This window comes from Gracilimonas sp., from assembly GCF_014762685.1.
Classification (GTDB): domain Bacteria; phylum Bacteroidota; class Rhodothermia; order Balneolales; family Balneolaceae; genus Gracilimonas.
The window spans coordinates 692056-1153428 of record NZ_JABURM010000005.1; the positions used below are offsets into that span (position 1 = coordinate 692056).

A 461373-nucleotide genomic window follows, 5' to 3' on the forward strand; every position below is an offset into this window, starting at 1 on the left:
CGAGATGGCAGAACCCTGGTTTTCCGCCTCAACAATGAAGAAGTGGAGTGGATCTATGTGGAGCCGGTAGCTATGAATTCCGACTGGGTACTCATCGATCATCCCGAAATTGAACCCGGCGATACCCTGGCGGTAGATCAACACTTTAGCATCAGTCATCAGCAGAAAGTGGTTCCACTCCTAGTTAATTAGTAATGTTAAATGGCTACGGATCATTTAACATTCAACATTTAACATTTCCATCTATAAACAACTCATAAACCCCAAATCCTAGCTTTGCACCAGTTATTGAATCGAAAATATCTCATTTCGTTTTTCTACATCATCGTGTGTGTGATTGGGGTGGCGGTATGGCGCGTTTTGCCTATTGAAAGTACGCCGGAGCTGAATCTGCCATCGGTCACGGTGAGTTATAACTGGGGAAGTACCACGCCGGAGATAATGGAGCAGGAGATCACCCGGAAAGTAGAGCGGGAAGCAAACCGGCTGCGGGATGTCACTGACATTCGCTCCATCACCCAGGAAGGCCGTTCAACCGTTACCATCACCTTCCGGAAAGATGCCCCCGTTGATTATCGTGTATTAGAGCTGCGGGAATATCTGTTTTCACTGGATGAAAAGTTACCCGATAATATCTCTCCGCCGACCATTAACCGCCAGGTACCGGAGGAGCTGGATGATCAGCAGACCTTCATCGTATATACGCTGAATGGAAATATGCAGCCGCGACAGTTACTTGAATATACGAGAAACAACATTCGCCCAAAATTACTGTCGATAGACGGACTTGCTGAGGTTGCCATTCGCGGCGTTCAGGATCCGGCTTTGATGATCGAGTTTGATATCGACCAGGTAGAGAAATACAACCTCTCTCCTCGACAGATCCTGATGCAGGTGAGGGATCAATTGAGCTGGCGGTCGGCCGGCTTCGTGGAACAGGGTATTTCGAGATACAGTCTCATCATTCCCCCAAAATTCAACAGCATTGCCGATATTGCCGGTCTTAAGATCCAGCTTCCAAATTCCATGAAGCAGCTTGCCCTCGATGATTTTGCAAAGATCTCCATTCAGGATTATCCCGCCAAAACCATCAAACGTATAAATGGTGATCCGGCATTGACCATAGAGTTTGTGAAAGAATCAGGAGCCGATGCCTTTACGCTTGCAGAGAACGTACTTATGGCGATGGAAGAGATCGAGGCACAACTTCCAGAGAGCCTTTCCCTGATGCTCACCGTAGATTCTACCGAAGAGCTCCGCCAACAGTTTGACGACTTGCAGCTTCAGGCTATATTAAGCGGCATCTTGGTATTTCTGGTCGTCATCCTGTTTATCCGAAAATTGAGGGCGCCCTTTGTCATCATGGGCAGCGTGGTGTTTTCGGTGCTGCTCAGTTTAATTGTTTTATATCTGCTCGGATACAGTTTGAACATCATCACCCTGGCGGGTATTACCGTTGCACTGGGTATGCTGATTGACAACGCCGTGGTGGTTTTTGAGCATCTCAATCCCGCTTTGCCGGCTGAAAAATCAAAACGAATTTCACATATTACAAAAGAGATTGGGAATTCGGTGGTACCGGTATTGGGAAGTACTTTCACCACGGTCGGTATTTTCATTCCACTATTATTTGCCCTTGATGAGCTCCGTATTTTCCTGGTTCCGCTGGCTGTAGCGCTTACCGTAACGCTGGTGTGTTCGGTATTGATAGCTTTTACGTGGATTCCCTATGCATTGGTTTGGCTCACCCCGAAAATTTCAGAAAAGAAGAAAAAAAGCCGGGCTTCACGCTGGGTGAACCGGCTGCTAATGCAAAGTTTTCTACTCAAATCTAAATTAAGATGGGTACTGCCGGTGGTGTTGGTAGGAGTAATTGGGATTCCGCTGTTTGCCATCGAAGAGCCGGAATGGGATGCTGAAGAAGGGACTGCGTGGCCGGAATTTACTAAGGTCTATTTTGATAACCGGGATAATATTGATGGATGGATTGGCGGATTGACTAAGAAATTCCGTGATGAAACGTATTTTGGAAGCCCCTGGAGCAGAAATAATGAGGAGAGCATTAACGTGTATATCCGTTCGCCGCAGGGGACCCCGCTTTCGGAGATTGACAAAATTGTGAAGAATTATGAGACTATTGCCAAGCCTTATGAACAGGCTTTCAAGTATTATGAGGCCAATCTCTCGGAGTATTTCGGAGCCCGCATTCGCTTTGTGGTGGATCAGGACTATCTTACTCAACCCGATCCCTATTATTTCTACGGAGAGGCGATGTACCTGGGGGCTCGAACCGGAAATGTAGCTACTTCGGTTTCCGGCTTAAATATTCCGGGAATCAGTACCGGATTTGGAGGGAGTTATTCTAATCAAAGCATACGGTTGAAAGGCTATTCTTATGACGAACTGTTGAACTTAGCAAAAGATTTGGAGCGCAGGTTGAAAACAAGCCGGCGTGTGCAGGAAGTAGATATCAATACGTCTTATTACTCCCGTCGTGATGATTTCCAACAATATAAACTTCGGCTGGATGAAGAGAAGATATTAGCTAAGAATCTGGATCGCAGAGAAGTTATTTCAACCCTGTTGCTGGATTTGAATCCCGAGAATACCGTAGGACGTGTGGAATTCGGCGGGCAGGAAATGTACTTGATAGGTACAAGTAAACGGGAGAAATCCTTTGAAGAAGATATGATGAGCCGCACCCGAATGTTTGGGGATGTGAATTTCAACATTTCCACCATCGGTGAAATTGTACAGGAAGGAGGGTTGAATGAAATTCGCAGGACGAATCAGTCTTATGAGCGAACGGTAAGCGTGGATTATCTCGGAAACTATCAGATGGCCCGTGAATATATTGAATCGGTGATAGAAACTACGCCCGTTCCGGTGGGCGCGAGCATTGAATACGGACGTGGATTTTTTGGATTTGGGAATGATGACAGTTCCCGAAACTTCTTCTTCGTGGCCCTGCTCAGTTTACTCAGCGTGTGGATGATCGTATCGGCACTGCTGGAAAGTGTGAAGTATCCAATTTTTGTAATTCTGGCTGTTCCTTTCAGTTTGATCGGTATTATGCTGGGCGGATTGGCGAACGATATGGCCTTTGACCGTGGTGCCATTGCCGGGTCGCTGCTGTGCATTGGTGTCGTTGTAAATAATGCCATTTTGATCTATCATCAAAAACAGCTGGAGAATGGGAAGGGCATATTTGGCCTTCGTTGCTGGATGCATGTGTATCGAAAACGTATTCGGGCCATTTTGATCACTACGGTAACTACCATAACCGGACTGCTCCCCATGATGTTCTTCGGTAACAATGAATTCTGGGAAAACCTTGCAATTGTGGTTATTTGGGGGCTTTCGGTGAGTACGATCTTGCTGTTAGTGATGACGGGGTTGAGGGTTAAGAGTGATGGGGGAATCGATAGTTGATAGTTGATAGCTGAAAGTTGAGAATTGATTGAAGTGAATCAGCGTATATAAATCGCAGATTCAGGGTTCTTTTTTGGTAAAGAAATGAGGTATGAGAAATAAAATTAACCGGATAACAAACAATAAAGAGATATGAATAATAAAATTCATCGTGTGTTAATCAGTGTTTTAGTGGTCGCAATAATGTTCACAGGATTTGGTTGTGGCAGTAATGGGGACGATTCCTCAGCTATCAGGAAAGAAAACGGAGTGATCTATAATCCGGATAGAGGGTTACTGCAGGATCAGGAACCGCTGGTAGAGTTTGAGTTGGTGGATACTATTGACCTTTCGGGAATTGAGGAGCCGGTGATCAGCAGTATTACATATTTGCAGATCGATGAGGAGGGTAACTTTTACTTTATGGATCGCAGGATCAGCAAGTTGATATCACTGGATCCTCAGGGGAATTTGCGATGGTCCACAGGACAGGAAGGTAAAGGCCCTGGCGATTTTGAGAACCCGTTTGGGATAAGCCTTCATAACAATAAAATATATGTAGCCAATATACAGGGTTCCCGTCTTGATGAGTTTGATATGGAGGGTGCTTTTATCAAAACCTATGATCTCCCCAAAGATATTCGCTTTGCTAGTTTGGTGGATATAAGGAATGATGGCCTGATCCTGATGAGTGGAGCTAATTTCGGCACGGTTGGGGCACTCGTATATACCATGGAACTGGGCGACAGCCTCAGGATTAAGGAGAATATCAACATCACAGAAACGGAGGATGACGAATACACCAGGGCTACCATGAGGGGTGGAATAGAGATGAGAGAAAACGAATTTATTTACTCGTTCAGTACAGAATACAAACAGCAGTTCTATGATTACGAGGGGAATTTAATGACGGAAGTACGAAGAGACTTTGCAGGAACCTTGGGCCCGGGAATCTATGCTGATGGCGGAAGCGTGAGTTTGTATAGTTTAGGAAATGTAAGCTCTCCGGTATTTATGGATAATGGAAATTACCTGGTGCGGATCAACTATCCCACGAACATCGACGACCCGCATGCCTATGCCCGCCGGGCTTCAACCGGGGAAACCGAATCTCCCATTTATGCCCGAATAATGGATGTTTTTAATGCGGACCACGAATTGCTCTATACCTTCGACGATTCGGAATTTGTGGAAGAGCTCGGAAATTTAGACGTAAGGGATAAAGAAGGCTTTTATTATTCCGTTTTCAGTAACGACCTGCTGGTTAAAAAATATAAGCTGAATACAAACTATGAGGGATCTGAAATGGAGGGGACGGACCGAATTCCGATTAATGATTAATGAATTTTAGCCAAACTTCTAAACTAATTCCCAACTGTGAACGTGTGGGATTTTACTGTAATGGTATTATGATTATTGGAGTTGCTGTATTTGAACTAATTAGTATCAGGAAGAACCACTGTATTATATTTCGCAGTTTACAAGAGAATAAATACAAAATATTTTAAGCATGACTCAAAGAATTATTCTAATTGTCTCCATTCTTCTTGTTTTGTTTTACAGCTCATGCTCACCGGATGAAACCGATCATATAAATCCCCATTCTGTTTCTTTAACAAAAGTAGATTCGGTGGTTTTGGGTAATTCCGAACCTTTATTTGGTAATTTTGTTGAACAATTTCGGATTAATGATGCTGGAGATATTTGGATATTTGCTGAACGGAATCAAAACAGAATCTTTGCATTTGATAGCCTTGGCCAATTTATAAATGTAGTGGGTGAAAGAGGTAAAGGTCCAAAAGGAATTATGCATGTCAGTGGATTTGAAATAAATAACAAGAATCAGGTAATAATTAATGATGCAGCTCAAAAAATGCTTAAAATTTTTAATCTGAGCGGAGAACTCATTCAATCAAATACAATTTTTTCTGAGGGTGAATTGTGGGCTCATCCCTACTCTTTGTATAATTTTAAAGACCGACTTTTAATTTCTGTTACGGAGAGTAAATTTATCCGTGAACCGCATAAATCAAAATTGTTAGCTATAGTGGATTATGAGGGTAAAATTGATACTGTCTTTGGAAAGCATGATATATTTACCTCGGAAGACAATTCCTATAGCGCAGAGAATACGATTCTAGTTGGTTCAAATACCATATTTACTAGTTCAGTTGGCTCACCTTATATACAAGCTTACAATAGTGATACCTATCAACAAACAGATTATTTTGGAGGAAATTCAAGTTTTTCCATACCAAGCAAAGAAATCCATGCCAACCTCCCTATTTCCGAAATTAATAAGAGAGCAGACGATAGTTCTGTAATGGCGGGCCTTTATGGTACAGAGCATTTTATAGTTTCACACATGCAAGTCCTTACTGCAGAGTTTTTTGAAACTACAGATTTCACCAAGAAGAAAAATATTTTGATACTTTATGACAGGAAGACGAAGAAATTCATAAAAGAAATACTGGTTTCTCATACTTTAGCTGCAGTCCAAAATGATAAACTCTATTTCATCGAAGATTTTAATGCGGATAATTACACGATAGGTGTTTATGAAATTGTCACCGATCAAAAATAACTTGGTTTAAGTGAGTTTAATCTCGGTAAGTCGCTCTATATAAGAATGCAAAATGAGAGCTCAGATTCCAGCTGTAAATGTGTGCAGTTTGGGGGTAATGATTCTATTAATATTGGAGTTGCCGTATTTATACGAATTAGTTAGTATTAAGTAGAACCTCAATAGGTCATTACATACAATAGTACTTGTAAAAGTATAACTTTACCCAAACCTTTTAAAGATGAATAAATTCTTTATACCATTAGTTCTCTCACTGCTATTAAGTTTTTGCAACAACAATAATGAAAGTAGAATACATCCTAACTCAGAAAATATTCCTAATCCTGAATTAGAGGGTGAACACATAATCAATAAGAAAATTAATGACTTTTCTAATCTTGATTTCTCAAGTGATCAATATAGTTTTACTGAAACTCTTGGTGATGAGAGAAATATTGGTTTTATCAATGATGTCGAGGTTGATAAAAGTGGCCGTATTTTTGTATTGGATGACCGACAGCAAAAAGTATTAGTATATAGTTCTGAAGGAGATTTTCTTCAAGCAATTGGAAGAAGAGGTCAAGGACCTGGAGAATTATCTTATGCAAAGTCAATTACACTTTATCAAGATTCTCTTTTACTGATATCAAATCGTTTTCGGATTGAAGAGTATGATATTTCTAGTGATTCTATTTCATTTAATCGTACAGTAAATTTTGAGATAAGCATTAAAAGTATTTGTACTACTAATGAAGTGTTATACATACACAATTTAGATGTTCTAGATAGTGGCCAGATGAGTTCTGAAATGCGTAAAACTAATATGCTACATGAGTTCACTCTACCTCAATATTCACATCAATCAACTTTTGGAGAATCATATATTTCAGACTCTCCAGTTATTGTTGATAGATTAACTCAAGGTGATATTATTTGTGATCCATATAATAATATGCTTATATATATCTCAGATAGAGTAAATATTCTTAAAGGGTATTCACTGTCAAATGGTGAGCAGATGTGGAAGTCTTCAATTGCAGATTTAAATTTTCCCAAGATTGAAGAAATTGTAACTGATGGAAGTCCTGGGCTTAAGATATTGCCTCCAGAAAATGACATCTTTGATAATTTTCTAAAACCTGTTCTAATTAAGGATGGCTTCATTTTAGTACAAGTAGATCGTCGAGAAGTTGTCGAGAGAGAATCCCTCGAATCTAAGAGCTCAATCTTAAGCTATTTAATTGATGCAAAAACAGGAAAGGGACATTATTATTCCGATAAATTAGATAGGATGTTATATTTTTCTGAAAATAGCATTATTGAAGTTAATGATTCATTTACTGAATTAGAGATTAAGTATAAAGAAACGCAATAGCTTTCTTAGGCTTCGTTTGTCCTCGTTACGAAGGTACATCTTCGAAACGCAGTCCTGGAAGCTCTGGCTTCCTGTGAAATGAGAATGACAGGCATCAGGTAATTTCTATAAACCTGCAAAGCCCAACCTCCGGCAACCATCTAAGCGACTTTTACCCACCGGGCGGAGGTTTTACGTTTTGGTATTTATTTACCCCGACCTAAAGGACGAGGGTATATTCGGTAATCCCGCCAGGATCGTCTCCAAAGAAATCATGGACATCCTAAAATCCTTTAAATCATGGTTCAAAAACAGGAAACATAGCTTTTCAATGACCAAATTCCCAGGGATCTTTTCAGTCTTGAGCGGAGCGGAGACTGGAAAGTTTCGGCTAAGGAAGTCTCCGACTTCCAATAAGGGCAACTCATTCTATTTAAATCAAAACTTGGTTGCCATGGTGCAAGTCAGAGACTTGCTGTGCAAAGACTCTTAAGTCAGCGCTCGTTGAACATTTATTGTTTGTTAATTTTATTTGAGCTCGCTTTAAGACTTAAGAGATCTGGGTAGTACGAGGCAGAGCCTCAATAGTGCATTCCGGAGCGGAGCACTGTAACGAGAAAGGGGTGCATCAACTAATCAACTAATCAACCAATCAACTTTCAACTCTCAACAAATCCTACCCAAACTTCTTCACCAACTCCCAGCGCTTAACCTTGCCGGTATCTGTTTTAGGAAAGTCCTTGACGATCTTGAGTTCTTTTGGGAGTTTGAAATCGGTAAGGGAGTCTTTGAGCTGTTCTCTTATTTCGTCCAATTCCGGGGTTTTGCCATTTTTCAGGGTGACAACCGCCGTAATTTTTTGTCCCCATTCCTCATCCGGAATACCAATAACTATGGCTTCTTTGATGGAGGGAAGTTTTTGCATGGCTTCTTCCACTTCGTTGGGATTCACATTTTCGCCACCGGTAATGATGAGGTCGGTACGTCGGGATTCGATAAATAAATGGCCAAAGCCGTTTATATGCCCATAGTCTCCGGTATTAAACCACCCATCTTTATCAAAACGCTGGTGGTTTTCTTCTTTGTCGTAGTATCCGTCAAAAACCTGGGGACCTTTTAGCCAAAGCACTCCGGATTGGTTTTTCCCAAGTACACGTCCGTTTTCGGCCCGAATCTGCATTTCATTGGGAGGGAATGGTTTTCCGACACTTTTAAGAGGAGTGTACATTCCCGAGGGGGCGAGTAAAGGGTTCGCAATAATCTGGGCACAAGTTTCGGTCATACCATAACTGGATACAATTGGAATTCCGCGTTCGGCAGATTTTTTTAAAAGACTTTCCGAAATAGATCCACCCCCGAGCAAAATAGATTTGAATTCGCGGTGTGTTTTAAAAAGGGAATCATCAAGTAATCTCTTCAGCATAGTGGGAACAAGTGAAGCTGCTTGAAACCGGTGATTCTCGCTCAAAAATTCTTTAATCATTTCTTCGTGAAATTCACCAAGCCGGTAAATAGCGGTTCCGTAAATCACCGACCTCAGAATAATTGAAATTCCCCCTATATGATTAAGCGGGAGGCAAAGCAACCAAAAATGATTAGGGTCCGGTTTAAAATTTTGAGCCGAAGCTTCAGATGCACTTAAAATTTGCCGTCTTTTCAGGGGAACGATCTTAGGTTTGCTGGTTGTGCCGGAAGTAAAGAAATACCCAAAAATTTCATCTTCTTTTATAGATTCGGAGTCCGGTAAATCTGCATTTCTGATGTCATGTGTAAATGAATTCAGGAAGAAGTTTTCATCCAGCTTAATCACGTTGTCGTCACCAAGTCGCTTACGGTTAGTGGTGTCGCAGAAAATGAGAACCGGTTTCAGGGTGTTTAGGTAGTTTTCAAGCTCATCATTCGTAACTTTCGGATTTATGGGAATGAAGGGAATTCCTAGCTTCCAACAAGCGGCAATACAAAAGATCAATACATCGCTTGATTCAGCAACGAAAGCAATGGGCCATTTCAGTGAGTCTGCTTTTTGTTCAACCAAATCTTTAAAGAATGCCGTGAATCGATCCAAATCGCTGTAGGTGTACATTCCTTTTTGAGAAGAGAGGAACACATGGGGTGCCTCACTTTTCTTGAACTCAAACATATGTAAGCGCGATTTGAACATACACCAATTTCTAAAACTCCTTTAATCCTTCCAAATGTAATGAAATTCCTAACCCAGTTGTGTTAGGAAACCTAATTTCAGGTTTATTAAGCCAACTATCTGATACCACATTCTGCTTCAGAAAAGTACCGGTTGCCAATCCCTGAGCACGATTATAGTTTCCTAACCCGGCTGAAATGGCTGCAGTTGCAGCCTGGCCAACGGCTGATTCCAGCGAGGTAGTAAATATTGTCTCAATATTATGAGTATCTGCAACCTCTTTTGTTACGAAAATATCATTAAATGTACCCAATAGCATTGGTTTAAGCACAACGAGCTTTGCAGCTTTCGCCTTTGATAACTCTTCAATCGATTTTTTGTTCCTGACTGATTCATCGGCCGCAATGGGAATGATTGATGAATCAGTTACCTGTTTCAAATCCATGAGATCAAATTTAGAAACAGGTTGTTCACAATACTCAATATTCAACGGTTCTAAAGTTTGCAAATTTGCAATAGCTTCTTTGACGGTCCAAGCCTGGTTGGCATCAATGCGAATTTCTATTTCTGGAAATTGCAGCCTCAATGCTTTCAGAATTGCCAGTTCTTTCTCAAAATCCCTTCCAACTTTTACTTTTAAAGTATGAAATCCTTCGTTAATCAATTCCTGAGCTTTTGAAAGGGTTTCTGATTTTTCTTGAATGGATAGAGTCCCGTTACATTTTATTGTGCCTTTAAATCCCGGAAATAAGTACTCTACCAAAGGTTTGTTTGATTTTTTCGAAGCCAAATCATAGAGCAAAGTATCAATGCCAAAACTAAGGGATGGGAATTGATGAATTTGGTTCAAAAGTTGTACTGTTTCCTGGCCGCTTCCTGATTTGATAGTTTCTTGGAGATGCTCTTTATTTAATTTCAGGATTTCTTCAACATGTTCAATACTCTCGTTAGAAAACCCGGGAAGAGGGGCGGCTTCTCCATAAGCTTCAATACCCGATTCCCGATCTTTATATACTAATATCACTCCTTCTCTGTGGGAAAACTTATTACCGGCCACTACAAAGGGAGTGTTAAAAGGTATTCGATATTTATAAAGCTTCAGCATAAGTTTAAAATAATCCCGATGGAGAAAAGGAATCCAAAAATTACCATGAACTGGGCAGTTCGTTCTAGCATAGGATTGAGTTGATTTTTATTGGCTTCAGTCCAAATTCTATATACATAATAAATTGCCAACGGCAGGGAAATTAGGGGAAGTAAAATCCACAGGTTGTAATGAAATTGTAAATAAAAAAACAGAGGGATTGCAAATGCCAATGTTACCATAATTAAGTATTCAAACTTTAATACTTGCTCACCAAAGAGAACGCCCAATGTTTTCTTACCCGATTTTCTGTCCTGCTCCACATCTCTAAGATTATTCACAACTAAAATATTAACACATAACGCCCCTATAGCTAAAGAGGCCCAAAAAGATTCCTCGGACCATTCCAATGCATTCACATAATAAGTAGTCATTACGGCTACCAATCCAAAAAAGATAAAAACAAATAAATCTCCAAGGCCATTATACCCAAGGGGAAAGGGGCCACCGGTATAGAGTATTCCAAATATAAGCGAAAGTACACCAATCACCAGAACGATCCATCCGGCTGACCACACCAGGTACAAGCCCAGAAAGAATGCGAATGCCATAGTGAAAATGGTAGCATTTAACATTTCTTTTGGTGCGATTAGTCCGGACGATGTGGCTCGCCTGAAACCGATCCTTTCTTCTGTATCCGAGCCCTTTATGAAATCAAAGTAATCGTTGGCAAAGTTGGTGCCTATTTGTATAAGAATAGCACAGACTAAAGCAACGGTTGTATTTATCCCGTTCAGCATATTGGCTTGAAAAGCTAATGCGGCCCCGGTAATTACGGGGATAACTGCAGCCGCTAAGGTTTGAGGGCGAGCAGCTTCAACCCAGAGTCTCAATTTTGAAGATTTCAAAAGCAGGTTTTTTTGTGAATAAGTGTGGATAACTTCGGCGATGAAGATACAGTTTTTGAGTATGGCTTAAAAAATGAAGTAATGTCTGTTTGATGAAAAAATAAATTAAGCAGATTAGAAAAATGAAGGGCATTTTTTGAAAAAAATTAAGATATACAATTAAAAATCCTATTATTATTAATTGTTAAAAACTATTTGTCTAAATAAATTGAGTAAAATAAAAAAATAGCTTTATATTTGGTTGTCATTTTTAATTACAAACCAAATTTATTAAAAATCATGGCCAAGGCGATTCAACGATATGATAATTTAGCTGCTGCCCGAAATTTTCGTCCGGGTAAAAATGAAAATTCTACAATGGACATCCCGGAGATTTTCGGACAGAATACCCTAACTCTTGATAAACTTGAAGAACGGTTACCAAAATCAGCCTGGAAAGACCTGCAGCGAACCATAGATGAAGGTCAAACTTTAAACATTGATGTTGCCGATGCGGTTGCTTTGGCAATGAAAGACTGGGCTACCGAAAAAGGGGCTACCCATTATACACATTGGTTTCAGCCACTTACCGGTTCTACTGCTGAGAAACATGACAGCTTTATTACTCCCAATCAGGGGGGCGGAGCAATGGCAGTATTTTCAGGAAAAGATTTGATTCAGGGTGAACCTGATGCTTCAAGTTTTCCGAGTGGGGGATTGAGGCCCACTTTTGAAGCTCGCGGTTATACGGCCTGGGACCCTACGTCTCCGGCCTTTATTGTGGAAAATCAAAAAGGAACTTATCTGTGTATACCCACAGCCTTTGCTTCCTGGAAGGGTGAAGCACTTGATCATAAGACTCCACTGCTTCGTTCAAATGATGCTCTAAATAAAGCATCGAAAGAAGCACTGAAGCTTTTTGGTGTTGAATCTAAGCGAATAGGCTCAACCATTGGATGCGAGCAAGAGTATTTTCTCATCGATCAGGAGTTTGTGTATCGCCGGCCGGATATCCTGACATCGGGCCGAACATTAGTAGGGGCCAAGCCTCCACGCGGACAAGAATTGGATGATCATTATTTTGGCTCTATTCCCGAACGTGTATTGTCGTTTATGCTGGATGCCGAAAAAGAATTATACAAACTTGGTGTTCCGGTTAAAACGCGCCACAATGAGGTTGCGCCGAGTCAATATGAGCTGGCCCCGATCTTTGAGTTAGCCAACGTAGCTGCGGATCACCAGCAGCTAACGATGATGGTGCTGAAAAAGGTAGCCAAAAAATATGGCCTTGAATGCTTAATGCATGAAAAACCCTTTGACGGTTTGAATGGAAGCGGAAAACATTTGAACTGGTCTCTTTCTACTGTAGAAGGAGATAATTTACTTGAACCGGGAGAAAGTCCTCATGAGAATATGAAATTTTTGTTTTTCTTTACAGCTGTGATGTTGGGTGTATATCGTCATCAGGATCTGTTAAGAATCTCGGTGGCTCATGCCGGGAATGATCACCGTTTGGGAGCAAATGAAGCCCCTCCGGCCATCATCTCTACTTTTATTGGAGATCAGCTTATGGATATCGTAGAACAGTTGATTAACGGCGGAGCGAAAAGCTCGAAACAGGGAGGATTGCTCGGGCTTGGAACACCGGTGCTGCCGGATCTGCCTAAGCATGCCGGAGATCGAAACCGGACTTCACCATTTGCTTTCACGGGGAATAAATTTGAATTCCGCGCATTGGGTTCAAGCCAGTCACCCTCATTTCCTATCGTTGTATTGAATACTATTATAGCGGAAGCGATCGAAGACATGACTGCCGATCTTAAGGAAGCAAAAAAAGAGGGATCTATTGAGAAAGCACTGGCAACCGTACTTCGTGCCCGATTGAAGGAATGTAAGCCGGTGATCTTCAACGGTGACGGCTATTCTGATGACTGGCAAAAAGAGGCGGAAAAGCGTGGATTGCTAAATCTTAAAACCACACCGGATGCCATTCCCTATCTCACCAGGAAAGAGAATGTAAAGCTTTTCAAGAAGTACAAAGTACTGAACGAGAAGGAAGTACATTCCCGAAAACAAATCTGGACCGATCAGTACATTACCACAAGAACGATCGAGGTGGATACCATTGAGTCGATAGCCAAGACCATGATATATCCTGCCACGGTTCGGTATATTGGAGAACTTGCCAAGGCAGTTGAAAAAACGGATGCTTTGGGACTTGATAATTCAGGTTCCAAAACCATGCTTACCAAAGTGAACAATGAACTGAACAAACTGGGTGATTCTTTAGAGCGCTTAGCAGATGTACAAGCTAAAATGAAGTATAAAGATTCATCAGAGCATGCGGTAAAAGTGGAGTCCGAAGTACTTCCTGTAATGAAAGAAATTCGTGATTCCATTGATTTCCTTGAGCGTTATGTGGCTGATGATTACTGGCCATTACCGGTTTACAGAGAAATGTTGTTTATCAAATAGCTTTGAACTTTAGCTAAACTAAAAACCCTGTTTTGAAACGAAGCAGGGTTTTTTAATTTTAGCTCAAAAAATGAAAGAAATAAGCTGGCAAGATTTTGAAAAAGTGGAACTCAGAACAGGGACTATTACAGAGGTAAAAGACTTCCCGGAAGCAAGAAAACCGGCATATAAATTGATTATTGACTTTGGACAGGAGATAGGGACCAGAAAATCATCAGCTCAAATAACGGAAGTGTATTCCAATGAGGAACTCATCGGGAAGCAAGTGATTGCAGTTGTTAATTTTCCGCCCAAGCAAATTGGTCCATTTATGTCGGAATGTTTAGTTACGGGTTTTCCTGATAAAGACGGACACGTAGTTTTAGCGGTCCCGGACAAGCCAGTGGAAAACGGAATGAAACTATTTTGAGTTTTTAATGCTTTGTAACTAGTTGATAGTCATTGTTTGAGATTTATTCCAAATTCATTATTCAGAACCTGATGAAGCCTTATTTATTTCTATTTATTTTGGTGCTTAAGTGTTTTGAATTGTCAGCCCAGGAAATCTCGTTTCCTGAAATTTCAGAACAAAAATCTGCTTTTGAATTAGTGATTGAAGGTATTGAAATTGAAAAAGGGGAGATTCGTATTGCTATTTTCAATTCCAGGCAACTGTACCAGGAAAAAGAGAATCCATTGTATGCAATTGTTCTTCCGGTTGAAGAAAATCGAATGGTTTGGAGTGAGGAAGCATTGCCATATGGAAATTATGCAATAGCGGTTTATCACGACATTAACACTAACGGGGAATTAGATACAAATATCCTTGGGATTCCGAAGGAAGCTTATGGATTTTCAAACAATGCACGGGGTAAATTCGGTCCGGCCTCCTGGAAAGATGCGCACTTTAAAATATCTTCCAAAACACACACGATGAGTATCAGAATTAAATAGCTTTCCTCATGGCTCGCATACACTTGTAACAAACCTTCGATTTATACATATTCCCACTTATTTCTAACCAAATGGAGAAAAACATGGAACATGTACACGGGGAAACAGCACAGGTAATGAGTCTGAAAGATTGGGTTATTTCAGTTCTCATTTCGTTTATTCCGATGGTAGGATTTATTATGCTGTTGGTATGGTCCTTTAGCGATAGCACAAATCCAAATAAGAAAAATTGGGCAAGGGCTACGGTGATTATTTTTGCGGCATTCTTTGTGCTCTACCTTATTTTCGCTTTTGTGTTTATGGGGGCGATTATGTCTTCAGGTGGATTTGATTCAATGTAATCGGGAGGCACATTAACTTGAAAGCCTTATTTTCATAAAATGAGGCTTTTTTTATATATCAATATCAGTTCTGTCCAAAATTAAAGCACGTCTTGAAACTGGGGAGTTTTTTGGATGATGGCATTTGCAAAAGGACAAAGCGGCACGATCTTCAGATCATTCTCCCGGGCAAACTCAACACCATGCTGCACCAGTTGTTTGCCATAACCTTTACCACGACCTTCATCTGAAACTTCTGTGTGATCAATAATGATCTTTGTTTCCCCGGCTTTGGAATAGGTCATCTCTGCAATACGCTTGCCATCTTTCTCAATAAAGAAAACGCCTTTGGTTTCGGTAGTTTCGTGCTGGATTTCCATAAACTATATCCTTAAAAATTATTATGGTTTTAATGTGTTGAAAAATCACCCTTAAACTATTATCGAATTAAGAAGGAGACCGGTCAAATTTGTCCCAGTTGGGCTTTCGTTTTTCCAGGAAGGCATTGCGACCTTCCTCGGCTTCGTCGGTCATATAGGCTAACCTGGTAGCTTCTCCTGCAAATACTTGCTGTCCAACCATGCCGTCATCTATTGCATTAAAGGCAAATTTGGCCATCTTGGTTGCGGTAGGACTTTTTGTTAAGATCTCCTGAGCCCACTCATACGCCACTTCTTCTAATTCATCATGAGGAACAACTTTATTCACCATACCCATTTCAAAGGCTTCCTGTGCAGAGTAATTGGCGCCAAGGAAAAAGATCTCACGGGCACGTTTTTGTCCCACTTGACGAGCGAGAAGTGCTGAACCGAAACCACCATCAAAGCTGGCTACATCGGTATCGGTTTGTTTGAAGATGGCGTGCTCTTTACTGGCCAGGGTGAGATCACAGACTACATGAAGGCTATGTCCGCCCCCGACAGCCCAGCCGGGAACCACCGCAATTACTACTTTGGGCATGAACCGAATTAGACGTTGCACTTCTAAAATATTGAGCCTGGCAATACCATCCTCCGCTTTATAACCGGTTTTGGAGCGTACGTTTTGGTCGCCTCCCGAGCAAAAAGCCCATTTTCCATCTTTTTTGGAGGGTCCTTCGCCACTCAAAAGTACTACACCAATATGGTTGTCCTCTTTGGCATCACTCAGGGCTTCATACAACTCAAACACCGTTTTTGGGCGAAATGCATTACGGATTTCCGGGCGGTTAAATGCAATTCGCGCCACGCCGTTAGATTTTTTATAGGTAATGTCTTCGTATTCTTTAACGGTTTGCCAGTTCATGATGGAATATGGTTTTTTAGCAGTTATGCAGGTGAAGGTAAAAACCTGCTGGATTTAAAACTGAAGATATTGAATCCGCTTCTATAATCTAAAATTGGACCGGCTTGCTTCCTGTTACAGAGTTAATTATTGAGACAATGTTTTCCGGTTTATCTAAATACACCCGGTGTCCGGCTTTTTTCACAATGTGAAGTTTAGCATCCGGCAATTCCTTTTCCATTTGCCGATTAAGGTGTACGAATTTTGTGTCTTTTTCCCCCGCAATTAAATGCACGGGAATGGAAATGTCCGGTAACCGGTGTCTTATGCAAGGCATCGTTCCGGTTCCAAAGCCCTGCAGGCTGTTAGCCAGCCAAAATGGATTTTGTTGCTTCTGAATTTCAGCAGCTTGCTTAAGCAATTCTTTTTTTGCAGTAGAAGAAGTAAATAAAGGCATCTTTTCCCAATCTTCCAGAAAGCCTTCAAAGTTACCCAGGATAGCATCAGACCTGCGTGCATCCAATGCCTGCCGGGCTTGCTGTTCTGTTTCTCCTTCAATGCCAAAGGTGCTGCTTTCAAGAATCAAGCCTTTATATAAATCAGGACGATGTAACGCCAGCTGAAGTGCCAGCCTTCCGCCCATACTGTAACCATATAAAAAAAGGGGAATACGAAGTTGTTCGCTGATTAGCTTGGTGAGATCTGCAACTTGTTCTTTGGCAGAAAAGCGATAGTGCAGTTCTGCTCCATCGGTATCACCATGTCCCAGTAAATCAATGGTAATAGGGTTGCAAAAGGTTTTCAAAGCCGGGGTAAGGTGTGCAAAAGATTTCCCGGATCCCATAAAGCCATGCATTAAAACAAGATAGGGAAGCGTTTCTTTTTCCTGGTGAATTTTGAGGTGATAAGAGATTCCGCGAACCCGGATGTTCATGAGCTATCTGTGATCTTAAAATTCCAAAGAGCGTGTCGCTGTTCCATCGATTCATCAGCATCAGTAATACATTCCATAACATGAACTCCCTTTTTTTCAATGAGTTTATCAAAGGTAGGAATAATTTGTTCCGGTCTCGAAACTAAAATGTGATCAATATCATGTGCTCTACACAAAGCGGCAATCTTGGTATTTTGTGGAGTTTCAAAATAAGTGGTGTACTTATCTTTCATTCTCATTTGATGTATCGGAAGCATCCTGAAGATGGTTCCTCCGCCATTATTCAGTACCACAATTACCAGCGGCTGCTTCACTTCTTTAGCCATCAATAACGCATTGGTATCGTGTATAAACGCAATATCCCCAATCATTAAGCACCCGGGGTTTTCATTTGCTATGCTAAGGCCTATAGCAGTAGAAGTAATCCCGTCTATACCTGCTGCACCCCGGTTCACATAAATCTCCTTTCCATCAAATTCTCCAAAGAGCGACATATCCCGGACTGGGAATGAATTTGACAGCATCACAAAAGATTTTTTGGGTTGGGTCTCACTTACTTTTGAGAATACATACCCATCAGTTATGGGGGTGGAGGGATGTAAGTGCTCTTCTCGGAAGGCTTTAAAATCTTTTTCAGTCTTTTTCCATTTTTTCAGCCATTTTTTATCAGCGGAGCCGGTTACATCGGGAATATTAAGAGGTGCTTTTAATTGGATTTGTTTATGTGAAGACAAGCTTCCGTCAACCCATTGTTTTGGATTCATGAAGCTAACCTGCATGACGTCCGAATTTTTATCCAAATATTCATTTAAGGCTTTGCTTACAGGCTGTTGCCCAAATCGTAAAATTAAATCGGCATTTAATCCATTCCAATTTGCAGTATTTCTTAAAAACCCATCAAATCCTTGAATAGTATGACGGGAAATGGGTACCTGAGATCCCGGTTCAGCCAGAACAGGAGCTTCAAGCGTGCGGGCAAGCGGGGTTATAAAATCAAGCGGATCAGAAACGGAGGTGGGGCCGACAATAATAAGGGGTTTTTCAGCAGAGATTAAATCCGACCAAAAAGTTTCTCCCAGTTCCATTTCACCTATTTGCTGAGAATATTTAGGAAAAGGTTTACGTGAATGTTTTTCATTCTCAAATTCAGTCTTTTTCAGAAATTTCGGATCTGGTTCAAACGGTTTGGAGAAAGGAAAGTTCAAATGAGCAACCCCGGTTTCATCAACCGACTGCTGAACAGCCTGCATTGCAGAAAGCTGAAGGCGCTTGAGACTTCGCGGGTTTGTATCGGGTTCTCCAACTTCATGAAAGAAAACAGGGTAGTTCCCAAAGATTTTAAGCTGATCGATGGTTTGCGAAGCTCCGAGTCCCCGGTAATGGGGAGGGCGGTCGGCACTTAAAATTATCAAAGGCACACCTGACTGTGAAGCTTCAATCACAGCGGGATAGTAATTGGCAAGTGCCGTACCTGAAGTACAAACCAAAACAGCCGGTTTGCCGGAAGATTTTGCGAGTCCCAATGCTGTAAATGCAGCCGATCTTTCATCAACACCAATGTGTTTGGTGAATCCGGAGTGAGCGGAGAAAGCCAGGGTTAGGGATGTAGATCTGGATCCCGGTGAAATGACAACATGTTGCACCCCTTCTTCAAATAAAGTGCGAACAAAAACGGTACTCCAGTAAAAAGCTATATTCTGCGGTTCATTTTCTTGCATGTTCCAACGCGGTTAACATCGGGATGAATTTTAGATTTGTTTCATCCCATTCTTTTTGAGGGTTTGAATCCTCAACGATACCACATCCTGCGAAAAATCGCACTTCATTAGTTTTAATTAATGCACTGCGAATGGCGACTACAAATTCACCTTCTCCATGGGCGTTAATCCAGCCGATGGGAGCTGCATACCAACCCCGGTCAAAATGTTCCAGTTTATTGATAAAGGGCATAGCAGCGTCACGCGGATATCCTCCAACTGCAGGAGTGGGGTGCAGCCGGGATAATACTTCCGTTCTGGATACTCCCTTTTTAATTTTAGCATGAACGGGGGTATAAAGGTGCTGTACATTTGAAAGTTTTTTAATACCGGGAGAAACCGGGTATTCAAAAACATCAGAATATCGTTGAAGATTTTCTTCAATAGCATCCAAAACAAAAGCGTGTTCACTAAGATCTTTTTGGCTGTGAAGCAGTTCATGTTCTAAAACTGCATCTTCGGAAGCTGTTTTTCCCCGAGAGATACTTCCGGCGAGTCCTTCCGTTAGAACTTCCCGCTCATGAAATGAAGCCAGCCTTTCCGGGGTGCTACCTATAAAACTTGATTCCCCATCCTGTCTTATCAGGAATGAATAACAATCGGGATATTGATTCCGGAGATGATTGAGTATTCGGGTGTCGGAGACATGACTTTGCAGCTTAACCTTCAGCTCCCGGGCTAAAACAATTTTCTTAAATGCCTTGGATTTAATTAAGTCGGTGGCATTTTCAACAGAATGCACCCATTGTTTATAAGCTTCGGAGTCAATACCGGGTATATCAATTTTGGAGTTGAATGATTGTTTGGATTCTACATGGTATGAACTCGCATCACAAATAGAATCTAAACGATCTAGTGTTGACAAATATGATTGATAAATTTGCTGATTATCAACACCAGGCTCAATTTTTTTTGTGATTGTAAGGACGGTAAATTTGCCATCTTTTACCAAAACCCATTCCGGAAGATTAAAAGAACCTGCACCGAAACTTCTCCATTCCTGCCCAATATTGTGATCAAAAAATGAGAACCCACCCAAAAGATGAACGGAGGCCAAATGATGCTTTACATTTGAAATATGGTAAACTTTGCTGAGTAACTCTTTCCCTTGATCAGAAGATTCTCTAAAACGATTTTTACCGGTTGTTTGAATACGTTCAAGAGATCCGCCGGCAGCAATTGCAAATCCATTCGACGGTTTTTCCCAATAATATTGAAAGCTTTTCGAATCAGCATTTTGTTCTAAAACAGCAAGGGCATCTACAACCGGTATCTGAATTGAAAAAGAAAGGTATTGTTTTTCCGGGTGGGCAGAGGTGAATTCAATAGCTTCACTTAGAGCCAAACTTGATATTTGCTGCCCGAAGCATTCTTTTACCTCATTAAAAACGGGATTCTCTGAATCCATATAACATTGATTTTAATTTTCAATATAAATTGAAAGTACGGATTATTAGAGCAATGTTAAACTATTTTGTTTTGGTTTTCGAGAGAAATTTAATAATGCTTCTAAACAGAGGAAGATAAAAATCAGCGCTCTTTATAAAGGGAAAATCAAGAGTTAGCTTTTATTTCACTTTTATTGGGCGTCATCATTATCGCCGGTAGCATAAGGATTGTGAATACCATACTCATCAGGATTGTATTCAGCTAATTTGAAGAAATGCTCCCATGCTGCTTCACTTTTGCCATCTTTATCTACCCAGGTAGGATGGCTTTGTTTAATGAGCCCGACCACTCGCTTGGCGTAAGAAACTCGTTCCTGGGTATCTTCAATTCGGGGAAGTGCGGCAATCATGAGGTCGAGATTATAACCGCAGTCAAAGTCTTTTGGTTTTTCTTGATGTATAAACATTGGGAAGATTAGGTAAAACTGTTTCTTCGAAAATAAGGGATATTCCTTTGAGATTACAAAGAGTTTTTATTTCAAGCGAATTTGCTTTTCGTAATCAGATTAAAATATTCATAAGCCTATAGTTGAATTATTTCTTAGTTTTAAGGTTTAGGTTCAGAAACTATCATTACAAATAAATTCATGTATAACAATTCTATTCTTGAAACAGTAGGGAATACCCCACTTATCAAATTAAATCATGTTAACGGCAATTCTGCAGGTACTCTGTTGGCTAAAGTTGAATATTTCAACCCCGGCCACAGTATCAAGGATCGTATTGCCATAAAAATGATTGATGATGCAGAGAAAAAGGGACTGTTAAAACCCGGTGGCACCATTATTGAAGGGACTTCCGGGAATACAGGAATGGGATTGGCACTTGTGGCTGTAAACCGTGGATATAAATGCATTTTTACCACCACGGATAAACAAAGCAAAACCAAAGTAGATCTGCTTAAAGCGTTGGGCGCAGAAGTAATCGTTTGCCCAACCAATGTAGAGGCTGATCATCCCGATAGTTACTATTCTGTAGCCAAAAGATTAAGCGAGGAAATTGAAAACTCTTATTATCCCAATCAGTATGAAAATAAGAGTAATTTTTTGGCGCATTACGAAACAACCGGGCCGGAAATTTGGGAGCAAACAGAGGGCAAAATCACCCATTATGTAGCCGGGATGGGAACTGGCGGAACCGTTTCGGGAGCCGGAAAATATTTGAAAGAGCAGAATCCCGATATCAAGGTAATTGGAATTGACAGTGTAGGATCCGTATATAAAAAATATTTTGAAACCGGTGAATTCGATAAAAATGAGATAAAACCTTACATGACGGAAGGAATTGGCGAGGACATCATCCCCGGCACCATTGATTTTGATTATGTAGATGAAGTTATACAGGTAAATGATAAAGATTCTGCACTGGTAACCCGGAGACTGGCTCGTGAAGAAGGATTATTACTCGGTTGGTCGTGCGGAGCAGCGGTTAAAGGGGCTCTGGATTACATATCTGAGAATCCTTTAGGAAAGGATGATATAATGGTTATCATAATGCCGGATAGCGGGACCCGTTATATTCATAAGGTTTATAACGATGACTGGATGAAAGAACAGGGATTTTTGGATTAATAGATCCCTAAATTTGTATTTTGTAAGTCAATAAATTTCAATTATAAAAAAATATTATGGCCAAGAAAGATCAGACGATGAATCCCGGACAAATGGAAATTGAATTAAAAGAAGAAGAAGCAACGGGCACTTACTCAAATCTTGTAATGATTACCCACTCGCCATCAGAATTTATCCTGGATTTTATTGCGGTGATGCCGGGGGTACCCAAGGCTAAAGTAGTAAAAAGAATGATTTTGACCCCGGATCATGCAAAGCGATTGGCGAATGCATTAAATGATAATGTTGCGCGCTACGAAAAAGAGCACGGGGCTATTAGTTCCCAGGATAAAGTTGATATGCACATGTATCGGGGGCCCCAACCGGAAGCGTAAGAATATTGAAGTTATTTTTTTGCTTCGAGAAGCAGTCCTATTCCCACAAGGAAGAAGAAGATATGGGGCAGTGTAGCTGCTAACTCAGGTGAGAGCGCTCCATAATAGCCAAAAGGTTCAATGATTTTCATAAAGGCCAGGTAAAGAAAACTGATAGTCAGACCTGCTGCCAAATAAGCTCCTTTGCCACCTCTTCTGCGAACACTTGCAAATGCAAAGCCCACTATAATTACCACAATTATCGAAAAAGGATAGGCTAATCTCCCATAAAACTGCACTTGCGGGATCTCAATTCCGCCGGCTCCGCTTCTCTTTATAGAATTGATGTATTCAATGGCTTCGGCATAGGTTAGCTGGTAAACGTCAGAAGTTGTCCGAGCTAGGTCTCTTGGAAAAATGTTAATTACAGTGTCTTTCTGACTGATTTTTTCCTCTTTATACCCGGTTTCTGTAAAAATGAGTTCGGTGGCGTTCTCAAGTCTCCAGCTTTGGGTTGTATCGATCCAAACCATTCGGTTTGCTGTGGTAGTACGGGTGATTTTTTCATTTTCAAACTCAATGAGACGAATACGGTAGGCAATCAGCTGCTTATTATCAAAATAATTGACTTGCAGTTTTGTGTTTTGAGATGGTTGACGATAGATATCGCTTTGGTCAATTCTTTCGGTTTTACTTTGAAGATACTTTTCCTCGAAGGCTATTCGTTCCGTATTTGATTTAGGTATAATGAATGCATCAAGCAGGCTAATGCCTACAGCACAAATAAGTGAAAAGACGATGTAAGGAACTATTAGCCTGTATAAACTAACCCCTGCAGCCTTCAATGCTGTTATTTCCAACCGGTCAGAAAGTTGGCCCGTTAAGAATAGGCAAGCAACAAAAACAGCTACCGGCAATACCAATCGTGTCATCTCAGGAATGAAGTTGAGGTAATAGTTCCTGAATATTTCAGCCATTTCGGCTCCCTGGTCGGCAAAATCATCACTGTTTTCAGAGAAATCAATCATGATGAATATGAAAATAAGCATCAGCAACACGAACAACGTTATTGCAGTTAGCCTCAGGAATATATATCGGTCAAAATGTTTAATCACTTTTCTTAAATAAATCTTTAATACTAAAACCAGTTGCTAAATGGATGATGAGATATATTCCGGCTATTGAGAGTACGATATTAAATGTCCACATGCCTATAAAAGGGGATACGAGCAGACGATCGGCCAATTTTTCTCCCTGAATTAAAGCTACCCAGTAAAAAGTTAAAACCACAGTGCTTATGAGTGCGGCAAAACCGAAATTACCCCTTTTTGTCATGATGCCAACAGGGGCCCCAAATAGTATAAAAACTACACAGGCAAAGGGGATGGAAAGTTTTTTATGGATTTCGACTAAATACCGGGCAATTCTTTTTTTCCGCCATTCAATATTCGATTGTATCGATTCTAATCGTTTTTGATATTCTGTCAATTGCCGGATAGATTCACTGAGTAAAGACCGTTGGGTGGACGCATTGTCAAAATGATTGGGAACGATATACCCACTCTCAAAAGCTGGAATTGGTTTGGTATTGGTATTTTTCGACATTTGTTGGTGAACAAAATAAGATTCCCCACCCCCATATTTCCTGGAAGCAATAAGGCTGGAGTCTTTGCCGGCCATAGCTACTTGTTTATTAACTTCCTTGTAGAGAGAGTCCACCACTATGAACATAGCTCTTGAACTCATGGTTCTGTCACTGCGGTTTCGATCTTCCGGATCGGATCTCATAAAGGAAAGGTCAGACAGATCCAATGTCATTACATGCTTGTCAAAGGTATTTCGCTCAATTAAAGTATTATTGCCCCGTTTGGGTTGAGTAAACTTGAGGCTGTATCCATTCATCAGGTTTAAGTTCAGGGCTTGAGCATTTTTACTTACCAATAAGCCTTTTTCTGCGATTATATAAGCCCGGTCGCGATTATTTTCGGGTTTTTGAAATAGAGTAATGTCGTAAAGACTGTCAGTTTCACCGTCAATTTTCTCCACTAAAAAGGTATACCCTTCTATACCGTCATAAAAGATATTTGGTTTTAACTCGAAACCCGGCTTTTTGACTCTGATATCAATAAAAAGAGACCGTGCCTTTTGATTGGCCTCAGGCAAAACATTATTTGAAAACCAAGCGAGCCCTACAAAAAGTAAAAGGGACGTTATTAAAACGGGACGTATGATTTTCATGGGATTAATACCGGAAGCCCGAAGTGCGGTAAGTTCATTTAGTTCTGAAAACTTACCATATGCCATTAATGTAGCTACAAGTACCGCCATAGGAGCCGCTAAGACTACCATATAAGCCAAATTCGTCAGGATTAACTCAATGATAACTTTAAGCGGAATGTCTTTACCAATCAGATTATCAATATGCAGAATCAAAAACTGCATTAACAAAAGAAACATCAGCGTAAAAAAGCAGAATAGAAAAGGATTGACATGCCTTTTAAGCAGGTCTATTTGTAGTTTATTGATAAATTTACCCACTGCTATTCCGGTACTTGTGAATTTTTATTAACAACTGTAAATGATAGACATTTTAATTACGAGTGAAAAATGCCATTGGTGTATTAAATTTTCAAGATATTGAAATATATGGTATTATCGGACGCAACCAAGCATGTGCAAATTAAAAAAAGATAAACAGGTCAGCCTATCGCCTAAAGCTACAGAAAATTAGTAATAACCGAGTCAGTAATTAATCCGGTGCATTCTTTTTTAAAGTTAGTTTATTACTTGCCATTCGCATGTCTAATGAATGGGTTGCTCTTGATTGGTATCTCCAAGGCTCAAGATACTACTGATGTAGCACAAACAGTTTCAGAGGCTGATAGTACCCTCGACGGGGTGAAATTTATCTATCGGATGCCGGAGTCTCCTGTCAGTTACCCCCAGGGAGTGTTACCCGGTAAGCTCTATAACATCAAATTATCTAAAGAGGAGTTTACAACCGATTGGGATTCAGTTAATACCTATATAATTCGACGAAGAATAGATGGAATTGATGTCACTGTACCCTTAGTGTATAATTTTGAAGAGTATGCAAAGGAAATAAGGAAGCAGCAAAAGAGAGAGATTGCCTATGATCTCATTGAAGAAGGTAAGCAAACAAGTGAACAGGGAGGAGGATTACTTGACTTCAGTTTGCAAATTCCGGGCGGAGAATCATCTGTATTTACCACCATTTTTGGTAAGCCTGAAGTGAATTTACAGGTGAATGGATCTGCAAATATGAATGTGGGGGTAGCAATTCAAAACATTGATGATCCTACCATTGAACCCGATTTACAGAGAAGGATTGACCCGACTTTTAATCAAAATCTCCAGCTGAATATTCAGGGTACAATAGGAGAAAAGCTAACCATAGCCACTGATTGGGATACAGAACGGGCTTTCGATTTTCAAAACAGGCTAAGTATTGTTTACGAAGGTTACGAGGATGAAATTATAAAAAGGATTGAGATGGGGAACGTTTCGATGGAAACCGGGAATTCTCTCATTCGCGGTGGAGCGTCACTTTTTGGTATAAAGTCGATAGCTGAACTTGGTTCATTTAAAATGACTTCAGTTCTTTCTCAGCAAAAAGGAGAAAGCCAGACCCAAACTATTACAGGAGGCTCTCAGGAAACTCAATTTTCCATTCAACCTTCTCAATATCAGAATAACCGGCACTTTTTTATTGATTTTTATAATCGGCAAGAATTTGAAAACAATGTAGCCGATCCGCAGCAATTAGGCCAGGCTTACCAAATTTCTGACCTTAGGATTTGGATCTCGGAGCCTCAGGTTAATACAACTGATCCCGAGGCAGTTCGTGCAGCCGCTTTTGTGGATTTGGGTGTAGTTGAAAATGGAGATGGAACCTATGGTTTGCCAAATCCTGAGAACGACAGCATTGATGATGTTTTATTGGAAAATAACCGTGAAAACACCAGTGCATCAGCGGAGTCTTTCAATGTTTCCGGAAATGACTTTTACAATGGGTATTTTCGTCCTTTACAGGAAGGGGTCGATTATACAGTTAACAAGACGCTGGGGTATATAAGCCTGAACAGAGGTTTAAATTCGGGTACATTTTTGGCTGTATCATTTGTAAGACAGGGAGTGCCCGGGGAAGGAGTCAATAATGTTGAAATAGGCGACATTTCCCCTCAGTCTTCCGGATTAACGTACCTGAAACTCATACGTCCGGACAATCCAACACCGGATCTTAAGTCCTGGCCTTTAACAATGCGAAATGTATATTCTTTGGGAGTTTCTAATGTGACACAAGAGGGGTTAGAAGTTGATATTAAATATACAGCCGGTAACGTAGATGACACTAATTTACCGGGAAGGAGTCTGCCACTTTTGCAAGAGTTGGGATTAGACCGTACCGATACTCAAGGGGCGGCAAATCCCGATAACCTGATTGATTTTTCCGGTATAGTGCTTAACCCGCGTAACGGAACTATTATATTCCCATATCTTGAGCCCTTCGGAGAAAGAATTAGAACGGTTCTTGAACAAACAGCGGCTTCTGATTCATTGATTGAATCTTCGGCTTATACAGAACTCTATAATGAAAGACAAAATACAGCCGATCAATCCAATAAAAATAACTTCTACAGGATAGAAGGAGTTTCAAGAGGGGGGGGGTCGGGAAATTTTACACTTGGCATAAGTTTGGTGGAGGGCTCAGTGAAGGTGTTTGCCAACAGTACTCAACTTACTGAGGGCATCGATTATGAAGTTGATTACTCTTTTGGCATGATTACCATTCTAAATGACAGATACCTTGCATCCGGGCAGGATATCAGAATTGAGTATGAAAATAATCAGTTGAATGTAATAGGGCAGAAAAATTTTACCGGTCTCAGGGCAGAATATGAATTCAATGATGATATCAGTATCGGGGGCACCTATTTTAAATTAAAAGAACAGCCATTATCTGATAAAATTAGCGTAGGCAATGAGTCCATTAACAATACAATTTTAGGCATGGATGCGAGAGCAAAGTTCGATACCCCCTGGCTTACTCGCTTTATAGATCAGATTCCTTTGCTTCAAACCAAAGAAGAATCGAATATAAATGTGAGTGGCGAATTTGCGCAATTAAGGCCGGGAGTTGCACAAACCAATGCTGTAAGAGACGCTATTGATAATAATGAATTGTTCAATGATGAAGAAAATGGACTGGTTTTTATTGATGATTTTGAAGGTTCAGAAATGAGTATTTCTTTTATGAGTGCTACTCGCTGGAATTTGGCCGCTGCTCCGGCTGCTATTCCGGGCTATTCTCCGGATGAAGCCTATTTTAATAATCCGGCCTTCAGCCCTGTAAACACCCTTGAATCTAAAATTGCCAGGTCAGATTTAAGAAGTCAATTTTCCTGGTACACAATACCCAGAAACATCAGCAGTATTTTGGGTGGGGTGGCCGTAACCCCGGAGTCTAAGAATATATTGACAGAAGAAGTATTTCCTGGACGAGAGACAAATCTTGCACAAGAAGAAGTCATTAATACCCTGGATGTTTTTTATAACCCGGCAGAAAGAGGCCCCTATAACTATAACAATAACTTGAGAAATAACCTTGAAAATGCACCTGAAAATCAGTGGGGAGGAATGACAGCAGCGGTGCCTTCCGGGCAGGAAGATTTGACTCAGAATAACGTTGAATTTATTGAATTTTGGGTGCAACCTATCTTACCTGACGGTCAGGACCCTGTCGCAGGTGATATAGAAAGCTATGATGGTAAAATTTATATAGATATTGGGACGATTTCGGAAGATGTGGTTCCAAATTTTGACCTGAATACAGAAGATGGGCTGGCCGGTAATCTCGCCAATCTTGAACTGGATAGTTTTGGCGAAAATGCCCGCTCATACGTTCCGGCTAATCCTACTGCACCCCAGGGACAGTTTTCAAATGAGAACAGATCTTTGGAAGACGTGGGTTTTGACGGTGTACCGAGTGGTAATGGTTTTGATGCCCAAAAAGTTGAAACAGCACTGTTTAGTGATTTTATAGATTCAATGCGCGTGGTCTACGGTGAGGGCAGTTCTGAATTCTCGGAAATTTTAGCCGACCCTTCTAACGATGACTACGTTTTTTACGGGGAGTCTAAAGTCCAGAATTTACCTCTTCATGAACGTTTCCATCGTGTACTTGGGTATCATGAAGGTAATACGCCTATCGCCGGGGGAGATAAAAGAGCGATCACTCCAAGGCCGGATTCTGAGGGTTTAGTAAGTCGGGCAAATATAGAAACCAATAACAATTACTATCAGTATGAAATAGATCTAAATCCAGCTGATTTTGATAATTTAAAAATTGGTAGTGAAGGAACTTATATAGTAGATAAAGTTTCAGGAGAGCGACAGGAAGACCGCTGGCATTTAGTACGGATCCCTTTGACAGAATTCACGCGGAAAGTGGGTGATATTGATGGTTTTCAGAATATCAGTCATATCAGAATGTGGATGTCGGGATATGAAAAACCGTTTACCATGCGATTTGCCAGTTTTGAATTTATTGGAAGTCAATGGCGTAAAGTGGATGATCTTGATGAATCTGAGAATGCAACAGGAGAGTTCCGTGTATCAACGATTAACATTGAGGAAAATGCAAACCGGGCACCGATTCCATACCGTCAGCCGGAGGGTTCTATTCGGGCGTTAAATCGAGGGGCACAAGTGCAATCCTTGGCCAACGAACAGTCCATTGTATTGGGTGTGGAAGATTTAGGTGCCGGTGAGTTACAGATGGTGAAGCGTGTGTATCCCGGTGGGTTGAATCTCCTGAACTATTCAAACATGCGTATGTTTGTACATGGTGAAGGGTATGGTGACGGGCCTGAAGAACGTGGGCATGCAGAGTTAGTAATAAGGATGGGGACGGACTTAAATGCTAACTATTATGAGTACCGGCAGCCTGTTACTCCTTCAGATCCGGATTATCCTTATTCTAATTATAGTCCCGATGGTAGTGGAAATCTGGGGGCAGATGCGGAAGAGGTTTGGCGTTATGATGAAAATAGTATGAATGTAATATTGTCCGCTTTCAATGAATTAAAACAACTTCGGGACCAGCAGACAGGCATAGATCCGGCGCAGCGATTTGAATTAGCACTGTCTTCAAGCAAAGATAACGCGGTTGAAGGGGCCGTGGTTGTAATTAAAGGTAATCCTTCACTGGGTAGGATTTCCGAACTTGGTATGGGGATTTTGAATCCCTATGATCCCGGTGATGTAAGTTCTCCCGGTACCCCTAATTTGAATGCTGAGTTCTGGCTTAATGAGCTGCGTGTTTCCGGTTTTGATAATGAAAAAGGGTGGAAGGCGAATGCAAAAGCAAGTTTTAAACTGGCTGATTTTGCAACTGTCAATACAAATTTCACACGTACGACCAACGGTTTTGGCGGACTTGAATCGCGGCTGGGGAATCGAAGTGTATCCGATGACATCGGGTATGACCTGAATTCAACTATAAACCTTCATAAACTGATTCCGGACCGTTATGGATGGAGCTTCCCGGTTACTGTTTCCACTCGTAAAAATGTATCTACACCCAAATTTCTGCCAAATCAAGGTGATATAAGACTGGAAGATTTTATTAATGCCACCAATGAAAATGATGAGCTTAATAAATCGCAAAAGGAGACCCAGATTAATCAGCGTATTGATGAAATTGAGACAGTAAGAGATAATTTTTCGATTAATGTATCCAATATCTCCAAACAAAACTCGAAAAGTAAGTTAGCCCAATACACTATAGACAGAACTAAACTAAGTTATGTTTATAACGAAGGGAGTGCGAAAAATCCGGAAATTCAATTTCAAAATGATTGGAATTTTACCTCTTCCATTCAATACAATCTTTCTTTTAACAATGTGAAGTTATTCAGGCCTTTTGCATTTACTGAAGACATTCCGATAGCCGGGGTACTTTCTGGGCTGAGATTGGGGTATATGCCTTCATCTATAAATGCTTCTGCAAATTTAAACAGATCTTATACCGAGAAAAGAAGAAGGTCGAATTTAGATGCGAATGGTTTAGAAGAAATTCAGCCGTTGCAGCAGAGCCACACTTTCAATCAGCGATCTACCTTTGGGTTTAGTTATAATTTAACCCCCGCAATTCCAATTTCCTTTAGAACGAATACCAATTTTGATTTATCAAGTGCCGGGCGGGAAAATATAAACATCACCGGCATTAAAGCTGATAGCTCTTCATACCGGGTGGTTCCAACTTTTGAGGTTTTGAATAAATTGGTAACGGATACCCTTTCTGCCCGCCGATCTAATTATGAAGAAACATATACAGCAAGCTGGAGGCCCAGATTCAATGATATAAGCGCCCTCAGCTGGCTTACCTATTCGGCGTCATATAGCGGGGGCTTTGGTTGGACTAACAGCCCCAGGGGTTCTAATTTGGGAGCCGGGGTATCGAACAGCTTCAGGTTGGATCACAACTTTAAATTTGGCATTGGAGAACTGATAGATAAGGTTCCGTTCTTCGAAAATTTGGAAGAAGCTGATACTCAGGAAACTCGTGACCGAAACAGGTTGAATGCTGACAACACAGAAGAAAACCTGGTGCAGTCTCCTGATTTGTTTAATGGCATCCGGTATATAGGCCGAAAAGTGGTATTGGCTATTTTCAGTATGCAGAGTATTGATGTCACTTATAATGATACCGAAACTTCAAGTCAGGCAGGATACAGTGGAGACTCACAGTTATATTATGCATTTGGAAGTCAGGGAGATGAAAGTTTTTCTCCCCCTTTTGGATATAGGCTGGGTTTTCAGGACGAGTTGTCCCGTTCTCAGTTGATACAGCAAGGGCCTGCCGGAAGGACAATAACCCTCCCCAAAAACAATAATTATTCTGACAACATCACCATGGGTACCAAACTCAATTTGTTTTCCAATTTGTCGGTGGATTTAAGCTGGAATACAAAATGGGATGAGCGAAAGACTGATAATATTTCATTGACTCCAGCCGGTGAATTTGGTTCTACCGTTTCAGCCGGGGGAAATATTAGCTCTTCGGTTTGGGCTTTTGGAAGAGGTTATAGAGAGTTGTTTGAACGACAGCTGGAAACGGCTTTTGATGATCTGGATGGAACAGATACTATTAGTGATGAAACCGGAAACGGAGATGGGCGTATCGTTCTTAACCGAAATACTTTAGAAGAAGATTTTCGCAAAGCGTATCTCGGAGGCGGAAAAGCTATAGGTGAAAAAGGATATACGCCAATACCCAAGCCCAATTGGCGAGTTACATGGACAGGAGTGGAAGATTTAATTCCCCTTTTTGGGAATATGATGAGAAGAGCCACCCTTACCCACAGCTATACAGGAAATTACAGGGTTGGATGGAATTTAAATACTATCACAGGTGAACAGCCCGGACAAGGTATTGGGGCTTTTAGTGTAATTGATGTGAAAGGGGAATTTGAACCTACTTCAATTAATGTAGAACAACGTTTTTCTCCACTTATTCAATTGAACGTAACCTGGGAATCGGACCTTAGAACTCAAATTAGTTTTGACAGAAGTAAAACAAACAGTCTTGCACTATCCAGTAGAACCGTGACCGAGCGATTGTCACAAGGACTTACTACTTCCATCAATTACACATTTCGACGGGTTACTCTTCCATTTTTACCAAGGATAAAGAACAATATAGATGTAACAATTAATGGTGGGTTCGCGGATGATACGGAAGAGAAATTTTACCTGAATCAGGATATAGGCCAAGTGCTAAATGAACTTGACCCGATACCGAATGCAAGCCAATATGATTTTACCGATCCTTTTACAACCGGACAAAAGCGAATTAATGCTTCTTTAGTGTTAGGATACCGTTTTTCTCAAACTGTGACATCTAATTTTGAATATACCTTTACCAAGGTAGAACCAAAGTCATCTGCATTCCCGCCGCGAACCAACCATGATATTCGCTTTAATTTCAGAATAGCTATTCAATCCAGGTAGTAATTTGAAATTATTGACTACTCCTTATTTCTGACTCTAAAGAACACCCAAAATGTGATTGTAAGAGTGAGGCACAAAAGAGGCAGCCAATTTCCAAATCGTGTGTAAATTGTTTTAGTGCTTCTGTTTTGGATAGTACTCGTAAATCCTGTACGAACCCAATAGTCAGTTTTATGGAGGATACTTCCGTTTGGGGCAATAATTCCTGAGATTCCATTGTTGGCACTTCGCGCAATCCATCGGTCAAATTCAATAGCACGTAACCGGGCATAAGCAAAGTGCTGATGATGTCCGCTGGTATCTCCCCACCAACCATCGTTTGTTATAATGGTAAGAAAAGTTGCGTCCCGCTTTACAAATTCGCGAATCCAGGATGGATATACGGAATCATAGCATATAAGCCCCGGAGTGGTAAAAGTATCTGTAGAAATCATATCGGGGGTAGTCCCTTTTCCAAAACCGGCGATTTTTCCCCAATCAACCCAGTCAAAAATGTCGATAGCTGCCAGGGTATTAACAAAGGGAACACGTTCAACTACAGGCACCAAATTGGCTTTCTCATAGTCTTCAATGTTTCCCATAGTATTTACAAATAAAGCCGCGTTAAAAGCATTATAGGGTAAACCGCGAAAGGTTCCGCGATAAAGCTCTTTTGTATCAGCAGGATAAGATTTGTAAAGCCCGGTACCCACTAAAAAGTTGATCTTCCAAGCCTGAGCAGAATCGGCTAATCGGGATGCGGTGGGAGAGTCCTTAAAGATATATCCATCAATTGCATTTTCGGGCCATATCACCAGTTCCGTTTCGGAAGTGATTGTTCGTTCAGTAAGTGTAAACAAGCTGTCAACAACTTCAGTAAGCCCACTCATTCCGGCATAATTCTGATAAGAGTCGTGATTAGGCTGTATAATTGCTACTTCAGTGCGGTTTTGGCTATCAGCTTCAGAATGATCCTCATATATCAGTAAAGACCATAATGGGAAAAACAAAAAAACGGCAATTGTAGCATAGAGAATGTTTTTTTCTTTTCGGAGTATAAGCTGATAAGTAAGAGCAGAACTTAAAACCACCCAAAAAGAAATTCCCAAAAAGCCGGTGACTGAAATGTATTGAATGATACCGATAAAATTGGCCCATCCATTACCGACGGCCAGCCATGTCCACGACAGATCCCAATTATGATGAAGAAATTCATATCCAACCCAGGCAGAAGTTTGCAACAAGGAAGTTAAGAGAGGAGCGGAGCTTTTCTCTGAAAAGTATTTTATCAGGCATAAAGGTATGGTCATTAATACACTGTTTGCCAGGATAGCTGCTACTCCGGCAGGCAGGCTTGCCATCATGAGCCAATAAGTGCCAATTAAGTTCCAAACTACAAAACCGGCGTAGCTGTAATAGGCAAGTTGTTTATAGGAGTTACATTTTTGGGCGAGATGAAAAAATAGAATAAATGCCGGGAAACTTAAAAAGGAAAGATTCACGGGCGGAAAACTAAGCCCTAATAAAACTCCGGCCGCTATTGAGAGTACCCATTTATTTTCCAGCCACTTTTTCATTCTGAATATCCTTTTCCTGATATAATAACTACAATTTCACCTTTTATTGAGTCCCGATTCTCAAACTCGGTTTTGAGTTCGGTTATTGTGCCGCGGATTACTTCCTCAAACTTTTTGGTAAGCTCCCGGGCAACAGCAGCCAATCGCTCGGGTTCAAAATGTTTTTCGAGTTCCCCCAGTAGCTTTAACAGCCGGTTTGGACTTTCATATATGACAATCGTTCTTTCTTCTTCCGACAACTCACCCAAACGCTTTTGTCGTCCTTTTTTGTGGGGTAGAAATCCCTCGAACACATAGCGATCGGATGGTAATCCACTGGCAACAAGGGCGGTGGTTGCAGCATCAGGGCCAGGGATAACAATTACGGTATGACCGCCTTTTTGAGCAGCTCTAACCGCTAAAAACCCGGGATCAGATATTCCCGGCATTCCCGCATCACTGATAAGGGCTACGTCTTGAGCAGCATCTAATATATTCATCAAGTGCCCGACTTTACGGTGTTCATTATGTTGATGAAAAGAAAAGGTAGGTTTGCCAATTTGAAACCGTTGCAGAAGATTTCCGGAAGTGCGGGTGTCTTCACAAGCTATATAATCCACCGATTTCAAGACTTCTACAGCTCGGGGTGAAAAATCCTGCAGGTTACCAATAGGTGTTGCTACAATATAGAGTATGGACAAAATTTTTGGGGTTTTTGATGAAGATGGACAAATATCAAATTCCAAGGTTCAAATTCCAAACCTGAAATTAATATCCTTACAATTTTACAGTTCATACCAAAATACCATGATTCGGATTACGATCTGTGGTAAATTATGATTCTTTAGTTTGGAATTTCCCAATCGGGTTGTATGTTTAAAACCGAAAACAACTTAAATCTATCTGAATACAAATATGAATTTTACACCATCCGGAATAAATCACATTACCATAAGAGTTAATCGTATTGATGCATCGAAAGAGTTTTATGGTGATATATTAGGGTTAGAACTTGTTCGCACCATGGGGCAAAGCATGGCAGTTTATAAGATCGGGGAAGAAGATACCTTGGTTATTGTAGAAGCTGAAACCAGCTATGATCCTACTTCAAGGGATTTTCGCGTTGATCATTTCGGCTTTTATGTGGATGATCCCAAACAAGTGGATGAGTTGGCTAAATACTTTCGGGAGCAGGAAGTAACTATTATGAGTGGTCCTGCCAATCGCAAAAAGGGCAGGTTTTTGTTCATATCAGATCCGGACGGGAATATGATTGAATTCTTTTATGAAGAAGAAAAATAAAATAGAACAAGAGCTGGATCGAAAGGAATTCGAAAATGAAATTGGTCGGGATCTGAGTAGTCAGTATAAGAGTATCGAAGCTCATGAGAAAATGCATAAGGACAAGAACCCTTATGTTATCGGGGCAATGAATTTCTTCTCAACACTTTTCTTTTTTGAGTTTTTATATTGGATGATAAAGCTGAACGTGAATTTCTTCACGTATGGTTTCACCGTTAGTTTTTTTGCACGAATGGATCCATTCTTTCATCTTGCAGTACTCATTCTATGCATATACGCAGTTATACAAAAAAAGTCGGTCGTAGAAATTGTAATAGACCGTTGGCCTTTCTGAGATCACCTGTTCATGTAATATGAAGTTCTAATAAGAATCAGATGACTGATACCACTGTCGCTAAAGATATCTTGCGTTCGGTATTGTAGTCCAAGCTCAAATTTTTGCTTTTCATTGAAATACCAGCCCAAGCCAATATCAGCTCGGTTCTCAGCATCAGCAGCATCTTTATTAAAGGCGCTCATCATTTCATTTTTAACGATAAAATATTTCTCTCCGGCATCAAGTTTTTCTCCTTCAAGAGGGAAGTCATAGCTGATTCGATACCGAATTCTGTTTTGATAAGAACTTGACCGCACTCGCTGTTCAGCTCTTAATCGATGTGCAATACGCTTATCTCCGATAAAAGAAATAAAACCGATCTGCTCTAAAAAACGATGTTCATATTGATATCCGGGTAGGAAGGGCGTGGAGTTTCTGTAGTAATATCCGCCGCCTAATTTAACTCTTGGAGAAGTACTGTACGAGAAGGTAAGTGTAGGTTCTATATATTGCACAGCTGATTTGTTGTCAAGATCTCTAAGAGAGTTAAACATTGAAACCTTAGCCGTGAACCCAAGTCGGTCTGATTGTTTCCAGGAATAGGAGAGTTCCGGACTCCAAATAAGATCGGCTTCCTGTGCTAAAGCAGTTGAGGTAAAGATTCCTGTTACCACAAACAGCAATCCGATTTTTAAAAAATTCATGTATTACCAGATGTTATCCAGCGAACGTCTCACAATTTTACGTTTCTGAAGAAATTGTTCATTTTTGTTAAACAAAAATTCAAAAGTTCCCAATTCTTCTTTGTTTTGAGCTTCAACTTCCAATTCATAACGAATGGTTATGAGTCTAAAATCTTCATTAAGAAAATTTTAAGCTAAATCATCGCCTGTATGTTGCCGCTGAACACGGGTTACTTTGAATTTGGTGTACTGATCATGTAAATATGATTTGATAGTATTTCCTGTTTTTCAGGAATTTCATCGAATTCAGTGAGTTGCTCAATATCTTGAAGCAATCCTTCTTTACTAAATTCCATGCTTAGTAAGTGATGATTATGAATGAATTTTACTTCATAGCTCACTGACTTACCATCAAATTCGCGGTAAAAGTCTGCTTTTTTTTCGTCATTCCAAAATTCATTTAGAATGTTTAAAGCAGCAGCTGGTATCTCAGCCTTTTTAATGGATGTTTCTACTTCACGCTTTTGCTCTTGTGCGAGTATATAGGAATTCACGGTGCACAACAAAAGGATGAAACAGACAAAATATGGAAAGAGGTTTTTCATATTCCATAATCTTCATTATTAATTACGAGAAGCTTAACAAGCTGTTAAGCTAATGTGAAATATACTGTGACTGCTATTTTGTCAATTTTAAATGAGAAGATGTTTTATCTATTAAGTTCGATTTTAAGCTATAAATTCAGGGCAGAGACATTTTTCGGATCATCAAAAAAAATCTAAATCAATCTTTTTATGCGAAACGTTCTGATATCAGGAAAAACTTCTTTTAAAACTGAAGTGCCTTACAAACTAATTGAGACTGGAAAAAAAGGTAAAAAACCATTGATTGTATATCTGCATGGCTATGATCAGAATATTCAATATTTTGAAAAGAAAGTTCAGGCATTATTAGATATTGAAGCTTATCATTTATTTGTTCAAGGGCCTTATCCGATATATGATATATCCGGAAAGACTAATGTTTCGAAGTGGGGCAGGGCATGGTATCTATATGATGGGAATCAAGGGCAATTTATAAAGTCTATGGAAGTAGCTTCTGAATTTATTCAGGAAATAATTGACGGACTGGTTGACGTGATTGAAATCAGCCGGCTTTGTGTATTTGGATATTCCATGGGAGGATATTTGGGAGGTTATTTTTCCTTTTCAAGATGGAAACATGTAAATGAGTTGGTTGTAATAGGTGGCAGAATTAAAACCGAAGCATTTGAAGGCAAGCGTGAACAAGCAAAACACATTAATATTCTGGCACTTCATGGAAAGAAAGACACCAGCGTATATCCAGATCCTCAGAAAAAATGTATTCAACTATTACAGCAAGAAGGATTTAATGCTACGTTTAAATTGGTGGAAGCGGCACATGAACTTAACACTGTTTTTGTTGAGGAAACTCAAAAATGGCTGATAGAAGCAGGTTACATTAAATGCTGATTTTTTTTGTTATACTTTTTTTGCTTCTAATGTTTGTTAAGTTATTTTAATGTAGCTATTATTCGCTAGCTTAAAAATCATTAAGGTTCCCATTTATATCGCTGCAAATTAATTCTAAGGAAGGAAATGAATATACTTGTAATTGAAGACGACCCGTCTGTTCGTACTTTAGTTAAGGCTGTGCTTGAGCATAATGGAAATTCAGTTTCTATATCAGATAATGCTACTGATGGTGAAGCCAATGCAATAAGTAATGACTACGATATGATAATCCTTGATCTTGGATTACCGGATGGGGATGGGTATGAAGTGTGTAAAAATATTAGAGAAAAAAATGTTGAGACACCGGTTCTTATTCTTTCCGGAGAACAGGAAACCGATGTAAAAGTAAAGATGCTGAAAGTTGGAGCGGATGATTATCTTACAAAGCCGTTTAATACTGAAGAGCTGATTGCCCGCATGACAGCTATTAAGCGAAGATCAGAGTCAGGTGGCGAACAACAGTTGGCTTGTGGTGAATTGAAGGTGAATTTGTTAAAACGTGAATTTTCCATAAACAATGAAAAAGTTCAGCTAACAAACAATGAATTCAACCTGTTGGTTTATTTTATGAAAAACCGAAACCGGGTAATTACGCAGGAAGAATTAGCAGATAAAGTCTGGGACATCCATTTTGATACGCAGACGAACTATATAAATGTATATATCAGTTATTTGAGAAAAAAAATACGCGAGCACACTGATGTTGATTATATAGAAACCATCCGTAAGAAAGGATTTGCATTTCGTTGTGAATAAACGAATAAGCCTTTGATTTTCAAGTCCCTCAAGTATTTTATTTGGGGGACTTTTTTATATCCAAGAGTATGAACAAATCGAGTCGATCCGCTTTAATTGAATATTTGCGTGAATTTGCAACTGAATCGCGGTGGAAAAAAATTGTGGAAATTGTCGAGAAGCGAACCCGGCATATAACAGTGGTAGTAGAAGATGTTTATCAATCTCATAATGCCAGTGCGGTACTTCGAAGTTGTGATGGATTTGGTATCCAGGATGTCCATATCATCGAAAATAGGAACGAATTTGATGCTTCAAGTCAGGTTACTATTGGGGCCGATCAATGGCTTACGCTCCATCGGTATAAAACTCCAAAAACTGATAACACAGAGATTTGCTTTAATACCTTAAAAAAGCAAGGCTATAACATCATAGCAACTACTCCTCATGATAATGACATCACTCTGAATGAACTCCCAATCACACAAAAGACCGCTATAGTATTTGGTTCAGAAATAGATGGTATTAGTGACAGAGCCAGGGAGCTGGCTGATGGATTTATGAAAATTCCGATGGCCGGCTTCAGTGAAAGTTTTAATATTTCAGTCAGTGCAGCAGTTTGTCTTTATAATATCACTCGAAGGCTTAAAGATTCTGATATAAATTGGAATCTTACGGAGGAGGAGATGGAAGAATTAAAACTGGAGTGGCTTAGAAAATCTATAAAGGCCGGAAAGCAGCTTGAAAAAGCATTTTTGGAGAAATAGAAATAAAACCCCACTTGATATTATATGCGAGGTCTTTATCCAAAAGAGCAGAGAGAAAGTTTGAATATTATCGGGGTAATCGTTCTTCGAGGTCGGCTACAGCGTATGCAAAAACTGCCATGGTAGCGACACATTCGTTAAAGTCGTCTTTGTCCAGTTTATCCATAGTATCGGCGGCCGTATGATGGTACCAAAAATAGCGTGTACCATCCACCACCAAGCCCATTCCGGGCACCCCGTCTTGCATAAGTGGCCCAATATCAGCTCCGCCGCCGCCTTTGGTTACCTCACCGGATTCAATAGGTTTTAAAGTTGAACCGATTTCAGTAAGAATTTCATAAGCTTGATCACTTCCTGAAAACCCAAATCCAACCGGATCAAAAACCCCGGCATCAGATTCAATGGCTAATACATGATTATCCAAAGACTTCTCTTCATTTTTCACCCACCGGTGATATTCATTTGCTCCTCTCAATCCGTTTTCCTCGTTGGTCCAAAGTACTACACGGATAGTCCGCTTGGGTTTTATCCCTAATTCATTCATTAACCGTACAGCTTCCCAGGCGGCTATGCTTCCACCGCCATCATCCATTACGCCTTGACCAACATCCCATGAGTCAATATGTCCGCCAAGCACTATGATTTCCTCAGGAAATTCAGTTCCCTTTATTTCCGCAATCACATTACGTGATTCAGTATCAGGCAATGTCTGGGCATTCAATTCAAGATGAATTTTGATGCTCTCACCGCGATCATAGAGGCGTTGTATCATCATTGCATCTTCAATGGTAATGGCGGCATGTGGAATTTTCTTTACCCCTTCTTCATAGTTCATGGTTCCGGTGTGAGGCGTTTGCATAGAATAAGGCCCCACAGAACGAATAATACTTGCTACAGCTCCGTGTTTCGCCGCTTCTGAGGCCCCGTTCATTCGATATTGGACCGTTCTTCCATACGAGGTAAATTCAGCGTTATAGAGAACAATTTTGCCTTCAACCCGCTCTTTGACCTGTTCCAGTTCTTCAAAGCTTTTCACAACAATTACTTCAGCTGTAATACCTCCTTCGGGTGTGGCAATACTGCCCCCCATGCTAAGCATTGGTAAATTCTTTTTTCGAGGCGAAATTAAGGATGCTGATTCTTTTCCCCGCACCCAATGAGGAACCATGACGGGCTGAGTCCAAACTTTATCAAAGCCGTCATCTTTCATAGTTTCAACAATCCAATCCATGGCATTTTCTAAATTTTCAGAGCCACTAAACCGAGGTCCAAAAGTATCAGCCATATATGTAAGGCGATCCCAGGCAAGATCATTGTCCATGGCCATGTGGATCAGTTGCCGGACATTTTCTTTATGGTTGGGGGAGAGTACCGATTGTGAAGAAACAGGATAAGTAATAACAGAAAAGGCAAAGATGAGGAAAGCAGTAAGTAATTTCATAAGGGCTTTAATTGGTTTACATAGAGTACCTAAGAAAATGAAAAGAAAAGTATGATGCTATAAAAAAAGCCTCAGAAAGAGGCTCTAAATGTTAATATTAAATCAATCCAGAGAATTTTTATTGTTCTCTGAGATTTCTTTGAACATAGCATATTCTTCGGGTGAGGTATCAGCAAAAAGATAGTAAATAGGATCTACTGCTCTGTTTCTATAATGCACTTCATAGTGCAGGTGGGGGCCCTCAGAAAGGCCGGAGTCACCCGCCATCGCAATTAGCTGGCCTCGTTCAACTTTAGCTCCGTATTTAATTCCTTTTGCAAATCCTGATAAATGAGCATAGAGAGTTTGAAAGCCAAACCCATGGTCAATGATAACAATTTTACCAAGAGTGCTTTGAGGCCCTGCATATTTAATGGTTCCGTTACCGGTTGCTAAAACCTGATCTCCAATATCAGCTCTGAAATCGAGGCCATTATGAGGGCGTTTGTATTTAAGAATAGGGTGGTTTCTCATTCCAAAGCCACTTAGCAAAATTCCGGCAGTAGGTTTAATAGCCGGAATATGGCTCATTTTTTCCTTGTTGATGTTATATTGATTCTTAATTTCCTCAAAACTCAATTGTTGAATACTGATTCTGCGTTCCAAATTGTCAACTTTAGAAGCAGTCCATTTCAACAGTTCCGCAGTGGATTCACTGTAAACGTCGAATTCATCGTAAGGATCAGAACCACCGACACCGGCTTGTCTTTCTTCGTAAGATATTCTTTCCATCCCCAAGACCGAGCGATAGACTTCATTGTCTTTTTCGGCAATGCTGCTAATTTGTTCATCTAAATCTACAAGTGCAGTTCTTGTAGTTTCGAGCTGACTATAAAGAGCTTCATTTTCAGCTTTAAGTGCAAGCTCAGCCGGGGTACCGATATAATTTGCGAGCAGGATTATACCAATACCGGTAAGCACAACACCGGATAAAATCCAAATTGATAAGTTGTAAATAACTTGTTCAATGCGATTGTACTTGATAGGTACAAATTCACATTTCGCTTCGTCGTAGTAATAATGATTCTTTAATGACATACACTAACCCTAATTCCAAAACTTGCCTAAGATAATAACCTGAGTATCACATTCAAAGAGTAAGCAAAAACTCTAATGTTACAATTTTATTCAATATCTCCTTCAAAATATTCAATCGCTCGTTTGGGAGTCATGTCTCCACCTTTTGCTTTTTCTCCAATACTGGACTTAATTCGTTCCTGAAAAGCTTTTGCCGGATCATACCCGTAGTGTTTTAAGAGATAGTTCATGGCGATGACTTCTGCAATTACGGTGATATTTTTTCCGGGAGTAATGGGGAGGTGGATAAGAGGGATATCCAGGCCTAATATATTCACAGAATCATGATTTAAGCCGGTTCTTTCAACTTCCCGGGTTTCATCCCAAAGAGTCAGTTCTAATACCACTTCCAGTCTTTTTTGATACCGGATAGCCCTGATACCAAACATCGACATAACGTCGACAATGCCAAGGCCTCGTATTTCCATGAAATGTTTGCTCATCTCGGTAGCGGATGACATTAATACATTGTTTTTTTTGGTGAGCATCACCACATCATCGGCTACCAGGCGATGTCCTCGTTCAACTAAATCGAGTGCAACTTCACTTTTGCCTATGCCTGATTTACCCGCTACTAAAATTCCAATGCCATAAACATCCATCATTGAACCATGAACCATTGTTTGCAATGCGAACTGATCTTCCATAAAATCCCGCAGTATATACATGAACCGGGTAGTTTCAAGCTGTGTCGAATAAACCGGAATACCGTCTTCTCTGGCAATATCTAATAAATACTCAGGCAGTTCATTATTGTCAGTTAAAAATATTACGGGTATATCAAACTGAGTGATATTTCTGAACGATTCCAGCTGTTTGTCTTTACCCATGTGCCCTAAAAATTGGGTCTCGGTATTGCCAATAACCTGGATTCGCTGATAGGTGAATAAATCTATATACCCTGCAAGAGCCAATCCCGGCCGATGCAAGTCAGCTTCGGTAATAAACCGTCCGGAACTGCATTCTTCCGAGGCACATGATTCTAAATTAATATTCACGCGCTCGCGCAATCTTTTGACTAAATACTCAACTGAGATTTTGTCTTTGCGCGGGATTGGGTCTTGAGGTGAAAAGGGCATAAGTTAATTATTACTGGGTTGCGTGCATTTTGTCTTTGTATCTCTTCAGCTGCCGGCTTATGACCTCCACCGCGTTATGCAGTGCTTGTTCATACGTTTTTGCGGTCTCTTTTACCGTGAGTACTTTGCGAGGAACTTTTACAATAAGTTCAGCTTGCTGGGGATTTTCATCCGAAGGAGTAGGCTCCAGAATAATGTCACACATTACAATTCTGTCATAAAATTGTTCAAGTTTCTCAACACTGTCTCTGCAGTATTGCTGTAGATCTGCGCTTGCTTCAAAATGGCGTGCTGTGAATGTAGTTTTCATTTTTTTCTACTCCTTAATTGTAGTGTATATTAATTATGTTTTAGCTCGTGGATGGGCTTGCTCGTACACATTTTTCAATCTCTCAATACTTGTGTGTGTATAAACCTGCGTTGCGGCAAGGTTTGCGTGTCCCAAAAACTCTTTAATGATTCGAATGTCCGCTCCGTTGTCCAGCATATGCGTGGCAAAACTGTGCCGTAATACGTGTGGGCTTTTTTGCGTGACCTCACTCGTTTTCTTTAAATACTTTTCTACCATATATCTTACTGCTCTGTCGTACATGCGTTGGCCACTGGCTGCAATAAATAAAGCTTTTCGGGCATCTCCGTCTGTTCGTTCTCCGTATAACTCAGTTCTTTTATCCCTGAATTGCTTCAGTATGTCAGCCACTGCTTTACCTAATGGAATAATGCGCTGTTTATTGCCTTTACCTTTTACAGTTACCTGATTTTGTTTTAAATCAATATCGGTAAGGTTTAACCCTGTTAACTCGCTTAGGCGCATTCCGGTTCCATAAAACAGTTCCAGGATTGCCCGGTCTTGTAAACCTCGGAGGGTGGTGATGTCTACAGCGTCCATCATACGGTTTATATCTTCCACAGTGGCTGTTTTAGGCAGGGTTTGTTCTTTCCTGGGCACTACCAGCAGGTGAGCCGGATTTTTTTCTATGTGTCCCCGCTTAAAACAGTATTTGAAAAAAGAGCGGAGCGCAGCAACCTTACGTGCTATGGAAGCTTTTGCTAACCCCTGTTCCGATAAATCGCCGAGCCACAACCGGATCGTTAGTCTGCTTATTAATGAAATCTCCATTTTTTCCATTTCAATTTCTTCCAGAGAGGAGGTGAAATTGAGGAAAGATTCCAAGTCGTTGCGGTAGGAGATGATTGTATGCTTCGAAGCATTTCGTTCTACACTTAGGTATTTCAGGTATTTCTCGATCAATGCTTTCATACGGCTCAAATATGTCTATGAATCTACAAAAAAGAAAACTAATAATAATGAATTCAGGATGAATTCATGTTTAAACTTCCCGTCCTTTCCAGTATGCCTTCTTACCTGAATAATGATCCCATAAACAACGTGCGGCAAGTATTTCATACCACAAAATAGTAATTGGCTGTAAGAAGCTCATTATTGGATTCCAGCCAAATTTAAAATCAAGCATCCAGCGCTGCACTAAAATAACGGCTACAAGCAGACCTGCAAATAATTGCTGTCCGGAGTTCCCTGTAAACAGAATGTAAAATGGGAGTACATATACAATAAATTGCAAGACCGTCATAGTGAGGAATAGGGAAGTGTTCTTCCCAAATCCGGCAAAGAAATTTTTACGAAGCCCTTCAAAAATTTCTTTATGAGACTGATACATTCTGCAATTGACGGTACCGACTCCATCATACATGCTTAACATCAGTCCATGGTTCTTGATTACTTTTGAGAGTTCAACATCTTCTACAACTTCCTTTTTTACGGAAGTATGCCCTCCGATTTTATTATAAGCTTCTTTGTTGAAGGCTAAAAACTGTCCACACGCAGCTGCGAACTTAGAACTCATTTTCTTGTGCAGGGATTTTGGCAGCCATTTTGGGACTTTTTCTACATATCTAGCGGGTAATAAACTGTAGAGACCGTAGTAAACCATGGGGATAATTAGTTTTTCCCAAAATGTTTTTAGCTTTTGCTTAGGCCAAACTGTTATCACATCTGATTTCTGTAACGCATTTACAGCCTTTGAGATAGCGGACTCTTCCAGCCAAACGTCCGCATCAATAAATATCAAATAATCTCCATTGGCGTGATTGCTTAGTTGATGACATGCCCATGGTTTTCCTAACCATTCATCCGGCTTCTCATTTCCATTTAGGTGATGCAAATTGTTGATGATTCCGGATAGTTTTTCCAGAATTACAGGCGTATCATCCGTAGAATTATCATCCAGCACCAGAACCTCAAAGTTGGGATAGTCTTGCTTTAGGGCAGAGGTTACACATGTTTCAATTACCTTTTCTTCATTTCTGGCTGGAATGCAAATACTGACTAAGGGAGCACTTTTTCTGCTTCCCGAAAATGGCTGGAATTCCGACAAAGAACGAAATTCAAACCAATTACGTGTAAATACTGCAATTGTGAATGTGAGATAGCCCGCGGCAATATATAATAGTAGGTCCATTGAACGAAAGTTAGCAAACAGAACGTTGCCGTTCAGTATCAGTATTACGTTATTTAATTATGAATATATCTACAGATTTTACTCAAGTTTCACCTGATACCGGCAAGCCGGAATCAGGCTATGAATGGTGGTATTTTGATGGAATGAGTGCGGACGGGAAATATGGTTTTTCAGTTATTTTTTATCAGAATAACCCATTTTCTACCAGAAAGATAAAGGAATTAGAGAATGGTTCAATAAACCACAAATCTTATCCTGCCGTCAGTATTTCTTTGTATGAGAACAATAAGACGATCTATTATAGTTTCCTTGAATTTGAGGAAAGTGATTACGAGTGGAGAGAGGGGGAGTTGATGCTCACTATAGGGCGGGATTCATTCAGCTATTCTATTTCAGGGGACACAGTGAATATTGAAATAATGCTAAATCAACAGTTAGCATCAGGGCATAAAATCCGGGGAACTATTTCAGGGAGTGGATGCTTAACTGCATCAAATTTAATACAATCTATGGATGAAGACCGGCACCTGTGGAATTTGATACTGCCATCTATGAACCTGGAGGCTGATATTGATTTATACGGAAGGCGGGGGGAGGAACGGGTTCATTTTCATGGGAAAGGCTATCATGACCATAACACAGGGTTTGAACCCATGAAGGAAAGTTTCAAGGATTGGTATTGGGGCAGATACCACTTTGAGGATTTTACATTGGTGTATTACTTGATGCAAAAACATGATGCCTCACAATTTGAAGGCTGGCTTATTGATAAAAAAAATCAGTCCGTTTTGGAGCATTTGACGGAAATTAATTTGGACTATTATACCCGAAATTGGTTTGGCTTGAATTCAGCACGAAAAATAGAGATAATAGAAGATCAGGTAACTGTAAATATTCAATATAGTAATAAGATTGACGACGGCCCTTTTTATCAGCGTTTTATTGGTAATTCTATAATTAACTATAATGGTCAAGTTCATGCAGCTCAAGGAATTTCGGAGTATTTACGTCCTAAACGAATATATAAAAAGTCGTTTTGGCCTTTAGTGCATATGAGGCTTCGTTATGTTGGGGAGAAGCCGCATTGGGTGCAAAAATCAGCCTTAATGTATCCCTGGACATGGTAACCTAAATAATTAAGGCTAAAACTGAGGCTTGAAACCTTCATCAGTGAAACCTGCAACTTCCCTCAGCGACAGTAAATTTTGATGAATATCTCTTTGAAATAATTCTGTTAATATATTTCTGCCCAAAGAGTTATTATGATTAACTGATTTTCCTATTGATAAATACAGCTCCGGTTTGCTGCTTCGAAGAAAATGGGAGTAAATAGCGATTGGCACAAAGTCTGCATCCTTGCAATTTGTATAAAGCCAGGCGAGCCCTTGTTTGAAATCCGGCTCTGAATTTGATGCCGGGGTAATCTTCCCTTCGGGATAAATAAATAAACTGGCATTATCTCTTTTCATTGATTCCAGGGCATATCTGAGAGAAGACAGGGAGGATTTAGGATTATCCAAGTCAATTGAGAAAGCTCCTATTTTACTGAAGAAGGTATATTGACGCATTTGCTTGTCTTCCATCAGAGCCCGGGCGTTTTGGTGCAGAAAGTTTCGATTCAGATACAAAGGGATCAATCCATCCCACCACAGATTATGGTTCAGGAAATAAATGGTTTTTGATTGCGGAGCCGGCTGATATTCTTGTTTTACCCAGACTTGCTTAAATCTGCGTTTTAAAGACCATCTGGTGTAATGATCAAAAAACCAGATGAAAAAAGAGGATTCGTCGGCGGGGATGATATTCACTTTGTTCTTTTTTTATTGGTGATAATAGGGTCTTGTACCTTATCTTTCAATCATGAAGAAGCACAGAGACACGCCTTTCGTTCAAATTACGGATCAAGATGTAGAACAATATGCGCTTGAAATGACCTCAGCTGAGTCTGAGCAAATTAAAGAGCTGGTAGCCTTGTCTGACCAAGAGTTAGAATTTATCGACATGCTGAGCGGAAATTTAGTGGGGCAAATGTTGAAGATGCTTATCAAGCTCAGCGGTGCTAAGCGTGTGTTGGAAATAGGTACTTTTACCGGATATTCGGCACTGATGATGGCCGAGGCATTGCCAGGTGAAGGGCAGGTGATCACTATTGAAATGAATTTGAGATACCAGGAACTGGCTGAAAAGCATTTTGAGAGATTTGATGCTGAGGATAAAATCCGGCTTTTAAAAGGAAACGCCCGGGAGTTAATGGATGAATTGGAGGGGGAGTTTGATTTGGTTTTCCTGGATGCCGATAAAATTAGTTATCCGCTTTATTTTGAAAAATCTATTGCAAAACTGAAGTCAGGAGGGATGTTAATAGTGGATAACGTGCTTTGGAATGGAACGGTTTTACATCCTGATGATGAAAAAGCTGCAGCATTGAATCAATTCAATAAAATGGTGGCTGATGATCTGCGAGTTGAGCAGGTTTTGTTACCGGTTAGAGATGGACTTTCTCTGATAAGGAAAAAATAATCTGAGCCTTAATTTGTTTATATTATAACTGTAAATTAAAAAAAGGATCATGAGAACTTTGGTACTGATTTTATTAATGACGGCAACCGTAGGTATGGCTTGTTCACAAGTTCCGGGGTTTAACGGGTATCTTATGGAAGAAATGGAAGAAATAGAATCTGGTTACTTTTCAAATTATCCGGAGTCGGGTGAAATTCAAAAGAAAATTGAAAATCAATTAGTGTTTGAAGAAGAATGGAAGCTGGTCCATGAAGGAATGAGTCCAATCCCGGAAGTTCCAAAGATAAATTTTAATACCCGTGATGTAATCTTGTTGATGCTGGAAACCAAGCCTACAGGCGGATTCGGAATTGACAATTTCGAAATTTATGAAAATGATAATCAGATTGGAGTCAGGTATTCAGAAGTTCATCCGGGGGATGGGTGCGGTACCATCCAGGCACTTACACGTCCTTATAAAATTGTATCTATTCCTAAAACAGAGAAGGATATCCTGTTCCAGAAAGAGGAAACTGTTATAAATGACTGCAATGATTAATTACGGGTGTTTGATTATTCTTTCTATAGGAAGCATTTTTCGGTAAAGCTTATCTGAATTAGATCATGACTCAGATGAGTTTTTTAAAAGAGGTACATTCATTAATTCGGTCTTAAAATAATTGAGGAGGGTGTATGAAGGAATCAAAGTGTGCATTTCTATTGGCTGTGCTTGCAATGGCAGCGATTTTATTTAATACAACTGTTTATGCTCAGAATGTATCTGATCAACCGGTCAAATATAGAATAGTCACCACAGATGGGAATACCTTTATTGGCACTTTGGTTTCTGAGAATGATGATGAGGTGGTTATTCAGACTGAGAAGCTGGGAAGGATTACCATTAGCAGAGCAGATATTAAGTCTATGGAAGAAATTAATCCGGCTGATTTAAGGAATGGAGAGTATTGGCATGAAAACCCAAACAGTACGCGATATTTGTTTGCTACAAATGCTCTTGGTCTTAGAAAGGGAGAAGGTTACTACCAGAACACCTGGGTCTTTTTCAATAATGTGAATTATGGGGTTAGCAACAATGTTTCTTTAGGGGGAGGTTTGATTCCAACTTTTCTTTTTGGAGACAATTATATCCCGATATGGTTTATGCCTAAGGTATCAATTCCGATTTCAAGTGAATCTTTTCATATAGCTGCAGGCGGCCTTTTTGGAGGAATAGTTGGGGAGGATAATGCCGGTTTTGGCCTTGCTTATAGTGTAGCAACAATAGGTAATCGAGATAATAATTTATCATTTGGTCTGGGCTATGGATATGCTGACGGTAATTGGGCGGATATCCCTTTGCTCAACCTGAGTGGAATGTACAGAATGAGTAAGAATACCTATCTGATAACTGAAAATTATTTTGTAACTGCGGATGGCAGAAGTGCCGGATTGTTATCTGTGGCTTTTCGGTGGGCGCCTGAGAATTTTGCCGTAGACTTTGGGCTTATCCGTCCTACTGATATTGGTGGGGATTATATAGGAGTTCCGTGGTTGGGAATCGCCATACCTATTGGTCGATAAAGTTGCCAATTTATTGCGATCTTAAGGCAAAACGAATTCAATATCATCAGAGATGGCTTTAAAGGTGCTAGTTATTGGTAAGGTTTGGCCGGAACCAGATTCTTCTGCAGCAGGATCCAGAATGATTCAGTTGATCGATGTTCTAGGGGCCGAACATTGGGATATTACTTTTGCTTCAGCAGCTTCACCAAGTTCTTATTCAGTAGATTTGGATGAACTTGGAGTGGCATCAACATCACTAAAACTTAACGATTCCTCTTTTAATACATTTGTTACGGATTTGGCTCCGGACCTGATCATCTTTGATCGGTTCATGACCGAAGAACAATTTGGATGGCGTGTTGCTGAACATTGCCCGGATGCTTTGAGGATATTAGATACGGAAGATCTGCACTGCCTCAGGCATGCAAGGCATCAAGCCTGGAAGGGCGGGCGGGAGTTTAGTGAGGCTGATGTATTGAATGACCACGCTAAAAGAGAAATAGCAAGTATTCTTCGATGTGACCTTTCTTTGATGATCTCCGGCTACGAAATGGATATTCTGAAACGCATCTTTAAAGTTAATGAGAGCTTACTCTTACACCTTCCATTTTTACTTGATAAGCTATCAAAAAAACAATTAAATTATTGGACTCCATGGGGTAATCGCAATCACTTTATATCTATTGGGAACTTCCTGCACGAGCCAAACTGGAACGCGGTTTTATATTTAAAGGAAGAAATATGGCCGCTGATTCGTCAGCAATTACCCGAAGCTGAGTTGCATATTTACGGAGCATATCCCTCGCAAAAAGTAGAACAACTGCACAACCAAAATGAAGGATTTATGATAAAGGGGAGAGCCGGTGACGCCAAAGAAGTGGTTGGAAGTGCGCGGGTATTATTAGCTCCATTGCGTTTTGGTGCCGGACTAAAAGGCAAACTTGTCGAAGCCATGCAATGCGGAACCCCAAGTGTAACCACGGAAATCGGAGCGGAGTCTATGCACAGAGACTTGCCCTGGCCGGGATTCATAGAGAATAACTCAAATTCTTTTGCTGAAAAAGCGGTAGCATTATACGAGGATGAAAAGAAATGGAAGGAAGCTCAGGAAGCCGGAATTCCAATCATCAATCAAGTATATCCAAAAAGGGAATTGGGAGAGAAGTTGATTCGTAAAATAGATCAATTACGAAACACGCTGAAAACCCATAGAAAACAGAATTTTATCGGGGAGATCTTGCAGCATCACACCGCTGCAAGTACAAAGTATATGAGCAAATGGATAGAGGCGAAGAACGATCGCTGATCGCGCTGATTTCACTGATGTTTTGATTTTATCAGCGAAATCTGTGATCAGTAGAGCTCATATTCCAACAACCGGGCATCAATGGTAGAATTATAGAATTCGATACGTTGATTTGTTCTTAACCCGATTTTCTTGGCAAGATCAAAATTCCCTGTGAACACATAGCCCCAGTAGCCGGTCGCTTCTTGTTTGAAGAAATCGCCAATTCCTTCGTAGGTAGGCTCCAGGTCTTTTTCATTCCCAATGCGGTCTCCGTAAGGAGGGTTCAGCATAATCACCCCGGTTTTATCTGAAGGGATTTCAGTTTCTTTAAAATCACATTTCTTGATTTCAATCAAATGATCCACTCCGGCCGTACGGGCATTTTTCCGGGTAGCATTTACCGCTCGCACATCATGGTCGGTTGCAATGATTCTTCCTTCAAAATCTTTCTCAGACTTATTCTTCAAATCTGTACGTAAATCGTTCCAGCGCTCTTCATCAAAGCCAAGTATATGCTTGATGCCGTAGTTGGGACGAAGCAAGCCCGGGGCTTTATTAAGGGCCTGTAGCGCAGCTTCAATGGCAATGGTTCCGCTGCCGCACATAGGATTGATAAAATGTTGTCCGGGTTTCCATTTGCTTGCTAATATCAGCGAAGCAGCCAGAGTTTCTTGCATGGGAGCAACACTGGTTTCTGTTCTATAACCACGTCGCGAGATAGATTCGCCGGAAGTATCCAAATAGATTTGGGCTCGGTCATTTTTCCAAAAAATGAAGACTACGGTTTTGTTCAAATTCGACCCGGAATCCGGACGGGTGCCCGTTTTTTGGCGAATGCGATCTACAATGGCATCTTTGGCTTTAAGGTTCGCAAATTGTGTATTTGTAACACTCCGGGTTTTGATGAAGGAGGTAACGCTTACATATCCGTGTTTGTCGATATAGTCTTCCCATGGAATTTTTATCAGCTCATTGTATAGCTCTTCACCGTTTTTTGGCCTGCAGTCTTTAAGCATAAAATGCACACGATGAGCAGTTCTTAAACTCAGATTTAGCATCATACAGTCATTCAACGTGCCTTTGGTTTCAATCCCTGCCAGCCGTTCTTTGATAATAGGAAATCCAAGATCCGATAATTCTTGCCTTAAAAGGGGAGTGATTCGCTTGGGACAGGTAATAGAAATAGTGCTTGTTTGGGTAAAATCAGCCATGAGTGGATTTTGTATTCAAAATAAAAAGATATAAAAAATGGAGTCCTCCTTGCGAAGAACTCCACGGTTAAATTCGATAGAAGTCGGAAATCAGTTTACGATTTCAACTAATTCGATATCAAAGGTCAGGTCTTTGCCTGCAAGTGGATGGTTGGCATCAATAATGATGTTTTCCTCTTCTACTTTAGTAATCTGAACCGGAACGGGTTGTCCGTTTGGTTGATTCAATTGAAGCTGCATGCCTACCTGAGGCTCTATATCTTCAGGAAGCTGACTTTTTTCGATTGTAACTTCTAAATCTTCTCTGCGATCGCCATAAGCATCGGCAGATTCAATACTTGCTGTGGTTTTATCTCCAACTTCTAAACCAACTACAGCTTTTTCAAAACCGGGAATCAATTTTCCTTCTCCCAGTGTTACTTCAAGTGGATCTCTTGATTCAGAAGTATCAAAAACTGATCCGTCTTCTAATTTTCCAGTGTAGTGGACTTTTACGGTGTCACCGTCTTTTACTTTAGACAAAATAAATCTTGTTTTAATTGTGAATATATTGTTCTTACAAAGATACGTAATATTCAACACTTTTGAGGATTGTAAACACCTATTAACATGATCAGCGATAACAAAGACATTCAGCAGGTATTAAAACAGTCAAAAACAGTGGCAATGATTGGCTGTTCACCCAATGTGTACCGTACAAGCAATTATGCCGCCAGGTTTTTAAAGGAGAGAGGGTATCGTGTGATCCCGGTGAATCCGCAGGCAGAGGATATTTACGGCGAAAAAAGCTACGATAAATTAACCGATATCCCTCAGGATGTGCATATTGATATCGTCAATGTATTTCGAAATTCGGAATTCTCAGCTGAGGCTGCTCAAGATGTAGCCGACTGGAAAGAAAAAACTGGTCAAAATCCGGTAATCTGGACACAGCTTGATGTTTCATCCCCTGAAGCTGAAAGGATTGCTGAAGAAAACAACCTGCAGTACATCAAAAACCGCTGTATTATGGTAGAATGGGATAGGAATTTTAAATAAGATAATGAGAGTTGAAAGTTGATAGAGTGAAAGATATATTTTCAGCACTTATCACCCTATCAACTTTCAACTCTCAAATAGCTACTTCATATTCACAAACTGCAAAGGCACACCCATATCTTTCGATTTCAGATGTTTTATGACAGCCTGTAAGTCATCGATTTTTTTCCCATCTACCCGAACCTGATCATCCTGAATCTGAGGCTGTACTTTCACTTTCATAGCTTTAATTTCCTTTACGATCTTTTTAGCCGTTTCCCGGTCAATCCCTTCCTTGAGCATTACGTCCATCTTTAGGTGCCCCTGAGAAGTTCCTTTCGGATCTTTAAAATCAAGTACTTTGGCACTGATGCCGCGCTTAATGAAATTCTTAATCAGCATATCCTTGACCGCTTCCAATTTCATGCTCTCAGCTGCAACCAGATGAATACGATTCTCCTTTTTGTGGAATTCAACTTCTGTGTGAAGTCCGCGGAAGTCATAACGCGTGTTAATTTCTTTTAGGGTATTGTTGATAGCATTATCAACTTCTTGCGCATCAACTTTATTTACAATATCAAATGAAGCCATGGGGAATTCAAATTTTAAGATTTAAAATAAGTTATCTGATTGGGCTTAGGATAAAAATTATATAAGTGATGAAGTGACTACTGATAAAGTAAGTTGAATAAAACTACTTTATAACTTTATCACTTTATCACTCTTCACTCTAATTCTTCATATTCATCAAATTCGTCTTTTTCCAACTTCTCGGCAATCTTTTCGGAAAGGATTTTCTCTACAAACAGCTCGTCTTCGTCAGGAATCATAGTTTTAAAAGAACGAATTTTACCATCCAGTTTATATTCGATTTCAATCACGCCCTCCGCAAACCAGGAATAGGTGAAAAAATCATCCCAGCTTATCTTTCGATCCAATAGTATCAAGCCTTTTGTTCGAAGCTCAGGAACTAACCTTATGGTAAAGCTGTAAGCACCAATTGCAATAATGGATAATCCTGAGGTAACTCGGATAGGAGTGAATGGGAGGTCAGAAAATAAGGAAGTTCGTTGAATACCAAACAAGATAATTCCAATGGCTACTATATTCGGAAAAATGTCTGTCCAAAATGATCGATTCACATACAGGATTTCGCCGCTATCGCTTTTTTGTTTGAATTGCTGATAAGCAGCCCCGATAAAAAAGCCAAATAAAGAGGCATAGACATTGGCCATAACGGCTCCTGCAACAGCTTCGGGGAAATAACCAATGCGATGCATCCATTGCAAAATCAGGAATAGTATTACTACACAAAGCAGTGTGATTGACAAATTTCGTGGAGTAATTTGATCAATATATAGAAGTCGTTTGTAGCCAAGCCAAATACTTAGGATTGTTATAATAAAAGCTGAAACAACTATCCAGATCATTGGTTAATTTTGGTTAAATTTTTAAAAGGGATAAATTATTTTTTGATGGATAAATCAACTACGCCCACCGGCATTGAAGTTAGCAATAAAGATCAGGTTCTGGAAATTTTATGGGACGATGGCCACACCTCGGTATATCCACTTTACGGACTTCGGGTGAATTGTCCTTGTGTAACCTGCAGGGGAGGGCACGGCAGCATGGGCGATTTTGAACCGGAAGCTTTTTTCGAAGAAAATCCATCCCGAATTGAGATTCGAAATATTGAACAAGTTGGAAATCACGCCATAAAAATTACATGGGGGGATGGCCATAACTCCGGAATGTACCAGTGGGAAACCCTGCGGTGGCTGGACCCGGAAAATCATAAGTAACGAATGAAAAAGTGATAGAGTGATAAAGTGATGAAATAATTCGAATAAGATTACTTCATTACTTTATTACTCGTTACTCATTATCTCAGTATATTTTTTAAATTCCTGCTTCAACAGGTTTTGAAAATGATAAACTCCCAGTTCTCTTTTTACAGAGAAACGCCCCTGATCATAAACTTTGGACTGGAGGCCTTGCTGTACCGCTTCGCAAATTTCAATGTCTTCTTCCTGGATTTTATCACTGTAAGCTATGTCTTCTTCAATTACGCCTGATTTCACTTTGGCGTCCAAATTATCATAGAAATAGCTGAAGAGTACTCTGCATTTAGTAGGAGAAACAGGGATAACGAGATTTATTTGAAGTCGCCCCGGCAAAATGTTGAGCATCATATTGGGGAAAACAAAATAGTAAAATGCTTCGCCGCCTTCATTAGAGTAAAAACTTTTCCCACCCTTAATAGGGCTGTGTTGCAATGAATACCATTCCTCCGTTTCGGTTATATAAGAACGATAATCCAATAAATTTGCGAGCTCGGGATGTACAATGGGGATATGGTACCCCTCCAGGAAATTATCTACATACACCTTCCAGTTGCAGTCAATATCATAAGTTAGTTCGCTATGATGTTGCAGGTCGCTTAAATTTAAAGGTGAGATTCTATCTTCTATATCATGCAAAATATTTTCCAGGCTGAGCTTGCTCTTTTGAACTCTTGCAAAAATTAAGCCTTGCCAAATATCAATCTCAATCGGGTCCAGCCCAAAATCTTTTTTGTCAAAAAGCTCAACAAGATTCCAGTCAGGAACTCCCCGAAGGGAGCCGTCATCCAAATACGTCCACCCGTGATATTGGCACTGAATCACCGTTTTGGTTCCCTTCTTAATGGCCAGCGGTCCGCCACGGTGCTTACAAACATTATAAAACGCCTTGATTTCATTCTTTATGTCCCGGAAAACAATAATAGGATTGCCGGCGACTTCGGTTGTGTAGGAATCACCGCTATTGGGTATTTGGTTAACATGACATATATACTTCCAGTGATTTGGAAAGAGGTGTTCCAGTTCAAGTGAAAATACATCAGTATGATGATACCAAAGGGAAGGAATGGTTTTAGCTTTTTCAATGGGAATTATTTCCAAATCTTCGGGGGGAAATAAATTTTTATAAGTTTTATTATTCATTAATTTAGAACTAATCTAAATAAAGTTATATTTTCTATCTGTTAACAAATTGAAAGTTTCACAAACCAATTGTATCAATGAAATCTAATCTGTTGTTACTCATTGCATTTGCAATGATTTTTGTTTCCTGTTCCAACCAAGAAGAAGTAAACGTTTATTCTGCCCGGCATTATGATACCGATCAGGAATTATATTCAGAGTTTACTGAAAAAACCGGCATAAAAGTAAACCTTATTGAAGGCGGATCTGACGAACTTATTGAAAGAGTACGCAGCGAAGGCCTCAATTCTCCGGCTGATGTACTTATTACCGTAGATGCCGGTCGATTATGGAGGGCAGAAGAAGCCGACATACTTCAACCGTTTGAATCAGAGACACTGGAAGAACGAGTACCTGCTGAGTTTCGGCATCCTGACGGGCTCTGGGTTGGGCTTTCCAAGCGTGTAAGGGGTATCGTAGTAAATCCTGAAGCGGTGGAAAATTATGAAGAACTGACCTATGAAGACCTGGCGGATCCACGTTTTGAGGGCCGTGTTTGTGTACGTTCTTCCAATAATATTTATAACCAGTCTTTAGTGGCATCTATGATTGAAACGATTGGTGCCGAGGCAACAGAAGAATGGGCGGAAGGATTGGTAGCTAATTTCGCCCGTGATCCACAGGGAGGAGACCGGGATCAAATTCGTGCCGTTGCTGTAGGGGCATGTGATGTGGCCATTTCCAATCACTACTACTTAGCAGTTATGATGACCGGAGAGGATGAAGCCGATCTTGAAGCCGCTTCAAAAGTTGAATTTGTTTTCCCAAATCAGGGTGAAGATGGGCGCGGAGCTCATATTAATGTAAGTGGAGCCGGAATTCTTAAAAATTCACCCAATAAAGATAATGCGGTTCGTTTTTTGGAATACTTAACCACTCCTGAAGCACAGAAGCATTTCATCAGCGGAAACAATGAGTATCCCGTGAATGATGAAGCTGAAATCGCGGAAGTACTTCAACAATTTGGGGAATTCAAAAGTGATGCAGTAAATGTATCAGCATTAGGAAGAAATAACCCGGAAGCTATTCAGATCATGGACAGAGCCGGTTGGAAATAGACTGACGAACATCCAACATTGAACAAGGAACATTAAATTTCGAAGTTATTAATTTCGGAATTTGGTGTTCCTTTTTTGTTGATATCCAAAAAATATTTCCAAGTTATCAATGAAATATAAATCTCTATTGAGTTTCTGATTTTCGTGACTTGGCAATAGTTCGGCTAATGATGATCACCGGAATAATACCTACTAAAACTATCATTAAAGCTGCCCCGGCTGATTCTGCCAACCTTTCATCGGATGCATATCTATATACCTGAACGGCTAAGGTATCAAAATTAAATGGCCGTACGATAAGTGTTGCAGGCAATTCTTTCATGACATCGACAAACACCAATAAACCCGCCGTTAATAGTCCTCCGGACATCATTGGAATATGTATGCTGCGAAGGACTTTGGAAAACCGATAACCCATTCCACGAGCCGCTTCATCCATGTTTGGAGTGATTTTTTCCATGCTTGCTTCAACTCCACCAAATGAAACAGACAAGAAACGAACCAAATAGGCGAATACCATCGCGAAAATGGTACCACTGAGCAGAAGCCCGCTTGAAAACCCAAACTGATCCCTGAAGAAAGAATCCAAGGAGTTATCAAAAAAACCAAACGGGATAAGAACTCCAACAGCTATTACGGAACCGGGAATTGCGTATCCAAGAGAACTGATTCTATTAAAGAATTTTACTGATTTTGTAGGATTCAGCCGTGCTGAATAAGCCATGATTAAAGCAAGTAATACAGCTAAAAATCCGGTTAGAGCGGATACTGTAAATGAATTGAACGAGAGCTCTATAAACTTAAAATTCAGGTGATGGATATTTGAAAAAAACATTTCCAATAACAGAATAACAGGCAGTAAAAAACCTACCAAAACAGGAATAAAGCAAGCAGTAAAAGCAAACCACGCCTTATGACCTTTTAAATGAAACCGGTTAAGCCTTTTAAACCGGGATGAGTTGGATTTTTCATTACTGATCTTTTTCCGGGACCATCGTTCAAGCACTAATAGAACAACAATGAACGCTAAAAGGAATGCGGCAAGTTGGGCTGCAGCCGGTCGCTCACCCAGCCCAAACCATGTTCGATATATGCCCGTTGTAAAAGTTTGAACACCAAAATATTCCACTGTGCCAAAATCATTCAGTGTCTCCATTAATGCGAGTGCCAATCCGGCTGCTATTCCGGGACGGGCTACTGGTAAGGCAACTTTAAAAAAGCTTTGCCAGGTGGAGTATCCCATGATCCGGCTGGCTTCCAGCAAACTGGTCGATTGTTCCAAAAAAGAGGATCGGGCGAGCATATAAACATAAGGGTAAAAAGCCAGCGACATGATAATTATAGCACCCTCAATGGAACGGATATTTGGAAACCAATAATCCCCAAGACTTAAACCAAATATATTGCGAATGGCCGTTTGCATAGGACCTGCAATATCCAGGAAGTCTGTGTAAATGTAGGCCATTAAATATGCCGGAATTGCAAAGGGAAGAATAGAAGCCCACTCAAAAACACGCCGTCCGGGGAAGTCGGTCATAGTTATCAACCAGGCTGATGAAACCCCAAGTACGATAACTCCAAACGATACTCCAAAAATCAACAGGACCGAGTTTAAGATGTAGTCGTCTAAAACTGTATTTGCAAGATGTCTCCAAACCTCACCGGCTGGGGTAAAAATGGAAAAAATAACCGTCAAAATGGGGATTGAAATAAGCACGGCTATAGCCATACTTAAGAAAGTCCATTTTGGTGATTTCTGCTGGTTCTTGGACGAACCCGGTCTTAAATTTTGAATAGTTGTATGCAGTGCTTTAAGCATGCCGTAAGATAAGCTTCTGTGACTTTAAGTTTCTCAAGAAACCCCAAATTCATGTTTCAATACCGATTGTGCTGCATGGTAACCGCTCATGCCATGAACCCCGCCGCCCGGTGGAGTAGAGGAGGAACAAATATATAAACCTTCTGCCGGAATTTTATAGGGGTCCCATTTAAATACGGGGCGGCCAAAAAGCTGCCTGGCAAATTGTGCACCTCCATTAATGTCGCCTCCAATATAATTGGCGTTATAATTTTGCATATCAATGGTATTCATAATGCTTTTACTGATAATAGTGTCACGAAATCCGGGTGCAAACCGTTCAATCTGGTTTTCAATGATCTCTGTCATGTCCTTTTCCGAACCATTGGGTACGTGACAATATGCCCAAAGAACATGTTTGCCTTTTGGAGCCCGGGTTTCATCAAATATGCTGGGCTGAGATACTAATACATAAGGTTTTTCATGGTGTTCACCTTTCCATGCTGCCTCTTCACTTTCAGCTATTTCTTCAAAAGTACCACCTAAGTGTAATGATCCGGCTTTTTTACACACTTCATTTTGCCAAGGCACCGGTTCAGATAATGCCCAGTCTATTTTAAAAGCCCCCGGGCCGTACTTATAATTTTGCAGGGCTTCTTTATATTTTCGAGGGAGCTTTTCCCCGGCTATTTTGGCGATTTGATGAGGCGTGAGATCAAATAAAACAATTTTTGAAGGGGGAATATCAGCTAATGTCTTTATTTCATGATCCGTCTCAATGTTACCGCCCATAGTTTTAAACAAATTACCAAGCGCGTTTGTAATGGAAGCAGAACCGCCTTTCGCCACCGGCCAGCCAACCGCATGTGCCGAACCTCCTATAAGCAATCCAAATGAAGCTGTAAAAGCTTTGTTAAGGGGAATAATGCTATGGGCAGCACACCCCGCAAATAAGGCTCTTGCTTCCGGACGCCGGAATAAAGAATTGATCAAAAGTTTAGCTGAAAATAATCCATACCATCCAAAACGGGCCATCAATAACGGATGACCGGGAATGCGGAGGGTTCCGAAAATATCCTCAGAAAGATAGTCCCAGTGATCTACAAACTCTTGAAATAGACGGTGATAAGGTTTCCCGTCTTCTCCTAAATGTTCCATAGTTTTTTCGAGAGAGCGATGGGCGGCTATAGCTTTACCATCATCTAAAGGGTGAGCATAAGGCAATTCAGGGTGAATAAATTCCAGCCCATGTTTTTCAAGATTCAATGTATTAAAGAAGGGGGAACCGGCGGCTGTGGGGTGAACCGCAGAACATACATCATGAAAAAAGCCGGGTTCTGTAAGTTCCATGGTACGGGTACCACCACCAATCGTGGATTTTGCCTCTAATACAAGAACATTCAGTCCTTCCTGAGCGAGCCGTACCGCCGCGCTTAAACCATTAGGGCCTGAACCCACGACAACTGCATCATATTCGTTTCCAAAGGTGGTCAAATTAGTTTTGATTTGTTTTTTCAGCGGCCAGTTTTAAGGCTTTATAGGCATTAATAATCCCACCTGTCCGGGAAAGGTCTGAAAAGGGGATGGGGTCCCTGGTTCCAGGTTTATATACTATCTGATTTACTTCGGTAACCGTTTCTATAATAATTTCCTTTACTTCCGTTACAGATAGTTCCGGATAATACGACATAATTAATGCTGCAACCCCGGCTACCACGGGAGAAGCCATGCTGGTGCCACTATTTTTCTGGTATTCATTATCAGGATAAGTAGAATAAACATCTACCCCCGGGGCAAATAAATCCACATTTGATTTGCCATAATTGCTAAACCCGGCAGCCAGTGTTGAGTCGGATTGCCAGGAGGATGCCCCTACACTTAGATAATTAACTGCCTGCCCACCATTGTTATAAAAGCGAGAGGGATAGGAATCGGTACTGTCAATATTGTCACTTCCATTTCCTGCCCCGGAAATCATCAATACACCCATACTGTCCGCTAATTGAATGGCCGCATCCACATATTCTTTTTGGGGAGAATAGCCTTTCCCAAAACTCATGTTAATAACCTTAGCTCCATTTTCTGCAGCATAGCGGATGGAATTAGCAACGTCTTTATCCCGTTCGTCGCCGTCCGGCACAGTCCGGAGAATCATGAGTTCAATATTATCTGCAATACCCACTGCTCCTAAATTGTTTTCGCGAATAGCACCTACAATTCCGGCAACGTGCGTACCATGATCACTCCCCGGGCCAATAACATCATTATTACCATAGATTCGATTATCCAGATTTTCATAATTATCGCCTACAATATCGCGCGGATCAAATTCAGGATTTAGCCCATATTCAGCCAACCCGCTTACATGTTCGTAATACTTTTCCAGTTCCTTCAGATCTGCTTCTGTTGCTCCGTTTCCAATAAGGTAAGCCATGATCTGTTTAGCCTGCTGTTCCTGTTGATTTTCTTCTCCGGTGAGTTCTAATTGCTCCATACTAACTGAATCAATATTGGCAATATCAAGAGTTTGCTTTGCAAATTGGATAGCTTGCCGGGTTTGTCCAACCTGAGTAAGTTCCTGCTGATTTTGCTGAACTCTTCGTTCAAAAGCTTCTTTAATTTCAAGATAATATTCGTATTCATCTTGATTTTCAGCAGATACGGAATCTTCTTCTAATCCCTCAAACTTCTTGCTGAGTTTGGCATATAGCCGGGTCACTTCATAGGTGTCCTTATTTACATGACTTCCGTCCGGTCCGCCGATAAAATTCCATCCATGGATATCATCAACATATCCATTTCCGTCATCATCAATATTATTACCCGGAATTTCATCTTCATTAACCCATATTTTTTTAGAGAGATCCTCATGTTCGATATCCGTACCGGAGTCAATAATGGCTACGATTATTTTTTCTTTAGGAGATTTGTTGTTTAGTAATTCACTATAGGCTTTTTCTACTCCGGTGCCGTAAAAAGGATTAGGGCTGGGAGGAGTGAGGTGCCATGTTTCGGTAGCCGTAACTTCAGCCATTTCGGAAGTTTCATTATTCGCCTCCGTTTCCATTGATTCGGTTTCAGTAGCAGTTTTAGTACCTGCACAACTCACTGAAAAAATGACTAAGAAGAGTATTGTAAAGAGCTTTGAAAAAGAGTTCATGAAATTAATTGTATTGAGAGTTTAGTGGAATATAATTAAAGCCCGAAAGTATTATTTTTTAAATGTAAGGATTAATATATCTGCAGAGATGGTAAATCCAATAATTAACGTCAAAAGGACAATACTGGCAACCGGTTCCCAAATAATAAATCCTCCAAAAGTACCTAGTACAGCTCCCAAATACTGAATGTATTGAAGCTGATCGTTACTGGCATTTTTAATTAGATTTTCAAGTTTCTTCTCATCGTATTGACGTAAGTTATCCTCGACCAGGGCGTGTACATCCAATTGATTGATAAGTTTATACAACAGGTTAGTTACCATTTCCTCAATTACTGAGCCATGTTCGTCCAGTTTATTGGGGAGATTATCCAGAAATACATCCATTCTGTTAAGTCCGTTCTCGATACCGGTAGGTAGTTTTACAAGAGCACTTTCAACCAAGTCTTGAATTTCCTGTCCTTTCAAAAAACTGTAAGCTTTCAGGGCTACTTTTTCGAAAGAATTTTCTTCAATGGCCTCATCAATTTGTTCAATAAGTTTTTTAGCTATAGATGAACGAACCTCGGGATCGGCTATCATCTCATCTACATAACTCACTACCAACTCTTTTAGGTTTTCTCTGAATTCCGGATCATCAATAATAGTTTTCACGTAAACTGTTGCTTTTTCCCGATATTTGGCGATGGCCTGCGAATCGTGAATTTTTTGTTTGATGATTTCCGGATTGATCAGGTCTTCTGCCACGGCACTTGCAAGGCGGTAGGCAATTCTGTCTTTTTGGGCGGGAATCAAACCCTGACCTAAGATAGGGCGGCGCTGGGTAGGGCGGAATAACATTGTAATGGCCAGCCAGTTCGTCAAAAAACCAATTAATCCGCTTATACTAACGATGCGAAGTAAGCCGTCAAAAGAAAAATAGAGCCCGAAAATGGTCGTATTCATTCCGTTAAAATCCCAGAAAAATGAAATCCCGAACACTATTAAGAGCAGGTATGGGATAACAAAAAGCATATTCATCAGCCATCGATGATCCATGGTTTTTTTTGGGGGAATGGCCGGAATGGCAGCTTTTTCATCAGAAACGGCATGTTTATCCACTTGGGTGCGAATCAGAGTCCAGAACCTGATGCCGTATTGCTTGCTGCGCTCTTTAATGATATTTGTATTATCGTCTTTATTCATTCACTTTTTGTGAAAGATGTACGCAAATGCGAGCTATTTGTTGTTATCTGCTAAAGCTAAATATTTATTTTCAAGCTCCGTCATTTTAGCTTTATCATTTTCTTCAGAATCTTGGTATCCGATTAAATGGAGTAGGCCATGGATGAAAATTCTTTGGAACTCACGTTCTACCGGTTCTTTGAATTCAGCAGATTGTTCAATAATGCGCGGTGCGCAACAAAAAAGGGTGCCCTCAATAGCCGTATTGTCTCCTGATTCCAACCCATCGTCATACCTAAAAGTAATTATATCAGTTACATAATACCGATTCAGGTGTTCCTTATTAATTCTGACGATTTCCTGTTCATCTACATAAACCAACTCAATTCCCGAAAATGCAGCGTTTTCATTTTTGGCCAGTTTATCTAAGATAGTAGTTGCTTTAACTTGCTTTAGCGGAATTTTTTCATCGCTTTCATTAAAGATTTGAAGGATGGGGGATTCACTGCTCAAAGCGGGAGGAATTAGAATTTAGAATGAAAAGTCATCGTCCATTGACTCCGTAAGGGAAAGGGCTATACCGCACATCATCAAATCTTCCGGAAGTTGGGTAAAATCACCGCTGAGAATAGTATGATCCACATTGGCATATAAACTGCAGCCCGCAGTTTTTTCAACGATTAAACCGGAAGTTTTCTCGCCCGACTTTCCAAAAAAGGTGACCTGCTGAAGCATCTCGCTGGCTACAAAAGCAGTGCAGTTATGAAGTTGCAAAAATGTATTATAGGCATAAACTGAAACCATATTCATTTGCTCGCCATTTACATCCAGACCTAAGTGTATTTCGAGTGCAAGTCTTCGGGGTTCTTCCTCATTTTTTACTTCAAAGCGAAACACATCGTTACCTAAAGGTTTTGCTGTAGTTCCAAGAACCTTACCGATGGCCTCTATATTTTCTTTAGTAAATTGATGAATCATAGTTTGTTGATTTGTGTATCCAAATATACGGCACCAAGCTATAAGTTTAAATGATAGAGTTAATTGAGTCCGTACCGGCCAATTTCATTTTCACTTTCTTCTTTAGTTGTGGGCATTGCAGGAAACTGCGGCCCCATTAATTCATTCACTTGCTCCGCAAGTTGAATGGCTTTTTCGTTGTTCTCGCCCTGAAAATACGCATATTGAGTAAGAGTCAGCGACTGACGAACGGTACGAACTTGAGTAAGATATTGTTGAGCTTCAGAGTTCAATTGGTTCAGTTGTTGACTTATTTCTCTTTGAAGACGGATATTTCCCTGGGCTTTCGCACTTTCAAACTCACTGTTAAGTCGGCTGAATTGCGTTTCAATTTCAGCAAACTTATTGAGGTTTCTGTCAAGGTCTTCAAGGAGTTCATCTTCAGTTGTACTTGCAAGCCTGATAGCATCTTCAGCTAAGCCGACTTGAGCATAACGAATTGAATAGAGTAGTTTAATGGAGTAATTTGTCTCATCCTCTCTAAAAGGGATTTTATCCTCGCCCCATTTCAACCAATATGCCGCACTGTCAATTTTTCCTTGTTCCCGATACTTCATAGCCAGAGACATGAAGCTGAAACGATAATTACTTAGCATCCTGCGGATATTTTCATCCAGGTATAAATCCGGATTATTCCATTCACGAAACTGGAAGTTTTCGAGGCGATCAGTAAATATTTCAGGATCAAGATAGCCATCACGGCCACCCCCAAAGTTTTTAGGAACTACCCGGTACGCTTTACCTTCGGTGCGAAAATAATTCTGTAAATTAAGCTGACTTTGCTCCGATACCGTATTTGCAAAATACACCGGACGCAGCCAGTTATTCGTTTGCAGGATATCCAGGATTAAGTGATCCTGAGTCTGAAGGTAATAGATTTTGTTGCCTTGTTGATCCTGACCATATAATCTGCCGTTCAGGTTCCAGCTTACAACTTCCTCTAACGAATCTACCGGCATTTCAAAATCAATTCCTTTTTTGAGAATTGGGAGGGAAGTGTCCGGTTTAACACCTATAGATTCTTTGTATGAACGGTCATTTGAGAATGCTTCCCTGAGCATTTCTTTATCCACCGGAATTTCCAGGGTCCGTGGTTGCCATTGACTGATTCCGGAAGTTACACGCTCAACTTCTTCGTCTGATAATGAAATAGGCAGCGGAGCTGATTCATGTGACCATTGATCTCGCAATTGCTTGATATACCAGTCTGTATTCAATAGACTTAGACAAACAATGCGAACATCGGTACGTACTCCTTCCACTTCCTGTAAATACCAAAGCGGGAAGGTATCATTGTCTCCGTTAGTGAAGAGGATAGAATTAGGAGCGGTTGATTCAAGCAAGTTTCGGGCATAATCGGGGGCTACATATCGATTGCTTCGGTCGTGGTCGTCCCAATTTTGATATCCCATCCAAACCGGAGAAGCAAGCAAACAGAAAGCAACGGCGACATATCCCAAAGTTTTATTATTGGCATAGCCTTTTATGAGTTCGACTAAGCTGGTGACCCCTAATCCGATCCAAATTGAGAAGGCAAAGAATGAACCCACATAGGCATAATCCCTCTCACGCGGTTGATATGGAGTTTGGTTGAGGAACACGATAATAGCCAACCCCGTGACGATAAAGAGTGCCAGAATAGCGAGTGCGCGCTGCCAATCCGAATTGAAATGATAAATCATTCCAAAAAGCCCTAATAAAAAGGGAATAAAGAAATAAGCATTATTGGCTTTATTATCGGGGTAAACCGGTTCTTCGAATCCGGATCGCCAACCGGCATCTTGTATATCTGCCTCCCGGCCTATAAAGTTCCAGTTGAAATACCTTATATACATGTGGTTCACTTGATAATCCCAGAAATACGACCAGTCAGAGCTGTATTGAGCGTAATAATCCAAATGGTTAGGATCCGGAGAATATCTGCGCGGAAAAAGTTTTTCATTTTCCCGGTCTATTTGCTGAGTACTTCTGTCGAAGTTATTTCCTTTCAGAATCGGCGTGGCTCCATACTGCTCACGTTTTAGGTAACTGATAAATGCTTCAGCCGTTTCGGGGTCATTTTCATCAATGGGCGGGTCGGCTATGGAGCGTATCATAATAACCGAATAAGAAGAAAAACCGATTAAAATCATAGCATAACTGATGGCTATAATGTTTGCCAGGCGCATCTTCTTTTGGTGGGTGTAGTAAATAGCATATGCTACAGCCAGCATAAACAGGAAGAGAAAAGTGATGGGGCCGATCAATCCATAAGTCACATCATTCGCTCCATTCGCAATGGTTGGAATATTCTGTATAGTAAATGGATAAATAGCAAAGAAAGCGATAACTGAAACAAAGCCCATCAATAAAAAGGACTTCCATTCAAATTCTTTAAGTTTGAAGTATACAATAAGGGCTACAAAAAACAGGGCCAGTAAATTCAAGAGATGAACTCCAATAGCAATACCGAACATGTAGGCAATTAAAACAAGCCAACGCTCATTATACGGTTGGTCATAGTTTTCAGCCCATTTTAAAGCCATCCAAACTACAATAGCGGTAAAAAACATTGACATCGCATACACTTCAGCCTCAACCGCACTGAACCAAAACGTGTCGGTAACGGCAAAGGTAAGTGCTCCAATTAAGGCGCCTCCATACATCCCGATTTTATCCATCACATCCATATTGTCAGGATGCCCTTTCCATTCCCGAACCAGGCGGACGACAATCAGGTATAAAAACATGACGGTCAATGCAGAAGTAAGTGCACTGATAAAGTTGATACTGACGGCCACATAGCCTGCAGGCATAAACATGGAAAAAACCCGGCCTACCAGCGAGTAGAAAGGAGCTCCCGGAGGATGGTTTACTTGCAAGCCATGGGCAACAGCGATGAACTCACCGGAATCCCAGAAGCTGGCCGTGGGGGCAAGGGTCAGGGTATAAATGATGAGAGAAGCAAAAAAAGCTAAGAGAGCGAGATACTTGTTGGTTGTTTTGTGATCTGAAAACATGAAAAAATTTGTTAGCGGCTCAAAAAGGTTTGGATATTCTTTGAATATATTATAAGATTGGCCCGCAATGATAAGCACAGCCTTATACTAATCAAAATCTAAGATACAATAAGAATTTAAACTTCTCGCAGCAAAAACGGGAAAGTTTGTTTCATATTTCTTACCAAAACATTTCTTTATGTCAGCAAATACTAATGAACGGTTTTCCTCAAAACTTGGATTAATATTAAGCGTACTGGGTATTGCTATCGGTACCGGTAACATTTGGCGTTTCCCCCGAATAGCAGCTCAAAATGGGGGTGAGGATGGAGCCGGTGCTTTTCTGTTTGCCTGGATATGCTTCCTGATTTTATGGTCAATCCCACTGATCATTGCAGAATACGGAATGGGACGAAATGGCCGGAAAGGTATAGTAGGTTCATTTGTAGCATTGATTGGTGAAAAGAAAGGATGGCTCGGCGGCTTTGTAGGATTTGTAGCTACTGCCATCATGTTTTACTACAGTGTGGTAGCCAGTTGGTGCCTGTATTATTTGATCACGAGCATCACTACGGCATTACCGGCCGATCTGCAACAGGCCAATGCCATTTGGGAAGGATTTCAGGGGTCAAATTGGCCGCTTGCGGGGCATGCTATTGTGATGTTTATAGGCGGTTTTATTGTTATTAAAGGTATTTCATCCATTGAGAAGGTAAATAAGGTATTGATTCCTTCATTACTATTGGTATTGATTGTATCTCTGTTTAAAGCTCTTTCCCTGGAAGGAAGCGGACTTGGGCTTGAGTATTTATTCACTCCGGATTGGTCAACCCTTAAGAAACCTCAAATTTGGCTGGAAGCATTAACACAAAATGCCTGGGATACCGGGGCAGCTTGGGGGCTGATTTTGACTTATGCTGCCTATATGCGGTCCACAGATGATGTCACTATCAGTGCTTTCCAAACCGGAATTGGCAATAATGTGGTTTCTCTGGTTGCTGCTATGATCATTTTTTCAACAGTGTTTGGTACATTGAGCCCAACAATGGGCAACAGTGAAATACTGGAAGTTATGAAAACGTCCGGCCCGGCTTCCACAGGTTTGACCTTTATATGGATGCCACAATTGTTTGCTAAAATGGGCGGCGGAGGGATTTTTGCCATCCTGTTCTTCCTTGGATTGACGTTCGCCGCGTTCAGCTCTTTGATTTCCATGATTGAATTGGCGGTTAAGGTATTTGTAGATATGGGAGCTGTACGGAAAAGAGCTACTATGATCATTTGTGGTGCCGGTTTTGGGTTCGGAATTCCATCGGCATTGAACCTGACTTTCTTCGCCAACCAGGATTTTGTTTGGGGAGTTGGACTTATGGTATCAGGTGCACTTATCTCTTATGCCGTTATTAAATACGGTACACAGAAATTTCGGGAAGACCTTATCAATACCGAGGAACGCTCCTCTACTTTAGGCAAATGGTGGGAGATTATAATCAAGTATGTAGTACCTATAGAAGTGGTAACCCTGCTTGGTTGGTGGATGTATTTGAGTGCCGCAGAATATGCGCCAGATACCTGGTATAATCCACTTAGTCCGTATTCAGTAGCTACCGTACTGCTGCAATGGGCCATGGCCCTGGGCTTAGTTTGGTTCTTCCGTAAGCGGTTGATGGGAAAGAAGGTAAAGTCTGATGATTTAGCAGAACCAGGGGAATAGGACTAAAACTAATATGAGAATCATTCATATTTTTTGGAAGCCTTTTCTTTTGGTAATTGACTGGTTATAAGAGGTATTCACTGTTCCCGGCTAAGAATTGTATTTGATTTGGAAAGTTGATCGGTTTTTTCCGGGATTTACTTCCGGTTTTGACTGGACCTTGTCTCATTTCGGGGATTCATGGCGGCTACTGTTTTAACTGTAAGAATGTTTAATCATGTAATCCCTTTCCATCTAAAATCTGTGGTATACATTTTTCAACCCTCCGCTCGCGGGTGGTGGATTTTTTGGCCCCGGAAAAATGAAGGAGGTACCCTCTTTGACGCCCCGGGGTTAGTTCCTCAAAAGCAGCTTTCAGATATGGGTTTTCATCCAGTTTTACCTGAAATTCTTCCGGGATGTCATATTCTGAAGTCTCTTTAAAATCGACTTCCAACCCGGCTTTTTCCACTTCAATCGCTTCCTGGATATAGGCCTGAATGACAGCAGCCATCTCATCAATTTGCTGTACGTTGGTAAACCGGATTTGGCGAGCTGACTGCACATTTTTAGTCTGCTGGATTAAAATATCCTCCGGATCTTTTAACAAAACGCCTTTGTGAAACAGAAGCGCGCAGTATTCTTTAAATCCATGGATTAGGACAATATTGTTCTTCTGGAAGGTATAACAAGGGCAACCCCATTTCAATTCTTCAGTGAGGTTACAATCGAGGGCAAGCGTTCTCAATTTTATAAATTCTTCCCTCCATTTTTCAGCTTTATCGAAAAACCAATCAACCTTAGGATTCATGCTGTTCCTTTTGATTAGAAAATGCAATTTTTCGATCAGCCGGCCTGAAATACCACGAAGTCACTGTCAGGATTAGCAATACCAATGAAGGAAGAGCTTCAGTAAACGGTTGATCCATCGTAATATGTGAAATTGCCGCTCCGGACATAGCAAAGAAGAAGCCTGCATACGCCCATTCCTTCACCAATGGAAATTTAGGAGCAAGCACGGCTATCACTCCCAAAATTTTCCATGCACCAAGTATGGACAAAAAATATAACGGGTAACCTAACTGAGTAATGATCTCAACATAGCCTCCTATTTGCAGCAATTGTTGCACACCACCTGCCAGCATTCCTAATGCAAGCCAGATGGTAGCAACCCAATAGATGACTTTATTCCTCTTCGTCATAATAAATTCTTTTAGTTTTGTGGTTATGTGATGTGCAGTTTTTGCTTATCACCCTTAGAATGATTGAAACTTCGGAATTTGGACATTCAAATTTAAATATTCAAATAGGAGGTTGCAGAATAACCGGTTTACAGGCTAAAACACTGTTTAGTTAATCAAGAATTGGCTGGGAAGGTCGGTTGCGCCCCGCCTTTAATGCGAGGGTTATACGCCACTTTATTATTGTCTCACATTTGCCGGCCACCTTCCTTTAAAAAAAGTATCAATAGCAGGAAAGACAAAATCGGGATTATCAGAAAAAGCTGGTTTACCTGCATTAGGAACCAGTAGCAGTTTACTGTCTGGTATAGAAGAAACCCAGGCGCGTTGTGCAGGAATCATCAGGGAGTCTTCTGCCCCATAAATAACCAAAAGTGGAGCATTAACGTGTTTCAGTTCGGTAGTAAAATCCCATCCATTGTAATATCGCGGAGCTAACTGAGCAGTAAATCGGTAGTAGTAATGAACTGCTTTGGGTGGGGCCTTACATGTAGTGCCCTCATAGGTTATCGTATCTCCTTTAGCTCTTGCCAGTTTTTTATTGATTTCTTCATACTCCCGGCATGTTTCCACGGGATCGGAAGCAGTACCGCTGAGTAGTTTTTGTAGCAACAGATTTGCACGGTTAGAAAGAGCAGTATCAGGTGAAGGGGGAGCCTGGGCTGTTTTCAAACTTCTTAACTTGAGTTCTTGTTGAAGGTCAGGCCCTGTTGCACCATGAAAAACTATGCGTTTAAGGTGATTGGGGTATTTTTTAGCGTATTCAGCTACTAAGACAGATCCAAAGGAATGAGTAACTACATTCATTTTTTCTAAACCAAAATGCTGCCGTACTGCTTCCAGATCTTCAACAAAATATTGAGGCTTTAATTTAGTGGTATCAGCCGGTAACTCTGATCGTCCGCCACCTCTTTGATCATAAAATATCAATACATAATTATGGGCTAATGGTTGGACAAATGGAAGAACAGAATGCATCCCGGCACCTGGCCCACCATGTATTACCACTATTGAGTCTTGACCACTTCCCATCACTTGATAGTATATGTTTGCTCCTTCTGCACCTGTTAGGTATCCTTTATCTAACAGTGGTATCGGTTCTTTATCATTGCACGTAATAACTAAGAGTGAAAGAATAGAAAATATGATTAGAGATTTATTTTTCAATTCCAACATCTATTCATATGGTTAAAAGATTAATTATTTCACTAATTTTTGAGTACTAATATTGGAATCGAATACGTACCTATTTTAATTATATGCCTATAACGTAACGACCCAGCGCATAACGGGCGCGGAGATTATGAGTTAATTAACGGCTAAATTTTCAAAACAAGCAACTCTGGAAATCAACGGCAACGTCCGCGTCCCAGTTGATGCGCTTGTTAAACATTCTTGTTCACGATATACCTTGTCGAAGTGCCTATTTTATTTGATCGAACTATTTCTAAAAATTCATTTATTGAAACTTCAACGAATTTGTCAGGTTGTTCACCAATCCACATAGCTTGAAACTCAATACCGTTTTTGGACTTCGAAAAAAGATCTTCTAACATTTTGGCGTAATCCTGTAAATATTCTGAATCAAAATCCCAGTATTCAGCATCCCAATCCGCTTGGTCAGTTAAGTAATAATGTAAATCTATATCCAGCCCTTTTAGATGTGATTTACCTTTAGGATCATCAATAAATTCTATTTTTGTAACAAGACTCATGAAGAATGTATAACACAATATTATACGAAAAAGCATATTCTCAGAAGGCATCGGATAATATCCTTAAATCCTTTTCAAACATGATAGTTCGCAGTTTCTATGATTTTATCCGTCTCGTTATTCGCATGATCCCGCCGGATAAAACCCCGAAGTAACTCCATTTAATATAGCAACTTACCGCTTAATTACAACGGGAACTCAAACCTTGAGAAGTTCCCGCATGAGAACGGATGCCTTTCGGCGGTGTGAGGCGGGGCACCCGGTGGGCACTCCGGAGCATTGCTCCGGAACGAGATAAAACGGTAGAGGATCATATTTGTATGGCATCGGCATAGATGTTCTTTTCGGGATGGAAATAGACTGGTACGTCGGACTGTAAAGGAGCGATAATAACATGTGAGCGAACCTCTTTGTATATAAAAGGTTGGATGGCCTCCGCTATGGATGAACCGGCTGCGTATCCTAAGATCACCGTTTGATATCCTTTGTTACGGCATTCGTGATAGATGGACCGGAGCAACGCTTCCATGATCTCCGGGTCTTGGTCCCGTACCGCATATTCAGCAATGGTTACATCCCGAAAAGCTTCTCCAGATCGTGGCAATGCAGGGCTTCCTAAAAGTCGAGCACTCAAATTATAAGCCATATGTATGGATCTCATCTTAACATCCCGAAACTGAATGCGGTTCTTTTTGAAGGCCGTCATATCCCAGGCCAAACAAGTACCAATGATCTCCTCACCCCGGGTCGCTACGTAATAATCCTCGATTGTTATTCCCGGCCTGTGATTGAGGTTATGCTGAAAAACAGCCTGGTTCATCTCAGGAGCTAATAATTGCCCTTTGAAGGCATTGGAAAGCAGGGGGATGATCTGTTCTGAATCAGCTATAGTCGCTTTGCGAACGGTAAATTTGCTGCTTGATCTCATTGGTTTAAGGGTGAAAAGAGTGGCCATCGTGATGGTCCCGATAGGTTTGGAACCAAGCACCCCAAGTTTAGCTAACTTTTCTGCCGGACGATTCCACGCCATCACATAGGCATACATGTATTTGACGTCTGGCCGTGTCTTTACTTTTCGTTGTACTCTTTTTTCCAGTTGCTGAAGAAAAATTTGTCCCGTGCCTTTCTGAGTTCCATGCATATTTCCCAGGTAAATGAAATCGGTTAGAACACCCGAAACATATCGCTTTTGATAGGAGGCGATAGCAAAACCGATAAGCTGTTCTTTACGGAAAAAGCCAAGAGGGACCATTTTGTAGGAAGTCAGTCTGGGTAGTACGAAAATATCTGGTGAACGGTCAAAATGAATGCTGAGGTCTCCGGACCTTACCGGAGTTTTTCGGGTGATCTCAAGAAGTTTTTCATTCCAGTCTTCAGATAGTTCCCGCACGGAGTAATCAGATTCATTATGTGGATCCTTAGGGTCAGGCTCATGCTTTTTCATGATCATTGAAATGGAAGGGGATTAATTGATAAAAGGGAAATCGGTCTTTTTGTAAAAGCATTTGACCCTCTGCTGCATCAAACCCTAATCTCTCTGGCAGGTTTAGATCTGTGACACGTGCAGAGTGTATATAACGGATCAGTCCTTTTGCATCAGAGCCGGACTTTCCAGCAATGCGTATCAAAAGGTCCGTGAAATCTTCTTTTGACAACCAATCACTTACATTGGAAAGAGCGAACTTGTTGTAGTAGCCAGGTTCCGACCGGTTTACACTTTCGGTGACAGACTCTTCTTTAAAGCGCAGTCTTTCTGCAGCCTCAGGAAGTCGAGTCTTTCCCTCAGGTCGCAGGTAGGATGGAAGCGACTCTTCAAAAAGCACCTGGTTAAAAAAGACAAACTGAAGCATCCAATTATGGCGTACGGGAGTTTTGGTACAGAAATCTCTAAATTGTTGATAAAATTTTAATCCCAGCTTATCATCTTGCCAATGAATCAGGCCCTGTTCCGAAATGCCCTTTTGTTTATAGAGCTTTGGATGAAACATGAGGTTGAACAGGTTTTTCAGCAATCCGGCTCTCAAGACTTCATCGAAATAGGCTTTTTGATCTTTGATGGAGGTGGTTTCAAACAGAACCAGCAGCTTTTTTCTTCCTCCAAGGAGCAACCGTCCCAAAGGAGAAAACCGCCGAATATAAGTTTCGTATTTCCCGAGATGAACCGGACCCAGTTTTAATATTTCAGGATGAGCCTTCCAAAAATCACGTTCTGAATTTGTGAGCTCCGGATCTATCTGTTTGAACCATGCGGCTCTTTCGGCTTCTTCAGCAGACATATAACCCAGGAATTTAGCAGCTGTCAAGGATGGCAAATGCTGGGCGGCCTTGAGTTTTAATTGGGAGAGATAGATTTGTGAAGGGGCAATATCAACGGCATCAATGACAACAGATGAATGGCTATTGACTAACAATTCCAGCGGAACCTCACCGGCACTGGCTATACATAAAACCCGATCATTTTCTGATAGATCAAGTGCTTCCAATTCGGTATTGGGGTCATCCTGTGATACACCAAAATCATAAATGAAGGGTCTGCTGAACATATATTGATTCTATTTTTTCAGAACACAAAATCGAATTCTGTATTTCCTTCCCCGCCAAAACCTCTGGATCTGCATTCCCCTAATGTACAGACTAACATTATACCACTAACGGTTCCTCCCAAATTAATTACTTTGATCATAAAGCTTTCAACTTTAAGGAATCACAAAGGCAACGCAGGGACTTACACATACTTTAAGTTAGTAATCCCTGTTAATCATATATGTAGTTGAAAAGTGAGTATCCGGGTAAGAAATTTTCTTGCATGAGAATAGGCAGTAATGCAGTTCTGTTCAAAAAAAAGGAGAGGGCAAGGTTGATATAACGGCCTACCGCATAAGCGGCGCAACGCCTCTCTTTGTTTTACAACATTCCGATATTCCTTGCTAAAAAGCAAAAACGCAACCCAGGGTTGAGTTGCGTCCGAGTTTATGCTCGTGTTATGCCTATTGAAACCTTTGGAATGGCTAATCTTGTTTTGCCAATAGCTTTTGGAGCCCATAATTAATTGCAACAGGCCACACGCCGTAGTGCTTCTTTTCTTCAAATACATGGTTAGAAACCTCCAAGCCATTGTAATTCCTTTTCCCCAAAATAGTCGCCATTCGCTCGTTCGCCTCAATAGTGGATTTGGATTCGCTACTGCCTACTGCAAAAACAATTTTTGCATTTAAGTCGTCATTATTTTCTGCATATGCCTCTTCATATTCAAAAGCTATGCCGTTGTGAAACCATTCAAAGGGCCCTGAAACAAGCAAGTATTTGTTAAATAATTCAGGCTCCTCAAATAACATGTATGCGCCGAAATGGGCGCCTCCCGACCAGCCCATATACATGTGATCATCTGTCGTTTTATAATTTTCCCTGATATAAACCGTCAATTCATCTTTTATAAAAGAAAGGAACGCTTGGGCACCGCCCCATTCAATATCATTAGCCCAAGATGGCCAGCCGCCGGGGACTTGCGGATCGGAAACCGTAGAGAAATCACGGGAACGTATTTGCATTATTTTTCCAAATCCCTGACTGCCTGGATAACCGATTCCAACCAGAATAACAGGAGGAATAGTACCATCTATAGCATGTGCCCGCGCGGATTCAACCGCTGAACTGAACGCAAACCTGGGATCTGTCATAAAAACAACTGGATACTCCTTGCTTTGATCATATCGCTCAGGTAGAGCTATCGAAATTTTAAAAGTATCTTCAACAGCTTCAGAATAGAGTTGTGTGGTTTTGGTCCAAGGGATGGAGGCCTCACTTTGTGCTTTGGAATGAGAAGTAATAAATAGATGCAAAGAAATAGCAACTAATAATATTGATAGACTTTTAGGATGTATTTTCATTTATAAAGAAGAATGATTTATTGGTTGTTTACAGTAATATACAGCGCAGGTGAATTTTAAGACTACTTCTTGAAGTTACATAGGCATATAACGACCCGGCGTTTAAACGGCGCGGGGATTATGATTTTTTTGAAATAGCGAAATTAATTCTACAGAAACAAGGTTGATCGCACCCCGTCCGCGTCCGATTTAAAACGCCTTGTTATGCAGCAACTCTTTGTTGGGTTGTTAATGAATATATTATAAGCTTTGAAATTAATATAGCACTCCAAGCGGCTATTAAAACTAACGCAGCTAATTCAAAACCTTGGTTCCACGATGGAGGTAAACTTCCAGTAGGAATTACTGTTGAAATAAAGACAGTTAAGACTAAAGGAAGAGATAAAATGAACGAGGCAATAATATTTTGCTTGTCCATTTTATTGCTAAGGTCAAACCTGCTATTCAATTTTAAAAAGAGCCCAAAAATAATTGAATATGGAATAACGGATACAGCTGAAATAAAACCTCCAAAATATAAAGCCCCGACAACTCTAAATTCACTATAGCTGATTAATTCATCAAATGACTCACCCAAAATTAATGGATGAATTACTGTTAAAATGAAAACCCAACAAATAGCACCAAGTATAGCTGCTAATATTGCCCACGAGATAGATATTCCAATTGTAGATATGATTGACTTTTTATTCATGGTACTTGCTGCATAACGGCTCAGCGTTTAAGCGGCGAGCCGAGATGTTATAATTAAGGTTCCGAACCCTAACCGAGTCCGCTTAAAACGCCTTGTTATACATAGCCTTAACGTTTGATCGAATATATTGGAAATATAAAGGAGAAACTGCTTTTACTTATTTCATCAAATCCATCACCTAAAACTTTTATGTTATATCCATAAACAGCTTTCATACCAAAAAAACCAATCCCTATTTCAGGTCTTATATTAAATTCATTTTGATTGAAGTCAGTGTAGTTAATTATTGATAATCCCATAGCTACAGCAGATGATCCACCAGCAATCCATCCGCTTATTTTAGGTCCAATAATAAGTTTATTTCCAAAAACTACTTCACCAGAAAAAGCTAAATGACTTTCAGCCATATGATAACCAGCTGTTTTAAAATTACGGAATGACATGCCTAGATCTAAAATATGGCTCGAGCTATAGTTATATCCTAAATTTATATTTATGGTTTTAGATGTAGAATCAGAGCGAACAATTTCTTCAGCTTGAGCGAAAAGATTACTATTCGAAAAGAAAAAAACACAAATAATAAAGGATAGAAATCTAAACATTATTAACCGACTTGAGCTATGTATAACGACCCAGCGTTTAAACGGCGCGGGGATTATGATTTCTTTGAAGTAGTGAAATTAATACCACACAAATAAGTTCGATCGCACCCCGTCCGCGTCCGATTTAAAACGCCTTGTTATACTGCCACAGATTTTAAATTAGGATAAAAAGAAGTATTCATATAAGAGATAAAGACCTAGAATAAAGGTAAAAACTCCACCTAATAAACCGAGTACATTCAAACCACCTGAATCACGATCAGTTTCGGGACTTAACTTTTTTGATCGTCGATAGTCCGTCTCATACTTTCTTCTTTCTTGGAAACTATACCAAATCACAAAAGGTGTTATTAAAGTAGAAATTATTCCAAGAATGAGTTTTTCCATAGGCAGTATAACGGTTTGGCAAATAAGCGGCGCGGCTAAGTCCTTGAATGTATGCAACTAAACTAAAACGCGTCCGCTTAATTTGCTTGTTATAGTGCCGGGTTAAGCCCCATAATCATCATTTACGCAAGTTAGTTCTTTGTTTGATGTATCGATGAATTTAAGACTGTCACTATATGTCCAGGCTTTTTTGAATTCCGTAAAAGTTTCACCCGAGATAACTTGAGTATTGATGAGTAAAATGTACTGTTTAGTATGATCATCTTTATCTGTACATCTTGTTATGTATAGACAATTTTCGGGGCATTTGGTTTGAACACTCAATGTGTCAGTAAATTCATGAACTGCTTGATTTTGAACCCGTTTCAAAAATTTTTCTATTGCTAAAACAGCTAAACCATTTCTACATTCGCTCTGAGTAGGTGAAAGATATGAAAGTGCACCTCTGATTCCTTCCTGTTCAGTTTCAAAAACAGTTCCCCAGCAGTTATGAAAACTTTCTAAGTCAGTTTCTTGTGAAAATGCAGTTATTTGAAAAAGTAGCATAGTAAAAAAGGTCAGCAAAATTTTTTTCATGACTCAAATTGATTAAGCACTATAACATAATATTATACGAATAGGGTGGGTGTTAGGGCGAACAGAATAAAATCGCTCATATCCGCTTCTTTGGCCCTTTTTATTCGCATAATGTGATTTTTGGGATGTTATCCGAACAGCTGTTCGCCTATGGTGTTCGCATAAAATCCAATAAATTTTGTAAGGAATTGCTTCCTCATCGCTCTAACAAGATAATACCTTCGCTAATTAAATCAAGTACATCATGGCAAAATCAAAATTGTTAGAGCAGGTCAGGCAGGAAATTCGTCGCAGAAATTACAGCTATAAAACGGAGCAATCCTACACGAGCTGGATCGTGCGTTACGTTAAATATCATGGCACGGTTTACCCCAAAAAACTGAGAGATGCCGAGGTCGAGCAATACCTGAATCACTTGGCAAATGAAAAGAATGTAGCGGCCGGAACACAAAATCAGGCGCTGGCTGCTTTAGTGTTTTTATACAAAGAAGTATTGGGTAAAGAATCTCTGGATCTCAATAATCTAAAACGGGCCAAAAAACCCAAAAGACTGCCGGTCGTGCTATCGGTGGAGGAAACAGTCGCTCTGTTTGAGCACCTTAATGGTGTGGCGGCACTCATCTGTAAACTTCTGTACGGAAGCGGTCTCAGGATCTCTGAGTGTTTGAGGCTCCGTGTTCAGGACATTGATTTTGATTACGAGCAGCTTTGGGTGCGTTCCGGTAAGGGGATGAAGGACAGGGTGAGTTTATTGCCCCAAAAATGCATTCCTGTGCTTAAGGAACAGGTCAAAAAAGTGGAGAGGATGCATCAAAAAGATCTTGCTGCGGGATGTGGTAAAGCATTACTGCCTAAAGCACTTTCTGAAAAATACCCGGATGAAGACAAAGAACTCCGCTGGCAATACCTATTTCCCTCCAAAAAGATTTCCAAAGATCCAAGAAGTGGATTACAAAACCGTTATCATCTGTCTAACCGATATGTTCAGAAACGGATCAAGAAAGCCGCTAAGTCAGCAGGCATCAACAAAAAAGTAACCTGCCACACGCTCCGCCATTCCTTCGCCACGCACCTGCTCCAAAACGGCTACGACATCCGAACCGTCCAGGAACTTCTCGGTCACAAAAACCTAAAGACAACCATGATCTACACACACGTCATCAACAAAGGCGGCAACTACATCAAATCCCCCGTGGATGCCATTTGATGACTTGGTAAAGGAGGAAAATAAAATTTAGGAGTCATCCTGAGGGTTCCCCCGAAGGACCTACAAAAGTACGAAACGACATCACCCTGTGAAGATGCTTCGGAAGTATCCTCAGCATGACTTGATATAGATAAAGAAATAAAATTTAGGAGTCATCCTGAGGGTTCCCCCGAAGGACCTACAAAAGTACGAAACGACATCACCCTGTGAAGATGCTTCGGAAGTATCCTCAGCATGACTTGATATAGATAAAGAAATAAAATTTAGGAGTCATCCTGAGGGTTCCCCCGAAGGACCTACAAAAGTACGAAACGACATCACCCTGTGAAGATGCTTCGGAAGTATCCTCAGCATGACTTGATATAGATAAAGAAATAAAATTTAGGAGTCATCCTGAGGGTTCCCCCGAAGGACCTACAAAAGTACAAAACGACATCACCCTGTGAAGATGCTTCGGAAGTATCCTCAGCATGACCTACACAAGCAGTTATAGATCATCCATCGTAATTCGTCCATCAATCCCTCGAAAATCAACCAGAACCGGAAAGCCCTGCAAGGATCTAAAACACAACACCGGAAACAACTTCAACCCTAACACCTAACACCTTGCACCTAAAACCTAACACCTAACACCTAACACCTACTCCCCAAATTCAAACTCCTTAGGCGGCTCCACATCCTTCAGATGCCTCACAAAATAATCCCATCGTTTACGCATCATATAATCCTCGCCATAGTAACCATGCCCGCGATTTGGAAACATGATCATATCAAAATCCTTATTGGCTTCAATCAATGCATTGACCACCAGAAGTGTATTGTAAGGAGGGACGTTACTGTCCAGCGTACCATGCGTTATCAGTAGTTTTCCCTTCAGGTTTTCAGCCAGTAGCTGATTAGCCTGATTATCATAATTGGTAGCTTTACCTTCAGTATCCTCTTCAGAAGGAGTAACTTCCAACAGTCCTTGCCATTTCTCGCCCCAGGGATCGGCATAATTTCGGTTGTCATGATTTCCGGCTCCTGAAACAGCTACATCATAGAAATCAGGATAGGCTAACAGTGCGCGCGTAGAAGCAAAACCTCCCCCCGAATGCCCATAGATCCCAACCCGGCTGATATCCATCCAGCTGTGACGCTCACCCAGCTGTTCGATCATAGCGATCTGATCCGGAATGCCGTTATCACCCATATTACCATAGTAAAATTCATGAAAGGATTTAGAACGGCCCGGCGTACCCATGGCATCTACTTCAACCACGATGAAACCAAGTTCAGCCATTGCCTGCTTGTCGGAGCGGGAGGCGCGAAAGGAACGGCTGCCGACACTTCCCGACTGCGGACCCGGGTACAGGTAATTCAATACCGGATAGGATGCAGAGGAGTTGAAGTTGCTCGGTTTATACAACAGCCCGTAAAGATCTGTTTCCCCGTCGCGGGCCTTCACGGTAAAAGGGGTAGGGGCGACCCATCCTGCTTCTTGAAGTTTCGAGATATTGGCTTCCGAAAGCCCCAGTACCTCTTCACCGTTCATGTTACGAATGGTTGAGACCGGCGGTGTGGCGGGAGTGGAGTAGGTATCCACAAAATAGGCACCCGACTCGGAAAGGGTGATCTCATGGTTGGCCTTTTCAGGAGTGAGAAGGTTAAGTCCGCTTCCGTCAAAATTCACCCGGTAAAGATATTTGAAATAGGGATCTCCTTCTTCACGGCCCGAGCCGGTAAAATAAATGGTTCGATCCGATTCATCTACCCGCAGAACTTCCAGTACGGTCCAGTCTCCGGACGTAATTTGATTTTTGAGTGCTCCGCTTTGAAGGTCATATAGATATAAATGTCCCCAATCCGATCGTTGTGAGAACCAGATCACCTCATTGCTGTTTTTGAGTAGTCTCCAGCTGATGCCGTCAACACCGGATTCGAAAAAGGTATCGGTTTCTTCTTGCAGTACAGATCGGACTTGTCCGGTATTGGGATCGGCGGTTTGAAGATGGACATCCTGATGATCTCGTGAAACAGAGACAAAGGCAAGCGTATTGCTGTCTTCGCTCCATTCATTATCCAGGAAATTACCACCCCGGCCGGCCACATGGTCGGTAATGGTTGAACGCTGAGGATCGGCATCTTTTCTCAAACGAACTATGCTGGGAGTGGGCTCCAGGTTTATGACCACCCGGTGTAAGCGAAAGATCAAACTATCGCCGGGAAGGGGATACTTCCATGCTTGCAATTCCGGGTGCCCCACTTTCGTTGAGGCCAGGTACATTTCACCGACTCCCCGAGCATCCTGCTGAAAAGTTGAAATACGCTTGGAATCGGGCGACCATAACAGCACGGGGCTGTCTCGTTTTGTCCATCCGGCATTGTTGGTTGCATATCCGAAATCCTGTTGGCCGTCGGTGGTGAGCTGAGTCACGCGATTCGTTTCCAGATTCCGCATATACAAATTGTAGTCCCGGATAAACACTGCTTTTTTCCCATCCGGTGATATGGATTCATTCCTGTTTCTTTGCGGGTCTTCGTCTGTTAACAGCTCACACGTATCGGTATTTAGCGTGCAGCGATAGTCAGTACCCCGGACGTTGAAACGTATTGCACTCTTTTCATCTTCGTAACTAAAACTATTGAAGGGGAGACTGAGGGGAGATATATCTTCATCTGTGAGCTTAGAAAGTGCTTCCGCAATTTTTTCATGATCAAAAGCCCTTTCCTTCATCCCGGCCTCGGGATCGGCGATCATAAATTCAGTGCCATTGGAGAGGGAATGGCGGTAGATCAGGTTGCCGTCATCAAGCCAGTTTACTCCTGATATGGTTCCGTGAACCAGATCATTGGTATTGGAGGATAGAAAGCTTTCGGCGCGTTTGTAATCTTCTTCAGTAACTTGCTCTGAGTTAAAACTGCAGGCCGAGGTCATCACAAATAACAAAGTAAAAACAAGAAAAGTGGAATTCCGGAATTTCATATATAATAAATATTAATTAGAGCTATGCTGCGAATATAGAGAATGATTCGACTTCTTCAAGTAAAACTATGTCACCCGGAAAGAGAAGGCAGCAACCGCTGAGAACAAGCTCAACTCTCAACCCTCAACTCTCAACCCAAAACCACATTTCATCTAACCCCCTCAACCTCTACATTCAGGCAATGAAAATCCTCAAAGCCATCATCAACTTCTACATTCAAAGCAGCATGCACGTGGCCTTGGCAGTAACCGCTCTGGCAGTGGTATCTGTGATGCAATACGGATTTGTCCCCGAACCGGTCGTCCTGGCTTTTATCTTTTTTGGAACCATTGTTGGGTATAACTTCGTGAAATACGCCGGGGTATCGAATCAGCATAATCTGAAAATTACCCCCAACATCAACCTGATCCGTGGGTTTTCAGTGCTCTGCCTCATAGCCATGGGATATTTTGGGCTTAAGCTGCCGGTAAACGTGTTATTGGCAGCAGCCATTTTTGGCGGACTTACGCTCTTATATGCTTTACCGCTGTACAAAAGCCGGAACCTGAGAGGCTTATCAGGTGCTAAAATTTATATCATCGCGTTAGTTTGGGTAGGGGTTACCGTATTGCTTCCCCTGGAATATCACAACATGGCCTTCCGCCTAAAAATCTTATACCAATGCCTGGAAATATTCTTTTTTGTGATCGCTCTGACACTGCCTTTTGAAATCCGTGACCTGAAGTATGATGAAAAGGAACTGGGCACCATCCCCCAAAAATTAGGCATCCGAAAAACCAAATGGCTCGGAACGGCATTGTTAATACTCATGGCCGGATTGACATCAATGCAAACCTACGTTACAGATGCGTACCCCGTAATCAGCTATATAATAGCCGGCATAACACTCATCGCTGTTGGGGGAGCCAAAGAAAACCAAAACAAATACTACGCCTCACTCTGGGTAGAATCCATCCCCATCCTCTGGCTAATCCTATTGCTACTAGCTTAATAGATAGATTCGAATATTAAAGCTCGAAGCACATCCCCCAAATCGTCCATCGCAGTTCGATCCATTCCCGAATGCTCTGTTAGACTTATTCCTTGGTAAAACACCACCCCAAAACTCAAAACCCACCACTAAATACTAACTACTAACTACTAACTACTAACTACCAATACTAACCCCTCAATCTCAACCTCGCCACCGCCTCAATATGATACGTCTGCGGAAACATATCCACAGGCTGAACTTCCTCCACATGATATACTTTGTTCAGCTCCTTCAAATCCCGCGCCATGGTAGAGCTGTTGCAGCTCACATACACAATCCGGGGCACCTTCAGTTCACAAAGCCGTTCTACCACATCGGGATGCATTCCGGCCCTCGGTGGGTCAGTGATAAGCACATTTGGAGCCCCGAATTCCTTCACTACATCATCTGTAAACACATCTTTCATATCCCCCTTGATGAAGGAAACATTATCCACCCGGTTTTCCTGTGCATTGAATTTGGCATTTTTAACAGCCACATCAACCAGCTCGATACCCACTACATGTTTAGCCGGTTGACTCATGAACAGGCTTAGCGTACCAACCCCGCAATACAGGTCATAGACAATATCTCCATCTTCCAGGGCAGCATAATTACGGGCTATTTCATATAGCTTCTCGGCTTGAGCCGTATTGGTTTGAAAGAAAGCATTGGGATGTATCTTGAAGGTGAAGTCACCGATTTTGTCCACAATAAACCCGGGACCATGAAGCACTTTTTCAAACCGGCCAATGGCGGTAGGGCTTTTAGTGTCGTTCACATTGTTGATGATAGTCGTGATAAAAGGAAATTCATCCAGCAAAGCATCCGCCAGTTTTTGCATCACGTCCTGATCATCTTGAAACGTCACCAGGTTGACCATAAAATCATCGGTGTGATGAGAATTGCGGATCATCACATGTCGCATAAAGCCTGAATTCTCAAAAGTATCGTAAGGGGTGATGCCGTGTTCGATGCAATATCCGCGCACAAAATCTAAAATTTCATACGACTCCGGCACTTGCAGGTGGCATTCTTGCAGGTTCAGGATTTTATCAAACCGTCCGGGAGCATGCAGGCCGGCCGCGAACGCGGAATCATCTACAAATTCATCCCGGTTAATTTCTTCTTCCGTCAGCCACCGCCGCGCACTGATGCTGTATTCCATCTTATTACGGTAATAGAATTCCTTATCTGCGCCAATCCCGGGGTTAACAATGGCTTCATCTAGCCCGCCGATCCGGCTTATGTGATCACGCACTTGCTGGGTTTTAAACTCGAGTTGCTTTTGGTAGGGGATATGCTGCCAGCTGCATCCGCCGCACACCTTGGCATGCCGGCATTTCGGCTCAATGCGGTGGGGGCTGGGTTCCAGGATTTCAAGCAGTTTAGCTTCCCGGTATTTTTTCTTTTTCTTGATGATCCGGACAAGCACCTTATCGCCCGGGGTAGTGCCGGGCACAAAAACAGCCAGCCCGTCAACTTTTCCTAAACCTTTCCCTTTAAATGCCGCATCTATGATTTCTAACTCTACTTCCTGACCTTTTTTTAGTGCCATAAATTAAACTGATTCCTCGGGGATATCCTCGTAATAGGTTTTAAATTGAATATTTAATGCAGTTTGTTCGTTTGATAACTCTGCCAATTTTTTTGCGGTGGTTTCAAGCTGCCGTAACGCGATGTTGGTGAGTGTCTGAAGGAATTTGACGGCTATTTGCGGATGACGGTCTCGCAATACTTCAAAATCCGGCTTAAAAAATCCCAGGAGATCACAATCAGTCAAGCAACGTGCTGAGGATTTGCGTCGAAGATTGTAGCCTATAGACAGTGCTCCAAAACTTTCCGGTGATTTCAGCTCAAATTCCGAAACAAGATCGCCGGACTCATCATCGTCCGGAGTGCCTATTGTGAGTTGTATGGTGCCGTCTTCAATAAAATACATGCCGGTGCCGGGATCATTTTTATAAAAAACATATTCCCCTTCTTTATAGCTCCTGCGGTGACATAGTTGTAAAAATTCATACCGTTCAGCCGGGTTCAGGTTTGCCAGGAACTTCGATTTGAATACGATGTTCGACTGATCTTTTAAGCGTTTTATTTTATCAAACATAACACCTGTTATTGAGGTTAAAAGGAGTGGCCGATACCAAAATTAAAATATACCTGCTTATTGTTTAACCAGCCAACTTGAAGGTCGTGCAGCCGGTAAGCAAAATCAAACCTGACTACCACATATTCCCAGTCCAGCCGGATGCCGGGGCCGCTGCTGACGGCAATTTGGTTATAAAAATTATCAAAGCGAAATCTTCCTTGCTCCAGCCTGTCCTGATTATTTTCATCCCTGAAGTCATTGCGCGGTCCGTACCAGATATTGCCGGCATCTGCAAAAAGTGCAGCATACCAGTTTGCTCCAAGGAAATCACGTATAAATGTGTGGCGCACTTCGGCAAAGGCGGCTAATTTAATTTCTCCGCCGGGGATGTTCAGGTTATCCGTAGAGATATCACCCGGTCCCAGTTGGAAGGGAGCCCAGCCGCGAATATCATTGCTGCCTCCTGCAAAAAACCTGCGATTAAGAGGGATAGAGGTCGAATTCCCATACGGCTGCGCAAATCCCCCATACAGCCTCCACGCGAAAACTCCCGTATTTGAAATAGGATAATACCGGCGATAATCTGCAGACAGTTTAATAAACCGGCTGTAACTCAGGCTGTTATCACTGAGCTTAAACAGGGAGGGAAGATTTCCTTCCAGGGTATTCGGGGTAGTTACATACCGGTCAATGAGATAGGGGATGTTTCCACCTACCGACACGGAATACTCACTGAAGTATCCCCGGTTCCGCTTTATAATATCCGTGTTTTGGCTTCTGAATGTGTACCGGACAATGGAAGAAACCTGCGGGTTGAAATCTTCAAGAATCCGCTGTAATTCAAAAGCATCTACAATAGTGCCGTCTTGCAGGGTATCGGTCCCAAATTCATTTCTAAGGTTCCTGATGTATGAATCGGAAGGGCTGGTATCCACTAAATCAAGTTCGATCAGGTCCAAAAAACTGGAGTAATTTGAGGTGTGATTTACTTCATATCTCATGTTGAAACCCACATCTGAGTTGATATCAAAAAGAAGCTGATCGGAGCGGCTGTATGAAAGCAGGTAACGGGTGATACCACTGGTGAAACCGGGACGGTTATCCAAAGCGGCGAACGGAAAATTTAAGCGAGGCACCGAATAGTCGGCCCGCAATTCATAGCTTCTGAACACCGAAGATTGGGTGGCGGTAGTGTCAATCTCTTCCAGTACGGTGGGGCTTACAAACTCGAAACTGGCATTTGCCCCGATAGTGAGGTTTTCCGCATTTCCAAATACATTGTTATTGTTGTAGTCAACCCCAAAACCGGTTCCGTATCCGTAACGCTTCATGCCAAATAATTCAGTAGAAATACTGTGTTTGGTCAGCGTTTGGAGGTCGAAGTAAGCGGGGATTTCATCCCTGGTGAAATCCGGCTGTGCTTGATTTTCGTTTTGGCTGAACCGCTGTATATAAAGCATCCCAAGATTCTGAAACTCATTTACCGTTTCCAAATACAAAGAATGGTTATAAATTTGTCCTGGTTTGAATAGGATTTGATCGTAAAGAAGCCGAAAAGCGGACTGGGTTCCGGGTTCTTTTTCCAGAAAAACGGTTTGCGTTGAATCAACGGTATGGGGCGGCCCGGAAAGGGTATCTTTTTGGGTATAATTTACCGGGGGCTCGGTGTCGCTTAGCCGAACCCGGACATCTCCAAACGTATAGGTTTTTCCGGGATATATTTGATAACGGATGTCAAGGGTGTTGGATTTTGTGGTATCATCTTTCACCAGGGCGATGACTGAGTCACGCTGCACGGAGGCATAACCATTGTTTTTTAAAAATGTAATGATACGCTGCTGTTCCGTGCTCAGGGCCTGCGAGCTGTATTGTCGATTTACGGTAAAAGTAGTGTCGTTAAGACGTCCCCGGGTTAAGGCTCCGTCGGCAAGAAAGTTAAATTTTCTTTGAGGATCACTGAAATCCGGCATCCCGCTGTACGACACCGTTCCTATTTGATATGCAGGGCCTTCCTCAATAATAAATGAAACCTCAATTTTATCCGTGCGGTATTCAACAATAGTAGTATCCACATTCACATCAAGATATCCGAGTGACTCGTAGTACAAGGCGATACGTTCCATATCGTTACCAACGGTTCCCCGATTCAGGTACGCCGGTTCTTCACCAAATCTACCGTTGGAAGTCTTCCAGATGAAATACCAGGGGGTGAAACGGGGAATTCCTAAAAATTCCCGGTTGGTACGGGTTCTTACCAGGGTAGTAAGGGATCGGTCTTTTATATTCTCATTTCCTGAAAACCGAATGCGCCGTACCACATCTTCGGTGTTGGCATTTTCTTGCACAGTTTGGGCATAAATCACTTCAGGATAAATAAAATCCATCCATGTAACCAAACATAGCAGGAAGGAAAATATAAGCAGTCGATGGGTTGATGTATGCAAAGTAATACAGAAAAGACGGTTGCTCAATGATTAAGCATATAGAATACAACCGCTGCCTCTGATGATTAGTTTATAAATTAAACGTCGTCGTAATCAAAGCCTTCGTCTTCTTCGTTATGGAAAAAGTCTTCTTTACGAATGTAATCCGGCCAGATATCTTCTATGCCTTCATATACAGGTTCTTCACCTTGTTCTATTTCTTCGAGTTCTTCAAGATTCACAATCACCTGGTTAGGCAGGCCATTGCGTTCTGCCCATTCAATAAGTTCCTCGCGGGTAGCGGGGAAAGGGGCGTCATCTAATGCTGCGGCTAATTCAACGGTCCAAATCATAGTTATGTAATTATTTTAAAATGAATGAGTGTAATAAACACATGTGTAGATAAAACACAAGTGAATAAATAAAATTTTTGTTCCAAATTCGTGCCGAAAATATTGTTATCTTCGCACAAATACATCAACTAAATCCTAAGAGGATTATTTTTATGTTTAACAGTTTAGGTGCCCCTGAAATTCTAATTATCGCCATCATGGTGTTGGTATTGTTTGGAGCAAAAAGAATTCCTGAATTAGCCCGTGGATTAGGCCAGGGTATCAAGGAGTTTCGTCAAGCTTCCAAAGACATTAAAAAGGAAATTGAAGACAGCTCCAGAGATATCAACGATGCTGCAAATCACGAAGAAACCTCCTCTAAAAGCAAATAAGAGCAGAAATTGAACTACATGACTATTGCCGAGACTCGCGAAAAAGTCTTATCTGGAGAAACAAAACTTCGCGAAATTGTAGAACATTATATCGAACAAATCGAAGCGCAAAATAGCAGTATAAATGCTTATGTAAATACTGATTTTGAAGATGCCCTAACCCGTGCTGATGAGATTCAAAAAAGAATCGATAATGGCACATCCGGCAAACTTGCCGGGGTAGTTATGGGTATCAAAGATCTGATTTCTGAGCGTGGAAAGAAATTAACCTGTGCGTCAAAAATTCTTGAGAACTTTGAAAGTGTTTATGATGCTACGGTTATTGAACGGCTCAGAGCCGAAGATGTTATTTTCATCGGGCGGTTAAACATGGACGAATTTGCCATGGGTTCGGCTAATGAATACAGCAATTTCGGAGCGACCAAAAATCCGCACAACACCGATAAAGTTCCGGGAGGATCTTCCGGGGGAAGTGCAGCAGCCGTTGCGGCTGATATGGCTATGGCCACTTTGGGTTCTGATACCGGGGGGTCTATTCGTCAACCGGCTTCTTTTTGTGGAGTGGTTGGACTGAAGCCTACATATGGCCGTGTATCCCGTTTTGGCTTAGTTGCTTTTGCTTCTTCATTCGACTGTATCGGCCCGTTAGCTAACACCGTGGAAGATACTGCCCGCATCCTGGAGGTTATTGCCGGCTTTGACGAGAGGGATAACACTTCTTCCCAAAAAGAGAAGGATGATTACGTGGCGGCTGCTCAAAATCCGGATAAAAAAATTAAAATAGGTGTTCCCGAAGAGTTTTTTGGAGAAGGCCTCGATGAGGAAATCAAGGAAGGAATTGAGCAAATTTTGAAAAACATGGAGGCTGACGGGGCTGAATTAGTTCCCATACAGTTGCCAAATTCAAAATATGGAATAGCTGCTTACTATATTTTGGCAACGGCTGAAGCTTCGAGTAACCTCGCTCGCTTCGACGGAATCCGCTATGGCCACCGTGCCGATAAAGATGAGATGCTTGATGAGCTGAAGCAGGAAGAGAAAGCCCTGAAGGAACAGTTTGAAATTGCCAAAGGGGATGAAAAAATAGCACTGCAGGAGCAATTAACTAAGCTTGATTCCCCGCTAATCCGCTTGTATAAAAAATCCCGTACAGAAGGATTTGGAACAGAGGTCAAACGCAGAATCATGCTCGGAACCTATGTGTTGAGTGCGGGTTATTATGATGCGTACTATGGAAAAGCCCAAAAAGTACGCCGGCTCATTCAAAATGACTACAAAGAAGCGTTTAAGAACGTTGATGTAATAGTCAGCCCAACGGCCCCAACCACGGCTTTTGATTTGGGATCAAAAATTGATGATCCTGTGCAAATGTATTTGAATGATGTATACACCATCAGTGCAAATCTGGCGGGTATTTGCGGTATTAATGTTCCGGCCGGAATGCACAGTAATGGCTTGCCCTACGGAATCCAATTCCTGGCTGATAGTTTTCAGGAATCCAAAGTACTGAACGCAGGCCGACTTGTTGAACTGCAATTTTCCTAAATAATCGATATTTATTATGAACAGGCTCAAGGGTAAAACAGCAATTGTAACCGGGGCTACTGCAGGTATTGGACTTAAAACTGCAGAGTTGTTAGCCGCGGAGGGTGTTCATCTAATACTTACCGGCAGGAGAGAAGAACGGCTGCAAGAGGTGAAAAAAGAATTTGAAGATCGATTTGATGTTTCAGTCCAAACGGCTTCTTTTGATGTACAGGATGCTGAAGCGTGTAAAACATTTGTGGATTCCCTTAGCTCATCGATAGATATTTTAGTAAACAATGCCGGCTTGGCCAAAGGCACTGATCCTGTTTACGAGGCCTCTTTTGATGATTGGAATACGATGATTGATACTAACATGAAAGGATTGTTATATCTGTCTCGCCTCATTTCACCTCAAATGCGTGAACGAAATACCGGGCATATTATAAATGTAGGTTCCACGGCCGGACATGAATCTTATGCCGGAGGGGTGGTTTACAGTGCCACAAAACATGCCGTAAAAGCAATTACGGAAGCCACAAAAAAAGATCTGCACGGTACCGAAGTTAGGGTGAGTATGATTTCTCCGGGGCTGGTGGAAACTGAATTTAGTGAAGTCCGTTTTGAGGGAGATAAAGAAAAAGCGGCAAATGTGTATAAAGGGATGAAGCCTTTGGTGGCTCAGGATATTGCTGAAATCATCGTATTTGTAGCTAATCGTCCGGCTCATGTTAATATTATGGACACGATTATCTATCCCGTTGCACAATCTTCTGCCACCATGGTACACCGAAATGAATAAGTGGTATCTTTTAGGAAGCATAATTTTTTTGTGGGGTTGCTCGGATTCAGGTAAACCCGGCCTTAAGTTTTCGGAGCAGGGAAGGGAGGTTCCGGCTTTTAACGCCGATTCAGCCTATCAGTTTGTGCAGCGCCAGGTGGATTTTGGCCCCAGGGTACCCAACTCCGAAGCTCACCGGAAAGCCATGGCTTATTTTGAAGATAAGTTTAGAGTATATGCCGGTTCCAATGCCGTTTTTACTCAGAAATTTACGGCTGAAGGATATGATGAAACGCTCGATCTTGGAAATGTGATCGCAGCATTTAACTTGTCATCGCCCGATAGAATCATGATTAGTGCCCATTGGGACAGTCGTCCGCGCGCAGATATGGACTCCGACTCAACTCGTAAAGATGAGGCAATTCTCGGAGCCGATGATGGGGGAAGTGGAGTGGCTGTATTGCTCGAGCTTGCGCGAATGTTCAAAGAAAATCCTCCGCCAATTGGGGTGGATATTGTATTATTTGACGGGGAAGATTATGGCAAATCAGGTAATCTTGATTTGTATTTCCTGGGCTCACGGTATTGGGCTAAAAATCCTCCTGTTCCGGGCTATAGTCCCCGTTTTGGGATTTTATTGGATATGGTGGGGGCGAAGGGGGCCAGGTTTCCAAAGGAACAATATTCAGTTCGGTTCGCTCCTAATTTGGTGGATGAAGTGTGGAACATTGCTTCAGAAAAAGGCTATAAAAATTATTTCCTTGATGAAAAAGGAGCGGCAGTTTCGGACGATCATGTAATAGTGAATGAACAGGCCGGAATTCCCATTATTAATATTATAAACCATAGCCGCACCGGACGAGGAAATACTGATTTTGCTCCTTACTGGCATACACATGATGATAATATGGAGATCATCAGTAAAAAAACCCTTCAAGCAGTCGGAGATGTCATGGCTGAACTTATTTATAATCGTTTATAATGGAATATGTTGAACTTCGCATATCACTAAAAGATGACTTCCACGAACTGCTGATAGCTGAGTTGTTTGATTTGGACTTTGAGGGCTTTGAACAAGAAGATGATATGCTGGTTGCTACCATACCTTCCAAACGATTTGATGATTCCAAGCGTGAAGATATAGAGCAAAAGCTTATGATTTTTGGCTTAGGTACCGTGATCCTGAGCGAAAAGGTTATCCCTCCGCAGAATTGGAATGAAGAATGGGAGCGCACCATCCAGCCGCAAACCATTGGGCAGTTTTATGTGCATCCGACTTGGTCGGGAACGGGAGGAGAGCTTGGAGATAAAATTGAGCTGATGATTGATCCCAAAATGGCATTTGGCACCGGGTATCATGCCACAACACAGGTGATGCTGGAGTGGCTTCCGGAAGTGATAAGCAAAGGCGACAAAGTTTTGGACGCCGGAACGGGAACCGGTATCCTGGCAATCGCAGCTCTTAAAGTAGGCGCCGATTCAGCCTTTGGATTTGATGTTGACGAGTGGAGTGAAACCAATGCCAGGGAAAATATTTTATTAAACGACGTAGGGAATTTTCAAGTTAAGCTGGGCTCAACGGAAGTGATCCCAAAGGGAGAAAAATATGATGTGATCCTCGCCAACATCAATCGAAATGCACTTATTGAACTTCTACCTGAATTGGTAATACATCTGGGTGAAGGTGGCAAAATAGTACTGTCCGGATTGCTGGAAGAAGATGAATACGTCATGCTGGAACAGCCGGTTTTAAAAGATTTAACCCACATGGAAACTCGTAATCACCTGGAATGGATTGCAATAATGTTTCAAGCATGAAAGCAGCCATTGATATAGGTACAAATACGGTTTTGTTGCTTGTCGCAGAAATGCATGAGGGGATGATCAATTCTCTTCACGAAGAACAGCGCGTGCCCCGTTTGGGGAAAGGGGTAGATGCCGACAAGAATATAAATCAAGCCGCTACGGATAGGGTTATTGAAGCCCTGAGTGAATACAAAGAAATTCTGGCATCCGGTTACCCGGAAGTGGAGAACGTAACGGTAACGGCTACCAGTGCAGTTCGGGATGCGAATAACCGGGAAGAGTTTATACAAAATGTAAGGAAAAGCACCGGGTATAATATAAAGCTGTTGTCGGGAAGGGAAGAAGCAGAATGGACGGCAGCCGGGGCGCTGTCAATGTTTTCCCAAAGCCCGGAAAACCAAACTGCAATTTTGGATATCGGTGGAGGAAGTACGGAGATTGCCCTTTTGAATGGACTTGAAGTCAAAGACAGTCATTCTTTTGACATGGGATCGGTGCGATTTACAGAGCGTTTTTTAAAAAATAATCCTCCCAAAACAAATGAGATTACAGCCTGTCGAGAAGAAATAAAGAGATTACTTGAAAGCCGACCATTTATTGTCAAAAATGATATACAAGCCGTAGGAGTTGCAGGGACGGTGACCACCCTTGCCGGAATGATTTTAGATTTAGAAACCTATCAACCAGAAAAGCTTAACGGATTTTCCATTTCAGCATATAAATTGCAGAACATTATCGACTTATTCAGCAAATACCCGTCGGAAGAAATGCTGAATAAACATCCGGTTTACCTGAAGGGGAGGGCTGATATCTTTTTGGCCGGTATGCTAATTTTAGAAGGGTTTATGACACATTTCAAGGTGACCGATATTACGGTTTCTACGGGAGGTATCCGTCATGGTGCAGTTTTAAAGACATAAAAAAAGCGCCAATAAATGAATAATGGCGCTTTGACTTTTCCTAAGTTTAGGAATTAGTTGCCGAGTGGGAAACGCACACCGGCTCCAATATTTAATTGATCGGCATCTCCAATAACATATTTCAGTTCCCCAAATAGATCACCAAAACCCACACCGTATTCCAAGCCGGCACCTAGGTTTAATCCAACTTCTGAATTAGAAGCACTCGCTGTATTTGTGCCATCATCGAACTTACTTTTGACGGTCATAAAGTTTAACCCACCAAGAGCGTAAGCAGTCAGTCCTTGTTCTTCATCTGCGTGAAAAATATAGTTTGCGTTCGCATTTAATTCCCACCAGGTAACGGTAGTGTTACCGAATTCCTCAGGGAAAAATAACCCCAAATCAACAACAGCTCTGAACTCTTCATTGATTTGATAGACCCCGTCAGCCCGAATACCCAGACGTTCAACTTCAGATCCATACATTAAGCCAACCCCTGCTTTTACAAATTGTGCTTGTGCCGTTTGTACCGCTAATACGGAGAATAAGACCATAAATACAAGCGTAGTTATTTTTTTCATAGTTATCTTTTTATTAGTTGATATTATTATTGTTGCATTACTGCTTCAACGATTAATACGCAGATTGTAATCAAAAAAGGTCAAATTTAAAAAAATGGAAAAAAAAGACATTTTCATTTGTCTCAGGCTTTGTATTTTAAGTGCTGAATAATTTATGATATGCCAGAAGAAAACTCCGAAATTAAAAATAACTCGCCGCGCCAAAATGCATCTGCAAGTAGTCTTGAAGATGATAAATTTGTGGCCGAAGCATTGGCAGGCCGGGAAGATTCTTACAAAAAATTAGTAGATAAGTATCAGAAGCCGCTTTACTTCCACATCCGTAAAATGATAAAGGAAGTAGAATTGGTGGAAGATTTGGTGCAGGAAGTGTTTATGAAAGCCTTCCATAATTTATCTACATACAGTAACGAATATGCTTTTTCTACCTGGCTATACCGCATTGCCACCAACCATACCATCGACTATCTGCGTAAAAAGAAACTGCAGACTTTATCCATCAATCAACCTTATCAAACGAAAGATGGGGAAATGGAAATTCAGCTTCCTGATGATAATTTCTTGACCGATCAGCCGGTAATTAAAAAGGAGAGAAAGCAGATCGTGCAAAATGCGATAGAGAATCTTCCGGAGAAATACAGGGCAGTAATAGAAATGCGCCACATGGAAGAGAAATCATACCAGGAAATAGCAGAGATTCTGGATCTGCCTTTGGGCACAGTAAAAGCACATATATTTAGAGCAAGAGAGTTACTGTATAAAGCTTTAATTGATAAAAGAGATAAATTTTAATCTTTTATTTGAGCCGTTTTTATTTCTTTTTACGCAGAAAGAAGTAAACAATCGAATAATATCTAATAGTTGACCATGAAATTATCAAATACAATAAAACTATTTTCTTGCTTACTGTTCTTTTCCCTGCTAACCATTTCATGTGGAGATGACCCGGCTTCTGCGAATGAAGATCCACCCGCTCTTCCAAGTTTTGAAAATGTAACAGCTGATGTTTCATTTTTTGAACAAAACAGTTCTGAAGTAAACTCAGAAAGTAATTTCAGTGCTGCTTATAATCACGCAATAGGACTTAGCAGTGTTTCTTTTATAAGTGGAATATATCTGGGCTTTTTCAATCCGGCCGACCAAAGTGAGGCTGATTTTAAAAACGGAAAATGGGTTTGGGAATACACTTACAGTGATGGCAGTGAATCTGTTATGATAACTCTGATCGCCGAGGAAGTCGGCAGCAACATGGTATGGGAAATGAATTGGTCGTATGATGACGGAGCAGGTAATTCTTTTGAAGATTATACGATGGTTCAAGGAATGGTAGCATTAGATGGTTCTTCCGGCAGCTGGACGTTTAATGATATGGATCCTGAAACAAATACAGAAACACCATATTTGATAACTACCTGGGAGAGATCAAGTGAAACAAATTACGAATCAACTACGGAGATTTATGATGGATCCGGTGGGGTTGATACTTATACGTTTACTCAAAACGGTGAAGTATTTGATGTTTCCTATACAAGCAGTGATCAGCAGACCAACATCTATGTGCATTGGGAAACAGATGTACAGACCGGTTATTACCAAATTGGTGACGACCAAGGCAGCCGTTATTGCTGGGATGCAACTTTTCAGAATGTTACCTGCTCAGACGTAGGGTACTAAAACTTTCTGCAACGCAGTTTTAATATTAAAAGCCGGCTTCTTCAAGTCGGCTTTTTTAATTTTGGGATAAGTTGGAAGATACAATGGAGACATTTGATTTGAACTTATCAAATTTCGCCCTTCGGATAGCACTGCCTTCAAAGGTTTCATCATATTGTTCCTGGGTGAGGTTCTCCCAGAAATTCAGATCTCGGTCAGCCACATAATCCCGGGGATGTAAATCTTCAAATTGGGCCAACACAGATTTACTGTTCCACGGACATACATCCTGACAAATATCACATCCGTAAATCCAGTTTTCTATATTGGTCTGGTATTGTTTATCAATTTCTTCTTTTAATTCTATGGTGAGATAAGAGATACACTTAGTTGCATCTACCCGGTAAGGCTCGTAAATGGCGTCAGTAGGGCATGCATCAAGGCATTTAGTACAAGAGCCGCAGTGATCGGTTACAGGGCTGTCATAACTCAATTCTGCATCAATGATCATCTCCCCGATAAAGAAAAATGAGCCGATATCTTTGTTAAGCAGATTCGAGTTTTTCCCAATCCACCCAAGCCCGGCCCGCTGTGCCCACACTTTATCTAATACAGGAGCTGAATCAGTAAAAATACGGCCTTCAAGATTTCCGAGTTTTTCTTCCGTAAACTTGAAGAGTTTTTTCAAATTCTTCTTCAGCACTTTATGATAATCCCGTCCCTGAGCATATTTGGAGATCAGTGGCCGGTCTTTAATTCCAATTTGTTCATTGTGTTTGGGATGGTGATAACTGGCTAATACCGAAACCACTGTTTTGGCCCCGGGGACAAGAAGGGTTGGGTCTACACGCTTGTCAAAGTGATAATTCATCCATCCCATGGTTCCGTGCCGCTCTTGATTCAGCCACTCTTCAAGCCTGCGTGCTTCATCCGGTAAATATTGTGCTTTGGCAAAACCACAGGCATCAAAACCCAGCTTAAGGGCATGGGTGCGAATTTGTTCGGTAAGCTTTTGTTGCTGAAGCATGGTTTGGTGAAATGTAAAATTAAAAATGAAAAATTATGAATTGGGACAAACCAATATTTAATTTTTCATTTTTAATTTACTGAATATCTAAGGTTTGACAGGTACCAGCTTTTCTCCCTTCCAAACTAAATCTTGGGTTTTGCCATTAACCATACGCACCGTTCGGGATTTGTACTTTTTAACGACTGCATAATCATGAGTAACCATCAAAACAGCCATCCCTCGATTATTTATACTCCGCAGGAGCTCCATGATTTCTTTAGTGGCTTTTGGGTCAAGGTTTCCGGTAGGTTCGTCAGCCAGCAAAATACGAGGCTCATTTGCCAATGCGCGGGCAATAACTACCCGCTGTTGTTCTCCCCCGGAAAGATCTCTGGGCATGTGCTTTCTGCGATGGCTTAACCCAACCATCGTTAAAACTTCAAGTACGCGTTGTTTGATGAATTTTGGTTTTTCGCCGGTTACCTGAAGTGAAAAAGCAACATTGTCGTGTACATTGCGATCCTGAAGCAATTGAAAGTCCTGGAATACAATCCCGAGCCTTCTTCGCAACATGGGAACTTCCCGTTCACTTATCTTATTGACCGGGTATTCGGTTACCCGGACAGATCCTCGATCAGGCACAACATCACGGTAAAGTAATTTCAGAAAAGAGCTTTTCCCAACACCCGTTGGCCCGATCAGGTAAGCAAACTCACCATTATGAAGCTTAAAATTTACATCGTCTAAAACCTGGGTATTATCATACCGTAAAGTTACGTTTCTTAATTCTATTATTGCTGTTTCTGACATCTAAGTACCATTGTTACACGTGTGCTGTTATCGTCTGCATCTACCAAGTCAAAACCTTCATATTTGGCTACCTGATGATAGGAGGTTTGTTCCAAAATTGACAGCATTTCCTTGAGTGAATAAATACGTTGTTTGTGAATTTCATTATAGCTTCGAATCACCGTCTTCCCGTCTGCCGCCAATTCTTCAATATCAAATTCATTAAAGTGGAATTGTTCTTCAGGTTCGTACCGGCTTTCCCTAAAGTAACGATAAGGCCCAAAGCTGCCTTCTTCATTATTTAAATAATCAACGGCTTCCAGTGAGTTTTTAGGGGTTGAGAAATCATAGATAAGTAATCCTCCGGGTTTTAAAATAACCTGACAACCCCGAAGCATTTTTAAAATATCCTGCTCGTTGTGGAGGTAGTTTACGCTGTCAAAAACTGAAAATATGACATCATACTTTCGATCACTTTTGATCTCCGTAAAGTCCATGGTATCAAATTGAACACGGGCTTCTTGTTCTGCGGCTTTTTGCCGGGCTTTGTCAACCATGGCTGCCGATTTATCGGTAGCAGTTAGGTTATATTCATCTATGCCCGCCAGGGAAAGGGAAATAGTTCCGGTACCACAAGCAAGCTCCAATACGTCAACTGGGTTGGGGTGATGGGTTTGGATAACCTCGTCGATAAAATCAGCCCACATTTCGTAATCCACATCTTTCATGAGAACATCATAAAGGTGAGCCAACACAGAATAAATTTCGGTATTTTCAGGTTTCACAAAATTATTTTTTTGCAAGTTTAACAGCCAGGTTATAGGCTTCTTTAAAAGATGACGGATCGGCGATACCTTTCCCGGCAATGTCAAACGCGGTACCGTGATCGGGGGAGGTACGGATAATAGGCAGTCCGGCTGTGAAATTTACTCCTTTTCCAAATGAAAGAAGCTTAAAAGGAGCCAAGCCCTGATCGTGATACATGGCTAAAATAGCATCATGTTTTGTATGCAATTTTCGTCCAAAAAATCCATCTGCAGGAAAAGGCCCGTGTATGGCAAATTGATTTTGTGTACCCCGTATCTCCTTTATGACAGGGTCAATAATTTCAATTTCTTCCATTCCAATAACTCCGCCATCACCGGCATGCGGATTTAACCCAAGCACGGCAATTTTAGGCCGCTCAATCCCGAAATCATTTCTGAGGCTGTCAGCCAATATCTGCACTTTTGTTTTAATTAGATTTGCAGAGATATGGTCGGCCACCTCTTTAATAGGTACATGGGCAGTGACCAACGCTACCCGGAGATTATCATTCACAAGCATCATCAGTACATGCTCAGCATTGGTTTGAGCAGCCAGAAACTCAGTATGTCCCGGGATATCATATCCGGCAAGATTTACTGCTTCTTTTGAGATAGGGGCGGTAACCATTGCGTCAGCCCGTTTCATTAAACACAGGTCAATACTTTTTTCAATAGAAAGCATTGCTGCTTTTCCGCTCTCAGCAGATTGTATTCCCGGGGTAATTTTGAGCTGGTCATCTTTTAAATGAAGAACGTTAACCTTTCCCTCTTTTTTATTTTCAGGATCAGTTATAAAGTGAAATTCCGGCTGGGGAGAAAACAGTTCACAATAGTATTCAATAATGGTTTTGGGTGCAATAATCACCGGAATGGATTTTTTCAGATCTATTTCGGATAGAGATTTAAGGATAATCTCAGGTCCGATACCATTAAAATCGCCTATGGAAATTGCTATGTTTGGAATTCTCTTTTTTAGCATTGCGCTTTGAAATTACAGCTTATTAGGAGTAATCCACAGAAATATTAACGTGATCCAACTAAGATAAAATCGCCAAACCCGGAACCGGCTTCAAAAACAAAAGTTCTGTTTGGGTATTTCCATATTTCACGTGTTTTTTCTCCGGGCGGAAAGATGCGTTCTTTTTCGTTAGGGGGGCCAAACTTAATATAAATTTCGCCCTGATCGTTTTCATGGCCCATGGGGTTTTCTTCGCTTCCAAACTCTTTAAATGCGTAATCAATTCTGCGATAATATTCTGCCATCAATTCATTGTAGACCGTGTTTGGTGTAGGGTCTCTGCTTTCCCAAAACTCACGGAATTTCTGTTCCCTTTCACTGACATTACCTTTTTTAATTCGTGCAATTTCTTCATCTGAGACAATATATTTCAACATCTCGATAGATATATTCAGGTTGTAGAGACTTGCAGGCATATCCGGCCAATAGGAGCGGAAAAATGTACGCGCTATGGGTTCACTGCTTTCATTTTTTAATAATGATAAAAAATAAGGGGCGTTTTTAAATCGGCTCGCCGGAATAGAAACAACCGCGTAAGTGTAGGGGTAATTTCCTTCCATTAAAGTGAGCGATGGATATTTTTGTTTATTTAGCTTTATTGTAGAGGCTGTGTAGATGTTGCTTTTGGAAAGATCAGCAGTATAAACAGTTTCGCCGGCAGTAGTATCGTTTCGGGAAGTATTTGCATCATTTACTTTAAGGGAATAATTAATTGAGGGATCATAATCAGGAATTCGAATCAGTGCCTGAAAATCCTTTCCAAAAGGAACATTGCTCTCCATATTCATCAAGTGAAGGATTTGATTGTCGTCTTTTGAGCTTTGTTCTTTAATTAAAATAATTTCCCCGGTCTTTTTGGTGCTTAAATCAGGCACCGATACATTGCGACGCTGCGTACTTCGTTCATTAACTTCTTGCATCATAGACAATTGCAGGATAAAATTATACGTGCGGGGAGCAAGCTGAATAGAGAGCGCACCGGATGCATATAAATCTTTGGATTGGGTTTCCTCAAAAGAAGAGGTAAACACAGTGTCTGCCCACGAATCCCGGGCTACGGAAGTTGTGGAAGGTTCTTGTCGGCGTTTTAATTTCCCCTCAAATACCTCAGTGTTTAACCTGATTGTAGAATAAAATTCGGCTCCTTCGGGTACATCCATAGAATGATTTGAAGGAATTTTTTTGTAAGGGATGAAATCATTATCAAACCTAAAGATAAAAGCGAGAGTGGTTTTGCCATCTTCACCGGGAAGTATGATGTCGTCAATAAAAATAGTTGGATTTTGAGAACGCATCACCAATTGCGGGTAGGACACTCGCTGGGCCAATAATGAAGTGGAAAATCCTAAAAAAAGAAGTAAGATTAGTATTTGCTTGCTCATGAAGATCAATTTTTTGAATGAATTAAATCAATATCGGGGTTTACACATTAAATATAATCCCTATTTTCAACGCAGCATTTCAATTTACATTATTAAGATAAAAAAATCGGTTTATGAGTAACACATCCGAAAGCGCTACCAAGAATTGGTTACACAGCCTGATTGAAGAATTTGGTGAAATAGAAGGTGAAATTAAATTGGGAGGCGGACAAAAACGCATCGACAAGGAGCATGGAAAAGGTAAGCTTACTGCGCGGGAACGTATTGATCGGCTTACCGATAAAGATTCCCGTTTTTACGAATTGGGTCTTTGGGCCGGTTATGAAATGTATGAGGAGCAGGGGGGATGCCCTTCCGGTGGAGTGATTACGGGTATCGGAGAAGTAAGCGGCCGAAAGTGCATGATTGTGGCAAATGATGCCACCGTGAAGGCAGGCGCATGGTTCCCAATTACCGCCAAAAAGAATTTAAGGGCTCAGGAAATTGCCATTGAAAATCATATCCCGCTCATTTATTTGGTTGATTCCGCCGGTGTTTTCTTGCCTATGCAGGATGAGATTTTCCCCGACAAGGACCACTTTGGGCGCATGTTCAGAAATAATGCAGTTATTTCGGCCAAAGGGATCCCGCAAATTGCAGCCATCATGGGGAGCTGTGTGGCCGGCGGGGCCTATCTTCCGATTATGAGTGATGAAGCCCTGATTGTGGATGGAACCGGAAGCGTATTTTTGGCGGGAAGTTACCTGGTTAAAGCCGCCATAGGAGAGGAAGTTGATAATGAGACTTTGGGCGGCGCCACCACACACACTGAAATATCCGGTGTTACCGATTATAAAATGGAAGACGACGAAGAATGCCTTTCAACCATTCGGGATTTGATAGATAAATTAGGTCCGTTTGATATGGCCGGATTCAATCGAAAAGAACCTAAAGAGCCCAAACGACCTGCCAGTGATGTTTTTGAGATCCTTCCGGAAGCACGCACGAGCCCTTATGATATGAATGAATTACTGGAGTGCATTGTGGATGAGGATAGTTTTACCGAATTCAAAAAAGGATACGGGCAAACGCTTATCACCGGTTATGCTCGAATTGACGGATGGAGTGTAGGTATTGTAGCAAATCAACGCACGGTTAGCAGAACCAAGAAAGGTGAGATGCAGATTGGAGGCGTAATTTATTCTGACAGTGCTGACAAGGCGGCTCGTTTTATTATGAACTGTAATCAAAAGAAAATCCCGCTGATTTTTTTCCAGGATGTAACCGGGTTTATGATTGGTAAAAGAAGTGAGCATGGGGGCATTATCAAAGACGGAGCCAAAATGGTGAATGCCATGAGTAACAGTACGGTTCCCAAAATCACTATCGTAGTAGGCAACAGCTACGGTGCCGGAAATTATGCCATGTGCGGCCGTGCTTACGACCCGCGATTTATGTATGCCTGGCCTACCGCAAAAATAGCGGTAATGAGCGGAGCTTCAGCCTCAAAGACGTTGATGCAAATTCAGGTGGCCGCACTGAAGAAAAAAGGAAAAGAAGTGAGTGAAGAGGAGCAGGAGAAAATTATGAAAGAAATAAGCGATCGGTATGATACGCAAACGGATGTTCGATACGCAGCTTCTCGCCTGTGGGTGGATGGAATCATAAATCCCCTGGAAACCCGGGAACGGATTTCCAAAGCCATCGATTGTGCAAATCTTAATCCTGAAATAGAAGAGTTTAAAACAGGGGTTATTCAGACCTGATTGAAGGGATCCATAGATTGACCAACGGAAGGCACAGTCAATGTGCCCTTAGTGTTTCAAGAGTGCTTTACTTACCAAACTCCAATTCATGAATTACGATCTGAGCAAAAACCATAATTTGGTGTTCCTGGGAGTTGAAGCTAGCTTCACGCTCATTGATTTTCTGCTGTTTTTCTCAAGTTTCCTGTTGGGGTTTGTCTTCGCACTTTTCTTCCTCATTTTCGCCATTGCGGTACTTCAGAAAATATTCTCACGTTATGAATTTGAGTTTAATACGGATGAATACACGATCACAAGGTACTATAAGTTTTTCAGCTACTTTAGATTTCGCCTTCAAACCATTGGCTTTGGAGAAGTAGATGAATTTTTGTTATCCAATTATGAGAGTGGTCAGGCTCTGTTCAGTAAGGGGCTGAAACCGAAAGAGTGGTTTACTTTAGATTTGATGACCGAAAATGGATACATCCGGCTGGTAAAATCAGAGGAGGAAGAATTGGATGAACTTTATGAATTGTATCAGGATTTAGAGGAAAAGCTGGAAATCTATTTCAAGTTTCGCATCGAATTTTTGGAAAAATAAATCAGGTGTTAGTCGGAGTTATTACAAGAACCTAATTTCTAACACCTAACACCTGTTTTTCTGTTTCTTTTCTCAATGTTCTGAGATATGTTTACTCACCATGATTGTACACACGCAAGCCATTATATTACGGGTTATCGATTATCAGGAATCGAGTAAAATTCTGACGGTTCTTTCCGCCGAACACGGTAAGATTGCGCTTATTGCCAAAGGGGCAAAAAGGCCAAAAAACAAACTCACAGGTATTTTAGAAATAGGAGCGGTATTGGATGTAGTATATTATTACAAGCAGTCAAGAGGAGTGCAAACCCTAACCGAAGCTTCAATTCATTATTCCACTAACTGCTTTCGGGAAGACTTTGAGAGGGCAGCTGTATTATATGCAACATTGGAACTGTTGAGTCAACTCTTACATGAACATGAAGTGAATAAACCGATTTTTGACTTCGCGCTTAATTTTATAACATGGCTGGGAGAGGCGGCGGAAACTTACCCGTCGATTTTTCCGTATGTTCAATTGCGTCTCGCTGAAATTACAGGGATTGGACTTGTCAGTGCGCTCACCGAAATTCCGGATAATGCATATTTAAATATCTCAAGCGGAAATATTTCGGAACAATCCGAGGATGATTTGTCCTATAAACTAACTCAGGCACAGACACGTTTTTTAATTATGGCTATGTCAGGCAAAAGTAAAAATATATTTAAAACAGGATTAGAGAATGGAGAGCTCAAACAACTTGTTCACCATTTAGATGTATATTTTAAGTACCATATTGATGGCTATCAGGAAAGAAGATCGGATTCCATTTTTGAACAGATGATAAGGTGATTTTATGAACAGGAAAGATTTAATACTCACAGGTATTTTGTTGGTCATGATCGGTATTACTGCTGGTACCCTGATAGCACTTTATACTATAAACGAAGAATTAGCACCTTTATCAGAGGTTCGGACTACTGAAATAACACGCAGCGGTGAACCTTTCATCAGTGATGAAGCTCTCGAGGGTGCCGATGCCCGTTTCTTGTTCAAAAAAATTGCGGAAGAAGTCACGCCAACCGTGGTTTATATTGAAGCGATTGTCCCGATCGAAGGTGCAATTCCTAATGATGAGAATCACGAGTTTGAAGAAGAGGATGAAGATGGAGAAAGCATTTGGGATCGCCTTATGCCCCGCAGAGCACGAACAGTAGGCTCAGGTGTTTTGATAACTTCAGACGGTTATATTTTAACCAATAATCATGTGATAGATGGTGCGGTAGAAAAAGGATTAACGGTAGTGCTAAGTGACAAAAGAGAGTATCGGGCTAAAGTTGTAGGGTTTGATTCCAGCACGGATCTTGCCGTCATAAAAATTAATGGAACTAATTTTCCGAATGCTACCATAGGAGATTCGGAAACACTGGATGTGGGCGAATGGGTATTGGCAATTGGTAATCCATTTAGGTTAAGATCCACAGTAACAGCCGGTATTGTAAGTGCTTTGAGCCGGGATGTTCAGATTATTAATGATCAGATGCGCATTGAGAGTTTTATACAAACGGATGCGGCTATTAATAAGGGGAACAGTGGTGGAGCTTTGGTAAACACCAGTGGTCAGCTTATTGGAATAAACACCGCTATTGCTTCACAAACAGGGGCTTACCAGGGCTATGGATTTGCTGTCCCGAGTAATCTTGCCATTAAAGTAGCAGAAGACTTAATTGAACATGGACAAGTTCAACGGGCTTTGCTGGGTGTAACAATCGCAGGGGTTGACTATGACAGAGCTGTTGAAAAAGGGATGGAAACAGTTCGAGGAGTCGAGATTTTGAATGTAGTGCAGGATGGAGCGGCTTCGGAATCAGGTATCCGGCCAGGTGATGTAGTGCTTCAGGTTAATGGGGTAGAAGTAAATGAAGCAAACCAATTGCAACAGCAGGTAGCGGTTTTGCGCCCCGGAGAAACAGTAAATCTAAGTATTTTACGTGAGGGGAAAATTATCCAGAAGAATGTTGCACTTAAATTGTTAGAGCGCGAAACCATTCCCGAAATCACTTCAAATGAAGAACCCATCATTCCGGATGAAATACCTGAAGGAAATAATGAAGGGGCAATGTACAGAGATTTTGAGTTGGGTTTTAGAGTTATGGCTTTGGCCACTCCGAAAGACCCGGAAAAATTTGATTTATATGTTGACCGGGTTTATCAAGGTACAGAAGCCTGGAACCGGGGATTGAGAGCAGATCAACAAATTTTAAAAATAGAGGAAGAAAAGGTTGAAGATCTCACAGGTTTAGAAGAACTTATGCACCGCAATTTGAATGATAAAGGTTCGGTGATGCTCGAGATTATAAACGAGGATGGCGCTCGGGGTTTTATCCAGCTAAAAAAGAAGTAAATGTCGAATATTTTTAAGGGATTATTTTTTGGTATCGTGTTGGTAGTTATAACTGGATTATCCGCCTGTTCAACCTCCGAAAAAACCACTACTGTGGATGTGGGCACCTCAGGTGATAGTTATCCGTCTTGGTATGTACCTTCAGGATTTGGGGCAGATTCCCTGACATTCCATGGTTTTGCAACTGCGGTATCATCTGATTCTGTTATAGCCATGGCAAATGCGGAACTTCAGGCACGCATCAATCTTGAAAGTAACATAGCTGAAAAGATGGAATCTGTTCGCAAAGAGTTGGAAGAAAACGGATCATCTGCAGTTACGAATACTGATTTTATTCTCATCTTACGAAATGCTCATAATGAGGTTCAAACTGCTGCAACAAGCGAGGATAAATCTTCTCACAAAGAAGACAGGGGGTATCGTGGATTTGCAAAAGTTTCCATTACCAAAATCGATTTGGAATCTTTGCTTAAGGACGGTTTCAGTGGGCACCCAAATTATTGGAGAGAGCTTAATTCATCAGCTTTATTTGCCGAAGAAATTAATTGACCTGCATCGCTATTTCTCCAGTGCCAATTTCCTGATTCTTCTGTCAGCTTAAATATTACTCACCCCGATATGCTGAATATTTACAAAATTTAGATATACACCGCTTTCTTAAGAACAAATTAATGCGGTTATTGTCACCATCAAAAAACTTAAAAATCAGAACATCTGCTATGAGAAAACAATTACTATTGTTGGCGCTGTTGTTTGTGGGGTTAAGTTTTCAGGGTATTTTCGCCCAATCTACTCCCGCACACGCGCTAAAGAACGTAACCATTCATAATGCCGATGGCTCCACGATCGAGTCAGCCACCATTGTGTGGCGCGACGGCGTGATTGAAGCCATTGGAACCAATGCAAACATCCCATTCGATGCCTTTGAGATTGACGGGGGCGACAGCCTTCACGTTTATCCGGGCTTTATCGATGGATTTTCAATCTGGGGAAGTCCTGACCTGCCTCGGTCACAAGATTTACCTCGCTTGGATGAGCCGGGGAATCCGCCGTTTGACCGTGCCGGGGTTCAGCCAGAACGAAAACCATCTGAGCTTTTAAAGGATGACAAGAACTTTGAAGCGGGAATGAAAGCAGGCTTCACAACTGCGGCATTATATCCAAACGGATATATGTTACCTGGACAAGTGGAGGCATTTTACTTATCTGCCAATCATTCTGATGTTGACCTTATAAAAGAAAGCATAGGGTTGGCCGGATCATTTGACACGGCACCCGGAGGATGGGGTAGTGGAGCATATCCTTCTACGTTGATGGGGGTGATGGCTAAATTCAGGCAAGTAATGTTTGATGCCATAGCGCTTCAGCAACATATAAATTATTATAAACAGAATCCTGAAATGCCGGCGCCTGACCGCAGCAACGTTTTAGAAGCCATGTTTCCATTGGTAAACAACTCGGCTCCCTTGTTTTTTGAAGTGGACTCCAAAGAGCATATCGAGAGATTATTTAAGCTTCAGGATGAGTTTGGGTTTGACGCAGTGATTGTTTCCGGAAAAGAAGCCTATGCCAAAGCGGAGGAGTTGAAACAGCGAAACATTCCGGTATTGGCTGGTATAGACTTTACCGATGCGCCAAAATGGTATGAAGAAGAGAAGAAAGAAGAAGATCCGGATGAAAAAGAGGAAGAAGTTTCTGAAGAAGAGGAAGAAGAAATTTCTGAAGAAGAACAAGCTTATCGTGAGAAGCGATTGGAAGCCTGGAAAGCGGAAGTCACAAATATCAAAAAACTGATGGATGCCGGTGTTTCTGTAGGCTATGCTTCGGCTGGTCTTGAACTCAAAGATCTCTCCAAAAAACTCAAAATCCTGTTGGATGAAGGAGGGCTTTCCGAGAATGATGTGGTTTCCCTGATGACCATAAATACATCAAATATTCTTGGTTTGAATCGTACTCATGGAAGTCTTGAAAGAGGTAAGAATGCCAGTTTCTCGGTATTTGATAAAGCCATGTCGGAAGATAAAGCAAAAGTGCTGCACAGCATTTCGAACGGTATTATTCACGAATTTAATGGGAATTAAGAATATGAAGAAACTGATAACACTATGTATGATCGCAGCCTTTGCAATTACTGCACAAGCGCAGGATAAAGGCTCGGTTCTTATTCAAAACGCAACGGTAATCACTGTTACCAACGGTGATTTGGAAGAAACGGATGTACTCATCCGGGATGGGATTATTCGAGAGATCGGAAAAGATCTCAGTGCCCCACGTGGAGTTGAGACCGTAGATGCCACCGGTAAATTTGTAATGCCCGGTATCATTGATGCTCACTCTCACTTAAACGGAGTAGATATCAATGAAGCTCGAAACCCGGTTACGGCCGAGGTTACCATGGAAGAATCTGTAGATCCCAATGAAGTGGGTATCTATCACGCACTGGCCGGTGGAGCAACCACCATTCATCTGATGCACGGTTCGGCCAACGTAATTGGTGGTCAGGGAGAAACCCTGAAACTTAGATACGGAGCCTCTCAGGAAGGAATGAAATTTGAAGGAGCCAAGCGTACCATCAAGTTTGCTTTGGGTGAGAATCCTACCCGTGTACACGGACAAGGAAACGGCGTACAGCCCCGAACCCGAATGGGTGTTGAGCAGGTTGTTCGCGGTCACTTTGACGAAGCTCTCGATTACAAGCGTAAAAGAGAGGCTTATTTAGAGGCCAAAGCCCAATATGATCGCCGCGGTCGTGGCACTCCTCCGGTTCCTGTTGCTGAAAACCTGAGATATGAAGTGCTGAATGATATCATTGAAGGTGAGATTTTTGTTCACTGTCATTCCTATCGTGCCGATGAGATCCTGATGCTGATGCGGGTTTTCAATGATTATGGAATTGAAAACTATACCTTCCAGCATGCCAATGAAGCCTTCAAGGTAGCGAATGAATTGGCAAAGAATGGAGCTATGACCTCCGTATTCTCCGACTGGTGGGCCTATAAGTTTGAGGTGTACTACTCAACAGCTTACAATGCTTCTATCCTGAATGCGAATGGGGTAGTGAACAGTATAAATAGTGACAATGATCAACTACTGAGAACGCTGAATCATGAAGCGGCTAAAGTTGTACGATACGGTGACACTTCAGTGAATGACGCCATCAAGATGATCACCCTGCACCCGGCTATTCAGTTGGGAATTGATGATCGTGTGGGAAGTATTGAAGAAGGCAAACACGGTGATGTGGTAGTTTGGGACGGACATCCGCTCAGTATTTACAGCAAAGCTGAAATGACCTTCGTAGATGGAACCAAATACTTTGATTTGGCGAATGATCCTGATGATATGAGGATCCAGATCAACCCCGGTGCCGATTTCGATGACGGTTCCAACTTCCGAAAGATCGTGGATAACAGAGATGAAGATGCCTGTATTCAGGACACATTCATTCTTTTACAGAATCAGGCTCAAACACACGTACATAACTAAACAGGAGACAGAAACATGAAGAAACTCAATATATTTGCTGTAATTGTTGCTCTGCTGTTTGGTTTAACGGCCACAGCGGAAGCTCAGATAACCGATAAACCTGAATTTGGCAAGTTTGCCATAACAGGAGCCACTATTCATACCGTAACAAACGGAACGATTGAAGGCGGTATAATTTTGATTGACGGAGAAGATATTGCGTTTGTTGGTCAAAATGTAAAAATCACAAATGAATACACCCGTATTGATGCTACCGGTAAACACGTATACCCGGGTTTTATTGACGGCTGGTCCGGTTTGGGACTGGTCGAAGTCTCAGCCGTTGCCGTTACAGTTGATAATGCTGAATTGGGTCAGTTCAATCCACATATGTATGCCTTTACAGCGTTTAATCCACACAGTGCTTCGGTACCTGTGACTCGTGTAAGCGGTGTTACAACCGTTCTTTCGCATCCTAGTTCTGGAAGTATTTCCGGAAAGGCAGCCGTAATGGATCTTTGGGGGTATTCTCCGGATTCAATGGCGGTCAAGAAAAGTGGTGCCTTGGTTATGAATCTTCCCTCATCTTCAGGAGGTGGATGGTGGGATGACCGCAGCGAGGAAGAAATCAAAAAGGAATACGAGAAGGACCTGAAGGAAATAAACGACTTTTTGGATAAAGCTCGTTTTTATGATCGTATGATGAAAGCATATGAAGCAGATCCTTCCGGAAAAACCAAGCCGGATCATGATCCAAGAATGGAAGCTATGAGAGAGGTTCTTTCCGGAGAAGTCCCGGTTGTAATCTCAGTAAATGATGAGAAAGAAATTCTGGATGCCCTTGAATGGATTAAAAACCATGATGAGATGCGGTTTATCTTTGAAGGGGTAAACGAAGGTTGGCGTGTAGCCGAAGAAATTGCTGAAGCCGGTATTCCGGTTTTAACAACCACTCTTTATACTCCTTCCCGGGATTATGATAATTATCAGCGTCCTTACCAAAATCCGGGCTTAATGGCGGAAGCCGGAGTAAAAGTGGCTATTGTTTCAGATGATACCGAAAACTCTCGCAACACTCCGTTTGAGGCAGGGTATGCTGCTGCTTATGGCATGGATGTTGAAGAAGCCTTAAAAGCTGTAACTATCAACCCTGCTGAAATTTTTGGGGTTGATGACCGGCTGGGCTCACTGGAAGAGGGTAAACAAGCCAACTTGTTTATTTCGGATGGTGACCCTTTTGAACCTATGACAAAGATTGAGCAGGTATTTATCAAAGGAAATAAAATTCCAATGGATAGTCGTCATATTCAGCTCTACCAAGAATTCCTGGATAGAGATGCAGTAAATGTAAATAAATGACAACCGAAAGCTGAAGGAGCGATGTTAACTCTTTCTGCTGTCATTGGTAACATTGAAAATTTCAAAAAAGACCCGCTTGCTTACAGGCGGGTTTTTTTATTTCACATGCAGTGAAAATATCACGATATTCAGCCCGAATTTCAGTTGTACCAAAGAAGTAGTTTTTATGAAAGATTTTATCCGCATTGCATCGGGACAAGGTTTCTGGGGTGATCTCCCTAATGCCCCCGTAAACCAAGCTAAAAAAGGGCCTATTGATTATTTGGTAATGGATTACCTTGCCGAGGTTACAATGTCCATTATGCAAAAACAACGAATGCGAAATCCGGATTGGGGATATGCCAGGGATTTTGTGAATGTTGTGGAACAGGTGCTGCCGGAAATTAAAAACGACGGCATCAAGGTAATCAGCAATGCAGGCGGGGTAAATCCTATGGCTTGCAAAGATGAAATCCTGAAAGTAGCAAAAGAAAAAGGTTACTCCGGTTTAAAAGTTGCGGTTGTGGATGGGGATGATATCCTTCATCAAATAGATGAATTGATAGCGGATGGACACGAATTGAAGAATATGGATGATGGCCGTCCCATCTCTACAATAAAGGATCAATTATTGAGTGCCAATGTATATTTTGGGTGTCAGCCTATCGTTGAAGCTCTTGCGAAAGATGCAGATGTAATCATTACTGGCCGTGTTACCGATACCGGCCTGACTTTGGCTCCTATGATCCATGAATTTGGCTGGGAATATGACGATTTTGATAAAATGGCTGTTGGTACTATCGCAGGGCATATATTAGAATGCGGTGCCCAATCATCAGGTGGAAATTTTACGGACTGGGAAAAAGTAGAAGATTTTGCGGATATCGGCTTCCCCATTGTTCAGGCTTATCCTGACGGTGAGTTTTTTGTAACAAAACATGAGGGAACCGGCGGTCTTGTAAGTGCCATGACGGTGAAGGAGCAATTACTTTATGAAATTGGAAATCCGGCTGAATATATTACACCGGATGTAATAGCTGATTTTACCTCTATTCAAGTGGAAGAAACAGAAAAAAACATAGTAAAAGTATCAGGAATTAAAGGGCACTCGGATACTCCTACATACAAAGTCTCTGCCAGTTATAATGATGGCTACAAACTAGCCGCAACATTGGTTTACAGCTGGCCGGATGCTTTAAAAAAAGCCGTGAAAGGTGCAGAAATTTTAGAAAAACGAGCAGAATTACTTGATCTGAACTTCGATGAATTCCATAAAGAGTACATTGGATATAATGGAAATTCTGAAAAGCCGGTAACTGAAGAAGCCCTGAATACGGAGTATGATGAGATTCAGATGAGGGTTTCAGTATCAGGAAAAAACAAAAGTGATTTAAATCGCTTCGGGATGGAAATCGCTCCACTTATCTTGACAGGTCCAAGTGGAGTAACGGGCTTTGCCGGAGGCCGCCCCAAGGCAAGTGATGTGGTGGCTTATTGGCCAGCCTTATTGGATAAGAAAGCAGTATCACCAAGAGTTACTTTATTCGAAATTAAATAATATCAACTTTCATGTATCATGAAGACATTTATTCGTGATTGTTATTCATGTATTCATGGCAAAATTAATTCACAATGAAAATTGCGATAATAGGAGCAGGAATTTCCGGTTTGACCGCCGGAAGAGCATTGGCTAATGCAGGACACGAAGTAGTAGTGTTTGAAAAGAGCAGCGGATATGGCGGCCGCCTTTCAACCCGCTATGCAGGAGATGATAACAAACAGAAATTGGATCATGGGGTGACTTTTTTTACAGCAGAGTCTCCTGAATTTAAACAGTTAGTTAGTGAATTATCGTCCAAGGGAATATTATCAACTTGGGAGGGGAAATTTGCCCATAGAGATAAAGATGGAAAAGTAGATTTTCGTGAACCTGAAACTCCCTACTACATCGCAAAAGATGGAATGAATACGATTGGAAAATTCTTAGGCCGCAATCTTGATATAAGGTTGAATGAGAAAGTAGGAGGATTGACTCATATTGGAGAGAATCGGCGCAAGAAAAAGAGCTGGATGCTTAACTTTCCTACTGCTTTAACCGAAAGCGCGGATGCGGTTATTATATCAGCTCCGGCACGTCAAGCTTATGCATTACTAAACACTACCATTGATGAAATTGAGACATTAAAAATGGTTCGTGAAATTGACGAGGTAGAATACGAGTCCCAATTCACCTTTCTGACCGGTTTCAAAGAAAAAGACGGAGACATGCCGGAGTGGAATGCTTTGGAATGTGAAGATGATATTATTGAGTGGATCTCTAATGAGTCAACCAAACGGGACAGTGAAATTAAGAATCTTGTAGTGCATACTACTTCTGAATTTGCCAAAAAACATCTCTATTCTGATCGAGAGAAGGTGGAAGAGCTGATCCTGGACAGGTTAACTTCTATTTTAGGAGGATGGGTTGCTTTATCAGACTGGAGGCAACTACATTTTTGGAGATATAGCCGTGCCATCAACCCACTTCCTCATGATTTTATGGAAATAAAAGGAAACGACACACCGCTTGCTTTGGTTGGAGGATATATGAATGGTAATACCGTTGAATCGGCATACCTGTCAGGATTGAAACTTGGAAAACACTGGGTGGAACAACTCTCTGATAAAACGAAATAAAGATTAAGCCAATTACCGGATAAGGTTTGGGTGCTTTAAAACAATTAAATAAATATCTTAAGAAGTATAAAGGAACAATGATTCTTGGAGCCCTCTTTCTGACGGCCTCCAACTTCTTTCTTGTTTGGATTCCGGTGCTCATTCGTCGCACCATGGATGAAGTGGAAGCACTTGGGGATGCAGGTTTCGAAGTCCCATCAAATATCGTCCAGACACTCTTCTCCACAGAAGCTTCTAAAATTTTAGCTACCAATTCCCTGATTTTAATTGGCACTGTGATGCTTTACGGTATCTTGCTTTTTGCAACCCGTCAAACACTAATCGTTACTTCCCGGAAAGTGGAATTTGATATCCGGAATGATATTGTTAAGAAATTAATGAACTTGCCGCAACGATATTTTGCGGAGAACTCATCCGGTGAAACCTACATTCGAGCTACCGAAGATGTAGGTAAAGTTCGAGATTATTACGGGCCGGTTATTATGTACAGTATTAACACGGTCACCAGGGCAGGCTTTGTTTTGACTATGATGTTTTTGGTAAACCCTGAATTAACTTTGTGGGCACTTATTCCACTGCCCCTGATTTCATTTTTTGCTTATTGGATTACAGGGTATATACATGATCATTCAACAATCATCCAGGAACAATACTCCAAGATGGCCGGTCGGGCAAAAGAGACATTTTCTGCAATAAGACTCATTAAAGCTTATAACAGGATTGATCATGAGCAGCAGCTTTTTGAGAATGAAAGTGAAGATTATCGCAAAAAGAAACTCAGGCTGGATATGATTGAATCTTTGTTTCACCCTGCACTGAACTTTTTGATAGGGTTGTCATTATTGATAGTGATTTGGAAAGGCGGTGAGATGGTGATTGAAGGAACCATTACAGTGGGTAACATTGCTGAGTTTCTAATTTATGTAGCTTATTTAACATGGCCTGTAGCAGCTCTTGGATATACTACAAATCGGTTTCAGCGGTCATTGGCATCCTGGAAACGAATTGAGGAGCTTATGAATGAACCTATTGAAATAAAGGATGCTGACGATAAGATAGATCAAGAAGTGCAGGGGCATTTAGAATTCAAAAATGTAGGATTTAAATACCCTGGCAGTGACGAAATGGTGCTCAGGAATTTGTCTTTTGAGGTTAAACCCGGTGAAAATATTGCTATTGTTGGCAGAACCGGAGCCGGAAAATCAAGTCTGGTGCAATTAATTCCTCGCTTATTTGATCCTGTAGAAGGAAAAATTTTACTGGATGGTAAGAATTTAGAAAATTGGTCATTAGCGAAATTAAGGGAAGCAATTGGTTTCGTTCCACAGGAAACCTTTTTATTTTCTGATACCATAGGCGAAAATATTGCGTTTGGAGTAGATGAAGCTTCAGATCAGCTTATAGAATCGGCTGCCGATAAGGCACAGGTAAAAGAGAATATTTTGGATTTTGAGAAAAAATTTAAGACTATGTTGGGAGAACGGGGGATCACGTTGTCGGGTGGCCAGAAGCAAAGGACAGCCATAGCAAGAGCATTGATTAAAGACCCCAAGATTTTAATTTTTGATGACTCATTAAGTGCAGTAGATACAAAAACAGAAGAAGCGATATTAAAGCACCTTCGACAAGAGTTAAGCGGAAGAACGACCATTATGATCAGTCATCGAATTTCTACCATTAAAGATGCAGATAGAATTTACTACATAGAAGAAGGACAAATTATAGAAACAGGGACACATGAAGACCTGTTGGCTAAAGATGGTAAATACACGACCATGTATAACAAACAAATGTTAGAACAAGAATTGGCAGAAATATAAAACTAACGGGGCCTCTTGTATGAAAGCAACGTCCCAACTAAAACATATATAACGGGAGATAGAACAATGATTGTAGTACCTTTAGGTGTAGCATCGGCAACCCCAACGGCCGTTCGGCATTTACCCTCGGTTGCATTATGGAGAGAAGGAAGTGTATTCCTTTTTGACTGTGGAGAAAATGCCCAAATGCGCATGTTGCAAGCCGGTATCAAGAGATCAAAAATTGAAGCGATTTTTATAACGCATTTTGATATTGATCACTATTCCGGATTACTTGGCTTACTGGCCACTCTTCAGCTTCAAAGAAGAGACAAACCTTTAACTATTACAGGCCCTAAGGGCATAAAAGATTTTGTGGAGTGGAATCTGAAATTCGCTGACATTCAGCCGAGTTATGAAATCAAATTTCATGAAATAAAGGAAGATATAGAATCTGATGTGGTACATGATACGGAGGAGTACTATGTAGAAGCTCGTCCACTTAAACATACCAGATTTTGTGTAGGATACAGATTCCAGGAAAAAGATAAGCCCGGAAAAGTAGATGCTAATAAAGCCGAAAAAATGGGCATCTCCAAAGACGCGCAATTTAAAGAACTGAAAGCAGGAAATGATGTTACTCTTGACGATGGAACTGTTGTAAAGTCGAGTGACATTGTTGGGCATCCGCGCCCCGGCGATAGTTTTGCCTATGTTACTGATACCGAATATACTCCGAATGCCGTTAAGTTGGCTATGAATACCAACATCCTGTACCATGAAGCTACCTTTGGTAAAGATTTGGAGGATAAAGCCGGTGAGACCGGGCATTCTTCGACAGCAGATGCGGCTCGTGTAGCTACCGAGGCGCAAACTAAGTTATTGGTAATTGGTCATTTTTCTGCCCGTTATACCAATGCTCACGACTTACTTAAAGAAGCTCGTGAAGGATTTTATCCGGCTTGGCTGGCAAATGAACTTCGTCCGATATTTACGGATCCGATGCATGAACGTGGAATTATCACGCCAAAAGTTGAGATTAACGAACTTGACAAAAAATCCGGCGGTAAGAATTACAAAGGCCGTAAAAACCACAAAAAGAGCAGCAAGAAAAACTTTAGAAGTCGAAAAGGTTCGGGCTCTGGTCGTGGGAGAAGTAGCAGTAACAACCGAAGCAGCAGCAATTCAAATCGCTCAAGCGGCGGGAGTAAAAGCGATAGCTACAAGCGTAAAACCTATGGAAGCAGCACATACAGTGCGAATATTAAAGACAAAAAAGAAGATTCTGACTCAGACTCACATCGTAAGATAACCCCAAGATCTTCCTATGATGATTTTGACAGATTCTAAGTGAAAAATTAAGTGAGTAACAAACAAGATTCGAAAGCCGTCGATACCACTTTGATTCGGCGGCTTTATTTTTTTCTAAAACCCTATCGCTGGTATGTGTTACTGGCTATTGGCCTGACACTTTCGGCTTCATACCTGGGGACAATTCGCCCTAAGCTGACTCAGATTGCAGTGGATGAGTACATTGCTACTGACGATTTTGAAGGCTTGTGGTGGATTATAACCTTGTTAGCCAGTGCTTTGTTGGGGGAATTCATACTGCTGGTTTTTAATACCTATATAACACGTTGGTTTGGACAAAACGCACTTTACTCACTGCGCAATACGGTTTTTAAGAAGATTCAAACGTTAAACGTTCAGTTCTTTGATAAGAATCCTATAGGCCGTCTTATTACAAGAACTACCAGTGATATTGAAGCACTAAGTGAGTTGCTTTCTGATGGCGTGGTTACCATCATCGGAGATATGTTCCGAATCATCTTCATTCTTTATTTCATGTTTAGCATGAGTTGGGAATTGAGTTTAGTAACAATAGCGGTGCTCCCGATTCTTTTTTATGCTACTTTTTGGTTTAAAGCCAAGGTAAGGGTTACTTTTTTAGAAGTGCGCGATAAAATTTCGCAATTGAATTCCTTCGTTCAGGAACACATCAATGGGATGGATGTCGTTCAGCTCTTCAATCGGGAAGAAAAACAGCGGGAAAAATTTGAAAAGATTAATGCCGGTCACCGTGACGCTTACATTGAAACCATTTTTTATTTCGCTATTTTTTGGCCCATCGTCGAAGTTACTGCAAGCTTAGCGATGGCTCTTATTGTTTGGTATGGAGGAGCAAGAGCGTTGATGGATGGAGTAACCTTTGGGGTGTTGCTGGCGTTCATACAATATGCCCGTCAGTTCTTTCGGCCCATACAAGGACTTTCAGAGAAGTTTAATACTTTACAATCGGCCCTGGCATCTTCAGAAAGAATCTTTGGTGTTTTAGATACTAAAACCAAAGTTATTGAAACTGACTCTCCAAAAAGAATCAACAACCCACAGGGTAAGATTGAATTCGAAAATGTATGGTTTAAGTATAACGAAGAAGAGGAATATGTACTCAGGGATGTTTCATTTACAGCTGATCCGGGAGATGACATTGCCATAGTGGGGGCTACAGGAGCCGGAAAAACCACCATCATAAATATTCTGATGCGATTTTATGATATTGAAAAAGGCAGTATCAAAATAGATGGGGTTGATATTCGTGATCTGTCACTTTATGATCTGCGTTCTCACTTCGGATTAGTGCTTCAGGATAATGCGCTCTTTTCAGGATCTATTTTGGAGAATATTACTTTAGGACATCCTGAGATAACCAGAGAACAAGTGATTGAAGCAGCCCATAAAGTAGAGGCTCACCGTTTCATCGAAAAGCTTCCGAATACCTATGACTATGTCCTGCAGGAAAGAGGAGCTTCTCTTTCAATGGGGCAGCGACAACTCATTTGTTTTGTTCGGGCCTTAGTGTACAATCCTGAAATTTTGATTTTAGATGAGGCAACATCCAGTGTTGATTCAGAAACAGAAGCCTTGGTTACAGAATCCAGCCGGCTTATGATGGAGGGAAGAACTTCAATTGTAGTGGCTCACCGACTTTCAACAATTCAGCACGCAGATCGGATTTTGGTAATGCATAAAGGAGTAATTCGGGAGTCCGGAAGTCATCAGGAGCTGATTCTACAAGAAAATGGAATCTATAAAAAACTGTATGAACTTCAGTATAAAGATCAATTGATGGCTGAATAAAAAAAGGCCTGCAGTTCATTACAGGCCTTTTAAAGGTACAATTTATAAGGTAGAAGGGACCTTAATTCTGATCTAATACAATGCTTCCAATATCATTGGTTTCATCTACCGTTACTTCTACTCCGGTAGTATCTTTAGACTGGAAATTCTCGTTGGTTGGGGCAAAAGATACCGTATAAGTACCGGCTTCCAGTCCGATTAACCGGAAATTACCACTGGTTGTATCAGCATAGGTGGATGAAAGAGTATCACCGCTGGCTATTGCATATACAACAGGTTCTGCTTCAACGGGAGATACGGTACCTTCAATATTTCCGGTGATGGCTTGGTTGGTTGCCTTAATCACTGGCTTCAGCAGATAATTCTGGCCGGAAGTTTCAGTTCCGGTTACCACTACCGATCGACTGGCGTCAAAATCAAGCAACAGTACATAGGTTATGTCTGGTCGAATTTCTGCGTTTACGTTTAGCTTAACACCGGTTTCAGCTCCACTGGGAATGAACATATCATGGGATACACCGTCAACTACCACACTGTGTCCGTCCTGGCTTAATACAAGGCGTACTTGTTCGTAGGTACCGGTTTCAAGTTCTATTTCTCCTAAGGGTTGCAGTACACCGTTGGTAAGCTCTAACAGGTCAAACACTTGCTGAGGTTCACCTACAGTGACCCAGCCTTCTTCGTCAGCACCGTTGTTTACTTCTACGCGTTCAATAAAAACGTTTACTTCATCATAGCTGGCAGGCGCATCATGAAGTAATACCTGGAAGCTTCCGGTTTTGCTGTCTGACTGCGTGCCACATCCTATAATCATGAAGGAAGAGACTACAGCGGCGGTCAATAATTTTAAAAATTTAGAATAGTGCATAATTGTATTTCTTTTAGTTTGTTGTTAGTGGGTTTATTAATGCGACGACTAACTTTCGATTTGGTTACTGGAATAATTAATTTTTTTTAATCTTGGATGAGACCACATCAAATATAGTTTTAGAAATGGAAGCTTTGGTTGCAGTATCCAGTAGGTTAATAATGCAAGGGGAATTCGGAAGTCATCAGGAATTAATTCTATAAAAAAAAGGCCTGGAAATAAATCCAAACCTTTTTAAGGGTACATGTTAGTTATGGAGATTTTTTCAAATCAAGATAGAGTTGACCTTAATTCTGATCTAATACAATGCTTCCAATATCATTGGTTTCATCTACCGTTACTTCTACTCCGGTAGTATCTTTAGACTGGAAATTCTCGTTGGTTGGGGCAAAAGATACCGTATAAGTACCGGCTTCCAGTCCGATTAACCGGAAATTACCACTGGTTGTATCAGCATAGGTGGATGAAAGAGTATCACCGCTGGCTATTGCATATACAACAGGTTCTGCTTCAACGGGAGATACGGTACCTTCAATATTTCCGGTGATGGCTTGGTTGGTTGCCTTAATCACTGGCTTCAGCAGATAGTTCTGGCCGGAATTTTCATTTCCGGTTACCACAACCGATCGATTGGCATCAAAGTCAAGCAACAGTACATAGGTTATGTCTGGTTGAATTTCTGCGTTTACGTTTAGCTTAATACCTGTTTGGCTTCCGCTTGGAATGAACATATTATGAGATACACCGTCAACTACCACACTGTGTCCGTCCTGGTTCAATATAAGGCGAACTTGTTCGTAGGTACCGGTTTCAAGTTCTATTTCTCCCAAAGGTTGCAGTACACCGTTGGTAAGCTCTAACAGGTCAAACACTTGCTGAGGTTCACCTACAGTGACCCAGCCTTCTTCGTCAGCACCGTTGTTTACTTCTACGCGTTCAATAAAAACGTTTACTTCATCATAGCTGGCAGGCGCATCATGAAGTAATACCTGGAAGCTTCCGGTTTTGCTGTCTGACTGCGTGCCACATCCTATAATCATGAAGGAAGAGACTACAGCGGCGGTCAATAATTTTAAAAATTTAGAATAGTACATAATTATATTTTAAGTCTGTTATTTGTTGATTTGTTAATGCGACGACTAACTTTCGGTTTGGTTACTGAATAAGTAATGTTTTTTTAACCTTGATGATATCACATTAATTAGGTAGCTATACCAATGTCAGGTTAGATCAAAAGAAATGATTTCTTAGTAAGGGAGAATAAAGTTGCAGGCAAATAAATATCAGCTGCTTCCGCTATTGCCGTCAATAGGATTCCCGGGTCTGCCAGGAACTCCTGCAGGAGGGCTTCCAATTTTACCATCAAACAAGCCTTGAAGGATATTTGTAGCCGGTGCTCCTATTTCTAATTGCTGGAGTATTCCATTTACAATATTACCTGCTGGCAGTTGACCTCTGCTTTGAGCCATCTGCATAGCTGAAGGTAATTTTTGGAGGTCTGCGGATTTAAACCCGCCCTTAAGCGACCGGATAATAAGTTTTCCGGACAACTCAGGATTATCTGAACTTGTAGGCAGGTCGGGAAGGATCGTTAAGGAGGTTACAATTTCATTTGCATCAACTTTTGAAAGAACTTCATCATTATTTAGTTCATTCATGAAATCTGTTACAGCTTGCTCAGAAAGTCCTTGATTTAAAGCTCTCCCGGTATTTTTCAGCATGTCTTTTCTAAATTGCTGGGCCGATTCTTGTGAGCCGCCGGTACGTTTAAGCATGTTCTGTACAGCTTGTCCTTGCATCCAGGGGTCTACAATTTGAACGGAATGTTGGGTTGCTTCTTGTAATCCTCGCAATACGTTTACTAAAACATGATTAGGAACTCTTTTCGCCAAGCCTTCAGATGTCTTTTCAAGGATCATATCAAATGGCAGATTTCCCTCTGCGAGTGTTACAGCAGGCTCTAATATTTCAGCCAGCTGATCTTCACTTATTCCATTTACCTGAGCTCGTTCCTGAAGTCGGGTTATATACGATTCATCAATACCTAACTCAGTAGCTTTTTGAGTTAAAATGGATAAAGAAGTTTGCTGTGCAAAAATTGAAGCAGGAAGCATTAATAATAAACTCAACAGAGTAAACTTAATTAATGTCTTTACGGGTGATATATTCGTTGTGTTTTTCATGAGATTATTGATTACTTATTCTACAATTTTTAAGGCATTTGTTCCGCCAAATCCATCTTTAACGGTAGATGTGCTGTTAGAAAATTTCAGCCATTTTTCATCAGAACCGTTTATAACCAACACCCGGTATTCATAAACGCCTGGTTCCATCTTTAAGTTGGTTTTATAAGTGTTTTTTGATTCTTCACGAAGAGGAATACCGGGTTTTTCCCAGTTATTAAAATCTCCTACTAAGTATAAATTACCGTTCCCTCTATATTTTATGCTTACTGTATATTGATCAGCTTCTTTAGTCCAAATGGGATCAACTATTTGTTTTCGGGAGGCATTTAAATTTGGAGTCAGTGAGAAGCGTATTCCGCCTGAAACTTGAATATCTGCAATACCATCACTAATGGATGAAGATTGATACAAAGAGCGCTCAGCAGATATAAATGCAGAAACACTGCTTGAAACAGGATAGCTGCCCTCCAATTTAACTCGCCAAATTTGATCATTTATAGATTGGGTTTCCGTAGTACTTCCGGGAGGTCCAAAAGGGCCACCCGGGCCACCACCTTGATCAATAGTGGTAGTAAATTCTGAATTATAATTTATAAACTGTAATTCAGAAGTTATTCTGCTCCCATTAACAAATAAGTGTCCAAGTGAAAACGATGTTGAAATCCCATTTTGGATAGCAGGTAAATTTTCAAGATTCCCATAAATTCCGGCCTTCAATTGCCATCGGAACCCGATCCATGACTCCATCTCCAAAGCATAAGAGTCTAAGCGATTATTGATATTAAGACTGTCTTGAAAACCTACGTACTCTCTAAAATTAGATCCGGCTTTAAAATGTATGGATGTAAAAGATGATGGAAACCAGGTTATATATGGGTGTACCCAGTGAAGATTTCTGTCAAAATCAGACTGAAAGCCACTGGTACCTATATTTAGGCCTGCTTGTAATTTTGAGCTGATTTTTCCTATATACCGGGCATACGCAAGATGTCCATGCCAGGTAGATTGGTCACTAAAAAAAGGTTCAAATACATAGCCTCCATTTAGTTCAAACTTATGTCGGTTTTTGTCCCAAAAAAGTTGTCCAAAAGTCGCGGAAAGACCATATCCTGAACTATAGGTACGATCCCATTCTGAGAAAAAAGGGTTAAGATAGGTGTTTGAAGAATACCCAACCCTGAATTCAGAGGTAACTGTAGTCTGCAAGTCTTGAGACAGGGCAGACAAAGGCAGTAAATAAGCTAAACATAACATAGTTAAAATCTTTGATTTCATAGATATATAACGGCGTTTTTATTCCCAAAACCATCATCCTGATACATATTGGCAAGGGGGTCTGTTACCCATTTTTCGCCATTTACAACAAACATGTATTTATGTTCTCCTCTTGGCATAGAGAAGAAACCTGTCCAAACATTTTGACCGTTGACCTGTTGTTTAGTTAGGGCATCAGGATCCCAATTATTAAAGTCGCCGGCTATGGAAATACTTTCTGCGTTATCATTCACATAAACAAAGCGAACCCAAACCATTTCTTCTGTGTCAGCTACTGTTTGTGTCTCAAAATTGTTTTCCATTTGAGAAATCTCTCCGGATTCATTTTGCATGAAATAATATGGTAGCGCGGGGCTGAGAAGTAACAGGGCTAAAACAAAAAAAGCGAAGGCAGGTCTTAGTTGAAAAGACCGGGGAGTGAACAAAGGTTCAAGCCAGCCTGTAATCATATCTTTTAATCGAGACAGGGAAGACTCAATCACGTCCCTTGTTTCTCTTTGTTCTATCTCTGACATTACTTTACTGGAAAAATATTCAGGTACCTCAAAAGTCTCTTTAGAAAACTCATTGCCAGAGAATGTTTGCCGGAGAAATAAATCGAAACGCAAGGCAGATCTTAATTCTTCATCGTCAGCAATCATATGAAGTGCTTCTTGTTCCTCCGCCGGAGTCAATTCTTCATCAAGATATTTTCTAAGTAGTTCTTGCTTATCCATAATTCAAACCATTTTTGTATTCATGAATTCTCTTAATTCTGCTCTAGCCCGGTGAACTCGTTGTTTTAGGGCATTTACCGTTACATTCAGTTGCTCCGATATTTCTTTATAAGAAAGTCCATCACGATATTTCATCAAAAAAGCTTCTGCATAATCAGGAGTGATTGAAACCAAACCTTCATAAAGAATGAGGTTCGTCTCTTTATTCTCCATTTCGTGATCCGGAGTAACTGTGTGTCCCAACGTATCACGGAGTTCATGACTTTCCATTTCACTAAAATTTTTATTTTTTCTTCTAACGTTTTTAACATAATCACGGCAATGATTCATGCTGATAACATAAAGCCATGATGAGAATTTTGATTTCCCATCAAATGTCTCAAGCCGTTCATAGGTCTTAACAAAAATTTGCTGGGCCAGTTCTTCCACTTCATCTTCGGTTTTTATAAACCTTCGGACAACATGAAATACCATGGGAGCATGTTTGTTAACAAGCCGAGAGTAAGCTTTGCGGTTACCTTCCAAAACTTCTTCCACAGTTTGTTTATCTGAAGCCTCAAAATTATCCATTCAACTTTCTTATTGGTGATAATTGATGATTTATTCAGAATAACATACTCAAAAAAACAATTCATTTGTTAATATGACGACTATATTGCTGTTTGGTTACTGAGATTTTTTAAGTATCTGTTGAGCTTATTGCACTAGAGATTTCAAGCCTAAGGGAAGGAACATTTAAAGAGGGTAAAAGTGTTATTATTAAGTAAGTGAATGAGTTAAAACTTTAACACGCGAATTTGTATTTTCAGAGAAATAAAAGAGGAAAAATTATGACTGCTTCAAAAAAAGATTCTAAACCCCAAAAAAATTCCCGAACTAAAAAAGATATCGAGGAAACCATTTACGATACTACTGAGGCTCTGCAAAATAAAGCCGAACAAACATATGATGTATTGCTTGATCGTTTAAAGTACGAACGAGATGGTTTGGAGCGTGAGCTCAGGCATGAATACAGAAATGCACGGCGTTATGTACGGGCACACCCGGAACAGGGGTTAGGTATAGCCTTTATGGCCGGATTGGTACTAGGGGCATTACTTACCAGAAGCGGTAAATAACAGATATTAAAAACTACAGATGGCAATAAATACAGATCACTTAAATGAACTCTATGAGCGGATTAATGCGCTCAGGAGGTATCTTTGACTACGATAAACGTAAAGTCCGAATAATAGAACTTACCGAACAAACCCAGGATCCTGATTTTTGGAATGATCCTGCCAAGGCTCAGTCTGTCATGAAGGAGCTGGACCATGAGAAAAGCCTGGTTGAAGGCTGGGATAACCTGAACGATCTTCGAGAAAGCATAAATGTATTCCTGGAGTTTCAGGAAATGGGAGAAGATGTAAAATCCGATTTGGAGGCCGAATACAAAAAGCTTGAGAAAGCTCTGGAGGAAATGGAGCTTCGAAACATGCTTAGCGGCCCCGATGATCATCGCGATGCTATAGTGAATTTCAATCCGGGAGCAGGGGGGACGGAAAGCCAGGATTGGGCTGAAATGCTCTATCGGATGTACACCCGGTGGGCAGAAAAGGCTGGATTCAAAATATCAGTGGTCGATTATCAAGATGGAGATGTCGCCGGGCTAAAAAGTGCCACCATTGAGGTGCAAGGTGATAATGCCTATGGCTTTTTGAAAGCTGAAAGCGGAGTTCACCGCCTTGTTCGTGTTTCTCCTTTTGATAGTAATGCACGTCGGCACACCTCATTTTGCTCCGTTTTTGTCGCTCCTTTGATTGATGACACGATTGAAGTTAACATCAATGAAAGTGAAGTTGAATTACAGCGGTTTCACTCGAGCGGTGCAGGAGGGCAGAATGTAAATAAAGTGGAAACCGGGGTTCGCCTGGTTTGGGAAGGGGAACTTTCGGACGGGCGTAAGGAACGCGTGGTTGCTGAATGTCAGCAAGAGCGTTCCCAGCTTCAGAACCGTGAAAAAGCGATGGTATTGCTGAAATCCCGTATTTATGAGCTTGAAAAAGAGATTCAGGAAGCAGAAAAAGCTAAACTTGAGGGCTCAAAAAGCAAAAATGAATGGGGTTCACAAATTCGAAGCTATGTGTTTGATGACCAACGGGTGAAAGATCATCGTACTAATTATGAAACCAGTGATGTAAGCGGTGTAATGGATGGAGATTTGGACGAATTTATAAAAGCCTATCTCCTGGAAGATGCCAAAGTTTAATTTTGACTTCCTCGTGATCGGCAGTGGTATTGCCGGCCTTACTTTTGCTTTAAAAGCCGCAGAATATGGAAGCGTAGCCATAGTAACTAAAAAAGAGGTTATGGAGGCTAACACTTCGTATGCTCAGGGAGGGGTTGCCGGTGTACTTTCCAAACATGATTCATTTGAAAAACATATTGAAGATACCCTGGAAGCCGGTGCCGGATTATGTAACTGTAAGGCTGTTGAATTGGTGGTTACAGAAGGTCCGAGACTTATTCTTGAATTGATGGACTACGGGGTTAAGTTTTCAAAGAAAAATGGAGAGCTGGACTTAGGCCGGGAAGGGGGGCATTCTGAAAACCGTATCGTACACGCTGCTGACGCCACCGGTTTTGAGATAGAATCAGTTATGGTGAATAAAGCTAAAAATCACCCTAACATTGAGATATTTGAATATCATTTTGCTATGGAGCTGCTTACCGAGCATCATTTGGGAGCAAAGGTCAAGGAACTTGATAAAATTCATTGCTTTGGAGCCTACGTCTTGGATGAACGCTCAGATACAGTTCATAAGATGTTGTCTAAAGTAACGGTATTGGCTTCAGGAGGGGCCGGAGAAGTCTACGAACATACCACGAACCCGGCAGTGGCAACAGGCGATGGTATCGCCATGGCATATAGGGCGAAAGCTCGAATAGAAAATATGGAATTTGTGCAATTTCATCCTACCAGTTTAGCTATTTCGGAAGCAGATTCTTTTTTGATTTCAGAGGCTGTACGTGGTTTTGGGGGCATTTTGAGAAATGCATCCGGAGAGGCTTTTATGTCAAAATATGACAGGCGGAAAGAATTGGCTCCCCGGGATATTGTGGCTCGAGCTATCGATGATCAACTCAAAAAACGAGGTGAGGATCATGTTTTCCTGGATGTCACTCATTTGGATGCAAAAGTAATTAAAGAGAAGTTTCCTATGATATATGAAACTTGTCTAACATATGGGATTGATATTACCAGGCAACAAATACCGGTGGTCCCGGCTATGCATTATACCTGCGGTGGAGTGGCTACTGATTTAGAGGGGCAAACTTCCATAGAACAACTTTTTGCTTGTGGTGAGGTTGCTTGTACAGGATTACATGGTGCTAATCGCCTGGCATCAAACAGTTTATTGGAGTCATTGGTTTTTGCAGAACAAGCAGTAAATAAATCGATCAAATTACTGGAGAATGCAGATTTCAGGAATGATATTCCTGAGTGGGATGAAAGCGGAACAGTAAATACCGAAGAATGGATTTTGGTTTCTCATAATCGCCGGGAATTACGTCAGGTGATGTGGAATTATGTTGGAATAGTCAGAAGCAATTTCCGGCTGGAAAGGGCAAAACGGAGAACAAAATTATTATTTCAGGAAACAGAGGATTTTTATCAGCGCACAAAAGTTAATGTCCCGCTATGTGAATTACGTAATTTAGTGTGTGTGGGATATTTGATTGTCCGTTCAGCCATCCGGCGTAAGGAGAGCCGGGGACTACATTTTAATACTGATTATCCGAATCTTTCAGAGAATAAGATAACAACAGTGATTTAATCATGATCAAGGTAGGTATAACAGGGGGAATCGGTTCCGGAAAAACCACTTTTTGTAAGGAGTGGGAAAAACTGGGCGCATTTGTGCTTTATGCAGATGATTTCGCCAAACAGTTGATGAATGAGGATAAAGAGCTAAAAAAGAAAATCATGTCTGCTTTTGGTGATAGAGCGTATGATAGAGACGGTAATATAAATCGTGATTATTTGGCTAAAGAAGCCTTTGAAAAGGGGAGGGTGCAAGAGCTTAATGATTTGGTTCATCCGGTTTTGAGGGCTCGAACCAAGGAGTTAGCTGTAAAAAAAGAAAAAGAGGGGATTGAAGTTTTTGCTAAAGAAGCAGCGGTTCTGCTTAATAATGGCCGGCCAGAAGAACTTGATTTCGTGGTTCTTCTTCTTGCTGATGAATCCCGAAGAATAGAACGAACCGTTGAAAGAGATGAGTCTTCAGAACCTTTGGTAAAAAACCGAATTTCCCGGCAACCTGACTTTAACCAACTTATTCATTTAGCCGATTTTATAGTTACAAATAATGAAAACCTGCAAAAATTAAAGCTCAAAGCTGTTGAAATATTTAAAGAGGTCAAGAAAAGTGCATAAATAAACTTTAAAAGTGTAAAGATTTTATCCGCCAAACATTTTTATATTGATAGAAAAGCGCTTCTAACAATAAAAGCATAATCATGGTGAGCAAAAGTAATTCGAGATTAGAAACTTTAGAAGAATATATTATACAATCTCAAAATAGGTTTCCCGGGGCAACAGGAGAGCTTTCTCAGTTACTCAGAGATATCGGTTTGGCAGCGAAAATTATTTCCCGTGAAGTAAATAAAGCCGGTATAACGAATATTTTAGGCGTTGATGGGTCAACAAATATCCATGGAGAAGCAGTAAAAAAACTCGATATTTTTGCCGATCAACAACTTATTTCTGCACTTGATCGTTCTTTAATTACTTGCATGGTCATATCTGAAGAGAATGATGGCATCGTAAAATTAAGCAGCAAAGGCGGGAAGTATATTGTTTACTTGGATCCTTTAGACGGTTCCTCAAATATCGATGTCAATGTTTCAATAGGGAGTATTTTTTCTGTTTATATGCGGGAAGCGCGCTTTAATTCGGTACTTAAAGAGTCTGATGCACTACAACCTGGAGTTCGTCAGGTGGCGGCCGGCTATGTACTTTATGGTTCCAGTACCATACTTGCCTACACTACAGGTTTGGGGGTTTCCGTTTTTACACTCGACCCAAGTATTGGAGAATTCATATTAAGTGACCGTGAAATTATGATGCCCGATCATGGAAGTATCTACAGCATTAATGAGGGAAGTTATAATTCCTGGGATCTGGGATTAAAGAAATATATCAAATATTGCCAGGAAGATGATCCGGAAACCGGGCGGCCCTATTCTGCAAGGTACATTGGTTCCATGGTAGCCGATATTCACAGGACTTTAATTAAGGGGGGGATATTTATTTATCCGCACAGTAAAAGGTACCCAAGCGGAAAACTACGGCTTATGTACGAGTGCAATCCCCTTAGCTTTATCATTGAACAGGCTGGGGGAATGGCAACTGACGGTCATAAACGGATTATGGAGATAGAACCTGAGGCCATTCATGAACAAACTCCAATTTACATCGGTTCAAAAGAAAATGTTCAGAAAGTGATGGATTTCCTGGAAAAGTATTCTGCAGTGGAGCAATAATTTATTAAAATCGAATCCTCATCCCTTCCTGAATGTCATGAGAGACAGCATACCCCGCATTGGTTTCAACTACATACTTAGCCGGTTCTTCGGAAAGGAGCTGTTCGCTGCTAAATGGGGTGGTATTATGATGAATACGGACAATCATGCTGTCTTTATTCACAAACATGATGTCTAAGGGGAGGGGAGTGTTGGCCATATAAAAACTTAGCTCTTCTTCTTCCGGGAATATAAAAAGCATTCCGGCATCAGCCGGCATTTCATTCACATCCATTAAACCTTGATTGCGTTCCTGTTGTTCATCAGCTACCGCAGCCCGGATAGTAGACATTTCATTTCCTTCACTATTTATGAATGTAACCTCTGTTGTTATTTCAAGCTGACGCCCTTGATTTGTTTTCTGATTATCTTTGGAATTTTTGTTGCCACATGAAAAAAGAAAACCGGTAGTAATTACCACGGCAATCAATAAGTTAATAGTAGACTTCATTGTAATTTAAATAATGGGTTGTAAGGAATATACTTGAACCGGAAATTTAGAATAAGCTCTAAATTAACTCAAAACATTTGAATCAAAAAATGAATCTGCCTTCAATCTGTTTGATTCATTGAAATTTAGACGAAATAGAGCTACCTTTGAAATGCAGTGAGCGTCGGAAGGCACTCGCTTTTTTTTGTTTCAGAATTTGGTGGAAATGCAAATAGATATCATACAAAATATTAAGGACTTAGCGGAACCTCTGGCTGAAGAGCATAATCTCTTTATTGTAGATGTGGAGCTTAAAACCGGAGGGGGACAAAACGAAGTTTGGGTTTTGCTTGATAATGAAGATGGCGGTGTAAGCATCGATCATTGTTCAGAAATCAGTAAAGAACTTGGTTTTTTGATTGAGGCCCACGAATTGTTTGATAATAAATATCGTCTGAATGTTTCATCACCGGGGCTTAGCCGTCCATTAAGTGATAAACGACAATACAAAAAAAATGAAGGTCGTGTTGCAACTGTCAAATTCAAAAATACAGCCGGTGAATATAAAAAGATTGAAGGCGTTATCACCGGTATACTGGAAGATACAGTTGCCATTACGGATGAAGAAGAAGTAGAAACTCAGATTCCCTTTGAAGCAATCGTTGAAACCAAAATCATTCCCGTAATTTAATTAAGCTAAACTGATGCAGAACGAATTATCAAAACAGATTATCTCCTCATTTGCAGAGATTGCACATGAGAAAGGCATTGATCGCGATATGCTTCTTTCTATTTTAGAAGATGTTTTTCGCACCATGATCCGTAAAAAATATGAGTCCGATGAAGCCTTTGAGGTGATCTTAAATGCAGACCGGGGAGAAATACAGATATTACATGTACAAGAAGTTGTGCCTGCGGATGAGCTTACGGATAAAGTAGCTGAGATATCGTTAGAGGATGCTCAAAAAGTAGACCCGGATATTGAACTTTATGATGAATTGGCCCAGGAAATTCAAATCACGGATTTTGGCCGGCGTGCAGTTACTATGGCTCGTCAGCAATTGGCTCAGCGTATCAGGGAAATTGAGAAGGACAATATTTACGAAGATTACACGGACAGGGTGGGTGAAATCATCCTGGGTGATGTATACCAGGTTCGTCAGAACAAAGACATCCTTGTAAATCACAACGGTGTAGAGTTACTGCTTCCAAAAAGCGAGCAAATTTATAAAGACCGTTACCGTAAAGGCGATACTATTAGAGCTGTTGTTACCGGTGTCCACATGCGGAATGGTAATCCTACTGTGATTATTTCAAGAACATCTGAGTTATTTCTGGAAAGACTCTTTGAAAATGAAATACCGGAAGTGTTTGATGGAATTATTGAATTAGTAAGAATTGCACGCTCTCCGGGCGATCGGTCCAAAGTAGCGGTTTTATCTCATGATGAAAGAGTTGATCCTGTAGGTGCTTGTGTAGGGATGAAAGGTATTCGAATTCACGCCATAGTTCGTGAACTTCAAAATGAAAATATCGATGTGATTAATTTCACGCCTGATAAAATTGAATTCATTAAACGAGCCCTGCAACCTGCCGAAGTATTAAAGGTAGAACTGGACGAAGCTTCCAGGCATGCCAATGTGTTAGTGCCGGCTGATGAGGTTTCTAAAGCCATTGGTAAAGGAGGGGTAAACATTCGTCTCGCTTCCAAACTTGCTGAAGTAGAAATTGATGTATATCGGGAAGTAGAGGAAGAAGACGATATTGATATTGATGAATTTACCGTAGATTTCGGTGAAGAAGTAATTCAAATGCTTCATGACATCGGGTGTGATACTGCTCGTGCCGTACTTGAATTGAACGCCGAAGAATTAGTTAGTAGAACGAACGAAGAAATAGATCCCGAGCTTGCAGAGAAAATTATGAGTGTAATTGCATACGAATTTGAGGACGAGGCTTAAATCGGCAATTCCACTTAAAAATTCTTAGTTTAACAAGCTCACATTCAAAACCCATTTATGACGTCTAAAAGACCCAAACCATTATTTAAAGTTGCAGCGGAATTTAATGTTGCCACACAATCCATCGTGGATACGTTAAATGACAATGGCTTCGATGCAGCCAATCGCCCTAACTTCAAAATTACGCCGGAAATGTATACGGCCCTGGATGAAGTATATGGTGAGGATAAAGCGAAAAGCGAGGATCATGAAAAAGCTCGGGAAGAGTACGAAAGTCGCCGCAGCCAAATGATGAACCAGCGAAATGATAGTGTGACTATCGAAAATGTGCTGGAGCCCATTGAAGATAGTATAGGTTTGGAGCCTGAAGATGAGACACCTGATCTTGAACCTGAGGAGGAAGAGACACAGCAAGAGTTAGAGCCGGAAGAGGAAGAAACAAAAGCCAAAGAAGAGAAAAAAGAGACAGAGGATAAAGAACCGGAACCTGAAAAAGAAGCAGAAAAGGCCGAACCGGCAGCTAAAGAAGAGAAAAAAGCAGCTGAGAAGGAAGAACCTGAAATTGAAGCTGAAACAGAACCGGAAGAAGATACTGAGGAGAAAGAGGAAGCACCGAAAGAAGAGAAGAAAGTAGCCAAGAAAGAAAAAGAAGAAGAAACTCAGGATAAAAAAGCCGATAAAGAAGAGGAGAAAGAAAAAGAAAAAACTGAGAAGAAGGAAGAGGCCAAGACTGAAGAACCGGAAGTGGAAGAAGAAGATGATGAGGAGGAAGAAGAAGTAATTCGTGGTGCAGCCGGTAAGCTTAAAGGAACTAAAGTATTAGGTAAGGCTTCCTTTACCAGCGATATTGCTGATAAGAAAAAACGTAAGACTAGAAAACGACGCAAAGATCGTAAAGGGGATGACTCTTCGGCTAAGAAAGAGTCTAAAAAAGACGATAGCAGTTCTGATGCGAAAAAGACATCCAAGAAAAAGAAAAGAAAGCGCAAAACAGAGATTGACGAGACGGATGTAGATAAGATGATGCGCGAAACCATGAAGAAGATGCAGTCTTCAAAAACCGTGGGTAGTAAACGCTCGAAACGGCGTCGTGAAAGAAAAGAAGAGCGTGAGGAAGAGCTTCAAAAGCAAGCTGAAATGGAGGAACTCGAGTCTGATATTGTTGAGACCACCGAGTTTATTACTGCAAACGAACTTGCCGACCTGCTGGATGTAGGAGTAAACGATATTATCTCCGTTTGTATGAGTATAGGATTGATGATTACCATCAATCAGCGTTTAGATGCAGGTACCATTGAGCTCGTTGCTGAGGAATACGGCAAGGAAGTGAAATTCATCGAAGCGGAGGAAATGGATGAGGAACTCACCATCCCTGAAGATGAAGAAGAAGACCTTGAAGCCCGTGCACCAATTATTACAGTAATGGGCCATGTTGACCACGGTAAAACTTCTCTGCTTGATTATATACGTGAAGAGAAAGTAGCAGCCGGTGAAGCAGGTGGTATTACTCAGCACGTTGGCGCTTACGAAGTTGTTCACAATGAGAATAAAATTACCTTTCTGGATACCCCGGGTCATGAGGCGTTTACTGCTATGCGTTCTCGTGGTGCACAGGCTACCGATATTGTAATTTTGGTAGTAGCCGCTGATGATTCTGTGATGCCTCAAACCATTGAGGCCATTAATCACGCCAAAGCAGCCGGAGTACCGTTGGTTGTTGCCATCAACAAGATGGATAAAGAGGGGGTAAATCCTGATAAAATTAAACAGCAGCTTTCTGAGCATGATGTAATTGTTGAAGAATACGGCGGTCAAGTACAGTATTCTGAAGTTTCGGCTCATACCGGGCAAGGAATTGAAGACTTACTTGAGAAAGTATTGATCGAAGCTGAATTGCTTGAATTGAAGGCAAACCCGAATCGACGCGCGGATGGTGTTGTTCTTGAAGCCAGACTGGATAAAGGAAAAGGAATTGTGGCAAATATCCTGGTTCAGGGCGGCACCCTTAAGGTGGGGGATGCATTTGTAGCCGGGCCTTGTTTTGGTCGGGTAAGAGCCATGGAGAATGAGCTTGGTAAACGTGTGAAGGAAGCAGGGCCGTCTACACCGGTTCAGCTTACAGGTTTTGATGATATGCCCCAAGCCGGTGATAAATTGATAGTAGCTGAAGATGAGAAAACGGCTAAAGAAGTAGCCAGCGAACGTATGCAAATTCGTCGCGAACAAGCCATGCGGTCAACCAAGCATATGACACTTGATGATATTTCACGTCGCTTGGCGCTTGGTGAAGTTTCAGAGCTGAATATTATTATTAAAGCTGATGTGGATGGCTCAATTGAGGCACTTTCCGGATCGCTGCAAAAATTAGGAACTGATGAAGTATCAGTAAATATAATTCATACCGGTGCAGGGGCTATTTCTGAATCAGATGTATTGCTTGCTTCAGCCTCTGATGCCATTATCATAGGATTCCAGGTTCGACCTACATCACAAGCACGTAAGCTTGCTGAAGAAGAAGAAATTGATATTCGACTCTTTAGCGTAATTTATGATGCCGTTGATGAAGTCAGAGATGCGCTCGAAGGATTGCTGTCGCCTGAGTTAAAAGAACAAATGATGGGCGTTGTTGAAGTTCGTGAAATCTTCAAAGTATCCAAAGTAGGAACCATTGCAGGTTGCTATGTAACTGAAGGCAAGGTTGAGCGAAACAATCCGATCCGCCTGGTACGTGATGGTGTTGTTATCTATGATGGAGAGATCGATGCCCTGAAACGTTTCAAAGATGATGTGAAGGAAGTTAGCTCCGGTTATGAATGTGGGATCAGTATCAAGGGTTATAACGATATCAAAGTTGGTGATCAGATCGAGAGTTACAAGATCACAGAGCAGAAGCGTACCCTTGAAGATTCAGCCGGATAGATCATTGAGCTGTGATTTAAATATTGCAGCTTAAATTTCTTCCCTCAGAACTAAAGTTTTAAATTAATTCTTACCTACTATCATGGGTTTCAGACCTGAAAGATTAGCAGCAGTAATTAAACGCGACCTTGGTGAGATCATTCAGCAGTCTTATCAGCCAAGCGGTACTTTTGTTACCGTTACCAATGTGATAATGACAGATGATCTATCTATTGCCAAAGTATATTTGAGCGTTTTTTCTCCCGGCAGAGATGATAAACCCGTATATGAATTTATTGACGATCACATTAATGAAATCAGGTACGAATTAGCTTCCAAGATCAAAAATCAGGTTCGCAAGATCCCTGAACTTCATTTCTACGAAGATGACACGGCCGAATATGTGAATAAAATGGAGCAGCTTTTAAAGAAAGTTGATATTCCTGAAGAAGATCCAGATTCACCCGGTGAAGATTAATTAAATGGCCCGAGCTCTTCCTTTGGATGAAATCCCGGTATATGGTAAATCCAATTTGCCAACCAAGGAAACTGATCTTACCAAAGGTGGAATTTTCTTAATTAATAAGCCTCTTGAGTGGTCCAGTTTTGATGTCGTAAAATTTCTTCGCAAGAGAATACGAGTAAAGAAAGTAGGCCACGCAGGAACGCTTGATCCTTTGGCAACAGGAATGCTTATTCTTTGCTGCGGTAAAGCCACTAAGTCTATTTCCCTTATTCAGGATTTACCGAAAGTTTATACCGGGGAAGTCACATTTGGAGCTGCTACTTCTACTTATGATTCAGAAGGAGAAATAACCGAAGAAGCCGAGTGGAACCATATCACAAAAGAGAAAATATTATCTGTTCTGGAGTCTGAATATTCCGGTACGGTTGAACAAATTCCTCCTATGTATTCTGCTTTAAAATACGGCGGGAAGAAATTATATGAGCTTGCCCGAAAAGGGGAAGAAGTAGTCAGGCTTCCACGGCAGGTAACTTTTTTTGAACATGAAATTCTTGATTTCACTCCTCCTAAACTCACCATTCGGATTAAATGCAGCAAAGGAACATACATTCGTTCGCTTGCAAGAGATTTAGGGGAATCCTTACATTCAAAGGCTTATTTAAGTGGCCTGGAGCGAACGGCTATTGGGCATTTTACATTAGATGAAGCTTTAACACCACATGAAATGGGAGATCGGTTAAAAGAAATATGGCAGAATTAATTGAACTCAAAGACATAACACATCAACCAAATTCCGTGGTTACTGTAGGCACTTTTGACGGAGTACACCAGGGGCACAGGGCATTAATGGATGCAGTGGTAAGTAAAGCCAAAATTCGTAATGCAAGAAGCGTTGTTGTTACCTTTGATCCACACCCCAGAGAAATTATTAACCCCGGAAAAGGGGGGATTAAACTCCTTACTACGCTTAAGGAAAGGTGTGAAATATTGGAAGATTTAGGCGTAGATGTACTGCTTGTGATTCCATTTGACCGTGATTTCTCTCTGCTTACTTCCGAAGAATTCGTTCGTAAGATCATCCATAAAAAGATAGGGGTCTCGGAGTTTGTAATTGGATATGATCATCATTTTGGTCGCGATAGAGAAGGCACTATTGACACAATCAGAAACCTGGGAGAGGAACTTGGGTTTGATTCTTATGTGGTTTCAAAGCAAGAAATGGGGGATGTAACCATTAGCAGTACGGTGATTCGGAAAACCTTATCTGAATCAGGCGATGTGAAAAAAGCGGCAGAATATTTAAATCGAAATTACCTGTTAAACGGGATCGTGTTGCACGGTGATGAACGGGGCAGAACTATTGGTTATCCAACAGCCAATCTAAAGCCTGAACATGAGAATAAAGTGATTCCCAAGAATGGAGTGTATGCGGTAAAAGTACGTGTTGCCGGTAATTGGTATGGGGCAATGATGAACATTGGTGTTCGACCAACTTTTGGGGAAGATGAGAGAACATTGGAAGTACATATTTTTGATTTTAACAAAGAAGTCTACGGTCAAACAATTCAGGTACGTTTCATCGACAGAATCAGGGATGAACAGAAATTTAAAGGTATCAATGAGCTGAAAGCTCAATTAGATTCAGATAAAGAAACGAGTTTGAAAATTTTAGCAACAAATTAACAGAGAATTACCACTAAATTCTGGTTACTTGGCATTGTCCATTACACTAAAAACCCCTATCTTTGAAGACTATAAATCGATTTATATAAGTTATAATTAAACCATTGCAATGAGCATAACCGCAGAAGACAAAAAAGAAATCTTTAAAAAGTTTGGAAAAAGTGAAACCGATACGGGTTCCACTGAAGGTCAAATTGCCCTTCTAACCAAAAGAATTAATGACCTGACTGAGCATCTGAAAGACAATAAATTAGATCACGCATCACGTCGTGGATTGTTAAAAATGGTTGGTAAAAGAAGAAGGTTGTTAAATTACCTCATGAAAAACGATATCGAGAAATACAGAGAACTGATCAAAGAGCTCGGTATCCGTAAGTAATTATATTTTTTAAAAGGCTCCTATTCGTTGGAGCCTTTTTTAATTTATCCTGTCGCTATTACATCTTATCTGTTGTTGGCAGGATTTGCAAATCAATAAAGAAGACAAAGAAAACAAATGAAAGAACAAATAAGAAGTGTAGAATTTGCACCGGGTAAGGTGCTATCAATAGAAACAGGCCGGATTGCTAAGCAAGCCGATGGCGCTGTAGTGGTTCGTATGGGTGATACCCAGGTATTGTGTACTGCTGTGAGTGCAAAAGAACCAAAACCGGGACAAGGATTTTTCCCTTTAGTAGTTGATCACAGAGAAAGTTTTTCAGCCGGCGGGCGATTTCCCGGTGGATTTATGAAACGCGAAGGACGTCCTTCAGAAAAAGAAGTATTAGCCAGTCGTTTAATTGATCGCAGTTTGCGTCCTTTATTTCCAAAAGGTTATTTATGTGAAACCCAAATCATCTCAAGCGTGCTTTCTTCGGACGGAGAGAACGACGGTGATGTATTAGGTGGATTTGGTGCATCAGCAGCCCTGCATATCTCTGATGTTCCGTTTGACGGGCCAATGGCAGAAGTTAGAGTTGGACGCATTGATGGCGAATATATCATCAATCCCACACTTTCAGAACTTGAAGAAAGTGATATTGATATGATTGTGGGCGGTACTGCCGACAGTGTGTTGATGATGGAAGGTGAAATGGATGAGATCTCTGAAGAAGAGATGTTGGGTGCCATTAAAGCAGCTCATGCTTCTATTATCACCCTTTGTGAATTTCAGGAAGAACTGAGAGAAGAATACGGTAAGCCAAAGCGTGAGTTTGTACCTGAAGGCTATCCTGAAGAGATCGAAAACAAAGTTCGTGAATTAGCTACTGACAAGATCAAAGAAGTAGTGAATTTCGGACTTGGAAAAGAAGAATACAGCGCAAAACTAAAAGAAGCTAAAGACTCTGTAGTTGCTGAGCTTGAAGAAGAGTACGAAGAGGAAATTGATATTGTAAAAGATATCCTCGGAGATATTGAGAAGGAAGAACTTCGCAATATGATCCTTGAGCAAAAACGTCGTATTGACGGTCGTTCTCCCGAAGACGTTCGCGATATCTGGACTCAAGTTGGATATCTTGCAAGAACTCATGGTTCTGCAATCTTTACCCGTGGCGAAACTCAGGCGCTTGTTTCTGTAACGCTCGGTACCAAAAAAGATGCTCAAGGCGTTGATACGCTTTTTGATGAAGAAGACAAAAAATTCTACCTGCATTACAACTTCCCTCCATATTCGGTAGGGGAAGCCGGATTTTTAAGAGGCCCGGGCCGGCGTGAAATTGGTCACGGCCACCTTGCCGAACGTGCCCTTAAAATGATGATGCCTTCATTTGATGACTTTGGATATGTGATCAGAATTATCTCCGATATTACAGAATCTAACGGTTCCTCTTCCATGGCCTCCGTTTGCGGTGGTTCTATGGCATTGATGAGTGCCGGAGTTCCGCTCAAAAAACCGGTTGCAGGTATCGCAATGGGTATGATTGTTGGCGAGAACAACTCAGTTGTACTTTCTGATATCCGCGGTGAAGAAGATTTCATGGGCGACATGGACTTCAAAACAGCTGGTACCTCTGATGGTATTACAGCTTGCCAAATGGATATGAAAGTGAAAGGCATTTCATTTGATGTAATGGAAGAAGCCCTAAAACAAGCGCATACAGGGCGTTTACATATTCTTGGAAAAATGGCTGAAACCATTTCAACCCCAAGTGAAACCCTTTCTGAATATGCTCCGCAATTTATCAATATGACCATTGACGGTGATATGATCGGTGCGGTTATCGGTCCTGGCGGTAAAGTAATTCAGACACTTCAAAAAGAAACAGATACTGAAATCTGGATTGAAGAAGATGAAAGTGGAAAAGGTAAAATCACAATTTCTGCCGACAGTCTCGACAAAGCTGAAGATGCACAAAATCGTATTAAAGCGATTACCGGGCAACTGGAAGAAGGAGCGATTTACAAAGGAGAAGTCAAATCAATTAAAGATTTCGGTGCCTTTGTGGAGATAGCACCCGGCCGTGACGGCTTGCTGCATATTTCTGAAATTGATCACTCTCATGTTAAGAATGTGAATGATTATATGAGTGTGGGTGATGAAATCGAAGTTAAGCTCCTCAAAATTGAGCCGGGCAATAAACTTAGACTTTCAAGAAAAGTATTGTTGGAAAAAGACGAAGAAGAGTAAATCTTTGGTAACCAACTTCATTATAATTTGCTCTGCACATATTAAGAAATGTGCAGAGCTTTTTTGTTTAAACACAGTATCATGGAAAATGTGAAAGAGATTGATTTTGTAACCAAAAGCACCCTTTCTAATGGAATGCGGATTGTTACGGAGCGTATTGAAAGTGTAAAAAGTATTTCTGTTGGGATTTGGGTGAAAACCGGTGGACGGCACGAGACAGCAAAACAGGCCGGAATTACACATTTTTTAGAACACATGCTTTTCAAGGGAACGGAGAAAAGATCTTCTTTTGATATTGCCCTGAGTATGGAAGCCGTGGGGGGATATCTAAATGCTTTTACTTCATCAGAGTATACATGCTATTACTCGCGTTGCCTTAGTACTCAGCTTGAGCGTGCTCTTGATGTGCTTTCTGATATGGTACTTAACCCTTCATTTCCGGAAGAAGAGGTGGAGAAGGAGAAGAGAGTCGTTATTGAAGAGATGAAAATGTACCGCGACTCTCCGGATGACTATTTGTTTGAAGAATTTAACAGCAAGATTTTCGAGGGACATGAATTGGGACGTCCTGTTCTCGGTTTTGAAGAAACCGTTTCTGATTTTTCCAGACAAGATCTTTATGATTATATGCATGATCGATACTATCCGGCTAATTTATTAGTGTCGGTTGCAGGAAATGTGAAGCATGAGAAAGTAGTAAAACTAGTTTCTGAGTATTTTGAAGCTTTAGATGCTAAAAACCATGAAGAAAAAGAGCAGCCAATCCCTGCATTTAATAAAGAAAATATTAGGCTTACAAAATCTATTGAGCAAACCCATTATATCTATGGGCGGAGGGGGTTAAATTTTGACCATGATGACAAGTACCTTTTATTATTAGCTAATACCATCTTAGGTGGAGGCATGAGTTCTCGCTTACATCAAAATATTCGTGAGAAATATGGTTACTGCTATTCTGTCCAAACCTTTAACCAATCTTACACTGATACCGGGCTTTGGGGAATTTATGTAGGCACAGACAAAGAATATGTTGATCATGTGCGAAAATTGATTCTTAAAGAACTTCGGAAAATGCAGGATGATCCGGTCCCTGAAAAAGAACTGGCTGAGGCAAAATCCCAACTCAAAGGAAAATTGTTATTGTCTCAGGAAAGTACCAGTAATCGCATGACTCGGCTTGCAAAAAGTGAATTATATTTCGGTCGTTTCGTAACTTTAGATGAATTGGTAGAGAACATCGATTCCGTTACATCCGGGCAAATTCAGGGATTTGTAAATGACTTCTTTGATGAAGAACAATTTATGGAAGCCATCCTTCTTCCTGAATCATAATCCACTATTTGACCATTTAACATTAAGCATTAAATCATTTAAAATTAGCAATGACCTACATCAGTAAACTCTCAAAACATGTTGATAAAGAAGTAACTTTAAAAGGTTGGGTGTATAATTTCCGAAGCAGCGGAAGCTTGGTTTTTGTTGAAATGAGAGACGGATCCGGTCTTACTCAGTGTGTGATTGCAAAAGATGATGTTTCTGAACATGCATGGGAAGCTGCAACTTCGCTCAAACAAGAAAGTTCTTTGGAAGTTACCGGTACGGTTAAAGCAGATGACCGAAGCATTGGCGGACATGAAATCCACGTAACGGATGTAAAAGTCATTCAGATCGCTGAGAATTATCCCATCACCCCTAAAGAACACGGAGTAGAGTTTTTGATGAATAACCGCCACCTATGGTTGCGCAGCCAAAAGCAGTGGGCGGCAATGCGGGTTAGGAATGAAATCATTTTTGCCATTCATACTTTTTTCCAGGGACGGGATTTCGTGCAAATGGATTCTCCAATTTTTACAGGTAATGCTGCGGAAGGAAGCACCACGCTTTTCGAAACGGATTATTTTGAAGAAAAAGCATATTTAGCCCAAACCGGCCAGCTATACGGTGAAGCTATGGCAATGGCCCATGGATTGATTTACACTTTTGGCCCAACCTTTCGCGCTGAAAAATCCAAAACACGCCGTCACCTAACTGAGTTCTGGATGATTGAGCCGGAAATGGCATACTATGATCTGGAAATGAATATGGACTTGGCTGAAGACATGATAAAGTCAATTGTATCTGCCGTATTGGAGAATCGAAAAGAAGAGCTGGAAATTTTGGAACGGGATATGTCTGCACTTGAAAAAACTGCCAATGAACCATTTGTAAGAACAACTTACACAGAAGCAGTAGATGTTTTGAAAAGTGATGAGACAGCTGACATGCTGGATGAAATGGCAGAATCACGACGCCAGGAACAGGTGGATCTGGAAAAGGAATGGCAAGAGATTAAGAAAGAACACGGATCCGCTAAAAAATGGCGAAAGTCTCAAATTGACCAGCGTATAAAAGAAATTTCAGCTCGAATAGATCAAATTGAAGAAGACTTGCGCAATATTCCTAGTTGGAAAGAATCTGCCCGGAGCTTTGAGTGGGGTAATGATTTTGGCGGAAGTGATGAAACAGTGTTGATGATGCAATACGATGTTCCAATGATAGTGACTCACTGGCCGGCGGAAATCAAAGCTTTTTATATGAAGCGGGATGAAACCAATAAATTGGCATTGGGGATGGATATTCTTGCTCCTGAAGGCTATGGTGAAATAGTAGGAGGAAGCCAACGCGAAGATGATCTTAAGCTAATGGAAGAGCGTATTAAGGAAGAGGGGCTGGATAAGGAAGTTTTTGAGTGGTACCTGGATTTACGCCGTTACGGGACCGTACCTCATTCAGGATACGGACTTGGATTAGAACGAACGGTTGCATGGCTTTGTGGGCTTTCTCATGTCCGTGAAACGATTCCATTCCCACGAATGATGGGAAGGCTGAAGCCTTAGCTTAGAGCTTTTTATACAGAAAGCTTAGTTGATGAGCCGGAATTTTTGCTGCCTGATTTTTTTTCAGAATCAGAGTTGTCATCGGTATCATCCTTTTCTTTCTTTGTTTCATTTTTGGATGATTGTGAGGCTGAAACAGAATTGGAACTCATGGAATCAGATGACTTTTGAGTATTTCTTTTCTCAACTTCTATATCCGGCCCAACTTGCAAAGATCCTTTTATTTGGGCACCATCTTCAATAGTTATCTTTTTTGTAAATATTTCCCCATCTATAATGGCGGTTGGGCGTAGTGTTAATTTTTCTGAAGTTCGAACATCACCGGTCATTTTACCGGCTATATCAGCAGAAGGGGAATGAATGGTTCCTTTCACAACCCCGGAATCCGTCAATATTACTTTCTGTTTGGCTCTAATGTCGCCTTCAACAGTACCTGCTATTCGCAGATCATCACTGCATTTTATGTCGCCGGTGATTTCAGTTGGTTTTGTAATATAGGTAATGGCAGGAGATTGGGGACTTTGGTCGTTTTTCACTGTATTTGATTTTGGCTTTAGTCTCATATTAAAGTGTTACTTTTCTTGAAATGTTATGTTCCCTAAAATCTCAAAAGATTATCATTTCATTCAAGGTCACTTTCCTTATCTTTGCCAGCAATGGCACGAAAACAAAATAGCAATCAGATTTATCAGCAGGTGAAAGGGGAGCTGAGTTCCGGCAATCTGAAACCGATCTATTATTTATATGGTGAGGAAGAATTCTATCTTGACCAATTGTTAGAGCAGTTTTCGAAGATTATACCGCCGGAACAAAAAGACTTTAACTTTGATTTGTTGTATGGACAAGAAGTAACCCCTGTTCAGGTTTTATCTATTGCTCAAAGCTTTCCGATGATGGCCGAAAAACGAGTGCTTATCATCCGTAATTTTTTACAGTTAAGTAAAGGGGGCAGTGAAGATGGTTCACCCAGTGGTCATATCAACGACTTTATTTCCTATATAGAGAACCCCAATCCAAATACATTGCTGGTGATGTTTGATACCAAAAAACCGGCCGGCAATACCAACATTGGTAAAGCTATTAAGAAAAGTAAAAATGTTGGTTTTCACGAGTTTGAGCGGATGGCTGACTATTTAATCCCGGATTGGGTAATTGATTGGGTAAAAAGTCATCACTCTAAAAGCATAGAACCTGCAGCAGCCCAACTGTTAGCTCAATTTGTGGGTAATAACCTCCAGTTACTGTCCACAGAAATAGATAAAGTGTGCACTTTTGTGGACACTTTTGATACCATATCGGAAGCTGATGTAAAAAAAATAATCGGCTCATATCGGGAATTTACGGCCATAGAGCTTAAAGAAGCCATTGTTAAGAGAAATCTGGAACAATCACTATACATTTCGGAACAGATGTTGCAACACACTAAATCAGACACGGGAGAATTGATTCGTCTCGTGGGGTTCTTTAACAGTGTGTTCGTAAATATCTGGCAAATTTTGAGGTACTCTGAAAAAGGGTTTGCTAAAAATAAAATTCAGAGTGAGTTAGGCATCGGCAGCAGCTGGTACTTTAACAAGCTTTGGGATGACGCCTCAAACTTTCATTACAGCGAAATGCCCCGGATATTTGAAGCTCTCTTGGATGCAGATCGCTCCATTAAAGGCTTCAGCACATTAGACTCCACATCGATTTTATTCTTCCTGGTTAAGCGAATCATCGGATAGTATCGATTCGCGATTAAGTAAGAATCGAAACTAAATTGTGGAGTTTAAATATGAAAGCGTTTCAAGCGACATACGTAAAGAAGTATGATGATGAAGATTTAATGGAATATTTCCAAAACGGTCAGGAGTTGGCTTTCAATGAATTAGTTTATCGGTACCAAGATCGCCTTCATAACTTCTTATATCGCTATACACACAATCATCAGGATTGTGAAGATTTGGTACAAGAAACCTTTCTCAGAGTTCATAAAAGTAAACATTCTTATGAGCGCATTGCTAAATTTTCGACATGGATGTATACCATTGCGCTGAACCTTGCCAAGAGCTTATACAAAAAGAAACAGCGAATGTATAAAGTGTCGATTCACAAAGATGAGTCCGATCCTGATGACAGGGAACTTCTTCTGGAGGATGCTAATATTCTTCAGGATGATGCTCTTCATGAAAAACTATGTATGGAGCAGCTTGAAAAAGCACTAATGGAATTACCGGAAGATTTCCGTGAGGTGATTATACTCCGCGATCTGCAGCAACTTTCCTATGAAGAAATATCTGAAATTACCAGCATTCCGATGGGAACTGTGAAGTCAAGAATTAATCGTGGCAGAGCACAAGTACAAGCGCTAATAGAAGATTATGCACAATTGGGAACAAATGCGGCCTGATTAAATTAAAGGGGAGTGAAAGACAATTTAGCAAACTCCCCTTATGGAAAATTTTTTAGACAAAGAATACCACCCTGTAATCGAGGAATTCATTATCGATTATGTTGATGATGAAATGGGCTCGGTTGAGAGAGAGACATTTGAAGAAGTGCTTTTGCATGATGACGAGCTACGTGAATTGGCATTTTCTGCCAAAGGAGGTAAAAAATTATTACAGGAATTACAAGAGTTTAAGGCTCGGGAAGGGTTTTTGAAACGCTTGATGGCAAGTATTCCTGAAAGTGATTAGTAAAAAGTACACCATAGTTGATTATAGACTACCTTGGTATATTTTTTTAAGAAAGCATATGCATATTACTTGAGAATAACTTTTCTTTGACGTAATCAATTCATACAATATTCTACATTGGCTTCCGGATCAAAGAAAGTAATTTACGCTGCCCTAATTGGAAATTCGCTCATTTCTGTTACTAAGTTTATAGCTGCATCGATTAGTGGAAGTTCGGCGATGATGTCAGAGGGTATCCATTCCGTAGTTGATACCGGTAATCAGCTTTTGTTACTCTTGGGACTTAAAAAAGCCCAAAAACCTGCTGATACACAATTCCCGTTTGGACATGGCAAAGAAGTTTATTTCTGGAGTTTTGCGGTAGCTATTATAATTTTTGGGGTAGGAGCCGGTATTTCTATATACGAAGGTATTCACAGCCTTCAGGATCCTCATGAAATATCAAACCCGATGATCAATTACATTGTGCTGGGTCTGGCTATGATCTTCGAAAGTTTTGCCTGGTACTTTGCCTGGAAAGAATTTAAACGCACTAAAGGAAGTCAAAGCTATTATAAAGCGGTTCGGCGGCAAAAAGACCCGATTACATTTGTAGTTTTGTTTGAAGACTCAGCTGCTATGTTAGGCCTGATTGTGGCTTTTTTGGGCGTTTACTTATCTCAGGTTACCGGGTTACTTATTTTTGATGGGATAGCTTCCATCACCATTGGGATAGTTCTGGGTGGTACTGCAATTTGGTTGGCACATGAAACCAAAGGATTATTGATTGGGGAAAGCGCCGATCTTGAAATAGTAGATGGAATCAAGAGCATGACTGATAATGTTAACTCTATTCAGACAGTTAATGAAGTACTCACCTTGCATATGGGGCCGGAGTATATCCTGGTCACAATTAATGCTGATTTTCATTCGATTATAAATTCGGACAAAATAGAATCTGATACAGCAACATTATCCGCAAAAATTAAAGAAGCCTATCCTAGAGTGAAGCGCGTATTTATTGAAGCGGAGGCATCAGATTAGATAAGATATAATTTCTTACTTATTAGAGCAGTAAATCATCGGGGCGCCACGAGGGAAATAAAAATTCTCAATCAGAAAAAACCTCTCCAAAAATCCTTTTAATACTGAAGCAGTCAGTATTCCAACAATTTGGATAGTTTTTCTTTAAATTTTGAATTAGCGATAAAACCATCTTCCAGGTTTTTGTCATGGGGGATGGGGGTATCCAAAGAAGCACAGCGGATTACAGGTGCATCTAACCATTCAAAACATTCTTCGGTAATGATGGCGGATATCTCACTTAGCGGCCCCAAGGTTAGAGACGGCTCTTGTAAAAGCAGTACTTTTCCTGTTTTCTGGACGGTAGTTTTAATGGCGTCTTTATCCAAAGGAAGGAGAGTTCTTAAATCGAGGACTTCCAGAGAAATTCCTTTTTGACTGTACTCATCAACTATGTTGAGTGCCCATTGTACGCCCATTCCATAAGTAATAATAGAGGCATCGGTTCCTTCATGCCGGACTTTAGCTTTCCCTAGTGGTTCATATGTTGCTTTGTCGGGAGTTACTTCGCGGAGGCTTCGATAGAGTTTTTTGTGTTCAAAAAATAGCACGGGATTGGGATCATAAAGCGAACTGTACAATAGGTTTTGAGCGTCTTCCACAGTTCCGGGAACGACGACTTTAAGTCCGGGGATCTGCATAAACCAGCCTTCTACTGACTGGGAGTGGTAAGGACCTGCTCCAACTCCACCGCCATGCGGGGCACGTATAGTAATGTTTAATGGGGGTGACCAACGGTAATGAGTTTTGGCAATATTATTCACAATCTGGTTAAAGCCACAGGAAATGAAATCAGCAAACTGCATTTCTACTACGGGTTTGAACCCTTCCAAAGCCAGTCCCATGGCTGCTCCCAGTACTCCGGATTCGATGATGGGAGTATTGCGGATGCGTTCTTTGCCAAACTGTTCCAAAAATCCTTCCGTAATTTTAAAAACCCCGCCATATTCAGCGATATCCTGTCCCATAATCAGAAATAACTCATCTTCTTCAAAAGCCTGTCGTAGGGTAGATTGTATCACATCCACAAAACGACGCTCGTAGGTCACTCCGTCAGCATGTGTGGGGACCTGGGGTTCTTCTTGCGCATACACTGCCTTCAATTCGGCCTCTTCGTCAAAAACAGGATCGGCAGTTTCAAGAGCTTTATTCAATTCTGCTTTAAATGATTGATCAATCTCTTTGGTAATATTTTTGAATTCCTTTTCGCCGGCGATTCCCTCTGATTCCAAAAATTGTTCGAATCTCAGAATTGGATCTTTTTCAGCCCAGTCTTCAAACAAAACATCAGGTACGTAGTGAGTTCCGGATGCCTCCTCATGCCCACGCATACGAAACGTTTTTGCTTCAATAAGAACCGGTTCTCCTTTTAAGGCAAGCTTTCGCGCCTTTTCTACCGTCTCCATCACTTCAAAGATATTATTGCCATCGATATTGAAGCCATGCATTCCGTAGCCTTTGGCCCGATCGGATAAATTTTCGCAAACAAATTGTTCAGAAGTAGGAGTGGACAGTCCATATCCATTATTTTCAATTACAAAAACAACCGGTAATTGCCATACAGCGGCCAGATTCAATGCTTCATGAAAATCACCTTCACTGGTAGCTCCGTCACCGCAAAATGAAAAGGCAACAGCGTCTTCCTTCTTAAGTTTTTTAGCGAGGGCGAGTCCGTCGGCGACAGGCATCATGGCAGCAAGGTGCGAAATCATACCAACGATATTATGCTCTAAACTTCCGAAATGAAAAGAGCGATCCCGCCCCCCGGTAAAGCCATCAGCTTTTCCAAAAAGCTGACAAAATAAAGGGTAGAGGGGGACTTCACGCGCGGTAAATACTCCAAGATTCCTGTGCATGGGTAAAATATAGTCTTCCGATTTTGCAGATAATGCAACTCCAACTCCTACCGCTTCTTGGCCAATACCTGAAAACCATTTACTGATTTTATTCTGGCGTAATAATTTGAGCATGCGTTCTTCAATACGTCGAGGGAGAAGTAAGCTTTTATAGATATGAAGAGCTTGCTCAGCAGATATTTTTTTCTTGGTGATTGCCACGCAGTCGTTTATTTAATTAAAATTACCAGCCCAACAGATAAGCAAAAATTAGCGGAGCTACAATAGTTGCATCCGATTCAATGACAAATTTTGGTGTGTCAATTCCAAGCTTTCCCCATGTTATTTTTTCGTTAGGAACGGCACCCGAATATGAACCGTAGCTGGTAGTGGAGTCACTTATCTGACAGAAGTAGGACCAAAGTGGTATGTCTTTTTTTCCAAGATCTTGCTCAATCATGGGAACAACACAAATGGGGAAGTCCCCGGCTATACCGCCACCGATTTGGAAAAATCCGATACCATTCCCTGATTCTTTTTGATACCAGTCGGATAACATCATCATATACTCGATGCCGGATTTCATCGCGGAAGACTGTGTCCTGCCCTCAATGCAATGGGATGCAAAAAAGTTACCGCAGGTTGAATCTTCCCATCCCGGTACAATAACGGGGATATTCTTTTTAGCGGCAGCCAGAAGCCAGGAATCCTTAGGGTCGATTTGGTAATCGTCTTCCAGGTCTCCACTTAACAATACATCATAAAAATACTCGTGAGGAAAATACCGTTCGCCTTCTTTGGTTGCTTTTACCCAGCGTTTCACCAAATGATCTTCAATACGCCTCATGGCTTCTTCTTCGGGAATACAAGTGTCTGTTACCCTGTTGAAGTGATTTTCGAGAAGTTCTTGTTCATCCTGTGGGCTCAAATCCCTGTAATTGGGAATTCGCTTGTAATAATTATGTGCAACCAGGTTGAAAACGTCTTCTTCAAGGTTGGCGCCCGTACAGGTGATGATATGTACCTTGTCCTCGCGAATCATTTCTGCCAGCGATAGTCCCAATTCACCGGTACTCATAGCCCCGGCTAGGGTAATCATCATCTTAGCCCCCGAATCAAGTTGCTTTTCATACGCTTTGGCGGCATCAACTACCGTAGCAGCATTAAAATGACGAAAATGGTGGGTTATAAATTCTGAAACGGGTCCTTTGTTACTCATGAATTCGCAAATTTATAGCTTAACATTTTATAGTAAAGTTTGGCAGCCAAAAACTGTGGAGCTGTAAGTCCCTCAATAGGAGCAAGTTCTACAATATCAAAGCCGAGTACATGCTTTTGTTGAAATACTTTTTTGAGATATTGGATCATAATATTCCAGTTCATTCCTCCGGGCTCTGGTGTTCCGGTTGCCGGCATAATGGATGGATCAAATACATCAAGGTCGAGGGTTATATATACTTTATCGGTCATTTTAGTAAGCGAATCATCCATCCAGTCTGTTTGACCAAATATATCTTCAGCAAAATAGCATTTGTTTCGATCGAGATATTTTAACTCTTCGGAATCCATGCTGCGTATGCCCACCTGAATCAGGTTTGCGTTTAGGGAGGCATCGTAAACGGCGCAAGCGTGATTGTAGGGCGAGCCGTGATACTCAGGGCGAAGATCTGTATGTGCATCCAGTTGCAGAATGGTGATGTCAGGATGGGCCTCATAAAAAGCTTTTATGATACCGATGCTGATGGAATGTTCACCACCAAAAAAGGTAAGGAATTTATCGGTTTTTAATAACTCTTGAGTGTTTTTATATACTGCTTCAAACATGGCTTCCGGTGAAGCATCTTCCAGAATTGGATCAATGATATGAACGCCTTCCTTGTACACTTCACTGTCGGTTTCAATATCGTAGATTTCCATGTTCTCGGCGGCCTCCAAAAAGGCTTCAAAACCACGATCGGCTCCTTTTCCCCAGGTGCTTGTTCCATCGTAGGGAATGGATTGAAGCAAGACTCTGGCTTGTTCGAACTCGTTGTGCTTTCCTTTAATACCTGTAAAAACTTGATCCGTTTTAGTCATTATAACCCAATATGTTAAGCATATTATCTACCGTTTGTTCATCACGGTAAACATAATCGAAGAGATTTCCATTTTCATCCTTATCCACCACAATGTGTTTAGGAGAGGGAATGAGGCAATGTTTGATTCCGCCATATCCGCTGATGGAATCTTGGTAAGCCCCGGTATGGAAGAATCCAATATAGAGCGGCTCAGCTTCGTCATCAGAATAGGCCGGAAGCAATACTTGCTGATTTAATTCTTCTGAATTGTAATAATCGGAATGATCGCAGCTTATACCACCGATGTTCACGCGTTTATATTGGTTCTGCCATTTGTTCAATGGCAGCAAGATGAACTTCTCATTGATCGACCATGCATCTGGAATGGTATTCATCAAACTGTTATCGACCAGATACCAAAGTTCCGTGTCATTTTGCTGTTTTTGTTCCAGTACCTGGAAAATTACAGCTCCGCTTTCACCAACGGTATATTTTCCGAATTCGGTATAAATATCAGGCTCTTCAACTCCATCATCTTTGCAGGCTTCCTGAATATTACGGACTATCTCACCGGTAATGTATTTATAGTCAAATTCAAAGCTGAGGCTGTTCTGAATTGGAAAACCACCGCCGATGTTCAATGCCGTAACAGAAGGGACAATTTTTTTAATTTTGGTGAATTGAGCCAGGGCCTTCTTGAATTCATTCCAATAATACATATTATCGCCAACACCGGAATCCACGAAAAAGTGAACCATAACCAGTTCAACTTGATCGTTACCTATTATTTTTTCACGGACAAAATCCAATATTTCACGTTTGTTTATACCCAGGCGGGAAGTGTAATAGGAGGCCTGCGGGTCTTCTTCAATAGATATCCGTAACCCTATTTTTATGGGCTTTTTGGTATCTAGCTCCATCAGTTTGTCAAGTTCATGGGTATTATCCAGTACGCAGATGGAATTCGAAAACCCATTGTTGATCAATCGCCCAATTTTCTTAATATAATCGTCCGTTTTGTATCCATTATGAACGATGGTTTTATCCTGGGGAAATACACCTTTATTATAAAGGTTCTCAATTAGGTCAATATCGAACGAAGAAGACGTCTCCAATGAGACATTTTCTTTTAATGCTGTTCTTACAACGTGATTAAAATGGCAGCATTTGGTGCAGTAACAAAATTCATACTTTCCGGAATAGTTGTTTTCGGTTATCGCCTGATTAAAATACTCTCGCGATTGCTGAATTTTTTCTCTGATTTTAGGGAGATAGGCGAGTTTGAAAGGGGTCCCGTATTTTTCAATCAGATGTTTTAGGTCTACATTGTTGAATCTCAGCGTGCCGTTGACCAGTTCAAACCCATTCTGAGGGAAGTGATAGGTCTGGTCAATCAGTTCGTAATAATTATTTTTCATTAAAGAGTATGAAATTTAAAGGCGATAAATAAAATTGTTAGATGATAAATATAACAGATAATTGACTATAATTATGATATCTATATGAGGTACAAGGAAAAAATTTTAAGAGAGCATAACATTGATTTTCTGCAAAAATATGTATCTTTGAATTTGCTTTAAAAGAAGGAAGTATCAGCGGCTCCTGTTAAGCCAAGTATACGTTTTCGCTTTTAGTTACAAAAGCACTAATCACTGTACTTTTAATTTCAGATCCTTATAAATATTGGAAGCACTTGGCCGACAAATTTTAGTTGAATTTTACGACTGCGAATCCGCAAAACTTAACGATGTAGAATACATCGAATCATCCATGTTAGCCGGCACCAAAGCTGCACGGGCTACCATTATTTCTCACAATTTTCACAAATTCAGTCCATACGGCGTGAGTGGGGTTGTTGTGATTGCTGAATCTCATGTGGCCATCCATACCTGGCCGGAGTATAATTATGCTGCGGTAGATATTTTTACATGTGGTGACACCATTGATCCCTGGATCATACAAGAATTCCTGAAAGAAGCATTTGGCTCTCAAAACGTAAGCAGTATGGAAATGAAGCGCGGACTTTTCAAAGTGGCAAAAGGAGAGAAGTTGCTCTTTAAACCTGCAGCTGAAGCTGAAAAGGATTATTGACTGACTAACAAGTTTCTTTCGATGAATTGATTCTTAATAGTTTGGAGCCTCAAGGTTTAATAATGGAATATAGGAACTCAGGATAGTGAATTCAGAATTGTCTGGATATCTTCTTCTGAGTTCTTAAACCAAACTCCATAGACAACTAATAACGAACAACTGACAAATCATGCCCCTCCAATTCAACGAATTTTATCACGAGAATACAGGCTTAACAATTGGATTAAAAAAGCTGCTTTTTTCAGAGCAGAGTGATTACCAGCTGGTAGAAGTGTACGAAACGGATACCTGGGGCCACCTGATGACCATTGATGGAATGGTGATGTTGTCTGAGAAAGACGAGTTTGTGTACCATGAAATGGTTGCTCATCCTGTGATGTTTGCACATCCTAACCCGGAAAAAGTGCTGATTATTGGAGGCGGGGACGGAGGGACGGCTCGTGAAGTGTTAAAGCATTCATCAGTTAAACATGTGGATATGGTGGAAATTGATGAAGCTGTAGTTCGTGCCTCAGAACAGTTTTTCCCGGGTATTGGAGCTTGGGATGATAAGAGGCTTAAGGTATTATTTGAAGATGGTATCGCCTTTGTTAAAGCTGCAAAAGCTGAATATGATGTGGTTATTATCGATGGTTCCGACCCGGTAGGACCGGCTGAAGGACTCTTTGAAAAGGATTTTTTTCAATTTTGTTTTGATGCATTGAAGGAAGACGGGGTACTCTCGGCTCAAACTGAATCTCCGTGGGTGCAGGAATATCATAAAAGCATAAAAAAAGTATTTAAGGCGCTTCAAGAGGTTTTTACCGAGACAGAGATGTATTTAGGTTTTATACCATTATATCCTGCCGGTATGTGGTCTTTTGCCTTTGCATCCAAAGGAGTGCAAGTACAATCTGATGAGGTTTTAGAGAGGGTAGAAAAAGGTCTGACAGAATTTAGTGATTCTTTAAAGTACTATAATAAAGAAGTTCATCAGGGCGCCTTTGCATTGCCTGGCTTTGTTAAAGAAATCATTCAATAATTCTTCCCCTTAGAATTTGGAGAAATAATTTAAGTAGGTGAGCTCAGATCTCACAAATATTGTGATCTATATTGCTCAAGGCCTTTCATACCCTTATATTTAATTCGAATTTATTGAATGCTTATAAAGAAAGACCGAGGGAATGGGCCCGTTGACGTCTTGGCAACCATCAGATGCATATTTTATGTGTCCGACAGGTGCCAAATCCCACATCTCATGCAGTTTCCATGAGATGGAAGATAAGCGAGCTGATCATTCTCAGACTCTTTCTGCATAAGCTAATCCAAATATGAAAGAGTGAATATTCAAGAAGCTTTAGAAAAACGAATTTTAATCCTTGACGGTGCCATGGGTACCATGATTCAGCGCTATACCTTGAATGAGGAAGATTTCAGGGGAGGACAATTCAAGGATCATTCCGATGATCTTAAAGGGAATAATGATTTATTAAGTCTGACCCGCCCTGATATTATTCAGGTTATCCACGAAGAATACCTGGAAGCAGGAGCTGATATTGTGGAAACCAACACCTTTAGCGGTACGAGTATTGCGCAGGCCGATTACAACCTCGAACACATTGTTTATGAATTAAACAAGAAATCAGCCCAGATTGCCAAAAAAGCGACGGATAAATTTACTCGACAAAATCCGGATAAACCTCGGTTTGTAGCCGGTTCCATGGGACCTACTAATAAAACAGCTTCCATTTCACCGGAAGTAACCGATCCGGGTTATCGTGCCGTTACTTTCGATGAACTTGCTGAGGCTTACAGGGAGCAGGCCAAAGGACTTATTGATGGCGGGGCAGATGTGTTACTCATTGAAACTATTTTTGATACCCTGAATGCTAAAGCTGCTTTATACGCTGTTCAAGAGCTATTTGATGAAACAGGTAAGCAAGTGCCTATTATGGTTTCAGGAACTATAACTGACGCTTCCGGGCGTACACTTTCAGGACAAACGGTAGAAGCATTCCTGATTTCTATTTCCCATGCTCCAATTCTAAGCGTTGGGTTTAATTGTGCACTTGGAGCAAAACAACTCCAGCCATATTTACAAAATTTGGCAGAACAATCACCATTTTACATAAGCGCTTATCCCAATGCTGGACTGCCAAATGAGTTTGGTGAATATGATCAGGGCCCCGATGCAATGGCAAAAGAAGTAGAGAAATATTTGGAAGACGGATTGGTAAATATCCTCGGGGGCTGTTGTGGGACTACCCCCGCACACATCACAAAAATGGCCGAGCTGGCCCGGAATTATGAACCAAGGAAGTTGAATCGTAAAGATGCTAAGGACGTAAAGGGAATGGTGATTTGATGATTGGGGATACACAGAATAATAAATTGAAAAACGTAGCGATCCTCGCGTATTAGCGGTCAAAAATAATGAAGACACTGCCACTTACACTTAGCGGACTTGAACCTCTTATCATTACAGAAGACTCCAATTTTGTGAATGTTGGAGAGCGGACAAATGTAACGGGTTCAAAGACTTTCCTTAATTACATAAAAAATAAAGAATATGATAAAGCCCTTAAGGTAGCGCAGGATCAGGTGGAGGGGGGGGCGCAAATTCTGGATGTGAATATGGATGAAGGGATGTTAGACAGCGCTGCTGAAATGACCAACTTCCTAAATCTCATTGCTTCTGATCCTGAAATTGCCCGGATTCCTATCATGGTGGATTCTTCAAAATGGGAAGTAATTCTTGCAGGATTAAAATGCATGCAGGGTAAAGGAGTAGTTAATTCTATTAGCTTAAAAGATGGGGAAGAAGAATTTCTAAGACGGGCCAAAATTGTAAGAAGATTTGGAGCTGCTGTTATATGCATGGCTTTTGATGAAGATGGACAAGCTGATACGCTGCCAAGAAGAATAGAAATTTGTGAACGGGCGTATAAATTACTGACCGGAGAAGTTGGTTTTTCCCCCTCAGATATTATTCTTGACCCAAATATTTTTCCGGTGGCCACTGGGATGGATGAGCATCGTCGTAATGCCATAGATTATTTTGAGGCTGCAAAATGGATTCGTGAAAATCTATCCGGGGCACACGTGATTGGAGGTGTCAGCAATGTCTCTTTTTCGTTTCGTGGGAATAACCGGGTTCGTGAGGCTATCCATTCTGCATTCTTATATCATGGAATTCAGTACGGAATGGATATGGGGATTGTGAATCCAACACAGCTGGAGGTTTATGACAACATTCCCACAAAGCTGCTGGAGCGGGTGGAAGATGTGCTTTTTGATCGAAGGGATGATGCCACTGAACGGCTCATGGAAATTGCTGAGAATTTTAAAAATGAATCCTCCTCTGTTAAGAAAAAAACAGATGATAAGTGGAGAAATAAACCGGTCGAAGATCGCATAAGTCATTCGCTTGTAAAGGGTATTAACGATTATATAGAAGAAGATGCTGAAGAAGCAAGGGTGGAGTACGGTAGTCCGCTACAGGTGATTGAAGGTCCGCTGATGGACGGAATGAATATTGTAGGTGATCTTTTCGGTTCGGGAAAAATGTTTCTTCCGCAAGTAGTGAAAAGTGCTCGCGTAATGAAACAGGCGGTGGCGTATCTCACTCCCTATCTTGAGCAAGAAAAAAAGGACAACAAAGACACCAGCGAACAGCCTAAGATATTATTGGCAACAGTAAAAGGCGATGTTCATGACATCGGTAAGAATATCGTAAGTGTGGTGTTGGCTTGTAACAATTACAACGTGGTGGATTTAGGAGTGATGGTACCGGCCGATAAAATCCTGGATGAAGCAGAAAGGCAAAATGTAGATGCTATTGGCTTAAGCGGCTTAATTACCCCTTCGCTGGATGAAATGATACACGTTGCACGCGAAATGAAGAAACGCAATATGGATCTACCCTTACTTATTGGAGGGGCAACCACGTCACGCCTTCATACCGCGGTTAAAATTGATCCGGAGTATGATGGCTCTATTATTCATGTGTTGGATGCCTCCAGAGCGGTTTCCATAGCCGGGGATGTAATCAGTGCCAAACGCAGAGATGGTGTTAAAATTGACATGAAGAAAGAGTATGCTGAATTACGCAAGCAGCATGAAGACCGCCAAAATAAGAAGGAACTGCTTCCTTTTGAAAAAGCCCGGGATAATAAAACAGTAATAGACTGGAGTGGATATCAACCCCCAAAACCAACTTTTATTGGAAACAAAGCTTTTGAGAATTACCCCATTGCTGAGCTTCGAAATTATATTGATTGGTCACCCTTTTTCCGGACATGGATGTTGACCGGTAAATATCCGGATATTCTTCAAGACGAAGAAGTTGGGGAACAAGCTCAGTCACTTTTTGACGATGCTAATAAATTGATAGATGAGATTATTGAACGAGGTTTATTGAAGTCAAAAGGAGTGATAGGTTTTTATCCGGCAGTAAGTTACAGAGATGATGTGAAAGTATATAAAAATGAAGATCTGTCTGAAAAGCTGACCGAATTTCATTTTTTAAGACAGCAAACCAAAAAGAGATCAGGGCAACCAAATTCATCTCTCTCGGATTATATTGCTCCCAAAGAGACCGGTATTACGGATTATATTGGTTTTTTTGCTGTAACTGCCGGTCTTGGCATCGAAGAGATTATCAACAAGTACAAAGAAGCCAATGACGATTATATGGTGATTATGGTGAAAGCCGTATCCGATCGGCTGGCAGAGGCTTTTGCTGAACGAATGCATGAGCGTGTCCGTAAAGAATTTTGGGGCTATTCTGATGAAGAGAATTTCAGCAACGAGGAATTGATAGCTGAAGAATATTCGGGAATTCGTCCCGCACCTGGCTATCCGGCATGCCCTGATCATACCGAAAAACGCATTTTGTTTGATTTACTGGATGTGGAAAATCAGGCGGAAATTAAACTTACTGAATCCTTTGCCATGTATCCGGCTTCATCTGTTAGCGGAATGTATTTCTCGCATCCTCAATCACGCTATTTCAGGGTGGGGAATATCGGAGAAGATCAGGTTGAAGAGTATGCGAGACGAAAATCAATGACAAAAAGGAGAGTCGAACAATGGCTTTCATCAAATTTGGAATACAATCCGGCTAAAACATGAAAGTAACTGAACACATAGAAAAAGCAAACGACGATACCTTGTTTTCATTTGAAGTCCTGCCGCCTTTAAAAGGACAAAATATCCGGTCATTATTTGACCATATGGACCCACTTATGGAATTTAACCCACCTTTTGTGGATGTAACCTATCACAGGGAAGAATTTGTGTATAAAAAGCGGGAAAATGGATTATTGGAGAGGAAAACTGTACGTAAACGCCCCGGAACGGTTGGGATTTGTGCGGCCATACAAAATCACTATGAAGTGGATGCCGTACCTCATATTATTTGTGGAGGTTTCACTAAAGAGGACACGGAAAATGCACTTATTGACCTCAATTTTTTAGGAATTGATAATGTACTTCTTATTCAGGGAGACACTCGTCAGCCTGAGCGCGAATTTGTACCTGAACCGGGTGGACATGCCTATGCTTCCGAGTTAATAGAGCAGGTGGTGGATTTGAATAACGGCATTTATTTAGAAGAGGAATTAGAGAATGCCAAACCTTCTGATTTTTGCATTGGTGTGGCAGGTTATCCCGAGAAACACTTTGCCGCACCGAATATGGATACTGATCTTAAATACTTGAAGTTGAAGATAGAAAAGGGCGGAGACTATATCGTTACGCAAATGTTCTTTGACAACCAATCGTTTTTTGATTTTGTGAAGAAATGCCGGGAAAAGAACATTAATGTCCCGATTATACCCGGACTAAAGCCAATCACTTCCAAAAAACAGCTGACTATTTTGCCTCAGCTATTCCATGTAGACTTACCGGTAGAGCTCAGTAAAGAAATTGAAAAATGCTCCACGAATGAGGAGGTTCGGCAAGCAGGAATAGAGTGGACTATTGCTCAATCTAAAGAATTGATGGATTTTGGTGTTCCCAGTCTGCATTATTATTCGATGGGGAAGTCTGCTTCGGTATATGAGGTAGCTAAAGAATTGTTTTAATCATTAGCATTATAACATCGAAAGCAGAAGATTTCCTCATTGCTCAATTTCTTTGCTTTATGGCATAATAGATAGCAGAAGTCCAGAAATTTCTAATGAAAGGTATGCTGGAAAATAGGGGGAAGACCCTGCGTGCTTTGACTCCAAACTTCCATTTATAAATTGGATTGAATAACCAGTATTTCTTTTTTTCAATTTTCCAGCCTGAGCTTTTCACTATTTTTTCAAAGCGTTCAATGCTGATTCCGGTTTCTTTAATTTCAAGCAGGCCTTGTATTTTTATATCCGGTTCCCCGGCTATTTTTAAAACCCACTTGTATACAGGTTTTGGCAATAGATGGAAATAGGGAAGTTTTGAAAGCCACTTATTATGCGCGATCTGTTGGTGGCCACCAAAAGGCATGTACCAAGGCGGGAATCCAAAAAAGACAATACCGTCGGGATCAATGAACTTTTTTAGTGTTTTTATAAATTCTTCCTGATTATTAATATGCTCAATTACATCTTTTAGAATTACGACATCAAACAGATCTTTAAATTCTTCGCTGGGATTAATTTCTAGAATATCCCTATTTAAAAAGCTTATAAGTCCTTCGCGTATTTCTTTCTGCATATACTTTTTGGCTAGTGCTGTTCTCCATTCAGAAAGTTCAATTCCAACACACTTATGTCCAAGCTCGGTAAATGCTTTCAGTACCCCGGCCTCGGCACAACCTATTTCTAATATGTGTAATTGTTCTCTGCGTGGTAAAAGATCAGTTATAAAAGGGAGTATATAATCCCTTCCGGTTTTATACTGCATATCAAAATAACGGCTCTTGTCTTTATGGAACTCATACATATATTTTGATATAGATTTTCATATCCATTCCTGTTGATCAATCTCGATTGTACGCTCGCTTTTTACCGAACCGGTATGGGTGGTGGATTTAGGTTCAATCAACATAACCCAACACTCTTCTTCGGCAATGGGAAGGTGTTTGATACCGGCAGGAACCACAAATAATTCATTTTCCTTTAAATGTACATCCCGATCTTCAAAACGCAGCAGGAGCTTTCCCTTAACAATAAAAAAAAGTTCATCTTCCTCTTCATGATCATGCCAAATAAACTCACCTTTTAACTTGGCAAGTTTAACGAGTTGTTCATTGGATTCAGCGATAATTTTTGGAGTCCAGTATTCTGTAATCAGATTAAATTTGGCATCTAAATTTGTTTTGTCAATCATCCAAAAACTTCTTTGAGTGTAGAGTTAAAGTCTTTCTCTAAAACCGGCTCAAAACTACGTCCTGTCAGCATTTCAAATAGCTCTGCATAGCGATGGTATACTTCCATGCGAAAATCATCCGGCAAGTCCGGTAGGGTTTGTCCTTCCAGGCCCTGAAAGTTATTTTTCATCAGCCATTCGCGAAGGAATTCTTTGGAAAGCTGTTTTTGCGGAAGACCTTCAGCCTGTCTTTTTTTATATCCGTCCATGTAAAAATACCGGGAAGAATCAGTAGTGTGAACTTCATCAATCAGGGTTAATTCTCCGTTGAATAATCCAAATTCATATTTGGTGTCTACAAGAATTAACCCTTGCTCTGCAGCTATTTTAGTACCCCGTTCAAACAATTTGAAAGCGATTTCTTTAATTTCATTCCAAAGGGCAGGATCTACAATTTTTCGGGATATAATTTCTTTTTCAGATATATCTTCATCATGTCCTTCAGCAGCTTTGGTTGCAGGCGTCAGGATAGGAGATGGAAATTTATCATGTTCTTTTAATCCATCTGGTAATTTTACTCCGCAAAGTTCTCGGTCGCCTGATTTATAGGTTCTCCATGCATGCCCCGTAAGGTAGCCGCGAATAACTACTTCTATGGAGATTGGATCACACTTTTTTGCAATTGTTACATTGGGATGTGGAACATCAATTATATGAGTTGCTACAATATCCTTTACTTTATCAAAAGAAAATGCAGCCAGTTGATTTAGGATTTGCCCCTTAAAGGGAATGGCTTGCTTCATGATGAAGTCAAAAGCAGAAATGCGGTCGGTTACTACAATACCGAGCTTTTCGTCTCCTAATTCATATACATCGCGAACTTTTCCTTTATAAGGGGAGGGGAGTCCGGGAACAGTAGTTGAAATTATACAGTTATTAAGGGCTTCCTGCGCAGAAAAAAGTTTACTCACTTTGCTTGTTTATTTTCAGTTGAACCTCGTTGAACCAACACCGGGTTAATAGTAGTTTGGTAAAGCTCATCATCCGGTTTTTCAATAATCTCAGCCAATCGTTTAGTGGCCTGAACACCAATAGTATACATTTTCTGATCGATGGTGGTAAGGTCTAAATATTTACTCAATTTTATATTGTCATACCCCATAATGGCAACATCTTCAGGCACTTTTAACCCCAGCTTGGATAAGGCATAAATTGCACCTACAGCCTGGGTGTCATTAGAGCAGAAAATAGCATCCGGAAATTTACCTAATTTTTCAAATTTATAAATAGCTTCGAACCCGGCTTCTTCGGTAAACCCCCCATGCTTGGTGGTATCGCCACTCATGAAAAGATCTTTATCTACCTTTATTTTGTAATTTTTGAGTGCATCAACAAAACCACGTATTCTTTCTTTAGAAGTATGAGATTCCACAATGCTTGTAATCATGCCTAACTTTTGGAATCCTTGCTTAACCAAATGCTCGCCGGCTAAATAACCACCTTGGTAATCATTAAGCATAAAATAATTATAGGCGGGGTGGGAAGAGTTCACCAAAACGGCCGGCGTTTGTGTGGCCTGTATAAGTTCATGAACAGTATCACTTACATCAATGGAAAGTAAAATAACGGCATCTGCAGTTCCTCTGTCAAAAAAGTTTTGGACGCCTTCTTCAGGATTCTTTGATCCCGTATTATACATAATAATATCAAGATCCATTTTCTTGATTTCATCTTTTACGCCTTTTAAGACTTCATTAAAATATGGCGTTGTGAAGGAAGGAACGGCTATTGCCAGCATTTGAGGCTCCTTACTGGCTAGTTTGCGGGCGTTAACCTGAGGGCGAAAATTTAATTCCTTAATAACTTTTTCAACTTTCTCTTTTGTAGCCTTAGATACATTCTCGGATCCATTAAGTACCCTAGAGACTGTAGAAATTGCAACCTCTGCTTTTTTAGCAACCTCATAAATGGTAACTTTTTTATTCATTACGCCTGAACTATTTAGTACTATGTATTAATTAGGTTAATAACATAATAGAGAACTATTAACTCAATATAACCATTTTCAAGTTGCAAGTATAAACATCTTCTTTTCAAAATGTTATCCTTATAAATTGAAAATAACTATTCGTTGACGGGAACTATTTCGATGTGAATAAAGCTTTAGCAAGAGAGAAAAATTTTATTTAAATGACAAATATCTTAAATATTCCATATCAATTTATTCGTCCGATATACGAGAAGACCGCTTTCCATAAATCTGTAATTGAAGATTTGGAAGATGACAATCTCAAGAAAGCTTATTCTCATTGTCGTTTTATTACCAGAAAGCATGCGAAAACATTTTACATGGCTACCCGCTTTTTACCCAATGAAAAACAACGGGGTATTTTTGCAATCTATGGTTTATGCCGATACCTGGATGATTTAGTGGATGAAGCTGAAGATTTAATTCACGACCAAAAAATAACTTTTGATCAGGTTGATGAAAAACTGCAAGCTTTCAAGCAGAGACTGATTGACGTTTATGATGAAAAAATTGTAGATGATCCGATCCTTACGGCTTTTGCCGATACGCTGAAAAAATATCAAATATCCATTGAACTTCCTTTTATCCTGATGGATGGAGTTAAAATGGATCTTGTTAAGGATCGTTTTGAAAACTTTGAAGAAGTTTATGACTATTCATATAAAGTAGCTTCTGTAGTTGGTTTAATGACCAGTGAAGTTTTTGGATATATGGATGAAGAAGCTCTTGACTATGCCGTTGACTTAGGTATTGCGATGCAGTTGACTAATATTCTCCGGGATGTAGGGGAGGATCTCATGCGTGGGCGGATCTATCTTCCCGCAGAAGACTTGAAAAAGTTTGACGTTACAGAAGAAGACCTTTCTTCCGGGTTACTGAATGAAAACTTTATTGAGATGATGAAGTTTCAGATTAACAGAACCAGACACTTTTACACTAAAGCGGATTTGGGAATACCTTTATTATCAAGTGATAGCAGGCTTCCTGTTTACCTTGCGCGCCATAACTACAGCAGAATTTTAAATAAAATCGAAGAAAACAATTATAATGTTTTCGACAATCGAGCCTATCTCAATTACACCGAAAAATTATCCATTCTCCCCCGTGTTTTGTTAGATATGAAAACAGCCGGGTAAAATCTGCTTTTTGGCTTGGAGAATCATGCCGTAAAGTCCTATCATTAGGCAAAAACAAAACAGGATTTTATGGCTGAAATAAATAAAGTACTGATCGCAAATCGTGGAGAAATTGCACTTAGGGTAATTCACACTTGTAAGGAATTGGGGATTAAAACAGTGGCGGTGTATTCAAGACCTGATGCACATGCTCCACACGTCCTTCATGCCGATGAAGCCGTTTTTATTGGAGAAGCGGCTTCTTCGGAAAGTTATCTGGTTATAGATAAAATCATTGATGCCGTTAAGCAAACAGGCGCTGATGCTGTGCATCCTGGATATGGGTTTTTGAGTGAAAATGCATCTTTTGCGGAACGATGTAAGAAGGAAGGGATCATATTTATAGGGCCGGAACCGAAGGCTATACGATTAATGGGAGATAAAACAGAAGCACGCGAGTTAGTAACAAAGGCAAATATTCCAACACCGCCTGGGTTAAAAAGCGAACTGAAGGATATTGAGGAGGCCCGGAGTGTTGCAGATGATATCGGTTATCCCATTTTGGTAAAAGCTGCTGCCGGAGGTGGAGGAAAGGGAATGCGTATTGTCCATAAAAAAGAAGAATTTGAAGCAAGTATAAAAGCTGCGAAATCAGAAGCCAAGAATGCTTTTGGCGATGACCGCATTTATATCGAGAAATATCTTGAACAACCCCGCCATGTTGAATTTCAGATAATTGCAGATACTCATGGGAATGTGCTTCACGTTTTTGACCGGGAATGTTCGGTACAACGTAGGCATCAAAAGGTAATTGAAGAAGCTCCTTGCGCTGTCTTGACTCCGGAACTTCGAGAGAGAATGGCAGAATCTGCAATAAAAGCAGCTAAAGCTTGTGATTATGTTGGAGCGGGTACCATTGAGTTTATGATTGACAAGAATATGGATTTCTATTTTCTGGAAATGAATACTCGTCTTCAGGTAGAACACCCTGTAACTGAAATGATTTCAGGCGTTGATTTGGTTGCGCTGCAAATTTTAGTTGCTGAAGGGAAAAAGCTACCCTTTAAACAGGAAGATTTAGCTATTAATGGCCACGCTATCGAATGCCGTATTTATGCAGAAGATCCTGCAGACAACTTTCTGCCGAGTACCGGATTACTTTTAAAACATCGTATCCCAACCGGATCAGGCATTCGGGTTGATGCCGGGGTGGAAGAGGGGCAGCAAATTACTATCAATTATGACCCCATGATCTCTAAACTAAGTGTGCATGGACCGGATCGTGAGACAGCTCGTAAACGTATGCTTCGGGCTCTTGATGAATATGAGATTGCCGGATGTAAAACCACAATACCATTTTGTGAATTCACACTAAATCATCCGGATTTTATAGAGGCAAAATATGATACGCATTTTGTCCCAAATCATTTCACGCCGGAAAAAATGCAACCCCGGCAATCAGAAAGTGATGTATCCGTGGCAGCGGCATTACTTAAAGGTATCTCTGAAAATAATTCAGAACCCTCATTATCACTTGAGGCATCAAGTGACAGCATGTGGTGGAAAAACCGCAGGGAGTAAAAACAGATTTGAAATCTAAGGCTGATAAAAGAAAATTATTCAACCAGCTTAAGAAGTTAAGTACGGAAGGGAGAAACCAGGAAACTATGGAGATTGATCTGGCTTCTTCTCGTGAAATAGCCCGTCTTATAAACAGTGAGGACCAAAAAGTAGCCCTCCAGGTAGAAAAAAGGCTCGATATCATTGCCGAGGTTATAGATTTAGCCAGTGATGCTTTTCAATTAGGTGGAAGGCTCTTGTATTTTGGGGCAGGCACAAGCGGGCGCTTAGGAGTACTTGATGCAGCCGAATGCCCTCCAACTTTTGGCGTATCTCAGGAGAAGGTACAGGGGTTTATTGCCGGCGGTAAGGACGCAATGTTTGTAGCCCAGGAAGGAGCAGAAGATTCAGAGGAGATTGGCGCGAAAGCGGTGGATGAGGTGAAATCCGCACCTCCTGATATAATATGTGGTATTGCTGCCAGTGGACGCACCCCATATGTGCATGGTGCCATTAAGGAGGCCGGTAAAAGAGGGTGTAAAACCATTTTGGTTACCACGGTACCTGCCGAACAAATTGATTTGGAGGTTGATTATTTAATTGATGTTCCGGTAGGCCCGGAAGTTATCATGGGAAGTACACGTATGAAAAGCGGAACAGCACAGAAAATGGTTTTGAATATGATTACCACGGGGGCAATGATTCGTCAAGGCAAAATCTATGAAAATGTAATGGTCGATCTAATGTTATCTAATCAGAAGTTAGCAGAGCGTGCCAAACGAATCTTAATGATTTTTTCTGAGATCGACTATGAGAAAGCTGAAAAATTATTATTAAGCGCAGAAGGCCATGTGAAAACAGCACTGTTAATGGCATTGGGAGATTTGAATGTTGACGAGTCGCGTAAATTATTAACCGAGCACAACGGCTTTGTCAGAAAAGCTCTTTTAAGTTTGGAAAAATAATAATGAGAACCCTGTTCAGTATTTTTGTATTTACGTATTTCAGCTTTCTTTTCTTGGTCTTTTTTGTAATTATATCGTTGGTCTTTGTTACTACATTTCCTTTTGATAAGTATCGTAAAGCACCGAATTTTACATTGTCCATAATGGCTCGTTTTATGATGAAAGCGAGTCCGTGGTGGAAGATTGAAATAGAAGGAGCAGAGAAATTTAATCCCGATGAACCAACTATTTTCTTATCCAACCACCAGAGTTTTCTGGATATGGCACTCATTTATCATCTCCCTTGGAAGATGAAATGGGTATCAAAAAAGAGCCTTACATATATACCGGTAATGGGATGGTTGGTTTGGTTAACCGGGCACCTCACCATTAACAGATCCAGTACAACAGCATTGAAGAAGCTGGAGAACTTAGTGGAGCCGTTAAATAATTTGGTTCCGGTTATGATATTTCCTGAAGGGACCCGGGCAATGGACGGGGAACTTAAAACGTTTAAGAACGGAGCCTTTCTCTTGTCCTTGGAGCACGGTTTTAAACTACAGCCAATGGTGATAGATGGAGGGCATTCGGCTATGCCTCCGGGTTCAAAAAAACTAAACCCAAAAGTTACTTTTAAATTAAAAGTATTAGAGGCAATCAATCCTGAAAAATTCAATGATTTGAAGGAATTGAAGGATTATGTACGGTCGCTTATGAAAGATGAATTGACAGAATTGAGACAAACTTGATTAATAAAATTCGTGATATATATTACGACGAACTTGAGCATCAACATCGCTTTATGTTGTCGTTGATATATGCTGAATTAATTGTTTTAATGATCCTTAAATTCTGGCCCGCACAGGTTGCTCCCCCTGAAAATTTTGAATATTCATATAATGATGAAGCTATTTATGTAGAACGTGCAATTATAACCCGGCAGTCGTCAGCACCCGCAGCTCCTCCAAAGCCCCGAGTTCCGGTACCCGTTCCCAATGATGAAGTAATAGAAGAGGAAATCGATTTCCCTGAATTTGAAGATGTTTTTTCAAAGCTTGATGCGGATGGAGACCAGGGGTTATCAAGTGTTGGAGGAGAAGGTGAGTTAGTCGGGAGTCCGGAACGCCCTCCGGGATTGATTCGAATTGTTGAACCTACAACTCCGGATGCGGCAAAGAGAGCAAATATCAAAGCGCAGATTATTGTCACATTTTTGGTAGGTACTGACGGGGAAGTTGAGGACGCTTTTATATCGGAAATTCGACTATATGATGGGGACTCTTACAAGGTGGTAGATCGCATAGGATATGGTTTAATGGAAGCTACCCTTGAAGCTGCCTTAAAATGGAGATTTCGTCCTGCCAGAGATCAGGGAGCGCCTGTTAAAACCTATGTAGAAAATAGTTTTAATATTGGCTTTTAATTCGTTGATATAGGATATAAATACTTCTATCTTAGGCGCCCTTCGACGGGCTTTCATCTATAACAAACGGAGAGGTGCCAGAGCGGTCGAACGGGCTCGCCTGGAAAGCGAGTGTGCCCCTTCCGGGGTACCGAGGGTTCGAATCCCTCCCTCTCCGCCATTTCTTTTTTTGAAGTTTATTCAGGTGCAATGATTCCTTCTCAGGTAAATAAGGGATATCTGTTAAGACAGATATTATTTGAATGAATGGAATAAATTATCTGCACTCGCACCAATCGCATGGTAATTGATTTGTTTATCAATCAAAATCTTTAAGCAATCCCCCCTTGGATTTACTTATTTCTGTTTTGCTTTCTTCGAATGATGTAACCGTCCAATGACCATTTCCCTCCTCCGTAGATAAAGAAAACGATCAGAAGAATAAGTACCAGAATAGAATACTCCAATTGAGCAGCCTTACCTAAAAATATATCTCTGGCATGTACGAAAAACACGGCTCCGGCTAAAATGGGTATTTGAACAGCTGTTGCCAGTCTGGTAATTAATCCAAAGGCAAGCATCAAGCCGCCTGCAAGATGAGCCCCTACAACATAATGAGCTACCACAAAGGATGATATAGGTATATTACCCTCGATCATTGCGTAAACTTCAGAGATATTTTCTACAAAGTAGAATCCTTTATAAAAAAGTAGGATACCTAAACATATGCGAAGTATTTCGATTGCTTCATGGCGATGCTCTCTCATCCACTTCAAAGCAGGATGGTTAATTGTCTTATTCATGCAACCTCCCTTATATAGTGTTTAAATTTTAATCCTCCTGCCTTCTTCAACAATCACCCGGCCTAAATCAGTCCGCTATTTTTAAAGCAAAAGCCTAAGCCGCATGTATTTACATGGCCTTAGAAAATTTTAATTAATAGAAATCCATGATCTTAACTCAGGATTAATGAGAAATAGATAGCAAAAGAGGATGAGTATGTTTGGGTATTTTTCGCTTTTCTTATTTATCAATTCACTCATTTCTTTTGAAAATCATTATACTTGCCTTGATGAAAATAGTGAATACCTCTCATATTAAAAACTGGCCGAATAAAGTGATTTTAGGTGTGGCCGATATTTCTTCGGAACTGCCTACCGGGATCTTATCACCCTCGGAAAGCAAAGAGTATGATTCTTTTAAAAATCTCAACAGAAAGGCAGAATATCTGTCAGCAAGAACACTTTTGAAGTTTTTGCTTTCATCCTCAGAGGTTGATGAAAAAAATGTAATATTGAGTAGAGAAGAGGGAGGGAAGCCTTTTGCTAAGCTGGGCGATGAACATCTACATGTAAGCTTTTCACATTCTCCTCATAAAGTATATTGTGCACTTTCAAAGAAGTTTGATATTGGAGTGGATGTAGAACCCTTAAAAAGAAAAATACCACTCAAATTGGTCAACCGGATCTTATCAGACTCAGAGAAAAAAAAGCCAAATTCACTTAACCCGATTCAGGTCTGGACGATAAAAGAAGCAGTTGTAAAGCTTTTAGGAACAGGGCTTCGTACAAACCTGAACGAACTTTCGATCGAGCAAAATGAGAAATCTCAGATTTATGTAAGATTTAACAATGAAAAATTGATTGAAATTTGTAGTTTTAGTCAATCAGATCATCAGATAGCATTAGCTTATCAAAGCCTACATATTTGATAGAAAATCAGAAAAGCTCAAAGGCACCATTTCAAATTGGTTAAGGAAAGGTGTCTTTGAGCTTTTTTAGTAGCATAAAGAATTTTATATATCATCAGAGCATTATGGAAGTCAAACACCTCACACAGCAAGAGATTAAGAATCATATAAAGGAAGCAAAACAGTTAAATACAAACTCTGAGCATGTTCGAATGCTGTTTGTTCCAAACAAGATTGACGAACATAATTTTGGAGAATTATGTACGACTTACAAAACCGTAATCGATCAAGAATTTGATACCGTTGTAGTCATTGAATCTTATACTGGTCGCCTCCAGAAAAAATTGGCCATGCCTTCCAATAAAGTATTTGAAACCCGTTTCGGGGAAGTGCCGGTAAATGATTATTTACGCAATGAATTTTGCGATGAAGAAGATGATTTCTTTATAGCAGATGAAGGGTATAGCAAAGAAATGAGTTTATATACGCAGTTACCCATCTTACAATCCTGTTTCACAGATTTTGAAGTGGTAAGTTTACAAATAGGTGATTATGACCCCGCTATTGTCAGGGAACTTGCATTTACCCTGGATGAATTACTTTTAAACAGGAATGCTCTTATAGTCTATTGTTGTGACGTGCCGGCAAGCAATCCGGAAGAGTTAGAGAAATTACGTTCTCTGGTCGTTGAGAATAAAGAATCGGGCTTGTTACATTATCTGAACAGTAATGAGAAAACTGTGAAGGGTGCACGAGCTTTTATGAGCGGGATTTTGGTAGCCCGCTCTTGGGGATATGATGTTGAATTTCTGGATCACATAGAATCCGCAAATAATATTTGTGGATATGCCAAACGGACTCAACCTCAAATGGTTTAATATGAAAAATACCCGCATTTCCATAGTTGGTTTGGGGCAAGTGGGTATGTCATTTCTTAATGTTTTGTCGGTAAAAAAATATGAAATAGTTTCCGTTTTTAACCGTTCAAAAATTGATAGTTCTATTGCATCAAAATTTCCAGGTACAACTTTCAAGGCCGGTCTTCCTTCGAAAAAAGGTGCTATAGGTAACCTGATCCTGTTAACTGTTTCTGATGATGCCATTGAGAAAGTATCCCGGGATATTGCATCACACTTTGATAATCTCGTTGGTTTTATGTTCGCCCATTGCTCCGGGGTGCATTCCTCTGAGGTTTTGTCGGCTCTAAAACAAAAAGGAGCAAAAATAGCTTCTTTTCATCCAATGAAATCAATTACGGAATCTGCGAACTCATTTCAGGACACTTGGTTTGATATCGAGGGGGATGAGGAAGTGCTTATTGAGCTTGAACAACTCACCAAGAAATTACAAGCAAAAACATTCAGGGTTGAGCCGGAAGCCAAACCATTTTTACATGCGGCCGCAGTCGTGGCTTCAAATTACCTGGTCGTTTTGGCTGATTTGGTTTCAAAAATTTCATCTGAAGGGAATGTTCCTGAAGATATAGCCCTTAAAGCGATGACTCCGCTTATGCATAACACCCTGCAAAATATTGAAACGAAAGGAGTTGCGGAATCACTTACGGGGCCCATTGAAAGAGGTGACATTGAAACGATACAGAAACATCTCAATAATTTACAAAATACCCCCGAATTGCTTTCATTATATAAGGTACTGGGTAATGAAGCCGTTAAAATAGCCGTACAGAAGAAAGGGGCGTCTCCATCGCTGAAGAAAATCAAAGACCTATTTTCGTGAATTCTGAATCAAAAAAGGATTTTTATACTCGTGTATATGAGGTTGTTTCCCATATTCCCGAAGGGAAGGTGACCTCTTATGGAGCTATATCCCGGTACCTGGGAGTAGAATCAGGGGCTCGAATGGTGGGCTATGCAATGAACAATTATCGTAGCTATAATTTAGGATATGAATTGCCCGCCCACCGCGTTTTAAATCGGTTGGGACAACTTACCGGCCGAGCCCATTTTGAAGGAGACACCATGAGAGAACGCTTACTGCAAGAAGGAGTTCAGTTTAAAGAAGAATATACCGTTGATATGAAAAGACATTTTTGGGATCCATTTGAAATAAACAAGAAGGGGTGATATGAAGTCTGCTTGCATACTCTTGGTGATCTTTTTTTCGTCCTTCACATTAAAGGGGGATGAAATTTTGGTGGATGCCACTGCAGATCAAATTGTAGCTAAAATTGCTGAATTTAAAGAAGAAAAACCGGTACTGGTAAATTTTTGGGCCACATGGTGTGCACCTTGTATTAAAGAATTTCCATACATCCTTAAGTTAAAAGAGAAATATGACGGTAAATTCAAGCTTATTCTGGTTTCCGGTGATTTTGAAGAATCAAGAGATGAAGCAGAAGCCTTCTTAAAGAAACAAGGAATTGAATTTGAAACTTATTTCAAGGTTGGAAAGGATAATGAGTTTATAAATACAATTTCTAATGAATGGACGGGTGCACTTCCGTTCACCATTGTGTATAATAAGGAAGGGGAAGTTTCATCTTACTGGGAAGGAAAAGCTGAGTTTGAGACTTTTGAAAAGGAATTACTGAAAGTTTTAGGGAAGGAATAAAATGGATTTACTGAAAAATCGATTACTGATGTTAGCTGTGGGATTATCATTAGCGGCTTTCACACAAACAAGCAGCCCTTTAAAAATAGGTGATAAAGCACCGGAGACAAATACAGAAGTCGTAGATACCTCCGGCCGCAACTTAACACTGGCTCAAGTAGCCGGAAATAATGGGCTGTTGGTTATTTTTTCCTGCAATACTTGTCCCTGGGTGGCAAAATGGGAGGATCGATATAATGTGCTTTATCGTCTCGCCTCTTCAAATGAAATCGGAATGATCGCGCTTAATCCAAACGAGCGTATTCGTAATCGGGGGGAGTCAATGGAAGACATGCGGAAGCGCGCTCAGAAACAGGGATATGCTTTCCCATATGCTTTGGATGAAAACCATATAATAGCGGATGCTTTTGGAGCAACTCGTACCCCTGAAGTCTTTTTATTTGATGAAAACCTAACGTTGGTTTACCATGGTGCTATTGATGACAATGCTGACAATGCCAATGCAGTGGAAATGAATTATGCTCAAGATGCAATAAATGCTCTTTTAAATGGAACTGATATCGTTGAGGAAGAAACAAAGTCATTAGGTTGTACTATAAAGCGATCCGAGTAATTTTGTTGAAAAACTCGTAGTTTTAAGCCACGCCACAAACGTGGCTTTTTTTATTGAATGAAGTCTCTATATATAAAGACTTCAAAATTGATTTATCACCAATGCCAACCTGGACGTTACATACAGAATTTAAATTTGATGCCGCACATTATATAGATGGCTATGATGGCAAGTGCGGTCGCATGCACGGCCATTCCTATAAAGTTAAAATGACGGCTAAATCCAGCAAACTGAATCCATCTCAATATTTGGATACCCCGGATATGGTATGTGACTTCAGAGAGCTGAAATGGGCTGCAAAAGATTCAGAAAAAGGAGGCTTTGATCACGGTTTTTTGAATGAATTAATGCCTGAAAATACTACAGCCGAACGAATAGCTGAATTTATCCATAAAAAAACCCAAAGCCGGATTCCTGAAGGAATTGAACTAACCGTAACCGTATGGGAAACCGAAACGAGCTGGGTAGAATACACCGATCAAGATGTTTAAAGTAGATAATCATACTGAGCTCATTGCTGATGAAAAAGAAATCATGGATATAGAATATCCAGTGATGGAGCATTTCTATACTATACAAGGTGAAGGAGCTCATACAGGACGTGCATCTTATTTTATCCGTACAGCGGGTTGTGATGTAAACTGCTGGTGGTGTGATGTAAAGGAAAGCTGGGAAGAAGAAGGGCATCCAAAATTAACGGTTCGGGAACTGGTGAAAGCGGCTAAAGACAGTAATGCTCCATTTGCGGTAATTACCGGAGGCGAGCCGTTGCTTCATGATTTACTTCCACTTACACTTGGATTAAAATCAGCCGGATTGAAAGTACATATTGAAACAAGCGGTTCATCTCCGTTGTCTGGAAACCTGGACTGGATTACACTTTCCCCAAAACGGTTCAAAAAGCCTACTGAAGAAGTTTTTACCTACGTGGATGAGTTAAAAGTTGTAGTTCTCACAAATAAAGATTTGAAGTGGGCGGAAGAGAACGCTGCTAAGTGTCCGGAAGGAACTAAGCTGCTGCTTCAACCTGAATGGGAAACTCCTGAGTCCGTTAACTTGATTGTGGATTATGTAAAAGAACATCCGCAGTGGGGAATAAGCTTGCAAACGCATAAATTTCTGAAGGTACCCTAATGGGATTTGAAGAATCATCAGTCATTATCTCAGGAGGCAGTAAAGGAATCGGTTTATCGATAGCAAAGGTATTTGCCCGACAAACCAAACATCCTCTGGTATTAATAGCGAGAAATCAGGAGGAACTTCAACAGGCAAAAGAGGAGTGCATAAATGAAGGGGCGCACCAAGTAGAAATACTCTCTGCTGATATTACAAATGATGAAGTGCTCTCAAAAATAGATTTTTCTTTATATAACCCGGGTATCCTCATTAATAATGCGGGTTCATTTTTGTTCAAGGGACTAAAAGAAACTTCAAAAAAACAGTTTAACTCTCAATTTCAGATAAACACCCTTGGTGCATTTAACCTCACGAAGGCAGTCCTTTCGGAGCTTGAGCAACGGGAGAGGGCCCTGATCGTTAATATATCTTCCATGGGAGCATTGAAGGGCTTAGGCGGGAGCGGGGCGTATTCCATGTCGAAACATGCGCTACTGGGATATACACGCTCACTCCGTAAAGAGCTTATGAATACTAAGGTAGCTGTCACTGCGATTAATCTGGGTCAAACCTATTCAACTTCCTGGCACGAGGTAGATATAGATCCGAATAAACTTATTGACCCTGAGGATGTGGGTAAACTAATCATTTCCTTATCAGAATTAAGTGCCAGAAGCGTTGCCGAAGAAATCAGTCTAATGCCTCAGGGCGGAGAAGTCAAGCCTATTTAGCTCTTTGGTCTGATGGCTTCAAGTCCATCTGACCGATTGTTTAGAACAGGGCACCCAAGCCTTTTCCGCATCCTAATTAAACACCCTGCGCTTATATCATCGATCAGATGGGTAATCCATCAGATCGAGATCGTGGTTAAGGTGACCACCTCATTTATTAATAAAAGTAATCCAATCCATTAACCAAGGTAATTCGTACTTTATTGTGAATTATAAAGAGACACATTAAAATTTGAGTCTCAATATTATATTTTGTGAAATATTAAAATTTTTTAATTAAGTTAATTTTGTAACAACCCAATAAGAAATCACTCTTGTGATTGAATAAAATCATAACTAACAATAAATATTTTCTAATTTACTTTGATGTGGTTATTCACAACATTTGCATCAGAATGAATTAAGAGCAATTTTAAACTAACAAAACACAACAACTAGGAGATCATCATGGGTCAACAACAATTATTACTCGTTATTCTTGTAACAATCATCGTAGGTATTGCGACGGTTGTAGCTATCAACACATTTGGATCAGCAGCTGATTCAGCTAACATCGATGCTGTACGTCAGGACATCGCAACATTCGCAGCTTCAGCTCAGGGTTACTTTATGAAGCCTGAAATGCTTGGTGGCGGTGGCGGTGACTGGGCCGGTATTACTTTCAACACAGTTGCATTTCCTGCTGATGAAGTAGCCACAAATGGTCTTACTGCACTTAACGCAAACGGAGTATATACATTTGCTGCACCAGCAGATACTGATACTACCTTTACCGTTACTGCATATCCTGCTAGTCGTATTGACGGACCTGTTACTTTAACAGTGACTTCAGCCGGTGGTAATGGACCGCTTGTAGCAGATATTGGACCAGGTGGTATTACTTGGGTAGAGAATGATTAATTCGTTTTCTATAACGAATGTCTAATAAATGGCTCCTGTATATAGGGAGCCATTTTTTTATAATGATTTTATTTAAAGGGTAGTTATGGGTAACAGAGAACTTTTATTGGTCATATTAGTTGTGGTTTTAATTGCTATCAGTATTGGGGTAGCCGTACAGACCATCAGCAGTGGAGAAAATAGTCCTAACCGGGCTGCCATTCTTCAGGGAATTAATGTTGCAATAGGCCGATCAATTGCATATTACGAACGGCCTGAAGTATATGGAGGCGGAGCAAATTCGTTTGCAGAAATTACTTTTAAGGATCTCTTAATGGACAGTGTAACCGGGCATGGTACTTACGAAATTACCAATCGAAGCCATACCTCATATACTCTCATTGGAAGACCCAATAATGTGGATCAGGAACTAAGGGTTGTTATTTATCGAGATTCGGTAGACTGGCAAACAGCTTATTAGGAAAGTGATTTTATTTTAAATTCTCTTAGCTCTTCTTCGAACAAAGTTATTTCAACTTAAACGAATATTACCTTGTTCACCCTCATTGCATAACCAATTATTCTTTTTTAAATAAATCACTGTTTGGATTACCGCCTGATCTTAAATAGGCTATCAAATCACGCAGCTCTTCTTCGTTAAGTGTATTTATCAACCCTTCCGGCATTTGCGATATTTCAGAGGGCTCGATCGAGTCTACCTCATTTTGGTTTATTTCAGCAGCCGGCTGTTCAGGGTCTCTCGGGTAGACTTTTAATTTATCACCCTCTTCAACAACTAAACCGGTAAGCTGTTCTCCGTTCTTGAGCGTAACAATCGAAGTGTTGTACTGATCTGAGATAAGGGCATTCGGTTTAATAATATCTTCCAGCAATACTTCTACTGAAGATCTTAAACCTATGGTACTAAGATCAGGCCCGATATTTCCTCCGTACCCGTTAAACCGATGACATGATGCACAAGCGGTGGCAAAGAATGCATTTCTGCCGTTTTCAAAATCCCTGTTTGTTAAATGATCTGCTACTGCACCGAGCGCCTCGTTTACCGTCCAGTCTCGCCCGGGGCCTTCAGGCGGAGTGATTTCAAAAGGCGGTTCCTGGACTAAATTCACCCCGGTTATATCAGCTACTGCTTCATGTTCTTCATCTGAGGCATTACTCAATGCGTCGTCTCGCATCTTTCGTAAATATCCGGAATAACTTGATCCCCCCAGATGACCGGCGGCTTCATTTATAAAAGTGAAGTATTCACGTCTTTGTTCAATAGTCCAGCCTTCCCGCAAATTACGAAGCATAAAAGCATACTCTAATTTTTCTGTTGGAGGAGGATTCTCCAGCATCTTCTGAACGGTACCGTCTTCATTTTCTAATAAACCGACCCAATCCGGGTTAGAAGGTTCTTCTGTGTTCTGCATTAAAGCCAAAGTTTTATCAATTACCCTGGAATCTTTCAAATAAACAAGTAGACGTACCAGCTCGGTATTGACATCATTATTAACACCCGGAAGTAATTCCTGGAGTGAGTTGGTAATTGCAATTCTTTGCTCTTTGTCCGGATCGCCCAGCCTCATAAATACCAATGCCATGGTTCGCAGGTATCCAATCAGCTGTTCATCTTCCAAAGTACTAATATTCATTTCTAATAAAGACTGAATAGCTTTTTCACGGTATTCTTTTGCATCTGAACGGGCAAGTGCTGCTAAAACTGCTACTTTAGCCTGCGGACGATCTTCCGCTAATGCTTTATCAGCCCACAGACGTACCGGTTGAGCTTCTATGGCCACGCGTGCAGCATGACGAATAAAACGATCCTCAGAATCAAGATGGGGCCAAGCTGCCTGAATAGCCTTTGGGTCCTGTTTGCCATGAAAAGCTTCCAGGTTACGTCTCAGTTCGCGGGCTTCTTGTGCTTTCTGGTTAATTGGAAGAGGTGCCGGATCGGTTGACTTTTCACCACGATAGACTACACGATAAAGTTTTGAATCATTTGCTCTTCCTCCGGTTACAAAATATAGAGCACCATCTTTACCTACAACCGCATCAGTCATTGGAAGAGCGTTCCCGGATAAAAATTCTTCAATTTCGGCGGAATAAGAGGCGCCTTTTGGGGTAAGGTGGAATGCATAAATAGTTCCATAGATCCAATCGAGTGCAAAAAGTGCATGCTGATAACGGGCGGGGAAACGCGCATTGGTGCCAAAAACAAGTCCGGTCGGCGAGCCCCGACCTATATCTAATACGGCCGGTAAACTGTCTTCATAATAATCCTTCCATTTTCCGCTTCCGCTTCTCCATCCAAAATCACTGCCACTGACTACGTGAATTAGCCGTGTGGGGCGATACCACGGCATTCCCAGATCATATTCCATGTCAGAGTCGAATGTAAATAACTCTCCATGAGGGTTAATGGCAGCATCATAGGGATTTCTATATCCAATGCTGAACATGTCCCATTGAGTGGCGTCAGGGTTTATACGTGCTATGTATCCTCCCGGTGCATAAATACCCCGGGCATTCCCGCGAATATCCCATTGCCGGGGAAGGAGTAAGTCTTCCTCCCAGTTTGCTAATCGGCTTGAAGTAAGTTGAGGGGGAGGGGTATAATTGCCATTTATTATAAACAATCCCTGATTGTCGGCCGAAGGCAAAACTCCATGGTTACCGTGCTCAGCTAACTTTTCGGGTCCGCCTATAAACTCCATGACATCAAATTCTTTATTTCCGCGAGAATCACGCATGCGGAAAATGCCTTTTCCGGGCACATTTGCATATAAATAATCAAAAGCCCAGGAAAGTCCATTTGCTCCGGATAATGGCATGACTATTTCTTCAACTTCTACCTCTGGATCATTCGGATCATCACCTATTTTTATACGAAAAAAGCCTTTATCACTTTGATCTGATGCTATCAGGTTTCCTTCAGGATCCACGGTTAAGGCAATCCATGTACCTTGACTTCCTCGAGGGACTTCATAGAGAAGTTGCGCTTCAAAACCCGGCAATGTTTTAATGTCAGATGATGAGATCAATTCTTGTTGAGAAGAATGGGCATCCGGAATATTCTGTTTTTGTGATGTAGAAGAATCACAAGCTGTAAAAAACAGCACCGGAATTATTAATAACTTTATGAAAAATTTATTCGAAAAGATGAAATTTAAACTCATTGATACTCTTTTGAATTAGGTCTTTAAACCGGTCATTAATTATTTGTATGTAAGACAAAAATCAGCTAATAAAACTGAGAATTAAGGAGTAAGTCTTTTAAAAAGAACATTTCGAAATTCAACTCTCATGGGAGGGCCAAGATGGATTTGGAAACCTAATAATCCTTCTTGTTTGGAACTTTTCCCTTCATCAAATGTGATGCTCATAACACGACCATTAATCATATGAATAAATGTATTTCCCTTTATTATCAAGTGGTACTTATTCCAGCCTTCTTTATTTTCAATTGCAGATAGAAGTTCATTATCTCCTCCGACATTGCCAATTTCTTTTACATGATTCTCTTCACCTATATGGGTTACCTGACCTCGTTTGGCCAAAAAAGAACGTCCTCTCTCTTCATAAAGTTGGCCGGAATACTCGTTTTCCCCATCAATATCTGCCTGGTAGCCGCGCAATACATAGTTTTTTCCGTCAACCTTTTGACTTCGATAATTAATACCACTGTTTCCGCGTGCAGAAATCCGGTATTCTAACTGTAATTCAAAATCACGGACCAATTCCTTTTCCCAAATAAAGAAGGAATTCTCGATAAGAATTTTTTCCGGAGTCGTTTCCCCAATAAGGATGCCATCTTCAAAACGCCAGTGTTCGTCATCACCATTCCATTCATTTAAGGTACTCTCCGTTAAAATTTGCTCGAATTCATTTACCTTTTGAACAAGCGTTTTAGCCTCCTGTGGTTTGGCGCAGGATGAGATAAGCATTGCAATTATTATCAGAAACTTTGGAATACAATTCATTCTCACTCACGAATTTTTGTGATGAACTTCTTTATCACTTTAAAATAATGGTTTTAACGGCGGGTTGATTACCTCCTACGTCTGTATAGGCAATCATTAAGCCTTCATCCAAGACAGAGATATGGGGGAAGCCACTGCTTCGGCTTTTTGAAAGGTTTGGAATAGAGTATGATTCTAATTCAGTACCACCATGAGAGTAAGAGCTAATATTTAACTTTGCATCTGTTTCGTTAGGAGACAACCAGCTGACCCATATTTTCTCTTCTGTCATGTTCAGGTCTACCCGGCCTAAGGGAGCATTTTTATCAAGTGAAATTGGAGACTCGAAGGTTTGACCGTGGTCGGATGACAAGGCCATCTGCACATGTGGAATGCCCTCTGCACCGGTAAACCATGCAACAGCAACAGTATTCCCAAATGCATCCACTGCCGGTCCATTAACGGGACAAGCAGCAATATTCCAGTTATCTGAATAGACGGGTTTAGGTTCAGACCAGCTTCCATCTATATAAGAAGTTATATAAATATCCCTGATTTCCTCGTCAGTTCGATTTCTGTATGCTGCCACAAAGCCCTTATCTGTTTTAGTAATGGCAGTATTACAGCAATCACAAGCTGAATCATCAAGCATAAAGCCATCTATTATATCAGATTGCTGATTGATGAAAGCAGCACGCAATGTCATAGCTTTATTTAAATCAGAATACTCATCGTTTTCTCGATGCGCGGTATTTCGCCCGTCCAACCAAACAGCAAGATAAGTGGAATCTGATGCGGGGGTCATACTTACAAACCCATGTTCGGTAGGAGTGTCATCTTTATGAGGCGTAAATGCGGCTCCCCATTCACCATCATAAGAAGCCATATTTATATGATAGGCATAAGAGCCGCCTTCTACTTTATTCAACCAATGTGCAGCCATAGGCTTGCCGTTTTGTGCAATAACAGAAGGGTAATCAGCCCAATTTATAAACCAGGAAGAGTCAGAGGCGATTACGTCAGGCGCCGACCATGATTCTCCGTCGAAAGCTGAATATTTAAGCTTAGCAATATTTCCGGATTCTTCTAACCAACTCATAAATATTGTGCCGGTGTTGTCCGTAAATAAGCGAGGGAAGGAACTGTTTTCTGCTGCCGCGGATTCAATTTCTATCGGTGCTTTTTGTGCATCTGTGCTGCATCCGAGAACACTTAAAATTATTACTAAATTAAGATATAGGGTTAACTTCATGTTGTCTTTTAAATGATTGGTAGGCAAGAAATATACCGATAATGTGAAGAAATAAAACCGCAAAAAAGTACCAGGTTGGCTCTGACTGATAGGAGTTGGCAATTTCAATACTTCGCCATGCAACCACAATAGCTCCAAACATAATGGAGTAAAATAAAATGTATTTATTGATGATGGTCAGAATCAACATAGCAACCAACCACGTACTTGTAATTACAGATAATAAAATCACTGTTATCCAGATATCAGATGGGAGATGGGAAATTCCGTAAAACTGGAATTCCATACGATGATAAAATGTAATGATAAGCCGGGCAAAACCTTCGAAAAACAGGAGGCCGAAGAAGCCGGATATTAACGCAAGGATTGGTTTCATTGAACGAATTTATTTATAGGGATCGTAATAATTCTAATATCGAATAAAGTTTTCGCAACTCGGTGGAGAATACAATAGTTTATTTAAACTTAGAAGGGTAATCCATGAATAAGAATTACTATTTACAAATAACAAAGTATAACCAACGTACAAAATTAAATGCCAGAAGGACCGGAAATTTGGAGAGCAGCAGATGAAATTGAAAAAGCAATTGCCGATAGAGAAATCGAAGAGATCTTTTTTGCTTTTGAAGAATTGAAAGAATTTGAAGACCGGTTATTGGGAGTGAAGGTGAAAGCCGTAACACCAAGAGGAAAAGCTATTGTCACATCCTTTGAAAATAGGATGAATTTGTATACTCATAATCAATTGTACGGAAAATGGATTGTTCAGAATAGAGGTGAACTTCCTGATACAAACAGATCTTTACGAGTGGCCATACACACGGAGGAAAAGTCGGCTTTACTGTATTCAGCATCAGAAATAGAAATATTGAAGAATGGGGAAATTGAAACGCATCCTTACATTCGTAAATTAGGTCCGGATGTGGTTCATCCTAAAACAACCTTTGAGGAAGTATTGGCGTGTTTTAAAAGTGAGAAATTTAGAAATCGAAAATTATCCACGCTGTTATTGGATCAAGAATTTTTGAGCGGAGTAGGGAATTATCTGCGTAGTGAAATTTTATTTTGTTCCGGTGTAGATCCTGAGTTCCGTCCTAAAGATTGCAGCAAGGAACAAATTCAAAAACTTGCGAAATATTCCCTCGATTTATCTAAGAGGTCATATAAAACCGGCGGACTTACAACACCGGATGATTTAGTGAAAGCATTAAAGGAGGAGGGGGCGAAAAGAAAGGAGTACCGCCATTATGTATTCAGAAGAGAGGGGAAGCCTTGTTATAAGTGTGGCCGGGAAATTAAAATGCTTAAAACAAGCGGCCGTAAACTTTTTTATTGCGAAACAGAACAGAAATAGATTTCATAATTCCTTGATTTGAGTGTGTAAAATTGCACTCAAACTTTGTATGTTTGGGTCCATAAATTCGAGCAATAAATCGGATAATACAAAAAGAGGAAACCGGACTTTTAGGATTCATCAATGGAGCTTCAGTTATTATATGAGCTCTTTTTTGCCAGAGTAAGAAACTCATTTCAAATACTATCAAAAATTAAGAAAAGAATTATTCATGCCAGAGAACGATTATTTAGAAGCAGAAGCAACAGTACATTCAACCAAACAATTAATGGAATCTCCGGAAGTAGAGGCCATCGCAAAGAAAGTTATTGAAAAGCATAAAATGGAATTTGGTCCTGCTGAGATTGGCTACTTCCTGGTGTATCCGAATTTGTCCAAGCAGCGTGCGGCTAAATGCATGAAGGCTAGCAGAGAAGTAAAGCACTACTCAGGAAATGATTACCTGATTGAAATTTCAGGGGAGCTTTGGGATATGCTTGATAATGACACCAAAGAAATGATGTTGTATCATGAACTGCTTCATGTTGAGCCTACCTTTAAATCAAAAACCCAAGAGTGGAAAATGCTTATCCGTAAGCCTGATTTTGCTGATTTTTATACCATCAATGACAAGTTTGGGAATGAGTGGTATAAAACTATTCAGGCCACGGCTTCCTCGCTATACGATTTAGATCCAAGGCAGGAGAGTAAGGTCAAGCTGTAAATAGGTGTTAGAGGTGAGGTTTTAGGTGTTAGGTTATTTCTTTAGTAAAGTGTGGAGCATTTTTTGAACTTCTTCATTGAGTCCCAATGCAACTTTTAGAAAATTCGGATTAACTATTTCGTTCTGTTCCAGCAACAATAATTGAGTTTCAAGTTCAAAGCATGAACCAAGTGAGACTCTTAGAAATCGCTTGAAATTTTTTCTGCTTTTTCTGCTGCTGCCCTCAGCAATATTTGAGGGAATAGAAATGGAAGACCCAATTATCTGATCTCTGTAAGTGAAACGTTCCGATTTGGAAAGTTTTGAAACTATCTTATTTGTTTCTAATGCTAACTCCATGCTGAGTTGCCATACGATTAGTTTCTTAAAATTTTTCATCACGATAAATTTTAACTAGCAATTAATTGATAGTAAGAGCGATGAAAAACTAAAACCTTACAAAAAAATCATATAAAAGAAACTTCAGGCCATTTTAAGGACCCTAACACCTAAAACCTCTATAGGCATCAACTAACCTCATATCCTTCCTTAGCTAGTATCTTCTTGATACGTTCTACATGGTCGCCTTGAATCTCAATGGTTTTCCCTTTGACGGTTCCACCAGTTCCAAGTTGAGTCTTTAATTTCTTTTCCAGTTTCTCAATGACTTGAGGGTTATGGGTAATTCCTCTTATGACTGAAACTTGTTTTCCCCGCCGGCCGGCAGTTTCCATTTTTACGGTAACTTTCATGCTATACTTTAGTTTTTTTCCAATTTCCACGTCTGAACAATATAAAGCCTATAACACCCAAAAGTGATTCGGCTACTACTATAGAGTAAAATACGCCTTCTTCGTTCCATTCAAGAGTAAAAGCCAAAAAATAAGCCAATGGGATTTCGATCAGCCAAAAGCAGACAAGATTTATTAATGTAGGTGTTTTTGTATCTCCGGCTCCATTAAATGCTTGTATGATTACCATTCCAAACGCATAAGCCACATATCCATAACTCATTATGCGAAGGCATTTTGCTCCGATTTCGATGATGGCTGCATCATCTGTAAAAATGGTCATCAGGTTTTCAGAAAAAATCAAAAATATAATCCCAACAAGGCCTAAAAAAACCATATTGACAAGTGCCGATATCCATGTAGATTTTTCCGCACGTTCGGGTTGGTTTGCTCCAAGGTTTTGACCCACAAGGGTAGCTGCTGCATTACTCATTCCCCACGAAGGGAGAATAGAGAAAATCAGAATTCTGATGGCAATAGTATAACCGGCGAGAGCTATACTGCCAAATTCGGCGATAATTCGAACCAACCCAATCCAACTGGCTGTGGCAATAAGAAATTGGCTTATTCCACCTATAGAAACACGAATTAAGCGTTTTAGAATTTCGGTTTGAAGTTTGAAGTGCTTACGGAGAATAACAATACGTCCCCGACCGTCAAAGAGGCGGTAAAATTGATAAATAACTCCAATTCCCCGGCCAATGGTGGTTGCCATTGCAGCACCTGCAATGCCAAGCTCCGGAAAAGGACCATATCCGAAAATAAGCAGCGGATCTAAGACGATATTAATTCCATTTGCAATCCAAAGAACCCTCATCGAAATAGCAGCATCTCCAGCTCCCCGAAATATTGAATTAATCACAAAAAGGAACATGACTACCAAATTCCCACCCAACATAATAGCTGTGTAAGAAGAAAGGGTTTCAATAATATTAGGCCCGGCACCCATTAGCATTAAAATTTCTTTCGAAAAGAAAATACCGGCAAAAGCTATAGGCAGGGAGATAATGAGACAGAAAATTATGGCCTGTACGGCTGAGGTTGCTGCTTCGTCTTTCTTTTTCTCGCCGATTCGGCGGGCAATAATAGCGGTAGTTGCCATACTGAAACCGATAGCTATGGCATATACAAGAGTAAGTACGGATTCAGTAATTCCAACAGTTGCTACGGCATCGGCGCCCAGCTTTGATACAAAGAAAATATCAACAACAGCAAAGATGGATTCCATCATCATCTCCAGCACCATGGGGATGGAAAGAATTAATATGGCCCGGCCAATACTCCCGGTGGTAAAGTCGAGCTCGGTACCGGCTAACGAAGCTTTAATATCAGCCCATAAAGAATTTGTGGGTATTACAGGCTGTATTTTGGACATTTTTTAATGAGGTCGGGGAGATAAAAACCGAGAACCATGAACATGGATATTTTGCACTTTCCATGCGAGCTTTTCTATCAATGAAGAAGGGGCTTTAAAGAGAACGACTGAATCTGCCTTTCGGACAATTGTACGATCAAGATGATCAAGCTCTTTAAATTCAAGGACAACAGGAGTATCTATTTCTTTTACTTTTTTCAGGAAATATTTTTCTTGAGGAGAGGCATATTTTACAATGGATGAAGTAAAACCTGTGTAAGCTCCATTCAATTGTTCGGCATTTTTGAAAATGACCATGGAAGCATCTTTCTCAATCGATTCAATACAATCATCCAAATTCTTATAGCTTTCTTCTTCGTAAGGAGTAACAATTTCAGCCAAATCTACTTCTACGACATTGCTGCTGACTTCACGTTTCAATTCATCCAGCGCAGCCTTTCTGTTTGTTGTGAAAGGACCGGCAAATACAATCAAACTGTGTTTTGAGTGCTCCGAATTTCTAAAAGCTTTTAAAAACTCTTTGTAATTCAAACTGTTGTATTCAAAAGTGTTCTCTGTTTTCATGGCCATAGTTAAAAGCTGATTTTGAATGAGTAGCAAAGGTAGGGTTTACTTCAATTGTAATAAAGAAGAAAATAAAAAAAGCCTGCTCTTTAGGAGCAGGCTTTACTCTTAAAACTGGATCAATCAATTAATTTGTTTTAGCCCTTTGACCGGAAATAGTTTTGGTTGTTACACCACCGGATGGGGTTTCTACTTTGATTGTAAAACTTCCATCTTCACTAACTATTTCATTTGCATCATCATCAGAAATAGTCAAAGAAAATTCAGTACGTCCCGGGCCGGGGGTAAGATAATTAGGTAATTGTAAGTCAACAATATCTCCACCTGCGGTTAAACCAGGTTCTGCTGTAACAGAAATCTGTGTATTAGTTGCCATTGGGTTTCCATTCAAATCTGTAATGACTACATCAAAAGTTTCAGTACCTCCATTACCAATATTAAAAGTGCCGGGTGTAACGGAAATACTGGCTTCTCGGGTAGTAAGAAGCATTGTTACGTCTTTTTCAATATAATTGTTGTCTTTATCTACAGTTTGCGCTATGACATCTATAAACCCAACTCCCATAGGGTGATTTTGAGGAGTACTTCCATTAGCTGAAAGATTCACTGATGCGTATCCGTTTTCATTGGTAGTTGCGCTTCCATTTACAAGACCTCCATATTGAGCAGAGAAATATACCGCTGTCCCAACTTTTACCGGATTTCCTTTTTTATCACCAACACTTGCTGTGATAACGTTAGTATAAGTTTCATCGATATGAGAGTAGGCATCAAAATTATAAACCCGTGGAGCAACGTTGAAATTATCCGGGTGTGGAAAGCCACTGCTAATGGATACAATTACAGGAGTTGAACGAATAGTCAAACCAACATCAGGACGCTCGATCCTGGCTTCAACACGAACAGTACCCGATGAATCTCCACTTACCAACGCTGAGGTAACACGGCCTTCACCATTAGTTAAAGCAGACTCAGGTGTAATATATTCGCCTCCGCCCGGGCCTCTAATAATCTCAAAAAGAACTTCATGGTCACGATCTACTTTTCGATTTGCCGAATCTTTTACTACAAATGTAAAGGTGGTGCTTGTAATTCCTCCTGTCTCCGCAACATTAATTGATGTATTACTCATTGGTATCAATTCAATTTGAGCAGGCCCGCCAGCTTCTCCTACAACTTCGTCGGTGCCATCATCGCTGCTTGCATTCTCCGAAAGTAATTCAAAATCAAAACCGGTAATATTGTCACCTGGAGCTATATTTAGGCTTCTTGTTTCATCATTATATTCTGAAGCAGAGGCAGTTAAGGTTAATTCTGTGACTTCTTCCACTTCAATATCACCCATATTATAATTTCCGGTTTCATCGGATCTTACAAATAGATTACTTAGTTCAGCTGGAGAGGTAACTTGTATAGTCGCATTTTCAATTGAATTCCCCGTTTGCGAGTCAGTCACATATCCTTGGACGACAGCCAGTTCATCATCCGATTGAGTACATCCAAAAACGAAAAGTGTTATTGATAAAAGTGTAAAGCAATGTAGAAGTAATTTTTTCATAACTTTTTTAATTAAAAAGTGAGTAGCAGATAAAATGTTACAAAATTTGTATGTAGAATTCTAAGCCGTTAAAGAATTGAAAAGTAATAGTTCGAAATCAATTATTAAAATAAATTAATAATTAATTGCGATTGTTTAGGTTGATAGTTATTGATGTGCTTTCAATTCCGGTTCCGGAACATGTCGCCATACTACGTAAGCCATAATTAAAATCATAACGGCTCCCACAATAGTATTACTTACATATCCGCTTTTTACATAAAACGGTCCGGCAACAGATCCTCCTACGCCATACCCCACCTGACCAATAGCTACTAATAAGCTCATTAAAGAACCCCGGTTATCAGATTTAATAAGCTGGGTAGATAATGCCTGGAATGGGCTGATCCGCATTGCAATTAGAACCATGGTAGCAAAGAAGATAACATAGGCAATCCAAAAATCAGTAATTACATATGTGGTTATTAACATCACCATAGAAAGTCCGATGCATGATATAATTATGATTTTTTTACGCCCGATGCGGTCAGATATTTTTCCGGCTATAGGCCCGGTAATAACGTTGGCAATACCGCCTACAAAGAATAATGAAGCAATGGCTGTACCGCTTACCCCAAAAGTTTCCTCCAGCCATGTAGGCAGGTATACCACAAATACAGAGATGCTTAAGAACATCAATACATAAGAAAAAGCTACAGCCCTGACTTCAGCACGTTTCAATAAGTCATAATATTTAGTCAAAGATCCCTTAAAAGTAACCTTTTCAGCTGAAAGCTGAACGTTTGGTTGCGGTACCTTAAACAGAATTAATAGAAATGTAAGCGCCATAATTGCGCCAAAAAGTACAAAAGGAATTCTGAATCCGGAAAGATCTGCCAATAAAGTTCCTAAAGGGATTCCCAATATTTGTCCCATTGCTATACCGCTCATAATCCAGCCATTGGCCCATCCCCGTTTTTCATAAGGGAAATAATCCCCGACATAGGCTACGGCCGATCCGCTTAAAACACCACCCGCCATTCCAGCCAAGGCACGTACCAGCAAAAGCTCAAAAAAGGTGTCTACAAAACCATGCAAGAATAGAAAAAATGAAATGCCTCCGGTACCGATAAGTAAAATCTTTCTGCGGCCGATTTTGTCGGAAAGAGGGCCCATAATAATCGCAAAAAAACCAACCATAACAGCATAAACGGTCACGAGATTACCCAGAATTTCAAGGGGGGTCCCTAATTGTTCGCTGATGCGGGGGAGAATAGGAGAGATAATCATGACCTGACTACTTGCTGCAAATACAAGTAGCCAAAGGGCAAAAATTATTACGTATGGATTGCCGTCTTGTTTTTTGGTCATTTTAAAAATTTAACCCAAGATAGACTCACTTTACTTAAAAAGCCGTAAATATTTGTACTCATAAATTTGTTTTGAACAAATGAATATTGTTCACTTTAGGTAGTTTTTAGGTAAATATTTTTATTATTTACAGCAACAAGTAAGAATCCTGTATGATACAGAATATTGATTTACTGATTATTATGCTTATTTATGAAAAAAATGTAGTTTATTGTAACATCTACAGATATTTAATATCCTTCTTAGGTACAACAAAAAACAACAGATTAATTCGTACAAGAATAAGTAATGTTTGTTACTGTTGATCAGGATCGATTTAAAGGAAAAGCTTACACTTTAGTAAGGATAAAAAATCAATTATTATGGCACAATTTAGGCTTAAAGCTATTTCTCAGAAAGGAAAAGTTGTACAAACTGAATTTGAAGCAGAGAACAAAAAGGAAGCACAGCAAAAGGTAGATCGCCTCTCCAAAACAAATGGCCTTAAAATTCAGGCGATAGATGAAAAGAGAGTGTACATGTACAAAGCCCATCGCCCGGGTAAGCCTGTGGTTTCAGGAGAGCAGGAAGCCTATAGTAAAGAGGAGTTGGAAAAAGCTCTCGTAAAACTTGGCTATAAGGTAAAAAGTATAAATAAGAAACTTTTTGATTTTAAAGGGGGAGTGCCGCATACAGAAGTAGTTACCTTTATTAGTCTTTCTGCCGACCTGTTAAAACAACAGCTTCCTTATGATGAAATATTGAACCTTCTTTATGAGGATACTCAGAACAAAAGAATGAAAGAGGTTATCAAAACCATCCAAAAGGATCTGAAGGATGGTAAAGAGGGTTCTGAGGTTTATGGGAAGCATGAAGATATTTTCGGAAAATTTGCTGCCTATATGCTTAGCGTGGCTTCCACATCAGGTAATATGGCGTTGGTTTTTGAAAGTACGGCTAAGTTCCTCGAAAGAGATGCTGAATTTAAAAAGAATCTCAGGCGTGCACTGATGATGCCCGCAATTACGGTGGTGGCTGTTATCGGTGTAGTTTTATTCTATGTAGGCTACATTTTTCCTGCAACAGCCGAATTATTCCTTGAAATGGATATTATGTTACCTCCAATGACCGCTGCTACTCTTGAGTTAAGTTATTGGCTTCGTGATAATTGGGTGCTGATTCTTCTCTCATTTGTAATCCCACTTTCTGCATTCTTGTATTATATAAAAACCCCCAAGGGTAAATTAAATCTGGACAAATATATAATTCATATACCGGTAGTGGGTGACCTGCTGCATAAAACCAGTATCGAGATTTTTGCCCGGGTATTTTACACTTTATACAGTGGTTCAGGCCAAAATATTGAGGTAATAAAAGTTGCCGCTGAGGCCTGTCGTAATAAGTATATGGAAAAACAGATTAAGGAGGTTGCTATCAAAAAGATGTTAAAAGACGGAGCAGGCTTGATAGAATCTATGGAAGCAACCGGTGTATTTACCGTAACAGCTTTAAGCCGGTTTCGTCTGGGGGCAGAATCGGGAGCACTTCGTGAAAATGCAAAACAACTGGCTGAGTATTACGAAGTTCAAACTACATACAAGATGCAGTCAGTAATTGATATGATTAACCTATTCATTAACTTGTTTATCATGGTTGCATTGATTGCTATTACAATTGTTTCTTCTGAATCAGCTGTTATTCAGCCAAATCCAGGTACATAATAATTCTTTAGATTTTTAAATGGGTAAAATAAACATCCGCAGACATATTGGTGATATCCTTGTTAATAAGGGTGTCATTACGGAAGAGCAGTTGCAGAAAGGATTAAAAATCCTTTCTGAAGAGCCTAAGGAAAGTAATCGAAGGCTTGGACAGATTCTCTCTCAGGACTTAGGGCTTAGCAGGCATGAGGTTATGAAAGAGATTGCGGGTATTTATGCTTTCCGTGAAGTACTTGAAAATGTGGATATGATCCCCGGGGAAGTCCTTGATCATATCAAAGAAAATCTTGAAGAGCTTCCAAAGGAAATTATAGATGAATTGGTTCATCATAAGGCAGTACCCTATCAAAAAACCAAAGATTCTATAGTTATAGCGGCTGCTGACCCTTCTGATCCTAATATTCAAAGTGTATTAAATAAAATCAATTTCAAGCAAACGGAGTTGGTTTATTGTAAGTACGAGTCTATTGAGGAAATTCTATCAAAAGTATACGAGCAAAAAAATGAATTTTTGGATCTGCTCGAAGAAATTGATTACGAAGAACCTGATTTAGAAAAAGGTCAGGAAGAAATTGACGAGGAAGAGATTGATGCCGAAATCAATCAAAGCATGCTCAATTCCTTGATTGAAGGAATGCTGGTTGAGTCAGTGAGGCAAGGGGTGAGTGATATGCATATTGTACCGAGTTCACCGACTACCACTGATATTCGGTTTCGTGTAGACGGAAAACTGCAATTATGGTACCAACAAAAAAACGTAAAGCCTGAAGCTATTTCTGCAGTTATAAAAGATAAAACCCGGAATGTTGATCGTTTTGAACGGGATGCCTCTCAGGATGGATTTATACAGCGTCAGATTGATGGGATAGGTATACGTTATCGTGTTTCAATTATGCCTATTGTCGGGAAACAATTCGATCGAAAATTTGAATCGATTGTAATTCGGGTTTTAGATGATCGTAATGTAATCAGGGACTTAGACAAACTAGGTTTACAAAAAAATGCGAAAGAAAATTTTATAAAATCTATAAAGAAGCCATCCGGCATCGTTATTGTTACAGGGCCTACAGGTAGTGGTAAATCAACCACCTTGGTAGCTGCATTATATTTTGTAATCGACCCCTCGAAAAATGTACTAACCGTTGAGGAACCTGTTGAGTATATTATTGAGGGTGCCCGGCAATTGAAGATTAGCCACCATATGACTTTTGATCAGTCTATTCGCGGGATTTTACGTCATGACCCCGATATTGTATTGGTGGGTGAGATGCGGGATTTAAAAACTGCTGAAATTGCAATTAAGCTTGCAAATACCGGCCACTTAACGTTTTCAACCCTTCACACAAACGATGCACCCAGTGCTATTTCACGTTTATTTAAAATGGGGGTTGAACCTTTTTTGATTGCAAATGCGGTGAATTTGGTTGTTGCGCAGAGATTGATTCGAAGGCTTTGTAATGAATGTAAGGAGGAATACAAACCACATCCTGAATCCGCTAAAGGCATTGGATTTACGGATGAAGAACTTGAAACGACTACTTTTTATAAGCCAGGTGGATGTGAGAAATGTAATAATACAGGCTATAAAGGCCGTGCAGGTATTCATGAGGCACTCTACTTTTCCAAGGAGATAAAACAGTTGATATTGGATGCCGGTGGAGATATTGATGAAGGTGCCATAAAAAACTTAGCAATGTCTCAAGGGATGCTTACATTACGAGGGTCTGGCAGGGAACGGATTAAAGAAGGTATCTCTACAATTGAAGAGGTTATAGCAGCAACCATTGAAGATTAATAAAGAGGTAAAACTTGAAATTAAATATTAACTTTGGGAATAGCATGATATTACCAGCAGTAACTACTATAGGGGTTTAGTATGAGTAACGAGATGTCAAATTCCGGCGATGAGCTTATGACTGACTACATTAAGAAGTTTTTAAAAGAGCCACCGTTGCTTTTAAAAAACTTTCATTATGAGGATGTATTGGAATTTCTCCAGTTAGGAAAAGAAGAACGATTCCTGGCTGATGAAATCATTTTAAACGAATCAGAATACGTTAACTCAGCTTATTTGGTAGCAGAGGGGAAGGTGAGTGTATGGAAGGATAATATACAATTAGCTACATTGGGCGAGGGTAATTTTTTGGGTGAAGCTTTTCTTTTTAGTAAAAATAATAGAATGGCTAAAGTTACGGCAGACGGGGATTGTGTGCTTTTGAGGTATGAACGCTACGAGGCGTTAAATTTCTTTAGAAAAAAACCTGAAAAGCTGTTTAATATCTTTACAAAAAATATTATCGAGATACAGCAACGTAAGATCAGTAATATGAATGTTCAATTATTGAACCTAAAGAAGCGTTTACTCAACGACACAAACTGGTAAGTCGGGTATCTCTCAAGGATTATTTTTATCAAACTTAATTACTAATAATGTTTGTGATATTAAATTAATTTAATTTAGTTTGTAACAAATCATCTACATAAATATCTATTACATTGTCATCTTATTAAATTGATATTGGCTTTATTATGGAGGCGGCAACAGCAAATAAGAAAATAGAAGACTTGGTTCAACCGGTCATTGATCAGGTTCCACGCACAATGCGGGGGATAGATCGTCATGAAGCTATTGGAAAAGTTATAGATAACTTGGATGAAGAGCAGAGGGACGGACTTACGGCTATATTGGAAAGCTTTTTGAAAAAAATGCTAAAAAATGAAGCTTCTGATATTGATATTGGCGGTCCGGGCTGTGACGGAAAAGTCTGGTATAGGATTTTTGGTGATAAAAGTCCGGCTAAAAAACCTGTAAATCTTACTTTAGACCAAACTAATGTACTCTTACATAATGCAATTTTACCTTCTCAACGTAAAAAATTGATTGCCGAGAAAAACTTGGATTTTTCCTACTCCATTCCGCTTAATGAAGACAAGGTGCAACGTTTTCGGGCAGATATGTATTTTGATCTTGAGCATTTAGCTCTAAACATGCGTAAGATCGACAACACAATACGTCCATTCAAAAGCCTTGGAGCACACACAGAAGTTGCCAAGGCATTAAGTCTCAAGTATTATAAGTATGGTTTAACGCTTATTACAGGTATCACCGGTTCGGGTAAATCATCTACGCTTGATACCATTATTGATGCAAATAACAGGACTGTTGATTCGCATATTGTGATTATTGCTTCACCTGTTGAACTTATCCATAAACCTATGAAATCAGTAATACGGCATAGGGAGGTCGGCAGGGATGTAGATTCATTTAAAGAAGGGGCTATACAGGCTTTACGTCAGGATCCTGATATCATTGTAATTGGTGAGCTTAGGGATCCTGAGACAATTATGACAGCTCTTGAGATTACAGATTCTGGCCATAAAACCTTTGGTACACTTCACACCTCGTCTGCAATGGAAAGTATCGAGCGTATTTTAGGTGAGGTGCCAACAGAAGAACAAAATCGAGTTCGCACCCGATTAGCTGATGTACTTACATGTGTAATCAGTCAAAAGCTGGTCCCAAGTTTGGACGGTAAACGCGTATTAGCGAAGGAAGTACTGTTGGTAAATGCTTCAGTAAGAGCTGCTATTAGGAATAATAATATCAGTGAGATTTATCAAATGCTCATGGAGGGTGGCGATAAAGGTATGAATACTATGGAACAAGACCTGAAAAGCTTGTACAATAACGGTGTCATATCAAAGGAAAATGCACTCAATCATGCTAACAATAAATCGAAAATGGTTCAGCTTCTAAGTGAAGTTAATTATTAATTTCAGAAAAGCATGATTCAGAAAAAAATATATACCGGACTTGTTGTTGAAGACGATACTCTTAAAGTAGCCAGGATTAAGGTATCGGGAAAAAAGGTTTCTTTACTAAGCATTGATAAAGTTCGTTTAGTTGAGCCTTTGAAGGAGAAAAAAGCAGTAAAAGCTGGGCAGAAGGAAAATGTTTTTGATAATGTTGACAAGGGCGGTGATGATGATGATGATGAGCTGATTTTTGGGCTAGAGGACGATGATGATGATGATGAAATTGGAGAGTTAGACTTAGAAAACTTTGAGGACGATTTAGATGATTTAGATTTTGATGATTTGGATAGCGGGGGCGGTGACGAAATTGTTGACACCGACATGGTAAATGAATCAGAAACACCGTCATCTAATGAATTACTTCTCTATAACTTATTAAGCTCGTCAGATCCTAAAAGAGTTGACTTGGGAATTAGTGTCCCCGCCGGACAGGCTATTTTTCAAATACTGAAAGACGTTGACTTTTCTGATACAAAAAAGAAAGATCTTAAAGTCATTGTTGATGACCGTTTAGAATCTCTCCACGGTGTTTCAAAATCGGATGATTTCTATTCCTATTCTGTCAGGGATGATGGGGCGCTTTTATTAACCTCAATTGATGATGAGCCTCAACTGCTTACCCTGCTAAACCGCACCGATGAACTATATAGCGGAAAGCTTTTTATACACGATATTTTACCTGATGAGCTTCTTTTATTAGGGTTGATCCGGGCAAATTATGACTTGGATGAGAATTCCATAACTGGTGTTGTCCAATTTGGGGAAAGTAAAAGCCGGGTGTTGTTTCTAAGAGGGAATCAGCTTTGGATTGTTTCTCCAATTATTGTAGAGGATATAAAAAACCAACGTTTTTTAAATACAGTTTTCAGTAAAATACTATTTCAGTTAGATACAGGAGAAGTACCTAATCTTGATCGACTGATAATCTGCAATAATTCATTGGGCGATGAAGCGGTTGAATTTTTTGAAGAACGTTTTCAGGATGTTGATGTAGCTGAGTTTAACTTCTCAGATGACTTGTTTGAATCAGAAAATGTTAATGAATCTTCAATTCCTGCTTTTACGACTGCCATTGGCGCTGCTTGGGCTGCCTCAGGGTTTAAAAGCGATGTTTTTCCTAAGATTTCTTTTTTACCTAGTTATGTAACCGACCGCCAAAAAATATTTAAACTTCAGTGGCATGGCTTTCTTTTGCTGCTGTTTATCTTGTTAACACCTATTGTTGCAAATCATTTTTATACTCAGTACGCTTCTGAGATTGATCGCTTAAATTCTGATGTAAGTACTTTAAATGCTCAAATAAGATCATTGGAGCCTACAGTTCAAAGGTATAATGAGGTAAGTGCAGAACTGAGCCAAATACAGGCACAACTTACTCTTTTGGGTGAACTCAACCAGGGAACATTAAGATGGTCAACGAATCTTGATTTACTGAACCGTGGGTTTAATGATGTGAATTCGGTTTGGATTACCTCTATGAGCCCCGCTCAGGGTCAAAATATGGAACTTAACGGGTATGCTATGTATCGAAACCGAATTCCTCAATTGGCCGATATATTCGATAATGCAACACTATTGAATGTAAGATCGAATGATATCAGGGAAGAAGAAGTCTATCAATTTGAATACGTAGTGAAAGACTTTTTTGAGGATGAAAATATTTATACCCCGGAAAGTGTCCAGGGCATACGTGAATTAACACAGGAATAACATTGTCATACGCGGTTAGAAATACAATTATCTTGTTGGTAGCCCTCTTATTATTTGTAGGAGGGGCATTTTCATATATAAAATTTATCCAGCTTCCCGAACTTGAAAGGCTGGAAATTTTACATGCTGAAAAACAAGAAGAATATAACAGCAAAAAGGCTACAAGCGATGCTTTTCCGGAATTAAATAAAACTTATCAAAACGCACTTTCCATTATTGAAAATTTTGATAAATCACTGTATAAATCGCCTGATCCGGATGATGTGTTTGATTATTTAAATTATATAAGCAGCAGCAGTGCATCATCAATGATATACTTTGATTTTACATATTCAGATTCCACAGCTCAGAATCAATATGGTATTCTGAGATCTGAAATAAATGGGTATGCCCGATATGCGAATATGATGAATTTCATTAATAAATTGGAAAACAGCCGGTTATTAAATAAAGTTACTGACCTTTCTTTAGAACCTGCCTCAGGTCCTGCCAGAGAACTGGATGAGGTTACGTTTACATTTACTTTGGAAAGTTACTATAAAAGAGTTCCTATTCAGGAAAGCACTGGTGATATCCGGCAGCTTGTGTTGAATGAAAACATATCAACTTATAATCCTTTTTATCCCCTTATACAACCAACGGTTCCACCAAATACAGAAGATTTGATAGATGTGGAACAAAGTCGATTAATTGGCCTTACCGGATCACGTATTTTTATAGTTGATCAGGGTGGTAATATATCTTCATTAAAACCAGGTGATGAAGTTTATCTTGGTCAATTACAGTCTATAGATCTTAATAATAAATCAGCTACTTTTAATTTAAATAAAGGTGGCATTACGGAATTAGTTACATTGGAGATAGAGCGATGAAACCCATGAAAGCAACACTCGATAAATTAGGTTCATTATCCATTTTTTTAATGGTGTTGATTGCTGCTACAGCAATTCCACAGCATGGTTCAGCTCAAATAATTGATCCATTGCGAGAATATACCAATCCTGATGAAATTGTAGCATTCAATAAAAGTACGACCTACAATGAAGCAATAGAAATCATCAATACTTTTGCCCAGGAGTACGAAAATAAATTTATTGTGGACAAATCTGCTTACAGCGGTGAGCTTGGAGTGAACCTTCCGGCTATGCATTGGAAAGATGCTCTAGAATACATTATGCGATTTCAGGATCTGGAACTGACAGAATATGCTGAATTTTACGAAATTACCACACCGGCACCTTCTACTCCCGGTACTACCACACCTTCAACAAGCCAGCAGACAGGTGGCAGGGCACAAGTTGGCGGACAAGCAGGAGAGGCAATAAGAGCTACTACCGGTACTCGAGAAATCAGGATCAATGCCACCTTCTTTGAAGGTAATAAACGAGCGCTTCAGGAAATTGGAATTGACTGGTCAACATTAACTAGTGATGTACCTGAAAATATCGGAGATTTTGTAAGTGGGGATGGGGGCGAGGCCATCCCGTCTTCAGATTTTAATGACCAGTTTGTAGCTGTAAATTCCTTAAACGCTGCCAGTGTGTCCCAGAATGCATTTAATGCCGTTGTAAACCTTGGAGAGTTTGGCCCGGGAATTAGTGTTCAAGCTTTATTTAGTGCGTTTGAAGCTGACAATTTAGGTAAAGTGTTGGCAACCCCGTCTATTAAAGTTGTTGATGGTCAAGAAGGTAATATACAAGTAGGACAAGATTTTTCTATTAAACAAAGGGATATTGCCGGAAATGTAACAGATAATTTTGTTAACACAGGGACTATTTTAAATGTAACTCCCCAAATTATTACCTACGGTGATACTTCGTTTGTTTATTTAGATCTGGAAGTAGAGCGTTCTACAGCACAGCCTGATGTGGTAAGTACGATCATTAATAAGCAGGAAGCTACCACATCTGCTATACTGCTTGATGGTGAGTCAACTTATGTTGCAGGCTTATATCGCACAGAGGAAACCTCGGTAAGAAGGGGGATTCCGATATTGAAGGATTTACCCGGTTGGTTTTTTGGGTTGAGATATTTGTTTGGATATAATTCCAAAGATTTTCTTGAAAATGAGCTTATCATTATTGTCCAAGCTGAGATTATTCAGCCTGTCTCTGAACGCATAAATAATAAGCTTCTGACTAAAAGAGATATCCTGGCTAGTACTCGTGATAGGATGCGGACTGATTTAGACCGTGTTTTTACTGAAGATCAACCACAAAGAGATTTAATTGAAGAATCTCCTTCAGATGAACAAACAACTGAAACAGATGCAAAAGCTGAAAAAGTTGAAGAGGAAGATACTCAGGAAACCGAAACTGAAGAGACAACAGATATAGCGGAAGAAGAACAAGAGGAAGAACCTGTTGAAGATTTAACGATGCAGGTCGACCGTCCGGAATTAATGGTTGTAGTCCCAAGAGCCTTCAATCTTGAAGAGTATCTAGAGTACCGGGAGAATGGCGGAGAAGGGGAAATTGAGGACGATGTCTCAGATTTAGAATATTTTATAATTGGCGGATCATTTCTGGTTCCAAGTAATGCGGAGAATTTTAAAAATATGCTAGAGAAAGAAGGGTATGAAACCCGAATTCTCTTTAATCCGGAAACACGCTTTAACTACGTGGCCTTCGAAGCATATAAGGATTATGATACTGCTAAAGCCAGAACCATAAAGATCAGAAACACTTTTAATGATGAAGCCTGGATTTTTAGATTACAGGACAATTAAAAGAAAGTAAAACAACAATCTCTAAGAGTGTTGTTTTAAATACTGTATAGATAGTCGGTTGAACGCCCCCGGACGTTCTACATTGCAAACATGCCCACAATTTTTAATGACTTGGAGCGTAGAATTTTTGTGCTTATTGACAATTTGCTGTACTGGTGGTAAAAACATGTGATCCTCACTGCCCATTATATATAGCATGGGGGACTCAACTTCTTTTTCCTTAAAATACTTAAGTAAAGGATTTACTTCATTGGTAAGCTTAAACCAACGTAAAAATTCTTTTTGATATAATTTTTTTGCTTCCCTAATAAATAAGTTCCGAGACTTTGCATGCCGTTTACGAGGCATAATAATCCAAGCGAAAAACTTGTATAGCCACATATAAGGAATAAATCGTTTAAACATATGCCCTAAGAAAACAAGAATACGTGAGCGCACATTTAATCTTGTAATGGCCCCGCATAGAATAGCTGACTTGACACGCTCAGGAGCAATTTCTCCAATCGTTCTTATAATTATAGTTCCCAGGGAAACACCTATAAAATGAGCTTTTTCGATTTTAAGGTGATCTAAAACTTCAAGGATATCTTTACTGATAAATTCAAAAGAGTAATCTTCTTCATAATATTTTTGAAGCAGATCCTTGGATTTACCGTGTCCACGTAAATCTATCATCAACACATTAAAGTGTTTTTTAAAATCTCTTAGTTGGCTAAACCAAATAGAAGAGCTGCCACCCGCGCCATGTACGAAAACAACCCAGTCTCTCTCTTCAGATGATTTATATTCTTTATAATACAACATAATTTAAGGTTACAAATATTTCTTCTTTAAGTAAATAAAAGTTAACACACTTTAAGGCTTTCAGAGAAACTTATTTTTAAAAAGCTATCTCCAGTATATTGAACCCTGCAATCACCCAATTAATTCTTAAATAAGTAAATGATAATGAAAACGTCCATAGTTAATGTCTGGTATAAACAGTATCCTCATTTTATGACTGTAAATCATTAGCTTCTTTTATGAAATTTTTAAGAGCTACTATAAAATTAATTAGCTTTTTGCTTGTAACTCTTTTCCTGTATTCATTGATAATGGCATCATTGATTGGAGCCATTATTGGGGTGAATTATGAAAAAATCAGGGGCTATTTACTTCGGTTTTGGGGAAGGTGTATATGCAAAATTATTGGAATTAAGTTAGAGGTAAAGGGAAAAATCCCCAATCCTCCTTTTTTGCTTGTGTCCAATCACTTAAGCTATATAGATGTATTTGTGCTATTCTCTCAGTTAAGGTGTCTTTTTGTAGCAAAAAGTGATGTTAAAACCTGGCCTTTAATGGGTTTTATTATCCGGACGTGTGGAATACTGTTTATTGATCGAAATCGTAAACGGGATATCACTAGGGTTAATAAATTAATTTCAAAAAATATAAATGAAAACCAGGGTATTATTTTGTTTCCGGAGGGTACTACCAGTCCCGGCATGGAAGTTTTACCTTTTCGTACACCACTTTTGGAATATCCTGCCACAGAGGATCTGTCCGTTTCTTATGTTGCTATATCATATGAGTCTAAAAAAAAGGAACAACCTGCGTATGAATCAATTTGTTGGTGGGATGACGCTTCATTCTTTTCACACTTTATGAACGTTTTAAAAATGAAGGGTTTTAAGGCTAAACTTCATTTTGGGGAAACGCCTGTCAAAGAAAATGATCGTAAATTGTTAGCTGAAAAATTACATTCAGCTGTAAAAAATAACTTTAAACCGGTTGTAACGAAGGAGGCTTTTAATGCAAAGCATGATGTATTTAAGCCACTTTCTTTTTAAAAATTAAGCTGTCCTGAAGTGAAGTCTATTAATATAATTATCTCCATTGCACTCTCATTACTTTTTATTGCTGAAATATCAGGATCATTTTTGAATGAGAATATTGTAGCCAACGAAAGTATACCCTATGATACAACTGATTTTAAGTTCTTATTTCAACTTCAGGATTCTTCCAATGTCAGTGAAGATTCCCTGGAAAAAATAGTCCCTTATTTAGATGAGGTGGAAGCAGACTCCAAAAATGAGTTATTAGTTATCTACATGCTGCTAATAGCATTCTCAACATTTTTTAGTGAAGATCTTGCCGCAATTGGGGCCGGCTTAATGGTAGCGAATGGCATGATTACATTTTGGCCGGCTGTGATAGCAGTAATAGCCGGTATTTTTACAGGTGATTTTGCTTTATATCTGGCAGGCAGATGGCTCGGAAGGCCTGTTTTAACAATCCCGCCATTCAAATGGTTTATTCATGAAGACACTATTGAGGTTTCCATCAGGTGGTTTGATATTAAAGGGCCATATATTCTTTTTGCAAGCCGTTTTATACCGGGCAGCAGAATGCCGGTTTATTTGACGGCAGGTATTTTAGAAACCAGGTTTTGGAAATTCCTGTTATATTTTGGCGGTACGGTTTTACTCTGGACCCCGATTTTTGTGTGGTTTTCAGTTATTGCAGGTAATGAAATTCTCACCATATACGAAACTTATGATGATTACGCCGTATGGATAATACTTGGTATTGTAATTCTGTTTATAGGTCTTTATAAGATTATTCCCCTTATTTTAACAACCCGCGGGAGGAAGTTTTTATGGAAAAAAATCCGAACAGTTTTCAATAAAAAAGCATCCTGACTGTATTGCTTTGGACGAGTGGATTATAAAAAAGCCCGAATTAATTGATCCGGGCTTTTCTCCTAATTAGGAATGTGTCCTCTATACTGTTTCAATAATAGCATTTAAAGTTTGGCTTGGACGCATTCGCTTGAATACAAGTTCACGGTTTGGCCAATAATAACCTTCTATATTTTCGGGACTTCCTTGAGCCGCAATCAACTCCTCATTGATCTTTGCTTCGCTATCTTTAAGCTTTTGCGCTACTATCTTGAATCGTTCTGCCAACTCTGCATCTTTAGATTGCTTCGCCAATGCTTCAGCCCAGTACATAGCTAAATAGAAATGGCTGCCACGATTATCATGCTCATTCACTTTCCGGGATGGAGATTTATCATTCTGAAGGTACTTGGAAGTGGCGGTATCCAGGGTTTCTCCAAGGATCTTAGCTCGTTCATTGTCAAAGGTTTTACCGAGGTGATCTAAGGAGACTGCAAGTGCCAGGAATTCACCCAGCGAATCCCAGCGCAAGTGCCCCTCATCCAAAAACTGCTGAATGTGTTTTGGGGCAGAACCACCGGCTCCGGTCTCGAACAATCCCCCGCCATTCATTAAAGGAACAATAGAAAGCATCTTCGCACTTGTGCCAACCTCAAGAATAGGGAAGAGATCGGTGAGATAATCACGCAACACATTTCCGGTCACAGATATGGTATCTTTGCCATCCTTAATACGCTCCAATGAAAAGCGCATTGCTTTAACAGGTGACATAATGTGAATTTCGAGTCCATCGGTATTATGCTCCGGTAAATACTCATTCACTTTCTTAATGAGTTGGGAATCATGAGCACGGTTTTCATCCAGCCAGAAAACAGCAGGATTTCCGGTCTCTCGTGCTCTTCGTACCGCTAATCCAACCCAGTCTTTAATGGGGTCATCCTTAGTTTGACACATTCTCCAGATATCGCCTTCTCCTACAGCATGCTCGAGAACGGTTTCGCCGGATTTATTCACCACACGTACCGATCCACTTCCAGGAATTTCAAAAGTTTTATCATGAGAACCATACTCTTCGGCCTTTTTAGCCATCAACCCAACATTAGATACACTTCCCATGGTAGTCGGATCAAAAGCGCCGTGTTCTTTACAGAAGTCGATCACTTCCTGATAAATTCCGGCGTAACTGCTATCCGGAATTACTGCTTTAGTATCTTGGGTTTCATCATTCTTATTCCACATTTGGCCTGAGGTTCGAATCATGGCCGGCATTGAGGCATCGATGATTACATCGCTTGGCACATGCAGATTGGTGATGCCTTTATGAGAATTCACCATGGCCAGGTCAGGGCCATTTTCATAACATTTTTGGATATCAGCCTTAATCTCAGCTTGTTTGTCTTCCGGAAGTTCTTTGATCTTAGCTTCCAGGTCACCAAAGCCATTGTTAGGATCTACGCCCAATTCCTTCAGCGTCTCACCGTGTTTCTCAAACACATCTTTGAAATATACCCGTACTGCATGACCAAAAATGATTGGGTCTGAAACCTTCATCATTGTGGCTTTCATGTGCAGTGAAAATAATACGCCTTTCTCTTTTGCATCTTCTATTTCATTCTCCAAAAAATCGACCAATGCTTTTTTACTCATGGCAGAAGCATCGATAACTTCACCGGGAAGAAGAGGGGTGCTTTCTTTTAATACGATTACATTTCCATCTGTATCTACAAACTCGATTTTAACATCATCAGCATCTTTTAGCGTGACAGAACGCTCAGAAGAAGCAAAATCACTGTTACTCATAGTTGATACATGAGATTTAGAGTCAGAACTCCATTCTCCCATTGAGTGAGGATTTTTGCGCGCATATTCTTTGACTGCTTTAGGTGCACGCCGGTCAGAATTTCCTTCCCGCAAAACCGGATTTACTGCGCTTCCTTTTACTTTTCCGTAGCGCGACTGTATTTCTTTTTCTGTATCATTTTTGGGCTCTTCAGGGTAATCCGGAATGTTGTAACCTTTTTCCTGCAATTCTTTTATTGCTTCAACTAACTGTGGGATAGAAGCACTGATATTAGGAAGCTTCATAATATTGGCTTCCGGTTGTTTTGCCAGTTTACCGAGTTCAGCAAGATCATCTGAAACCTTTTGTTCTTCGGTTAGATAATCAGGAAAATTAGCAAGAATTCTTCCGGCGAGTGAAATATCTTTTGTTTCAACGTTTACTCCGGCAGCTTTTGTAAAAGCTTCCACGATGGGAAGAAATGAATGGGTAGCTAAGTAAGGACCTTCATCGGTTATGGTATAGAAAATTTTCGCTTTATCAGTGCTCATTTTAAATAAATAATTTACAGTTTTAATTAAATCTATGGTTGGGAAAAACTGATTCCGACAGAAAATATCGGGGTTGGAGTTTACAAATTTTAGAAGCAAAAGAACATCTGTAAGAATGTCGAATATTGATCTGCGGAATAATGAACATCGAAGTATTGACAATGGGATTTGCTATGACTTCCTAAACCTTGCTAAAAAACTTCAAAATTCTTTATTACTTATTGAATATTCGATATTCACCCAACAGATTCTGTATATTCATACACGATTTGCTAACATTTCCCGTTAGCCTATTAAAGCCAATAAAATTTAGGTGTTGTTATGATTCGACCGATGTTCGGTTTTCGGCCCAAACCCAAGAAATTCGACTATCCTTTCCGTTATTACGACCCGGAAAAGGATGAAAAAGAAAAGCGGCGTAAGCGTATTAAATTCGAAACCCATACAAGACGCAGGCCTGCCCAGTTTAAAACAATTGTATTTTTCGCAGCGCTGTTGGCTTTAATTGTTTACCTAATTTCACTCTAAAACAGATTATTTACATTGAGCGAGACCCGCACCGGTGATTCTATAATTCATCCATTACCTCCTGAAATCAGCAACAAAATTGCGGCAGGAGAGGTTATACAGCGCCCGGCTTCCGTAGTTAAAGAACTACTGGATAATGCCATTGATGCCGGTGCCGACCAACTTAAAATTCTTATCCAGAACGCAGGTCGTACACTTATTCAAGTTTCCGACAATGGTTGTGGAATGAGTAAAGAAGACCTTCCACTCTGTTTTGAACGGCATGCAACCTCCAAAATTAATACAGTAGATGACCTGTTTCGTATTAGAACCCTCGGGTTTAGGGGAGAAGCGATGGCTTCTATTGCATCGGTTTCGCAGGTTACGGTCAAAACTAAACGCGCGGAGGATGAAAATGGCTGGGAATTTGAAGTTTGGGGAGGTGAAGAGCGTGAAATAAAACCAACAGCGACTGACAATGGTACTACTATTGCCGTTCGAAATTTATTTTTTAATGTACCAGCACGCCGACAGTTTTTAAAGACTGATGTAACTGAACTCCGTCATATTCTCAGAACCATTCAGTATGCTGCCCTTGCAAGTACGGATGTTGCTTTTTATGTAGAAGCTGACGGTGATATCATTTATGATTTACCAATCCAAAAACTGAAAGACCGTGTTACTCAGATTTTCGGAAGTTCTTATAAAGCGAGTCTTATCGAATTTAAAGAAGAAACCAGTTATGTAAAGATTCATGGTTTTGCCTCAGATCCCAAGCTTGCAAAAAAAAGCCGGGGAGAGCAGTTTTTGTTTGTGAATGGCCGGCCGTTTCAGCATCGATATCTTACCCATGTAATTTTGAGTTTATATGATGCCTGGACTCGTAACAATGAGTATCCATTTTATGCACTTTTCTTTGATATCGATCCTTCCAAAGTAGATGTAAATGTGCATCCGGCCAAAATGGAGGTCAAGTTTGAGGATGAGCGCAGCGTTATTCAATTGGCTCGTTCAGTAGTAAACCGGGCATTAAACCAGCACTTTCAAGTACCGAATATTCAGCAAGAGGAAGATGCTTTTTTAAGTGATAATGAATCCAGGAGGTTTGATTCCGGTTTTAGTTTTAATCGCCCGAGCACTTCTACAGACAATGAAAAGGGGTTTCAAATTCCATCCCGCATTAATTATAAGTCAAACCCGGTACAGGGCAGGGGAAGAGATTTTGGAGAACAGCTGTATGGCGAGACAGGGAGCCGGCAGAGAACTGATTTCTCAGAATCTCAATCATATCAACCACCGGTCGATCAGAAAGAACAAGTAGCCAAGGATACAGGATTTTGGCAGTTGCATAACACTTATATCCTTACACAAACCCGAACAGGGTTAACCGTTATAGACCAGCATTTGGCCCACAAGCGCATCATCTTTGAAAAGGCGATCAATGCCACGGAAGAGGCGCTTCCAAGCACACAGCAGCTGTTATTTGCTCAAACACTGGAATTGTCAGCATCAGACTATACTTTGCTCAAAGAGCTTCATTCCATTATTCAACGAATGGGATTTTCGGTACAATTATTAAGTGGAAATACCGCCATGATAAACGGGGTGCCTGCGGATATAGAAATTGGCAATGAAGAAGAAGTGCTGATCTCTATGCTGCACCAATATCAGGAATTAGGACAAAAGGTAAAGCTGGAAGCCAGGGAAAAGCTGGCCATAGCTTTTGCTGCCAAGGCTGCGATACCAAGAGGCAAGAAACTTACTGAGCAAGAGATGGAGTCATTGGTTGATCAGCTCTTTGCTTGCGAACAACCCTATCTCGATCCTTTGAAGAAGCCCACAATCAGTTATATTCCGCTGGATGAAATTCAATCACGTTTCAGGTAATCCTGTATGAATATCTTAGCGGTAGAACCATTTTACAGCGGCTCCCATAAAGCCTTTCTCAAAGGGCTTGAGAAGCATTCCGGTCACAATATCATTCCCATTAAGCTAAACTATAAAGGCTGGAAATGGCGGATGCACGGGGATTCCGTTACATTGACGGAAATGACGAATAAGGTGAGCGAAGACATTGATCTGTTACTTACGAGCAGCATGACCAATCTTCCCGCATTTATGGCGCTCACGAATCCTAGATTTGCCCATACGCCCGTGATCATGTATATGCATGATAACCAGTTTACCCGCCCCATTCCTGATGGTGAAAAACGAGACCTGACGTATTGTTACATTAACTATTTGAGTATGTTAGTGGCTGATAAACTGCTTTTCTCGTCCCAGTTTCACCTTGATGACTTGATGGACGCCCTTCCTAAATTCTTGGATAATTTTCCCGATGGAAAACAATATGGCACCGTGGATAAAATTTGTGAGAAGAGTATTGTAATGCATCCCGGATTGGACCTGAAAAGCTTTGATAAGCAGCCGGATACCCGGGATCAAAATGAAACTCCTGTGATAGTATGGAATCAACGGTGGCAGTTTGACCGAAATCCAGCAATGTTTTTTAGAGTGCTGAACCGGTTGAATGATATTGATCTTAAATTTGATTTGATTCTGGCAGGAGATACACAACATGAAAAGCCGGAAGAATTTGAAAAAGCATGGAAACGATTTGGCCAGCAAATCACCCATTTTGGTTATGTGGATGACAAAGAAAATTACAGCAAGCTCCTGCACTCGGGAGATATTGTAGTATCAACAGCCAGTTATGAGTTTTTCTGTGTAGCTATCATGGAAGCAATATATTGTGGTTGCCATCCATTGGTGCCCAATAGGTTACATTACCCTGAACTTATCCCTGAAAGCTTACATGACCCATTGTTGCATGCGCCGGTTTTATATGAGACTGAGGATGATTTATTTTATCATCTCAAAGATTTATTGACCGGAAAAACAAAATCCCTTCCCAAAAATTCTCTTCAGAATATTAACAACCATTTAGATTGGTCGAGGCGAATCAAAGATTTTGATCGACTTTTTGAAGAGATGGTTTAATTTTTGGCCTGATTTATTGCTCCTTAGCTAAACTTTCCAAAGTTTAGCGATTGGTCAATTTTTAAAAACTACCTCGCTAACTTTGGAAAGTTTAGTACGGGGTCTAATCAGTGACCTAAAAAGGTGCATCTTCATCGGGAGCGGGATTGTGAGGCAAGGGTGGAGCTCCGTCATTACCACCTGAAGACCCGCCGTTATTAGCTCCTCCGTTACCCAACATTGGATCATTCCCGGTGGCTGCAGTAAGATTTTCAAAGCGAGCATAATCCTTTACAAAGTACATCATTTTACTGCCTACCGGCCCGTTACGCTGTTTTCCAATTATGACTTCAGCAAGTCCGGCCGTAGATTTGCCTTCTTCAGTAGTAGTGATGCCATAATATTCAGGACGGTACAAAAACATTACAATATCTGCATCCTGCTCAATAGATCCGGATTCCCTCAAGTCACTTAATTGAGGACGTTTATCCCCGCCACGCTGTTCTACGGCTCGGGAAAGCTGCGAAAGCGCAATGACCGGAACGTCAAGTTCTTTGGCAAGGCCTTTAAGACCTCGGGAGATAGTTGCAATTTCCTGCTCCCGGTTTCCGATATCTTTTGAATTTGCCTGCATGAGCTGCAGGTAATCAATCACAATCAATCCAATCCCTTTCTCACTTTTCAATCGCCGACATTTAGTCCTCAACTCCATCAAACTAATACCGGGAGTATCATCGATATAGATTTCGGCACTAAATAAGCGGCTGGCGGCATCAATAAGCCTGCGAAAGTCTTCATCCTTTAATGTTCCTTTCCGGGCTTCATCGGCGCGGACACGGGCCTCCATTGTAAGTAATCGTTGAACAAGAGACTGGTTAGACATCTCCAAACTGAAAAGGGCAATAGGTGTCCGCAGGTTTTCATCGGGATGCATGGCAGCATTTCGTGCGGCCGTCAAAACAAAAGCCGTTTTCCCCATTGACGGACGTGCTGCTATAATAACTAAATCTCCCTTTTGCCAGCCGGCGGTCATGTCATCTACGGCGAGCCCGGTAGGAACACCGGTGATCCCATATTCCTTTCCGCGCAAATCTTCCAGATAGGAGAGGGTGTCTTTCAAAAGTTTTTCTACCGGAACAGCAGTACTTCGGCTCTTTTGATTAGATAGATCGAAGATACTTTGCTCAGCGTGATCCAGGACATCATAGGCATCGGATGTAGTATCGTAGGACTCTTTAATTACATCATTGCTGGCCAGTATAAGATTTCTTTTAATAGCCTTTTCAATGATGATTTGTGCATGATACTCAATATTTGCCGAAGAGCTGACTGACCTGGTTAAGTCTGATAAATAAGTTGGGCCTCCACAAACATCCAATAGGTTATTGTCCTTGAGTTCAGTTTCAACCGTAAGTAAATCCAGGGGATTATCGCGCTCGTATAAATTGGTAAGCGTTTCAAAAATATGGCGGTTGGCAGTTTTGTAGAAATCGGTGGGTTTCAGCATTTGGAGAGCTATAGTTGCTGCTCCGTGCTCAATTAACATGGCCCCCAAAACCGCTTCTTCCACTTCTACAGCTTGCGGCGGTACGCGTCCGCCTTGCTCTAAAGTCTTGGAATCATCCTTCTTATAATTGTTGCCGTAAGATCCGTTTTTTTTTGCCATTTTAAATACTGAAAACTAAGAGAGTGCTGTAAATTCGAGTATCGAAAATAGGTATAAATTGAGAGGGAATTGGAATTCTTTTGAACATTTTTTAAACAGAGTTATCCACAATTAAGAAAGTAACCTTTATTCTTAATCAACCACTAACTCATCATATCTCTTCCTCAACATCTGCACATCTTCCCATGTGGGACGTTTCCACTGTTGATTTCTAAGCAATGCGGCTGGGTGATAAGTAGCCATCAGCTCTCGGCCGTGGAAGGGGTGAAACTTTTGACGCAGGCTTTTCAGGGTAGTGTCTTCATTAAGTAATGTAGTTGCAGATATCCTGCCAACGCAGAGAATGAGTTTGGGATCAATAATTTCAATTTGTCGAAGGAGATAAGGGAGGCTTCGTTGTCGTTCTTCCGGTTTAGGATCACGGTTATTGGGCGGGCGGTGCTTTAGGATATTTGCGATATAAATATCTTCTCGTTTGAAGTCAATGGCTTCCATGATTTTATCCAGCAGCTGCCCGGCCTGCCCCACAAAGGGTTCGCCTTGCTGATCTTCATTATAGCCCGGAGCTTCACCGACAATCATTAAATCAGCATTGGGATTTCCAACACCGAATACCACGTTTGTACCCTCTAAATCGGTCTTTAATTCGTCTGCAGCTTCACATAAAGCCCTGAGTTCATCCAGCGTTTGGCATTTTGCAATTCTTTGAACAGGTGTTAGATTTTCTTTCAGTTGTTGTTCTTCTTTAGCACTGCCGGCATCCTGATTTTGAGTAACAAGGTCTTTCTCCTCTTTTATCTCGGCTTTTTGTATATCCGTTCCAGATGATTCCATATCTAAACTTTTTACCGAAAAATCTCCATACATCTCCCGTTGCTGTTTCAAAAATTTGGAAGCTTTCTCGATAAATTCTTTTGGATCGGACATTTAGTTAATGGTTTATCGCAATAAAAAAATTTGTTGTTCGAATAAGTTAATAAATACTCCGATAATTATTTGTCGTCCCACAGTTTTTCAAGCATTGAATATAAAATTACACCGGCTGCTACTGATACGTTTAATGAATGCTTGTGGCCATATTGCGGGATTGCTACGAACTCATCTATCAACGATAAAATATCCTCATCTATACCGGTGACTTCGTTACCAAGGACAATGCAGATTTTTTCAAGAGCTTGAGCGTCAAGGGCCGGAAGAGGAGTACTTTCTTTGGTTTGTTCTAACCCAACAATATAGTAACCCTCTCCCTTAAGATCATTTAGAGCTTCTGTTGCTGTTTCAAAATAGCGCCAATCCACAAACTCTTCCGCACCAATGGCTGTTTTATTGATTTCCGGACGGGGCGGGGTTGCCGAATACCCGGACAGGATTATTTCAGAAATCCCAAACGCATCCGCAGAACGAAAGATTGAGCCCACATTATGCAAGCTTCTAATGTTATGTACCAATATTTTTATAGAGCTAAGTTTCTGAGGAGCTGAGCGAGACAAGTTTTCTTTCAGAATTTCTTTGGTTGTAAGTTTTTTCACTGAGTTTTCAGGTTCCACTGACTGGATTAATTTTTTAAAAATAGATGAAGCAGGCAATCGCTTTTCTTACCTTTGGTGTTAAATTAAAACGTACCAATTTGACGGCTAAAATAACACAGCTTGAGAATCATTTCAGTTATTCATGAAAGAAAAGAGAAGCGCGGCGCTCATCTTTATTTTTATTACGGTTCTGGTAGATGTGATCGGGTTGGGTATTATTATCCCGGTGATGCCTGCATTGATAATGGAACTTACCGGGGGAGGGCTCAGTGAAGCTTCTCTTTATGCCGGGTGGATCACTTTTATGTATGCAGCCACTCAGTTTTTTTTTGCTCCTGTTTTAGGTGGATTAAGTGACCGGTTTGGACGCCGCCCCGTACTGCTTTTTTCCTTACTGGGATTTGGGCTTGATTATATCTTACTTGGGTTTGCTCCAACCGTTGTTTGGTTATTCATCGGTAGGTTTATTTCAGGCATAACCGGTGCCAGCTATACCACTGCCAGTGCTTACATCGCTGATATAAGTCCCCCTGAACGCCGTTCGCAGGATTTTGGGCTCATAGGTGCAGCTTTTGGATTAGGGTTTATCATCGGCCCGTCGGTAGGTGGGATATTAGGAGAGTATGGTGCTCGTATTCCGTTTTTTACTGCAGCCGGCTTGGTACTCGTGAATGTATTGTATGGATATTTTGTACTTCCTGAATCTTTATCTCAGGAAAACCGCCGGGCTTTCGATTGGAAACGCGCAAACCCGTTTGGATCCCTGAAGCAGTTAAGTAAATTTCCTAAAATATCGAGCCTGGCAGGGGTTTTCTTTCTTGTTTACTTAGCAAACCATGCGACACAAAGTACCTGGACCTACTTCACGATGGAGAAGTTTGGGTGGACGGAGATGACGGTAGGATTATCTCTTGGTTTGGTAGGGTTGTCGGTTGTTGGGGTTCAAGGCGGGCTCATCAAATGGATAATTCCAAAAATTGGGAACAATAAGACAGTTTACTTCGGGCTTTTAATGTATGTGTTGGGGTTTTTTGGATTTGCGTTTGCTCCGGAAGGCTGGATGATGATGGCTATAATTTTACCGTTTTGTATTGGAGGCCTGGCAACTCCTGCCTTACAAGGCATTATATCAACGGAAGTTTCAGATAACGCCCAAGGTGAATTGCAGGGGGCATTGACCAGTTTGGTTAGTTTTTCAGCAATATTTGGTCCACCCATTATGACGAATTTGTTTGGGTTCTTTACCTCAAACTTAGCCCCAGTCTGTTTTCCGGGAGCTCCATTTTTCCTGGCATCGATATTAGTTTTGGCTGCCATTATTTGGGCAACCCGCTCACTGGGCTTCAGTAAGTCATAAACTATGCGCAGTGTTGCAGGTATTCATTTAAGCGGTTTCCGCCATCTCCATCATCTTGTCTTTTAAGAGCTGCTTTCACACCGTCATGTACGGTATTAAAAAATCGATCTGATTTCACAAAGGTGCTTATATCTGACTTTCTTATTACATCCCGAACCGGGCCAATGAGTCCTGATATATACAGCTCAATTCCTTCTTTTTTAAGAGTTTCGATAATCATAAGAAGAGAATCCATGGCTGATACATCAAGATCGCCGATTGTAGTGCCATCAATAATGACGTATTTAGGCGCATCCAACCCATTCATACTTTTTTCAAGAATGTAATTTTTGAAAAATTCTGCATTAACAAAAGAGAACGGGGCGTCAACCCTTAAAATCAATACACCGGGAATTTGTTTCACTTCCGAAAATCGATTTTTGTTTTTGAAATCCCGGGTTCCGGGAATTAACCCAAGTTCTGCCACCGTTGGTTTACTCATTTTAAGGAGCAATGCAAGTACGGATGATACCAAACCAATAATGATTCCTTCCTGAATCCCAATCGCCAAAACACTTATAACGGTAATGAATGCGACCAGGGCATCGCGGCGCTTGGTATTTATCAAAAAGCGTAGCTCTTTGATGTCGATCAGGCTGCTTACAGATACCACAATTATAGCTCCTAGAAGAGGTTCAGGTAAAATCTCAAAAAGAGGGGTGAGAAACAGAAGGGTAAAAAGGATCAAAATTCCCGCAAAAACATTTGTCAGGGAGGTTTCAGTACCGGATTGATCTGCAATAGCTGATCGTGTAAAGCTGGATGAAACAGGAAGGGATTGAAACAGGCTGCCAATTACATTACTGCTTCCGATAGCTATTAATTCTTGGTTTGGATTTACCGTATATGCATGCTTTCTCGCAAAGGATTTAGACAGGGAAGCTACTGTCATAAATTGTATAAGTGCTAAAGTAAAAGCATTGGGTGCCAATCGTTTAATAGATTCTAAACTTAGATTCGGAATGCTAAAATCGGGGAGTCCTTGTGGAATATCACCAACTTGAGCAATTCCCCATTTTGAAATGCTGATAAAGGAAAGAACTATTATGGTAATAGTAACAAGAATGACAGATTCCGGAAGTTTTGAATAATACTTTCGCATCAAAAGTAAAAACAAAACAAAAAAGAATGACAGACCAAAGGAGGGCCAATGAATGTTTTCAATTTGTTGTGAAACGTAATAAATCATTTCATGAATGAATTGGGAATTTGGTACATCAATGTTCAGTAAGATGCCCACCTGGCTGGTAATAATGATGATGGGGGCTGCGATTGTAAAACCTGATATAACCGGACGGGAAAACAAATTAAATACAAAACCAAGTTTCATAAAACCCATCATTAACTGGAAAATACCGGTCATAAGAGCGATCATGATTGCAAAAATGATTTTATCAGTCATATTATCCCCGGCCAAAAACCCAAGTCCGGCCGCAAGTATTAGCATATCAATAGCTACCGGTCCAATAGAAAGGTGACGTGATGTGCCAAATAAAGGGTAAATGAACAACGGAACGAGCCCTGCATACAAACCATAAATGGGGGGCAGGCCGGCAATAACAGCGTAAGCCATGCCTTGAGGGATAAGTACAATCCCTACGGTTGATCCTGAAATCACATCAGCTTTTAATTTATCAAGGTTGTATTCCCTGAGTACCTGAATAATTGGAAAATATTTTAATAAAAGTTTATGCATTTGCTGTCTAAAATGGCCAAAATAATGGGATTGCAAAGGTACCAATAATCCAGAATAAGATATTGAGCGGAGTGCCGACTTTCACGAAATCGATAAATTTATATTGTCCGGGCCCAAAGATCATTGTGTTAGTCTGATAACCGATGGGCGACATAAAGCTTAGTGAAGCTGCCATTGTAACTGCTACCAATAGTGGATCTGCACTCACGTTGATTGTTGAAGATGCTTCAATGGCAATAGGAGCAAGCAATGCTGCCGTTGCTTGATTTGAAATAAGGTTAGTAAGCATCATAGACAGAAAGAAAAAAGCCGAGAGTACAGCTGTTGGCCCAAGTGATTCAAAATTACTAATCATACCATCTACCATAAGCTGAGCAGCGCCTGTCTTTTGCATGGCAATTCCAAGTGGAAGCACCCCGCCCAATAAAAAAATCACTTTCCAATTAATAGATTGGTAGGCTTCTTCATTACTCAGGCACCCTGTAAGCACCATTATTATCACCCCGCAAATAGCTGAGGCTACTATAGGAAGTATTCCAAAAGCAGCGAATCCAACTACGCCTAAGATAATGCCGACCGCTGCCGGTATTTTTTCTTCATGAAAATCAGGTACTTTAATTTCGGTAGCTAATACAAATTCCTCTGCGGTTTTAATATCATTAACCCGTTCTTTTTTAGCATATAGAAGGAGGGATGTTCCGCTTTGCAACCGGATATCAGGCAGGTGTTCTTGCTGTATTTTCCCTTTTTGCCGGATAGCTAAAACTATCGCCTCATACTGGTGATACAAGTCTATATGCTTTAATTTTTTCCCCTCGAATGACGATTCGGGTGCCACGACAGCCTCTACCAACTGTGCATTACCAATTTCAAAGTCCTTGTCTTCCCAATTTTTATTGGGCTTTATCAATACATCTTCACGGTTTAATAATTTATTTAGTTCTTTTACGCTTCCGCGAATTCGAAGGGTGTCTTTTTGTTGAAGCTTAATGTTGTGCCGGTCAGGTTTCGAGTTTCCGTTCTCATCAAAAACCTCTACGATATCGAGATCAAGATCTTGTATAAGCTTCGTGTTGTGAAGAGGGGTATTAACAAAGGGAGAGTTTGGCTGCAAAACAACATCCGTGAGATAGCTTTGCATCTGAAAAATATCTGTCAGAGATTCATCTTTTCGTCGTTCAGGAATGAGATTGATGCCGATTGTAAAAAGGTAAACGAAGCCGGCTATAAAAAAGATGATTCCAACAGGGGCAAAATCAAACATACCAAAGCCGGCTAAACCGTTATCGGTTGCAATAGAATCAACCAAAAGATTGGTAGAAGTACCGATAAGGGTACAAACGCCTCCGAACATAGCCGCGAAAGACATCGGCATCAATAATTTGGAAGCACTTTTTCCCAGATCCTTTGAAAGGCTGATTATCACAGGTATGAAAATAGCAACGGCCGCTGTATTATTTATAAAAGCTGAAATCACCCCCACCACCAACATGATAATAAACATGGCCAGCCGATAATTGAGTTTACTCAGCTTAAAGAAATAATCTCCAACAATATCCAAGGCTCCCGTTCTGCGGAGCCCTTCACTAAGTATAAACATACAGGCAATGGTAACCGTAGCGGGATTACTAAAGCCCGACAGTCCCTCTTTGGGAGTTAGAATTCCTGAGACCATAAGTATGGCCAGCAGGATAAGGGAGGTGACATCAAAAGAAATCCGCTTATTGACGAACAAAATTATCGCAAGCAGAATAAGTGCGTAAACAAATAAGATTTCCGGAGCTAAGCCAAGCATTAGAAACTATATTGATTTAAATCTTCTTTTGACGGCTGAATATCTCAAGTATCACCGTTTTATAAAAATCATATCATAAAATAAGGATGTTTTATTCCTTAATAAGGAAATCTAAAACAGGAATGGAAAAACATTCAATAAGCTCTTATTTTTAGGTATATTTTAGTATTGAAAATAAAAGCCATCTGCCGACGGTAGATTGCTTTTTTTATTTATGGAAACCAAATAAAAGCAGAGATTATGAGTAAAGTTCAATACCTGACACAAGAAGGTTACGATAAACTGGATGCAGAATTGAAAGACCTGAAAACACGGGGACGAAGAGAGATTGCAGAAGATATTGCAGAAGCACGAGCTAAAGGCGATTTAAGTGAAAATGCAGAGTATGATGCAGCAAAAGAAGCCCAAGGTCATCTTGAGGATCGTATTACTAAACTGGAAGATGCCCTGGCAAATGCGCGTGTATTGGACACTAAAGACCTGGATTTGTCAAAGGTTCGCGTTTTAACCACTGTTACGATCCTGAACAAAAATACCGACAAGGAAATGAAGTACACGCTGGTTTCAGCAAATGAGGCTGACTTTGCTGCGGGTAAAATCTCCATTGATTCACCTATCGGTAAGGCTCTTATGGGGCGTGAAATTGGTGAGACTGTTGAAGTAGAGGTTCCGGCCGGTAAGTTAGAGCTCGTAGTCAAAAACATTGAAATTTAATCCGTCTCCTCTAATAAACTCCCAATGAAAAAACTCATTGACGTATATCCTTACCGAGTTAAAGAAGGGAATCCGTACTTTTTGATTTTTAAAAGATCTTCTGAAAAAGTATATAGAAATCAATGGCGGATGGTAGGGGGGAAAATAAAGAAAGAGGAAAGCAGTTGGGAAGGAGCGCTTCGTGAACTTAAAGAGGAAACGGGTTTAACACCGGTTAAATTTTGGACTATACCGTCTGTGAATTCATTTTATGAAGCAGAGACTGATATGGTGCATGCTATACCCGCATTTGCAGCAGAATTAGATGTTGATGCGCAAGTTGAGCTTGATGAAGAACACTCGGGCTTTAAATGGGTTAGTATTGACGAAATTGAACTATATATTAAATGGCCGGAACAACGACGCTTAATGAAGCTAACCCATGATATCCTAACAGATCAATACCTTGAAATACTTCCAGAGTGGATAATCGAAATTTCTTAATTACATTTTTTCTGTTTTTACTAGTTCCCGGCTTAGCCTTCGCACAATCCGATCGTTATAAGCTAAAGTTTGCCCCGGATCTTTGGTACAATAATGTAGATGGAATTCGTGTTGGAGCTCGGGTTTTTGGAGAAATTGAAGGTACATTCCGGGATGGCCCACACAGACTGGATGCCGGTGTTTGGCTGGCAACCAACATCCCTGAGCTACCCGTTTCATATTACCTGTCATTTACCGAGCCTGTTGCGGCTATTTCCTCTTACGGCAATGAAGGTAATATACAAATCAGAAGTAGCATCAGAACCGGTTATAGTCACCATCAGGTATCCTTAAATAAAAGATGGCAGACTGAATTTAATGAACTCAAATTCACCGAATGGTCACTCTTTTTCAGTCAAGAGAAAATGTTTGATGCGGATTACCGGCCCTATCCTCAACTGTGGCAAACGGATTGGAAATCACTTTTGGGGATGAATATGTGGTTGAGCAAAGTCTTTGACATCGGAAAGTTTGACTTGCAGGCTTCCGTAAAACAAAATTTGGTGAGTTCTGCTTCTTACACGGTTGGTGCTGTTGAAGTAAAACAGCAAATACCCTTGGGCAAGGGATTCAATGTAAGGTTAAGAGGTTTTTCCGGCATTAATAGTTCGGATGCGGCCCCTGAATATCAATTTGGCCGTAGTTATCGTCAGCCCGTTGAATGGTTAAATAATGGGGTAACCCGTGCTCAGGGAACACTTCCTAATACCTTGTTAGATGATGGTCTGTTTCAAATAGCCGGCGGAGCTAATTTAAGAGGGTATACTTTTCAGGATTTTGAAGAATTAGCAAACAGTCAAAACCCGCTCACTTACAACTTTACGATGTCCCTGAATGCGGAAGTTGAATATCCGAATCCAGTAAATAACTTATTTAAGCAATCGATAATAGGTGATTTTGTACATCTCAGGTCTTACGTATTTGGAGATATTGGGCGTTTTTACAGGAATAACTACATGCAAACTCCCGGTGTGCAGTCGGATATACTGAATGTAAATTCTGATGCAGGACTTGGATTCCAATTTTCTCTGAATATTCCCGATTATCTGGGTAAAGATCGCGGGTTTGCAATACGCTATGAAATTCCCTTTTGGCTTTCTCACCCCAACGGAAATGAAAACACGTTTAAATTCCGTAATTTAATCGGCATTGGAGCGGTAATCTCACTTTGACTCACTCATGAAAATTCTTGTTATAAACTGCGGAAGTTCTTCTATTAAGTACCAACTTATAAACACCGAAGATAGAGAGTGTTTATGTAAAGGACTGGTCGAAAGAATAGGGGCCGTCACCTCTATCATAAAACAAGAGTTCAAAGGTGAAAAACCTTACAAAAAGACGATGGTGATCGAGAATCACCCTTCTGCGCTTAAAACTATTATGGAAATGCTTATTGATGCTGACAATGATTACTTGCATTCCTTAGACGAAATTGAGGCGGTAGGGCATCGGGTGGTTCATGGAGGGGAAACCTTTAAAGATTCTGTTCTTATAGATGACGATGTGGAAGAAGCTATACAACAGGCTTTTGATATTGCACCGCTCCATAATCCTCCTAACCTGGACGGAATTCGTGCGGCAAAAAAACATCTTCCAAATATTCCTCATGTTGCTGTATTTGATACCGCTTTTCACCACTCTATTCCCAAACATGCTTATTTATATGGAATCCCTAACCGGTTATATCGTCGGTATAAAATTAGAAAATATGGCTTTCATGGTACTTCACATTATTTTGTGAGCCGTCAGTACTATAAACTGTCAGGAAAACCTAAAGAAGGCTCTAAAGTGATCACTTGTCATTTAGGTAATGGATGTTCTGTTACGGCCATAAAGGATGGAAAATCATATGATACCAGTATGGGTTTTTCCCCGCTGGAAGGGCTGGTGATGGGTACCCGGAGTGGTGATATTGATCCTTCTATCTTATTCTACCTCATAGAGAAAGAAGAATTATCTCTTGCAAATGTTCACGCTTTGCTAAATAAACATAGCGGCCTTTTGGGCCTTAGTGGTTACGCGGCGGATATGCGTGACTTATTGGAAGAAGCTGAAAGTGGGGACCGAAGATGCAACGAAGCAATTGATGTATTTTGCTATCGGGTCAAAAAGTATATCGGTTCATATATAACGGCGATGAATGGGGTAGATGCTATTATTTTTACCGGTGGAATCGGGGAAAATGCAGCTCCCATTCGGAGTAAGATTTTAAAAGATATGGGGTATTCAGGAATTGAAGTAGATGAGAAAAAAAATATCGCTTTATCTGAAGGAACAATGATTAGTACTGACAATTCAAGTGTGGAAGTTCACGTTATACCTACCAATGAAGAACTAGTAATTGCCATAGACGCTGCCAAAATAGCGACGGCTTCCAAACAAACCCCATGGGCTTAAACAAACTGATTTACATTAAATCTGCATTGCACGATATCCTATCTAAATGCTATGATGCTTTGAAAGGCAAGAAAGGATTTTATGGGATAAAGACCCCGATGGGGGGTGTTTTATTTATACTGCTCATATCTATCTCACTGATGTCTTGTTCCAGTACAAGCTGGGTAGTAGTTGATGAGGGCACCAAAGACATAAATGATTTTGAGCTTATTTCATCCCGGTTTTATTTAGAGAGCACAAATGGAATTACTCCAAATCAACCACTGATTCACTTCGATTTAAAGGCAATCAATACGTATGAATACGCGAAAAGAGTTCGTTCCGAACGATATATTCAGCGTTATCGGCCGAGGCTGGGATACGTGCTTTTGGGGGCTGCAGGAGCTGGATTGTCCTATTTCGCCGCTTTTTCTGATCAATTGGTGACTGAACCTACTAACACTCAGCGTTATTCATTGATTGGAGCCGGAACATTACTTACAGGCTTGTCTTTTTTAAACATGAAACCAATTGGGGAACCCTCAGCTACAGGAGAAAGTCGCTTATTACGTAAAATTGGCGCCGTCCAAGAGTCTGATACAGTAAATGCGAAGCCCTACAACTCAGTCACTCCATCAATCAGGCTCTCTTATAGTGACAGCATTCTAGCTGAACATAAGGGGTGGGATTTTAGAGATGGCAGAATTAGTATCAATCTGGCAGAAGAGATTGATGCAGGTATTTTTGAAGAAACTCCTTCTGACAACATTTTGGTAGAGGTTTTCTATGATTCATTAAGCCGTAAAAAAGAGGTGCCGGTTTCATCTGTTTTTGAGCAATTTGTAGTTGTGGATGCTCAAATAACCGCTTTAAGAAATGCTCCGGTTATTGATAATAATAATGTTTTGACTGATTTGGCTGAAGGAAGTCAGCTTAAATTAGTTAAGAAAGAAGGGGATTGGTACAAAGTTTTATATGGAATTTCAGAAACCTGGGTATCGGTAGATGATGTAAATACTATTTGGAGGTCTTCTGAATTTGCTTCTGACCTTTCCGTAATCACCATACCTAGTGTGCCATTTGGATCTGTAGATGTGGAGCAAAATATTCCTGATTTGGGATTAGAGCCTTTGAATTCTTCAGCTTTTATACTTTCAAATTTTCAGTTCGAAAACAAAGAATTATCAGAGCGCATATATGGCGAGCGGGATGTTGAATTGATGGAAGCTTATTTCAGTCAAGCCCTTGCAATCAGGTCGAACAATATCATAAAAGCAATCAATATCTCTTCTGAGCGATCGCTTGAGCAAACTTACTCAAGATTAGCGATACCGCTAGATGAACCTCCAAGAAATCTCATTGTATATATAAATGGGTATGCCGAAATCCGCGATTCTAAAGTCTACCTGATAGGCAGTGAACTCAATGAGGAGGGTACGTCCTATCTTGATCTGCAGAAATTTTTTGAAGGACTGAGCAGTTTGCGTCTCAATTCGCTGGTTATTTTTGCTGACCTGGATATTTTGAATAATGATGGTTCATCACAACCGTTTAGAAGATTAGCTTCAACTGTCACTGATAGTAATTATAAAGCAGCAGTACTATTTGCGGGGCGTCCAAATCAGAGGTCAGGTATTTATTCTTCAAGTATCGGAGAACAAAAAAGGCATAGTATTTTTACCTATTATCTGGCTGAAGCCTTTAAGCAAGGGAAACTACGGATAAGTGAGGTCTATGATCATTTGGAAAGAAATGTACCTTTTACTTCTCGAAGCATATATGACCGCCCGCAAAACCCATTGTTATTCGGGGATAGAGACCTTGAGCTTCTGAACTGATGGGACTTCTGTTTATAATTCTTAGTGTTTGCTGTTCTCTCGCTATTGCTCAGATTTTAAAGCTTGCCGAAAATGGAAAATTGAATATTCTGAAAATTCTGGTATGTAATTATTTAGCAGGATTTTTAATAAGTCTCTTAAACTCTCATGAACTATCTGTTTTTCCTGATGCAGCCATAACACTGAGTAACTGGCTGATTGGTTTGGTACTCTTACTTGGGGTTATATTTATTGCAAATATGGTAGTCTACAGCAGATCTATTGACCGGGTGGGAATGGGCGTGAGTATTGCAGCTATGCGGATGTCTCTTGTTTTCCCTATAGCGGCCAGCTTGTTTGTGTTCGGAGAAACCATTGGCGGAATAAAATATATTGGTATTATTTTAGCTTTAGGCTCTCTTTTATTAATGGTTCCCAGAATTCGCACAAAAAGCATTTCCGGGCTTTCGGATGCATGGTTGCCTATCCTGATATTTATCATGACCGGCTTTGCCGATACCGGTCTTAAAGTATACGAACGTGTTTTTTCAAAACAGATGTCAGAGGATTTATTTATCTCCGGAATTTTCTTTGTTTCATTTCTAGTGGGGATGGGAATTCTTATAAAAAGGAACGAAATTCATTTTACCTTCAAAGAAATAGGATATGGTATTGTCACGGGAATTGTGAACTTATATTCTTCTATATTTTTGATCTACGCTTTAAAACTGATGCCGGGATCAATTGTTTTTCCTCTGGTTAATGTGACTTTAGTAGTATCAGGTACTTTTATAGGAATATTGATTTGGAAGGACAAACCTTCCCTGAAACAATGGTCGGGATTAGGGATCGCTATAATTTCAATCTTTTTATTATTAGGGTAATGGACATAATTCAGGATATTCGAAAACGAGCCTCAAAAGAATTAAAAACCATTGTTCTGCCACGCTCCTCAGACCCAAGAGTAGTGCAAGCCGCGCAGCATTTAAAGGATCATAATTTAGCTCACCCCATTCTTATCCAAAATTCAGGGACTTCTGATATTTCCAAAAACTTGCAGGTTGTAGATCCGGTTTCCGATGAGAGGCTAAAAACTTATGCTCATTCTTTCTATCTGCAAAGAAAACATAAGGGGATTTCTGAGTCTGATGCGATAGATATCGTAAAAGATCCATTATTTTTTGCAGCAGCAATGGTTGCAGCAGGTGACGCAGATGGCTGTGTTGCCGGGTCCGTTTCTACTACGGGGGATGTCCTAAGGGCCGCCATTCAAACTATAGGACTGAAGTCCGGTTCGAATGTAGTATCCAGCGTTTTTTTAATGAGTTTTAATGACGGGCGCGTTTTTACCTATGGAGATTGTGCAGTAGTTCCATATCCTAACGCTGAGCAATTAGCGACCATAGCGATGGATTCAGCCCAAACCCATCAAAAAGTAACAGGCAGTAAACCAAAAGTAGCCATGCTGTCTTTTTCCACAAAGGGAAGTGCTGAACACGAACGCATTGACTTGGTGAGAAATGCACTGGAGATTATAAATTCTCACAATCTCAATTATCCGGTGGACGGCGAACTTCAATTTGATGCGGCTATTGTTCCCCAAATAGCTCAACGCAAAGCTCCGGATTCAGAAGTAGCAGGACAAGCCAACGTTTTCATTTACCCCAATCTGGATGCGGGTAATATTGCTTATAAAATCACAGAACGCCTTGCCGGAGCTACAGCCACAGGTCCCATTATCCAGGGATTGGCCAAGCCTATGATGGACTTATCACGCGGATGTACTTGGGAAGACATCGTGAACACGGTGTGCGTATGTGCTTTGATGAGCGATGGGTGACTTATCTTTGCCTGGCAACCAGAGATTGTCTAACCAATTCTGTGTTTAGAATCGCCTAACTCGCGAATAGGAATTTTTTGCTAACGAGATTCACTGAACGCTGATTACAGTAATAGAAATTCTCAATCATTTCGGTTTAGTTAAGAGAAGGAGATTTCGTATATTTGTACTCAATCTAAATAGGCAGGTAAAACACCGAGCATATAGTACTGTGAGGTAGTTCACCTTGTCTGATCAAGAAGAAAAAAATTAAGACCCTATAGCTAATGAGCGAGACTGAAGCGTTAGAATCGATGATCGGAGAGGAGTACAAGTATGGTTTCTCCACCGATGTTGAATATGAAGATTTTCCTAAAGGACTGAATGAAGATATCATCCGCGAACTTTCTGCTCGCAAAGAAGAGCCGGAATGGATGCTCGAGTTCCGTTTGAAGGCTTATCGTGCGTGGACTGAAATGGAAGAACCGGATTGGTTTAATGCCACTTACGAAAAGCCTAAATTTGATACCCTTCAATATTATTCTGCTCCTAAGAATAAGCCTAAATTAGACAGTCTGGATGACGTTGATCCTAAGATTCGTGAGACTTATGAAAAGCTTGGTATCCCGCTGGAAGAACAAAAAGCTTTAGCAGGTGTTGCTGTAGACGCAGTATTTGACAGTGTGTCTGTCTTCACTTCTTTTAAAGAAAAGTTGGCTGAGGCCGGAGTTATTTTCTGTTCTATTTCAGAGGCTATTAAAAATCATCCGGAATTAGTAAAAAAATATATGGGCTCGGTAGTTCCTGTCCGCGATAATTTTTATGCGGCACTGAACTCAGCGGTATTTTCAGATGGATCTTTTTGCTACGTGCCTAAGGATACTATTTGCCCGATGGAGCTTTCTACTTATTTCCGTATCAACAACATGAACTCAGGTCAGTTTGAACGAACACTGATCATTGCAGAAGACAATTCTCATGTCAGTTACCTCGAAGGCTGTACGGCTCCAATGTATGATGAGCATCAGCTTCATGCCGCTGTGGTTGAATTGGTAGCCTTGGACAATGCAGAAATCAAATATTCAACCATACAAAACTGGTACGCCGGTGATGAAGATGGAAAGGGTGGCATCTACAACTTTGTAACGAAGCGTGGTGCCTGCCGAGGTAAGAACTCCAAAATCAGCTGGACTCAGCTTGAAACGGGATCTGCAGTTACACTGAAGTATCCAAGTGTGATCTTGCAGGGTGATGGTTCTATCGGTGAGTTCTATTCGGTTGCCGTAACCACCAAGCGACAGCAAGCTGATACTGGAACCAAGATGATCCACATCGGCAAGAATACCAAGAGTACTATTATTTCCAAAGGTATCTCGGCCGGACATTCAAATAACAGCTATCGCGGAGAAGTAAAGATCTCCAAAAAAGCGGATGGTGCCCGTAATTATTCGGTTTGTGACTCGATGTTGATTGGTCAGACCTGCGGAGCACATACATTCCCTTACATCTCTTCTCAAAACCCAACGGCAAGTGTGGAGCATGAGGCTTCAACGTCGCGGGTAGGTGAAGAACAGATCTTTTACCTCATGCAGCGTGGAATCAGTGAGCAGGATGCTATTTCTATGATCATCAATGGTTTTGTAAAGGAAGTACTTAAGGAACTTCCACTTGAGTTTGCAACAGAAGCAAATGCACTGTTGGATGTGAAATTAGAAGGTAGTGTTGGATAAGTAATTTTAAATGTTAAATGATGAAGTACACGTTTAACATTTAAAATTGAGCATTCATCATTTCTCAAAGAAATTAAATAATTAAAAAAGACAAAAAAGAACAGAAACGTGTTAGAAATCAAAAACTTACATGCCTCGGTTGAAGGCGAAGAAGAACAGATTCTTAAAGGTGTAAATCTCACCATCAATAAAGGAGAGATCCATGCAATAATGGGTCCAAACGGAAGTGGTAAGAGTACCCTTGCTAAAGTAGTATCAGGTCACCCTGAATATGAGATCACGGAGGGAGAGATCCTTTTTGAAGGCGAAGATATAACCGAACTGGATGCCGATGAGCGTGCTCACCTGGGTATGTTTCTCGCATTTCAATATCCGATCGAAGTACCGGGTATTACTAACAGAACTCTGCTTCGTGAGTCTTATAATACTATTGCTCGTGAAAACGGACGGGAAGAACTCGATCCGCTTGAATTTGATGACTACCTGAAAAGTCGACTTGAAGTTATTGATATGAAGGATTCCTTCCTCGAGAGAAGCATTAACACCGGATTTTCAGGTGGTGAGAAGAAGAAGAATGAGGTTTTCCAGATGGCGGTGCTGAATCCAAAATTGGCATTCATGGACGAAACCGATTCAGGACTTGATATCGACGCACTTAAGATCGTTTCTGACGGTATCAATAAGATTGCCGGACCTGAAAATGCTATTGTTTTGATTACCCATTATCAGCGACTGCTAAACTACATCACACCTGATTTTGTACACGTGATGATGGATGGTAAGATCGTGAAATCTGCCGGAAAAGAGCTCGCACTTGAGCTTGAAGATCAGGGCTATGAGAAACTTGAAAAAGAATTTTCCCTAAACGGAGAGGCTCAGTAATGAGTACAGCAGTACAAGAAAAAGAAACCATACTGAACTTTTTGGACGGTGATTTCAGCATAACATCGGATGTTGCTGTAATTGCCGGATTGAATCAAAAAGGAGCAGGAAATATCTCAGAATTCCCATTTCCCACTAAAAAAGATGAGGACTGGAGATTTACGGATCTGAGATCTATCAGCCGTAATCATTTTGTTCCTGTTGCAGAAGCAGTGGCTAACCAGGTGGGTGACATCAGTAATCATTATCTACCGGAAGCACAGAAAAGCCGTTTGGTTTTTGTGAATGGTGAATTTGATGCAGAACGATCTTCGCTGGATGCCATTCCGGATAACGTAACCGTAGGAACTCTTGTTGAACACGGAGATTCTGAAGTTGTGAAAGAGCATCTCGGTAAATACACCACTTTTGATGAAGATCAGGATGTTTTTAACGCTCTTAATGACGCCAATTTCAAAGATGGCGTGTTCATTCACGTTCCTAAAGAAACCAAAGTTGAAGCACCGATTCATATTCTGAATGTGTTTACGGATGCTCAGAAGCCGTTTTATGCTACTCCCAGAGTATTGTTTGTTGGAGAAGCGTATTCCAAATCAACGGTGGTTGAGGAGCATATCGGACTTGCCGAAAATGAATACCTGAATATTCCCGTGGCTGAGTTTAAGATGAAGGAAGGTTCGAACATTCACCATGCCAGAATTCAGCGCGACAGTAAGAAGGCGAACCATATTTCACGGCCGATCGCACATCTGGATAAATATGCTGAATATCACTCATATACTATTTGCTTGGGTGCGAAGTTATTCCGTAACGATCCGCGGGTTGTGCAAAATGACGAAGAAGTAAATTTCACCATTGACGGCTTAGTGCTGATTGATGGCGAGCAAATAGCGGATACGCATTCTGCGATCGATCACCGGCACTGGCACGCGCAAAGTCACCAGCTGCATAAAGTAGTTGTGAACGACAAAGCACATTCCATCTTTAATGGAAAGATCTTTGTTCGGGAAAATTCCCAGAAGATTGATTCTTTCCAGGAAAATAGAAATCTGTTGCTATCGGTAGATGGAACGGTTCATACCAAGCCACAGCTCGAGATATTTTCCGATGATGTATTGTGTTCTCACGGTGCAACAATAGGTCACCTTAACGAAGATGAGGTGTTTTATCTTCACAGTCGCGGATTGACCAAGAAGAAAGCTCGTGAGCTATTGGTATACGCTTTCACTCTCGAAAGTATCGAGAATATGGAAGTTGAATCAGTTCACAAATTATTGTTGGATGAAGTAATAAAATTTACCTCTCGCGACGAAGAATTTGTTGCGGTAGGGAATTGAGCCTTAATTTAATTAAGGAATTGAACGCGGATAACACAGATATAGCGAATGTTCGCAGATTGAAATATTGAAAAGTCCTCCCTTGAGGGAGGTGCCGACCAAATGGGAGGCGGAGGGTGTCGATTAGGGCAATGTTGCCTGATTCACCAACACCTCTCCCTGCTAAAGCCGTACTCTCCTCAAGGAGAGACTTTATATATTGAGTTAAAAAGTCATTCTGAGCGAAAGCGAAGAACCTTCACTTGTTTGACTTGTGCAGGTTCTTCGTCCCGATAAATCGGGATCAGGATGACAACCAAATAAATTATGCAAGAAACCCTGAAAACAGATACGAAAACCAATATCGACTGGGACGCTATTCGCAGTCAATTCCCCGTGCTTCAGCGTGAAGTGAATGGGCAACCGGTGGTGTATCTGGATAACGGGGCTTCGAGTCAGATGCCGCAGCGAGTAGTAAATCGCATTAATGCATATCATTCCAATGAGCATTCCAATGTGCATAGGGGCATTCACACACTTAGCCAAGAGGCTACGGATGCTTTTGAAGCAGCTCGCAAAAAGGTGAAGAAACTAATCAATGCTCGTCACCTTGAAGAGATCATTTATACAACCGGAACCACTGATTCCATCAATTTAGTGGCACAAAGCTACGGGCGTAAACATTTTAAGGAAGGTGATGAGATCATTCTTTCAGAAATGGAACATCATGCCAACATTGTGCCCTGGCAAATGATCGCTGAGGAAACAGGAGCCAGGATCAAAGTCATTCCAATGACCGAATCCGGGGAGTTGATGATGGATGAATATCAAAACCTGCTTTCGGATCGCACTAAAATGGTAGCCGTGGTACATGTTTCCAATGCACTCGGTACCATCAACCCGGTAGAAGAGATCATTGAAGCGGCTCATGCCAAAGATATTCCGGTTTTGATCGATGGAGCACAAGCAGTTCCTCATTCTCCGGTAGATGTTCAAAAGCTGGATGCCGATTTTTATGCATTCTCAGCTCACAAAATGTGTGGACCAACGGGATTCGGTATTCTGTATGGTAAAAAAGAATTGCTGGAAGAAATGCCTCCATACCGGGGAGGAGGGGACATGATTGACAAGGTGACATTTGAAAGAACCACCTGGAATGATCTGCCTCATAAATTTGAAGCCGGAACTCCACCTATTGCGGCCGGAGTCGGTTTTGCAGAAACCCTCGACTTTCTGAATGAAGTTGGAATGGAGAATATCGCTGCTCGGGAGCATGAATTGCTGGAATATGCCACTACGAAGCTAAAAGAGATTCAAGGATTAAGAATCATCGGAACAGCGCAAAACAAAGCCTCGGTTATTTCGTTTTTATTGGAGGGAATACACCCTACGGATGCCGGCACTATTTTGGACCAAAAAGGCATTGCCGTACGAACTGGTCACCATTGTGCACAACCGATCATGGATCATTATGAAATTCCCGGCACGGCAAGAGCTTCAATTTCTTTTTATAATAACGAAGACGATATTGATCGATTGGTAAATGGAATTAAATACGTACAAGAATTTTTTTGACAACAAAAGAGAACTGATATGGCTAAAATTAAAGAAATAGAACGCACCCCAAACCCAGACGCCATGCGCTTTGTATTGGCTGAACCGCTGACCAATGGAACTACGCGTTCTTTTGAAAATGCGGCAGAAGCTGAAGGAGATGAATTGGCATCTGCATTATTCGCGATCGATAACGTGATCAATGTATATTATGTAGACAAATACATCACCGTTACGCAAGATGGTAAAGCTGTTTGGTCAGAATTACTTCGAAAACTGGCACCTCCAATTCGTGAAGCGGAAGCTATTACTCATGAAGAAGACGACACCGATGTTCACTTGAGTAAGGAAGTGCAGGGATCTGATGATCCGCGGTTGCAGGAAATTACCAAGATGCTGGATGAACAAGTTCGTCCGTATCTGCTTGCCGATGGCGGTGGATTGAAAGTACTCGGACTTGAGCAAAATCGCCTCAAGGTTCACTATCAGGGTGCTTGCGGTACATGCCCAACGGCTACAACCGGAACGCTGTACGCCATCGAAAGTATGGTGAAGCGTATCGATCCGGAAATTCAGGTAGTTTCTGTTTAAATCCTAAAGAAGAAGTATTATGGAAGAACTTTCCATCACAGATCGTGCTACTGAACGCATCAATTTAATCCGAAAGGAACAGAATGTCCCTGATGATGCTTTTTTACGCGTAGGCGTGGTGAGCGGGGGATGTTCCGGATTAACTTACGACCTTGAATTCAATTCTGATGTCCAGCCTGAAGAGAATGATAAAATTTTCGATGTAGATGGGCTGAAGGTGCTGATCGATATGCGAAGTTTCCTCTACCTGGCCGGAACGGAATTGGATTACACGGAAGGGTTGAATGGGCAAGGGTTCCATTTCAAAAATCCGAATGCCACGAGGACCTGTTCCTGTGGTGAATCGTTTTCTATTTAATTTTAAATGTTTAGTGTTAAATGTTAAATGGCGGCTTACGCATTTAACATTTAACACTTAAAATTAAACATTCCATGTCAGAAGCAATCGTAAATAAGGTCCAACAAAACACCAAGCTGGTAACGCTGGATCTGCAGAAATTCCATGATGACACTCCCATTGAGGAGCTTGATATCAAGCAGTTCTTATTTCAGGAATTGTTGTTGAAAGAGAAGGATTTTCGGGAACAGCTGAAGGAATTTGGCTGGTCGCAGTATGAAGGCAAAAACTTATGCGTTCACTGCAGCACCGATGCCATTATCGCTCCCTGGGCCTGGATGTTACTCACTTCATACGCCAGTCCATTTGCCAACGAAGTTTTCCTCGGGAAGAAAGAAGCATTTCTACACCAACTTTACCAGAGAAAGCTCGAGGACTACGACTGGGGTCAATACGAAGACAAATTCGTGCTGCTGAAAGGCTGTGGAAAAGTACACGTCCCCGATTCCATTTACATGTTGGCCACCAATAAGTTAATGAAGAGAGCTAAGAAAATTATGTATGGGGAAGCTTGCTCGAATGTTCCGGTTTGGAGAAGTAACGCCCGCTGATTTCTTTGATTACACTGATTACATTATCTTTGCTCATTTACGGAATTAAAATCAGAACAAAGAACTTCCCATGAAATTATTGATTACAGGCACCTCTCGAGGAATAGGAAAATCCATAGCTCAAAAGTTACTCGATGAAGGGCATGAAGTCATTGGCACTTCCCGTTCAACAGATACACCATTTCCCAGTAACCAGAACTACACTCATATAAAATGTGATTTAGCGAAGCCTGAGGAGTTAGAAAAACTAAAATCGTTTTTTAAAGGAGACGAAACTCCGGAAGTCCTTATTAACAACGCCGGAATGTTTGCGGAGGCGCAGTTTGATATCTCTGACGAAGACTGGCTGGAGAATTGGGATAAGACCCTGCAAGTGAACTTACGCTCGGCGGCTTTAATCTCTAAGTGGGCGCTGAATGCGTGGACGAAAGCCGGAATAGAAGGGAGGCTGATCAATATTTCATCCCGGGCCGGTTATAGAGGAGATACGGGTGAATACGCCAGTTACGCCGCCAGTAAAGGAGGGATGGTGGCTTTCACCAAAAGCATTGCCCGCAGCTTTGGGAAGCATGGCATCACCGCCTACACGATAGCTCCCGGTTTTGTGGATACGGACATGGCACAAGGTTCCATCGAAGTGTATGGAGCCGATTACCTTACCAAAGACCTGGCATTGGATTCCATAGCTCCGCCCGAGCAAATCGCTAATATTGTGAGTTTACTTTCGGAAGGAAAGCTTACGCATGCTACCGGACAGACTTTCCATGTGAATAGCGGTAGTTATTTAATCTAATAAGTCATTCTGAGCAAAAGTGAAGAATCTTTACAAGTCCAACATATGAAGATCCTTCGTCCCGATAATCGGGATCAGGATGACATGCAAAAATAACTATTGGAATTTGGCGCTTGGAATGTGGAATTTATTTCTATGACAGACATCAGAGACCGAAAAAAAGACCATGTAGAACTTACCGTTACCGACGGTACACAATATCAACAGCCCTCCGGGTTTGAGCGCTTCCGATTTGTCCATAACGCGCTTCCTGAAGTAAACTTTAAAGAAGTTTCTACTGAAGCCAAATTGTTAGGAAGATCATTCAACTTTCCGCTTTTTATTTCGTCAATGACGGGCGGATATGCCGATGCCGGACCGGTTAATTCAATTATTGCGGAATTCTGTGAAGCAGAGAATTTACCGTTTGGTGTTGGAAGTCAGCGTGCGATGCTGGAAGATGAATCTTTAACAGATACCTTTTCTGTAGTTCGGGATAAAGCTCCCAATGCTTTTATTTGCTCTAATATTGGTGGGGCCCAACTTATTGGTGGGCTTAGTGTTAAAAAACTTACCCGATTAATTGATTCAATAAAAGCTAATGCTGTCATTGTGCATTTAAATCCCCTTCAGGAGCTCATGCAGCCGGAGGGGGACCGGAACTTCAAAGGTGTTTTAAGTGGTATAGAGCAATTGGTTAAGGATACCGATTTGCCGGTTATAGTTAAAGAAACCGGGGCCGGAATTTCAGAACATACTGCAAGAAGATTATTAAATGCAGGAGTGAGGGTAGTAGATGTGGCCGGAGCAGGTGGTACAAGCTGGGCTAAAGTGGAGAATTTCAGGGCTTCAAATTCTTCCGTAAATCATCGATTTGATGAGTGGGGGATTCCCACAGTAGAATGTATCCAGCAGCTCAGTAAACTGGAATGGGAGCGAAGTTTTGAAATCATAGCCTCCGGAGGTATTCGTTCATCTTTTGATATCGCAAAGTCGTTGTGTTTGGGGGCTCATTTTACAGCAACGGCTCAACCCGTTATTAAAGCCGTTAAAACAGAAGGTTATGAAGGATTGGAACAGCTTTTTAATGAATGGAAAAATGATTTAAAGACCATCCTGACCTTACTTGGGTGTAAGCAGGTGTCGAAACTGAACCCCTCACATTTACAAAAGATAGCATAGAGCGCTGCTTATTGGTGACTGTTCGGTTATAGGTATACTTTGATTTTTAGGAAAAGCTTGGCTTAAATCGTCGGTTAATTTCCTTATATTTATTTCATTCATCTACGAAAAGAGCATTGAGCATAACAAATCTACAACAAACTTTACTAAAGAAGATAGAAACCGGATTGCAGGAGATAGATCTTCCTTCTGATCCGGTCACTCTATACGGGCCTTACCGATATGCACTTACTGTAGGGGGCAAGCGTATTCGCCCAATGCTTTCCCTGCTTGCGTGCGGACTTTGTGACGGTGACATTGAGGAAGCCATGCCTGCTGCTCTGGCGATAGAGATTCTGCACAATTTCACCTTGGTGCATGATGATATCATGGATCGTGCAGACAAACGCAGGGGGCAGGACAGCGTGTTCAAAAAGTGGAATGAAAATGTGGCTATTCTATCAGGGGACGTAATGTTTGCCGATGCTTATCGTAAGCTAAATTACTACGGGCATTCAGATGCCTATTCTAAAGAGGAGTATGCCGCAATGCATGAAGTATTCGTAAAAACGATTATTACTGTGTGTGAAGGACAGGCACTGGATATGGAATTCGTCGACCGGGATTTTGTAACGCATCAGGATTATATCGAGATGATATCCGGTAAAACGGCTGCGCTTTTGAGTGGAGCCTTGCAAATGGGAGCAATAGCCGCGCACACAACTGCCGGGAAAAGGGAGCAGCTGGCGGAACTTGGTTATGAAATGGGGATAGCTTTTCAAATACAAGATGATTTGCTGGATGCAACGGCAGATCCGGAAAAGTTTGGGAAGCGTCCGGGAGGAGATATTTTTGAAGGCAAGAAAACATATCTTACAATTCTTGCGTTAGAACGAGCAGATGCACAACAATCAACGTTAATTCAAGATATACTCGATGATGAAAACCCGAAAGCCGAACAAGTAGATCAGGTTCTTTCGATTATGAAAGAGCTAAATATACTCAATGATGTAGCCCGGGAAATTGATCAGCACTATCAAAAAGCCTACCAACTCCTTAAAAAATTTAGAACCTCAGAATATCAACAAGAGCTTGAAAAACTTCTTATCTTCCTTCAAAATCGTGACCATTAAATCACAACAACTTTATTCAATGCGTAACAAACTTTTAATTGTACTGGGTTTCTTCTTTATCCTTTCTGCTTGCCAAAATGATAAACTCATAAAGCGTGGAGACACGCTAAACGTGGCTTATCAAAAAGCCATGGCTTTTTATGTTGAGGAAGATTTTAATGAAGCCGCAAATGCCTTCGAACAAGTTACCCGTTTGGGAAGAGGTACTGAATTTGGTCAGGAAGCACAATATTATTTGGCTGAAAGCTATTATAAAAGCAGGAGATATTTATTGGCTGCTTCAGAATATGACCGTTATATAAGTTTATACCCGCAGGATGAACGCAGGCAAGAAGCCGAATATAAAGCAGCTTTGTGCTATTACAACCAAAGTCCGCGGTTTAAATTAGATCAATCTGCTACGCGTACAGCTATAGAACGATTCCAGTTATTTAACAATCGTTACCCGGATTCTGAATTAGTTAGTGATGCAGCTTCAAGAATTGATGAGTTAAGGAATAAATTAGCTCGGAAATCATATGAAGCGGCTCAGTTTTATGTCAGAACAGAACAATACAAAGCAGCTACTATTTATTTAAGTGAAACTATTGATCAGTACCCGGAATCGAAATGGGCAGAACGCGCATTATTAGATCAAATCCAAACCTGGATTACTTATGCCGACAATAGTGTGGTATCTGCACAAGCTGAGCGCTACAATAATGCGATTGAAGCATATGAAAAGTTTATCCAGCTTTTTCCTGACAGCAATTTCAGAAGTGAAGTAGAGAATTATCACGATGAAGCACAACGTAAATTAGCAGACGTTCCTGCCAGTGTGGGGCAAGAAACAAGTCAGAGCCAGTAGATAATGTCGCTGCGAGTTGGTTTATTTGGGGGTACATTTGATCCGGTTCACAAGGGGCACCTCTCAATAGCTCAATCTTTTATTGATTCAGGTTTGCTGGATGAATTATGGGTTTTACTAACTCCTTATCCGCCGCATAAGCAGCAAATTCATCAAACTTCGTATGAAAATCGCTTGAAAATGTTAGAGGCTGCTTTCAAAAATATGGACCGGCTTACTATTAATACTATTGAAAGTAAACTGCCAAAACCTTCTTACAGCATACATACCATCCGGTATTTAGAACAAAAATACCCTGATGCCAAATTTTATTATTGTATGGGAGAAGACAGTCTTACCAAATTCCATACATGGAAGTATTACGATGAAATTTTAGAGGAATGTGAGTTATTAGTTGCTAAACGTCCCGGAGTTGAACATCAAAATGTTAAACAAGAAATTTTAGACCGTACTCATTTTGTAGAACATACTCCATTAGACATTTCATCTTCACAAATACGAGAGCTGGTATCAAAAGGAAAACCTGTGAGTGAACTGGTGCCGGAAAAGGTTTCAAAAATCATTGAAAAAGAGCAGTTATATAGCTAGATACTTCCGTTAACTAATCATTATAAAGAATGGCTTTTACACGCAAAGATTTTCTTCAAAAAACTGCATTAGCTTCTCTGACAGGACTAACTTTCAGTAGTTCAGGCAGTACTTCTGATTTAGCTGCAGTAGTGCCCACACAAACGAAGATCAAGCCCAAAGCTTTGAAACGTGGAGATACTTTAGGGTTGATTGCTCCGGCCAGTCCTATTTATGAAGATCGTGTATTTGGTGAAATGCTTGTGAACCTAAAAGATTTGGGGTTTAAGCTAAAACTTGGAAAGCACGTAAGGAAAAGAAATGGCTATCTGGCGGGAACGGATACTGAAAGGGTAGAGGACATGATGAACATGTTTAACGACCCTGAGGTTGACGGCATCATGTGTATTCGGGGCGGATGGGGTTGTAATCGTATTTTACCACTTATCGATTACAGCGTGATTCGCAACAACCCCAAAGTATTTTCTGGATTTAGTGATATTACATCATTACACATGGCTTTTTATAAAAAAAGTGATCTCTATACTTTTCACGGGCCGGTAGGTAAGTCTACATGGAATAATTTTACTACCAATGCTTTTAAAGCTGTCACATGGAATGGAGATACCATCAGTTATGATATTCCGGAAGAATACGATGATAGTTTTATCATCACACCGGGGACGGCGGAAGGCAATCTGTTAGGCGGAAATTTATCTGTGCTTGTTTCTATGATCGGATCAGATTATCTGCCTTCTTTTGAAAACGCCATTTTATTTTTGGAAGATATAGGGGAAAGTGTTTACCGAATAGACCGGATGCTAACACAGCTGAAACTGACGGGAATCCTGGACCAATTATCGGGTTTCGTATTTGGGAAATGTACTGACTGTTCTGCCGGGGATAACAGTCTGACATTGCAGCAAGTAATGGATGATCACATCAAACCTCTAAATATCCCTGCCTTTTATGGAGCAATGATTAGCCATGAAGATAATAACATCACTTTACCTTTCGGAATGAACGCTCAATTAGATGCTGCTAAAAAAATTATTAGCTTAACTGAGTCGGCTGTATCATAAAATAATTTTAATAGCCGAATTAATATGAGTGCGAGTTTACCGAGGCCGAAGTTGGGGTTAGTAAAAATATTTATGGGAAATATGGAAATTCATTAGGTTTTGAATATTTATTTTAAACCTGTAAATCTTGTTCCAAACCATCCATAAAAAAACTCAAGAGGCGCCATGCTGCTCCGTAAGTAAGAGAGATTTCGGGGTAAAACAATTGAGCCAATTTTAAATATTTAGGTAAAAACACCTAGGTTTATACGCCTATTTCAGTGATCCTTTCTAAGTTTTTAAGCTTAAAATTTGTATATCTATACAATAAAGTTGAAATGGGTTTTTAAAAGGAAGACCTTTTACTCTATATTAATCTGTTTACTTTTAAACCTCGTATCCAAATGAAGTCTTCTCGTAAAAAAAACGTAACTCAAAATGAAGAGAGTCGGAAGAAATGTGTCATTCATTATTTAAGTAAAGAGAGTTCCCTTGAAGACGATGATAAAGGTAATTTAGCCGTTCAGCTTCGAACTTTTCTTCGAGATAAACAATATCACAAGGAGGGGAGAAGCGATCATAAATTATTTACATTTTTGGCCGATGTAATACCTAACGGTATCGTAATTACAGATAAAAACCATAAAATTGAGTGGGTAAACAAAGCTTATACGAGTTTGACGGGATATTCATTTAAGGAGTCCATAGGGCGCAAACCCGGCGAATTGCTTCAGGGTAAAAAGGTTGATGTAGCTAAGAAAAAGCGAATGTCGGATAAACTTAGCCGGCACATCCCATTTACAGAAGAGTTGTTAAACTACAAGAAGAATGGGGAATCTTTTTGGATTCGAATTTCTATAGCCCCGGTATTTGATGAAAATAATGAAATTCAAAATTACATCGGGATACAAGAAGATATCACTGAACGTAAATTAGCCGAATTGCAAGCTGAGCAAAATTCTAAAGTTTTGGAAGCAATCAGTGAACAGGCTAATTTCTCAATTTTTTTAAAGGATGGCGAAGGCAGATATCTATATGTGAATCCGGAATGGCGGAGACAATTTGGGTTAGATAAGAAAACAGTAGTAGGAAAAACGGCATCTCAGTTGTTGGATAAGAATATTGCCCGAGCATTAAAAAGTCAGGATAGAATGGTTCTCAAAGAGAATAAACCGGTTCTTGGACAAGAATTAATCACTAACGGTCACGGTCCCAAATATTACGCAATCAGCAAGTTCCCGGTTAAGGGCATTTCAGGGATCAAGAAAGGAATAGCCGGTATTGCTGCCGATATTACTGAATTTAAATTGATTGAGGAAAAAATAAAGAAAAGTGAATCCCGCCTTAATTTAGCCCAGCGCATTGGTAACATCGGTTCATGGGAATTGAATTTAGAGGAGAATGAATTAGTATGGACCGACGAAATTTACCGAATTTTTGAAATTGACCCTGATCAATTTGGTGCTTCCTATGAGTCATTTCTTGACCTGATACATCCTGATGACCGGGAAATAGTTGATCAGGCATACACAGACTCACTGCAAAATAATACACCCTATCATATCAAGCATCGGCTGCTATTTCCGGATGGCCGGGTTAAACATGTAGAGGAGCATGGCGAAACTTTCTATAACGAAGAGGGAATCCCCATTCGTACCATAGGAACGGTACAAGATATAACCGAAAGCAAATTGATTCAAAAGCAACTCGAAGATTCGTTACATGAGCAAACCGTATTGCTTCTTGAAATCCACCACCGCGTAAAGAATAATCTTGCTCTTGTTTCCGGCATTATGCAGTTACAGGCCTTTGAAACAACTAATAAGGAAACACAAAAGTTTTTGGCTGATGGACAAAGCAGAATTAAATCCATTGCAATAATTCATGAATTGCTTTATCAGTCCAAAAGCTTTTCAAAAGTCAATCTGAAGGAAAACTTCCTGAAAATGATTGAGCATACCCGGCATGCTATGAATTCCAACGTGAAGATAGATGTTGACTTGGATCTGCAAAATGTTTCTATAAATATTAATCAAGCTATACCGTGTAGTCTTATTTTGAATGAGTTATTAACGAATGTATACAAACATGCATTTAAAAACAGACCTCATGGCATAATAGAGCTGTCCCTCAAAGAAAAAAATGAAATGGTTGAGATCAAGATACGTGATGATGGAAATGGGTTGCCTGGTGATTTTAATCTTGAGAAACCATCAAGCTTAGGACTTACATTAATAAAGACGATAACGCAACAGTTAGATGGCCATTTGGAATATAGTTCAGATAAAAAAGGAACCCAATTCAAGCTCACTTTTCAGAAAAAAGAATCAAAAGGCTCCAGCAGTAATTTGATTTAGTTTCTATGGTTTAATCCTGTTCCAAACGACCCTTTTGGGAATACCCTCACGGATCAGCCGGTCCTCTGATTTTATGATTTTTATTTCTCTTTCACTTTTATAAAGGTCGCTTTTTTCAGTTTTCTTTTTACCCTAGTATCCTGGATAAAGCTCGGACGAACCTCCTTGATGTTATCGGCGGTTACCTCTTCAGGGGAATCGGCCGGATCGGATTTGAGATGCAGCCGGAAGGTACCGAGTCCGTCAATCCGTACCGTATGACCGGCCAGCAGCTGTTCAGGAATCAGGTCCGACATTCCGCAGGCAATCAGGTGTACATCCGCTCCGCTGGGCCGTGTTTTTTAAATATTTCCACTACATCATCTATACCCAGCCTGCCCGGCCCTGTCAACCGCGGAAGCCAGGACGGCTGCTTTTCATTATTTTCTTCACGCTTATAAGACTTGACGGCTTTAAATTTTAAACTCATAGTTCCTCCGTAATCATCTAAATGTTTTTGTGATCTACCCCGGGGTAAATTAACAAATCATCCTAACCTTTTCCCTGAGTTTCCAATCTCAAGGTTTCCATAGATTAATTTACCAGGAAAAGCCTCTCAGTCTGAAGTCCTCCCTTGAGGGAGGTGCCGACCGAATGGGTGGAAGAGGAAGGGGGTGTTGTTGGGCCAAGGCAATTGATGCTTTTTGCTATACAGTTTTCCGACAATCAAATAGTTTTTAAACTGATTCATGCATAGGAAACCTTGGCACAAACACCTCTCCCGGCTAAAGCCGTACTCTTCTCTAGGAGAGACTTTTTCCTTGCCTAAATTTTTCTCGAATTATCTAACACTTACAGAAATGACCCCTCTGGATATTCCGTGTTCAATAATCAATGTTCTCAGCCATTCATATGATCCAATACCTGACCGTTAGAGGTATGGTATTTCCGCATTAAGTCAGCCGTAAGGCAGGAATGAATTGGAAAAATTTTAATGGTTTCACCAACATTTATCGAATCAAAAGCTTCCTGATTGCATTGAATAATGCCATGTTCCTGAGATAAACGTTTGATATAGGTATCACTTGAAAGATGTTTAAGCATGGGCTCACCAAAACTTTCATAATTACCTATTTGAACGGAATCTTTAGAAAAGTGGACGGCTCCGCCATGTATCAAAACCTGTTTACGATCTTCAAACTTTTCAATCACCGGACACTCCATATACACTGCAATTTCATTCGGTGAGCAGGAACCAATTTGAACCTGCATCCAGTCATAAAATACAAAGTTACCGGGGCTGATTTGGTCAGCCGGCCCAAAGTCATTCAAAACACTGCAAGATGGAGTGTCACCGAAGCAAATAGGTAAATCCGGGAAGCGTTCCTTAAGCAAACTTAGTTTATCTAACGCTTTAGTAGCAATAGCCGTTACTTCTGCTTTAGAACGAGCTTGATAAGTATGGCCGGCATGGCAATAAAACCCCGCGGGGTAACAATGGGTTGATTCATTAATGGTATTAAGGACAGACTCAATGGTATCAAAATCACTTATTGAAATTCCGCTTCGTCCATAATCAGGATCTATTTCAATATATAAGCCCAATTCCCGGGATAACTCTCGATCTAATTTCTGAACAACTTCCTTGGATATCACAAGCGTTTTAAGTGAGCATTTCGCGGCTAAATCATTGTAATGATTGACAGCTAAAACATTGGCAGGGAATGCAATAGTGATATCATCCCATCCATCATTTAGGAAGTATTTTGCCATTTTAATTGAAGAGACGGTGATGCCGCTAACTTCAAAATCCCGAAACATTCGTCCAATAGCTTTAGACTGATGTGTTTTAAAATGAGGTCGGAATTCAACAGATAGCTCGTTAGCCCTAGAAGCCATCTGTGCTATATTTGAATGAACAGTTTCAAGATCAACAAAAAGAGTAGGAAATGGTTGCATGTGTGAGATTAGTTTTTTGAATTCAATCGTTTCTTCAAAATAGAATTTTGTTCTTCTTTAGTCAGTTCATCTTTAAAATCAAATAAGGCATCCTCCCAGGAACCATATACCGGATTTGGAAATGCAAACCACATGCGCCCGAATTTGTTGGCATGTTCCTCAACAAGAGCTGCCCGTTCATCCTGGGTAATGTTTTTGGCAGGGAAGAAATCATTCAGGTCATCTCCGAAAACCATAAGAACCCGGTAATTATCTTCAACCAATTTACGGCGCTGTATTTTAGAAGAGTTCCAGCCCGGTTCTTCGCCGTTGCTCATAATTGTGTCCATTGACCTTGAAACAGGAAACCCTTCTTCAATCAGGTTTTTCCGCGTGGCTTCCTCAACTTCATAACTTCGGTTGCTGATATAAAAGATAGTAATGCCATTTTCAGCGGCATAATTAGTGAACTTCACAGCTCCCGGCACAGCATCGGCATTTGCTTCATTACACCAGGCGTTCCAATCTTCAATGTTAAAGGTCTTATCCTGCTTGATCATTCTTGCCTGAAAAGGAGAGTTGTCCAGTACAGTTTCATCGATATCCATAATAATGGCAGGAGGAAGTGAAGGATGATTCTCATTTTCTTCTTGATTCAGGGAAGCCGTCCAATAGGAATCTTCCACTGAGAGTAGAAGCATTTGCTCAGCGAAGTTGTAAGTCTGGGTTGTAATAGCGACATATTCCGCCGCATTTTGCACCCATAATGTAGCTTGTGTTGTTTTGTTAAGCGGGATTTCACCCGATTTAGAAATGGTCTGGGTTGAACCACAGCCGCCGATCAAGATGCTTAGAGAAATTATTAAAAGACTTGGTTTGTTCAAATACATGCTGATTATATGAGAATTCATTTTTCAGAAGATATGAAATGAAAGCAACAGCTAAATATATTTTATAAAGGAATGTAATTAGCCAATTAAACCGTTATTTTTAATTCTTCAATGAATACATCAAACCTAAAAATCATTGGCCGTATTGAACAGGTAGATTTACCTGAATGGGAATTTTATAGTCTCGAAGCCAAAATTGATACCGGGGCGTATACTTCCAGTTTACACTGCCATCATATCGAACCTTTTAAAAAGAATGGAAAAGATTGGATTCGATTTTATCTACTTGATCCGGACCATGAGTCTTATAATGATAAAAAACTGGAAATGCCGATCTATGACCAGCGTGAAGTTAAAAGTTCAAATGGGGAGACCGAGTTAAGATACTTTGTACAAACAAAAATCAATTTTTTCGACGGTTTATATATGATTGAATTTTCGCTGACAAATCGTTCGGCGATGAAGTATCCATTATTGATTGGTCGAAAGTTTTTGAAAAAAGGCCCATTTATAGTTGATGTAACCAATAAAAATATTACTCAGAGCAAAAAGACCGAGGAGTCTACTTAATGAATATTGGAATTCTTTCCAGAAATGCCTCACTATACTCAACATCGCGTTTAGTAGAAGCTGCTGAAGCTCAAGGACATAATGTTGAGGTTATAGATCACCTGAAATGTGATATTGTTATAGAGCAGGATAACCCAAAAATTTATTATAAGAGTAAAAAGATAGATTACCTTGATGCCATCATACCTCGTATAGGAGCCTCAGTTACCTTTTATGGAGCTGCCGTAGTCAGGCAATTTGAAATGATGGAAGTTTTCAGTGCTGTTCATTCACAGGCTTTGGTTCGTTCAAGGGACAAGCTCCGGAGTCTTCAACTATTAGCCAGTTCCGGAGTAGGACTTCCAAAAACAGTTTTCACAAATTATTCAAAAGAGGTTAAAAAATTAATTGAATCGGTGGGGGGAGCTCCTTTAATCGTTAAGTTATTGGAGGGAACGCAAGGCCATGGAGTAGTATTAGGACCTACTAAAAAAGCAGCTGAATCGATTATTGAAGCATTTCATGCAATGAAAGCGCGAGTCATTGTTCAGGAATTTATATCCGAATCAAAAGGTGCTGACATCCGGGCATTTGTGGTAGATGGAAGGGTTATCGGAGCCATGAAGCGTCAGGGTAATGAGGGTGAATTCAGGTCAAATTTACATCAGGGTGGTTCGGGAACGCTTATAAAGCTTTCAAAAGCAGAGAAAGAAGCGGCTCTTACAGCTGCACAGGCTATGGATTTGCAAATTGCAGGTGTTGATATGTTGCAGTCAGAAAGGGGTCCCTTGATATTGGAAGTTAATTCCTCCCCGGGATTGGAAGGGATAGAGAAAACTACTAAAAAAGATATAGCTGCCAGTATTATTGGATATATAGAAAAAGCAGTGGATGAGCGAAAGAAGAATCCTTCACGCAAAAAGAAGGCAAAAAAACATGCCTGAGTTTGTCTCAATAAATAAGCAGAAAATTGGGCTTGGAGAACAGAAAATTGTAAACCTGAACATTGCCCGGCTTCCAACTTATACAAGTATTGATTTACCGGTATTGGTATATCGGGCTCCAGTTGATGGCCCTGTTTTATTACTCACCGGAGGGCTGCATGGTGACGAAATTAACGGTGTTGAGATTGTCCGGCGGATGATTGAACGTGAAGTCGTAGTTCCTGAAAAAGGTACGGTCATTGCTATTCCTATTGTAAATATTTACGGATTTATTCAGAATTCTCGAGGTTTGCCGGATGGAAAAGATATAAACCGCAGTTTTCCAGGTGCTAAGGGTGGGTCATTGGCAAAATTACTCGCATATACTTTGATGAAAGAGATTATTCCCGAAATTGATTATGGAATTGATTTTCATACCGGCGGGGCGGCACGATCTAATTATCCTCAAATCAGATGCTCCTTCAAAATCAAAAAGGCCAAAGAACTGGCAAAAGCGATGGGAGCACCGGTAATGATGCATTCTTCTTTAATTTCTAAATCATTCCGAAGTGCGGCTCACAAAAAAGGGAAAGAAATATTGGTTTATGAGACCGGTGAATCTCTGCGGTATGATGAGTTTGGAATCGAGGAAGGTATATTTGGAACTCAAAGACTTATGAAGCATTTAGGTATGATTGATGAAGCTCCCGAACCTAACAATACTAAAGTATTTAATAACTCTACATGGATCCGCACAAAAAATGCCGGGCTGTTTATTACAAAAGCCGAACTCGGAGAAGAGTTTAATAAAAGACAGGTTTTAGGATTAATAAAAGATCCTTACGGTGATTTAAATTCACGGGTAATCGCTCCAAGCGACGGAATGGTAATTGGTTTAAATAATTGCCCTGTAGTTAATAAGGGCGATGCCCTAATTCATTATGCATATAACAAATAAATAAAATAACATTGGAAATAGATTTATTATTTGCTGCCATTAAACAATCTGAATGGCCTAAAATATCAGAAGAAGCAAGCTTAAAACCCGCATACTTTAACCAAGACGGATGTGTACGATCCTTTGCCGGAAATAATGCCGAAAAAATTATTAATCATTATTTTAACGGAGAAGATAATTTATTGTTAATCGTACTGGATCCACTTCGAATTCAAACTCCAATTAAGCGTATATCTGAAGATGGTTTTGATTTTATCGCTATACAAGGAGAAGTCACAATGGATGCAATTATTGACAAAATTAAGTTAGAGCCAGACAAAAAGGGGAAATACTCAGTAAATGTTAAGCATTTCGATTGAGCGGTAAGCGAACATATTGCTTCCTGATAAACTGCTCTTCTAATTCGTCACGAGCAGAGCCTTTTTTTAAAAAGAAAGAGCCGGAATTGAGGATGAAATTACCAGGTTCTGATTTCATATATATTAACAAGGACGACTCAATTCCGGAGATTGCTGGGCAAAAAGCTGACGGCTATACTCATATCGTTGCTTGTGGAGGAGATGGAACCGTTAATAAAGTAGCAAACGGAATTATGGGCAGCCAGGCTGTTTTAGGGGTATTACCTTTAGGCAGTGGTAACGATTTTGCACAAAATATTGGTTTAACCCTTGATTTTGAAACAGATTTTGAAATTTTGCTTCAAAATCATATTGCTGACATTGATGTTGTCAAAAGTAGCTATGGATACTTTCTAAATACATTTGGGATTGGGATAGACGGGCTTACAAATTATTATGCTTCAGAAAGCAAATTCAAAAAAGGTTCACTGAGATATTTTTCAGGAGGCTTAAGGGCTCTATATTCGGCTAAATTATTTACAGCTACAGTAAATAATGCTTCTGATCTTAACGAACCGATAAAGCAAAAGGTTTGGATGGTAACTATAGCAAATGGTAAAACAGAGGGAGGGAAGTACACCATTTCACCTGAGTCAGTTAACAATGACGGCCAAATTGAACTGGTTCTTGTAAAAGATGTATCGCGATTGAGACTTGCTGCAGAATTCATCAAACTATCATTGGGACTTTCATTTAAAGATAATGTTGTTGAAATACTTTCCAGTTCAGATGGATTTAAAATAAACCTGGAAGGCGAGTTGGAAGCACATGCAGATGGAGAGAGGCAAGGGTTGGTATCAGGTTTTAATCAGTTTCAACTATTGAGGAAAGCATTGAAGGTTGTAGCAAACTACCCATAATATGGAGGAAAGCGCTTCATAAAATCTTCATGCATGTGAGGTATTCTTAAGTAACTTCTTAAACAGTCGGAGGTTACTATGAGAGTTCCGGTAAAAATCATTAATCGTAAAAACGATCTTAAAAAAGGATATCTAATTCGCCTTGAATTAGGTGTTATATTAACGCTGCTTATTTTTATTTCTGCATTCAAATTGAATATCCAGCCTTCTGAAAAAGGAGAGTCATTAGCTATTGAGCGTCAGGAAGAAATTTTTGTAGAAGAAATTGTACAAACGAAGCAAGAATTAAAAGCTCCGCCGCCACCTCGACCTATAATTCCGGTGGAAGTGCCTAATGATGAAATCATCGAAAATGAAATCATTGAATTAGATTCAGAATTGGATTTGGATGAATCTTTTATGGAGTTGCCACCACCTCCGCCACAAAGACAGGAAGAGGAAGATGCAGAGGAGGTTTTTGTAGTTGTTGAGCAAATGCCGGAATTAATTGGCGGCCTGGCTTCACTTAAGGAATATATTACCTACCCGGAAATGGCTCGGAGAGCTCAAATTGAAGGTCGTGTTATTGTTCAATTTATCATTGATAAAGAAGGGAATGTACGTGACCCGGAGGTAATCAGAGGAATTGGCGGAGGATGCGACGAAGTAGCTTTAAAGGCAATTAAGAAAGCTAAATTTATACCAGGGCGACAAAGAGGAATGCCCGTATTAGTAAAATACAGCATGCCAATTAACTTTACATTGAAAAATCAGAATAGTTAAAAACTGATACTTCTAAAATATCATTTAAGAAACCAAAAGGTTTTGAATTATATAAAGTTCAGGACCTTTTTTATTTAAGCCTTTAGAATAGTTTCTCTGAGTTCATCGAAACCAACGGGTTTTATCAGGTAATCAACAAAGTCTGTAGTCTTGGCACGTTCAAAGTTTAAAGGATCGGAATTGCCAGTGATATAGATGACTGGGGCAGTAAATCCTTTTTCTCTTAAATTCTGCATAGCGGTAATACCGTCAACATCATCTTCAAGCATGATGTCCATTAGCACTAAATCGGGCTGTAGCGCCTCGATTTGTTCAATAGCTTCAGAACCTTTCGTTATAACTTCCAGAATCTCATGGCCTAAACGGTCAATCATTTTAGAAAGAAGCAGTGATAAAACTTTATCGTCTTCAACAATTATAATCTTCATCAAAATCGAAATGTCTACTTTTGATTGTCGTCTTTGTTTATTTAAATACTTAGGGATAATAAGAAATTATTTGCCCATTCTAATTATAATGCTAGAATATTCCTATAATTTATATTATGTAAAGTTATATTAATTTAATCACATAACTCTTCCTGTTTCATTCTTCATTCATATAAAATGATTGACAAATATAATTAAGCTATGTCAGCTAAAGCTTGCTGTACTTTATTGAAATCAGGTAGTTTATCTGAATCTTCCAAGATCTCTTGATATGTTATCCTTCCCTTTTTATCAATAACAAATACGGAACGCTTTGAAACCCCCTTCATCCCATAGTAATTTTCATATAAAGCATCATACTCTTTGCTTACTTCTTTGTTGAAGTCGCTCAGAAGCTTAAAGTTCAAATTATTAGCTTCTTTAAAGGCTCTGAGGGTAAAAAAGCTGTCAATGCTTATTCCAAACACCTCCGTATTTAAAGAATCATAAATTTTAAGATTATCTCGTGTGGAACATAATTCTTTGGTACAGACACCGCTAAACGCCAGTGGAAAAAACAATAAAACTACATTCTTTTTCCCAATGTATTCTGAAAGTATCACGTCTTTATTATGGGTATCCTTTAAAGTAAAATCCGGAGCTATTTTCATTGACAAGAAATTATAAATTAGACTCTTTTTTTTGGCCTTTTACAAACCTAAATAAAGTGACCAAAATTCCGGTAGCTAAAAGTAGCTCTGAAACCCAGACCAAATCCCCATTACCAGCACGATTAAAGTAAAGCCAATAACTGATATAAGCGGCGGATATGAAACTCAATCCAATAATGTAGTATCTACGGCCTCTCTCGCGTGCTTGATTAAGGGTAAATACCAAAACCGTAACTACCAATGCCCCACCTTGATAAACAGCGTTAATGAGGTTTTTTATAACAATCGAATCTATAATTAGCGGGAAAAAGAAAAAGCTTACAAAAGGTAACGCCGTCAAATAAAGCGGGAAACGAGCAAAAACAGGTTTTGATTCACGGATTAATACCAACAATCCACTGATATAAATAGTTATTGATATAAGCTTAGCCCAATGGAATAAATTTATAGGAGTTTGAATTTGGAATAAATGAAACAGATAAGGAATAGTGATAAAAAAAGCCGCTAACCCAAAATACAACTCTAAAACAGTTCTTCTATTCCAAAAAATTCTTAATAGTAAAATACTCGCTGTTCCAAATGAAAACGAAATGACAAGATCAATCCACTTCTCCGGTTCCATTAGCTTTCAGGATTACGGCTTTCCAGTTCCCGCTTCATATGCTTTCCACTTTGATAAGTTAATACAAGGTCAGCTATTTCTTTAAGTGTACTTCGTTCTTTACGAACCATTTGCGAAACAAATTCATATAATGTAATTGTTTGCTTTCCTTTACGAATCTCTCTCTCCCAATCAATTAGCTGAATATTTTTAATCAAATTTAGAAGAGCAACCCTGTGTTTAGATATTTTATAGAGCAATTTTTGGATATCCTTGGAGAGCTCTTCATCAGAAGTAAACGTTTCCTCGGGATCGACATAAGCATTCAAATTAATTGGCCGTACACTTTTGAAGGCATCTTCAATTACTTTTCTGTAATAATTTTGCTGAGCATGATCCAGAAACATGAGTATCTCTGAAATTGAGCGTCCTCCGGGCGGTGTTTCATCATACGGAACCGAATCGATAACATATTTTAAGGCTTCCGCCTCATGTTCTAAATACGCTACATCATCAATTAAAGAATCAATCTGGCTTTGTTTTATATCCATTCTTGTGGTAAGTATATTTAAGACCAGCTTTTGGATGCCGGAGTTGAGTCATTTTTTTCTTGTTGTTCAATCATGTCAACTAAAGACATTCCTGTATTCCATTCCTGATCTCTATCTCTTACCGAATGAATGTTATTTTCTTCCTGGAAGTCCCAAAATGAACCAAATTGTTGATTCCTGTAATTTTTAAGGTAATCTAACCGGTCTTTTACATCCTCTTTTGAAACAAGCAGCCGTTCCTTGTCATAAATTGCATCTTCTCTGGACTCAAAGACAATATCATAATCTTTACTCATTACAATCGCTTCTTCCGGACAAACTTCCTCGCAATATCCACAATAGATACATCGCAACATGTTAATCTCGAAAAAGTCGGGGTATCTTTCTTTTTCATCATCTGTTTCTTTTGCCTGCATACTGATAGCTAATGGCGGGCAAGCTCGTGCGCATAAACCACAGGCCACACATCGTTCTTTACCATGGTCTTCAACCAATACAGGTCTTCCCCTAAAAATTGCAGGAGGATCCCACTTTTCTTCCGGATAATTCAGCGTAAAAGTAGGCTGAAACATCTGTTTAAAGGAATACCACATGCCTTTCAATATCTCAGGAAGATAAAGTTTTTCAAGAAAGTTAAGCTTGCGCTCCTTCCTGTAATTATTGCTTAAAGCGTTTACTGTCGGTTTTTCGAGATTCTTAGCCATTCAATTAGAATCGGTTTCTGGTAGAAATTAGCACTGAAAAATAAACCTTTGTAACCTTAGCATCAAAGTTATTTATTGGCTTTTCTTTTTTATTTTTGACGGAAAACCATCGTGATTGGAACGCCTATAAACCCAAAGCGCTGTCTTATTTTGTTTTCAATGTATTTACGATAGTTCGGCGGTAAATCGTGCGGGCTATTCATGAAGAATTTAAAAACCGGTGGATTGCTTTTAACTTGTGTTGCATAAGTAATTTTTAGCTGCCTCCCCCTTTTCATTGGTAAAGGCTTTTCTCCTAGCATTTGATCTATAAAATCATTGAAGTCTGATGTTGAAATCTCTTTTTTACGTTCGTCAATAACCACCTGGGCTAAATCGATTACTTTATGTACTCGCTGTTTGTTAAGTGCTGAAATTGTAATTATCGGCACATAAGAAAGCTGTGGAACGGATGTATATATATATTCCTCAAAATCACGGACAGTATTGGTGTCTTTTTCAGGAACTAAATCCCATTTATTAAGAACTATGATTAGGCCCTTATTAAATTTTTCTGCTTCTCGCAGCACGCGTTTATCCTGAGCATCAAATCCTTGCATAGCATCAACCAGTAAAATGGCTACGTCACATTCCCGTATAGCTTTTTCAGTACGAACTGTACTGTAGAATTCAATATTCTCCTTTACTTTGGTTCTTTTCCGTAATCCTGCAGTATCAACCAGTATATAATCCCTTCCATCATAATTTAGGTGACTGTTAAGGGAATCTCTCGTAGTTCCGGCAATGTTTGTTACAATAGCCCGCTCATCTTTTAACAAGGCATTAAAAAGACTGCTTTTTCCAACATTTGGCCGTCCTATAAAGGCTAATTTAGGAGTTTCGATTTCAGGTTCAGGCTCCGATTCACTAGGTAAATACTCCGTCACTTTATCCAATAAATCGCCGGTTCCCATACCACTTATAGATGAGATCGGATACAAGTCTTCAAATCCAAGCTCGTAAAATTCACTTGCGTTTAACCTTCGTTCCTCATTATCAGCTTTGTTCACAACTACAATCACAGGCTTATCCTGTTCACGTAAAAGTGAGGCAACCGACTTGTCTAAGGTATTAATGCCGGTTTCAACATCAACCACAAAAAGAATGACATCTGATTCTTCTAAAGCTATGTGCACTTGCTCCCTGATACCAACTGTCATTACATTCATGTCGTCAGGCAGGTACCCTCCGGTATCGATTACGCTAAAATCGCGCCCGTTCCAAAATGTTTCTCCATAGTGCCGATCACGGGTTACCCCATACTCATCATGAACAATGGCTTTTCTTTTACCAAGCAAGCGATTAAAAAAGGTGGATTTACCAACATTAGGCCGTCCTACAATTGAAACTACTGGAAGCATTTTAAGTGTTAGATTCTTAGATTAAAACAAGCCTTAAAGATACGCATAATTCAGCACTTAATTTACCATGCTTCAAAGCTTTTATGAGAATTTCGGTTTCTTCGGAGCCCTTGCCATTGCCATTTGTATGTTCCTGTTTTTTATTTTGTGGATAGCAGGAATTGCCGGCATAACTCTGCCCTATGACGGTGGTCGGAAAAAGGGTCACAATTGGCAAATTATTTTAGCCGTTCTTGTTCCTATTTATCCTGTTATCTGGCTTATCGTTGATATTTATTCACAACGTAAATATATGAACGATGAAAATGCCGACTAGGTCCATTAAAATAAAATGATGAATCGCTTTGGTTTGTGGTTTTTAGTCGTGTGTATTTGGTGACACAACTCCGTCACTTTACTCCGGAAGTTGCCTTTGTTCTCCTTCATCAAGTTGTTGTAGCTCTTCCTCGATGAGCTTCCACTCTTCTACCAATTCCACATTCATTTCTTTTATAAAGCGTGAAGGCTGAGTAAAGTAATCGCCGTACGCCGATTGCGCAAGTATAGGATAACTAAAATAAAGCATCTCCTCTGCCCTTGTGGCGGCTACATATAAAAGCCTGAGTTCTTCATCCAATTGCTCTTCATCTTCTATGGAATAAGCAGAGGGGATAATACCATCCAGGCACTGTATAATGAAGACATGTTTCCACTCTAATCCTTTTGCTGAATGAATGGTACTGAGGATCAACGGAGCTTCCTCTTTGGTTTTTTGTTCGGTATCTATCGCTGTTGCAGTGATTGGGTCGAGCGCCAACTCTTCCAGCATTTTAGGAAGGGATGTAAAGCTTTCGGATACATTACTAAAAGCTTCTAAGTCTTTAAGCCGCTTTGGGTAGTCATCATACCTATCCTTGCAAAAATCCCGATAGTAACCCACGATCAACTCGATAACTTTGGAGACCGAATGATCATTTTTCTTGATATCTATCAAGAGCTTACTGAGTTCTTTTAGCTGATCGATATAGGATTTACTCGTGGTATCAGATAGGTCTAACTGATACGGATTCTTAGCCAGACGGATCCATTCAAAAAGATCCTGAGCGGTCTTAGGGCCAATGCCATCCAATAGCATCAGCACTCTGTTCCAGGCAATGGTATCCATGGGATTGACGAGAACCCGAACATGCGCCAAAACATCTTTGATATGAGCCGCTTCTGTAAACTTTTGTCCTCCATATTTAACAAAAGGAATATTTTTGCGATTCAACTCTACTTCAAGGTCAAAGGAATCACGCCCATTACGAAATAGTACCGCCATTTCATTCAATTCTACCCCCTGCTCCCGAAGCTGTAAAACAGCCTGAGTGATAAATCGGCTTTGATCATGTTCGCTGGAAGACTGTACAAGAGCCGGTAATTCACCTTCCTCATTGTTGGAATACAGTTCCTTATCAAACTTAAAATTGGCTTGCTTAAGCAAATTGTTGGCTACATCAAGAATCTGAGGTGTGGATCGATAATTCTCTTCCAGTTTGATTAGATTCGTCCCTTTAAACCGCTCCGGAAAATCCATGATATTTTGGTGATCAGCCCCTCGGAAAGAATAGATGCTCTGAGCATCATCCCCAACAACCATGATATTTCCGTGTACACTTGAAAACAATTCAGTCAATTCTGCCTGAAGCTTATTCGTGTCCTGAAACTCATCTACCATAACATATTGATTCCCTGCGGCAACTTTGACCCGAATATCTTCATTTTCAGCCAATAAATCTCTTGTTTTGATCAGCAGATCATCAAAATCCATTACAAAATTCTTTTCCTTATAATCTTGGTACCCCTCTGCTACTTGTATGATTTTATCTTCCTGCTCCAGAAACTGCGGGTACTCCTCCTGTAAAACGATTCGAAGATCCAGGTGTTTATTCTTGGACGTGCTGATCATATTAAGCAGGGTATTTTTATTCGGAAAACGTTTCTTTTTTTTGTGAAGATTGAGTTGTGTCCGCACAAACTGAATAACCTCCAGGGCATCGGAAGTATCAACAATGGTAAAAGTGGATGGATAACCAATAGCATTTGAATAGCGATGCAGCAGCATACTACAGTAGAAATGAAAGGTACCCCCCTGAACCTGCTTGCAGCGCTCGTCCAAAATATTACTGGCACGGCTGAGCATTTCCTTGGCTGCCCTCCGTGTGAAAGTGAGCAATAAGACATTAGAAGGATTGACTCCGCTTTCAACCAACCGCGCTACCCGGTGCACTAATGTGCGGGTCTTTCCGGTCCCGGCTCCCGCCACTACCAAGGCCGGTCCTCGTTCATGAAAAACTGCTTTTAATTGCTCTTCATTAAGTAAATCGGCATAAGGTATCGAATAGTCGCCCGGTCGTTTTCGGGGTTCTTCTTTCTGCAGAATAAATTTTTTCATGCCTTAAAATAGCAAACTATGGATATATGTAAAAATTATGTGTTAATTGAAGTGGTTTTTAAATACTTTTCAAGATATGAAACAAATACTACAGCCATCCCTTTTTGAAGAAGACTTAGAAATACGGTATTTATTAATCGTAATAAATCCGCCAAAAGTTATATCGGAATATGTTTCCGGTCTAAAAGACGAAATAGTTCAAACGTATGGTTCTTTTGATTCAGCATTTTCAATTCCGCATATAACCGTATGCAACTTCCCCATCTTGGAGCAAAGAATCGAAAAAATTCTTCCTCAGATTACAGAACGCATTTCTATGGTAAATTCATTTACATTAACGGTATCCGGATTCTCCTCTTTTGTTAATGCAAGCAAGAAAACTTTTTTCATGAGAGTTATTGGTAATGATTTATATAATAATTTGAAATCTGAATTTAAAGCTATTAATAAGGAGATTATAAAAACCAAAAGATTTAGCATGACACATAAACCTCATATCACAGTCGCAAAAAGTTTAAATGCTGAGCTGTTCAGAAAAATCAATTCCCAATACGGTTCAGATAGGTATGAAATGGAATTTGAGGTAAATAGCTTAACTGTTCTAAAATATATATGGCAGGAAAAGAAGTATCATAAAATAGAAGAGATAAATCTTACGAATTAGTTTTTCCAATTGTCATCATACCCAAATATATTCCAACACAAAATTTTAAGGTTCAAAACCACTAAAGATACCTGTAAAATAAATGATGAACGAACCTTCTTTAACACCACGGGAATTTGGATGGATAGAAGTTGTCTGCGGCGGCATGTTCAGCGGTAAAACCGAAGAACTGATTCGCCGGGCAAAGCGAGCACATATTGCCGGGCAGCATGTAGTGGTGGTAAAGCCTGCACTCGATAAGCGATACAGTGAAACGGAAGTAGTTTCTCATAATGAAACCGCTCTCCCCAGTATTTTAGTGGATACAGCCGATCAGATTGTCCTTCTTACGGGTAACGCCAAAGTTGTATGTATAGATGAGGCTCAGTTTTTTGATGACCGGGTGATAGAAGTAGCTAATTCTCTTGCCAATGATGGAAAACGAGTCATTATTGCCGGGCTGGATATGGATTTTGAGGGTAACCCATTTGGGCCTATGCCCTACTTGCTTGCCATTGCAGAGTATGTAACAAAACTACATGCTGTATGTGCCGAAAGCGGAAGTATGGCGCATTATTCACAGCGCGTGGTAGAAAAAGAAGATCAGGTTTTGGTTGGTGAATATGATGCCTATGAACCCCGGGCCCGCCATTGTTTCCGCCCTCCTGTAGATCGCCGAAGAGGACGCCCCATCAAACCATTTTTTAACCCGGAGGCAGAAAAAGCTCCCGAAAACACGGCAGAAAAAACAAAAGAAGAATTCAACTCAGAAAAAATCTAAATGGATATTTTACGTGGTATAATTGGGATGGTAGCCATACTTGGGCTCGCCTTTATTTTTAGCAATAATAAAAGAAATGTGAACTGGAAGTTGGTAGGGATTGGGATTGGCATTCAATTCATTCTCGCCATTTTCATTTTGAAAGCAGATCTGTTGGCGGGTTATTGGGGGCCACTTGGATGGCCAATGTTATTGTTTCAGGAAATAGCCGGCTTTTTTGTTGTAGTTTTAAACTATACTACTGAGGGGGCTTCTTTTATTTTTGGAAGATTAGGACAAGGCCCGGAACATCCGGATAGTCTGGGAGTATTTTTTGCATTTCAGGTACTTCCGACAATAGTATTTTTTGCTTCACTTACGGCAATTCTTTATCACTATGGCATACTTCAGTTTGTTGTGAAGATGGTTTCAAAAGGGATGCAAAAGTTATTGGGGACTTCAGGCGCTGAAACACTATCGGTAGTCTCTAATATATTTGTTGGCCAAACAGAAGCTCCCCTGGTGATTGAGCCCTACATCGAAAAACTAACCAAGTCTGAGCTTATGGTCGTGATGACCGGGGGGATGGCAACTATAGCCGGTGGAGTTTTAGCAGCTTATGTAGCCATGCTCGGAACACCTTTTGCGGAAGCCAATGGACTCGAGATAGCGGTTGCGCAACAATTATTTGCCGAACGCTTACTTGGAGCTAGTTTGATGGCTGCTCCTGCTGCTTTGGTAATCGCAAAAATATTGTATCCGGAAGATGGAGAGCCTGTGACTAAAGGTGAGGTATCGATGAAAGTTGAAAAAACAGATGCCAATGGGATTGATGCAGCGGCTACCGGTGCCGGCGTTGGCCTCAAACTGGCCTTAAATGTAGGTGCTATGTTATTAGCCTTCATTGCACTATTGGCGATGTTTAATGGCATTTTAGGTTGGGGCAGTGATTTTACAGGAATAACAGCATTATTAGGCGAAAGCCTTACCATCGAAATGATTTTGGGATGGGTATTTGCTCCTCTTGCCTGGATTATAGGAGTTCCCTGGTCTGATGCAGTTAATATGGGATCATTATTAGGTACTAAAATTGTATTGAATGAGTTTGTAGCCTACCTGAAGTTAGCAGAAGAGGTCAGTGCTGCTAATATTTCACCAAAAACAATTGCTATGGCCACTTTTGCTTTGTGTGGATTTGCCAATTTTTCATCTATTGCAATTCAAATTGGTGGCATTGGCGGCCTGGCTCCAAGCAGAAAATCTGATTTAGCCAAATTTGGAGTCAAAGCTGTTTTTGCAGGAACATTAGCTAACTTGATGACTGCTACTTTCGCAGGAATGCTTTTTTAATTCCTCGATTATTATACTGAATAGAACCAACTCAATTTCAAAAAAATTTGATTATAATAATGGATAGAAGGTATTTTGGTTGCATCTACCTTTCCTTCAGAAGGTTGAGTATTTATTTAAAATTAACTATTTGTAGCTTCTTGTGATTTTACTATCCATAAAACCGCATATCAGGAAGGACTCAGAGAGATATCTTTAAAAGACATTTGATTAGTTTCATGAAAAAAAATATTCCCATATTTGTACTGGCAATCATGCTGGCTGTTTCCTGTAAACCAGACATGAATATAAAAGATACAGTGCTGGCAGAAGTTGGTGGCCAAATATTGACCAAAGAATTTGCAAAGTCTGAAATTCCACCGCATATCTTTAGCAACGATAGCACTTTAGCTTATTCTAATTTTCGTGACGACTGGGTACGCCGGCAAGTGATTTTACAAGAAGCTAATCGCCTTAATTTCTCAAACCGACAAGATGTACAGGATAAATTACAGCGGCTTGAGGAGGAGTTTATTCTTCAGGCAGTTCAGGATTATATTATAACTGAGTTTGAAAATAATTTAGATGTGAGCGAACAAGAGGCGCGAAATTATTATCAACAAAACAAAGAAAAATTTACTCTCGAAGAACAGTATGTTCGTTATCGGCATTTAATCGCTTCCAGTAATGCAGATGCAGAAAGTGCCAAACGCGAATTGATGCAGGGAATTGATTGGAATACTGTAGCGAAAAAATATTCAAAACATCCTGATTTAAAAATACGCGAATCTGAAAGATATTGGCCTATTTCAATTGCTGGTGGCGATATTTCGATGTTAAATCGTTATTTAAGGATTATTGGGCCGTCAGAAATCTCTCCAACCCACAGGTCAGGCAATGAATATCACTTTGTGCAGTTATTAGATGAGCGCCCTCAAGGCGATCACCCGGATTTAGACTGGCTGATCGTACAAATTAAAGAATGGCTGACTTTGGAAAAGCGTAAAAGAGCATTCAACACATACGTCAAGAATCTTTATCTTCAGGCACAAGCTAACAACGAAATTAAAATTTATAACGTTACAACCGAAACGAATACCGCAGAAAGCGATACGGTTTCATTGAATCAAATTACTAATGAAGAATAACTTACTTTTTACTCCCCTCCTCTTTTTATCTGTACTTTTTACCTCTAATATTCAAGCTCAAAATGCTCCTCAATTAGCAGATCAAATAGTAGCACATGTAAATGAAAATATAATCCTTAAGTCTGATGTTGATCAAAGAGTGGCTGATTATTTGCGTCAGGCACAAGTATCCGGTCAAGAAATTGAGTTTAGCAGAGGATTATGGTTCAATTTTCTTGAATCAATTGTGGATAACTATGTGCTCTTGGAAAAAGCTGAAATTGACTCCATTACTGTTTCTGACGAGGAAGTAAACATGCAAATGGATCAGCGGATTAGACAGTTAACAGCCCAGGCGGGAAGTGAGCAGGCACTTGAACAGGCTTTCGGTAAACCCATCATTCAACTTAAGGCTGATTTTCGTGAAGATTTTAAAGAGCAAATGCTTTCCAACCGGGTTCAGCAGCAAAAAACCCAATCAATTAACATTACTCGTCCGGAAGTAGAAGAATTCTTTAATGACATCCCAGCCGACTCGCTTCCAACTATTCCGGAGCAGGTTTCTCTTTCTCAAATTGTGATGTTGCCGCCGGCTAAAGGAGATGCTAAGCAAGCAGCTTACGAATTTGCTCAACAACTGCGCGATTCTATTGTTGTGCACGGTAAATCTATTGAAGAACTTGCTCGCCGGTACAGCGATGACAAAGGTTCAGGGCAAAATGGAGGACTCTTGCCACTGATGTCATTGGATGAACTTGTATCTGAATATTCAGCAGCAGCTTCAGCTCTTCAACCTGGTGGGATTTCCAAAGTTGTAGAAACTCAATTTGGTTTCCATATCATTAGGCTCAATCGACGTGTTGGAGATCGAATTGAAACCAACCACATCTTGATCACCGTTGACTCAAATGAACTGGATGAGGAATATGCAATTAACAGATTAAATAGTATTCGTGACAGCATATTAACTAATCCGGATGTTAAATTTGCTAATGTAGCCCGACAAGTAAGTGAAGATCCGGCTACGGCCAATTATGGCGGTAAAATATTTGATCCTCAAACCGGAGAACGTCTCATTCCTTTAAACCGTCTGGACCCGGCAATGTATCGCATCGTACTTTTAATGGATGAGGAAGGCGCAATATCTGAACCCAAGTCATTTACTCTTGAAAATCAAAACAAAAAAGCATTTCGGATTGTAAGACTTGACAAGCAAATACCAGAGCATGTTGCCAGCCTGGAACAAGATTATGAACGAATTAAAAGGATTGCTTTGCAGCAAAAACAATCCAGGGTAATACAAGAATGGATGCAAGACTTAAGGGACGAAGTTTATATTGAATATAAAATTGATGTACCCTGGAAGGAGAATAATTTATGAAAGCGGAGGTAAAAGATTCGGTAAAGCTGGCAGATGAATTTTACACGGTATTTCATCAAATAAAGGCTGAAATTCATAAAGTAGTTATAGGTCAGGATGATATTATTGACCTTTTGTTGATCAGTTTATTTTCCAGGGGGCACTGTGTGCTTGTAGGAGTTCCCGGATTAGCTAAAACTTTATTGATTCGTACCCTCGCAGAATCTCTTAATCTGACTTTTAACCGAATTCAATTTACTCCGGATTTAATGCCGGGTGATATTACCGGAACCGAAGTTATTGAAGAAAACAAAGACTCAGGCCGTAAAGAGTTTACTTTTATAAAAGGACCTGTATTTGCAAATATCGTCCTAGCTGATGAAATAAACAGAACCCCTCCCAAAACCCAGGCAGCATTGCTTGAAGGAATGCAGGAATATCATGTAACCACCGGGGGTAAAACCTATATTTTAGACACTCCTTTCTTTGTTTTAGCTACTCAGAATCCTATTGAACAAGAAGGTACATATCCCCTGCCCGAAGCTCAGCTTGACCGGTTTATGTTTAACGTTTGGGTAGATTACCCTTCTCTTGAAGAAGAAAAAGAAATTGTAAGCAAAACAACAGCTCATCAAGATGTGCTAATTGAAGCATTGGTGACTAAAGAGAAAATTAAAGAGCTTCAAAATTTAGTACGGGAAGTGCCTGTACCGGAAAACGTTTTAGATTATGCGGTTGAACTGGTTTCTAAAACTCGTCCGGGAACTGATATAGCCCCGGAATTTGTAAATAAATATATGAGCTGGGGAGCCGGTCCAAGAGCCTCTCAGTATCTTATTTTAGGAGGAAAAGCACGAGCACTCTCTCAGGGGCGTTACAACGTTACCGTAGATGATATTAAAGAGTTGGCTATTCCGGTATTACGTCATCGTATTGTTAATAATTACGCAGCCGAAGCCGAAGGATACACTACCGTTAAGTTAATAAACATGCTTATCGACGAAGCCTAATCTCAAAAAAGGAATTATTGTGGATTTCCAAGGCTTTCAAAATATTTTGCATCCGGCTATAATTTTAGTGGCTATTGCTGCTCTTCTCCTGCTCTCGTGGGCTTCATATCGAAAATTTGAAAGTATTCCATCCGGTGTTCGCTGGATTTTAATTAGCCTGAGAGGATTAGCTTTCATTTTAATCCTACTTCTCCTGCTAAATTCCTATTTTTATTCTTCTCAAGAAATTGAGATTAGTCCCAAAATAGCCGTTTTCCTTGATAACTCAGAAAGTATAGATATCAATAAGGGAGATTATGAAGGATTAAACTCTTATGTCCAACTTCTAAACGAACTTAATTTCAATGGCAATGAGCAGACTGAAATTGAGTTTTATTCAATTGGCGAAAACGTCCTCCCTTTCTCTCCAGATTCATTGAATGCTACAGAAATTCAAACGAACCTCTCTGCTCCCATAAATTCTATCCTGGAAATGGAAGAACAAATACAGGCTACGGTTGTTATTTCAGATGGGATTATTACTTACGGAAGAAATCCAACGATGAATGCCATTAACTCTTCAATTCCCATATACACCATAGCCGTTGGAGATACTTCTGATGTAAAAGATATCTCCGTTTCCAATGTCCTTACAAATACAACCGGGTACACCAACACAAATCATATAATTGAAGCAGAAATTACCCAAACCGGATTTCAAGATAATACACTAACCGTTTCACTTCTTACAGGAGATGAAGAACTTCAACAAAAAACAATTACGTTCGAAACTGATGATCAGCTTAAAAATGTGGAGTTTGAATTAACCTTAGAAGAAGCCGGGTTGAAACAGTATCAAATCAAAGCCCAGCCACTCGTTGATGAATGGACCGATACTAATAATTCGCGGTTATTCTCCATTGATGTTTTAGATAACCGGGTCAAAATTCTGCATATCGCGTTCGAAATTCATCCCGATGTAAAAGCAATAAGATCCCTTATAGAACAGGATGAAAGCAATGAATTATATACTCTGACGAGGATCGGAAATAACCGATATGTGGAAGAAATTCCAGATGAAGATGAATATAATTTAATTATTGTTCATGGTGTCCCGCCAAATACTGCTACTGATTTTGAGTTTTTATCAACCTTAGATAACACCCCGACAATATTTTTCGAATTGAGTGCACAGCCAAAAAGTGAATTTAAGAATATCGAACAGCTTCTGATTTTAAACTCAAACGTTAGACAAGTTTCACAAATCACACTGTTTCCACTGTTAAATAGAAATGAGCACCCTGTACTGGAACTCCCTGAGGTAAATTTATCAGATGCTCCTCCACTTTTTTCCCCGTTAAGGAGTAATCTCTCAGCCCCTCAAAGTACCGCATTATACAGCCTTAATTATAATGGAACTGAGACTCAATTCCCTGTCATTGCTGTTTTAGAACAAGGAAATATACGTCGGGCCCATGTATTACCTTGGGGTTGGTTCCGAATGCTGCAAAGTACTAACGAAAACAACAAAGAATTTACTGCCGGCCTCTTATCAAACTTAGTGTCTTGGACTTCAAGTGATCCTGATGACAGAAAATTAAGAATTACGCCTGCAAAGCAAGTTTTCAGCACTACGGAAGCGCCCCTACTTAACGGTAGTTTACGTAATGAACGCGGAACCCCTGAATCCGAAGGCATTATAGAAGTTCAGGTTGAAAATAATGATGGTACCAATCGCACTTTCAATATGAACAACGCCGGGTCCGGAAATTACCGGCTGGATTTGCCCCGGCTTTCAGAAGGGCTTTACCGGTTTACGGCTACCGCTCGAAAAGGTGACCGCGAATTAGAAACTCAAACAGGTGAATTTCTTGTTTCTAATTCTAGTTCAGAATTAGCAAACACTACCCGTAATGATGAACTAATGCGAAATATTGCTCAGAATTCCGGGGGATCATTCTTTACTTACGATAATATATCCGGGTTTTGGGATAGTCTGCGTACTGCCAATGTTTTGGAATCTAAAATAGAAAACGTAGAAAACTACTCCTTCCCTGTACACTCTTTGTATTGGTTTGTCTTAGTAGTATTGCTTTTAGGATCGGAATGGATGCTTCGTAAATACTATTCATTACCCTAATCTTAATTAGTATATAAGTCGCTTTACCGTAGCCTTATCATTTCCGGATAATTTAACTATAAATATATTGCTGTAATCAGTTTCATCGAGTTTTTCATATTTAGATTCTCCTAAAGACAGATTCACCAATTGTGGAGTCGTATTTGAATGTCCAACAATCAGAACATCCTCTCCCCTGTGCTTTTGAATTATTACACTCATCAGGGAGTCGGGATTGTTCAGCTGATATTCAAAAACAGATAGATTTAGACTGTCAGCAATAGAGCTGGAGGTTTCCTTTGTGCGTTTATATCCTGTAGTGTAAATGGCAGTTATTGTATGGGATTCCATTAATAGTTCAGCTAATCGTTTTGCGCGTTCTGCTCCTTGTTTGCTCAAAGACGGGTCGTTGGTACCATCCTCTGATTTCTCTGCATGACGCACAAATATAAGTGTGGTTTCTTCTGCTAAATTAGCAGATTGTTGGCCTAAAACAGGCGCCGCTGCTAACCCAACTATAATTATAATGTTTAATATTATTTTTCTCATAGGGATAAATACCGAAATTAATTTATAAATACATGAAAGTATCTACCGATATTTACCGAAGAAAGTTACAGTATAGATAAAAAAAAGCCGGCTTCTGCAGCCGGCTTTTCACAAGAGTTTATTTCTTTCTAATCATTCTTTCTTTCGTGCAAGAACTACTATTAAGCCCACTATTGTAATCAGGCTCAACCCTAATAAAATTGGAATAACGAAAGATCTGGGTTTAGCTTCATCTCTCCAAGTCATCATTTCGGTATCTATAGTAGATATCTGACTCATCGTGAGGACCTCTCCTTCCTGCACAAACTTGCCCCAATCACTTTTGATTTTACCATTCCAAAAATCATAGAATGCCTGGAAGTCTTCGTAGTTTTCATTGGTTACTACCTTATCACGACTTGCATCGGTTGCATTACTAATAAAAGAATCGATGGCATTATAGAAGCTTTCGTTATTGTCAAAAGCACCTAAATCAACATTATTCTGTTCTAAATATGCATCAATGGATGCCCACATATTTTTAGAAGCACTTGCTCTCCAGTCAACAAGTTTATCATCAATATTTTCCTTCCATTGAGTACTTTTGTTGCCACCGTAAATAGCAGTTAGATCATCTCCAATTTGACTCCAAACTTCATTAAATCTACTTTGGACAACATACATTCTGAGGTAATCCTCAGTCTGTAAACGACCACTGTCGGATTTCAAAATTTGAATATTTTCCGTAATTACAGATTCAATTACTTCAAGCGGGTTGTTTCCATTTTGAATAGAACGTGCTTGTACCTCGTCTTGCATTTCAGCAAAGGTATCTCCTTCCAGGTCTTTATACGTAACGAAAAGGGAGTCAATCATTTTCAGGACAAACTCATCTCGTTGTTCCATACTGTTTCGGTAACGCTGCACCAATTCAGATAAGTTTTTCTCACTTTTTTGAGAATTAGCAATTGCATTCCGGAGAGAATCAGTTCTGCTGTTAAGAGTTGCCATTTCTGATTTATAAGATGACAGCTCTTTAGAAAGATTGGCTAATTTCTCATCCTGATTTTCGATGATGAGTAATTTATGCTCAGTATTACGGGCATCTTGTTTTAGTTCATCAATGCTGCTGCCAAATGTGTGCGGGTATAAGGCATGATCTAAAAGTTGTTCATGATCCTTATATTCAAATCTAAGGTCAGATACTTTTTCCATTAAACTGTCAATCTCACCAACAGTCATAGCTTGCTCTATTGAACTTTGAAGCTCATTATATGACTCTTCAAAACTTTTCTTTATCTGATAATCTGATGTTTGGGCAATTGCAGCTGAAGTTGCAAGTGTAAGCCCAATTATGATAGTATAGGTTAGTAACTGTAAACGTTTCATGATTCTTCCTCCTCCTCGTCATTACTATTTTCCTGAAGTCCATTTTCATTCATGGTGAGCACTTCATTAGTATCTGTTTTTACGAGTTGTACGCTGGCATCTCGTAAATTAAAAGCAGGCGCTGATAGTCTTTCTTCAGATACCTGAATTTTGTTTCTAAGTCTTAAATTTCCTTTTCCGGGTTCCATTACATATACATTTTTAAAATTATTGGCTGTAATGAAATAATAACCTTCGGCATTTCGAATCAGCCGTACTTCTTTAATCTCGGTCTTTGCTGAATCTTCTACACCAAATTCTTGCTCTTGGAAAGGTGTTACATTGAATGTTATACCGTGACGAACATCATGAACATTACCATTCTCGTCAGGCACTAATACAGATTCAATTTGTTGTGCGTAATTAACATTCTCAACCACAAACGTTTTGCAGGCCGTGCCTAACATCACGATTGAAGCCAACAAAATAATCGGGATATATTTTTGGGATTTCATTTTCGGTCCTCAATTACTGGTTCTTATAGTTCAGTTAATTGTATCCGATAAATAAAAATATGTTCCGATTACTCAGTGATAATACTCTCTATTGGTATATTTTCGGGCAGAAGGTCTCTTCCTTTCAAAAAGGAAAGTTCAATAATAAAAGAATAACCAATGATTTCCCCGCCCAGTCTCTTAATTAATTCAGTAGCCGCAGAAGCTGTCCCCCCGGTAGCAATCAAATCATCATGAATAATTACTTTGGCCCCTTTAAAGATGGCGTCTTTATGAATTTCTACACTATCCGTTCCATATTCTAAGGCATAAACTTCGGATAAAGTCTCAGCCGGAAGCTTACCGGGTTTCCTGACTGGAATAAAACCTGCATTTAAATCCTGAGCTAAATTAGTTCCAAACAAAAACCCCCGAGATTCCAATCCAACTACAAAATCAACCAACTTACCCCGGAAAGGACTCGCCAACATATAGGAAGTTAATTCAAGCGCCTTTTTGTCTTGCAGCAAGGTAGTTATATCTTTAAACTGAATTCCGGGTTTGGGAAAGTCCGGAATAGTTCGGATGGTTTCAGATATATAATTTTTAATGCTTTGCTCTACTTTTTTCATCAAGATTGGATTAAGTTCGCGCCAAGGTAATTAAAAGCAAGGATAGCAATCAAGTAACATGAATAAAATAGATCTTCCGGTTTGGCAAAAACATCAACGATTTATGGCCCGTGCTTTTACGCTGGCAGAACAGGCTTTCGAAGAAGGAGAAGTACCTGTGGGAGCAGTATTGGTATATAAAGGACAAATAGTAGGCAAAGGTTACAATCAGGTGGAGCGATTAAATGATCCCACTGCTCATGCAGAAATGATTGCGATATCCGCTGCTTGCGAAACTTTAGCTGAAAAATATTTAAATGATTGCACCCTCTATGTTACACTGGAGCCCTGCCCCATGTGTGCCGGAGCGGCATTTTGGAGTAAATTGGGAGGTATTGTGTTTGGAGCGGTGGATCCAAAATCTGGGGGATGTGGCAGTATTTTCAATATAGCCTCTAACCAAAAACTAAACCATCAGGTAGAAGTTATTCACGGAGTCATGGAAGCGGAAAGCGAACACTTAATGAAAGAGTTTTTTAAAAGTAAACGCTGAGCATTCGGTATTTAGCTTCCCTTTTTTGCAGCTAAATAAACAACATGCCACTTTATATTTACTTTCCCTTCTGATTTATTATCCCAATGATTAACTAATAGTTTAAATTGTTTGTGACTCAATGACTTATCAAGTGTGCTGGTTGATGAGCCAATTGATTTTAAATGGCGAAAGAAATTAAGTGAGGAATCAAATTCCTGGTATAAATCATTCTCATAATAATCAATCTGCATGTCTTCCATCGATAGTTTCACGGCTACTTCTTCGACATCAGGCAATGGATTGGCGGTATGTGGGATCCCCAGCTCCAAACAATACTCATACCATTTTGGGAAAGAATGATTTCCGGGAAATGAACCCAACATAATACCTCCCGGAAGCAAAGCACGGGATAAATTCTGTAGTCCAAGAGACGGGTCTTTAAACCAATGAGCGGCAAAATTACTTATGATCAGTCCGTATTCAGGAGTATATGCTTTATAATCGTTTACATCCAGGTGTTTAAATTTGATGTCACTCAACGGCAATTCTTGTTCCGTAAGCTGAGCTTTACAATAATCAAGCATCTGCGGAGAGGCATCACTTACAATAATAGTTCGATTGGGAAATTCCCGGATTAGATCGGCTGTTAACAGACCAGTTCCGGCCCCCACTTCCAGTATGGGACCGGGAGGTATTGCCCCTTTCCATGGAATTAATGAGGCAATTAAACCTTTAGCTACTCTTCGCTGAAGATCGGCTTCCTGATGATAGTTTTGTGCAGCCTTTCCGAATGTTTGAATTACTTTACTAATAGGGCTAAAAATTTATGGTCAAAGTATAAAAGTATATTAGTTCTATAAAGCTGGCTCGTTACTTTCCGAAGTCCAGGTAGAGTCAGACTCTAATGTTCTTCCCATGGCTCTGAATTGCCGAACGAAAGGAAGCTTCTTTCGAACTTCCGGGGCAAATTGAGAATATTCTACCATAAATAGACGATTAGTATCCGGATCATAATATGTGAAATTTACAAACGGTCCCCCCATGGCCCCGTTGATCATCTGCCAGGTACCCAATGTTTCATAAGCAATCAGGCGGCCTTTTTGAAAAGATTTAGTTTCAACCGGCCGGCGGTATTCGGTATTCACGTACATCGAATCCCTTGCTCCTTTAATGAATTGCGCTGAAAGTGAATCACGAGTAGCATTTATCCAGTCGCTGTCCAGAAAAGAAATATCGGGAACATTATTTTTCCACCAAATCCACATCCAACGATCGTTCTGAGGCAGAAATCGCCGGTAACTTTGAAAATTCAGAGTATCGATATTTTTGACATAATCATGTTGAATTCTGACTTTAAACCCATGATTTTCCCAAAGTGAATCAGAATACTGAGTTTGCTCCATCCTCTCATACACGAAGTACTCCCATCTTTTAAGCTCTTTCTCCAACATATCACTAAGCAAGGAGTTTTCGGTATTTCGGATTTTCTGGGCTAATAATGAATCCGAGGTAGAGGTTAAAATCAAAACATACTGGTCTCGATACCATTGGTCCTCTACCGGAAACGCAAAACTTTCACCTTCATTTACCCGTTGTTCTACACTCTCATCCAAAAATCCGCGAATTTGACGCCCGGTGTTAGATTCTTCATCAATGGGAGCAGCGAAAATGAGATTTTTTTGTTTTTTGATTCGATCGAGATGGTTTTGAGATCGAATAGTCATAAACCTTAAGTCATAGTATGGTTCACCATTTGGAAGTGTTAAAACCCATTGCCCAAATACATCTCGAATAGCTTCTGCTGTCTCACTTTCCCATTTCGTGGAATCCATGACTACCACTACTTCCCGGGTATTCCCTTCCGCCAGGGAGCGATAATCTCCATCACAAGAAATAAATAAAAGCGCGAAGGTTGCTATAATAATTGCTGAAAAAGTCCGTCTCATATTGTATAGTTAATTTCCGAATTTCAATGAATGAACGAAGGAAAACAGGCGTGATTGCCATCCGTCGTTCGGGTAATGATCTTTAATAGTATCAATTAAAGCACTTCCAACAATAAAACCATCAGCATTTGATGCGATGTTCTGTGCATCTTGGTAAGATTTAATACCAAATCCTACCATCACCGGATTATGAGTAATATTGGTTTTTACCCGCTTAATAAAACGGTCTACTGAGTTTGATACTTCTTTACCATCCCGGGCACCGGTTACACCGGTAACGGAAACACAATATACAAATCCCTCCGACTTTTCATCAGCCATCTGCATGCGTTCGTCAGAGGTATTTGGTGCAACCAGGTAAATTAATGCAAGGTTTGACTTTTCAGCTCGTTTTTTGATGATTCCTCCTTCTTCGATTGGAAGGTCCGGTATAATCAAACCATCCACGCCCGCTTCGCCAGCTTCTTTGCAAAACTTATCCACACCATATCTCAAAACCGGGTTCATATACCCCATCAGGATCATCGGAATCTCGGAATGTTTCCTCACTTCCTTAACCATATCAAAAATCTTATTCATGGTAATACCGTTTTTAATGGCAACATCACTTGAATATTGAATGGTTGGTCCATCTGCCAATGGATCACTGAATGGCATCCCCAACTCAATAATATCAGCTCCGTTTTTCTCAAAGCCAAGGATTAAATTGACGGTAGATTCTAAATCCGGAAATCCGGCAGTAAGGAATAAACTCATTAGCTTCGAATCTTTTCCTTTTTCTTCAAATACCTTCTGAATTCTGTTCATTCTATCCATCATAAATTTTCAGAAATGGTTTTCATATCCTTGTCGCCACGACCGGAAAGATTCAGGATCACAATTTCATCTTTAGTTGTCTCGGGCATTAGTTTATCCAGCCATGCAAAAGCATGAGCGGTTTCCAGAGCCGGGATAATACCCTCTTTCTCTGATAATAATTTCACAGCTTCCATGGCCTCCTTATCAGTTACCGCATAGTACTTAACTCTTCCTAAATCCTTTAAATGGGCGTGCTCCGGGCCTACTCCGGGATAATCGAGTCCGGCACTTATGGAATGAGCTAATTCAATTTGCCCCTCCTCGCTCTGCAGTAAATAACTGAGTGAGCCATGGAGAATTCCAGGGGTTCCCTTACTCATGGTAGCAGCGGTTTTCCCTGATTCTACCCCTAATCCTCCAGCTTCGATTCCAATGATTTTAACGGAGTCATCATCAATAAAGGGATAGTAAAAACCAATAGCATTGGATCCTCCTCCCACGCAGGCAATCAAATAGTCCGGATTGCGGTTTTCAGCTTTATGAATTTGGAATTTCGTTTCATTGCCGATTACCTCATGAAAATAACGAACCATCATTGGGTAAGGATGAGGCCCGACCACTGATCCAATGATATAAAAAGTAGAATCTACATTTGTAACCCAATCCCTAATCGCTTCATTGGTGGCATCTTTCAAGGTTTTGGATCCACTGGTTACATTTCGCACCTCTGCTCCAAGCAATCGCATACGATCTACATTCAGCTTTTGGCGTACCATGTCCTCCTCGCCCATATAAACAATGCAATCCAAACCAAACTTGGCACAAGCTGTTGCAGTGGCTACTCCATGCTGCCCTGCTCCTGTTTCAGCGATAATTCTTTTCTTGCCCATTCTACGCGCCAACAAAACCTGGCCGATCGCATTATTAATCTTATGAGCTCCGGTATGACATAAATCCTCTCTTTTAAGATAGATTTTAGCTTTGCCATAGTGTTCTGTTAAACGATCGGCAAAGGTAAGCTTGGTAGGCCTCCCGACATATTCATCCAGTAATTTATCCAGTTCCTTTCTGAATTCAGGATCTTCTTTTGCCTTATTAAATTCTTCTTCCAATTCCTGAATTGCAGGAATTAAAATCTCGGGTACAAATTTCCCGCCGAATTCTCCATAATAACCACGGTTATCGGGGAAACTATAAGTTTTAGTCTTGGTTTTTATATCCATTTTATCTTTTCGCCTCTGAGGCCCTGATTTCATCCATAAATGTTTCGATCTTGTCAAAATCTTTGAGTCCCGGTTCTGCTTCCAGGCTACTGGAAACATCAATTGCATAAGGCTGAGCGGTATTAATTGCTTCTCTGACATTATCAGAATTCAAACCACCTGACAGAAAAAAAGGGATTTTAATTCCAATCTCTTTGAGGATACTCCAATCAAAAGTAGTTCCGGTTCCACCCCAGATCCCTTCGATTTTAGTGTCAAAAAGTAGAAAATCAGCTACTTCAGTATATTGATCAACCTGATGTTTTAACAGATACTCCACAGTTTCTTCCTCGATATGGATGACCTTTATGATAGGTTTATCTATTAATTCACAATACTCCGGGGTTTCATCTCCATGCAACTGTACATAATCCAAACCTGTTTCTTTAGAAATTCGATTCACATCATCTAAAGGTTGATTAACAAATACACCTACTTTTTCCGGGCCTTCAATCCAGTTGATAATTGCTCCGGCTTCTCCCGGCTCCACATAGCGTGGGCTTTTTTCGTAAAAGATAAATCCAAGATAATCGACCAATGCACCGGCAGCAAACCGAGCATCTTCCAGGTTCGTGATTCCGCAAATTTTAATTTTGGTTCGCACTGGCTGACGACTCATGAGCTTTTTAGTCTTTTAAATTCTTTTTCTGATTGTTCTATTATGTTTTTAACGGCTTGCCCCGGATCATCTTGCCGCATAAAATACTCACCGATTAAAGCAGAATGAATGCCATTTTTCTTCAATAAGGCTAAATCTGCCCCTGTTGACAAGCCACTTTCAGAGACCAATACTGTACCTTCAGGCGCTTGTTGGAGGATTTCAATCCCTCGGTGAACATCTACTTCAAAATTCTTTAAGTCTCGATTATTGACTCCCAAGATATTTATTAATTCGAAATTGATTCTATCAAAATCGTGCTGATCATAACATTCAACCAACGCATCTAACCCAAATTCTCGGCTGGCATGCAGTAATTCATCAAGTTGTGTGCCATCAGTTATGGATACAATAATTAAAACCGCATCTGCACCGAATGCGCGAGCTTCTTTGATTTGGTATGGATCGACAATAAAATCTTTCCGAAGTACCGGGATTTGAACTCGTTTAGAAATTAATTCCAAATATTCTAAATCTCCCTTAAAAAAAGGCTGATCCGTTAAGACAGAAACAGCAGATGCACCCCCCTCTTCATACCTGAGGGCGATATCAACCGGATCAAAATTCTTACGAATAACTCCTTTGGATGGAGACGCTTTTTTCACTTCCGAAATAATGGATACGGTTTCATTACCGGAAATTGCTTTGCTAAAAGAAATCCGCTCTCTTTGAAAACCTTCAAATGAATTAAAATCATTGAAAGAAACCTTCTTCCTTCGTTTGTAAAGATCTTCGGTTGTTTGTTCGACTATTTTATCCAGAATGGTACTCATCAGTATTTGAACGTCCCCATTGCGTCGTTTGTGGCATCTATAAAATCATTAAACAGCTTGCGTGCATCACCTGATTCCACAGCTTCTACAGCCATTTTCTTAGCGTCTTCAAGCTTATCTACCTTACCGGAAGCTTGTATAGCAAAAGTTGCGTTCAACAAAGCAATATTTTTTTGAGCATCGGTAGCTTTATTAGCCATGATTTTAATCAGGATACCGGCATTTTTTTCCTTACCGCCACCCATAAGGTCATTCATGTTAACCTTTTGGAAGCCAATAGATTCCGGGTCGAATATTATAGACGTAGAAACTAATTTATCTTTTAATTCAAAGATTTCGGACTGGGAAGTCAGGCTAACCTCATCCAACCCGTCGTGTGCATTAAAGGTATAAGCAAAGTCTGTATTCAGGTTTGCAAGAATATGCACCATTTTCTCCGCCACTTCTTTGCTAAAGGCTCCAATTACGTACCGTTGTACTCCTGCAGGATTCACCATCGGGCCAAGAATATTAAAAAACGTACGAAAGCCCAGTTCACGCCTGGTTGGCATTACATATTTCATAGCCGGGTGAAACATAGGGGCAAACATAAACGCCATTCCCACTTCATTAAAAACCTGTTCCACTCCTTCTTTCCCTAACTCAATCGAAGCGCCAAGATGTTCCAGTACATCGGCGCTCCCGCATTCACTCGATGCACTTCTATTGCCATGTTTGATCACGGGAACGCCGGCTGCTGCGGTAATGAATGAAGCTGCGGTAGAAATATTGAATGTTCCTGACTGATCCCCGCCGGTTCCTACCAAATCAACGGCTCCGGTAATATCAACATCTACTTTTATGGCTTTGGAGCGCATAACCTTGACAAAAGCAGTAAGCTCTTCAACGGTTTCTCCCTTTAAGCGCATAGCGGTTAAAAAAGAAGCGATTTTCTCATCTGAGACCTCTCCGGTCATAATCAGATTCATCGCTGTTTCTGCTTCAACCTCTGTAAGATCGTTGCTGAATGAAAGTTTATTTAATATGCTTCTAAAATCCATTATTGCTGTAACCAGTTAGAAATTAACTTGGGGCCTTCGGTAGTTAAAATGCTCTCGGGATGGAATTGAATTCCCTGAATTGGGTATTCCCTATGACGAACTCCTTGTATAACATCATCATCAGAATGTGCAGTGACTTCAAGCACTTCCGGTATAGTATCGGGGTCTAAAACAAGGGAATGATATCGGGTTGCAAGAAAATCATCTTCTATCCCACTAAATATAAATTTACCATTATGTGATACTCTTGAAACTTTGCCATGCATGAGTTTAGGTGCGTGAATAATTTTTGCACCAAAGACTTCTCCAATGGCCTGATGTCCCAAACAAACACCCAGAATTGGAGTCTCTCTTCCAAGTTCCTGAATAATTTTTTCCGTGATACCTGCTTCATTTGGACGACCGGGCCCCGGTGAAATAAGAATCTTTGTTGGCTTCAATTTACGCACTTCATCCAACGTCATCGCATCATTGCGAATAACCTTGTAATTTTCAGTTTCCACCGCAACCAAGTGAACCAAATTGTAAGTAAAAGAGTCGTAGTTATCTATTATGAGGATCATTTGATGCTAAAAATGTCTGACAATTCCGGTTACTTCTCTAATAGGTTCCATAACGGTTTCCGCCCTTTCCCTAGCTTTTTTACTACCTTCACGAAGCACATCATGTACGTAATCCAGGTCTTTTGCCAATTCGTGGCGTCTTTCGCGTGCTTCTGAAAAATAATCTGTAATCAATTCTAAGAGTTGCTTTTTTGCATGGCCGTACCCATAGCCGCCGGCTCGGTACTTCTTTGCTATTTCATCTTGAGTTTTCGTATCAGCGAAAAGTTTAATGAGCGCAAATACATTATCCTTACCGGGATCTTTAGGCTCTTCTAAAGGGGTAGAATCGGTTTCTATGGACATAACTCGTTTTTTTAACACCTTTCCTTCAGCAAAGATATTAATGGTGTTATCATAGCTCTTACTCATCTTTCGTCCATCTATACCCGGCACTACTGCTACAGATTTTACAATATGCTCTTCGGGAAGCTTGAGAAATTCCCCATCAAAAGTATGATTAAATTTACCGGCCAGGTCTCTGGTAATCTCGATATTTTGTTTTTGGTCTTCCCCAACCGGAACAATGTCTGAATGATAAATCAGGATGTCTGCAGCTTGCAAAATTGGATAGGTAAATAAACCAATATTAGGCTTGAGCCCTGCGGCAATTTTATCCTTATAGGATACTCCTTTTTCCATCAGTGAAACCGGTGTAAGGGCACCCAAAATCCAGGCAAGCTCCGTAACTTGAGGCACATCCGATTGAGCAAAAAAAGTAGCTTTCTTCGGATCTAAGCCCAATGCCAAATAATCAAGGGTTACATCGATGGTATTTTGACGAAGTTTTTCCCCGTCCGTAAGGGAGGTAAGAGAATGATAATTGGCGATAAAATAAAAAGCCTCCCCTTCCTCCTGCATGGCTATATGCTGACGGATAGCACCAAAGTAATTACCAATATGAAGTTTACCTGAAGGCTGTATTCCTGATAAAATTGTTTTTTTCTGACTCATTAATCTGATTATTGAATATCTAACGCTACGCTAAGCGCCTGTATTAAAGCGCCTGCTTTGTTTTGTGTTTCTTCAAATTCTTTGCCGGGATTACTGTCGGCAACAATCCCGGCTCCTGCCTGAATATAGGCTTTGTTATTGGTTACTACCATCGTTCGGATAGCGATACAGGTGTCCATATTTCCTGAAAAATCAAAATAACCAACCGCTCCGGCATAAATCCCACGTTTGGTTTGCTCCAATTCATCAATAATTTGCATAGCTCTTATTTTAGGGGCTCCGCTTACCGTTCCAGCAGGGAAACATTGCATCAAGGCATCCACTGAAGTCTGATCATCACGTAACTGACCAACGACATCACTTACGATATGCATTACGTGTGAATATCGTTCTATTACCTGATTTCGTTCCATTTTTACGGTTCCAGGCTCACAAACCCGGGACAAATCGTTGCGCCCTAAATCTACCAACATTATATGCTCGGCTACTTCTTTGGGGTCATTTTTGAGATCTTCTTCCAAAGCCAGGTCTTCTTCATGTGTTTTACCGCGGGCACGTGTCCCTGCTATCGGCAAAACCCGGGTTTCTTTTTCTTGAACTCGAACCAGTACTTCCGGAGAAGAACCAACCAACTGAAACTCATTAAAATCCAAGTAAAATAAATAAGGAGACGGGTTCACCATTCGAAGTGCACGATACAACATAAACGGATCGCCGCTCATATCTGCTTCAAAACGTTGTGAAAGCACAACCTGAAAAATATCACCTTCATAAATATAATTTTGTGCTTTCTTTACAATCTGCTCGAAATAATCCTGTTCCATATTACTTTTAAGAGAATTAGTATCGATATGAAACGGCCGGTTTTGATAGTTTGAACTAAGCGCAGCACTTTCCATATCATTCAAGTCTTTCTGAGCCATATCGAAGGCTTTGTCTACATCCGTTTTATCATCTATAAATACCGTTTTAATTAAAACTACCTGATGCTTTACATGATCGAAGGCAAATATTTCATCATAAAATGCCCAAATTGCTTCCGGTAAATTAAGATCATCTTCTGGGACATTAGGCAATTCTTCAACCTGGCGAAAAGTATCATAGGAAGAAAAACCGACAGCCCCCCCTTTTAATCGGGGAAGATCAGGAAGAATTGGTTCTGAATAAGCTGTTGTAAGTTCTTTGAGTTTATCAAAATAGGATAAAGAGACTTGTTCAGTTCCCTTAGATGTTTCCAAGGAGGTCTTTTGCCCATCAAATACCAGCTTCTGATACGGATTTCGGCCAATAAATGAATAACGCGCAAGTTGCTCTCCCCCTTCTACCGATTCCAGTAAAAATGGAAACTCTGCCCCTTCCCTGATATTCATAAACAGTGAAACCGGAGTAAGGACATCAGCCAGTAATCTTCTGAAAACCGGTATCGCGGTGTACTCTTTTGTAAGATCTAAAAAATGTTCTTTCTGCATTCATTTATCTTGTTAATCGTTAATGATTGAAGGAAATACCTGAAACCAATAACTAACTGCCGTAAATAAAAAAACCCACCATTCTTTTGAACAGTGGGTTTTTTAAAATTTTTCTCTATCGCTCAATTACATACGATGCCCACTGCTATATATAGCAAACGGCCACCACCAAGAATTTTTATGAGCATTTTCATTTTTCATAACGCGACGAATATAAAGGCACCTTTGGGTAAATGCAATACAGATCTGTAATTAATAATAGTTAATAACATATTGGAATTAAGAATGGTGAATCCTTACCATTAATAATCATGGTTTTGCAGATGATATTCATTGAACGATTCTACTGCATCTATTTTATCCTTACTGATGAAACAGAATTTAAGTTCATCTATTATTTAGCGACATCCCAAAAATACTTTAAGTATTGTAGAATAAATGAAGACAGTATTTTTAATATTTAGCCTGATACTTACACCTGCTTTATCCTATTCCCAGATAGTTGGTCCCGAAAATCCTGATATGGATAATTTTAATACCATTCGTCAAAATGGAGTAAGTACCATTGCGGCTTATGGAGACACTGTCTGGATTAGTCCTGCTTTGAATCGGAATATTGGAAATGCACGGGAATGGTACTCACCGGATAATGCTGACAGTGTCGTAAATGGTATTGGCAGGGTTTTTTCACTTGACTTAGGTCAAGATACCGTGGTTGCAGGGTTGGGATTTTCGGCCGAGATGCCTGATGGAAGTGTCCCTGCTGCCTATGGATTTTATACAAGTATTGATGGGGGCGATCAGTGGGAATTCATTGAATTTCCACTGGACCCACCCCCTCCTGCAGAATGCAATATAAACTGCACCAATTATGACCCAACCTGTGATATAACCTTTAAATATGGAGATAAAACATATTTCCGGACACGGATAACGGTAAGAGAGCAATCACCTCCCTACTCGGTGTCTTTTTCCCGGAATATTATTCTCACTGCTGCCTGGGCTACGGGGCTATTGCGCAGTTCAGATTTTGGGGATACTTGGGAAAAAATAATTTTACCCCCATTCGAAAGTAATGATCTCAACCCTGATAATGAGTACGAATGGACCTCCGAATATAATAATGAACCCATAAACCGGTATGATCCAAGGCAGGATAATAATTTATTAGGATTTGGATTGTTAATTGATTCTCAAGACCGCGTTTGGGTTGGAACTGCCGGAGGAGTAAATATCTCAGAAAATGCTCTTTATGCACCTGTTGACAGTGTCTCATGGAACCATATCCGGTTTGAAAATACAACAGACGGTTTACTTGGAGATTGGATAATCACCATAAAAGAAGATCCCCTATCCGGTAGAATTTGGATGACTAACTGGATTGCTGCTCAATCTCAAAGCCAAGGATTGGTTTATACGGATGATGGCGGCCAGTCTTTTCAACAGGTTTTAATTGGAAAGCATATCAATGATGTGGGATTTAAAGATGGATATGTGTTTGCAGTAGGTGATAACGGTTTATTTATTTCTTCTGACGGGGGTGCTAATTGGGTTAAGTCTCCCCAAATTAAGAGTCCCAATACCTTCATAAAATCCTCGGCTCAATTTTATTCTGTTGCTTCAACGACCAATCGTGTTTGGATTGGAACTCAAGATGGTTTAGCCTCTACCGGCGATTATGGAGAAAACTGGGAAATCACCAGGGTTAACTTCCCTCTTTCCGGAGGAAATGCTTATGCGCCCAATGCCCGGAATGTAAAAACTTATGCGTATCCCAATCCCTTTTCCCCTTCTTTACATGAAGTTGTTCGCATCAAATTTGAAGTTAAAAAACGGAGCAATGTCAAAGTCCGTATTTTTGATTTTGGAATGAATCTCGTTAGAGAAATCGAAGATGATGTTTTTTCGCCGGGAATTTATGAAGCTATATGGGATGGTCATGACGAGAAAGGACGAAAAATAGCAACTGCACCTTACATATATGTAATAGAAATGGGTAACAGTCAGGTGACTGGTAAAATTTTAGTGGCAGATTAATGGCTCTCAAATTCCTTCATAAATACTCTTTATTAGGTTCCGCAACTCTACTACTGTGGTTTTTCATGGCTACAGATCTTATTGCTCAAAATGGCGGAGTTGCCGGAGCCTCTACCAGAATTGGGTATAGCGCACGAGGAATGGCAATGAGTAATGCTATGGCAGCCGTAACTTCTGAAGGAGCTTTTTCCTACTATAATCCTGCTCAAGCAGCTTTACTGTTAGGAAGCAGACAAACAGACTTGACTGTAGGAGCTTTAAAATTTGGGCGGGTATTCCAAAGTAGCGGAATACAATTTCAACTTCCTCCTACTGCCGGGTTTTCAATCAACATACTGCACAGTGGTATCAATGATATTGATGGCAGAACTCAGAGTGGATATCCTACAGAAAAGTTTGATGCATCGGAATACCAAATTGCAAGCAATTTTGGTATTCGACTCAATGAGAAATTGAATGCCGGAATTGGATTAAAATTCAGTATAGCCAATTACCATCCCCAGCTAGCTAACCCTACTAATTTTGGAATTGACTTAGGCTTGATTTATACCGCTGATTCAAACTTTAATATAGCTGTATCTGCCAAAGATTTATTCTCGAGCTACTCCTGGAACTCTCAAAATTTATATAGTCTGAGACAGTCCCAAAATGAAGTAAATGACTTTCCAACACGTATCATTATAGGGCTTGCATATCAACGGGAGAAACTTACTCTTTCCAGTGATTTTGAATTGCAATTATACTCGGCGGAAGTAAAAAGCCGGGATCAAGGAACTAACGGGACCTCGTCTTATGAAAAGATCAATACCAATTCTTCACAACTCCGCCTTGGGGCATCATGGGATGCCCACGAGCGATTTACAATTCGCGGTGGCTGGCAATTACAGGAAATAAGCGCGTTTGAGAGCTGGTCTGCAAGCTCCGGTTTTTCCATTCATCTTCCTTTTGATGTATTTTCACCCTCAATAGACTATGCTTTTGTTCTTGAGCCGTACCGAATTTCAAACATGCATGTATTTTCTTTAAGACTAAACCTATGAAAACCGGATTTTTTTGTTTTTGTCTTTTGTTGATAAGCAATGCCATATGCGCACAAGGCTCAGGTTTCGAAGTATTGGGTATTGCCCCTACTCCGTATGCCCTCTCTAAAGCAGAGGCAACCACAGCTATGTTTGATGGTGCCGCTTCGATCTATTCTAATCCCGCGCTGTTGACTTATAACAAAACTTCTACCATTGATTTGGGATACTCGTTTTGGATTGCAGATGTAACCAACATCTTTGGAGGGATAAACTTTAAAAAAGAACGCCAAGCCATAGCATTTTCTTTTTACACTTCAGGAGCTGATGACTATCAGCAGTTTAATCAACCAGGTCAATCCAATGGGACGTTCTCTGTTCAATATATCTCCATAGCTGCGGCATATGCCTATGATTTTACCTTCTTATCATTGGGGGGTGCTATACAATATTTGAATGAAGAAATATATACCTACAGAGCTAATGGATATGCCTTCAATTTTGGTTTGGCTGCAAAATTTTTGAATGAGCGTTTCAGGGCGGGAGCTTCCATAACCAATCTTGGTGAGATGGAGAAACTTAACGTTAATGCAACACCTCTCCCTGCAAGCATGAAAATAGGTACTTCTGCAGATATAGTGGAGATAACCACACCTAAAAATAGCAATCTTCCTGTTTTAATATCTGCATATGCTGATTTTGTTTATCCTTTCCAGGACACTTCAGATAAAGATTTTGCGGACTATACGGTGCCTGACTATCATTTTAACCTTGGCCTGTCATTAACCGTTGCTGAAGTTTTAGAACTGAATGGCGGATACAAAACTCAAAACAACGTAAGACCGGTTTCTTTTGGGGCTGGCTTTATATCTGATGAAATTAGGTTTAGTTATGCGTTAATTCCTTTCAATACCGGTTACGGAACAGTACATTCAATCGGAATTCAGTATAAATTTTAATAAAGGGGCATTTATGGAGGCTACATCTCTACGTGAGATCTATGCATCAATAGATAAAGATGCTAATACTGTTTATGTGGTTCCTTTAATACGGTACAGCCACAAAAAGACTGATTACCTATATCTCCTCTACGAGGATTTGATTAAATCGGACGCATATGAAATCAAATCTGTAAGTATATTCAATCATTTCAACCTGATAGCTGGTATAATCTCAAATAAAAAAGCCATTCTTCACTACCATTGGCTTGAATTTCAGGACTTTAGATCACTTTTAGGAATGCCCTGGAAGTTGATCTGTATTTATCTATTTCAAAAGCTTGGGGGCAGTATTGTGTGGACCATTCATAATGAATTCCCCCATGATCAGAAATATTTACGTTTTCACAGTTTTTTATATAAAAAAATAGCCCATTGGGCTGATGTTTTACATGTACATTGTGAAACAGCCGTTAAAAAAATGAGTTCGCGGCTTCAGGTTCCCACAGAAAAATTCAAATTAGTACCTCATCCTACATTCCCTGCTGAAGCAATCCCAAAACATACTGCCCGAAATTATTTAAATGAAACTTATGGTTCCCAGTTAAACTCTGAAATTCCTGTATTTTTAATGTTTGGAAACATTAGCCGCTATAAGCAAATAAACCAAGTAGCTGATTTAATTATAGGCACTCAAGTAGAATGCAAACTATTAGTGGTAGGACCGGTAAAAAAAGGAAATATGAGCCTTTATGAGGAGTTATCTGCAAAGAGCGGGGAAAAAGATCGGATACAACTTATACCCAATTTTATACCCGAAAACCATGTTCCTTGGTTCTATTCAGCGGCTGATATTTGTGTCTTCAATTATCGTGAAATTTTATCCTCAGGTGGCTTTCACATGGCAAAAGCTTATAATAAAACCATTATTGCTCCTAATCTTGGATGTCTTTCAGAGGAAAAAGAGACTCCCAATGTATTTTTATTTGATGATGCTGAGGGATTGGAAAATTTACTCAAAGAGCAATTAATCCCATTCGGGTATGAATAAACTCAAAGAGAAAGCATTTTGGATTGCTTTGGGGGATATTGCTGGGCGTGGTCTTTCTTTCGTGACTTCAGTTTATTTAGCGCGAACACTGGGTGCTGAATTTTACGGACTCATCGTAATGGCACTTTCTATTCTTGGTTATGCCACCTGGCTTTCCGATTTGGGTTTGCACAATATCGGAACAAGAGAAACCGCTAAGGAACCTTCTAAACGTATTTTCAGAGTTCTTGAAATCTTTAGAATGAAGTTATTTTTAGGGATAGCTGTTCTTATCGTTTCTACCTTTCTTATATCAATGATTGATTCCGGGGAAATTGAAAAACAAGTGATTTTAGGATATCTATATTCCTTAATTCCTTATATGGCCTTAATGGAATGGTTTTATACCGGAAAGCAAGAATTCAGAAAAATTGCGGCTTCTAAAATTTTTAATGGTCTGGTTTATTTCTTGCTTGTCTTACTTATGATAAAAAATGTTGAAGACGTAACCATGGTTCCTGTGTTATATACAGTAGGAATAAGTGTTTCTGTTTTAACACTTGCCACATTTGCAATAAAGGACAAACCCTTCACCTTGCCCTCCCGAGGTACACAAATTTATCCTGATTTACTTAAAACCAGTTCTGTTTTAGGGCTTGGTCAATTTTTTGCGCAAGTGGTACATCTCCTCCCGCCGCTTTTAATTGGAGCTTTACTCTCACTTCATGATGCCGGAATTTACGGGGTTGCTTTTCGAATTGTAATCATTGCTATAATGATTGACCGGGTATTTGTGACTTTGTTAATCCCAAACTTGTCTTCCCTTTGGAGTAAAAACCGCTCTGTGGCTATTGAAAAAATAAACATCGTATACCAACTCATTTCTACCGCAGGTGCTTTATTAGGCTTGTTTATGGCTATAGGAGCCGAACAAATTATTGGCCTCCTATATGGAAATGAATATACTGAGAGTGTAATCATTCTTCAGGTTTTGTCAGTGATGATTGCCATCACTTTCATAAACAGTTTCTTTTCTTTCGGACTGATCGCTACAAATAAAGATAAAGAGTATTTTCTTGCCACTTGCTTTGGAGGGACCATATCAGCGTTGGTTATCTTTAGTTTTGTGGCCCTTGGAAATACGGTTTTGGTAGCTGTCTCGGTATCTATAGCTGAGGTTATAATTACCATGTTCACCTATTTTTGGTTCAGAAAAATAATTCCCTCAAATTTCATTAAACCATTGGTAATAAATTATATTGTAGCCCTGCTTTTGTTTGGGATTTTTTCATTTAGCCCCCTAACCCCTCTTATTAATGCATCCCTTGCATCCATCATATTTGTTATAATTATCACCAAATTCGGAGTAGTAAACCAAAGCCATATTAATTATGTAAAAAGTAAGTTAATTCGATGAGTAACTTATTTACTTCATGCAATATGACAAGCAGAAATAGCTCTTGAAATCAGCTGTAATCCTGAAATTCATCGGTACCTTCCGGACCGTAATCGTCTGTAAAGAATTGAATGGCTCCAATTGTGATCCCCTTTAGTACAAAAATGATAAAAACTGCCATTAATCCGTATTCTTTGAAAACCAAAATTAACACTAGATACATCAGGAAAAGAATGAATTTCCCCCGTTGTTCACGAATAGTGTTTCGGTCAAAACGTGGAATTTTATCAAAGGGTAAGGTACTGACCATCAGAAATGAAATAACTACTATAAATGGGATCAGTGCTGAATTTACACCATTTTCCAAGAACGTAAAAAGGTCTAGCGATTCATGGAATGTGAGAAAAAAAGCCCCCAGCATGATAGCCTGAGCAGGAATTGGAAGTCCTATGAAAAAATCTTTGGTAGGTTGTAAACGTGCATTAACATTAAACCTGGCTAAACGAACCGCTCCGCAAAGTGGCGGTAAAGCACTAACAATAATACCTACAAAACCCAGCTCATGTAAACTCCAGGTATAAATTAAAAATCCTGGAGCAACTCCAAATGAAACCATATCACATATGGAGTCTAGCTCAATTCCGAAATCACTTGTGGCATTCGCAAGTCGTGCCATTAAACCATCAAATACGTCAAACAGTCCCGCCAACGCAATCAACCAGGCTCCTCTTACGAAATCACCATCAGATATAGAAATAATGGCTAAAAAACCACTGAACAAATTCATTAAAGTGAAGAAACTTGGAACAGCTATTTTTTTATTTACCGGCGGCTTAGTTTTTTTCTTTCGCTTTTGACGCTCTTTAAAAGTATGATATTTTTTTTGTATCGGGTATTTCATGTCTTAATAACTCCAATAACTGACTCCCCCGCTTTTACACTATCACCGGGGTTCACTTTAATTTCAACATTGTCCGGAACCACAACATCCATGCGAGACCCAAATTTCATAATTCCGAACCGCTCACCTGCTTTGAGTTGATCTCCTTCCTTAATGTTATACACAATTCTGCGAGCCAGAAAACCGGTTATTTGGCGAAAAAATATCTTTGTTTGGGAGGGGTGAAGTACACCAAAATCTGCTCGTTCGTTAAGTTCAGAAGCATGCTCGGTCCACGCCATTAAATATTCCCCGGGATGATACTTTACGTATTCTAAAGATCCTGAAACCGGATTTCGGTTTACGTGCACGTTCAAAGGGGAAAGGAAAACACTGATTTGAGTAGCCTTGGATTTCAAGTAAACATCTTCGGTCACTTTCTTAACAAACACGACCCTCCCATCTGCAGGAGAAATAATCAAATTTTGATCATCCGGGGGGTATCGCTCTGGATCGCGAAAAAAGAATACGGTAAGCCCACTTAGCCCAATCATCACCACGTATATAACATAAGCAAACCAATGATTTAAGAAATAATAGGCAAACCCACATACCAATAAAGAAACCAAGAATACTAAGGCTATGGTAGAATATCCGTCACGTGCTAACATTCTAAAGTCCAAAATATCTGAAAGCATCATTAAACATCACAAATATAAATAATCCGATCATCAGGAAAAATCCAATTTGCTGCGCTACCATGCGTACTTTTTCAGACGGTTCACGGCGAGTAATTCCCTCATATAATAAGAAGACCAAATGCCCTCCATCCAATACGGGGATTGGTAGAATATTCAAAATAGCCAGTGTAATGCTTAATAAAGCGGTTATATTCCAAAAACCAATCCACCCGGCCTGATCAGTTGCGTCACGGGTTATATTTGCGATTGCAATGGGGCCACCCAGGTTTTGAGTTACCGAGATATCACCTGTAATCATTCTTGTGAATCCCTGTAAAATCCCAACTGTTTGCTCAGCAGTTTGGTTATACCCCTCCTGTAACGACTCAAAAAATCCATATTCAATAAGTTCCACCCCTAATGTTTGCATACTGGGTGAGACAATCCCTATTGTTTTAGTATCCGGATCCGGAGTGATAGATGCATAAAAAAGTGAATCCTCACGCATTACGCCAAAGTTAATAGCGCCTTCCGAAGTTTGTATTATTTCGACTAACTCCACCCAATATGAAACACTGTCCCCATTAGCAGAAACGATTACGTCACCTGCCTCTAAACCGGCTTCTGCTGCGGGATTTCCGGCCGGTACAGATGATACCTGGCTTGGATAAAAGTACTCTCGTTCTATAAATCCTCGCGTTTGAAGACTATCCAAATAATTCGGTGATACCGGAACTAAAACTTCATTGCCATTTCTAATTACAGTGTAATTTAAATCATTCGAAGTAAGTTGCGAAGCAGAAATTAGCTCGTTGAAGTAGGTTACCCTTTCCCCATTAACACCTACTATTTTGTCTCCGGTTTGAAACCCAATTTCATTAAGGATTGATGCTTCCGGCACATAAATACCTTGGGTTTCTTCAATTGGAAGTACGGCTTTTCCATTAGAGTAAGTCATCCCGAAGTAGATGAAAAAAGCCAATATCATATTAAATATTACCCCGGCCGTAATTGTAATAATCCGCTGCCAAACAGGCTTACTTCTATATTCCCATTCTTCGGGCTCCTTTTCAAGGTGCTCAGTATCCATGCTTTCGTCAATCATACCGGAAATCTTCACATAACCGCCTAAAGGTGTTGCACCGATACAATAATCAGTATCTCCTTTCTGGAAGCCCCAAATACGCGGAGGAAAACCTATTGAGAAGCGTTCAACTCGCATACCAAAGAATTTAGCGGCTAAAAAATGCCCTAATTCATGTACGAAAACGAGGATCATTAAAGCCCCGCCAAAAATCAAAATTGTATTTAATAAATTTAAAAACCAGTCCATGTATATTATTTAAGAATTGATGCCGCGTAGGTACGCGTCTCTTTATCTATTTCTTTTAGCGTCTCTATGTTTAAACTATCGCTTGATTCTATTTTCGCCAAACTTTTTTCTACAACTTCAGCGATATAAATATAACCAATTTCTTTATTCAAAAATCGTTCAACGGCAACTTCATTTGCCGCATTTAAAACTGCCGGTGCGTAACCTCCCAGTTTTATGCTGTCCATGGCCAATTTAACACACGGAAATCGTTTAAAATCAACAGGTTCGAAAGTAAGATTTTGAATTTTATTCCAATCTATTCTTGCGGTTTCGAGCGGCAGCCTTTCAGGATATCCAAGAGCGTAAATGATCGGGACTTTCATGTCTGGCAGACCCAATTGTGCTTTACTTGACCCATCTATGAAAGTGATCATGGAATGAATAATACTTTGAGGATGGATAACAGGCTCAATTTTCTCTACGGGTATATCAAAAAGCCAATATGCTTCAATAATTTCAAGACCTTTGTTCATCATTGTTGATGAATCTATTGTGATCTTTGCCCCCATATTCCAATTTGGGTGATTTAACGCTTCTGCTACCGTTACTTCCTCCATCTGTTTAAGGCTAAATTCTCTAAATGGTCCTCCACTGGCCGTAATAATAATCTTTTCAATATTACTCATAGACTCGCCAACTAAACACTGTAGCATGGCACTGTGTTCAGAATCTACTGGAATTAATTCGGTTTTTGATTTTTTCAGTTCTTCAGTAATTAGCGCTCCCCCTACCACCAGTGATTCTTTATTGGCTAAAGCCACTTTTTTTCCTGCACGTATGGCAGCTACAGTTGACTCAAAGCCGGCAAAACCAACCAACGCATTTAATACCGTATCAACCTCCTCTAGTGATGCTATCTCAGGAAGTTTGTCAGAGCCTGAAATAACTTCCGTATGATTAATCGTGTTTTTTAAAGTTTCAAAATGGCCTTCATTCCCAATAAGCGTATAGCTTGGAGAAAACTCCTTTACCTGTTCAGCTAATAATTCCCAATTGGAATTAGCAGTAAGCGCAACAATCTCAAATTTATCAGAATGCTGCCGAACAATATCTAAAGCTTGTGTTCCTATAGATCCGGTGGATCCCAGAATAGCCAATTTTTGTTTTTTCAAAATCTATCTTGATTTAGGTTGGTCTTCAAATTAAGGAATGATTTTTCAAAACCCCATTTCTTTTGCCACTTCATACATCTGAGCATGTGCAACTACCGTTTCTTTTAGGGTTGGGGCATAACCGCCGGAGAGCAATAAAACCAAGGGGTAATTATGTTGGGTAACGCTTTCAATCACAATTCTTTCTCTTTCCCGGAGACCAGACAAGGTTAATGAAAGTCTACCAAAATGATCTGTTTCCATTGGATCAATTCCACCAAGATAAAACACCAAATCAGGGTTAAATTTATTGAAAATAGAATCCAACGCTGAAATTAACGACTTAGCATATTCTTTATCTCCTGTTTTGTCGGGAAGTCCAATATCTAAATCAGATGGTGGCTTTTTGAAAGGGTAATTATTCTCACCATGAATTGAAAAAGTAAATACATCCGGGGCATCTCTGAATATATACGCCGTTCCATTTCCCTGGTGAACATCACAATCTATCACCAAAACTTTATTCACCCATTTAGATTGTTGCAGTACTTTAATAGCCACCGCCACATCATTAAATACACAAAAACCTTCGCCAAAATGTGGCATGGCATGATGCGTGCCTCCGGCCAGGTTTCCAGCCAAACCATCTTGGAGGGCCATCAACCCCGCATTTAGTGTGCCCTGAACGGCTAACCGGGAACGAATAGCTAAAGACTTTGACCATGGCAATCCCATTCTTCGAATTTCTTTACGGGTCAAGCCTCCTTCCCACACTGCTTGAGCGTAATCCGGGGTATGGGTGGTAATTAAATCAGACAAATTTATCATTGATGGTTCAATGATTTCAAAAGGGGCTACTACTTCTTTTTCCAAAAGAAAGGAATGTAATCCCTGAAATTTCTTCATAGGGAAAATGTGCTCGTTTGGAATAGTGGCGTAATATCCTGTACTGTAGCTGACTCTCAACGAAATACTTTCTTAATTAAGTTTGATGATGCCCATCATTCGTCCGCTCTTTTCTTTTTGGCGGCGATAGGAATAGAATTCTTCCACCTCAATAGTGCACCGGTCATCAATTTCTATGTTTTTCGGTTTAATGCCTTCGTATTCAAGCTGTTTTTTTATAAAGGCTCTCAAGTCAACATGAGGTTTGCTATAATTCGTTCTATCCACAAACTCTTCCGGAAATTCGGCTGCAACCTCTTCCCCAACTTCAAAATTTTTGAGGGAAATACAAGGACTTATAAACACATGAATGTGATTGGCCTCAGCCCCGAGTGCTATCATTTGCTGAATTGTTTTGGGAACGATATTACCGGCAGCCCCCCTCCATCCGGCATGAGCGACTCCAATTACCTTATTTTTTGAATCCCCACACAAAACTGCCGCACAATCGGCAACCTGAATAGCTAATGCTAAATCCTTTTTGTCGGTCACAAATCCATCCGTATCAGTATAAATTCCTCCTGAGTCCACATACCTCACAGCTGTTTCATGAATCTGAACCGCATAAGCTATTTGATTTTCCGAGATTCCCGTTTCTTCTAAAAGATGCTTACGATTCTCCAATACCACGGAAGCTGATTCATCAGTATTCAAGCCGAGATTAAGCCCCGGAATAAATTTATTTTGTTGTACCGAATCGTGGTTTCGAAGTGTAAACCAGCACGAAATTTCTTCATTGTTCAGACGTGCAGGTTTTATAAGATTAATTTGGGAAGACATCTTCCAGTTTCATTTTTATAAGTCCTAATGGAAATTCTTGTCCGGTCCATAGCTTAAAGGATTTGGCCCCTTGGTGAATCAGCATATCTAATCCCCCAATCGGAATTCCGCCTGATTCGTCAGCCTGGGTCAGAAATTTAGTTTGCTTGGGATTATATACAACATCATAACAAATTTTATCTCTCAATACTCCTTTTTCTTGATCCTTAAGCGGTGAAGCATCCGTATTGGGCTCCATTCCCAAGGGGGTCGCATTAATTATTATAGCTGCCTCCTCAGCATAAGCCGCCCAGTTCTCATAACTGCACATAATAACATCAGTAGCTTCATTATATCGCCCCGGCCTTCTTGAAACCATCACTATTTCTTCCACGCCCATTTCAAGTAGCGCAAAGTTGATAGCTTTAGTCGCTCCCCCGGTGCCGAAAATAATGGCCCGCTCTCCTGCTAATTCATCTTCATAATCTTCCAAAGGGACCCTGAAGCCGTAAGCATCCGTATTCTCACCAACAATTTTTCCATCTCTTTTAACAATCGTGTTGATGGCCCCTATTTGCGCCGCTTCCATCCCCAGGGTATCCATTGCATCAAATAATGTTTCCTTATATGGAATCGTAATGTTAGCACCCAGAAATTCTAAGCGGTTGAAATGTGCAATGAGAGAAGATATCTCACTGTTACGAACCGAAACGGCGTGATAGTTCGCTTTTATATTGTGATGTTCCAATGCTGTATTGTGCATCAATGGTGAAACGCTATGAGTAACAGGGCTACCAATCAACAGATAGTGAGGCTGCCGGCTTGATTCTGAGTGTAAAAACTTGGTGAATTCCATCGTTCTTTAAAATAATGACAAAAAAAATGCGCATCGGTAAGATGCGCATCAAGTAATGTAAATAAAGTTAGATCTACCTTATGCGGTAACTTCTTCTTCGGTTTCTTCTTTTGGCTCAAGTGGAGTTTCTTTGAAGGTTCCGCTTTCGGCCAGTTCTTTGAATTTTTTAAGGTCTTTAGCCAATTGTGCGGGTGAATCTTCAATAAAGGAAGCCAATTCTTCTTCAGGGTCACCGAAAAAGGTTCGATAATCCAGAGAGAATTCTACGCGAGTTCGTTCGCCATTATCAAGCGGAGTAAATCGAATAGTTCCGGTTTGGTTTAAATTACCATTAATGGTAATCCAGGCAAATCGGGTATTACGAAGATTATCGATAAGATTAGTGGTCCATTTATATTCTTCTCCACCAATATCCGTATTGTATTCAAAAGTTTGAGAGTTAATTCTCTCTACTTTATCTATGCGTTCCAAGAACTTAGGAAATTCAACCGGATTACTGAGGAGTTCATATACTTTGGCAAGAGGTAAATCAATTTCGATTCTTTCGTGCGCCATAATTTATTACTTGGTAGTTATGATCGTTAGAATTGTATTCTTTTGATGAACTGGTTGTCATGGAAATAGGCAGGACTCATCCAGATTGTTCTAAATTTACGGATAAAATGATTAAGCCTCAATGATCTTCGAAGATAAAAAACCAAAAAAGTATTTTTTTTCTGCTTTATAGCGGTAAAATGTACCATTAAGCAGATAGGAAAGAACTTTTTATAATTTAGATTCCAATATGTTAAAGATATCTTTATGGATAGATTGTTTGTCCCGTTCTGCATTAATCGTTTTAAATCGGGGTTCGGTTTTTGCTAAATGTTCAAATCCTTTAAAAACCCGGGTATAAAATGTATCACCTGCGCGTTCCATTCGGTCCTTCTCAAAATGTTTAGTCCGTTCTGAAGCCTCATCTAAACTTAAACGCAGGTAAAATGTGTAATCCGGAACTAAATTTTGAGTTGCAGCAGCATTAATTTGATGAATTTGTTCAAGAGGCATGCTTTGACGCCCAAACCCCTGGTAAGCTACAGTAGAATCATAGAACCGATCCAGAATCACAATAACCCCCTCCTTTAGTAAGGGGCGTACTTTTTCAGCTATTAATTGGGAGCGTGCTGATGAAAATAACAGTAATTCTGTAACAGGAGAAATTTCTAATTCAGGATTTAACAACATCCCGCGTATCATTTCGGATACATCCGTCCCCCCGGGTTCACGAAAAACCTCAACTCGATGCCCCAGTTCCGTTAACTTTTCTTTAAGCAGTGAAATTTGTGTGGATTTCCCGCTTCCGTCTATTCCTTCAAATGTTATAAGCATGCTTTAAAATTACTAAGAAATATGATGAGGTTACATTTTTAAATAATTTAGCTTTCAATTTAGAGTTGTCGATGGGTATTCTTTCATCGAAAAATTTAGAATCTTGCCTTAAACATTAAACCCACCATTTCTTATCTTCACAAAAAAAGACGGATAAAACTCATTCATGCCCAACAAAAAACGAATTCTTGTTACTTCGGCGCTGCCTTATGCAAACGGACCTATTCATCTTGGACACCTTGCCGGAGCCTACCTCACCCCAGACTTTTATGTACGCTACAAACGAAGAACAGACGCTGATGTAGCTTTTATTTGTGGCTCTGATGAGCATGGGGTACCTATTACCATTGCGGCTGAAAAAGAAGGGGTTTCCCCTCAGGATATTGTTGATCGCTATCATGAAATGAATAAGAAGGTATTTGAGGATTTCGGCATTACCTTCGATTATTATGGCAGAACCAGCTCAAAAACTCATCATGAGACTTCACAGGAGTTCTTTACTACGCTTTATGAGAAGGATTTTTTCAAGAAAAAAACGGAGGAACAGCTGTATGACCCAAAAGCAGATATGTTTTTACCAGACCGTTATGTGAAAGGAACTTGCCCAAATTGTGGATATGAAGAAGCTTATGGTGATCAGTGTGAGAAATGCGGAACATCCCTTTCCCCCACGGAGCTGATTAACCCGGTAAGTGCCTTAACAGGGGAAGTGCCTGAACTAAAAGAAACCGTCCATTGGTATATGCCTTTGGGTGACATCCAGCCCAAGTTGGAAAAATGGATCGATACCCGTGAGAACTGGAAACCCAATGTAATGGGCCAAGTCAAAAGCTGGTTGACCGATGGACTCAATGACCGTGCAGCCACCCGGGATTTAAGCTGGGGAGTTCCCGTGCCCTTAGAGGAAGCCAAAGGCAAAGTGCTGTATGTTTGGTTTGATGCTCCAATCGGCTACGTTTCAGCTACCAAAGAATGGGCCCAGGAGCAAGGTAAACCGGAACTCTGGAAAGATTTCTGGCAGAATGAAGACACCGAACTTTACCATTTTATTGGAAAAGACAATATTGTATTCCACTGCATCATGTTTCCTGTTGTCCTGATGGAACACGGGGATTATGTGCTTCCAAAGAATGTACCGGCCAATGAATTCCTGAACCTTGAAGGAAGGAAGCTTTCAACTTCTCGTGGATGGGCGGTTTGGCTGCATGAATACCTCGAAGATTTTGAACCGGATTTATTGCGATATGCCCTCGGCACCACCCTTCCGGAGTCTAAAGATTCTGATTTCTCATGGAAAGATTTTCAAATGCATGTGAATACGGAGTTGGCGGATGTACTTGGTAACTTCACCAACCGATCCCTCTCCTTCACCGCCAATTATGCCGACGGAAAAGTTCCTGAATTAATCGAGCCCTCTGACTTGGACAAAATGACACTCCAAGCCATTGAAAACCAGAAAGAGAAAATTACACAAGCTTACGAAAACTTCCGGTTTAAAGAAGCCATCAGTGAAACGATGAACCTGGCCCGAATTGGGAATCGCTATTTCACAGAAACCGAACCTTGGAAAACCAGGAAGGACGACCCTGTTAAATGTGGAAATACGCTTTATGTAAGCCTGCAAATCAGCGCTGCTCTTGCCTGCCTGTTTGATCCTGTTCTCCCCGCTAAAATGAAACAGTTAAGAGCTCAATTCGGCTTAAACGATAATTTTAGTTGGACAGAGATCAATTCAAACATGTTGGTTAAAGGTACCGTTGTCTCACAAGGTGAAATTCTATTTGACAAAATTGAGGACGACATCATCGAAGAACAAATACAAAAATTACACGACAAAGCTAAGGCTGCCGATTCTACACCGGATGTGCCTGAGTTAAAAGAGGATATCGAATTTGGCGATTTCATGAAATTGGATCTCAGGGCCGGTAAAATTCTGAGCGCCGAGAAAATTGAAAAGTCCAATAAGTTATTGAAGCTGAAAGTAGATATTGGACTTGAGAAGAGAACGATCGTATCCGGTATTGCCAAGGATTTTAAAGCTGAAGATCTTCCGGGACAAAAAGTAAGCGTTGTGGCTAACCTTGCACCCAAAAAATTAATGGGAGTCGAAAGTCAGGGGATGATCCTCATGGCTGAAACTCCCGACGGAAAACTCAAATTTGTAGAAACCACGGCTGAACCTGGCAGTCCCATTACTTAATGGAATCTGAAATACAAAATGAGTGTATGGTAACCGGACTGGAAGAATTTCCTCTTGGATACACGATAAAAGGTAATCAAACAGTCTTTCGCCTGTTTGCACCCAAAGCTACATCCGTAAAATTAGTTATTTACGATCAATACGAGGATGAATTAGGTCTTGCTTTCCCCCTTGAAATAAATGAAGAGGGTATTTGGGAGGGACTGATTCAGGATACTTTTTATAACAAATGGTATGCGTATAAAATCGAAGGCCCGGAAGATGATCCTTATTTCATGACTTCTAACCATCCAATTGCTGACCCCAGAAGCCGGCATGTAACTTCCACAAATCATCACCTTCAATTCCCTAAAACAAAAATTACGGAATCGGGTCCTTTTAATTGGGAAGGTGATACTTTTACAGCTCCGGAAGATCCCCGAGATCTTGTTATTTATGAAGCCCACATAAAGGACATGGTAGCTCACTCTTCTGCCAAAACATATGTGAATGGTATTTATAATGATTTCAGAGAGGCTGAAGTTGGAGGTATCGCGCATTTAAAAAAACTGGGAGTTAACGCCGTTGAATTCCTGCCGCTTCAAAAATTCGCCTATTTCGAACCACCTTTTAATGAAGATACCCCCGAAGGCATTAAAAACACCTGGAACCCCTATGCCCGAAATTACTGGGGCTATATGACCTCTTTCTTTTTTGCACCTGAGACAATGTATGCCTCTGATGCCAACTTACAACCCGGGTCCGTCATAGGAGGATCGCAAAACGCTGAATTTGAACTCAAAAATTTAGTTAAGGAATTACATAAGGAAGGTATTTCGGTAATCATGGATGTTGTTTATAATCACGCTTCCCATTATGACTTAAATCCTTTGAAGTACACTGCTAAAGATCATTATTTTCGGTTGGATGAGGCAGGTAATTTCTTAAATGACAGCTGGACCGGTAATGACATCAACACAAGCGCTTATTATGCGCGCGACATTATCCTGGAATCGGTAAAGCATTGGATCACTGAATATCATATTGATGGATTCAGGTTTGATTTAGCCGGCATCTTCGATTGGGAAACAGTGGACATGATTAAGGAAGAAGCTAAAAAACTTAATCCCAATACAATATTAATTGCAGAACCCTGGGGCGGTGATTATAAGCCGGAAGGTTTCTCTGATCGAGGCTGGGCATCCTGGAATGATCGTTTCAGAAACGGATTTAAGGGATACAACCCCACCGAAAATAAAGGATTGATATTCGGGCAATTAGGATCAAACTCTCGCTACGGGATCGAAAATCTTATCCGAGGTACATTAAAGTTCGGTGAACATGGTTTATTCAATCACTCCGCTCATACCGTGAACTATCTGGAAAGTCATGACGGTTATACTTTGGGAGATTATATCCGAATTGCTTTAAATAAGGAAAATGCTCAAAAAACATTCTCAGATAAAGCATCTATTTCTGTGCTTTCCGGGCAAGAAAGAAAAATCGCCAAACTTGCAGCTCTAACGTTATTTGTGTCTCAAGGCATTACTATGATACATGCCGGCCAGGAATGGGCTCGCTCAAAATTAATCATCGCTCCTCAAAATTTAGATCCAAAAAAGGGACGATTAGACAAAGATTCCTACAATAAAGATAACCAGACTAATTGGCTTAATTTTAATGAAATTGATCTCAACAGGGATCTTTATGAATACTATAAAGGTTTAATTAAATTAAGGTTAAACTCCCCCGCCCTTCGAAAAGCACAGCCAGATGAAATTAATTTTAAGGTATATGACAGTCCTCTTCACATTACATTCTCAATTGATGGAAAAAGTTCGGGTGATATGTATGATTACTTTGTATCATTGAATGCGAACACAGGACATGCACATGAAATTATTTTACCCGAAGGGTATTGGGAAATCGTTGTTAACGCAAGCAAGTCCGGTTATAAAACCATCAAGAGTACGCATCAATCACTTAGCGTACCTGCAAGTTCCGGAGTTGTATTAAGAAAGTTGCGTGTGAGCAATGCTTAAAATATTTTAAGCTGTCTAAATAATAAAACATCCTAAGGAGGAAATCACTTGGCTGAAATAACCACCGAACGCGGTTCATGGAATTCAAAACTTGGCTTTATACTTGCAGCAGCAGGTTCGGCCGTTGGACTTGGTAACATTTGGGCTTTCCCTACAAAAGTTGCCACCGAAGGCGGCGCTGCATATCTCTTAATTTACCTGCTCTGTACTTTTGCTATCGGCTTTCCGGTAATGGCTGCTGAAATTGCAATCGGCCGTAAATCAGGAAAAAATCCAGTTGGCGCATTTAAAGCTATCAGTTCAAATAAGTTTTTCCCATTTGTCGGTTTGTGGGGGGTAATTTGCGGGGTGATGATCCTCTCCTTCTATACCGTTATTGCCGGTTGGGCGTTTGGATATGCTTTTGAAGAAATTTTCTACTTTTTTGGATGGGCGGATGCCGCCAATTGGCTCACTGATACCAACAACGGGTTTAAGAATGCCCTTATCGCCACTGTTTTTATGCTTGGCACCATTAAAATCATCACCGGCGGGGTAAGTGATGGTATTGAACGGGCAACCAAAGCAATGATGCCCCTTTTGATAGGTATCATTGTGATTATGATTGTTTATGTACTATTGCAACCCGGCAGCGCCGAAGGGGTTCGTGTTTATTTACTTCCCGATTTCAGTAAAATTAACGCTGATCTGATTTTTTCAGCCATGGGACAAGCATTCTTTTCCCTTTCTCTAGGAATGGGTGCTTTAATTACTTATGGTTCATACCTCAATAAAAAAGAAAATATTCCACAGGCAGCCGCTTTTGTAACTTTAGCTGATGTGGGGATTGCTTTTCTCGCCGGTTTATTAATTGTTCCTGCTATGTACCTGGCTCAAAGTTCCGGAATTAATATTAGTGTGGGTGGAGAGCTCGCTTCAAGTACCGACCTTGTATTTCAAATATTACCTGCACTGTTCCATACTATTGGCGGAGCTGTTGGTATGATTTTAGGAGTTACTTTCTTTCTTCTTTTAAGCATTGCGGCATTAACCTCTACTATTTCTTTATTGGAAGTGCCCGTTTCATACGTAATTGATGAATTCGAAGTAAAACGAAAAAAGGCTGCTTGGTCTGTAGGATCCGGAATTTTAGTCGTATCCATTGCCGTTTCATTCTTCCCTGTTTTAATCGGACATTTTGATAATATCTTCAATAATATCGGTTTACCTCTGGGCGGATTTTTAATCTGTGTTTTTGTAGGCTATTTTTGGACAACAGAAAACGCCATCAACGAAATGGAGTATGGATTTGCAGGTATCAAACAAACCCTATTCTCAAAAGTTTGGCCAATTTTCATTAAATATATTTGTCCTGCAGCCATACTTTATAATTTGATTACTAATTTCATCTAAACTCGTTTGTTATCCAAACAGGCAGGTGGTATTTTTGAGCGAAATTTATTTATCAGAGGAAAAACTAAAGAATGTCTAAAGTATCAACATCAGATTTTAGAAACGGAATGGTTCTGGATCTGGACGGAGAACTCTACTCGATCACAGAGTTTCAACATGTGAAACCCGGAAAAGGCCCTGCTTTTGTACGCACAAAGCTAAAAGGGATCATGAATGGGAAGAATATCGATAAGACCTGGCGATCCGGCGAAAATGCAGAAGCAGTAAGGATAGAACAGCATGAGTATCAGTATTTATACAATGATGGCCAGCTTTTCTACCTTATGCATAATGAAACCTATGAGCAGGTACCGGTAAATGCCTCTCAGGTTGAGCGAAAAGGTTTTTTTGTAGAGGGACAAGATTGTAATGTAATGGTCAATGCCGATGAAGAATCAATTCTTTACGCGGAACCAAAAGATCATATAGAGGTGACAGTGGAAAAAACGGATCCCGGCGTACGCGGTGATACCGCCCAAGGTGGAAGTAAGCCGGCTACACTTGAGTCCGGAGCTACCGTTCAAGTTCCTTTATTTATTAATGAAGGTGAAAAAATTAAAGTAGATACACGAACAGCTGAATATATAGAACGAGCTAAATAAAACTAACCATGGATTTAAAACTCATAAAAAATATATTAGACCTTATCGCCGAAAGCGACGTGAACGAAGTTTCGCTCGAGGAAGGTGATTTCAAAATTAAAGTAAAGAAACAAGGAGAAGTTCAACAGGTTAGCTATGCACAGCCTGCAGCACCTCACCCCCCTGCCCAAGCTGTACACGCACCGGCCCAGCCTCAACAACAAGAAGCGGCAGCCGGCCAAAGCTCAGCAGAGGATCAACCGGATGGTGATACGGTTACTTCACCTATAGTAGGTACTTTTTACGAGGCTGCGTCTCCTGATTCTGATCCATTTGTCAAAGTTGGGGATAAAGTTTCCAAAGGTGACACCCTTTGTATTGTGGAAGCCATGAAAATCATGAATGAGATTGAAGCTGAGTTCGGTGGCACAGTGGAAAAGATCTTAGTGAATGATGGACAACCCGTCGAGTTTGAACAACCACTTTTCATTATTAAAAAAGACTAAGCGGCATTCATGTTTAAAAAAATTCTGATTGCCAATCGAGGAGAAATTGCACTGCGAATTATTCGCACATGTCAGGAAATGGGCATTAAAACAGTAGCAGTATACTCTACTGCTGATGCCGACAGCCTGCATGTTAAGTTTGCGGATGAAGCCGTTTGCATTGGTCCTCCTGCAGGCAAAGAAAGTTATTTGAAAATCCCAAGTATTTTAGCAGCTGCTGAAATTACTAATGCCGAAGCTATCCATCCCGGATACGGTTTTTTGGCAGAAAATGCAGAATTCTCACGCATCTGCTCGGAACACGACATCAAGTTTATAGGGCCTTCACCTGATGCCATTAATAAAATGGGTGACAAGGCAGTAGCTAAAGCTACAATGATTGCCAATAAAGTGCCGGTGGTGCCCGGTAGCGACGGTGTTGTTGAAAGCTACGAAGACGCAAAAAAAGTTTGTGATGAGATAGGATTTCCGGTAATCATCAAAGCTTCAGCCGGCGGTGGCGGGCGCGGAATGCGTATGGTAATGGAAGCCTCCGAGCTTGAGAAAAATTATAAAATGTGTCGTCAGGAAGCCGAAACTTCTTTCAACAATCCAGCAGTTTATATTGAGCGATTTGTATTGAACCCTCATCATGTTGAAATTCAGGTTATGGCTGACCAGCATGGAACGGCTGTACACTATGGAGAAAGAGACTGTTCCTTGCAACGGCGTCATCAAAAAATATTGGAAGAATCACCCTCTCCCCTGATGACTGAAAAGTTACGCAAACAAATGGGTGATGCTGCAGTTAATGCTGCGAAAGCAGTTAACTATGAAGGGGCAGGAACCGTAGAATTTTTAGTGGACGACGATCACAACTTCTACTTCATGGAAATGAATACCCGTATTCAGGTAGAGCACCCTGTCACGGAAGAAGTAACCGGTATCGATTTAATTGAACAACAAATCAGAGTAGCAGCCGGTGAAAAAATAGAAGAGTTTCCCCTGAAATTTACCAATCATGCTATTGAATGCCGCATTAACGCAGAAGACCCGGAACACAACTTCCGGCCTTCAGCAGGCGAAATTACTGTATTCCATCCTCCCGGTGGGCACGGAGTCCGCTTAGATACCCATGCATATTCCGGGTATAGAATACCTCCTTATTATGATTCCATGATAGCAAAGTTGATTGTAAGTGCTCCTACACGAGAGGAAGCCATCAGAAAAATGAAGCGGGCTCTGAAGGAATTTATTATCGAGGGTATTAAGACAAATATCCCTTATCATATCCAGCTTATGGATGATGAAAACTTTATCAAAGGGAAATTTGATACCAAGTATTTAGAAAGAGAATTCAAATATATACCTAAAAAAGACTGAAATGAGCATACCTGCTGACCTAAAATACACTCGCGAGCACGAATGGGTTAAAGACAACGGCGACGGTACTGTAACAGTTGGTGTCACTGACTTTGCACAAGGCGAACTTGGGGATATCGTATTTGTAGAACTGGAGCCGGAAGGAACTGAATTTTCCAAAGATGATACTTTTGGTACCGTTGAAGCCGTTAAGACCGTTTCTGATCTCTACGCCCCTGTTGACGGTGAAATTACCGAAGTCAATGAAAAGCTGGAGGATGAGCCCGAGTTAGTAAATGAAGATCCCTACGGAGATGGGTGGATGGTAAAAATTAAACTAGCCGATACTTCCCAATTGGATGACCTGCTAAGTGCTGAACAGTACGAAGAAGTCATCGCTTAATCCTTTTAATTGTTTTTAATTCATGCATAGCCGACATTCCGAATGGATTCTCATCCTTGATTATGGTTCTCAACTTACTCAACTAATTGCTCGTCGGCTCAGGGAGCTGCATATTTATTGTGAAATTCATCCCTACAATGTCAATCTTGATGAAGTTTCTACCCCGACTCCGGGAGGGATTATTCTTTCAGGCGGCCCAAAGAGTGTCAACGATGATGATGCTCCCAATCTTCAATCTGAAATTTTAAGCTGGAACATACCCATCCTTGGTGTGTGCTATGGCCTTCAGCTTTTAGCTCACACCGAAATTCCAGGAAGTGTAGAAAAAGCAGCCAAGAGAGAGTATGGACGTGCAAACCTCCTCATTGATAATGATGAAGATTTGTTAAAAAATATTCCAAACGAAAGTGTTGTCTGGATGAGTCATGGTGATCATATCCATGAATTACCCTCCTCTTACGAAGTTATTGGTCATACCGCAAATGCCGAAGTTGCTGCCGTACGTCATAAAAAAAATCAGATCTACGGTGTTCAATTTCATCCGGAAGTAGCACATACTGATCATGGAAAACAACTGCTTCAAAATTTTGCCTACACTATTTGTGATCTTAAGGGAGACTGGACTTCTGAATCTTTCATAGATGAACAAATTGCAGCGATAAGGGAGAAAGTCGGTACTGATAAGGTTTTATGCGGCCTCTCCGGAGGAGTTGATTCTACTGTAGTTGCTACGCTCATTCACAGGGCTATTGGAGATCAGCTGGAATGTGTGTTTGTCGATAATGGGTTATTGCGCAAAAAGGAATTCGAATCCGTCATGGAGCTTTATACCCGTGACCTAAATTTACCGGTTCGGGGTGTAGATGCTTCCGACCTTTTTCTTGGGCGACTTGAAGGCATTTCTGATCCTGAAGAAAAACGGAAAATTATCGGGAATACTTTTATTGATGTATTCGATGAAGAAATCGGTGAAGATGCGGACTTTAAATACCTGGCTCAAGGTACACTCTATCCTGATGTAATTGAAAGTGTCTCCTTCAAAGGACCTTCGGCTACCATCAAATCCCATCATAATGTAGGCGGACTCCCTGAAAAAATGAAACTTGATCTCATTGAGCCGGTTCGCGAATTATTTAAAGACGAGGTTCGAGAGGTTGGCAAGGCCCTGGGAATTCCCGATCACTTTATTGGCCGGCACCCTTTTCCGGGACCTGGGCTGGGAATTCGAGTACTGGGCAAACTTTCCAAAGAGCGTCTCGACTTATTGCGTGATGCCGATTTTATTTTTATAGAAGAGCTCAAAAAACAAAATCTATATGATGAGGTTTGGCAAGCTTTGGCAGTTCTGCTGCCGGTACAAAGTGTGGGGGTTATGGGCGATGAACGCACCTATGAATTTACGCTCGCGCTTCGGGCAGTAACCAGCTTAGATGGGATGACTGCAGACTGGGCACATTTACCCTATGATTTTTTATCGCATGTCTCAAATAGGATTATCAACGAAATTAAAGGTATTAATCGCGTGGTTTACGATATAAGTTCCAAACCACCGGCAACTATTGAATGGGAATAATTTTACAGAACTTTTTAGCTTTTATTCAGTTATAAATACAGCAAAGTGAATAATTCAATCTAAATTTCGATGAAACGACTTCTACTTGTCTTTACTTTTTTGACCATTAATACCTGTTTGTTTGCCCAATCCCTGGAAACAGGGATAGAATTTTATGAGGAAGGAAATTACGAACGAGCATTACTTATTTTTGAAAATTTAGATTCACCTACCGCACAGCTTTTTACCGGTAAAAGCTATTTCGCACTTAATAATTTTTTAAAGGCTAAGTATTATCTGAATAAGGTTGACAGTACTGCTGAAGAAATGATGCTTGAAGCTAAGTACACTAAAGCTTTAGCTGATTTTCAGCTTAAAAATTTCGCCTCCTCTTTAGATGCTTTATATGAAATAAAAGAAGGCTCTTTTCATCCATCAATTACAAGATCCGCGTATAACTTTTATCGGGAACTGAACAACTACCTCTCTCTTAATCAAAGGTATGTTGCTTTCCGCGCTTCGGCTTATGACAACGTTCGTTTAGATTTAGTTGAATCAGCTGTCGGAAAAGTTGATTTATCTTCAGCAAGAGCTTTGTTTTCAGCATATAAAAGTGCCGTAACAGATGCAGATACGACTAAATATGCTTCCCTTAAGGCTTTTTTAAGTGACTCTTCGGCATACACACAAAGATTTAATCAGAACAGTCGTTATCCCAAAGCCCCCTCCGGGTTAGCTTATAACATCGGTGTTGCGTTACCGGAGTTTGATATTGAATCAGCTGAGTTTGAAATTTCACAACATCTGTACTTTGGTATTCAATTAGCTATCGAAAATTTTAACAGTGAAAATACAGATCAGAAAGCGTTTATTACCTACAGGAATACGGAAGCTGAGGCCTCAAAAGCTGCTTCGATCTCTAACGACTTAATCTGGAATCATGATGTAGATGCTATTATAGGCCCATTGTTTTCGGAAGTCGCCGAGGAGCTCTCCAAATATGCCGAACTGTATCAAAGACCCTTACTAACCCCTCTGGCAAACTCCGACAGCCTCAATCTTGACCTGAATTATACTTATCAGCTTAACCCTACTTTTGCCGTGCAGGGCCGAACAATGGCAAGACATGCCATTCAGAATTTAGGACATGATACGTTAGCTGTGATAGCAGAGAGAGGTTCGCTGGGAGAACCTTCAGCTATAGCCTTCTTAGATGAAGCACGAAAATTAGGTGGCGAAGTAGTTCGCTATTATGTAGAAGATTTCAGTTCTCAAGGCTATGATATAAGTGAGTATGTCAAATACTTTGATCCTAATCCGGATGAGGAAGACATTTTAAGTTATAATATTGATGCGGTGTATGCTCCTTTTACAGGAAATATTGCCGAAACCCTGATTAGCTCACTTCTTACTAATCTTGAGGCCATGCAAAGTAAGGTGACAATTCTGGGTTCTGAAGAGTGGGAAACCGTAAATATCGGATCAAGAAGACTCCCTGAAACCAACATTTATTATACAAAAACATTCGATCTTGATATAAACAGCTCCGAAGTTGAGGATTTCGAAAGTGCATTCCGGCTTCGGTTTGATACCCCGCCAAATAGATTCGCTTATATCGGCTATGATGCAGCCAATCTGATTTTAGAAACCCTAAAGCAAGTACAAAACCCGGTTTATTTAAAAGAAGGGCTGAAAAAATTCAATAACTATCAAGGTCTAAGTACAGATATAAGTTTTAAAGGTACTCATATCAATCAAGAAGTTAAGATTAAACGTATTCGAGCAGAGTAGAACTACACTTTTCAGATTAGAGAGCGGTACTGTCGTTGGCTTCTTTTTGCCGGTTTTCTAACTCTCGTTTTATTCTATATTGTTCGCGCAGCCAAATACGCCATTTCTCGCTTTCTATTTGATGTTCCCTAAAGGTCTCGGTAAATACATGTCCCCCCTCAGGATTAGCAACCATATATAAATAATCATGATCTTCAGGATATAGGGTGGCTTCAATTGTGGACAAGCTTGGATTTGTAATGGGGCCTGGCGGCAAACCGCTATTCATGTATGTATTAAAAGGATGGTCAATTTGATAGTCTTCAAAAAGAAGTCGGCGCCGTTCCCCTAATACATAGTTGATGGTAGGGTCTGCCTGTAACCTCATCCCTCTATTTAATCGATTCCAATACAAACCACTTATCCGGGGTTTTTCCTCCTGATTCTTAGCCTCCCATTCTACAATGGAGGCAAGGGTAATGATTTCGTCCATAGAATACCCAAGCTCTTGAGCTCTTAATCTAAATTCGTCAGTAATAGCAGATTCAAACTCTCTTAAGACTTTATCAATAAATCCCTTGGGTGATGTCGTCCAATACATCAAATAGGTATTAGGGAACATTCTTCCAAAAAGTTGCTCAGCTGATAAATTATTTTCGGCAAGGTAGGTACTATCCGTCAAAGCTTGATACAGATCATCTTTACTAAAATAGAAATTTTCAGCAACAATCTCTGCTAATCGTTCAGGCATTATACCAGGCAATATTACTACTGATGAAGGATCCTGAATACCCTTGGTCATCTTAGAAAGAAAAGCATTGTATGAATATCCTCCCTCAAAAACATAACGTCCTCTTTGGTATCTTCTCCAGCCTAAAATGCTTGTGGCCCATTCAAGCTCTTCTTTGTCAAATTCAATTCCCTGTCGGTTTAGCTTTAGCTGTAAAGAATCTAATTCACTTAAACTGTTAAATATAAGCTCTGTCTCCTGTTCAAAATAAATAGCCGAATTGGACGTAAGACGTATAAGACGAGAACTTAACACGGTGAGGGTAATCAATACAAAAATTAAAAGAGCCGTTACAAATTCAGTTTTTTTAAGGGCAATCAGATTCTGAAGATTCATACTTAAAGATACTAATAGATGATTTAAAAATTATACTGAACTACATCTAAATAGTTCAAATATTCTAAGTAATAAATTGAAACATTCAATATTTAAGCTCGTATTTGTTTGGCGAAGAGCAAAAGAGCTTTTGGATGCTGCATAAGCTCCAAATGCCCTAAAGAAAAACCCGGATTTTGATCGATCCGGGTTTCTTTTTTTAGATTTAGAAGATTTTTCTAAAAGGTTGGATTAAATCGAATCCAAAACGATGTATGCCCCTGTGCTCCCGCAATAGGTTTAGCTAACTCAAACTTCATCATTCCCAAACCAAGACCAATACCTGCGTTATGGGACAGTTGCAAAATAGAAACATCGAAAATTTCAATAGGATTTTTAGCTGTATAATTTTGAACATTCACATTTGAAGTTCCCGAATCAAGAAACAACGATAAATAAGTTGAACTTAAATCAGGCCATCCTTTTTTGTGTGTTGAGCTTCTTCCAAACTCAATTTCAAAATTACTAAGCAACATTTGGTTTCCATTAAGTGATTTGTATCCCAAAGCTCTCAGGCTTCCTAGACCACCTAACGCAAAGTTTTTAAATTCAGGAGCAGTACCGGTGATACTTCCGGCCATTATTCTCCATTTAAGAAGTGTGCTTCTATCCAATCTAAAAAATGATTTGGCTTCAACTTGATATCGATTATACATAAAATCATTGCCAGAACCTTTCAAATCCGCTATTTCAGCTTTTGCTGAAACCGTCGTGGATATTGACGAAAACTTAGATATACCGTTAGGATTCAAAGTTGCCCCTAAAGCCACACTTTGTTGACTTGCCTGGTTCATTTCTGGATCTATAGCCGGATTTACTCTAAATGAAGAGTAACGTGAAACCAATGAAAAATCAGTAGCAGCTTCTAAAGAACTAAACACATCGAAGTTATAGGAGGCTCCAAGTTCTAAATAACGCATGGGGCGTAACAAAGTATAAAATCCATAGCCATCTGCTTTATAGTAGTCATGAAAATCAAAACCGGAAGCAAAAGAGGTGATACTGTTTTCATAGATTCCGGATCTCCAATAGTCCTCTGTAGCGGTTGTTTTGTGCAATTCCCCGCCAATCAACATCCATTTACGATGATTGCCAATACTTTTTTCAGCTCCAACTGTATATTGCAACTCATTTTGAGCAAATGAATATCCAATAAGCCCGTGCAAGTCAACATTTTCTATATCAAAAAAGCTGGAACTGTTCCAATCCATTTTTTCTTCCTGATAACCTAAAAATAATCCATCCACCCTATTATGCCGAATCATCCCCGTTACAGGATATGCTGAATAAATCGGGTTTTTCACCCCAAAATTACTATTTGAATAAAAACCTTCATCCATCCCCTCATATAAATCAATGGAGGAATAGATTTTTTTTTCAATATTTTGGGCGGTAACACTAAGTGAGAAACTTAATACAAGAAAAAGAGTAGCATATAGAATTCTCATAGCATGTTATTTAATTGACGTTATCTCTTAAACCGCTATGAAAATTTACTTTAAAATTGTTAAAAAGGGAAATAGCATGTTCATGTCCGAAAGACATCAATCATAAATGCAATATGGTCTCGCAACTCCATTCCTATTAATTCAGCTCCTTTATTGATATCCTCCCTGGGAACATTAGCTGCAAACTTGGCATCTTTAAGCTTCTTGGTAACAGATTTCACCTTCATATCCTCAAACTTATTTGGACGCATAAGCGAAACCGCATTCATAAATCCCGAAAGTTCGTCACAAGCAAAGAGATAACGTTCCATTTCAGTTTCAGGTTCTTTACCGGTTCGGTCCGGAGCATGAGCTTTAATTGCCTCGATTACTTGTTCAGAATATCCGTGATTCGGCAATATCTCATTCACTGCTTTTGAAGGATGTTCATCAGGGTACTTTTCCCAGTCCAGATCATGCAATAAACCGGCTGTCCACCATTCTTCTATTTCTTGACCTGTTTTACCCAAATGCCGGGCATAAGCTTCCATAGCCTGAGCAACCATTTCACTGTGATTGAGTAAGCTCTCACTATCAATATATTCCCGTAACAATTTTTTTGACTTTTCTCTGTCCATGTTCCTTAAGTAAGGTTAAATATATGAGCGTACTTCTTTAGCAATCTCCCTGTTATACTGAAAAGCTAAGTCTTTATAATTTACCAAATCTACAATTGTACCAATCAAACATAATCCGCCGGTAAATATATAGAGGATTCCCATCCCTATTTGATTGAGAATAAGACGATGTACCCCCGCAATAAGGAAAAAACCTAAAAGGCAAGTTATAAGTATAGTTTGGGGGTCTTTGCGACGACTTCGGTAAACAGAAGCAAATTTAGATGCTTGTTCATCCGAAAGGTCTGAAAATAATTTTCCAACATATAAAGATTCGTCGCCGTCAATTTCAGGTAGATGATCTATAACATTAGCCATGTTCTATATTCCTTTTATTATTTTGTTTTGATTGATTATAAAGTCTTCGCCATAAATAAAAAATCCTTGAACTTAGAATAATTACAGCAAGCGGACCAGCAAAATGAGCATTCATTGCTGATGACAAATCGCCCCGAAAAGTATAGGCAATGGAATGCCCAAGGCCTTCACCCGGACAAAAACCGATACCCGCCAAGTCGAATAAACAAAAAGAAGTGCCTGCGCCCATCGGATTCATAAATCCGAGAAGAATTAATCCTACACTAAATGCTATCCATTCCAGATGCTTTTGTACAAACTTCATGTTTTGGTTACGTGAGATTAAAATCAAAGTTTCTATCTGATTTCGGATACAAATTAAAGAGCTGACTGTAACAATTTAAGATTTTTCCTTATGAGGAATTTTAATATAAAATTGAGTGCCTTTATTTAATTCAGATTCAACCCAAACCTCCCCGCCGTGTAACTCAACATATAATTGGACAATATCCAAGCCAAGCCCGGTTCCTGTTTCCCCGCTAGTTCCTTTTCGAGATGATTTCTTACCATCTTTGAATAATTCAGTCAATACCTTTTTGGGAATACCAATTCCGGTATCTCGAACTTCGAACATCAAATTGTCATCATTCAAATTCACCTTTATGAAGACCTCCCCCTTCGCCGGTGTAAACTTAAGCGCATTTGAAACCAAGTTATTGAGTGCAATCTCAAATTTATTTTGATCCAGAACGGCATTTAGTTCTTCAGGATGGATCAAGTATTCAAGATTAATTTCTTTTACTACAGCTTTAGCTTTATTCATTGAAACAACACGATCCAATAGGTCGGAAACCAAAACTTCAGAATATTCAAGCTTTTCCGGTTCTTTTTTCTTGCTTTCCCTATCCAATACCTCGCGCACCATGTTTAATAGATTAGTACCACTATCTTCAATCACCGAAAACATTTGTATTTGCTCTTCAGGACTTATTTTATCGCTTTCCCGCATAAGTTTTACAAGGCCAATGATTCCGGTAAGCGGGTTTTTTATGTCATGGCTTACCATCCTTACCAAATCATCCTTTTTTTGATTCAGACGACTTAATTCAACCTCTCGTTCTCTAAGAACTCTAATCCTCTCATTTAACTGCTTCTGCAAAAACCGAATTTTCAAGTGGGTTTTAATACGGGCCAGCGTCTCTTCTTTTTGAAAAGGCTTGGTAATATAATCGACGCCCCCTGATTTAAATCCTTCTATCTTATCATCAGTATCCGTTAAGGAACTTAGAAAAATAATCGGTATATCTTCCAGGTATTCATCTTCTTTAATTTTTTTAATCACCTCAAAACCATCCATTCCGGGCATCATAATATCCAATAATATCAAGTCTGGTATGTTTTTTTTGGCGAGTTCGACAGCCTCTTCACCACTGGTAGCTTCTATATGATCGTATCCTTCTTTATCTAAAACATGAGACAGGAGTTTTAAGTTGGCGGGGGTGTCATCTACTAATAAAATTAAGCTTTCCTCTTGTTCCAAAATTGCTATGGATTAGATTTGTGATGTTTAAGATCCCATTATCAACATTTTAAAGATGAAGCATCTAAATAAATGTTATTGGGTCGGATACTGATCTAAATAAAATTAAAAAAGACATTCCATACAACAGAATGTCTTTAAAAAAACTACAAAATTATTAAATGAGCAGAGGGAAAAAAGAAAGCTAAAAATTAAAATCATCCATCATTTCAACCGGTTCTTTAGGCATTGCGAGTGAGAGACCAAAATAAACCAGTAAACTTGCTCCCCACCCCATAAAAAAGGCGGCTACAAATATAAATCGAACTACAGTTGCACTGATCCCAAAATATTTTGCAAGCCCGCCACAAACTCCGGCCCATTTTTTGTTAGATCGGGATTTCATGAGCCGCTTGGAATGTCGGTAGCCATAGGCATCAAAATCCATAGAGGAAGAAGAGCTTAAAGATTTACCCTGCTTAGAATCAAGAGCATTGTTTAACTTAGAACCGGAAGAATAATTTGTTTCTTCTGAACCGGGAATATCAGAATACTTAGCAGAGGCACTGCTGGCTCTTGCTCTTTTTCGAGCTTTTTTAATTTTTCGGGCACGCTTTCGGTCTCCCACTAAAAAACCAAACCCAACTAAAGTAATAAGTGCCCCACCTACTAAAGGAAGTAAGGAAGAACCAATCAAGCCTTCTGATAAACCGGATAAAAAGTCTCCAATGGGAAGCCCAACCCATTGTATCAAAAAAGTGAGTGCAAGAAATATCATTACCATGCCTGAAATTGTGGCAATATTCCAAATGCTTTTACCGGTGTCCTTTTCTTCTTCCTTGAGAAATTCCTGCATAGTTGAGTTTAATTCAAAATCATCAAACTCCAGGGTTGCGGTTCCTGTTCTTGAAGCAGATCTCGTTTTCATTTTTTCTGACATAATTATTTAATCCTCCATGAAGCCCTACGATCTTTCAATCACAATGTTACGTGAAAATCACAACTTCTTCAGTAATAATCACATCTAATTTTACATCAAATTCCTCAACCGGAACTTTATCAAAAAGAAATTTATCAAAAGTTAATCCTATTTTTGTGGCTTCGGTCATATCTAAAAATCGATCATAAAATCCTCTCCCATACCCCAAACGGTTTCCATCTTTATCAGCAGCAGCCATCGGAACAATAATTAAATCAATTTCTGAAATCTCAACAGGGTTAATAGTTTTAGGTTCCCGGACTCCCCAATTGTTTGCAACCAATTCATTTTCAGCATCAATTTCCGAATGAGATAACGTATTGTCAGAAAAATTAGTAATCGGAACAACTACTCTTTTCTTATCATCAAATAGATGTATTAGCAAGTTATCAGTACAGACTTCCCTTCGTTCATTCATGGAAACATACGTATGTATCACCCCGGATTTTTTGTAAACATCGCTATCAACCAGAGATTGTATGATTTGATTTGATTTATTTAACCACTGCTGTTCTGAAAGTTGTTGCCGTTTTGCAAGAACCTTATCCCTGAGTTTTTGTTTTTCTTCTTGAACGGAGGTCATAGGTTAATCAAATGGTGTTTGGTAAGATCTAATCCTTCTTCTTCAATTTCTTCAAGTAACTTCTTCCAGATATCAAGTCCGTATTTATTCATAAAATACACCGGAGATACTGCCCGTTCTTGTAACCCTCCATCAGGAAATAGATTTATTTTAATCTTTTCGATGCGTTTAATCTGGGTTTCTTCCTGTTGCTTTATAGAACGGTATACACGGCCTTTCAGTTTATCCAATTCATTCGCAAAACCGGCAACTGTTTTTCCAACCGTACCATCTAAAGTTGGGTCAATTTCATCTATTACCTGCAGCGGTTCCTTGGCAGCTTCTTCCAATTTGTCCTTCCATTCGCTAAAAATATTTTCGATATCAACCGTATCAGTCTGTTCTATAAATTCAGATTCGAGGTCTTCAATTCGCTTCTCATACTCACAAACTTTGAAAGGTAATTTTTCTATAATTCTTGAAATCGCAGACTCAATAATGGTTGCAGTATAACGCGGAAATATTGGAGGCATTACAAGGTCAAATTCCTCATAAAATAATTTCATTTGCCCATAATAAGCCAGCTCACCTGGGCCGGCAACATAGCCGAGCGTTGGCAACATTTTATCTTGTATTACCGGTCTGAGAAATACATTTGGTGAAAATTTTTCGGGGTGATTTTCAATCTCTTCCAAAAGCTCGAAATGTGACCATCTTTTTTTGGAACCAGCTGTCCAGTCATCTTCGCATTTGTGAATTTTAATTCGCTCTTTCTGTTCGGATAGATAAAAAAGGTTAGAGTCCCCGTTCATTACCTGCCGATGAAAATTTCTTTCCAGTTCTGCACTCTTTGACTCTATAGATTCATAAATCGAATCAGCTTTGTCGATACTTTTTTTAAATGCGGGTGCCGCTAATTTTTTTATAGCAGAAAAATTACTTCCTGCAATTAAAACCCCCTCTTGGGCAAACCACTCATTAATTAAACCGGAAAATGCCTTAGCATGCGTATTCCCTTCTCTATAATACTGATCCAGAAGCTCCCATAATGACTCAGAAAAATCTGTATCAAAAAGCTCTTCTTTTACTTTTTCTTTAAAGGATTTAATTGCATCGGTCAGCTTTTCTTCAGAAACCGGGGCACCACTACCCTTCTTATCTAAAACAACCTTACTGAAATCGTCTCGCCCTGTAATACCAACCCAGGAGATTTCTTCAAAATCATGATCCTCATCTGCCAGCCAAAATACCGGAACTACAGGACGGCCTAAATCCTTCTCGTATTTCCGAGAAAGTAAAATTGCAGTCAGGGTTTTATAGATTGTGAATAATGGTCCCCCAAATAAGCCTAGTTGCTGTCCCGTTACTACAACCAAAGCATCATCTTTTGCCAATTTCTCACGTTGATTCTTTTGGCTATCAGCAATTCCCAATTCTTTATGATACTCAGAAAGTGCTGCAAGATAATTTTTTTTAGACTCAGCATCGGAAAGAGAATTGGCTCTGCGCTCTATTTCCTTTTTGTCGAGCGGATTAAAAACATAAAACGATTTTAGCGAATCGAAGTTAGTAAGGTAGGTGTTAAATAGAGTCGAATAAGAAAGTTCGCTGAACGAACAGCCAGATATATCCAAAATTTATCCTTTCATTTTAGAAATGCGGTCTCTTATTTTTGCCGCTTTCTCGTAGTTTTCAGTTTCAATAGCAGTTTTAAGTTCTGCTTCCAGTTTTTCCAGTTGTGATAACTCTTTCTGTCCCGGTGAAGTTTCATCACCCTGCAACGCTTCTTCCAGAGTTTGATGCTCAGGTTCAGTACTTATTCCGGCTTCATCCAGCACTTCTTCATTAACATAAATAGGTGCATTAAAACGAACAGCTAATGCTATCGCGTCACTCGGACGAGCATCTAATTCGATAAGTTGATTCTCGCGCTCATAAATTATTTGAGCATAAAAAGTACCCTCCGACAAATCATTGATATAAATCTGTTTAATTTCCGTGTCGAAACTAAGCACAAAGTTTTTGAGCAAATCGTGGGTCATTGGTCGGGGTGGTTTTATATTTTCCAGCTCGAGCGCAATAGCCTGCGCTTCAAATGAACCAATTATAATCGGTAATCTTTGATTGCCCTCTGCTTCACTCAAAATTAAAGCATAAGCACCGCCACTGCTGGGGCTGGTTGACAGTCCTAATATTTCCATTAACACTTTACTCAAATCTGCACCTGCTTTAAGCGTTTAAAAGTTAGTTATAAAGGTAATGATTTTTGTTTAAGTCTTAAACTTAGGTGTTTAATAAAGTAACTTTATTACTTTTGAGAAGTTTTATTGAATTTTCCTCGAATTTTGTTCCATAAAAATTCAAATAAAGGCTATATTCTCGCCCAATTTCGTTGACATTGCAAAACATTGAGGCTAACTTTTCAGCCCATTAACTGAGAACATTACAGAATATGCTCGAAAATTATTTTCCGATTTTAATTCTTGCTGTCGTTGCCGTCATTTTGGCTTTTGTATTATTGGCTTTATCCAAAATACTCGGCCCCTTCCGCCCCAATAAAACCAAGTTGAATCCATATGAAAGTGGTATGGATCCGGTTGGGGAAGCCAGAGATCGCTATTCCATTAGTTTTTACCTGGTTGCCATGGAATTTATTGTATTCGACCTTGAGGTTGTTTTTATATACCCTTGGGCGGTAAGATATCTTGAACTAGGTTTCGGAACTTTTATGGCGATGATGCTATTTATCACAGTACTATTCGTGGGGCTGCTTTACACACTTAAAAAAGGCACCTTAGATTGGGACTTAAATCATTTTAAAGCTTAAGTAGATACCATGGGAATTGAATCAGCACTTGGTGAAGGTTTTTTTACAACTAAAATTGATGCTCTTACAAACTGGGCACGAGCAAACGCTGCATGGCCAATGCCAATGGGCTTAGCCTGTTGTGCTATTGAAATGATGGCTTTTGCAGGGCCTCGATACGATGCTTCACGATTTGGATCGGAGGTTATGCGTTTTTCTCCGCGACAAAGTGATGTGATGATTGTGGCAGGTTGGTCGACCTATAAAATGTCGCATGCCATTCGCAGAATCTGGGATCAAATGCCTGATCCAAAGTGGTGTATTGCTATGGGAGCCTGTGCCTCAACTGGAGGAATGCACCGTTGTTATGGAGTAGTTCAGGGTGTAGATAATTATTTACCGGTAGATGCTTATGTTTCCGGCTGCCCTCCCCGACCGGATGCCCTTCTTCATGCATTGATGAAAATTCAAGATAAAATTAAAACCGAGCATTCCGTTTTATTGGATACCTAATAATATGAGTTTAGAATTGAACGACACATTACAAGGCGTAGTTGACGGGCTTTCTTCTAACTATTCGGAAGATTTGATTGAAGTCTACCAGTCTTGTGATCATACCTACATTCGCACAGAAGCTGAAAATATTGTTGAACTTTGTAAGTACCTCAAGGAAAAGCATCACTTTATTTTTCTTTGTGATATACTCGGAACCGATCGGTACACTTCAGATGAAAGATTTGAAGTTATTTATAATATGATGAACCTCAGAAGTCGCGACCGTCTGTTTATAAAGATAAGAGTTGAAGAAGAAAACCCTGTTGTTAAAACCGTGACTCCCATTTGGAAAGCTGCGGGGTGGTATGAACGTGAAGTTTATGATATGTTTGGTATTCGCTTTGAGGGACATCCGGATCATCGCAGAATATTTATGCCGGAAGATTACGAATACTTCCCCCTTAGAAAAGAATTTCCGCTGTTGGGTATTCCCGGTTCCATTGAACTGCCTAACACAACCCCAGATACGGAGTAAGGCATGAAACCCACAGATATTAACAGTAAGGTAAAACCACTTTTTTTTAAAGAGCATCAACGAGGTATTTATAAAAGCCTTGAAGACAAGCATACTACCATTGAGGAAATTGACAGTGAAGATCCACTGAATTCCAAAATGATTTTGAATATGGGGCCTCAACACCCTGCTACTCACGGTGTGCTTCGATTGATTCTCCAGTTAAGAGGAGAACTCATCGAAAAAACAAAAATCGATATTGGATACCTCCATCGCGGTGTTGAGAAAATTGCAGAGAATAAAACTTATCAGGAATTCATGCCTTATACAGACCGCATGGATTATCTTTCTCCATACAGCAATAATGTAGCCTTATGTTTAGCGGTTGAGAAGTTAGCTGAAGTAGAAGTGCCTGAACGCGCCCAGTATATTCGTATGATTTGCTCGGAATTGGCTCGCATCTCTTCTCACCTTCTTTGGTTAGGAACTATGGTGATGGATGCGGGAGCCATTTCTTTCTTTATCTGGACCTTCCGAGAGCGTGAAAAAATTTACGATATTTTTGATGAAGTAGCCGGACACCGATTTACGGTTTCACATTCCAGAATTGGTGGAGTTGCTAATGATTTCACCGATGATGCTGTAGCCCGAATTAAAGAATTTGTGGAAACCTTTCCTCAGGAACTTAAAGACTGGCATGGACTTTTGGATCGCAATCGAATTTTTATAGATCGAAATAAAGATGTCGGTATTGTAAAAACCGAGGATGCCTTGGATATTGGGGCAACTGGACCGGTTTTAAGAGCAGCCGGGTATGCTGTTGATCAACGTATTATTACGCCCTACTTGCGGTATGATAAGGTAGATTTTGAAATACCAACCCGCCTCGAAGGTGACAATTTAGCACGGTATTTTGTGCGTATGGAAGAAATGGCCGAGAGCATAAAGATTATCGAACAATGTTTTGATAAAATGCCGAAAGGCCCAATTCGTACTAATAATGCCAAACAAGCGTACCCATCTAAAGATGAAGTGTATTATTCTATGGAAGGAATGATTCACGATTTTATGATGACCGATACCGGTATTTGTCCTCCTGCAGGAAAAGAAGTATATCATGCCGTAGAATCACCAAAAGGTGAATTAGGATATTTTATTCAAAGTGACGGAACCGGCCACCCATGGAGGTTAAAAATAAATGCTCCTTCATTCCGAAACCTTCAGGTATTAGAAAATATTCTGGATGGAGAAATGGTTGCCGATACCGTAGTAATAATTGGTGGAATTGACCCCGTAATGGGAGAAGCAGATAAATAAATGGAAGAAACCTACGAATTCACAAAAGAAGACCTACAGGAAATTGAAATCATAAAGGCGAAGTTTCCAACCGTAATGCCGGCTACCTTACCCACTCTTTGGGTTGCACAGCGGCGCTTTGGCCATGTTGAACCTCCCGTTCAACGCCTGGTTGCTAAAACTCTGGATTTACCGGAATCGCATGTGCACGGTGTGGCTACTTTCTATACTCAGTACTATAAAGAAAGAAAAGGGAAATACGTGTTGGATGTTTGTACTACCACCAGTTGTCAGCTTTGCGGTGGGTATAAGATGTTACACTATTTAGAAGACAAGCTGGGTATTAAAGCCGGAGAAACTACTGAAGATGGAATGTTCAGTATACAATCGGTAGAGTGCCTTGGTGCATGTGGCTATGCACCTATGATGCAAATTACTAATGATGTTTATGTCAATAATCTGACCGAAGAAAAATTAGATAAGGTAATTGACGAGCTAAAAGAAGGTAAAATGCCAGAATTTGAATCCGTAGGAATGCCTCTCCTCGAAAAAAGAAATATTTAACTATGGCTGCTGATTGGAAATCATTTGAACCGGTACTTATTCCTGACATTCCTCACCTCGAGAAAATCGATGTTTATGAGAAAAATGGCGGATATAAAGCTCTCGAAAAAGTAGTAAAGGGCAATGACTGGACTCCCGAAAGTGTAGTCAATGAAGTAAAAGCAGCTAATATTCGTGGACGAGGTGGGGCCGGCTTTAACGCCGGGCTAAAGTGGTCGTTCATGCCCAAGCCGGATGGAGGGCCACGGTATCTTGCCTGTAACGGAGACGAATCTGAGCCTGGTACTTTTAAAGACCGTAAAATCTTTGAATACAATCCGCACCTGTTTATCGAAGGGGCCTTAATTGCAGCTTATGCAATGCAAATAACCACCATTTATGTATATGTGAGAGGTGAATATCACTCATGGATTAAGATGATGGAAAAAGCGTTGGCTGATGCTCATGAAAAAGGATATATCGGCAAGAATTTATTCGGTACTGATTATAGCGTTGATTTCTATATCACAGGCGGAGCCGGGGCTTATATTTGCGGTGAAGAAACTTCAATGCTTGAGTCATTGGAAGGTAAGCGAGGATATCCACGCGTAAAACCTCCCTTCCCTGCCCAAAAAGGATTATGGGGACGCCCAACTACTATTAACAATATAGAAACGCTGGCAAATGTCCCCCTTGTGATAAATAATGGAGCTGATTGGTTTAAAGCAATCGGCCCCGAATCCCATCCCGGACCAATTCTTTATGGAATCTCAGGACATGTAAATCGCCCCGGGGTGTATGAATTGCCATCAGGTGTTCCTGTTATGGATTTGATTAATGATGTAGCTCAAGGTGTTCGAGGCGGTAAAAAATTAAAAGGGTTGATTCCGGGTGGCTCTTCCACCCCTATTTTGAGGGCCGACCAATTGGAGGGAGTATCAATGGATTCTGATTCCCTTAGGGAAGCCGGTTCCATGATGGGAACGGCCGGCATGATAGTGATGGATGAAGACACCGATATGGTGGATATGCTTTGGAGGATTTCACACTTCTATCATCATGAGTCGTGTGGTCAATGTACCCCATGCCGTGACGGAACCGGTTGGCTTGAAAAAATTCTATTGAAAATTAAAAATGGTGATGGTGAAATCAGAGATTTAGATCTCCTTTTGGATGTAACCACCCAAATGGAAGGCCGAACAATTTGTGCGTTGGCTGATGCCGCCGCATGGCCGGTTCGCCATACCATTAACCGTTTCAGAGATGAATTTGAAGCACGATGCAAAAAATCAGTTCATGCTGTAGCTTAATGATTTATTATTGATGATTGTTGATTTGTTCTGATCAACAGTCACAAATCGAAAATCAACAATTTTGAATAAGGATGATTTAATATTAAGGACAAAAGATTTTGCACACAGATGTGTTAAGTTGGCTGTTAGTTTGCCAAAATCGTATCTGGGTGATCACATAAAAAGGCAACTGATACGATGCGGAACTTCAGTTGCTGCAAATTACAGGGCTGCTTGCATTGCTCATAGTAAAGCAGCTTTTACCGCAAAATTGAGCATAGTTATTGAAGAAGCTGATGAAAGTGAATTCTGGATGCAGTTTATAATTGATGAGAAACTTAAACCAAAACAATTGGTTGAACCTCTTTTAAAGGAAGCAAATGAGTTAGCATCAATTTTTATAGTCTCCAGAAAAACAGCTCAAAGAAAATGATTGTTTTTGATTGAATCATCAATCAAAAATCATAAATCAACAATCTAATATGTCAGAAATATTTATAGACGGAAAACGATACGAATTTGAAGAAGGTACTGATAAGGGCCTGCTCCAATTCATTTTAGACAATGGTAAAGAAGTTCCATTCTTCTGTTATCATCCTTCAATGAGCGCACCTGCTAACTGCCGGCAGTGTTTTGTAAAGGTAGGAACCCCGGTTAAAAACAGAGATACCGGAGAGTATGAATTGGATGAAAATGGCGAACGAGAAATTCGTTGGTTTCCAAAGATGCAAACATCCTGTACTATACAAATGCAGGATGGTATGGTAGTTCATACTCAGGAGACAAGCGAAGAAGTGGCCCGTGCTCAGAAAGACACCATGGAACTCATCCTTGTGAATCACCCCTTGGATTGCCCCATATGTGATCAAGCCGGAGAATGTCCCCTTCAGATTCAAACCTATAAATATGGCCCCGAAGGCAGTCGTTTTGAGGTTAAAAAAGTTCACAAACCTAAACGTGTTGAGCTTGGCCCAAGAGTTACACTGGATGCTGAACGGTGCATTAACTGCACAAGGTGTGTCCGCTTTACAGATGAAATTAGTGAGTCGCATCAGCTGACGATAACTTCCAGGGGTGATAAAAATTATCCGATTACTGCCCCGGGGCGTGAATTTGATGACCCTTATTCTATGAATACGGTAGATATTTGTCCTGTAGGAGCCCTCACTTCTTCTGATTTCCGATTTAAAGCCCGTGTTTGGGAAATGAATCAAACTCCAAGCATAGATGTAACCAATGGAAAGGGAACGAATATTGATATTTGGACACGGGATAACCTGGTTTTAAGAATCACCCCGAGATACAATGGGGAAGTTAATGATCATTGGATGCCGGATGCCGGGCGGGATGCATACAGAAGATTTAATGAAAACCGTATCTCCCGCCCAGCCATCAAGTTGGATGGGGATAATCAGTCTAAAACATCCTGGAATAATGCTATTGAGACTTTTGCTGAAACTTTAGAATCGCACAAACCCGAAGATGTATTGGTGATTGGAAGTGCACACGCTTCAGTGGAAGAAAATTATGCACTAATGAAAGTATTCAACTTGTGGGGTGTTAAAAACTTCAAGTTTGCACCGCATATTATTGAAGGGACCGGTGATGATTTCTTATTGACAGACGATCAGGCTCCTAATACCAATGGGGTGAAATTACTGGGCTACGAAGAGAGCGACAATCTTAACGCTGAAGTTAAAAAGGCCAAGATTGTGATCATGCTTTCTGATGAACTGATAGATCGTGATGTGATTTCAACGTCAGATCTCGAAGGCACATATAGCATATTGCTTTCAACAAATGAAAGTGATACCAGTAAAGCAGCTGATTTGGTAATCCCGGTCACTTGTATTGCTGAACATGCAGCAAGTTATGTAAATGTGGATGGCCGCATTCAGCGCTCCTACCCTGCCAAAGAAACTAAATACACCCATAGAAGTCTTGATATGGAAATGTCTCAGGGACGCTTGGACCGATATGGTACTAATTTTGATAACTGGGTTACTGAAGACAATAAAGTTGATTGTGCTCCGGCCTGGGATATCATGAATCAACTTTCTGAGCGAATGGGACTAAATATTTCTTTTGGTTCTTCCCGTGAAATCATGGATGAAATAGCCTCCTCAATTTCTGCCTTTGAAAACGTTAGTTTTGAGCGTATGGATAATGAGATGGGCATAAACCTTAACCCTTCAAACAAAGAAGAGGCTACTGCATAAATGAGTACAGGTGGAATTGATATTTTTGGATTGTTATTTGTCCCAACCTGGGTAGCTGTGCTGGCATTGGGTGTGTTTGCTTACCTTAATTCAGCAGCGGTTTTGGTATATGCTGAGCGTCGAATCGCATCATTTATACAAAACCGTGTTGGGCCAAACCGTGTTGGACCATTTGGACTCCTTCAACCTATAGCTGATGTCGTAAAATTACTACTTAAAGAGGATGTTACTCCTGCTCAAGGCTATAAAACCATCCATGCCATTGCTCCAATGATTCCTGTAATCACGGCCCTTATGTCGGTAGCTGTAATCCCATTTGGAGAAACTTTGTACGTTACTGATATCAATGCAGGCGTACTCTTTATTTTAGCAGTAGCTTCATTGGGTGTTTATGGAGTTACTTTGGCCGGTTGGTCTTCCAACAGTAAGTATTCTCTTCTCGGTGGATTACGTGCTGCTGCCCAAATGATCAGTTATGAACTGCCAATGGGTATGGCCGTAGCTTCCGTTGTTTTAGTAGCAGGATCTTTAAGTGTTGTGGAAATAGCTGCTTCTCAAGAACATTTGTGGAATGTTTTTATCAATCCGATTGGAGCTATTATCTTTATAATTGCTGCTTTTGCAGAAGCTAACCGTACACCTTTTGACTTGGTTGAAGCGGAACAGGAACTTGTCGGTGGATTTCATACCGAGTACAGTGGAATGAAATTCGGAATGTTCTTCCTGGCTGAATATATGCATGTATTTATTGGAAGTATTTTAATAACTACGTTTTTCTTTGGGAGCTATCATCTCCCATTTGCCGGATATTGGCTTCCTGAATTAAGCCCGATGGTAAAAGGAATCCTGGATGTATCTGTATTCATGGGTAAAGTTATATTCTGGTGCTTTGTATTTATTTGGGTACGCTGGACAATACCCCGCTTTAAATACAATCAAGTCATGAAACTGGGATGGGGACGCTTACTTCCTCTTAGCATTCTGAATTTTATATTGATTGCAGCTGGAATGTATGCCTATACACATCTCCTTTAAGTATAGAATCACAAAATTAAAGTTTTCCCAAAAATTCCAAACCGGCTTCGGCCGGTTTTTTTGTGTCTAAAAATCAGCAAATATATTCTTCGGGATCGCATGAACTGCCTAATCTGAACATGCGATAGTTCCATAGCCACTGTCTCATTACTCTTAGGAAAGTTCTTAATTGAACATCACCAAAAGAAACGGAGTTTGCTATGAAAGTATTAAAATTAGTTCTGATCCTGCTTAGTTTGTTCATACTCTCATCCTGTACAATTTATGATAATGACGTAGAGGGTGAAGCTGATCTAGTTTTCTCCAGTACCATCACTATTCGTGCTGATGATTTTGTTTATGAGGATGATTTTATTGCTGTAGCAGACTATGGCTGGGATAATCTTGATGAAGAAATGGTTGACTATGGAATGGTATTAGGATACATCCGTTTTGAAGGCACCACAGCCTGGCAAGCACTGCCATTTTCTATCCCTTTTGAAAATGATCTGGTAAACCTGCGCTATTATTTTGATATCGATAACTTCAGTTTAGTGGTTGAGGGTGAAGTAGCTGGAAATAATCAGGTTAATACTGAACTATTTGACCGGGACGTACTGAGAGTCGTTGCCATCCCTCCGGAAGCAATTGTTCGAGGAAAAGGCATAGATTATCGGAACTATAAACAAATTAGTGAGTTATATGGACTAGATGATTAAATTAATTTGAAACAAATACAGGTTCAACTTATCCTGTAATACATAAACTCTAATTAACTCATAGTTCATATGAATACTGTTATCAAAAAAATTGGTTCACTGGTAATTTTATCAATTCTAACAATTGCCGTTCAAGCTCAATCTATCCCGGATGAGGGAACCGTTGGACTTAGAGCAAATTTCACGGGTCAAACTTCCATTGAAGTGCCATATATGCTTAACCAAAGTTTCTCATTGGCTCCCTACATTGGAATCAATTCAACCCAAGATCAAACTACTAATATCGCTATTGGGATTCGTCCTCGCTTCTATACCGGGATGACGAACGCAATATCTCCTTACTTTACTGGTACTCTTGGATTCTCTAACACTTCATTTAGCAACGTAAACAATTCTGTAACCGACTTTAACCTTGGAGTTGGCTATGGAGCTGAATACTTCTTCTCAGATCAATTCAGCGTAAGTGCAGATGGAAACTTGAACTTACTGTTCGGTGATAGCGCTACTAACTTTTCTACAATGGCAAGAGTATCTGCGTCAATATATTTCTAGTACTATTCCCCTTTGTGAAGTTAAGAAAGCCGCAATAATCTTGCGGCTTTTTTTATTATTGTTATGCTCTTTTTATTAATTTATTTTAATATTTGAAAATTATATACCCATTGAAGAAAATCATATGTACTAGCTTATTAAGTATTAAAAATTTATATAGTTACCCAACCTTCAGTTAATTAAGTCGTTATTAGAATCGCTGGTATTCAAGCTCCGGAAAAATAGAAGACATGGTAGATAGACAAAAAATTATTCAAATATTCAAGGCAACCCCTACTCCAACTTCTATTGTTTTACCAGATGATCCCAAGTTTACTTTCGTACAAGTAAACGAGGCTTATACAAAAATGACTCAAACAAAAACGGAGGAACTGATTGGTAACTCATTGTTTGAATCCTTTCCTGAAAATCCTGAAGAGATAAAACCAACAGGTGTAGAACGCCTCAGAAATTCCTTTAGAAAAGTCATTGCTGAAAAAAAGCAGGATAAAATGGATGCCATCAGGTATGACATAAAATTGGATGATGGCCAGTACAATGAAATCTATTGGGAAGTCATCAATACTCCTATTCTTAATGAGGATGGAAATATAGAATTTATCATTAATTCAGCAACCAATATTACAGAGCAAGTACTTAGTGAAAGAGCTAATAGATTAATGCTGAATAATTCTGAAGACAGTTTTATTCTTATAGATGAAAATTTGATTGTTCAGAACTTTAACGATCATTTTGCTCAAAACTATAAGGATATCTTCGGAATTGAGGTAAAAAAGGGGGACTCTGTTTTAGAGTATGCACAACCCGAACGTCAGGAAACTGTAAAAAAAATTTACAAGCGTGTTTTAAAAGGGGAAACCGTGGCAGGTGAAATTCCGGCAAAAGCTAAAGATGGCACAGAACGATATTTCACTATTAAATATAAGCCAGCTGAAGACGAACAAGGAAATATCATTGGCTCATTTATTTCACTTTTAGAAAAAACAGAAGAACATAAAGCCAAGTTAGAGCTGGAACAAAATGAAGCAAAGTTCCGGGCCTTGGTAGAGCATGGAAATGATATCGTTTTTATCCTAGACCCAGACGGTAATCCTTTTTATGCCTCTCCTTCCATTAAAAATGTCTTGGGATACACTCAGCAAGAAGCTCTCGAATTCAATATGCTCGATAATGTTCATCCCAATGATATAGAAATGATGAGGGCCGAAATAAAAAAATGTCTAGATAATCCCAGTGTTCCTCTGAGCTCCCCCCCTGCCCGAATAAAAGTTAAACAAGGGAGCTGGCATTTGTTCGAAGGAACTATTACCAATATGCTAAATGATCCGGCTATTAATGGGATAGTCTATAATTTCAGGGAAACCACAGACCTGCGAAAAGTCGAGCTTGAACGCGAATTTGAACGCCGAAACAAAGAAGCTCTCATTAATAACACTAACGATTTACTTTGGAGCGTTGACAGAGATTTAAATTTGATTACTGCAAATGAATCTCTTGTTCAAGCAATAAACGAACAAATTGGGATAGACATCAAACCAGGAGATCCTGTTTTCAAAGGATTAGTTCAAGAAACAGGATATCGAAAAACATGGGAAGAATACTACCGAAGGGCTCTAACCGGAGAAAGCTTTCGTGTTGAAACCTTTGAACCCCGAAATGATAAGGAATGGTATGAAACAAGCTTTAACCCTATTTTCGACAAAGATGAGATAACCGGAGTAGCCTGCTTTTCAAGAAATATTACTCAAGCAAAACAAGCAGAAAAATCCCTCAAACAAGCTGAAGAAAAATATCGAAATGTAGTAGAACACAGCACCAATATGTTCTATCAGCATGATACAGAGGGTAATCTAACCTATGTGAGTCAGCAATCAACCGAATTCTTGGGATATACTCCCGAAGAAGCAATTCGAGACTGGACAGACTATGTCACCGACCACCCCGTCAATGAAAAAGGGGAAGCAGTTACTTTAAAAGCTATTGAAACAGGGGAATCACAACCACCTTACGAATTGCAGTTACGTAAGGCAAACGGGGATATAATTTGGGTAGAAGTTCATGAAACACCGCTTAAAAATGACGGCAAAGTGGTCGGTATAGCCGGATCGCTTACTGACATAACGGAGCGAAAAGAGTTCGAAGAAGAATTGCAAAAAAGCCTGGAGCGATATAATTATGTAAGCAAAGCAACCCGTGATGCCATATATGACTGGGATATTAAAAAAGATAACCTGCACTGGGGAGAAGGCTTCAGAACTTTGTTTGGACATCAACCGGGAGAAGAAAAATTTCCCCTCAAAGAATGGGAAAAACTCGTTCACCCCGATGACCTTGAAGAAACTTATCGCGATTTAAATTTTACTCTTAAAGATTCATCCACAAACCATTGGGAGTTTGAATATCGCTTGCAAAAATCCGACGGCTCTTATGCTTATGTACTCGAAAATGGTTTCATAATCCGTGATGCTGACGGAAAAGCAACTCGAATGATTGGGGCTATTCGTGATATTTCGGAAAATAAAAAAGATGAAATTCAAACCCGGCTTCAACAAAATGTTGCTAAATACTTTAAGAGTGATGAAAACCTTAAACCCATTCTCAGCAAAGTCTTAGAACATCTTGCCCTGTTTGGTAAATTTAATACAGCAGAAATTTGGATTAAAAGTAAGAAGGATTCCCATCTATACCTCATTTCTAATTACTCTTCAGATAAAAAGGGGCAAAAATTTTACAAACAAAGCAAACATATAAAACAATTTAGATTGGGAGAAGGACTACCAGGAACAGCATGGGAAAATAAAACCATAGAAAGCTGGGATATTGAGAAAGCAAATGAGCTTTTCATACGCAACGAAGCTGCTTTTAAAGCCGGAATTAAATCAGCTTTCGGACTCCCCCTCCTGCATAGTGATGAAGTTATTGGAGTGCTCGTATTAGGCAGTGAACAAAATTTAGAAGCGAACAAGAGTAAAATCTATCTGTACGAAGCACTTCAAACTTTTTTAGGAAGCGAGATAAAAAGGAAACAGCAAGAAGAAGAAATGCGATTGCTGTTTGAAAGTGCTACTGAAATTCTCGCTATCACCTCTCCTAATGGACGTTTTATTAAAGTAAACCCTGCCTTCAGCCAATTAACGGGTTATTCTGAAGAAGAACTTACTTCGCAAAACTTTGAAAACTTCCTTCATCCTGATGACATCAATAAAACTAAAATGGAATATGAGGAAACAATAACAGGTGAGCGACAAGCAAATCATTTCGTAAATAGGTATAAAACTAAGTCGGGCGAATACCGATGGATCTCATGGAGCTCTTCGGAAGTTATTGATGAAGACGGCTCTGTATTTGCCTACGGCAGGGATATAACTAAAACAAAAGAACTCGAGCATTTATTAAATGAAGTTCAAAGAATGGCACGGATTGGTGCTTGGGAAGTTGACTTGAAAAATGAAAAAATTTATTGGTCAACAATTACCAAAGAAATTCATGAAGTAGAACCCGATTATAATCCAGATCTCGAAACGGGTATTAACTTTTATAAAAATGATGGGAGTCAGGAAATTGTGCGAAGGGTTCTTGATGAAGCCAGAGAACATGGCAAATCCTGGGATGAAGAACTGCAAATATTAACTAAAAAAGGCAATGACCGATGGGTAAGGGTAAAAGGAGAACCGGAAATAGTTGAAGGTGCTTGCATGCGTATTTACGGTAGTATCCAGGATGTTCATGATCGGAAACAAGCTGAAATAGCACTTGAAGAAGCTTTTGAAGAAAAGGAAACGATCCTTGAAAGTATTGGGGATGCCTTTTTCGCACTGGATCATGATTGGGTCGTTACTTACTGGAATAAAGAAGCTGAAAACGTACTATATAAAACCAAAGGAGAAATGATCGGTGAAGTTCTTTGGGATAAATATGAAGATGCAATAGACCTGGAATTTTACAGACAATATCATAAAGCAATAGAAGAACAAGTAACCGTTCATTTTGAGGAGTACTATCCCGCTGCAGAAAAATGGTTTGAAGTGAGTGCGTATCCCTCACAAAATGGACTCTCAGTCTATTTTAAGGATATAAGCGAACGTAAAAAAGCGAACCTGGAATTAGAAGCAGCTTATAAAGAAAAAGAAAATATCCTTGAAAGTATAGATGATGGCTTCTTCACATTAGACAAAAACTGGACGGTGACCTATTGGAACCAAGCCGCCGAGCGGATGCTTCAGACTCCAAAACAAAAGATACTGGATCAAAACTTGTGGGATATCTTTGAGGATGCTGTCGATTTGCCATCCTATACAAACTACCATCGGGCTATGCATCAAAAAATTAATGTCGACTTCGAAGACTACTACCCCACCCTCGACAAATGGTTTGATATAAGTGCATATCCTTCTTCTGAAGGAATTTCAGTTTTTTTTAAAGAAATCACTGCCCGAAAGAAAAATGAGGAAGAAATCAGGAGAATTAATGAGCGGTTTGCGAAAGTTACTGAAGCTACCAATGATGCAATTTGGGACTTTAATATCAAGACCGGAGATTTGTTTTGGGGTAAAGGTTTTGAAACGCTTTTTGGATATGACCTCGAAGAAATAAAGCCAAGTTTTGATTTCCTGACGAGTTTAATACATCCGGAAGACCGGAACCGTGTAGTTCAGAATATCGAAACTTACATGCAAGACTCTTCTAAAAAGAATTGGTTTGAAGAATATCGCTTCAAAAAAAATGATGGGACTTACGCTTATGTAATTGACCGCGCAATTTTCATGAAAAATAATCAAGGAGAGGTTATTCGTGTTGTCGGTGCAATGACTGACCTAACAAAACAAAAAGAGTATGAAAATTCCTTGCAGAAGCTGAACCGAGAATTCGAAGCACACACAAAAGAGTTAGCTGAAACTAATGCAGAGCTTGAAAAATTCCTTCAAGAAAAAGAAACCCTATTGGCTGAAATACATCATAGAGTTAAAAATAATCTTGCCGTTGTTTCAGGCATGATGCAGCTACAAGCATTCGGCTCTGATAATGAGGAACTGCAAGCTCAACTACTTGACAGTGTAGCAAGAATAAAAACCATGGCTTCGGTTCATGAATTATTATATCAATCCAACAGTTTCTCCCAGCTTGAGTTTTCAGAAACTCTAAAAAAACTGGTTGAAAATGTATCTGATACTTACCTCACAGATAAAGAAATTGTCGTCGATATTCAATGCGATCCGGTTACTCTTAATATCAATCTTGCCATTCCTGCCGCACTTATTGTAAATGAGGTCCTTACCAATGCGTATAAGCATGCTTTTAAAGCTAGTAAAGATGGTAAAATCATATTTAAGCTAAAAGAAAAAGACAGCCAAATCTATATAGAGATAGCGGATAATGGGGTGGGGATGCCACAAAATAAAATGGAAAAAGTAGAGTCATCTTTAGGAATGCATTTAATAGCAGTCTTAAGTGATCAACTCGAGGGTGTCCAAGAGTATAAAAGCAAAGGTAAAGGAACCACCTTTACCCTTAACTTTCCTAAAAAAGAAAAAAAGGGCGGGATAGGAAATACTTCAATGAGCTAGCACCTGCCCCCTGTTTCTATGAAAATCTATTTCTCCATTAGTATAGGCAACTCACCTACCCCAAGTAACTCCGCAAGCTTCTGTCCTATATACGTATTATCTCTCCACCCCATAAATTCCAAAGCTTGTGGACCGTAAGCCATAAGAGGGACCGGAATTCCGGTATGGTAATCTGTAACCCAATAAACTTCCAGAGAGTCACCAGTATCAGCTTGTCTGAGCATAGTCATCCCTCCTGTTTCATGATCTGCTGTTAGTACCACTAAAGTTTCACCGTCTTGTTGGGCAAAATCCAGGGCTGTTTTTACAGCAAGATCAAAATCCTCAACTTCGCGTATCAAATATTCAGTATTGTTTCCATGTCCGGCCCAATCAATTTGGCTGCCTTCTACCATTAAGAAGAAACCTTCTTCATTCTTGCTTAAAACATCCAATGCTTTTTGAGTCATTGCAGCAGAGGATGGCTCCCCCTCTACCCGCTCCATTCCGTCTTCAGCAAAAAGACCCAGCAAGCGATCAGAGGATGTATCTTGAAGATCATTTTCATTCAATAAAACTTGGTATCCGGCCGCTTCAAACTGTGCCATTACATCCAGGGAATCACTTCGTTCATCAGGCGAAAACCACTTCACCCCGCCCCCTAGAAATACTTCGACACCTGAGTCCAAAAAATCAACGGCAATTTCTTCCTGCATGCTTCTTTGCTCTACATGAGCAGCATAACTGGCCGGTGTAGCATGAGTGATAGAGGAAGTTGAAACCAAACCGGTGCTTAATCCCTTTTCCTCGGCAAGCTCAAGAATGGTCTTGCAGGGAGTTACACTTGGATTTACTCCTATTGCTCCATTATAAGTTTTCAATCCGCAAGAATAAGCGGTTGCCCCGGATGCTGAATCTGTTATTAGATTATCAGAAGAATGTGTTTTAACAAACCCGGTAACCGGCATGGTTTGCATATGCAACATACCATCCGGACCTACCATGGCATATTGCCCGGTTGAAATTTGAGCCAACCCTGTTCCATCACCTATCAGAAATATGATATTTTTGATTGGTTTATTTTCAACTAACGGTAACATGTCCGGTACTTCAGCCTGAGATTCAGAAACAGAAATAATTTCGGTTTTTGTATCGGTTTCATTTTGCTGACAGGCTATCGTTAAAACAGACAGAAGTAAAAAAGTAAATAGTTTTTTCATGGTTTAAACTTTTTCCTTTTAAAATTAGTGAAATATTAATGGGTTCAATTGAATCGGCAAGAACCTTAATCAAGAGAAAAAGGCCTTAATCAACCCCCAAATACCCTTAGCGGGTTTAAGTGATTTTTGATTACGTTTCGTTGCTTTTTTAATTCGCTCAGCCGGGATTACAGGTCCTTTATCTTCTTGTTTTGAAACAGGTTTTTTCTTGGATGACTTTTTAGATGTTTTTTCAACCTTCTTATCCCCCGCCAAAACTACATCTACACTGCTCAAATTTTGAACTTTTCGATTAGCAGCTTCAATTTCTTTTTGTGATAGTTTTTCAGGCTTTTCGTTTTTCTTTTTGGGAGAAGATTTTTTGGCTTCTTTCTTACCTTTATATTCTTTATCGGAACCGTAATCAACTTCCCTGGCCGATGTATTCTTAGTTTCTTTTTTTGAAGCAGTTTCTTTTTCCTTTTTTGGAGGCTTCTTATCGGGTGCCGGTTTTCGTGATTTATCTTTTGATTTTGATCTATCCGAATCAGGTTTAGATTTTTTATTGGAATCGGCTTCCAACATTTCTAACTGATCTCCAACTTTATCCTGAATTGCACTAAATGCTCTGCGATCTTTTTTGTTTACAAAAGTGATAGCTACCCCCGACTTATCATATCGGCCGGTACGCCCAATTCTATGTACATAATCATCAACCTGTCGAGGTACATCATAATTTACGATTAGCGATACATCAGCGATATCAATGCCGCGGGCTAACACATCCGTTGCCACAATTACCGGCACTTTCCCACTTTTAAATTCATGCAGAGATTTATTTCGTTCATCCTGATCTCTGTCTCCGTGAATACTGCCGGCCTTAATACCCTTCTTAACCAATAGGCGCTCTAACTCATCAACTCCTCTTTTAGTCGCACAGAAAATAATACATGAATCCCAGGCTAAGCCATCCAGAACATCCTGAATCAAATTTAATTTATCCTTTTGCTCAACAAAGTAGGCTTTCTGGGAAATGCTACCGGATGGTTTTTCAATTTCAATTTCAATTTTCTCCGGATTATCCATGAAATCATTCGCCAGTTTCTTAATCTGTTCCGGCATGGTTGCCGAAAATAAAAGCGTTTGACGTTCTTTTGGAAGTTTTTTGATAATCTTGGTTACATCCGGCAGAAATCCCATATCAAGCATACGGTCCGCTTCATCCAGCACTAAAAATTTAATATGGCTGAAATCTACATCCAATACTTTACTTTGGTCAATAAGCCGACCTGGGGTGGCAACAATAATATCAATTCCGGAACGAAGAGCATTAGCCTGCTTTCCAAAGTCCTCTCCCCCAATTACTGTAGCGGAAGAAATTCCGGTATGATACCCAAGGGCAAAAATTTGTTCATCAATTTGTTGAGCCAATTCCCGGGTAGGTGATAATATCAGAGCTTGTGTATGTTCCGAAGGATTCTCTAAAATTTGTTGTATTACAGGTATTACAAAAGCCCCTGTTTTACCGGTTCCCGTTTGAGCTGCCCCTATGAGATCCTTTTTTTCAAGGATAATCGGCATTGCCTGTGCTTGTATGGGGGTCGGTTCTGTATAGCCAATGTCTCGCAAGCCTGCTTTCAGCTCGTCATTAAAGTCAAAATCGTTAAATGTCAATGTATTCGTCTGTTGTGAAATTTCTTATGATCCTACAATATACATAGATCGATGATTATTTATTCCACTTTGCCATGATTTACCCTATTTTGTAAACCTAAATTCTAGATCACTAACAAATTTCTAATCACCAAAAATTAACTATGAAATTGAACAAATTAAGTATAGCTGCAATCTTAAGCTCTTTGCTCCTTATTTCAGCTTGCGACCAAAAAATGAGTGGAACCTACGAAGCTGATTTATCTACCCAGCTTGACAGTGTAAGTTACGCACTCGGTTATCAAAACGGTATGATGCTGAAAACTGAAAGCATTGACGAAGTAGATATCCACAACTATAATGCCGGATTAAGCGACGGGCTTGAAGGCGAAGAGCTTATGTCTCGAGATGAAGTTTTTAAAATCATCAACACCTACATTCAGGAAATTTCGGAACTGAAAGGCGCTGAAAATTTAGAAAAAGGTCAGGCTTTTCTTGAAGAGAACAAAGATAAAGAGGGTGTAATGGTTACCGACTCCGGACTTCAATATAAGGTTATTGAAGAAGGCGACGGAGAATCACCTTCCGCAGAAAATATCGTTCGTGTTCACTACACCGGTCGACTAGTCGACGGCACTATCTTTGATACCAGCAGAAAAGATGTGGCTCAGGCTAATGATCTATACAACGCGCAAAGAGAACCTTATGAAGGAGCCGAATTCCCTTTGAATCGTGTGATCCCTGGTTGGACTGAAGGTGTACAACTAATGAGTGAAGGTGCCATATATGAATTTTATATCCCTTCGGACCTTGCTTACGGAGCACAAGCTCCGAGAGGCAGCTCAATCGGCCCTAATGAAACACTTATTTTTAAAGTAGAATTACTTGAAGTAAAGCCGGCTGAATAATTCAACGGTTCAAAAATTTCATTAGATAAAAAACCCCGCACATAATCTATGTGCGGGGTTTTTATTTGTTATTAGTTAATTATCCGGCAGGTATAAAATTATGCAGAAAAGAACTAATAAGAATCATCAATTAGGATACAGCTTCTATTTCAACTCCCCTGGCTGAAACGAACATGCTTTCTGCTGAGTTGAATCATCCTTTTCAGAAATATTAACTGTAATTTATTGGGCTGCAATAAATAAAAGTACTTTTTTGTGACATATTTTTCGCGATTAAGAAGATTTAATACTGATTAGAAATCTCTAAGTGCTTTTTATAGAATTGATGAGCATATTGGGAGAAATAAATAAGGGGAAACGGCTATCAACCGCTCCCCCCTGATACGTTGGCTTTTTGGGGTACAAATTTAAGCTACTTTGCTTATGAGCATTGTAGCTTTTTTAATATCAAATTGTTCCGATCATTAAAAAATCGTCAAGCTATATCTTCCCAAACTTTTTGCCTCAAACCGCTATTTCTTGATACAGACTGTTGGATTGTTTTCCTGATAATTTCTTCATTTGCAATTATAAGAGTGTTTTGACGGGCTCTTGTTACAGCTGTATACAGAATCTCTTTTGAAAGTATTGAATTTACTTTACTTGGAAGTATTATTGCCACTTCATCAAATTCAGAACCCTGACTTTTATGAATAGTAATTGCATAAGCCGGTTCATACTCTTTCAGACGGGTCGCCGAAATTTCTTTGGCATATTCTCCCTCAAATTTTATAGCCGGTTCTTCTTTGTACTTACAAATACCTATTTCGCCATTTCTGATTTTAAGTATTGAATCATTACGGGTAGCCATTACTATTCTTCCGTCATACCATTCTGTAGAATTAAGTATTCCTTTCTTTCTTCGAATTAGTCGCTCAGCTTCGCGATTGATTTGTTCTACCCCACTTCTTCCTCGTCTTAAAGCGCATAATATCTTTTTCCGATTCGAAGAGATAAGCCTTTTATTTTCTTCTTCCCCTGAATAGTATTGATAATGGTCGACAGCAAATTTTTGAATAATTTCTTGCAGTGGCTCCGAAGAAGAGTCTACCCAATTTAAGTTAGGATATCTGGAGTCTTTCAGCAAACGAATTGCCTTTTCAGCGTCCGCATTATTTACAGCAAGAGCAAACTGCCCGATTCCGCTGTCAGTACCAAAACGATAACTCTTAGTCAAAAATACCACACTGTCATTGATGGAAGGTTTCGATTTTACTACCGGAACAGGAATTCCGGACATTTCATTTATGGTGGCAGCAACCTTCTCAGAGAATGAATTTTCACCCTGACAAAGATCCCCCAGAATAGATCCAGCCTCCACCGAGGCAAGTTGATCCTTATCACCCAGTACTACCAACTTAGTGTCATCCCCGATTGCACGAATCAACCGAACCCACATGGTAATATCGAGCATAGATGCTTCGTCTATCACTACAATATCATATGGCAGTTTATTTTCTTCGTTGTACTTAAAGCGGCTTCCCTTGAAATCTGAACCTAATAGTTTATGAACCGTCAGAGCTGTATCAGGAATGACAATGCCTGATAAAATGCTTTCAGGTAAATTCTCTTTTCCTGATTCAATAGACTCAGCCAGCCTTCTTGCAGCTTTACCGGTTGGCGCGGCCAATGCTATTCTCAACTCTTTATTTGAATGAACCATGGCATGAACGGCTATAATGTTCAAAACCGTAAACGTTTTTCCTGTTCCAGGTCCACCAGAAATAACTAATAAATCTTTTAGAAAACTTAAACAAACGGCTACATGCTGCCAATTAACTTCAAACAAATCGGAAGACGGTTGCAATATATTTTGAAGGATCGATTTAACTTCATTTGACTCCGGGTATAATTTTTCAGATTTATTCTTCAGCCACTCCGAGAGCTCTTCTTCGTATTTCCAGAAGCGATGCAAATACAGCCGTTTGTCTTCCACAACAAGTGGTTTTAATTCATCTCCGGTACTAACTAACCGGCTTTTTAGCAACGCATCCAGCCAACTCTGTTTCAGAGCTCCTGTAATTTTAATTTCTGATTTTGGATCTTCAAATAAATAGGCATGATCCCATGCCTGGATATCCAAACAAACATTCCCGTTCTGCTGAGCCTGGATACAGGCTGCAGCTGCCAACAATACTTCCTCTTTCTCATCAGGCTGAATCTCGAGCAGAAACCGGACATACTCTACTTCAAGTAAACCGATAATCTCTTGGCTTCTAAGGGTTTCCAAATAGTTCAATACATTCATTTTGTACCTCCCTGGTGGAAATATTCATCCATGCTTTGTATCAAACCTAAGTCAGGTCTATCAAAAAAGACCCCACTGCCGGATTGATCCTGATTTACCCCGCGAAGAAATAAATACATTACTCCGCCAAAATGCTGTTCATAATCATACCCTTTTATACGCTGCCCCAAATAACGATGCAAAGCCAGCGTATAAATATGATATTGAAGATCATATCCGGCATCCAAAATCGCCTGATTTAGATTTGACTTGGAATAATCTTCAGGGCTATCTCCCAAGTGATTTGATTTATAATCAAGAATATAAAACCGGCCTTCGTATTTGAATATGAGGTCAATAAAACCCTTTAAAAACCCAAAAAAAGACTCCTTATCTATTATAAAAGGACTTTCACCTCTGATCATTTCCCATAACTCATTAACTTTTATCTGCCCGGTCGGGAAATAGAACTCCATCTCCTTTAAAACATTGCTTTTCATTAATTTTGAAAGCATCACGCCTTGTTCATTCAGTGAATGAGTAAGCACAGAATAAACCCATTGTTCCGTTGGGTTTTCCCACGACTTGGAAAATCCATAATAATCCAGGTTTTGTGTAACCGCTTCCGAAACGCTTTTTGGATTACTGAATTGAATGTCTTCAAAAATTTTGTGCAAACAAGTTCCGGCTGTAGCACCTTTAGGGAAACCATACTTATCAAAAATAACAGCCTCTTTTTCATAAAGCTCATATACAGAATCATAATCGTGAGGACTTTCTGAATGATCTTTTCCTTCGGAAAGGGACGAATAGCTCAACATTCTCGGAAAACGGAACAAATCATCGCGTCTCATCTCTCTTACCTTCAAATCAGGAGTCTTTACTTCTGCATTTAGTTCAAAGCCTGCAGGTTTGCCTTCAGCCGAGTTTCGGACTTTAATAAACTCACAATCTGTAAGAACCTCAGATATTTTTTCAAATGTGAAGTTGTTATCCGATTTATCTCTGCCCAAAATAAAAGCAATAGCCGAAGTGCTGACATCTTTAGAATTTGGAATAAAAAGGTAGCAGGCCGACACTGAGCGAGTCAATGCTACGTAGGCAAGCCTCACTTCCTCTGCCAGCTGCTGTTCCTCTGAGAGTGTTTTAAAGTCCTCTTTTTTATAATGGGTTACACTTTGACTGATATCCACATGAATATTGCCATCCCGGTAAAAGCTAAATACTTCGCCTTTTTTAATCTTCTTGGCAGCATTCCAAAGAAATGGGCAAAACACAATTCGGTACTGAAGTCCTTTTGCCGCGTGTATGGTTGATATCTGTATCAGCTTCTCATCACTTTCAAGACGCAGTTGTTCCTCATCCGCTTCAGTATTCTCTTCGTTTTTCTTCTGATAAAACCACTTCAGCAATGCCTTTCCATATAAACGCTCTTGTCGTTCTGTTTTATCCAGTAATTCAGAAAGATGCATCAGGTTTGTTATGCGGCGTTCTGCATCTTTTTTCAATGCAAGTATCTCCAAACATTTAAAACGCTTGAATATCATCTCGATGGCTGCGTCAATACCTTTATTATCCCATTCTCCCTTGATTGATATAAACTTTTCAATGACGGCCGACCATTCAGCCTCGTTAGTCAATAAGTTTTGGATATCGCCTGCACTGTAACCTAACATCTCAGTAGCCAAAGCTGCTCTTATTCCCGGTTCCGAACGAATATTTTGTACGGCTTTAAGTACAACAAACAACTCGTCTGATTCCCTTACCTGAAAAACGCTGGTTCTGGATTTTAATACACTGTTTAGCCCATGATCACGCAATCGTGATTGAATTTCTTCCCCCTGGAAGCCACTCCGGACCAAAATGGCAATATCTTCCTCCCGGATTTTCTCTCCTTTCACTGTATATCCACCTGAAAGCAGCTCAATGATTTCATCAGTTACTGCATCATAAATCAAATTATTGAAATCATCTTTTTTAGAGGCAGAATCATCATCAATTATAATGCTCTGAAATGGGGTAATCGGGTTCCCGGCTGCATCTAGGATATACTCGGTACCATCCTTCCGGTTTGGAAACGAAACCGGATTAAACTTAAGCTGCTCTATTTGAAAAGGTAATTCTGATTGCCCAAAAAACTCATTGACACCTTTAATCATCTTTTCATTTGAGCGGTAGTTCTCTCCTAATGTGTATGACTGATCATCGCCTGCATCAGTTTTAGCATCTAAATAGGTGAAGATGTCTGCCCCGCGGAAACCATAAATAGCCTGCTTGGGATCCCCAATCATAAACAGAGCTTTATCTTTTTTCTCCCCATAAATCTGTTTAAAAATACCATACTGAACGGGATCCGTATCCTGAAATTCATCCACCAGCGCTAACGGATACTTTTTACTCAAGGTCTTTACCAAATAACCGGTCTTATCACCCCTTAATCCTTTTTCAACTGATTCCAGTAAATCATTATAAGTAAGTAAATTAGAAGATGACTTTTGAATTTCAAAAACATTTCTAATTTCTTCAATAGATTCTCTGATGAATGCAGGTTTCAGTAGCTTTAACCTTTCTGCTATACTAATATAATCATCAAGTGCAGGGAAAAAATCCAGTTCAGGAACTGTAAACTTCTTTGTACTTCCCTTTTCTTGCATATATGTCCCTAATCTTGGCATCCGATCCGATGAAATTCCAACTTTTGGTGCAGATCTTGAGACTAAATCCAATAGATCAACCCAATCCTTTTGCTTGCTCCTCCCTTCTCTAAAATAAGTGCCATTTAATTTTCCACTATGGTATATCTCATCTAATTGTGCCCGGTTCTTTTCCCAACACTCTTTAAGGTGATTAAACTTTGATTTCAATTCCGGAAACAAGCCATACAATTCTTCCAGGTTGTTATCAGAAGGCTCTACTTTGGCATAAGGATGCGTCAGTACTTTATCCAGGGTCTGCTTCAATTCATCCGGACCAAAACTGTCATCAGTCAAATAATCTAATAGAAGCAAATGATGCTCGTCTTCTTCTGCTTTCCCTACAAAAGATCTCCAATAGTCGTCTACGCAATCCTGTAATAGCTCCGAATAATCGGCCAGGAGCTCAAAGTCGGGGGATACATCAAACTGAAGGCTATACTCAGTTAGCAGACGACTACAGAAGCCATGGATGGTAAAAACTGAGGCTTCATCAAAGGTATCGATGGCAGTTTTAAGTTTAGCTGCTGCGTTTTCATAGGACTGGTCCAGCAAAGCGGTCAAAAACGGGTCATTCTCCGGATTTTGGCCTTGAAAAGTTTTTAAAGACTCCTTCAGCCTGTTTCTTAATCGAAATTTAAGCTCGGCGGTAGCAGCATCAGTGTAAGTCATAACAAGGATTTGAGACGGCAGAAGCCCCATTTCAAGGATAGCCCTGACATACAAGGAAGTAATATTATAGGTTTTACCGGTTCCTGCACTGGCCTCTACCAAACTAAGTCCGCTTAAAGGCACTTCAAATACATTCAGAGGTTTACTCATCCTCCCCCTCCGAAACAGCCTTCAAAAATGGTTCCCAAAACAGAAGCGCATTTTCATGAAAGGCATTTTGAGCCAATGGATCCTTATTACGCCAAATTACATGGTTAAAATAGTCAACCGACTCCGCGGAAAAGGTGTACTGATCATCCTCCCATACAGACCGGGCTGCATTTACGGCATCCGCTTTATCCTCGTCCTCCAGATACTTCCCGGCATATTTCTTAGATGACTCCACAAAGAAAGCCACTTTATCAAGTAATTCGTTCTCCCGGTTAAACCACTGTAATAGCTCTCGTAACGGATTTTTAGTGATGTTAGCAGAACTTAGAGTCAGGGTTTCTATCTCGACATCTTCTTTGGAAAGAAAGAGACTTTGCTCGATATCTTCTCCCGCCTCCAGCAGCAATAAGTGCTTAAGCCAATGTTCTGCCTCATATTTAGGCTTCCGCTTACCTACACGATGTGACACCAGGGTGTTACCATAAACCCCACCTATAATGCCATTTATTTCTATACCTTCCAGTTCAATTGAAATTTTTACTGATCGCTCTTCTTCTGTGAACCTTATATTTAACTCTTCTAATAGAGCTTGTATGCTCTCTTTTTCAATCCTGAAAGCTTTTTCTCCCTGGAGTTTTTCCGGGATCATAGAAGCTGCGTCAGCATATCGATAGACTTGTTCAGGAGATTCGTTGCGAGATAGCGTTTGAAATAAAAGAGCATCCAGTTTGTATCGCTCCAAGCCCCTTAGTTTAAACTCTTCACGATCAGAAACTATATTAAAGTCATTAAAGTTTTTGATATCTAATTCATTTTCCAACATATATTTACAAGGATGAGTAAAAAAGTCAATAAGGTCATGAATATGAACCTTATTTTTCAAATCCCCCTTGCTCAAAACAAAGTCACTTCCAATAAAATCAATGCTTTCCTTTCGGGAACCTTCTGACATCTGTTGAGATAATGCCCTTATTGAACCGGAATATGATACCGGTTGGTCTGCGCTAAAATACCGTCTATTGAATGGGTGCAAACTGTGTCGAATAGTACTATCCGTTTGACCTTCATACAAAACATCTATGAGTTGTTGCACCAAAATAGAAGGAAGCTTAAATGAATCGGAGCGTTGACTTTGCCCACGATAGCTAATGTGTAAATAATCTCCGGCAGCTTGCAGGCTTTCCAAAAATAAATAAGTATCGTCTTCTTTGAGAATGCGATCTCCCGGTTGGGGCTCAGAATAAATAAGATCAAATTCCGGTCTGACAGCTTTTCTTGGGAAAATTCCTTCATCCATCCCCAAGAAACCAATAAATCGGAATGGCACCGAACGATACGGGATATATGAGCTTACCGTCACCCCTTGACCAAACCGGCCTGCACTTGAGTTCTGAGACTCTAATCGCCCTCCAAGCCATGATTTAATCAAACTAAAAGTAACGACTTCCTGAGTTTTTGAAAATCTCACTTGTTGTTTCAGCTTATCAATGAGCATGTGTAGCCTGCTGTTTCCATCCTCGGCCTCACTGAAAAATTCAGCCACATAACCATGTACAACTTCAAGCCATTGCACCGGTTCTTTAGGATTAGTGGTATCTTCAAAAGCTTTTTTCAGGCAATGAAGAAAGCTTGAAAAGCGGGCGACGAGATCTGCATCCTCAGTAGATGAAATTCCTGAAAACGGAATCATCCCCTCATAGACCTCCAAAGAGTCAGGCTCCATGGAGAACCCGGATATGAGCTGGTTAATCCCTTTTTTCCAGCTAAAGCGTGTATTAAACTGCTCACCAATTTCCCGGTAAACCTTATTATCATAAACCCATTGTTCTATTAAATTCAAATCATTATTGGAAAAAGAGAACCGTGTTTTTATAGGTTCAAGCTGCATGAATTGAAGTACTGAAGTTGCCTTGAAAGGCGAGGAAAGTAGTTCGAGTAATTCTGCCAAGGCATGCTCTGCAGACTGCCTGTTCCTGCCACTGAGCCTCGAAACAGGAATAGCCGGCTCACCTTCATCGTTATTAAATATCGTTTCTAAAACTCCGGCATAAGCTTCCGCATCGGGAACCATAACCAAAACATCATCAGGCCCTGACTTCGGGTTTTCATCCAAATATTTAAGTATACGATCCTTCAGTACCTGTACTTCCCTCCGCTTGTTGTGGCAGGAATGAATTTCAACCTCCGGCAGCTGCATTACTTCCGGATCAGATAAAACCTCTTTTTGAACCTTAACCTTGTCACTCTTTAGTACCTGTCTTAATAATTCAGCTTGTTCCCGTTCGGGTTTATTCCACTTCTCAACCAATGAACCCATATCCTGAGAATCATACCCGACTGTTGAATCACGATGAAAATAATGCACCTCATTTGTCTTTGATATCTTACTGATGATCTCTAAAAATGGTTTAGGAGCGTGTGATAGACCGAATATATATATCTGCCCAGGAATCTTATTCAGCAGCTTCTCATCCTCTTCCAGCCAACCGAGCAGTTCAATAAATGCCTGGGAGCGGCGTGGAATATTCTTAGTTTTTGGAGATGCCTGCCACTCTTTATTTAAATGGTTCCAAATAACAGATTGCCATTGCTCGTTTTTATTATTGGTTATAAGCTTTTGCTCCAGCCACTTTTCCATCATATCAGGGCGATAAACCTGGTATTGGTCGAAATTATCCGCTAACTGACTGCATAACCGGAATCGTTTCTGTGGGCGATCTTTTTCCCGGTCATAAACCGGAATTTCATCCAACAATGTTGGGTCTTGAGTAAACAGATTAAACAAGGCCCATTGCAAAGCATTTAAGTCACTCGGTAATACCTTTGGTAACCCTTCTCTGCACTCCCTGTATAAAACCCAAAGAAATTCGGAAGGAAATATAAATCTGAAATTTCCGGCAATACCTTTATGAGCTGCTAATTTTAAAGCCAACCATTCTTTGATTTCATTATTTTGAACAATTACCCAGGCAGGCTCTAACGGCTTCGGTTTTTCCGTTGCAAAGATTTCGGAAAAATGTTGAGCAAGTTGGTCTAAAGAATGTGCGTGATAGGTATGAAACATAGTGCCTTTTATATGGGGCACATTATAAGAAAAGAAGAGAGTTTATAAATAATAAAATTAATCAGAAGTCAGATCTCTTAAAGAGTCTTTCAGGATATCATTAACTAACGCTGAGTAAGAAATTTCCTTTTGGTCTGCCACGTCTCTGACCTTAACAACAATCGGTTCTTCCAGATAATAACTGGCTGTGATCTTATTTATTTTTTGCTCCTTCTGCCCAAAATCCCCCCCATCGTTCTCCTCTTCATCACTTCTGGACGGAGTAATAAAATCAAAAGAAGCATGTCTCCGCGTGCTATATGCAAGCGGATTATGTCCAAGGCTCTTTTTTTTACTCATTTTCTTACTTGCCGTTTTTTATTTCTTTAGCCAAAGCAAAGTAATCTTGTGCTCCAGCACTGTTGCCATCGTATTCAAAAATAGTTTTATGGTGACTTGGAGCTTCTGCAAGCGCAACATTGTCGCGAATTATTGTTTTAAAAACTTTGGGCCCAAAATAATCTTTAATATGCCCTACTACTTCTTTATTTAAGTTCTTACGGCTGTCATAAAGTGTACAAATTATGCCTCCAACTTCAAGCTGGTTATTCAACCTTTGTTGAACAACTTTTACTAAATCAAGCAATTTCGAAAGTCCGTGTAGTGCCAAATACTCTGACTGTAACACAATAAATATATCTTTAACTGCAGTAAAAGCATTCAGGGTTAACAAACCAAGGTTAGGCGGGCAATCAATAAGTACATAATCGTAATCATGATTCTTTTCCAGGTCTTTGATTACATTTTTCAATAACCCTTCTCTGGCCGGTTCACTTGCAAGCTCCAGTTCTGCCCCGGAAAGCTCCAAAGACGACGGAATGAAGTCAAAGCCGTTGTGTTCGATAATAAGCTCATCCACACTTACATTACCTCGTAGTGCATGATAAATAGTTTTATCAAGCCGGTGTGAATGAGTTCGTAAAGAGTAGGTTAAATTGGCCTGAGGATCCAAATCTATTAACAGTACTTTCTTACCTAATTTGGCAAGACCAGCCCCCAAATTAATGGTTGTGGTAGTTTTCCCAACTCCGCCCTTTTGATTCGTCAGTGCAATTGTCTTCATAATATCTAAGCCGTAATAAATTCTTTTTACATAGAGAGAGTAAAATCCACCCTCTTTGTTACAATAACAATAATATTAGTTCTATTGATTATCCAATAAAACTTTTTATTTCGAAGAGTTAAAATGAAATTACTTCATTATTACTTTAACTCTTATCTTAAAGGTAGTAATAAACTATAAGGATAAAATGAGATTTTTTAGCAGAAAACTGATTAAACCGGAAGATCTAAATGCCCATGGAACTCTATTCGGGGGTACTGTTATTTCTTGGGTGGATGAAGAGGCAGCCATTTATGTTCTCTGTCAGCTTGGTAAAGGGAATATCGTGACCAAGTATATGTCCGAAATTAACTTCGTCAATTCAGCTAAGCTTGGAGAAGTTATTGAGATTGGAATGGAAACTGTTAACTTCGGGCGGACTTCAATTACAGTTAAGTGCGTGGTGCGTAACAAATTCAGCAAAGAAACCATTATCAGTATTGATAAAATTGTGTTTGTACATTTAGATGAATTTGGAAAACCTACTCCCCACAACATTACTGAACCGGTTAACGAAGAATAGGACATAATACGTTGAATAATCATTTAGATAACAATGCTAATGGCAAGTTAATCGACTTCTCCGGTCTTTCAGACATGCTATACGGTGAGCAAAAATATATCAGTGAGTTCTCGGAAGCTGCCATAGATTCCTTTAGTGAGTTTTCCGAAAATTACAGCAAGTATTTGACTGTAAGGGATGAGACCAACTTCCGTAAAGCCGGACACAAGATAAAACCCGTAGCGCAAATGCTTGGCTTAGATCAGATTATCGAAGAATATGAGCATGCAAAAACGCTACTATGGGATGAAAAGCCAGATAGTGATTTAAAAGTATCCTCTCAAAAGATTCAGGAAATTTGTACTAAAGTCATCAAAGAGTTAGAAGAAAAAATCTAAAAAAAAGAAAAGAGTAGGTTTACAAATAATGAATGTACTTGTAACAGGTGGAGCCGGGTATATTGGAAGTCACACTGTATTAGAACTGCTGAATGAAGGCCATGAAGTCATTGTGATTGACAATCTTTCCAACAGCAGTAAGGAAGCCCTGAGACGGGTACAGGAAATTACCGGAAAAGAGGTGATTTTTTATAAGGAAGACTTGTTGAACAAACAACAGGTAGATAAAATTTTCATCAATCATTCTATTGATTCCGTTATTCATTTTGCCGGATATAAAGCGGTAGGAGAATCCGTGGCCGAGCCGCTGATGTACTATGACAATAATATCACCGGAACAATATATTTGTGTGAAGCTATGAAGAAACACGGAGTGAAAAATATTGTATTCTCTTCTTCAGCAACAGTTTATGGTGATCCTCACAAAGTCCCCATAACTGAGGATTTTCCGCTCTCTGCCACAAACCCCTACGGCCGAACCAAACTTTTTATCGAGTATATTCTTAAGGATTTACATGTAGCTGATGAATCCTGGAATATTGCCCTGCTACGATATTTCAATCCAGTTGGGGCACATAAAAGTGGTCAGATAGGTGAAGATCCCAACGACATCCCCAATAACCTTATGCCGTATGTTTCTCAAGTTGCTGTCGGCAAACTTAAGGAACTCGCAATATTCGGAGATGACTACCCTACCCACGATGGAACGGGCGTTCGCGATTATATTCATGTGGTTGATCTGGCCATCGGACACTTAAAAGCATTAAAGAAATTAAACTCTAATCCCGGATTAGCAGTCTATAACCTCGGAACCGGCAAAGGTTCGAGTGTGCTTGATATGGTGAAAGCCTTTGAAAAAGCTTCCGGTAAAAAAATACCTTATAAGATTGCTCCACGTCGTCCCGGGGATATTGCCGAATGCTATGCAGATCCCTCTAAAGCTGAAAAAGAGCTGAACTGGACAGCGACTCGTGGCATTGAGGAAATGTGCGAAGATACCTGGCGATGGCAATCAAAGAACCCGAATGGGTATAAGAACTAATACTTTGGTTAAACAGAAATTGGTTGATGCCTGCTCAGTTAAAAAATGAGACAAGTACTTCTTTGCACAACTTCCATTTTATTAAGAAATGATGCACATCCTCTTGGAGTTTACCCCTCACTACCCTTATCTTTGAAACCTTGTCAAAAGCCAAAGTGGCGGAATTGGTAGACGCGCGCGACTCAAAATCGTGTACCTTCGGGTGTGTGGGTTCGACTCCCACCTTTGGTACTTTGTTCTAAGGCTATCTATAATAATTAACAGTTATTTAGATAGCCTTTTTTATTGCCTTGGTAGAACTATGGTAGAACAAAACGAAAAAAAAGTCCTTTTTTTTAGTGAAAGTTTTATTCGATTTTGCATCCATTCTTAGCCTCTTGATCAATGACATTATCGTACACAAGCTTCTCAATCGCCTTGTCTGAAAAGTAGTAATATTCCGATAGTTCCTGCTTCAAATCCTTTGGCAGTTTCATGCCGGTTTGAAGATACTGATCCCTGGCAATGGCAATGATTTCAGCTTTATCAAGTTCTCTTAAAACACCTGATGGATCGTCAACGCATTTCTTGATCTTAGCCCTGAGTTCATCGAATGTTTCGCCACCGCTCATATTAAAAACCTTGCAGTCTCTTTTTACTCACTGTTTTGTTAACGGTATTCATCAGGCCGTATCTACAAGCATCAGCAGCATGATCGGGTCCTCTGGTGTCCAGATCTTCTGCATTGCGTGGGTCTCTGTCCAAATATGGAACCGTACTCCAGAAGTAATCACACTTCCGGGAAATATACAACCCCGGCTTATCGGGTTTTCCTGCATCTTGGAGTAAACGCCTCATGACTTCCCAGCCTGACTTACGGTCTGCCTTTTGTGCTCTCTCGAAATAAACACCTTCACGTTGAAATTCATTAGCTATCGATCCTTCAGAATAGCCGTGCTGGGCAAAGATGGCATCGTCTGCTACTCCATAGGGGTTTATATCCCATTCAAGGCACAGGTTGATGATACGCTCACTCAGGTGTGGAATAGTATATCCAAGTCCTTCAGTCAGATCGTGAGGATCAGAGGTTGCAAGTTCATCCACGATGATGATAGAGCCCCTGGGATAGTACCGGTCATCCGGCCCTTTGGCGCCGGGACTTTCTAACATTACGTAGGTAACTGATGGGGCGCTCGATCCATAATCATGTGCAAGCCAGTTTTTCCACTTCTTGCCAGTGTAGGGGTCTTCCGGGATTTGTTCCCAGGGATCGGTTGCGTTTCGTTTCTCATCAATAACCGTGCTGAAATAAGCGCCTCTGGCTATTGCCCAGTCTCCCTCAAGCCAAGCCTTCAGTAATTCCGGATCAGCCGGACAGGAGGCACGTAGCTGTTTCTCATATTCGTCGTGATCAATGAAGGGATTATCCTTGTAGGTGGAAGGGACGTACACCCAGTCCCGTTCGCTGTTAGGCTCGTAAAATGGTAACCACGGCTTTGAGTTTTTGAATACATAGCGTTTTGCAAGCCAGTGATGCCCACTTCCTCCGGGGTTAGCAGAAACCACGGTCCTGATGGGCATATCTTTCGGGCCTCTGAGGTTAGATCGTAGTTTATCGAGTAGTGAGGGCGTTGAATACTGCCCGGCCTCGTCAATTAGTAAAAGCGTGAATGATCTTCCCTGGTACTTCGTATAATCTTTTGGGCTTTCGAGCTGGCCCAGTTCAAAATATCCACCGTTGGGGAGCCTCCAAAAATGCTCTGTTTGATTGTAGCTGGCAGCGGTGCCGTAAATACTGCCAAAGAAATCACGTGTGAGGGCTTCAAAATCAGCAAGACCCTTGTAGGATTGCCTGATATACAATATCCGTGCTTTTTCCCGGTACTGTTCAGCGTGCCTGAATGCAAGGATGGCCATGGTTGCAGATTTGGAACCGCCTCGGCCCCCGCCTAAGAAAACATCATAGGCTTCAGGGATAGCACATACCTTTTCTTGAAATGTGGATAACTCGAAATTATTCATCTTGTTTAACTTCAATTTGTTTCTTGTAATCCTCTGGATCCATTGATCCCGGAATGGTGATATTCACCTGAACAGCGTTACCGGAGTTGACGTCTTTACCTTCCAAATAGCCATGCCTTGTTTTAAGCAGGAACATTGCGCAAGTAGCATCACCTTTCATGGCTTTTTCGTACAGTACACCCACTAATTTACCTTCCTCTACGGCTCGGGCTTCCTGAATAGCCTGCTTGGCTTCTGGATTCTCTCGCTTAATTCTTAGCCAGGTATCGTAACTCATTCCCAAGGCTTTAGCGATATCGGTTTCATTCACGCCTCGTTTACCAAGGGTACGAATGGTTTCAAGGCCGCCTTCAGGAAGTACTTTCTTTATCCGTGGCATGTTAAACTTTTTTTATTGCCGGAGTGTGACCCTTCTGATGTTTGTGGTATTCCGGCTTTTTGATGTTCTGATCAGCATGGATGCTTTTTTTCAGTCCTTCGTTAACTTGTGATCCTTTGATTTTCATAGTATTGGGGTTTGGTGTTAAAATTAAACCCCCCGGGGTGCCTCACTCTGATGTATGAGGGCCCGGAAGGTTAGAGGCGGCCTCAATTGGCCATGGCTTCGATTCTTCTTTTCTGGGCTTCCAGATCCTTCAGAGTTCCTTTATCCTCGATGGACTTGCGAAACTTGGTGGTCATGGTGGTTTTATCCAGCATGGATTGCCCAATGCGTTCCATTGCCTTGCTTATTCTTATCTGCTTGGAAAATCTTTTTTCACGGTAGTAATCAAGCAGGGTTTTCTTATGCTTCTCATCCAGCCCGGATAAAAAGCTTGGAGCCCCTAAAATCGATGAAACAGAGGTATATTCTCCCGAATCCACGAGTTTTTTAACAAAGCTAATCCTGTCGCTTGCGTGTGGAAGGCTGGCAACGTGCGAGCGAACTTCGCTTGAATATCTACTACTTCCAGCCTCATCTGATATTTCCTGGTTGATCACCTTGTTTAATTCAGCAGTGCGCCGGTCCACGATGGAAGACACCTGGGAAATCTTATTTGATATTTTATTGTCTGCTTTTTGAACGTACTTTACGAACTCAGCCTTCTTAGCCGCTTCGTTAAGTGTCCGGTCTGCAAGTATATCCTCCCTCGCCTTGTTAATCCTCTGGAGCTTTTCGTCAACCTCTTCTATGCCCCGGATGGCTGTCTGGACGTCGGGATCTTCACGGACGGCTTCATCTTCTTTGAAGCGTGCTCTAAACGAGTCAGCCGATATGTGCATTGGCACTGGGATCGTTGGTAATAATTCTTTCTTTTTCATTGGTCTGTGTGTTGGTTAAATGTTCTTAGTTAAAAGTTCTTCTTTTTGGCGGCGCCTTCCATTGCTCCGAAAAACAGAATTTTCAAATAAAGATATTTTCTTCTCTACGAGACTTAATCCTTGTCTCATGTCATCAATGGATTCCATTATCATTGGGCATTCAAAATCTACCAATCGAACCTCTAGTTTTTGGTTTGACAAAAATTGAACGTCGATAGGACAGATTCCTTTACTCAAACAGTGTGTTATACCTTCACAAATATTTAATATTGCATCGGTTATTTCTGAAACATTAAAATTGTGAGGTCGGTAAAGATGCATTTGTAGACTATCTTCGAAAAACTCTGTCACCAAATAAGGCTCTTCTGCTTCTAAATCGTAATCTAAGAGTGTTACAATGTTAGCATGATCGTGAACTAATTTTAATGCCAGAACCTCCTTAGCAATATTTCGTCCTATTTTTATAACCCCTTTCTGATCATCGGATGAGGCTAAATAGCATCGATCATGCTTGAGCGTTTTTTCAACTTTCCATTTGCCGTATTGTTTTTTCATGGCCGTTCGATTGTTTTAATGTAGATTTCACCGCCTACACGCTTACCGCTGTTTTTCTGCTCGTTCACCAAGTTTGTGAACGCCTCAAGAGCTGCCTTCTCATGGTCGCTGTGACTTTGAAGGCTTTCATCAAGTTTACGCCTGAAAACACCGGGTGCGTTCTCCAGATCATCGCAGATGCAGATAGTGTAGTCTATATATGGCCAATGGGTTTTGGGCTCTCTGATGTGAGATTCTCCCCGGTCTTTGGTTAATTCATAGAGCCTGATCCTGCCTTTCTGGTCATACCCGATGATAAACACGCCGTGTGAGACCTCTTTGATCTTACCGCCACCCTGGGCAAACTCATCGTATTTCATTTTGATCAGCTCCTGTATTCCCGGCACGAGTTCTTTCATGTTGCCCGGCGCTTTATTGGCCTCTTCAATGCTTCTGAAAAAGTGATCGAAAATATCCGGCATGTTACCGACTACAAAGGCCAGGTAATTTGGCGCCGGTTTGTACACTTTCCGGAAGTCCGTTTTCCCCAGGTCGTTGCCTTCAAAATCATTGAAATACACTCCATCTGAAAGGCCAATAATCTTATTTTCTGTAACTGTGAATGCTATTGATGACATGTTGGTATGTTTTTTAGTGAGGGGTAAGGGGCTGGTGCGCCGCCGATTAATTGCAAGCCTGAAAGAACTCCCCCTGAGAGTAAACCTGCTGCAAAGGTACCGCCACTTATGACGGTTGCTATGGCAGACCCTAGGATGGTCAAGCCCTGGTTTATAGCTTTTGAAGTATTACCCTCACGGCTACCGGTTCCTTTCGGCGTGATTGCTATATCCACGATGTCATTCGCACCAAGTGGGGTATTCTCATCATGGGACCGGCCGTTGACGAATGTCTTGAAGTGGGAGTGATCTTCCGGGAGTAGGTCTGCAACCGAGCAGCCAGCCGGAATCGTAGCTTGGAAGCGTTGCTGTTTAAAAGGGTGGGGTTTTATGTTGAGTATTGGCATGGTTTCAGTCCATTTTTAATTTGTCGAAAAACACTTATAGTCGATTACTACAGATATCTTGTACCACGGTCCGCTCGTGTTACCTGGCAATAAACGTGACCGCTCGATACGCAGGAAACCACTCAGCACCGTTGTTGGCTTAAAGGCATTTTTGATAGCATCGGCCAAGTCCTCAGCATCATATACACTTTCACCTATCGGGACGAAGTAATCAATTTGGTAGATGCCCACAGCTTCTTTTTCATTATTGGCCGTCATCCGCTCATCACTGGGCAATAATGTTTCCCGAATCCACGGCGTGCCGTCTGTGGGCTCAAAGACTTTGTTCTGCCACGCCTGGTTGTCTTCATCGGGAATGCCCGGAATACTCACAAGCTTGGTTCTGAGAGCTTTTCTGATTTCTTTATTGGAAGTACTCATAATTTCCCTTCAGATTTGTATTTCTGCTCAGTGTTGTAAAGCCTTTCCACGTAATTACCAGCACCCGGGAATGCCTTTAAAAGATCTTTTTTGTTTCCGTAAACCATTTCCAACTTTTCAATCTGATCTTTTACAACCGCCGGGGAAAAGTCAACTAACCCGGCTTTTTTTATTTCCTCATTTTCTTCTTTTCCTCCATCTGAGAGCCTTTGGGGTGCTGCTTGTGGGTAAGCCTGATCTCTGAGCTGATAGAGCCGGGAGCGTACGTCTTGCCTCGTAATCCAACCATTGAAAGCAGTTATCATGGCTTGCTGGTTATTCCCTTTTCGTTCAACCCTGCCTTTGACGCTCTGGCTGGTAAATTCGTTTATGATGATAGGGAATGGGATATCATCAGGCACCAAATTGTTGGTCAAGTAGAAATCGATCCATAGATCATTTAAGTAGCTTCGGGCAACCTGATCATTCTCAGGTAGTTCCCCTATGGCGCCTATTTTTGTATACAGCCTATAAAGCAGATTTGTAGCTTTTTTAGTTGGTATACCTTCGACTTGTCCACCCCGTACCTCTGAATGGTCTATAATAAAATCCTTCGCTTTCCGCCGGGATAGTTCGCTGGGGATTTCTACTGCCTTAATTGCTTGTGGCGAAACCCAGGAGTCGATCTGCTGGTGATTTTCGTTTATTAGTTCCATTAACTTGCTGTTTAGAGTTATTAGTTGCTTTCGGGTAGGAATTCCAGTCGTCCTTCCATGTTTTTGAGTTCAGAAACATGAGTGGATTTTTTCGGAATTGTGGATCTGGCTGATGGGCTTTGTAGATAGGAATGAACTCCTTGATCAGTTCACGATCTTCTTCATTCACCTTTACCCATTTCTTTTCACACTTGGAACGGTCTTTCTTTTTATCATAATCGTCCCAGAAATCGTCAAAATCGTAGATAGTATTCTTATCATTATCTTTATCATTATCTTTATCCTTATAGCTGCGGCTTTGCTCTGGCATTGCTGAAGCATTGCTTGAGCGTTGCTTGGCACTTGCTAAACCACCTTTACGGCCTGCCTCGACACGTTTTTTACGCTTTTCAGAAAGTAAATCGAACTGTTCATCAAGGAATTTGATAGAAATGAAGTCGTCTGAATTTTCCTTAATTATGCCGAGCTTCAGCAGTTCTTCAATCTCTTCTTCAGCATCACTGAAGCGTTTCTTAAGCTTTGCTCGAGTAATGCTACAATCCTGGAACCAGTAGAATGCACAGACTGAAGCGAATACACCTTGTAAGTGATACGATTCAAGACTGATATCATCGTTAAGCCACTCTGATACCGTAAATCGAAAATATGGAAGCTCCTTTGCCATTATCCTGCTGCCTTAACCCGGCGCTCTTCCAGAAACTGATCAACTGCCTTGATGGGATATAATATCCGGCGGCCGTCCTGTACATACTCTATGTTTTCAGCATCCCGGTGGTATTTTTGGGTCCGGTAACACATTCCGGTGAGCTCTTTGAACTCAGCTGTGGTAAGGTAGTCTTTGCGGTTGGCTTGCTTTACAATGGCAGGGGCTTCTGATCGGAACTCTTCTCGCACTATTTGGCGAATGCGATCTTCAAGTTCTCCAAGAGGGGTAACAACTAAATCATTCATGCTTGTGGGGTTGGTTTCAATTAACTACACCCACATAGTAGCCCTTCATTCATGGTAAGCTCAATGGTAGCTACATACCATTAAAGATATTGTTCGTACTCTTTTCTTTGAACCTTAAACGAATTGTAGTTTTTATAAATAGGCTGTCCAGCTTCTTTTTCGGCTATTTTAAGAGCTTCATCATAGTTTTTAATGCCTGGTCTTTTTCTGATATCTTCTACAAGTTTAATTTTTTCTATTGGCGACATCTCATTTTTTGGCTTACGCTTGTTGTCGATCTCAGTACGGATTCTCTCTATTTCGGCATCAATTAATTCTTCAGCATAGCCATGCCAGCTATCCGTTGCAGGGAAGATCCTCTTGATTCCTGCCTTTTTCTTTTGCAGCACCTCAAGTAGCTCATTAGGATCTTCAACTTCCTTTACAAGTCGCTTGGTATCAAAAAAGAGTTTCAACTCAAGGTCAGTTTCTTTAGGTTCTTTCTTACTCATTTTTCCGTATATTTATCTTATTACAAGTAAAAACCCCGGTCATACCTTTGCAGGCAGCCGGGGTTTGTTTTTTTTAAATGTGCCCTTCATCCTTCAATGAGATGAAATCACGGGGCCCCTCGCCATAGAAAATAAGGTGGTCCAGCAATTCAATTCCCATAATCATTCCGGCCTGCTTCAGTCTAAAAGTAATACTTTCATCCGCTTTAGAAATTTCCTTACTCCCTGAAACATGGTTGTGAGCGACAATAAATCTATTAGAATTTGAAAGTATGGCTACCTTAAATATTTGCATAAATTCAACCTGGGCTGAGGTTGAGCTTCCTAAACTGATCAAACTGATATTAGTAGGGTCGTTGCGATTGTTTAAGCACATCAAATAAAATGCTTCTCGGTCTAACCCTCTAAAAAATGGCAGTAGATAGCAGGCTGCGGTTATAACCGATGTAACACTTGTCTCATATGGTTGCACTCGTTCCTTCACTAATTGAGTAGTTACTATTTCAATGCTTTTGATTGGTTCTTTTGTATCTTTCATGTGATTCCTCTTTAGGGATTAAAGAAAGCCTCGGTTATGCTCTCAAGGTATGCCGGGGCTTTCGTGTTTTAGTTAAAATATTTCATCCATCACGTTATCCACTGTTTTCAAGTCCAGTGATTTTAGGTACTGCATAGTCGTTTTTACGCTCTTATGGCCCAATAGCATCATCATCTTATAGGGTGGGATCTCACGGTCATTCACCCCGTATTGAGCAAAGGAGTGCCGGGCCACATGCATACTAATATCTTCATCAATTCCAGCCATTTTTGCAATTTCCTTGAGGCCACTGAGTCGCTTGTCATTATCCTGCCCATTCACAACGGCATTCCAGGTGCTGATCTGCTTCCGGATGGCATCAGGTTGTTTGCGTTGCTCCTTACTTAGCGATGAAAGGAAAGGGAAAATGTATCCGTTATTATCTTCATCCTTGTAACGCTCCAAAATAGCCCGTGCGCCGTCCTTAATCGGAATACTGATGTCAGTGCCCGTTTTATTCATTTGGTATGTGAGGCGCCCATCCCTGACGTTCTCCCAGCGTAATTCAGCTACATCACCGAAGCGCATGCCACAAAAATAGAAACTGAGTAGAAAGGCATTGCGTGCGTGCCAAAGATTAGTGCCGGCCTGGAGTTCCAGCTTCTCAATGGCCGTGATCTGTTCCAGTGAGAGCTTGGTCTTGGTAACATCCTTGTTCTTCTTAGGCATGCTGAACTCTTTGCTTTCAACTGGGTTGCTGGGTATCAGCTTGGCTAAGACTGCCTTGTCCAATATGGCCTTGATAGCAGCAAAGTTCTTTTGAATGGTCGAGGCCTTGTTTCCATACTTACGTTGCAGGTGATCAACCAACCGATTCAGGAAGTCAGGATCGATCAGGTTGAAGGGCAGATGATTGGAGCCGTGGAAGTCCTTCACCTTGTTGATAGCTACCTTGTTCTGCTTCCAGCTGTAAAAGCTCTTATCCTTGATGGCCTTCTGGTATTCATCAGCAAAGACAAAGAAGTTATCCTTGCTGGCATACTCGAGCTTCTTCTTAATAGCATCGGCACTGGCTCGCTTCTCTCTGAACAACACACGGCCAGCCTGTTCAGCATCCGACCTGATAATGTCCAGCTCCTGATTAAGGTGATTTACTTCTTTCTTGTTACGGCTGTAACTTTTCCGGACCTCTTCTTTATCAGGGTTCCAGTCCCTTGGCTTGATCCGGATACCGGTATTCATGTACTTCTTCTTCCGGTCAAGGGTAATCCGTAGATAGACAGGACAAAATCCACGGTTATCAGGACGATCTTCTCTGAGATAGAACTTAAATGTTGCAGGCATTTTCAATAAGGTTTATTACAAGTGTTCCACCAATATAATAATTTGGTAGAACATTGGTAGAACAATATTTACACTTTGCAGTATATCAGTATTAAACCTAGATTGAATAAAACGGCTATTAAAGGCTATTTAATGCGTTTTCGTATATCTTCACTAATACCCCTATTACATACTTAGAGTCCCACCTTTGGTACTTAAAAGCCCTGCAGTAATACTGCAGGGCTTTTTTTATTAATAACACTTTCTTCGGGAACATTTAGCTCGGTTAATATTATAAGTTTATAATAAATCTGTAACATTGAGTACCCCACGCTACTCTTGTTAATAAAAAAAAGAAGGTGCTGAGATGGTCAAATACTTAATTTTCTGTGTTTTTGTAGCTGCAAGCTATATCGTGTATTCAACATTTCCGGTCAATCACGGTCCCGGTAAAATGGCAAAAGAAGAGCCTGTTATAGAACGATTAACATGGCAGGAGCCCTTTACATTTAAAGGTGCGACGTTTACCCCCAAACGTGTTATTGAAGGCGAAGTTCGTGTTTTGAAAAGAAAACGATATTTCTTCGATTCTTTTTCAAAATATTCTCCTGTTGACGCAATGGTAGGCTGGAATGAACTCTCTGACAATCGCAATCTGGATTATATTTTCTACACGCTCGGAGATCGATCTTCTAATTTGGATTTAACCCGCCCGCCGCTCCCGGTACCTAAAATTTATGGGGAAAGTGACTTGTGGCATTTCATTCCTTCCACATCTGAAATCGATACAAAGCTTAAATCACTCCGTAACGGACATATTATTAAGGTTAAAGGGTTGCTCGTAGACATTTCAAATGATTCCGATTTCACCTTTACCACTGAAACGACCTTGACAGAACTTAGCAATAAGGAAGGTTTTGTTATCTGGGTTGAAGACTTTCAAATCCGATAATAATAAATGTAAGTTCTTTGTTGATTGTATTATCGCCAAAAATTATTTTATCGTACTTTCACAAGGAAAATTAGTATTAGTCTTTGTGAGTTAAACGTTAATATAATTCGGGTCTTATATGTCTGACAAACAAAAGGGTACGGTAAAGTGGTTTCATAACACAAAAGGTTATGGTTTTATAAGTACAGATAAAGGTGAAGATGCCTTTGTTCATTATTCTGAAATTCAAGCCGATGGTTTTAAAAAATTAAGACGAGGTGAAGAAGTTGAGTTTTTATTGGATGAAGGGGATAAAGGATTGCACGCAAAAGAAGTGGTTTCACTTAACCCTATAGAAGAGCAGGCAGACTGAATTATAGATGAAATGGCTTAAAGATGCCTATTTGGATGTTGTTATACTGCTGTTTATCGTTTTATTTGCGGTATATACAACTAACGTTCTTGAAGTAATACTGTGGGTATATACTTCTCTCCTGCTGTTAAGTAAAGTGCTTGCTATTTTTATGCCTTCTCTTCAACGAAAAGCAAACAAATCTTCAGCCCCGCCGTTATTTTACCATATTATTTATGCGTTAACCGTAGCAATATTCTTTTATATAGCTAAATACTATTTAGCTGGAGCTTGGTTAATAATTTGGATCATTTCGGTGATTAGCTTTTCTTATATAAAAAAGAAGTGAAAATATAAATCTTTAGCAGTCTATAGTTAAATTGAAGTTTAAAGCAGTATCCAAGTTTTTATTTTTGATGTGTTCTCTTATTCTTATCGGCTCCCAAGGCTCCGAATTGACAGCACAGATACAAACAACCAGTACTTATTCTACACCGGATTATCGTTACTCTGTATGGGGAGGATATTCCGGAAACTCAGTTCGCTTTCTGGGGAAAACCAGGGATTCTCAAACCCAGATTTTTGCCTTCGGTTACCAACATAAAATCCAGCAATACTCTCCGGATAGAATCCTTTGGTACACCATCGATTTCATTCCATACATCCATTTTGATTACCCTAAAAGAGATGAAAACGACCGCAGGGTTGCAAGATCAGGTTTTGGTTTTTCACCAGTTGGATTTTCAATGACCAACAATATCTCCAGGATGTTTTCTCCCTATTTACAAACCTCCGGTGGTATTATTTATATGGAAGATAATTTCCCGACAGATAGAGCACGGAGCTTAAACTTCACTTTCGACATCACATTGGGCAACAGTATTTATCTGAATAATCATGCCTCTTTGTCTTTCGGTTATAAATTTCACCATATTTCAAATGCAGAAACCGGTAAAGAAAACCCCGGACTGGACTCTAACTTTCTTTTCATAACTATTTCTATTCAATAAGTTTCTATGAGCATCAAAGCTAATATCAAAACCTCAAAAGGCACCATTCAAATTCACCTTTTCACAGAAAGAGCACCTAAAACCGTAGCCAATTTTGTTAATCTTGCCTCCCGCGGTTACTTCAATAATATAAGTTTTCATCGCGTTATCAATGATTTCATGATTCAGGGCGGATGCCCTAATGGGGATGGTCGCGGCGGCCCAGGCTATAAGTTTGAAGATGAATTCCATGATGAACTAACCCACGATGAACCGGGTAAAGTCTCGATGGCTAATGCAGGCCCTAATACCAATGGAAGTCAATTTTTCATTACCCACGTTCCAACTCCCTGGCTGGATGGAAAACATACTGTTTTTGGGGAAGTATCGTCAGCCAAAGATCAGGATATTGTGAATTCTATTTCCCAAGGCGACCAAATTGAAACGGTGAATTTAGAAGGGGAATATGAAGAACTACTTCGTAAAATTGATGAAGTACATTACTGGAATGAAACGCTGGATGAACAATTTGAAAACCTGAAACCGGCAGCTATCTGATATTCAGGGATTTATTTCACACTCCTGCAAAAAATAAGCTTAACTTTTTTCTTTTTTGATCGTAGAGGGTTTCGAAAAGCTGAGTATAAAAACCTACACTTTCTATAGCTATGATCAAGCGTATTATACCACTCATTGTTTTTTTAGCAGGAAGTTTTCTTCTTCCAAATTATGCAATTGCTCAAGAATCCGGGGACAATCTTAAATATCGAAAATGGAGAATTACCATCTTCCCTCCTCTCAGTACTAATGGTATTGAAGCTCCAAATTATACTGCAAAATACTCCATAAATATGCTGGCCGGTTATCACGGGGGTTTAGATGGAGGTGAAATAGGCGGTTTGGTTAATTTCACAAAACATTATGCCCACGGTTTTCAATTGGCAGGATTAGGGAATATATCAGGTGGAGATATAGCAGGCGTAAACATAGCCGGGCTGGGAAACATATCAAGGGAAGAAATGGCCGGTATTCAGGTTGCAGGTTTAACCAATATCTCTGGGGATGATCTGGAAGGAATTCAGGTTGCAGGAGCGTTTAATATTGCCGGTGATGAGTCAAGTGGTCTCCAGTTCTCAGGGATTGGCAATGTAGCCAAAGGTGATCTCGAAGGTCTTCAGGGAGCCGGTATCCTAAATGCTGCCTGGGGTGATATCTCAGGATTACAGGCGGCGGGTGTTGCAAACATAGCCAAAGAAGACGTGGAAGGATTACAGGCCGCAGGTATTTTTAATTTTGCAGGAGCCAATATATCAGGGTTACAGGCCTCCGGTGCCGCTAATATTGCATTTGGTGATATTGAAGGTTTAATGGTATCGGGTGGAGTAAATGTGGCTCAAAAAAATGCCAGTGGATTATTAATAGCAGGCGGACTGAACATTGCACAAAACCTGGAAGGAGCTTCTATTTCAGGCGGAGCCAACATCGCCCGCGATTTGAATGGGCTGCAATTCGCCGGTTTACTTAATGCCTCACAAACGGCAACGGGGCTGCAAATTGGCGTTATAAACGTAGCTAAAGAATTCGAAGGAGTTCCCATCGGGATTATCAGCTATTATGGCAATGGGCGTAAAAATATAGATGTCCGCTTCTCCGATGGAGGATTCACAGATATTGGACTTACTTTAGGTACTCATCGCGTATATAACTCAGCATTATTTGGCTACAACACTCTTTTGGACCGTGATGTTTACCGGATCGGACTGGCGGTAGGACTTGAGAAAAATATTCAGGATTCTTTTAAAAACTGGCAGGACGAAACAATGTATGTAAACCAGGAATTTGCCATTACTCATCAGTTTGAAAATGAATGGTCTAATGATTTGAATCTTATCTACTCTTATAAATTCTTATTGGGTAAGCGATTTGCAGATGGATTCTCTATCTATGGAGGGCCTGCTTTTAATGCACAAGTAACGCGCGTAAACGAAGCAGAAGACTATACTTGGTATAGTTTATGGTCACCGAAAAGAAAAGGCCGTAAATATCAATTCTGGGTTGGATTTACTGCAGGAATTCGTCTCTTTAAACAAAAAGCACCTGCACGATTCAGGGACGAATTTGACAATTGGAAACTGGACTGGTAGAATCTAACACTATCAATAACAACTTCCTCCGTCTGGAATTAAAATTATTTTTCTATATCCAAACTAAAGCTGCTTTCGAACTGTTAATTAATTTGTCGATATTATCAAAAACAAACAATTACTGTTATGAAATATGCAGCTTTATTAGGAGTGCTTGCTGTCGCCACCTTTCTTGCCTTTAGTTTCTTTAAAACTGATTCTTCAATTTCTGAAAATCATACCGGCACTGAATTAGCTGGAATTCACAAAACTGAGCGGGATACTCTTCCTGAAAATGAATACCCTTTCCAAAAAACTGACTCGGAATGGAAGGAAATTCTAACTTCGAAAGAGTATCGAATATTACGAGACCGCGGAACTGAACTGCCGTATGTGAACGAATACAATAATAATAAGCGCGAGGGTATTTATGTATGTGCCGGTTGTGGACAAAAACTCTACAGTTCGGAACATAAATATAACAGTGGAACCGGATGGCCAAGCTTCTGGCAGCCTATTGCTGATTCATTGGTAAGTGAACGTGAGGATAACAGATATTTTATGCCGCAAGTTGAAATTGTATGCTCTAATTGCGGAGGACATCTGGGACATGTTTTTTCTGATGGGCCGGAACCTACCGGCCTCCGCTACTGCATGAATTCTGCAGCTATGACATTCATAGAAAAAGAAGACATAACAACTGATGAAGATAATGGCACTATGTAAGTTGTTAATTATTGAAACTATTTGGATAATGAGGCGTCTTAAAACAGATGCCTTTTTTATTATCTCAAATTTTAACAAATCGTTATGAACTCCAAAGCTACTATTCTCCAAAAAGCTGAATTCAATCCAAAAATCAAAACATACATCCTATGGTACGGGGCGTTGATTTGTACTATTACGGTTATTTTGATACCGTTAATCCCCATTTGGCTGCTTATCGCCTCCATTTATTTGAAACGATATTTTGAACGGCTGGAGTGTGAACTGACTACACGATCACTTCGGTTTAAAAAAGGATATATATTCCATACGGAAAGAACGATTCCTTTGGATAAAATCCAGGATCTAACTTTTAAAGAAGGTCCCCTTCTGAAATATTTTGGACTAAGTATTTTAAAAATTGAGACGGCCGGCAATACCGGGCAAGGAAGCTCTGACCTGTCCCTTATTGGAATTATTGATGCTTTTGAATTCCGAAATAAAGTTTTTGAACAACGGGATAAAGTAACGTATAACAGTGGAGCCTCTTCTACAGCAAGCACCGATTCTGTTGCAGAAATACTGAAAGAAATCAGGGATTCAATTAAAAGAATTGAGGAGAAATATTTAGCCTGAAATTTCCTTCTCAAGTAAATCAGTTTTTAAAAATGATCAAATGAATATTTCTGTAATTGGTGCCGGTTTGGGGGGGTTATCTGTCTCCTGCCTGCTCGCAGCCGCCGGGCACGAGGTTGAGGTGTTTGAAAAAAACAGTGGTGTTGGAGGAAAAATGAATCAGCTTGAAGCAAAAGGCTTTCGATTTGATACCGGCCCCAGCCTGCTCACCATGCCCTTTGTATTGGAAAAACTGTTCGCAGAATGTAATACAAAAATGGATGATTATTTGGAACTGGTCTCCCTTGAACCTATTTGCAGATATTTCTATCCGGATGGCATCGTTTTTGATAATTTTGAAGATAAAACGGCTGCTCTTAAAGAAATTGAAGCCATTGCTCCGGAAGATGCAAATGCCTATCGCAACTTCCTTGATTATGCTGAGTCTCTCTACCTAAAAACAGCAGATGCTTTTATTTTCAACCCGCTTTATGGTATCCGGGATTTGAAGGAGGTTGATCTGCTCAGCTTTTTTGGGATTGATGCTTTTACCACCGTTAGCAAAAGGGTTGATCGTGAGTTTCAATCAACTTATTTAAGAAAATTTTTCAAACGGTTCACAACCTATAACGGTTCTTCGCCTTTCCTTGCCCCTGCAACACTGAATGTAATTCCTCATGTTGAAATCAATCAAGGCGGATATTACGTAAAAGGAGGCCTGTTTAAAGTTGCTGAAGCGCTTTATAAACTCGCACAATCACTGGGCATTGAATTTCATTTTGATCAGGAAATAAAGTCCATTCTTGTGGAAGAGAATCGGGCAACAGGTATCCGGCTCAAAAATAACAAAGTCATCCAAACTGATTTGGTCGTCTCCAACAGTGATGCTACCGAAACCATTGCTCATTTACTCCCTGACTCTTATATATCACCCCGTAAAAAAAAGAAAGCCATATCGATCGAGCCTTCCTGCTCCGGCTTTGTATTACTGTTAGGAATTGATAAAAAGTATGAGCAATTGGTACACCATAATGTTTTCTTTTCTGAAGATTATGAACATGAATTTAGCCAGATTTTCAATCATAAAGTAATGCCTGACGATCCGACTATCTACATTGCCAATACTTCTTATACTGATCCCGATCATGCTCCTGAAGGCGGATCCAATCTGTTTATTTTGGTAAACGCTCCCTATTTATCTGATAATTACCTGTGGGAAGAACAGGGAGAGAAATATGGCGACAAAATCATCCAAGAGTTAGAAAAGCGTGGGTTAAATAATTTTTCGGATCATATTCTTTTTAGAAAAAGCATTAACCCTCAAGACTTTTATCAAAAATACCTGTCAAACAAAGGGAGTATTTACGGTACCTCTTCGAATAATAAATTCTCAGCCTTTCTCAGACCACGCAATAAATCCACAAATATTGATAAGCTTTACTTTGTAGGTGGCTCAACTCATCCGGGCGGTGGTATTCCACTTGTTATTCAGTCAGCTTTTAATGCAATGCAGTTAATTAGAAGATATGAAAATTAAAGGGCAAACATTTTTACCTTGATTTACTTGATGCGCGTTGTTTAATCTCCTCTTCAGTATCTTCATCCATATCAAGGTTGATCACTTCAACATTGTGAATTTTCCTTTTATTTATCTCGAACCGGATAATCGTGCGATGAGTTTGGAATCCTTGTTTCCCTGCTGCTCCCGGATTCATATATAGCATCTTATCTAAATCCTGATCTCTGGATATTCTGAGAATGTGAGAATGCCCACAAATAAATAACTCAGGCGGATCATTTTCCAATTCTTCACGAATGGGGATGCAATACCGACCCGGAATCCCGCCTATGTGTGTCATCCATATTCTAAGTCCCTCACGCTCAAACCTTTGATGAAGCGGAAATTCTTGCCGAATATCTTTTCCGTCTATATTTCCATATACGCCAACCACCGGTGCAATTTTCCTAAGCTGATCTGCTATGCTTATACTTCCAAAATCACCGGCATGCCAAATTTCATCGCAGTCTTCAAAATATTCGAAGACCTGAGGATCAAGGTAATTATGCGTATCTGAAATTAGCCCTATTTTGATCATACTTTTTGTATCATCTTATTACTCCAACAAAAGAACAAGCAAATATATTTATAGAACTTGTTCTACTTTATTTATAAACATTCACAAAATTTTATTCATTCGTTGAAAGGCTTCAGCATCATTATCGTTACCTGGAATGCACTTGAGCACCTCAAAAACTTCCTGCCATCTGTAATTTTAACTGATTATCCTGATTTTGAAATCATCATTGCAGATAATGCATCTGATGATGGTTCCAAAGAATGGATAAAATCAACGTATCCTGATATAAAAATTGCTTCCTTTGATAGAAACTACGGCTATTGTGGCGGAAATAATAGGGGTGTTCCCTTTGCTGAAAAAGAAATTTTACTTTTTCTGAATAACGATGTAAAAGTGGAGAAAAACTGGCTGCATGATCTAAACAGGGTTTTTAGTGAGGGTAATGTAGCAGCTGCTCAACCTAAAATGCGTTCTTTTGAGAATCCCGAATTCTTTGAATATGCAGGTGCGGCGGGTGGTTTTATGGACAAATACGGATACACTTTTTGCAGGGGCCGTATTTTTGATAAAGTAGAAAAAGATCATGGTCAATATGATAATCAACCGGACTTATTTTGGGCTTCGGGTGCGGCTTTAGCAATACGTAAAGATCTGTTTATAAAATCCGGCAGATTTGATGAAGACTTTGAGTTTCATATGGAGGAAATTGACCTTTGTTGGCGACTTCAAAACCAGGGATACAAAATTAGTTATGCCCCTCAAAGTGTTGTTTATCACCTGGGTGGTGGTTCCCTGCCGATGGGTTCTCCCCGAAAAGTATACTATAATTTCAGAAACAGCTTATTCATGCTCTGGAAAAACTATTCCGCTTCCAGCCTTCAGAAAAGGTTCATGATTAGACTGTTTTTAGATGTTATTGCGGCATGGAAAGCATTATTAACCGGTAACCCAAAAGAATGGCTTGCTGTGTTTAAGGCACATGTACACTTTTTCTTCAGCTTAGGAAGTATGAACAAAAAACGACGACAACTTCAGAAATTGAGAACTAATCCGGATGATCCTGAAACCATGCTTAACATCTCTGTTATATGGAAATACTTTTTTAAAGGGACAAAAAGTTTTACGGATTTAAAAAACTAAACTTACCTGCCCTTTCTGATTTTAAATTTTACCACTTTAAGAAGCCTTTTTCTTCTTAAAAGTATTAATCACTCCCCCATCTAAAATAGCCTCTCGCTGACGGTCACTGAGGGTGTGCTTCACTTTATATTCATTGCCTTTTGTGACATTGATCAGTTTAGCAGTATTACCACTTTCTATGCTTGCACGAATATTTTCAGTTTTCAAGATATCGCCTTGATCGATATCATCGTAATCCTCATCATTTAAAAATTCAAAAGGTGGAATGCCAAAGTTCACCAGGTTTTGCCATCCAATCCGAGCATAGCTTTTAGCAATCACGGCACGCTGACCTAAATACCGAGGTGCAATAGCTGCATGTTCACGACTGGAGCCCTGTGCATAATTCTCACCGGCTACAACCATGTGTCCGCCGTGTTCTTCTTTAGATTCAATTGCCCGGGAGTGGAAGTTTTTATCAACTACATCCAGCGTAGACTTACTGATCTCCGGGATGTTGCTTCGAAATGGTAACACTTCAGCTCCCGCCCTCAGAATTTCATCAGTTGAAATATCGTCACCCATTTTTAGTAAAACCGGTACTTCAAAATCACTGAGTTCGTTGAAATCCGGCATAGTAGAAATATTCGGCCCTTTCTTAATCTCTCCGCGCTCCTCCATTGGAACCGGTTCTTTCAGCATCTCTGTATTGACAATCGGGCTCTCAAGCTCTTTAAACACCGGATACGTCATATCATACAATTCTTCCAGATCGCGCGGATCGGTAATCTTGCCGGTCAAAGCTGAAGCTGCGGCTGTCTCCGGGCTTACTAAAAACACTGAATCCTCCGGCGTACCTGATCGATCCGGGAAATTACGTGGCACCGTTCGCAGACTATTTTGCCCCGAAGCAGGTGCCTGGCCCATTCCAATACAACCGTTACAACCCGCCTGGTGAATGCGAGCACCTGATTGTACAAGATTAAACATCACATCGTTTTTTACCATGTTCTCGATGATCTGTCGTGATGTTGGGTTTATATCCCAGGACACATTTTCGTGAACCGTTTTCCCCTTCACAATCTCAGAAGCAATCCAAAAATCACGATAACCGGGATTAGCCGAAGATCCAACATAGGCCTGATAGATGGGCTTCCCTTCCACTTCCCTAACCGAAACCACATTACCGGGACTGCTTGGCAGTGCGATTAATGGCTCCACATCATCCAGAATCAGTTCCTCGTATTTATCGTATTCAGCACCTTCATCAGCTACCAGCTCAACAAAATCATCGCCTCTTCCCTGGGAGGTCATAAAACGGCGGACTTCATCATCAGCTGGAAAAACAGTAGTTGTAGCTCCCATTTCTGTACCCATATTGGCGATCACATGGCGATCCATGGTAGATAAGTTTTTCAAACCGTCTCCAAAATATTCAATCACATAACCCTTGGCTCCATCTACATCGTATCGGCGGAGCATTTCAAGAACTATATCCTTTGCACTCACCCAATCCGGCAGATTTCCTTTGAGTTCAACACCTAAAACTTTCGGCATTTTGATGTGCACTGGTTCTCCGGCAATGGCAAAGGCCACATCCAGTCCCCCCGCCCCAAGGGCTAACATTCCCATACAGCCCGATGCAGGTGTATGACTGTCAGATCCGGCAAGTGTCTTCCCGGGAATGGCAAAACGCTCCGTTTCAATTGGATGACTTACTCCATTTCCCGGGCGACTAAACCACATTCCAAACTGTTCGGCAGCAGACTTCAGAAATACATGATCATCCGGGTTTTTAAAATCCGTTTGCAAAAGATTATGATCTACATATTGGCAGGATAATTCGGTTTTGGCGTCATCCAACTCCATAGCTTCCAGCTCCAGCATTACCAAAGTCCCCGTTGCATCCTGAGTAAGGGTTTGATCTATTTTGAGCCCGATCTCCTCACCGGGTGTCATTTCCCCTTCTACCAAATGATCTTTTATCAATTTCTGCGTGACGTTAAGTGGATTACTCATAGTTACGGTGTTGTTTGATATCTGTTTAATTTCTACTATCACAACTCTATAGAAGACCAAATGGTTCAGCAATATTGAATATTGATACAGAACATTATTTAGATAAATCTTTGCCCTACTTCAAGAAGTGGTGGTTTACAATAGTATGTATCCCTTTTTGTTGGGTACTGGCCAATCAGTACTGGATGGCACTAAAATGGGAAATCTCTTTTGCCTGGATGTTTGATTACCCCTTCTTCCTCTCTCCTTTCTTTTTTCTGATCGATAATTTTCTACTGATTGTCCACGAAGCCGGCCATACTTTCCTGGGACTCTTCGGTAATCGTTTCTTGACCATTGCTGGCGGAACTTTACTAGAAATCCTTCTGCCATTTATCATTTTTGCCTTCGGGTGGTGGAACTATCAGCGAATAACAGCACAAATTGGATTACTTTTTACCGCATTTGCCTGGATTGAGTCAGCCGCTTATGCAGCCGACGCAGTGGAAAGAAAGATGCCACTAATCGGAAATCTCCCAAAATCTTCCCATGATTTTTATAACCTATTCATTATGAATGGTATGCTTGATAATTACATGACAATAGCCTGGCTGATGTATTGGATCGGAATTATCACACTGCTGTTGTTCCTGCTTTATCCCCTCATTGAACGAGAGAAATATGAACATGAGAATATCGAGATCGATTTGTAATGAACCAAAAAACAACCCCGAACTCGATCCGACGGGCTTAGAGCCGGCAGACCGAGGCGTAGGTTAAGAGTAACTATTTCTTTATTTTTTTACTTATAGGAGCCAATTTTGAGGAGTTCATTTATTATCTTCATCCGGAACAACAAAAGAAAATGTAATGATCCCAAAGGAAATTCTTAAAAAAATCCGGAAACTTGAAATTCAAACAAAAGGTATTGTCAATACCTTGTTTGGAGGCGAATACCAGTCGGCTTTTAAAGGACGGGGCATGGAATTTTCGGAGGTTCGGGCTTATACCTACGGTGATGACATTCGTCAAATCGACTGGAATGTAACTGCCCGTACCGGCGACCCGTTTATCAAAATATTCGAAGAAGAGCGAGAACAAACACTCATGCTCTGCATCGACATTTCACAAAGCGGCACCTTTGGAAGTCAGAGCCAGAGTAAAATGGATCTGGCTATAGAACTATGTGCAGTGCTTGCATTCAGCGCTATAAAAAATAGCGATAAAGTTGGGCTGGTCCTTTTCAGTGATCATATTGAAAAAGTAGTCCCTCCTAAAAAAGGACGTACGCATGTTTTAAGGCTTATAAGAGAGTTATATACTACTAAGCCAACCGGCACCGGAACTGATATTGCAGATGCCCTGTCTTACATTAACCGGCTTTTAGATCGGCGAGCTATTGTGGTATTGGCCTCAGATTTCCAAGACAACAATTTTGAGAAACAACTCAGAATCACTAATCAAAAGCATGATTTAGTCAGCATCATCATCAATGATGAGCTGGAAGACGAACTACCGCACATTGGCTTGGTTAAAGTTAGGGATGCCGAAACCGGAGCTGAAAAAATGGTTGACACTTCAAGCTCCAAAGTGCGAAAAGCATACAAAATTCGACGGATGGAACAGAAAGCATACATTCATGACAAGATGCTTAAAATGAAGATTGATGCTGTAGAGGTGAAAACGAACAAGTCGTATGTTCAGCCCTTGATGAATTTCTTTAAACGCCGGGGAAGCAGATATTAATTTGAAGAAGCAGAAACAGCCGTGTTAGTACTGATTACTTTTTTGGGTTGCTGGCTTTCAATTTGACTTAACTGATACTTAAGTTTTTCAACTTTTCTTAAGTAATTACTTTTTTCTTCTTCTCCTATAGCTTTGGATGGCGGCAACTTAACTTTTAAAGGATTTACAGGCTGACCGTTTTTATATATTCTATAATCCAAATGTACGCCGGTTACACGTCCCGTCTTTCCTACATATCCGATCACCTGCCCTTGTTTTACCCTTGTCCCGGCCCGAATGCCTTTAGCAAATCCGTTTAAGTGTAGATAAGCGGTTGTATAAGTTCCATTGTGCCGAACCTTAACAATGTTTCCATTTGCCCCTCGATACCGGGCTTCGATAACTTCACCATCCCCTACCGAAAGCACCGGCGTTCCAATCGGTGCGGCATAATCTACTCCATAATGAGGAATTCTGCGCTTTAAAACCGGATGAAAACGGCTGTGTGAAAAATTTGAGCTCACTCGTTGTGAATACCTGAAAGGAGCTTTTAATAGGGCTTTTTGCACACTATTTCCATCACTGTCGAAATATCCGGCACGTTCTTCATTTTCATAATAGAAAGCATCGAAGGTTTCATTTTTATTGGTGAATTCGGCAGCAATTACCCTCCCTATCCCGAACGGGTTCCCGTCAACAAATTGCTCTTCATAAATTACTTTAAACTTATCTCCCGGATATAATCGAAAGAAATCAATTTGCCAGGCGAAAATTTCACTTAAGCTATTGCCAAGCAGGGTATTCTGATTTTGGGCCATCAGCGTCTCATACAAAGAAGATTCAATAACTCCGCTTACTTCCGCCCTTTTGGTCTCAATCTCTTTACGTCCACTGGTTACCTTAACTTCATTTTTCCAATCAAAGACCACATACTCCAAAGCATTGTTGTGTAATATCAGCCGGTGAGCTGAACCATCCTTCTTTCCTTTATAAGCTATATATCGTTGTCCCGGTTTAACACGGTTACTTTGGAATACACCATCAGATTTTTTATTGATTTCATAAATGACTTGAGGCGGGACTTCTAAATCCTGCAAAATAAGATACAGGCTCTCATTACGCTTAACCCTGCCTTCTTCCAGTTCTACATTTATAGTGTTAAATCCATAGGAATCGAGCTGAACATCTTCCTTTATTTCCACCATATTCTCAGCAGAAATTTCAAACTCCGGAGGAGGTTCATTATTTGTTAAATTTAATACTAACACCAAGGTAATAACCGTAAAAGACGTTATTATCCCGAGCCCTAACGTAGATGTAATACTTCTCATCAAAGAAACTGTAGATTTAATAATTCAGAAAATAATAAGAATTAATAGGCTACTTTCATAAAAAGTATGGAAGCTTAGTTTTGCAAAATATTTACATCTCAATGTTATATTTTTAACCCATCAGTTCTAACCTAATATTATGTGTAAGTATTAATGAATATCATCTTGTCAAGGCTCGGCACTTTACGCCTGTTTGTCTTATTGACCTTATTGCTTTGGTCAGCAAATTTATTTGCCCAATCGGTACAAACACGTGTCAGTACCGATTCATTACGCATTGGTGATACATTTCAATATTCACTGACCTTACAGTTAGACAAAGAATATTTGGATATTCAATTTCCGGACACAAACTCCTTCCCCTCTTCAATTGATCTAATAGACCGAAAACAATTTAAACTTTCTGAATTCAGCGACAGTTTAATTTATAAGCTCCAGTTTTTTGGAAATCAGGACCTTCAAATTTCATCTCAACCCGTTACACTTTACTCCGCAAATGATACGACGGTAATCTATACCGATCCGGTAGTTTTACGATTTAAAAGTATTGTTGCAGAAGGTGATACCACATTTAAACCGATAAAAACAATTTATGCCTTTCCCCGAACCTGGTGGCCATGGGTTTTAGCCGCGTTGTTACTGGTCGGATTCCTGTTATGGTGGTTTAATTTCCGTGAAAGGCCTCAGGAAATTGAGACAGAACCGGAACCTGTAACCAAACCTTTTTATAACCCGATAAAAGAACTTGAAAAAACACTGAATGCCATCAAGAAAAATTCAAAAGTAGCTGAAACTAAAAACTTTAAACTATTTTACAGTGAAATTGGAGATGCAATTCGAACCTATTTTGAAGAATTGTATAAAATTCCCGCCCTGGAATCTACCTCTTCCGAATTATTACGCTATTTAGAAGCCTACGGAGTAGATGATACCATGACTGATAAAACGAGGAAAGTATTAAGAAAAGCTGATTTGGTTAAATTCGCCAAATTCACCCCCAGTCTTGAAGATGCATGGAGGACTTATGCTGAAGCTGAAGAATTTCTTGAAAGGGCTAAATTAGCTGATTCTGCTCGTATATCACGGCTTAAAGCACAGTATGTTGAGCAATTTCAACCTAAATCGGCTAAAAATGTAAAGGAGGGTGCATAATGGACTTTGCAAACCCGGAATGGTTTTGGGCCTTGCTTGTGCTACCGGTATTAATCGGAACCTACCTTTATCGCTACTTTAACAGGAAACAAGCCACCCTCACTTTCTCTTCTCTGGACTTATTGCAAGACGTACCCGGAAACTGGAAGGCACATATTCATTGGTTGCAAGCAGCATTTACATGGATCGGAATTGCTTTACTGGTTGTGGCCTTAGCTCGACCTCAAGAGCGACTTACCACCGTAGAACGTAATGCGGAAGGAATCGATATAGTTTTGGTTCTTGATATGTCAACTTCCATGAGAGCTGAAGATTTGAAACCCAATAGATTTGAAGCAGCCAGGGAAGTTGCTAAAAACTTTGTTGATAAAAGGACTACCGATCGGATTGGACTGGTTACCTTTGCCATGAAAAGTTTCACAGTAGTTCCGCCTACACTGGATTACAGGCTATTAAAGAATCTCGTCGATGACCTTGAAATGGGAGTTATAGAAGATGGAACAGCTATTGGAATGGGTATCGCAACGGCAGTGAACCGTTTAAAAGAAAGCCCGGCTGAAAGCAAAGTGATTATCCTATTGACAGACGGCCAAAACAACGCCGGTGAAATTGACCCTGTCACGGCCGCAGATTTAGCCCTTACCTACGATATTAAAATCTATACCATTGGAGCAGGAACACGCGGCACAGCCCCTTATCCTATTCAAGATCCTATCTTCGGTCGTCGCTACCAAAACATTCCGGTAAATATTGATGAAGAAATGTTAACCAGCGTGGCTGAACTCACCGGCGGCAGATATTTCAGAGCTACCGATTCAGAACAATTGGAAGACATTTATGATGAAATTGATGAATTGGAAACAACTGAAGTTGAGGAGCTTATTTATACTGATTATGAGGATCTTTATTCGATATATCTGATAGGGTCTTTGGGATTGCTTTTCCTTAGTTTTTTGATTCAAAAAACAGTTTTGAACGGAATAGAAAGCAGCTGATTTCTCCGTCAATCAGTCTTTGATAAAGTTTCAAAACTCTCCAATTCAAATTGCTAATCGATTATGATACAGTGTATCTTTCATTGTCGTCTTAAAAGTTTCTAAAAAGCTATTCATGAGCATTTCTTTAATTAAAGAGCAACTCCGTAAGAACGGGGTCTTCAAAAATGTACATACGCAGCTGCTTGAGAAAAATACCCTGACCCTCAAGAAAAGCATCGGGGCACTTAACAGTTTTTTATTGGAAGCTCTTTCTTCCAAAAAGGAAAATGTATTGGTGATCTCTGAAACCGATGAAGGTGCCCGGTTTCTGAAAGCCGATTTAGATGTCATAGGAAACGAAAGGAATGTGATTTTATTCCCCTCTTCAAACCGAAAACCATATGACAGGCAACAGCTTAAAGACACCAGCTTATTGGTTCAAAGGTCAGAGGCGCTGCAAGCCATTTCCGACCAAAGCGCCAAAATTGTTATTACCTCGGTAGAAGCAATTGGGGAGAAAATTGCCCCTCCTTCTGCGCTGAATGAGGTAAGCCTGATATTGGAAAAAGGACAGGAAATAGAGCTTGATAAATTTAAAGAAAAGCTGGCTGATCAGGGTTATAATCCCGTAAAGTTTGTGGATGAGCCGGGAGAATTTGCCGTCCGTGGAGGAATCCTTGATATCTTTCCCTACTCCGGAGAATATCCGCTGCGCCTGGAGTTTTTTGGGGATGAACTGGATACCATCCGTGAGTTTGACGCCGATTCTCAGCGTTCCATTGCATTTTTAAACTACGCACGCATCATTCCGGATTTAACGAATCTCCCGGAAACCGATAAATCAAGCTTCCTCTCCTATTTTGATGAACGGACGCTGTTGGTTACTTCCAACAGAGAATTAATCATCTCAGAAATTGGAAAGAATTACGAACATGCGGAGCAAGCATATAATGATCATCCTGAAAATGATGATCTAGACCTTCCGGAGCAGCTTTTTATTTCTGAAAAGAACTTTGAGGAAGAGCTATCCAAATTCAACCACCAGCTTTATGTGGCAAATGTGGGAACATCAGAAAAGGATGAGCAGACTTTAATACTTGAAGCCAAGCCACAACCTGATTTCCACGGTAATTTTAAGCTGCTACGTGAAAACATAACCCAAAACTCTGAAAAAGAACTTAATACCATTATTCTATGTGATAATGATGGTCAGCGCGACCGCTTTGAGGAATTACTCGGAGAAGCCAGTCAAGATTTTAAGTACTTATTAGCGGTAGAATCACTGCACGAAGGATTTATATATGAGCCGGCCAAATTAGCCGTTTATACCGACCACCAGATCTTTAATCGATATCACCGTCCCAAAACAAAAAGAAGACGTTTTCACGGCGGAATTTCATTTAAAGAGCTTCGTGATTTAAGTATTGGCGATTATGTAGTTCATGTTGATTACGGAATTGGGAAGTTTAGGGGGTTCAAGAAAATCAACGTAAAAAATACGGAGCAGGAAGTGGTGGTGCTTCAATACAAGGATGACTCAACGCTCTATGTGAATGTAACCAGCCTGCATAAACTTCAAAAATATTCGGGCAAAGAAGGAACAGCACCACGTATCACCAAACTTGGGTCAGGCTCCTGGGCACGCAAAAAAGCCCAAACCAAGAAGAAAGTAAAAGACATAGCCAGAGAACTTATCCAATTGTACGCCAAGAGAAAAGCAGAAACAGCTTACGATTTTTCTCCCGATAATGAATGGCAAACTGAATTGGATGCCAACTTTGAATATGAAGAAACACCCGATCAATTCGATGCCATTCAGGCTGTTAAAAATGACATGGAAAGTAAACACCCAATGGATCGGCTGGTTTGTGGTGATGTTGGCTTTGGTAAAACCGAAGTTGCGGTTCGGGCAGCATTTAAAGCTGTATTAGACCATAAACAGGTGGCTGTTTTGGTACCCACCACTATTTTGGCCGAGCAACACGCAAAAACCTTCATGAAACGCATGGAGAAATTCCCGGTCAAAATTGAGGCCCTATCACGTTTTCGAACTGCTAAACAACAAAAAGAAGCTATTAAAAAACTAGCTGACGGGGAAGTTGATATTGTAATTGGCACCCATCGACTGCTTTCCAAGGACGTCAAATTCAAAGATCTTGGCTTAATCATCGTTGATGAAGAACAACGATTCGGGGTTTCAGCCAAAGAAAAGCTTAAAAACTTTCGCGCCTCAGTAGATGTATTGACCCTCACCGCCACACCTATTCCCAGAACGCTCCAATTCTCCCTTATGGGCGCACGCGACCTAAGTGTGATAAATACGCCACCCCCCAACCGGCAACCCGTTTATACTGAAATACACAGCTTTGATGAAGAGCTGATCCGGGATGCAATTTTGCAGGAAATCTCCAGGGGTGGACAGGTATTTTTTATTCATAACCGGGTAAAGAATATTGAAGAAACAGCAGAAATGATCCGGCGATTGGTGCCTGATATTCGGGTTCGATTTGGGCACGGACAAATGTCCGGTTCCCAGCTCGATAAAATCATCACTGATTTCTATCAACATAAATTTGATGTGCTTGTTTCTACCAATATTGTAGAAAATGGCATTGATATCGCCAATGCAAATACTATCATTATCAATCACGCTAACCATTTTGGGCTCGCTGAGTTACATCAATTACGTGGTAGAGTTGGAAGGTCTAATAGAAAAGCATTTTGTTACCTCATTACCAACCCTATTCAAACTCTGAGTACCGAGGCTCGAAAACGGTTATTAGCACTTGAGGAATTTTCTGATTTAGGTTCAGGATTCAATATTGCCATGCGGGATCTCGATATTCGTGGAGCGGGTGACATATTGGGAGCTGAACAAAGCGGCTTTATAAATGATATCGGCTTTGATCTTTACACAAAAATTCTAAATGATGCGGTTAATGAACTCAAACAATCAGAATTTAGCGAGATGTTTGAGGATGTTGAAATTGAGGCTGAGCTTCCAGAAACTACCGTAGAATTTGATGAGACGGCCCTCCTTCCCCAAGATTATGTTTCTGACAGTGTAGAACGTTTAAACTTATATCGAAAGCTGTCACAAGCTAAAAACGAGAAGGAAATTAATGACTGGAAAGAAGAAATTGAAGATCGATTCGGCCCTATTCCTAAAGAGGCAAAGTACCTGATACAAGCCAGCAAAATTAGGCTTTTTGCTTCTCAAAACTTCTTTACCAAAGTAACAATTCGTGCCGGAAGAATGTGGTTAGTATGCCCAAAACAAGAATCCGAAATGGGCAAAAACTTCTATGACAGCGGTAAGTTTCAAGAAATTCTTGAAAAGCTTGAAGCAGGTAAAAAAGGTGAATTTCAGGTCATTCAAAAAAAGGATACTGTTCGATTTGTAGTACAGGAAATACCAGATATAAATACTGCTTTTGAATATCTTAAAGAATTAGCACTTAGTGAGTTACATGCTTGACCTGACTCCATATATTAATCTTTTAAAATCCGGAGAAATAGTGGCTTTCCCCACTGAAACGGTTTACGGTTTGGGAGCAGATGCATGGAACCCGTCAGCCGTGAAAAAGGTATTTAAAGCTAAAGGGCGCCCTGCTGATAATCCGTTGATCGTTCATATCTCTAATGAAAAACAAATGGAGGATTTTGCTTCAGAAATTCCTGAATCTGCTAAAACATTAATGACGGAGTTTTGGCCGGGCCCATTAACTTTAATTTTAAAAAAGAAACCGAAAGTACTCGACCTTATTACTGCGGGGTTGGATACCGTAGCTATACGAATGCCTGATCATAAGCTGGCATTACAGCTTATATCCTCTACAGGCCCCCTGGTGGCGCCAAGTGCCAATAAGTCGGGCCGTCCTAGCCCTACGAATCCCAAACATATTTTGAACGATTTTGGACAAAACTTTCCTGTTCTTGATGGCGGGGCTACCGAAATAGGACTTGAGTCAACCGTGCTGGATTTAACTTCTGAAATACCTGTCATCCTTCGTCCGGGAAAAATAGGGAAAAAGGAAATTGAAGCTGTTTTGGGATCTGATGTTAACATTAACTCTACAGAGAAGAGTGATTCCCCCAAAAGCCCGGGTCAAAAATACTCGCATTACAAACCAAAAGCTTCTGTCAGATATGGGGAGATTTCCTCTATAGAAAATGACACCCTGTATCTGGTTCAAAACACATTTCCCGAATCAAAGAACGTCATCTCATATGACGGGAACCTAGCCTTGCTCTCAAAAGAGCTTTATGATCGATTTCGACAGGCAGATATTGAGGGGTACTCAACCGTTTTTATTGAAAAATTAGATTTATTTCGAAAAAAATTTCCGGCTTTTTATACGGCTTTAACTAACCGAATCAGTAAGGCCGCAGATTAGATATTTTGTTTCGCAAACTCTTTTCTCCCATTCTTTTAGTCCCTTTAAAATAGCTCAGTAAAATACTCTTCGGGTTAAAAAAACAGCCTTAATAAGCGTTAAGACAAACTTTTTTCTTATAAAACGGGAACTAAAATCTCAATTTTCTCCTTGAGTGATAGTCAATTTTAATCAAACCGACTATTCATGAAGAAAGAAAACTATTCATCAAGACTGACGCTTTTTCTTTCTCTGGTTCTCGTTTCATTTTTAACTTTTACTGCTTGCGGTAATGGTTCTAATAATAACGGAATTGGAGAAGATGGAGAGCTCAATATTATCGAAACCGCACAGGAAAATGACGATTTTTCAGTGCTAGTACAAGCCATCCAGGACGCCGGACTTACCGTGGCTTTGGAGGGAGCGGGACCTTTTACCGTATTTGCACCCACTAACGCCGCTTTTAGTGAACTCCCTGAGGGGACTTTAGATAACATTACTTCCGATCAACTTGCTGAGATACTCCAATTTCATGTGGTTGAAGGATCCATCGCTTCCGGTGATCTGTCAGCAACGCAAGATGTACCAACTTTACTCGGAGAAGAGATTTTGGTTGAGTCTGAAAGCGGAGTATTAGTAAACGGCTACTCAAATGTAACTGTCGCAGATTTGGAAGCTTCTAATGGAATTATCCATGCAATAGATGCGGTCCTGCTTCCGGAAGGTTATAGAGATGCTAATATAATTGATCAAGCTGTTGCGCTTGGTAATTTTTCTACTTTAGCTTCTGCTGTCGATCAGGTTGGGTTAACTACAACACTTAAGTATAAAGGCGATTTTACGGTATTTGCACCGACGGATGATGCTTTTGCAGCTCTTCCAGACGGCTTACTTGCCTCATTAACAAACGAGCAGATTACTGAAATCCTGACTTATCATGTGCTTCCCGGAGAAGTTTTCTCAAATCAGCTAAGTGCTGAACAGGAAGTTGAATCACTTTCAGGCGGTGGAGTGTTTGTTACTGCTAACAATGATGGTGTATTTGTAAACGGTTCAGCATCTATTGTTGCTGCTGATGTTGATGTATCAAATGGAGTGATCCATGCCATTGATGAGGTGATCCTCCCCGATGCATATGGTACCGTTGTGGACGCCGCTTCAAAACGATACTTCTTCGAAACCCTGGTTAACGCAGTTGCTGATGCCGGATTGGCAGAAGCCCTTTCTAATCCGGACGGCACATTTACAGTGTTTGCCCCAACTGACGATGCTTTTGCTGCATTACCCGATGGCTTACTCGGTAGCTTAACAATAGATCAACTTGCTCAAATTCTGCAATACCATGTATTGCCTGTTGAAGTTGGGTCTGCTGACCTGGAAGCAACGCAAGCTGTTGGTTCATTAACAGAAGAGAATGTATTCGTTACCGTTGATAATGGCGAAGTAACCATAAACGGATCAGCTATGGTAACAGCTGCTGATGTGTTTACAAATAATGGTGTGGTTCATGCCATTGATGCCGTTATACTCCCTAATGAGTTCCTGAATATCGTTCAGATCGCTCAGAAAAATTATGACCTCACCACATTGGTAAGTTTAGTAGCGGATGCAGGCCTTGTCTCAACTTTAGAAGGCGATGGGCCTTTTACTCTGTTTGCTCCAACAAATGCTGCATTTGAAGAAATAAGCAGTACCCTTGAAACACTTACTGCACAGCAAGTAGAAGAAGTATTAACGTACCATGCAGTTGCTGCTGAAGCTTTATCAGGTGATCTTAGCGATGGACAAACCATTACCACAGTTCAAGGTGAAGACATCACGGTAAATATTGACGGAGAAGGTAATGTTACTCTTAATAACTCTGTAAATGTTGTAACTGTTGATCTGGTAGGAACAAACGGTGTAGTTCATATTATCGACGGAGTGCTTTTACCACCAAGTTATACTAACTAATTCAATCCGAATTAATTTTTAAAAAGCCCTTTACAAACTTAAAAAGCCTGTTCAATGCGAACAGGCTTTTTTATTGATATCTGCTTCCGATCATTCATCCTGGAATACAGAGAAGGTTTGATCCGGATTCATCGCCAAGACCGTTTCAACCATAATCTCGATTAAATTCTCCACATCTTTCATTGATACAACTTCCACGGGCGAATGCATATATCGTAAAGGAGTTGATAGCAATGCACTTGGAATTCCGGTTTGTTGATAGAAAATACTGTCTGTATCCGTACCGGTTCTAACACTTGTGGCTTCGTGTTGTACATCGATTTTCTTTTCCCGACAAACTTCTTCAACGAATTCTACTACTTTTGGGTGATTCGCGCCCCCGTGTTGTACAGTAGGCCCTTTACCCAGTTCAACCGTTCCGTGCTCTTTCTGATCGATTCCGGGCGTATCAGTGGCATGTGTTACGTCGGTAACCAAAGCTACATCCGGCATAAACCGATAACTCATCATTCGGGCCCCGAACCCTCCTACCTCTTCTTGGATAGAATTCAACGCGATCACGTTTACTTTCAAATCTTTTTTCCGCTTACTTATCTTTCGCATGGCTTCTGCAATCACATATCCGCCAATTCGGTTATCCAGAGCCCGAGCAGAAAGCATATCATCATTTAAGAACTCAGTATCCGTTGCATAGGTTATAGGGTCACCAATTTGTACCAATTCCAAAGCTTCTTCTTTGCTCGAAACCCCAATATCAACATATATATCTTTCCACTCCGGCTGTTTTCCGCCTCCATTTTTTTTATCCTGAAGATGGATAGCTGTATTCCCGGTTACTCCTACAACTCGGCCTCTTTTATTGTGAATGAACACTTTTTTGGCCCGGGCTATTGTAGAATCACTCCCTCCCAGTTTATTTATGTATACAAAACCCTGCTCGTTGATATGTTGAACCACCATTCCAATCTCATCACAATGAGCTTCCAGCATCACGGTGGCTACATCCCCGCTCATATTTATTTTGGCTGCACAGGATCCATAGGCGTCAGTCACTACCTCATCTGCAAATTGGTCTACATATTCTTTCCAAACCTTCACGCCCTCCTTTTCATATCCTGTGGGACTCGGGGTAATCAGTAATTTTTCTAAAAAATATCTTTCGTTCTGCTTAGCCATTAATATCTAAATTTGATTTAAATTTGATCGGTGGGAATATAACAAATATAGATTCCAGAATAAGGCTTTTAGACTTGTCATTTCCCTATATCACCCGCATCTTCTATTCAAAAAATACAGAGTATGTTTAGACCAGAATATGATCCTGAACTTTTCTTTCATTGGACTAAAATTCCCGTTCGTTTTCGGGATCTAGATCCGCTTAACCATGTTAACAACGCACTTTTCAATACCTACCTGGAGGAAGCACGAATTAGTTTTCTGGGAGAAGTCGGAAAAATGCAAAGTGAGTTTAAAGATGGGAAAACCTTTGTTTTAGTGAAATGCACTGTTGAATACTTAAAGCAGATTAAATTCCCCTCTACTGTTTTGGTTGGAACCGGAGTAGGTGAAACCGGCAATTCCAGCATTGTTGCCCTGCAGGGGCTTTACGATAAAGAATCTAAAGCTTTGCTTGGTGTTGCAGAATCTACCGGGGTATGGTTTGATATGAAAAAGCAGCGCCCAACCCGACTACCTAACATTGAGAATCTCAATGAGATGATGATTCAAATTTCTTAAGGGCTCAAAGTCATAATTGACAAATAAATTGAAATCACCTACTTCATCACTCATTACTCTTCCCTTTTTAATATCTTCAAGCGGCTTTAGATAAATTTCCCTAATTAAACATGGACAAAAGCACTCGATATAAAATTTTTAATGATCCCATACACGGATTTATCACTGTCCCAAAAGGGCCAATTTTAAAACTGATTGATCACCCTTATGTGCAAAGGTTAAGGAGAGTAAGACAACTTGGATTAGGATATTTGGTTTTTCCGGCCGCTGAACATTCTCGTTTTTCTCATGCCCTTGGTGCTTTAGAATTAGGTCAGCGAGTATTAAATAATCTCCGAGAAAAAGACACAACCATTAGTCAACCCGAATATGATGGCACTTTGATGGCCATTTTACTACATGATGTAGGCCATGGACCGCTCTCTCATACTTTGGAACACTCTCTCATTAAAGATTTCAATCATGAGATGATGAGTTTGGCCATTATGAAAAAGCTGAATAAAGAATTTGGCGGGGCGTTAGATACGGCCATATCTATTTTTACTAATCAACATAAAAAAAAATTCCTTCACCAGCTTATTTCTTCGCAGCTAGATTTAGACCGTTTGGACTATTTAAGGCGCGACAGTTTTTTCACCGGAGTATCTGAGGGGACTGTAGGTATTAACCGCATTCTTAAAACAATGCGGGTTTTCAAAGGAAATATTGTCATAGAAAAAAAAGGTATTTATGCCGTTGAAAATTATATCATCGCCCGAAGGTTGATGTATATGCAAGTCTACCAGCATAAAACAGTATTAAGTGCTGATTTTTTGCTTCGAAGTATTTTCAAGCGGGTTCAGGCTCTTATTGATTCGGGCCAAAAATTAAATTTTGCTTCTCCTGCTCTTGAGTTCTTCATGTTAGAACAACCTTCCGCGAAAAAGAGAATATCAAATGAAATGATTGACCGATATACTGAAATGGACGATCATGACGTATATCTTAGCATCAAACTTTGGGTAAAAGGTGAGGATAAAATACTTGCGGATTTATGTTACAGATTTCTAAACCGGGATCTTTTCAGAACTACTTTTATTGATAAAAAACTGAATCGAGCTGAAAAGATTGAAGTTCAGAAAAAAACTAAAAAAGCCTTAAACAAACTGCGCTTACCTGTTGATGACTCTGATTTAGAATACTATCTAACCTTTGAGCAAAGTTACTCTGAAGCTTATAAATATAAAAATGAAAGCATTTGGATATTAGAAGATGATAAAGCTGTGGAATTTTCTAAAGCAGCTGAAACAAAAAATATAATTGCTCTGACTGAACCAGTGGTGAAACATTATTGTGTCCACCTAAAAGATATTACGATTTAACAGAAATTTGTTTAAGTGGGGCTCTCTTAAGGTTTTTGACTGTTAACGGAAGAAATAGAGAAATTTTTTCAAAAAGCTCTTTTTCTTTAAACGGCTTTTGTATGTATTCAGAAAAACCTTTATTGATCAATTCTGATCGTGTGCCCATATGACCACCTGCCGTAATCGCAATAATGGGTATATCTTTACCTGAGCCATTGATGTTTCGAATTTTCTCCATAGCCTCAATACCATTCATAACCGGCATTGAAATATCCATAAGTACAACATCGGGGCTATTTCCGGCATAAGAATCTAAAGCTTCCTTCCCATTTTCCGCTTCTATAATTTCAAAATCCTTCATTTCCAGCATTATTCGGGCTAATGCTCTGTTAATAGGCAGATCATCAACTATAAGTGCTTTTAAGCTTTTTTTAGCGCTTAACTCAACCTTTGAAGCGTATTTATTTTCTTTGCTGACTGCATTACCGGCATCTTCACCTATAGGAATCTGTAAAACAATACGAGTACCCTTTTCTTGAACACTTGTTATATCTAATGACCCATCCAAAATATGGACTAATTTTTGGCAAGTGGTAAGCCCAAGTCCGGTTCCTGTTTTTTGCTTCACATTCGCTTGCCAGAAAGGTTTAAAAACATGTTTCATGTCTTCCTCAGAAATTCCAATACCTGTATCTTCAATCTTGAAGCAAAGTAAGCGATCACTGATTTCAGAAATAGAAATCTCTACTTTAATTTTTCCTTTCTTTGTAAATTTTATGGCATTGTTAATGAGGGAATAAAGAATTGTTTTAACTTTTTTCTCATCACCTATAAAAGTTTCTTTTACGGCTGAACCTATAGAAATCAAAAGGTCTAATTCTTTAATTCTTGCCGCAGTTTCGAACTCACTTTTAAGTTCTGCTACTAATTCATCAGTTTTGATCACATTTTCTTCAGCAAGTACATTACCCGATTCAATATTAGAAATCTCAATGAGATCATTAACAACATCCAAAAGTTGGGTACCGCTTGCAGCTATTTTTTCAAGATGTTTTTTCTCAGACTCATCAAGATTATTGCTTTTTTCAAGCAGCTCAGAATAACCTAATATCGCACTCAAAGGCGTTCTGAGTTCATGGGATAAATGCTCGACAAGTTTCGGTAACTCGAATTCATTTTTCTTATTCATAACGCCGTCGCTCTTTGACTCTTAAATTTTGGCGTAGTTTGCCCGAGCTTCCTTTTATAAGCCATTACAAAACCTGTAATATTGATCCCGGTCTTTTTGTTGCGCCAACCTATTTGTTCTGTTAGTCCTTCCAATTTTGGAGTATTTACTTAACCTACGAGTAGTGTAAATGATACCCCCAAAATTATTAAATGAATAGGCGTATTACAGGTTAATGTTTCCTAATTAATAATTGTAAATTCTGACTACATTCGCTCATAGACCACAAAAGAAAGCTCTTTATGATCCTCTCTTGACTGCTCTTTCCACGTCGTTCCTATATCATCTCTATATTCCGGAAAAAACGTATCGCCCTCATACTCCTTATGTATTTCCGTAATGATAAGCTTATCGGCAATATCAATCGACTGCCGATACAAAACACCACCCCCAATAATAAACACCTCCTCTTCCTGACCTAAAGCTTCGAAAGCATCCTCCAAAGAAGAGAAGGATTCCACATTATCGTACTCTTGTGTTCTTGACAATACAATATTACGACGATCGGGTAGCGGAATTTCATTAAGCTCTTCAAAAACCCCTCTACCCATAATAATAGGATTACCTAATGTTGTATTTTTGAAATGCTTTAGATCTTCAGGATAGCGCCACGGGAGACCGCCTTCTTTACCAATTACCAAATTAGGATCATGAGCTGCTATAAGCGTAATAATCATACTGCAACCTCAAACTTGATAACCGGATCCGGATCATAGTTTTCAAGAGTAAAGTCTTCAAAGGTTAACTCATCAACAGGTTTATTAGCTATTTTAAGTGTAGGCAATGCTTTGGGCTTTCGGGTGAGCTGCTCTTTTAAGCCTTCAACATGATTGACATAAATATGTGCATCTACAATAGTGTGAGCAAAAGTTCCGGGTTCCAAACCAACTTCCTGTGCTATGGCCATTGTTAAAGCAGAGTAACAAGCCAGGTTAAACGGAATACCTAATGCAATATCTCCGGATCGCTGAGTAAGATGACAATTCAGCTTTCCGTCTGCCACGTTAAATATATACATAATGTGACAAGGCGGCAGTCCCATTTCCTCCAGCAATCCGGGATGCCATGCACTAACTACAATGCGACGGCTGTTTGGATTCGTTTTAAGCATATCAATAGCTCTGCGAACCTGATCAAATTCCTTCCTGACCCATACATCTTTGTCGATAGCGGACCCATTTCCTTCAAATCTGACCGATTCTTTTTCAAAATATGGAAATTTTCTCCAGAGCACGGGATAAATTGGACCTACATATCCATCTTCATCTGCCCATGCATCCCAAATGTGACAATCTTTTTCGTCACGAAGCCACCTGATATGATCCTCTCCCCTCAGATACCAAAGCATCTCCAAAATCACAGAACGAAAGAATACTTTTTTTGTAGTTAGCAAAGGGAACCCTTCTGAAAGATCCACTTTATAAAATTCGGCAAAATTAGAAATCGTATCCGTGCCGGTCCGGTTTTCTTTTCTTACTCCATTTTCAAGTACACTTTTTACAAGATCGTGATATGCTTTCATTTAAATCTTTTGTGCTTTTAAAGTACTGTTCCGCTTAAAAGTAAAATTGCTATACTAAAATAGATAATGATTCCGCTTACATCCACTATTGTTGCAACAAATGGAGCGGAAGACACCGCAGGGTCAATATTTAATTTTGAAAGGACAAAAGGCAACATTGCTCCTGTAAAATTTCCAAAAAGTACAATGGCGAACAAACTTAAACCAATTACTGCAGCAGTCAAGATTACTGTACTGCTAAGCATCTGCCCACCAATAAGATCCCATGTAATTAAGGTGATGAAACCCAACAAGCCTATAAGCCCTCCCAGCATCAATCCGGATGTAAATTCTCTTGAAAAAACTTTTTTCCAATCTTCCAGTTTGATGTCATCCGTAGCCAAAGCTCGGATTACCAGGGTTGCCGCCTGTGAACCGGAGTTACCGCCACTGGAGATAATTAAGGGAACGAAGAAAGAAAGAGCCACTACTTTTTGAAGAATTTCCTCATATCCGCCCATGGCAATCGCTGTTAGAATCTGCCCAACAAAAAGAATAACAAGCCACCAAAGCCGCTTTTTAACAATATCAAAGATAGAAGTTTGAGAATAATAATCGTCCAGGGCATCCATACCGGCCATTTTCTGCATATCCTCAGTCGTCTCTTCTTCTGCTACATCTATGATATCATCAGCGGTCACAATCCCGACTAAAACCCCATCAGAATCTACCACCGGAAGTGCTACACGGTCATATTTAGCCAACATTTTTACGGCTTCTTCCTGGTCATCATTTACCGTAAGAGCTTCAAAAGACCGGTCCATCAAGGTCTCAATGGGATCGTCCTGATTAGCAAGAATCAGGTGGGTAATACGCAAGTCATCAATCAGGTGTTCTTTGTCATCCACCACATAAATAACATTGATGGTTTCCGCGGTTTCGCCGAATTTCCGGATATGCTCCATACTGTGTTTTATAGTCCAGTCCGACTTCACTTTAACATATCTGGGCGTCATCAAACGACCCACACTCTCTTCAGGATAGCCCAGTAATTTCTTTAACTGCTTTTGATCTTCCCTGTTGATGGAGTTCATCACCCTTTGGGTAAGGTGGCCGGGTAGTTCCTCGAGAATAGAAACCTGTTCATCGGGCTCCAGATTTCCCATTACATCACTCAACTGTTGCTTGTTGAATAGTTCTAATAATTCAACACCTTTTGAAGAGGGAAGCTCTGCAAAAACATCAGCGGCAATGGGTTTCTTGAGCAAACGAAAAACGACAATGGCAATTTCACCGGGTAGTTCAAGCAATAAATCAGCTATATCTGCCGACGGAACATCATTCAACACCTCTTTGAGGGCCACCCAGTCCTTGGCTTCAATAAGCTCTTCAAATTCAGGTTTTATGAGTTGAACAAACATGGTTTTCCAATGATAATATTACCCTTGCAGATGGGGCTAAGAATCGGAGTTAATCCCGCAAAAAACAAGTTTTAGAAATGAGTTTTAGAGAAAAGTTAGGACTTTTACTCTTCCGAGAGCACACTAAAATGTATTTCAGGCCTTTAGCTTTTTCAGGGCTTGTTTAGCAGCTCTTTGCTCAGCCTTTTTCTTACTCTTACCCTTACCCTGACCATATTCATTTTCCCCAATCATCACTTTTACCAGAAAAGTTCGGTTATGGCCGGGACCGCTTTCACTGATTAATTCATACTGTGGTATGGACATTTTTTGAGCCTGTGCATATTCAAGAAGAACACTTTTGTAATTATCAACGGTGTTTATTAATTCTTCAATTACCAGGTTGTTCTTAATTACGCGGTCCACAAATTGGTAGGCTTGCCGGTATCCTTTGGTTATATAAATAGCAGCAATAATAGATTCAAACGCATCGGCCAGAATGCTTTTAGATATTTTTCCACCGCCATTTCTCTCCCCTAATTCCATTAACTCCTCAAGGCCCAATTCTTTTGAAAAAGAAGAAAGTGTGTCTCCTCTTACAAGTTTTGCTCTTACTTTGGTTAAAAAACCTTCATCCTTTTCCGGATAATCATTGAAAAGTATTTCAGCTGCAATCAAATCCAAAACAGCATCACCCAAAAACTCGAGTCTTTCATATGAATCATAAGTTTCATACTGCTCCTGAGAGAGCGTGGAACGATGGCGCAAGGCTTTTAGAAACAAAGAAGGATCGTCGATTTGCAAACCAACGATCCTCTCGAGATTCTCAATTCTGCTTTTAAGTTCAGGGCTAAGATCTGACTTCTTCTTTTTACTGAAAAGTGATCTAAACCATTGCGGCATAAATATTAATCCTTGTATTTATTAAACACTAAGGTGGAATTATGGCCGCCAAAACCAAAAGCATTATTCAAAGCATATTTGACATCACGAACAACAGCTTCATTTGCAGTGTAATTTAAATCACACTCCGGGTCCTGATTCTCAATATTAATAGTAGGCGGTACCATACCATGGTAAATGGAAAGCAATGTAGCTATAGACTCAATTGCCCCGGCCGCCCCAAGAGTATGGCCATGCATACTCTTAGTTGAGTTCAGGTTTAAAGTCTTTGAATGTTCTCCAAAAACCTTTTTGATCGTATTGGTTTCAGCAATATCTCCCAGCGGAGTTGAGGTACCATGCATATTAATATGATCAACATCTTCCGGTTCTATTCCCGCTGCCTTCATAGCTCTGGTCATAGCCAATGTAACGCCATTTCCATCAGGATCAGGAGCAGTAATGTGATACGCATCTGCTGAAAAACCATATCCTTTGATTTCACCATAAATACGAGCACCACGTTCAAGTGCAGAATCCAAACTTTCCAGTATAAAGATTCCGGCCCCTTCTCCCAGCACAAAACCATCTCGATCCTTATCGAATGGCCTCGAGGCTGTTTCCGGTGAATCATTCCTTGTAGACATGGCCTTCATGCTGTTAAAACCTGATATCCCGATGCGTGTTACAGGTGCTTCGGTACCTCCGGCTACAGCATAATCTGCCTGTCCGTAACGAATGGAATCATATGCAAGGCCAATATTATGAGACCCGGTGGCACATGCAGAAACTGCACAGAAATTAGGACCTCTGAAACCATATTTAATAGATATTTGCCCGGATACAATATCAGGAATGAGCATTGGAATAAAGAAAGGAGATACTCCTCTTGGACCATGCTCATGAAATGATACTGATTGTTCATAGAATGTTTCCATCCCGCCAATCCCGGTACCCACCAATACAGCAACTTCATCTTTATCAATTTTATCCAGATCAAGTTTACTGTCTTCGATAGCTTCACCGGAAGCAATAAGGGCATATTGTGCAACCTTATCAAGCCTCCTGGCTTCTTTGCGATCGAAATAATCAGTGGGTTCGTAGCCCTCAATCTGAGCAGCAAATTTTGTGGCGAAGTCAGTCGTATCGAAATGTTCGACTAAGCGAACACCGCTTTTCCCTGAAACTAAACCGTTCCAAAAGTCTGGCGCACTTTTACCAATTGGGGTAAAAGCACCGATACCCGTAACAACAACTCTGCGAGTGCTCATAAGTAATTTTTTATAAGTATTAAATTAGGATAATTTTCCGGATAGGTAGGTAACTGCGTCCCCTACTGTGGCAATATTTTCCGCGTCTTCATCCGGAATGCTAAGATCGAATTCTTTTTCGAATTCCATAATTAATTCTACGGTATCCAGAGAATCAGCTCCAAGGTCATTGGTAAAGTTAGCATCTGCTGCTACTTCTGATTCATCTACACCAAGTTTATCTACTATGATAGCTTTTACTTTTGATTCTACGTCTTGTGACATATTGTGTCCTTTTTCAGTGATTAGTTGGTAGTTATAATTTTGATAAAATAAGTGTTTTCAACTTAAAAATTCAGTCTAGCTTCTGCAATATAGACAATTACATTGCCATCCCGCCATCTACGCGAATAACTTCGCCGGTAATATACGAACTCATGTCGGATGAAAGGAATACAACAGCATCAGCTACTTCATCAGCTTCCCCTGCCCTACCCAATGGCGTTTCTGATTTAATTCCTTCTAAAACTTTTTCATCCAATTCACCTGTCATGTCGGTGAGAATATATCCCGGAGCTATTACATTTGCACGAATATTTCTGGATGCGAGTTCTTTTGCATATGATTTTGTAAATCCGATAATCCCGGCCTTTGATGCTGCGTAATTGCTCTGTCCGGCATTTCCGGAAATGCCGACCACAGAGCTTATATTGATAATAGATCCTCCACGATTTCTCATCATGGGCTTGGCAGCAGCTTTTGAGTAATTAAAAACGCTCTTTAAATTTGTAGTAATCACGTCATCCCATTGATCTTCACTCATTCTGAGTATAAGGTTGTCTTTGGTAATACCTGCATTATTTACAATTACGTCCAGTTTGCCCCAATCATTAACAACCTCATTTATCACTTCTTCAGCACGTTCTAAACTGACGGCATCAGCTTGTAATGCCTTACTTTTTTGTCCTCTTTTTTCGATCTCGGCTTTTACTTCTTCCGCCGCATCGGCTGAACGCGCATAGGTAATGGCTACATCCGCTCCAAAGTCAGCGAGCTTGAGCGCAATTGCGCGTCCAATTCCCCGGCTTCCTCCGGTTACTAAACAGGTCTTTCCTTCTAACGATAAACTCATAGTTGTTTCTTTATTGGTGTCCTGAGATTTCTACGCCTTTTAAGGTTCGCTTTACCAATCCTTGCAATACTTTGCCGGGCCCTACTTCTACAAAAGAATCCGCGCCATTAGCATTCATATTATTCAAGGTTTGAGTCCAGCGTACCGGATTCAACAGCTGATTAAGTAAATTCGATCTGATTTCTTCCGGATTTGTAGTGGGCTCAGCTGTATAATTACTATATATAGGGCAATCTGGGGTTTCAATATTGAGTTGCTCCAATTGATTTTTCAGCCCATCATACGCGGGTTGCATCAAGGTAGAATGGAATGCCCCGCTTACCGGCAATAACATAGCCATACGAGCACCATTTTCTTTTGCCAACTCTACCGCTTTTTCCACTGCTTCTTTGTATCCGGAAATGACCAATTGTCCCGGACAATTGTAATTAGCAGCTACCACTTCTTTGCTGGTTTCTGCAGAGGCTTGCTCACAAACCTTTTCTACGGCTTCATCATCCATACCAATTACAGCAGCCATTGTCCCAGGGTTATCTGTCCCTGCTTTTTGCATCAGTTCTCCTCTGCGTCGAACAATCTTGAGAGCATCTTGAAAGGATACTGCACCACAAGCCACCAAAGCAGAAAATTCACCCAAGCTATGCCCCGCAACCATATCCGTTTTAGCATTCAGGGTTTTAAATAGTGCAACCGAATGAAGGAAAATAGACGGTTGTGTAAATTCTGTTTGTTTCAGTTTTTCTTCAGGCCCCTCAAACATGATCTCTTTAAGATCAAACCCAAGAATTTCATTAGCCTTATTAAAATACTCTGCAGCTTCAGGGTTAGAGTCAAATAACTCCTTTCCCATTCCTACAAATTGTGAGCCTTGTCCAGGAAACAAATAAGCGTTACTCATCTTACTTCATCCCCCACGTTAAGTAGATAGCACCCCAGGTAAATCCACCTCCAAAAGCGGCCAATACTATATTCTCGCCATGATTCAATTTATCTTTCCAGTCATACAAACATAGCGGTATTGTTGCAGCAGTGGTGTTTCCGTATTTATTGATGTTTATCATCACTTTTTCATTGGAAAGCCCCATTCTGCGAGCAGTGGCATCAATTATCCTCAAATTAGCCTGATGAGGAACCAACCATGCTACATCTTCCGGCTCAAGGTTATTACGCTCCATAATTTCTAAAGAAACGTCGGCCATTCCCATTGTGGCTTTTTTAAATACTGCACGGCCATCTTGCTGAAGGTAATGCAACCCATTTTTCACTGTTTCTTCAGTAGCCGGATTACGGCTTCCTCCTGCGGGTTGATACAAACTACATTCTGTATCACCCTCAACACAGTGCTTTTGATCAATGATCCCGGTCCCATCCTCTGATTCTTCAAGTAAAACAGCACCTGCACCATCACCAAACAAAATACAGGTAGTACGATCTTTAAAGTCAATAATGGAGCTCATCTTATCGGTGCCGATGACCAATACTTTTTTGGCTCTCCCCGATTCAATGTACATGGCTCCGGTACTTAACCCATATAAAAATCCGGAGCAAGCAGCCGATAAATCGAAAGCAAAAGCATTTTTAGCTCCTATTTTTTGCTGAACAAGACAAGCCGTTGCCGGGAAAAAATAATCCGGGGTAACGGTTGCAAGGATAATCAAATCAATTTCTTCCGCTGATATACCACGCTGTTCCAGTACTTCTTTGGCCGCTTCAGCACCCATAAAAGCAGTGGCTTTATCTGGATCTTTTAGAACTCTGCGTTCCTCGATACCCGTTCGAGAACGTATCCATTCATCATTGGTGTCCACCAGTTTTTCAAGATCTTTATTGGTCATACGGTCTTCGGGTAAATAATGCCCGACCGCTGTAATTTTTGCTCTTTTTACTTCCATGAAAAGATTTAGCTCAGTTTAGAGATGCTACAATTTTGCCGTTAACGTCGTGTTCAACAGTTTGAACGGCACTTTTAATCATATTTTTAATGGCTAAAGGAGAGCTTCCGCCGTGTCCTACAATACTCACGCCATTTACGCCTAAGAAAGGAATACCACCAACATTTTCATAGTTAAAAGGTGATAAAGCAGTATGGAGTACTTTTTGGATATTTTGAATTTCGTCAGGAGATAAATCCATGTCTTTTATTGCCGCGCCTATCATTTTCTGAAGGATGTCCGGAATGGATTCTCCGAACTTCAGCACAATATTACCAACCAATCCGTCACAAAGGTAAACATCGGCCTTTCCTGATAATATATCTTTGCCTTCTACATTACCGATGAAATTTGCATCATCTTTGAGCGTGGCAAAAATTTCCTTTAACAGGTCCGTGCCTTTTCCTTCTTCTTCCCCAACATTTAGTAATCCCACTTTAGGAGTATCAATCTTGAGGATTTGCTCACAATATATTTCCGCCATTTTCGCAAATTGAATAGCTGTTTCAGGCTTTATCTCTAAATTTGCGCCTGCATCAACCAACAGCCGGAAACCTTTTATTGTCGGATAATAAGATGCGATGGTGGGACGAAGCACGCCTTTCAGCTTACCCAAAATAAACATGGATGCAGCAAGTAAAGCACCGGTATTCCCGGCACTTACAAAAGCATCACATTTACCGGCCTTATGAAGGCCAATCCCTACAACTATTGATGACTGCTGCTTGGTTTTAACCGCTTGAGCCGGAGTCTCATCCATGCCAATAACCTGAGGGGCATCATGTATCAAAATCCGCTTTTTATCATAATCATGATTAGCGAGTTCTTTTTTAACAATATCTTCAGGGCCCACTAAGATAACAGTCAAATCGCTGTTTTCCTCTGTAGCCTGAATTGCTCCTTCAACTGGATTTTTTGGGTAGAAATCTCCACCGGCTGCATCAACTGCAACAATCATATATCAAATATTTAGTTAGTTGCTTTCATTACCTGGCGGCCGCGGTAGTACCCACACTCGGAGCAGGCATGGTGATAGCGGTGCAATGCTCCACAGTTAGAGCATTTTGCTAACGTAACATCAGAGATAGCGTGATGAGCACGACGCTTATTTTTACGCGCATTCGAGGTTCTTCGTTTTGGATGTGCCATTAAATATACCTTATCGTTATTCTTTTAAATCTTTCAATTTTTCCCACCTAGGATCAATGTGTTCTTCATCATCTTCAGGAATATCACCGAATTGTTCATTCAGTACTTCCTTAGGATTTCCTTCATGATCCAGAAAGCGGGGATGTAATTTTTTTGTTGGGAGATTCAGCAAAATGGTATCTCTCACATCTTGCTCTAAATCTATTTGCTTAGATGCATGATCGTAATTTCTTACGGCTCCATTTTCATCTGCTGATTCTTCGACTTCTTCTGCCTTAAAAAGCACTTCATAATCTTGCTGAACTTCATAATCAAAAGCTTCCAATGAACGATCACAAATCAATTCAACGGTGGCATCGACAGTAAACTGAGTTCGTACAAAATGAAGTGTGCGGTAAAATTCTATATGAACTAAACCGCCTTTAAAAGTGAGTCCTTCCAAATCAAGCTCATCCGAGCCCAATTCAACGGTTTTCTCACTTTGTTCTTCAGGTATTTCAAAGATCTTAAATTTTAGCATAGAACATCTCCTCAATAGCTACCTAAAATAAGCATTATACTTCTGTGGTTCAATCAATTAAATAACCCAAACATTCGTTGATCAATCAAGTCTATTACCTTTCCTAAATCTTCCTGATTATTCACAAAATCAAGGTCATCAGTATCAATAATGAGTTTCTCATGGGCATAGCGCCCAATCCAATCTTCATACAACTTATTTAATCGCTCCAAATATTCGATACGAATTGTGTTTTCGTAATCTCTTCCCCGCTGTTGAATCTGCCTCACAAGTGTGGGAACTTGTGCACGTAAATAGACGAGTAAATCGGGCGGACGGAGATAGTGGCTCATTTCATGAAATAAAGCTTCGTAGTTTTCAAAATCACGGTCGCTCATTAAATTCATCTCATGGAGGTTCTTCGCAAAAATCTCCACGTCTTCATAGATCGTTCGATCCTGGATCAGGTTTACATCATCATTTAACATTTCTTTTTGATGACGAAAACGACTGGATAAAAAGTAAATCTGTAGATTAAAACTCCAGCGCCTCATGTCTTCATAAAAATCTTGTAAGTACGGGTTATCATCCACCGACTCATAAAAGGCTTCCCAATTAAAATGTTTGGCAAGTAAACCCGTAAGTGATGATTTTCCGGCACCTATGTTACCTGCTACCGCAATATATTTTGAAGTTCTTTTTTCCTGATCCATAAATGATTTAATTATTTACCCAGTAAACGATACATGGCTTTTTTGTAGTCTTCAACCCCGGGTTGATTAAAAGGGTTTACTCCTAAACTATACACAAATATTCCTGTCAAAAGCTCGAAAAAATAAATGAGATGTCCAATATTTTCAGCATTAAGAGCTTTCATAGAAATCCTGACAATGGGAACATCACCTTCACTATGCGCTTCCATAGTCCCCTCTCTTGCCTTGGTATTTATTTCATGGAAAGATTTTCCTGCTAAATAATTTAACTGGTCATCATTTTCTTCCAGGTTATTTACCGACAATTGAGAAAATGGTTTTTCTACAATAAGAAAGGTTTCCATTAAACTGCGTTGCCCCTGTTGAATAAATTGGCCAAGGCTATGCAGATCTGTTGAAAATGTAGCCACCGCAGGGAATATTCCTTTTCCTTCTTTCCCTTCACTTTCACCCAGCAACTGTTGTATCCAACCACCCATCGAAGACAATTCCGGTTCAAATGTAGCAAAAACATCAATGGTTTTTCCAGATTCATGAATCGCATTTCTGAGTGCGGCATATTCTAATAAGTCATCTGCATTATTTTCATATTCATTATAGGCAGATACGGCACCATAAAATAATGTACGGATATCTATCCCGGCAACTGAAATAGGCAGCAAGCCCACCGGAGTCAGTACTGAGAACCGACCACCAACATTGTCAGGAATAATAAACTTTCTGTATCCCTTTTGAGGAATAAGCTTATTTAACACTCCCCCTGCTTTACTGGTTGTACAAATAATGCGCTCAGAAGCTTCCTCCCCATATAACTCTTCCAGCAATTCCCGGATCATGCGAAAGGAAAGAGCTGTCTCTAAAGTAGAGCCGGACTTTGATATTACATTCAGATAAATATTTTTTGGAGAGCCATCTTCTTTGGGAGATTTCAAGTAATCAAGTAATTCCTCCAGATATTTTCCGCCAAGATGGTGTCCGGCGTATAGAATTTCCGGACCTTTTTTTCTGAAGTGAGGGGAAAGCGCATCAATAACTGCCTTTGCCCCCAGGTAAGATCCACCAATTCCGCAAACAACAAATACATCTGCTTTAGCCCTTATTTCTTCGCCCAAAGAACCGATTTGTTCTAATTCAGCATCATTAGGTTCAGCCAATATATCTCGCCACCCTAACCATTCAGACCCGGGGCCTGTTTTCTTTTTTAATTGCTCAAGTCCAGTATCTGATTTTTTACGTGCTCTTAAATAAGATTCATCTTTAATAAACTTGCGAGCAAACCTAATATCACATTTAATCATCTTCTACCTTAAAATCTTAGCTAAATCTACTAATGTATGGTCAATTTGTTTTTTCTTAGAAATGGCAACGTGCATTGGTGTTATTTTTAAAGCATTGTTTACCACCCCAACCATTACTTGACTATGGCCTTCTTGCAATACCTTGACAGCCGCAGCCCCCAAACGACTGGCCAGAACACGGTCTCTGGCTGAAGGGGCTCCGCCTCGCTGAATATGCCCTAAAATACACACCCGTGTATCATACTGTGCAAAATCTTCTTTGATATTTTCAGCGAGTTTAATAGCACCTCCGGTTTCATCTCCTTCTGCAACAATCACGAGACTACTGCGTCTTTGAGATTTAAGCATTTCGTGCAATTGCTTTTTAACATCTTCTACATGAGTAAGTTCTTCAGGCAGAAGTGCTAATTCAGCACCACTGGCTATTCCGGTTTCAAGGGCAATAAAGCCGGTATCTCTGCCCATTACCTCTACAAGAAACATTCGCTCATGGGCATCGGCAGTATCCCTGATTTTGTCTATTGCATCCAGGGCCGTATTCAAAGCGGAATCATATCCGATCGTTTCGTCTGTCCCTATGATGTCATTATCAATGGTGGCGGGAATTCCTACCACGTTAAAATCATGTTCCTTGCTTAATTTATTACCCCCGGTAAATGTTCCGTCCCCGCCAATCACCACTAAAGCATCTATTCCATACTTTTTCAGGTTCTTGGCAGCCTTTTTTCGGCCTTCTTCAGTTCTAAACTCATCCGAACGGGCCGTTTTCAACATAGTACCACCACGTTGTATAATATTTGAAACAGAGTGTGTATCCAATTCAAGGACTTCGTCATTAATTAAACCATAATACCCGTGAGTAATACCATATACTTTAATATTGGCTTGAGCTGAAGCTCGTACAACAGCTCGGATTGCTGCGTTCATCCCTGGGGAATCTCCCCCGCTTGTCAAAACTCCGATCGTTTCAACATCAACTACTTTGTTAGTCATAAATTTTTAGTGAGAGTGTGAGTGAGTAATTGTGAGTAAATAATTGTTCCGTATTATCAGTAAATTATTACACGGCCAAGTTTAAGAAAATTTCAACACAATTGATGATTCATAACCAAGAGTTAGAACAGATAAATTCTGAAACTGTTACCAGAAAAACCCTTAAAGAAATTACCGCTCCTGTTTCGGAAAATTTATCGGAGTTTAGAACCTTTTTTAAAGATACTATCCGCTCCGATGTTTTCTTACTTGATCAGATCATAAATTATCTTCTGCGACAAAAAGGAAAGGAACTGCGCCCCACTCTTGTATTTATGACGGCCAACCTTTTTGGGGACATCAATAACCGCAGTTACATCGCAGCTACCATGATTGAATTGCTTCATACAGCCACATTAATTCATGATGATGTGGTGGATGAAGCTGACAGCCGCCGTGGATTTGTCAGTATTAATAAAATCTGGAAAAATAAAGCCGGTGTATTACTAGGTGATTATCTTTTATCAAAAGGATTATTAATTGCCCTGGAAAATAAGGAACATAAATTACTTGAGGTTCAATCCCGTGCTGTTCAGGCAATGAGTGAAGGAGAATTACGACAACTCAAAACAGCCGGGCTTTTTAACATGACGGAGGACCGGTATTTCCAGATCATCTCCGAAAAAACCGCCAGTCTTATTTCTACCTGTTGCGAGTGTGGAGCAGTTTCGGTCACAGATGATGAAGACATTCATTCCCTAATGCGAGAAATCGGCATGTGTATAGGTATTGCATTTCAAATTCGGGACGATCTGTTTGACTATGGAGTATACGATATTGGAAAACCTACACGCAATGACATCCAGGAACGAAAAGTTACACTTCCATTAATCAAAGCCTTTGAACATGCGCCAAAAAGAAAATCGGCTCATATAAGGGCTCTTATGAAAAAACGGAAAAAGTCTTCTAAAAACGTGGATGAAATTGTCGATTTTGTTCATGAAAATGGAGGTATGGAATATGCAAAACAAGCGATGTATGATTATGCAAATAAAGCTCTGGACAGCTTAAACGCTGTACCTGATTCACCTGCAAAACAAGATTTTGCCGACCTTATTCATTTTGTAATTACCCGGAAAAAGTAATTAAAATGAACTTTGATCAGCATATTTTTATATCAGATGTTCACCTTGGTGCGTTTCCGCGAGATACTAATAATGCTATTGAGCAAGATTTAATTACGCTTATAGCGTACTGCAAGAAGGAACGTATTGAGATAAATATATTGGGTGATCTTTTTGACTATTGGATGGAATACCCTGAAAAAGGATTCGTTCCTAAATTAGGGAAAAAAGTATTGGATGCTTTTGAAGACTATAATAAATCTGTTGCTCCTGCCTTATTTATTACCGGAAATCATGATAATTGGACTTTCGGTCATTTTAAAGAACGTGGATTTGATATCGAGTCAAACTTTAGACTTAAAACTATTGGAAGTAAACGTTTTTTATTAATGCACGGAGATGGTGTAGCCGGCAATAAAATTAATTTCCCGCGAGCTGCATTCCATAAATTGCTGAGAAATCGGAAATTTGTAAGTACCTATCAAAAAATTCTACCGCCTGAACAGGGTATTTCTGCCATGAAAATGTTTTCCTCCATTACCCGCAGAAAAAATAATTACGATCCTGAACCACTAAATCGCCAAGCTGAAAAGATTTTTGAAAAGCATGATCTGGATTACATTATATGTGGACATGACCATGTACCCCGCATAGAAACATTTTCGCCCGGGAGTTATATAAACCTGGGTGCGTTTTTTAATCATAGAACATTAGCTTTATACAACAATGAAGGGCTTAACCTCGTTAAATGGAAAGCCGCTCCGAAAAATTTCATACCTTTCGACGGAAATAAATAAAGATTATGAGTGACGACAAAAAAGAACCCATTGACCATCAGCGGTATTTCAACGATCCTGAATACCGAAAGAAGATACTTAAGGAACGAAAAGAAAAAAGTAACAGTGATTCTGTTAGTTCTTACCCCTTTAGTCAATTATTAAGAAATCAACAAGTACGAACAGCTTTAAAATGGATTGGAAGTGCAACAGGAATAGTGCTTCTTGTTGTTCTCAGCTATGTAGTATATTTATTTATGGGGCTCCCTTCAGCTGATGAGTTTGAAAATCCGGAAACAGCAATAGCTTCAGAAGTTCGAAGCCGTGATGGGGTTACTCTTGATAAATATTTTACAGAAAACAGAAAATGGGTTCGTTACGAAGATATTTCTCCTCATGTGATTGATGCTTTGGTTGCGACCGAAGATCACCGTTTCTACAATCATTGGGGTATGGATATGTTCAGAACCCTGGCAATCCCCTGGCATTTAATGAACGGGCGCTGGCAGGGAGCTTCCACCATAAGCCAGCAGCTGGCGCGTAACTTATACAAGAAGATTGGACAGGAATTCTCTGTTACCCGGAAGTTTCGTGAAATGATCACAGCTGTTCAACTCGAACGCAGATATACGAAACGAGAGATTGTTGAGATGTATATGAATACCGTAGAGTTTCCAAACTCAACTTTTGGTATTGAGGCAGCTGCTCAAACCCATTTTGGAAAACCTGCCAAAGAACTAACCGTTCCGGAAGCCGCAGTTATGATCGGGTCCCTTAAAGCGATTTATACTTATAATCCCCGAATCAATCCTGAAAGATCCAAGGCAAGAAGGAACATTGTATTGGGCCAAATGCATAAACGAAACTTCCTGACTGATAATGAATATATCGCCTTAACGGAACAACCTATTGAATTAGACTATCATCCTCCTTTCAAAACAGGTCGCCAAAGCCGTTATTTTGGTGAGTATGTGCGACAACAAGTACAGCCTTGGGCAGAAGAAAATGGGTATGACCTATATAAAGATGGATTGGTTATCTATACCACCATCGATTCTAAGCTCCAGAAACATGCAGAAAGAGCGGTAAAAACAAAACTGGATTCCCTGCAAAATATATTTGAAGCGGAGTGGACTTCTTCAGGCAGTGATGAATACATGGATAAATTGTGGGACGAATATCCCATGTTCCTGAGAAGTTTCATCCGGGAAACCGATGAGTATAAAAACGGCTTTGCGAAATATGATACCAAGATTGAGAAAGTAGTTTTCGATTCCTTATTTGCCAAACCCACTTTCATTGATTCCGTAAAAAGAGCCCGAACACGCCTGGAGGCAGGCTTTGTAGCCATTGAACCCGCAAATGGAAATGTTTTGGCCTGGGTTGGCGGCACTGATTATGGTAATGTACAATACGATCACGTATATCAATCCCGAAGACAAGCAGGATCTACTTTTAAACCTTTCGTATATGCTGTAGCTATAGACAACGGATATAAACCATACCATAAATTTTCTAAATTCCCCGTTACTTTTAGAGATCGAAAAGGTGACATTTGGAACCCTAAAGATCAAACCGTTCATGACGGCCCCGTGGATGTTTCTTTACGAGAGGCCCTGGCAAGAAGTATGAATAATGTTACGGTTCGTTTATTGCCTGAAATAGCAGGTGCTCCGGGTACCAATAAGTTGTGGGAATTGGACCCTGCTGCCCGAAAAATTAAACAAATGGCTTCCAATCTGGGCATTGATATGAGTTTAACACCAGCCTACCCTTCCATAGCTTTGGGTACCGCAGAAGTTTCTTTGCTTGAACTTACAAGTGCTTATACGACATTCGCAAACGCCGGAGTTCATATTGAGCCTATTGCTATAACCCGGATTGAAGATAAAGAAGGAAATATTTTGCAAGAATTTCACCCCGAATATACCTCGGAAGTCATAAGTCCTGAAACTGCTTATATTATTACGGATATGCTGCGCGGAGTTATTAGAGGCGGAGACGGTTATCATGGAACCGGCGTTCGTTTGAGAAATGTATATGGAGTTCGTCAGGATGTGGCCGGTAAAACAGGAACCACCAACAATGCTGCTGATAACTGGTTTGTGGCCATGATGCCGCATGTGGTAATGGGTGCTTGGGTTGGAGGTAAAGACCGAAGGGTTCGTTTCAATCAGGAGCTGTCTTATAGTATTGGCCAGGGTGCGCGTTCAGCCCTGCCAATAGTGGGTACTTTTATCAATAACGTAACAGCTGATGAAGACGCTTTCTGGAAATATGATGCTTTTGACCCACCTCCCGGCTTCGTGATGCCTGAGGATCCTGAAAAAACCAGGAACGAGCTTATTAAAGATAAGGATAAAGGAAGGATTGGCTGGTAGATAATCAATCTGCGTCATCGAGCCAGTGAATAATATTCAGCAAGAATTGAAGATTCTGAGGAGCTAACTCTTGATTATTTAAGCCCACTTTGAATTCACCTTGCTGAGTCTGAACTGTTTGAGCCGTGAACATGGCCGCTTCTCCAAATACCGCTAGTTTTCCAGCACCATATTCCATAATGGCTCCCTGTGTATAATTCCCCAATTCTACTGTTTTGGTATCTTCATCAAACTGCCAGGCTACTTCAGGTTCCAGGCTGAAGTCTCCCCTCTTAAATACAAGAACAGGAATAGCCTCTTCCGGATACGTAAAAGCAGAACCGGTGAAAGTGGTTACACTGGTTATGTCGGTACCTGAAACAGGACTTTCCAACAAGCGGCCATTCTCTAAAGTAAACAAATCCGGTTGGTTGTTTTCTTTAGCCAGCGTTGCAAACCCGTTTCGGAATCTGAATCCAAAGGAATTACCCAAATCATAGGCAGCCCCCGCAAACGGCATATGGTCTGCAATCAGGAATAAAGAACCGCCCTCCTTCACCCACTTATTCAAATTCGCAATCTCTTGTCTGGAAAATGCAGAGGGATTTGGGAGTATCCAGTTTCCCAAATTACTTTCATGAAGCGGATTAACAATAATAAATACATCACATGCTCCCAGTTGATCCACTTCATTTAACGAAGAATTAACATCTTTGAGGCTATATCCATCCGCTTCCATAACTTGTGCAAACGGTGCAAATCCCCCTTCCAGGGTATGAAAATTATTATGGGCCGAATCTATACATAATTCCGGCCCCTCACCTTTCTCATAGGCAGGTTCTTCAATCGAAAACGTGAAAGACAAATCAGGCTGCTGTTGAGCAAAAAGAGTGAGTGGTAAGATCCCAAAAAATATAAATATCAGTTTTTTCATAATAGATAGGTATGTTTTTTGAAGAATATAATTTCTTGATGGCATAAAAAAAGCCGATGTTTCCATCGGCTTAAACATTTTTGCAGAAAAACCAAGCCAAAAGATGGCAATTGCTCTATTCTTTTGATTCCGTCACTGTGTATTTTTCAACACTCGGAATAGGATCGTCAACGGCAAAATAAATATTATTATCTTGGTCAAAATAAACATCATTTGCCCATTTCATAGGCAGTTCAATACTTTCGATATGCTCTCCGGTTTCCTTAAATACTTCTAACCTAAATAAACCAAGTTCAGGCAAATCGTTCACTAAATTTATCTCTCTCCAAACGATCCCTATTTTGTCTTCAAATAATCCACCTACTCCCATAGTACCACCCGGCCCTACAGAAATATTGTCCTTATTAACTACAGGCTTTTTATCCGGTATTAAATCTTTGCCAAACATAGTGAACTCATCTTCTACTTTTTTATACCAAATTCCCGGGATAAGGGAAGCTACAATTAACTGATTCTTACTGTCAACACCTAAATTCGCGACATTTCCGCCAGGCTCAAATTCTAAGTCCCGATCGGTTACAGGAATGTAAAATGTAAATGAATCTTCTGTAAGACCTGTACTTGCTGCTTTGTGCCTTTTTGAATGAAGTACTGAAAACCAAATTTCATTATCCGAAACAAAAATTGATTTACTGGATATATTCGCTGTTATGGTATTTAGTACCTCCCCGGAAGGATTAAAAACCGTAACCCTTCTAAGACTGTAATCATAGGCATACACTTTTTCATGGTCATCCACTGCAACTTCTCGAGGAAATTCAAATTCTCCCGGACCGCGGCCATATCCTCCTTTTATAGAATTCAGATAATTACCAAGGCTGTCGAAAACGAAAATCTCTTTATAATCTGCGTCAAGTAGGTAAACATTCCCCGTGCTGCCAGAAGCAGCAACACTAAGAACTCGTGCAAACGGTTCTTCTGATTGTTGGCCGCTTTCCTCATTTTGTCTCGTAAATTCACTGAAAACCTTTGTTTTTTCTACGGAATAGTGGTGCTTTTCATTTTGTACCGGTGTTTGTTTTTCGTTTCCGCATCCATAAAAGGCAAGGGTAAATAATAAAGATGCATAAGTTAATATTCTTGACATAGTTAATTGTTTTAATTGTTTTTAGAAAAATATGAAACCAAACTGTCGGTTGAAGTGTCCCCTTCATATTTAAACAATAAATTGCTATTCCCATCTACCCCTAATATAATCGGCCAATCATTAATTTGTATTTTATTCGCATTGTATTTGTCAATCAGTCTGTGCTCAAAGTCTAAAGCAGATGTCTGTATGAAAGTTTTGACTGCTTCTCTGTCAGAAGAATAGGCCAAACCTATAAAATTAACAGAATCTTTTTTTGATTCGTGAATTTTTGCCCATCTTACAGCATCAGAAATGCAGCTATTACAACCCAAAGCATAAATAATGAGTACATTAGTTGCATCTAAACTAAGATCATCAGATAAATTAATTGCTTCAGAAGCAAGGTTAAAAACCGTTATTGACGGGAGAGTATAAGTCGTTGTTTTGGCCTTTTCAATTTCGGGATTATCCGTAGTAAAAAACAATTTAGCAGTAATGACTCCGGCAAAGAGACAACATACCATTAGTCCTATGGATTTTAATTTTTGCATAAGAAGAGAGTCCTGTCAAAAAAATAGAACTGAATTAACAGTTCTATTTTTTAAAAGCTTAGGTAAATAATACCTTTAACAATTTGAATGAAAGTTCACTCTGGTATCACACAGTAGAAACAAAGATCTGCCGATCCACCAGTTGACCCATCTGGACATTTAACATCTGTACAGTACACTCTGTTGCATCCCACTCCTTCCCCACATCCAGCAGGTACTGAATAGCATTCAGTTCCACTTCCACATGAGCTTAATAATGCACTATTAGCTTCCGCATCTTGTATAATTGTTAGTGAGAATCCCATAAAAAACAAAAATACACATCCGATGATTAAACTTACTCTATTTTTCATATTAATTACCCCCGATTAGGTTTTATTTGGAATGAATTGGTAATTAAAAAAATAAAAAAGAACTGCAAGGATTTTGTTAAGAAGGAAACATAAATAAAAAAACCCTGTCCAAAATGGACAGGGCTTTTAAAAAATTACTAAAGAGTAAATGTTGTCAAGCTTCTTCTACAGATTCAGCCAGTAGCGTAAGCTTATTGTTATTCACTTCCACAAAACCGCCTGAAATAGCATAGGTGGTATTACCATCAGCTTTTCGGACCAACACATTCCCTTTTTCCAAAGTGGAAACTATGGGGGCGTGATTTGCCTTTACTTCGAAGCTACCCTGGGTTCCGGGTAATTTCACTCCGCTTACTTCTCCTTCAAAAAGAGAACCGTTTGGAGTCAGAATTTGTGCGTTAAATATGCTCATGGTTCTTACTACTTAAAATTATGCCGCTTCTTCTTTTTCAGCTTCAGCAAGCAATTTCTCTCCTTTTTCAATGGCTTCATTAATATCGCCCACCATATAAAATGCGTTTTCAGGAAGGTGATCTAATTCACCATCAAGAATCATCTTAAAGCCTTTGATGGTTTCTTCAACTTTCACATACACACCGGGCTGACCTGTAAACTGCTCGGCCACGTGGAAGTTTTGGGAGAGGAAACGCTGAACACGACGTGCACGACTTACAACCAGCTTATCTTCATCAGAGAGTTCATCCATACCCAAGATGGCAATGATATCCTGAAGATCTTTGTAGTTCTGGAGCAAACGAGTAACCCGGTTGGCAACATTGTAATGCTCTTGTCCTACAACTTTTGGATCCAAAATTGTAGATGAAGAATCCAGAGGATCTACCGCAGGATAGATACCGATCTGTGTCAATGCACGAGAAAGTACTGTAGTGGCATCCAAGTGAGTAAAGGTAGTTGCCGGAGCAGGGTCAGTCAAGTCATCAGCAGGTACATACACAGCCTGAACCGATGTAATAGATCCGTCTTTGGTAGAAGTAATACGCTCCTGAAGGTCACCCATTTCAGTAGCCAAAGTTGGCTGGTAACCTACCGCAGAAGGCATACGTCCCAGAAGTGCTGACACCTCAGAACCGGCCTGTGTAAATCGGAAAATGTTATCAATAAATAGCAGAATATCCCGGGATACTTCATCACGGAAATACTCAGCAACAGTCAGTCCGGAAAGTGCCACTCGTGCACGGGCTCCAGGAGGCTCGTTCATCTGACCAAATACCAGGGTAGCCTGAGATTCTTTCAATTTCTCTTTGTCTACTTTGGAAAGATCCCACTCTCCTTTTTCCATAGACTCTTTAAATTCGTCACCGTAATTAATAATACCTGACTCCAGGAATTCACGAAGAAGGTCATTTCCTTCACGGGTACGCTCTCCCACGCCGGCAAATACGGAAAGTCCACCGTGTTCTTTCGCAATATTGTTGATCAATTCCTGAATCAATACGGTTTTACCTACACCGGCACCGCCGAATAATCCAATTTTACCACCTTTAGCATACGGACAAAGCAAGTCAACCACTTTGATCCCGGTCTCAAGCATCTCAGTAGATGTAGCCAATTGATCAAAAGCAGGTGCATCACGGTGAATAGGATAAGAGTTCTTTCCTTCCGGTGCATCGATACCATCAATGGAGGCACCAACTACATTAAAGAGTCGGCCTCTGATATCTTCACCAACCGGCATCGAAATAGCTTTTCCGGTGTTCGTTACATCCATGCCACGAACAAGTCCATCGGTAGAGTCCATCGCGATAGTACGCACACGATCTTCACCAAGGTGTTGTGCAACCTCAAGTGTTAGGGTTGATCCGTCTGTCATCTCAATTTCTAGAGCATTAAGAACAGCCGGTGTTTTACTGTCTGAAAAATCAACGTCAACTACAGGCCCAATTACCTGTGCTATCTTTCCTTTATTCATGTGCTAAATCGCGATTTAGTTAGTTTTTGCTTTGATGATTTGTAGCATTAATTATGCACTACTGCAAAGGCTGACAAAGATAGGGAGATACACAAAGAGAGGCAATCAAAAATGTAATGATTTATTATGAACAAGCTGTAACTGTTATAATCACAAAAAAAACTTCAATTATTTAATAAAAGCCAGGTTAATCGCATACAGAAATCCTACATCCCCTATTAGCATTTTTATGCAGGTTTATCTTAATGCAACATCACCTATAGTAAGGTATTCCATTAATAAATCATGCTTATAATGTATATACTTCTGGCCATTATCATCTCGTCACTAAACTTATCTCCTGTTAACTCAGATACTCTTATAACCCAATCTGAAATCAACGAAGTAACAGTATACAGGCAACAAGCCCAAATTCAGCGTACATCTACTATAGATTTAAAACCCGGAAAGAATGTCGTTGTTTTTGAAAGCCTTTCTCCTTCCCTAATTGAGAGCAGCTTACAACTTCGGGGTAACAAAGCCTTTACCATTCTTTCTTTAACCAGGAGAACAAATTATTTCACAGTAAAGGAAACTCCGGTCATTGTGAAAGAGCTGCAATCTCGGCGTGATACCCTCCAAAAAAGGATAACTTTCCTGAGTTCAGATCTCTCAGTTTTGGAACGAGAACTTCGGTTACTTGAAAGCACAGAAAATTTTATCAGCAATCAGGAAATGACCCCGACCGAACTTTCGCAGCTTTTGGATCTTTATCGATCAAGGGTTTCAAAGCTTGAATATGAAAAGATTTCTTTGAATGAAAAAGCTGATGCATACAAAACAGAATTAAATAAGGTTCTTGCACAACTTAGAGAATATGGAAATGATCAAAATATAAGGTTTTCTGAAGTTATAGCAGAGATCAATTCAGAACGGAGTCAGTCAATAAATATCGAGCTACAGTATTTAGTATATAATGCAGGATGGAAACCCAGTTATGATATACGGGGAACTGATATCTCAGCACCTCTTTCCTTAAGTTATAAAGCTAGCATATACCAAAATACCGGTATAGATTGGCATCAAACCAATGTCACCATCAGTTCAGCAAATCCTACACTTAATTCCACTTTACCTGAAATCAATCCAATTTTTGTGAGTTTTAAAACACCACACCCGCCTGCTTTAAAAGAAAGGGGGCTGAATGAAGTGATAGTAACCGGATATTCGGATAGAATTGAGATGGAAAAAGAAATGTCTTTGGATGCTCCTATGAATCTTCCACCCCCCGCTCAAAATATTCAAGGGCAAACAAGTTTCAGTTATAGAATTGAAATTCCTTATTCCGTGCCCTCTGACGGTAAGGAGCATACACTCGAATTCAGAAGAGAAGATGTTCCTGCTAATTATAACTATTCATCGGTACCAAAGTTTTCAGAACAAGCTTATCTGACCGGTAAGATCACAGAGTGGGAAGAACTTGACCTGATTCCCGGAAAAGCCTCCATCTATTTTGAGAATACCTATGTAGGTACTACTAACATTAATCCCCTTTCTTTTGATGACAGTCTGGAGGTATCATTGGGAGTTGATGAGAGTATTGTAGTGGAAAGAAAAAAATTGAGGGAGTTTGAAGAAAGAAATTTCTTTGGTAATAAAGTACGTGAAAATCACTCATGGGAAATCAATCTCAGAAACAGCAAAGATGAAACAATTGAGATAAGCGTAAAAGATCAAGTCCCTTTATCTAGAGACGAGAGTATTAAAATTGATATCAAAGAGATTTCTAACGGATCATATAACAGTGATACAGGTATTGTAACCTGGCGTGTAAAACTTGATGCAGGACAAGCAAAAGCCCTTCGCCTGGATTATCAAATTGAATACCCGAAAGGACAGAAAATTACTTTTTAAAAAAGATGATTTAACCTCATACTTCTATTAGCAAGTCCCGCGTTAAAATTTTATCTTTGTAAGCTATCGAAGCTACATAAAAATCGTGGCTTACTTTATTGCATCAATCCTGTGGCAAAGGTGATCTGAAATCACCTTTTTTTATAGCCGGTAATCACAATTTTTAAAAACTCGACTCCCTTGGAAACTGAATTATCAGAACGCTCAGTAAGTGTAGACATTCTTATAGAATTTGATGAAAAGCAAGTACTTGACTATGCTCACGCAAATGAGTTAGAACCTCGTGAACGTGCGCAAGTACGTGAATATGTTCAAAATATTTTACGCAAGCGAAGCTATCTCGATTTTTTAATTGATGAGTTTTCGACCGTAACTGTTGCAGAAATGAAACCGGGCCTTAAAAATATTCTGCGTCTCGCAATTTACGATATGCTTTTTATGGATAGCACCCCGGATTATGCGGCTATCAATGAATCTGTTGAAATTGCCAAAGCCAAATTAGGGTCAAGAACGGGAGACTTGGTTAATGCTATCATGCGTAATTTACAACGGGATCGCGAGAAACTTCCAAAACCGGGTTTTAAAGATCGGAACAAATTAGTGGCTACCACTTTTTCCCATCCCGAATGGATGGTGGCCCGATGGAGAGCACGTTTCGGAGAACGCGAAGCTTTTCAACTGATGCAGGCGAATAATTCCAGGCCGCATTATTATGTTCGTGTAAACAGCTTGCGTACCAAGCCTGAGAACTTTGAATTACGAATGGAAAAAATGGATGTGGAATTTGAGCCCAGTGACTGGCTTCCATACTATTACAAAGTAGCTTCCGTTCAGCCTTTTATTGAAAAAGGTTTACTTGCCAAGGGGATCTGTCTGGTTCAGGATATTGCCGCCGGATTCGCCCCTACTATTTTAGATCCACAACCCGGAGAAAAAGTATATGATTTGTGTGCCGCCCCGGGGACTAAATCAATTATGATGTCTGATTTAATGCAAGGCGAAGGTGAAATTCTTTCTGTGGATATATCCTCAGAACGATTGGAAAAATTAGCCGAAAGTGCATTGAATTACGGAGCTGAAAATATCAAAATACGTCGCGGTGACGTGCTTGAGGTTTCACTTGGTTTAGCTGATGCTGTTTTACTTGACGCTCCTTGTACAGGTACCGGTGTTTTGAGTAAAAGAGCTGACCTCCGCTGGAGACGTGATGAAGAAGGCCTCAAAAATGCCGTTGAATTACAGGAACAACTTTTAGAAGAAGCCGCCAACATGGTAAAACGCGGCGGCCGGTTAGTGTATAGTACATGTTCCCTGGAGCCGGAGGAAAATATGGATCAAATAACCAAGTTCCTTGATAAAATGGATAATTTCGAGTTGGAATCATTGGAAGATTACCTCCCGGAAGAAGTCTTAATGGAAGGCGGAAAAGCTTACCAAACCTTCCCGCACAAACACGGCTGCGACGGCCACTTTGGTGTACTCCTTAAAAGAGTGAAATAGATATTTAGAATTCAGAATTCTGGATTCAGAATTCTGAATTCTTACATCGGCTGCTTTATTAACCAACGCTACCAGTAAACGATTTATGAGTTCTGATTCAAATAACATTGACATTCCCGCACAATACGACGCCTCTAAAGTTGAGGATAAATGGTATGCCCACTGGATGGAAAACAATTACTTCCATTCCACTCCGGATGATCGAGAATCTTTTACGGTAGTCATCCCTCCTCCCAATGTTACCGGTGTGCTCCACATGGGACATATGCTCAACAACACCATTCAGGATGTTTTGGTTAGAAGAGCTCGCATGCAGGGGTATAACGCTTGCTGGGTCCCGGGCACCGATCATGCCTCCATTGCAACGGAAGCCAAAGTTGTAAGGCGACTTCGAGAGAAAGGGATCAAAAAAAGTGATCTGGGCCGGGATGAATTTATGGAACACGCCTGGGACTGGACGCATGAGCACGGGGGCATCATCCTTGAGCAGCTCAAAAAATTAGGTGCGAGCTGCGACTGGGATCGCACTAACTTCACCATGAACCCCGAGTATTCCGAAAGCGTGATCGATGTGTTTATAGATCTTTTCGAAAAAGGAAAGATCTATCGCGGCGAGCGGATGATAAACTGGGATCCGGTTGCTAAGACAGCGCTCAGTGATGAAGAGGTGATTCACAAGGAAGTAAACTCCAAGCTGTATCACATCAAGTATAAAATCGTGGGTGAAAATGATTTTGTAACCATCGCTACTACCCGGCCGGAAACCCTGCTTGGTGACACTGCGGTCTGTATCAATCCCGATGATGAACGATATACGCACCTGAAAGGAAAGAAAGTGATCGTGCCTTTGGTAAACCGTGAAGTACCCATAATCGAGGATGATTATGTAGATATGGAATTCGGAACCGGTTGCCTGAAAGTAACCCCTGCCCACGATGAAAATGACTACAATCTCGGGCAAAAGCATAATCTTGAAACCATCAATATGATGAATGAAGATGGTACGGTAAGCGAAGAAGGTGAACTTTACACCGGCATGGACCGGTTTGATGTTCGTAAGCAAATTTCTAAAGATCTGGAAGAAGCTGATTTGCTTCTAAAAATCGAAGACTATAAAAATAAAGTTGGTTATTCCGAGCGAACCGACGCAGTGATCGAGCCGAGATTGTCGCTGCAATGGTGGGTTTCCATGAAAGAATTGGCTCAACCCGCCCTCGAAAACGTAATGAATGACACGGTCGAATTTCATCCCAAAAAATTCAAAAACACCTACCGCCACTGGATGGAGAATGTGCGTGATTGGTGTATATCGCGTCAGCTTTGGTGGGGACATCGTATTCCGGCTTGGTATAATGAAGACGGGGACTTTGTTGTAGCAAAAACCGAGGCCGAAGCCGAAGAAAAATTCAAAATTGAAAATTTAAAATTTAGCAATTTAAAGCAGGATGAGGATGTTCTGGACACTTGGTTCTCCTCCTGGCTTTGGCCAATATCAGTATTTGATCCCGAGTACATCCGAACCGGAAAAGCCAATAAAGAATTAGACTACTATTACCCTACCAAAGATCTGGTAACTGCCCCTGAGATCATGTTCTTCTGGGTAGCCCGAATGATCATCGCCGGGTACGAGTACATGGATAACAAACCGTTCGATAACGTGTACTATACCGGCATTGTGCGTGATAAGAAAGGCCGAAAGATGAGTAAGAGCCTCGGCAATTCTCCTGATCCCCTTGAGCTTATCAACAGCTACGGAGCAGATGGAATTAGAATGGGAATGCTGTTTGCCACTCCTGCCGGCAACGATCTGCCCTTCGATGAAAAGCTTTGCGAACAAGGCCGAAATTTTTCCAACAAGGTCTGGAATGCCTTCCGCTTCCTAACCATGAATATGGAAGATGGCGTAAAATACGAACCAACCCTGAAGATCAACGAAGACGATCTCTCTGACCGATGGATGGCAGCCCGAATTCAGCAGACCATTGCCGGAGTGAATGAAGACTTCGATAAATACAAGCTGAATGACGCCATTAAGAAAGTTTACTCGCTCATCTGGGATGACTTCTGTGACTGGTACATCGAGCTGGCAAAGCCGGAGGAATACGGTCAGAACATCCCTAAAGAAAAACTGAATACCGCACTTGGGTTTTTTGAGCAGCTCATGAAGCTCCTCCATCCTTTTATGCCGTTTATCAGTGAGGAGATCTGGCAGCATACTCAGGAACGTTCTACTGAAGAAGCCTTATTGGTTTCAGAATGGCCTGAAGTGGATAACTCTAAATTGAATGAAGAGGATATCAAGCTTTTTAATACACTTCAGGAAATAGTTTCTTCAATTCGGAATATTCGCTCTGAAGTGAATGTATCTCCGAAGAAAGAACTGGATGTGCTCATCAATACAAAAGAGCAAGTTGTAGCGGATGAAATTTTAGCGAATCGCATTGTTTTGGAAAAGCTGGAAAGTATTAAATCTTTGTCAGTTGGAACTGAAGTTGAAAAACCAAAAGTATACTCTTCTTCCATGGTAGACGGAAATGAAATTTACGTTCCCCTTGAAGGATTGGTGGATTTTGAGAAAGAGCGGGAGCGTATCCAAAAAGAAATTGACCGGCTGGAAGGATTTCTGAAGGGAATTAACGGAAAGCTTTCGAATGAGGGCTTTGTAAATAATGCTCCCGACAATGTAGTTGAACTGGAAAAGAAAAAGAGAGCGGATACCGAAGACAGCCTTGCTAAATTGCGTGAGCAATTAAAAGATTTTAAAGACTAACCACAGAGTTCACTGAGGAACCCAGAGCTGAATGAGTGTTTAACGCTCAGTGAGCTCTGTGTCCTCCGTGGTTAAATAAGATTATGAAAACATTTTCACTTCCATCAGAAGAACCCAAAGGCAGGCCTGATTTTCTTTCCACGCTGAATGAACAGCAGAGAAAGGCGGTCACCCATACCGATGGCCCATTGCTTATTGTAGCCGGCGCAGGTTCGGGGAAAACCCGGGTTCTCACTTACCGGATTGCCTATCTCCTTCAACAATACAAAGCCGCTCCTGAGCAAATTCTGGCCTTGACCTTCACTAACAAGGCTGCGCGTGAGATGAAGGATCGCATTCAAAATTTGATTGGAGATAAAGGCAAGAAATTATGGATGGGTACCTTTCATTCCATATTTTCAAAAATCCTGCGGTTTGAAGCCGATAAAATTGGCTATGGCTCTGATTTCACCATTTATGATTCCAATGACTCACAAATGGTGGTTAAACAAATTCTGCAAGAGCTGAATTTCGATCCTAAAGAAATCAAACCTAAAACCATTCACAACAAAATCAGTGATTCCAAAAACCAACTGATTACGGCAGATACCTACCAGAAAAAGTTCGTAAGCAGTACGCTGGATGATATCACGGCAAGGGTATACAAAATCTACAACAAGCGGCTCAAACAAAGTAACGCCATGGATTTTGATGACCTGTTGGTGAAGCCTATTGAGCTGTTTCAAGAACACCCCGACTTACTGGAAAAATACCAGGAACGCTTCAAGTATATTCTGATTGATGAGTATCAAGATACCAACCATGCCCAGTATAAAGTAACAAAGATGCTGGCAGCCAAGTATAGTAATATTTGTGTGGTTGGGGATGACGCCCAAAGTATTTATTCGTTTCGCGGAGCCGATATCTCTAACATTTTAAACTTCAAAGAAGATTACGAAAACGCTACACAAATTCCTTTGGAGCAGAACTACCGCTCTACCAAAGCTATCCTTCAGTGTGCCGACTCCATCATCAAACAAAACACAAAACAACTCCAAAAAACGCTTTGGACGGAACAAGAATATGGTGAAAGAATTACGGTTCTGGAAAATTTTGATGAACGGGATGAAGCCAATCGTGTAGCCAGCCATATTCAAAGCTTAAAAATGCAGCAAGGTTATCAAAATAATGACTTTGCCATTTTATATCGCACCAATTACCAGTCTCGGGTATTTGAGGAAGCATTACGTCGCAAGGATTTAACCTATCAGTTGGTGGGCGGACTCTCCTTCTACCAGAGAAAGGAAATTAAGGATGTACTGGCCTATCTCACCTTGCTGGTAAATCCACATGATGAAACGAATCTTCTTAGGATTATTAATGAGCCTTCACGGGGCATTGGAAACAAATCGATACAGGATTTATTAAAGAAAGCACGTGAAGAAGGCCGGTCAATGTGGAGTATTATACAACATGTAGAAGATCTGGACGTATATAAACCGGCTAAAGCAAGAGTCCGTGAATTTGTAAATATGATTGATAACCTCCGTCAGGATCTTGAAAATGGAGCATCGTTGGTTAATACCACAAAATCAATGTTAGAGCAGTCCGGGTATATGAAAGCTCTTGTTGAAGAAAATTCTCATGAATCCATGATGCGGAGAGAAAATATCATTGAGCTCCAAAATGCGATTTCCTATTTTGAGAAAGGAAAATCGAAAGCCTCCTTGAGTGCTTTTTTACAGGAAATCAGCCTTATCACCGATCAGGATAAATTTGACGAAAATAAACCGGCCATTACCCTGATGACGATTCATGCTTCAAAAGGACTTGAGTTTCCGGTTGTTTTTATAGTTGGGCTGGAAGAAAACCTCTTCCCCATGGGGGCTCGTGATAACTTTGATGTGGATATTGAAGAAGAAAGACGATTGTTTTATGTAGCGGTGACCCGGGCTGAAGAGCGATTATATTTTAGTCACTGCCGCAGCAGGTTTAAATTTGGTGAAGAAACCCGGCAAGCACGTTCCCGCTTTTTAGATGAAGTAGATGCCGGTGTGGTACAAACTGAAACCGGAGCCACCATTACCCAAAGGAAAGACCGTTTTGAAGATAAATCATTCAAAAATTCAGATTATGAAGTAGACTACGATTGGAAACAATCACGCACTAAAAAAACATATAAATCACCCTCTGCTACTATTCAATATGACTATGAGGATGGTGAGGATCCTTTTCAGGTTGGAACTAAGGTTATTCATAATAAATTTGGACCGGGGAAAATCATTTCCAGATCAGGATTAGGAACAGACGCTAAAGTTGTTGTATTTTTCAAGAGCAGAGGACAGAAAAAGCTCATGTTACGGGCAGCCCCATTACAGGTAATTGATTAGACATAAGGCTAAGAAGGACATTTACATGCGGCAGTTTATTTTTATACTGCTTTTACTATGTACTTATCCGGCGATCAGTTTTGCTCAGCCGGTATTTACACCAAGAAATTTAGCACTTGGTGGCGGGGGGAGTACTTACATTACCGATTATAATGCCAACTTTTATAATCCTGCCAACCTGATGATTCAGGACCGTGAAGGCAGGTTTTCAGTTGGAGCGGGGATTACGGGTATTTACCTGGATGGCATTCAAAACTATTCCGGGTTGGGATCTCAGTTTAAAAATGCTAAGGACTATCTTAAAGTTTATAATCCCGATAACACAGTAATTACAGCATCAGAAAGAAACGATATTATTGACGATAATTTCCCGGGGAAGACGACCCTGTCTGATAATCGATTACGTTATGATGCCACACTTTTAGGCATGAAATGGATTCGAAATAACCGGGCATTTTCTATTGCTTTTCGAACCCGAACTTCATCCAATTTCAGAGTGGGACAAGGATGGTATTCTGATTCTTTTAAAAGATCTCTAAATGATGAACTCATATTAGAACGGTCTCTTATTCACCGTTATCAAAGTCTGCATGAAGTTTCATTCGGATATGCAGAATCATTCCGTTTTTTGACCGGACTCACTTCCCGGTTGGATAATTTTATAATAGGTATTGCTCCAAAACTAGTGGTGGGAACCGGTTATCAAAATGCGGAATGGAATAATATCTATGAGCAACAAGATGATGGAGGCTCAATAAATCGTACACAAAGCTTCACTTATAATGCTTCGGGGCAATTTGGAGCAGCTACCTCTGCCTATATGAATGGAACTTCCGTGGCTGAAGCCAACGCTACGTATTTTTCAAATAACTCTTTTAATATTAATGGAATAGGTGCCGGATTAGACATTGGAGTCACCTATCTCATCACATTAGGAAGTGATTTGTCTGCCGTGAGGCGTAATCAGCAACTTACTAAACGCTCCCTCAGGCTTTCATTTGCTATGACAGATATTGGCTTTGTTTCTTATGATAATGATATTGCCTCTTTCTCCCTCCCCGCAGATACAACCATAGGAGCACAACTTCCCGGTACAACTGCAGATAATGCTTTTATCGGGGCACGAGGTCAATATACGGATTTCATTGAACGCTTCGGAGAAGATAATCCATTTACAGGAACCTTGACAGACAGAACTGCTTTTGCCACGCTTTTACCCATGTCCTTACATGGAGGAGCATTACTTGAAATCAACCGGCTTAAATTAATGGGAGATGTCAGTATAGGGCTTACCAATAATGCATTCAATTCAACTAAGCTGGTTTCTTCTTTTGGAATGGAACTGCGTCCTTTTACATTTCTTCCATTAAGGGGAGGAATTCAGTTCGAGGCACAACGACCTGATTTTATAAGCTTTGGAACTGCTGTTGAAACCAAGAAATGGGATTTATCTTTAGCCGCTATCTTTACCCCGACTTCATTTATTGAAGAACCTGCGATTACCGGGGCGGCAGCGGCAACTCTTCAATTTCACTTTTAAAGCCTGACACTTTGCCCTACTTTACTGACAGGCAGCGGGTGATTATGACGGTTTGTATAAGATGAATGAAATGGCTTCGTATTTGCCTTTATTAAATAAAACAAAAAATTTTGCAGACTATTTTATTCTATGAGACAACGCTTTGATTTATTTCAAGATTTAGATCAGTCAGACGATAACTTCGATGACTTTGAACAAGCTATTCCCTTAATGTCGGAAGAGGAAGAGAAAAAACTTACCGAAGCCGAAATCCCTGACTCACTCCCTATTTTACCTTTAAAGAATACCGTTTTATTTCCGGGAGTTGTCGTACCCATTACCGTTGGTCGTGACCGCTCTCTTGCCTTGGTTAAAGAAGCCTATGAAGGAGACAAAATTATAGGTGTGGTAACGCAAAAAAACGAAGACATAGAAGAGCCAGAATACAAAGACCTCCACACTATTGGGACGGTTGCACAAATTCTGAAGCTCATTAAGATGCCGGACGGAAGTAAAAGCATTGTAATTCAGGGTAAATCAAACTTTAAAGTAAAAGATTTTACTCAAAGTGATCCCTATTTTAAGGCGGATGTGGAAGCATATCCTAAAGAAATGGATATTGAAGGATTGGAACTTGATGCTTCAGTACGAAACATCAAAGAGACTGCTAGCAAGATTATCAATATGTCTCCAAACATTCCTTCGGAAGCCTCAATCGCTGTTAACAACATAAACAGCCCTACATTTTTACTGAATTTCATTTCTTCCAACCTGAATGTTTCCGTTTCCGATAAACAATCGCTGCTGGAGATTCGCAAGTTCTCAGAGAATTTGGATAAAGTGATGGAATTCCTGGAAAAAGAAGTCCAGGTACTGGATATGAGTGAAAAAATCCGAACCAAGGTAAAGTCGGATATCGACGACCAGCAACGTGAGTTTTACCTTCGCCAACAAATGAAAGCTATACAAGAAGAATTGGGCGAAGACGCTGAACAACAGGATATAGAAAAACTCCGGGAACGTCTGGCGAAGAAAAAACTACCGGAAGAGGCCAAGGAAACTGTTCAGAAAGAATTACAAAGGCTGGAAATGACGCCAAATGCCTCTCCAAATTATGGCATTATCTACAGTTATGTAGAATGGATTTTAGATCTTCCCTGGGAAGAATTTTCTGAAGATAAGCTGGATCTGAAGTATGCCCGAAAAGTTCTCGATGAAGATCACTACGGCCTGGAGAAAGTTAAAAAGAGAATTGTAGAATACCTGGCCGTACTGAAGCTAAAGAAAGACATGAAGGCTCCTATTCTTTGCTTCTATGGCCCTCCCGGTGTTGGTAAGACCTCTTTGGGTAAATCTATTGCTCGGGCTTTAAATCGTGAATTTGAGCGTTTCAGCTTAGGTGGTATTCGAGATGAAGCCGAGGTTCGCGGACACCGCAGGACATATATAGGTGCTTTACCCGGAAGAATTATTCGATCCATGAAAAAAGCCGGAAAAGGAAACCCGGTAATCATGCTGGATGAAATTGATAAAGTGGGAGCCGATTATCGCGGAGACCCTACCTCTGCCCTGCTTGAAGTTCTTGACCCTGAGCAAAACAATACATTCACTGATAATTATTTGGAGCTGGAATATGATCTCTCTAAGGTTATGTTTATAGCTACTGCCAATTCCCTGGATACCATTCCCGCTCCGCTTAAGGATCGTATGGAAATTATCAATATCAGTGGATATACCCTTGAAGAGAAAACTCAGATTGCCAAAAAGTACCTGATTCCTAAACAAGTTGAAGAAAACGGTTTGAAGAAAGACCAAATTTCTTTTACCGATGACGCTATTGAACGTATTATTGATCAATACACTAGAGAATCCGGTGTTCGTAACTTAGAACGACAAATAGCCGGTGTATGTCGCGGGGTAGCAGCAAAAATTGCGTCTGATGAAATCGAGAATTTCGATGTAGATGGTGAGGATATTGAAGAATATCTCGGTAAACGTAAATTCTTTAGTGATGCTGCAGAACGAACAACAGTACCCGGCGTAGCTACCGGTTTGGCCTGGACACCTTACGGAGGTGACATCCTGTTTATTGAAGCAAGTGTTTCCAAAGGATCAGGTAAATTAAATATTACCGGGCAACTGGGTGATGTAATGAAAGAGTCGGCCATGCTTGCAATTTCTTACTTGAAAGCTCATTCGGATAAAGTGGGAATTCCTGAAGAAGCCTTTAAATACTGGGATTTGCATGTGCACGTTCCCGCAGGTGCAGTACCCAAAGACGGACCCTCTGCCGGTGTATCGCTGATGTCCGCTATAGCTTCTATCTTCACTCAACGAAAAGTTAAGGGAACCATAGCATTGACCGGTGAAATCACCCTTCGAGGTTTAGTTCTGCCTGTAGGCGGAATTAAAGAAAAGGTATTAGCGGCGAAGCGGGCAGGAATTAAACAAGTTCTGCTTCCTAAAAAGAATGAAAAAGATGTAGCTGAAATAGAGAAAGATGTTATCGGCGACCTAGAGGTTCAATATCTTGAACGCATGGAACCCTTGCTTGATATTATCCTGGAAGACAAGCCGGTGCAAGATCCCTTCGAATTCTTTCAAGTCAGTGATGCCCATAAAGCTGCTGTCAGTGGTAATAATGGAAAGATGCCTTCTGAGGATGCGGAGATTATTAGCGAAAAGAAGGATTCATAAATAAATCTCCGGATTCTGCAAAAGAAGTTAGAGCATGGGAAAAGCTATTCTTATAAAAGAATAGCTTTTTTTACACCTTTGGTAAATCTAGGCATACCTTTGAGCCGACCCCAATACCCACATTTCTTTCCCATTATTCAACGATCTAACTATCAATGCTCACTGGTCATGATAAATAAAGGCTGCATTTCGAAACTCTTATAAAAAGGCCTTAGCCGCTCAGTATTATAGTGACGGTTTACATTAACTACCTTCTTCTTACTGATAACTATATCAACCGGGACATTATCATAGCGGCCGTTTTTCAGCACTACAAGCCTCCCATGAATTTTTTCCAGGATCAAATCCAGGGCAAGGTTTCCATAAGCCATAGGTACAATGGAGTCAATAGCATCAGGATCTCCCCCCCGCACCAGGTATCCCAGTTTTTGATTAATAATATTTACCACTTTTCCTTTGTTGAATTTGGGAGATAGTCGTTTTAATTCTTCAGAAATCAAATCTCCTATGCCTCCTAGTTTTTTGTGGCCGTAAGCATCTGTGGTAGCATCCTGAAATATCATTTCTCCTCCACTAAACATGGCACCTTCCGAAACCAATAACATTGAATAATTACTTGGGTTCAAATTGCGGTCGTAACTCATTAATTCTGCAAGATGCTCAATTTCAAATTCATGTTCAGGAATTACACATCTGTTTGCAGCTCCGGCCATGGTTGGCAGCATTGCTGTGAATCCTGCATATCTTCCAAATACTTCCATTACCAGGAAACGCTCATGTGATCCTGCTGACGTCCTCAAGCTATTTGCATGCTGAATAGTCCGGGTAACACACGTGCTGAAACCGATACAATAATCGGTACCTGGTACATCATTATCCATGGTTTTGGGGATGGCGATTATTTTAACCCCTTTACTGTACAAATGAACTCCATAACTCAGCGTATCATCACCTCCTATGGGGATCAGGTAATCAACGCCTATCCACTCCAGGTTTTTTAATACCTCAGGTGTTAAATCATTTATTTCTTCACTGTATTTATCTTTTAAAAAATCCGGGATCTGGCTTTTTTTTACATGACTGGGACGGGTTCTGGACGTATGCAAAAAAGTGCCACCCGTTCTGCCCGCTTTGTTTACAATATCTTCTGAAAGTTCTCTAAAATTATTACTGTTATCGTATTTTTTATCTCTTACAATGTCGATAAGCCCTGCCCAACCCCGCCTGAAACCAATTACTCTATATCCCTCGCGAATTGCACGAATGGTAACTCCCCGTATTGCAGGGTTAAGCCCCGGCACATCACCTCCGCCGGTTAAAATGCCAATCGTTCCTTTATAGGTTACTTTCTTTGCCATACTGTCTCCATTTTAGGTGAACCCCATCAGAGCATACCATTACAATATGAAGCAATGATGAAAACTTCCTACTGAGCCCATACTTCATAATATCTTCAAATAGTTATTATATAAATAATGTAATCATCCCGGACTGAAAAGAGGACGTATGAAAAAAAGAATAGTAATAGTCGGGTCCAGCTTTGCAGGGTATAGTGCAGCCATTACTTTAGCAAAACTTCTTTCCGGTAAACATGAAATTATTGTAATTGACAGAAAGCCCGAGTTCATATTTTTACCTTCTTTTGTGTGGTATCCATTTGGAGATAAAAGCGTAGATAATATTTCTTTTGATGCCCGCCCTATTTATAAGGACCTTGGCATTAGATTTATTCAGGAAAATATTTATGGGTTTGATCTTAGCGACCAGCTTATCTATCTCCATGACCAGGAGATTCACTACGACTATCTAATTATTGCTACCGGTTCACGCCCCCGGTATGAAAGCATAAAGGGCCTCTATCCGGGTGAAAATTCCTGGTCTATAAGCGATCTTGAAAATGCTATTAAAACAAGAAGTGCCTGGAAAGCTTTTCTTAAAAATCCCGGGCCAATAGTTATTGGAGCCGCTCAATGGGCCGGTTATTTTTTTGCTGCTTATGAGTTTCTTTTCAATACCGTATATCAACTGGATAAGAATAAGCTGTTAGGAAAAATCCCGCTTCATTTCATTACCCCGGAACCTTATTTAAGCCATTTCGGAATTGGAGGGTTTGGAAGCAAACCGGAAGATGTAGAAAAATTTATCCGGAATTTACAAATTAATGCACACGTAAATTCAGAAGTACATCTGGTAAAACCACATGAAGTGATATTGGAAGACGGAACTCATTTAGAAACTGATTTTACTATGATTATTCCACAGTTTATTGGTGTTGATGCTGTAAGAACTACACGTAAACTGGCTGACGAATTTGGGTTAATTAAAGTAACAGAGGAATTTTATCACCCACAATTTCCAAATGTATATGCGGCAGGAGGTGCAGTCTCGATACCACAGCTTAATGAAACGACCATTGGACTAGATGTCCCTCGCACCCGCTCTACTTCTGAAATCATGGCAAAGTCTGCTGCACTTAATATTGCTTCCGAGTTGGAAGGCGGAAGCCGTGTTTCAATATCCACACAAAAATTATACGAATACTGCCGAAAAGACATGCAGTATTTAGACCATATGATTGCTGAGAGTAGCACTGAAGGCACAAAATCTCTTGCATACATTGCGAACAGAGCACAGGAAAGGTGGGCGGAACACTCAATGAAAAAATATATTGAGTCTTCTATTACAAAGGACTTTCTTGGGATATAGTTTTTTATAAAAATACCTCCCTTTTTATAAACCAAATTTATCTCCTTGTTAATCCCCTATCCTTCCTTATTTTTGACGCATGAAAAAAGGACGTGTTATACAATCAACCGGCAGCTGGTATCTTGTGGATACCGGAGATAAAATTGTTGAGTCTCGATTACCCGGCCGTTTCAGGCTTGAAGAGAAGGAAGTGACCAACCCCCTTGCTGTGGGTGATTGGGTAGATTTCAACCTAAATGATGATGGTTCCGGGAACATTGAGAAGATCCATAAACGGGAAAACTATATAACCCGTCAGGCTACCCATGGAAAGAGAGGTGAACAAATACTGGTTTCCAATCTGGACCAAGCCTGTGTAGTACAATCCATCAAACAACCCAGGTTGAAGGAAGGTTTTATAGATCGTTTTTTAGTGACTTGTGAAGCCTATGAAGTTAATCCTGTAATCATTATCAATAAAATGGATTTAGCCAAAAGCGGAGGAAAAGCTTTGGCCGAAGAACTCAAAGAGCTATATACTGAATTGGGTTATAAATGCTTACTGACCAGTATTGAAGATGAATTATCACTTAAATCAGTCCGGGCATTACTCAAAGATAAAACATCTGCTTTTATCGGGCCTTCGGGAGTTGGAAAAACCAGTTTAATCAACGCTATTGATCCTTCCTACAATTTAAAAGTGAATGAAGTTTCTGATTTTTCAAGTAAAGGAAAGCACACCACGACTTTTGCCCGGTTGATACCACTTAGTTTCGGGGGGTATATAGCTGACACACCCGGAATTCGTGAATTTGGTCTTGTAAATATCGAACCTTGGGAACTCTCCCTTTTTTTTCCTGAAATGTTGGAGCCGAGAGAAAATTGTCAATTCAGCAATTGTACACACGCTCACGAACCTAAATGTGGAGTGGCAGATGCTTTTGAAAAAGGTGAAATTGCTGCCAGCAGGTATCAATCGTATCTAAATATGCTTGATTCACTGTAAAAACAAATATTAAGATACTCAAAAAAGGGTATACCGTCTCTCCTAAATAATGCAGATATTAGCAAGCAACATTTAACAAATTTCAAGGAGTACAAATGTTTAACGGTTACCAAAAAATAATAAAATACCTATGTGCCCTACTCATCCTGGGGATCACTACAGTCGGTACAACTCATGCCCAATTAAATGACATTGGAGCTTTTCTACAAGCTGGTGCTGATGATGCCACCATTTTAACCAAAGAATATCTTAAGCCATTTCCAACAGGATTTGGAACCGGACTCAACGCAGGTTGGACTGAAAGTGCAGCACCTAAAAAAACTTTGGGCTTTAGTCTTCAAATACGTCCCTCAATTGCAGTAGTACCCGGATCAGATCAATCATTTGATATATCTTCTCTTGGTCTGGATAAAATTGTAGTTGCAGCCGGAGAAGATCCGGTTACCTCTACTATTTCCGGCTCCAAAGGAAGCGGACCTTTATTGGAAATTTATGACGACCCCAATTCCAACAATCCCCAGAAGCTCGGTGAGTTTAACATGCCGGGAGGAACCGGATTTTCATTTGTACCTGCTCCTGTGGTGCAGGCAAGCATCGGACTGGTAAAGAAAACCGATCTTACACTGCGTTATTTTCCTGAAACAGAAATTGGTGATTTCGGCAGCTTCAGCATAATTGGAGGAGCGGTAAAACACGAGATTTCCCAATGGTTGCCAGGCAGTAAATTGTTACCTGTAGATATTTCTTTGATGCTTGGATATAACCGAATTGGTGTTGATGCAGGTTTAGATCTTCAGGAAACAGGTACCAGAGATCCAAATGATCCTACCCTTACTTCTAATCCTAATCCGGATTTTGACTCACAAAAAGTTGTCACCACAACTGAGACATTTGTTTTTAATGCATTGGTTGGTAAATCTCTACCGTTAATCAGTGTTTATGGTGGGCTGGGATACCAAAAAGCTACTTTTGATCTAAGTGTAAACGGAGATTACCCTGTATCTTCTTATAATCCAATAACCCCGGGAGACGACTACATTGTAGTATCTGATCCAATTTCTTTCTCTTTGGACAGTAAAAGTTCCGCGCATGCACTTGCCGGCTTTAGACTTCGTCTGGGAATCCTGGCCATTTACGGTGAAGCTACCTTAGCAAACTATTTTACCGCAAATGCCGGTATTGGTATTAGCTTTAGATAAGCTGCACAAATAACATTCATATATAAAAAAGGCACTCAACGAGTGCCTTTTTTATATCAAATTTTTTACTGATTATTCTAATTATCAATCTTATGGTTAGCTAAAACCGGAGAATCCACTATATCATCGGTTTCAATCAGTCCATCTCTCAGTCGAATGATACGCCGTGCATGATCGGCAATTTCCTGCTCGTGAGTTACCACAATTATGGTATTACCCTGTTGATAAAGCTCTTCGAACAATAACATAATCTCTTCCCCTGTTTTGGTATCCAGGTTACCCGTAGGCTCATCGGCAAGTAAAATAGAGGGATTATTCACTAATGCCCGCGCAATGGCTACACGCTGGCGCTGACCGCCTGAAAGCTCATTTGGCTTGTGGTCTACCCGATCCCCAAGCCCAACTTTTGTTAATACTTCAGTTGCTCGTTTTTTGCGTTCTGCCGATTTCATTCCTGCATAAATCAACGGAAGTTCAGCATTTCCCAGGCATGATGTTCTTGGCAACAAGTTAAAAGTCTGAAACACGAAACCGATTTCCCGGTTACGAACTTCAGCCAGTTCTGCATCATCCATTTGGCTTACTTTGTTGTTATTAAGGACATATTCTCCGGATGTTGGGGTATCCAGGCAGCCAATCATATTCATCAGGGTAGACTTACCGGAACCGGATGGCCCCATAATGGCAATGTATTCATTTTCTTTTATATCAAAGCTTACCCCTGCAAGAGCGTGTACTTCTGTTTGCCCCATTTGGTATACTTTGGTTAAATTTGTGATCTGTATAACCGGTTGTTCAGACATAAATTCAATTAGTTAAATGTAGAAACTTTATTATTTACAGTGACTTTATCACCGTCATTCAAAAGGTTAGAAAGTGTTCGATAACTGCCAATTACTACTTCCTCCCCTGCTTCCAATCCCGACAGAATTTGGATGTGTGAATTGTCACTGATTCCAGTTTCCACTTCTTTTCGAATTGCTTTTCCATCCTCTATCACAAAAACAACTTTGCGCATATCTTCTTCCCTGATAATCAAGTCATCATCCTGGCTGTTGGCAAGCATAATTTCCGCTGAATCCTCTGTTTCCCCATTTTCAGAAGTTTGATCTTTAGCAAAATCTCGAACTGTAACCGCTTGTATTGGCACTGAAACCACATTTACGGCTGTTTGTGTTTCTATATCAATGGTAGCAGACATCCCAGGTCTGAAATTTGGAACAAAGCTTTCTTCCGGTCCTTCTGAGGCTTCATTGCGGACCATCTGTTCGGGGCTGCTGTCTATATTGTGTGGGGTAATAATTCTAACCTTTACCTGATAGTTGGTTACTTGCTCATTGGTGCCACTTCCTGTTATTTGGGCAGAATTAGCAATCTCTGTAACTACTCCGTTAAATTTCCGTTCCGGATACGCATCCACTTCAATTCTTGAAGTATCCGCATAGTCTACATTAACAATATCATTTTCATTAACCTCTACAAGTACTTCCATTCGATCCAGCAATGATACCCGCATCATCTCCGTACCGGCCATTTGTGCATTACCCAGCACTCTTTCACCTTCTTCAACAGTTAAGCCCGTAACTGTACCATTTTGAGGAGCTCGTATCACCGTTTGCTCAAGCTCTTCCTGTGCCTGGCGTAATTGAGCCTGGGCACTTTGTATTTGATACTCAGCCGCTTTGAGACTTGCTTTTTGGGAATCAAATTCCGATTTGGACTGAATGTACTCCATTTCAGAAATCAAGTCTTTCTCATATAAGGTATTGTCTCGCTGGTAAGCAGCTTCTGCTCGAATCAAAGCTGCACGAGTCTGTTCTAAACGCGCTTTTTGTGTTAACAACGCAGCATTTAAATTATCAATTTGGGCCTGATAAATATCAGGTTTAATACGTACCAGTAAGTCACCCTGTCGTACAAAATCACCTTCTTTTACGGCTAGTTCTATAATTTCTCCTGATACATCAGGACGAATGACAACTTCAATTTCCGGTTGTACCTTTCCGGAAGCAGATACTAACTGAGTTATGGTCTTAAGCTTAGCGGTAGCTGTTTCAACTTCTTTACCGGTGTCAGAATTTCCTATTACACCTGTTACCCGTAGCGTTAGCCCCAAAAGTACTATGAACCCTAAAACCCCAACTACCCAAAACAGGGTTTTCTTAGAAGAAGATTTTCGTTTTGACATTTAACTATCCTTGTTAAAAAGGTTGTTATTAAAACTCAACATTTTCACCGCTCAGTTTACCCAGGTAGTAATCCAGAAGTTTTTCTTGAAATACAAGGTTATACATCGCCTGGGTATAATTTGATTGTGCTTCTACATAGCTCGCCTGGGCTTGGCTTAACTCAATCAATGTGCTTGAACCAACATTATAGCGTTCTTGCTGAGTTTCAAACGCCCGCTCACTGGCACGACGGGATTTTTCTGAAGCTTCCAGTTGCTTTACATATGAAGTGTAATCATTATAAGCTTGAGTCACTTCCTGAATAACCTGCAGTCTTGAATTATCAAGATTTAACTCTGCATTTTTCAACTGTACCTGAGATGACTGGATATTATACATCCGGTTCCAATTTTGAAAAATTGGAATGCTTACTGAAAAGCCTATAGACCGGTTAATTCGCTGGTCAAAAAACTGATCACTGAAAGTTACATTTTCTCCTAACACCGAGTATTGATCACTGTATGAAGTTGACAAACCTGCACTTGCTGAAACAGAAGGAAGTAAATTATTTTTAGTCATTCTAAGCTGATATTCAAGAGTACGAATATTCGCGATAGAGCTCTTCAAGTCAGAACGATTAAGCAAAGCCTGATCAATTAACTCGCTTAAAGAATAGCTTTCCACAGCTTCTGCACTAATATTCGATTCAATTTCAGGAACGGTGAATTCATACTCCCCGAGAGGGTCAATTTGAAGCTGACGAATGAGCAATATCTTGCTAAACTTTAACGCGTTTTCCTGCTGCGTCAGTAATAATTCTTCATTAGCCACCTGAGCTTCCTGATTATATAAATCTACAGTTGGTCTTGAACCAACTTCTACCTGTGCTTCAACTTGTTCAAGTTGTTTTCTTGAGTTTTCTAAATTTTCTTTGCGTATCTCAAGCAACTCCATATCAAGTAACACGCCCAAATAATTGGATGCGGTATTAAAGATTACTTGTTCTTTTGCTCGTTGTAGACTTTCTTCTTCCGATAGCTTTGACTGCTCACTTGCCCGAAGTGAATGTATATTTTCAAACCCGTTAAATAGAGGAATACTGGCACTCACATTACCCGAAATTGATTGAGATGTTATATCAACAAAAGGATCTAATCCTTCACTGAAACGATCTGAAATAAACTGCTGCCCTGTTCGTCTTGATCCACTGAAATTTGCATTTACAGAAGGAAGAAAATCGGCATACTCACTGCGAATATTGTAGTCAGCCAATTCAAGATTATTCTTGGCCTGCTTTAGCTGGTAGTTATTTTCAAGTGCTATTTCTATCGCTTCTTGCAGAGTAATGGTTCGCTTTTCCTGTGCAAGTAAATTACTTGTAACTGATAGAAGAGCAAAAAACAGGATTGATGATATAAATCTTTTCATGATTAAAATTCGTTTTTTGTATTGACAGGTTTCGTACACGATAGTGGACGCAAATAGTTGCATAAAAGTTGCTCTGTTTTAGATCTTTATCTCTTTTTACAGGCAAATAACAGATAATTGCAAAGCTCAGTCTTCGGAACCCTTATTTTTTTCTTTCATCGAGGTGACTTTATCGTCCAGGTAATCCATTAAAAGGCTGAGCCCTTTTTTAGCAAGCATCCGTTTTAGTTCTTTTGTGATTCCTGAATCGGGAACACTATCTGAACTATACCTCTTTGATGATGTTCTTCTATAATTCTTTCGCTCTCTCCCTAATAAAAACCCGGCTACAATCGAAGCTCCCACTATAGACAGTGGATATTTTTTAATTAAGTTCTTGGGATCCATATTGGAAGAAACCTCTTCTTTAACCTCATCTATGGATTTATCGATACCCCCTTGAATACGAATCAGTTCGTCTTCCAATTCTTGCTTTTTCTTTTCCAAGTTCGATAATTTTACATCAGCCATTTCAATCTAGTGATTTATTAGAAGTTTCTTTGGATGGAAGCTCTTTTATATTATCCTCATCCTTAGTGAATGAGTTAAGCAATTCCGCTAAAATTTGATCTTGTATTTTTCGTGCAATTGATGCTGGTTTAAAAATCACGAATATCAACCCAATAATTATAAAAGGAGAAGAAACGATAGCGTATCCCGCCCATCTTTCATCTAAAACTTCCCCTAAATAAATAGCCAAGGCTGTCATTCCAAATACCAATCCAATTGCAAGAATAGTATAACCAATTAGGTTTTGTACAGATTTACCAAGTAAATATGTAACCTCATCACTGATATTTAAAAGCGTAAGTTCAAGCTTGGTTTCTATATATTCTTTAAGCTCGTGGGTAATATGTTTAATACGATTCCCTAAATCATCCATAAGAATCCTCAGTCTTCTGATGTGAAAATTTTAGCTGCTATAAATCCAACAGCCAACCCAATTGCCACCGATTTTATCGGATGTTTCCGGATGGATGATTCTGTTTGTTCTCTTAATTCTTCTAATCGAATATGCAGTTCTTCATCTTCAAGGATTTCACGGCCTTTTTCAATAGCTCTGTCCAGTCGTTCATTTAGGTTTTGGATAATTTCTTCGTTCATATAGCCCTGTGTTTTTTATTTAATATAACAAATTGCAACGGATGCTTAAATCATCCATTGCAAAAAGTTATTCGTAGCGTAAACTATCTATAGGATCAAGCTTGGACGCTTTATAAGCAGGATATACACCAAATACTAATCCTACAATTAACATTCCTAAAAAGCCTCCGATTACTGACCACAAAGGAATCACAGCTTCTGTCTCAATCCATAATGCCATCAGATTTCCAACTCCGATACCTAATATCATACCTATGACGCCTCCTATTTGACAAATAAAAACTGCCTCCATTAAAAACTGACTTACGATTGCTTTTCGGGTTGCTCCAACTGCCTTTCTAATGCCTATCTCACGGGTACGTTCCGAAACCGAAACTAACATGATATTCATGACACCAATTCCTGCCCCAAGCAAGGTAATAAATCCAATTGCAAAACCACCCAGGTAAAGAGCTGTAGTAAAGGTATCAAAGGTTCCTGAAAGGGTTTCGTTGGTTGATATCTCAAAATCATTATTCTCGCCGGGATTTACTTTACGGATCACCCGCAATATCCCCGTGATCTCCTCCACGGTTTCACTTATAAAGTCGATCTCAGGTGCCTGAACCTGAATATTGATATTTCGATTCCCGCCATACACATTAAGCGCTGTGGTGTAAGGTATCAATACGAAATTATCAAAAGACTGCCCAAAGATCTGACCCTTTGGTTCTAAAATACCTATCACAGTATATGGTTTCCCCCCAAATCGTATTTGCTTCCCGATCGGATACTGATTTTTGAACAGTACATTCTGAACATCCTTGCCCAAAATAGCAACATTACGCCCATATTGAACATCATCCCCGGTGAAATTACGTCCGTCTTCCAATTCATAGGAATTATTATTGAGGTAATTTTCATTGCTTCCGCTAATTCGAACATTTGGCTCCGTTTCTTGATCTTCAAATGAGATCTTGGCTATTCCGAACGTCTCATCCGGGCTCATTCCCCGGCCTATTCGCATCTGTTCCTTCAGTTCTTCTGCTGTTTTGAAATCTATATTCTTTCTATTTCGGACATCATCACTTAAAGACCCCATTTGCACGGATGGAGTTCTGGAAACACTAATCACATCTGCTCCCATAATACTCATGGTGTTTTGAAAAAAATTATCCAGAACAGCTACTGCCGTTGTAGATACAATGACTGAAAACACCCCAATGACCAATGCCAAAAGCGTCAGAAAAGAACGCAGCTTATTAGCTTTCAAAGAATCGTAGGCTTGTATGGTAGTTTCTTTAATTCTCATAATTATTATTCAAACCTTAATGATTCAATCGGATCTGATTTTGCAGCCCGGTAGGCTGGGATAAAGCCAAAAACCACCCCGACTATGGTACATATAGTAAAGCCGAGCAACACAACGCTCACATTCATAACCGCCACAAAAGCCTGGTTGATCAATATGGTCAGCCCGCCAGCCAGCACAACTCCTATTACCCCACCCAACAGACAAATTGCAATGGCTTCGAGCAAAAATTGAGTCATGATCTCCCACGATTTTGCACCAACTGCTTTTCTGATCCCAATCTCCTTTGTACGCTCCCTAACCGATACAAACATAATATTCATTACCCCAATACCACCTATCAGTAAAGACAGTCCGCTGAGAATAAAACCCACCGCATATATACCGGCCTTCATTCCTTCAAGTTGCTGCTTGAAAGCTTCCGGCTTGTTCATGGCAAAGTCATTGTCTTCTGTAGCATCAAGTTGACGGATTCTCCTCATAATACCTTCAAGTTCATATTCACCTTCTCTGAGAGTAGCTTGATCAGGAAATTGTACTCCTATTTGAAGACCATATCGCAAACCATAGATCTGTCCGTATGCGGAGATAGGAATAATGATTCGGTTATCGGCATCTTCAAGCCCCATGAATTTTCCTTGCTTCACCAAGACACCTATCACCGTGAATTTTTGTCCTCCAATTCTGATCTTCTTTCCCAGTGGATTTTCCAGTTCAAATAACGATTCCCTTATTGTATTACCGATCACCACTACTTTAGCACCTGACCTCACTTCTTCCTGAACAAACATTCGCCCGTCAGCTATGTTCAATCCCTGTATCTCCAGATAATTGGCAGTGGTTCCTGAAAGCCCTACATCTTCGGCACTTTTCTCCTGATAGCGAATGGTTGTACCTCTATTAGCTGCACCGGTAACATTAGACGCATACCTGCTGTAATCCCTGATCTGGTCCACATATTCCAAATCCATCTCTTTACGGTTGCGATACTCCCACCACTTGTATTCACCGCCCATTCCCCAAGGCCACTTCTCTACATAAACCACATTCCGTCCCATCATCGACATGCTTTTTTCAAAGGTGATGTCCATTCCGGTAGTAACAGAATCAACGATTGTCACCATGGTAATCCCTATGATGATACAAAGCGCTGTAAGTATGGATCGGATTTTATTTGTTTTGAGAGCGCTGAGGGCAATTTTAAAGCCTTCTGTAAAGCTATTTAATATTCTCATGATATTTTTTGAGTGATCAGTTTATGCCCGTACGATAACAGCAGGATTTCGTTGCACCGGAAGTGAAATAAATTAAACTTCTTTTCACCTTTATTGATGCCACAATTATTTCTTACTTTCGAGAAAAAAATAAAATCTATGAAATTAGACGTCCTCGTTTTTGCTTCCCATCCGGATGATGCTGAACTAAATTGTGGCGGAACTATAGCTGCCCTTACTTCTCAAGGAAAAAAAGTAGGCATTATTGACTTAACCAAAGGTGAGATGGGAACCCGGGGAACAGAAAAAACCCGTGCCAAAGAAGTAGAAAAAGCTTCTGAAATATTAGGGATCTCTTATCGTAAGAATCTGAATTTAGGTGATTCACTCATTCCAAACACCCGACAAAATCAATTGAAAATTATAGAGCAAGTCAGGGCCACCCAGCCCCATATTTGTTTGTTAGGCGCTCCCTTCGACCGGCATCCGGATCATGCCAAAGGCACCAGCTTGGTTTTAGACGCTCTGTATTATTCAGGATTGAAGAAACTGGACACAAAAAGTGAAGATGGCAAAGCTCAGGAAGCATTTAGGCCCGCTCACATACTACATTATATGCAAGATCGTCCCATTGATACGGATTTTGTGTTTGATATTTCTGATCATTGGGAAACAAAAAAGAAATCCATGCTAGCCTACACCACTCAATTCAATGTGAGTGATCCCGGGAATGAACCAGAAACTTATATTTCTTCAGCTAACTATTTCAAACAATTAGAAGCACGTGCCCGGTATTTCGGCCACTTATCAGGATTTGAATTCGGAGAACCCTTCAAGTATTACCTGTCTCCCGCGCCGCTTAGAAATATGAATGTGTTTTTTGAAAGTAATCCGAAACGTTAATTCATTTTACCAGGAACCTATATCAAATTGCTGAATTAACGAATACGGTTTTCAGTCTATCGAACAACCACCGGTAAATCCCTCCGCGGAAAAATCGGTTTTAAAACTCCCCATTCTGTCTTCGTAAAGTGCCCGTAACTCAAGTTCATGTTCTCCTGAACGTTTTGGGGAACAATATTCCAAGACATAGTATGAATTGGATTCACTTTCCAGCCTTTCTGCTATTGCAAGGAAAGTTTCATTTAGCTGAAGAGAATCTTCCGCGAGTTCAAATCCATTCTTCCCAAAACTCTGCAACACTTCTTCATCAATTTCTCCACCCAAACCAATGGTAAATACAGCTTGATCATTGCCCGTATACTTGACAGCATCAAGAGCTTCTGCAGTGCTGACACGTCCGGCCTGATCTGTGCCATCCGTAAATATAACCATAGAACCCGCAGTGGAGATATCTTCATTAAGTCTGATTTCTTCCAGCCGGGAGCTCATAATATTCAAACCTTGAATCACCGCCCCATTTAAGTTCGTTGAGACATCAGTGCTTATATTTTCATCTATAGACAAAATCCCTTTCTTCAGGGTATCTGCATTTTTGGTAAAGAAAACCAGGGGATGTATTTCCTGTTCACCATCAAACCAATACACAGCCATCTCCCGGGTTCCATAGAGGTTTTCCTGAGCAGCCGGCATAGTTCGGTCAATGAAGGTAGTTGCAGCCTCTTTTAGCTTAGGCAAATCTGCATTGTTTAATATGCTTCCACTTAAATCTAAAAGCAGTATAGATGAGTATAAAAAATCCCCGCGTTCCCGCTGTATTTTTGCCTGGGACTCAAGGGTAGAAATACGGGAACCATCCTCATAGATTTCAAAATCTGAAGGTTCCAGGACAGCCGATTGGAGGTCTTCAGGAAGGTCTACTTTAAAAAATAACCGTATTTTGGAAGGTAATTCAGTTTTTGATTCAAAAAGCTCAACTTCTATTTCCTGCCCAACTTCAATGTTATTGGTGCAACCTGATAGTATCAGTATTGAAGCAACTATAGTGAAAATCGCTAAAACTGCAACACTTTGTATCGTTTTCATATTTTGTAGATGAAATGGTGATTGGCGCTATTCTCTCACCAAGTTTTAACTCTCAATTCAATATTTGTTCCAATTTCTCGCTTTTTATTTTCCCGTAACTTAAACGGCCCTACTGATCGTAAAAATTGCCCCCCATGAATAATGGAGTTTGTTATCATCCCGTTATTTTCAATACTCTTATTTTAGGTGTTTTGGCTATCGTTTGCTTAATGACAGGTGCTCAAAAGTCTAAAAATAACCAGCTGCCTCAATTTTGATATTGATTTTTGTTTGTTCATTTTGGCAAATCCTCATAATACAGGAGGCTTTCAAGGATTAGCCAAGCTAAATGAAATTAATATTACTTCTATGGATTTTTCAAAACACAAAAAGGGAACCACTTCCATTTGGGCAGGGGAAACCAAAAAGGTTCACCAAGGCAGTTCTACTGTCCCTATCTTCAATACAGTTACATTTGCCTATGGCGATCTGGATGATTGGTACGAAGTAGCCCAGGGGAAGCAAAAAGGTCATATTTACAGCAGAAACACGAATCCTACCGTTCAGGTTTTAGAAGAGAAAATTTGTGTACTTGAAGGAGCTGAAGATGCTATCGCTTTCTCCACCGGAATGGCGGCCATCAGCAACACCCTTTTTTCCTTACTTAAACCGGGCGACCGGGTTGTTTCCATTAAAGACTCTTATGGAGGCACCAGTAAGTTATTCTTAGAGCATCTCCCGAAATTCAATATCCAAGTTGAATTGTGTGAAACGGAAGATCATGAGCAACTGGAGCGAGAAATTGAAAAAGGCTGTAAGCTTGTATATCTGGAAAGCCCTACCAATCCTACCTTGAAAATTCTTGATTTACAAAGAATAGCAAAAGCAGCCAAAAAAACAGGTGCTGTTGTTGTCTCAGATAATACGTTTGCCTCTCCCATCAATCAAAACCCAATTTCTCTCGGGGTTGATTTGGTTATTCACAGTGCTACAAAATTTTTAGGTGGTCACTCCGATACCATGTGCGGACTTGTTTGCGGGAAGAAAGAACTAGTGAGAAAAATTTACGGATACAGGGAAATAAATGGCGCAAGTCTTCATCCTGATGCTGCTTACATGGTGATTCGCGGCATGAAAACCTTGGAGTTGAGGGTTCAAAGACAAAACGAAAGTGCCTTGAAAATAGCCCGATACTTAAACGAACATCCGAAAGTAGAAAAAGTTTTTTACCCGGGATTGGAAAGCCATAACGGGCATGATATTGCTAAAAAACAGATGTCCGGTTTTGGAGGTATTCTGAGTTTTGAACTTAATGGCGGCTATGAATCAGTCAAAAGTTTGCTACATAATATGAAATTCGTTCATCTGGCGGCCAGTCTTGGGTCTGTAAGTACGTTAGCCGGCCCCCCAAGGACTACCAGCCATGTAGAACTGACAGAAGCCCAGCGAAAACATTTAGGTATATCAGAAAGCCTGATTCGTTATTCTACGGGCATAGAAAACGTTGAAGACCTTATTGCCGACCTGGAAGAAGGCTTAAATAAAGTTTAACCGTTTATTCAGACGTTAATCCGGCTCAATACTGACAAACCGCTCAATATTCCTGGACATTTCAATCCGGGTAATAAACGACTGAATTATTTTCTTATAGAGCTCTTTCCCCATTATTTTATCCTCAACACCGGCATCAATATTAGGATTATCATTCACCTCAATTACATAAACTTTATCACCCAACATTTTTAAATCTACCCCATAAAGCCCATCTCCCATTAATGAAGCTGCTTTAGTAGCCGTTTTTAAAACTTTTGGAGGCACCTGATCAAAAGACAGAGTAGCAGAATCTCCGGACTGATCATTTTTAGGGCCTTTCCAATTGTAAATTTGCCAGTGTCCTTTGGCCATAAAATATTTACATACAAAAAGCGGCTGATTATCAAGAACTCCCACCCTCCAGTCATAATCAGATGGCAAAAATTCCTGTCCGATTATCAGGTCAGATATCTTAAATAGTCTCTCCAGTGATTCGTTCATCTCACCAATATCATTCACCTTCGTAACTCCAACTGAAAAAGCACTGTCAGGTTGTTTGAGAATTAAGGGAAATTTTAAATTCATTGAATTTTTGACACTTCCCATTCCCTTTACAAAGACCATGGTTTCGGGAGTAAGGATATTATTTACTTTTAGGCGTTCGTGAAGGTAAATTTTATTAGAACAACGCAGTATAGACCAAGGGTCATCAATTACCGCTAATCCTTCAGCATAAGCTTTCCTCGAAAAGTGATAGGTGTAGTTATTTACATTGGTCGTTTCCCGAATAAAAAGTGCGTCAAACTCGGAAAGCCGGTTATAATCGTCCTTGGTAATGTATTCGGTATAGATATCCACGTCATCCGCTGCTGCTTCAAATTTATTCAGCGCTTTTTTATTGGAAGGTGGGTTTTCTTCTTCCGGATTTACCAAAATAGCCAAGTGATAAATATAATTTTTTAGTTTAGTTTTTTTAAACCGCTTGGCTTCGAAATATCCCTTAGCAAAATCCTTTACCAAATCAAGATCGGAAGGTTCAATTTTATTCAAACTCAGGGGAGCAATTCGTTTTATATCCCAACGATCTGTCTTTACGAAATGCACCTGAAATATAGGAGCCTCAAACATCTGGTATAGCTTCTGCCCCAATAACTTAAAAGCAGGATCTGCAGCCTGACCAAAATAGATATTCAGCACTTTACTTCCATTCTCACACCGCTGCAAACTTTTTTGGATTACTTCATCAATATCCTCAGCAATAGAACGAATTACCCCGACATCTTTAAAATCGCGAATGGTTGTTACATTAGGAATCGCCCGGTGCTCCCTTGCTGAAGCCAGCAATGATACATAGTACCCCATACTTTGATAACGGTATGAATTGCACAAATTAAAAACCCGGAGTGCCCGCTCGGAAAATAAGCCTGTATTGGAAGTGTAATCCTTAGATGAAACCACCTCAACATTTTGTACAACCAAGTTCCAGTCTTTCGGATTATCAACTACAATAACATTGGAAATTCGGGTTTTATTTGCAGATTTAGGCAACTCCAGTATCATTCTTAAACCATCCCTTCCCTCTTCATAATAATCCTTCATCATTTCAGTAGATTCAAACCCAGCTTTTTTATACCAGGAAATCAACTCCCTGTTATCAATACTTACTTCAAGAGAAATGCGTTCGGCTTTCTTCTCATTGGCTATTTCCCGAGCTTTATTCAGCAATTCATTACCAATTCCTTTTCCCTGGAATTCGGGATCAACTACAATTGAAAATATCCGAACTGTATGTTTATAGATGTATAAAATGAGGCACCCAACTACAGTCAGCTTGCCATCAATATTAATTTCCGCAATCCAAACCTGCTGAAACGTACTTTTAAGACTTAAAGAAAGCGTACGTCGCGAGCTTTGTTGATATAAGGGAAAAGCTTTTTGCTCAAGATCGAGCAAAAATTCAAGATCACCTACTACTGATCTTCTTATGTTAATTACCATGAGGTCAGGCTATTCGTTCAAAGCCAAATTACATCAATTTTATGTGATCTTATATAGTTCAAAAAAGAATATTTTCCTTTTTTCAGCAAATAGCCCAAATGTATTTACACCTGGGTATAATACTTTACAGGGCTCCAATTCCTGGTATCCCGGTACCCTATGATTCAGTTCTGGAAGTTCCCTCACGCAACAAGTAGGTTGATTCAATATTCAAAGGCCGCGGAGATACTTCTTTTCAGACTTCCGGCCTAATTTAATAATCGGCTTTAATTAGTTAATTCTTTTTCCTCAAAACTCTCATTGATTTGCTCCATCAAAAAAGCATGAATTGACTTATTCCCTGCAATAATACGTTGTCCGAATAGCCAGTTATCTCCTCCTTTCCAGTCACTTATCACTCCGCCTGCTTCCTTTATAATGAGTGCCCCTGCAGCTACATCCCAAACGCTCAGGCCATATTCATAAAAGCCTTCAAAACGACCACATGCAACATTACATAAATCCCAGGCAGCAGTTCCCGGGCGACGAACCCCGTGCGTTTTTTCCATCATCCTTTTGAATAGCTTCAGATAATTATCCACTAAATCCAAATCTTTATAGGGAAATCCGGTTCCGATTAAAGACGACCCCGGGTTATCATTCTCAGAAATTTGAATTCGTTCATTATTCAGATATGCACCTTCATCTTCTACAGCAGTAAATAATTCCTGATGGGCCACTTCCAGAACCAATGCCACTTTTGGTTCTTTGTTTTCCCAGAGTGCGATAGAAATACAATAAGCCGGAAATGTGTGAGCAAAATTAGTTGTACCGTCAATGGGATCAATAATCCAAATTCGCTCGCTTGGAAGAGATGATTTTTGATTTGACTCCTCAGCCAAAATTTGATCTTCGGGGAATTCGCCCGTCAGTATTTCGATGATCTTCTGTTCAGATGCTATATCTGCATCCGTAACCAAATCGTTTTTTCCTTTGAGTTTTATATCAAATGAAGCTTTATCTGCATACTTTCGAATAATTTGAGATGCTTCTTTAGCCGCCTGTTTTGCAACTTTAAGCTCTTTGGAGTAATTCAATGTGTCTGCTTTAATTTAGATTTGTGAGTGATTATTCAGCTTGTTTAATGAAAACCTTTCATTTACTTGATTGTTGGCTTTAATATCAACTAAAAATTGAGGATATTTGTTCTCAATTTCTTACCTAAGATAAACATTTGATGATCATCCCAATAGCCAGCGACCACGCGGGGTTTCCTGCAAAAGAGGTAACTAAGAAAATATTAAAAGAGATGGGCCACGAACCCATCGACTACGGTACTCACTCAGAAGATTCCGTGGATTATGCTGATTTTGCCATACAGGTTGCTGAACGTGTAAACAACGGGGAGCATGACCAAGGTATTTTGATTTGTGGAAGCGGGCAAGGGGTTTGCATGACCGCCAATAAATACCCCAAAGTGAGAGCCGGCCTTGTATACTCCAAAAAATCAGCTGAGCTTACGCGATCCCACAACAATGCAAATATCTTGTGTTTACCCGGCCGGGATCTGGATGAATCTCAAATCAAAGAAATTTTGGAAGTATGGTTTTCGACCGAATTTGAGGGAGGGCGTCATGAACGTCGTATCAATAAAATTGAATCTTTAACACAACAATAAACTATAGCCGATGAAATCGCTTCAGGAACAAGACGGTCAGATTTTTGAACTGCTGGAAAAGGAAACAAATAGACAGAATTACAACCTGGAACTGATCGCATCCGAAAATTTTGCCTCTAAAGCAGTGATTTCTGCTATGGGAAGTACTCTCACCAATAAATACGCCGAGGGTTACCCCGGGAAGCGTTACTATGGAGGATGTGAATATGTTGATATCGTTGAAGACCATGCCCGCAACCGCGCCAAAAAATTATTTGGAGCTGACTGGGTAAACGTACAACCTCACTCGGGAGCTACAGCCAATGCTGCCGTTTATTTAGCTTGTATGGAACCCGGAGACACCTTGCTTGGCCTTGACCTTTCTCATGGCGGTCACCTTACTCACGGATCCCCGGTAAACTTTTCAGGAATTACGTTTAACGCCAAATTTTACGGAGTAAATAAAGAAACCGGCCGACTGGATATGAACACAATCCGGGACAGAGCCCTGGAAATTAAGCCAAAAATGATTTCCATTGGTGCTTCTGCATACCCAAGAGATTATGATTATGAAGCTTTTCGGGAAATCGCCGATGAAGTAGGTGCCTTACTATGGATGGATATGGCACATACTGCAGGACTTATAGCCGTTGATCTTTTGAATGATCCTCTGCCCCATGCCCATGTTGTAACCACTACCACACACAAAACATTACGCGGCCCGAGAGGAGGCATGATTTTAGTGGGCAAAGACGGAGAAAACACCATTGGTGTCACCGCACGAAAATCAGGGCGTACCAAAAACTGGAGTGAAGTATTTGATTCAGCCGTCTTCCCGGGAACTCAGGGTGGTCCGCTGATGCACGTGATTGCAGCCAAAGCCGTTTCTTTTGGAGAAGCACTGGAAGACGGTTTCAAGTCTTATCAGATTCAGGTTCAAAAAAATGCCAAAGCCATGGCCCACAAATTTATGGAAATGGGATACAACCTGGTAAGTGGAGGAACTGACAATCATCTGATTCTTATCGATCTGCGAAACAAAGGATTAAATGGTAAAATTGCAGAAGACGCCTTAGAAAAGGCTGCTATAACCGTAAATAAAAATATGGTTCCTTTTGATACAGAAAGCCCGTTTGTGACTTCAGGAATTCGAATTGGTTCCCCGGCAATGACAACCCGCGGACTTAAAGAAGCCGAGTTTGAGCACATTGCTGTTCTCATTGATAAGATACTCCAAAAGCCTGAAGACGAGGATAATCAAAAAAAAGTAGAGCAGGAAGTACGTGATTTATGTGATCAATTTCCGCTGTATGATTTTGTAACTGCATAATCCGGAGTAGTAAAATTGGAACAACGCCAGATTATGGAAGAAAACCCACCTAAGGCGAAAAAACCGGCCGATAGAACCGATACTATGTCTTTCCTCGAGCATCTCGAGGAACTGAGGTGGAGGATCATTAAAGGACTTATCGGAGTGTTGGTGGGTATGATCATCGCCTTCTTTTTTGCTGATTTCTTTGTGGAGGATGTCATATTAGGCCCAACCCGAGCCGATTTCTTTATGTATGACCTGCTGCGGGTTGATGCGGTAAATTTCGAGCTTCAAAGCCGTCGTTTACCCGGGCAGTTTTTTACGTATTGGGGCACTCTCTTTGTGATGGGTTTTGTGATTGGGTCTCCTTTCTTTATCTATCAAATGTGGTCATTTATTGAGCCCGCACTGGAAAGAAAAGAGAAGAAAAAATCCTATTTCACTTCCTTTTTTATCACATTTTTCTTTTTACTGGGTGTAGCTTTTGGATATATGATATTGGTTCCTTTTGCACTTCAATTCTTTGCCCAGTTCCAGATCTCCGATATTATTCGCAATGATTTTGATATCAATGAATATTTCAGCTCCGTTGCCATGTGGGTGATAGCTTGTGGAATCATCTTTCAAATACCGGTCGTAAGTTATTCACTGTCTAAAATCGGATTACTTACTCCTGATTTGCTCAAAAAGTACCGGCGCCACGCGCTCATTCTATGTCTGGTGGTTTCAGCTATGCTTACTCCACCCGACCCAATTTCACAGATTCTTATTGCTCTGCCACTCACGGTGCTTTATGAGTTATCAATTTGGGTTAGCAAGTATGCCAATCGAAAACGCAAAAAAGAATTGGATGAAGCTATTACCGGAATATCAAAAAACGATTCATAAGCTTTGATAAAATCCTTTTCGTGCTATGTTTTTGACCTCTTTAACCTGTATCTTTTATAGATAATAAAAAGCCGGATAAATAAGTTTATCTGACAAACAATCGATTAATCCGTTTAGATTATTTAAATACGCAATGATATCACTTAGAAATTTACTGCCCCTATTGTTTTTACCACTGCTTGCTATTTCATTTTCATCATGTGATGAGGATAATCCTTTTGAAGTAGATTACTCATCTGCCCCGGAACCTTTTAATATTGATAACGCAACAAGAGTTGAATCAGAAACCGGGTTGATTTACTATATTGTTGAAGAAGGGAGTGGTGCTTTTGAGGTAGACCGGCGAGATCAAGTTCGTGTTTATTATACCGGCAGAAGGTATGAATCAGGTGATATTTTTGACAGCTCGTATCGTAACGGAAATCCATCTCCAGCTACATTTAATTCTTTAGGAAATCTTATTTCAGGTTTTAGGGAAGGTTTGATTGGCATGAAAGAAGGCGGGAAACGAGTCTTGATTATACCCCCGGAACTTGCCTATGGTAATTCCCCCAATTCAAATCTTAAAAATGATACCCTCCGATTTGATATCGAGTTAGCAGAAATCATTAGTTTCTAAACATATACTCTTTTTACTTTAGGGGAAATAGCCGTTGTTATTTCATACGGTATTGTCCCCATTTTTTTTGCCCATACTTTTGGGGACAGCTCTTCTCTTTTTAGTATAGTTACAGGCTCATCATTCGCTAACTTTTTACTGCCCAGATAAACAGTAAAAAAATCCATGCTAATGGTACCAACTTGCTGAAACAGTTCACCTGCTATTTCCACCTTAAAACAACCGCTGAGGTTTCTAAAAACCCCATCCGCATAACCTACCGGAACTACACCGAGCCATCCGTCATCCGGAGCTTCCCATCGGCTGCCATACCCCACCAACTCACCTTTTTTGATTTTTTTCACCTGTACCAACTCGGATTTCCATTCTAAGGCCGGCTCCAACTCCGGTATTTCAACTGAACCCGGTGCATAACCATACAAACACACACCGGGACGCACAGCATCAAAAAGCACCCCGTGTTCGTGATAGTAAAAAATTGCTCCGCTGTTTGCTGTATGAGTCATAAGAGTGTCCGGAAACTGAGCTCTTATATCCCTGAAGATATTCAGCTGTTTAATTACCCTAGGATGATTTTGTTCATCTGAATTGGCGAAATGGGTATAGATACCGGAATAATTCAAATCATATTGTTTCATCTTTTGCAGAACTTCGGCACTATCCTCCGGTAAAATTCCCAAACGAAACATGCCGGTATCAAAATGAAGGTGAGCTTCTGTACCGGGTTCAAGCCGCTCAAAAACTGACAAGTCTGAAATACTCGCCGTTATATTATATGCTTTATACAAAGATTCTTTGCCACGAGGCGGGAGCTCAAATACGAGTATTGGATTTTTTATCCCTTCCTTTCTCAAAGCAATTGCTTCGGATAATCTGGCCGTGCAAAACCATTCCACTTTATCTTTCAAATATTTGGCAACTTCTATCAATCCATGGCCATAAGCTTCATCCTTAACCACCGCCATCTTTTGCACTTCAGGCCCTATCACTGAACTTACAGTCTTTAAATTATTTCCAATTTTTGAAAGGTTAACGTATAAACTTGAACTCAAAACAATACCTCATCTAAATGAAAAAATTCGTTTTCTATTTTTCCTAAGGATAACCTTCGCGGCATTATACCCCGCGGCTCCAAATACTCCGCCGCCGGGATGACATGAAGCACTGGCCAAATATAAATTTTTGATGGGAGTTTCATACTGACTCATTTCGGGAATGGGACGAAACATAAACATCTGGTCAAAGCTCATTTCCACATGCATCACATTCCCCTTTAAAAGCCCATGCTTGCGCTCAATATCCAGTGGTGTCTGAATATACCAATCAATTAATTTGTCTTTCATATTCGGGGCATATGTTGCAACTACATCATAAATTTTTTGGGCTTCCCGCTCACGAATATCATCCCATTTCATGCCATTGGCTAATTTATAGGGATGCCATTGTGCCCAGGCAAATAAGGTGTGCTTTCCGTCTTTGGCTACTTCAGGGTCAATTTTAGAAAATGTCATACACAAGACCGGCGGATTTTCAGGCGGCAGTTTCTTTGCGTAATCCCCAATAGCATTGTTCATGTATTGTACGGATGGAGCCAACAACTGAATTCCATTATGAATATCCGGATCATTTGGAGCAGCGGTATAGTCGGGCAGTTCTTCTACTGCACACCGTATTACCATTCCAAACCCATTCCCTACATTGATGTTTTCCACTTTGGTAAACATGGAATCATCCAAATGATCTTTCCCCACCATTTTCATCATCGTGGTTTGAACATGAGCATTTGAGACGATAGTATTTGCCCTGAACTCCTCCCCTTTTTCCGTTTGCACTCCAATTGCCTTCCCGTTTTCAATCAATATTTTTTGGATGGGATGATCCGCTTTTACCTCTCCGCCGTGGGCCTCAATCATATTCTTCATGGCTTGTGTCAGCATTCCACTCCCGCCTTTTGGGTGTTTAGCTCCGCTTTCGTGCAGCATCGACTGCCACCCCGCAAAATCACCCGTTGCCGAATGATCAGGCAAAGGCCCGGACTGTGCTGCAAACCAAAGAATGGCTGCTTTCATGTAGGGACTCTCAAAAGCATCGTCCACTACTTTGCCATAACTTGACAGAATCTTCTGTAGTCCCGCTGCCTGCTCTCCTTTTTTAAACATAGAGCCATCCCGAATCTGGGCTTTAGTCATTTCAGCAAAGATATTTCCTACCGAAGGCTTAGTCATAAATGCTTTCAACACGCTCTTGTTAATCTTACCCCAGAAACTTATAAACTCCTGGTAGTTCTTAACATCTTCGGGAGCTACTTTTGAGATTGATTCCAGTGTTCGTTCTACATCTTTCCAAAAATGAATGACTCCTTTCCCTGTTGGCACCGGATACGACATTATTGGATCCATATCGATATACTCAAGACCATATTTTTCCAGCTCTAATTCTTCAATAATACCGGTTTGGTGAATCATAATGTGCACGGATGAGCCCACATCCATTCGAAAACCATGAGGATTATCTGCTGATTGAAACATGGTTTCAGTACGCACCGCACCCCCAATGGTAGAATCACGCTCAAGCACGAGTACCTTGTACCCGTTTTTTGCAAGATAGCATCCGGTAACTAAGCCGTTATGCCCCGATCCGATGATAATAGCGTCATATTTTTCCATAGATAACAAAGATAAAATGAATTGCCTGAAAGCAAAGAATTATTAAGTTACGGTAACCTGATATTCATTCCATTAATTCAATTTTCATGAAAGTAGGCCGCTTTGAAATAGAACAGCTCAGTGAAGGTATTTTTGAGATATTTGAAGATGGGATTATTCAAAAAACTGATTCTTCAATCATCACCTCGGCCAGGCATAAATCAGATATAAAGTCCACATCTACCCCAATCGGAATCAACCCCATATTAATTCGGGATGGAAAACATAATATCCTGCTCGACACCGGCCTGGGCTGGGGACTCGATCACAAAAGCCGTTACACGGATACCTCAAATCTGCTTACCAACCTGGATATTTTTGGCCTGACCCCGGCTGACATAACGCATGTAGTACTCACTCATTTGCATTTTGATCATTCAGCAGGCTCTACTTTTGTAGATTACAATATTTCTACACAAGCCACTATGCCATACGCCAATTATTTCATCCAAAAAAAGGAATGGTATTTCGCATTGGAACAAATCAACGAAAAGAAAAAGAGTATCGGAGCGGGGTATAACCTTGATGAATTTTACAAACTTGCCGCCGAAGATAAGCTGGTTATGATTACCGATACCTATTTTGAGTTATTGCCGGGGATTGAGTTAATCCGAACCGGGGGCCATACACCGGGACATCAAATTGTAAAAATTCAGGATGCCGGGGAAACCGCATTCTTTTTAGGAGATTTAGTTCCCTCCGAGTATCACCTGAATCACTATGCCATGCGGCAATTAGATATCGATCCCATCCAGTCTAAAAAAGCAAAAACCCTTATCCTTCGCCAGGCTCTCAAAGAAGAAGCCTTACTGCTGTTCTACCACTCCATCCACGCCAAAGCCGGAAAGCTGGAACAGGATAAAGACAAAAAATTTGTGCTTAGGGATGTCGAGTAGGCTGCCCCTTTCTATCGCATAAATTGCCTATTTATTTTTCATTATTTGATGAATTATCTTCTTCAATCTTGATATCATTACTAATCAAAATATTCATCAGCTTAATACCCTTCTTAGAGAATGAAAAAGTACCTGCTAATTACGTTTTTGGCGGTAATTCCTTCGTTTGCTTTAGCACAAACACTCGTAGTTAAAGATGCCAATACGAAAGAACCGATTCCTGTAGTAACAATCAGCAGTTCAAACCCTACGATTTTTGCAACCACTGATGAAAAAGGAAGAGTAGATATCAGCCAATTTAAGGATTCTGATGCTATTGAGATTCGCATACTGGGGTATGAAACTATCATAAAAAGCTATTCTGAACTTGAATCAGCATCCTTTGAATTGCTTCTGGAACCGGCTTCCTTTAGTATGAATGATATGGTAATCTCCGCAACCCGCTGGAGCCAGTCTTCAGAAAATATACCTTCAAAGATATCCACCGTGAGCCCTGAAGCAGTAAAACTGCAAAACCCGCAAACAGCAGCCGATCTTTTAAATTTATCCGGAAAGGTTTTCATTCAGAAAAGTCAGCAAGGCGGCGGAAGTCCTATGATCCGCGGTTTTGCTACCAATCGTCTCTTATATACCATAGATGGAGTGCGAATGAATACGGCGATTTTCAGAGGCGGGAATATCCAAAATGTGATTTCTCTCGATCCTTTTGCGATTGAAAGCACTGAAGTATTATTTGGCCCGGGATCCGTTGTTTACGGAAGTGATGCCATTGGCGGAGTAATGAGTTTTCAAACCCTGACTCCGAAGTTATCAGCAGATGATGACATCCTTATCAAAGGAAAAGCAAATATCCGGTACTCATCAGCCAACAATGAGCAAACCGGACACTTTGACCTTAATATCGGGGGGAATAAATGGGCTTTTGTAAGCAGTTTGAGCTCATATGACTATGGGCATTTACGCCAAGGCAGCCATGGTCCTGATGATTATATAAAACCATATTATGTTGAACAACAACTTAATTCGGATGAAGTAATCATTCAAGATGACCCGCTTTTTCAAATCCCAACCGCGTATTCTCAAATCAATGCAATGCAGAAAGTTAGATTTGAGCCCAATTTAAAATGGGACTTAAACTACGCGCTGCACTATTCCGAGACCTCCCCATATGGCAGGTACGACCGGCATAACAGAACTCAAAACGGCTTACCGCGTTATGCTGAATGGAAATACGGTCCCCAAAAATGGATGATGAATCAATTAAAAGCTGAACATGTAGGAAACCTTGGGCTTTTTGATAACATGAATATTAGTCTTGCCCATCAATTTTTTGAAGAAAGCAGAATCAGCCGTGATTTTAACAGCTCCGAAAAAGAAATTCGTATTGAAGAAGTAAACGCATATTCTGCCAATATAGATTTCTTAAAATTTACCGGTGAAAACAACACCCTTTACTATGGTTTTGAGTATGTGCTTAATGATGTTCAATCAACCGGTATTAACAGAGATATCAGTACAGGGAATGAACAAACCGGGCCTTCAAGATATCCGGATGCTTTATGGCAGTCTCTCGCTGCATATATAAATGATGAATATGAGATATCGGACAAGTTCACCCTTCAAGCCGGCCTTCGATATAATCAGGTTATTATTGCCGCAGATTTTGATACTGATTTTTATTCTTTCCCATTCCGGGAAGCAAATATCAATAAAGGATCACTCACCGGAAGTTTAGGCGGAGTTTACAGGCCATCGAAAAGCTGGGTTATAAACGCGAATTTATCTACTGCTTTCCGGGCTCCCAATGTTGATGACATCGGGAAGATTTTTGACTCAGAGCCGGGTTCAGTAGTGGTGCCAAACCCTGATCTATCTCCTGAATATGCTTATAACGCTGACTTGGGAATCGCTCATACTTTCGGTGATTTTTTAAAAATGGATGTGACCGGATATTATACTATTCTTGAGAACGCAATTGTCCGCAGAAATTTTACTCTTAACGGTTCTGACAGTTTAATGTATAGCGGGGTAATGAGCAGAGTTCAGGCTTTGCAAAATGTTGCCACTGCCAATGTTTATGGTATTCAAGCCGGGGTTGAGATAAATTTAAGATCTGATTTACGCTTAACTTCGGATATAAATTTCCAGAAAGGTGAAGAAGAATCTGAGGACGGGAATGTTAGTCCCTCCAGGCATGCTGCTCCATGGTTTGGAGTCACAAGACTTACTTATGAAAAGGACGCGTTAACCCTTGAGTTGAATTCCTATTATCAAGGTGAGAAAACACATGATAATTTATCGGTAAGCGAGCAAGGCAAAACGGATATTTATGCACTTGATGAAAACGGTAATACCTACGCTCCCTCCTGGTACACCCTGAACTTTAAGGCTTTGTATACCTTTCGGGAATCATATACGGTGACTGCCGGACTTGAGAACATCACGGATCAGCGGTACCGCCCCTATAGTTCAGGAGTTTCTGCTCCGGGAAGAAATTTTATTCTTTCACTGCAGGTCAGTATATAAACGTAATCCTTTTCCATAAACTTTTTTCATTTAAATGGATCCCGTCACTCACGGACTTATAGGAGCTACAGCCTCGCAATCTTTTGCCAAAAAGGAAACGTTACGAGCTGCTGCTTTTACGGGATTTGTCTCAGCCACACTTGCCGACCTTGATGTATTTCTTTTCAGTACTACTGATCCGCTATTGAATCTTGAGCTACATCGACAATTCACGCATTCCCTTATTTTTATTCCCATCGGAGCTCTTTTCGCGACTGCATTGATCTGGTGGTTTGTAAAAAAACATCTCACCTTAAAACAAACTTATTTTTTCAGTTTGGCCGGTTATGCCACCGCCGGAATGGCTGATTATTTAACCAGTTACGGTGTTCATTTACTTTGGCCGTTTGTGGATGAACGCTATTCACTCAACATCATCTCTGTTTTCGACCCACTCTTTACACTGGGAATCATTGTATGTACAGGAATAGCTTTTTGGAAAAGAGACAAACTTTTTAGCCGAATAGCTTTGGGTTGGGTTGTACTCTACCTGATCTTTGGGTTTAGCCAAAAACAGAAAGCAATCAACATTGCAGAGGAAATGGCAACACAAAACGACCAATCTATAGACCGGATAGACGTTAAGCCGACTATAGCCAATCAACTGGTTTGGAGTGTTCGGTATGAAAATCAGGATACTTTACATGCCTATGGAATTCGTTTATTCCCGTTTTCTGATCCCATCATTTATGAGGGTGAAACGGCGCCTCTCCTCGATTGGCGGAATGAATTTAACAGCTTTAATGGCACTATTTTATACAAGGACATCGAACGATTTTCGAAATTATCGAATGGCTTCCTCATCAAGCATCCCGGGCATGAAAACGTGATCGGAGACGCCCGCTATTCCATGCTGCCCACTACCCTTTCACCTTTATGGGGAATTGAAATTGATACCACCCGCCCCGATCAACATGTTGACTTCGGAACCTACCGCGATGCAAGTCCGGAAATCAGGCAGACTTTTATGGATATGTTGTTTGGCAGAAAGCTCCGCTGATTATTGCCCCAAAACTAAAACCAAGAACCGGGAACTGTTAATCGCTTTCTTATCACTGAATACTACTTGTTCATTGAGATCAAAAACTCTTCGTTATTTTTCGTGCCTTTGATTTTATCCAGCAGGAAGTCCATGGCTTCATAAGGACTCATATTCGTCAGGTAACGTCGGAGTAGCACCACTTTTTCACGCTCAGCTTCACTGACCAACAACTCTTCACGACGGGTTCCACTCCTGAATATATCAATAGCGGGATAAACCCTGCGTTCCGAAATACGACGATCCAGGTAAATCTCCATATTACCCGTTCCCTTGAATTCTTCAAAAATCACGTCATCCATACGAGAGCCGGTATCAATCAAAGCGGTAGCGAGGATGGTAAGTGAGCCACCGTTTTCGATATTTCGGGCAGAACTGAATAATTGCCGTGGGGCTTTCAATGCTTCAGAATCAACCCCACCCGACATGGTACGGCCTTTATTTGAAGCGACAATATTATAAGCTCGTGCCAGTCGCGTAATGGAATCCATCAGCATTATTACATCGTGGCCGCTTTCCACCAATCGCTTGGCTTTTTCAAAGACAATTTCAGCAAGGCCAATATGATTCTCAGGTTTTTCGTCAAAAGTAGAAGCCACCACTTCGGCTCCTTTCACGTTACGCTCCATTTCAGTTACTTCTTCCGGCCGTTCATCTATCAAAACAATCAAAATTTTTGTCTTTGGATGATTGGCAGAAATCGCATTTGCGATATTTCTCAAAATAGTAGTTTTACCGGTCTTGGGCTGAGCCACAATTAAACCACGCTGTCCTTTACCGACAGGCGCAAATAAATCAATAAGCCGGGTAGTGTGTTCCTTTGGTTCAAATTCCAAACGATAGCGCTCATCAGGGTGAACAGGCAACAAATCTTCAAAATCTTGCCGGTTATCCATATCATGAGGGATACGCCCGTTTACTCCTTCAATGCGGAGCAAAGCAAAATAACGTTCTCCAACTTTCGGAGGACGAATAACTCCAATTACACAATCTCCCTGCTTTAAGCGAAACCTTTTAATTTGAGAAGGCGAAACATAAATATCATCCGGACTGGCTTTGTAATTGTAATTTACCGAGCGTAAAAATCCATAGCCATCCGGTAAAATCTCGAGGGTTCCTTCATTAAAAAGATAAGGGCCCAGATCCGGCTCCAGCTCTTTAATACGCTCTTCAAGCGTATTAGCATCCGACTCAGGTAATTTATTATGCTCATGCCCCTTTCGCCGATTATTATTGTGCTTGTGCTGATGTTTTCTTTTCGAATCATCCTGTTTCTCATCTTTCTTTTTATATGAGACAATATGATCCTGTCCACCGTAATTCTTTAGTTCAGAATCCTTTTGGGTAGAATCATTTTTCTGATGATCTTCTTTGTTATCAGCGTCAACGGAGTTATCAGAGCCGGTTTCTTCTGCGGCTTTTTCACGTATTTGTTCAATTAACTGAACTTTACGTACTCCTGTTACTCGTTTGATTCCAATAGATTTGGCTATGGTCTGTAATTCGTGAAGCTTTTTACCCTCTAAGGATTCCAACTCCCCGGCCGGGATTCCGGCGGTTTCATTATCTGACATAAAATGTGGCTGTTATAAATATATGATTCTTACTGAATTTTGGGGTGAATATCGTGTCACCCTGTTTTGGCAACGATACTGGATATTCAATCAGGTAAGGATAAAATAGTCGATGGTTCTATTATGATACGTTTGCTGTCCATCGCTTAACTATGGGATAAAAGTAAAAACTTCCCATAAAAATTACTAACTCTGTCTTTAATTCATTCAAAATATTTTCTTTTTGAGTTTCTTCCATTAGTTCAACGTCCAATGAGTCTTTTATATCACTAAATTTAGCGGCTCTTTCCCCATCCTGTTCAACGAAATACGCTTTTTTAAAACCTTTGAAATATTCGAGCATATCTTCATTTAACTTGTCCTTCATTGCAGAAAATACCAATACCGTTTCTGAAATGGATTTAATAGCCTGCACAGCCTGGAGGGATGATTCCAAGGCCTGAGCATTATGAGAGCCGCTGAAAAACCATTCATAATCCGAATGTATTTTTTCAAACCTTCCCGGTGCTCCCGTAAATTTTTCTATAGATAATATTCGTTGCGCTTCATTAATTGGGAATGAGCTTTTCAAAACATCAATTACCAACCATGAAGATACTACATTCCATTTATTTACAGCTTCTTTAAATAAAGTTTTGATTTGAACATCTCCATCTTTGAGCGTGACCGAACCATTATTCCATTCCGGTTTTAAATCAATAACAGCATAACATTTACTGTTTTTTTGCAGAGCAGTCGCTTCTAAAATTCTTTTGGAGACCCCGGTTACATTTCCGATCACCAGCGGGGTATCGGGTTTAATAATGCCGGCTTTCTCGGCAGTTATTTCCTCTATGGTATCACCCAATATACTTTGATGGTCCATTCCAATGCTTGTTATCACGGAAACTTCAGGGCTGATGATATTGGTAGAATCCAGCCGCCCCCCTAATCCGGTCTCTATAATCGCTATATCTACTTTCTGATCAGCAAAATACCAAAAGGCAAGAGCGGTGCTTATCTCAAAATAGCTCAGTTTAATGTCATCCAGCAACGTTTCAGTTCTTTGAAAGAACCGCAGCAAATCCTGATCCGTAATTTCCCTCTGATTTACCCTTACCCTTTCATTATATCTGATCAAGTGCGGGGAGATGAACAAACCGGTGTTATAACCTGCATCTGAGTATATTTTTTCCAATAAATGACAAGTGGTTCCTTTCCCGTTTGTCCCTGCAACATGAATCGCCGGATATTCTTTCTGAGGATTTCCAAGTGCTTCACAAAACTTGCTAATATTGTCCAGTGAGTAATTGACCGCTGAAACCCCTGCCTTTTGAAACAGCGGAATGGAATTCAGAAAAACCCATACATCATCAATGGAATTGAATCGGCTCATGCTTTTAATTTCTGTACCTTATGCTGCTCAAAACCTTCTTTAATTTGCATCACCAATGGGTGATTTATCTCAAAAAGGATATCATCAAGCGATAATACTTCCCTGATCTCTATTAGTGAATTAGTGCAAAATACGGCTTCCGCACCCTTGATGTGATCTGTTTCATATACCCCTTGCTGCACAGTAATACCTAATGATTTTATGATATCGATAACCAAATTCCGGGTAACTCCCGGCAACAGGTCACATATTTCAGAAGGCGTGAAAACGTTACCGGATTGAATCCAAAATATATTGGAAGAAGTTGTCTCACTTATTTTTTCATCGATGGTGAGCATCAAGGAATCGTCACAGAGACGTTTACCAGCCTCCTGAGCCGCCTTAATGTAGTTGAGCCCGTTACTCAACTTATATTTGCGCTGAAGCGCTTCAGAGGGAATACAGCGTGTTTCCGCTAATGACAGATTTAGAGGTAAAGCATCAGGTTTGATTTCAGAAGCTTGAATCATCCAATTCATTTCATGCGAAGAGGTTTTATATCCCCTTTCCCCTTTTCTCCAGCACTGAATGCGCACCATACATTCTTTGTCTTTAAGGTCATTTTCATCTAAAACTTTTAAGACTTGTGCTTTCAGTTCACCGGAGGTAAAGGCCGGGTCTATTCCCAGGTAATTCAATCCGGCTGCAAGTCGGTTAAAATGTTCAACCCATTCTAAAAATTTCCCGGCATAACTGCGCATGGTCTCGAAGCAACCATCCCCATACATCAAGCCCCTGTCAAGAGGAGACACCGATGCTTCATTTGCTTTCACTAATTCCCCACTTAGCACTATGAATAACGATTCACTCATTCAAACCAAACCTTAAGTGAATCGTACCCAACTCCTTTTTCATAGCCGATATTTGAGGTTAAAACCTTCGTATCTTCATCAAATAATATATAACTGGGGAATCCGGGTACTTTCAGGTAATTGAAAAAATGAGCTCCATCAGTATAAACAAACCCGGGGTATTCTTTCTCTTTAGCTAATGATTCTTCTGCATCTTTTACAAGTGCTGCTACTACCGCTAAGGAATCCTGTTCGTTTTGCAAAAGCTGAATTTCATCAAGCATGGTTCGCGACTTGTCCGACCAGCTGGCCCAAAACACCAACAGTGACTTTTGCCCTTTGTAATCAGCCATTTGTATAACTCCGTCATTTCCTATAACACGCATTTCCATGACGCTAAGCGAGTCGGATTCAGCAACATCTTCTACAAACCGCTGATGCTGTTTATTGGTAAAATTAAAAGAAGAGAACATAATGACCGCCATGGTAATTATAGCCACTACAACCATAAACGGTACAAACTGTTTTTGTTTGAGGCGCATATTTTTTTGCTAAAGATAGAGAAGATTCTACTTTAAAATGAATCCGGAAATGGGACCGACTTTGACTTCGGAAGAGTACATTATTTCTCCGGAAAGCATGTTTTGAACCGATTCACTTCCACTCCATTCGGTTAAATCTATTACTTGCTCTTTTTCGGATCTGTTCAGCACAACCCAGATCGTTTCATCCCCGTAATCCCGTTGAAAAAGAACGAGTTTTTGTTCTTCATTGTGAGATAGTATCCGAGCATTCCCTTTCTTGAGTGCAGCTTCACTATTTCTGAGCTGTGCTAATTTTTGATAGTAGCTGAACAGATTCTTGTCAAAATTATTGTCATCAACAGGGCGGTCTTTGCCAAACGGATGACGGGATTCAGGTTCATATTCTAAATCTTTCCACACCATTGGTTTACGATCATCGGGATCATCCGCGCCCCACAAGCCGGATTCTGTTCCATAATAAATCATGGGCGCCCCCTTCCAGGTGAACTGGAATAAAGCTACCAACCTTTGAATTTGACGTTCTTCCTCATTTGGCTTTCGTACCTTGAATCCATCCCTGGGATGACTTTCACCTTCATATTCAATTCCCCGGTTTACGGTAAATGACGCCAGTCGTGCCGTATCGTGGCTATCCATCAAGTTTTGTAAAACGTGCCCGGCACCATCCGGATAATCCTCTTCAATCTGTTCTAATCTATTTACAAATTCTTCGGTATCAATTTTATCATCGATTAAAAAATCCTTGGCCGCGTAGGCAAACCGATAGTTCATAACAGAAGTAAACAGTTCTCCCGAAATAAATTCTTTTGCCTTATCAGTCCATATCTCGGCTACGGTTATTGCATCGGGATTGATCTCACGAACTAACGAATGCCATTCTTTCCAGAACCCCTGACCGACTTCCTCAGCCACATCCAACCTCCATCCATCAATACCATCCGAAGGGTCTCCGTCTCCATTTGGGTCCATCCATCTTTTGGTAACCGCAAATATGTGTTCCCGAACAGGCTCTATGAGGTTCTCATCCCTTTCCTGAAACACCGGCAGCCCTTTAAAGCCCCACCAGCCTTCATAATCAAACTCATTGGTATCCGGTGTAGCTGGGTCATCAAAAGCATTGACGATATACCAATCTTTGTAAGCCGATTCCTCCTGATTTCTTATCAAATCCTGAAAAGCCCAAAATTCGGTTCCTGTATGATTCCACACCCCATCAATAACAATTTTCAAGTCCCGTTGATGCGCTTCTTTAATCAATTTCAAAAAAAGTGAATCAGCTGAAGTCCATTTCCAGATAGCGGGATCTCCCGGGTCTTCTGTCCCGAACTGTTCCACATCTGCTTCAGGGTCAGGGCCAAAATTACGATCGATGTGGTGATAGTAGGAAGCATCGTATTTATGCATCGATTGGGCATCAAAGACCGGGTTCAAGTAAATAGCCCCCACTCCTAATTCTTTCAGGTAATCCAGTTTGTCAATCACTCCCTGTAAATCCCCTCCATATCGACGTTCCCTGACAATGGCATAAAAATCATCCGTGTGATTGATCTCCCAATGGTCACGCTTATACCAATCCTGAGTCCACTCAGTCGGGTGCCAGCCTTTAGGCCCTCTTGCCCTTTCCCGGTCAGGCTGATTACCCGGATCTCCATCCCGAAAACGTTCCGGAAAGATCTGGTACCAAACTATGCCCTTAGCCCAGTCAGGAGCAGCATATTTATTTTTTCCGGCTTCACCTTTTTCTGTACATGAGATGAAGGCCGAAAAGAAAAACAATGAACCGATTATAACCAGCAAGTGTTTCATTATCAGGGGTTATTTAAATACTAAACCTTCTCATCCACATCATCTACAAAATACATGGTACCGGCAGCAATGATCATTACAGCACCTCCCAAAACAAGGGCGTAAACTGCTTCCCCACCAAAATACGTTCTGGTGATGAAGCCAAGAACTGTTGCTGCTAATAATTGCGGCAATACGATAAAGAAATTAAAGATCCCCATATACAGTCCCATTTTTTCTGAAGGAATCGAGCCTGCCAGGATAGCATAAGGCATAGCTAAGATAGAAGCCCACGCTATTCCTACTCCGATCATTGAAACAATTAGCATCATCGGGTTTGATATAAAATAGATCATTATCAATCCAAGCCCACCTAAGATCAATGATAAGGCATGTACCCATTTACGACTGAGAATCTTTGCCATTGGAGCTAACCCAAACGCGACAAGAGCAGCAACCCCATTATACACTCCAAACATTACTCCAACCCAGTCGGCTCCCTGGTTGTACAAAACAGATGTGGTATCACTGGTACCGTAAATATGAGCCGTAACACCCGATGTAGTATAGATCCACATGGCAAATAAGGCAAACCATGAGAAGAATTGAACCAAAGCGAGCTGTTTCATGGTTTTGGGCATGTGAATAAAATCGTGCATCACCACAACCAAGCCCTGTTCGGTATTACCTGACTTCTGCAAGAAACCGGCAACCAACATAATAATACCAACAACTGACAGACCGCCGGTAGCCACATACAACTCTTTCTCTAATGCAAAATTATATGTCAGGTATGTTGTAATGATTCCAACAATGGTAAAAATAATCCCAAGACTGATTTTGTTCTGCCCTTCGCCGGCTTCTATTGGCACGTCACGAAGCACATTTTTATCATCAATTTCATCTTTTTCAGCTTCCTCAAAGGCTTTAAGCTGTTCGGGAGAATATTCTTTGGTTCGAAATACGGTCCATGCTACGGCTCCCATAAAAGCTACTGCTCCCAAATAAAACGACCATTTTACAGAAGGCGGGATAACACCGGGTGCAGCTGTATTTGCTACTCCAAACCAATTTGTCAGAACCCAGGGAAGTGCAGAAGCAACCACCGCTCCGGTTCCAATGAAAAAGCTCTGCATGGCAAACCCTTTAGTACGTTGCTCGGAAGGCAGCATGTCGCCAACAAATGCGCGAAAAGGCTCCATGGAAACATTAATGGAAGCATCCATGATCCAAAGCATACCGGCTGCAACCCAAAGTGCCGGAGAATTTGGCATAAACACCAGCGCTATGGAAGCCGCAATAGCACCAAACAGAAAATATGGCCTTCTTCTGCCCAAACGGGTCCAGGTACGATCACTGAAATATCCGATAATAGGCTGAACCACCAACCCGGTCAGCGGAGCTGCAATCCATAGGATGGGGATGTCATCAACACTTGCTCCAAGGGTTTCAAAGATTCGGCTTACGTTGGCATTTTGCAGGGCAAAGCCAAACTGGATGCCGAGGAATCCGAAGCTCATATTCCATATTTCCCAAAAGCTCAGACGTGGTCGTTTAGTTAATTTTTCCATGGTTATTTTTCTTGAACCGCGAGGACGCTAAGAGCCTAAGAATAATTTTCTTTAGGATCTTTGCGTTCGTTGCAGATAGTTAATTATTCATTTGCGATGAGCAGCCAGGAATTCGCAGCCACTTCGAAATAGTTTTGCTCTTCCGGAGGAAGCTGCTCAGAATAGATTTCATATCCGGATGCATCTTCAGGTAGTGCATAATCTGTGATTGGTACATTCACTGCTTCACCTCCAAAATTCAGATATACAAACACCCAATCGTCCCCTTTTTCCCGTTTGTATGCATATGTGTTTTCGGGGGAATTATAGATGGTCAGATCACCACCGAATTCACCATTCCAGAGAGCTTCGTTTTCATTTTTGAGGCTCAAAAGCATCGTATAAAATGGCTGATATTCGTATTCTTTCCATTCAATTGGATCTTTTGTGAAGAACTCTAGTTGCTTGTCAAGATTAGATTCTTGCCCGTTATAGATCAGCGGCATTCCATCTATAGTAGCGGAAAGGACTGCAAAATTCTCAAAATTATCCCCGTACATTCCGGGATCTGTGCCATTCCATGAGTTCTCATCATGGTTAGTTGTAAAGTACATACGGTAGGCATTATCAGGAAACTTAGTCTCTTCCACTTCCATCAGGCTGTCTAAAGCTGAAAGATCTTCATTCCCTGCGGCAATCACGCGGATAAGGTGTGCATAACTCCAAGCATAAGTCATATCAAAAGCCTTATCATGCATCTTGGGACCTTCGTCCTCGGCCAGCATAAACACCGGTTTAATCTCATCAAGTCGGTTTCGAGCTTCATTCCAAAAATCCATAGGCACCATTCCGGCAACATCAGCACGATAGCCATCAATATCAAAATCGCGAACCCAATATACGAGTGCATCAAGCATAGCTTCACGCATTTCCTGGTTCTCGTAATCAAGTTGAATTACATCGGTCCAATCGGTCCCGCGCGGTGGCATAAAACCACCATCTTCATTCAACTCATACCAATCAGGGTTTTCCGTCCAGGGATGATCCCAGGCAGTATGATTTGCAACCCAGTCAATAATCACCCTCATTTCTCTTTCATGCGCTTCATCAACCAAAGCCCGGAAATCCTCTTCAGTTCCATAATTTGGATTAATGCCTTTATAATCTTTCACCGAATAGTAACTGCCAAGCTCCCCTTTTCTGTTTTTTTCTCCAATTGGGTGAATAGGCATTAGCCATAAGATCTTCACTCCCATTTCCTGCAACCGTGGTAGGTCTTCACGGAAGGCGGTGAAGGTTCCTTCTTCGGAATACTGACGAATATTAACTTCATAAATATTGGCATTTTTACTCCATTCGGGATGTTCAACATTCCCAACCGGTTTTTTATCCTCCACTTCCGGAGCCGAACAAGAAGAAAAGAACAGTGCAGTAACCGTAAAAGCAGCTAAAAATATCTTTGATAATTTATACATGATTGGTTCTTAGAGAGTTAATATTTCAAATTGATTTGATGGCAGCATAACGTACAACCGTCCATCTTTCACACTGAATTCATTTCCAAATTGTGCGGATAACCTTGAGTAATCAAATTCTTCCCTGAGCTCAAGCTCAACTTCCCGGGTCTGATCCGATTTATTGAAGACAACAATCACCTGATCTTCAAAATAAGCCCTGGAATAAGCCAGCGTATGCTCAGTTGTGGTGTGAAATTGAAAATCACCGTAGGTTAGCGGCATTTCTGTGTTTCTGAGTTCCGTAAGTTTGGTGTAAATGCTTCGGTTGCGAAGTTCCAAAGCACTCAATTCTCCTTCTTCAAATTCCATCCAGCGGCGATTGTCGGGATCATTAGCTCCGGGCTGACCGTATTCATCTCCCTGGTAGGTAACCGGAATTCCGGGTATGGTTTGATTGAAAGCATGAAACATACTCAGCCGGTCGTATGCAAAAGCCTGAGGGTCTTCGATCTCCCGGGTCCATCCGGCCAGTTTGCCGTCTTCATCCCATGCTACTTCTCCGCTTGTCAGGGTAATAAACCGGGTTTTGTCATGATTGCCGGAGATGTAGCCCATCAAATTATGATAGCCGAAGTAGTTAAAACTTTCCTGAAGCTGCGTTCGCAGGTTCTCAAATGAATTCCCCTGGCCAAAGGTATTCAAACCCGAATCATAGATATTGAAATCAAACTGACCATCTAACATACCCGAGTTGATATAGCTTGCGACCAACTCTCTGCTGCCGTAGGTCTCCCCGATCTGAAATACCTGCTTACCGGTTGGGATGGTTACCGAGTCTTTGATCTTTCGGGTAAGGGTTCTCCAGAATTCAAGCTGAATATGTTTAGTGGCATCGTGACGAAAACCATCGAGGTCAAATTCCTTCACCCAAAATAATGCTGAATCCGTCATGGTTTCTACCACTTCAGCCCGTGAAAAATCCAAAGTTGGCATAAAGGTATCAAACCAGGTGGTTAGGCGCTGCTCATCCCATAGCTCCGTATTCATACGGCCATCAGGCAGGTACAGATCCGTAGCCCAATCCTTATTTCTTTGATAAACCGGATGTTCTTCATGCACGTGATTGGCAACATAATCGAGAATTACACTCATATCATTTTCATGTGCTACATCCAGTAATTCGCGAAATTCTTCTTCGGTTCCAAATCTATAATCTACTTTTGAGGATGAAACCGGCCAATAGCCATGATAACCTGAAAACTTGGTAACGGGTCCGCCCTGATCCCACAATCCATACGCACCTTCAGGGTTTTGCGTGATCGGTGAAAGCCATAGCGTGTTCACCCCAATTTGGTCAAAATAGCCGTCTTTAATCTTTTGAGTAATTCCGGCAAAATCTCCCCCGTAATAGTTGGCTTTGGGGTGAATATCCGGATCATCCACTTTCTTCGTGTTGGCCGGGTTACCATCTTTAAATCGATCAATCAGCACGAAATACATATTCCAGTTGTGGTAATCGTGGCGCGTTAGCGACTCTGTGTTTTGTACAACGAACCCATTGGAAATCGGGATCAGGACATCATTGGATAATTGTCCGGTTTCATTGAACGTCCAGGCTCGTATATGTGACCGGCTCATATCCCGCGCATTTGCGGGGATTTCGAAACTTAGAATGTTGTCCTGATATTTCGTTTCGAGTTGATGGTTTTCCCACAAAACAATGGTATTTCCCGGAGATTCTGATTTTAAATAAACCGATGACCCCGCATGATCATAAGTTTCAAGCGTTGGTTTTTCCCCGGAGGTCTCTCCCACCGTTAAAATCGAATTCGTGCCTCCCATTCCGTTTGAAACTGTATTGGAATTATCGGGATCAGGCATTTCTTTTCCATCAATTACAAATACATATTGATACACCCCTTTGTTCATCAGCATAGTGGTTTCCCAAACTTCACCATTCCACTCAAAAACCGCTTCATTGGGATTCCAGTTATTCATTTCCCCTTTTAGCTTCACCGAAGAATAATTTTCCCCTTTCGGATCGAAGGTTATCGTCACTTCCTCTTTTTTAGATTGCTTAAGCAAAATATGATAAGCATAACCCTCTACCCAAAATTCCAGCAGATCTAACGGTTTTGAAAGAGATCCTTCGAGCAATATCTCTTTTTTATCAGAAGAAAAAGAAACTTCCAGCCCTTCAGGAGCAACTACAGAATCGATGAGTGAGTGAGACTTAAAATAGTCTGCAGTGATGATCTTGGTATCGCCATAATCCAGCGTTATCGGGGAGGCAAGGCCGATGATCTCCGAATCTTCCGGTGCCTGTATGGACGAAGAGCACCCGGCAATGATCAGAATGAGTGATGCCGCTAAAAATTTAAAAGTCTTTTTTGTCACGTTATTTGATTTATGATTTTTAATTGATGAATGTTGATTAATAATCATAAATCAACATTCATCAATCATCAATTACTTAATCAGCGTCATCTTTTTGGTGAATACCTTTCCGCCGGCTTTTAATCGGTATATATAAACTCCACTGCTCAAACCACTGGCATCAAAAAGTACGGTATATGAATTTACTTCCTGCCGTTCATTCACAAGAACCTGGACTCTCCTTCCCAATAAATCATAAACCTCAAGTTTTACATTGGTATCCGTTGCTACATCATAACTTATTGTTGTAGAAGGATTAAATGGATTTGGGTAATTCTGTTCTAGAGTAAATGTTGTTGGGATACCGGTACCCCATTTGCCGTCTTTTTGAGGAATCAATCCCTCTTCCGGAGTTACAAACTCACGGGTCGTAAATATCCGGAATTCACCCGGCTCTAACGTAAGCTCTACATTTGGATCTGAGATAGTTTGGTTTGTACCAAAAAAATAATCATACCATGTTCCGGTTGATGGATAAACTACGTCCACAGTGTTTTTCAAAATTCCAAAATTACCTACAATCAATACATCTGAATCCTCATGTTCAAGAGTGATGGTTTTTACGCTACTTTCCATATTGTAAGTGGCCGTCTCAGGATTCGTAAAAACAGGACTGCTTTTTCTAAGCCGTATGAGCTCGCTCCAGGTTTTATATAAGTTCAGGCGTTCTTCGGAATCATAATATTCCCACCGGATAGGCTTTTCCCCGGTTCTGCTTGGGTCGCTGGCCAGGCAATCCCCATCACCCTGACCTCCCGGTTTAAGACATTCTCCCGGGCCTCCGCCGTATCCCAGCTCTCCAAATTGCCACATCATTTTAGGGCCCGGTAAAGTAAAGAAAAAAGCCCCGGCCAACTTCTGACGATTTAAAGCAGTATTTAATTCTTTGATATTATATACACTCGAACTATTTCCATAATTAAGGTTTTTATACATCACCCACTGCTCATCGTGGCTTTCCATATACCCCACAATATGACGGGCATCAAAGCTGCTTCTTGATTCAGCGAGAACCCCAAAAAGGTCTGATTTACCGCTTTCATGAAAGCCCATAGAGGCTTCACTGTAATTCCCGTTCATATTCCCCCAAAGCATAACCCCTTTGCCTTCAGAAACACGATAATTCGCCCATTCGGCTTCTTCTGATTCGGTGCCTAAATGCTCAAAAATTACATAAAAATCCGGATCCGCTGCCCACTGGTAATCAGCATATTTCTTCAGGATGTCAACACGGTCTTGCTGGTAGCCCCCTGTACAAGTTTCATTGCCGGCTGTACAGTTCTGGGTAAAACCCTTCGTTAAGTCCCATCTAAAACCGTCAACCTTATATTCTTCTATCCAGTGCTCAATCATTCTCTTGGTATAATATTGAGTCCCTGAATACTGATGGTTGAAATCATTAAATACGTTGTATGAATGACGTGCAGAGGCGTTAAAATATGGGTTACTGCTACTGTCATAAAGCTGGTATAAAGGATTTGTGCCCGTTGCATGGTTCATCACCACATCCAGAATTACTGCGATATCCCTTTTATGAGCCTCATCTACAAATTTCTTAAATGCCTCGGGAGTTCCATAGAATTTATCGAGGGCGAGATGAAAACTTGGATTATATCCCCAGCTTAGATTTCCATCAAACTCATTAACAGGCATGAGCTCAATGGCATTTACTCCAAGATTATCCAGGTAATCAAGGGTGTCGGTCAGCGTTTGATAGTTTTTCTCTTCTAAAAAATCCCTCAGTAACAGTTCATACACAATCAATTCCGTTTTCTCAGGACGCTGATAACTTGAAGCTTCCCATATGTATTCAGTACTTCCCGGCTGCACAATACTTACCCAACCTGAAGTTTTACCTGCGGGATATGGCTTCAAATTCGGAAAAGTAGCCTCAGGAATATATCCGTCATTATAGGGATCCAACACTAAATTTGAATAAGGATCCGCAATCCGTAAATCTCCTTCCACCAGATATTGGAATCCGTACTCTTCCCCAGGAGTCAAGCCGTCAATTTCTAACCAGAACCAAGTGCTGTCTGTACCGGATGTTTCCTTATTCATTAAATATTCAGAAGACGGTTGCCAGTCATTAAAATCCCCTATTACGTACACATATTCCTTTTGTGGGGCGAATAAAGAAAGCGTAACTGAACTGGTGTTTTCCGTAATTCCATCCTGAAGGCCAGCCGGGCGACTGATGTTGGCCCCATCCCCCTCACGTATTGTTACAAAAACAGAAGCAGTGTCTGCCAGGCCTTCTCCATTATCGGCTATCAGATCAAAATTCACATCATTTTCGCCTGCAACAGGGGTAAATGTATAATTTAAAGTATCCGCTGAAGTTGAGGCGACCTCTGTTCCGTTTTTTTCAAGGCTTAGGGTCAATGTGCCTGAGTTTACCGTGCCAATACCTTGCATTTCTAACGATTGACCGGTTTCTAAAATAGTCACATCGCTACCCGGTGAGAGAAAACGGGCACTCACTCCCCCATCCGATAATTCAATAAATATATCTTCACCGCCTGTATCACGACCCACCCGGTCAGGTTCGCCGGAACCTGTATTCGTTCCCCGGAAAAGGACTGCGATTTCTTCTATGGTTTCATTCTGATTTGTTACCCCAAAAAATTCACGAATGCTTGGGCCGTAAGTAAATTCCCACTTGTCATTTCCAAGAGGAGTTGCTTTTAGCTCCTCCGGATAAGATGTCCAGCCACCGGGCGGCCTTACATATCTCCAGTCAGAACTACTTGTGCTTTCAGATGTAATGAGACCGGTATATAGATAGACGTCACCGGTAAATCCCTCTAACCCCCCATCTCCCTGGGTGGCATCAAAAGTTATTGTCAGCGAGCCATCAGGAGTTGGGAACGAAGGATCTAAAGTAACAACCTGAGCTAATAATGTAGCAGAAAACAGGCTGGCAACGATGATCAAAAAAAATGACTTTAAATGCTTCATAGTGTCAACCGTTTAAATATCTGCTTTTCTGCCATTTAATTTGGTGGAAGAGCGCGTAATCAGTTCCGGGGTGTAAATAGTTTGTGAAATAGCTTTCTTGGGGTTATTCATTCGATCTATAAGATTTTGTGTAGCGAAGAACCCCATCTCCCTCATCGGCTGACGTATAGTAGAAAGCCCCATATATTCTGCAAGTTCAATGTCATCATAACCAATGATTGGGATAAACTTATCTGCATCCTGCATGGCCTTAAGTGCACCTACGGCTTGAATATCCGAGGCACAAAAACAGGCATCGGGAGCCGGATCCATATTCAGCATTTTCATCATGGCCTCATAACCGGCCCGTTCTGTAAAGCCATCTCTGTTCATGGTATCACCTTTGACAACCAAATTATCATCAAAGGGAATTCCAAGTTCCTCATGGGCCTTTTTATAGCCACGCAACCGATCTTTGATAGGCTTAGATGATTCGAGTGCCGATAACATGGCTATTCTGTTGTGTCCACACTCATTCAGTGCCTTAACTGCTCTGTATGCTCCCTGAGCATTATCCACACTCACAGAATCAAACCCTTCAAAATATTCGTCAACTAAGGTAATTGGGACATTATATTTTTGAAAACTCTTCCAGTCCTTGTCTTGTAAATGAATAGATACAAAAAGATACCCTTCCGCCCACCGTCGTTTCAATACATGTTCAACCTGTTTTTTAAGGTCTTTATTCGGCGAGATATTAAAAATGCTGAGTTCATAATTCAGCTCGCTTAACTTGTCCTGCACCCCTCCTAATATTTCCATGAAAAAATAGTTGGATATAACAGGGACTACGATCATTACGGTATTACTTTTCCGGCTTGCTAAGCCTTGTGCAAAAGCCTGAGGATGATATCCCATTTCATCGGCTACGGACAGTACTTTATTACGCGCCTTATCTGAAACATTACTGCTGTTGTTAAACACACGGGATACCGTAGCTATACTGACGCCGGCCTTTCTTGCGATATCATAGATTGTTGCTGCCAAATCAAATTTCTTTAAGTATTACCAAATCAGTTTTTAGAGTAGCTTTGGTTAAAGTAATGGACACAGTTTATGCGATAGCACGTAAAATACCACCCTTCATTAAGTCATTAAGGTCACTTTGGGTAATATAAACCAACCTGAGATCCATCTTCGATGAGTGGATCCCAGGCAGTTTATTTAATCCTTTAGTTCTGGATCAGTTCGTAAGTATAAGGTGCCTCACCCAGGTTCAGTATCACGGTATAGTTACCTGACGCAGGAACTGCAATGTTTCCTCCTCCCTGATCAAGGAAACCATCACCCTCATTGTCACCGTAATCGAGATCCCAGGCATCATTTGCCCGGAATTTCATTTCTCCGGCTGAAAGGCTCATATCTACAGACCATGTTTTTTCAACAGGGTCGTAGGTCATGTCGGTATCTGCACCCCATCCACCGGGTGTTGCATCTCCAATCACGCCCCAGGTTGTATTTAGCATCGTATACGTCAGAGTATTTAAATTTACATTTATCTTATAATACCCTGCGGTAACCTGAATGTTTGCCGCATTTTGCTCCAGGGTGCCATCTGCGCCGTCATCACCGTAATTGACATCCCAAGACCGTTCTTCTGTGAATTTTAATTCATTGGCATTAGCGACATTAACATATCCTTCATATTGTCCATTATCCTCTAGTGAAGTTAACGGAGGGGCGTCTTCAGGAGTCCAGTCATTTCCATATCCACTGGCTGATTGATAGCCTCCGGGAACATATATTTCCGGATAGTTTATTTCTATATAAAAAGGTGAAACCGTTAAGGAAACAGCTTCAGAATAAAGTACATCTACATCATCGTTGATCTCAGTTTTAATCCTTATCTCAACATCAGATGCTACATTTGCAGGATAACCTGCGGTCAGCATTTTACTGTTTAAATCACCCACAGTCATAGTTAATGAATTTGAACTGGTTTGAGCTAAGGTAAAAGGATCAGCAAATTCAGTTCCTGCTTCCGCTATTTCAACTACATAATTTGCAGCTGCTCTGAAACCAACACCCGGTTTACTCCATTCCAATTCCAGTACAACTTCATCTGAAGTTTCCTCCGTCAGTACGAAAGAATCACCGGAAGGTGCATTTGTAAATGAAGGCGGTTCAATGTTAGTACTTAGCGTAGGGCCAACATTGTCTTCGCAAGAAGCAAACATGGCCAGCCCGGCTATCGTGAATACTAATAATATTAATTTCTTCATGGTTCTATCCTAAAATTTATTGGTTATTAATAACCTGGGTTTTGGACCAGATTTGGATTAGCGTTTACATCTGATGCAGGAATTGGATAGATGTTAAAGTGATCACTTACGGAAGTACCTTCCTGAGTGCCTCCTTTCCATGCCCACACATAATCAGCTGATGTAAACAGGCCGAAACGTATCAAGTCGGTTCTACGATGTCCTTCCCAATACAGTTCCCTGGCTCGTTCGTCCAGCACAAATTCAGGCGTCAGGTCACCGGCCGCAATATTAGCAGAAACATTGCCGCCATACGCTCTTTCTCTTAAGTCGTTAACGAGTCCTACCGCTTTGGCAATATTGCCGCCTGCAGCTCCTCTTGCCGTAGCTTCCGCATACATCAGGTAAGCATCTGCCAAACGGAACATTGGGAAATCAATATCAACCCATGTCAGGTTTTTCCCGGTATCACCGTTAGAAGTAATGTTTTTCCACTTGGTGATGGTGTATCCGTTTGAAAAATCACCGGGGTCTGCCACTTCTTTGGTTTGTCCGTCAGTAAAGAAGGTTTCCCTTGCATCAAATGATTCAGGGTTTAATTCCATTGTAAGTGTAAGGTTGTTGACATCAACTTCGAAATAGTAAATGCCTCCCTCTGCTACGGAGAAGTTACCTCCTCCTCCTGCAACCATATTTCCATTATCATTACTATATTCCTGGCTGCCCCAGTCTCCCTCGGTGAATTTAAATTCAGCACCTTCAGCGAAGTACACATAACCGGTATACACGCCGTCATTATTATCTGAAACCAGCGTTCCTGCTTCCAGTGGAGTCCAGTCTCCACCATATCCACTCGCACCCTGATACCCACCGGGAACGTAAAGCACATCATCGCCATCTAGATTAGAAGTTTGATATCCAGAATAATAAATATCAACAAATTGAGGAGTCACCCTGTAACCGCCCCATCCACCGTCTAAACCAAAGTCGGCGGCATTCATATTACCGCCAACGGCAGCATGGGCAATAAAGGTTGTGCCACCCCAGCTGGAAGTATTCACTCCGTCAAAGGTAATCGGGAAAATAATGCCATCTGCAGTGTGATTGTCAGCGAGGAATAATTCACCATAACTGCCATGCAATACATAACCGCCTTCGTCAATCACTTTTTCGGTGTATGTAATGACATCATCATAGCGGTCCTGACCCACATAGACTTCAGCATTCAGGTACAGCTTGGATAGCAGCATCCAAACAGCGCCACGGTCGGCTCTGCCGTACTCATTTTGTTTTGCACCAATTATTTGACTTTCAATATCAAGTAATTCGCTTTCGATGAAAGCAAACAGGTCGGCGGTATTAGTTCTTTGAGGGGGTTCAGCACCTACATTATCCTCTTCAGTTACAAAGGGGACATTACCGCCAAATAAATCCAGTGCATGCCAGTAACTCAATGCCCGGAGGAACCGAGCTTCTGCGGCATATTCCTGAATTACGGCTTCGTCTCTTCCTTCCGCATTGCGAAGAAATTCATTAGCCATGGTAATGGTGTAATAAATACGGCTGTACATTCCCATCACGAAATCATTGGAAGCAGTCCATGACATGGTATTAAAGTCAGGCAATCCTTCATCGCCCCAGCCTATGATTGCTTCATCCGTTGGGTTTTCCTGGTGGGTAAAATACTGACGAACATAGCTTGAAAAACCTTCATCAATGCCTTGTATATCAGCGTTACCTGCAGGGCCTTGCTGGCCGGTTGTTGAAAATCCGGCATAGAGTTTTGCCAGAACTTGTTTGTAATCATCCGGGGTATTGTATACCGACTCGGATGTAACAACATCATCATCAAGAGGTGTAGTGCTCAAATCGTCTATACACGAAGTGGCAGTAAAACCCAAGAATACGGTAAGTACTATTAAAAATGTTTTATATGTTTGATTAAACATGATCTTGGTTATTAAAATGTTTCAATTAGAAATTCAGATTTAATCCCAGAACAAATGTTCTTGGACGAGGATAGATGTTATTGTCTATGCCTCCGAACACTTCCGGATCAAGTCCGCTGTAATTTGTTATCACAAACACGTTTTGCACAGTTGCAGAAACTCTGAGACTGTTTATAACGTCAAAAACGCTGTTAAATGTGTATCCGAGATTGATGTTATCCAGTCTTAAGAAAGATGCATTTTCTACAAAGTGGTCAGAGAAAAACTGAGCATTAGTAAAGTTTGTCTCAAGCACTGATGCCGGTGCATTTCGTAAGTAGCCTTCGTAAAGCATTTCACTGTAAAATGCATTACTGGATTTCACGTTGTTATAAACATGATTTCCTACACTTGCGTGCCCTGCAAAAGAAGCATCCCAGTTTTTATATTCCACTCTGGACGAGAATCCAAATTCATAATCCGCACTTGGGCTCTCATATCGATACTTATCGGCTTCGTTAATCACTCCGTCACCATTGCGGTCAACATATAATCCTTCAATCGGTGTTCCATCGGCATTGTAAACTTGTTCAAATACATAGAATGAACTTCTTGGAAATCCGACACTGTGCAATTGGATGGTATTACCAACACCTCCGGAAATACCGCCGGTTTCTACCCCAATATAGCTTGGGTCATCAACCGTGGTGAGCTTGGTGATTTCATCGGTATTTTTAGATACGTTAACACCAAGTTCCCAGTAGGTATCTTGGGTATTTACCAGCCGTCCGGTAATTTCAAATTCTACCCCTTTCACTTCAAGGGTACCTACATTTGAAAGTATGCGGTTTGTAAAGTTAGAACCTGCAGCTACAGGCACCACATTAAGCAGGTCGTTTGTTTCACGATAATAACCTTCAACTTTACCGAAGATACGATCATTAAACAGGCTATAGTCTAACCCAACATTATAAGTTGTGGTTTCTTCCCATTTAAGATCGGGATTATACCCTTCCGGCCGCAGTGTTGTTATAAACTGGTTACCGAATTGGTATTGAGCAGTAGGCTCACTGTATGTATAAACGGGCAGGTATGGATAATCACCTTGTCCGATATTTTGCTGACCTGTAACACCGTAACCGAGACGCAACTTAAGTTCCGTTATGGCATCCGCATTGTCTAGGAAAGCTTCTTCATGAATTTTCCAGGCCACAGCGGCTGAAGGAAATAAGCCCCACCGGTTGTCTTCCGAGAATCTTGAAGTACCGTCTTGTCTAAGCGTTGCGGTCAACAGGTATTTATCTTTGAATTCATAATTCAAACGTCCGAAGAAAGAAACGATATAATTTTCGGTAGCGTAATCTGTATCTGCACGAACATCCAGATTTGCTTCATCCGCACGGTCAAAATTAGTCACGTAATTGAAACCATCCGCGTAGTGATGCTCCCAGGAATAACCTGCAATTACGTCAAAACTACTTTGCCAGTCAGCTACTTCTTTTTGGTAGTTCAGGTAAAAATCTAAAAGTTCATTTTCCTTTTTCTGGTCGTAATCCACGCGCACTCCGGAAGTTTCAGGGTCTCCGGTGAATTCAAACGCTGCGTTTTCAGGAACGGCTATATCCCCTTCGGCAACATCGGAATAATCCACTCCTACATTTAAAATTGCATTTAAACCAGACACAAAAGGAAGTGCATAATCAATTTCAAGATTACCGATGGTACGGTAAACAGTAGATTCATCAGTTCTTTGCTCCAGAAGAGCTACCGGGTTAGCCGGTGCAAGCGGGTTAGGCCTTCCTTGATTATCTACCCATGTAAAGTAACCGCCGTAATTATCTCCTTCCACAGGCTGGGTAGGATCAAAAATAACAGCAGAACCAATGGCTCCCTGGTTACCAAACTGATTTTGAACCTGCATTCCTTTCAGATTCAAATTCACTTTTAACTGATCATCAAAAAAGGTTGGGTTCAAAGAAACAGACCCGGTCAACCGGTCATTTCTGTCGGTTCTCAGAATACCTTCGTTTCCGGAAAATCCTAAAGAAACCCGGTAAGGGATATTCTGGTAAGCCCCGGTGATGTTAATATTATGATCCTGGCCAAAAGCATTTCTGTAAATTTCGTCTTGCCAGTTTGTATTGCTATCTCCTAAACGGTCAGTGCCATTGGTACCAAATTGCTCTTCAATCACTTCACGAAATTGATCCGCACTAAGCATTTCTACTCTTTTTTGGTTGGCCTGATACGAAAGCCTTGTGCTGTAATTTACGTCAAGTCCCTGGCCTACGCGTCCCTTTTTCGTATTAATGATAATCACACCATTAGAAGCCCGGGAACCATAAATAGCTGTTGCTGAGGCATCCTTAAGGATATTTATAGACTCAATATCATTAGGATTAATGGTATTAAGGGGATTTCTCATCCCTGCAACTCCACCCCCATCTAAAGGCACTCCATCTACTACAAAAAGCGGATCATTACTTGCAGAAAGTGAAGATCCTCCCCGAATTCGAATGGTAGCACCGCTACCCGGAGCACCGTCACTGGAAGTTACACTTACACCTGCTGCTTTACCTTGAAATAATTCTTGAGGTGAGGTGATGTTTCCCTGGTTAAAATCGCTGGCACTGATGGAATTCACTGAACCGGTATTATCACCCTGTTGTTGGGTACCATAACCGATAACAACTACCTCTTCTCCCGAAATGGTTTGAGGCCGCAATTCAACGTTAATTTCTGTTCTTCCATCAATTGGCACTAATATTTTTTGGAATCCAAGGAATGAAAACGATAATGTGTCTTGCAAACTCGGTACCTGAAATTCGTAATACCCGTCAGAATCAGTAGATGTACCGGTAGTGGTACCAACTACTAAAATATTTACCCCCGGCAAAGATTCACCGGTTTCGCCATCTGTTACGATTCCGGATACAGTCATCCTGTCCTGTGCAATGGCTTCCGTTTGTCCCATTCCCGAAAATAGAAGCGCTATCATTAAAGGAAAAGCCATCAGAAACTTAGAGACGTGCTGATTAATCCTTTTGAAGCAGATTCCTAAAATCGGTATCGCTGTTTTTTTCATATTAGTTCTCCAATGTTGGTTTTAATTGGCTGAATTTGAAGTTCTTTACAATCTCTCATTAATGTATGTAAGCGCTTACATTATTTCAACAACTATTTTATACAACGGTTCAAACCCCACTAAAAGCTTTAGATAAAGGTTTTTGAAGTAATTTTTGCTTAAATAATTGTTTTTATGAGATTAAACTCACACCTGTAGAAAGGCATAATCATAAGTAAATAAGGATGCAGAGACTGAATTTATATATTTTTAGCCGTTTAACGGCTTTAAATTAAACAAATAATGTAAGGGCTTACATTTCCACGGTCTTTCCTGCATTCTTCTTGTTCCCGTATCGCTCTTGGATATAGTTGTCTAAGATTTGACGAAATTCTTCCCCAATGTGATCTCCCCTGAGCGTGGTTGAGTGCTCCCCGTCGATATATACCGGGGCTTTGGGCTCTTCAAAAGTTCCGGGCAGTGAAATCCCTATATTCGCTGCTCTTGATTCACCGGGTCCATTTACCACACACCCCATTACAGCCACATCCATTTCTTCCACACCGGGGTAGGCTTTTCTCCAGACGGGCATGGATTCTACGATGTAATCCTGGATTTCTTCTGCTAGTTCCTGGAAGTAAGTACTTTTAGTTCTTCCACAACCGGGACAGGAAGTTACCTGAGGAATGAAACTCCTGATTTTAAGGGATTGCAATATCTGCTGAGCAACTTGTACCTCAAGGGCACGGTCGGCACCCGGCTGGGGCGTGAGTGAAACCCTTATGGTATCTCCTATCCCCTGTTGTAAAATTACTGACAGGGCTGATGCACTCGCTACCATTCCTTTCATTCCCATACCTGCTTCAGTCAATCCCACATGCAAGGGATAATCTACGGCTTCGGCAATGCGCTCATACACAGTTACCACATCCTGCACACCCGACATCTTACAACTGATAATAATCTTATTTGAAGCCAGCCCTACATCTTCCGCCAGTTTTGAAGATCGTTTTGCACTCTCTACCATCGTATCAAGCATCACTTCTTTGGCGGATTTTGGTTTTGGAAGTTCATTATTGGCATCCATTCTATCAGCAAGTAACTGCTGATCCAGGGACCCCCAATTTACCCCAATGCGTACCGGTTTGTCGTATTTAATGGCTTGTTCTACAATCGTGGCAAAATTCTCATCCCGGGTTTTGGTTCCGGTGTTTCCGGGATTGATGCGAAACTTGGCAAGCGCCTTTGCCATTTCCGGGTATTTGGTTAACAGTTTGTGCCCGTTATAATGGAAATCTCCAATTACAGGAACCGGCACTCCCCGTTTCAATAATTTCTCTTTGATATAGGGTACTGCCTTAGCGGCTGCGTCATTATTTACGGTAATTCGCACTAACTCTGATCCTGCCCGAAATAAATGTTCAATTTGATCAGTGGTTTCATCAATATCAGCAGTATCAGTATTGGTCATAGATTGTACTACAATAGGGGCGCCTCCCCCAACGGGAACATTCCCCACCATTACCTGAATTGATTTACGTCGCTCTATTTTTGCCATGGTATTATAAAATGTTGTTGAAATTCCTGAAGATCAGTTCTTCTTGCTGAGTTCAAATAATTTTCGTTTCTCTTCTTTGGAAAGTGAATCGTAGCCTTTCTTGGAAATCTTCTCTAAAATGTCATCGAGTTCAGTTTGGTCCACTTCCTCAACAATGTCTGCATCTTGCACGATGCTCATATTCTTATTGCGTTTTCGTTTTCCGCCAGCCGGTTTTACCCGTCCGAAAAGGTATTCTACATACCGGATAACCAAACTTAAATCCTTTCCGTTTTGATGAGCCTTCACCAATAAATATCCACCTAAAGCACCGCCCAAGTGAACAAGTCTTGCCACTCCGTCACCGGCTCCAACAAATAAAATATCAATAGCTATCCATCCGGCTACAAAAAATCGTGCCTCAATGGGCGGAAACAAAAATAACATAATCGGTGCCTTTGGAAAAAGCATAGCAAAGGCCACCAACATTCCCGTAACCGCACCTGATGCCCCTATTACCAAAGCATCTCCAAATACTAATGCAAAACCGGCATCCAGTAAAGCTCCTAAAATTCCCGCACCAAAATATATCACGGTAAATGTTCGCGGTCCTAAGGTTTCTTCAACGGCACGTCCCATCCACCAAAGCCATAGCATATTAAATAAGAAATGCAGGAACCCGCCATGCAAAAACATGTAGGTGATAAATCGCCACGGCTGTGTTAGAAAAGTCGGAAAGGAAGGATCAAACCCTAAATTACCGATCGCCCATTCATTCAAGCCCTGACCGCCCAGCATCTGGATCACAAAAACCACAAGGTTTGCAAGGATAATGGTTCGGATGGCAATAGGCATTCTCATGAAGCCGCGTTTAATGGCTCCTCCAAATGAATCGTACGGCATATTACCTCTCATATTTCCACCTCCCTGAAAAAACGAATTATTCATCAGATATAGTCTTTAGGCTTTTTGAGTCCCCAGTATTTAATGAGTATAAATCCAACCACCAATCCGCCTAAGTGAGCAAAATGGGCAATCCCGCTATTGGGCATAGCCAGTCCGTTGAACAACTCAAACAACCCATAAACAGCAACAAAGTATTTCGCTTTAATGGGGATGGGCGGTATTAATAGCATGATGTATCGATCAGGGAACATCATTCCAAAAGCTAACAGAATCCCAAATACTGCGCCGGAAGCACCCAGTGTGTACGTAAAATATCCGCCTATAAACATGTGAATGACGGCTGCGCCAATTCCGGTAAGCAGATAGTAGATTAAAAATCGTTTTGATCCCCATAAATTTTCAATGGCCTGCCCGAATATCCAAAGAGCAAAAAGATTGAAAAAGATGTGCCCCAAATCAGCATGCAAAAACATGTAAGTCACCAATTGCCAGGGTATAAATCCTTCACCCAAAGGATTCAAAACCAGGTAAGGGGCGAGAGCGGCTCCAATGGGTGTCCATCCGGCTCCAAATACTTGTTTAGTGAGTAAAAAAGCCAACCCGTTAATGATTAACAGGTTCTTAATAACGGGGGGAAATAAAGTAAAACTCGTGTTCGGTGAAAAATTATCCAAAAATATCTGTTTTAATGATGATTCTTTTTGATGCGTGAATATACGTTGATTCCACTCAAAGTTACGCCCGGAATTCCTTGCCCGGGATAAGTTGCATCTCCACAAAGATACAAACCTTTGAACGGACTTTCGTGAGAAGTCCACTTGAGCAAGCTTCGTGCCATACTCTGTGGAATTCCACCCACTCTGCCTTTTTTGCGGTACACCCAGTTTTCCCATGTAACCGGCGTTGCGGCGTGAATAACTTTGATCTGTGCGTCTGAAAATCCCGGGAGTTTGTCCCGAAGTACATGAACGATGAAATCTTCCACCTGTTGCTTAGCTGCATCATATTTTCCATTCATTGAATGCCAAAATACAGGGGAAGCATGGGTAGAAATATTTAGCGTGCGCGTTCCCTCCTTTGCCCGAAGCTTATCATTCGGTCTGGACATTGACACAAATATGGAATCCGAATCCGTGAATGGAACGGTATCTCCCTTTTCAAGATGGATCTGATTATGCAATGGAAGTTCCGTTGGATAGGTATCGTCAGTAGCAATTCCGAGCGTTATAGCTCCCCATGCTTCATCAAAATCCTTAGCTTCTTCTTTAAAATACCCGCTCATGGCTCCCGCTGTAATATCTTTCATATTCCACACCGGTACGTTCGAGATCACAATCGGAGCTTGATAAGCGAATTTTTCTTTGCGTGTTGTTGGGTATGAACCATGAACTGATCCCCTTCTCTTGAAATCATCTCTACCCCTTCTTTGGTATGAAGGGCACCGCCTTTATCCTGAATAAAATTCTGGATGGTATTAATCATCTCCAGCAGTCCGCCCGGCACATAGAAGTTGGAGTAGTTGGTGTAGGTCAAACCGGCAGCTCCAAACAAGAACGGTGTTTCTTCTGATTTAGCTTGAGCTGTAATCATCAGTTGCTCATCCACAAATCGCCAGAATTTTGGCGTATCAACTCCAAACTTTTTCATCACATCGGCTGCCGACTGAAATGCATACTTCAGCACCCAAACATCCAGCGGATTATTATTAAGGGCAAGGTGTACCCATTCGGAAAGTTTTCGTGGGGGAAAGAATGGATTTTTCAGCGATAATTTCCATACCAA

The 461373-nt window shown here is 40.4% G+C and carries 420 protein-coding genes, 2 tRNA genes and 1 riboswitch (2 of these 423 cut by a window edge); of the genes, 211 read left to right on the forward strand and 211 right to left on the reverse strand.

Features of this window, described 5'->3' with window-relative positions:
* From HUJ22_RS03100 to HUJ22_RS03120, 5 genes are all read left to right on the forward strand, one after another.
* A protein-coding gene (locus tag HUJ22_RS03100; RefSeq protein ID WP_290873607.1) for an efflux RND transporter periplasmic adaptor subunit crosses the window boundary here: on the forward strand, positions 1–192 show its 3' portion. The gene continues 879 nt to the left of window position 1, outside the view; only the last 192 of its 1071 coding nucleotides appear in the window; the start codon falls outside the window, past its left edge; the stop codon is at positions 190–192.
* A 96-nt stretch (positions 193–288) separates the two neighbouring features.
* On the forward strand, positions 289–3432 hold the full coding sequence (locus HUJ22_RS03105; RefSeq protein ID WP_290873610.1) for an efflux RND transporter permease subunit: 3144 nt from the start codon (positions 289–291) through the stop codon (positions 3430–3432).
* 132 nt (positions 3433–3564) lie between these two features.
* Complete coding sequence (locus HUJ22_RS03110) at positions 3565–4752, forward strand: 6-bladed beta-propeller (protein WP_290873613.1); 1188 nt, start codon at positions 3565–3567, stop codon at positions 4750–4752.
* Between the two features lie 169 nt (positions 4753–4921).
* Entirely contained in the window at positions 4922–5995 is a 1074-nt protein-coding gene (locus HUJ22_RS03115; RefSeq protein WP_290873616.1) for a 6-bladed beta-propeller, read from the forward strand.
* Positions 5996–6215: 220 nt separating this feature from the next.
* Positions 6216–7349 carry a 6-bladed beta-propeller gene (locus HUJ22_RS03120; RefSeq protein ID WP_290873619.1) on the forward strand — a complete coding sequence of 378 codons (1134 nt, stop codon included), beginning with the start codon at positions 6216–6218 and terminating at the stop codon, positions 7347–7349.
* 655 nt (positions 7350–8004) lie between these two features.
* On the opposite strand, the gene menE is transcribed toward HUJ22_RS03120, so the two are convergent.
* From menE to HUJ22_RS03135, 3 genes are read right to left on the reverse strand one after another with little or no spacing between them, the layout of a single operon-like run.
* Entirely contained in the window at positions 8005–9489 is a 1485-nt protein-coding gene (gene menE, locus HUJ22_RS03125; protein ID WP_290873622.1) for an o-succinylbenzoate--CoA ligase, read from the reverse strand.
* A 10-nt stretch (positions 9490–9499) separates the two neighbouring features.
* On the reverse strand, positions 9500–10573 hold the full coding sequence (gene menC / locus HUJ22_RS03130; protein WP_290873625.1) for an o-succinylbenzoate synthase: 1074 nt from the start codon (positions 10571–10573) through the stop codon (positions 9500–9502).
* Entirely contained in the window at positions 10567–11460 is an 894-nt protein-coding gene (locus HUJ22_RS03135) for a 1,4-dihydroxy-2-naphthoate polyprenyltransferase (protein ID WP_290873627.1), read from the reverse strand. Before HUJ22_RS03135 ends, menC begins: the two co-directional genes overlap by 7 nt.
* 279 nt (positions 11461–11739) lie before the next feature.
* Here HUJ22_RS03135 and HUJ22_RS03140 point away from each other — a divergent pair, with 279 nt between their 5' ends.
* From HUJ22_RS03140 to HUJ22_RS03155, 4 genes are all read left to right on the forward strand, one after another.
* Positions 11740–13914: a glutamine synthetase III gene (locus tag HUJ22_RS03140; RefSeq protein WP_290873630.1), complete on the forward strand. Its 2175-nt coding sequence runs from the start codon at positions 11740–11742 to the stop codon at positions 13912–13914.
* A gap of 70 nt (positions 13915–13984) precedes the next feature.
* Positions 13985–14323 (forward strand): tRNA-binding protein, encoded by a 339-nt coding sequence (locus tag HUJ22_RS03145; RefSeq protein ID WP_290873633.1) that lies wholly within the window; start codon positions 13985–13987, stop codon positions 14321–14323.
* Between the two features lie 71 nt (positions 14324–14394).
* Positions 14395–14847: a DUF2141 domain-containing protein gene (locus HUJ22_RS03150; protein WP_290873635.1), complete on the forward strand. Its 453-nt coding sequence runs from the start codon at positions 14395–14397 to the stop codon at positions 14845–14847.
* An 83-nt stretch (positions 14848–14930) separates the two neighbouring features.
* A complete protein-coding gene (locus tag HUJ22_RS03155; RefSeq protein WP_290873638.1) occupies positions 14931–15188 on the forward strand; it encodes a hypothetical protein in 258 nt (85 codons plus the stop codon).
* A gap of 80 nt (positions 15189–15268) precedes the next feature.
* On the opposite strand, the gene HUJ22_RS03160 is transcribed toward HUJ22_RS03155, so the two are convergent.
* The 6 genes from HUJ22_RS03160 to HUJ22_RS03185 all read right to left on the reverse strand — a co-directional run bounded on the left by HUJ22_RS03160 (position 15269) and on the right by HUJ22_RS03185 (position 20976).
* Entirely contained in the window at positions 15269–15547 is a 279-nt protein-coding gene (locus HUJ22_RS03160; RefSeq protein ID WP_290873641.1) for a GNAT family N-acetyltransferase, read from the reverse strand.
* Positions 15548–15614: 67 nt separating this feature from the next.
* Positions 15615–16454 carry a 1,4-dihydroxy-2-naphthoyl-CoA synthase gene (locus tag HUJ22_RS03165; RefSeq protein ID WP_290876621.1) on the reverse strand — a complete coding sequence of 280 codons (840 nt, stop codon included), beginning with the start codon at positions 16452–16454 and terminating at the stop codon, positions 15615–15617.
* Between the two features lie 85 nt (positions 16455–16539).
* The gene (menH, locus tag HUJ22_RS03170) at positions 16540–17364 is read right to left on the reverse strand and encodes a 2-succinyl-6-hydroxy-2,4-cyclohexadiene-1-carboxylate synthase (RefSeq protein ID WP_290873644.1); all 825 of its coding nucleotides are present in this window, start codon (positions 17362–17364) and stop codon (positions 16540–16542) included.
* Entirely contained in the window at positions 17361–19082 is a 1722-nt protein-coding gene (gene menD / locus HUJ22_RS03175; protein ID WP_290873647.1) for a 2-succinyl-5-enolpyruvyl-6-hydroxy-3-cyclohexene-1-carboxylic-acid synthase, read from the reverse strand. Before menD ends, menH begins: the two co-directional genes overlap by 4 nt.
* Complete coding sequence (locus HUJ22_RS03180; RefSeq protein WP_290873650.1) at positions 19069–20529, reverse strand: isochorismate synthase; 1461 nt, start codon at positions 20527–20529, stop codon at positions 19069–19071. Before HUJ22_RS03180 ends, menD begins: the two co-directional genes overlap by 14 nt.
* Positions 20530–20700: 171 nt before the next feature.
* Positions 20701–20976, reverse strand: coding sequence for a DUF4290 domain-containing protein (locus tag HUJ22_RS03185; protein WP_290873653.1), 276 nt, complete (start codon positions 20974–20976; stop codon positions 20701–20703).
* Positions 20977–21156: 180 nt separating this feature from the next.
* Between HUJ22_RS03185 and HUJ22_RS03190 the strand changes: the two genes are divergently transcribed.
* Together HUJ22_RS03190 and HUJ22_RS03195 are read left to right on the forward strand one after the other, a co-directional pair.
* Positions 21157–22140 carry a pyridoxal-phosphate dependent enzyme gene (locus HUJ22_RS03190; protein ID WP_290873656.1) on the forward strand — a complete coding sequence of 328 codons (984 nt, stop codon included), beginning with the start codon at positions 21157–21159 and terminating at the stop codon, positions 22138–22140.
* A 56-nt stretch (positions 22141–22196) separates the two neighbouring features.
* Positions 22197–22514 (forward strand): DUF3467 domain-containing protein, encoded by a 318-nt coding sequence (locus tag HUJ22_RS03195; protein ID WP_290873659.1) that lies wholly within the window; start codon positions 22197–22199, stop codon positions 22512–22514.
* Between the two features lie 11 nt (positions 22515–22525).
* Here the strand turns inward: HUJ22_RS03195 and HUJ22_RS03200 are convergent, their stop codons facing one another.
* Together HUJ22_RS03200 and HUJ22_RS03205 are read right to left on the reverse strand one after the other, a co-directional pair.
* Positions 22526–23608: an LptF/LptG family permease gene (locus HUJ22_RS03200; RefSeq protein WP_290873662.1), complete on the reverse strand. Its 1083-nt coding sequence runs from the start codon at positions 23606–23608 to the stop codon at positions 22526–22528.
* The gene (locus tag HUJ22_RS03205; RefSeq protein WP_290873666.1) at positions 23601–25031 is read right to left on the reverse strand and encodes an LptF/LptG family permease; all 1431 of its coding nucleotides are present in this window, start codon (positions 25029–25031) and stop codon (positions 23601–23603) included. Before HUJ22_RS03205 ends, HUJ22_RS03200 begins: the two co-directional genes overlap by 8 nt.
* Positions 25032–25298: 267 nt before the next feature.
* Between HUJ22_RS03205 and sprA the strand changes: the two genes are divergently transcribed.
* Positions 25299–32528 (forward strand): cell surface protein SprA, encoded by a 7230-nt coding sequence (gene sprA / locus HUJ22_RS03210; protein ID WP_290873669.1) that lies wholly within the window; start codon positions 25299–25301, stop codon positions 32526–32528.
* A gap of 17 nt (positions 32529–32545) precedes the next feature.
* On the opposite strand, the gene lnt is transcribed toward sprA, so the two are convergent.
* Both lnt and rsmI read right to left on the reverse strand, forming a co-directional pair.
* On the reverse strand, positions 32546–34084 hold the full coding sequence (lnt, locus tag HUJ22_RS03215) for an apolipoprotein N-acyltransferase (protein ID WP_290873672.1): 1539 nt from the start codon (positions 34082–34084) through the stop codon (positions 32546–32548).
* Entirely contained in the window at positions 34081–34764 is a 684-nt protein-coding gene (gene rsmI / locus HUJ22_RS03220; RefSeq protein WP_290873675.1) for a 16S rRNA (cytidine(1402)-2'-O)-methyltransferase, read from the reverse strand. Before rsmI ends, lnt begins: the two co-directional genes overlap by 4 nt.
* 214 nt (positions 34765–34978) lie before the next feature.
* Here rsmI and HUJ22_RS03225 point away from each other — a divergent pair, with 214 nt between their 5' ends.
* Both HUJ22_RS03225 and HUJ22_RS03230 read left to right on the forward strand, forming a co-directional pair.
* On the forward strand, positions 34979–35365 hold the full coding sequence (locus tag HUJ22_RS03225; protein ID WP_290873679.1) for a VOC family protein: 387 nt from the start codon (positions 34979–34981) through the stop codon (positions 35363–35365).
* Positions 35349–35699, forward strand: coding sequence for a hypothetical protein (locus HUJ22_RS03230; protein WP_290873682.1), 351 nt, complete (start codon positions 35349–35351; stop codon positions 35697–35699). Before HUJ22_RS03225 ends, HUJ22_RS03230 begins: the two co-directional genes overlap by 17 nt.
* A gap of 2 nt (positions 35700–35701) precedes the next feature.
* Here the strand turns inward: HUJ22_RS03230 and HUJ22_RS03235 are convergent, their stop codons facing one another.
* Both HUJ22_RS03235 and HUJ22_RS03240 read right to left on the reverse strand, forming a co-directional pair.
* Entirely contained in the window at positions 35702–36385 is a 684-nt protein-coding gene (locus tag HUJ22_RS03235; RefSeq protein ID WP_290873721.1) for a DUF2490 domain-containing protein, read from the reverse strand.
* 209 nt (positions 36386–36594) lie between these two features.
* Complete coding sequence (locus HUJ22_RS03240) at positions 36595–36918, reverse strand: hypothetical protein (RefSeq protein WP_290873724.1); 324 nt, start codon at positions 36916–36918, stop codon at positions 36595–36597.
* Positions 36919–37158: 240 nt separating this feature from the next.
* On the opposite strand from HUJ22_RS03240, the gene HUJ22_RS03245 reads away from it, so the two are divergent.
* From HUJ22_RS03245 to HUJ22_RS03255, 3 genes are all read left to right on the forward strand, one after another.
* Positions 37159–37857 carry a hypothetical protein gene (locus tag HUJ22_RS03245; RefSeq protein ID WP_290873730.1) on the forward strand — a complete coding sequence of 233 codons (699 nt, stop codon included), beginning with the start codon at positions 37159–37161 and terminating at the stop codon, positions 37855–37857.
* A 126-nt stretch (positions 37858–37983) separates the two neighbouring features.
* Positions 37984–38655 (forward strand): response regulator transcription factor, encoded by a 672-nt coding sequence (locus tag HUJ22_RS03250; RefSeq protein WP_290873733.1) that lies wholly within the window; start codon positions 37984–37986, stop codon positions 38653–38655.
* A 68-nt stretch (positions 38656–38723) separates the two neighbouring features.
* A complete protein-coding gene (locus tag HUJ22_RS03255) occupies positions 38724–39401 on the forward strand; it encodes an RNA methyltransferase (RefSeq protein ID WP_290873738.1) in 678 nt (225 codons plus the stop codon).
* 67 nt (positions 39402–39468) lie between these two features.
* On the opposite strand, the gene HUJ22_RS03260 is transcribed toward HUJ22_RS03255, so the two are convergent.
* From HUJ22_RS03260 to HUJ22_RS03285, 6 genes are all read right to left on the reverse strand, one after another.
* Positions 39469–40842: a M28 family metallopeptidase gene (locus HUJ22_RS03260; protein ID WP_290873743.1), complete on the reverse strand. Its 1374-nt coding sequence runs from the start codon at positions 40840–40842 to the stop codon at positions 39469–39471.
* Between the two features lie 102 nt (positions 40843–40944).
* The gene (locus tag HUJ22_RS03265; protein ID WP_290873746.1) at positions 40945–41919 is read right to left on the reverse strand and encodes a M23 family metallopeptidase; all 975 of its coding nucleotides are present in this window, start codon (positions 41917–41919) and stop codon (positions 40945–40947) included.
* A gap of 86 nt (positions 41920–42005) precedes the next feature.
* Positions 42006–43037 carry an HPr(Ser) kinase/phosphatase gene (gene hprK / locus HUJ22_RS03270; RefSeq protein ID WP_290873748.1) on the reverse strand — a complete coding sequence of 344 codons (1032 nt, stop codon included), beginning with the start codon at positions 43035–43037 and terminating at the stop codon, positions 42006–42008.
* 10 nt (positions 43038–43047) lie between these two features.
* Complete coding sequence (gene raiA / locus HUJ22_RS03275; protein ID WP_290873752.1) at positions 43048–43347, reverse strand: ribosome-associated translation inhibitor RaiA; 300 nt, start codon at positions 43345–43347, stop codon at positions 43048–43050.
* Between the two features lie 33 nt (positions 43348–43380).
* Complete coding sequence (locus HUJ22_RS03280; RefSeq protein WP_290873755.1) at positions 43381–44298, reverse strand: tyrosine recombinase XerC; 918 nt, start codon at positions 44296–44298, stop codon at positions 43381–43383.
* A gap of 70 nt (positions 44299–44368) precedes the next feature.
* Positions 44369–45517, reverse strand: a complete 1149-nt coding sequence (locus HUJ22_RS03285; protein WP_290873758.1) for a glycosyltransferase — start codon at positions 45515–45517, stop codon at positions 44369–44371.
* A 59-nt stretch (positions 45518–45576) separates the two neighbouring features.
* Here HUJ22_RS03285 and HUJ22_RS03290 point away from each other — a divergent pair, with 59 nt between their 5' ends.
* Positions 45577–46644, forward strand: a complete 1068-nt coding sequence (locus HUJ22_RS03290) for a hypothetical protein (RefSeq protein WP_290873760.1) — start codon at positions 45577–45579, stop codon at positions 46642–46644.
* Between the two features lie 15 nt (positions 46645–46659).
* On the opposite strand, the gene HUJ22_RS03295 is transcribed toward HUJ22_RS03290, so the two are convergent.
* The gene (locus HUJ22_RS03295) at positions 46660–47325 is read right to left on the reverse strand and encodes a lysophospholipid acyltransferase family protein (protein ID WP_290873764.1); all 666 of its coding nucleotides are present in this window, start codon (positions 47323–47325) and stop codon (positions 46660–46662) included.
* A 52-nt stretch (positions 47326–47377) separates the two neighbouring features.
* Between HUJ22_RS03295 and HUJ22_RS03300 the strand changes: the two genes are divergently transcribed.
* The 4 genes from HUJ22_RS03300 to HUJ22_RS03315 all read left to right on the forward strand — a co-directional run bounded on the left by HUJ22_RS03300 (position 47378) and on the right by HUJ22_RS03315 (position 50885).
* Positions 47378–48037 carry a class I SAM-dependent methyltransferase gene (locus HUJ22_RS03300; protein ID WP_290873767.1) on the forward strand — a complete coding sequence of 220 codons (660 nt, stop codon included), beginning with the start codon at positions 47378–47380 and terminating at the stop codon, positions 48035–48037.
* A gap of 49 nt (positions 48038–48086) precedes the next feature.
* Positions 48087–48575, forward strand: a complete 489-nt coding sequence (locus HUJ22_RS03305; protein ID WP_290873770.1) for a protease complex subunit PrcB family protein — start codon at positions 48087–48089, stop codon at positions 48573–48575.
* Between the two features lie 134 nt (positions 48576–48709).
* Positions 48710–49597 carry a hypothetical protein gene (locus HUJ22_RS03310; protein WP_290873772.1) on the forward strand — a complete coding sequence of 296 codons (888 nt, stop codon included), beginning with the start codon at positions 48710–48712 and terminating at the stop codon, positions 49595–49597.
* A gap of 121 nt (positions 49598–49718) precedes the next feature.
* On the forward strand, positions 49719–50885 hold the full coding sequence (locus HUJ22_RS03315) for a glycosyltransferase family 4 protein (protein ID WP_290873775.1): 1167 nt from the start codon (positions 49719–49721) through the stop codon (positions 50883–50885).
* A gap of 47 nt (positions 50886–50932) precedes the next feature.
* Here HUJ22_RS03315 and HUJ22_RS03320 read toward each other — a convergent pair whose 3' ends face one another.
* The gene (locus HUJ22_RS03320; RefSeq protein ID WP_290873778.1) at positions 50933–52078 is read right to left on the reverse strand and encodes a class I SAM-dependent RNA methyltransferase; all 1146 of its coding nucleotides are present in this window, start codon (positions 52076–52078) and stop codon (positions 50933–50935) included.
* A gap of 90 nt (positions 52079–52168) precedes the next feature.
* Complete coding sequence (locus HUJ22_RS03325; protein ID WP_290873781.1) at positions 52169–52600, reverse strand: peptidylprolyl isomerase; 432 nt, start codon at positions 52598–52600, stop codon at positions 52169–52171.
* Between the two features lie 87 nt (positions 52601–52687).
* Between HUJ22_RS03325 and HUJ22_RS03330 the strand changes: the two genes are divergently transcribed.
* Positions 52688–53116, forward strand: a complete 429-nt coding sequence (locus tag HUJ22_RS03330; protein ID WP_290873784.1) for a CoA-binding protein — start codon at positions 52688–52690, stop codon at positions 53114–53116.
* An 81-nt stretch (positions 53117–53197) separates the two neighbouring features.
* Here HUJ22_RS03330 and HUJ22_RS03335 read toward each other — a convergent pair whose 3' ends face one another.
* Complete coding sequence (locus HUJ22_RS03335) at positions 53198–53686, reverse strand: YajQ family cyclic di-GMP-binding protein (protein WP_290873787.1); 489 nt, start codon at positions 53684–53686, stop codon at positions 53198–53200.
* Between the two features lie 134 nt (positions 53687–53820).
* Positions 53821–54525 carry a hypothetical protein gene (locus HUJ22_RS03340; protein ID WP_290873791.1) on the reverse strand — a complete coding sequence of 235 codons (705 nt, stop codon included), beginning with the start codon at positions 54523–54525 and terminating at the stop codon, positions 53821–53823.
* A gap of 45 nt (positions 54526–54570) precedes the next feature.
* Here HUJ22_RS03340 and HUJ22_RS03345 point away from each other — a divergent pair, with 45 nt between their 5' ends.
* Positions 54571–54897: a DUF971 domain-containing protein gene (locus tag HUJ22_RS03345; protein WP_290873795.1), complete on the forward strand. Its 327-nt coding sequence runs from the start codon at positions 54571–54573 to the stop codon at positions 54895–54897.
* 66 nt (positions 54898–54963) lie between these two features.
* Here HUJ22_RS03345 and HUJ22_RS03350 read toward each other — a convergent pair whose 3' ends face one another.
* Positions 54964–56079 (reverse strand): aromatic ring-hydroxylating dioxygenase subunit alpha, encoded by a 1116-nt coding sequence (locus HUJ22_RS03350; RefSeq protein WP_290873798.1) that lies wholly within the window; start codon positions 56077–56079, stop codon positions 54964–54966.
* A gap of 77 nt (positions 56080–56156) precedes the next feature.
* Between HUJ22_RS03350 and HUJ22_RS03355 the strand changes: the two genes are divergently transcribed.
* Complete coding sequence (locus tag HUJ22_RS03355) at positions 56157–57176, forward strand: Fe(3+) ABC transporter substrate-binding protein (RefSeq protein WP_290873804.1); 1020 nt, start codon at positions 56157–56159, stop codon at positions 57174–57176.
* Between the two features lie 124 nt (positions 57177–57300).
* On the opposite strand, the gene HUJ22_RS03360 is transcribed toward HUJ22_RS03355, so the two are convergent.
* The 7 genes from HUJ22_RS03360 to HUJ22_RS03390 are packed head-to-tail and all read right to left on the reverse strand — an operon-like array spanning position 57301 to position 67314.
* Entirely contained in the window at positions 57301–58995 is a 1695-nt protein-coding gene (locus HUJ22_RS03360) for an iron ABC transporter permease (RefSeq protein ID WP_290873807.1), read from the reverse strand.
* A 33-nt stretch (positions 58996–59028) separates the two neighbouring features.
* Positions 59029–60468, reverse strand: a complete 1440-nt coding sequence (locus HUJ22_RS03365) for an NAD(P)/FAD-dependent oxidoreductase (protein WP_290873810.1) — start codon at positions 60466–60468, stop codon at positions 59029–59031.
* A gap of 1 nt (position 60469) precedes the next feature.
* Entirely contained in the window at positions 60470–62134 is a 1665-nt protein-coding gene (locus HUJ22_RS03370) for a S8 family serine peptidase (RefSeq protein WP_290873814.1), read from the reverse strand.
* 51 nt (positions 62135–62185) lie between these two features.
* Positions 62186–63319 (reverse strand): DUF445 family protein, encoded by a 1134-nt coding sequence (locus HUJ22_RS03375; protein WP_290873817.1) that lies wholly within the window; start codon positions 63317–63319, stop codon positions 62186–62188.
* A gap of 33 nt (positions 63320–63352) precedes the next feature.
* On the reverse strand, positions 63353–63811 hold the full coding sequence (gene ybeY, locus HUJ22_RS03380) for an rRNA maturation RNase YbeY (protein ID WP_290873822.1): 459 nt from the start codon (positions 63809–63811) through the stop codon (positions 63353–63355).
* 18 nt (positions 63812–63829) lie between these two features.
* On the reverse strand, positions 63830–64276 hold the full coding sequence (locus HUJ22_RS03385) for a hypothetical protein (protein WP_290873825.1): 447 nt from the start codon (positions 64274–64276) through the stop codon (positions 63830–63832).
* A 59-nt stretch (positions 64277–64335) separates the two neighbouring features.
* Positions 64336–67314 carry a DUF2723 domain-containing protein gene (locus HUJ22_RS03390; protein WP_290873830.1) on the reverse strand — a complete coding sequence of 993 codons (2979 nt, stop codon included), beginning with the start codon at positions 67312–67314 and terminating at the stop codon, positions 64336–64338.
* Positions 67315–67492: 178 nt separating this feature from the next.
* Between HUJ22_RS03390 and HUJ22_RS03395 the strand changes: the two genes are divergently transcribed.
* Positions 67493–69007 (forward strand): sodium-dependent transporter, encoded by a 1515-nt coding sequence (locus HUJ22_RS03395; RefSeq protein WP_290873833.1) that lies wholly within the window; start codon positions 67493–67495, stop codon positions 69005–69007.
* Positions 69008–69218: 211 nt separating this feature from the next.
* Here HUJ22_RS03395 and HUJ22_RS03400 read toward each other — a convergent pair whose 3' ends face one another.
* The 11 genes from HUJ22_RS03400 to HUJ22_RS03450 all read right to left on the reverse strand — a co-directional run bounded on the left by HUJ22_RS03400 (position 69219) and on the right by HUJ22_RS03450 (position 78088).
* Complete coding sequence (locus HUJ22_RS03400) at positions 69219–69797, reverse strand: YdeI family protein (protein ID WP_290873838.1); 579 nt, start codon at positions 69795–69797, stop codon at positions 69219–69221.
* Positions 69787–70188: a DoxX family protein gene (locus HUJ22_RS03405; protein ID WP_290873841.1), complete on the reverse strand. Its 402-nt coding sequence runs from the start codon at positions 70186–70188 to the stop codon at positions 69787–69789. The genes HUJ22_RS03400 and HUJ22_RS03405 overlap by 11 nt, the downstream gene beginning before the upstream one ends.
* A gap of 219 nt (positions 70189–70407) precedes the next feature.
* A complete protein-coding gene (locus HUJ22_RS03410) occupies positions 70408–71394 on the reverse strand; it encodes an alpha/beta fold hydrolase (protein WP_290873844.1) in 987 nt (328 codons plus the stop codon).
* Between the two features lie 218 nt (positions 71395–71612).
* Positions 71613–71942, reverse strand: a complete 330-nt coding sequence (locus HUJ22_RS03415) for a hypothetical protein (RefSeq protein ID WP_290873849.1) — start codon at positions 71940–71942, stop codon at positions 71613–71615.
* Positions 71943–72252: 310 nt separating this feature from the next.
* Complete coding sequence (locus HUJ22_RS03420) at positions 72253–73386, reverse strand: hypothetical protein (protein WP_290873854.1); 1134 nt, start codon at positions 73384–73386, stop codon at positions 72253–72255.
* A complete protein-coding gene (locus tag HUJ22_RS03425; RefSeq protein ID WP_290873861.1) occupies positions 73373–74485 on the reverse strand; it encodes a DUF3419 family protein in 1113 nt (370 codons plus the stop codon). The genes HUJ22_RS03420 and HUJ22_RS03425 overlap by 14 nt, the downstream gene beginning before the upstream one ends.
* A gap of 465 nt (positions 74486–74950) precedes the next feature.
* Positions 74951–75829 (reverse strand): alpha/beta hydrolase-fold protein, encoded by an 879-nt coding sequence (locus HUJ22_RS03430; RefSeq protein WP_290873864.1) that lies wholly within the window; start codon positions 75827–75829, stop codon positions 74951–74953.
* 202 nt (positions 75830–76031) lie between these two features.
* Positions 76032–76523, reverse strand: a complete 492-nt coding sequence (locus HUJ22_RS03435; RefSeq protein ID WP_290873871.1) for a hypothetical protein — start codon at positions 76521–76523, stop codon at positions 76032–76034.
* Positions 76524–76630: 107 nt separating this feature from the next.
* On the reverse strand, positions 76631–77125 hold the full coding sequence (locus HUJ22_RS03440) for a hypothetical protein (RefSeq protein ID WP_290873874.1): 495 nt from the start codon (positions 77123–77125) through the stop codon (positions 76631–76633).
* Positions 77126–77284: 159 nt separating this feature from the next.
* Entirely contained in the window at positions 77285–77512 is a 228-nt protein-coding gene (locus HUJ22_RS03445; protein ID WP_290873876.1) for a hypothetical protein, read from the reverse strand.
* A 102-nt stretch (positions 77513–77614) separates the two neighbouring features.
* On the reverse strand, positions 77615–78088 hold the full coding sequence (locus HUJ22_RS03450; protein ID WP_290873880.1) for a hypothetical protein: 474 nt from the start codon (positions 78086–78088) through the stop codon (positions 77615–77617).
* A gap of 244 nt (positions 78089–78332) precedes the next feature.
* On the opposite strand from HUJ22_RS03450, the gene HUJ22_RS03455 reads away from it, so the two are divergent.
* Positions 78333–79295, forward strand: coding sequence for an integron integrase (locus HUJ22_RS03455; protein ID WP_290873885.1), 963 nt, complete (start codon positions 78333–78335; stop codon positions 79293–79295).
* Positions 79296–79935: 640 nt separating this feature from the next.
* Here HUJ22_RS03455 and HUJ22_RS03460 read toward each other — a convergent pair.
* A complete protein-coding gene (locus tag HUJ22_RS03460; protein WP_290873888.1) occupies positions 79936–82260 on the reverse strand; it encodes a S9 family peptidase in 2325 nt (774 codons plus the stop codon).
* Between the two features lie 182 nt (positions 82261–82442).
* On the opposite strand from HUJ22_RS03460, the gene HUJ22_RS03465 reads away from it, so the two are divergent.
* The gene (locus tag HUJ22_RS03465; RefSeq protein ID WP_290873894.1) at positions 82443–83252 is read left to right on the forward strand and encodes a hypothetical protein; all 810 of its coding nucleotides are present in this window, start codon (positions 82443–82445) and stop codon (positions 83250–83252) included.
* Positions 83253–83421: 169 nt separating this feature from the next.
* Here the strand turns inward: HUJ22_RS03465 and rlmD are convergent, their stop codons facing one another.
* From rlmD to HUJ22_RS03485, 4 genes are all read right to left on the reverse strand, one after another.
* Positions 83422–84831: a 23S rRNA (uracil(1939)-C(5))-methyltransferase RlmD gene (rlmD, locus tag HUJ22_RS03470; RefSeq protein ID WP_290873901.1), complete on the reverse strand. Its 1410-nt coding sequence runs from the start codon at positions 84829–84831 to the stop codon at positions 83422–83424.
* A gap of 3 nt (positions 84832–84834) precedes the next feature.
* On the reverse strand, positions 84835–85383 hold the full coding sequence (locus HUJ22_RS03475; RefSeq protein ID WP_290873904.1) for a cyclic nucleotide-binding domain-containing protein: 549 nt from the start codon (positions 85381–85383) through the stop codon (positions 84835–84837).
* A gap of 17 nt (positions 85384–85400) precedes the next feature.
* A complete protein-coding gene (locus HUJ22_RS03480) occupies positions 85401–87749 on the reverse strand; it encodes a BamA/TamA family outer membrane protein (protein ID WP_290873907.1) in 2349 nt (782 codons plus the stop codon).
* A 137-nt stretch (positions 87750–87886) separates the two neighbouring features.
* On the reverse strand, positions 87887–88141 hold the full coding sequence (locus HUJ22_RS03485; protein WP_020402200.1) for a DUF2795 domain-containing protein: 255 nt from the start codon (positions 88139–88141) through the stop codon (positions 87887–87889).
* Positions 88142–88293: 152 nt separating this feature from the next.
* Here HUJ22_RS03485 and HUJ22_RS03490 point away from each other — a divergent pair, with 152 nt between their 5' ends.
* From HUJ22_RS03490 to HUJ22_RS03515, 6 genes are read left to right on the forward strand one after another with little or no spacing between them, the layout of a single operon-like run.
* Complete coding sequence (locus tag HUJ22_RS03490; RefSeq protein ID WP_255135462.1) at positions 88294–88512, forward strand: twin-arginine translocase TatA/TatE family subunit; 219 nt, start codon at positions 88294–88296, stop codon at positions 88510–88512.
* 18 nt (positions 88513–88530) lie between these two features.
* Entirely contained in the window at positions 88531–90057 is a 1527-nt protein-coding gene (locus tag HUJ22_RS03495; protein WP_290873918.1) for an amidase family protein, read from the forward strand.
* A 16-nt stretch (positions 90058–90073) separates the two neighbouring features.
* Positions 90074–90838 (forward strand): SDR family NAD(P)-dependent oxidoreductase, encoded by a 765-nt coding sequence (locus tag HUJ22_RS03500; protein WP_290873921.1) that lies wholly within the window; start codon positions 90074–90076, stop codon positions 90836–90838.
* On the forward strand, positions 90831–91799 hold the full coding sequence (locus HUJ22_RS03505; protein ID WP_290873924.1) for a M28 family peptidase: 969 nt from the start codon (positions 90831–90833) through the stop codon (positions 91797–91799). The genes HUJ22_RS03500 and HUJ22_RS03505 overlap by 8 nt, the downstream gene beginning before the upstream one ends.
* Entirely contained in the window at positions 91799–92635 is an 837-nt protein-coding gene (gene prmA / locus HUJ22_RS03510) for a 50S ribosomal protein L11 methyltransferase (protein WP_290873927.1), read from the forward strand. Before HUJ22_RS03505 ends, prmA begins: the two co-directional genes overlap by 1 nt.
* Positions 92632–93543, forward strand: coding sequence for a Ppx/GppA phosphatase family protein (locus HUJ22_RS03515; RefSeq protein ID WP_290873930.1), 912 nt, complete (start codon positions 92632–92634; stop codon positions 93541–93543). The genes prmA and HUJ22_RS03515 overlap by 4 nt, the downstream gene beginning before the upstream one ends.
* 53 nt (positions 93544–93596) lie before the next feature.
* Here the strand turns inward: HUJ22_RS03515 and HUJ22_RS03520 are convergent, their stop codons facing one another.
* A complete protein-coding gene (locus HUJ22_RS03520) occupies positions 93597–94106 on the reverse strand; it encodes a hypothetical protein (protein ID WP_290873934.1) in 510 nt (169 codons plus the stop codon).
* Between the two features lie 159 nt (positions 94107–94265).
* Here HUJ22_RS03520 and HUJ22_RS03525 point away from each other — a divergent pair, with 159 nt between their 5' ends.
* Positions 94266–94898 (forward strand): RNA polymerase sigma factor, encoded by a 633-nt coding sequence (locus tag HUJ22_RS03525; protein WP_290873937.1) that lies wholly within the window; start codon positions 94266–94268, stop codon positions 94896–94898.
* Between the two features lie 75 nt (positions 94899–94973).
* Positions 94974–95780, forward strand: a complete 807-nt coding sequence (locus HUJ22_RS03530) for a hypothetical protein (protein WP_290873940.1) — start codon at positions 94974–94976, stop codon at positions 95778–95780.
* A 55-nt stretch (positions 95781–95835) separates the two neighbouring features.
* Here the strand turns inward: HUJ22_RS03530 and queG are convergent, their stop codons facing one another.
* The 5 genes from queG to HUJ22_RS03555 all read right to left on the reverse strand — a co-directional run bounded on the left by queG (position 95836) and on the right by HUJ22_RS03555 (position 100763).
* Entirely contained in the window at positions 95836–96786 is a 951-nt protein-coding gene (gene queG, locus HUJ22_RS03535) for a tRNA epoxyqueuosine(34) reductase QueG (RefSeq protein ID WP_290873943.1), read from the reverse strand.
* Between the two features lie 87 nt (positions 96787–96873).
* On the reverse strand, positions 96874–97578 hold the full coding sequence (ftsE, locus tag HUJ22_RS03540) for a cell division ATP-binding protein FtsE (protein ID WP_290873946.1): 705 nt from the start codon (positions 97576–97578) through the stop codon (positions 96874–96876).
* Positions 97560–98342, reverse strand: a complete 783-nt coding sequence (locus HUJ22_RS03545) for a class I SAM-dependent methyltransferase (protein WP_290873949.1) — start codon at positions 98340–98342, stop codon at positions 97560–97562. The genes ftsE and HUJ22_RS03545 overlap by 19 nt, the downstream gene beginning before the upstream one ends.
* Before the next feature lie 4 nt (positions 98343–98346).
* The gene (gene pdxA / locus HUJ22_RS03550; protein WP_290873952.1) at positions 98347–99342 is read right to left on the reverse strand and encodes a 4-hydroxythreonine-4-phosphate dehydrogenase PdxA; all 996 of its coding nucleotides are present in this window, start codon (positions 99340–99342) and stop codon (positions 98347–98349) included.
* Positions 99343–99386: 44 nt separating this feature from the next.
* Positions 99387–100763, reverse strand: coding sequence for a GWxTD domain-containing protein (locus HUJ22_RS03555; protein WP_290873955.1), 1377 nt, complete (start codon positions 100761–100763; stop codon positions 99387–99389).
* A 113-nt stretch (positions 100764–100876) separates the two neighbouring features.
* On the opposite strand from HUJ22_RS03555, the gene HUJ22_RS03560 reads away from it, so the two are divergent.
* The 13 genes from HUJ22_RS03560 (at position 100877) to HUJ22_RS03620 (ending at position 117888) form a co-directional block, all read left to right on the forward strand.
* Positions 100877–102508 carry an acyl-CoA carboxylase subunit beta gene (locus HUJ22_RS03560; protein ID WP_290873958.1) on the forward strand — a complete coding sequence of 544 codons (1632 nt, stop codon included), beginning with the start codon at positions 100877–100879 and terminating at the stop codon, positions 102506–102508.
* 88 nt (positions 102509–102596) lie between these two features.
* On the forward strand, positions 102597–103088 hold the full coding sequence (locus tag HUJ22_RS03565) for a hypothetical protein (RefSeq protein WP_290873961.1): 492 nt from the start codon (positions 102597–102599) through the stop codon (positions 103086–103088).
* Positions 103089–103188: 100 nt separating this feature from the next.
* Positions 103189–103920 (forward strand): DNA repair protein RecO, encoded by a 732-nt coding sequence (recO, locus tag HUJ22_RS03570; protein ID WP_290873964.1) that lies wholly within the window; start codon positions 103189–103191, stop codon positions 103918–103920.
* Between the two features lie 4 nt (positions 103921–103924).
* Positions 103925–105472 carry a trypsin-like peptidase domain-containing protein gene (locus tag HUJ22_RS03575; RefSeq protein ID WP_290873966.1) on the forward strand — a complete coding sequence of 516 codons (1548 nt, stop codon included), beginning with the start codon at positions 103925–103927 and terminating at the stop codon, positions 105470–105472.
* Entirely contained in the window at positions 105473–106021 is a 549-nt protein-coding gene (locus tag HUJ22_RS03580) for a hypothetical protein (protein WP_290873969.1), read from the forward strand.
* A 170-nt stretch (positions 106022–106191) separates the two neighbouring features.
* Entirely contained in the window at positions 106192–107553 is a 1362-nt protein-coding gene (locus tag HUJ22_RS03585) for an amidohydrolase family protein (protein ID WP_290873972.1), read from the forward strand.
* A gap of 4 nt (positions 107554–107557) precedes the next feature.
* Positions 107558–108958, forward strand: coding sequence for an amidohydrolase family protein (locus HUJ22_RS03590; protein ID WP_290873975.1), 1401 nt, complete (start codon positions 107558–107560; stop codon positions 108956–108958).
* A 15-nt stretch (positions 108959–108973) separates the two neighbouring features.
* Entirely contained in the window at positions 108974–110296 is a 1323-nt protein-coding gene (locus HUJ22_RS03595; RefSeq protein ID WP_290873978.1) for an amidohydrolase family protein, read from the forward strand.
* Between the two features lie 166 nt (positions 110297–110462).
* On the forward strand, positions 110463–111833 hold the full coding sequence (locus HUJ22_RS03600) for an acyclic terpene utilization AtuA family protein (protein WP_290873981.1): 1371 nt from the start codon (positions 110463–110465) through the stop codon (positions 111831–111833).
* Between the two features lie 74 nt (positions 111834–111907).
* Complete coding sequence (locus HUJ22_RS03605; protein WP_290873984.1) at positions 111908–112951, forward strand: FAD-dependent oxidoreductase; 1044 nt, start codon at positions 111908–111910, stop codon at positions 112949–112951.
* A gap of 77 nt (positions 112952–113028) precedes the next feature.
* Positions 113029–114771: an ABC transporter ATP-binding protein gene (locus tag HUJ22_RS03610; RefSeq protein ID WP_290873987.1), complete on the forward strand. Its 1743-nt coding sequence runs from the start codon at positions 113029–113031 to the stop codon at positions 114769–114771.
* 66 nt (positions 114772–114837) lie between these two features.
* Positions 114838–116100 (forward strand): ribonuclease Z, encoded by a 1263-nt coding sequence (gene rnz / locus HUJ22_RS03615; RefSeq protein WP_290873990.1) that lies wholly within the window; start codon positions 114838–114840, stop codon positions 116098–116100.
* 12 nt (positions 116101–116112) lie between these two features.
* Complete coding sequence (locus HUJ22_RS03620; protein ID WP_290873993.1) at positions 116113–117888, forward strand: ABC transporter ATP-binding protein; 1776 nt, start codon at positions 116113–116115, stop codon at positions 117886–117888.
* 61 nt (positions 117889–117949) lie between these two features.
* Here HUJ22_RS03620 and HUJ22_RS03625 read toward each other — a convergent pair whose 3' ends face one another.
* The 6 genes from HUJ22_RS03625 to HUJ22_RS03650 form a co-directional block, all read right to left on the reverse strand.
* Positions 117950–118756, reverse strand: a complete 807-nt coding sequence (locus HUJ22_RS03625) for a DUF4382 domain-containing protein (protein WP_290873996.1) — start codon at positions 118754–118756, stop codon at positions 117950–117952.
* Positions 118757–119043: 287 nt separating this feature from the next.
* Positions 119044–119850: a DUF4382 domain-containing protein gene (locus tag HUJ22_RS03630; RefSeq protein WP_290873999.1), complete on the reverse strand. Its 807-nt coding sequence runs from the start codon at positions 119848–119850 to the stop codon at positions 119044–119046.
* A 189-nt stretch (positions 119851–120039) separates the two neighbouring features.
* Entirely contained in the window at positions 120040–120885 is an 846-nt protein-coding gene (locus HUJ22_RS03635; RefSeq protein ID WP_290874002.1) for a hypothetical protein, read from the reverse strand.
* Between the two features lie 69 nt (positions 120886–120954).
* Positions 120955–122217 carry a glycogen-binding domain-containing protein gene (locus tag HUJ22_RS03640; protein WP_290874005.1) on the reverse strand — a complete coding sequence of 421 codons (1263 nt, stop codon included), beginning with the start codon at positions 122215–122217 and terminating at the stop codon, positions 120955–120957.
* The gene (locus tag HUJ22_RS03645) at positions 122214–122933 is read right to left on the reverse strand and encodes an isoamylase early set domain-containing protein (protein ID WP_290874008.1); all 720 of its coding nucleotides are present in this window, start codon (positions 122931–122933) and stop codon (positions 122214–122216) included. Before HUJ22_RS03645 ends, HUJ22_RS03640 begins: the two co-directional genes overlap by 4 nt.
* Before the next feature lie 3 nt (positions 122934–122936).
* Entirely contained in the window at positions 122937–123503 is a 567-nt protein-coding gene (locus tag HUJ22_RS03650) for an RNA polymerase sigma factor (RefSeq protein WP_290874011.1), read from the reverse strand.
* Between the two features lie 260 nt (positions 123504–123763).
* On the opposite strand from HUJ22_RS03650, the gene HUJ22_RS03655 reads away from it, so the two are divergent.
* The 5 genes from HUJ22_RS03655 to fbp all read left to right on the forward strand — a co-directional run bounded on the left by HUJ22_RS03655 (position 123764) and on the right by fbp (position 128459).
* Positions 123764–124051, forward strand: a complete 288-nt coding sequence (locus HUJ22_RS03655) for a DUF883 C-terminal domain-containing protein (RefSeq protein ID WP_290874014.1) — start codon at positions 123764–123766, stop codon at positions 124049–124051.
* A gap of 19 nt (positions 124052–124070) precedes the next feature.
* Positions 124071–125181 (forward strand): peptide chain release factor 2 gene (gene prfB, locus HUJ22_RS03660; protein ID WP_290874016.1). Its coding sequence is split into 2 segments (ribosomal slippage): positions 124071–124136 and positions 124138–125181, totalling 1110 coding nucleotides; the frame shifts between segments, so codons are not numbered across the junction.
* The gene (gene nadB, locus HUJ22_RS03665) at positions 125168–126751 is read left to right on the forward strand and encodes an L-aspartate oxidase (protein ID WP_290874018.1); all 1584 of its coding nucleotides are present in this window, start codon (positions 125168–125170) and stop codon (positions 126749–126751) included. Before prfB ends, nadB begins: the two co-directional genes overlap by 14 nt.
* Before the next feature lie 2 nt (positions 126752–126753).
* On the forward strand, positions 126754–127350 hold the full coding sequence (coaE, locus tag HUJ22_RS03670; RefSeq protein ID WP_290874021.1) for a dephospho-CoA kinase: 597 nt from the start codon (positions 126754–126756) through the stop codon (positions 127348–127350).
* 83 nt (positions 127351–127433) lie between these two features.
* Positions 127434–128459 (forward strand): class 1 fructose-bisphosphatase, encoded by a 1026-nt coding sequence (fbp, locus tag HUJ22_RS03675; protein ID WP_290874024.1) that lies wholly within the window; start codon positions 127434–127436, stop codon positions 128457–128459.
* 4 nt (positions 128460–128463) lie between these two features.
* Here the strand turns inward: fbp and HUJ22_RS03680 are convergent, their stop codons facing one another.
* Positions 128464–128949, reverse strand: coding sequence for a DUF192 domain-containing protein (locus HUJ22_RS03680; protein ID WP_290874027.1), 486 nt, complete (start codon positions 128947–128949; stop codon positions 128464–128466).
* 205 nt (positions 128950–129154) lie between these two features.
* Here HUJ22_RS03680 and HUJ22_RS03685 point away from each other — a divergent pair, with 205 nt between their 5' ends.
* The 10 genes from HUJ22_RS03685 to HUJ22_RS03730 all read left to right on the forward strand — a co-directional run bounded on the left by HUJ22_RS03685 (position 129155) and on the right by HUJ22_RS03730 (position 141420).
* Positions 129155–129619 (forward strand): ribosome maturation factor, encoded by a 465-nt coding sequence (locus HUJ22_RS03685; protein ID WP_290874030.1) that lies wholly within the window; start codon positions 129155–129157, stop codon positions 129617–129619.
* Positions 129620–129632: 13 nt separating this feature from the next.
* Complete coding sequence (gene nusA / locus HUJ22_RS03690; RefSeq protein ID WP_290874033.1) at positions 129633–130889, forward strand: transcription termination factor NusA; 1257 nt, start codon at positions 129633–129635, stop codon at positions 130887–130889.
* 57 nt (positions 130890–130946) lie between these two features.
* Positions 130947–133808 (forward strand): translation initiation factor IF-2, encoded by a 2862-nt coding sequence (gene infB, locus HUJ22_RS03695; protein ID WP_290874036.1) that lies wholly within the window; start codon positions 130947–130949, stop codon positions 133806–133808.
* A gap of 82 nt (positions 133809–133890) precedes the next feature.
* Positions 133891–134265, forward strand: a complete 375-nt coding sequence (rbfA, locus tag HUJ22_RS03700; protein ID WP_290874039.1) for a 30S ribosome-binding factor RbfA — start codon at positions 133891–133893, stop codon at positions 134263–134265.
* A 4-nt stretch (positions 134266–134269) separates the two neighbouring features.
* Positions 134270–135013, forward strand: a complete 744-nt coding sequence (truB, locus tag HUJ22_RS03705; protein ID WP_290874042.1) for a tRNA pseudouridine(55) synthase TruB — start codon at positions 134270–134272, stop codon at positions 135011–135013.
* The gene (locus HUJ22_RS03710) at positions 135001–135936 is read left to right on the forward strand and encodes a bifunctional riboflavin kinase/FAD synthetase (RefSeq protein WP_290874045.1); all 936 of its coding nucleotides are present in this window, start codon (positions 135001–135003) and stop codon (positions 135934–135936) included. The genes truB and HUJ22_RS03710 overlap by 13 nt, the downstream gene beginning before the upstream one ends.
* Before the next feature lie 109 nt (positions 135937–136045).
* Positions 136046–136315, forward strand: a complete 270-nt coding sequence (gene rpsO, locus HUJ22_RS03715; RefSeq protein WP_290874048.1) for a 30S ribosomal protein S15 — start codon at positions 136046–136048, stop codon at positions 136313–136315.
* A gap of 117 nt (positions 136316–136432) precedes the next feature.
* Positions 136433–138544, forward strand: a complete 2112-nt coding sequence (pnp, locus tag HUJ22_RS03720; RefSeq protein ID WP_290874051.1) for a polyribonucleotide nucleotidyltransferase — start codon at positions 136433–136435, stop codon at positions 138542–138544.
* Between the two features lie 81 nt (positions 138545–138625).
* Positions 138626–139876 (forward strand): pitrilysin family protein, encoded by a 1251-nt coding sequence (locus tag HUJ22_RS03725; protein WP_290874054.1) that lies wholly within the window; start codon positions 138626–138628, stop codon positions 139874–139876.
* A 50-nt stretch (positions 139877–139926) separates the two neighbouring features.
* Complete coding sequence (locus HUJ22_RS03730) at positions 139927–141420, forward strand: amino acid--tRNA ligase-related protein (RefSeq protein ID WP_290874057.1); 1494 nt, start codon at positions 139927–139929, stop codon at positions 141418–141420.
* An 11-nt stretch (positions 141421–141431) separates the two neighbouring features.
* On the opposite strand, the gene HUJ22_RS03735 is transcribed toward HUJ22_RS03730, so the two are convergent.
* Entirely contained in the window at positions 141432–141983 is a 552-nt protein-coding gene (locus HUJ22_RS03735) for a polymer-forming cytoskeletal protein (RefSeq protein WP_290874060.1), read from the reverse strand.
* Positions 141984–142076: 93 nt separating this feature from the next.
* On the opposite strand from HUJ22_RS03735, the gene holA reads away from it, so the two are divergent.
* From holA to HUJ22_RS03755, 4 genes are all read left to right on the forward strand, one after another.
* The gene (holA, locus tag HUJ22_RS03740; protein WP_290874063.1) at positions 142077–143144 is read left to right on the forward strand and encodes a DNA polymerase III subunit delta; all 1068 of its coding nucleotides are present in this window, start codon (positions 142077–142079) and stop codon (positions 143142–143144) included.
* Between the two features lie 50 nt (positions 143145–143194).
* Complete coding sequence (locus HUJ22_RS03745; protein WP_290874065.1) at positions 143195–143809, forward strand: sigma-70 family RNA polymerase sigma factor; 615 nt, start codon at positions 143195–143197, stop codon at positions 143807–143809.
* Between the two features lie 43 nt (positions 143810–143852).
* Entirely contained in the window at positions 143853–144098 is a 246-nt protein-coding gene (locus HUJ22_RS03750; protein WP_290874068.1) for a hypothetical protein, read from the forward strand.
* 117 nt (positions 144099–144215) lie between these two features.
* Positions 144216–145121: a cation diffusion facilitator family transporter gene (locus HUJ22_RS03755; protein ID WP_290874071.1), complete on the forward strand. Its 906-nt coding sequence runs from the start codon at positions 144216–144218 to the stop codon at positions 145119–145121.
* 113 nt (positions 145122–145234) lie between these two features.
* On the opposite strand, the gene HUJ22_RS03760 is transcribed toward HUJ22_RS03755, so the two are convergent.
* The 4 genes from HUJ22_RS03760 to HUJ22_RS03775 are packed head-to-tail and all read right to left on the reverse strand — an operon-like array spanning position 145235 to position 150470.
* On the reverse strand, positions 145235–147217 hold the full coding sequence (locus HUJ22_RS03760; protein ID WP_290874074.1) for a dehydrogenase E1 component subunit alpha/beta: 1983 nt from the start codon (positions 147215–147217) through the stop codon (positions 145235–145237).
* A gap of 22 nt (positions 147218–147239) precedes the next feature.
* Positions 147240–148214 carry a deoxyhypusine synthase family protein gene (locus tag HUJ22_RS03765; RefSeq protein ID WP_290874077.1) on the reverse strand — a complete coding sequence of 325 codons (975 nt, stop codon included), beginning with the start codon at positions 148212–148214 and terminating at the stop codon, positions 147240–147242.
* The gene (gene speB, locus HUJ22_RS03770) at positions 148211–149071 is read right to left on the reverse strand and encodes an agmatinase (RefSeq protein WP_290874080.1); all 861 of its coding nucleotides are present in this window, start codon (positions 149069–149071) and stop codon (positions 148211–148213) included. The genes HUJ22_RS03765 and speB overlap by 4 nt, the downstream gene beginning before the upstream one ends.
* Complete coding sequence (locus HUJ22_RS03775; protein WP_290874083.1) at positions 149064–150470, reverse strand: arginine decarboxylase; 1407 nt, start codon at positions 150468–150470, stop codon at positions 149064–149066. Before HUJ22_RS03775 ends, speB begins: the two co-directional genes overlap by 8 nt.
* 265 nt (positions 150471–150735) lie before the next feature.
* Here HUJ22_RS03775 and speD point away from each other — a divergent pair, with 265 nt between their 5' ends.
* The 5 genes from speD to HUJ22_RS03800 all read left to right on the forward strand — a co-directional run bounded on the left by speD (position 150736) and on the right by HUJ22_RS03800 (position 157208).
* Positions 150736–151143 carry an adenosylmethionine decarboxylase gene (speD, locus tag HUJ22_RS03780; RefSeq protein WP_290874086.1) on the forward strand — a complete coding sequence of 136 codons (408 nt, stop codon included), beginning with the start codon at positions 150736–150738 and terminating at the stop codon, positions 151141–151143.
* Between the two features lie 169 nt (positions 151144–151312).
* A complete protein-coding gene (gene speE / locus HUJ22_RS03785) occupies positions 151313–152164 on the forward strand; it encodes a polyamine aminopropyltransferase (protein ID WP_290874089.1) in 852 nt (283 codons plus the stop codon).
* Between the two features lie 118 nt (positions 152165–152282).
* Positions 152283–152410, forward strand: a riboswitch (SAM riboswitch).
* 51 nt (positions 152411–152461) lie between these two features.
* Positions 152462–153487 carry a homocysteine S-methyltransferase family protein gene (locus HUJ22_RS03790; RefSeq protein ID WP_290874092.1) on the forward strand — a complete coding sequence of 342 codons (1026 nt, stop codon included), beginning with the start codon at positions 152462–152464 and terminating at the stop codon, positions 153485–153487.
* Between the two features lie 68 nt (positions 153488–153555).
* Positions 153556–156255, forward strand: coding sequence for a methionine synthase (metH, locus tag HUJ22_RS03795; RefSeq protein WP_290874095.1), 2700 nt, complete (start codon positions 153556–153558; stop codon positions 156253–156255).
* Positions 156252–157208 carry a methylenetetrahydrofolate reductase gene (locus HUJ22_RS03800; RefSeq protein ID WP_290874098.1) on the forward strand — a complete coding sequence of 319 codons (957 nt, stop codon included), beginning with the start codon at positions 156252–156254 and terminating at the stop codon, positions 157206–157208. The genes metH and HUJ22_RS03800 overlap by 4 nt, the downstream gene beginning before the upstream one ends.
* Positions 157209–157251: 43 nt before the next feature.
* On the opposite strand, the gene HUJ22_RS03805 is transcribed toward HUJ22_RS03800, so the two are convergent.
* From HUJ22_RS03805 to HUJ22_RS03820, 4 genes are read right to left on the reverse strand one after another with little or no spacing between them, the layout of a single operon-like run.
* On the reverse strand, positions 157252–158049 hold the full coding sequence (locus tag HUJ22_RS03805; protein WP_290874101.1) for a methyltransferase domain-containing protein: 798 nt from the start codon (positions 158047–158049) through the stop codon (positions 157252–157254).
* A gap of 18 nt (positions 158050–158067) precedes the next feature.
* A complete protein-coding gene (locus HUJ22_RS03810) occupies positions 158068–158436 on the reverse strand; it encodes a cupin domain-containing protein (RefSeq protein WP_290874104.1) in 369 nt (122 codons plus the stop codon).
* The gene (locus HUJ22_RS03815) at positions 158433–159386 is read right to left on the reverse strand and encodes a phosphoribosylaminoimidazolesuccinocarboxamide synthase (protein ID WP_290874107.1); all 954 of its coding nucleotides are present in this window, start codon (positions 159384–159386) and stop codon (positions 158433–158435) included. The genes HUJ22_RS03810 and HUJ22_RS03815 overlap by 4 nt, the downstream gene beginning before the upstream one ends.
* Positions 159383–160402, reverse strand: a complete 1020-nt coding sequence (locus tag HUJ22_RS03820) for a LacI family DNA-binding transcriptional regulator (RefSeq protein WP_290874110.1) — start codon at positions 160400–160402, stop codon at positions 159383–159385. The genes HUJ22_RS03815 and HUJ22_RS03820 overlap by 4 nt, the downstream gene beginning before the upstream one ends.
* 203 nt (positions 160403–160605) lie before the next feature.
* Between HUJ22_RS03820 and HUJ22_RS03825 the strand changes: the two genes are divergently transcribed.
* The 6 genes from HUJ22_RS03825 (at position 160606) to HUJ22_RS03850 (ending at position 165646) form a co-directional block, all read left to right on the forward strand.
* Positions 160606–161580, forward strand: coding sequence for a squalene/phytoene synthase family protein (locus HUJ22_RS03825; protein WP_290874113.1), 975 nt, complete (start codon positions 160606–160608; stop codon positions 161578–161580).
* 69 nt (positions 161581–161649) lie between these two features.
* Positions 161650–163140: an acetyl-CoA carboxylase biotin carboxylase subunit gene (gene accC / locus HUJ22_RS03830; RefSeq protein ID WP_290874116.1), complete on the forward strand. Its 1491-nt coding sequence runs from the start codon at positions 161650–161652 to the stop codon at positions 163138–163140.
* Between the two features lie 8 nt (positions 163141–163148).
* Positions 163149–164084: an N-acetylmuramic acid 6-phosphate etherase gene (gene murQ, locus HUJ22_RS03835; RefSeq protein WP_290874120.1), complete on the forward strand. Its 936-nt coding sequence runs from the start codon at positions 163149–163151 to the stop codon at positions 164082–164084.
* A 2-nt stretch (positions 164085–164086) separates the two neighbouring features.
* The gene (locus HUJ22_RS03840; protein WP_290874123.1) at positions 164087–164812 is read left to right on the forward strand and encodes a lysophospholipid acyltransferase family protein; all 726 of its coding nucleotides are present in this window, start codon (positions 164087–164089) and stop codon (positions 164810–164812) included.
* Positions 164809–165486, forward strand: coding sequence for an energy transducer TonB (locus tag HUJ22_RS03845; RefSeq protein WP_290874126.1), 678 nt, complete (start codon positions 164809–164811; stop codon positions 165484–165486). Before HUJ22_RS03840 ends, HUJ22_RS03845 begins: the two co-directional genes overlap by 4 nt.
* 68 nt (positions 165487–165554) lie before the next feature.
* Positions 165555–165646 (forward strand) — tRNA-Ser (locus HUJ22_RS03850).
* Positions 165647–165818: 172 nt separating this feature from the next.
* On the opposite strand, the gene HUJ22_RS03855 is transcribed toward HUJ22_RS03850, so the two are convergent.
* Positions 165819–166268, reverse strand: coding sequence for a DoxX family protein (locus HUJ22_RS03855; protein WP_290874129.1), 450 nt, complete (start codon positions 166266–166268; stop codon positions 165819–165821).
* Positions 166269–166537: 269 nt separating this feature from the next.
* On the opposite strand from HUJ22_RS03855, the gene HUJ22_RS03860 reads away from it, so the two are divergent.
* The 11 genes from HUJ22_RS03860 to HUJ22_RS03910 all read left to right on the forward strand — a co-directional run bounded on the left by HUJ22_RS03860 (position 166538) and on the right by HUJ22_RS03910 (position 173546).
* The gene (locus HUJ22_RS03860; RefSeq protein WP_290874132.1) at positions 166538–167176 is read left to right on the forward strand and encodes a 4'-phosphopantetheinyl transferase superfamily protein; all 639 of its coding nucleotides are present in this window, start codon (positions 166538–166540) and stop codon (positions 167174–167176) included.
* Between the two features lie 104 nt (positions 167177–167280).
* Complete coding sequence (gene amrB / locus HUJ22_RS03865; RefSeq protein WP_290874135.1) at positions 167281–168033, forward strand: AmmeMemoRadiSam system protein B; 753 nt, start codon at positions 167281–167283, stop codon at positions 168031–168033.
* Between the two features lies 1 nt (position 168034).
* Positions 168035–168892, forward strand: coding sequence for a Rossmann-like and DUF2520 domain-containing protein (locus HUJ22_RS03870; protein ID WP_290874138.1), 858 nt, complete (start codon positions 168035–168037; stop codon positions 168890–168892).
* Positions 168889–169239: an MGMT family protein gene (locus HUJ22_RS03875; protein ID WP_290874141.1), complete on the forward strand. Its 351-nt coding sequence runs from the start codon at positions 168889–168891 to the stop codon at positions 169237–169239. Before HUJ22_RS03870 ends, HUJ22_RS03875 begins: the two co-directional genes overlap by 4 nt.
* A 1-nt stretch (position 169240) precedes the next feature.
* On the forward strand, positions 169241–169726 hold the full coding sequence (locus HUJ22_RS03880) for a TlpA disulfide reductase family protein (protein WP_290874144.1): 486 nt from the start codon (positions 169241–169243) through the stop codon (positions 169724–169726).
* 1 nt (position 169727) lies between these two features.
* Positions 169728–170339, forward strand: a complete 612-nt coding sequence (locus HUJ22_RS03885) for a redoxin family protein (RefSeq protein ID WP_290874147.1) — start codon at positions 169728–169730, stop codon at positions 170337–170339.
* A 101-nt stretch (positions 170340–170440) separates the two neighbouring features.
* Entirely contained in the window at positions 170441–170830 is a 390-nt protein-coding gene (locus tag HUJ22_RS03890; RefSeq protein WP_366871006.1) for a 6-carboxytetrahydropterin synthase, read from the forward strand.
* On the forward strand, positions 170823–171473 hold the full coding sequence (locus HUJ22_RS03895) for a 7-carboxy-7-deazaguanine synthase QueE (RefSeq protein ID WP_290874153.1): 651 nt from the start codon (positions 170823–170825) through the stop codon (positions 171471–171473). The genes HUJ22_RS03890 and HUJ22_RS03895 overlap by 8 nt, the downstream gene beginning before the upstream one ends.
* Positions 171473–172186 (forward strand): SDR family NAD(P)-dependent oxidoreductase, encoded by a 714-nt coding sequence (locus HUJ22_RS03900; RefSeq protein WP_290874156.1) that lies wholly within the window; start codon positions 171473–171475, stop codon positions 172184–172186. Before HUJ22_RS03895 ends, HUJ22_RS03900 begins: the two co-directional genes overlap by 1 nt.
* 447 nt (positions 172187–172633) lie before the next feature.
* Positions 172634–173086, forward strand: a complete 453-nt coding sequence (locus HUJ22_RS03905) for a hypothetical protein (protein ID WP_290874159.1) — start codon at positions 172634–172636, stop codon at positions 173084–173086.
* 85 nt (positions 173087–173171) lie between these two features.
* On the forward strand, positions 173172–173546 hold the full coding sequence (locus tag HUJ22_RS03910; RefSeq protein ID WP_290874162.1) for a hypothetical protein: 375 nt from the start codon (positions 173172–173174) through the stop codon (positions 173544–173546).
* Positions 173547–173643: 97 nt separating this feature from the next.
* Here HUJ22_RS03910 and HUJ22_RS03915 read toward each other — a convergent pair whose 3' ends face one another.
* From HUJ22_RS03915 to HUJ22_RS03930, 4 genes are all read right to left on the reverse strand, one after another.
* The gene (locus tag HUJ22_RS03915) at positions 173644–176247 is read right to left on the reverse strand and encodes a c-type cytochrome (RefSeq protein ID WP_290874165.1); all 2604 of its coding nucleotides are present in this window, start codon (positions 176245–176247) and stop codon (positions 173644–173646) included.
* An 81-nt stretch (positions 176248–176328) separates the two neighbouring features.
* Positions 176329–177015, reverse strand: coding sequence for a DUF1080 domain-containing protein (locus tag HUJ22_RS03920; protein WP_290874168.1), 687 nt, complete (start codon positions 177013–177015; stop codon positions 176329–176331).
* Between the two features lie 70 nt (positions 177016–177085).
* On the reverse strand, positions 177086–178282 hold the full coding sequence (locus HUJ22_RS03925) for a hypothetical protein (RefSeq protein WP_290874170.1): 1197 nt from the start codon (positions 178280–178282) through the stop codon (positions 177086–177088).
* On the reverse strand, positions 178260–178658 hold the full coding sequence (locus tag HUJ22_RS03930; protein ID WP_290874173.1) for a hypothetical protein: 399 nt from the start codon (positions 178656–178658) through the stop codon (positions 178260–178262). Before HUJ22_RS03930 ends, HUJ22_RS03925 begins: the two co-directional genes overlap by 23 nt.
* 159 nt (positions 178659–178817) lie before the next feature.
* On the opposite strand from HUJ22_RS03930, the gene nei reads away from it, so the two are divergent.
* Together nei and HUJ22_RS03940 are read left to right on the forward strand one after the other, a co-directional pair.
* Positions 178818–179636, forward strand: coding sequence for an endonuclease VIII (gene nei / locus HUJ22_RS03935; protein ID WP_290874176.1), 819 nt, complete (start codon positions 178818–178820; stop codon positions 179634–179636).
* 211 nt (positions 179637–179847) lie between these two features.
* On the forward strand, positions 179848–180339 hold the full coding sequence (locus HUJ22_RS03940; RefSeq protein ID WP_290874179.1) for a putative metallopeptidase: 492 nt from the start codon (positions 179848–179850) through the stop codon (positions 180337–180339).
* 33 nt (positions 180340–180372) lie between these two features.
* On the opposite strand, the gene HUJ22_RS03945 is transcribed toward HUJ22_RS03940, so the two are convergent.
* The 6 genes from HUJ22_RS03945 to HUJ22_RS03970 all read right to left on the reverse strand — a co-directional run bounded on the left by HUJ22_RS03945 (position 180373) and on the right by HUJ22_RS03970 (position 185956).
* Positions 180373–180717, reverse strand: coding sequence for a four helix bundle protein (locus HUJ22_RS03945; RefSeq protein ID WP_290874182.1), 345 nt, complete (start codon positions 180715–180717; stop codon positions 180373–180375).
* Between the two features lie 128 nt (positions 180718–180845).
* Positions 180846–181070 carry a translation initiation factor gene (locus tag HUJ22_RS03950; RefSeq protein WP_290874185.1) on the reverse strand — a complete coding sequence of 75 codons (225 nt, stop codon included), beginning with the start codon at positions 181068–181070 and terminating at the stop codon, positions 180846–180848.
* Position 181071: 1 nt separating this feature from the next.
* Positions 181072–182484 (reverse strand): MATE family efflux transporter, encoded by a 1413-nt coding sequence (locus HUJ22_RS03955; protein ID WP_290874188.1) that lies wholly within the window; start codon positions 182482–182484, stop codon positions 181072–181074.
* A 3-nt stretch (positions 182485–182487) separates the two neighbouring features.
* A complete protein-coding gene (locus HUJ22_RS03960; protein WP_290874191.1) occupies positions 182488–183048 on the reverse strand; it encodes a hypothetical protein in 561 nt (186 codons plus the stop codon).
* 127 nt (positions 183049–183175) lie between these two features.
* The gene (locus HUJ22_RS03965; protein ID WP_290874194.1) at positions 183176–184606 is read right to left on the reverse strand and encodes a carboxypeptidase regulatory-like domain-containing protein; all 1431 of its coding nucleotides are present in this window, start codon (positions 184604–184606) and stop codon (positions 183176–183178) included.
* 147 nt (positions 184607–184753) lie between these two features.
* Entirely contained in the window at positions 184754–185956 is a 1203-nt protein-coding gene (locus HUJ22_RS03970) for an MFS transporter (protein WP_290874197.1), read from the reverse strand.
* A 362-nt stretch (positions 185957–186318) separates the two neighbouring features.
* Between HUJ22_RS03970 and HUJ22_RS03975 the strand changes: the two genes are divergently transcribed.
* From HUJ22_RS03975 to HUJ22_RS04005, 7 genes are all read left to right on the forward strand, one after another.
* The gene (locus HUJ22_RS03975; RefSeq protein WP_290874200.1) at positions 186319–187656 is read left to right on the forward strand and encodes a type II secretion system F family protein; all 1338 of its coding nucleotides are present in this window, start codon (positions 186319–186321) and stop codon (positions 187654–187656) included.
* 19 nt (positions 187657–187675) lie between these two features.
* A complete protein-coding gene (locus HUJ22_RS03980) occupies positions 187676–189451 on the forward strand; it encodes an ATPase, T2SS/T4P/T4SS family (protein ID WP_290874203.1) in 1776 nt (591 codons plus the stop codon).
* Between the two features lie 81 nt (positions 189452–189532).
* Positions 189533–190039 carry a cyclic nucleotide-binding domain-containing protein gene (locus HUJ22_RS03985; protein WP_290874206.1) on the forward strand — a complete coding sequence of 169 codons (507 nt, stop codon included), beginning with the start codon at positions 189533–189535 and terminating at the stop codon, positions 190037–190039.
* A 146-nt stretch (positions 190040–190185) separates the two neighbouring features.
* On the forward strand, positions 190186–191430 hold the full coding sequence (locus HUJ22_RS03990; protein ID WP_290874209.1) for an ATPase, T2SS/T4P/T4SS family: 1245 nt from the start codon (positions 190186–190188) through the stop codon (positions 191428–191430).
* A 12-nt stretch (positions 191431–191442) separates the two neighbouring features.
* Positions 191443–193182, forward strand: a complete 1740-nt coding sequence (locus HUJ22_RS03995; protein WP_290874212.1) for a hypothetical protein — start codon at positions 191443–191445, stop codon at positions 193180–193182.
* 2 nt (positions 193183–193184) lie between these two features.
* Positions 193185–194054 carry a hypothetical protein gene (locus tag HUJ22_RS04000; protein WP_290874215.1) on the forward strand — a complete coding sequence of 290 codons (870 nt, stop codon included), beginning with the start codon at positions 193185–193187 and terminating at the stop codon, positions 194052–194054.
* 5 nt (positions 194055–194059) lie between these two features.
* Positions 194060–195910 (forward strand): type II and III secretion system protein, encoded by a 1851-nt coding sequence (locus tag HUJ22_RS04005; RefSeq protein WP_290874218.1) that lies wholly within the window; start codon positions 194060–194062, stop codon positions 195908–195910.
* A gap of 21 nt (positions 195911–195931) precedes the next feature.
* Here HUJ22_RS04005 and HUJ22_RS04010 read toward each other — a convergent pair whose 3' ends face one another.
* Positions 195932–196714, reverse strand: a complete 783-nt coding sequence (locus HUJ22_RS04010) for an alpha/beta hydrolase (RefSeq protein ID WP_290874221.1) — start codon at positions 196712–196714, stop codon at positions 195932–195934.
* Between the two features lie 290 nt (positions 196715–197004).
* Between HUJ22_RS04010 and HUJ22_RS04015 the strand changes: the two genes are divergently transcribed.
* Positions 197005–197739, forward strand: a complete 735-nt coding sequence (locus tag HUJ22_RS04015) for a lysophospholipid acyltransferase family protein (RefSeq protein ID WP_290876622.1) — start codon at positions 197005–197007, stop codon at positions 197737–197739.
* 18 nt (positions 197740–197757) lie between these two features.
* Positions 197758–198591: a DedA family protein gene (locus HUJ22_RS04020; RefSeq protein ID WP_290874224.1), complete on the forward strand. Its 834-nt coding sequence runs from the start codon at positions 197758–197760 to the stop codon at positions 198589–198591.
* 81 nt (positions 198592–198672) lie between these two features.
* Here the strand turns inward: HUJ22_RS04020 and HUJ22_RS04025 are convergent, their stop codons facing one another.
* A complete protein-coding gene (locus HUJ22_RS04025; RefSeq protein WP_290874227.1) occupies positions 198673–200901 on the reverse strand; it encodes an NADP-dependent isocitrate dehydrogenase in 2229 nt (742 codons plus the stop codon).
* A 543-nt stretch (positions 200902–201444) separates the two neighbouring features.
* On the opposite strand from HUJ22_RS04025, the gene mutL reads away from it, so the two are divergent.
* Both mutL and HUJ22_RS04035 read left to right on the forward strand, forming a co-directional pair.
* Positions 201445–203295, forward strand: a complete 1851-nt coding sequence (gene mutL / locus HUJ22_RS04030) for a DNA mismatch repair endonuclease MutL (protein ID WP_290874230.1) — start codon at positions 201445–201447, stop codon at positions 203293–203295.
* 6 nt (positions 203296–203301) lie between these two features.
* Positions 203302–204408 carry a DUF3524 domain-containing protein gene (locus tag HUJ22_RS04035; protein WP_290874233.1) on the forward strand — a complete coding sequence of 369 codons (1107 nt, stop codon included), beginning with the start codon at positions 203302–203304 and terminating at the stop codon, positions 204406–204408.
* A gap of 115 nt (positions 204409–204523) precedes the next feature.
* On the opposite strand, the gene dnaB is transcribed toward HUJ22_RS04035, so the two are convergent.
* From dnaB to HUJ22_RS04050, 3 genes are all read right to left on the reverse strand, one after another.
* A complete protein-coding gene (gene dnaB, locus HUJ22_RS04040; protein ID WP_290874236.1) occupies positions 204524–206053 on the reverse strand; it encodes a replicative DNA helicase in 1530 nt (509 codons plus the stop codon).
* Positions 206054–206185: 132 nt separating this feature from the next.
* A complete protein-coding gene (locus HUJ22_RS04045; protein WP_290874239.1) occupies positions 206186–206980 on the reverse strand; it encodes a uracil-DNA glycosylase in 795 nt (264 codons plus the stop codon).
* A 65-nt stretch (positions 206981–207045) separates the two neighbouring features.
* Entirely contained in the window at positions 207046–207582 is a 537-nt protein-coding gene (locus tag HUJ22_RS04050) for an RNA methyltransferase (RefSeq protein ID WP_290874242.1), read from the reverse strand.
* A 142-nt stretch (positions 207583–207724) separates the two neighbouring features.
* Between HUJ22_RS04050 and HUJ22_RS04055 the strand changes: the two genes are divergently transcribed.
* The gene (locus HUJ22_RS04055) at positions 207725–208939 is read left to right on the forward strand and encodes a TCR/Tet family MFS transporter (protein WP_290874244.1); all 1215 of its coding nucleotides are present in this window, start codon (positions 207725–207727) and stop codon (positions 208937–208939) included.
* A 1-nt stretch (position 208940) separates the two neighbouring features.
* Here HUJ22_RS04055 and sulP read toward each other — a convergent pair whose 3' ends face one another.
* Together sulP and HUJ22_RS04065 are read right to left on the reverse strand one after the other, a co-directional pair.
* Entirely contained in the window at positions 208941–210674 is a 1734-nt protein-coding gene (gene sulP / locus HUJ22_RS04060; protein WP_290874247.1) for a SulP family inorganic anion transporter, read from the reverse strand.
* Between the two features lie 7 nt (positions 210675–210681).
* A complete protein-coding gene (locus HUJ22_RS04065; protein WP_290874250.1) occupies positions 210682–212469 on the reverse strand; it encodes an SLC13 family permease in 1788 nt (595 codons plus the stop codon).
* A gap of 240 nt (positions 212470–212709) precedes the next feature.
* On the opposite strand from HUJ22_RS04065, the gene greA reads away from it, so the two are divergent.
* From greA to HUJ22_RS04170, 21 genes are all read left to right on the forward strand, one after another.
* Positions 212710–213183 carry a transcription elongation factor GreA gene (greA, locus tag HUJ22_RS04070; protein ID WP_290874253.1) on the forward strand — a complete coding sequence of 158 codons (474 nt, stop codon included), beginning with the start codon at positions 212710–212712 and terminating at the stop codon, positions 213181–213183.
* A 24-nt stretch (positions 213184–213207) separates the two neighbouring features.
* Positions 213208–213666: an NUDIX pyrophosphatase gene (locus HUJ22_RS04075; protein WP_290874255.1), complete on the forward strand. Its 459-nt coding sequence runs from the start codon at positions 213208–213210 to the stop codon at positions 213664–213666.
* Positions 213645–214877, forward strand: a complete 1233-nt coding sequence (locus HUJ22_RS04080; RefSeq protein ID WP_290874257.1) for a hypothetical protein — start codon at positions 213645–213647, stop codon at positions 214875–214877. The genes HUJ22_RS04075 and HUJ22_RS04080 overlap by 22 nt, the downstream gene beginning before the upstream one ends.
* 7 nt (positions 214878–214884) lie before the next feature.
* Positions 214885–216102 (forward strand): acetate kinase, encoded by a 1218-nt coding sequence (locus HUJ22_RS04085; RefSeq protein ID WP_290874260.1) that lies wholly within the window; start codon positions 214885–214887, stop codon positions 216100–216102.
* On the forward strand, positions 216093–217919 hold the full coding sequence (locus HUJ22_RS04090; RefSeq protein WP_290874264.1) for a hypothetical protein: 1827 nt from the start codon (positions 216093–216095) through the stop codon (positions 217917–217919). Before HUJ22_RS04085 ends, HUJ22_RS04090 begins: the two co-directional genes overlap by 10 nt.
* An 80-nt stretch (positions 217920–217999) precedes the next feature.
* Entirely contained in the window at positions 218000–218782 is a 783-nt protein-coding gene (locus HUJ22_RS04095) for an EamA family transporter (RefSeq protein ID WP_290874267.1), read from the forward strand.
* Positions 218782–219738: a phosphate acetyltransferase gene (gene pta, locus HUJ22_RS04100; RefSeq protein WP_290874270.1), complete on the forward strand. Its 957-nt coding sequence runs from the start codon at positions 218782–218784 to the stop codon at positions 219736–219738. The genes HUJ22_RS04095 and pta overlap by 1 nt, the downstream gene beginning before the upstream one ends.
* A gap of 266 nt (positions 219739–220004) precedes the next feature.
* Positions 220005–221447 carry a Fe-S cluster assembly protein SufB gene (gene sufB, locus HUJ22_RS04105; protein ID WP_290874273.1) on the forward strand — a complete coding sequence of 481 codons (1443 nt, stop codon included), beginning with the start codon at positions 220005–220007 and terminating at the stop codon, positions 221445–221447.
* A 108-nt stretch (positions 221448–221555) separates the two neighbouring features.
* Positions 221556–222329 (forward strand): Fe-S cluster assembly ATPase SufC, encoded by a 774-nt coding sequence (gene sufC / locus HUJ22_RS04110; RefSeq protein WP_290874276.1) that lies wholly within the window; start codon positions 221556–221558, stop codon positions 222327–222329.
* Positions 222329–223666, forward strand: coding sequence for a Fe-S cluster assembly protein SufD (gene sufD, locus HUJ22_RS04115; protein ID WP_290874279.1), 1338 nt, complete (start codon positions 222329–222331; stop codon positions 223664–223666). The genes sufC and sufD overlap by 1 nt, the downstream gene beginning before the upstream one ends.
* A 306-nt stretch (positions 223667–223972) precedes the next feature.
* Positions 223973–225220 (forward strand): cysteine desulfurase, encoded by a 1248-nt coding sequence (locus HUJ22_RS04120; protein WP_290874282.1) that lies wholly within the window; start codon positions 223973–223975, stop codon positions 225218–225220.
* An 18-nt stretch (positions 225221–225238) separates the two neighbouring features.
* Complete coding sequence (locus HUJ22_RS04125; RefSeq protein WP_290874285.1) at positions 225239–225790, forward strand: NifU family protein; 552 nt, start codon at positions 225239–225241, stop codon at positions 225788–225790.
* A 19-nt stretch (positions 225791–225809) separates the two neighbouring features.
* Positions 225810–226148: an iron-sulfur cluster assembly accessory protein gene (locus HUJ22_RS04130; protein WP_290874287.1), complete on the forward strand. Its 339-nt coding sequence runs from the start codon at positions 225810–225812 to the stop codon at positions 226146–226148.
* Positions 226149–226222: 74 nt separating this feature from the next.
* Complete coding sequence (locus HUJ22_RS04135) at positions 226223–226738, forward strand: DUF2480 family protein (RefSeq protein WP_290874290.1); 516 nt, start codon at positions 226223–226225, stop codon at positions 226736–226738.
* Between the two features lie 70 nt (positions 226739–226808).
* Positions 226809–227531 carry an SDR family oxidoreductase gene (locus HUJ22_RS04140; protein WP_290874292.1) on the forward strand — a complete coding sequence of 241 codons (723 nt, stop codon included), beginning with the start codon at positions 226809–226811 and terminating at the stop codon, positions 227529–227531.
* Positions 227532–227666: 135 nt separating this feature from the next.
* Entirely contained in the window at positions 227667–228692 is a 1026-nt protein-coding gene (gene fni / locus HUJ22_RS04145; protein WP_290874295.1) for a type 2 isopentenyl-diphosphate Delta-isomerase, read from the forward strand.
* Between the two features lie 116 nt (positions 228693–228808).
* On the forward strand, positions 228809–229804 hold the full coding sequence (locus HUJ22_RS04150; RefSeq protein ID WP_290874298.1) for a polyprenyl synthetase family protein: 996 nt from the start codon (positions 228809–228811) through the stop codon (positions 229802–229804).
* Positions 229805–229823: 19 nt separating this feature from the next.
* On the forward strand, positions 229824–230651 hold the full coding sequence (gene bamD / locus HUJ22_RS04155; RefSeq protein ID WP_290874301.1) for an outer membrane protein assembly factor BamD: 828 nt from the start codon (positions 229824–229826) through the stop codon (positions 230649–230651).
* A gap of 3 nt (positions 230652–230654) precedes the next feature.
* Positions 230655–231239 carry a nicotinate (nicotinamide) nucleotide adenylyltransferase gene (nadD, locus tag HUJ22_RS04160; protein WP_290874304.1) on the forward strand — a complete coding sequence of 195 codons (585 nt, stop codon included), beginning with the start codon at positions 230655–230657 and terminating at the stop codon, positions 231237–231239.
* Between the two features lie 29 nt (positions 231240–231268).
* Positions 231269–232300, forward strand: a complete 1032-nt coding sequence (locus tag HUJ22_RS04165) for an LD-carboxypeptidase (protein WP_290874306.1) — start codon at positions 231269–231271, stop codon at positions 232298–232300.
* Positions 232301–232683: 383 nt separating this feature from the next.
* Positions 232684–234636, forward strand: a complete 1953-nt coding sequence (locus HUJ22_RS04170) for a sensor histidine kinase (RefSeq protein ID WP_290874309.1) — start codon at positions 232684–232686, stop codon at positions 234634–234636.
* Between the two features lie 80 nt (positions 234637–234716).
* Here HUJ22_RS04170 and HUJ22_RS04175 read toward each other — a convergent pair whose 3' ends face one another.
* From HUJ22_RS04175 to HUJ22_RS04190, 4 genes are all read right to left on the reverse strand, one after another.
* Positions 234717–234932 (reverse strand): hypothetical protein, encoded by a 216-nt coding sequence (locus tag HUJ22_RS04175; protein ID WP_290874312.1) that lies wholly within the window; start codon positions 234930–234932, stop codon positions 234717–234719.
* An 11-nt stretch (positions 234933–234943) separates the two neighbouring features.
* Positions 234944–235105 carry a hypothetical protein gene (locus HUJ22_RS04180; protein ID WP_290874315.1) on the reverse strand — a complete coding sequence of 54 codons (162 nt, stop codon included), beginning with the start codon at positions 235103–235105 and terminating at the stop codon, positions 234944–234946.
* Positions 235106–235515: 410 nt separating this feature from the next.
* A complete protein-coding gene (locus HUJ22_RS04185; protein ID WP_290874320.1) occupies positions 235516–236574 on the reverse strand; it encodes an alanine racemase in 1059 nt (352 codons plus the stop codon).
* Positions 236575–236582: 8 nt separating this feature from the next.
* On the reverse strand, positions 236583–237464 hold the full coding sequence (locus HUJ22_RS04190) for a 5'-nucleotidase, lipoprotein e(P4) family (protein ID WP_290874323.1): 882 nt from the start codon (positions 237462–237464) through the stop codon (positions 236583–236585).
* A gap of 90 nt (positions 237465–237554) precedes the next feature.
* On the opposite strand from HUJ22_RS04190, the gene HUJ22_RS04195 reads away from it, so the two are divergent.
* The 6 genes from HUJ22_RS04195 to HUJ22_RS04220 all read left to right on the forward strand — a co-directional run bounded on the left by HUJ22_RS04195 (position 237555) and on the right by HUJ22_RS04220 (position 241893).
* On the forward strand, positions 237555–238013 hold the full coding sequence (locus tag HUJ22_RS04195; RefSeq protein ID WP_290874326.1) for a RimK/LysX family protein: 459 nt from the start codon (positions 237555–237557) through the stop codon (positions 238011–238013).
* Positions 238013–238936 carry a 30S ribosomal protein S6--L-glutamate ligase gene (rimK, locus tag HUJ22_RS04200; protein ID WP_290874329.1) on the forward strand — a complete coding sequence of 308 codons (924 nt, stop codon included), beginning with the start codon at positions 238013–238015 and terminating at the stop codon, positions 238934–238936. The genes HUJ22_RS04195 and rimK overlap by 1 nt, the downstream gene beginning before the upstream one ends.
* On the forward strand, positions 238929–239873 hold the full coding sequence (locus HUJ22_RS04205) for a succinylglutamate desuccinylase/aspartoacylase family protein (RefSeq protein WP_366871008.1): 945 nt from the start codon (positions 238929–238931) through the stop codon (positions 239871–239873). Before rimK ends, HUJ22_RS04205 begins: the two co-directional genes overlap by 8 nt.
* Before the next feature lie 11 nt (positions 239874–239884).
* A complete protein-coding gene (locus HUJ22_RS04210) occupies positions 239885–240232 on the forward strand; it encodes a DUF952 domain-containing protein (protein ID WP_290874335.1) in 348 nt (115 codons plus the stop codon).
* Entirely contained in the window at positions 240229–241131 is a 903-nt protein-coding gene (locus tag HUJ22_RS04215; protein WP_290874338.1) for a diacylglycerol kinase family protein, read from the forward strand. The genes HUJ22_RS04210 and HUJ22_RS04215 overlap by 4 nt, the downstream gene beginning before the upstream one ends.
* Positions 241132–241209: 78 nt before the next feature.
* Entirely contained in the window at positions 241210–241893 is a 684-nt protein-coding gene (locus tag HUJ22_RS04220; protein WP_290874341.1) for an energy transducer TonB, read from the forward strand.
* Between the two features lie 74 nt (positions 241894–241967).
* Here HUJ22_RS04220 and HUJ22_RS04225 read toward each other — a convergent pair whose 3' ends face one another.
* The 6 genes from HUJ22_RS04225 to der form a co-directional block, all read right to left on the reverse strand.
* Positions 241968–242321, reverse strand: coding sequence for a response regulator (locus HUJ22_RS04225; RefSeq protein WP_290876624.1), 354 nt, complete (start codon positions 242319–242321; stop codon positions 241968–241970).
* 194 nt (positions 242322–242515) lie between these two features.
* A complete protein-coding gene (locus tag HUJ22_RS04230) occupies positions 242516–242971 on the reverse strand; it encodes a peroxiredoxin (RefSeq protein WP_290874344.1) in 456 nt (151 codons plus the stop codon).
* Positions 242972–242981: 10 nt separating this feature from the next.
* Entirely contained in the window at positions 242982–243593 is a 612-nt protein-coding gene (locus HUJ22_RS04235; RefSeq protein WP_290874347.1) for a hypothetical protein, read from the reverse strand.
* A complete protein-coding gene (locus HUJ22_RS04240; RefSeq protein ID WP_290874350.1) occupies positions 243593–244123 on the reverse strand; it encodes a hypothetical protein in 531 nt (176 codons plus the stop codon). Before HUJ22_RS04240 ends, HUJ22_RS04235 begins: the two co-directional genes overlap by 1 nt.
* Before the next feature lie 17 nt (positions 244124–244140).
* Positions 244141–244827, reverse strand: coding sequence for an NADH-quinone oxidoreductase subunit I (locus tag HUJ22_RS04245; protein WP_290874353.1), 687 nt, complete (start codon positions 244825–244827; stop codon positions 244141–244143).
* Positions 244828–244916: 89 nt separating this feature from the next.
* The gene (der, locus tag HUJ22_RS04250; RefSeq protein ID WP_290874356.1) at positions 244917–246227 is read right to left on the reverse strand and encodes a ribosome biogenesis GTPase Der; all 1311 of its coding nucleotides are present in this window, start codon (positions 246225–246227) and stop codon (positions 244917–244919) included.
* A gap of 67 nt (positions 246228–246294) precedes the next feature.
* On the opposite strand from der, the gene HUJ22_RS04255 reads away from it, so the two are divergent.
* Entirely contained in the window at positions 246295–246543 is a 249-nt protein-coding gene (locus HUJ22_RS04255; RefSeq protein ID WP_290874359.1) for a hypothetical protein, read from the forward strand.
* 78 nt (positions 246544–246621) lie between these two features.
* Here the strand turns inward: HUJ22_RS04255 and HUJ22_RS04260 are convergent, their stop codons facing one another.
* The gene (locus HUJ22_RS04260; RefSeq protein WP_290874362.1) at positions 246622–248640 is read right to left on the reverse strand and encodes an ATP-dependent helicase; all 2019 of its coding nucleotides are present in this window, start codon (positions 248638–248640) and stop codon (positions 246622–246624) included.
* 76 nt (positions 248641–248716) lie between these two features.
* Between HUJ22_RS04260 and HUJ22_RS04265 the strand changes: the two genes are divergently transcribed.
* The 7 genes from HUJ22_RS04265 to HUJ22_RS04295 all read left to right on the forward strand — a co-directional run bounded on the left by HUJ22_RS04265 (position 248717) and on the right by HUJ22_RS04295 (position 256988).
* Positions 248717–249304 carry a 2'-5' RNA ligase family protein gene (locus tag HUJ22_RS04265; RefSeq protein WP_290874364.1) on the forward strand — a complete coding sequence of 196 codons (588 nt, stop codon included), beginning with the start codon at positions 248717–248719 and terminating at the stop codon, positions 249302–249304.
* Positions 249305–249386: 82 nt separating this feature from the next.
* Positions 249387–250064: a thymidine kinase gene (locus HUJ22_RS04270; protein ID WP_290874367.1), complete on the forward strand. Its 678-nt coding sequence runs from the start codon at positions 249387–249389 to the stop codon at positions 250062–250064.
* Positions 250065–251393, forward strand: a complete 1329-nt coding sequence (locus tag HUJ22_RS04275; RefSeq protein ID WP_290874370.1) for a nucleoside transporter C-terminal domain-containing protein — start codon at positions 250065–250067, stop codon at positions 251391–251393.
* 218 nt (positions 251394–251611) lie between these two features.
* Positions 251612–252520, forward strand: a complete 909-nt coding sequence (locus HUJ22_RS04280) for a peptidyl-prolyl cis-trans isomerase (protein WP_290874373.1) — start codon at positions 251612–251614, stop codon at positions 252518–252520.
* A complete protein-coding gene (locus HUJ22_RS04285; RefSeq protein WP_290874376.1) occupies positions 252510–253880 on the forward strand; it encodes a peptidylprolyl isomerase in 1371 nt (456 codons plus the stop codon). Before HUJ22_RS04280 ends, HUJ22_RS04285 begins: the two co-directional genes overlap by 11 nt.
* Positions 253877–254869: a MoxR family ATPase gene (locus HUJ22_RS04290; protein WP_290874379.1), complete on the forward strand. Its 993-nt coding sequence runs from the start codon at positions 253877–253879 to the stop codon at positions 254867–254869. The genes HUJ22_RS04285 and HUJ22_RS04290 overlap by 4 nt, the downstream gene beginning before the upstream one ends.
* 19 nt (positions 254870–254888) lie before the next feature.
* Positions 254889–256988, forward strand: coding sequence for a hypothetical protein (locus HUJ22_RS04295; protein ID WP_290874382.1), 2100 nt, complete (start codon positions 254889–254891; stop codon positions 256986–256988).
* A 6-nt stretch (positions 256989–256994) separates the two neighbouring features.
* Here HUJ22_RS04295 and HUJ22_RS04300 read toward each other — a convergent pair whose 3' ends face one another.
* The 4 genes from HUJ22_RS04300 to HUJ22_RS04315 form a co-directional block, all read right to left on the reverse strand.
* Positions 256995–257516 (reverse strand): phosphoglycerate mutase family protein, encoded by a 522-nt coding sequence (locus HUJ22_RS04300; RefSeq protein WP_290874385.1) that lies wholly within the window; start codon positions 257514–257516, stop codon positions 256995–256997.
* Between the two features lie 132 nt (positions 257517–257648).
* Positions 257649–258884: a hypothetical protein gene (locus HUJ22_RS04305; RefSeq protein ID WP_290874388.1), complete on the reverse strand. Its 1236-nt coding sequence runs from the start codon at positions 258882–258884 to the stop codon at positions 257649–257651.
* Complete coding sequence (locus HUJ22_RS04310; protein WP_290874392.1) at positions 258881–259378, reverse strand: hypothetical protein; 498 nt, start codon at positions 259376–259378, stop codon at positions 258881–258883. Before HUJ22_RS04310 ends, HUJ22_RS04305 begins: the two co-directional genes overlap by 4 nt.
* 68 nt (positions 259379–259446) lie before the next feature.
* Complete coding sequence (locus HUJ22_RS04315; RefSeq protein ID WP_290874397.1) at positions 259447–259989, reverse strand: adenine phosphoribosyltransferase; 543 nt, start codon at positions 259987–259989, stop codon at positions 259447–259449.
* A 58-nt stretch (positions 259990–260047) separates the two neighbouring features.
* Between HUJ22_RS04315 and tadA the strand changes: the two genes are divergently transcribed.
* Entirely contained in the window at positions 260048–260521 is a 474-nt protein-coding gene (gene tadA, locus HUJ22_RS04320; protein WP_290874400.1) for a tRNA adenosine(34) deaminase TadA, read from the forward strand.
* An 11-nt stretch (positions 260522–260532) separates the two neighbouring features.
* Here tadA and HUJ22_RS04325 read toward each other — a convergent pair whose 3' ends face one another.
* The 10 genes from HUJ22_RS04325 to trpE are packed head-to-tail and all read right to left on the reverse strand — an operon-like array spanning position 260533 to position 270005.
* Positions 260533–261327: a methyltransferase domain-containing protein gene (locus HUJ22_RS04325; protein WP_366871011.1), complete on the reverse strand. Its 795-nt coding sequence runs from the start codon at positions 261325–261327 to the stop codon at positions 260533–260535.
* A 30-nt stretch (positions 261328–261357) separates the two neighbouring features.
* Positions 261358–262449, reverse strand: a complete 1092-nt coding sequence (locus HUJ22_RS04330; RefSeq protein ID WP_290874403.1) for a DUF4837 family protein — start codon at positions 262447–262449, stop codon at positions 261358–261360.
* Positions 262450–262458: 9 nt separating this feature from the next.
* Positions 262459–263256 (reverse strand): tryptophan synthase subunit alpha, encoded by a 798-nt coding sequence (gene trpA / locus HUJ22_RS04335; RefSeq protein ID WP_290874406.1) that lies wholly within the window; start codon positions 263254–263256, stop codon positions 262459–262461.
* 8 nt (positions 263257–263264) lie between these two features.
* On the reverse strand, positions 263265–264470 hold the full coding sequence (gene trpB / locus HUJ22_RS04340; protein ID WP_290874409.1) for a tryptophan synthase subunit beta: 1206 nt from the start codon (positions 264468–264470) through the stop codon (positions 263265–263267).
* Between the two features lies 1 nt (position 264471).
* Positions 264472–265128, reverse strand: a complete 657-nt coding sequence (locus HUJ22_RS04345) for a phosphoribosylanthranilate isomerase (RefSeq protein ID WP_290874412.1) — start codon at positions 265126–265128, stop codon at positions 264472–264474.
* Positions 265125–265940 (reverse strand): indole-3-glycerol phosphate synthase TrpC, encoded by an 816-nt coding sequence (gene trpC / locus HUJ22_RS04350; protein ID WP_290874414.1) that lies wholly within the window; start codon positions 265938–265940, stop codon positions 265125–265127. The genes HUJ22_RS04345 and trpC overlap by 4 nt, the downstream gene beginning before the upstream one ends.
* On the reverse strand, positions 265940–266980 hold the full coding sequence (trpD, locus tag HUJ22_RS04355; protein WP_290874417.1) for an anthranilate phosphoribosyltransferase: 1041 nt from the start codon (positions 266978–266980) through the stop codon (positions 265940–265942). Before trpD ends, trpC begins: the two co-directional genes overlap by 1 nt.
* On the reverse strand, positions 266980–267543 hold the full coding sequence (locus HUJ22_RS04360; protein WP_290874421.1) for an aminodeoxychorismate/anthranilate synthase component II: 564 nt from the start codon (positions 267541–267543) through the stop codon (positions 266980–266982). The genes trpD and HUJ22_RS04360 overlap by 1 nt, the downstream gene beginning before the upstream one ends.
* Positions 267544–267549: 6 nt before the next feature.
* Complete coding sequence (gene trpS, locus HUJ22_RS04365) at positions 267550–268536, reverse strand: tryptophan--tRNA ligase (RefSeq protein WP_290874424.1); 987 nt, start codon at positions 268534–268536, stop codon at positions 267550–267552.
* Positions 268537–268544: 8 nt separating this feature from the next.
* Positions 268545–270005 (reverse strand): anthranilate synthase component I, encoded by a 1461-nt coding sequence (trpE, locus tag HUJ22_RS04370; protein WP_290874427.1) that lies wholly within the window; start codon positions 270003–270005, stop codon positions 268545–268547.
* Positions 270006–270443: 438 nt separating this feature from the next.
* On the opposite strand from trpE, the gene HUJ22_RS04375 reads away from it, so the two are divergent.
* From HUJ22_RS04375 to HUJ22_RS04395, 5 genes are all read left to right on the forward strand, one after another.
* Positions 270444–272042: a hypothetical protein gene (locus tag HUJ22_RS04375; protein WP_290874430.1), complete on the forward strand. Its 1599-nt coding sequence runs from the start codon at positions 270444–270446 to the stop codon at positions 272040–272042.
* A 65-nt stretch (positions 272043–272107) separates the two neighbouring features.
* Positions 272108–273082, forward strand: a complete 975-nt coding sequence (locus tag HUJ22_RS04380) for a hypothetical protein (protein ID WP_290874433.1) — start codon at positions 272108–272110, stop codon at positions 273080–273082.
* Positions 273079–274020 (forward strand): PorV/PorQ family protein, encoded by a 942-nt coding sequence (locus HUJ22_RS04385; RefSeq protein WP_290874436.1) that lies wholly within the window; start codon positions 273079–273081, stop codon positions 274018–274020. The genes HUJ22_RS04380 and HUJ22_RS04385 overlap by 4 nt, the downstream gene beginning before the upstream one ends.
* A 13-nt stretch (positions 274021–274033) precedes the next feature.
* Complete coding sequence (locus HUJ22_RS04390) at positions 274034–275050, forward strand: hypothetical protein (RefSeq protein ID WP_290874439.1); 1017 nt, start codon at positions 274034–274036, stop codon at positions 275048–275050.
* Positions 275043–276446, forward strand: a complete 1404-nt coding sequence (locus HUJ22_RS04395) for an oligosaccharide flippase family protein (protein ID WP_290874442.1) — start codon at positions 275043–275045, stop codon at positions 276444–276446. Before HUJ22_RS04390 ends, HUJ22_RS04395 begins: the two co-directional genes overlap by 8 nt.
* 49 nt (positions 276447–276495) lie before the next feature.
* On the opposite strand, the gene pssA is transcribed toward HUJ22_RS04395, so the two are convergent.
* From pssA to tmk, 9 genes are all read right to left on the reverse strand, one after another.
* The gene (gene pssA / locus HUJ22_RS04400) at positions 276496–277326 is read right to left on the reverse strand and encodes a CDP-diacylglycerol--serine O-phosphatidyltransferase (RefSeq protein WP_290874445.1); all 831 of its coding nucleotides are present in this window, start codon (positions 277324–277326) and stop codon (positions 276496–276498) included.
* Positions 277323–277976: a phosphatidylserine decarboxylase family protein gene (locus HUJ22_RS04405; protein ID WP_290874448.1), complete on the reverse strand. Its 654-nt coding sequence runs from the start codon at positions 277974–277976 to the stop codon at positions 277323–277325. The genes pssA and HUJ22_RS04405 overlap by 4 nt, the downstream gene beginning before the upstream one ends.
* A gap of 1 nt (position 277977) precedes the next feature.
* Complete coding sequence (rseP, locus tag HUJ22_RS04410) at positions 277978–279318, reverse strand: RIP metalloprotease RseP (RefSeq protein WP_290874451.1); 1341 nt, start codon at positions 279316–279318, stop codon at positions 277978–277980.
* A 5-nt stretch (positions 279319–279323) separates the two neighbouring features.
* Positions 279324–280472 (reverse strand): 1-deoxy-D-xylulose-5-phosphate reductoisomerase, encoded by a 1149-nt coding sequence (locus HUJ22_RS04415; RefSeq protein WP_290874454.1) that lies wholly within the window; start codon positions 280470–280472, stop codon positions 279324–279326.
* 45 nt (positions 280473–280517) lie between these two features.
* Positions 280518–281357 carry a histone deacetylase gene (locus HUJ22_RS04420; protein ID WP_290874457.1) on the reverse strand — a complete coding sequence of 280 codons (840 nt, stop codon included), beginning with the start codon at positions 281355–281357 and terminating at the stop codon, positions 280518–280520.
* Between the two features lie 72 nt (positions 281358–281429).
* Entirely contained in the window at positions 281430–282176 is a 747-nt protein-coding gene (gene pgeF / locus HUJ22_RS04425) for a peptidoglycan editing factor PgeF (protein ID WP_290874460.1), read from the reverse strand.
* Positions 282160–283011 (reverse strand): shikimate dehydrogenase, encoded by an 852-nt coding sequence (gene aroE, locus HUJ22_RS04430; protein WP_290874463.1) that lies wholly within the window; start codon positions 283009–283011, stop codon positions 282160–282162. The genes pgeF and aroE overlap by 17 nt, the downstream gene beginning before the upstream one ends.
* A gap of 78 nt (positions 283012–283089) precedes the next feature.
* Entirely contained in the window at positions 283090–283566 is a 477-nt protein-coding gene (locus HUJ22_RS04435) for an SRPBCC family protein (RefSeq protein WP_290874466.1), read from the reverse strand.
* 210 nt (positions 283567–283776) lie between these two features.
* Entirely contained in the window at positions 283777–284379 is a 603-nt protein-coding gene (tmk, locus tag HUJ22_RS04440; protein ID WP_290874469.1) for a dTMP kinase, read from the reverse strand.
* Between the two features lie 166 nt (positions 284380–284545).
* Between tmk and metG the strand changes: the two genes are divergently transcribed.
* The 9 genes from metG to HUJ22_RS04485 all read left to right on the forward strand — a co-directional run bounded on the left by metG (position 284546) and on the right by HUJ22_RS04485 (position 296205).
* Positions 284546–286579, forward strand: coding sequence for a methionine--tRNA ligase (gene metG, locus HUJ22_RS04445; protein ID WP_290874472.1), 2034 nt, complete (start codon positions 284546–284548; stop codon positions 286577–286579).
* Positions 286579–288600, forward strand: a complete 2022-nt coding sequence (locus tag HUJ22_RS04450) for an alpha-amylase family glycosyl hydrolase (RefSeq protein WP_290874476.1) — start codon at positions 286579–286581, stop codon at positions 288598–288600. Before metG ends, HUJ22_RS04450 begins: the two co-directional genes overlap by 1 nt.
* A gap of 48 nt (positions 288601–288648) precedes the next feature.
* Positions 288649–289992 carry a sodium-dependent transporter gene (locus HUJ22_RS04455; RefSeq protein ID WP_290874479.1) on the forward strand — a complete coding sequence of 448 codons (1344 nt, stop codon included), beginning with the start codon at positions 288649–288651 and terminating at the stop codon, positions 289990–289992.
* 71 nt (positions 289993–290063) lie between these two features.
* Positions 290064–290633: an elongation factor P gene (gene efp, locus HUJ22_RS04460; RefSeq protein ID WP_290874481.1), complete on the forward strand. Its 570-nt coding sequence runs from the start codon at positions 290064–290066 to the stop codon at positions 290631–290633.
* 8 nt (positions 290634–290641) lie between these two features.
* Complete coding sequence (accB, locus tag HUJ22_RS04465) at positions 290642–291118, forward strand: acetyl-CoA carboxylase biotin carboxyl carrier protein (protein ID WP_290874484.1); 477 nt, start codon at positions 290642–290644, stop codon at positions 291116–291118.
* Positions 291119–291127: 9 nt separating this feature from the next.
* On the forward strand, positions 291128–292480 hold the full coding sequence (accC, locus tag HUJ22_RS04470) for an acetyl-CoA carboxylase biotin carboxylase subunit (RefSeq protein WP_290874486.1): 1353 nt from the start codon (positions 291128–291130) through the stop codon (positions 292478–292480).
* A gap of 1 nt (position 292481) precedes the next feature.
* On the forward strand, positions 292482–292862 hold the full coding sequence (gcvH, locus tag HUJ22_RS04475; protein WP_290874489.1) for a glycine cleavage system protein GcvH: 381 nt from the start codon (positions 292482–292484) through the stop codon (positions 292860–292862).
* A 22-nt stretch (positions 292863–292884) separates the two neighbouring features.
* Complete coding sequence (gene guaA, locus HUJ22_RS04480; RefSeq protein ID WP_290874492.1) at positions 292885–294435, forward strand: glutamine-hydrolyzing GMP synthase; 1551 nt, start codon at positions 292885–292887, stop codon at positions 294433–294435.
* 69 nt (positions 294436–294504) lie between these two features.
* Complete coding sequence (locus tag HUJ22_RS04485; RefSeq protein ID WP_290874495.1) at positions 294505–296205, forward strand: ABC transporter substrate-binding protein; 1701 nt, start codon at positions 294505–294507, stop codon at positions 296203–296205.
* A 16-nt stretch (positions 296206–296221) separates the two neighbouring features.
* Here the strand turns inward: HUJ22_RS04485 and mltG are convergent, their stop codons facing one another.
* The 10 genes from mltG to HUJ22_RS04535 all read right to left on the reverse strand — a co-directional run bounded on the left by mltG (position 296222) and on the right by HUJ22_RS04535 (position 305026).
* Positions 296222–297310 carry an endolytic transglycosylase MltG gene (mltG, locus tag HUJ22_RS04490; protein WP_290874498.1) on the reverse strand — a complete coding sequence of 363 codons (1089 nt, stop codon included), beginning with the start codon at positions 297308–297310 and terminating at the stop codon, positions 296222–296224.
* A gap of 218 nt (positions 297311–297528) precedes the next feature.
* Positions 297529–298797, reverse strand: coding sequence for a hypothetical protein (locus HUJ22_RS04495; protein ID WP_290874501.1), 1269 nt, complete (start codon positions 298795–298797; stop codon positions 297529–297531).
* An 80-nt stretch (positions 298798–298877) separates the two neighbouring features.
* Positions 298878–299414: an HD domain-containing protein gene (locus tag HUJ22_RS04500; RefSeq protein ID WP_290874504.1), complete on the reverse strand. Its 537-nt coding sequence runs from the start codon at positions 299412–299414 to the stop codon at positions 298878–298880.
* 15 nt (positions 299415–299429) lie between these two features.
* Positions 299430–299771 carry a TM2 domain-containing protein gene (locus tag HUJ22_RS04505; RefSeq protein WP_290874507.1) on the reverse strand — a complete coding sequence of 114 codons (342 nt, stop codon included), beginning with the start codon at positions 299769–299771 and terminating at the stop codon, positions 299430–299432.
* Positions 299764–300075 (reverse strand): DUF2752 domain-containing protein, encoded by a 312-nt coding sequence (locus HUJ22_RS04510; RefSeq protein ID WP_290874510.1) that lies wholly within the window; start codon positions 300073–300075, stop codon positions 299764–299766. The genes HUJ22_RS04505 and HUJ22_RS04510 overlap by 8 nt, the downstream gene beginning before the upstream one ends.
* Positions 300076–300150: 75 nt before the next feature.
* On the reverse strand, positions 300151–301290 hold the full coding sequence (locus HUJ22_RS04515; protein WP_290874513.1) for a hybrid sensor histidine kinase/response regulator: 1140 nt from the start codon (positions 301288–301290) through the stop codon (positions 300151–300153).
* A 184-nt stretch (positions 301291–301474) separates the two neighbouring features.
* Positions 301475–302209 carry a PspC domain-containing protein gene (locus tag HUJ22_RS04520; RefSeq protein WP_290874517.1) on the reverse strand — a complete coding sequence of 245 codons (735 nt, stop codon included), beginning with the start codon at positions 302207–302209 and terminating at the stop codon, positions 301475–301477.
* Between the two features lie 46 nt (positions 302210–302255).
* The gene (locus tag HUJ22_RS04525; RefSeq protein WP_290874520.1) at positions 302256–302831 is read right to left on the reverse strand and encodes a 5-formyltetrahydrofolate cyclo-ligase; all 576 of its coding nucleotides are present in this window, start codon (positions 302829–302831) and stop codon (positions 302256–302258) included.
* Positions 302828–304444 (reverse strand): bacillithiol biosynthesis cysteine-adding enzyme BshC, encoded by a 1617-nt coding sequence (bshC, locus tag HUJ22_RS04530; RefSeq protein WP_290874523.1) that lies wholly within the window; start codon positions 304442–304444, stop codon positions 302828–302830. Before bshC ends, HUJ22_RS04525 begins: the two co-directional genes overlap by 4 nt.
* A gap of 3 nt (positions 304445–304447) precedes the next feature.
* Entirely contained in the window at positions 304448–305026 is a 579-nt protein-coding gene (locus HUJ22_RS04535) for a bifunctional nuclease family protein (protein WP_366870791.1), read from the reverse strand.
* Positions 305027–305262: 236 nt separating this feature from the next.
* Here HUJ22_RS04535 and ndhC point away from each other — a divergent pair, with 236 nt between their 5' ends.
* The 12 genes from ndhC to HUJ22_RS04595 all read left to right on the forward strand — a co-directional run bounded on the left by ndhC (position 305263) and on the right by HUJ22_RS04595 (position 319824).
* On the forward strand, positions 305263–305637 hold the full coding sequence (gene ndhC / locus HUJ22_RS04540) for an NADH-quinone oxidoreductase subunit A (RefSeq protein WP_290874525.1): 375 nt from the start codon (positions 305263–305265) through the stop codon (positions 305635–305637).
* Between the two features lie 9 nt (positions 305638–305646).
* The gene (gene nuoB, locus HUJ22_RS04545) at positions 305647–306129 is read left to right on the forward strand and encodes an NADH-quinone oxidoreductase subunit NuoB (protein ID WP_255135729.1); all 483 of its coding nucleotides are present in this window, start codon (positions 305647–305649) and stop codon (positions 306127–306129) included.
* Between the two features lie 4 nt (positions 306130–306133).
* Complete coding sequence (locus HUJ22_RS04550) at positions 306134–306646, forward strand: NADH-quinone oxidoreductase subunit C (protein ID WP_290874530.1); 513 nt, start codon at positions 306134–306136, stop codon at positions 306644–306646.
* A 3-nt stretch (positions 306647–306649) separates the two neighbouring features.
* On the forward strand, positions 306650–307942 hold the full coding sequence (nuoD, locus tag HUJ22_RS04555; RefSeq protein ID WP_290874533.1) for an NADH dehydrogenase (quinone) subunit D: 1293 nt from the start codon (positions 306650–306652) through the stop codon (positions 307940–307942).
* The gene (locus tag HUJ22_RS04560) at positions 307943–308485 is read left to right on the forward strand and encodes an NAD(P)H-dependent oxidoreductase subunit E (RefSeq protein ID WP_290874536.1); all 543 of its coding nucleotides are present in this window, start codon (positions 307943–307945) and stop codon (positions 308483–308485) included.
* Positions 308486–308487: 2 nt separating this feature from the next.
* Positions 308488–309774, forward strand: a complete 1287-nt coding sequence (gene nuoF, locus HUJ22_RS04565) for an NADH-quinone oxidoreductase subunit NuoF (RefSeq protein WP_290874539.1) — start codon at positions 308488–308490, stop codon at positions 309772–309774.
* 64 nt (positions 309775–309838) lie between these two features.
* Positions 309839–310189 carry a four helix bundle protein gene (locus HUJ22_RS04570; RefSeq protein WP_290874542.1) on the forward strand — a complete coding sequence of 117 codons (351 nt, stop codon included), beginning with the start codon at positions 309839–309841 and terminating at the stop codon, positions 310187–310189.
* 49 nt (positions 310190–310238) lie between these two features.
* The gene (locus HUJ22_RS04575; RefSeq protein ID WP_290874545.1) at positions 310239–311975 is read left to right on the forward strand and encodes a 2Fe-2S iron-sulfur cluster-binding protein; all 1737 of its coding nucleotides are present in this window, start codon (positions 310239–310241) and stop codon (positions 311973–311975) included.
* Positions 311976–313010 carry an NADH-quinone oxidoreductase subunit NuoH gene (gene nuoH, locus HUJ22_RS04580; RefSeq protein ID WP_290874548.1) on the forward strand — a complete coding sequence of 345 codons (1035 nt, stop codon included), beginning with the start codon at positions 311976–311978 and terminating at the stop codon, positions 313008–313010. It abuts the gene before it with no gap.
* A 200-nt stretch (positions 313011–313210) separates the two neighbouring features.
* A complete protein-coding gene (locus HUJ22_RS04585; protein ID WP_290874551.1) occupies positions 313211–313708 on the forward strand; it encodes a hypothetical protein in 498 nt (165 codons plus the stop codon).
* 69 nt (positions 313709–313777) lie between these two features.
* The gene (locus HUJ22_RS04590; RefSeq protein ID WP_290874553.1) at positions 313778–314260 is read left to right on the forward strand and encodes an outer membrane beta-barrel protein; all 483 of its coding nucleotides are present in this window, start codon (positions 313778–313780) and stop codon (positions 314258–314260) included.
* A gap of 230 nt (positions 314261–314490) precedes the next feature.
* Entirely contained in the window at positions 314491–319824 is a 5334-nt protein-coding gene (locus tag HUJ22_RS04595) for a PAS domain S-box protein (protein ID WP_290874556.1), read from the forward strand.
* Between the two features lie 26 nt (positions 319825–319850).
* On the opposite strand, the gene HUJ22_RS04600 is transcribed toward HUJ22_RS04595, so the two are convergent.
* Together HUJ22_RS04600 and HUJ22_RS04605 are read right to left on the reverse strand one after the other, a co-directional pair.
* A complete protein-coding gene (locus HUJ22_RS04600; RefSeq protein ID WP_290874559.1) occupies positions 319851–321023 on the reverse strand; it encodes an alkaline phosphatase in 1173 nt (390 codons plus the stop codon).
* 69 nt (positions 321024–321092) lie between these two features.
* On the reverse strand, positions 321093–322676 hold the full coding sequence (locus HUJ22_RS04605; RefSeq protein WP_290874563.1) for a DEAD/DEAH box helicase: 1584 nt from the start codon (positions 322674–322676) through the stop codon (positions 321093–321095).
* A 143-nt stretch (positions 322677–322819) separates the two neighbouring features.
* Here HUJ22_RS04605 and HUJ22_RS04610 point away from each other — a divergent pair, with 143 nt between their 5' ends.
* On the forward strand, positions 322820–323563 hold the full coding sequence (locus HUJ22_RS04610) for an FKBP-type peptidyl-prolyl cis-trans isomerase (protein WP_290874566.1): 744 nt from the start codon (positions 322820–322822) through the stop codon (positions 323561–323563).
* Positions 323564–324038: 475 nt separating this feature from the next.
* Here HUJ22_RS04610 and recD read toward each other — a convergent pair whose 3' ends face one another.
* Genes recD through HUJ22_RS04635 form a run of 5 tightly spaced genes read right to left on the reverse strand, consistent with a single transcriptional unit; the run spans position 324039 to position 333510 of the window.
* Positions 324039–325850, reverse strand: a complete 1812-nt coding sequence (gene recD / locus HUJ22_RS04615) for an exodeoxyribonuclease V subunit alpha (protein WP_290874570.1) — start codon at positions 325848–325850, stop codon at positions 324039–324041.
* Positions 325847–329344, reverse strand: coding sequence for an exodeoxyribonuclease V subunit beta (gene recB, locus HUJ22_RS04620; RefSeq protein WP_290874574.1), 3498 nt, complete (start codon positions 329342–329344; stop codon positions 325847–325849). The genes recD and recB overlap by 4 nt, the downstream gene beginning before the upstream one ends.
* Positions 329337–332408: an exodeoxyribonuclease V subunit gamma gene (locus HUJ22_RS04625; protein ID WP_290874577.1), complete on the reverse strand. Its 3072-nt coding sequence runs from the start codon at positions 332406–332408 to the stop codon at positions 329337–329339. The genes recB and HUJ22_RS04625 overlap by 8 nt, the downstream gene beginning before the upstream one ends.
* Positions 332409–332465: 57 nt before the next feature.
* Positions 332466–332747 carry a hypothetical protein gene (locus tag HUJ22_RS04630; protein ID WP_290874580.1) on the reverse strand — a complete coding sequence of 94 codons (282 nt, stop codon included), beginning with the start codon at positions 332745–332747 and terminating at the stop codon, positions 332466–332468.
* A 4-nt stretch (positions 332748–332751) separates the two neighbouring features.
* The gene (locus tag HUJ22_RS04635; RefSeq protein WP_290874583.1) at positions 332752–333510 is read right to left on the reverse strand and encodes a ParA family protein; all 759 of its coding nucleotides are present in this window, start codon (positions 333508–333510) and stop codon (positions 332752–332754) included.
* Positions 333511–333697: 187 nt separating this feature from the next.
* Between HUJ22_RS04635 and HUJ22_RS04640 the strand changes: the two genes are divergently transcribed.
* The 4 genes from HUJ22_RS04640 to HUJ22_RS04655 all read left to right on the forward strand — a co-directional run bounded on the left by HUJ22_RS04640 (position 333698) and on the right by HUJ22_RS04655 (position 335722).
* Complete coding sequence (locus tag HUJ22_RS04640) at positions 333698–334072, forward strand: hotdog domain-containing protein (protein ID WP_290874586.1); 375 nt, start codon at positions 333698–333700, stop codon at positions 334070–334072.
* An 11-nt stretch (positions 334073–334083) separates the two neighbouring features.
* Positions 334084–334449: a taurine dioxygenase gene (locus HUJ22_RS04645; RefSeq protein WP_290874589.1), complete on the forward strand. Its 366-nt coding sequence runs from the start codon at positions 334084–334086 to the stop codon at positions 334447–334449.
* A gap of 28 nt (positions 334450–334477) precedes the next feature.
* Positions 334478–335491 carry a UDP-glucose 4-epimerase GalE gene (galE, locus tag HUJ22_RS04650; protein WP_290874592.1) on the forward strand — a complete coding sequence of 338 codons (1014 nt, stop codon included), beginning with the start codon at positions 334478–334480 and terminating at the stop codon, positions 335489–335491.
* Between the two features lie 149 nt (positions 335492–335640).
* Positions 335641–335722: transfer RNA gene (locus tag HUJ22_RS04655), tRNA-Leu, on the forward strand.
* A gap of 116 nt (positions 335723–335838) precedes the next feature.
* Here the strand turns inward: HUJ22_RS04655 and HUJ22_RS04660 are convergent.
* The 13 genes from HUJ22_RS04660 to HUJ22_RS04720 form a co-directional block, all read right to left on the reverse strand.
* On the reverse strand, positions 335839–336102 hold the full coding sequence (locus HUJ22_RS04660; protein WP_290874596.1) for a hypothetical protein: 264 nt from the start codon (positions 336100–336102) through the stop codon (positions 335839–335841).
* A gap of 1 nt (position 336103) precedes the next feature.
* Positions 336104–337492, reverse strand: a complete 1389-nt coding sequence (locus HUJ22_RS04665) for a phage terminase large subunit (RefSeq protein ID WP_290874599.1) — start codon at positions 337490–337492, stop codon at positions 336104–336106.
* On the reverse strand, positions 337485–337871 hold the full coding sequence (locus HUJ22_RS04670; protein WP_290874601.1) for a hypothetical protein: 387 nt from the start codon (positions 337869–337871) through the stop codon (positions 337485–337487). The genes HUJ22_RS04665 and HUJ22_RS04670 overlap by 8 nt, the downstream gene beginning before the upstream one ends.
* 209 nt (positions 337872–338080) lie before the next feature.
* Positions 338081–338755 (reverse strand): hypothetical protein, encoded by a 675-nt coding sequence (locus HUJ22_RS04675; protein WP_290874604.1) that lies wholly within the window; start codon positions 338753–338755, stop codon positions 338081–338083.
* Positions 338756–338809: 54 nt separating this feature from the next.
* Positions 338810–339349, reverse strand: coding sequence for a protein kinase (locus tag HUJ22_RS04680; RefSeq protein ID WP_290874607.1), 540 nt, complete (start codon positions 339347–339349; stop codon positions 338810–338812).
* Entirely contained in the window at positions 339346–339966 is a 621-nt protein-coding gene (locus tag HUJ22_RS04685) for a hypothetical protein (protein ID WP_290874610.1), read from the reverse strand. Before HUJ22_RS04685 ends, HUJ22_RS04680 begins: the two co-directional genes overlap by 4 nt.
* Positions 339967–340367: 401 nt before the next feature.
* Positions 340368–340772, reverse strand: a complete 405-nt coding sequence (locus HUJ22_RS04690; protein WP_290874613.1) for a phage tail terminator-like protein — start codon at positions 340770–340772, stop codon at positions 340368–340370.
* Positions 340769–341467 (reverse strand): hypothetical protein, encoded by a 699-nt coding sequence (locus HUJ22_RS04695; protein WP_290874616.1) that lies wholly within the window; start codon positions 341465–341467, stop codon positions 340769–340771. The genes HUJ22_RS04690 and HUJ22_RS04695 overlap by 4 nt, the downstream gene beginning before the upstream one ends.
* Positions 341406–342131 (reverse strand): hypothetical protein, encoded by a 726-nt coding sequence (locus HUJ22_RS04700; RefSeq protein ID WP_290874619.1) that lies wholly within the window; start codon positions 342129–342131, stop codon positions 341406–341408. The genes HUJ22_RS04695 and HUJ22_RS04700 overlap by 62 nt, the downstream gene beginning before the upstream one ends.
* The gene (locus HUJ22_RS04705; protein ID WP_290874622.1) at positions 342131–342418 is read right to left on the reverse strand and encodes a hypothetical protein; all 288 of its coding nucleotides are present in this window, start codon (positions 342416–342418) and stop codon (positions 342131–342133) included. The genes HUJ22_RS04700 and HUJ22_RS04705 overlap by 1 nt, the downstream gene beginning before the upstream one ends.
* 80 nt (positions 342419–342498) lie before the next feature.
* Positions 342499–342909 carry a hypothetical protein gene (locus HUJ22_RS04710; RefSeq protein WP_290874625.1) on the reverse strand — a complete coding sequence of 137 codons (411 nt, stop codon included), beginning with the start codon at positions 342907–342909 and terminating at the stop codon, positions 342499–342501.
* 73 nt (positions 342910–342982) lie between these two features.
* Positions 342983–343447, reverse strand: coding sequence for a JAB domain-containing protein (locus HUJ22_RS04715; protein ID WP_290874628.1), 465 nt, complete (start codon positions 343445–343447; stop codon positions 342983–342985).
* Between the two features lie 72 nt (positions 343448–343519).
* Positions 343520–344770: a site-specific integrase gene (locus HUJ22_RS04720; RefSeq protein ID WP_290874631.1), complete on the reverse strand. Its 1251-nt coding sequence runs from the start codon at positions 344768–344770 to the stop codon at positions 343520–343522.
* A 346-nt stretch (positions 344771–345116) separates the two neighbouring features.
* On the opposite strand from HUJ22_RS04720, the gene HUJ22_RS04725 reads away from it, so the two are divergent.
* The 9 genes from HUJ22_RS04725 (at position 345117) to crtI (ending at position 352001) form a co-directional block, all read left to right on the forward strand.
* Positions 345117–345701 carry a hypothetical protein gene (locus tag HUJ22_RS04725; protein ID WP_290874634.1) on the forward strand — a complete coding sequence of 195 codons (585 nt, stop codon included), beginning with the start codon at positions 345117–345119 and terminating at the stop codon, positions 345699–345701.
* A gap of 118 nt (positions 345702–345819) precedes the next feature.
* On the forward strand, positions 345820–346053 hold the full coding sequence (locus HUJ22_RS04730; protein ID WP_290874637.1) for a cold-shock protein: 234 nt from the start codon (positions 345820–345822) through the stop codon (positions 346051–346053).
* Positions 346054–346060: 7 nt separating this feature from the next.
* On the forward strand, positions 346061–346381 hold the full coding sequence (locus HUJ22_RS04735) for a hypothetical protein (RefSeq protein WP_290874641.1): 321 nt from the start codon (positions 346061–346063) through the stop codon (positions 346379–346381).
* Between the two features lie 106 nt (positions 346382–346487).
* Positions 346488–347042, forward strand: coding sequence for an acyloxyacyl hydrolase (locus tag HUJ22_RS04740; RefSeq protein WP_290874644.1), 555 nt, complete (start codon positions 346488–346490; stop codon positions 347040–347042).
* A gap of 6 nt (positions 347043–347048) precedes the next feature.
* Complete coding sequence (locus HUJ22_RS04745; protein WP_290874646.1) at positions 347049–347579, forward strand: peptidylprolyl isomerase; 531 nt, start codon at positions 347049–347051, stop codon at positions 347577–347579.
* A 110-nt stretch (positions 347580–347689) separates the two neighbouring features.
* On the forward strand, positions 347690–349165 hold the full coding sequence (locus HUJ22_RS04750) for a hypothetical protein (RefSeq protein WP_290874649.1): 1476 nt from the start codon (positions 347690–347692) through the stop codon (positions 349163–349165).
* Between the two features lie 126 nt (positions 349166–349291).
* Complete coding sequence (gene msrB, locus HUJ22_RS04755) at positions 349292–349870, forward strand: peptide-methionine (R)-S-oxide reductase MsrB (protein ID WP_290874652.1); 579 nt, start codon at positions 349292–349294, stop codon at positions 349868–349870.
* Positions 349871–349954: 84 nt separating this feature from the next.
* Complete coding sequence (locus tag HUJ22_RS04760) at positions 349955–350485, forward strand: PH domain-containing protein (protein ID WP_290874655.1); 531 nt, start codon at positions 349955–349957, stop codon at positions 350483–350485.
* Positions 350486–350525: 40 nt separating this feature from the next.
* A complete protein-coding gene (crtI, locus tag HUJ22_RS04765) occupies positions 350526–352001 on the forward strand; it encodes an NAD(P)/FAD-dependent oxidoreductase (RefSeq protein WP_290874658.1) in 1476 nt (491 codons plus the stop codon).
* A 13-nt stretch (positions 352002–352014) separates the two neighbouring features.
* Here crtI and HUJ22_RS04770 read toward each other — a convergent pair whose 3' ends face one another.
* A complete protein-coding gene (locus tag HUJ22_RS04770) occupies positions 352015–352560 on the reverse strand; it encodes a metallophosphoesterase family protein (protein ID WP_290874661.1) in 546 nt (181 codons plus the stop codon).
* A 102-nt stretch (positions 352561–352662) separates the two neighbouring features.
* Between HUJ22_RS04770 and HUJ22_RS04775 the strand changes: the two genes are divergently transcribed.
* Complete coding sequence (locus HUJ22_RS04775) at positions 352663–353682, forward strand: glycosyltransferase family 2 protein (RefSeq protein WP_290874664.1); 1020 nt, start codon at positions 352663–352665, stop codon at positions 353680–353682.
* A gap of 36 nt (positions 353683–353718) precedes the next feature.
* On the opposite strand, the gene HUJ22_RS04780 is transcribed toward HUJ22_RS04775, so the two are convergent.
* Positions 353719–355680: an aconitate hydratase gene (locus HUJ22_RS04780; protein ID WP_290874667.1), complete on the reverse strand. Its 1962-nt coding sequence runs from the start codon at positions 355678–355680 to the stop codon at positions 353719–353721.
* A gap of 74 nt (positions 355681–355754) precedes the next feature.
* Between HUJ22_RS04780 and HUJ22_RS04785 the strand changes: the two genes are divergently transcribed.
* Both HUJ22_RS04785 and HUJ22_RS04790 read left to right on the forward strand, forming a co-directional pair.
* A complete protein-coding gene (locus HUJ22_RS04785; protein WP_290874670.1) occupies positions 355755–356372 on the forward strand; it encodes a hypothetical protein in 618 nt (205 codons plus the stop codon).
* A 157-nt stretch (positions 356373–356529) separates the two neighbouring features.
* Complete coding sequence (locus tag HUJ22_RS04790; protein ID WP_290874673.1) at positions 356530–357405, forward strand: DUF58 domain-containing protein; 876 nt, start codon at positions 356530–356532, stop codon at positions 357403–357405.
* Here HUJ22_RS04790 and HUJ22_RS04795 read toward each other — a convergent pair.
* A complete protein-coding gene (locus HUJ22_RS04795; RefSeq protein WP_290874676.1) occupies positions 357402–358715 on the reverse strand; it encodes a peptidoglycan DD-metalloendopeptidase family protein in 1314 nt (437 codons plus the stop codon). The two genes, HUJ22_RS04790 and HUJ22_RS04795, sit on opposite strands and share 4 nt — an antisense overlap.
* A gap of 153 nt (positions 358716–358868) precedes the next feature.
* On the opposite strand from HUJ22_RS04795, the gene HUJ22_RS04800 reads away from it, so the two are divergent.
* The 5 genes from HUJ22_RS04800 (at position 358869) to HUJ22_RS04820 (ending at position 367173) form a co-directional block, all read left to right on the forward strand.
* A complete protein-coding gene (locus HUJ22_RS04800; RefSeq protein WP_290874679.1) occupies positions 358869–359867 on the forward strand; it encodes a hypothetical protein in 999 nt (332 codons plus the stop codon).
* Positions 359867–360862, forward strand: coding sequence for a VWA domain-containing protein (locus HUJ22_RS04805; protein WP_290874681.1), 996 nt, complete (start codon positions 359867–359869; stop codon positions 360860–360862). Before HUJ22_RS04800 ends, HUJ22_RS04805 begins: the two co-directional genes overlap by 1 nt.
* 115 nt (positions 360863–360977) lie before the next feature.
* The gene (gene mfd, locus HUJ22_RS04810; protein ID WP_290874684.1) at positions 360978–364322 is read left to right on the forward strand and encodes a transcription-repair coupling factor; all 3345 of its coding nucleotides are present in this window, start codon (positions 360978–360980) and stop codon (positions 364320–364322) included.
* Complete coding sequence (locus HUJ22_RS04815; RefSeq protein WP_290874687.1) at positions 364315–365241, forward strand: L-threonylcarbamoyladenylate synthase; 927 nt, start codon at positions 364315–364317, stop codon at positions 365239–365241. The genes mfd and HUJ22_RS04815 overlap by 8 nt, the downstream gene beginning before the upstream one ends.
* A 186-nt stretch (positions 365242–365427) precedes the next feature.
* Positions 365428–367173: a fasciclin domain-containing protein gene (locus HUJ22_RS04820; RefSeq protein ID WP_290874690.1), complete on the forward strand. Its 1746-nt coding sequence runs from the start codon at positions 365428–365430 to the stop codon at positions 367171–367173.
* 90 nt (positions 367174–367263) lie between these two features.
* Here HUJ22_RS04820 and HUJ22_RS04825 read toward each other — a convergent pair whose 3' ends face one another.
* Complete coding sequence (locus tag HUJ22_RS04825; RefSeq protein ID WP_290874693.1) at positions 367264–368349, reverse strand: M42 family metallopeptidase; 1086 nt, start codon at positions 368347–368349, stop codon at positions 367264–367266.
* A gap of 123 nt (positions 368350–368472) precedes the next feature.
* Here HUJ22_RS04825 and HUJ22_RS04830 point away from each other — a divergent pair, with 123 nt between their 5' ends.
* Both HUJ22_RS04830 and HUJ22_RS04835 read left to right on the forward strand, forming a co-directional pair.
* Complete coding sequence (locus HUJ22_RS04830) at positions 368473–368910, forward strand: thioesterase family protein (RefSeq protein ID WP_290874694.1); 438 nt, start codon at positions 368473–368475, stop codon at positions 368908–368910.
* Between the two features lie 110 nt (positions 368911–369020).
* Positions 369021–370271: an HD domain-containing protein gene (locus HUJ22_RS04835; protein ID WP_290874697.1), complete on the forward strand. Its 1251-nt coding sequence runs from the start codon at positions 369021–369023 to the stop codon at positions 370269–370271.
* On the opposite strand, the gene HUJ22_RS04840 is transcribed toward HUJ22_RS04835, so the two are convergent.
* From HUJ22_RS04840 to pfkA, 16 genes are all read right to left on the reverse strand, one after another.
* Positions 370261–371442: a response regulator gene (locus HUJ22_RS04840; RefSeq protein ID WP_290874700.1), complete on the reverse strand. Its 1182-nt coding sequence runs from the start codon at positions 371440–371442 to the stop codon at positions 370261–370263. The two genes, HUJ22_RS04835 and HUJ22_RS04840, sit on opposite strands and share 11 nt — an antisense overlap.
* 245 nt (positions 371443–371687) lie before the next feature.
* Positions 371688–372158 (reverse strand): dihydrofolate reductase, encoded by a 471-nt coding sequence (locus HUJ22_RS04845; RefSeq protein WP_290874703.1) that lies wholly within the window; start codon positions 372156–372158, stop codon positions 371688–371690.
* Positions 372155–373003: a thymidylate synthase gene (locus tag HUJ22_RS04850; protein WP_290874706.1), complete on the reverse strand. Its 849-nt coding sequence runs from the start codon at positions 373001–373003 to the stop codon at positions 372155–372157. The genes HUJ22_RS04845 and HUJ22_RS04850 overlap by 4 nt, the downstream gene beginning before the upstream one ends.
* Before the next feature lie 17 nt (positions 373004–373020).
* Positions 373021–374403: a magnesium transporter gene (gene mgtE / locus HUJ22_RS04855; RefSeq protein WP_290874709.1), complete on the reverse strand. Its 1383-nt coding sequence runs from the start codon at positions 374401–374403 to the stop codon at positions 373021–373023.
* Positions 374404–374538: 135 nt separating this feature from the next.
* Complete coding sequence (gene rnc, locus HUJ22_RS04860; RefSeq protein WP_290874712.1) at positions 374539–375285, reverse strand: ribonuclease III; 747 nt, start codon at positions 375283–375285, stop codon at positions 374539–374541.
* A gap of 5 nt (positions 375286–375290) precedes the next feature.
* Complete coding sequence (fabF, locus tag HUJ22_RS04865; protein ID WP_290874715.1) at positions 375291–376535, reverse strand: beta-ketoacyl-ACP synthase II; 1245 nt, start codon at positions 376533–376535, stop codon at positions 375291–375293.
* A gap of 24 nt (positions 376536–376559) precedes the next feature.
* Entirely contained in the window at positions 376560–376799 is a 240-nt protein-coding gene (locus tag HUJ22_RS04870; protein ID WP_290874718.1) for an acyl carrier protein, read from the reverse strand.
* A gap of 97 nt (positions 376800–376896) precedes the next feature.
* Complete coding sequence (gene fabG, locus HUJ22_RS04875) at positions 376897–377646, reverse strand: 3-oxoacyl-[acyl-carrier-protein] reductase (protein WP_290874721.1); 750 nt, start codon at positions 377644–377646, stop codon at positions 376897–376899.
* A 10-nt stretch (positions 377647–377656) separates the two neighbouring features.
* Complete coding sequence (gene fabD / locus HUJ22_RS04880; RefSeq protein WP_290874724.1) at positions 377657–378544, reverse strand: ACP S-malonyltransferase; 888 nt, start codon at positions 378542–378544, stop codon at positions 377657–377659.
* Between the two features lies 1 nt (position 378545).
* Entirely contained in the window at positions 378546–379538 is a 993-nt protein-coding gene (locus tag HUJ22_RS04885) for a beta-ketoacyl-ACP synthase III (RefSeq protein ID WP_290874727.1), read from the reverse strand.
* Positions 379539–379551: 13 nt separating this feature from the next.
* Positions 379552–380535: a phosphate acyltransferase PlsX gene (gene plsX, locus HUJ22_RS04890; protein WP_290874730.1), complete on the reverse strand. Its 984-nt coding sequence runs from the start codon at positions 380533–380535 to the stop codon at positions 379552–379554.
* 11 nt (positions 380536–380546) lie between these two features.
* On the reverse strand, positions 380547–380726 hold the full coding sequence (rpmF, locus tag HUJ22_RS04895) for a 50S ribosomal protein L32 (RefSeq protein WP_290874733.1): 180 nt from the start codon (positions 380724–380726) through the stop codon (positions 380547–380549).
* A gap of 16 nt (positions 380727–380742) precedes the next feature.
* On the reverse strand, positions 380743–381246 hold the full coding sequence (locus HUJ22_RS04900) for a DUF177 domain-containing protein (RefSeq protein WP_290874736.1): 504 nt from the start codon (positions 381244–381246) through the stop codon (positions 380743–380745).
* Positions 381247–381299: 53 nt separating this feature from the next.
* On the reverse strand, positions 381300–381938 hold the full coding sequence (locus tag HUJ22_RS04905) for a deoxynucleoside kinase (RefSeq protein ID WP_290874739.1): 639 nt from the start codon (positions 381936–381938) through the stop codon (positions 381300–381302).
* Positions 381939–381949: 11 nt separating this feature from the next.
* Complete coding sequence (locus tag HUJ22_RS04910; protein WP_290874743.1) at positions 381950–383236, reverse strand: glucose-6-phosphate isomerase; 1287 nt, start codon at positions 383234–383236, stop codon at positions 381950–381952.
* A gap of 3 nt (positions 383237–383239) precedes the next feature.
* Entirely contained in the window at positions 383240–384229 is a 990-nt protein-coding gene (gene pfkA, locus HUJ22_RS04915) for a 6-phosphofructokinase (protein WP_290874747.1), read from the reverse strand.
* Positions 384230–384333: 104 nt separating this feature from the next.
* Here pfkA and HUJ22_RS04920 point away from each other — a divergent pair, with 104 nt between their 5' ends.
* Genes HUJ22_RS04920 through HUJ22_RS04930 form a run of 3 tightly spaced genes read left to right on the forward strand, consistent with a single transcriptional unit; the run spans position 384334 to position 388489 of the window.
* Entirely contained in the window at positions 384334–385353 is a 1020-nt protein-coding gene (locus HUJ22_RS04920; RefSeq protein WP_290874750.1) for a polyprenyl synthetase family protein, read from the forward strand.
* A gap of 5 nt (positions 385354–385358) precedes the next feature.
* On the forward strand, positions 385359–386129 hold the full coding sequence (locus HUJ22_RS04925) for a metallophosphoesterase (RefSeq protein ID WP_290874753.1): 771 nt from the start codon (positions 385359–385361) through the stop codon (positions 386127–386129).
* A 5-nt stretch (positions 386130–386134) separates the two neighbouring features.
* Positions 386135–388489, forward strand: a complete 2355-nt coding sequence (locus HUJ22_RS04930) for a transglycosylase domain-containing protein (protein WP_290874757.1) — start codon at positions 386135–386137, stop codon at positions 388487–388489.
* Positions 388490–388493: 4 nt separating this feature from the next.
* Here the strand turns inward: HUJ22_RS04930 and HUJ22_RS04935 are convergent, their stop codons facing one another.
* The 5 genes from HUJ22_RS04935 to atpD all read right to left on the reverse strand — a co-directional run bounded on the left by HUJ22_RS04935 (position 388494) and on the right by atpD (position 393365).
* Complete coding sequence (locus HUJ22_RS04935; protein WP_290874760.1) at positions 388494–389402, reverse strand: DUF4350 domain-containing protein; 909 nt, start codon at positions 389400–389402, stop codon at positions 388494–388496.
* Positions 389403–389517: 115 nt separating this feature from the next.
* Entirely contained in the window at positions 389518–390549 is a 1032-nt protein-coding gene (locus HUJ22_RS04940) for a 6-bladed beta-propeller (protein ID WP_290874763.1), read from the reverse strand.
* Positions 390550–390560: 11 nt separating this feature from the next.
* Entirely contained in the window at positions 390561–391082 is a 522-nt protein-coding gene (locus tag HUJ22_RS04945; RefSeq protein WP_290874766.1) for a hypothetical protein, read from the reverse strand.
* A gap of 507 nt (positions 391083–391589) precedes the next feature.
* Positions 391590–391847: an ATP synthase F1 subunit epsilon gene (gene atpC / locus HUJ22_RS04950; protein ID WP_290874769.1), complete on the reverse strand. Its 258-nt coding sequence runs from the start codon at positions 391845–391847 to the stop codon at positions 391590–391592.
* A gap of 18 nt (positions 391848–391865) precedes the next feature.
* Positions 391866–393365, reverse strand: a complete 1500-nt coding sequence (atpD, locus tag HUJ22_RS04955; RefSeq protein ID WP_290874772.1) for a F0F1 ATP synthase subunit beta — start codon at positions 393363–393365, stop codon at positions 391866–391868.
* Between the two features lie 294 nt (positions 393366–393659).
* Between atpD and HUJ22_RS04960 the strand changes: the two genes are divergently transcribed.
* The 6 genes from HUJ22_RS04960 to lon all read left to right on the forward strand — a co-directional run bounded on the left by HUJ22_RS04960 (position 393660) and on the right by lon (position 406113).
* Positions 393660–395258 (forward strand): DUF4139 domain-containing protein, encoded by a 1599-nt coding sequence (locus HUJ22_RS04960; RefSeq protein ID WP_290874775.1) that lies wholly within the window; start codon positions 393660–393662, stop codon positions 395256–395258.
* A gap of 180 nt (positions 395259–395438) precedes the next feature.
* Positions 395439–396758, forward strand: a complete 1320-nt coding sequence (gene rsmB / locus HUJ22_RS04965; protein WP_290874778.1) for a 16S rRNA (cytosine(967)-C(5))-methyltransferase RsmB — start codon at positions 395439–395441, stop codon at positions 396756–396758.
* A gap of 85 nt (positions 396759–396843) precedes the next feature.
* The gene (locus HUJ22_RS04970) at positions 396844–399528 is read left to right on the forward strand and encodes a valine--tRNA ligase (protein WP_290874781.1); all 2685 of its coding nucleotides are present in this window, start codon (positions 396844–396846) and stop codon (positions 399526–399528) included.
* Between the two features lie 83 nt (positions 399529–399611).
* On the forward strand, positions 399612–401897 hold the full coding sequence (locus tag HUJ22_RS04975; protein ID WP_290874784.1) for an ATP-dependent helicase: 2286 nt from the start codon (positions 399612–399614) through the stop codon (positions 401895–401897).
* Between the two features lie 25 nt (positions 401898–401922).
* On the forward strand, positions 401923–403437 hold the full coding sequence (locus tag HUJ22_RS04980) for a DUF5723 family protein (protein ID WP_290874787.1): 1515 nt from the start codon (positions 401923–401925) through the stop codon (positions 403435–403437).
* Between the two features lie 129 nt (positions 403438–403566).
* A complete protein-coding gene (lon, locus tag HUJ22_RS04985; protein WP_290874790.1) occupies positions 403567–406113 on the forward strand; it encodes an endopeptidase La in 2547 nt (848 codons plus the stop codon).
* A gap of 152 nt (positions 406114–406265) precedes the next feature.
* On the opposite strand, the gene HUJ22_RS04990 is transcribed toward lon, so the two are convergent.
* Positions 406266–407471 (reverse strand): 6-phosphofructokinase, encoded by a 1206-nt coding sequence (locus HUJ22_RS04990; RefSeq protein WP_290874793.1) that lies wholly within the window; start codon positions 407469–407471, stop codon positions 406266–406268.
* A gap of 148 nt (positions 407472–407619) precedes the next feature.
* On the opposite strand from HUJ22_RS04990, the gene HUJ22_RS04995 reads away from it, so the two are divergent.
* The 3 genes from HUJ22_RS04995 (at position 407620) to HUJ22_RS05005 (ending at position 411003) form a co-directional block, all read left to right on the forward strand.
* Positions 407620–408819, forward strand: a complete 1200-nt coding sequence (locus tag HUJ22_RS04995; RefSeq protein WP_290874796.1) for an FAD/NAD(P)-binding oxidoreductase — start codon at positions 407620–407622, stop codon at positions 408817–408819.
* Positions 408820–408898: 79 nt separating this feature from the next.
* Positions 408899–409804, forward strand: a complete 906-nt coding sequence (gene rsgA, locus HUJ22_RS05000; protein ID WP_290874799.1) for a ribosome small subunit-dependent GTPase A — start codon at positions 408899–408901, stop codon at positions 409802–409804.
* Positions 409805–409899: 95 nt separating this feature from the next.
* Positions 409900–411003 (forward strand): DUF6588 family protein, encoded by a 1104-nt coding sequence (locus HUJ22_RS05005; RefSeq protein WP_290874802.1) that lies wholly within the window; start codon positions 409900–409902, stop codon positions 411001–411003.
* Between the two features lie 77 nt (positions 411004–411080).
* On the opposite strand, the gene HUJ22_RS05010 is transcribed toward HUJ22_RS05005, so the two are convergent.
* The 8 genes from HUJ22_RS05010 to HUJ22_RS05045 all read right to left on the reverse strand — a co-directional run bounded on the left by HUJ22_RS05010 (position 411081) and on the right by HUJ22_RS05045 (position 418268).
* Positions 411081–411806 (reverse strand): ABC transporter ATP-binding protein, encoded by a 726-nt coding sequence (locus HUJ22_RS05010; protein ID WP_290874805.1) that lies wholly within the window; start codon positions 411804–411806, stop codon positions 411081–411083.
* An 8-nt stretch (positions 411807–411814) separates the two neighbouring features.
* Positions 411815–413191: an efflux RND transporter periplasmic adaptor subunit gene (locus HUJ22_RS05015; RefSeq protein ID WP_290874808.1), complete on the reverse strand. Its 1377-nt coding sequence runs from the start codon at positions 413189–413191 to the stop codon at positions 411815–411817.
* Positions 413192–413219: 28 nt separating this feature from the next.
* Entirely contained in the window at positions 413220–414599 is a 1380-nt protein-coding gene (locus HUJ22_RS05020; RefSeq protein ID WP_290874810.1) for a TolC family protein, read from the reverse strand.
* A gap of 126 nt (positions 414600–414725) precedes the next feature.
* The gene (locus tag HUJ22_RS05025; protein ID WP_290874813.1) at positions 414726–415109 is read right to left on the reverse strand and encodes a hypothetical protein; all 384 of its coding nucleotides are present in this window, start codon (positions 415107–415109) and stop codon (positions 414726–414728) included.
* Between the two features lies 1 nt (position 415110).
* Positions 415111–415521 (reverse strand): phage holin family protein, encoded by a 411-nt coding sequence (locus HUJ22_RS05030; protein WP_290874816.1) that lies wholly within the window; start codon positions 415519–415521, stop codon positions 415111–415113.
* 8 nt (positions 415522–415529) lie between these two features.
* A complete protein-coding gene (locus tag HUJ22_RS05035; protein WP_290874818.1) occupies positions 415530–415742 on the reverse strand; it encodes a hypothetical protein in 213 nt (70 codons plus the stop codon).
* 67 nt (positions 415743–415809) lie between these two features.
* On the reverse strand, positions 415810–417033 hold the full coding sequence (locus tag HUJ22_RS05040) for an ABC transporter permease (RefSeq protein WP_290874820.1): 1224 nt from the start codon (positions 417031–417033) through the stop codon (positions 415810–415812).
* Between the two features lie 5 nt (positions 417034–417038).
* On the reverse strand, positions 417039–418268 hold the full coding sequence (locus tag HUJ22_RS05045) for an ABC transporter permease (protein WP_290874823.1): 1230 nt from the start codon (positions 418266–418268) through the stop codon (positions 417039–417041).
* Positions 418269–418406: 138 nt separating this feature from the next.
* Between HUJ22_RS05045 and bshB1 the strand changes: the two genes are divergently transcribed.
* Positions 418407–419150, forward strand: a complete 744-nt coding sequence (bshB1, locus tag HUJ22_RS05050; RefSeq protein WP_290874826.1) for a bacillithiol biosynthesis deacetylase BshB1 — start codon at positions 418407–418409, stop codon at positions 419148–419150.
* A gap of 51 nt (positions 419151–419201) precedes the next feature.
* Here the strand turns inward: bshB1 and HUJ22_RS05055 are convergent, their stop codons facing one another.
* Complete coding sequence (locus HUJ22_RS05055) at positions 419202–420233, reverse strand: VWA domain-containing protein (protein ID WP_290874828.1); 1032 nt, start codon at positions 420231–420233, stop codon at positions 419202–419204.
* 348 nt (positions 420234–420581) lie between these two features.
* On the opposite strand from HUJ22_RS05055, the gene HUJ22_RS05060 reads away from it, so the two are divergent.
* Positions 420582–421763: a cystathionine gamma-synthase family protein gene (locus tag HUJ22_RS05060; RefSeq protein ID WP_290874830.1), complete on the forward strand. Its 1182-nt coding sequence runs from the start codon at positions 420582–420584 to the stop codon at positions 421761–421763.
* 15 nt (positions 421764–421778) lie between these two features.
* On the opposite strand, the gene HUJ22_RS05065 is transcribed toward HUJ22_RS05060, so the two are convergent.
* Positions 421779–423743, reverse strand: coding sequence for a GNAT family N-acetyltransferase (locus HUJ22_RS05065; protein WP_290874832.1), 1965 nt, complete (start codon positions 423741–423743; stop codon positions 421779–421781).
* A 266-nt stretch (positions 423744–424009) separates the two neighbouring features.
* On the reverse strand, positions 424010–424819 hold the full coding sequence (locus HUJ22_RS05070; RefSeq protein ID WP_290874835.1) for an inositol monophosphatase family protein: 810 nt from the start codon (positions 424817–424819) through the stop codon (positions 424010–424012).
* Between the two features lie 140 nt (positions 424820–424959).
* Between HUJ22_RS05070 and rpiB the strand changes: the two genes are divergently transcribed.
* From rpiB to HUJ22_RS05090, 4 genes are all read left to right on the forward strand, one after another.
* On the forward strand, positions 424960–425400 hold the full coding sequence (gene rpiB, locus HUJ22_RS05075) for a ribose 5-phosphate isomerase B (RefSeq protein WP_290874838.1): 441 nt from the start codon (positions 424960–424962) through the stop codon (positions 425398–425400).
* 10 nt (positions 425401–425410) lie between these two features.
* Positions 425411–426709, forward strand: a complete 1299-nt coding sequence (glyA, locus tag HUJ22_RS05080) for a serine hydroxymethyltransferase (RefSeq protein ID WP_290874841.1) — start codon at positions 425411–425413, stop codon at positions 426707–426709.
* Positions 426710–426742: 33 nt separating this feature from the next.
* The gene (gene tatC, locus HUJ22_RS05085) at positions 426743–427579 is read left to right on the forward strand and encodes a twin-arginine translocase subunit TatC (RefSeq protein ID WP_290874844.1); all 837 of its coding nucleotides are present in this window, start codon (positions 426743–426745) and stop codon (positions 427577–427579) included.
* A 133-nt stretch (positions 427580–427712) separates the two neighbouring features.
* Positions 427713–428198: an FKBP-type peptidyl-prolyl cis-trans isomerase gene (locus HUJ22_RS05090; RefSeq protein WP_290874847.1), complete on the forward strand. Its 486-nt coding sequence runs from the start codon at positions 427713–427715 to the stop codon at positions 428196–428198.
* Here HUJ22_RS05090 and alr read toward each other — a convergent pair.
* Positions 428195–429250, reverse strand: coding sequence for an alanine racemase (alr, locus tag HUJ22_RS05095; RefSeq protein ID WP_290874850.1), 1056 nt, complete (start codon positions 429248–429250; stop codon positions 428195–428197). The two genes, HUJ22_RS05090 and alr, sit on opposite strands and share 4 nt — an antisense overlap.
* 9 nt (positions 429251–429259) lie before the next feature.
* Complete coding sequence (locus HUJ22_RS05100; protein ID WP_290874853.1) at positions 429260–430864, reverse strand: NAD(P)/FAD-dependent oxidoreductase; 1605 nt, start codon at positions 430862–430864, stop codon at positions 429260–429262.
* An 86-nt stretch (positions 430865–430950) separates the two neighbouring features.
* On the opposite strand from HUJ22_RS05100, the gene HUJ22_RS05105 reads away from it, so the two are divergent.
* From HUJ22_RS05105 to HUJ22_RS05115, 3 genes are all read left to right on the forward strand, one after another.
* The gene (locus HUJ22_RS05105; RefSeq protein ID WP_290874856.1) at positions 430951–431799 is read left to right on the forward strand and encodes an MBL fold metallo-hydrolase; all 849 of its coding nucleotides are present in this window, start codon (positions 430951–430953) and stop codon (positions 431797–431799) included.
* Positions 431800–431919: 120 nt separating this feature from the next.
* Positions 431920–434325, forward strand: a complete 2406-nt coding sequence (locus HUJ22_RS05110; RefSeq protein WP_290874859.1) for a TonB-dependent receptor — start codon at positions 431920–431922, stop codon at positions 434323–434325.
* Positions 434326–434359: 34 nt separating this feature from the next.
* Positions 434360–435364: a metal-dependent hydrolase gene (locus HUJ22_RS05115; RefSeq protein ID WP_290874862.1), complete on the forward strand. Its 1005-nt coding sequence runs from the start codon at positions 434360–434362 to the stop codon at positions 435362–435364.
* A 62-nt stretch (positions 435365–435426) separates the two neighbouring features.
* On the opposite strand, the gene rho is transcribed toward HUJ22_RS05115, so the two are convergent.
* From rho to HUJ22_RS05205, 18 genes are all read right to left on the reverse strand, one after another.
* The gene (rho, locus tag HUJ22_RS05120) at positions 435427–436977 is read right to left on the reverse strand and encodes a transcription termination factor Rho (protein ID WP_290874865.1); all 1551 of its coding nucleotides are present in this window, start codon (positions 436975–436977) and stop codon (positions 435427–435429) included.
* A 121-nt stretch (positions 436978–437098) separates the two neighbouring features.
* Positions 437099–438352, reverse strand: coding sequence for a Mur ligase family protein (locus HUJ22_RS05125; RefSeq protein WP_290874868.1), 1254 nt, complete (start codon positions 438350–438352; stop codon positions 437099–437101).
* A complete protein-coding gene (locus HUJ22_RS05130) occupies positions 438349–439203 on the reverse strand; it encodes an aminotransferase class IV (protein ID WP_290874871.1) in 855 nt (284 codons plus the stop codon). Before HUJ22_RS05130 ends, HUJ22_RS05125 begins: the two co-directional genes overlap by 4 nt.
* Entirely contained in the window at positions 439200–439724 is a 525-nt protein-coding gene (locus HUJ22_RS05135; protein WP_290874874.1) for a redoxin family protein, read from the reverse strand. Before HUJ22_RS05135 ends, HUJ22_RS05130 begins: the two co-directional genes overlap by 4 nt.
* A 27-nt stretch (positions 439725–439751) precedes the next feature.
* Complete coding sequence (locus tag HUJ22_RS05140; protein WP_290874877.1) at positions 439752–441533, reverse strand: glycoside hydrolase family 13 protein; 1782 nt, start codon at positions 441531–441533, stop codon at positions 439752–439754.
* A 20-nt stretch (positions 441534–441553) separates the two neighbouring features.
* A complete protein-coding gene (locus tag HUJ22_RS05145; protein WP_290874880.1) occupies positions 441554–443083 on the reverse strand; it encodes an MFS transporter in 1530 nt (509 codons plus the stop codon).
* Between the two features lie 83 nt (positions 443084–443166).
* A complete protein-coding gene (locus HUJ22_RS05150) occupies positions 443167–444537 on the reverse strand; it encodes an alpha-amylase family glycosyl hydrolase (RefSeq protein ID WP_290874883.1) in 1371 nt (456 codons plus the stop codon).
* A 9-nt stretch (positions 444538–444546) separates the two neighbouring features.
* On the reverse strand, positions 444547–446916 hold the full coding sequence (locus tag HUJ22_RS05155; protein ID WP_290874887.1) for an alpha-amylase family glycosyl hydrolase: 2370 nt from the start codon (positions 446914–446916) through the stop codon (positions 444547–444549).
* A 72-nt stretch (positions 446917–446988) separates the two neighbouring features.
* Positions 446989–449916 carry an alpha-amylase family glycosyl hydrolase gene (locus HUJ22_RS05160; protein WP_290874890.1) on the reverse strand — a complete coding sequence of 976 codons (2928 nt, stop codon included), beginning with the start codon at positions 449914–449916 and terminating at the stop codon, positions 446989–446991.
* Between the two features lie 12 nt (positions 449917–449928).
* On the reverse strand, positions 449929–450942 hold the full coding sequence (locus HUJ22_RS05165; RefSeq protein ID WP_290874893.1) for a LacI family DNA-binding transcriptional regulator: 1014 nt from the start codon (positions 450940–450942) through the stop codon (positions 449929–449931).
* Positions 450943–451127: 185 nt separating this feature from the next.
* Positions 451128–452177 (reverse strand): SusE domain-containing protein, encoded by a 1050-nt coding sequence (locus tag HUJ22_RS05170; protein WP_290874895.1) that lies wholly within the window; start codon positions 452175–452177, stop codon positions 451128–451130.
* A gap of 26 nt (positions 452178–452203) precedes the next feature.
* Positions 452204–454105 (reverse strand): RagB/SusD family nutrient uptake outer membrane protein, encoded by a 1902-nt coding sequence (locus HUJ22_RS05175; RefSeq protein WP_290874898.1) that lies wholly within the window; start codon positions 454103–454105, stop codon positions 452204–452206.
* A 25-nt stretch (positions 454106–454130) separates the two neighbouring features.
* Complete coding sequence (locus HUJ22_RS05180; RefSeq protein ID WP_290874900.1) at positions 454131–457097, reverse strand: SusC/RagA family TonB-linked outer membrane protein; 2967 nt, start codon at positions 457095–457097, stop codon at positions 454131–454133.
* A 364-nt stretch (positions 457098–457461) separates the two neighbouring features.
* Positions 457462–458706: a flavodoxin-dependent (E)-4-hydroxy-3-methylbut-2-enyl-diphosphate synthase gene (ispG, locus tag HUJ22_RS05185; protein ID WP_290874903.1), complete on the reverse strand. Its 1245-nt coding sequence runs from the start codon at positions 458704–458706 to the stop codon at positions 457462–457464.
* A 33-nt stretch (positions 458707–458739) separates the two neighbouring features.
* Positions 458740–459633, reverse strand: coding sequence for a rhomboid family intramembrane serine protease (locus HUJ22_RS05190; RefSeq protein ID WP_290874905.1), 894 nt, complete (start codon positions 459631–459633; stop codon positions 458740–458742).
* The gene (locus HUJ22_RS05195; protein ID WP_366870828.1) at positions 459633–460265 is read right to left on the reverse strand and encodes a rhomboid family intramembrane serine protease; all 633 of its coding nucleotides are present in this window, start codon (positions 460263–460265) and stop codon (positions 459633–459635) included. Before HUJ22_RS05195 ends, HUJ22_RS05190 begins: the two co-directional genes overlap by 1 nt.
* An 11-nt stretch (positions 460266–460276) precedes the next feature.
* Positions 460277–460897: a hypothetical protein gene (locus tag HUJ22_RS05200; RefSeq protein ID WP_290874911.1), complete on the reverse strand. Its 621-nt coding sequence runs from the start codon at positions 460895–460897 to the stop codon at positions 460277–460279.
* 23 nt (positions 460898–460920) lie between these two features.
* On the reverse strand, positions 460921–461373 hold the 3' portion of the coding sequence (locus HUJ22_RS05205) for an FAD-dependent oxidoreductase (RefSeq protein WP_290874914.1). The gene runs 405 nt beyond the window's last position; 453 of the gene's 858 nt are visible here — the last part of the coding sequence; its start codon lies beyond the right edge, outside the window — the gene reads right to left on this strand; it ends in the stop codon at positions 460921–460923.

What these genes read in the sequence shown, in the direction of transcription:
- HUJ22_RS03415 (WP_290873849.1), bottom strand. Translation starts at nt 71,942, where the DNA reads ATGAGTCTTGTTACAAAAATAGAATTTATTGATGATCCTAAAGGTAAA.
- HUJ22_RS04735 (WP_290874641.1), top strand. Translation starts at nt 346,061, where the DNA reads ATGAAATGGCTTAAAGATGCCTATTTGGATGTTGTTATACTGCTGTTT.
- HUJ22_RS04310 (WP_290874392.1), bottom strand. Translation starts at nt 259,378, where the DNA reads ATGAAATCCCAAAAATATATCCCGATTATTTTGTTGGCTTCAATCGTG.
- HUJ22_RS04330 (WP_290874403.1), bottom strand. Translation starts at nt 262,449, where the DNA reads ATGAGACGGACTTTTTCAGCAATTATTATAGCAACCTTCGCGCTTTTA.
- HUJ22_RS05115 (WP_290874862.1), top strand. Translation starts at nt 434,360, where the DNA reads ATGGATCCCGTCACTCACGGACTTATAGGAGCTACAGCCTCGCAATCT.
- HUJ22_RS03330 (WP_290873784.1), top strand. Translation starts at nt 52,688, where the DNA reads ATGATCAGCGATAACAAAGACATTCAGCAGGTATTAAAACAGTCAAAA.
- trpD (WP_290874417.1), bottom strand. Translation starts at nt 266,980, where the DNA reads ATGGATTTTAGAAGCATATTAAATAAACTTTCATTCAGCAACGATCTT.
- HUJ22_RS04745 (WP_290874646.1), top strand. Translation starts at nt 347,049, where the DNA reads ATGAGCATCAAAGCTAATATCAAAACCTCAAAAGGCACCATTCAAATT.
- HUJ22_RS03515 (WP_290873930.1), top strand. Translation starts at nt 92,632, where the DNA reads ATGAAAGCAGCCATTGATATAGGTACAAATACGGTTTTGTTGCTTGTC.
- HUJ22_RS03565 (WP_290873961.1), top strand. Translation starts at nt 102,597, where the DNA reads ATGAATTACGATCTGAGCAAAAACCATAATTTGGTGTTCCTGGGAGTT.
- HUJ22_RS03300 (WP_290873767.1), top strand. Translation starts at nt 47,378, where the DNA reads ATGAAGAAGCACAGAGACACGCCTTTCGTTCAAATTACGGATCAAGAT.
- HUJ22_RS03120 (WP_290873619.1), top strand. Translation starts at nt 6,216, where the DNA reads ATGAATAAATTCTTTATACCATTAGTTCTCTCACTGCTATTAAGTTTT.
- HUJ22_RS03440 (WP_290873874.1), bottom strand. Translation starts at nt 77,125, where the DNA reads ATGTTTAGATTTCTATCCTTTATTATTTGTGTTTTTTTCTTTTCGAAT.
- HUJ22_RS04025 (WP_290874227.1), bottom strand. Translation starts at nt 200,901, where the DNA reads ATGAGCACTGATAAAGCGAAAATTTTCTATACCATAACCGATGAAGGT.
- HUJ22_RS03640 (WP_290874005.1), bottom strand. Translation starts at nt 122,217, where the DNA reads ATGAAATCAAAGATTTTAACTATGTTATGTTTAGCTTATTTACTGCCT.
- pgeF (WP_290874460.1), bottom strand. Translation starts at nt 282,176, where the DNA reads ATGTCTTCCCAAATTAATCTTATAAAACCTGCACGTCTGAACAATGAA.
- HUJ22_RS03595 (WP_290873978.1), top strand. Translation starts at nt 108,974, where the DNA reads ATGAAGAAACTCAATATATTTGCTGTAATTGTTGCTCTGCTGTTTGGT.
- HUJ22_RS04900 (WP_290874736.1), bottom strand. Translation starts at nt 381,246, where the DNA reads ATGCTAAAATTTAAGATCTTTGAAATACCTGAAGAACAAAGTGAGAAA.
- HUJ22_RS04345 (WP_290874412.1), bottom strand. Translation starts at nt 265,128, where the DNA reads ATGAGTCGTCAGCCAGTGCGAACCAAAATTAAAATTTGCGGAATCACG.
- dnaB (WP_290874236.1), bottom strand. Translation starts at nt 206,053, where the DNA reads ATGGCAAAAAAAAACGGATCTTACGGCAACAATTATAAGAAGGATGAT.
- HUJ22_RS03360 (WP_290873807.1), bottom strand. Translation starts at nt 58,995, where the DNA reads ATGCTTAAAGCACTGCATACAACTATTCAAAATTTAAGACCGGGTTCG.
- HUJ22_RS03160 (WP_290873641.1), bottom strand. Translation starts at nt 15,547, where the DNA reads ATGGAAATCCAGCACGAAACTACCGAAACCAAAGGCGTTTTCTTTATT.
- HUJ22_RS04630 (WP_290874580.1), bottom strand. Translation starts at nt 332,747, where the DNA reads ATGAGTAAAAAAAAGAGCCTTGGACATAATCCGCTTGCATATAGCACG.
- amrB (WP_290874135.1), top strand. Translation starts at nt 167,281, where the DNA reads ATGGAAGTCAAACACCTCACACAGCAAGAGATTAAGAATCATATAAAG.
- HUJ22_RS04660 (WP_290874596.1), bottom strand. Translation starts at nt 336,102, where the DNA reads ATGAGCGGTGGCGAAACATTCGATGAACTCAGGGCTAAGATCAAGAAA.
- HUJ22_RS05105 (WP_290874856.1), top strand. Translation starts at nt 430,951, where the DNA reads ATGAAAGTAGGCCGCTTTGAAATAGAACAGCTCAGTGAAGGTATTTTT.
- HUJ22_RS03725 (WP_290874054.1), top strand. Translation starts at nt 138,626, where the DNA reads ATGGAAAATGTGAAAGAGATTGATTTTGTAACCAAAAGCACCCTTTCT.
- HUJ22_RS04560 (WP_290874536.1), top strand. Translation starts at nt 307,943, where the DNA reads ATGGAAGAAACCTACGAATTCACAAAAGAAGACCTACAGGAAATTGAA.
- HUJ22_RS03910 (WP_290874162.1), top strand. Translation starts at nt 173,172, where the DNA reads ATGGGTAACAGAGAACTTTTATTGGTCATATTAGTTGTGGTTTTAATT.
- HUJ22_RS05135 (WP_290874874.1), bottom strand. Translation starts at nt 439,724, where the DNA reads ATGCGCCTCAAACAAAAACAGTTTGTACCGTTTATGGTTGTAGTGGCT.
- pta (WP_290874270.1), top strand. Translation starts at nt 218,782, where the DNA reads ATGGACATAATTCAGGATATTCGAAAACGAGCCTCAAAAGAATTAAAA.
- HUJ22_RS03445 (WP_290873876.1), bottom strand. Translation starts at nt 77,512, where the DNA reads ATGGAAAAACTCATTCTTGGAATAATTTCTACTTTAATAACACCTTTT.
- HUJ22_RS04360 (WP_290874421.1), bottom strand. Translation starts at nt 267,543, where the DNA reads ATGATCCTCATAATAGATAACTACGACTCTTTTACTTACAATTTGGTT.
- pdxA (WP_290873952.1), bottom strand. Translation starts at nt 99,342, where the DNA reads ATGCTAAAAAAGAGAATTCCAAACATAGCAATTTCCATAGGCGATTTT.
- HUJ22_RS04390 (WP_290874439.1), top strand. Translation starts at nt 274,034, where the DNA reads ATGGAGGCTACATCTCTACGTGAGATCTATGCATCAATAGATAAAGAT.
- HUJ22_RS03235 (WP_290873721.1), bottom strand. Translation starts at nt 36,385, where the DNA reads ATGAATTTTTTAAAAATCGGATTGCTGTTTGTGGTAACAGGAATCTTT.
- HUJ22_RS03245 (WP_290873730.1), top strand. Translation starts at nt 37,159, where the DNA reads ATGCGAAACGTTCTGATATCAGGAAAAACTTCTTTTAAAACTGAAGTG.
- HUJ22_RS04930 (WP_290874757.1), top strand. Translation starts at nt 386,135, where the DNA reads ATGAGTGACGACAAAAAAGAACCCATTGACCATCAGCGGTATTTCAAC.
- HUJ22_RS03280 (WP_290873755.1), bottom strand. Translation starts at nt 44,298, where the DNA reads ATGAAAGCATTGATCGAGAAATACCTGAAATACCTAAGTGTAGAACGA.
- HUJ22_RS03730 (WP_290874057.1), top strand. Translation starts at nt 139,927, where the DNA reads ATGACCTACATCAGTAAACTCTCAAAACATGTTGATAAAGAAGTAACT.
- HUJ22_RS04585 (WP_290874551.1), top strand. Translation starts at nt 313,211, where the DNA reads ATGAAAGTATTAAAATTAGTTCTGATCCTGCTTAGTTTGTTCATACTC.
- HUJ22_RS03465 (WP_290873894.1), top strand. Translation starts at nt 82,443, where the DNA reads ATGAAAATCCTCAAAGCCATCATCAACTTCTACATTCAAAGCAGCATG.
- HUJ22_RS04140 (WP_290874292.1), top strand. Translation starts at nt 226,809, where the DNA reads ATGAAATTATTGATTACAGGCACCTCTCGAGGAATAGGAAAATCCATA.
- HUJ22_RS03885 (WP_290874147.1), top strand. Translation starts at nt 169,728, where the DNA reads ATGGATTTACTGAAAAATCGATTACTGATGTTAGCTGTGGGATTATCA.
- HUJ22_RS05175 (WP_290874898.1), bottom strand. Translation starts at nt 454,105, where the DNA reads ATGTTTAATCAAACATATAAAACATTTTTAATAGTACTTACCGTATTC.
- HUJ22_RS04845 (WP_290874703.1), bottom strand. Translation starts at nt 372,158, where the DNA reads ATGATTATTACGCTTATAGCAGCTCATGATCCTAATTTGGTAATTGGT.
- der (WP_290874356.1), bottom strand. Translation starts at nt 246,227, where the DNA reads ATGCTTCCAGTAGTTTCAATTGTAGGACGGCCTAATGTTGGTAAATCC.
- tatC (WP_290874844.1), top strand. Translation starts at nt 426,743, where the DNA reads ATGGAAGAAAACCCACCTAAGGCGAAAAAACCGGCCGATAGAACCGAT.
- HUJ22_RS05145 (WP_290874880.1), bottom strand. Translation starts at nt 443,083, where the DNA reads ATGGAAAAATTAACTAAACGACCACGTCTGAGCTTTTGGGAAATATGG.
- HUJ22_RS04975 (WP_290874784.1), top strand. Translation starts at nt 399,612, where the DNA reads ATGAAAACATTTTCACTTCCATCAGAAGAACCCAAAGGCAGGCCTGAT.
- HUJ22_RS03480 (WP_290873907.1), bottom strand. Translation starts at nt 87,749, where the DNA reads ATGGATTTTATTTATCCTGAAGTGATTTATGCCCAAACTGTGCAAGAA.
- HUJ22_RS03895 (WP_290874153.1), top strand. Translation starts at nt 170,823, where the DNA reads ATGTTTAAAGTAGATAATCATACTGAGCTCATTGCTGATGAAAAAGAA.
- HUJ22_RS04820 (WP_290874690.1), top strand. Translation starts at nt 365,428, where the DNA reads ATGAAGAAAGAAAACTATTCATCAAGACTGACGCTTTTTCTTTCTCTG.
- HUJ22_RS04690 (WP_290874613.1), bottom strand. Translation starts at nt 340,772, where the DNA reads ATGAGTACTTCCAATAAAGAAATCAGAAAAGCTCTCAGAACCAAGCTT.
- HUJ22_RS04750 (WP_290874649.1), top strand. Translation starts at nt 347,690, where the DNA reads ATGATCAAGCGTATTATACCACTCATTGTTTTTTTAGCAGGAAGTTTT.
- HUJ22_RS03260 (WP_290873743.1), bottom strand. Translation starts at nt 40,842, where the DNA reads ATGAAATTACTTACTGCTTTCCTCATCTTTGCCTTTTCTGTTATTACT.
- rnc (WP_290874712.1), bottom strand. Translation starts at nt 375,285, where the DNA reads ATGCCGCAATGGTTTAGATCACTTTTCAGTAAAAAGAAGAAGTCAGAT.
- recD (WP_290874570.1), bottom strand. Translation starts at nt 325,850, where the DNA reads ATGAATGTATTGAACTATTTGGAAACCCTTAGAAGCCAAGAGATTATC.
- HUJ22_RS03585 (WP_290873972.1), top strand. Translation starts at nt 106,192, where the DNA reads ATGAGAAAACAATTACTATTGTTGGCGCTGTTGTTTGTGGGGTTAAGT.
- HUJ22_RS03990 (WP_290874209.1), top strand. Translation starts at nt 190,186, where the DNA reads ATGGAGGCGGCAACAGCAAATAAGAAAATAGAAGACTTGGTTCAACCG.
- HUJ22_RS04380 (WP_290874433.1), top strand. Translation starts at nt 272,108, where the DNA reads ATGGCTACAGATCTTATTGCTCAAAATGGCGGAGTTGCCGGAGCCTCT.
- HUJ22_RS04920 (WP_290874750.1), top strand. Translation starts at nt 384,334, where the DNA reads ATGATTCATAACCAAGAGTTAGAACAGATAAATTCTGAAACTGTTACC.
- HUJ22_RS04715 (WP_290874628.1), bottom strand. Translation starts at nt 343,447, where the DNA reads ATGAAAGATACAAAAGAACCAATCAAAAGCATTGAAATAGTAACTACT.
- HUJ22_RS04235 (WP_290874347.1), bottom strand. Translation starts at nt 243,593, where the DNA reads ATGGAACCGGAGAAGTGGATTGATCTTGTCATTTCGTTTTCATTTGGA.
- HUJ22_RS03920 (WP_290874168.1), bottom strand. Translation starts at nt 177,015, where the DNA reads ATGCTTATCTCATCCTGCGCCAAACCACAGGAGGCTAAAACGCTTGTT.
- trpC (WP_290874414.1), bottom strand. Translation starts at nt 265,940, where the DNA reads ATGAGTACCATTCTGGATAAAATAGTCGAACAAACAACCGAAGATCTT.
- rpiB (WP_290874838.1), top strand. Translation starts at nt 424,960, where the DNA reads ATGATCATCCCAATAGCCAGCGACCACGCGGGGTTTCCTGCAAAAGAG.
- HUJ22_RS04135 (WP_290874290.1), top strand. Translation starts at nt 226,223, where the DNA reads ATGTCAGAAGCAATCGTAAATAAGGTCCAACAAAACACCAAGCTGGTA.
- HUJ22_RS04705 (WP_290874622.1), bottom strand. Translation starts at nt 342,418, where the DNA reads ATGAATGATTTAGTTGTTACCCCTCTTGGAGAACTTGAAGATCGCATT.
- HUJ22_RS03985 (WP_290874206.1), top strand. Translation starts at nt 189,533, where the DNA reads ATGAGTAACGAGATGTCAAATTCCGGCGATGAGCTTATGACTGACTAC.
- HUJ22_RS04420 (WP_290874457.1), bottom strand. Translation starts at nt 281,357, where the DNA reads ATGAAGAAATTTCAGGGATTACATTCCTTTCTTTTGGAAAAAGAAGTA.
- HUJ22_RS03395 (WP_290873833.1), top strand. Translation starts at nt 67,493, where the DNA reads ATGTCAGCAAATACTAATGAACGGTTTTCCTCAAAACTTGGATTAATA.
- accB (WP_290874484.1), top strand. Translation starts at nt 290,642, where the DNA reads ATGGATTTAAAACTCATAAAAAATATATTAGACCTTATCGCCGAAAGC.
- HUJ22_RS04700 (WP_290874619.1), bottom strand. Translation starts at nt 342,131, where the DNA reads ATGGCAAAGGAGCTTCCATATTTTCGATTTACGGTATCAGAGTGGCTT.
- HUJ22_RS03150 (WP_290873635.1), top strand. Translation starts at nt 14,395, where the DNA reads ATGAAGCCTTATTTATTTCTATTTATTTTGGTGCTTAAGTGTTTTGAA.
- efp (WP_290874481.1), top strand. Translation starts at nt 290,064, where the DNA reads ATGTCTAAAGTATCAACATCAGATTTTAGAAACGGAATGGTTCTGGAT.
- HUJ22_RS05160 (WP_290874890.1), bottom strand. Translation starts at nt 449,916, where the DNA reads ATGAAGCATTTAAAGTCATTTTTTTTGATCATCGTTGCCAGCCTGTTT.
- HUJ22_RS03180 (WP_290873650.1), bottom strand. Translation starts at nt 20,529, where the DNA reads ATGGATTCAGAGAATCCCGTTTTTAATGAGGTAAAAGAATGCTTCGGG.
- HUJ22_RS04300 (WP_290874385.1), bottom strand. Translation starts at nt 257,516, where the DNA reads ATGAGAAAAATAATATTAAACATTATAATTATAGTTGGGTTAGCAGCG.
- atpC (WP_290874769.1), bottom strand. Translation starts at nt 391,847, where the DNA reads ATGAGCATATTTAACGCACAAATTCTGACTCCAAACGGTTCTCTTTTT.
- HUJ22_RS03750 (WP_290874068.1), top strand. Translation starts at nt 143,853, where the DNA reads ATGGAAAATTTTTTAGACAAAGAATACCACCCTGTAATCGAGGAATTC.
- HUJ22_RS04770 (WP_290874661.1), bottom strand. Translation starts at nt 352,560, where the DNA reads ATGATCAAAATAGGGCTAATTTCAGATACGCATAATTACCTTGATCCT.
- HUJ22_RS03115 (WP_290873616.1), top strand. Translation starts at nt 4,922, where the DNA reads ATGACTCAAAGAATTATTCTAATTGTCTCCATTCTTCTTGTTTTGTTT.
- HUJ22_RS04260 (WP_290874362.1), bottom strand. Translation starts at nt 248,640, where the DNA reads ATGAAAAAATTTATTCTGCAGAAAGAAGAACCCCGAAAACGACCGGGC.
- fabF (WP_290874715.1), bottom strand. Translation starts at nt 376,535, where the DNA reads ATGAGCACTCGCAGAGTTGTTGTTACGGGTATCGGTGCTTTTACCCCA.
- nuoH (WP_290874548.1), top strand. Translation starts at nt 311,976, where the DNA reads ATGAGTACAGGTGGAATTGATATTTTTGGATTGTTATTTGTCCCAACC.
- HUJ22_RS04670 (WP_290874601.1), bottom strand. Translation starts at nt 337,871, where the DNA reads ATGCCACGGATAAAGAAAGTACTTCCTGAAGGCGGCCTTGAAACCATT.
- HUJ22_RS04285 (WP_290874376.1), top strand. Translation starts at nt 252,510, where the DNA reads ATGAAGAATAACTTACTTTTTACTCCCCTCCTCTTTTTATCTGTACTT.
- HUJ22_RS03735 (WP_290874060.1), bottom strand. Translation starts at nt 141,983, where the DNA reads ATGAGACTAAAGCCAAAATCAAATACAGTGAAAAACGACCAAAGTCCC.
- HUJ22_RS03805 (WP_290874101.1), bottom strand. Translation starts at nt 158,049, where the DNA reads ATGTATGAGTTCCATAAAGACAAGAGCCGTTATTTTGATATGCAGTAT.
- crtI (WP_290874658.1), top strand. Translation starts at nt 350,526, where the DNA reads ATGAATATTTCTGTAATTGGTGCCGGTTTGGGGGGGTTATCTGTCTCC.
- mgtE (WP_290874709.1), bottom strand. Translation starts at nt 374,403, where the DNA reads ATGTTTGTTCAACTCATAAAACCTGAATTTGAAGAGCTTATTGAAGCC.
- HUJ22_RS03975 (WP_290874200.1), top strand. Translation starts at nt 186,319, where the DNA reads ATGGCACAATTTAGGCTTAAAGCTATTTCTCAGAAAGGAAAAGTTGTA.
- HUJ22_RS03905 (WP_290874159.1), top strand. Translation starts at nt 172,634, where the DNA reads ATGGGTCAACAACAATTATTACTCGTTATTCTTGTAACAATCATCGTA.
- HUJ22_RS03820 (WP_290874110.1), bottom strand. Translation starts at nt 160,402, where the DNA reads ATGAATAAAAAAGTTACCATTTATGAGGTTGCTAAAAAAGCAGAGGTT.
- HUJ22_RS04315 (WP_290874397.1), bottom strand. Translation starts at nt 259,989, where the DNA reads ATGAAAAAAGTAGAGCAAAGCATTAAAAATTATATATCTGAAACCATC.
- HUJ22_RS04045 (WP_290874239.1), bottom strand. Translation starts at nt 206,980, where the DNA reads ATGTCCGATCCAAAAGAATTTATCGAGAAAGCTTCCAAATTTTTGAAA.
- rimK (WP_290874329.1), top strand. Translation starts at nt 238,013, where the DNA reads ATGAATATTGGAATTCTTTCCAGAAATGCCTCACTATACTCAACATCG.
- HUJ22_RS03580 (WP_290873969.1), top strand. Translation starts at nt 105,473, where the DNA reads ATGTCGAATATTTTTAAGGGATTATTTTTTGGTATCGTGTTGGTAGTT.
- HUJ22_RS03375 (WP_290873817.1), bottom strand. Translation starts at nt 63,319, where the DNA reads ATGAATAAAGACGATAATACAAATATCATTAAAGAGCGCAGCAAGCAA.
- msrB (WP_290874652.1), top strand. Translation starts at nt 349,292, where the DNA reads ATGAAATATGCAGCTTTATTAGGAGTGCTTGCTGTCGCCACCTTTCTT.
- HUJ22_RS04725 (WP_290874634.1), top strand. Translation starts at nt 345,117, where the DNA reads ATGGTCAAATACTTAATTTTCTGTGTTTTTGTAGCTGCAAGCTATATC.
- HUJ22_RS03630 (WP_290873999.1), bottom strand. Translation starts at nt 119,850, where the DNA reads ATGTACTATTCTAAATTTTTAAAATTATTGACCGCCGCTGTAGTCTCT.
- HUJ22_RS04550 (WP_290874530.1), top strand. Translation starts at nt 306,134, where the DNA reads ATGAGTTTAGAATTGAACGACACATTACAAGGCGTAGTTGACGGGCTT.
- HUJ22_RS03255 (WP_290873738.1), top strand. Translation starts at nt 38,724, where the DNA reads ATGAACAAATCGAGTCGATCCGCTTTAATTGAATATTTGCGTGAATTT.
- HUJ22_RS05170 (WP_290874895.1), bottom strand. Translation starts at nt 452,177, where the DNA reads ATGAAGAAATTAATATTATTAGTATTCACGATAGCCGGGCTGGCCATG.
- accC (WP_290874486.1), top strand. Translation starts at nt 291,128, where the DNA reads ATGTTTAAAAAAATTCTGATTGCCAATCGAGGAGAAATTGCACTGCGA.
- raiA (WP_290873752.1), bottom strand. Translation starts at nt 43,347, where the DNA reads ATGAAAACTACATTCACAGCACGCCATTTTGAAGCAAGCGCAGATCTA.
- speE (WP_290874089.1), top strand. Translation starts at nt 151,313, where the DNA reads ATGCCCCTCCAATTCAACGAATTTTATCACGAGAATACAGGCTTAACA.
- accC (WP_290874116.1), top strand. Translation starts at nt 161,650, where the DNA reads ATGGCTGAAATAAATAAAGTACTGATCGCAAATCGTGGAGAAATTGCA.
- HUJ22_RS03680 (WP_290874027.1), bottom strand. Translation starts at nt 128,949, where the DNA reads ATGAAGTCTACTATTAACTTATTGATTGCCGTGGTAATTACTACCGGT.
- HUJ22_RS04910 (WP_290874743.1), bottom strand. Translation starts at nt 383,236, where the DNA reads ATGATTAAATGTGATATTAGGTTTGCTCGCAAGTTTATTAAAGATGAA.
- mltG (WP_290874498.1), bottom strand. Translation starts at nt 297,310, where the DNA reads ATGAATCTTCAGAATCTGATTGCCCTTAAAAAAACTGAATTTGTAACG.
- rho (WP_290874865.1), bottom strand. Translation starts at nt 436,977, where the DNA reads ATGTCAGATAATGAAACCGCCGGAATCCCGGCCGGGGAGTTGGAATCC.
- HUJ22_RS04805 (WP_290874681.1), top strand. Translation starts at nt 359,867, where the DNA reads ATGGACTTTGCAAACCCGGAATGGTTTTGGGCCTTGCTTGTGCTACCG.
- HUJ22_RS05100 (WP_290874853.1), bottom strand. Translation starts at nt 430,864, where the DNA reads ATGGAAAAATATGACGCTATTATCATCGGATCGGGGCATAACGGCTTA.
- tmk (WP_290874469.1), bottom strand. Translation starts at nt 284,379, where the DNA reads ATGCTTATAACATTTGAAGGAATAGACGGAAGCGGGAAATCCACACAA.
- HUJ22_RS04525 (WP_290874520.1), bottom strand. Translation starts at nt 302,831, where the DNA reads ATGACCTCCGTTCAAGAAGAAAAACAAAAACTCAGGGATAAGGTTCTT.
- sprA (WP_290873669.1), top strand. Translation starts at nt 25,299, where the DNA reads ATGAATGGGTTGCTCTTGATTGGTATCTCCAAGGCTCAAGATACTACT.
- HUJ22_RS04800 (WP_290874679.1), top strand. Translation starts at nt 358,869, where the DNA reads ATGAATATCATCTTGTCAAGGCTCGGCACTTTACGCCTGTTTGTCTTA.
- HUJ22_RS03390 (WP_290873830.1), bottom strand. Translation starts at nt 67,314, where the DNA reads ATGTTTTCAGATCACAAAACAACCAACAAGTATCTCGCTCTCTTAGCT.
- HUJ22_RS03340 (WP_290873791.1), bottom strand. Translation starts at nt 54,525, where the DNA reads ATGATCTGGATAGTTGTTTCAGCTTTTATTATAACAATCCTAAGTATT.
- HUJ22_RS04290 (WP_290874379.1), top strand. Translation starts at nt 253,877, where the DNA reads ATGAAAGCGGAGGTAAAAGATTCGGTAAAGCTGGCAGATGAATTTTAC.
- sufD (WP_290874279.1), top strand. Translation starts at nt 222,329, where the DNA reads ATGAGTACAGCAGTACAAGAAAAAGAAACCATACTGAACTTTTTGGAC.
- HUJ22_RS03710 (WP_290874045.1), top strand. Translation starts at nt 135,001, where the DNA reads ATGGCAGAATTAATTGAACTCAAAGACATAACACATCAACCAAATTCC.
- nei (WP_290874176.1), top strand. Translation starts at nt 178,818, where the DNA reads ATGCCAGAAGGACCGGAAATTTGGAGAGCAGCAGATGAAATTGAAAAA.
- HUJ22_RS03950 (WP_290874185.1), bottom strand. Translation starts at nt 181,070, where the DNA reads ATGAAAGTTACCGTAAAAATGGAAACTGCCGGCCGGCGGGGAAAACAA.
- HUJ22_RS04680 (WP_290874607.1), bottom strand. Translation starts at nt 339,349, where the DNA reads ATGAAAAAACAATACGGCAAATGGAAAGTTGAAAAAACGCTCAAGCAT.
- recB (WP_290874574.1), bottom strand. Translation starts at nt 329,344, where the DNA reads ATGAGTAAACCTCTGAATGTATTTGAAGTGCCTTTAAGCGGACTTAGT.
- menH (WP_290873644.1), bottom strand. Translation starts at nt 17,364, where the DNA reads ATGAACATCCGGGTTCGCGGAATCTCTTATCACCTCAAAATTCACCAG.
- pfkA (WP_290874747.1), bottom strand. Translation starts at nt 384,229, where the DNA reads ATGACTAACAAAGTAGTTGATGTTGAAACGATCGGAGTTTTGACAAGC.
- HUJ22_RS04065 (WP_290874250.1), bottom strand. Translation starts at nt 212,469, where the DNA reads ATGCTTGGCTTAGCTCCGGAAATCTTATTTGTTTACGCACTTATTCTG.
- HUJ22_RS04450 (WP_290874476.1), top strand. Translation starts at nt 286,579, where the DNA reads ATGGAATCTGAAATACAAAATGAGTGTATGGTAACCGGACTGGAAGAA.
- HUJ22_RS03745 (WP_290874065.1), top strand. Translation starts at nt 143,195, where the DNA reads ATGAAAGCGTTTCAAGCGACATACGTAAAGAAGTATGATGATGAAGAT.
- HUJ22_RS04220 (WP_290874341.1), top strand. Translation starts at nt 241,210, where the DNA reads ATGAGAGTTCCGGTAAAAATCATTAATCGTAAAAACGATCTTAAAAAA.
- metG (WP_290874472.1), top strand. Translation starts at nt 284,546, where the DNA reads ATGCCCAACAAAAAACGAATTCTTGTTACTTCGGCGCTGCCTTATGCA.
- HUJ22_RS03775 (WP_290874083.1), bottom strand. Translation starts at nt 150,470, where the DNA reads ATGAAAAATAATTATTACGAACTGATTGACCAGACCTATCACTTCCCT.
- HUJ22_RS04730 (WP_290874637.1), top strand. Translation starts at nt 345,820, where the DNA reads ATGTCTGACAAACAAAAGGGTACGGTAAAGTGGTTTCATAACACAAAA.
- HUJ22_RS03185 (WP_290873653.1), bottom strand. Translation starts at nt 20,976, where the DNA reads ATGTTTATACATCAAGAAAAACCAAAAGACTTTGACTGCGGTTATAAT.
- HUJ22_RS03495 (WP_290873918.1), top strand. Translation starts at nt 88,531, where the DNA reads ATGACTATTGCCGAGACTCGCGAAAAAGTCTTATCTGGAGAAACAAAA.
- HUJ22_RS03650 (WP_290874011.1), bottom strand. Translation starts at nt 123,503, where the DNA reads ATGGATAATTTTGAGGCTTCAGATAAACAAACTGTGGAAGAAGTTTTG.
- HUJ22_RS03890 (WP_366871006.1), top strand. Translation starts at nt 170,441, where the DNA reads ATGCCAACCTGGACGTTACATACAGAATTTAAATTTGATGCCGCACAT.
- HUJ22_RS04510 (WP_290874510.1), bottom strand. Translation starts at nt 300,075, where the DNA reads ATGAAGTTTGTACAAAAGCATCTGGAATGGATAGCATTTAGTGTAGGA.
- HUJ22_RS04090 (WP_290874264.1), top strand. Translation starts at nt 216,093, where the DNA reads ATGGGCTTAAACAAACTGATTTACATTAAATCTGCATTGCACGATATC.
- menC (WP_290873625.1), bottom strand. Translation starts at nt 10,573, where the DNA reads ATGCTGAAGCTTTATAAATATCGAATACCTTTTAACACTCCCTTTGTA.
- HUJ22_RS04175 (WP_290874312.1), bottom strand. Translation starts at nt 234,932, where the DNA reads ATGTCGGACCTGATTCCTGAACAGCTGCTGGCCGGTCATACGGTACGG.
- HUJ22_RS04085 (WP_290874260.1), top strand. Translation starts at nt 214,885, where the DNA reads ATGAAAATTCTTGTTATAAACTGCGGAAGTTCTTCTATTAAGTACCAA.
- HUJ22_RS04665 (WP_290874599.1), bottom strand. Translation starts at nt 337,492, where the DNA reads ATGAATAATTTCGAGTTATCCACATTTCAAGAAAAGGTATGTGCTATC.
- HUJ22_RS03450 (WP_290873880.1), bottom strand. Translation starts at nt 78,088, where the DNA reads ATGAAAAAAATTTTGCTGACCTTTTTTACTATGCTACTTTTTCAAATA.
- HUJ22_RS04995 (WP_290874796.1), top strand. Translation starts at nt 407,620, where the DNA reads ATGAAAAAAAGAATAGTAATAGTCGGGTCCAGCTTTGCAGGGTATAGT.
- HUJ22_RS04825 (WP_290874693.1), bottom strand. Translation starts at nt 368,349, where the DNA reads ATGGCTAAGCAGAACGAAAGATATTTTTTAGAAAAATTACTGATTACC.
- HUJ22_RS04375 (WP_290874430.1), top strand. Translation starts at nt 270,444, where the DNA reads ATGAAGACAGTATTTTTAATATTTAGCCTGATACTTACACCTGCTTTA.
- HUJ22_RS03425 (WP_290873861.1), bottom strand. Translation starts at nt 74,485, where the DNA reads ATGTTCAGCAGACCCTTCATTTATGATTTTGGTGTATCACAGGATGAC.
- HUJ22_RS03655 (WP_290874014.1), top strand. Translation starts at nt 123,764, where the DNA reads ATGACTGCTTCAAAAAAAGATTCTAAACCCCAAAAAAATTCCCGAACT.
- HUJ22_RS03960 (WP_290874191.1), bottom strand. Translation starts at nt 183,048, where the DNA reads ATGAAAACAGAGAACACTTTTGAATACAACAGTTTGAATTACAAAGAG.
- HUJ22_RS03955 (WP_290874188.1), bottom strand. Translation starts at nt 182,484, where the DNA reads ATGTCCAAAATACAGCCTGTAATACCCACAAATTCTTTATGGGCTGAT.
- HUJ22_RS04925 (WP_290874753.1), top strand. Translation starts at nt 385,359, where the DNA reads ATGAACTTTGATCAGCATATTTTTATATCAGATGTTCACCTTGGTGCG.
- HUJ22_RS03250 (WP_290873733.1), top strand. Translation starts at nt 37,984, where the DNA reads ATGAATATACTTGTAATTGAAGACGACCCGTCTGTTCGTACTTTAGTT.
- infB (WP_290874036.1), top strand. Translation starts at nt 130,947, where the DNA reads ATGACGTCTAAAAGACCCAAACCATTATTTAAAGTTGCAGCGGAATTT.
- pnp (WP_290874051.1), top strand. Translation starts at nt 136,433, where the DNA reads ATGAAAGAACAAATAAGAAGTGTAGAATTTGCACCGGGTAAGGTGCTA.
- sufB (WP_290874273.1), top strand. Translation starts at nt 220,005, where the DNA reads ATGAGCGAGACTGAAGCGTTAGAATCGATGATCGGAGAGGAGTACAAG.
- rsgA (WP_290874799.1), top strand. Translation starts at nt 408,899, where the DNA reads ATGAAAAAAGGACGTGTTATACAATCAACCGGCAGCTGGTATCTTGTG.
- HUJ22_RS04180 (WP_290874315.1), bottom strand. Translation starts at nt 235,105, where the DNA reads ATGAGTTTAAAATTTAAAGCCGTCAAGTCTTATAAGCGTGAAGAAAAT.
- HUJ22_RS04265 (WP_290874364.1), top strand. Translation starts at nt 248,717, where the DNA reads ATGAAACAAATACTACAGCCATCCCTTTTTGAAGAAGACTTAGAAATA.
- gcvH (WP_290874489.1), top strand. Translation starts at nt 292,482, where the DNA reads ATGAGCATACCTGCTGACCTAAAATACACTCGCGAGCACGAATGGGTT.
- fabD (WP_290874724.1), bottom strand. Translation starts at nt 378,544, where the DNA reads ATGAGTAACGCTTATTTGTTTCCTGGACAAGGCTCACAATTTGTAGGA.
- holA (WP_290874063.1), top strand. Translation starts at nt 142,077, where the DNA reads ATGGCACGAAAACAAAATAGCAATCAGATTTATCAGCAGGTGAAAGGG.
- HUJ22_RS04625 (WP_290874577.1), bottom strand. Translation starts at nt 332,408, where the DNA reads ATGTTTCATACCTATCACGCACATTCTTTAGACCAACTTGCTCAACAT.
- HUJ22_RS03285 (WP_290873758.1), bottom strand. Translation starts at nt 45,517, where the DNA reads ATGGACCTACTATTATATATTGCCGCGGGCTATCTCACATTCACAATT.
- aroE (WP_290874463.1), bottom strand. Translation starts at nt 283,011, where the DNA reads ATGGAATTCACCAAGTTTTTACACTCAGAATCAAGCCGGCAGCCTCAC.
- ispG (WP_290874903.1), bottom strand. Translation starts at nt 458,706, where the DNA reads ATGGCAAAAATAGAGCGACGTAAATCAATTCAGGTAATGGTGGGGAAT.
- pssA (WP_290874445.1), bottom strand. Translation starts at nt 277,326, where the DNA reads ATGAAATACCCGATACAAAAAAAATATCATACTTTTAAAGAGCGTCAA.
- HUJ22_RS03435 (WP_290873871.1), bottom strand. Translation starts at nt 76,523, where the DNA reads ATGAATAAAAAGTCAATCATATCTACAATTGGAATATCTATCTCGTGG.
- HUJ22_RS05200 (WP_290874911.1), bottom strand. Translation starts at nt 460,897, where the DNA reads ATGAAAGATATTACAGCGGGAGCCATGAGCGGGTATTTTAAAGAAGAA.
- HUJ22_RS05140 (WP_290874877.1), bottom strand. Translation starts at nt 441,533, where the DNA reads ATGAAACACTTGCTGGTTATAATCGGTTCATTGTTTTTCTTTTCGGCC.
- trpA (WP_290874406.1), bottom strand. Translation starts at nt 263,256, where the DNA reads ATGAACAGAATTCAGAAGGTATTTGAAGAAAAAGGAAAAGATTCGAAG.
- fbp (WP_290874024.1), top strand. Translation starts at nt 127,434, where the DNA reads ATGGTGAGCAAAAGTAATTCGAGATTAGAAACTTTAGAAGAATATATT.
- HUJ22_RS03840 (WP_290874123.1), top strand. Translation starts at nt 164,087, where the DNA reads ATGAGAACCCTGTTCAGTATTTTTGTATTTACGTATTTCAGCTTTCTT.
- HUJ22_RS03880 (WP_290874144.1), top strand. Translation starts at nt 169,241, where the DNA reads ATGAAGTCTGCTTGCATACTCTTGGTGATCTTTTTTTCGTCCTTCACA.
- HUJ22_RS04980 (WP_290874787.1), top strand. Translation starts at nt 401,923, where the DNA reads ATGCGGCAGTTTATTTTTATACTGCTTTTACTATGTACTTATCCGGCG.
- lon (WP_290874790.1), top strand. Translation starts at nt 403,567, where the DNA reads ATGAGACAACGCTTTGATTTATTTCAAGATTTAGATCAGTCAGACGAT.
- HUJ22_RS04010 (WP_290874221.1), bottom strand. Translation starts at nt 196,714, where the DNA reads ATGTTGTATTATAAAGAATATAAATCATCTGAAGAGAGAGACTGGGTT.
- HUJ22_RS03525 (WP_290873937.1), top strand. Translation starts at nt 94,266, where the DNA reads ATGCCAGAAGAAAACTCCGAAATTAAAAATAACTCGCCGCGCCAAAAT.
- nusA (WP_290874033.1), top strand. Translation starts at nt 129,633, where the DNA reads ATGCAGAACGAATTATCAAAACAGATTATCTCCTCATTTGCAGAGATT.
- HUJ22_RS05110 (WP_290874859.1), top strand. Translation starts at nt 431,920, where the DNA reads ATGAAAAAGTACCTGCTAATTACGTTTTTGGCGGTAATTCCTTCGTTT.
- HUJ22_RS05125 (WP_290874868.1), bottom strand. Translation starts at nt 438,352, where the DNA reads ATGAGCCGATTCAATTCCATTGATGATGTATGGGTTTTTCTGAATTCC.
- trpE (WP_290874427.1), bottom strand. Translation starts at nt 270,005, where the DNA reads ATGCAGAAAGAACATTTTTTAGATCTTACAAAAGAGTACACCGCGATA.
- guaA (WP_290874492.1), top strand. Translation starts at nt 292,885, where the DNA reads ATGCATAGCCGACATTCCGAATGGATTCTCATCCTTGATTATGGTTCT.
- nuoD (WP_290874533.1), top strand. Translation starts at nt 306,650, where the DNA reads ATGAAACCCACAGATATTAACAGTAAGGTAAAACCACTTTTTTTTAAA.
- HUJ22_RS04960 (WP_290874775.1), top strand. Translation starts at nt 393,660, where the DNA reads ATGTATATACTTCTGGCCATTATCATCTCGTCACTAAACTTATCTCCT.
- HUJ22_RS04190 (WP_290874323.1), bottom strand. Translation starts at nt 237,464, where the DNA reads ATGAATTCTCATATAATCAGCATGTATTTGAACAAACCAAGTCTTTTA.
- HUJ22_RS03925 (WP_290874170.1), bottom strand. Translation starts at nt 178,282, where the DNA reads ATGAAGTTAACCCTATATCTTAATTTAGTAATAATTTTAAGTGTTCTC.
- HUJ22_RS03305 (WP_290873770.1), top strand. Translation starts at nt 48,087, where the DNA reads ATGAGAACTTTGGTACTGATTTTATTAATGACGGCAACCGTAGGTATG.
- HUJ22_RS04225 (WP_290876624.1), bottom strand. Translation starts at nt 242,321, where the DNA reads ATGAAGATTATAATTGTTGAAGACGATAAAGTTTTATCACTGCTTCTT.
- trpB (WP_290874409.1), bottom strand. Translation starts at nt 264,470, where the DNA reads ATGGATATAAAAACCAAGACTAAAACTTATAGTTTCCCCGATAACCGT.
- HUJ22_RS04970 (WP_290874781.1), top strand. Translation starts at nt 396,844, where the DNA reads ATGAGTTCTGATTCAAATAACATTGACATTCCCGCACAATACGACGCC.
- HUJ22_RS04015 (WP_290876622.1), top strand. Translation starts at nt 197,005, where the DNA reads ATGGCATCATTGATTGGAGCCATTATTGGGGTGAATTATGAAAAAATC.
- HUJ22_RS03310 (WP_290873772.1), top strand. Translation starts at nt 48,710, where the DNA reads ATGAAGGAATCAAAGTGTGCATTTCTATTGGCTGTGCTTGCAATGGCA.
- HUJ22_RS04120 (WP_290874282.1), top strand. Translation starts at nt 223,973, where the DNA reads ATGCAAGAAACCCTGAAAACAGATACGAAAACCAATATCGACTGGGAC.
- HUJ22_RS05180 (WP_290874900.1), bottom strand. Translation starts at nt 457,097, where the DNA reads ATGGCTTTTCCTTTAATGATAGCGCTTCTATTTTCGGGAATGGGACAA.
- HUJ22_RS03335 (WP_290873787.1), bottom strand. Translation starts at nt 53,686, where the DNA reads ATGGCTTCATTTGATATTGTAAATAAAGTTGATGCGCAAGAAGTTGAT.
- HUJ22_RS04170 (WP_290874309.1), top strand. Translation starts at nt 232,684, where the DNA reads ATGAAGTCTTCTCGTAAAAAAAACGTAACTCAAAATGAAGAGAGTCGG.
- HUJ22_RS04600 (WP_290874559.1), bottom strand. Translation starts at nt 321,023, where the DNA reads ATGAAAAAACTATTTACTTTTTTACTTCTGTCTGTTTTAACGATAGCC.
- lnt (WP_290873672.1), bottom strand. Translation starts at nt 34,084, where the DNA reads ATGAAAAAGTGGCTGGAAAATAAATGGGTACTCTCAATAGCGGCCGGA.
- HUJ22_RS03610 (WP_290873987.1), top strand. Translation starts at nt 113,029, where the DNA reads ATGATTCTTGGAGCCCTCTTTCTGACGGCCTCCAACTTCTTTCTTGTT.
- HUJ22_RS05020 (WP_290874810.1), bottom strand. Translation starts at nt 414,599, where the DNA reads ATGAAAAGATTTATATCATCAATCCTGTTTTTTGCTCTTCTATCAGTT.
- HUJ22_RS04165 (WP_290874306.1), top strand. Translation starts at nt 231,269, where the DNA reads ATGGCTTTTACACGCAAAGATTTTCTTCAAAAAACTGCATTAGCTTCT.
- HUJ22_RS04280 (WP_290874373.1), top strand. Translation starts at nt 251,612, where the DNA reads ATGAAAAAAAATATTCCCATATTTGTACTGGCAATCATGCTGGCTGTT.
- rpsO (WP_290874048.1), top strand. Translation starts at nt 136,046, where the DNA reads ATGAGCATAACCGCAGAAGACAAAAAAGAAATCTTTAAAAAGTTTGGA.
- recO (WP_290873964.1), top strand. Translation starts at nt 103,189, where the DNA reads ATGATTGTACACACGCAAGCCATTATATTACGGGTTATCGATTATCAG.
- HUJ22_RS04695 (WP_290874616.1), bottom strand. Translation starts at nt 341,467, where the DNA reads ATGGAACTAATAAACGAAAATCACCAGCAGATCGACTCCTGGGTTTCG.
- HUJ22_RS03590 (WP_290873975.1), top strand. Translation starts at nt 107,558, where the DNA reads ATGAAGAAACTGATAACACTATGTATGATCGCAGCCTTTGCAATTACT.
- hprK (WP_290873748.1), bottom strand. Translation starts at nt 43,037, where the DNA reads ATGCCCTTTTCACCTCAAGACCCAATCCCGCGCAAAGACAAAATCTCA.
- HUJ22_RS03575 (WP_290873966.1), top strand. Translation starts at nt 103,925, where the DNA reads ATGAACAGGAAAGATTTAATACTCACAGGTATTTTGTTGGTCATGATC.
- HUJ22_RS04520 (WP_290874517.1), bottom strand. Translation starts at nt 302,209, where the DNA reads ATGTCAGAAAAAATGAAAACGAGATCTGCTTCAAGAACAGGAACCGCA.
- HUJ22_RS04240 (WP_290874350.1), bottom strand. Translation starts at nt 244,123, where the DNA reads ATGGATATAAAACAAAGCCAGATTGATTCTTTAATTGATGATGTAGCG.
- HUJ22_RS03600 (WP_290873981.1), top strand. Translation starts at nt 110,463, where the DNA reads ATGAAAGATTTTATCCGCATTGCATCGGGACAAGGTTTCTGGGGTGAT.
- bshB1 (WP_290874826.1), top strand. Translation starts at nt 418,407, where the DNA reads ATGAAATTAGACGTCCTCGTTTTTGCTTCCCATCCGGATGATGCTGAA.
- HUJ22_RS03555 (WP_290873955.1), bottom strand. Translation starts at nt 100,763, where the DNA reads ATGAGCAAGCAAATACTAATCTTACTTCTTTTTTTAGGATTTTCCACT.
- HUJ22_RS04055 (WP_290874244.1), top strand. Translation starts at nt 207,725, where the DNA reads ATGAAAGAAAAGAGAAGCGCGGCGCTCATCTTTATTTTTATTACGGTT.
- HUJ22_RS04935 (WP_290874760.1), bottom strand. Translation starts at nt 389,402, where the DNA reads ATGAAAAAACTGATATTTATATTTTTTGGGATCTTACCACTCACTCTT.
- nuoF (WP_290874539.1), top strand. Translation starts at nt 308,488, where the DNA reads ATGGCTGCTGATTGGAAATCATTTGAACCGGTACTTATTCCTGACATT.
- rnz (WP_290873990.1), top strand. Translation starts at nt 114,838, where the DNA reads ATGATTGTAGTACCTTTAGGTGTAGCATCGGCAACCCCAACGGCCGTT.
- HUJ22_RS04640 (WP_290874586.1), top strand. Translation starts at nt 333,698, where the DNA reads ATGAGATTTTTTAGCAGAAAACTGATTAAACCGGAAGATCTAAATGCC.
- HUJ22_RS03810 (WP_290874104.1), bottom strand. Translation starts at nt 158,436, where the DNA reads ATGATTGACAAAACAAATTTAGATGCCAAATTTAATCTGATTACAGAA.
- HUJ22_RS04720 (WP_290874631.1), bottom strand. Translation starts at nt 344,770, where the DNA reads ATGCCTGCAACATTTAAGTTCTATCTCAGAGAAGATCGTCCTGATAAC.
- HUJ22_RS03355 (WP_290873804.1), top strand. Translation starts at nt 56,157, where the DNA reads ATGAAATCTAATCTGTTGTTACTCATTGCATTTGCAATGATTTTTGTT.
- HUJ22_RS05060 (WP_290874830.1), top strand. Translation starts at nt 420,582, where the DNA reads ATGGATTTTTCAAAACACAAAAAGGGAACCACTTCCATTTGGGCAGGG.
- HUJ22_RS04760 (WP_290874655.1), top strand. Translation starts at nt 349,955, where the DNA reads ATGAACTCCAAAGCTACTATTCTCCAAAAAGCTGAATTCAATCCAAAA.
- HUJ22_RS05150 (WP_290874883.1), bottom strand. Translation starts at nt 444,537, where the DNA reads ATGTATAAATTATCAAAGATATTTTTAGCTGCTTTTACGGTTACTGCA.
- HUJ22_RS03800 (WP_290874098.1), top strand. Translation starts at nt 156,252, where the DNA reads ATGAAAGTAACTGAACACATAGAAAAAGCAAACGACGATACCTTGTTT.
- HUJ22_RS03430 (WP_290873864.1), bottom strand. Translation starts at nt 75,829, where the DNA reads ATGAAAATACATCCTAAAAGTCTATCAATATTATTAGTTGCTATTTCT.
- HUJ22_RS03155 (WP_290873638.1), top strand. Translation starts at nt 14,931, where the DNA reads ATGGAACATGTACACGGGGAAACAGCACAGGTAATGAGTCTGAAAGAT.
- HUJ22_RS03930 (WP_290874173.1), bottom strand. Translation starts at nt 178,658, where the DNA reads ATGAAACCAATCCTTGCGTTAATATCCGGCTTCTTCGGCCTCCTGTTT.
- HUJ22_RS05090 (WP_290874847.1), top strand. Translation starts at nt 427,713, where the DNA reads ATGATATCACTTAGAAATTTACTGCCCCTATTGTTTTTACCACTGCTT.
- HUJ22_RS04905 (WP_290874739.1), bottom strand. Translation starts at nt 381,938, where the DNA reads ATGGATCAGGAAAAAAGAACTTCAAAATATATTGCGGTAGCAGGTAAC.
- glyA (WP_290874841.1), top strand. Translation starts at nt 425,411, where the DNA reads ATGAAATCGCTTCAGGAACAAGACGGTCAGATTTTTGAACTGCTGGAA.
- plsX (WP_290874730.1), bottom strand. Translation starts at nt 380,535, where the DNA reads ATGATTGTTGCAGTTGATGCAGCCGGTGGAGATTTCTACCCAAAAAAT.
- bamD (WP_290874301.1), top strand. Translation starts at nt 229,824, where the DNA reads ATGCGTAACAAACTTTTAATTGTACTGGGTTTCTTCTTTATCCTTTCT.
- HUJ22_RS03195 (WP_290873659.1), top strand. Translation starts at nt 22,197, where the DNA reads ATGGCCAAGAAAGATCAGACGATGAATCCCGGACAAATGGAAATTGAA.
- HUJ22_RS04405 (WP_290874448.1), bottom strand. Translation starts at nt 277,976, where the DNA reads ATGTTAGCACGTGACGGATATTCTACCATAGCCTTAGTATTCTTGGTT.
- HUJ22_RS03940 (WP_290874179.1), top strand. Translation starts at nt 179,848, where the DNA reads ATGCCAGAGAACGATTATTTAGAAGCAGAAGCAACAGTACATTCAACC.
- HUJ22_RS04205 (WP_366871008.1), top strand. Translation starts at nt 238,929, where the DNA reads ATGCCTGAGTTTGTCTCAATAAATAAGCAGAAAATTGGGCTTGGAGAA.
- HUJ22_RS03460 (WP_290873888.1), bottom strand. Translation starts at nt 82,260, where the DNA reads ATGAAATTCCGGAATTCCACTTTTCTTGTTTTTACTTTGTTATTTGTG.
- trpS (WP_290874424.1), bottom strand. Translation starts at nt 268,536, where the DNA reads ATGAGTCAGAAAAAAACAATTTTATCAGGAATACAGCCTTCAGGTAAA.
- nuoB (WP_255135729.1), top strand. Translation starts at nt 305,647, where the DNA reads ATGGGAATTGAATCAGCACTTGGTGAAGGTTTTTTTACAACTAAAATT.
- HUJ22_RS04790 (WP_290874673.1), top strand. Translation starts at nt 356,530, where the DNA reads ATGATCCCAAAGGAAATTCTTAAAAAAATCCGGAAACTTGAAATTCAA.
- HUJ22_RS04485 (WP_290874495.1), top strand. Translation starts at nt 294,505, where the DNA reads ATGAAACGACTTCTACTTGTCTTTACTTTTTTGACCATTAATACCTGT.
- HUJ22_RS04990 (WP_290874793.1), bottom strand. Translation starts at nt 407,471, where the DNA reads ATGGCAAAGAAAGTAACCTATAAAGGAACGATTGGCATTTTAACCGGC.
- galE (WP_290874592.1), top strand. Translation starts at nt 334,478, where the DNA reads ATGAATGTACTTGTAACAGGTGGAGCCGGGTATATTGGAAGTCACACT.
- HUJ22_RS03190 (WP_290873656.1), top strand. Translation starts at nt 21,157, where the DNA reads ATGTATAACAATTCTATTCTTGAAACAGTAGGGAATACCCCACTTATC.
- HUJ22_RS03485 (WP_020402200.1), bottom strand. Translation starts at nt 88,141, where the DNA reads ATGATTTGGACCGTTGAATTAGCCGCAGCATTAGATGACGCCCCTTTC.
- rlmD (WP_290873901.1), bottom strand. Translation starts at nt 84,831, where the DNA reads ATGGCACTAAAAAAAGGTCAGGAAGTAGAGTTAGAAATCATAGATGCG.
- rseP (WP_290874451.1), bottom strand. Translation starts at nt 279,318, where the DNA reads ATGGACTGGTTTTTAAATTTATTAAATACAATTTTGATTTTTGGCGGG.
- HUJ22_RS03605 (WP_290873984.1), top strand. Translation starts at nt 111,908, where the DNA reads ATGAAAATTGCGATAATAGGAGCAGGAATTTCCGGTTTGACCGCCGGA.
- HUJ22_RS05010 (WP_290874805.1), bottom strand. Translation starts at nt 411,806, where the DNA reads ATGTCTGAACAACCGGTTATACAGATCACAAATTTAACCAAAGTATAC.
- HUJ22_RS03290 (WP_290873760.1), top strand. Translation starts at nt 45,577, where the DNA reads ATGAATATATCTACAGATTTTACTCAAGTTTCACCTGATACCGGCAAG.
- HUJ22_RS03420 (WP_290873854.1), bottom strand. Translation starts at nt 73,386, where the DNA reads ATGAAAAAGCATGAGCCTGACCCTAAGGATCCACATAATGAATCTGAT.
- HUJ22_RS03870 (WP_290874138.1), top strand. Translation starts at nt 168,035, where the DNA reads ATGAAAAATACCCGCATTTCCATAGTTGGTTTGGGGCAAGTGGGTATG.
- HUJ22_RS03560 (WP_290873958.1), top strand. Translation starts at nt 100,877, where the DNA reads ATGAGTAACACATCCGAAAGCGCTACCAAGAATTGGTTACACAGCCTG.
- HUJ22_RS04610 (WP_290874566.1), top strand. Translation starts at nt 322,820, where the DNA reads ATGAAATTGAACAAATTAAGTATAGCTGCAATCTTAAGCTCTTTGCTC.
- HUJ22_RS04270 (WP_290874367.1), top strand. Translation starts at nt 249,387, where the DNA reads ATGATGAACGAACCTTCTTTAACACCACGGGAATTTGGATGGATAGAA.
- HUJ22_RS03370 (WP_290873814.1), bottom strand. Translation starts at nt 62,134, where the DNA reads ATGAACTCTTTTTCAAAGCTCTTTACAATACTCTTCTTAGTCATTTTT.
- metH (WP_290874095.1), top strand. Translation starts at nt 153,556, where the DNA reads ATGAAGACACTGCCACTTACACTTAGCGGACTTGAACCTCTTATCATT.
- HUJ22_RS05065 (WP_290874832.1), bottom strand. Translation starts at nt 423,743, where the DNA reads ATGGTAATTAACATAAGAAGATCAGTAGTAGGTGATCTTGAATTTTTG.
- rbfA (WP_290874039.1), top strand. Translation starts at nt 133,891, where the DNA reads ATGGGTTTCAGACCTGAAAGATTAGCAGCAGTAATTAAACGCGACCTT.
- HUJ22_RS03385 (WP_290873825.1), bottom strand. Translation starts at nt 64,276, where the DNA reads ATGATTCATCAATTTACTAAAGAAAATATAGAGGCCATCGGTAAGGTT.
- HUJ22_RS04005 (WP_290874218.1), top strand. Translation starts at nt 194,060, where the DNA reads ATGAAAGCAACACTCGATAAATTAGGTTCATTATCCATTTTTTTAATG.
- HUJ22_RS04830 (WP_290874694.1), top strand. Translation starts at nt 368,473, where the DNA reads ATGTTTAGACCAGAATATGATCCTGAACTTTTCTTTCATTGGACTAAA.
- fabG (WP_290874721.1), bottom strand. Translation starts at nt 377,646, where the DNA reads ATGAGTTTATCGTTAGAAGGAAAGACCTGTTTAGTAACCGGAGGAAGC.
- HUJ22_RS03765 (WP_290874077.1), bottom strand. Translation starts at nt 148,214, where the DNA reads ATGAGTAACAAAGGACCCGTTTCAGAATTTATAACCCACCATTTTCGT.
- HUJ22_RS04275 (WP_290874370.1), top strand. Translation starts at nt 250,065, where the DNA reads ATGGATATTTTACGTGGTATAATTGGGATGGTAGCCATACTTGGGCTC.
- ndhC (WP_290874525.1), top strand. Translation starts at nt 305,263, where the DNA reads ATGCTCGAAAATTATTTTCCGATTTTAATTCTTGCTGTCGTTGCCGTC.
- HUJ22_RS04575 (WP_290874545.1), top strand. Translation starts at nt 310,239, where the DNA reads ATGTCAGAAATATTTATAGACGGAAAACGATACGAATTTGAAGAAGGT.
- prmA (WP_290873927.1), top strand. Translation starts at nt 91,799, where the DNA reads ATGGAATATGTTGAACTTCGCATATCACTAAAAGATGACTTCCACGAA.
- HUJ22_RS03520 (WP_290873934.1), bottom strand. Translation starts at nt 94,106, where the DNA reads ATGAAAAAAATAACTACGCTTGTATTTATGGTCTTATTCTCCGTATTA.
- truB (WP_290874042.1), top strand. Translation starts at nt 134,270, where the DNA reads ATGGCCCGAGCTCTTCCTTTGGATGAAATCCCGGTATATGGTAAATCC.
- HUJ22_RS04505 (WP_290874507.1), bottom strand. Translation starts at nt 299,771, where the DNA reads ATGGCTAATGTTATAGATCATCTACCTGAAATTGACGGCGACGAATCT.
- queG (WP_290873943.1), bottom strand. Translation starts at nt 96,786, where the DNA reads ATGCTTCAGCAACAAAAGCTTACCGAACAAATTCGCACCCATGCCCTT.
- HUJ22_RS04245 (WP_290874353.1), bottom strand. Translation starts at nt 244,827, where the DNA reads ATGGCTAAGAATCTCGAAAAACCGACAGTAAACGCTTTAAGCAATAAT.
- HUJ22_RS04710 (WP_290874625.1), bottom strand. Translation starts at nt 342,909, where the DNA reads ATGAGTAAGAAAGAACCTAAAGAAACTGACCTTGAGTTGAAACTCTTT.
- HUJ22_RS03915 (WP_290874165.1), bottom strand. Translation starts at nt 176,247, where the DNA reads ATGAGTTTAAATTTCATCTTTTCGAATAAATTTTTCATAAAGTTATTA.
- HUJ22_RS03345 (WP_290873795.1), top strand. Translation starts at nt 54,571, where the DNA reads ATGGATAAATCAACTACGCCCACCGGCATTGAAGTTAGCAATAAAGAT.
- HUJ22_RS05035 (WP_290874818.1), bottom strand. Translation starts at nt 415,742, where the DNA reads ATGAACGAAGAAATTATCCAAAACCTAAATGAACGACTGGACAGAGCT.
- HUJ22_RS04435 (WP_290874466.1), bottom strand. Translation starts at nt 283,566, where the DNA reads ATGGCGCACGAAAGAATCGAAATTGATTTACCTCTTGCCAAAGTATAT.
- rpmF (WP_290874733.1), bottom strand. Translation starts at nt 380,726, where the DNA reads ATGGCACATCCAAAACGAAGAACCTCGAATGCGCGTAAAAATAAGCGT.
- HUJ22_RS03350 (WP_290873798.1), bottom strand. Translation starts at nt 56,079, where the DNA reads ATGAATAATAAAACTTATAAAAATTTATTTCCCCCCGAAGATTTGGAA.
- HUJ22_RS03530 (WP_290873940.1), top strand. Translation starts at nt 94,974, where the DNA reads ATGAAATTATCAAATACAATAAAACTATTTTCTTGCTTACTGTTCTTT.
- HUJ22_RS03970 (WP_290874197.1), bottom strand. Translation starts at nt 185,956, where the DNA reads ATGACCAAAAAACAAGACGGCAATCCATACGTAATAATTTTTGCCCTT.
- HUJ22_RS04675 (WP_290874604.1), bottom strand. Translation starts at nt 338,755, where the DNA reads ATGCACATATCGGCTGACTCGTTTAGAGCACGCTTCAAAGAAGATGAA.
- nadD (WP_290874304.1), top strand. Translation starts at nt 230,655, where the DNA reads ATGTCGCTGCGAGTTGGTTTATTTGGGGGTACATTTGATCCGGTTCAC.
- HUJ22_RS03490 (WP_255135462.1), top strand. Translation starts at nt 88,294, where the DNA reads ATGTTTAACAGTTTAGGTGCCCCTGAAATTCTAATTATCGCCATCATG.
- HUJ22_RS04840 (WP_290874700.1), bottom strand. Translation starts at nt 371,442, where the DNA reads ATGAATAAGAAAAATGAATTCGAGTTACCGAAACTTGTCGAGCATTTA.
- HUJ22_RS04940 (WP_290874763.1), bottom strand. Translation starts at nt 390,549, where the DNA reads ATGTCAAGAATATTAACTTATGCATCTTTATTATTTACCCTTGCCTTT.
- HUJ22_RS04870 (WP_290874718.1), bottom strand. Translation starts at nt 376,799, where the DNA reads ATGTCACAAGACGTAGAATCAAAAGTAAAAGCTATCATAGTAGATAAA.
- HUJ22_RS03405 (WP_290873841.1), bottom strand. Translation starts at nt 70,188, where the DNA reads ATGACGAAGAGGAATAAAGTCATCTATTGGGTTGCTACCATCTGGCTT.
- HUJ22_RS04945 (WP_290874766.1), bottom strand. Translation starts at nt 391,082, where the DNA reads ATGCAAAAATTAAAATCCATAGGACTAATGGTATGTTGTCTCTTTGCC.
- HUJ22_RS03320 (WP_290873778.1), bottom strand. Translation starts at nt 52,078, where the DNA reads ATGGCTGATTTTACCCAAACAAGCACTATTTCTATTACCTGTCCCAAG.
- HUJ22_RS04035 (WP_290874233.1), top strand. Translation starts at nt 203,302, where the DNA reads ATGAATATCTTAGCGGTAGAACCATTTTACAGCGGCTCCCATAAAGCC.
- HUJ22_RS04305 (WP_290874388.1), bottom strand. Translation starts at nt 258,884, where the DNA reads ATGAAACGTTTACAGTTACTAACCTATACTATCATAATTGGGCTTACA.
- HUJ22_RS03965 (WP_290874194.1), bottom strand. Translation starts at nt 184,606, where the DNA reads ATGAAAAAATTACTTCTACATTGCTTTACACTTTTATCAATAACACTT.
- menE (WP_290873622.1), bottom strand. Translation starts at nt 9,489, where the DNA reads ATGTTCAAATCGCGCTTACATATGTTTGAGTTCAAGAAAAGTGAGGCA.
- HUJ22_RS04815 (WP_290874687.1), top strand. Translation starts at nt 364,315, where the DNA reads ATGCTTGACCTGACTCCATATATTAATCTTTTAAAATCCGGAGAAATA.
- HUJ22_RS04495 (WP_290874501.1), bottom strand. Translation starts at nt 298,797, where the DNA reads ATGAGAATTCTATATGCTACTCTTTTTCTTGTATTAAGTTTCTCACTT.
- HUJ22_RS05130 (WP_290874871.1), bottom strand. Translation starts at nt 439,203, where the DNA reads ATGAGTGAATCGTTATTCATAGTGCTAAGTGGGGAATTAGTGAAAGCA.
- HUJ22_RS04500 (WP_290874504.1), bottom strand. Translation starts at nt 299,414, where the DNA reads ATGGACAGAGAAAAGTCAAAAAAATTGTTACGGGAATATATTGATAGT.
- HUJ22_RS03625 (WP_290873996.1), bottom strand. Translation starts at nt 118,756, where the DNA reads ATGCACTATTCTAAATTTTTAAAATTATTGACCGCCGCTGTAGTCTCT.
- HUJ22_RS04780 (WP_290874667.1), bottom strand. Translation starts at nt 355,680, where the DNA reads ATGAGTAATCCACTTAACGTCACGCAGAAATTGATAAAAGATCATTTG.
- HUJ22_RS03145 (WP_290873633.1), top strand. Translation starts at nt 13,985, where the DNA reads ATGAAAGAAATAAGCTGGCAAGATTTTGAAAAAGTGGAACTCAGAACA.
- HUJ22_RS03230 (WP_290873682.1), top strand. Translation starts at nt 35,349, where the DNA reads ATGAAGAAGAAAAATAAAATAGAACAAGAGCTGGATCGAAAGGAATTC.
- HUJ22_RS03110 (WP_290873613.1), top strand. Translation starts at nt 3,565, where the DNA reads ATGAATAATAAAATTCATCGTGTGTTAATCAGTGTTTTAGTGGTCGCA.
- HUJ22_RS03945 (WP_290874182.1), bottom strand. Translation starts at nt 180,717, where the DNA reads ATGAAAAATTTTAAGAAACTAATCGTATGGCAACTCAGCATGGAGTTA.
- nadB (WP_290874018.1), top strand. Translation starts at nt 125,168, where the DNA reads ATGCCAAAGTTTAATTTTGACTTCCTCGTGATCGGCAGTGGTATTGCC.
- ftsE (WP_290873946.1), bottom strand. Translation starts at nt 97,578, where the DNA reads ATGTCAGAAACAGCAATAATAGAATTAAGAAACGTAACTTTACGGTAT.
- HUJ22_RS05055 (WP_290874828.1), bottom strand. Translation starts at nt 420,233, where the DNA reads ATGAAAACGATACAAAGTGTTGCAGTTTTAGCGATTTTCACTATAGTT.
- HUJ22_RS04130 (WP_290874287.1), top strand. Translation starts at nt 225,810, where the DNA reads ATGGAAGAACTTTCCATCACAGATCGTGCTACTGAACGCATCAATTTA.
- HUJ22_RS03225 (WP_290873679.1), top strand. Translation starts at nt 34,979, where the DNA reads ATGAATTTTACACCATCCGGAATAAATCACATTACCATAAGAGTTAAT.
- HUJ22_RS03855 (WP_290874129.1), bottom strand. Translation starts at nt 166,268, where the DNA reads ATGAATAAGACAATTAACCATCCTGCTTTGAAGTGGATGAGAGAGCAT.
- HUJ22_RS04395 (WP_290874442.1), top strand. Translation starts at nt 275,043, where the DNA reads ATGAATAAACTCAAAGAGAAAGCATTTTGGATTGCTTTGGGGGATATT.
- HUJ22_RS05025 (WP_290874813.1), bottom strand. Translation starts at nt 415,109, where the DNA reads ATGGCTGATGTAAAATTATCGAACTTGGAAAAGAAAAAGCAAGAATTG.
- HUJ22_RS03980 (WP_290874203.1), top strand. Translation starts at nt 187,676, where the DNA reads ATGGGTAAAATAAACATCCGCAGACATATTGGTGATATCCTTGTTAAT.
- HUJ22_RS05045 (WP_290874823.1), bottom strand. Translation starts at nt 418,268, where the DNA reads ATGAGAATATTAAATAGCTTTACAGAAGGCTTTAAAATTGCCCTCAGC.
- HUJ22_RS04885 (WP_290874727.1), bottom strand. Translation starts at nt 379,538, where the DNA reads ATGGAAGTAAAAAGAGCAAAAATTACAGCGGTCGGGCATTATTTACCC.
- HUJ22_RS04385 (WP_290874436.1), top strand. Translation starts at nt 273,079, where the DNA reads ATGAAAACCGGATTTTTTTGTTTTTGTCTTTTGTTGATAAGCAATGCC.
- speB (WP_290874080.1), bottom strand. Translation starts at nt 149,071, where the DNA reads ATGACTAAAACGGATCAAGTTTTTACAGGTATTAAAGGAAAGCACAAC.
- HUJ22_RS03825 (WP_290874113.1), top strand. Translation starts at nt 160,606, where the DNA reads ATGACAAATATCTTAAATATTCCATATCAATTTATTCGTCCGATATAC.
- HUJ22_RS03265 (WP_290873746.1), bottom strand. Translation starts at nt 41,919, where the DNA reads ATGTCATTAAAGAATCATTATTACTACGACGAAGCGAAATGTGAATTT.
- sulP (WP_290874247.1), bottom strand. Translation starts at nt 210,674, where the DNA reads ATGCATAAACTTTTATTAAAATATTTTCCAATTATTCAGGTACTCAGG.
- HUJ22_RS04835 (WP_290874697.1), top strand. Translation starts at nt 369,021, where the DNA reads ATGGACAAAAGCACTCGATATAAAATTTTTAATGATCCCATACACGGA.
- HUJ22_RS04795 (WP_290874676.1), bottom strand. Translation starts at nt 358,715, where the DNA reads ATGAGAAGTATTACATCTACGTTAGGGCTCGGGATAATAACGTCTTTT.
- HUJ22_RS05030 (WP_290874816.1), bottom strand. Translation starts at nt 415,521, where the DNA reads ATGGATGATTTAGGGAATCGTATTAAACATATTACCCACGAGCTTAAA.
- menD (WP_290873647.1), bottom strand. Translation starts at nt 19,082, where the DNA reads ATGCAAGAAAATGAACCGCAGAATATAGCTTTTTACTGGAGTACCGTT.
- HUJ22_RS05040 (WP_290874820.1), bottom strand. Translation starts at nt 417,033, where the DNA reads ATGAGAATTAAAGAAACTACCATACAAGCCTACGATTCTTTGAAAGCT.
- coaE (WP_290874021.1), top strand. Translation starts at nt 126,754, where the DNA reads ATGATCAAGGTAGGTATAACAGGGGGAATCGGTTCCGGAAAAACCACT.
- fni (WP_290874295.1), top strand. Translation starts at nt 227,667, where the DNA reads ATGACAGACATCAGAGACCGAAAAAAAGACCATGTAGAACTTACCGTT.
- HUJ22_RS03315 (WP_290873775.1), top strand. Translation starts at nt 49,719, where the DNA reads ATGATTCAGTTGATCGATGTTCTAGGGGCCGAACATTGGGATATTACT.
- greA (WP_290874253.1), top strand. Translation starts at nt 212,710, where the DNA reads ATGAGTAAAGTTCAATACCTGACACAAGAAGGTTACGATAAACTGGAT.
- HUJ22_RS04075 (WP_290874255.1), top strand. Translation starts at nt 213,208, where the DNA reads ATGAAAAAACTCATTGACGTATATCCTTACCGAGTTAAAGAAGGGAAT.
- HUJ22_RS03645 (WP_290874008.1), bottom strand. Translation starts at nt 122,933, where the DNA reads ATGGATAAGCAAGAACTACTTAGAAAATATCTTGATGAAGAATTGACT.
- HUJ22_RS05005 (WP_290874802.1), top strand. Translation starts at nt 409,900, where the DNA reads ATGTTTAACGGTTACCAAAAAATAATAAAATACCTATGTGCCCTACTC.
- HUJ22_RS04195 (WP_290874326.1), top strand. Translation starts at nt 237,555, where the DNA reads ATGAATACATCAAACCTAAAAATCATTGGCCGTATTGAACAGGTAGAT.
- HUJ22_RS03900 (WP_290874156.1), top strand. Translation starts at nt 171,473, where the DNA reads ATGGGATTTGAAGAATCATCAGTCATTATCTCAGGAGGCAGTAAAGGA.
- HUJ22_RS04255 (WP_290874359.1), top strand. Translation starts at nt 246,295, where the DNA reads ATGCTTCAAAGCTTTTATGAGAATTTCGGTTTCTTCGGAGCCCTTGCC.
- HUJ22_RS03995 (WP_290874212.1), top strand. Translation starts at nt 191,443, where the DNA reads ATGATTCAGAAAAAAATATATACCGGACTTGTTGTTGAAGACGATACT.
- HUJ22_RS03455 (WP_290873885.1), top strand. Translation starts at nt 78,333, where the DNA reads ATGGCAAAATCAAAATTGTTAGAGCAGGTCAGGCAGGAAATTCGTCGC.
- HUJ22_RS04590 (WP_290874553.1), top strand. Translation starts at nt 313,778, where the DNA reads ATGAATACTGTTATCAAAAAAATTGGTTCACTGGTAATTTTATCAATT.
- HUJ22_RS04850 (WP_290874706.1), bottom strand. Translation starts at nt 373,003, where the DNA reads ATGAAAGCATATCACGATCTTGTAAAAAGTGTACTTGAAAATGGAGTA.
- HUJ22_RS04185 (WP_290874320.1), bottom strand. Translation starts at nt 236,574, where the DNA reads ATGCAACCATTTCCTACTCTTTTTGTTGATCTTGAAACTGTTCATTCA.
- HUJ22_RS04595 (WP_290874556.1), top strand. Translation starts at nt 314,491, where the DNA reads ATGGTAGATAGACAAAAAATTATTCAAATATTCAAGGCAACCCCTACT.
- HUJ22_RS03400 (WP_290873838.1), bottom strand. Translation starts at nt 69,797, where the DNA reads ATGAATCCTAAGGTTGATTGGTTTTTCGATAAAGCTGAAAAATGGAGG.
- HUJ22_RS04635 (WP_290874583.1), bottom strand. Translation starts at nt 333,510, where the DNA reads ATGAAGACAATTGCACTGACGAATCAAAAGGGCGGAGTTGGGAAAACT.
- HUJ22_RS04125 (WP_290874285.1), top strand. Translation starts at nt 225,239, where the DNA reads ATGGCTAAAATTAAAGAAATAGAACGCACCCCAAACCCAGACGCCATG.
- HUJ22_RS03505 (WP_290873924.1), top strand. Translation starts at nt 90,831, where the DNA reads ATGAATAAGTGGTATCTTTTAGGAAGCATAATTTTTTTGTGGGGTTGC.
- tadA (WP_290874400.1), top strand. Translation starts at nt 260,048, where the DNA reads ATGAATAAAATAGATCTTCCGGTTTGGCAAAAACATCAACGATTTATG.
- HUJ22_RS05190 (WP_290874905.1), bottom strand. Translation starts at nt 459,633, where the DNA reads ATGAATAATTCGTTTTTTCAGGGAGGTGGAAATATGAGAGGTAATATG.
- HUJ22_RS03685 (WP_290874030.1), top strand. Translation starts at nt 129,155, where the DNA reads ATGCAAATAGATATCATACAAAATATTAAGGACTTAGCGGAACCTCTG.
- HUJ22_RS03500 (WP_290873921.1), top strand. Translation starts at nt 90,074, where the DNA reads ATGAACAGGCTCAAGGGTAAAACAGCAATTGTAACCGGGGCTACTGCA.
- atpD (WP_290874772.1), bottom strand. Translation starts at nt 393,365, where the DNA reads ATGAATAAAGGAAAGATAGCACAGGTAATTGGGCCTGTAGTTGACGTT.
- HUJ22_RS04230 (WP_290874344.1), bottom strand. Translation starts at nt 242,971, where the DNA reads ATGAAAATAGCTCCGGATTTTACTTTAAAGGATACCCATAATAAAGAC.
- HUJ22_RS04685 (WP_290874610.1), bottom strand. Translation starts at nt 339,966, where the DNA reads ATGTCATCAATAGCATTCACAGTTACAGAAAATAAGATTATTGGCCTT.
- HUJ22_RS03860 (WP_290874132.1), top strand. Translation starts at nt 166,538, where the DNA reads ATGAAAATAGTGAATACCTCTCATATTAAAAACTGGCCGAATAAAGTG.
- mfd (WP_290874684.1), top strand. Translation starts at nt 360,978, where the DNA reads ATGAGCATTTCTTTAATTAAAGAGCAACTCCGTAAGAACGGGGTCTTC.
- HUJ22_RS03140 (WP_290873630.1), top strand. Translation starts at nt 11,740, where the DNA reads ATGGCCAAGGCGATTCAACGATATGATAATTTAGCTGCTGCCCGAAAT.
- HUJ22_RS05015 (WP_290874808.1), bottom strand. Translation starts at nt 413,191, where the DNA reads ATGTCAAAACGAAAATCTTCTTCTAAGAAAACCCTGTTTTGGGTAGTT.
- HUJ22_RS03475 (WP_290873904.1), bottom strand. Translation starts at nt 85,383, where the DNA reads ATGTTTGATAAAATAAAACGCTTAAAAGATCAGTCGAACATCGTATTC.